At 49.2% G+C, this 461,373-nt stretch carries 398 protein-coding genes, 7 tRNA genes, 1 other RNA gene, 2 pseudogenes, 1 CRISPR repeat array and 1 riboswitch (1 of these 410 running past the window's edge); of the genes and pseudogenes, 247 read left to right on the top strand and 161 right to left on the bottom strand.

Going from position 1 to position 461,373, the window contains the following annotated elements; translation table 11 throughout:
* Nucleotides 1-447: the 3' end of a TonB-dependent receptor domain-containing protein gene (locus ACSYSY_RS08310; RefSeq protein ID WP_491707098.1), read on the top strand. 1,734 nt of this gene lie to the left of the window's left edge; only the last 447 of its 2,181 coding nucleotides appear in the window; its start codon lies off the left edge, out of view; it ends in the stop codon at nucleotides 445-447.
* On the opposite strand, the gene ACSYSY_RS08305 is transcribed toward ACSYSY_RS08310, so the two are convergent.
* From ACSYSY_RS08305 to ykgO, 3 genes are read right to left on the bottom strand one after another with little or no spacing between them, the layout of a single operon-like run.
* The gene (locus ACSYSY_RS08305; RefSeq protein WP_491707097.1) at nucleotides 435-1,100 is read right to left on the bottom strand and encodes an aspartate/glutamate racemase family protein; all 666 of its coding nucleotides are present in this window, start codon (nucleotides 1,098-1,100) and stop codon (nucleotides 435-437) included. The two genes, ACSYSY_RS08310 and ACSYSY_RS08305, sit on opposite strands and share 13 nt — an antisense overlap.
* 47 nt (nucleotides 1,101-1,147) lie before the next feature.
* Nucleotides 1,148-1,843, bottom strand: a complete 696-nt coding sequence (locus ACSYSY_RS08300) for a tetratricopeptide repeat protein (RefSeq protein WP_491707096.1) — start codon at nucleotides 1,841-1,843, stop codon at nucleotides 1,148-1,150.
* Between the two features lie 8 nt (nucleotides 1,844-1,851).
* On the bottom strand, nucleotides 1,852-1,977 hold the full coding sequence (gene ykgO / locus ACSYSY_RS08295; protein ID WP_489805518.1) for a type B 50S ribosomal protein L36: 126 nt from the start codon (nucleotides 1,975-1,977) through the stop codon (nucleotides 1,852-1,854).
* A gap of 185 nt (nucleotides 1,978-2,162) precedes the next feature.
* On the opposite strand from ykgO, the gene ACSYSY_RS08290 reads away from it, so the two are divergent.
* A complete protein-coding gene (locus ACSYSY_RS08290; RefSeq protein WP_491707095.1) occupies nucleotides 2,163-2,621 on the top strand; it encodes a hypothetical protein in 459 nt (152 codons plus the stop codon).
* Between the two features lie 31 nt (nucleotides 2,622-2,652).
* Here ACSYSY_RS08290 and ACSYSY_RS08285 read toward each other — a convergent pair whose 3' ends face one another.
* The 3 genes from ACSYSY_RS08285 to ACSYSY_RS08275 are packed head-to-tail and all read right to left on the bottom strand — an operon-like array spanning nucleotide 2,653 to nucleotide 6,950.
* Nucleotides 2,653-4,779, bottom strand: a complete 2,127-nt coding sequence (locus tag ACSYSY_RS08285) for a S9 family peptidase (protein ID WP_491707094.1) — start codon at nucleotides 4,777-4,779, stop codon at nucleotides 2,653-2,655.
* Nucleotides 4,780-4,820: 41 nt separating this feature from the next.
* Nucleotides 4,821-5,642, bottom strand: coding sequence for an aminotransferase class IV (locus ACSYSY_RS08280; RefSeq protein WP_491707093.1), 822 nt, complete (start codon nucleotides 5,640-5,642; stop codon nucleotides 4,821-4,823).
* Nucleotides 5,643-6,950, bottom strand: coding sequence for an anthranilate synthase component I family protein (locus tag ACSYSY_RS08275; RefSeq protein WP_491707092.1), 1,308 nt, complete (start codon nucleotides 6,948-6,950; stop codon nucleotides 5,643-5,645).
* 235 nt (nucleotides 6,951-7,185) lie between these two features.
* Here ACSYSY_RS08275 and gyrA point away from each other — a divergent pair, with 235 nt between their 5' ends.
* From gyrA to ACSYSY_RS08255, 4 genes are all read left to right on the top strand, one after another.
* A complete protein-coding gene (gyrA, locus tag ACSYSY_RS08270) occupies nucleotides 7,186-9,906 on the top strand; it encodes a DNA gyrase subunit A (RefSeq protein WP_491708258.1) in 2,721 nt (906 codons plus the stop codon).
* Nucleotides 9,899-10,405 carry a pantetheine-phosphate adenylyltransferase gene (gene coaD, locus ACSYSY_RS08265; RefSeq protein WP_491707091.1) on the top strand — a complete coding sequence of 169 codons (507 nt, stop codon included), beginning with the start codon at nucleotides 9,899-9,901 and terminating at the stop codon, nucleotides 10,403-10,405. Before gyrA ends, coaD begins: the two co-directional genes overlap by 8 nt.
* 43 nt (nucleotides 10,406-10,448) lie before the next feature.
* Nucleotides 10,449-10,934 carry a peptidylprolyl isomerase gene (locus ACSYSY_RS08260; RefSeq protein WP_491707090.1) on the top strand — a complete coding sequence of 162 codons (486 nt, stop codon included), beginning with the start codon at nucleotides 10,449-10,451 and terminating at the stop codon, nucleotides 10,932-10,934.
* A gap of 133 nt (nucleotides 10,935-11,067) precedes the next feature.
* A tRNA-Lys gene (locus ACSYSY_RS08255) sits at nucleotides 11,068-11,143 on the top strand.
* A 173-nt stretch (nucleotides 11,144-11,316) separates the two neighbouring features.
* On the opposite strand, the gene ACSYSY_RS08250 is transcribed toward ACSYSY_RS08255, so the two are convergent.
* The 4 genes from ACSYSY_RS08250 to ACSYSY_RS08235 form a co-directional block, all read right to left on the bottom strand.
* Nucleotides 11,317-11,967, bottom strand: coding sequence for a methionine ABC transporter permease (locus tag ACSYSY_RS08250; protein WP_491707089.1), 651 nt, complete (start codon nucleotides 11,965-11,967; stop codon nucleotides 11,317-11,319).
* Complete coding sequence (locus ACSYSY_RS08245; protein ID WP_491707088.1) at nucleotides 11,948-12,982, bottom strand: methionine ABC transporter ATP-binding protein; 1,035 nt, start codon at nucleotides 12,980-12,982, stop codon at nucleotides 11,948-11,950. Before ACSYSY_RS08245 ends, ACSYSY_RS08250 begins: the two co-directional genes overlap by 20 nt.
* Nucleotides 12,979-13,806: a MetQ/NlpA family ABC transporter substrate-binding protein gene (locus ACSYSY_RS08240; RefSeq protein WP_491707087.1), complete on the bottom strand. Its 828-nt coding sequence runs from the start codon at nucleotides 13,804-13,806 to the stop codon at nucleotides 12,979-12,981. The genes ACSYSY_RS08245 and ACSYSY_RS08240 overlap by 4 nt, the downstream gene beginning before the upstream one ends.
* Nucleotides 13,807-13,973: 167 nt before the next feature.
* A complete protein-coding gene (locus tag ACSYSY_RS08235; RefSeq protein ID WP_491707086.1) occupies nucleotides 13,974-14,270 on the bottom strand; it encodes a YciI family protein in 297 nt (98 codons plus the stop codon).
* A 113-nt stretch (nucleotides 14,271-14,383) separates the two neighbouring features.
* Here ACSYSY_RS08235 and ACSYSY_RS08230 point away from each other — a divergent pair, with 113 nt between their 5' ends.
* Complete coding sequence (locus ACSYSY_RS08230; protein ID WP_491708257.1) at nucleotides 14,384-14,563, top strand: YqaE/Pmp3 family membrane protein; 180 nt, start codon at nucleotides 14,384-14,386, stop codon at nucleotides 14,561-14,563.
* A gap of 57 nt (nucleotides 14,564-14,620) precedes the next feature.
* Here the strand turns inward: ACSYSY_RS08230 and ACSYSY_RS08225 are convergent, their stop codons facing one another.
* From ACSYSY_RS08225 to ACSYSY_RS08190, 8 genes are all read right to left on the bottom strand, one after another.
* The gene (locus tag ACSYSY_RS08225; RefSeq protein WP_491707085.1) at nucleotides 14,621-17,077 is read right to left on the bottom strand and encodes a mechanosensitive ion channel family protein; all 2,457 of its coding nucleotides are present in this window, start codon (nucleotides 17,075-17,077) and stop codon (nucleotides 14,621-14,623) included.
* Between the two features lie 141 nt (nucleotides 17,078-17,218).
* A complete protein-coding gene (locus ACSYSY_RS08220; RefSeq protein WP_491707084.1) occupies nucleotides 17,219-18,454 on the bottom strand; it encodes a hypothetical protein in 1,236 nt (411 codons plus the stop codon).
* Between the two features lie 2 nt (nucleotides 18,455-18,456).
* Nucleotides 18,457-18,897, bottom strand: a complete 441-nt coding sequence (locus ACSYSY_RS08215) for an ExbD/TolR family protein (RefSeq protein ID WP_491707083.1) — start codon at nucleotides 18,895-18,897, stop codon at nucleotides 18,457-18,459.
* 40 nt (nucleotides 18,898-18,937) lie between these two features.
* A complete protein-coding gene (locus tag ACSYSY_RS08210) occupies nucleotides 18,938-19,366 on the bottom strand; it encodes an ExbD/TolR family protein (protein ID WP_491707082.1) in 429 nt (142 codons plus the stop codon).
* A 2-nt stretch (nucleotides 19,367-19,368) separates the two neighbouring features.
* A complete protein-coding gene (locus tag ACSYSY_RS08205; protein ID WP_491707081.1) occupies nucleotides 19,369-20,397 on the bottom strand; it encodes a MotA/TolQ/ExbB proton channel family protein in 1,029 nt (342 codons plus the stop codon).
* Between the two features lie 103 nt (nucleotides 20,398-20,500).
* A complete protein-coding gene (locus ACSYSY_RS08200; protein WP_491707080.1) occupies nucleotides 20,501-21,247 on the bottom strand; it encodes an energy transducer TonB in 747 nt (248 codons plus the stop codon).
* A gap of 225 nt (nucleotides 21,248-21,472) precedes the next feature.
* Nucleotides 21,473-22,604, bottom strand: a protein-coding gene (prfB, locus tag ACSYSY_RS08195; RefSeq protein ID WP_491707079.1) for a peptide chain release factor 2 whose coding sequence is annotated in 2 segments (ribosomal slippage) — nucleotides 21,473-22,534 and nucleotides 22,536-22,604 — 1,131 coding nt in all. Because the reading frame shifts where the segments join, the coding sequence is not laid out codon by codon here.
* 55 nt (nucleotides 22,605-22,659) lie between these two features.
* Complete coding sequence (locus ACSYSY_RS08190) at nucleotides 22,660-25,185, bottom strand: penicillin-binding protein 1A (RefSeq protein WP_491707078.1); 2,526 nt, start codon at nucleotides 25,183-25,185, stop codon at nucleotides 22,660-22,662.
* A gap of 289 nt (nucleotides 25,186-25,474) precedes the next feature.
* Between ACSYSY_RS08190 and proB the strand changes: the two genes are divergently transcribed.
* Both proB and ACSYSY_RS08180 read left to right on the top strand, forming a co-directional pair.
* Entirely contained in the window at nucleotides 25,475-26,587 is a 1,113-nt protein-coding gene (proB, locus tag ACSYSY_RS08185) for a glutamate 5-kinase (RefSeq protein WP_491707077.1), read from the top strand.
* A 10-nt stretch (nucleotides 26,588-26,597) separates the two neighbouring features.
* The gene (locus tag ACSYSY_RS08180) at nucleotides 26,598-27,863 is read left to right on the top strand and encodes a glutamate-5-semialdehyde dehydrogenase (RefSeq protein WP_491707076.1); all 1,266 of its coding nucleotides are present in this window, start codon (nucleotides 26,598-26,600) and stop codon (nucleotides 27,861-27,863) included.
* Between the two features lie 6 nt (nucleotides 27,864-27,869).
* Here the strand turns inward: ACSYSY_RS08180 and ACSYSY_RS08175 are convergent, their stop codons facing one another.
* A complete protein-coding gene (locus ACSYSY_RS08175; RefSeq protein WP_491707075.1) occupies nucleotides 27,870-28,781 on the bottom strand; it encodes a transporter in 912 nt (303 codons plus the stop codon).
* Between the two features lie 265 nt (nucleotides 28,782-29,046).
* Here ACSYSY_RS08175 and rph point away from each other — a divergent pair, with 265 nt between their 5' ends.
* The 3 genes from rph to ACSYSY_RS08160 all read left to right on the top strand — a co-directional run bounded on the left by rph (nucleotide 29,047) and on the right by ACSYSY_RS08160 (nucleotide 32,122).
* The gene (gene rph, locus ACSYSY_RS08170; protein WP_491707074.1) at nucleotides 29,047-29,754 is read left to right on the top strand and encodes a ribonuclease PH; all 708 of its coding nucleotides are present in this window, start codon (nucleotides 29,047-29,049) and stop codon (nucleotides 29,752-29,754) included.
* 15 nt (nucleotides 29,755-29,769) lie between these two features.
* Complete coding sequence (rdgB, locus tag ACSYSY_RS08165) at nucleotides 29,770-30,408, top strand: RdgB/HAM1 family non-canonical purine NTP pyrophosphatase (protein WP_491707073.1); 639 nt, start codon at nucleotides 29,770-29,772, stop codon at nucleotides 30,406-30,408.
* Between the two features lie 82 nt (nucleotides 30,409-30,490).
* Nucleotides 30,491-32,122 (top strand): alginate export family protein, encoded by a 1,632-nt coding sequence (locus tag ACSYSY_RS08160; RefSeq protein ID WP_491707072.1) that lies wholly within the window; start codon nucleotides 30,491-30,493, stop codon nucleotides 32,120-32,122.
* Here the strand turns inward: ACSYSY_RS08160 and ACSYSY_RS08155 are convergent.
* From ACSYSY_RS08155 to accD, 3 genes are read right to left on the bottom strand one after another with little or no spacing between them, the layout of a single operon-like run.
* A complete protein-coding gene (locus ACSYSY_RS08155) occupies nucleotides 32,119-33,609 on the bottom strand; it encodes a replicative DNA helicase (RefSeq protein ID WP_491707071.1) in 1,491 nt (496 codons plus the stop codon). The two genes, ACSYSY_RS08160 and ACSYSY_RS08155, sit on opposite strands and share 4 nt — an antisense overlap.
* 36 nt (nucleotides 33,610-33,645) lie before the next feature.
* Nucleotides 33,646-34,971, bottom strand: coding sequence for a bifunctional folylpolyglutamate synthase/dihydrofolate synthase (locus ACSYSY_RS08150; protein WP_491707070.1), 1,326 nt, complete (start codon nucleotides 34,969-34,971; stop codon nucleotides 33,646-33,648).
* Between the two features lie 25 nt (nucleotides 34,972-34,996).
* Entirely contained in the window at nucleotides 34,997-35,899 is a 903-nt protein-coding gene (gene accD, locus ACSYSY_RS08145) for an acetyl-CoA carboxylase, carboxyltransferase subunit beta (RefSeq protein WP_491707069.1), read from the bottom strand.
* A gap of 190 nt (nucleotides 35,900-36,089) precedes the next feature.
* Between accD and ACSYSY_RS08140 the strand changes: the two genes are divergently transcribed.
* Complete coding sequence (locus tag ACSYSY_RS08140) at nucleotides 36,090-36,677, top strand: HdeD family acid-resistance protein (protein ID WP_491707068.1); 588 nt, start codon at nucleotides 36,090-36,092, stop codon at nucleotides 36,675-36,677.
* Nucleotides 36,678-36,728: 51 nt separating this feature from the next.
* Here ACSYSY_RS08140 and trpA read toward each other — a convergent pair whose 3' ends face one another.
* The 3 genes from trpA to ACSYSY_RS08125 are packed head-to-tail and all read right to left on the bottom strand — an operon-like array spanning nucleotide 36,729 to nucleotide 41,538.
* Nucleotides 36,729-37,541 (bottom strand): tryptophan synthase subunit alpha, encoded by an 813-nt coding sequence (gene trpA / locus ACSYSY_RS08135; protein ID WP_491707067.1) that lies wholly within the window; start codon nucleotides 37,539-37,541, stop codon nucleotides 36,729-36,731.
* Nucleotides 37,542-37,554: 13 nt separating this feature from the next.
* The gene (trpB, locus tag ACSYSY_RS08130; protein WP_491707066.1) at nucleotides 37,555-38,778 is read right to left on the bottom strand and encodes a tryptophan synthase subunit beta; all 1,224 of its coding nucleotides are present in this window, start codon (nucleotides 38,776-38,778) and stop codon (nucleotides 37,555-37,557) included.
* Nucleotides 38,779-38,829: 51 nt separating this feature from the next.
* Nucleotides 38,830-41,538: a 2-oxoglutarate dehydrogenase E1 component gene (locus ACSYSY_RS08125; protein ID WP_491707065.1), complete on the bottom strand. Its 2,709-nt coding sequence runs from the start codon at nucleotides 41,536-41,538 to the stop codon at nucleotides 38,830-38,832.
* 142 nt (nucleotides 41,539-41,680) lie between these two features.
* Here ACSYSY_RS08125 and ACSYSY_RS08120 point away from each other — a divergent pair, with 142 nt between their 5' ends.
* From ACSYSY_RS08120 to ACSYSY_RS08075, 10 genes are all read left to right on the top strand, one after another.
* The gene (locus ACSYSY_RS08120) at nucleotides 41,681-42,310 is read left to right on the top strand and encodes a 2OG-Fe(II) oxygenase (RefSeq protein ID WP_491707064.1); all 630 of its coding nucleotides are present in this window, start codon (nucleotides 41,681-41,683) and stop codon (nucleotides 42,308-42,310) included.
* A 155-nt stretch (nucleotides 42,311-42,465) separates the two neighbouring features.
* Nucleotides 42,466-43,506: an aspartate-semialdehyde dehydrogenase gene (locus ACSYSY_RS08115; RefSeq protein ID WP_491707063.1), complete on the top strand. Its 1,041-nt coding sequence runs from the start codon at nucleotides 42,466-42,468 to the stop codon at nucleotides 43,504-43,506.
* 60 nt (nucleotides 43,507-43,566) lie between these two features.
* The gene (gene hemH / locus ACSYSY_RS08110) at nucleotides 43,567-44,595 is read left to right on the top strand and encodes a ferrochelatase (protein WP_491708256.1); all 1,029 of its coding nucleotides are present in this window, start codon (nucleotides 43,567-43,569) and stop codon (nucleotides 44,593-44,595) included.
* Between the two features lie 307 nt (nucleotides 44,596-44,902).
* Complete coding sequence (locus ACSYSY_RS08105; RefSeq protein ID WP_491707062.1) at nucleotides 44,903-45,694, top strand: response regulator transcription factor; 792 nt, start codon at nucleotides 44,903-44,905, stop codon at nucleotides 45,692-45,694.
* A gap of 123 nt (nucleotides 45,695-45,817) precedes the next feature.
* Nucleotides 45,818-46,357, top strand: coding sequence for a flagellar basal body-associated FliL family protein (locus ACSYSY_RS08100; RefSeq protein ID WP_491707061.1), 540 nt, complete (start codon nucleotides 45,818-45,820; stop codon nucleotides 46,355-46,357).
* 16 nt (nucleotides 46,358-46,373) lie between these two features.
* Nucleotides 46,374-47,498 (top strand): flagellar motor switch protein FliM, encoded by a 1,125-nt coding sequence (fliM, locus tag ACSYSY_RS08095; protein WP_491707060.1) that lies wholly within the window; start codon nucleotides 46,374-46,376, stop codon nucleotides 47,496-47,498.
* Nucleotides 47,499-47,556: 58 nt separating this feature from the next.
* Nucleotides 47,557-48,228, top strand: coding sequence for a hypothetical protein (locus ACSYSY_RS08090; RefSeq protein ID WP_491707059.1), 672 nt, complete (start codon nucleotides 47,557-47,559; stop codon nucleotides 48,226-48,228).
* Nucleotides 48,229-48,382: 154 nt separating this feature from the next.
* Nucleotides 48,383-49,345 carry a flagellin N-terminal helical domain-containing protein gene (locus ACSYSY_RS08085; protein WP_491707058.1) on the top strand — a complete coding sequence of 321 codons (963 nt, stop codon included), beginning with the start codon at nucleotides 48,383-48,385 and terminating at the stop codon, nucleotides 49,343-49,345.
* A gap of 302 nt (nucleotides 49,346-49,647) precedes the next feature.
* Nucleotides 49,648-50,571, top strand: a complete 924-nt coding sequence (locus ACSYSY_RS08080) for a flagellin N-terminal helical domain-containing protein (RefSeq protein WP_491707057.1) — start codon at nucleotides 49,648-49,650, stop codon at nucleotides 50,569-50,571.
* Nucleotides 50,572-50,685: 114 nt separating this feature from the next.
* Complete coding sequence (locus tag ACSYSY_RS08075; RefSeq protein ID WP_491707056.1) at nucleotides 50,686-52,107, top strand: tetratricopeptide repeat protein; 1,422 nt, start codon at nucleotides 50,686-50,688, stop codon at nucleotides 52,105-52,107.
* A 35-nt stretch (nucleotides 52,108-52,142) separates the two neighbouring features.
* Here ACSYSY_RS08075 and ACSYSY_RS08070 read toward each other — a convergent pair whose 3' ends face one another.
* The 3 genes from ACSYSY_RS08070 to flgF all read right to left on the bottom strand — a co-directional run bounded on the left by ACSYSY_RS08070 (nucleotide 52,143) and on the right by flgF (nucleotide 55,924).
* The gene (locus ACSYSY_RS08070; protein ID WP_491707055.1) at nucleotides 52,143-53,240 is read right to left on the bottom strand and encodes a flagellin family protein; all 1,098 of its coding nucleotides are present in this window, start codon (nucleotides 53,238-53,240) and stop codon (nucleotides 52,143-52,145) included.
* A gap of 41 nt (nucleotides 53,241-53,281) precedes the next feature.
* The gene (locus tag ACSYSY_RS08065) at nucleotides 53,282-55,021 is read right to left on the bottom strand and encodes a flagellar hook-associated protein FlgK (protein WP_491707054.1); all 1,740 of its coding nucleotides are present in this window, start codon (nucleotides 55,019-55,021) and stop codon (nucleotides 53,282-53,284) included.
* 153 nt (nucleotides 55,022-55,174) lie between these two features.
* A complete protein-coding gene (flgF, locus tag ACSYSY_RS08060) occupies nucleotides 55,175-55,924 on the bottom strand; it encodes a flagellar basal-body rod protein FlgF (protein WP_491707053.1) in 750 nt (249 codons plus the stop codon).
* 297 nt (nucleotides 55,925-56,221) lie between these two features.
* Here flgF and flgG point away from each other — a divergent pair, with 297 nt between their 5' ends.
* The 12 genes from flgG (at nucleotide 56,222) to fliP (ending at nucleotide 65,679) form a co-directional block, all read left to right on the top strand.
* The gene (gene flgG / locus ACSYSY_RS08055) at nucleotides 56,222-57,010 is read left to right on the top strand and encodes a flagellar basal-body rod protein FlgG (RefSeq protein WP_491707052.1); all 789 of its coding nucleotides are present in this window, start codon (nucleotides 56,222-56,224) and stop codon (nucleotides 57,008-57,010) included.
* Nucleotides 57,011-57,024: 14 nt separating this feature from the next.
* On the top strand, nucleotides 57,025-58,044 hold the full coding sequence (flgA, locus tag ACSYSY_RS08050) for a flagellar basal body P-ring formation chaperone FlgA (RefSeq protein ID WP_491707051.1): 1,020 nt from the start codon (nucleotides 57,025-57,027) through the stop codon (nucleotides 58,042-58,044).
* A 36-nt stretch (nucleotides 58,045-58,080) separates the two neighbouring features.
* Nucleotides 58,081-58,788 carry a flagellar basal body L-ring protein FlgH gene (gene flgH, locus ACSYSY_RS08045; protein WP_491708255.1) on the top strand — a complete coding sequence of 236 codons (708 nt, stop codon included), beginning with the start codon at nucleotides 58,081-58,083 and terminating at the stop codon, nucleotides 58,786-58,788.
* A 63-nt stretch (nucleotides 58,789-58,851) separates the two neighbouring features.
* Nucleotides 58,852-59,334 (top strand): polymer-forming cytoskeletal protein, encoded by a 483-nt coding sequence (locus ACSYSY_RS08040; RefSeq protein WP_491707050.1) that lies wholly within the window; start codon nucleotides 58,852-58,854, stop codon nucleotides 59,332-59,334.
* A 44-nt stretch (nucleotides 59,335-59,378) separates the two neighbouring features.
* Entirely contained in the window at nucleotides 59,379-60,053 is a 675-nt protein-coding gene (locus ACSYSY_RS08035) for a MotE family protein (RefSeq protein ID WP_491707049.1), read from the top strand.
* Between the two features lie 26 nt (nucleotides 60,054-60,079).
* Entirely contained in the window at nucleotides 60,080-60,433 is a 354-nt protein-coding gene (locus tag ACSYSY_RS08030) for a hypothetical protein (RefSeq protein WP_491707048.1), read from the top strand.
* Between the two features lie 211 nt (nucleotides 60,434-60,644).
* Nucleotides 60,645-62,285: a flagellar basal-body MS-ring/collar protein FliF gene (fliF, locus tag ACSYSY_RS08025; RefSeq protein WP_491707047.1), complete on the top strand. Its 1,641-nt coding sequence runs from the start codon at nucleotides 60,645-60,647 to the stop codon at nucleotides 62,283-62,285.
* Between the two features lie 3 nt (nucleotides 62,286-62,288).
* Nucleotides 62,289-63,365 (top strand): flagellar motor switch protein FliG, encoded by a 1,077-nt coding sequence (locus ACSYSY_RS08020; protein ID WP_491707046.1) that lies wholly within the window; start codon nucleotides 62,289-62,291, stop codon nucleotides 63,363-63,365.
* 41 nt (nucleotides 63,366-63,406) lie between these two features.
* A complete protein-coding gene (locus ACSYSY_RS08015; RefSeq protein ID WP_491707045.1) occupies nucleotides 63,407-64,093 on the top strand; it encodes a FliH/SctL family protein in 687 nt (228 codons plus the stop codon).
* The gene (gene fliN / locus ACSYSY_RS08010; protein WP_491707044.1) at nucleotides 64,093-64,473 is read left to right on the top strand and encodes a flagellar motor switch protein FliN; all 381 of its coding nucleotides are present in this window, start codon (nucleotides 64,093-64,095) and stop codon (nucleotides 64,471-64,473) included. The genes ACSYSY_RS08015 and fliN overlap by 1 nt, the downstream gene beginning before the upstream one ends.
* Before the next feature lie 17 nt (nucleotides 64,474-64,490).
* Entirely contained in the window at nucleotides 64,491-64,898 is a 408-nt protein-coding gene (locus ACSYSY_RS08005) for a hypothetical protein (RefSeq protein ID WP_491707043.1), read from the top strand.
* On the top strand, nucleotides 64,891-65,679 hold the full coding sequence (fliP, locus tag ACSYSY_RS08000; RefSeq protein WP_491707042.1) for a flagellar type III secretion system pore protein FliP: 789 nt from the start codon (nucleotides 64,891-64,893) through the stop codon (nucleotides 65,677-65,679). The genes ACSYSY_RS08005 and fliP overlap by 8 nt, the downstream gene beginning before the upstream one ends.
* Before the next feature lie 11 nt (nucleotides 65,680-65,690).
* Here the strand turns inward: fliP and ACSYSY_RS07995 are convergent, their stop codons facing one another.
* The 3 genes from ACSYSY_RS07995 to ACSYSY_RS07985 all read right to left on the bottom strand — a co-directional run bounded on the left by ACSYSY_RS07995 (nucleotide 65,691) and on the right by ACSYSY_RS07985 (nucleotide 69,834).
* The gene (locus tag ACSYSY_RS07995) at nucleotides 65,691-66,542 is read right to left on the bottom strand and encodes a hypothetical protein (protein ID WP_491707041.1); all 852 of its coding nucleotides are present in this window, start codon (nucleotides 66,540-66,542) and stop codon (nucleotides 65,691-65,693) included.
* A gap of 56 nt (nucleotides 66,543-66,598) precedes the next feature.
* Nucleotides 66,599-68,692 (bottom strand): flagellar biosynthesis protein FlhA, encoded by a 2,094-nt coding sequence (gene flhA, locus ACSYSY_RS07990; RefSeq protein WP_491708254.1) that lies wholly within the window; start codon nucleotides 68,690-68,692, stop codon nucleotides 66,599-66,601.
* A gap of 299 nt (nucleotides 68,693-68,991) precedes the next feature.
* Entirely contained in the window at nucleotides 68,992-69,834 is an 843-nt protein-coding gene (locus ACSYSY_RS07985) for a lysozyme family protein (RefSeq protein WP_491707040.1), read from the bottom strand.
* 264 nt (nucleotides 69,835-70,098) lie between these two features.
* On the opposite strand from ACSYSY_RS07985, the gene ACSYSY_RS07980 reads away from it, so the two are divergent.
* The 3 genes from ACSYSY_RS07980 to ACSYSY_RS07970 are packed head-to-tail and all read left to right on the top strand — an operon-like array spanning nucleotide 70,099 to nucleotide 72,077.
* A complete protein-coding gene (locus ACSYSY_RS07980; protein ID WP_491708253.1) occupies nucleotides 70,099-71,175 on the top strand; it encodes a flagellar basal body P-ring protein FlgI in 1,077 nt (358 codons plus the stop codon).
* 59 nt (nucleotides 71,176-71,234) lie between these two features.
* Complete coding sequence (locus tag ACSYSY_RS07975) at nucleotides 71,235-71,570, top strand: rod-binding protein (RefSeq protein ID WP_491707039.1); 336 nt, start codon at nucleotides 71,235-71,237, stop codon at nucleotides 71,568-71,570.
* 9 nt (nucleotides 71,571-71,579) lie between these two features.
* Entirely contained in the window at nucleotides 71,580-72,077 is a 498-nt protein-coding gene (locus ACSYSY_RS07970) for a hypothetical protein (RefSeq protein WP_491707038.1), read from the top strand.
* Nucleotides 72,078-72,087: 10 nt separating this feature from the next.
* On the opposite strand, the gene ACSYSY_RS07965 is transcribed toward ACSYSY_RS07970, so the two are convergent.
* On the bottom strand, nucleotides 72,088-72,576 hold the full coding sequence (locus tag ACSYSY_RS07965; RefSeq protein ID WP_491707037.1) for a hypothetical protein: 489 nt from the start codon (nucleotides 72,574-72,576) through the stop codon (nucleotides 72,088-72,090).
* A gap of 154 nt (nucleotides 72,577-72,730) precedes the next feature.
* Between ACSYSY_RS07965 and ACSYSY_RS07960 the strand changes: the two genes are divergently transcribed.
* From ACSYSY_RS07960 to ACSYSY_RS07920, 9 genes are all read left to right on the top strand, one after another.
* A complete protein-coding gene (locus ACSYSY_RS07960; protein ID WP_491707036.1) occupies nucleotides 72,731-74,404 on the top strand; it encodes a DUF1217 domain-containing protein in 1,674 nt (557 codons plus the stop codon).
* A 131-nt stretch (nucleotides 74,405-74,535) separates the two neighbouring features.
* Nucleotides 74,536-75,906, top strand: a complete 1,371-nt coding sequence (locus ACSYSY_RS07955) for a FliI/YscN family ATPase (RefSeq protein ID WP_491708252.1) — start codon at nucleotides 74,536-74,538, stop codon at nucleotides 75,904-75,906.
* Between the two features lie 34 nt (nucleotides 75,907-75,940).
* Nucleotides 75,941-76,402 carry a flagellar export protein FliJ gene (locus ACSYSY_RS07950; protein WP_491707035.1) on the top strand — a complete coding sequence of 154 codons (462 nt, stop codon included), beginning with the start codon at nucleotides 75,941-75,943 and terminating at the stop codon, nucleotides 76,400-76,402.
* A 210-nt stretch (nucleotides 76,403-76,612) separates the two neighbouring features.
* The gene (locus tag ACSYSY_RS07945; protein WP_491707034.1) at nucleotides 76,613-77,320 is read left to right on the top strand and encodes a hypothetical protein; all 708 of its coding nucleotides are present in this window, start codon (nucleotides 76,613-76,615) and stop codon (nucleotides 77,318-77,320) included.
* A 69-nt stretch (nucleotides 77,321-77,389) separates the two neighbouring features.
* Nucleotides 77,390-78,484: a flagellar motor protein MotB gene (locus tag ACSYSY_RS07940; RefSeq protein WP_491707033.1), complete on the top strand. Its 1,095-nt coding sequence runs from the start codon at nucleotides 77,390-77,392 to the stop codon at nucleotides 78,482-78,484.
* Between the two features lie 20 nt (nucleotides 78,485-78,504).
* Complete coding sequence (gene motA, locus ACSYSY_RS07935; RefSeq protein ID WP_491707032.1) at nucleotides 78,505-79,368, top strand: flagellar motor stator protein MotA; 864 nt, start codon at nucleotides 78,505-78,507, stop codon at nucleotides 79,366-79,368.
* 51 nt (nucleotides 79,369-79,419) lie between these two features.
* On the top strand, nucleotides 79,420-81,084 hold the full coding sequence (locus ACSYSY_RS07930; RefSeq protein ID WP_491707031.1) for a hypothetical protein: 1,665 nt from the start codon (nucleotides 79,420-79,422) through the stop codon (nucleotides 81,082-81,084).
* A 13-nt stretch (nucleotides 81,085-81,097) separates the two neighbouring features.
* Nucleotides 81,098-81,874: a flagellar hook assembly protein FlgD gene (locus ACSYSY_RS07925; protein WP_491707030.1), complete on the top strand. Its 777-nt coding sequence runs from the start codon at nucleotides 81,098-81,100 to the stop codon at nucleotides 81,872-81,874.
* 47 nt (nucleotides 81,875-81,921) lie between these two features.
* Entirely contained in the window at nucleotides 81,922-82,290 is a 369-nt protein-coding gene (locus tag ACSYSY_RS07920; RefSeq protein ID WP_491707029.1) for a flagellar biosynthesis regulator FlaF, read from the top strand.
* An 82-nt stretch (nucleotides 82,291-82,372) separates the two neighbouring features.
* Here the strand turns inward: ACSYSY_RS07920 and ACSYSY_RS07915 are convergent, their stop codons facing one another.
* The gene (locus ACSYSY_RS07915; protein ID WP_491707028.1) at nucleotides 82,373-84,157 is read right to left on the bottom strand and encodes a carbohydrate porin; all 1,785 of its coding nucleotides are present in this window, start codon (nucleotides 84,155-84,157) and stop codon (nucleotides 82,373-82,375) included.
* A 565-nt stretch (nucleotides 84,158-84,722) separates the two neighbouring features.
* Here ACSYSY_RS07915 and ACSYSY_RS07910 point away from each other — a divergent pair.
* Together ACSYSY_RS07910 and ACSYSY_RS07905 are read left to right on the top strand one after the other, a co-directional pair.
* A complete protein-coding gene (locus ACSYSY_RS07910; RefSeq protein WP_491707027.1) occupies nucleotides 84,723-87,119 on the top strand; it encodes a membrane-bound PQQ-dependent dehydrogenase, glucose/quinate/shikimate family in 2,397 nt (798 codons plus the stop codon).
* Nucleotides 87,120-87,292: 173 nt separating this feature from the next.
* A complete protein-coding gene (locus ACSYSY_RS07905) occupies nucleotides 87,293-88,084 on the top strand; it encodes an SDR family NAD(P)-dependent oxidoreductase (RefSeq protein ID WP_491707026.1) in 792 nt (263 codons plus the stop codon).
* A 61-nt stretch (nucleotides 88,085-88,145) separates the two neighbouring features.
* Here ACSYSY_RS07905 and ACSYSY_RS07900 read toward each other — a convergent pair whose 3' ends face one another.
* Nucleotides 88,146-89,963 (bottom strand): AMP-binding protein, encoded by a 1,818-nt coding sequence (locus tag ACSYSY_RS07900; protein WP_491707025.1) that lies wholly within the window; start codon nucleotides 89,961-89,963, stop codon nucleotides 88,146-88,148.
* Between the two features lie 384 nt (nucleotides 89,964-90,347).
* Here ACSYSY_RS07900 and ACSYSY_RS07895 point away from each other — a divergent pair, with 384 nt between their 5' ends.
* Nucleotides 90,348-90,860 carry a DUF3465 domain-containing protein gene (locus tag ACSYSY_RS07895; protein WP_491707024.1) on the top strand — a complete coding sequence of 171 codons (513 nt, stop codon included), beginning with the start codon at nucleotides 90,348-90,350 and terminating at the stop codon, nucleotides 90,858-90,860.
* 14 nt (nucleotides 90,861-90,874) lie between these two features.
* On the opposite strand, the gene clpA is transcribed toward ACSYSY_RS07895, so the two are convergent.
* A complete protein-coding gene (gene clpA, locus ACSYSY_RS07890) occupies nucleotides 90,875-93,163 on the bottom strand; it encodes an ATP-dependent Clp protease ATP-binding subunit ClpA (RefSeq protein ID WP_491707023.1) in 2,289 nt (762 codons plus the stop codon).
* Between the two features lie 55 nt (nucleotides 93,164-93,218).
* On the bottom strand, nucleotides 93,219-93,539 hold the full coding sequence (gene clpS / locus ACSYSY_RS07885; RefSeq protein WP_491707022.1) for an ATP-dependent Clp protease adapter ClpS: 321 nt from the start codon (nucleotides 93,537-93,539) through the stop codon (nucleotides 93,219-93,221).
* A gap of 288 nt (nucleotides 93,540-93,827) precedes the next feature.
* Between clpS and ACSYSY_RS07880 the strand changes: the two genes are divergently transcribed.
* The 8 genes from ACSYSY_RS07880 (at nucleotide 93,828) to ACSYSY_RS07845 (ending at nucleotide 101,559) form a co-directional block, all read left to right on the top strand.
* Nucleotides 93,828-94,832 carry a D-alanyl-D-alanine carboxypeptidase family protein gene (locus ACSYSY_RS07880; protein WP_491707021.1) on the top strand — a complete coding sequence of 335 codons (1,005 nt, stop codon included), beginning with the start codon at nucleotides 93,828-93,830 and terminating at the stop codon, nucleotides 94,830-94,832.
* Nucleotides 94,833-94,961: 129 nt separating this feature from the next.
* The gene (gene map / locus ACSYSY_RS07875; RefSeq protein WP_491707020.1) at nucleotides 94,962-95,765 is read left to right on the top strand and encodes a type I methionyl aminopeptidase; all 804 of its coding nucleotides are present in this window, start codon (nucleotides 94,962-94,964) and stop codon (nucleotides 95,763-95,765) included.
* A gap of 34 nt (nucleotides 95,766-95,799) precedes the next feature.
* Nucleotides 95,800-97,629, top strand: a complete 1,830-nt coding sequence (ggt, locus tag ACSYSY_RS07870; protein WP_491707019.1) for a gamma-glutamyltransferase — start codon at nucleotides 95,800-95,802, stop codon at nucleotides 97,627-97,629.
* A 69-nt stretch (nucleotides 97,630-97,698) separates the two neighbouring features.
* Nucleotides 97,699-97,795, top strand: an RNA gene (ffs, locus tag ACSYSY_RS07865) — signal recognition particle sRNA small type.
* 67 nt (nucleotides 97,796-97,862) lie between these two features.
* Nucleotides 97,863-99,803 (top strand): DNA polymerase III subunit gamma/tau, encoded by a 1,941-nt coding sequence (locus ACSYSY_RS07860; protein ID WP_491707018.1) that lies wholly within the window; start codon nucleotides 97,863-97,865, stop codon nucleotides 99,801-99,803.
* 19 nt (nucleotides 99,804-99,822) lie between these two features.
* Nucleotides 99,823-100,146 carry a YbaB/EbfC family nucleoid-associated protein gene (locus ACSYSY_RS07855; RefSeq protein ID WP_491707017.1) on the top strand — a complete coding sequence of 108 codons (324 nt, stop codon included), beginning with the start codon at nucleotides 99,823-99,825 and terminating at the stop codon, nucleotides 100,144-100,146.
* A 32-nt stretch (nucleotides 100,147-100,178) separates the two neighbouring features.
* Nucleotides 100,179-100,778 carry a recombination mediator RecR gene (gene recR / locus ACSYSY_RS07850; protein WP_491707016.1) on the top strand — a complete coding sequence of 200 codons (600 nt, stop codon included), beginning with the start codon at nucleotides 100,179-100,181 and terminating at the stop codon, nucleotides 100,776-100,778.
* A 1-nt stretch (nucleotide 100,779) separates the two neighbouring features.
* Nucleotides 100,780-101,559 (top strand): SDR family oxidoreductase, encoded by a 780-nt coding sequence (locus tag ACSYSY_RS07845; RefSeq protein ID WP_491707015.1) that lies wholly within the window; start codon nucleotides 100,780-100,782, stop codon nucleotides 101,557-101,559.
* A gap of 5 nt (nucleotides 101,560-101,564) precedes the next feature.
* On the opposite strand, the gene ACSYSY_RS07840 is transcribed toward ACSYSY_RS07845, so the two are convergent.
* Nucleotides 101,565-102,053 carry a hypothetical protein gene (locus tag ACSYSY_RS07840; RefSeq protein ID WP_491707014.1) on the bottom strand — a complete coding sequence of 163 codons (489 nt, stop codon included), beginning with the start codon at nucleotides 102,051-102,053 and terminating at the stop codon, nucleotides 101,565-101,567.
* Between the two features lie 75 nt (nucleotides 102,054-102,128).
* A complete protein-coding gene (locus ACSYSY_RS07835) occupies nucleotides 102,129-102,452 on the bottom strand; it encodes a TIGR02300 family protein (RefSeq protein WP_491707013.1) in 324 nt (107 codons plus the stop codon).
* 168 nt (nucleotides 102,453-102,620) lie between these two features.
* Here ACSYSY_RS07835 and aroA point away from each other — a divergent pair, with 168 nt between their 5' ends.
* The 6 genes from aroA (at nucleotide 102,621) to ACSYSY_RS07805 (ending at nucleotide 114,275) form a co-directional block, all read left to right on the top strand.
* Nucleotides 102,621-103,943, top strand: a complete 1,323-nt coding sequence (gene aroA / locus ACSYSY_RS07830; protein ID WP_491707012.1) for a 3-phosphoshikimate 1-carboxyvinyltransferase — start codon at nucleotides 102,621-102,623, stop codon at nucleotides 103,941-103,943.
* A complete protein-coding gene (gene cmk, locus ACSYSY_RS07825) occupies nucleotides 103,943-104,599 on the top strand; it encodes a (d)CMP kinase (protein WP_491707011.1) in 657 nt (218 codons plus the stop codon). Before aroA ends, cmk begins: the two co-directional genes overlap by 1 nt.
* A gap of 310 nt (nucleotides 104,600-104,909) precedes the next feature.
* Complete coding sequence (gene rpsA / locus ACSYSY_RS07820; RefSeq protein WP_491707010.1) at nucleotides 104,910-106,616, top strand: 30S ribosomal protein S1; 1,707 nt, start codon at nucleotides 104,910-104,912, stop codon at nucleotides 106,614-106,616.
* 246 nt (nucleotides 106,617-106,862) lie between these two features.
* Nucleotides 106,863-110,204 carry a glycosyltransferase gene (locus tag ACSYSY_RS07815; RefSeq protein ID WP_491707009.1) on the top strand — a complete coding sequence of 1,114 codons (3,342 nt, stop codon included), beginning with the start codon at nucleotides 106,863-106,865 and terminating at the stop codon, nucleotides 110,202-110,204.
* Nucleotides 110,205-110,224: 20 nt separating this feature from the next.
* A complete protein-coding gene (locus ACSYSY_RS07810; RefSeq protein ID WP_491707008.1) occupies nucleotides 110,225-113,224 on the top strand; it encodes a glycosyltransferase in 3,000 nt (999 codons plus the stop codon).
* A 64-nt stretch (nucleotides 113,225-113,288) separates the two neighbouring features.
* Nucleotides 113,289-114,275 carry a CgeB family protein gene (locus tag ACSYSY_RS07805; protein ID WP_491707007.1) on the top strand — a complete coding sequence of 329 codons (987 nt, stop codon included), beginning with the start codon at nucleotides 113,289-113,291 and terminating at the stop codon, nucleotides 114,273-114,275.
* Between the two features lie 68 nt (nucleotides 114,276-114,343).
* On the opposite strand, the gene ACSYSY_RS07800 is transcribed toward ACSYSY_RS07805, so the two are convergent.
* Nucleotides 114,344-117,082, bottom strand: coding sequence for a M16 family metallopeptidase (locus tag ACSYSY_RS07800; RefSeq protein ID WP_491707006.1), 2,739 nt, complete (start codon nucleotides 117,080-117,082; stop codon nucleotides 114,344-114,346).
* Between the two features lie 97 nt (nucleotides 117,083-117,179).
* Here ACSYSY_RS07800 and ACSYSY_RS07795 point away from each other — a divergent pair, with 97 nt between their 5' ends.
* Genes ACSYSY_RS07795 through ACSYSY_RS07785 form a run of 3 tightly spaced genes read left to right on the top strand, consistent with a single transcriptional unit; the run spans nucleotide 117,180 to nucleotide 119,681 of the window.
* Complete coding sequence (locus tag ACSYSY_RS07795; protein WP_491707005.1) at nucleotides 117,180-117,701, top strand: hypothetical protein; 522 nt, start codon at nucleotides 117,180-117,182, stop codon at nucleotides 117,699-117,701.
* 49 nt (nucleotides 117,702-117,750) lie between these two features.
* A complete protein-coding gene (locus ACSYSY_RS07790; protein ID WP_491707004.1) occupies nucleotides 117,751-119,196 on the top strand; it encodes a glycosyltransferase family 2 protein in 1,446 nt (481 codons plus the stop codon).
* A gap of 8 nt (nucleotides 119,197-119,204) precedes the next feature.
* Entirely contained in the window at nucleotides 119,205-119,681 is a 477-nt protein-coding gene (locus ACSYSY_RS07785; RefSeq protein WP_491707003.1) for an MliC family protein, read from the top strand.
* Between the two features lie 59 nt (nucleotides 119,682-119,740).
* Here the strand turns inward: ACSYSY_RS07785 and ACSYSY_RS07780 are convergent, their stop codons facing one another.
* The 5 genes from ACSYSY_RS07780 to metE all read right to left on the bottom strand — a co-directional run bounded on the left by ACSYSY_RS07780 (nucleotide 119,741) and on the right by metE (nucleotide 129,213).
* Nucleotides 119,741-122,842 carry a type I restriction endonuclease subunit R gene (locus ACSYSY_RS07780; RefSeq protein WP_491707002.1) on the bottom strand — a complete coding sequence of 1,034 codons (3,102 nt, stop codon included), beginning with the start codon at nucleotides 122,840-122,842 and terminating at the stop codon, nucleotides 119,741-119,743.
* On the bottom strand, nucleotides 122,835-124,118 hold the full coding sequence (locus tag ACSYSY_RS07775) for a hypothetical protein (RefSeq protein WP_491707001.1): 1,284 nt from the start codon (nucleotides 124,116-124,118) through the stop codon (nucleotides 122,835-122,837). The genes ACSYSY_RS07780 and ACSYSY_RS07775 overlap by 8 nt, the downstream gene beginning before the upstream one ends.
* Nucleotides 124,054-125,196 carry a restriction endonuclease subunit S gene (locus tag ACSYSY_RS07770; RefSeq protein ID WP_491707000.1) on the bottom strand — a complete coding sequence of 381 codons (1,143 nt, stop codon included), beginning with the start codon at nucleotides 125,194-125,196 and terminating at the stop codon, nucleotides 124,054-124,056. The genes ACSYSY_RS07775 and ACSYSY_RS07770 overlap by 65 nt, the downstream gene beginning before the upstream one ends.
* On the bottom strand, nucleotides 125,193-126,734 hold the full coding sequence (locus ACSYSY_RS07765) for a type I restriction-modification system subunit M (RefSeq protein ID WP_491706999.1): 1,542 nt from the start codon (nucleotides 126,732-126,734) through the stop codon (nucleotides 125,193-125,195). The genes ACSYSY_RS07770 and ACSYSY_RS07765 overlap by 4 nt, the downstream gene beginning before the upstream one ends.
* 154 nt (nucleotides 126,735-126,888) lie before the next feature.
* A complete protein-coding gene (gene metE, locus ACSYSY_RS07760; RefSeq protein WP_491706998.1) occupies nucleotides 126,889-129,213 on the bottom strand; it encodes a 5-methyltetrahydropteroyltriglutamate--homocysteine S-methyltransferase in 2,325 nt (774 codons plus the stop codon).
* A gap of 239 nt (nucleotides 129,214-129,452) precedes the next feature.
* Here metE and ACSYSY_RS07755 point away from each other — a divergent pair, with 239 nt between their 5' ends.
* The 3 genes from ACSYSY_RS07755 to ACSYSY_RS07745 all read left to right on the top strand — a co-directional run bounded on the left by ACSYSY_RS07755 (nucleotide 129,453) and on the right by ACSYSY_RS07745 (nucleotide 132,355).
* Complete coding sequence (locus ACSYSY_RS07755; RefSeq protein ID WP_491706997.1) at nucleotides 129,453-130,418, top strand: ArsR/SmtB family transcription factor; 966 nt, start codon at nucleotides 129,453-129,455, stop codon at nucleotides 130,416-130,418.
* A 43-nt stretch (nucleotides 130,419-130,461) separates the two neighbouring features.
* Nucleotides 130,462-131,337, top strand: coding sequence for a methylenetetrahydrofolate reductase (locus ACSYSY_RS07750; RefSeq protein WP_491706996.1), 876 nt, complete (start codon nucleotides 130,462-130,464; stop codon nucleotides 131,335-131,337).
* A gap of 88 nt (nucleotides 131,338-131,425) precedes the next feature.
* Entirely contained in the window at nucleotides 131,426-132,355 is a 930-nt protein-coding gene (locus tag ACSYSY_RS07745) for an MBL fold metallo-hydrolase (RefSeq protein WP_491706995.1), read from the top strand.
* Nucleotides 132,356-132,517: 162 nt separating this feature from the next.
* Here ACSYSY_RS07745 and infC read toward each other — a convergent pair whose 3' ends face one another.
* The 4 genes from infC to ACSYSY_RS07725 all read right to left on the bottom strand — a co-directional run bounded on the left by infC (nucleotide 132,518) and on the right by ACSYSY_RS07725 (nucleotide 136,857).
* Nucleotides 132,518-133,060, bottom strand: a complete 543-nt coding sequence (gene infC / locus ACSYSY_RS07740; protein WP_491706994.1) for a translation initiation factor IF-3 — start codon at nucleotides 133,058-133,060, stop codon at nucleotides 132,518-132,520.
* A 127-nt stretch (nucleotides 133,061-133,187) separates the two neighbouring features.
* Entirely contained in the window at nucleotides 133,188-135,131 is a 1,944-nt protein-coding gene (thrS, locus tag ACSYSY_RS07735) for a threonine--tRNA ligase (protein WP_491706993.1), read from the bottom strand.
* A 56-nt stretch (nucleotides 135,132-135,187) separates the two neighbouring features.
* Nucleotides 135,188-136,090 (bottom strand): glycosyltransferase family 9 protein, encoded by a 903-nt coding sequence (locus ACSYSY_RS07730; protein WP_491706992.1) that lies wholly within the window; start codon nucleotides 136,088-136,090, stop codon nucleotides 135,188-135,190.
* A 152-nt stretch (nucleotides 136,091-136,242) separates the two neighbouring features.
* Nucleotides 136,243-136,857: a nucleotide exchange factor GrpE gene (locus tag ACSYSY_RS07725; RefSeq protein ID WP_491706991.1), complete on the bottom strand. Its 615-nt coding sequence runs from the start codon at nucleotides 136,855-136,857 to the stop codon at nucleotides 136,243-136,245.
* Between the two features lie 214 nt (nucleotides 136,858-137,071).
* Here ACSYSY_RS07725 and ACSYSY_RS07720 point away from each other — a divergent pair, with 214 nt between their 5' ends.
* From ACSYSY_RS07720 to ACSYSY_RS07705, 4 genes are all read left to right on the top strand, one after another.
* A complete protein-coding gene (locus ACSYSY_RS07720) occupies nucleotides 137,072-137,818 on the top strand; it encodes a response regulator transcription factor (RefSeq protein ID WP_491706990.1) in 747 nt (248 codons plus the stop codon).
* 21 nt (nucleotides 137,819-137,839) lie between these two features.
* The gene (locus ACSYSY_RS07715) at nucleotides 137,840-139,642 is read left to right on the top strand and encodes a sensor histidine kinase (RefSeq protein WP_491706989.1); all 1,803 of its coding nucleotides are present in this window, start codon (nucleotides 137,840-137,842) and stop codon (nucleotides 139,640-139,642) included.
* A 117-nt stretch (nucleotides 139,643-139,759) separates the two neighbouring features.
* Complete coding sequence (rapZ, locus tag ACSYSY_RS07710) at nucleotides 139,760-140,680, top strand: RNase adapter RapZ (RefSeq protein ID WP_491708251.1); 921 nt, start codon at nucleotides 139,760-139,762, stop codon at nucleotides 140,678-140,680.
* 262 nt (nucleotides 140,681-140,942) lie between these two features.
* Entirely contained in the window at nucleotides 140,943-142,406 is a 1,464-nt protein-coding gene (locus tag ACSYSY_RS07705) for a sugar porter family MFS transporter (protein ID WP_491706988.1), read from the top strand.
* A 16-nt stretch (nucleotides 142,407-142,422) separates the two neighbouring features.
* Here ACSYSY_RS07705 and ACSYSY_RS07700 read toward each other — a convergent pair whose 3' ends face one another.
* The 3 genes from ACSYSY_RS07700 to ACSYSY_RS07690 all read right to left on the bottom strand — a co-directional run bounded on the left by ACSYSY_RS07700 (nucleotide 142,423) and on the right by ACSYSY_RS07690 (nucleotide 147,510).
* The gene (locus ACSYSY_RS07700) at nucleotides 142,423-143,925 is read right to left on the bottom strand and encodes a glycosyltransferase family 2 protein (RefSeq protein ID WP_491706987.1); all 1,503 of its coding nucleotides are present in this window, start codon (nucleotides 143,923-143,925) and stop codon (nucleotides 142,423-142,425) included.
* Nucleotides 143,926-143,988: 63 nt separating this feature from the next.
* A complete protein-coding gene (locus tag ACSYSY_RS07695; RefSeq protein WP_491706986.1) occupies nucleotides 143,989-146,370 on the bottom strand; it encodes a mechanosensitive ion channel domain-containing protein in 2,382 nt (793 codons plus the stop codon).
* A 75-nt stretch (nucleotides 146,371-146,445) separates the two neighbouring features.
* The gene (locus tag ACSYSY_RS07690; protein WP_491706985.1) at nucleotides 146,446-147,510 is read right to left on the bottom strand and encodes a quinone-dependent dihydroorotate dehydrogenase; all 1,065 of its coding nucleotides are present in this window, start codon (nucleotides 147,508-147,510) and stop codon (nucleotides 146,446-146,448) included.
* A 118-nt stretch (nucleotides 147,511-147,628) separates the two neighbouring features.
* On the opposite strand from ACSYSY_RS07690, the gene ACSYSY_RS07685 reads away from it, so the two are divergent.
* Genes ACSYSY_RS07685 through hflX form a run of 7 tightly spaced genes read left to right on the top strand, consistent with a single transcriptional unit; the run spans nucleotide 147,629 to nucleotide 155,171 of the window.
* Complete coding sequence (locus tag ACSYSY_RS07685) at nucleotides 147,629-147,931, top strand: hypothetical protein (RefSeq protein ID WP_491706984.1); 303 nt, start codon at nucleotides 147,629-147,631, stop codon at nucleotides 147,929-147,931.
* Nucleotides 147,932-147,977: 46 nt separating this feature from the next.
* Nucleotides 147,978-149,024 (top strand): tRNA dihydrouridine synthase DusB, encoded by a 1,047-nt coding sequence (gene dusB / locus ACSYSY_RS07680; protein ID WP_491706983.1) that lies wholly within the window; start codon nucleotides 147,978-147,980, stop codon nucleotides 149,022-149,024.
* Nucleotides 149,025-149,034: 10 nt separating this feature from the next.
* Nucleotides 149,035-149,790, top strand: a complete 756-nt coding sequence (locus ACSYSY_RS07675) for a helix-turn-helix domain-containing protein (protein ID WP_491706982.1) — start codon at nucleotides 149,035-149,037, stop codon at nucleotides 149,788-149,790.
* Nucleotides 149,790-152,153: a sensor histidine kinase NtrY-like gene (locus tag ACSYSY_RS07670; RefSeq protein ID WP_491706981.1), complete on the top strand. Its 2,364-nt coding sequence runs from the start codon at nucleotides 149,790-149,792 to the stop codon at nucleotides 152,151-152,153. Before ACSYSY_RS07675 ends, ACSYSY_RS07670 begins: the two co-directional genes overlap by 1 nt.
* The gene (gene ntrX / locus ACSYSY_RS07665) at nucleotides 152,150-153,568 is read left to right on the top strand and encodes a nitrogen assimilation response regulator NtrX (RefSeq protein WP_491706980.1); all 1,419 of its coding nucleotides are present in this window, start codon (nucleotides 152,150-152,152) and stop codon (nucleotides 153,566-153,568) included. Before ACSYSY_RS07670 ends, ntrX begins: the two co-directional genes overlap by 4 nt.
* Nucleotides 153,569-153,603: 35 nt before the next feature.
* Nucleotides 153,604-153,864 (top strand): RNA chaperone Hfq, encoded by a 261-nt coding sequence (gene hfq, locus ACSYSY_RS07660; protein ID WP_491706979.1) that lies wholly within the window; start codon nucleotides 153,604-153,606, stop codon nucleotides 153,862-153,864.
* Nucleotides 153,861-155,171: a GTPase HflX gene (gene hflX, locus ACSYSY_RS07655; RefSeq protein ID WP_491706978.1), complete on the top strand. Its 1,311-nt coding sequence runs from the start codon at nucleotides 153,861-153,863 to the stop codon at nucleotides 155,169-155,171. Before hfq ends, hflX begins: the two co-directional genes overlap by 4 nt.
* Before the next feature lie 78 nt (nucleotides 155,172-155,249).
* Here hflX and ACSYSY_RS07650 read toward each other — a convergent pair whose 3' ends face one another.
* Nucleotides 155,250-156,704: a SulP family inorganic anion transporter gene (locus ACSYSY_RS07650; protein WP_491706977.1), complete on the bottom strand. Its 1,455-nt coding sequence runs from the start codon at nucleotides 156,702-156,704 to the stop codon at nucleotides 155,250-155,252.
* 215 nt (nucleotides 156,705-156,919) lie between these two features.
* Between ACSYSY_RS07650 and ACSYSY_RS07645 the strand changes: the two genes are divergently transcribed.
* Nucleotides 156,920-156,995, top strand: a tRNA-His gene (locus ACSYSY_RS07645).
* Between the two features lie 35 nt (nucleotides 156,996-157,030).
* Here the strand turns inward: ACSYSY_RS07645 and ACSYSY_RS07640 are convergent.
* The gene (locus tag ACSYSY_RS07640) at nucleotides 157,031-158,581 is read right to left on the bottom strand and encodes a hypothetical protein (RefSeq protein ID WP_491706976.1); all 1,551 of its coding nucleotides are present in this window, start codon (nucleotides 158,579-158,581) and stop codon (nucleotides 157,031-157,033) included.
* Nucleotides 158,582-158,953: 372 nt separating this feature from the next.
* Here ACSYSY_RS07640 and rplM point away from each other — a divergent pair, with 372 nt between their 5' ends.
* The 4 genes from rplM (at nucleotide 158,954) to ACSYSY_RS07620 (ending at nucleotide 161,740) form a co-directional block, all read left to right on the top strand.
* Nucleotides 158,954-159,427, top strand: a complete 474-nt coding sequence (gene rplM / locus ACSYSY_RS07635) for a 50S ribosomal protein L13 (RefSeq protein ID WP_491706975.1) — start codon at nucleotides 158,954-158,956, stop codon at nucleotides 159,425-159,427.
* A gap of 10 nt (nucleotides 159,428-159,437) precedes the next feature.
* Nucleotides 159,438-159,941: a 30S ribosomal protein S9 gene (rpsI, locus tag ACSYSY_RS07630; protein WP_491706974.1), complete on the top strand. Its 504-nt coding sequence runs from the start codon at nucleotides 159,438-159,440 to the stop codon at nucleotides 159,939-159,941.
* A 388-nt stretch (nucleotides 159,942-160,329) separates the two neighbouring features.
* A complete protein-coding gene (locus ACSYSY_RS07625) occupies nucleotides 160,330-161,412 on the top strand; it encodes a branched-chain amino acid aminotransferase (RefSeq protein ID WP_491706973.1) in 1,083 nt (360 codons plus the stop codon).
* 28 nt (nucleotides 161,413-161,440) lie between these two features.
* Nucleotides 161,441-161,740, top strand: a complete 300-nt coding sequence (locus ACSYSY_RS07620; RefSeq protein ID WP_491706972.1) for a hypothetical protein — start codon at nucleotides 161,441-161,443, stop codon at nucleotides 161,738-161,740.
* 12 nt (nucleotides 161,741-161,752) lie between these two features.
* Here ACSYSY_RS07620 and ACSYSY_RS07615 read toward each other — a convergent pair whose 3' ends face one another.
* The 5 genes from ACSYSY_RS07615 to ACSYSY_RS07595 all read right to left on the bottom strand — a co-directional run bounded on the left by ACSYSY_RS07615 (nucleotide 161,753) and on the right by ACSYSY_RS07595 (nucleotide 165,035).
* Complete coding sequence (locus ACSYSY_RS07615) at nucleotides 161,753-162,505, bottom strand: tetratricopeptide repeat protein (RefSeq protein ID WP_491706971.1); 753 nt, start codon at nucleotides 162,503-162,505, stop codon at nucleotides 161,753-161,755.
* A 164-nt stretch (nucleotides 162,506-162,669) separates the two neighbouring features.
* A tRNA-Leu gene (locus tag ACSYSY_RS07610) sits at nucleotides 162,670-162,755 on the bottom strand.
* 68 nt (nucleotides 162,756-162,823) lie between these two features.
* A complete protein-coding gene (locus ACSYSY_RS07605) occupies nucleotides 162,824-163,495 on the bottom strand; it encodes a M48 family metallopeptidase (RefSeq protein WP_491706970.1) in 672 nt (223 codons plus the stop codon).
* A gap of 30 nt (nucleotides 163,496-163,525) precedes the next feature.
* Nucleotides 163,526-163,990, bottom strand: coding sequence for a YcgN family cysteine cluster protein (locus tag ACSYSY_RS07600; protein ID WP_491706969.1), 465 nt, complete (start codon nucleotides 163,988-163,990; stop codon nucleotides 163,526-163,528).
* A 40-nt stretch (nucleotides 163,991-164,030) separates the two neighbouring features.
* Entirely contained in the window at nucleotides 164,031-165,035 is a 1,005-nt protein-coding gene (locus tag ACSYSY_RS07595) for an extracellular solute-binding protein (protein ID WP_491706968.1), read from the bottom strand.
* Between the two features lie 250 nt (nucleotides 165,036-165,285).
* Here ACSYSY_RS07595 and ACSYSY_RS07590 point away from each other — a divergent pair, with 250 nt between their 5' ends.
* The 5 genes from ACSYSY_RS07590 (at nucleotide 165,286) to ACSYSY_RS07570 (ending at nucleotide 169,058) form a co-directional block, all read left to right on the top strand.
* A complete protein-coding gene (locus tag ACSYSY_RS07590) occupies nucleotides 165,286-165,540 on the top strand; it encodes a hypothetical protein (RefSeq protein ID WP_491706967.1) in 255 nt (84 codons plus the stop codon).
* A gap of 109 nt (nucleotides 165,541-165,649) precedes the next feature.
* Entirely contained in the window at nucleotides 165,650-166,096 is a 447-nt protein-coding gene (locus ACSYSY_RS07585; protein ID WP_491706966.1) for a hypothetical protein, read from the top strand.
* 339 nt (nucleotides 166,097-166,435) lie between these two features.
* A complete protein-coding gene (locus tag ACSYSY_RS07580) occupies nucleotides 166,436-166,630 on the top strand; it encodes a DUF1656 domain-containing protein (RefSeq protein ID WP_491706965.1) in 195 nt (64 codons plus the stop codon).
* Nucleotides 166,631-166,642: 12 nt separating this feature from the next.
* Nucleotides 166,643-167,554, top strand: a complete 912-nt coding sequence (locus ACSYSY_RS07575; protein WP_491706964.1) for an HlyD family secretion protein — start codon at nucleotides 166,643-166,645, stop codon at nucleotides 167,552-167,554.
* Nucleotide 167,555: 1 nt separating this feature from the next.
* A complete protein-coding gene (locus ACSYSY_RS07570) occupies nucleotides 167,556-169,058 on the top strand; it encodes an efflux transporter outer membrane subunit (RefSeq protein WP_491706963.1) in 1,503 nt (500 codons plus the stop codon).
* Nucleotides 169,059-169,071: 13 nt separating this feature from the next.
* Here ACSYSY_RS07570 and ACSYSY_RS07565 read toward each other — a convergent pair whose 3' ends face one another.
* On the bottom strand, nucleotides 169,072-170,016 hold the full coding sequence (locus tag ACSYSY_RS07565) for a glycosyltransferase (RefSeq protein ID WP_491706962.1): 945 nt from the start codon (nucleotides 170,014-170,016) through the stop codon (nucleotides 169,072-169,074).
* A gap of 262 nt (nucleotides 170,017-170,278) precedes the next feature.
* On the opposite strand from ACSYSY_RS07565, the gene ACSYSY_RS07560 reads away from it, so the two are divergent.
* The 4 genes from ACSYSY_RS07560 to ACSYSY_RS07545 are packed head-to-tail and all read left to right on the top strand — an operon-like array spanning nucleotide 170,279 to nucleotide 173,055.
* The gene (locus ACSYSY_RS07560) at nucleotides 170,279-170,428 is read left to right on the top strand and encodes a hypothetical protein (protein ID WP_491706961.1); all 150 of its coding nucleotides are present in this window, start codon (nucleotides 170,279-170,281) and stop codon (nucleotides 170,426-170,428) included.
* A 2-nt stretch (nucleotides 170,429-170,430) separates the two neighbouring features.
* Nucleotides 170,431-171,336, top strand: a complete 906-nt coding sequence (locus ACSYSY_RS07555) for a DnaJ C-terminal domain-containing protein (protein WP_491706960.1) — start codon at nucleotides 170,431-170,433, stop codon at nucleotides 171,334-171,336.
* 17 nt (nucleotides 171,337-171,353) lie between these two features.
* Nucleotides 171,354-171,515, top strand: a complete 162-nt coding sequence (locus ACSYSY_RS07550; protein ID WP_491706959.1) for a hypothetical protein — start codon at nucleotides 171,354-171,356, stop codon at nucleotides 171,513-171,515.
* Nucleotides 171,516-171,555: 40 nt separating this feature from the next.
* A complete protein-coding gene (locus tag ACSYSY_RS07545; protein ID WP_491706958.1) occupies nucleotides 171,556-173,055 on the top strand; it encodes a peptide MFS transporter in 1,500 nt (499 codons plus the stop codon).
* A gap of 38 nt (nucleotides 173,056-173,093) precedes the next feature.
* Here the strand turns inward: ACSYSY_RS07545 and ACSYSY_RS07540 are convergent, their stop codons facing one another.
* The gene (locus ACSYSY_RS07540; RefSeq protein WP_491706957.1) at nucleotides 173,094-173,837 is read right to left on the bottom strand and encodes an SDR family oxidoreductase; all 744 of its coding nucleotides are present in this window, start codon (nucleotides 173,835-173,837) and stop codon (nucleotides 173,094-173,096) included.
* A 245-nt stretch (nucleotides 173,838-174,082) separates the two neighbouring features.
* Here ACSYSY_RS07540 and ACSYSY_RS07535 point away from each other — a divergent pair, with 245 nt between their 5' ends.
* A complete protein-coding gene (locus ACSYSY_RS07535; protein ID WP_491706956.1) occupies nucleotides 174,083-175,345 on the top strand; it encodes an outer membrane beta-barrel protein in 1,263 nt (420 codons plus the stop codon).
* A 6-nt stretch (nucleotides 175,346-175,351) separates the two neighbouring features.
* Here ACSYSY_RS07535 and queF read toward each other — a convergent pair whose 3' ends face one another.
* The gene (gene queF / locus ACSYSY_RS07530; RefSeq protein WP_491706955.1) at nucleotides 175,352-175,840 is read right to left on the bottom strand and encodes a preQ(1) synthase; all 489 of its coding nucleotides are present in this window, start codon (nucleotides 175,838-175,840) and stop codon (nucleotides 175,352-175,354) included.
* Nucleotides 175,841-175,959: 119 nt separating this feature from the next.
* Here queF and typA point away from each other — a divergent pair, with 119 nt between their 5' ends.
* The gene (typA, locus tag ACSYSY_RS07525) at nucleotides 175,960-177,780 is read left to right on the top strand and encodes a translational GTPase TypA (protein ID WP_491706954.1); all 1,821 of its coding nucleotides are present in this window, start codon (nucleotides 175,960-175,962) and stop codon (nucleotides 177,778-177,780) included.
* 76 nt (nucleotides 177,781-177,856) lie between these two features.
* On the opposite strand, the gene ACSYSY_RS07520 is transcribed toward typA, so the two are convergent.
* From ACSYSY_RS07520 to ACSYSY_RS07510, 3 genes are all read right to left on the bottom strand, one after another.
* Nucleotides 177,857-178,627 (bottom strand): MBL fold metallo-hydrolase, encoded by a 771-nt coding sequence (locus tag ACSYSY_RS07520; RefSeq protein ID WP_491706953.1) that lies wholly within the window; start codon nucleotides 178,625-178,627, stop codon nucleotides 177,857-177,859.
* 51 nt (nucleotides 178,628-178,678) lie between these two features.
* Entirely contained in the window at nucleotides 178,679-179,257 is a 579-nt protein-coding gene (locus ACSYSY_RS07515; RefSeq protein WP_491706952.1) for a TetR/AcrR family transcriptional regulator, read from the bottom strand.
* A gap of 75 nt (nucleotides 179,258-179,332) precedes the next feature.
* Nucleotides 179,333-180,097: an AraC family transcriptional regulator gene (locus ACSYSY_RS07510; RefSeq protein WP_491706951.1), complete on the bottom strand. Its 765-nt coding sequence runs from the start codon at nucleotides 180,095-180,097 to the stop codon at nucleotides 179,333-179,335.
* Nucleotides 180,098-180,243: 146 nt separating this feature from the next.
* Here ACSYSY_RS07510 and ACSYSY_RS07505 point away from each other — a divergent pair, with 146 nt between their 5' ends.
* Nucleotides 180,244-181,479, top strand: coding sequence for an MFS transporter (locus ACSYSY_RS07505; RefSeq protein ID WP_491706950.1), 1,236 nt, complete (start codon nucleotides 180,244-180,246; stop codon nucleotides 181,477-181,479).
* A 103-nt stretch (nucleotides 181,480-181,582) separates the two neighbouring features.
* Here the strand turns inward: ACSYSY_RS07505 and ACSYSY_RS07500 are convergent, their stop codons facing one another.
* Nucleotides 181,583-182,611 (bottom strand): NAD(P)/FAD-dependent oxidoreductase, encoded by a 1,029-nt coding sequence (locus tag ACSYSY_RS07500; protein WP_491706949.1) that lies wholly within the window; start codon nucleotides 182,609-182,611, stop codon nucleotides 181,583-181,585.
* 158 nt (nucleotides 182,612-182,769) lie between these two features.
* On the opposite strand from ACSYSY_RS07500, the gene ACSYSY_RS07495 reads away from it, so the two are divergent.
* From ACSYSY_RS07495 to ACSYSY_RS07460, 8 genes are all read left to right on the top strand, one after another.
* On the top strand, nucleotides 182,770-183,795 hold the full coding sequence (locus ACSYSY_RS07495) for an isocitrate/isopropylmalate dehydrogenase family protein (protein WP_491706948.1): 1,026 nt from the start codon (nucleotides 182,770-182,772) through the stop codon (nucleotides 183,793-183,795).
* Nucleotides 183,796-183,798: 3 nt separating this feature from the next.
* Nucleotides 183,799-186,450, top strand: a complete 2,652-nt coding sequence (gene acnA / locus ACSYSY_RS07490) for an aconitate hydratase AcnA (protein WP_491706947.1) — start codon at nucleotides 183,799-183,801, stop codon at nucleotides 186,448-186,450.
* Between the two features lie 114 nt (nucleotides 186,451-186,564).
* Nucleotides 186,565-187,026 carry a tRNA (adenosine(37)-N6)-threonylcarbamoyltransferase complex ATPase subunit type 1 TsaE gene (gene tsaE / locus ACSYSY_RS07485; protein WP_491706946.1) on the top strand — a complete coding sequence of 154 codons (462 nt, stop codon included), beginning with the start codon at nucleotides 186,565-186,567 and terminating at the stop codon, nucleotides 187,024-187,026.
* Nucleotides 187,023-190,070: a double-strand break repair protein AddB gene (gene addB / locus ACSYSY_RS07480; RefSeq protein WP_491706945.1), complete on the top strand. Its 3,048-nt coding sequence runs from the start codon at nucleotides 187,023-187,025 to the stop codon at nucleotides 190,068-190,070. The genes tsaE and addB overlap by 4 nt, the downstream gene beginning before the upstream one ends.
* A 6-nt stretch (nucleotides 190,071-190,076) precedes the next feature.
* On the top strand, nucleotides 190,077-193,670 hold the full coding sequence (gene addA / locus ACSYSY_RS07475) for a double-strand break repair helicase AddA (RefSeq protein ID WP_491706944.1): 3,594 nt from the start codon (nucleotides 190,077-190,079) through the stop codon (nucleotides 193,668-193,670).
* Between the two features lie 113 nt (nucleotides 193,671-193,783).
* On the top strand, nucleotides 193,784-194,110 hold the full coding sequence (trxA, locus tag ACSYSY_RS07470; RefSeq protein WP_491706943.1) for a thioredoxin TrxA: 327 nt from the start codon (nucleotides 193,784-193,786) through the stop codon (nucleotides 194,108-194,110).
* Nucleotides 194,111-194,172: 62 nt separating this feature from the next.
* Nucleotides 194,173-195,381, top strand: a complete 1,209-nt coding sequence (rnd, locus tag ACSYSY_RS07465) for a ribonuclease D (protein WP_491706942.1) — start codon at nucleotides 194,173-194,175, stop codon at nucleotides 195,379-195,381.
* 126 nt (nucleotides 195,382-195,507) lie between these two features.
* A complete protein-coding gene (locus ACSYSY_RS07460; protein ID WP_491706941.1) occupies nucleotides 195,508-196,197 on the top strand; it encodes a GcrA family cell cycle regulator in 690 nt (229 codons plus the stop codon).
* Between the two features lie 74 nt (nucleotides 196,198-196,271).
* Here ACSYSY_RS07460 and ACSYSY_RS07455 read toward each other — a convergent pair whose 3' ends face one another.
* Nucleotides 196,272-196,940 (bottom strand): bactofilin family protein, encoded by a 669-nt coding sequence (locus tag ACSYSY_RS07455; protein ID WP_491706940.1) that lies wholly within the window; start codon nucleotides 196,938-196,940, stop codon nucleotides 196,272-196,274.
* A gap of 288 nt (nucleotides 196,941-197,228) precedes the next feature.
* Here ACSYSY_RS07455 and ACSYSY_RS07450 point away from each other — a divergent pair, with 288 nt between their 5' ends.
* Complete coding sequence (locus tag ACSYSY_RS07450) at nucleotides 197,229-198,227, top strand: adenosine kinase (protein ID WP_491706939.1); 999 nt, start codon at nucleotides 197,229-197,231, stop codon at nucleotides 198,225-198,227.
* 5 nt (nucleotides 198,228-198,232) lie between these two features.
* Here ACSYSY_RS07450 and hpnK read toward each other — a convergent pair whose 3' ends face one another.
* From hpnK to ACSYSY_RS07430, 4 genes are all read right to left on the bottom strand, one after another.
* Nucleotides 198,233-199,066: a hopanoid biosynthesis-associated protein HpnK gene (gene hpnK / locus ACSYSY_RS07445; protein WP_491706938.1), complete on the bottom strand. Its 834-nt coding sequence runs from the start codon at nucleotides 199,064-199,066 to the stop codon at nucleotides 198,233-198,235.
* A 99-nt stretch (nucleotides 199,067-199,165) separates the two neighbouring features.
* A complete protein-coding gene (gene hpnJ, locus ACSYSY_RS07440) occupies nucleotides 199,166-200,590 on the bottom strand; it encodes a hopanoid biosynthesis associated radical SAM protein HpnJ (RefSeq protein WP_491706937.1) in 1,425 nt (474 codons plus the stop codon).
* Nucleotides 200,587-201,861: a bacteriohopanetetrol glucosamine biosynthesis glycosyltransferase HpnI gene (gene hpnI, locus ACSYSY_RS07435; protein ID WP_491706936.1), complete on the bottom strand. Its 1,275-nt coding sequence runs from the start codon at nucleotides 201,859-201,861 to the stop codon at nucleotides 200,587-200,589. Before hpnI ends, hpnJ begins: the two co-directional genes overlap by 4 nt.
* A gap of 84 nt (nucleotides 201,862-201,945) precedes the next feature.
* A complete protein-coding gene (locus ACSYSY_RS07430) occupies nucleotides 201,946-202,605 on the bottom strand; it encodes an ABC transporter substrate-binding protein (protein WP_491706935.1) in 660 nt (219 codons plus the stop codon).
* Between the two features lie 333 nt (nucleotides 202,606-202,938).
* On the opposite strand from ACSYSY_RS07430, the gene hpnH reads away from it, so the two are divergent.
* From hpnH to ACSYSY_RS07395, 7 genes are all read left to right on the top strand, one after another.
* Nucleotides 202,939-204,117, top strand: coding sequence for an adenosyl-hopene transferase HpnH (hpnH, locus tag ACSYSY_RS07425; RefSeq protein ID WP_491706934.1), 1,179 nt, complete (start codon nucleotides 202,939-202,941; stop codon nucleotides 204,115-204,117).
* An 80-nt stretch (nucleotides 204,118-204,197) separates the two neighbouring features.
* Nucleotides 204,198-205,490: a hemolysin family protein gene (locus ACSYSY_RS07420; protein ID WP_491706933.1), complete on the top strand. Its 1,293-nt coding sequence runs from the start codon at nucleotides 204,198-204,200 to the stop codon at nucleotides 205,488-205,490.
* Between the two features lie 226 nt (nucleotides 205,491-205,716).
* A complete protein-coding gene (dksA, locus tag ACSYSY_RS07415; RefSeq protein ID WP_491706932.1) occupies nucleotides 205,717-206,130 on the top strand; it encodes an RNA polymerase-binding protein DksA in 414 nt (137 codons plus the stop codon).
* A 52-nt stretch (nucleotides 206,131-206,182) separates the two neighbouring features.
* A tRNA-Thr gene (locus ACSYSY_RS07410) sits at nucleotides 206,183-206,257 on the top strand.
* 77 nt (nucleotides 206,258-206,334) lie between these two features.
* Entirely contained in the window at nucleotides 206,335-206,694 is a 360-nt protein-coding gene (locus ACSYSY_RS07405; protein WP_491706931.1) for an ArsC family reductase, read from the top strand.
* A gap of 128 nt (nucleotides 206,695-206,822) precedes the next feature.
* A complete protein-coding gene (locus ACSYSY_RS07400; protein ID WP_491706930.1) occupies nucleotides 206,823-208,151 on the top strand; it encodes an amino acid permease in 1,329 nt (442 codons plus the stop codon).
* 44 nt (nucleotides 208,152-208,195) lie between these two features.
* A complete protein-coding gene (locus tag ACSYSY_RS07395) occupies nucleotides 208,196-209,278 on the top strand; it encodes a hypothetical protein (protein WP_491706929.1) in 1,083 nt (360 codons plus the stop codon).
* Nucleotides 209,279-209,288: 10 nt separating this feature from the next.
* Here ACSYSY_RS07395 and ACSYSY_RS07390 read toward each other — a convergent pair whose 3' ends face one another.
* Complete coding sequence (locus ACSYSY_RS07390; protein WP_491706928.1) at nucleotides 209,289-210,767, bottom strand: glycosyltransferase family 2 protein; 1,479 nt, start codon at nucleotides 210,765-210,767, stop codon at nucleotides 209,289-209,291.
* Nucleotides 210,757-211,233, bottom strand: coding sequence for a hypothetical protein (locus ACSYSY_RS07385; protein WP_491706927.1), 477 nt, complete (start codon nucleotides 211,231-211,233; stop codon nucleotides 210,757-210,759). The genes ACSYSY_RS07390 and ACSYSY_RS07385 overlap by 11 nt, the downstream gene beginning before the upstream one ends.
* Before the next feature lie 158 nt (nucleotides 211,234-211,391).
* Here ACSYSY_RS07385 and gap point away from each other — a divergent pair, with 158 nt between their 5' ends.
* Both gap and ACSYSY_RS07375 read left to right on the top strand, forming a co-directional pair.
* Nucleotides 211,392-212,414 (top strand): type I glyceraldehyde-3-phosphate dehydrogenase, encoded by a 1,023-nt coding sequence (gene gap / locus ACSYSY_RS07380; RefSeq protein WP_491706926.1) that lies wholly within the window; start codon nucleotides 211,392-211,394, stop codon nucleotides 212,412-212,414.
* A 2-nt stretch (nucleotides 212,415-212,416) separates the two neighbouring features.
* Entirely contained in the window at nucleotides 212,417-213,631 is a 1,215-nt protein-coding gene (locus ACSYSY_RS07375) for a phosphoglycerate kinase (protein WP_491706925.1), read from the top strand.
* 86 nt (nucleotides 213,632-213,717) lie between these two features.
* On the opposite strand, the gene rpoH is transcribed toward ACSYSY_RS07375, so the two are convergent.
* Nucleotides 213,718-214,614 carry an RNA polymerase sigma factor RpoH gene (rpoH, locus tag ACSYSY_RS07370; RefSeq protein ID WP_491706924.1) on the bottom strand — a complete coding sequence of 299 codons (897 nt, stop codon included), beginning with the start codon at nucleotides 214,612-214,614 and terminating at the stop codon, nucleotides 213,718-213,720.
* A gap of 217 nt (nucleotides 214,615-214,831) precedes the next feature.
* Nucleotides 214,832-215,845, bottom strand: a complete 1,014-nt coding sequence (locus tag ACSYSY_RS07365; protein WP_491706923.1) for an RluA family pseudouridine synthase — start codon at nucleotides 215,843-215,845, stop codon at nucleotides 214,832-214,834.
* Between ACSYSY_RS07365 and ACSYSY_RS07360 the strand changes: the two genes are divergently transcribed.
* The gene (locus tag ACSYSY_RS07360; protein WP_491706922.1) at nucleotides 215,844-216,323 is read left to right on the top strand and encodes a hypothetical protein; all 480 of its coding nucleotides are present in this window, start codon (nucleotides 215,844-215,846) and stop codon (nucleotides 216,321-216,323) included. The genes ACSYSY_RS07365 and ACSYSY_RS07360 overlap by 2 nt on opposite strands.
* 19 nt (nucleotides 216,324-216,342) lie before the next feature.
* Here the strand turns inward: ACSYSY_RS07360 and ACSYSY_RS07355 are convergent, their stop codons facing one another.
* Complete coding sequence (locus ACSYSY_RS07355) at nucleotides 216,343-216,648, bottom strand: ArsR/SmtB family transcription factor (protein WP_491706921.1); 306 nt, start codon at nucleotides 216,646-216,648, stop codon at nucleotides 216,343-216,345.
* Nucleotides 216,649-216,797: 149 nt separating this feature from the next.
* Here ACSYSY_RS07355 and ACSYSY_RS07350 point away from each other — a divergent pair, with 149 nt between their 5' ends.
* The 4 genes from ACSYSY_RS07350 (at nucleotide 216,798) to ACSYSY_RS07335 (ending at nucleotide 220,938) form a co-directional block, all read left to right on the top strand.
* Nucleotides 216,798-217,904: an alkene reductase gene (locus tag ACSYSY_RS07350; RefSeq protein ID WP_491706920.1), complete on the top strand. Its 1,107-nt coding sequence runs from the start codon at nucleotides 216,798-216,800 to the stop codon at nucleotides 217,902-217,904.
* 115 nt (nucleotides 217,905-218,019) lie between these two features.
* A complete protein-coding gene (locus tag ACSYSY_RS07345) occupies nucleotides 218,020-219,126 on the top strand; it encodes an alkene reductase (RefSeq protein WP_491706919.1) in 1,107 nt (368 codons plus the stop codon).
* 76 nt (nucleotides 219,127-219,202) lie between these two features.
* Nucleotides 219,203-220,291 carry an alkene reductase gene (locus ACSYSY_RS07340; RefSeq protein WP_491706918.1) on the top strand — a complete coding sequence of 363 codons (1,089 nt, stop codon included), beginning with the start codon at nucleotides 219,203-219,205 and terminating at the stop codon, nucleotides 220,289-220,291.
* 317 nt (nucleotides 220,292-220,608) lie between these two features.
* The gene (locus tag ACSYSY_RS07335; protein ID WP_491706917.1) at nucleotides 220,609-220,938 is read left to right on the top strand and encodes a hypothetical protein; all 330 of its coding nucleotides are present in this window, start codon (nucleotides 220,609-220,611) and stop codon (nucleotides 220,936-220,938) included.
* A 67-nt stretch (nucleotides 220,939-221,005) separates the two neighbouring features.
* On the opposite strand, the gene rlmB is transcribed toward ACSYSY_RS07335, so the two are convergent.
* Nucleotides 221,006-221,815, bottom strand: a complete 810-nt coding sequence (gene rlmB, locus ACSYSY_RS07330; protein ID WP_491706916.1) for a 23S rRNA (guanosine(2251)-2'-O)-methyltransferase RlmB — start codon at nucleotides 221,813-221,815, stop codon at nucleotides 221,006-221,008.
* Nucleotides 221,816-221,887: 72 nt separating this feature from the next.
* Between rlmB and ACSYSY_RS07325 the strand changes: the two genes are divergently transcribed.
* A tRNA-Tyr gene (locus ACSYSY_RS07325) sits at nucleotides 221,888-221,973 on the top strand.
* Between the two features lie 156 nt (nucleotides 221,974-222,129).
* Here ACSYSY_RS07325 and ACSYSY_RS07320 read toward each other — a convergent pair.
* Genes ACSYSY_RS07320 through ACSYSY_RS07310 form a run of 3 tightly spaced genes read right to left on the bottom strand, consistent with a single transcriptional unit; the run spans nucleotide 222,130 to nucleotide 224,868 of the window.
* Nucleotides 222,130-223,134, bottom strand: a complete 1,005-nt coding sequence (locus ACSYSY_RS07320; protein WP_491706915.1) for a substrate-binding domain-containing protein — start codon at nucleotides 223,132-223,134, stop codon at nucleotides 222,130-222,132.
* Between the two features lie 30 nt (nucleotides 223,135-223,164).
* On the bottom strand, nucleotides 223,165-223,770 hold the full coding sequence (locus ACSYSY_RS07315) for a DsrE family protein (RefSeq protein WP_491706914.1): 606 nt from the start codon (nucleotides 223,768-223,770) through the stop codon (nucleotides 223,165-223,167).
* A gap of 33 nt (nucleotides 223,771-223,803) precedes the next feature.
* Complete coding sequence (locus tag ACSYSY_RS07310) at nucleotides 223,804-224,868, bottom strand: TQO small subunit DoxD (RefSeq protein ID WP_491706913.1); 1,065 nt, start codon at nucleotides 224,866-224,868, stop codon at nucleotides 223,804-223,806.
* Between the two features lie 156 nt (nucleotides 224,869-225,024).
* On the opposite strand from ACSYSY_RS07310, the gene ACSYSY_RS07305 reads away from it, so the two are divergent.
* The gene (locus ACSYSY_RS07305; RefSeq protein ID WP_491706912.1) at nucleotides 225,025-225,906 is read left to right on the top strand and encodes a LysR family transcriptional regulator; all 882 of its coding nucleotides are present in this window, start codon (nucleotides 225,025-225,027) and stop codon (nucleotides 225,904-225,906) included.
* A 38-nt stretch (nucleotides 225,907-225,944) separates the two neighbouring features.
* The gene (locus tag ACSYSY_RS07300; protein ID WP_491706911.1) at nucleotides 225,945-226,298 is read left to right on the top strand and encodes a tRNA-binding protein; all 354 of its coding nucleotides are present in this window, start codon (nucleotides 225,945-225,947) and stop codon (nucleotides 226,296-226,298) included.
* Between the two features lie 53 nt (nucleotides 226,299-226,351).
* On the opposite strand, the gene ACSYSY_RS07295 is transcribed toward ACSYSY_RS07300, so the two are convergent.
* Nucleotides 226,352-227,650: an O-acetylhomoserine aminocarboxypropyltransferase/cysteine synthase family protein gene (locus ACSYSY_RS07295; RefSeq protein ID WP_491706910.1), complete on the bottom strand. Its 1,299-nt coding sequence runs from the start codon at nucleotides 227,648-227,650 to the stop codon at nucleotides 226,352-226,354.
* A gap of 125 nt (nucleotides 227,651-227,775) precedes the next feature.
* Between ACSYSY_RS07295 and ACSYSY_RS07290 the strand changes: the two genes are divergently transcribed.
* Both ACSYSY_RS07290 and ACSYSY_RS07285 read left to right on the top strand, forming a co-directional pair.
* Nucleotides 227,776-229,197 (top strand): mannose-1-phosphate guanylyltransferase/mannose-6-phosphate isomerase, encoded by a 1,422-nt coding sequence (locus ACSYSY_RS07290; protein WP_491706909.1) that lies wholly within the window; start codon nucleotides 227,776-227,778, stop codon nucleotides 229,195-229,197.
* A gap of 196 nt (nucleotides 229,198-229,393) precedes the next feature.
* Nucleotides 229,394-230,293, top strand: a complete 900-nt coding sequence (locus tag ACSYSY_RS07285) for a DoxX family protein (RefSeq protein ID WP_491706908.1) — start codon at nucleotides 229,394-229,396, stop codon at nucleotides 230,291-230,293.
* 100 nt (nucleotides 230,294-230,393) lie between these two features.
* Here the strand turns inward: ACSYSY_RS07285 and ACSYSY_RS07280 are convergent, their stop codons facing one another.
* Nucleotides 230,394-232,298: a glycosyltransferase family 2 protein gene (locus tag ACSYSY_RS07280; RefSeq protein WP_491706907.1), complete on the bottom strand. Its 1,905-nt coding sequence runs from the start codon at nucleotides 232,296-232,298 to the stop codon at nucleotides 230,394-230,396.
* Between the two features lie 304 nt (nucleotides 232,299-232,602).
* Between ACSYSY_RS07280 and ACSYSY_RS07275 the strand changes: the two genes are divergently transcribed.
* Complete coding sequence (locus ACSYSY_RS07275) at nucleotides 232,603-233,436, top strand: aldo/keto reductase (protein WP_491706906.1); 834 nt, start codon at nucleotides 232,603-232,605, stop codon at nucleotides 233,434-233,436.
* A gap of 60 nt (nucleotides 233,437-233,496) precedes the next feature.
* On the opposite strand, the gene parE is transcribed toward ACSYSY_RS07275, so the two are convergent.
* Complete coding sequence (gene parE, locus ACSYSY_RS07270) at nucleotides 233,497-235,449, bottom strand: DNA topoisomerase IV subunit B (protein WP_491706905.1); 1,953 nt, start codon at nucleotides 235,447-235,449, stop codon at nucleotides 233,497-233,499.
* A 36-nt stretch (nucleotides 235,450-235,485) separates the two neighbouring features.
* Nucleotides 235,486-236,025: a hypothetical protein gene (locus tag ACSYSY_RS07265; protein ID WP_491706904.1), complete on the bottom strand. Its 540-nt coding sequence runs from the start codon at nucleotides 236,023-236,025 to the stop codon at nucleotides 235,486-235,488.
* A gap of 225 nt (nucleotides 236,026-236,250) precedes the next feature.
* Here ACSYSY_RS07265 and ACSYSY_RS07260 point away from each other — a divergent pair, with 225 nt between their 5' ends.
* Nucleotides 236,251-236,937: a hypothetical protein gene (locus ACSYSY_RS07260; RefSeq protein ID WP_491706903.1), complete on the top strand. Its 687-nt coding sequence runs from the start codon at nucleotides 236,251-236,253 to the stop codon at nucleotides 236,935-236,937.
* Nucleotides 236,938-237,000: 63 nt separating this feature from the next.
* Here the strand turns inward: ACSYSY_RS07260 and ACSYSY_RS07255 are convergent, their stop codons facing one another.
* From ACSYSY_RS07255 to gltX, 9 genes are all read right to left on the bottom strand, one after another.
* The gene (locus ACSYSY_RS07255; RefSeq protein ID WP_491706902.1) at nucleotides 237,001-238,140 is read right to left on the bottom strand and encodes an OmpA family protein; all 1,140 of its coding nucleotides are present in this window, start codon (nucleotides 238,138-238,140) and stop codon (nucleotides 237,001-237,003) included.
* A gap of 137 nt (nucleotides 238,141-238,277) precedes the next feature.
* The gene (locus tag ACSYSY_RS07250) at nucleotides 238,278-238,625 is read right to left on the bottom strand and encodes a DUF1491 family protein (RefSeq protein ID WP_491706901.1); all 348 of its coding nucleotides are present in this window, start codon (nucleotides 238,623-238,625) and stop codon (nucleotides 238,278-238,280) included.
* A gap of 16 nt (nucleotides 238,626-238,641) precedes the next feature.
* Nucleotides 238,642-240,393 carry a S41 family peptidase gene (locus ACSYSY_RS07245; protein ID WP_491706900.1) on the bottom strand — a complete coding sequence of 584 codons (1,752 nt, stop codon included), beginning with the start codon at nucleotides 240,391-240,393 and terminating at the stop codon, nucleotides 238,642-238,644.
* Between the two features lie 158 nt (nucleotides 240,394-240,551).
* Entirely contained in the window at nucleotides 240,552-243,188 is a 2,637-nt protein-coding gene (gene topA, locus ACSYSY_RS07240) for a type I DNA topoisomerase (RefSeq protein WP_491706899.1), read from the bottom strand.
* Nucleotides 243,189-243,218: 30 nt separating this feature from the next.
* On the bottom strand, nucleotides 243,219-244,505 hold the full coding sequence (dprA, locus tag ACSYSY_RS07235; RefSeq protein WP_491706898.1) for a DNA-processing protein DprA: 1,287 nt from the start codon (nucleotides 244,503-244,505) through the stop codon (nucleotides 243,219-243,221).
* Between the two features lie 26 nt (nucleotides 244,506-244,531).
* A complete protein-coding gene (plsY, locus tag ACSYSY_RS07230; RefSeq protein WP_491706897.1) occupies nucleotides 244,532-245,161 on the bottom strand; it encodes a glycerol-3-phosphate 1-O-acyltransferase PlsY in 630 nt (209 codons plus the stop codon).
* Nucleotides 245,162-245,163: 2 nt separating this feature from the next.
* Nucleotides 245,164-246,462 carry a dihydroorotase gene (locus ACSYSY_RS07225; RefSeq protein WP_491706896.1) on the bottom strand — a complete coding sequence of 433 codons (1,299 nt, stop codon included), beginning with the start codon at nucleotides 246,460-246,462 and terminating at the stop codon, nucleotides 245,164-245,166.
* Nucleotides 246,459-247,397: an aspartate carbamoyltransferase catalytic subunit gene (locus tag ACSYSY_RS07220; RefSeq protein WP_491706895.1), complete on the bottom strand. Its 939-nt coding sequence runs from the start codon at nucleotides 247,395-247,397 to the stop codon at nucleotides 246,459-246,461. Before ACSYSY_RS07220 ends, ACSYSY_RS07225 begins: the two co-directional genes overlap by 4 nt.
* Nucleotides 247,394-248,797, bottom strand: a complete 1,404-nt coding sequence (gene gltX, locus ACSYSY_RS07215) for a glutamate--tRNA ligase (protein ID WP_491706894.1) — start codon at nucleotides 248,795-248,797, stop codon at nucleotides 247,394-247,396. The genes ACSYSY_RS07220 and gltX overlap by 4 nt, the downstream gene beginning before the upstream one ends.
* Nucleotides 248,798-249,026: 229 nt before the next feature.
* Here gltX and ACSYSY_RS07210 point away from each other — a divergent pair, with 229 nt between their 5' ends.
* Nucleotides 249,027-251,186, top strand: coding sequence for a ComEC/Rec2 family competence protein (locus ACSYSY_RS07210; protein ID WP_491708250.1), 2,160 nt, complete (start codon nucleotides 249,027-249,029; stop codon nucleotides 251,184-251,186).
* Here ACSYSY_RS07210 and nth read toward each other — a convergent pair.
* Nucleotides 251,131-251,853, bottom strand: coding sequence for an endonuclease III (nth, locus tag ACSYSY_RS07205; protein WP_491708249.1), 723 nt, complete (start codon nucleotides 251,851-251,853; stop codon nucleotides 251,131-251,133). The genes ACSYSY_RS07210 and nth overlap by 56 nt on opposite strands.
* Nucleotides 251,854-251,992: 139 nt before the next feature.
* Here nth and ACSYSY_RS07200 point away from each other — a divergent pair, with 139 nt between their 5' ends.
* Both ACSYSY_RS07200 and ACSYSY_RS07195 read left to right on the top strand, forming a co-directional pair.
* A complete protein-coding gene (locus tag ACSYSY_RS07200) occupies nucleotides 251,993-253,804 on the top strand; it encodes an ABC transporter ATP-binding protein (protein ID WP_491706893.1) in 1,812 nt (603 codons plus the stop codon).
* 162 nt (nucleotides 253,805-253,966) lie between these two features.
* Nucleotides 253,967-254,719: an aspartyl/asparaginyl beta-hydroxylase domain-containing protein gene (locus ACSYSY_RS07195; protein WP_491706892.1), complete on the top strand. Its 753-nt coding sequence runs from the start codon at nucleotides 253,967-253,969 to the stop codon at nucleotides 254,717-254,719.
* A gap of 54 nt (nucleotides 254,720-254,773) precedes the next feature.
* Here the strand turns inward: ACSYSY_RS07195 and ACSYSY_RS07190 are convergent, their stop codons facing one another.
* Entirely contained in the window at nucleotides 254,774-255,913 is a 1,140-nt protein-coding gene (locus ACSYSY_RS07190; protein ID WP_491706891.1) for a type III PLP-dependent enzyme, read from the bottom strand.
* Nucleotides 255,914-256,257: 344 nt separating this feature from the next.
* Here ACSYSY_RS07190 and ACSYSY_RS07185 point away from each other — a divergent pair, with 344 nt between their 5' ends.
* Nucleotides 256,258-257,217, top strand: coding sequence for a YihY/virulence factor BrkB family protein (locus tag ACSYSY_RS07185; RefSeq protein WP_491706890.1), 960 nt, complete (start codon nucleotides 256,258-256,260; stop codon nucleotides 257,215-257,217).
* Nucleotides 257,218-257,244: 27 nt separating this feature from the next.
* Here ACSYSY_RS07185 and ACSYSY_RS07180 read toward each other — a convergent pair whose 3' ends face one another.
* Nucleotides 257,245-257,652, bottom strand: coding sequence for a septal ring lytic transglycosylase RlpA family protein (locus ACSYSY_RS07180; protein WP_491706889.1), 408 nt, complete (start codon nucleotides 257,650-257,652; stop codon nucleotides 257,245-257,247).
* A 172-nt stretch (nucleotides 257,653-257,824) separates the two neighbouring features.
* On the opposite strand from ACSYSY_RS07180, the gene aroQ reads away from it, so the two are divergent.
* From aroQ to accC, 3 genes are read left to right on the top strand one after another with little or no spacing between them, the layout of a single operon-like run.
* A complete protein-coding gene (gene aroQ, locus ACSYSY_RS07175) occupies nucleotides 257,825-258,274 on the top strand; it encodes a type II 3-dehydroquinate dehydratase (RefSeq protein ID WP_491708248.1) in 450 nt (149 codons plus the stop codon).
* The gene (locus tag ACSYSY_RS07170) at nucleotides 258,271-258,732 is read left to right on the top strand and encodes an acetyl-CoA carboxylase biotin carboxyl carrier protein (RefSeq protein ID WP_491706888.1); all 462 of its coding nucleotides are present in this window, start codon (nucleotides 258,271-258,273) and stop codon (nucleotides 258,730-258,732) included. The genes aroQ and ACSYSY_RS07170 overlap by 4 nt, the downstream gene beginning before the upstream one ends.
* A gap of 4 nt (nucleotides 258,733-258,736) precedes the next feature.
* Nucleotides 258,737-260,089 carry an acetyl-CoA carboxylase biotin carboxylase subunit gene (accC, locus tag ACSYSY_RS07165; protein WP_491706887.1) on the top strand — a complete coding sequence of 451 codons (1,353 nt, stop codon included), beginning with the start codon at nucleotides 258,737-258,739 and terminating at the stop codon, nucleotides 260,087-260,089.
* Nucleotides 260,090-260,167: 78 nt separating this feature from the next.
* Here accC and ccmB read toward each other — a convergent pair whose 3' ends face one another.
* Complete coding sequence (gene ccmB, locus ACSYSY_RS07160) at nucleotides 260,168-260,833, bottom strand: heme exporter protein CcmB (protein ID WP_491706886.1); 666 nt, start codon at nucleotides 260,831-260,833, stop codon at nucleotides 260,168-260,170.
* Nucleotides 260,830-261,435 carry a heme ABC exporter ATP-binding protein CcmA gene (gene ccmA, locus ACSYSY_RS07155; RefSeq protein ID WP_491706885.1) on the bottom strand — a complete coding sequence of 202 codons (606 nt, stop codon included), beginning with the start codon at nucleotides 261,433-261,435 and terminating at the stop codon, nucleotides 260,830-260,832. The genes ccmB and ccmA overlap by 4 nt, the downstream gene beginning before the upstream one ends.
* 198 nt (nucleotides 261,436-261,633) lie before the next feature.
* Between ccmA and ACSYSY_RS07150 the strand changes: the two genes are divergently transcribed.
* Both ACSYSY_RS07150 and ACSYSY_RS07145 read left to right on the top strand, forming a co-directional pair.
* Complete coding sequence (locus tag ACSYSY_RS07150) at nucleotides 261,634-262,380, top strand: amino acid ABC transporter ATP-binding protein (RefSeq protein ID WP_491706884.1); 747 nt, start codon at nucleotides 261,634-261,636, stop codon at nucleotides 262,378-262,380.
* Complete coding sequence (locus ACSYSY_RS07145) at nucleotides 262,377-263,927, top strand: ABC transporter substrate-binding protein/permease (protein WP_491706883.1); 1,551 nt, start codon at nucleotides 262,377-262,379, stop codon at nucleotides 263,925-263,927. The genes ACSYSY_RS07150 and ACSYSY_RS07145 overlap by 4 nt, the downstream gene beginning before the upstream one ends.
* Nucleotides 263,928-263,938: 11 nt before the next feature.
* Here the strand turns inward: ACSYSY_RS07145 and ACSYSY_RS07140 are convergent, their stop codons facing one another.
* Together ACSYSY_RS07140 and ACSYSY_RS07135 are read right to left on the bottom strand one after the other, a co-directional pair.
* Entirely contained in the window at nucleotides 263,939-264,841 is a 903-nt protein-coding gene (locus ACSYSY_RS07140) for a hypothetical protein (protein WP_491706882.1), read from the bottom strand.
* Nucleotides 264,842-264,845: 4 nt separating this feature from the next.
* Nucleotides 264,846-266,078, bottom strand: a complete 1,233-nt coding sequence (locus ACSYSY_RS07135) for an AAA family ATPase (RefSeq protein WP_491706881.1) — start codon at nucleotides 266,076-266,078, stop codon at nucleotides 264,846-264,848.
* 311 nt (nucleotides 266,079-266,389) lie between these two features.
* Between ACSYSY_RS07135 and rimP the strand changes: the two genes are divergently transcribed.
* From rimP to ACSYSY_RS07090, 9 genes are all read left to right on the top strand, one after another.
* Nucleotides 266,390-267,004 carry a ribosome maturation factor RimP gene (gene rimP, locus ACSYSY_RS07130; RefSeq protein WP_491706880.1) on the top strand — a complete coding sequence of 205 codons (615 nt, stop codon included), beginning with the start codon at nucleotides 266,390-266,392 and terminating at the stop codon, nucleotides 267,002-267,004.
* A gap of 31 nt (nucleotides 267,005-267,035) precedes the next feature.
* Complete coding sequence (gene nusA, locus ACSYSY_RS07125) at nucleotides 267,036-268,577, top strand: transcription termination factor NusA (RefSeq protein ID WP_491706879.1); 1,542 nt, start codon at nucleotides 267,036-267,038, stop codon at nucleotides 268,575-268,577.
* A gap of 49 nt (nucleotides 268,578-268,626) precedes the next feature.
* Complete coding sequence (locus ACSYSY_RS07120) at nucleotides 268,627-269,235, top strand: RNA-binding protein (RefSeq protein ID WP_491706878.1); 609 nt, start codon at nucleotides 268,627-268,629, stop codon at nucleotides 269,233-269,235.
* Nucleotides 269,236-269,250: 15 nt separating this feature from the next.
* A complete protein-coding gene (infB, locus tag ACSYSY_RS07115; RefSeq protein ID WP_491706877.1) occupies nucleotides 269,251-272,019 on the top strand; it encodes a translation initiation factor IF-2 in 2,769 nt (922 codons plus the stop codon).
* Complete coding sequence (gene rbfA, locus ACSYSY_RS07110) at nucleotides 272,016-272,459, top strand: 30S ribosome-binding factor RbfA (protein WP_491706876.1); 444 nt, start codon at nucleotides 272,016-272,018, stop codon at nucleotides 272,457-272,459. Before infB ends, rbfA begins: the two co-directional genes overlap by 4 nt.
* An 8-nt stretch (nucleotides 272,460-272,467) precedes the next feature.
* On the top strand, nucleotides 272,468-273,454 hold the full coding sequence (gene truB / locus ACSYSY_RS07105) for a tRNA pseudouridine(55) synthase TruB (RefSeq protein WP_491706875.1): 987 nt from the start codon (nucleotides 272,468-272,470) through the stop codon (nucleotides 273,452-273,454).
* Nucleotides 273,438-273,707: a 30S ribosomal protein S15 gene (gene rpsO / locus ACSYSY_RS07100; protein WP_489804151.1), complete on the top strand. Its 270-nt coding sequence runs from the start codon at nucleotides 273,438-273,440 to the stop codon at nucleotides 273,705-273,707. Before truB ends, rpsO begins: the two co-directional genes overlap by 17 nt.
* Before the next feature lie 206 nt (nucleotides 273,708-273,913).
* Nucleotides 273,914-276,061, top strand: coding sequence for a polyribonucleotide nucleotidyltransferase (gene pnp / locus ACSYSY_RS07095; RefSeq protein WP_491706874.1), 2,148 nt, complete (start codon nucleotides 273,914-273,916; stop codon nucleotides 276,059-276,061).
* Nucleotides 276,062-276,145: 84 nt separating this feature from the next.
* Nucleotides 276,146-277,573 carry an NAD(P)H-dependent flavin oxidoreductase gene (locus tag ACSYSY_RS07090; protein ID WP_491706873.1) on the top strand — a complete coding sequence of 476 codons (1,428 nt, stop codon included), beginning with the start codon at nucleotides 276,146-276,148 and terminating at the stop codon, nucleotides 277,571-277,573.
* 65 nt (nucleotides 277,574-277,638) lie between these two features.
* Here ACSYSY_RS07090 and ACSYSY_RS07085 read toward each other — a convergent pair whose 3' ends face one another.
* The 4 genes from ACSYSY_RS07085 to ACSYSY_RS07070 all read right to left on the bottom strand — a co-directional run bounded on the left by ACSYSY_RS07085 (nucleotide 277,639) and on the right by ACSYSY_RS07070 (nucleotide 282,058).
* Nucleotides 277,639-278,058, bottom strand: coding sequence for a DUF1489 family protein (locus tag ACSYSY_RS07085; protein ID WP_491706872.1), 420 nt, complete (start codon nucleotides 278,056-278,058; stop codon nucleotides 277,639-277,641).
* Between the two features lie 18 nt (nucleotides 278,059-278,076).
* Nucleotides 278,077-279,237: a radical SAM family heme chaperone HemW gene (hemW, locus tag ACSYSY_RS07080; RefSeq protein ID WP_491706871.1), complete on the bottom strand. Its 1,161-nt coding sequence runs from the start codon at nucleotides 279,235-279,237 to the stop codon at nucleotides 278,077-278,079.
* A gap of 6 nt (nucleotides 279,238-279,243) precedes the next feature.
* Complete coding sequence (locus ACSYSY_RS07075; RefSeq protein WP_491706870.1) at nucleotides 279,244-281,220, bottom strand: potassium transporter Kup; 1,977 nt, start codon at nucleotides 281,218-281,220, stop codon at nucleotides 279,244-279,246.
* Between the two features lie 163 nt (nucleotides 281,221-281,383).
* Nucleotides 281,384-282,058, bottom strand: a complete 675-nt coding sequence (locus ACSYSY_RS07070) for a YggS family pyridoxal phosphate-dependent enzyme (protein ID WP_491706869.1) — start codon at nucleotides 282,056-282,058, stop codon at nucleotides 281,384-281,386.
* 55 nt (nucleotides 282,059-282,113) lie between these two features.
* Here ACSYSY_RS07070 and ACSYSY_RS07065 point away from each other — a divergent pair, with 55 nt between their 5' ends.
* Nucleotides 282,114-283,436, top strand: coding sequence for an RsmB/NOP family class I SAM-dependent RNA methyltransferase (locus ACSYSY_RS07065; protein WP_491706868.1), 1,323 nt, complete (start codon nucleotides 282,114-282,116; stop codon nucleotides 283,434-283,436).
* Nucleotides 283,437-283,804: 368 nt separating this feature from the next.
* Entirely contained in the window at nucleotides 283,805-284,107 is a 303-nt protein-coding gene (locus ACSYSY_RS07060; RefSeq protein ID WP_491708247.1) for a TM2 domain-containing protein, read from the top strand.
* A 109-nt stretch (nucleotides 284,108-284,216) separates the two neighbouring features.
* Here the strand turns inward: ACSYSY_RS07060 and ACSYSY_RS07055 are convergent, their stop codons facing one another.
* A complete protein-coding gene (locus tag ACSYSY_RS07055; RefSeq protein ID WP_491708246.1) occupies nucleotides 284,217-285,194 on the bottom strand; it encodes a cysteine synthase A in 978 nt (325 codons plus the stop codon).
* A gap of 129 nt (nucleotides 285,195-285,323) precedes the next feature.
* Between ACSYSY_RS07055 and ACSYSY_RS07050 the strand changes: the two genes are divergently transcribed.
* Nucleotides 285,324-285,728 (top strand): rhodanese-like domain-containing protein, encoded by a 405-nt coding sequence (locus tag ACSYSY_RS07050; RefSeq protein ID WP_491706867.1) that lies wholly within the window; start codon nucleotides 285,324-285,326, stop codon nucleotides 285,726-285,728.
* 2 nt (nucleotides 285,729-285,730) lie between these two features.
* Here the strand turns inward: ACSYSY_RS07050 and ACSYSY_RS07045 are convergent, their stop codons facing one another.
* Nucleotides 285,731-286,648: a DUF2272 domain-containing protein gene (locus ACSYSY_RS07045; protein WP_491706866.1), complete on the bottom strand. Its 918-nt coding sequence runs from the start codon at nucleotides 286,646-286,648 to the stop codon at nucleotides 285,731-285,733.
* Nucleotides 286,649-286,949: 301 nt separating this feature from the next.
* On the opposite strand from ACSYSY_RS07045, the gene ACSYSY_RS07040 reads away from it, so the two are divergent.
* Both ACSYSY_RS07040 and ACSYSY_RS07035 read left to right on the top strand, forming a co-directional pair.
* Nucleotides 286,950-288,635, top strand: a complete 1,686-nt coding sequence (locus ACSYSY_RS07040; protein WP_491706865.1) for a DUF262 domain-containing protein — start codon at nucleotides 286,950-286,952, stop codon at nucleotides 288,633-288,635.
* A 33-nt stretch (nucleotides 288,636-288,668) separates the two neighbouring features.
* Nucleotides 288,669-289,283, top strand: a complete 615-nt coding sequence (locus tag ACSYSY_RS07035) for a glutathione S-transferase N-terminal domain-containing protein (RefSeq protein ID WP_491706864.1) — start codon at nucleotides 288,669-288,671, stop codon at nucleotides 289,281-289,283.
* Nucleotides 289,284-289,396: 113 nt separating this feature from the next.
* On the opposite strand, the gene ACSYSY_RS07030 is transcribed toward ACSYSY_RS07035, so the two are convergent.
* Nucleotides 289,397-290,383, bottom strand: coding sequence for an aldo/keto reductase (locus tag ACSYSY_RS07030; RefSeq protein WP_491706863.1), 987 nt, complete (start codon nucleotides 290,381-290,383; stop codon nucleotides 289,397-289,399).
* A 218-nt stretch (nucleotides 290,384-290,601) separates the two neighbouring features.
* Here ACSYSY_RS07030 and cas3 point away from each other — a divergent pair, with 218 nt between their 5' ends.
* From cas3 to ACSYSY_RS06980, 10 genes and pseudogenes are all read left to right on the top strand, one after another.
* Nucleotides 290,602-293,304 (top strand): CRISPR-associated helicase Cas3', encoded by a 2,703-nt coding sequence (gene cas3 / locus ACSYSY_RS07025; protein ID WP_491706862.1) that lies wholly within the window; start codon nucleotides 290,602-290,604, stop codon nucleotides 293,302-293,304.
* Nucleotides 293,305-293,418: 114 nt separating this feature from the next.
* Nucleotides 293,419-295,062, top strand: a complete 1,644-nt coding sequence (gene casA / locus ACSYSY_RS07020; RefSeq protein WP_491706861.1) for a type I-E CRISPR-associated protein Cse1/CasA — start codon at nucleotides 293,419-293,421, stop codon at nucleotides 295,060-295,062.
* 28 nt (nucleotides 295,063-295,090) lie between these two features.
* Nucleotides 295,091-295,642 carry a type I-E CRISPR-associated protein Cse2/CasB gene (casB, locus tag ACSYSY_RS07015; protein ID WP_491706860.1) on the top strand — a complete coding sequence of 184 codons (552 nt, stop codon included), beginning with the start codon at nucleotides 295,091-295,093 and terminating at the stop codon, nucleotides 295,640-295,642.
* Between the two features lie 71 nt (nucleotides 295,643-295,713).
* Nucleotides 295,714-296,769, top strand: coding sequence for a type I-E CRISPR-associated protein Cas7/Cse4/CasC (gene cas7e / locus ACSYSY_RS07010; protein ID WP_491706859.1), 1,056 nt, complete (start codon nucleotides 295,714-295,716; stop codon nucleotides 296,767-296,769).
* A gap of 11 nt (nucleotides 296,770-296,780) precedes the next feature.
* Nucleotides 296,781-297,644, top strand: coding sequence for a type I-E CRISPR-associated protein Cas5/CasD (cas5e, locus tag ACSYSY_RS07005; RefSeq protein WP_491706858.1), 864 nt, complete (start codon nucleotides 296,781-296,783; stop codon nucleotides 297,642-297,644).
* Nucleotides 297,641-298,378, top strand: a complete 738-nt coding sequence (cas6e, locus tag ACSYSY_RS07000; protein WP_491706857.1) for a type I-E CRISPR-associated protein Cas6/Cse3/CasE — start codon at nucleotides 297,641-297,643, stop codon at nucleotides 298,376-298,378. The genes cas5e and cas6e overlap by 4 nt, the downstream gene beginning before the upstream one ends.
* Nucleotides 298,379-298,381: 3 nt before the next feature.
* Nucleotides 298,382-299,341 (top strand): type I-E CRISPR-associated endonuclease Cas1e, encoded by a 960-nt coding sequence (gene cas1e / locus ACSYSY_RS06995; RefSeq protein WP_491706856.1) that lies wholly within the window; start codon nucleotides 298,382-298,384, stop codon nucleotides 299,339-299,341.
* Nucleotides 299,322-299,636 carry a type I-E CRISPR-associated endoribonuclease Cas2e gene (gene cas2e / locus ACSYSY_RS06990; protein ID WP_491706855.1) on the top strand — a complete coding sequence of 105 codons (315 nt, stop codon included), beginning with the start codon at nucleotides 299,322-299,324 and terminating at the stop codon, nucleotides 299,634-299,636. The genes cas1e and cas2e overlap by 20 nt, the downstream gene beginning before the upstream one ends.
* 121 nt (nucleotides 299,637-299,757) lie before the next feature.
* Nucleotides 299,758-301,921: direct repeats of the CRISPR family, unit length 29 nt; unit sequence GTGTTCCCCGCACACGCGGGGATGAACCG.
* A 59-nt stretch (nucleotides 301,922-301,980) separates the two neighbouring features.
* A pseudogene (locus tag ACSYSY_RS06985) lies at nucleotides 301,981-302,475 on the top strand (KilA-N domain-containing protein); the annotation flags it as partial.
* Complete coding sequence (locus ACSYSY_RS06980) at nucleotides 302,468-302,653, top strand: hypothetical protein (RefSeq protein ID WP_491706854.1); 186 nt, start codon at nucleotides 302,468-302,470, stop codon at nucleotides 302,651-302,653. The pseudogene ACSYSY_RS06985 and the gene ACSYSY_RS06980, both read left to right, overlap by 8 nt.
* A 79-nt stretch (nucleotides 302,654-302,732) precedes the next feature.
* Here ACSYSY_RS06980 and ACSYSY_RS06975 read toward each other — a convergent pair whose 3' ends face one another.
* From ACSYSY_RS06975 to ACSYSY_RS06965, 3 genes are all read right to left on the bottom strand, one after another.
* Nucleotides 302,733-303,164 carry a hypothetical protein gene (locus ACSYSY_RS06975; protein WP_491706853.1) on the bottom strand — a complete coding sequence of 144 codons (432 nt, stop codon included), beginning with the start codon at nucleotides 303,162-303,164 and terminating at the stop codon, nucleotides 302,733-302,735.
* A gap of 222 nt (nucleotides 303,165-303,386) precedes the next feature.
* Entirely contained in the window at nucleotides 303,387-303,809 is a 423-nt protein-coding gene (locus ACSYSY_RS06970; protein WP_491706852.1) for a gp16 family protein, read from the bottom strand.
* Entirely contained in the window at nucleotides 303,802-303,924 is a 123-nt protein-coding gene (locus ACSYSY_RS06965; RefSeq protein WP_491706851.1) for a hypothetical protein, read from the bottom strand. The genes ACSYSY_RS06970 and ACSYSY_RS06965 overlap by 8 nt, the downstream gene beginning before the upstream one ends.
* Nucleotides 303,925-304,158: 234 nt before the next feature.
* Between ACSYSY_RS06965 and ACSYSY_RS06960 the strand changes: the two genes are divergently transcribed.
* A complete protein-coding gene (locus tag ACSYSY_RS06960; RefSeq protein WP_491706850.1) occupies nucleotides 304,159-305,664 on the top strand; it encodes an FGGY family carbohydrate kinase in 1,506 nt (501 codons plus the stop codon).
* 33 nt (nucleotides 305,665-305,697) lie between these two features.
* Here the strand turns inward: ACSYSY_RS06960 and ACSYSY_RS06955 are convergent, their stop codons facing one another.
* Nucleotides 305,698-306,645 carry a sugar-binding transcriptional regulator gene (locus tag ACSYSY_RS06955; protein ID WP_491706849.1) on the bottom strand — a complete coding sequence of 316 codons (948 nt, stop codon included), beginning with the start codon at nucleotides 306,643-306,645 and terminating at the stop codon, nucleotides 305,698-305,700.
* A gap of 293 nt (nucleotides 306,646-306,938) precedes the next feature.
* Between ACSYSY_RS06955 and ACSYSY_RS06950 the strand changes: the two genes are divergently transcribed.
* The gene (locus ACSYSY_RS06950) at nucleotides 306,939-307,769 is read left to right on the top strand and encodes a transketolase (RefSeq protein ID WP_491706848.1); all 831 of its coding nucleotides are present in this window, start codon (nucleotides 306,939-306,941) and stop codon (nucleotides 307,767-307,769) included.
* The gene (locus tag ACSYSY_RS06945) at nucleotides 307,762-308,703 is read left to right on the top strand and encodes a transketolase family protein (RefSeq protein WP_491706847.1); all 942 of its coding nucleotides are present in this window, start codon (nucleotides 307,762-307,764) and stop codon (nucleotides 308,701-308,703) included. Before ACSYSY_RS06950 ends, ACSYSY_RS06945 begins: the two co-directional genes overlap by 8 nt.
* A gap of 68 nt (nucleotides 308,704-308,771) precedes the next feature.
* Here the strand turns inward: ACSYSY_RS06945 and ACSYSY_RS06940 are convergent, their stop codons facing one another.
* Entirely contained in the window at nucleotides 308,772-309,557 is a 786-nt protein-coding gene (locus tag ACSYSY_RS06940; RefSeq protein ID WP_491706846.1) for an SDR family oxidoreductase, read from the bottom strand.
* 186 nt (nucleotides 309,558-309,743) lie between these two features.
* Nucleotides 309,744-310,763 carry a zinc-binding alcohol dehydrogenase family protein gene (locus ACSYSY_RS06935; RefSeq protein WP_491706845.1) on the bottom strand — a complete coding sequence of 340 codons (1,020 nt, stop codon included), beginning with the start codon at nucleotides 310,761-310,763 and terminating at the stop codon, nucleotides 309,744-309,746.
* A gap of 99 nt (nucleotides 310,764-310,862) precedes the next feature.
* Between ACSYSY_RS06935 and ACSYSY_RS06930 the strand changes: the two genes are divergently transcribed.
* The 4 genes from ACSYSY_RS06930 (at nucleotide 310,863) to ACSYSY_RS06915 (ending at nucleotide 314,652) form a co-directional block, all read left to right on the top strand.
* Nucleotides 310,863-311,237 carry a winged helix-turn-helix transcriptional regulator gene (locus ACSYSY_RS06930; protein WP_491706844.1) on the top strand — a complete coding sequence of 125 codons (375 nt, stop codon included), beginning with the start codon at nucleotides 310,863-310,865 and terminating at the stop codon, nucleotides 311,235-311,237.
* Between the two features lie 127 nt (nucleotides 311,238-311,364).
* Nucleotides 311,365-312,357 carry a CobW family GTP-binding protein gene (locus ACSYSY_RS06925; RefSeq protein ID WP_491706843.1) on the top strand — a complete coding sequence of 331 codons (993 nt, stop codon included), beginning with the start codon at nucleotides 311,365-311,367 and terminating at the stop codon, nucleotides 312,355-312,357.
* Nucleotides 312,354-313,421 carry a WD40 repeat domain-containing protein gene (locus ACSYSY_RS06920; RefSeq protein ID WP_491706842.1) on the top strand — a complete coding sequence of 356 codons (1,068 nt, stop codon included), beginning with the start codon at nucleotides 312,354-312,356 and terminating at the stop codon, nucleotides 313,419-313,421. The genes ACSYSY_RS06925 and ACSYSY_RS06920 overlap by 4 nt, the downstream gene beginning before the upstream one ends.
* A gap of 331 nt (nucleotides 313,422-313,752) precedes the next feature.
* Entirely contained in the window at nucleotides 313,753-314,652 is a 900-nt protein-coding gene (locus ACSYSY_RS06915) for a LysR family transcriptional regulator (protein ID WP_491706841.1), read from the top strand.
* A 14-nt stretch (nucleotides 314,653-314,666) separates the two neighbouring features.
* On the opposite strand, the gene ACSYSY_RS06910 is transcribed toward ACSYSY_RS06915, so the two are convergent.
* From ACSYSY_RS06910 to ACSYSY_RS06885, 6 genes and pseudogenes are all read right to left on the bottom strand, one after another.
* Complete coding sequence (locus ACSYSY_RS06910; RefSeq protein ID WP_491706840.1) at nucleotides 314,667-315,428, bottom strand: glucose 1-dehydrogenase; 762 nt, start codon at nucleotides 315,426-315,428, stop codon at nucleotides 314,667-314,669.
* Between the two features lie 126 nt (nucleotides 315,429-315,554).
* A pseudogene (locus ACSYSY_RS06905) lies at nucleotides 315,555-316,303 on the bottom strand (alcohol dehydrogenase catalytic domain-containing protein).
* 18 nt (nucleotides 316,304-316,321) lie between these two features.
* Nucleotides 316,322-316,627 (bottom strand): hypothetical protein, encoded by a 306-nt coding sequence (locus tag ACSYSY_RS06900; protein ID WP_491706839.1) that lies wholly within the window; start codon nucleotides 316,625-316,627, stop codon nucleotides 316,322-316,324.
* A gap of 90 nt (nucleotides 316,628-316,717) precedes the next feature.
* Nucleotides 316,718-318,850 (bottom strand): TonB-dependent receptor, encoded by a 2,133-nt coding sequence (locus ACSYSY_RS06895; RefSeq protein WP_491706838.1) that lies wholly within the window; start codon nucleotides 318,848-318,850, stop codon nucleotides 316,718-316,720.
* 117 nt (nucleotides 318,851-318,967) lie between these two features.
* Nucleotides 318,968-319,885: a cation diffusion facilitator family transporter gene (locus ACSYSY_RS06890; protein WP_491706837.1), complete on the bottom strand. Its 918-nt coding sequence runs from the start codon at nucleotides 319,883-319,885 to the stop codon at nucleotides 318,968-318,970.
* Between the two features lie 15 nt (nucleotides 319,886-319,900).
* On the bottom strand, nucleotides 319,901-320,998 hold the full coding sequence (locus ACSYSY_RS06885) for a cation diffusion facilitator family transporter (RefSeq protein WP_491706836.1): 1,098 nt from the start codon (nucleotides 320,996-320,998) through the stop codon (nucleotides 319,901-319,903).
* Nucleotides 320,999-321,121: 123 nt separating this feature from the next.
* On the opposite strand from ACSYSY_RS06885, the gene ACSYSY_RS06880 reads away from it, so the two are divergent.
* Entirely contained in the window at nucleotides 321,122-322,738 is a 1,617-nt protein-coding gene (locus ACSYSY_RS06880) for an NAD(P)/FAD-dependent oxidoreductase (protein WP_491706835.1), read from the top strand.
* A gap of 14 nt (nucleotides 322,739-322,752) precedes the next feature.
* On the opposite strand, the gene ACSYSY_RS06875 is transcribed toward ACSYSY_RS06880, so the two are convergent.
* Nucleotides 322,753-323,664, bottom strand: a complete 912-nt coding sequence (locus ACSYSY_RS06875) for a LysR family transcriptional regulator (protein WP_491706834.1) — start codon at nucleotides 323,662-323,664, stop codon at nucleotides 322,753-322,755.
* A 178-nt stretch (nucleotides 323,665-323,842) separates the two neighbouring features.
* Between ACSYSY_RS06875 and ACSYSY_RS06870 the strand changes: the two genes are divergently transcribed.
* The 3 genes from ACSYSY_RS06870 to ACSYSY_RS06860 are packed head-to-tail and all read left to right on the top strand — an operon-like array spanning nucleotide 323,843 to nucleotide 325,390.
* The gene (locus ACSYSY_RS06870; protein ID WP_491706833.1) at nucleotides 323,843-323,974 is read left to right on the top strand and encodes a hypothetical protein; all 132 of its coding nucleotides are present in this window, start codon (nucleotides 323,843-323,845) and stop codon (nucleotides 323,972-323,974) included.
* 48 nt (nucleotides 323,975-324,022) lie between these two features.
* Nucleotides 324,023-324,355: a carboxymuconolactone decarboxylase family protein gene (locus tag ACSYSY_RS06865; protein ID WP_491706832.1), complete on the top strand. Its 333-nt coding sequence runs from the start codon at nucleotides 324,023-324,025 to the stop codon at nucleotides 324,353-324,355.
* Nucleotides 324,356-324,382: 27 nt separating this feature from the next.
* Nucleotides 324,383-325,390, top strand: a complete 1,008-nt coding sequence (locus ACSYSY_RS06860) for an aldo/keto reductase (RefSeq protein WP_491706831.1) — start codon at nucleotides 324,383-324,385, stop codon at nucleotides 325,388-325,390.
* Between the two features lie 78 nt (nucleotides 325,391-325,468).
* Here the strand turns inward: ACSYSY_RS06860 and ACSYSY_RS06855 are convergent, their stop codons facing one another.
* Complete coding sequence (locus tag ACSYSY_RS06855; protein ID WP_491706830.1) at nucleotides 325,469-326,698, bottom strand: MFS transporter; 1,230 nt, start codon at nucleotides 326,696-326,698, stop codon at nucleotides 325,469-325,471.
* A gap of 384 nt (nucleotides 326,699-327,082) precedes the next feature.
* Between ACSYSY_RS06855 and hemA the strand changes: the two genes are divergently transcribed.
* Complete coding sequence (gene hemA, locus ACSYSY_RS06850; protein WP_491706829.1) at nucleotides 327,083-328,300, top strand: 5-aminolevulinate synthase; 1,218 nt, start codon at nucleotides 327,083-327,085, stop codon at nucleotides 328,298-328,300.
* A gap of 43 nt (nucleotides 328,301-328,343) precedes the next feature.
* On the opposite strand, the gene ACSYSY_RS06845 is transcribed toward hemA, so the two are convergent.
* Nucleotides 328,344-330,026 carry a ShlB/FhaC/HecB family hemolysin secretion/activation protein gene (locus ACSYSY_RS06845; protein ID WP_491706828.1) on the bottom strand — a complete coding sequence of 561 codons (1,683 nt, stop codon included), beginning with the start codon at nucleotides 330,024-330,026 and terminating at the stop codon, nucleotides 328,344-328,346.
* The gene (locus tag ACSYSY_RS06840) at nucleotides 330,023-330,673 is read right to left on the bottom strand and encodes a hypothetical protein (protein ID WP_491706827.1); all 651 of its coding nucleotides are present in this window, start codon (nucleotides 330,671-330,673) and stop codon (nucleotides 330,023-330,025) included. The genes ACSYSY_RS06845 and ACSYSY_RS06840 overlap by 4 nt, the downstream gene beginning before the upstream one ends.
* Nucleotides 330,674-330,847: 174 nt before the next feature.
* On the opposite strand from ACSYSY_RS06840, the gene ACSYSY_RS06835 reads away from it, so the two are divergent.
* From ACSYSY_RS06835 to ACSYSY_RS06820, 4 genes are all read left to right on the top strand, one after another.
* The gene (locus ACSYSY_RS06835; RefSeq protein WP_491706826.1) at nucleotides 330,848-331,144 is read left to right on the top strand and encodes a hypothetical protein; all 297 of its coding nucleotides are present in this window, start codon (nucleotides 330,848-330,850) and stop codon (nucleotides 331,142-331,144) included.
* Between the two features lie 48 nt (nucleotides 331,145-331,192).
* A complete protein-coding gene (locus tag ACSYSY_RS06830) occupies nucleotides 331,193-331,948 on the top strand; it encodes a CvpA family protein (RefSeq protein ID WP_491706825.1) in 756 nt (251 codons plus the stop codon).
* 84 nt (nucleotides 331,949-332,032) lie between these two features.
* The gene (gene purF / locus ACSYSY_RS06825; RefSeq protein WP_491706824.1) at nucleotides 332,033-333,472 is read left to right on the top strand and encodes an amidophosphoribosyltransferase; all 1,440 of its coding nucleotides are present in this window, start codon (nucleotides 332,033-332,035) and stop codon (nucleotides 333,470-333,472) included.
* A gap of 482 nt (nucleotides 333,473-333,954) precedes the next feature.
* Nucleotides 333,955-335,409, top strand: a complete 1,455-nt coding sequence (locus ACSYSY_RS06820) for a sugar porter family MFS transporter (RefSeq protein WP_491706823.1) — start codon at nucleotides 333,955-333,957, stop codon at nucleotides 335,407-335,409.
* 53 nt (nucleotides 335,410-335,462) lie between these two features.
* On the opposite strand, the gene ACSYSY_RS06815 is transcribed toward ACSYSY_RS06820, so the two are convergent.
* From ACSYSY_RS06815 to ACSYSY_RS06775, 9 genes are all read right to left on the bottom strand, one after another.
* Nucleotides 335,463-336,857 (bottom strand): class II fumarate hydratase, encoded by a 1,395-nt coding sequence (locus ACSYSY_RS06815; protein WP_491706822.1) that lies wholly within the window; start codon nucleotides 336,855-336,857, stop codon nucleotides 335,463-335,465.
* A 20-nt stretch (nucleotides 336,858-336,877) separates the two neighbouring features.
* Nucleotides 336,878-338,533, bottom strand: a complete 1,656-nt coding sequence (locus tag ACSYSY_RS06810; protein WP_491706821.1) for an NAD-dependent malic enzyme — start codon at nucleotides 338,531-338,533, stop codon at nucleotides 336,878-336,880.
* Nucleotides 338,534-338,694: 161 nt separating this feature from the next.
* Entirely contained in the window at nucleotides 338,695-339,435 is a 741-nt protein-coding gene (gene ccmI, locus ACSYSY_RS06805) for a c-type cytochrome biogenesis protein CcmI (RefSeq protein WP_491706820.1), read from the bottom strand.
* Nucleotides 339,436-339,439: 4 nt separating this feature from the next.
* Nucleotides 339,440-339,892, bottom strand: a complete 453-nt coding sequence (locus ACSYSY_RS06800) for a cytochrome c-type biogenesis protein (protein WP_491706819.1) — start codon at nucleotides 339,890-339,892, stop codon at nucleotides 339,440-339,442.
* The gene (locus ACSYSY_RS06795; RefSeq protein ID WP_491706818.1) at nucleotides 339,889-340,455 is read right to left on the bottom strand and encodes a redoxin family protein; all 567 of its coding nucleotides are present in this window, start codon (nucleotides 340,453-340,455) and stop codon (nucleotides 339,889-339,891) included. The genes ACSYSY_RS06800 and ACSYSY_RS06795 overlap by 4 nt, the downstream gene beginning before the upstream one ends.
* An 8-nt stretch (nucleotides 340,456-340,463) precedes the next feature.
* Nucleotides 340,464-342,464 (bottom strand): heme lyase CcmF/NrfE family subunit, encoded by a 2,001-nt coding sequence (locus tag ACSYSY_RS06790; protein ID WP_491706817.1) that lies wholly within the window; start codon nucleotides 342,462-342,464, stop codon nucleotides 340,464-340,466.
* A complete protein-coding gene (gene ccmE, locus ACSYSY_RS06785) occupies nucleotides 342,464-343,009 on the bottom strand; it encodes a cytochrome c maturation protein CcmE (RefSeq protein WP_491706816.1) in 546 nt (181 codons plus the stop codon). Before ccmE ends, ACSYSY_RS06790 begins: the two co-directional genes overlap by 1 nt.
* On the bottom strand, nucleotides 343,009-343,218 hold the full coding sequence (locus tag ACSYSY_RS06780) for a hypothetical protein (RefSeq protein ID WP_491706815.1): 210 nt from the start codon (nucleotides 343,216-343,218) through the stop codon (nucleotides 343,009-343,011). The genes ccmE and ACSYSY_RS06780 overlap by 1 nt, the downstream gene beginning before the upstream one ends.
* Nucleotides 343,215-343,994, bottom strand: a complete 780-nt coding sequence (locus tag ACSYSY_RS06775) for a heme ABC transporter permease (RefSeq protein ID WP_491706814.1) — start codon at nucleotides 343,992-343,994, stop codon at nucleotides 343,215-343,217. The genes ACSYSY_RS06780 and ACSYSY_RS06775 overlap by 4 nt, the downstream gene beginning before the upstream one ends.
* An 89-nt stretch (nucleotides 343,995-344,083) precedes the next feature.
* On the opposite strand from ACSYSY_RS06775, the gene ACSYSY_RS06770 reads away from it, so the two are divergent.
* Nucleotides 344,084-344,506 carry an EVE domain-containing protein gene (locus tag ACSYSY_RS06770; protein ID WP_491706813.1) on the top strand — a complete coding sequence of 141 codons (423 nt, stop codon included), beginning with the start codon at nucleotides 344,084-344,086 and terminating at the stop codon, nucleotides 344,504-344,506.
* 72 nt (nucleotides 344,507-344,578) lie between these two features.
* Nucleotides 344,579-345,418, top strand: a complete 840-nt coding sequence (locus ACSYSY_RS06765) for an EcsC family protein (protein ID WP_491706812.1) — start codon at nucleotides 344,579-344,581, stop codon at nucleotides 345,416-345,418.
* Between the two features lie 6 nt (nucleotides 345,419-345,424).
* Here the strand turns inward: ACSYSY_RS06765 and ACSYSY_RS06760 are convergent, their stop codons facing one another.
* Nucleotides 345,425-345,616 carry a hypothetical protein gene (locus ACSYSY_RS06760; RefSeq protein WP_491706811.1) on the bottom strand — a complete coding sequence of 64 codons (192 nt, stop codon included), beginning with the start codon at nucleotides 345,614-345,616 and terminating at the stop codon, nucleotides 345,425-345,427.
* Nucleotides 345,617-345,751: 135 nt separating this feature from the next.
* Between ACSYSY_RS06760 and aat the strand changes: the two genes are divergently transcribed.
* Genes aat through ACSYSY_RS06715 form a run of 9 tightly spaced genes read left to right on the top strand, consistent with a single transcriptional unit; the run spans nucleotide 345,752 to nucleotide 357,368 of the window.
* The gene (aat, locus tag ACSYSY_RS06755; protein ID WP_491706810.1) at nucleotides 345,752-346,426 is read left to right on the top strand and encodes a leucyl/phenylalanyl-tRNA--protein transferase; all 675 of its coding nucleotides are present in this window, start codon (nucleotides 345,752-345,754) and stop codon (nucleotides 346,424-346,426) included.
* Entirely contained in the window at nucleotides 346,423-347,277 is an 855-nt protein-coding gene (locus ACSYSY_RS06750) for a hypothetical protein (RefSeq protein ID WP_491706809.1), read from the top strand. Before aat ends, ACSYSY_RS06750 begins: the two co-directional genes overlap by 4 nt.
* Nucleotides 347,277-347,774, top strand: a complete 498-nt coding sequence (bcp, locus tag ACSYSY_RS06745; RefSeq protein WP_491706808.1) for a thioredoxin-dependent thiol peroxidase — start codon at nucleotides 347,277-347,279, stop codon at nucleotides 347,772-347,774. Before ACSYSY_RS06750 ends, bcp begins: the two co-directional genes overlap by 1 nt.
* Nucleotides 347,775-347,780: 6 nt before the next feature.
* Nucleotides 347,781-351,059, top strand: a complete 3,279-nt coding sequence (locus ACSYSY_RS06740) for a hypothetical protein (RefSeq protein WP_491706807.1) — start codon at nucleotides 347,781-347,783, stop codon at nucleotides 351,057-351,059.
* A gap of 23 nt (nucleotides 351,060-351,082) precedes the next feature.
* Nucleotides 351,083-352,462: a replication-associated recombination protein A gene (locus tag ACSYSY_RS06735; protein ID WP_491706806.1), complete on the top strand. Its 1,380-nt coding sequence runs from the start codon at nucleotides 351,083-351,085 to the stop codon at nucleotides 352,460-352,462.
* The gene (locus ACSYSY_RS06730; RefSeq protein ID WP_491706805.1) at nucleotides 352,459-353,430 is read left to right on the top strand and encodes an RluA family pseudouridine synthase; all 972 of its coding nucleotides are present in this window, start codon (nucleotides 352,459-352,461) and stop codon (nucleotides 353,428-353,430) included. The genes ACSYSY_RS06735 and ACSYSY_RS06730 overlap by 4 nt, the downstream gene beginning before the upstream one ends.
* Before the next feature lie 22 nt (nucleotides 353,431-353,452).
* Nucleotides 353,453-355,960 (top strand): AsmA family protein, encoded by a 2,508-nt coding sequence (locus ACSYSY_RS06725; protein WP_491706804.1) that lies wholly within the window; start codon nucleotides 353,453-353,455, stop codon nucleotides 355,958-355,960.
* A complete protein-coding gene (locus ACSYSY_RS06720; protein ID WP_491706803.1) occupies nucleotides 355,960-356,667 on the top strand; it encodes an ATP12 family protein in 708 nt (235 codons plus the stop codon). The genes ACSYSY_RS06725 and ACSYSY_RS06720 overlap by 1 nt, the downstream gene beginning before the upstream one ends.
* A 47-nt stretch (nucleotides 356,668-356,714) precedes the next feature.
* On the top strand, nucleotides 356,715-357,368 hold the full coding sequence (locus tag ACSYSY_RS06715; RefSeq protein ID WP_491706802.1) for a GNAT family N-acetyltransferase: 654 nt from the start codon (nucleotides 356,715-356,717) through the stop codon (nucleotides 357,366-357,368).
* A 69-nt stretch (nucleotides 357,369-357,437) separates the two neighbouring features.
* On the opposite strand, the gene ispF is transcribed toward ACSYSY_RS06715, so the two are convergent.
* The 3 genes from ispF to ACSYSY_RS06700 form a co-directional block, all read right to left on the bottom strand.
* Nucleotides 357,438-358,637: a 2-C-methyl-D-erythritol 2,4-cyclodiphosphate synthase gene (gene ispF / locus ACSYSY_RS06710; protein WP_491706801.1), complete on the bottom strand. Its 1,200-nt coding sequence runs from the start codon at nucleotides 358,635-358,637 to the stop codon at nucleotides 357,438-357,440.
* 20 nt (nucleotides 358,638-358,657) lie between these two features.
* On the bottom strand, nucleotides 358,658-359,131 hold the full coding sequence (gene apaG, locus ACSYSY_RS06705; protein WP_491706800.1) for a Co2+/Mg2+ efflux protein ApaG: 474 nt from the start codon (nucleotides 359,129-359,131) through the stop codon (nucleotides 358,658-358,660).
* A 103-nt stretch (nucleotides 359,132-359,234) separates the two neighbouring features.
* Complete coding sequence (locus ACSYSY_RS06700; RefSeq protein ID WP_491706799.1) at nucleotides 359,235-360,449, bottom strand: aminotransferase class I/II-fold pyridoxal phosphate-dependent enzyme; 1,215 nt, start codon at nucleotides 360,447-360,449, stop codon at nucleotides 359,235-359,237.
* 74 nt (nucleotides 360,450-360,523) lie between these two features.
* Nucleotides 360,524-360,603, bottom strand: a riboswitch (SAM riboswitch).
* A gap of 112 nt (nucleotides 360,604-360,715) precedes the next feature.
* Between ACSYSY_RS06700 and ACSYSY_RS06695 the strand changes: the two genes are divergently transcribed.
* Nucleotides 360,716-360,789 (top strand) — tRNA-Gly (locus ACSYSY_RS06695).
* A gap of 27 nt (nucleotides 360,790-360,816) precedes the next feature.
* Here ACSYSY_RS06695 and ACSYSY_RS06690 read toward each other — a convergent pair.
* The 5 genes from ACSYSY_RS06690 to ACSYSY_RS06670 form a co-directional block, all read right to left on the bottom strand.
* On the bottom strand, nucleotides 360,817-361,314 hold the full coding sequence (locus tag ACSYSY_RS06690; RefSeq protein ID WP_491706798.1) for a hypothetical protein: 498 nt from the start codon (nucleotides 361,312-361,314) through the stop codon (nucleotides 360,817-360,819).
* Nucleotides 361,315-361,343: 29 nt separating this feature from the next.
* A complete protein-coding gene (locus tag ACSYSY_RS06685) occupies nucleotides 361,344-362,096 on the bottom strand; it encodes a 2OG-Fe dioxygenase family protein (protein ID WP_491706797.1) in 753 nt (250 codons plus the stop codon).
* Nucleotides 362,097-362,170: 74 nt separating this feature from the next.
* On the bottom strand, nucleotides 362,171-363,439 hold the full coding sequence (locus tag ACSYSY_RS06680) for an NAD(P)/FAD-dependent oxidoreductase (RefSeq protein ID WP_491706796.1): 1,269 nt from the start codon (nucleotides 363,437-363,439) through the stop codon (nucleotides 362,171-362,173).
* 265 nt (nucleotides 363,440-363,704) lie between these two features.
* The gene (gene argJ / locus ACSYSY_RS06675) at nucleotides 363,705-364,943 is read right to left on the bottom strand and encodes a bifunctional glutamate N-acetyltransferase/amino-acid acetyltransferase ArgJ (RefSeq protein WP_491706795.1); all 1,239 of its coding nucleotides are present in this window, start codon (nucleotides 364,941-364,943) and stop codon (nucleotides 363,705-363,707) included.
* A gap of 42 nt (nucleotides 364,944-364,985) precedes the next feature.
* Complete coding sequence (locus ACSYSY_RS06670; protein WP_491706794.1) at nucleotides 364,986-365,915, bottom strand: peptidylprolyl isomerase; 930 nt, start codon at nucleotides 365,913-365,915, stop codon at nucleotides 364,986-364,988.
* A gap of 428 nt (nucleotides 365,916-366,343) precedes the next feature.
* Between ACSYSY_RS06670 and secA the strand changes: the two genes are divergently transcribed.
* The 18 genes from secA (at nucleotide 366,344) to glmM (ending at nucleotide 385,608) form a co-directional block, all read left to right on the top strand.
* Nucleotides 366,344-369,007 (top strand): preprotein translocase subunit SecA, encoded by a 2,664-nt coding sequence (gene secA, locus ACSYSY_RS06665; RefSeq protein ID WP_491706793.1) that lies wholly within the window; start codon nucleotides 366,344-366,346, stop codon nucleotides 369,005-369,007.
* A gap of 40 nt (nucleotides 369,008-369,047) precedes the next feature.
* The gene (locus ACSYSY_RS06660) at nucleotides 369,048-369,797 is read left to right on the top strand and encodes a YebC/PmpR family DNA-binding transcriptional regulator (protein WP_491706792.1); all 750 of its coding nucleotides are present in this window, start codon (nucleotides 369,048-369,050) and stop codon (nucleotides 369,795-369,797) included.
* On the top strand, nucleotides 369,794-370,315 hold the full coding sequence (gene ruvC / locus ACSYSY_RS06655; RefSeq protein ID WP_491706791.1) for a crossover junction endodeoxyribonuclease RuvC: 522 nt from the start codon (nucleotides 369,794-369,796) through the stop codon (nucleotides 370,313-370,315). Before ACSYSY_RS06660 ends, ruvC begins: the two co-directional genes overlap by 4 nt.
* Nucleotides 370,312-370,923: a Holliday junction branch migration protein RuvA gene (gene ruvA, locus ACSYSY_RS06650; RefSeq protein WP_491706790.1), complete on the top strand. Its 612-nt coding sequence runs from the start codon at nucleotides 370,312-370,314 to the stop codon at nucleotides 370,921-370,923. The genes ruvC and ruvA overlap by 4 nt, the downstream gene beginning before the upstream one ends.
* A 14-nt stretch (nucleotides 370,924-370,937) precedes the next feature.
* Nucleotides 370,938-371,963: a Holliday junction branch migration DNA helicase RuvB gene (gene ruvB / locus ACSYSY_RS06645; protein WP_491708245.1), complete on the top strand. Its 1,026-nt coding sequence runs from the start codon at nucleotides 370,938-370,940 to the stop codon at nucleotides 371,961-371,963.
* Between the two features lie 28 nt (nucleotides 371,964-371,991).
* Complete coding sequence (locus tag ACSYSY_RS06640; protein ID WP_491706789.1) at nucleotides 371,992-372,429, top strand: YbgC/FadM family acyl-CoA thioesterase; 438 nt, start codon at nucleotides 371,992-371,994, stop codon at nucleotides 372,427-372,429.
* Between the two features lie 200 nt (nucleotides 372,430-372,629).
* Nucleotides 372,630-373,229: a hypothetical protein gene (locus ACSYSY_RS06635; protein WP_491706788.1), complete on the top strand. Its 600-nt coding sequence runs from the start codon at nucleotides 372,630-372,632 to the stop codon at nucleotides 373,227-373,229.
* Between the two features lie 269 nt (nucleotides 373,230-373,498).
* Complete coding sequence (locus ACSYSY_RS06630) at nucleotides 373,499-374,119, top strand: hypothetical protein (protein WP_491706787.1); 621 nt, start codon at nucleotides 373,499-373,501, stop codon at nucleotides 374,117-374,119.
* A 468-nt stretch (nucleotides 374,120-374,587) separates the two neighbouring features.
* Nucleotides 374,588-375,262: a hypothetical protein gene (locus ACSYSY_RS06625; RefSeq protein ID WP_491706786.1), complete on the top strand. Its 675-nt coding sequence runs from the start codon at nucleotides 374,588-374,590 to the stop codon at nucleotides 375,260-375,262.
* Between the two features lie 282 nt (nucleotides 375,263-375,544).
* A complete protein-coding gene (gene tolQ, locus ACSYSY_RS06620) occupies nucleotides 375,545-376,276 on the top strand; it encodes a protein TolQ (protein ID WP_491706785.1) in 732 nt (243 codons plus the stop codon).
* Between the two features lie 5 nt (nucleotides 376,277-376,281).
* Nucleotides 376,282-376,716, top strand: a complete 435-nt coding sequence (tolR, locus tag ACSYSY_RS06615; protein WP_491706784.1) for a protein TolR — start codon at nucleotides 376,282-376,284, stop codon at nucleotides 376,714-376,716.
* 129 nt (nucleotides 376,717-376,845) lie between these two features.
* Nucleotides 376,846-377,763: an energy transducer TonB gene (locus ACSYSY_RS06610; protein WP_491708244.1), complete on the top strand. Its 918-nt coding sequence runs from the start codon at nucleotides 376,846-376,848 to the stop codon at nucleotides 377,761-377,763.
* A 42-nt stretch (nucleotides 377,764-377,805) separates the two neighbouring features.
* Nucleotides 377,806-379,182, top strand: coding sequence for a Tol-Pal system beta propeller repeat protein TolB (tolB, locus tag ACSYSY_RS06605; RefSeq protein ID WP_491706783.1), 1,377 nt, complete (start codon nucleotides 377,806-377,808; stop codon nucleotides 379,180-379,182).
* A 146-nt stretch (nucleotides 379,183-379,328) separates the two neighbouring features.
* Nucleotides 379,329-379,802, top strand: a complete 474-nt coding sequence (gene pal / locus ACSYSY_RS06600) for a peptidoglycan-associated lipoprotein Pal (protein WP_491706782.1) — start codon at nucleotides 379,329-379,331, stop codon at nucleotides 379,800-379,802.
* Nucleotides 379,803-379,928: 126 nt separating this feature from the next.
* Nucleotides 379,929-380,882: a tetratricopeptide repeat protein gene (locus ACSYSY_RS06595; RefSeq protein WP_491706781.1), complete on the top strand. Its 954-nt coding sequence runs from the start codon at nucleotides 379,929-379,931 to the stop codon at nucleotides 380,880-380,882.
* On the top strand, nucleotides 380,860-382,113 hold the full coding sequence (gene tilS / locus ACSYSY_RS06590) for a tRNA lysidine(34) synthetase TilS (RefSeq protein WP_491706780.1): 1,254 nt from the start codon (nucleotides 380,860-380,862) through the stop codon (nucleotides 382,111-382,113). Before ACSYSY_RS06595 ends, tilS begins: the two co-directional genes overlap by 23 nt.
* 124 nt (nucleotides 382,114-382,237) lie before the next feature.
* Entirely contained in the window at nucleotides 382,238-384,112 is a 1,875-nt protein-coding gene (gene ftsH / locus ACSYSY_RS06585; RefSeq protein WP_491706779.1) for an ATP-dependent zinc metalloprotease FtsH, read from the top strand.
* Nucleotides 384,113-384,258: 146 nt separating this feature from the next.
* Complete coding sequence (gene glmM, locus ACSYSY_RS06580) at nucleotides 384,259-385,608, top strand: phosphoglucosamine mutase (RefSeq protein ID WP_491706778.1); 1,350 nt, start codon at nucleotides 384,259-384,261, stop codon at nucleotides 385,606-385,608.
* A gap of 119 nt (nucleotides 385,609-385,727) precedes the next feature.
* Here glmM and ACSYSY_RS06575 read toward each other — a convergent pair whose 3' ends face one another.
* Nucleotides 385,728-386,474, bottom strand: a complete 747-nt coding sequence (locus tag ACSYSY_RS06575; protein ID WP_491706777.1) for a response regulator transcription factor — start codon at nucleotides 386,472-386,474, stop codon at nucleotides 385,728-385,730.
* 345 nt (nucleotides 386,475-386,819) lie between these two features.
* On the opposite strand from ACSYSY_RS06575, the gene ACSYSY_RS06570 reads away from it, so the two are divergent.
* On the top strand, nucleotides 386,820-387,110 hold the full coding sequence (locus ACSYSY_RS06570; protein WP_491706776.1) for a hypothetical protein: 291 nt from the start codon (nucleotides 386,820-386,822) through the stop codon (nucleotides 387,108-387,110).
* A gap of 33 nt (nucleotides 387,111-387,143) precedes the next feature.
* Here ACSYSY_RS06570 and ACSYSY_RS06565 read toward each other — a convergent pair whose 3' ends face one another.
* The 4 genes from ACSYSY_RS06565 to ACSYSY_RS06550 all read right to left on the bottom strand — a co-directional run bounded on the left by ACSYSY_RS06565 (nucleotide 387,144) and on the right by ACSYSY_RS06550 (nucleotide 390,530).
* A complete protein-coding gene (locus ACSYSY_RS06565) occupies nucleotides 387,144-387,587 on the bottom strand; it encodes a hypothetical protein (RefSeq protein ID WP_491706775.1) in 444 nt (147 codons plus the stop codon).
* Nucleotides 387,578-388,816: an aminopeptidase gene (locus ACSYSY_RS06560; RefSeq protein WP_491706774.1), complete on the bottom strand. Its 1,239-nt coding sequence runs from the start codon at nucleotides 388,814-388,816 to the stop codon at nucleotides 387,578-387,580. The genes ACSYSY_RS06565 and ACSYSY_RS06560 overlap by 10 nt, the downstream gene beginning before the upstream one ends.
* Nucleotides 388,817-388,896: 80 nt before the next feature.
* A complete protein-coding gene (hisC, locus tag ACSYSY_RS06555) occupies nucleotides 388,897-389,976 on the bottom strand; it encodes a histidinol-phosphate transaminase (RefSeq protein ID WP_491706773.1) in 1,080 nt (359 codons plus the stop codon).
* 65 nt (nucleotides 389,977-390,041) lie between these two features.
* Nucleotides 390,042-390,530, bottom strand: a complete 489-nt coding sequence (locus ACSYSY_RS06550) for an ankyrin repeat domain-containing protein (RefSeq protein ID WP_491706772.1) — start codon at nucleotides 390,528-390,530, stop codon at nucleotides 390,042-390,044.
* 75 nt (nucleotides 390,531-390,605) lie between these two features.
* On the opposite strand from ACSYSY_RS06550, the gene ACSYSY_RS06545 reads away from it, so the two are divergent.
* From ACSYSY_RS06545 to ACSYSY_RS06510, 8 genes are all read left to right on the top strand, one after another.
* Nucleotides 390,606-390,737, top strand: coding sequence for a hypothetical protein (locus ACSYSY_RS06545; protein ID WP_491706771.1), 132 nt, complete (start codon nucleotides 390,606-390,608; stop codon nucleotides 390,735-390,737).
* A 148-nt stretch (nucleotides 390,738-390,885) separates the two neighbouring features.
* Complete coding sequence (gene tkt, locus ACSYSY_RS06540) at nucleotides 390,886-392,895, top strand: transketolase (RefSeq protein WP_491708243.1); 2,010 nt, start codon at nucleotides 390,886-390,888, stop codon at nucleotides 392,893-392,895.
* A 37-nt stretch (nucleotides 392,896-392,932) separates the two neighbouring features.
* Complete coding sequence (locus ACSYSY_RS06535) at nucleotides 392,933-395,785, top strand: bifunctional transaldolase/phosoglucose isomerase (protein ID WP_491706770.1); 2,853 nt, start codon at nucleotides 392,933-392,935, stop codon at nucleotides 395,783-395,785.
* Nucleotides 395,786-396,790 carry a phosphogluconate dehydrogenase (NAD(+)-dependent, decarboxylating) gene (gene gnd / locus ACSYSY_RS06530; RefSeq protein ID WP_491706769.1) on the top strand — a complete coding sequence of 335 codons (1,005 nt, stop codon included), beginning with the start codon at nucleotides 395,786-395,788 and terminating at the stop codon, nucleotides 396,788-396,790.
* Nucleotides 396,791-396,857: 67 nt separating this feature from the next.
* Nucleotides 396,858-397,679 (top strand): Cof-type HAD-IIB family hydrolase, encoded by an 822-nt coding sequence (locus ACSYSY_RS06525; protein ID WP_491706768.1) that lies wholly within the window; start codon nucleotides 396,858-396,860, stop codon nucleotides 397,677-397,679.
* Between the two features lie 41 nt (nucleotides 397,680-397,720).
* Nucleotides 397,721-398,452 carry a 6-phosphogluconolactonase gene (gene pgl / locus ACSYSY_RS06520; RefSeq protein ID WP_491706767.1) on the top strand — a complete coding sequence of 244 codons (732 nt, stop codon included), beginning with the start codon at nucleotides 397,721-397,723 and terminating at the stop codon, nucleotides 398,450-398,452.
* The gene (gene rpiA / locus ACSYSY_RS06515; RefSeq protein WP_491706766.1) at nucleotides 398,453-399,139 is read left to right on the top strand and encodes a ribose-5-phosphate isomerase RpiA; all 687 of its coding nucleotides are present in this window, start codon (nucleotides 398,453-398,455) and stop codon (nucleotides 399,137-399,139) included.
* Nucleotides 399,127-399,687 carry a gluconokinase gene (locus ACSYSY_RS06510; RefSeq protein WP_491706765.1) on the top strand — a complete coding sequence of 187 codons (561 nt, stop codon included), beginning with the start codon at nucleotides 399,127-399,129 and terminating at the stop codon, nucleotides 399,685-399,687. Before rpiA ends, ACSYSY_RS06510 begins: the two co-directional genes overlap by 13 nt.
* A 13-nt stretch (nucleotides 399,688-399,700) precedes the next feature.
* Here ACSYSY_RS06510 and ACSYSY_RS06505 read toward each other — a convergent pair whose 3' ends face one another.
* The 4 genes from ACSYSY_RS06505 to ACSYSY_RS06490 form a co-directional block, all read right to left on the bottom strand.
* Nucleotides 399,701-400,534 (bottom strand): pyruvate, water dikinase regulatory protein, encoded by an 834-nt coding sequence (locus tag ACSYSY_RS06505; protein WP_491706764.1) that lies wholly within the window; start codon nucleotides 400,532-400,534, stop codon nucleotides 399,701-399,703.
* Between the two features lie 90 nt (nucleotides 400,535-400,624).
* Nucleotides 400,625-403,288: a pyruvate, phosphate dikinase gene (ppdK, locus tag ACSYSY_RS06500; RefSeq protein ID WP_491708242.1), complete on the bottom strand. Its 2,664-nt coding sequence runs from the start codon at nucleotides 403,286-403,288 to the stop codon at nucleotides 400,625-400,627.
* A gap of 254 nt (nucleotides 403,289-403,542) precedes the next feature.
* On the bottom strand, nucleotides 403,543-405,018 hold the full coding sequence (locus ACSYSY_RS06495; protein ID WP_491706763.1) for a helicase HerA domain-containing protein: 1,476 nt from the start codon (nucleotides 405,016-405,018) through the stop codon (nucleotides 403,543-403,545).
* Nucleotides 405,019-405,022: 4 nt separating this feature from the next.
* Entirely contained in the window at nucleotides 405,023-406,258 is a 1,236-nt protein-coding gene (locus ACSYSY_RS06490; RefSeq protein ID WP_491706762.1) for an NAD(P)-dependent oxidoreductase, read from the bottom strand.
* 72 nt (nucleotides 406,259-406,330) lie between these two features.
* Between ACSYSY_RS06490 and panC the strand changes: the two genes are divergently transcribed.
* The 4 genes from panC to ACSYSY_RS06470 all read left to right on the top strand — a co-directional run bounded on the left by panC (nucleotide 406,331) and on the right by ACSYSY_RS06470 (nucleotide 410,122).
* Nucleotides 406,331-407,167, top strand: a complete 837-nt coding sequence (gene panC, locus ACSYSY_RS06485) for a pantoate--beta-alanine ligase (protein ID WP_491706761.1) — start codon at nucleotides 406,331-406,333, stop codon at nucleotides 407,165-407,167.
* 86 nt (nucleotides 407,168-407,253) lie between these two features.
* Nucleotides 407,254-408,183 carry a DMT family transporter gene (locus ACSYSY_RS06480; protein WP_491706760.1) on the top strand — a complete coding sequence of 310 codons (930 nt, stop codon included), beginning with the start codon at nucleotides 407,254-407,256 and terminating at the stop codon, nucleotides 408,181-408,183.
* Nucleotides 408,184-408,309: 126 nt separating this feature from the next.
* A complete protein-coding gene (locus ACSYSY_RS06475; protein ID WP_491706759.1) occupies nucleotides 408,310-409,419 on the top strand; it encodes a glycerol dehydrogenase in 1,110 nt (369 codons plus the stop codon).
* A 94-nt stretch (nucleotides 409,420-409,513) separates the two neighbouring features.
* Complete coding sequence (locus tag ACSYSY_RS06470) at nucleotides 409,514-410,122, top strand: HAD family hydrolase (RefSeq protein ID WP_491706758.1); 609 nt, start codon at nucleotides 409,514-409,516, stop codon at nucleotides 410,120-410,122.
* Between the two features lie 22 nt (nucleotides 410,123-410,144).
* Here the strand turns inward: ACSYSY_RS06470 and ACSYSY_RS06465 are convergent, their stop codons facing one another.
* Nucleotides 410,145-410,636: a 5-fold beta-flower protein gene (locus ACSYSY_RS06465; RefSeq protein ID WP_491706757.1), complete on the bottom strand. Its 492-nt coding sequence runs from the start codon at nucleotides 410,634-410,636 to the stop codon at nucleotides 410,145-410,147.
* A 195-nt stretch (nucleotides 410,637-410,831) separates the two neighbouring features.
* Between ACSYSY_RS06465 and nhaA the strand changes: the two genes are divergently transcribed.
* Nucleotides 410,832-412,016: a Na+/H+ antiporter NhaA gene (nhaA, locus tag ACSYSY_RS06460; RefSeq protein WP_491706756.1), complete on the top strand. Its 1,185-nt coding sequence runs from the start codon at nucleotides 410,832-410,834 to the stop codon at nucleotides 412,014-412,016.
* Nucleotides 412,017-412,023: 7 nt separating this feature from the next.
* On the opposite strand, the gene ACSYSY_RS06455 is transcribed toward nhaA, so the two are convergent.
* Together ACSYSY_RS06455 and ACSYSY_RS06450 are read right to left on the bottom strand one after the other, a co-directional pair.
* Nucleotides 412,024-412,641: a LysE family translocator gene (locus tag ACSYSY_RS06455; RefSeq protein WP_491706755.1), complete on the bottom strand. Its 618-nt coding sequence runs from the start codon at nucleotides 412,639-412,641 to the stop codon at nucleotides 412,024-412,026.
* A gap of 151 nt (nucleotides 412,642-412,792) precedes the next feature.
* Entirely contained in the window at nucleotides 412,793-413,695 is a 903-nt protein-coding gene (locus ACSYSY_RS06450; protein WP_491706754.1) for a diacylglycerol/lipid kinase family protein, read from the bottom strand.
* 140 nt (nucleotides 413,696-413,835) lie between these two features.
* On the opposite strand from ACSYSY_RS06450, the gene ACSYSY_RS06445 reads away from it, so the two are divergent.
* Genes ACSYSY_RS06445 through ureG form a run of 7 tightly spaced genes read left to right on the top strand, consistent with a single transcriptional unit; the run spans nucleotide 413,836 to nucleotide 418,867 of the window.
* Nucleotides 413,836-414,708, top strand: a complete 873-nt coding sequence (locus ACSYSY_RS06445; protein ID WP_491708241.1) for an urease accessory protein UreD — start codon at nucleotides 413,836-413,838, stop codon at nucleotides 414,706-414,708.
* Nucleotides 414,709-414,729: 21 nt separating this feature from the next.
* On the top strand, nucleotides 414,730-415,032 hold the full coding sequence (locus ACSYSY_RS06440) for an urease subunit gamma (protein ID WP_491706753.1): 303 nt from the start codon (nucleotides 414,730-414,732) through the stop codon (nucleotides 415,030-415,032).
* On the top strand, nucleotides 415,016-415,381 hold the full coding sequence (locus ACSYSY_RS06435; protein ID WP_491706752.1) for an urease subunit beta: 366 nt from the start codon (nucleotides 415,016-415,018) through the stop codon (nucleotides 415,379-415,381). Before ACSYSY_RS06440 ends, ACSYSY_RS06435 begins: the two co-directional genes overlap by 17 nt.
* Nucleotides 415,378-417,087 (top strand): urease subunit alpha, encoded by a 1,710-nt coding sequence (ureC, locus tag ACSYSY_RS06430; RefSeq protein ID WP_491706751.1) that lies wholly within the window; start codon nucleotides 415,378-415,380, stop codon nucleotides 417,085-417,087. The genes ACSYSY_RS06435 and ureC overlap by 4 nt, the downstream gene beginning before the upstream one ends.
* The gene (locus ACSYSY_RS06425) at nucleotides 417,087-417,581 is read left to right on the top strand and encodes an urease accessory protein UreE (RefSeq protein WP_491706750.1); all 495 of its coding nucleotides are present in this window, start codon (nucleotides 417,087-417,089) and stop codon (nucleotides 417,579-417,581) included. The genes ureC and ACSYSY_RS06425 overlap by 1 nt, the downstream gene beginning before the upstream one ends.
* A gap of 6 nt (nucleotides 417,582-417,587) precedes the next feature.
* Nucleotides 417,588-418,250, top strand: a complete 663-nt coding sequence (locus ACSYSY_RS06420) for an urease accessory protein UreF (protein ID WP_491706749.1) — start codon at nucleotides 417,588-417,590, stop codon at nucleotides 418,248-418,250.
* Nucleotides 418,247-418,867 carry an urease accessory protein UreG gene (gene ureG / locus ACSYSY_RS06415; protein WP_491706748.1) on the top strand — a complete coding sequence of 207 codons (621 nt, stop codon included), beginning with the start codon at nucleotides 418,247-418,249 and terminating at the stop codon, nucleotides 418,865-418,867. The genes ACSYSY_RS06420 and ureG overlap by 4 nt, the downstream gene beginning before the upstream one ends.
* On the opposite strand, the gene ACSYSY_RS06410 is transcribed toward ureG, so the two are convergent.
* Both ACSYSY_RS06410 and ACSYSY_RS06405 read right to left on the bottom strand, forming a co-directional pair.
* A complete protein-coding gene (locus ACSYSY_RS06410; RefSeq protein ID WP_491706747.1) occupies nucleotides 418,842-419,798 on the bottom strand; it encodes a HoxN/HupN/NixA family nickel/cobalt transporter in 957 nt (318 codons plus the stop codon). The two genes, ureG and ACSYSY_RS06410, sit on opposite strands and share 26 nt — an antisense overlap.
* A 7-nt stretch (nucleotides 419,799-419,805) precedes the next feature.
* The gene (locus ACSYSY_RS06405) at nucleotides 419,806-421,428 is read right to left on the bottom strand and encodes a purine-cytosine permease family protein (RefSeq protein WP_491706746.1); all 1,623 of its coding nucleotides are present in this window, start codon (nucleotides 421,426-421,428) and stop codon (nucleotides 419,806-419,808) included.
* A gap of 425 nt (nucleotides 421,429-421,853) precedes the next feature.
* Between ACSYSY_RS06405 and ACSYSY_RS06400 the strand changes: the two genes are divergently transcribed.
* The gene (locus ACSYSY_RS06400) at nucleotides 421,854-430,523 is read left to right on the top strand and encodes an autotransporter-associated beta strand repeat-containing protein (protein ID WP_491706745.1); all 8,670 of its coding nucleotides are present in this window, start codon (nucleotides 421,854-421,856) and stop codon (nucleotides 430,521-430,523) included.
* A 104-nt stretch (nucleotides 430,524-430,627) separates the two neighbouring features.
* On the opposite strand, the gene wrbA is transcribed toward ACSYSY_RS06400, so the two are convergent.
* From wrbA to ACSYSY_RS06385, 3 genes are all read right to left on the bottom strand, one after another.
* Entirely contained in the window at nucleotides 430,628-431,224 is a 597-nt protein-coding gene (gene wrbA / locus ACSYSY_RS06395) for an NAD(P)H:quinone oxidoreductase (RefSeq protein WP_491708240.1), read from the bottom strand.
* A 38-nt stretch (nucleotides 431,225-431,262) separates the two neighbouring features.
* Nucleotides 431,263-431,661: a DoxX family protein gene (locus ACSYSY_RS06390; RefSeq protein ID WP_491706744.1), complete on the bottom strand. Its 399-nt coding sequence runs from the start codon at nucleotides 431,659-431,661 to the stop codon at nucleotides 431,263-431,265.
* A 509-nt stretch (nucleotides 431,662-432,170) separates the two neighbouring features.
* Nucleotides 432,171-432,247: transfer RNA gene (locus ACSYSY_RS06385), tRNA-Arg, on the bottom strand.
* A gap of 197 nt (nucleotides 432,248-432,444) precedes the next feature.
* Between ACSYSY_RS06385 and ACSYSY_RS06380 the strand changes: the two genes are divergently transcribed.
* Nucleotides 432,445-434,070, top strand: a complete 1,626-nt coding sequence (locus ACSYSY_RS06380; RefSeq protein ID WP_491706743.1) for a dihydroxyacetone kinase subunit DhaK — start codon at nucleotides 432,445-432,447, stop codon at nucleotides 434,068-434,070.
* Between the two features lie 65 nt (nucleotides 434,071-434,135).
* Here ACSYSY_RS06380 and ACSYSY_RS06375 read toward each other — a convergent pair whose 3' ends face one another.
* Nucleotides 434,136-434,741: an isochorismatase family protein gene (locus ACSYSY_RS06375; RefSeq protein ID WP_491706742.1), complete on the bottom strand. Its 606-nt coding sequence runs from the start codon at nucleotides 434,739-434,741 to the stop codon at nucleotides 434,136-434,138.
* A gap of 163 nt (nucleotides 434,742-434,904) precedes the next feature.
* Nucleotides 434,905-435,897, bottom strand: a complete 993-nt coding sequence (locus ACSYSY_RS06370) for an alpha/beta hydrolase (protein ID WP_491706741.1) — start codon at nucleotides 435,895-435,897, stop codon at nucleotides 434,905-434,907.
* Between the two features lie 64 nt (nucleotides 435,898-435,961).
* Between ACSYSY_RS06370 and polA the strand changes: the two genes are divergently transcribed.
* The 6 genes from polA to ACSYSY_RS06340 all read left to right on the top strand — a co-directional run bounded on the left by polA (nucleotide 435,962) and on the right by ACSYSY_RS06340 (nucleotide 444,573).
* The gene (gene polA / locus ACSYSY_RS06365) at nucleotides 435,962-438,733 is read left to right on the top strand and encodes a DNA polymerase I (RefSeq protein WP_491708239.1); all 2,772 of its coding nucleotides are present in this window, start codon (nucleotides 435,962-435,964) and stop codon (nucleotides 438,731-438,733) included.
* An 18-nt stretch (nucleotides 438,734-438,751) separates the two neighbouring features.
* Nucleotides 438,752-439,378 carry an SCO family protein gene (locus ACSYSY_RS06360; RefSeq protein ID WP_491706740.1) on the top strand — a complete coding sequence of 209 codons (627 nt, stop codon included), beginning with the start codon at nucleotides 438,752-438,754 and terminating at the stop codon, nucleotides 439,376-439,378.
* Nucleotides 439,379-440,004: 626 nt separating this feature from the next.
* The gene (locus ACSYSY_RS06355; protein ID WP_491706739.1) at nucleotides 440,005-440,976 is read left to right on the top strand and encodes a hypothetical protein; all 972 of its coding nucleotides are present in this window, start codon (nucleotides 440,005-440,007) and stop codon (nucleotides 440,974-440,976) included.
* Between the two features lie 42 nt (nucleotides 440,977-441,018).
* Nucleotides 441,019-442,194: a polysaccharide biosynthesis/export family protein gene (locus ACSYSY_RS06350; RefSeq protein ID WP_491706738.1), complete on the top strand. Its 1,176-nt coding sequence runs from the start codon at nucleotides 441,019-441,021 to the stop codon at nucleotides 442,192-442,194.
* A gap of 56 nt (nucleotides 442,195-442,250) precedes the next feature.
* Nucleotides 442,251-442,493 (top strand): hypothetical protein, encoded by a 243-nt coding sequence (locus ACSYSY_RS06345; protein ID WP_491706737.1) that lies wholly within the window; start codon nucleotides 442,251-442,253, stop codon nucleotides 442,491-442,493.
* Nucleotides 442,480-444,573: a glycosyltransferase family 2 protein gene (locus ACSYSY_RS06340; protein ID WP_491706736.1), complete on the top strand. Its 2,094-nt coding sequence runs from the start codon at nucleotides 442,480-442,482 to the stop codon at nucleotides 444,571-444,573. Before ACSYSY_RS06345 ends, ACSYSY_RS06340 begins: the two co-directional genes overlap by 14 nt.
* 70 nt (nucleotides 444,574-444,643) lie before the next feature.
* Here the strand turns inward: ACSYSY_RS06340 and purD are convergent, their stop codons facing one another.
* Complete coding sequence (purD, locus tag ACSYSY_RS06335; protein WP_491706735.1) at nucleotides 444,644-445,876, bottom strand: phosphoribosylamine--glycine ligase; 1,233 nt, start codon at nucleotides 445,874-445,876, stop codon at nucleotides 444,644-444,646.
* A gap of 63 nt (nucleotides 445,877-445,939) precedes the next feature.
* Here purD and xseA point away from each other — a divergent pair, with 63 nt between their 5' ends.
* Together xseA and ACSYSY_RS06325 are read left to right on the top strand one after the other, a co-directional pair.
* Entirely contained in the window at nucleotides 445,940-447,463 is a 1,524-nt protein-coding gene (xseA, locus tag ACSYSY_RS06330; RefSeq protein WP_491706734.1) for an exodeoxyribonuclease VII large subunit, read from the top strand.
* Entirely contained in the window at nucleotides 447,460-447,834 is a 375-nt protein-coding gene (locus ACSYSY_RS06325; protein ID WP_491706733.1) for a hypothetical protein, read from the top strand. The genes xseA and ACSYSY_RS06325 overlap by 4 nt, the downstream gene beginning before the upstream one ends.
* Nucleotides 447,835-447,896: 62 nt before the next feature.
* Here ACSYSY_RS06325 and ACSYSY_RS06320 read toward each other — a convergent pair whose 3' ends face one another.
* Nucleotides 447,897-450,584, bottom strand: a complete 2,688-nt coding sequence (locus tag ACSYSY_RS06320; RefSeq protein WP_491706732.1) for an Rne/Rng family ribonuclease — start codon at nucleotides 450,582-450,584, stop codon at nucleotides 447,897-447,899.
* 624 nt (nucleotides 450,585-451,208) lie between these two features.
* Between ACSYSY_RS06320 and ACSYSY_RS06315 the strand changes: the two genes are divergently transcribed.
* The 9 genes from ACSYSY_RS06315 to ACSYSY_RS06275 all read left to right on the top strand — a co-directional run bounded on the left by ACSYSY_RS06315 (nucleotide 451,209) and on the right by ACSYSY_RS06275 (nucleotide 461,342).
* A complete protein-coding gene (locus ACSYSY_RS06315) occupies nucleotides 451,209-452,102 on the top strand; it encodes an N-acetylmuramoyl-L-alanine amidase family protein (RefSeq protein WP_491706731.1) in 894 nt (297 codons plus the stop codon).
* Nucleotides 452,103-452,319: 217 nt separating this feature from the next.
* The gene (locus ACSYSY_RS06310; RefSeq protein ID WP_491706730.1) at nucleotides 452,320-453,894 is read left to right on the top strand and encodes a 2-isopropylmalate synthase; all 1,575 of its coding nucleotides are present in this window, start codon (nucleotides 452,320-452,322) and stop codon (nucleotides 453,892-453,894) included.
* Nucleotides 453,895-453,951: 57 nt separating this feature from the next.
* Complete coding sequence (locus tag ACSYSY_RS06305) at nucleotides 453,952-454,719, top strand: sulfite exporter TauE/SafE family protein (protein WP_491708238.1); 768 nt, start codon at nucleotides 453,952-453,954, stop codon at nucleotides 454,717-454,719.
* Between the two features lie 185 nt (nucleotides 454,720-454,904).
* Nucleotides 454,905-455,948 (top strand): rod shape-determining protein, encoded by a 1,044-nt coding sequence (locus tag ACSYSY_RS06300; RefSeq protein WP_491706729.1) that lies wholly within the window; start codon nucleotides 454,905-454,907, stop codon nucleotides 455,946-455,948.
* 168 nt (nucleotides 455,949-456,116) lie between these two features.
* Nucleotides 456,117-456,914 carry a rod shape-determining protein MreC gene (locus ACSYSY_RS06295; RefSeq protein ID WP_491706728.1) on the top strand — a complete coding sequence of 266 codons (798 nt, stop codon included), beginning with the start codon at nucleotides 456,117-456,119 and terminating at the stop codon, nucleotides 456,912-456,914.
* Between the two features lie 33 nt (nucleotides 456,915-456,947).
* On the top strand, nucleotides 456,948-457,448 hold the full coding sequence (locus ACSYSY_RS06290) for a hypothetical protein (RefSeq protein ID WP_491706727.1): 501 nt from the start codon (nucleotides 456,948-456,950) through the stop codon (nucleotides 457,446-457,448).
* Between the two features lie 97 nt (nucleotides 457,449-457,545).
* Nucleotides 457,546-459,474 carry a penicillin-binding protein 2 gene (gene mrdA / locus ACSYSY_RS06285; RefSeq protein ID WP_491706726.1) on the top strand — a complete coding sequence of 643 codons (1,929 nt, stop codon included), beginning with the start codon at nucleotides 457,546-457,548 and terminating at the stop codon, nucleotides 459,472-459,474.
* 33 nt (nucleotides 459,475-459,507) lie between these two features.
* Nucleotides 459,508-460,677, top strand: coding sequence for a rod shape-determining protein RodA (rodA, locus tag ACSYSY_RS06280; protein WP_491706725.1), 1,170 nt, complete (start codon nucleotides 459,508-459,510; stop codon nucleotides 460,675-460,677).
* A gap of 14 nt (nucleotides 460,678-460,691) precedes the next feature.
* The gene (locus ACSYSY_RS06275) at nucleotides 460,692-461,342 is read left to right on the top strand and encodes a LysE family translocator (RefSeq protein ID WP_491706724.1); all 651 of its coding nucleotides are present in this window, start codon (nucleotides 460,692-460,694) and stop codon (nucleotides 461,340-461,342) included.
* Nucleotides 461,343-461,373: the final 31 nt, after the last annotated feature.

Genomic DNA, 461,373 nt, shown 5'->3' with positions numbered 1-461,373 from the left:
CCAGGCAACAGCTATACACGTGGGTTTGAAGGGCAGATACGCTATGATTCAAGCCTCTTCTTCGGTTCACTCTCTTATACGAATACGACAACAAAACTGGCTGAGCATGATTATACCGGATATGGACAAATCGTTACGACACCGCCACGAAATGTCATGGCTTCTACGATCGGGGTCCATTTATTGAAAAACCGTCTTGAATTAGGTGGCCGTATAAGAGCCGCTACAGGGACAACCGGTCAGCCAACAGGGCGTAATGGTGCGACTGAGCGTGGAGGTTACGTCGTATTTGACCTTTTCGGCTCGTATCAGATTACCAAAAGAGTGCAGATCTTTACGAGTGCGGATAATGTAACCAATAGGCGTTATTATAATAGTTCACTTTCCACCATTCCTAATCAGGGGTTAACCGTGATGAGTGGAATTAATCTGGCCTATTCAGAATAGGCCAGATTAAAAGCAGCCTGACAGTGAATCAGGGTTGTATCAAAGACAGGAACACTGACATTGGTGTCGTTTAGAAGCATTCCGACTTCAGTGCAGCCAAGAATGAGGCAATCAGCCCCTCTTTTGACAAGATGTTGTGCAATTTCTTCGAATTCTTTCCGGCTCTGCGGTTTTATAATGTCTTTGCAAAGTTCTTCATAAATGATCTGATGAATTCGGGCGCGTTCGTCAGGCTCTGGAAGAACAGGATTTAAGTCTGCTTCTTTGAGAAGGTCTGTGTAGAAATTCTGTTCCATTGTAAAAGCGGTTGCGATGAGTCCAGGCCTTTTAAGTCCTTTTTCGAGAATGGCGTCTGCGGTTGCGGTGGCAATATGAATAAAAGGAATGGAAACACCTTCCATCATGGCAGAGGCGAGCTTGTGCATTGTATTCGTTGCAAGGATGATAAAATCGGCCCCACCAGCTTCCAGCGCTCTTGCTTCCTGATTGAGAAGAATGCCGGCTTCTTTCCATTCTCCACGTGCCTGTAAAAATTCAATGGAGGCAAAATCAAGCGAGCGAATAAGAAGTTCAGGAGAGTGAAGGCCTCCCAGCTTTTTCTGGGTGATTGAACAAAGCTCGCGATAATAAGTTTGTGTAGAGGCCGCAGACATACCTCCCAGCACACCAATTATTTTCATCGTGATCTTTTCCTGTTTTGTCAGTCATCCTGACCGAAAGCGGATTGTTCAAAATGTTTGAGCAGTTTTTCTTTCTGAGGAAGAAAGGGAACCCGCTTCAGCACTTCACGAAATGCATGGAGGGCTTTGAGATCCTGGTGAAGATTTTTTTCGGCCTTTGCCAGAAGCAGCCAGCTTGCGGGGTCGTCGGGGTCACCCTGTAAGGAGACGGCAAGATCCTGCACGGCGCCGGTCGGGTCATTGCCCTTCAGGCGGGCAGAGGCCCGGAGCCGTCTTAAGAACGAGTTTTGTGGCTGAAGGCTGAGAGCTGTTGAAAACAGAGACTCCATAGCAGAGAAATCATCTGTTTCTTCTTTTTCCCCGGCCGCTTTGACTAATAAACGTGTTGCCCCATCTAATGTGGCATGGCGCAGTTTTTCGGCTTTTTCCCATAACTTCTCGGTTTCTTCTTCATTTTTAGCGGAAGCGAGTGCTTTTTCTGTCTCTTGAAGCGCTTTTTTCTGCATCGCTGCCCGGGATTCTTTTTTAGCGGTTGGGAGAGGAGCAGCGCAGAGGGGAGAAGTGGAAATTGCCGGGAGAAAAAGAGTGGATACAAAAAGAGCCCCAAACCATACGGCAAGAGGCTTCTTTCGTTGTTTCAGTACGACAACCGGAATAACGGCTTTATACGAAAAAAAAGCCAGTAATTTTTCCGGAAAAGTCGAGTCTGACCTCAATGAGAGTCTTAACCCTGACGGGCTTTCAGACGAGGATTCTTTTTATTGATGACGTAAACACGGCCACGACGACGAACGATGCGGCAGTTTTTGTCACGAATCTTAGCGGACTTAAGGCTATTACGGATTTTCATGATCCAGGCTCCCAACCAAAAAAGCAGGCTCATCTCTTTGTGATAGAGACAACCCACGCAAACATAGCAGGGCTGAATAGCCCGTATAAGTGCGGTCCCAATAGCGTGAGAGCGTGTATTGAGTCAAGAAAAAACCATAAAAAACGCCTTCCCTGCCTGAATGATTTTATTTTATGGTGACGATTATGCGTAAAATTTTGATAATTTCACTGATATCTTCTTTCGCGTTTCTGTTTTCGGGGGGAAAGACTCCTGCACTGGCGCAGAATAATCCTGAAACAGAGAATTTCTTCGGTCCGGAATTAAACGATTCTCTCGATAGTCAGCAGGAAATCTCTCAGGGGAATGCTGAAATTAACAAGATTCTCAAAGTATTACGGCAGAAGCCTGATGCTGCCAGCACAGCCTGCCTCCAGGCCCTTTCAGCCATGCGTGATGCCCAGAAGCGGCTCAAAAAGGAAGCTGATGAGGTCACTGATGAAAGCAGGTCAAATTTTGAGCTTGCGCAGGATGTGTTTGGCTCCAGCGTGATGGATGTCAGCACAATGTGTGGTGCTGACGCCCATACTCTGTGCCGTGAACACCAATATGATAATGCCGGATTGACCCAGTCCTGCCCCCTTCTTCAGGAGGAACCTGAATAGGGGACCAGGAACTCTCTAGAACCCTGGTGGGTTATACTTTATTATGAGCACACCAGAGTGCAAACGCCTGTACCAGGGCCGTCTCACGTAGCCGCTCAAAGCGGCCTGAAGAGCCTCCGTGTCCGGCTTCCATATTGATCCGGCAGAGAAAGGGCCCACCCTGAGCGGTGTCTCTCAGGCGTGCAATCCATTTGGCAGGTTCCCAATAGGTCACGCGTGGGTCTGAAAGGCCCCCCATGGCTAAAATAGCCGGGTAGGCAACCGCCCGGATATTGTCATAAGGGGAATAGCTGGCAATCACGTCATAAGCTGAAGGGTCCGTGAGGGGATTTCCCCATTCCGGCCATTCCGGTGGCGTGAGTGGAAGGGTCGTGTCTGACATGGTGTTGAGAACATCAACAAAAGGAACCTGGGCGGCAATCCCTGCGAAGAGCTCAGGGGCCATATTGGCAACAGCCCCCATTAAAAGCCCCCCTGCTGACCCGCCGTGAGCCACGATATGGCCAGCACTGCTATAGTTTCTTTCCACCAGGTGATGAGCACAGGCGATAAAATCTGTGAAACTATTGGTTTTTTTCTCTTTGCGCCCATCAAGAAACCAGTTCCATCCTTTTTCAGAACCGCCACGAATATGCGCAATCGCATAAATCCATTTACGGTTAACAAGGCTCAGGATACTGGTTGAAAAAGCAGCCTCCATGGATATCCCATAAGAGCCATATCCATAAAGCAGAAGGGGCGCTGAGCCATCTATAGGCGTGTCTTTATGCCGCAGGATCGTTACAGGCACCATCGCGCCATCCCGGGCTTGTGCAAAAAGGCGTTCCGTTACGTAAAGTGAAGGGTCATGACCGGAGGGGACTTCCCTGACCTTGCGCAAAGTCCGCTCACCCGTCTGCATATCAAGATCATACCAATGGGCGGGTGTCGTGGGGGATTGATAAACGTAGCGCAGCACAGGGCGCTCATATTCCAGAATCCCTAATAGACTCAACGTATAGGCTGGTTCTTCAAAGCTGACTTTCCGGGCCTGGTCACGTAGTGACGCGGTCAGGGGTGCACCGGGGGTGGGTGCCTGTTCTGTGGAAATAATGTAAAGATTTTCGTTACATTCGAACCGTTCAATCCAGGCAAGATGCTCTTTCCCGGCACAGACGCCAAGAAGGAAATGACCTTCCTGCCCGGGCAGAAATTCTGACCAGTTTTCACGTCCCGGAGCCTGATCTGGAGCTTGCATAAGCTTGAAATCAACAGCACCACCGCTATTGGTGAGAATAATGAAACGATCATTCCAGTGGGTAAAACTATAACGCTCACCTCGCACTAAAGGAGCGGCAACAGAAGGCTCAGCCTCAGGATTATGGGCAGGGATGAGGAGCGTTTCGTTTGTATCATGGTCGCCCCGCTCAATGATGATCCATTGTTTGGAGTTGCTTAATCCGATTGTAAGGAAAAAGCCCGGGTTAGTTTCTTCAAAGACAAGATGATCTTCCCCGCCCAATAAAGGCCGGCGATAAATCCGTGATGGGCGGCCGAAATCGTCTCGATAGATCCAGAAAATCCAGTTCCCATCGGGCGAAATGGTAAAAGAGCCTGTTGTGTTTTCTATCGGGTCAGCACACAGCGTTCCTGTTTGCAGGTCCTTGACCTGAATCTGATAGACTTCCGAGCCCTGTACGTCTTCGGCATAGATATAATAGCGATGATTTTCAGTATGAGCGGCACCGGCCAGGCTGTAATAAGCGTGCTGTTTTGCCAGTTTATCAACATCGAGAAGGATTTCCTCTTTCCCACCATCCCGTGGACGGCGGATATGAAGAGGGTGCTGCCCCCCTTCCTGATAACGGATCCCGTAAAGCCAGGGGCCGTGAGGAACCGGCACGGATTCCTCCAGAGGAGAAAGGCGCCCGCACATTTCCTGAAAAAGCGTTTCCTGCAACGCTTCCGTCTCTGCCAGGACCGCTTTGGTATAGGCGTTCTCTGCCTGAAGATGGGCCCGTATATCCTCTCTCAGAATGGTGGGGTCACGTAGGACCTTTTGCCAGTTTTCGTCTTTCATCCAGCTATAGGGGTCTGTCCTGACGCGGCCCAGTTGTTCAATCGTGACAGGCTCGCGTTTGGTGAAAGGCGGAGTGGGAAGTTTTTTCTGAGAGTTCATGAGGAGCAATGTGGTCCTTTTCCATAAAGTGTCAATAGACACTATTCATAAAGAAAGTGACGTAATGTCCTTGTGATGTCGTAAGAGACAGGAATCCTGATTGTGTCGATCTGACAAATAGGTGTGAGGTTCAGGGATGTCACGAGCCATGCCCCTTCAAGAGAGGATACATCTTCAGGTGTCAGTGAGGCTTCATGGCATAAGCCCTGCTCGATCAATCTTTGGCGACTGATCCCTGGAAGGGCGCCGTCTTTTATAAAGGGCGTCACGAGCCTACCGTTCAGAAGAGCGAGGAAATTGGAGGCCGTTGCCTCGGCAATCGTCCCTTTTTCATTTAAAAGAAGGGCATCTTCTGCCTGTTTTTCATGAGCTTCAAGACGCGCAAGAACGGAAGTGAGTGCGTTGGTGGATTTGATACGTGATAAGACCGATTGTGAATCGCGCCTGTAGGAGGAGAGAGACACTCTGACAGGGGGCAGTTCCTCTTCAGCGAGGGAATTAATGGTAAGCATGAGGGTCTGCTGTGGAGAGGGCGGGGGAACCAGTCCCCGTGGTCCCGGTCCTCTTGTGACCGTCAATCTGGCCGAGCCATGAGCAAGCTGATTGCTGGAGCTCAGCTGGGAAAGAGCCTGTTCGATCAGGGAAAAGGGAGGCGTTTCCAGGCGCAGGAGATCACAGCCATTGTTCAGTCTGGCCCAATGGCGTGCCAGATGGGGGGCCTTTCCATCATTGAAACGGAAAGTCTCAAAAAGACCGTCTCCCAATAAAAATCCGCGATCAGAGGGAGAAATCGCCGCCTCATTGACGGCTATTACCCGACCATTAAGCCAGAGAAACGGAATCTGGTTTGAAGAGCGCTTCATCTAGGTGCCCAGAACCTTTAATAATGGTGCCGCCTTTAGCAGCATTTCCTCATATTCTGCCTGGGCCTGTGATGGCCAGGTAATCCCCCCTCCGGCCCCTAATCTGAATTGTTTTGCCGTGGCACTGACGCTGCGGATAATGACGGAGCTATCCATAGCACCCTCCCAGCCTATGCGAAATAATGTGCCACAATAAGCACCGCGTGAAGAGCTTTCGAGCTCATCAATAATTTCCAGAGCACGGTGCTTTGGCGCGCCGGTTACAGAGCCGGGAGGGAGTGTTGCATGCAGCAGGTCAAAAACGTCATAGTCCGCTTTTAAGCGTCCTGTCACACTTGAGACGAGATGATGCACATGTGCAAATTCCTCCACTTTGCAAAGTTGGGGCACATGGACCGACGCCAGTTCACTGACGCGCCCCAGATCGTGGCGCATCAGGTCGGTAATCATCAGATTCTCAGCAAGCTCTTTTTCATTTTGGGCCAGCTCTGCCTTGATCGTCTGATTATGTTCAGGGTCTGCGGAAAGAGGCGCTGTGCCTTTGATCGGGCGCGTTTCTATCACTCCTTCAGCGGTGAGGGATAAAAAACGTTCAACAGAGCAGCTTAAAAGCCCGAAATCCGGTGTGTTGAGAAAAGCCCCAAAAGGGGCAGGGCAGGCACGGCGCAATTTTCTGTAAAGAGCAGATAACTCAGTCTTTTCCGGTCTCTCAGCCTGCCAGCGCATGGTCAGATTTGCCTGAAAAATATCGCCTTCTTCAATGAAATTTCTGACAGCGTCCACAGAGGCTTTCCAGTCGGCCTCAGGATCATCAGCGGTGAAATGCAGAATAGGGGGGCTGGAAAGGGTTTTATCAGGGAGAGCAGGCGGGAGATTGCCCTGAGCACTGGCCCACCAGAGACGTTGTTCCAATCGGTCAAAGATAAAGAGGTCATAACAGGCCATGACCAGAAAAGCCGGGGCGTCACTTTCATGACGGGAGGCAATCCCCTCACAGGCCAGCCCGGCCTCATAACTGGCAAACCCGATCAACCCGCCCGTAAAAGGGAGAGTGGTTTGCAATAAACGTGCCGGTTTATAGTTCGCCCAGAAATCTCTAAGGATGGACTGGAAATTTTTGGCGTCCTGCTGACTCAGCTCTTTAACAGCAACAGGATGTGGGCAGAGATAGCTCCATCTTTGGCGTTCCTGAGCAGGATCTCCTCCACTATCAAGAAAAGCGACCGCCTTGCCGGAGAGAAATGAAAGATAATGCTCCGGGTCATGCCATGGGAGTTCAGTCAATAATGGGAAAAAAGAAGAGGCCATGGCTGACTATATTAATAACATTTGGAAATTATGGAGACAGAATATGCTCTTTTAGAGGATTTATCGGAAAGGGAGAAGGGACGGGCAAGTCGTGCAGACTTTCCCTGTCTGGTGCTTCCAGTAGTGATGGTCTATAATAAAATCTTCTGCTGTTATAAAATTGGGTGGCCCTGTTTTGAGCGAACCGCACGATAGTCTTCCTTCCGATCGCTTGCCTGTGACAATTGAGGAGGAAATGCGTTCCTCCTATCTGGCTTATGCGATGTCAGTCATTGTTTCGCGTGCTTTGCCAGATGTTCGTGATGGGTTGAAGCCTGTTCACCGACGTATCCTTTATGCCATGCGGGAAAGTGGTTTTACCTCTGATAAACCCTACCGCAAGTCGGCCCGTGCAGTGGGTGACGTCATGGGTAAATATCACCCTCATGGTGATAGCTCGATTTATGACGCCATGGTGCGTATGGCGCAAAGCTGGTCAATGCGGGTCTGCCTGATTGATGGGCAGGGCAATTTCGGCTCAGTCGATGGTGATAGTCCGGCTGCCATGCGTTATACAGAGGCGCGTCTTGCCCGCTCGGCCTCCTTTCTGTTGGATGATATTGACCGCGATACCGTCCAGTTTCAGCCAAATTATGATGAAAGTGAGCAGGAGCCGCAGGTTCTTCCCGCTGCTTACCCGAATCTTCTCGTCAATGGGGCTGCGGGTATTGCTGTGGGAATGGCAACCAATATTCCCACCCATAACCCGCTTGAAGTCATTGATGCGACCCTGGCCATGGTGGCAAATCCCGCCATTACACTTGATGAGCTGATGCAGATCATCCCGGGCCCTGATTTCCCGACGGGGGGAATTATTATGGGGCGGCGTGGAATCAGGCAGGCTTTTGAAACAGGTCGTGGTTCCATACCCGTACGCGCACGCGCCGAAATTGAGGAAATTCGCAAGGATCGTTACGCGATCGTCGTTACCGAAATTCCTTACCAGGTGAATAAGGCGACCTTGCAGGAAAAGATCGCGGATCTTGTGCGTTCAAAAGAGATTGAAGGAATCTCTGATATACGCGACGAGAGCGATCGTTCCGGTATGCGTGTCGTGATTGAATTGAAACGCGATGCCACAGGCGAAGTTGTTCTCAATCAGCTTTATCGCTTCACGCAGCTTCAGACGTCTTTCAGTGTGAATATGCTGGCTCTTGATGAGGGTCGTCCCCGGACGATGGGCCTTATTGATGTTCTCAAGGCCTTCATCCGTTTCCGTGAAGATGTCATTTTACGTCGTGCCCGCTTTGACCTCAATAAAGCGCGTGATCGTGGCCATTTGCTGGTTGGTCTGGTCATTGCTGTCGCCAATATCGACGAAGTGATTACCCTGATTCGTTCAGCCCCGGATGGGGCGACAGCGCGTGAGCGCCTGATGGCGCGGGCGTGGCCGGCTGATGAAGTTGTGCCTCTGCTTGAGCTGATTCACGATGAAGGAAACGTTGTCATAGACGGCCATGTTCATCTGACAGAAGCGCAGGCTCGCGGTATTCTGGATCTGCGTCTGCAACGACTGACCGGTTTGGAACGTGAAAAGATTCAGGCTGAACTTGATGAAGTCAGCGTCAAAATTACAGAATTGCTCCATATTCTGGAAAGCCATATCCGCCGTATGGAGGTTATGCATGAGGAGCTTATGGCGGCTCGTGCAGCTCTGTCCTCTCCACGTTGTACAGAAATTTCCGACGCATTGGGCGATCAGTCAGATGAAAGCCTGATTGAGCCTGGCCAGATGGTTGTGACCATCACACGTGATGGCTTTATCAAACGCACACCGCTTGAGATATTCCGCTCCCAGAATCGTGGTGGCCGTGGGCGCACTGCGGCGGGGCGGCGTGGTGATGATGTGGTGATTCGCAGCTTTAATGCGCACACCCATCAATGGGTGCTGTTCTTCTCATCAGGCGGGAAAGTGTACCGCATGAAAGTCTGGCATCTGCCGGAAGCGGCACCTACTGCCAAAGGGCGTGCTCTGGTCAATCTTCTGCCGGAGCTGGGGGACGATATTATTACGACCGTTCTGCCCTTGCCGCAGGATGAAGAGACATGGGATGATCTGCACCTTGTCTTCGCAACAGCGAGTGGCAATGTCCGTCGTAACCGCCTGAGTGACTTCCGCAATATTCGCGCTTCCGGCCTGATTGCCATGAAGCTTGATGAAGGTGATTCGCTTATCGGGGTGGCCACCTGTCAGGAAGGGCAGGATGTTTTCCTTGCCACGCGTAATGCCCGTGCAATCCGCTTCCAGATTACTGATGAAACATTGCGCGTCTTTGCAGGTCGTGGCAGCACAGGGGTAAGAGGGATTCGCCTGGCGGAAGGTGATCAGGTCGTCTCACTCTGTATCCTCAATCATGTTGAGGCCAGTGTGGAGGAGCGTGCCGCCTATCTCCGCATGGCCAATGCACGCCGGCGTGCGGCTGCCAATGAGGGTGACATCGAGGAAGAAACCGTCGAAACACCGTCTGACGAGGAAGAGGAAAATGCCGCCGAGACCGCTCTGAGTGAAGAGCGTTTTGAAGAGCTGGCAGCGCAGGAAGAGCTTTTGCTGACTGTGACAGATACAGGCTTTGGTCGACGTTCTTCTGCCTATGATTACCGCGTTTCAGGGCGTGGTGGTCAGGGTCTGAATAATATGAACTTTACGACTGAGCGTCGCGGCCGTGAAATTGTGGGAACGCTTCCTACAATGGACGATATTGATATCATGATGGTTACAGATACCGGCCGTCTGATTCGCCTGCCTGTCTCCCAGATACGGGTCATGTCTCGTCAGGCTGGTGGGGTGACCTTGTTCCGCGTCGATGGTGAGGAACGCGTCATGAGCGTTTTCCCTGTGGAAGAAGATAGCAGCGAACAGCAGTCCGAAGAGACAGAAACATCTGACGTACAAGAGGGCCCGAAACAGGATGAGTAATCCGCGTATCGGTTTCTATCCTGGCACGTTTGACCCGGTTACATTCGGACATCTGGACGTTATTGACCGGGCCGCTGCGATCTTTGACCATCTGGTGGTTGGTGTTGCGGTTAATGAGGATAAAAAGCCATTTCTGACGCTGGAAGAACGGATTGTTCTGGTGAGGAAGGAAATTTCCAACCTGCCGCATGGGGACCGTATTTCAGTCATCGGGTTTGATAATTTGCTGGTTGATGCGGTTCATCAGGCCGGGGCAGGCACAGTAGTACGTGGTTTGCGCTCAGCTGGGGATTTTGATTTTGAAACGCAGCTTTCCGGAGCTTTGCGCCGTCTGGCACCTGAGATTGAGACCGTCTTTCTTCTGGCGTCTGAGCGTCACCGTACAACGGCAAGCCGTATTGTCAAAGAAATTGCCAGATTGGGAGGCGATATTTCTCCCTTTGTCAGTCTGGAAGTTGCGCAGGCGATCTTATCAAAACTGGGTCGCCTTCCTACATAAATATAAGCGTCATTGAATCATTGTTCTTTTGAGAGGAAAAAACATGTCTGAGACAGATACAAAAAATGGTGAAAAACTTGTTCTGGACATCCCGGAAGGGAAAGTTGTCATTGCCCTGCGCCCTGATCTGGCACCAAAGCATGTTGAGCGCCTGAAAACACTGGCAGAAGAGGGATTCTATAACGGTGTGAAATTCCACCGCGTCATTGATGGCTTTATGGCTCAGGGTGGCGACCCTACAGGAACAGGAAGCGGCGGAAGCTCATATCCTGATCTGCCAGCAGAATTCACAAAAGAAGCCCGTTTTGAACGCGGGACAGTCGGCATGGCCCGCACAATGAACCCGCATAGTGCCAACAGCCAGTTCTTCATCATGTTCGCTCCATGCCCGTCTCTCGATGGTCAATATACGATCGTAGGGCAGGTTATTGAGGGTATGGACGCGGTTGACAAGATTAAACGTGGTACAGGGGCCTCTGGTATGGTCAAGGACCCTGACGAAATTATCCGCGCTTACGTTGAGGCCTAAGGTTTCTTCCCTGGCTCTGGAGGCAAAAACAGTCTCCAGAGCTTTTTTTTAATTAATCTTTTTGTAAGAGACGTTTTTTTGTGGAAACGTCCTTGACGCCGGTCGCTTGATCCTGTAGCTAGTGCCTCAAGTTGAACCGGTAGCTCAGTCGGTAGAGCATTCGACTTTTAATCGAATGGTCGTGGGTTCGAATCCCACCCGGTTCACCATAATTCCCCTTATAAAATAATGTTGCTTTATTGATTTTTCGCTAAATCTTGCGATTTCTAAAGCGTAATGTCTTCAGAGAATTCTGGGATATTATAAGCTTTCTCTCAGAGCTCGATCTTGAAGTTCATCGAGCCCTGAAAAGATGTGTCTGGATTTCCGTCAGCGCTTTTTATTACCGCTTGATCCAGCGTATCAGACTATTACCGATCAGCTGAATCAGGCAGACCATGACGACGAGTACGGCGACGACCCAGAGCATGATCGTGGTATTAAAGCGTTGATAGCCATAACGGATGGCGAGGTCACCGAGACCGCCTGCCCCGATCGTCCCTGCCATGGCAGAAGCGCCCACGAGCGTAACGAGGGTCACTGTCAGGCTGCCAATAAGGCCGGGCATGGCTTCAGGGATCATAACAGAACGGATAATCGTGAAACGTGAGCCCCCCATGGCGCGGACGGCGTCAATCAGACCGGGGTCGATCTCTCTGAGGGCAACTTCGGCCAGACGGGCATAATAAGGGATGGCTGCAATGGCGAGAGGCACAATGGCGGCGTGTGTCCCTAAAGACGTCCCTGCAATGAAGCGAGTGACAGGAATGAGCAGAACCAGCAGAATGATGAAAGGAATCGCTCTTAAGGCGTCAACAATAATGCCTACGATCCGAGGGAGCAGCGGAAGCCGATAAAGCCCTTTTGGCCCTGTTGTGATCAGAAAGAGGGCCAAGGGTAGCCCGAAAATGACAGCAAGCGCCGTTGAAGCAAAAACCATCTCCAGAGTTTGCAGGGTTGCGTTGAGAATGAGTTTAAGAATAATCGGGGACATAACCCATCGCTTCCATATGCTGAACTTTAAGTGCGAGAAAAGCCCGGGCTTCTGAAACGCGCTCTCCTTTAAGCGCAATGATCATGTCGCCTGCCATTTTGTTTTCAAGCGATGTCACCCCGCCCTGCAACAAAATTGTCTCGACATGGAACTGTTCTGCAATCTGGGAGAATAGAGGTGTGCAGGTTGTTTTATGATCCAGGACCAGCCTTAGGACCGTTAAATAACCCGGTGCAGGCTGAGATTGGATGACGCCTGTAAATTCAGCAGGTAATTGGGGGCTGCATTCTGTGAGTAATGCCTGAAGAGGACCGCCATCCCTGTTTTTGCATAATAAGTCCAGAAACGTCCCGTTTTCGACCAGTCGCCCATGATCCATAACGAGCACATGCTGCGCAAAGCGTCGAATGACATCCATCTCATGCGTGATGAGAATAATGGTCAGGCCAAGCTTCTGATTGATATCGGCAAGCAGATTCAGAATTGATGCAGTCGATTCAGGGTCGAGGGCAGAGGTTGCCTCATCGCATAAAAGAAGGGACGGACTGGCGGCAAGAGCGCGTGCAATCCCGACTCTCTGCTTCTGTCCCCCTGAAAGTTGTGAGGGGTATTTCGGGCCAAAGCCGTCCAGTCCAACAAGCTGTAAAAGCTCGTTAACGCGTTCTTTCTGTTTTGCCCGGGGCCAGCCTGCAATCTGGAGAGGCAGAGCAATATTTCCGGCAACGGAACGAGACGTCAGAAGGTTAAAATGCTGAAAAACCAGCCCGATTTTGCGCCTGATCTGAATTAATTTCGATTCACTCTGTTTTGTCAGGTCGATCCCATCAAGAAAAATGGACCCTTCCTGAGGCCGTTCCAAGGCACATAAAGAGCGGAGAAGGGTGGATTTCCCTGCTCCGGAGCGACCGATAATCCCGATAATTTCACCTTTTCTGACCGAAAAGGAAATATTGTCCAGAACATTTTGACCAGAGAAACGATGACTGACCTGTTTAACGTCTAAAAGAATACTCATGGCCAGGCAGGGAGGACCGTTCCATGATAAGCTTTCGCAATAGCGTCGGCTACGTCAGGTTGCTGAAATGCCTGAACAAGGGCCTTCACCCAAGGAGCATCCTTATCTTCCGGGTTGATGACGATGATATTGACGTAAGGATTATTTTTCAGATTTTCTGAACCGATCCGTTCTTTCTTGAGGTCAACCCCGGCTTTGCGTGCCCAGTCCGTATTGATGACAGCACCATCAAGATCAGGCAGGGTACGGCCGACAATGCCGGCATCCAGCTCTTCAATCGAAAGATTACGTGGATTTTCTGTGAGATCCAGTGCAGTCGGAAACAGCCCTGCATCCGGCGAAACTTTAACTAACCCGAGAGCCTGCAGCATCAACAAGGCGCGGCCTTCATTGCTTGGGTCATTCGGTACGCCGATTTTGGCATTTTTGGGAATGTCAGCGATAGACGTCCATTTACGTGAATAAAAGCCGATCGGCTGAAACGTCGTATTTCCGGCAATGATCAGATGGTAGCCATGAGCCTTGTTCTGAGCGTCCAGATAAGGGCCATGTTGAAAGGCATTGGCATCCAGCTCATGTTCAACAAGGGCCTCATTAGGGGCATTGTAATCAGAGAATGTCGTTATCTTGAGGGTCAGGCCCGCTTTTACCGCATTCTGGGAGACAACTTGCCAGATATCTTCATCTTCACCGGCCATAATCCCAATCTTAAGCACTTTAGGTGCTTCTGCCTGAGCCTGTTTACTGAAATCAAGAATCAGAAGCCCGAAGCAGAGTATAAGAGAGAAAAGACAGAAACGGTTAAGGAGACGAAACGATCTCATGTGGAGTAATATCCAGTGACAAAAAGCAGACAGGGGAACAGACGCACTTATATATTTATCTGTTTTGTGTCATGATTTCCAGTAACAAGGCCCTCAGAAGGCTCCGGACAAAGCGTTCCCGGAGCCTGGATAGAGGAACAGGCTTTTAGGGACTTTCGTCCCTTTCGTCAAATATGGCCTTCGAGATAAGGCGCGTGTTTAACGGCGTTGAATTCACAGAATTCGTAACGACCGACACCTGATGTTACGAAAGGATCCTGGGAGAGAATCTGCCCCAGTTCTTCTTCTGAGATTGACCCGCGCACGATCAGAACGCCGCCTTTTCCCGATGTCATAGGACCTGACATCATTAAAAGTCCCTTCTCGAAAAGACCTGCAAGAAAAGCACGGTGAGCCGGGCGCTGAGCAGCAACGTCTTCAGCAGAGGTAAGATAGGTCACTGTGGCGATAATGATATTACTCATAAAAAAACTCCCCTTTAAAAGGCGCTGTTTACGCATATTTATACTTTATTACGGATTGTAAGTCAGTGCGTTGAACATAAGGTGAAATGTTTTTTCCGAAAGGGTACATGATGATTCGCGTTCTTATAGCCTTTTTTATCCCCTGGTTCACATTTTTTACAATTGGTCGCCCCGTTGCGGGTGTCATCTGCCTGATTTTGCAGATTACGATTTTAGGCTGGATCCCCGCTTCTATATGGGCGTTTCTGGCCCTTAGAAATTATGATCAATCCACGTCCTGCCCTGAAAAGTAGTCTTTCTCTCCAGGGCAGAGACGGAACATGCCTTTCTAAAAAATGAGGAGAGCCCCATTAAGAGGTCTTCTCCTGATCTTTTGCCGGATTCTCTTTTTCTGCCTTGGATGTGTTTTCTTTTTGGGTAAGAGAAACAGGCAGATCACTGACAAATTGTAAGGTGCGGGTCGGGAAGGGGATATCAATGCCCCGTTCCTCAAAAAGTTTTTTCATGCGGCGATAGAATTGCCGTTGTACAGGCCAGCGACCGGCGGTCGTGGTTGGAACAGCACCTTTAATGGACACTGACGAATCATTGAGTGAGTCGACCCCCCAAAGTTGGAAATCATCAATAATGAGGCTGCTGAATTCAGGGTCAGCTCTCATGCCCGCAGTGACATCGAACAGCGCTTTAACAGCCAGGTCAGTATCTGTGTCATAAGAGACGTCGGCCGTAATCAAGGCGCGCGCAAAGTCACGATTGAAATTGATGATCTGCCCAAGCGAACTGAAAGGGAAAATATTGATCGAGCCGTCCAGGGCCCTGATATGGACTGTGCGCAATGAAAGTTTTTCAACAATGCCATAGGTGCCGTTTAACGTAACGGCATCCCCGACCGTCAGAGCATTTTCCATCAGGAGGAATATGCCACTGATAAAATCCTGCACAAGTTTCTGGGAACCAAAACCCAGTGCGACACCAAAGATTGAGGCGCCTGCCAGGAGGGGGGCGATATTGATCCCGAGTTGAGAGAGGATCGTCAGACTGATCACAGCGGTCAGAATGACAAGCAATAAAATTCTCAACATGGGTTGGAGCGTACGGATCCGCGCCATACGCGCCTTGTAATTGCCTTCTGCCTCTTTTTCTATCTGGCGGATCTTGTGTTCTATCGTAACATTGGCAATCTCCCAGACGATGACGCCAATAAGCAGACTGACAACAATTGTTGCGAGAGAAGAGAGAAGACGTGCCCCGATCGTATGTCTGCCAATGACCTCATAAGCAGGGGTCCCCCAGGCAATCGTCAGGGCAAGAATTGTCAGTATAACGATAATAAAGCCGATTACGCGTTGTGCTGCGGGATAATAACGCAGGATCCTTGTTCTGGTTTCCTTGGTGATGGACCATTTATTGAGAGAGTTGAAAAACCGCTCCAGCCCGCCATAAGCAAAGATGCTGAGAATACGCATAATAATCAGGGCAGCGATCGTCCGTCCCGTAATGCGCAGGATCATTGTATAACCGCCCGGAATTTCAGCAGCCCAGACAAGCCAGAGTGCGAAAACGAAGAAAAGCGCAATGACCCACCAGCATTTGGCAACAAAATGCAGGATGGGAGCAAGACGCTTATTATGTTCAGCGGCGCGATTCAGAGCCCAGTCAACATTGGAACGGCTGCCCAGAATGAGAAGCGCGATCATGATATGGACGATCAGGGCCAGTATTTTTGCCAGAGAAAGCGCAATCGATTCCGGTAAAGTACAATCCTTGAGGATAATGAGCGCTGTGATCCCCCAGGAGACCACATGGCCGATATTGCGTAATCCCTTGAAAAGGAAAAGGGCCGTGCCATCACTTAATGTTGTGAGGCGCAGCCATGGTTTTTCGGGGGAGAAAAGGGCGCGTAACAAGGCAATCCAGACAGCCAGTCCGACAACGGCAAGCCAGGTGATACTCCAGACTGCCCGCATGGTCTGGGCATCGGGGTCGGGGTCAAAACTCTGAATCACAAGAGCGATCAGGGGGAACATGCAGACCCCGAGAAGGTCCATTATGAAACGGCCGAATGTATAGGGGAAACGCCGCAGCGTAACCATCAGGTAAGCCATCGCTCCCTGACGTTGCATACGTTTTTCAGTATCCTGTATCTGTGCCGTGTTTTTAGCGGTTTTGTCAGTTTTGGTTGGTTCCACCTCTTCTGATTGCTGGCTGGCTTCGTCTCTGGCTTCCTGCAGACCTTTCAGGTCATCTTGAATATTCTCCCGGTTAAAGCGCTGGGCCTTGAGCTCAAGCTTTTTGCGGGGTCCACGTAAGAGAAGGCGCATACCATAGGCCAGTGCGACGCCCCCAATGACCAGAATGGCCACACGGATGGAAATCCGCATGATCTCATGTTGGACACTCGGCGTTTTCATCACGTGGTTAATCCATGGAAACAGGTCACTGAAATTTGTGACTGTCTTGCTTAATGTCTTGAATTTTCCCAGCCCCTGGCGGCTGACATCAGTAATTTCATTCCAGCTTGTATCAAGCAGAGATGTATCTTTGGTGGTCGTTTTCTGCGCGGCGGTAAGATTTTGTAACGTTGTGATGAAATCCTGACGTTTTTTGGGATCTTTCAGGACGCTGAGAAGCTGGTCAGTTTGTTCCTGCGAAATATGGGGGGGCGTCGTTACCGCAGGTGTTGCCGCTCCCTCCGCAAAAGCCTTGATGGAAGAGATGCCTGATCCGGAAACAAGAAACAGCGCAAGAATAACAAGCCTGAAAAGGGAGAATAGTGATAAAGGAAAAGGGCGTTCTTTTTCGGACATGGGTCGAGCGTCTTCCAATTTATTGGCAGATATAGCACATGAGATAAGCAGGCATATTTTACCATGCCGGGCACTTATAGTTAAGTTACCCGGAAATTACATAATCCTCATAGGGCAAAACAGGAATGACCGGCCCTGTTTTTATTTCTGATTATTTTGGGACAAGGCCACGGCCCATAATTGAGCCAATGTGTCAGCTGCGTCTGTCCCTTTCAGCTGCTTCAAGGTTGCAAGGGCTTCCCCTGTTCTGCCGGCGTCATTCTGCGCAAGAGCATAAACAAGGAGAGCCTGTTCCTTTCCGGAAGACTGTTTATCCAGCCCCTCTTTCATCAGAGCCAATCCCTGATCAGGCTGTCCGGCAAGAATAAGATTATACCCTGCTTTCAAAGCAGGAGCTGACCCCGAGTCCGAGCGGGCTTTTTTAAGTGTGTCGGGAAGGTTCTGCTGCTCGGTCTGTGCCTGTCGGGTAATAAAGTCATGGAAATGAGCATACTCGGTTTCAGCGCTTCCCTGGCCGAGAAGATTTTGTTTATAGGCCTGCTCCAGAAGGGTGAGCGCCAATGTGGCATGACCCAGTTGGACAGCTCTTTCGACCATATCTTTCAGATCGGCGGGGTCTTTAAGATTATGGGTCTGGAACCGCAATCTCTGAAGAATGAAGGATAAGGTTGGCGATAAGGCATGATCTGTCATAAGGGAATGGATCAGAGCCTGCCAATATTCCGGTTTTGGAAAATTCCGGGCGAGAAGTGTGTAGGCCTGATTTATATGGGCCTGATCTTTCAGATGCGTTGCAGATACAGCCATTAACTGCAATTGGGTTTCAGACAGTTTCGCCCCGGATTTTTCAGCATATTCCACGCTCTTTTCCGCGGAGCGAAGAGCTTTGGGCCAGTTATGGCTGAGATAAAAAGCCTGAGTCAGCAGAAGGCTTGTTTGTTCGTTGGGCCCAATGTCACGCAGGTAACGCTCTGCAGCCTGAGCCGCGGCATCATAGTTTTTGGCTTTGTAAGCCAGGCTGATTTCTGCAGAGAGCAATTTTCCCTTCTCCTGGGGAGAGGTGAGGGGATCCCTGATCAGAGCGTCAAATGCCTTGAAAGCGTCTGTGACATTGCCGGTTTTTGCGGCAATAGCGGCTTTCATCTGGGCAATTATATAAGCTTCATAGGGTGTTTTATCGGCTATGATTTCAGCAGAATTCACGTCCGCACTTGCCTGATTGTAACGGCGGGCAGACAGGTCATTCTGGGCATGTTGCAACGCCTGGCCAATTTCCGGTCTCAGGACAGATTCCTCGGCCCAGACAGGCTGAAAGCCGGTCAGAAGGAAAGTACCGCTCAGGAATAGGGAAAAAACTGAGATGCGGAAATGTGTCACGATTATTGTCCCTCTGTAAATTGCTCCAGCCCGATAATGCCCAATTTTTTAATGCCGGATTTCTGGGCGTCAGACAGCACATGAGCGACTGTTTTATAGCTGGAAAGACGGTCTGGATGGACATGAATCTCAGGTCCGTCTTCCCCTCCCTGTTCCACGCTTTCCCGGAGATGGTTCTGCAGGTCCTCTTCCGAGGTCAGGGTTGTGCCGTTCCAGCTCAGGCTGTTGTCATAATTGATATCGAGCGTGATGGGCTGTTTATGATCGGCCTCTGCCTGGCTTTTATTTTGGGGAAGATCAATGGAAACAGAATGAGTCTGTAACGGGATCGTGACGATTAACATAATCAACAGGACGAGCATGACATCGATTAAAGGTGTCGTATTGATATCGACGATGCTGTCATCGTCCTGCGTGTCATTCGTGCCGAGATCGGGAGACATAAAAGGGGTTTCTCCAGGTAAGCGAAGCGATCAGGAAAGATTATCCATGCGGAGGAAGTGTAATAAAATCGACATGTGCGATCCCCGCTTCCTGACAAGCCTCAATAATGGGGCCGATAGCGGCATATCGGGCAGTGCCATCGCCACGGATCTGAATCTGCGGTTGTGGATTCTGTTTTGCAACAGCCTGCAATTTATCCATTAAGGCGCCCCGGTTGGGCATGAGATCCTGATTCCAGTATATGCGGCCATCAGCCAGTACAGCCAGAACGATATTGCCAATTTTGGTATGGGTAGGCTGATTGCGCTCTACGGGCAGGTCCACTTTTACAGTGTGTGTTGCCACAGGAATGGTGATCAGGAATATGATGAGGAGCACCAACATGACATCGACGAGAGGGGTGGTATTGATTTCCGATACCACCTCATCTTCGTCACGGTCATCTCCATTTGGAAAGGAGACACCCATTTTTATGCCTGACTGTCTGGTGTTGAGGGAGAGGATTGTGCGTCTTTGTTGAAAACAGCCTCATGACGATAGCCGCCAATCAGCACAGCATGCATGTCTGATGAGAAGTTTCTGACGCGTTCCATCGCAGCCTTGTTGCGGCGTACGAGCCAGTTATAAGCCAGAACAGCCGGGACAGCGGTTGCCAGACCGATGGCGGTCATAATCAGGGATTCACCGACGGGACCTGCGACTTTATCGATTGTGGCCTGTCCTGCAATACCGATTGCTGTCAGAGCGTGATAAATCCCCCAGACTGTTCCAAAAAGCCCGACAAATGGTGCGATTGAGCCCACAGTGCCAAGAAAGGCAAGCCCGCTCTGTAAGCGTGTGGCGATCATATCAACGGAACGACGCAGAGAAAGGGCAATCCAGGACTGGTGATCAATCTGCTGGGTGATCGGGCCTGTATAATGTTCTGTTGCCGCAAGGCCGGTTTCCGCAATATAGCGGAAAGGAGAATTTTCTTTCAAAGCGCTCATTCCTTCAGCAATGGAGCCCTTTTTCCAGAAGGTGCGTGAAGCCTCACGTGCTGCATTGAAAACACGGGCCTGTTCAAGCAGTTTGACGATCAGGACAATCCATGTCCCCGCTGACATGATCAGAAGGATCAAAAGAACGATTCTGGCAACACTGTCACCATTCTGCCAGAGGGCTTTGAGGCCATATGGGTTCGCGGTGGGGGCTGCGTCTGCCTTTTCGTTATTAACCAGAGCAACGGCGCTGGCCCCTTCCGGCTGAGCAGGAGTGGCGGCCTCTGTCTGGGACTGCGGAGCAGGAGATTCAGAGATTTGTGCTGACTGTGAGGCTGGGAAAGTCTCAGGGTGTGAAGGGTCAACCTGAATGCTGTAATTCGGCTCTGACTGCGCCTGAACAGCGGAAGGCAGGCAAAGTGCTGTTCCCATCCCCAAAATCAGGGCAAATGCATAATAGCGTCCTCGCCGTGCAGAAACGATATCAGAACGTGTTGAAGGGTGAGAAGGTTCGGTCATGACGCTTAATAATCCTCTTTAATCGTGTGATTATGGCGGGGGATAGAAACTTTAGCGGGAGACAGGCAGGAAAAGAATAAGACGTTATGTATCATAAAATCTCTCAATTCATGCCGTCGCTTAACGTGAAATCAATATGGAGTACATGGCCATGTTCAATAACGGGCCGACCATTCATGACAGCAGGCTGGTAGCGCACGCCTGATTGTGTCAGGAATTCCAGAGCGCTTTCAGCAAAATCATGACCACCGCGTACACTGGTTAATTTACAGTTCGATGGTCTGCCATTTTCCAGAATATCGCATACAGCCGTTACACTACCTTCCCGGCTTTGTTCCTGGGCCTCGGCTGGATATTCCGGCTGCACATTATTGATCGGCACGGCGCCTGCAGAGTGATCGCCCGGGCTGGGAGAGCCATTAGCGTTTCCTGTTGCTGCCTTGCCGGTTGTGCCTTGTGTCGCCTGTGACTGGCTTTCAGAAGGCTTCTGGCTTTTGGAGGGTTGCTGACTTTTGACAGGTTGCACAACTTTGGGCGCTTTAACGGGCTTTTTATGCGTTACGTGCTCAATAGGGTGCGCTTGCTGCTTTGCAATATTCAGCTTGGGAGGCGGGACATAAGGCTCAGAAGGTTCAACCAGTGCAGGTGGTGGTGGCGCAGCGGCAGCGTCCTGTGAGGGGGTCTGGGCGATAATCGTCGTCTGGAGGGGGGATAATGTTGCCGTTACTTTCTGCATCGCCACACGCTGATGATTAAGAGAAAATAAGGCAATTCCAGCAATGAGACACGTCACCCCGATCGCAATGGCATAGTCTACAGGCCTATGCTGTTGGGTGACATAATGTTTCATAATAAACCCTTCTTATCCTCTGTCCGTATCAGAATGCCGGATCATGAAGTTCCCGCTATATAAAGCGGTAACTATACACTAAATGCAAATCAGTATCATCCTCTTTTCCCAAAAAGGACGATGAGCCCTCTCCGGATGCAGAAGGGACAACCGGAGAGATATTATTCCACTGTTGAGGCCAATCCAAGGTGGATGGGCCTCAATTCAGTTGTGAAGTCAGATTAATTATTGTGCCTGAGCACTTGCTTCAGAGCGTGTCCCGCCGACTCTCTGGGCCAATGAGGCCGCCATAAAGTCGTCCAGATCACCATCGAGAACAGCGTCCGGATTTCCTTTTTCCACATTTGTGCGAAGGTCTTTGACCAGCTGGTAAGGAGCCAGAACGTAAGAACGGATCTGATGCCCCCAGCCGATATCGGTTTTGGCGGCTTCATTCTCAGCCGCGGCGGCTTCGCGTTTCTGGAGCTCAGCTTCATAGAGGCGGGCTCTCAGCATTTCCATAGCCGTTGCACGGTTGCGGTGCTGGGAGCGGTCTGTCTGACAGGCGACCACAATCCCTGTTGGAATATGGGTAATACGGATCGCTGAATCCGTTTTGTTAATATGCTGACCACCCGCGCCGGAAGCCCTGAAGGTATCCACCCGCAGATCAGAATCATTGACTTCAATCTCAATGGAGTCATCAACAACCGGATAAACCCAGACTGACGAAAAGGAAGTATGGCGGCGTGCTGCCGAATCAAAAGGTGAAATGCGGACCAGCCGGTGCACACCAGCTTCTGTCTTGAGCCACCCATAAGCATTGGGACCACTGACCAAAATCGTTGCCGATTTGATGCCAGCCTGCTCTCCGTCACTGGATTCAATCAGAGAGACTTTATAGCCATGTTGCTCTGCCCAGCGTGTATACATACGCAGGAGCATACTGGCCCAGTCCTGTGCCTCCGTGCCGCCAGCCCCTGCATTGACTTCCAGGTAACAATCATTGGCATCTGCCTCGCCGGAAAGCATACTTTCCGTTTCGCGCTGCTGAGCCTGTGTTGCCAGGTCGCGCAGGGCTTTTGTACTGTCCTCAATCAGGTCAGTATCATTTTCCATTTCGGCGAGTTCAACCAGTTCGAGCGCATCTTCCGTCTCTTTTTCCAGTTGTTGAACACCCTCGATCTGGTTGGCCAGCAAAGTGCGTTCCCGCATGATTTTCTGGGCGGCTTCAGCATCATTCCAGAGGTCAGGGTCTTCTACGCGCTGGTTGAGCTCAGCAAGACGGGTTGTCGCGACATCCCAGTCAAAGATGCCTCCTCAGCAGTTCCACTGACTGCTTGATTTGCTGGGAAAGGGCTTCTGTCTCAGCCGACATGAATTAGGGTCTCCATTAGAAATAGAAGAAACATTATAAGAGTTTAGAGAGCCTCTTAGTAGAGGCCCCCTACGCCAATGTCACTATGTGAGGATTGGGCTGGTGCATTTTTGTCGCTGGGTACAGGGGCGGAAAGGGGAGAAGGCGGTGCAAGTGCTGTTCCGCTTCCCAGGTTGCTGCTGGTAGGACCGTCCATATTTTCCTCAGAATCAGGAATCATGTCTGCCCCGTTATCACTGGCTGTAAGGGCCTGCGTCCCAGCGCCGAATCCATGAAGCGGCACAGAGGCACCTGGTGTCTGGTCATCCTTGAAGGCGTCAACAGCCATGATACGGCCTGTATTGTACCGTGCCAGAATAACGCCAGCCGGGGGTGAAAAATCCCGTTCAGGCAGTCTGGACAGGGCCGATTTCATAATTTCATTCCAGATTGGCGCTGAAACGCGCGATCCTGTTTCATTACGGCCCAAAGAGCGCGGCGTGTCAAAACCAGTCCAGACAACCGTAACAATATCGGGAGAGAATCCGGCAAACCAGGCGTCACGGTAATCCTGACTGGTGCCGGTTTTGCCGGCGATTGGTTGCTTGATCCCAATTCCTGCCCGTACACCCGTTCCCCTCGTAATGACATCCTTCATCATGATTGACATCTGATAAGCACTTTGAGGGCTCGCTAATACGGGGCGCTTATCCTCTATCTGGGGTAGTCCACTGGGGGGAGGGGTGACAAGAGCAAAGCCGTCACTCTTCCATAAAACAGTACCTTCTGGGTCCTGAATATAATCTATGAAGCTTGGTTTTACGGTCCGGCCACCATTGGCAATAGCTGCATAAGCGGCTGCTTCACGGAGGACGGTTGTTTCAACAGCACCAAGGGCTGCAGGGAGATAAGGGGGCATGGAATCAACCATGCCGGACCTGACCGCCATATCACTGACCGCAGCCATGCCTAGATGGGCGGCAACCCTGATTGTAACAAGGTTACGGCTTTCTCTCAGGGCATCATGGAGTGTTGTGGGGCCCCAATTATCATGTTCGTAATTTTGTGGGTGCCAGTCCCCAAAGGAAATAGGCGAATCATCAAATGTCTCAGAAGGGGATATGTCTCTTTCCATGGCGGCCAGATAGACCAGCGGCTTGAAAGAGGAACCGGGCTGACGCAGCGCCTGTGTGGCACGGTTGAACTGGCTCTGATTAAATGACCAGCCACCGACCATGGCCAGGACGCGCCCGGTATGAGCATCAAGTGTGACTGTTGCGCCTTCAACTTCAGGGATCTGTTTAAGCGCTGCACGTCCTTCAGACGTAGGCTCTATCATCACGACATCGCCCGTATGCAAGGGATGTGTGCGGTGGCTCCAGGCCACATCATTGGCCTTCAGGTTCGCTTTCCGGGCCTGGCCGTTTTCATTCCAGCCAACTGCGGCAATTGTTCCGGGCAGAACAACAGCCAGTCGCCATTCGGTCAGCATACCGGCCGGTGGCTTCAGTGCGGCAAGCTGGTGTGACCAGTCATCCGTCAGATAAAGACGGGAAACAGGGCCACGCCACCCACCATGTGTACGGTCATAGGCCATGAGTCCTTCTCTCAAGGCAAGTGTGCTGACCTTCTGCAGGTAAGGGTCAAGACTGGTATGGACCTCCAACCCCCCCTGAAGCGCCTGCGTCTCCCCATATTGCGTAATCAGCTGGCGGCGTACATCTTCAGAGAACCATTCTGTTGTCGGCAGGGGGCCAAAACGCCTTTTTTCCTGTGGGACAAGGGGTTCTTTCTGGGCGCTTTCAGCATCTTTTCTGGAAATGACACCTGTTTCCTGCATACGGTCCAGAACCCAGTTCCGGCGCCATAAGGCTGTATCAGGATGAAGGAACGGGTTGTATTTTGTCGGAGATTTCGGCAAAGCCCCCAGCATTGCCGCTTCGGCATTATCGAGCTGGTCCAGTGACTTGTTAAAGTAGGAGTGTGCCGCCGCTTCAACCCCATAAGACCCGCCACCCAGATAAATGCCATTAAGATAGATCTCCAGAATTCTTTCTTTGGAGAGTGTCTGCTCAATGCGGAGGGCCAGAAGGGCTTCACGAATTTTGCGGGTCAGGGAGAGATTGTTATTATTCAGCAGCATCACCTTGGCGACCTGCTGCGTAATGGTGGAAGCGCCGAGCGGTCTTTTGCCATGGCGGGCGAAAATATCGGTCAATCCCGCCCGGGCAATGGCGAGAAGGTCAATTCCGCCGTGGGAATAGAAATTCTGGTCCTCTGCGGAAATAAAAGCCTGTTTGACTTTTTCAGGGATGGCCGTGATCGGCACATAAATGCGTCTCTCACGGGCGAGTTCCGCCATAAGCTGGTCATCAGAGGTGTAAAGTCGGCTTACGACGGGTGGATGATAATGCTGGAGCGTTTCAACGCTTGGCAGGTCAGCACTTAAATGTGTGTAAAATCCCCATGCCACTACAATCGAGCCGACAACACCAAAAGTGCTTACCCCCAGAAGAATGGACAACAGGGTGCGGTAACGTCGGAAACCGGGTTTCTGAATCGAGGAAGAAGGCCGCTCAGGCCGAAGGGAAGGACGCGTCATGCTGTCTCTATAACATGGGCTGAAAAACAGGCGAAGAGACTATCTTCGGTCGAAGTAATACCATCTTCCAGAAGAGGTGTGAGATGGGACACCTTAATTTATATAAGAAAAATTTATTTCCAAGAGGGGCAATCACCATATCAGCAATAATAACGAGGTATTTCCTGGCAGGGCTTATCAGCTGCATAGGGGCGTTTATGCATAAAATAGTCTATTTTTCAGGTTGATCATTATTCATAATATTGCAATTTTGTAATGAATTATCCACCGACATATCAGGGTGAATTTTATGGTCCCTTCTTTGCTTAATGCCAGACGTCTTGTTGTAAAGATCGGGAGTGCCCTGGTAGTTGACCCCGAACAGGGACGACCGCGGCTGGAATGGATGCGAAGCGTCGCTTCAGATATCGCGCTCCTGCGTAAAGCGGGAGTCTTTGTCGTGATTGTCTCTTCCGGTGCCATTGCGCTGGCACGTCGTCAGTTGGGATTGCTGGAAGGAACGTTGACACTCGCAGAGAAACAGGCGGCTGCGTCAGTAGGGCAGATGATACTGGCTCAATCCTGGAGAGAGGTTCTGGCTTCAGAGGGGCTGACAGCCTCACAGGTTCTCTTTACGGCAGATGATACAGAAAATCGGCAGCGTTACCTCATGGCCTGTGACACGTTTGAAGCTCTTGAGCATTTGGGGTGTGTGCCTGTCATCAATGAAAATGATACGATTTCGACCTATGAAATCCGTTTTGGTGACAATGACCGTCTCGCGGCCCGTGTGGCACAGATGATCGGTGCTGATCAGCTTGTACTGCTTTCAGATATTGATGGGCTTTATACAGCAGACCCACGTCTTGATAAGACAGCTCAACACCTCCCGGTTATTGACCATTTAACACCGGAGATTGAGGCTATGGGTGGTGAGCCTCCCCCCGGTTATTCTTCAGGAGGGATGAAAACAAAACTTGTTGCCGCCTCTATCGCAACGCAATCAGGTTGTGCGATGGCCATTGCCAAAGGGACGGTTTTTCATCCCTTGAAAATGCTTCTGGAAGGAGGGCGTTGCAGCTGGTTTCTGCCAGAAATTCAGGAAAAGCAGGCCCGGAAAAAATGGATATTGGGTGCCTTGAAAAATCACAACCGATTAATGATTGATGAAGGTGCTGCCAAAGCGCTGACTCAGGGAGGGTCCTTATTGCCTGCCGGAATTCTGGCTGTTGAAGGGAATTTTTCCCGTGGAGAACTGGTCAGGATCGAGGGGGAAAGCGGTTCTGTTATAGCGCACGGTATATCGGCTTATAACGCACAGGAAATAAAGCAGTTATTGGGGTGCCATTCAGAGGAAATCATCAGTCGTCTGGGGCGGAAAGGGCCGGATGAGATCATCCACCGTAATGATCTTGTCTTATGAGGAAAATGTTATGAATATGACTCAAAACCATGAAGACAGGTCTATCCGCGCGCTGGCCGGGCGTGCCCGGAAAGCAGGATATCATCTGGCCCGTACATCTTCAGAACAACGGCGCCAGGCCCTTTATGCGATCGCTCATTTTTTGCGTGTCTCTCAGGATGCGATATTAGAGGCTAATAAACGCGATCTCGAGAAAGCTAACGCCAATAATAAAGCGTTTATAGACCGGTTGACCCTGACGCCTGACCGGCTGGAAGCCATGGCAAAAGGGGTGGAGGAGGTCGGAGATCTTCCTGATCCCATCGGGCGGGTTCTTGAAGAATGGGAACGGCCTAATGGTTTGAAGATCCGTAAAATCTCTGTCCCGATCGGGGTTATTGGCATGATTTATGAAAGCCGGCCCAATGTCGGGGCTGATGCCGCAGCGATTGGGATTAAGTCCGGCAATGCCATGATTTTGCGGGGAGGCTCAGAAAGTTTTGAAACGTCCCAGGCGGTTATGCTGGCCATTCATGCAGGATTGAAGTCAGTCTCTCTGCCGGAGGATGCTGTTTTAATGGTACCGGATTCTGACCGCCGTTATGTTGCAGATATGTTGGCTGCTTCAGGGTTCATTGACCTGATTATTCCCCGTGGGGGCCGCGCGCTGGTTGAGCGTGTGCAGCAGGAAGCGCGCGTGCCTGTGCTGGCTCATGCTCAGGGACTGTGTCACAGCTATATTCATGAAAAAGCTGACCCGGATATGGCCAGAAAAGTTCTTCTTAACGCAAAAATGCGCCGCACCGGGATTTGCAGCGCGACAGAAACGCTTTTGATTGATCAGACCATTGCCTCTGATCTTCTGCCCCTGGTGATCGCTGATCTTTCGGCAAAGGGGTGCCAGTTCAGAGCTGATGAGAAAGCGCGTGCTCTCCTGCCGGATTTGCCAGCCGCCAGTGATGAGGATTTCGCAACGGAATGGCTGGATGCCGTGCTGAATATCAAGGTGGTTGAGCATATGGAGGAGGCTCTTGCCCATATCGCCCGCTTCAGTTCCGGTCATACAGAAGCCATTTTAACGATGGACGAAAAATCAGCCCGTCATTTTATGAATCACGTCGATAGCGCCGTTGTGATGTGGAATAGTTCAACACAATTCTGCGATGGCGGTGAATTCGGATTCGGGGCGGAAATAGGCATTTCTACAGGGCGTATCCACGCCCGCGGCCCTGTCGGTCCGGCCCAGCTTGAAACATTCCGTTACGAAGTTCTGGGCTCAGGACAGGTCAGGCCCTAAATCCTTTTAGTGACCGAAGAGAACAGCCCCATCAAAGAGATAGACGAATTTCATATAATAGGCGTCTGTCTCAGGAACATTCCGCCCTTCAACAGAATGGGAGTAACGCACGGTCAGATTGACGCGGGGCGTAATGTTCCACATGACACCAAGCCCTAGAGCGACTTCGCGGGTATTGGTGTTTTTCATGTAACGGCGCATGGTATTGTCATACATTCCTGCACCGTTCTGCCAGTCGAGCGCCAGGAAAGGCTCCCATTCCTTGCTGGCTTTCCAGCTGAAACGGAGGTTGGAGTGAAAGACGGTGCCAGGGTGGTATGAATGTTCACCCTTGATATGTTTTGTCGAAGCGGAAACTGCACCAAGGTCGCCGTCGAAACCAAAATGGTCCCACTCATAATCGAACATAAAGCTGGTTAAGGCTGACCAGTAATTGGGAGCGAGATTCTGCCTTGTGCCAGTGGGTGTCTGCAAGAAGGTCTGGATACCGAATGTACTTCTTTTATTGGGTTTGAACCAGACAGCAGGCCCCGTAATTGTGCCGCCAAGGCCACCGTAATTTTTGCCGTTTGCCAGTGTGTAACTTTCATTTTGAATAATTTCATAGGCAAAACCGACATGAGGGATCGCATCAAACGTCCAGAAATGGACGTATTTGCTCATACCTGCCCATGTATGGGCGCCACCACCACCGTGACGATTTCCCTTGCTGTTATAATGCTGCCCCGCGGCATTTCCATCGCCATATTGAACGAAGACGTTAAAAGGGGTCTTGAAGTCAACTGGCAGGTCATATTCATGTGGGCCAATAACGGCGAAGGTAATGTCTGAAGCCTGAGCTGTCGTAATGCTGTGTCTGCATAAAGGCGCTAAAGCGACAATAGCAGCAGAAAGCCATAAGGCACGACAAGACAGCATGGTAGTTTGTCCTTGGAAAACGGTCTTAATAGGAATTCCTTATCATCATTGTTACCAAAATAATAAATCATTTTTTATTTACTAAAAAATACGTAAAACTCACGAATATTTTAATTCTCATTACAAAATATATGAGTATGTTTCTCCCCCATTTTTTTCGGAAGAGGCATGGCATGACGAAAGAGAGGGATTTCTTTATAGTAAATGCGTAATGTCAGAGCAGACGTGCCTCTGGCTGATTGATATAGTGATATAAGGATATTTTATGACGAACCGTCCTTCAGGACGCGCCTGTGATGAGGGCCGTCCCGTTTCTATTGAAACAGGTTTTGCCCATCATGCTGAAGGGTCAGCCCTCATACGTGTTGGAGGAACAGAGGTTCTCTGCGTAGCCTCTATTGAGCAACGTGTCCCTCCTTTTCTCAGAAACAAGGGACAAGGTTGGATTACCGCTGAATATGGGATGTTGCCGCGTGCAACGCATACGCGTGGCAACCGTGAAGCCGCAAAGGGTAAGCAGTCTGGTCGTACACAGGAAATCCAGCGCCTGATCGGGCGCTCTTTACGCGCCTGTGTTGATTTAAAGGCGTTGGGTGAATGTACAATTACACTGGATTGTGACGTGATCAATGCTGATGGGGGAACCCGTTGTGCCTCAATCACAGGGGCCTGGGTCGCCTTGGCCATCGCCTTGAAAAAGATTGGGAAATCATCCGCACTGACCGCTCAAATTGCTGCGGTTTCCTGTGGCTTGACGCAAGCAGGCGCTGTTCTGGACCTTGATTATATAGAAGATAGTTCTGCCCAGGCTGATACGAATTTTGTGATGACAAGCCAGGGCGGTATTGTTGAGATTCAGGGAACAGCAGAGGAAAAACCTTTTGCAAAGGAAGAGTTCTTTACTCTTTTTGAGCTAGCACAAAAGGGTATCAAGAGCCTGATTGCAGAGCAGAATAAGGCACTTCAACACTAAAAGGGGAGACCCGTCATGTCAGATCAGAAGAGACTTTTATCCGCAGGATCAGAGCTGGTATTGGCGACGCATAATAAAGGTAAGCTGCATGAATTCATACAGCTTTTAAAGCCCTATAATATCAAAGTGCGTTCCGTTGAGGAGTTTCACCTCGAAGAGCCTGAAGAGACAGAAGATAGTTTTGAAGGAAATGCCGCTCTGAAGGCCCTTGCGGCGGCAAAAGCAACTGGTTTACCCGCTTTGGCTGATGATTCCGGATTCTGCGTTGCTGCCATAGACGGGTTGCCTGGTATTTATTCTGCGCGCTGGGCCGGCCCTGAGCGCGATATGAAGCATGCCATGAAGCGCGTTCATGATGAGATGGTGGCCAGCAGGAATGAAGATCAGTCAGCTTATTTTGTCGCTGTGCTCTGCCTGGCCTGGCCTGATGGTGAAACACATCTCGTAAGGGGTGAGTGTCACGGAGAGGTCTGCTGGCCCCCGCGTGGGCTATATGGCCATGGCTATGACCCGATGTTCATCCCGGCTCAGGAGCGGAAGCAATATGACAAACCACTACGCACCTTCGCGGAAATGGGAGAAGATGAGAAGAATCGCTATAGCCACAGGGGAATAGCCTTTCAGAAATTTATAAAGGAGTGCGTTAGTCCTTAAAAAATATCAACCATATAATTTAGTTATATAAATTATAATCCTATTTCTGTAAGTGAATTAAGAGTGCTTGCAGGATGGGGCTATGCGTCAAAAGTTTCTTATCATCGGGAGTGGACTTTTGACGCTGGGTTTTGGCGTTGCTTCAGGGCGTGCTGAAACTCCCAAAAGAGTGCCCGGCGCACTGCCTGCAGTTGAAACGATTCCTCAGCCAGGTGTCGCCGGCCAGCCGCGGCGCGTATTGGATAAAAACATCACATTATCCAATGGGCACCAGGGACTATGGGGCCGCTTTAACTGGGGGGACGGGGAGTTTGCCGGTTTTGGCCCAGTCGGCGTGTATGGGGAGGCCCCCTGGGCAGAAGACTGGAGTCTTTTAAAGGATCCCCGCAACCGTCGTGATGCTTTTGATCCTCTGAAATTCATTGCCTTAAATGATTCTAAAACAGTCTGGCTCAGCCTTTCCGGGCTTTCGCGCGTCAGAAACTGGTTTGAATCCCGCCCACAACTTGGAACGGCGAATACCCGGCGTTCGGGGCGTTTTACGGTGATGAATTTACTGGGGGCAGATTTACATATTGGGCAGCATCTCCGCCTGTTTGGCCAGATTCTCAATGCAGACGCAGGGGGCTGGCGGCCTTATGGATATGATAATACGTGGCGCCGCAGGATCGGTCTGCAGCAGTTATTTATCGAAGTGAATGCCAAACTGGCCGGTGCCAGAACTGGCTTAATGGTAGGGCGGCAGCAATTTCTCGATGCACCGGCATGGCTTTTATATAACCGCGATACCCCCGATGTGCCTCTTTCCTGGAATGGTGTGCGTGCTTACGCCTTATGGGACAGTTTCAAGCTGGATCTTTTTAATTTTATTGGAACGTCCCTTCACAATACGCATAATTTCGGGGGCGGATTTGATGAGACGACTCGCCTTTATGGCGTGAATGGCGCGTATGCTCTTCCCTCCATGCATTGGGGCAAGGTGGAATTGCGTTCTTTTTTCAATCTGTTCTGGCTCGGGTTCCGGTTCGGAGGGAGGCAGGCCCGGGCAGAGCATCTTATCGGCGCAACAGAAGGCACCCAGACCAGGCAGAATATTGGCTTCCGGTGGTACGGAAATCTCCCGGGTTTTGAATATGACTGGGGGGCTGTCTATCAATTTGGTCGTTTCCACGGGGCAGGAGGACCAGACCGTACTGTCAGTGCCTATGCGCTGCATACGGTTCTGGGATGGCGTCATTCCCAGTCATCCTGGCATCCTTTTATCGGGATTCAGGCGGAACTTTATTCAGGGGGAAAACTGAGCCGTAATCATGGGGCCTTGAATGGGTTTGTGGCGCCTTTTTCTCCGCAGGCGGGTAGTTTTGATGCCACAAGGACCTTTGGGCGCTCCAATGTTATGTCCATCAGTCCCGTTGTGAGCGTGGCACCGGTTTGTGGCTTTACAGTCAGGCTGAAAGCGCCCTTTTTATGGAGAGAGCGCCGGTCTGATGCTGTTTATGGCATTTCGGGGCGCTATAAGCTTTTTTCGGGACCAGCGCTCAGGTCGGCGGGGCAACGCATCGGGATTGTGCCGCAGGGGCGCCTTTTATGGCAGATTGATCAGCATATAAGCTGGGAACTTAACGGAGGGTACGTTTTCCTCAGCCATAAAATGAAGCGTGTGGGCGCCCGGGATGAAAGTTTCGCGCTTTCAACATTCCAGTTTCGTTTTTAGTCGCGGTGCGTATCAAGATCAGAAAAGCGCGTATATTGGCCATCGAAATAAAGCTGGATTGTGCCTGTTGGGCCATGACGCTGTTTTTCCAGGATCAGTTCGGCCTTATTATGCACAGCAGCCATTTTGCGTTGCCAGTCATCAAGCGCAGCCTGATATTTCTCAGAGCCTTCAAAGGCGGTTTCTTTTGGCTGGCGCTGTTGCAGGTAATATTCATCGCGGTAGACGAACATAACCAGATCGGCATCCTGCTCAATAGAGCCTGATTCACGCAAGTCGGAAAGCATGGGGCGCTTATCGTCACGCGATTCAACCTGGCGGGAAAGCTGGGACAAGGCAATGACCGGCACTGAAAGTTCTTTGGCGATGGCTTTGAGGCCCTGCGTAATCATGGAAATTTCCAGCACGCGACTTTCAGGACGAGTGCCGATGGCAGGGCGCATCAATTGTAGATAATCCACCACGACGAGGCTCAAACCCTTGGTGCGGGCGAGGCGCCGGCAGCGTGTTCTCATCGCTGAAAGGGAGAGGGCAGGCGTGTCATCAATATGAAGGGGAAGCCTTTGCAGCTCACGTGAGACACGGACAAAGCGGTCATATTCTTTCTGCCCGATATCGCCTCGGCGAATGCGCTCACCTGATACTTCTGATTGTTCAGATAAAATACGGGTGGCGAGCTGCTCAGCGGACATTTCGAGTGAGAAAATGGCAACGCTGCCTTTAAGGGGGCGGTTCTGGTCTTCTGCATCGCGCATCAGGGCCTGTGCTGCGGAAAAGGCAATCTTGGTTGCCAGAGCCGTTTTACCCATGGCAGGACGACCAGCGAGAATCAGCAAATCAGAAGGATGAAGGCCACCGGTTCTTTTATCAAAATCAGTCAGGCCGGATGTCAGGCCGACAACATCGCCGGTGCGTTGGAAAGCCTGCTCTGCTGTGACAAGAGCATCCGTCAGAGCCTGTTCAAAGGAAACGAATCCGCCATCCTGTCCTTTATCGGTCGCAAGCTTGAAAAGCTCCTCTTCCGAGGCGGCAATCTGGTCTGTTCCGTCGAGGTCGGGGCGTGCACCATATGCATTATTGACGACATTTTCACCGATCTCGATGAGCTGGCGCCTGATCCAGCAATCATGGATAACACGGCCATAATCGCCTGCATTGACGATTCCCACCATGGCATTCATTAATTGTGCCAGGTAGGAGGGGCCACCAGCATCCTTTAAAATACCGCTATGTTCAAATTCAGCCCGCATTGTGACCGGGTCTGCAAGCTGGCCACGTTCAATCCGGCGGGAAATGGCATCATAGATTCGGCCATTCAGCGCGTTTGAAAAATGGGTGGCATACAGGAAATCTGAAACATGCTCATAGGCTCTGTTATTGGTCAGGATAGCCCCGAGCAAAGCCTGCTCTGCTGCCAGATTGGCGGGCAAAGCGCGTTCCAGAAGGGCGGAAATCCCCTCTGGTGATGTGTCAGATAATGAGGTCACGAAATCATTCATAAAAATGTAATGAGGGCCTTATGTTCAAAGTAAAGTTGCGCCGTCCTGCTCCAAGGCGCAGCCGGCAAGGTAGAGACTACCACAAATCAGCACATGAGCTCTTTTTTCATGTCCATAATGATCATGCAGATAGCTCAGAGCATCCTTGATGGTCGGGCCTGGTCGGGCTTCCCCCCCGGCTTTTCGGGCGGATTGCTGAATGGTCTCAATGCTCATAGCCAGGTGCTGCTCAGGTTCTGCCACAGCTGTAATGGTCTCGGCATAGGCGATAAGGGGGCGCAGAAAGCCACTCGCATCCTTACTGTCTTTCAGGCCGACAATAAGGTGAATCGGTTTTTCCCAATTTTTCAGAACGGCTGCAAGTGCCTCTCCAGCACCGGGATTATGCCCTCCATCAAGCGTGAGTGACCAGCCTTGTGGCAGAAGTCCGGCAAGCGTCCCTGTCAAAGGTTGCAGGCGTGCCGGCCAGCGTGCCTGTGCGATGCCTTTATAGGCGGTGTCTGGCACTCTCAGACCTGAAACACGCAAAGCCGCAATAGCCAGGGCTGCATTTTCTGCCTGATGCGGGCCTTCGAGAGCCGGGAGAGGGAGAGAAAGTGCACCCAGTTTATCGCGAAATTCCAGCGCGCTACCAGTCTTCTGAATCGTAATGTCCTCATTGAGGACAAGGCACGGAGCGTTATGGTCGCGTGCTATTGCGCGGATGAGGCCGGTAACCTCTTTTTCCTGAGGAGCAACGATAACCGGAACGTTCTCTTTGATAATCCCTGCTTTTTCTGCCGCAATGGTAAGAATGTCCTGCCCCAGAAAGGCCTGATGATCCAGACTGATTGAGGTTATAGCGCATGCCCTGGGAGCCGGGATTACATTGGTCGCATCAAAGCGCCCCCCCAGCCCGACCTCAATAATGGCAAGATCGGCAGGGACACGGGAAAACAGCATAAATCCCGCAGCTGTCAAAACCTCAAAGACTGTGATGGGAGCCTGCTCATTGACGCGCTCAATCTCTTCGAGTGTAGCGATCAATGTGTCTTCTGAAACAAGCGTGCCTGCGAGACGGAACCTTTCCGTAACGCTTAAAAGATGGGGGCTTGTCATGACATGGACACGCAAGCCTGCGGCCTCGGCAATGGCCCTTAAATTGGCGCATGTGCTGCCTTTCCCGTTCGTTCCGGCAACGTGGATCACGGGAGGCAGCTTCTTTTCAGGATGGCCGAGCTTTGCCAGAAGAGTTTCAAGACGGCCCAGTGACAGATCAATCAGCTTGGGATGCAATTCCTGCAATCGGGCCAGAATAGAGCCTGCCTTGCCACGATATTCGCCAAGCGGCGGCAAAGTCTGCTGAGACATGATCGTTCCCCTGCGATTGAGGCAGTTAAGCTGAAGTTTTTGTTTTTTCTTCCTTTTTTGGGGCCTGTTCTGATGATTCAGAGGTTACAGGACCCAGAAAGGAAACCAGTCGCTGCAATAAGGCAGGCAGTTCGGAACGTTTGGCAACGATATCCACCATGCCATGCTCACAGAGATATTCTGAGCGCTGGAACCCTTCGGGAAGTTCTTCACGCACGGTATCCTTGATCACACGGGGGCCAGCAAAGGCGATCAGGGCATTTGGCTCAGCAATCTGAATATCACCCAGCATAGCAAAAGAGGCTGAAACACCCCCGGTGGTCGGGTTGGTAAAGACCACGATATAGGGAAGGTGCGCTTCACGCAGCATCTGCACGCCAATGGTGGTGCGGGGCATCTGCATCAGGCTGATAATGCCTTCCTGCATACGGGCGCCCCCTGAGGCAGTATAAATAATCAGAGGCGCTTTTTGCAGAATAGCCAGGTGGCAGGCTGCCAGGAAGGCTTCACCCAGGGCAGCGCCCATGGTGCCGGCAAGAAATTCAAACGCCATGACGGCGACGACAGCCGGTTTGCCACCGATGGTTCCGTGCGCAACGAGTAAGGCTTCATCCAGCCCGGTTTTGGTGCGGGCTGTTTTGAGACGATCCGTATATTTCTTGGAATCGCGGAAGTTGAGAGGGTCAACAGGCATCTGCGGGAGTTCGATCGTGGTATAGTTCCCGCCATCAAAAGTCCATTTCAGACGCTCATGGGCTGAAGCCCGCATGTGATGGCCGCAATGGGGACAGACCTTCATATTGCGTTCCAGATCACGAATTAAGAGCATCTGTGAGCAGGACTCGCAATTCGTCCAGAGATTATCTGGAATGTCCTTTTGAAGCAGGCTTCTCAGTTTGGGGCGCACATATTCGGTCAGCCAGCTCATGGTTTTCTGTTTACTCTCCGCGGATTGGACCCTTGTTTTGTTCATCGTTAATGATCAAGTGACAAGGGGTGTGGCATACTCTTTCTACTGATTACCCCAAGAGCCCCATATAAGGCTAGCCTTGATGATGGGATAGTCGGGGAAAGGCCGGAAGAAGAAAGCTTACCATCGAATAAATGGGGAGGAAAATATGATTGAACCGAATCGTTTTGAAAATATGCCGGGCGGTCAAAGCCGTGTCGGGTTGAGACCGGGCTGGTTTATCGGTGTCGGCATCGTCCTCATTATTCTGGGAATTATAGCGTGTGTGGACGCTCTCAGTGTGACACTGGCCAGTACTGTCGTGCTGGGTATTTTGCTGATGGCGGGGGGTATTATTCAGCTCTTCCAGGGCATTATGCATTTCAAAACGAATGTGCGAGGGCGCTGGGTGAATCTCCTTATGGGGATTTTTGTTCTCCTTGCCGGTCTCATTCTCTGTGCCGAGCCTGTAGCCGGGTCCCAGCTTTTGACAGCCATTCTGGCGGGTTTTCTTGTTCTGGGTGGTTTCAGCCGTATTTTCTGGGCTGTTGGTGTACGCCAGCAATCTCCCGATTGGTGGGTGGCTGCTCTGAGTGGCGGTGTGACACTGGTTGTCGGCTGCCTGCTTTATTGGTACCTGCCATGGTCAGGGCTCTTTTTCCTGGGAACCTTGATCGCTGTCGAATTGTTCATGGCAGGACTTTCGTCCCTGATGTTCGGATTGGGGTTGAGACGTTTCCAGAAGGAAAGTCTGTAAAGTTTGAGAAAGCCACGTTCGGAAGTGTAAGGAACGTGGCTTTTCTGTCTCTCAGGACCGGACGGCTTGCGCCAGTTTTTTCAGAGAGCGGATAAAGGTTGGAATGGTTTCCTCAGTGGCCTGGCCTTCACATAGGGTCGTAGCCATTTCCTTGATGAGGGCAGAGGCGACAACAGCACCGTCGCTGATGCGTGAGGCCGTCTTTGCCTGTTCGGGCGTGCTGATGCCAAATCCTGTAACAATAGGGAGGTCCGTTGCAAGGCGGAGTCGGTGGATCTCTTTTTTAAGCTGCTCTTCACTGGCACTGCGCGTGCCTGTGATCCCGGTGATACTGACGAAATAAACGAAACCGGTTGCCTCTTTTAAAATCATTTCCAGACGCGCCTGAGGTGTATTGGGCGCTGTGAGGGAAATGAGATCCAGTCCTTTAGCCCTGGCGGAAGCACGGATTTCTTTTGCTTCTTCATAAGGAAGATCGACAATAATCAGGCCATCCACACCTGACTTGGCCGCTTCCTGTAAAAAACGCTCCGTCCCGAATTGCTCAATAGGATTGAGATACCCCATCAGGATAATCGGTGTTTTATCGTTGCTCTTGCGGAAATGAGCGACCATTTCCAGAATTCGGGGCAGATTGGCCCCGGCTTTCAAGGCACGTCGTGCTGCGAGCTGGATGGTCGGTCCATCAGCCGCAGGGTCGGAAAAAGGAACGCCAATTTCAATCAGGTCAGCCCCTTCTGCGGCGACGGAAGCAAGAAGTTTCTGAGAGGTTTCATAATCAGGGTCAAAGGCTTCAATATAAGGAATGAGAGCGCCACGCCCTTCTGCTTTAAGGGCGGCAAAACAATCTGAAATACGGCTCATGATGGGCGATCCTTTACAGTGTAACACCAAGATGTGCCGCAACTGTGGGGACGTCCTTGTCTCCGCGGCCAGAAATATTGACGATCAGGATCTTGTCCTTGCCCATAGTGGGGGCGATTTTCCGGGCATAGGCCACAGCGTGGGCGCTCTCCAGGGCCGGGATGATCCCTTCTTTGAGGGTCAGAAGCTGGAAGGCTTCCAGTGCCTCATGATCTGTAATGCCAACATAGGAAACACGGCCAATATCATTGAGCCAGGAATGTTCCGGCCCGATGCCGGGATAATCCAGGCCCGCACTGATGGAATGTGCTTCTTCAATCTGCCCGTACTGGTCCTGTAGCAGATAGGTGCGGTTGCCGTGCAGAACACCGGGTTTCCCGCGTGAGATGGAAGCCGCTGTTTTGCCGCTATCAAGGCCCAGACCAGCCGCTTCCACGCCATAAAGAGCCACAGATTGATCATCAAGGAAGGGGTGGAATATCCCCATCGCATTGGAGCCGCCACCAATCGCAGCAACGATTCCATCCGGCAGGCGCCCTGTCTGTTGCTGGATCTGCTCTCTGGCTTCAATACCGATGACAGATTGAAAATCCCTTACCATAGTGGGGTAGGGGTGAGGGCCTGCAACAGTGCCAACGAGGAAATAGGTGTCCTCAACATGAGCAACCCAGTCACGCATGGCTTCGTTCATGGCGTCCTTGAGTGTGCCGGCTCCCGCTGTCACAGCTTTTACCTCTGCTCCGAGCAGATGCATACGAAAGACGTTTGGTTTCTGGCGTTCCACATCAGTGGCGCCCATATAAATCACGCATTTAAGGCCAAACAGGGCACAGACGGTCGCTGTGGCGACACCATGCTGTCCAGCACCTGTTTCGGCCACAATACGGGTTTTTCCCATACGGCGGGCGAGTAGAATCTGCCCCATGACGTTATTGAGTTTGTGAGACCCTGTGTGATTGAGGTCTTCCCGCTTGAGGTAAAGCTGGGCCCCTCCAATTGTTTCACTGAGATGTTGTGCATGCCATAAAGGGCTGGGACGGCCGACATAATCCCGGAGATAATGTTTCAGCTCGGCATGAAACTGCGGGTCTTTTTTTGCGAGGTTATAGGCTTTTTCAAGTTCCAGAATAAGCGGCATGAGCGTTTCAGCAACAAACCGCCCGCCAAAGGGACCAAAGTGGCCCGCTTGGTCAGGTCCGGAACGTAATGAATTTTGTTTAAGATGCGTGTCCGTCATAAAAGAGCTTTCAATAGTGAGCCTGAGAATGAGGAAAAAGCAGATATAAAATCAGGCATCAGGGCCTTTTGCGTTGGGAGAGGATAAAGCTTTCTCCAATAAGCTCTTCTGTTCGGCCTGATGCGTGCTGGCCAGTCCCGTAGCAGGAGATGCAGCAGCCTTGCGGCCTATGTAGCGTGCCTGTTTGACAGGATGAGCGGCATCCCGCAGAGCGCGTTCCAGCCGCCGGTCAAGAAAGAACCAGGCACCGGCATTCTGTGGCTCTTCCTGACACCAGATCACGTCCCGGGCCTCAGGGTGTTTCCGCAGGGCTTCCACGACGGCGTGGTGCGGGAAGGGATAAAGCTGCTCCAGCCGGATAAGGGCTGTATCTCGTCTCTCACCGCGCGCCTGGAACAGGTCGTAATAAACCTTGCCACTGCATAGAATAACGCGGCTGGCATTTTCGGGCACTTCCGGGTCAGAAAGAACAGGCTGGAAGCGTGTCTGGGGACCCATTTCCTGAAGTGCGGAAATTGTCAGGGGGTTACGCAGGAGCGATTTGGGGCTGAAAATGACCAGAGGCTTCCGGCACCGGCGTACGATCTGGCGCCGTAAGGCATGAAAGTAATTGGCAGGGGTGGAGGGCCAGCAGATGCGGAAGTTATTTTCAGCACAAAGTTGCAGAAACCGCTCAGGGCGCGCGGAAGAATGTTCAGGCCCTGCCCCCTCATGACCATGAGGCAGAAGGAGCGTCAGGCCAGAGCTATAGAGCCATTTTGTCTCCCCGGAGGCCAGGAACTGGTCGATGATGATCTGGGCCCCGTTGGAGAAGTCTCCAAACTGGGCTTCCCATAGAGTCAGGGCTTCAGGGTTGCCAATGCTATAGCCATATTCGTAACCCAGCACCCCATATTCAGAGAGAGGAGAGTTCCAGACTTCCAAGGAGCCCTGACGGTGGTTCAGATGGGCGAGGGGCGTGAAATTCTGCCCTGTTTCCTGGTCGGTCAGAACAGCATGGCGCTGCGTAAAGGTGCCGCGCCCGCAATCCTGCCCGGAGAGGCGCACTCTATGACCGTCCAGTGCCAAAGTGCCAAAAGCCAGAGCCTCGGCGGTTGCCCAGTCGATCGGTCCACCTTTTGCGACAGAAAGTGTGCGGTGTTCCAGCTGTTTTTTCAGGCGTGGATGGATGGAAAAATCCGCAGGTACATGACTTAAGGCCGCTCCCACTTCTTCAAGGCGTTTGAAGGGAACGCCTGTCATGGGTTGCAGTCGCTCCGGTTCGTCCAGAAGACGTGTCGGGTCCAGTGGACCATCGCCAAACCAGTGGGTGGAATCAAACTGGTAATGTGCAGAACGCTCAAAAGCACCCTGAAGCGCTGTCTGGTATTCCTGTTTCGCGTCTGTAACCGTACCCGGATCTATGAGGCCTCTTTGCAGAAGAAATTTTTCATATAGCTGCTCAACCGATGGGTGGGCCTGAATGGCTTCAACCATAAGAGGTTGGGTAAAAGCCGCTTCATCTGTTTCATTATGGCCATTACGGCGGTAACAATGAATATCAAGAACAATGTCGCGCTTGAACTGCCTCTGCCACTCATAGGCCAGGGCCACGCAGCGCAAGACGGCTTCTATGTCATCGCCATTGACATGGAGGATCGGGGCCTGAACGGTTTTGGCACCATCTGTATTCCAATAGCCGGAATGAGCATTGTCAGAAGAGGTTGTGAAGCCGATCTGATTATTGACGACGATATGAATTGTCCCACCGGTCTGGTAGCCTTGCAGCTGTGAAAGCTGAAGGATTTCATAGATCATCCCCTGACCTGCAAAAGCCGCATCTCCGTGAATCAGGACGCCCAGGTGACGGTTGCGCTCACGGTCTTTATGGCTGTCCTGCAAGGCACGAACGCGCCCCAGCACAACAGGATCAATCGCTTCAAGGTGAGACGGGTTGGGAAGAAGGGTGAGTTTCATCGTCTGCCCATGAAGGCTGACCTGCGTGGAGGTGCCAAGATGGTATTTGACGTCCCCTGAGACTGTAATTTTCTCAGGCTGGAAATAACGTCCTGCAAACTCACTGAAAATAGCTTCAAGCGGTTTGTTGAGGATATTGGTCATGACATTGAGGCGCCCACGATGGGGCATCCCGAATGTAATGGTCTCGACTTTCTTTTCGGCTGCCTGGCTGATGAGGGCTTTGAGCGCCACAATCAGACTTTCACCACCCTCCAGGCCAAAGCGTCGCATACCGGGGTAACGTTGTTGGCAATAAGCCTCAAAAGCCTCTGCCCTGATAAGCGTTTTCAGAATGTCTGCCCGGGAGAGAGCCGGAAGGGGAAGGGTGTCGGTTTCAAGTCTTTCAATCCACCATTGTCTCTCCTGCGTGGAGAGAAGATGCATGAATTCGGCACCGATTGTCTGGCAGTAATAACGTTTATAGCGGGTCGCTATGGCCGGGTTATGAGATGCAAAGGCAGGGTCGTCACATCCTCTCGCTTTGCGCAGATCAAGTGGGTCCAGTCGTGCCTGGAGATGGCCCAATGTGCGATAGGCATTTTTAAGTGATTCGCCAGCATCTTCGGCAGGATGGGGCAGCTGCGAGTCTGAGGGGAAAGAGAGAGGACCCTCTCCCAGCATCTCAAAAAGCTCAGCGTAGCTTCTATCGACTGTTTCAGGGTTTTTCTGCCAGCGTACATGAAGTTCGTTCAGATAGGCGATGTTCTCGCTATTGACGGCATCACGGTCATCCAGAAGACTGGTTGGCGGGCTTATATTCATTGCTTGGACCTATATTTTCCCCTGATAAAACAGCTTTACCTTATTTTGAGGGAGAATAAAAACCATTGAAAGAATTTTCTAAAGTCCGGCAGGGAAAGTCCCCTTGCCAAGGGTGAGAGAAGGGCGTTAGCATCATTACATTATGGTTGAGTTCCTGCATTATGAAGCGGTCGAACAGGCCCCTCTTCAAACCTTGCCCTGCCCTCATCTGGTGGTCCCTGATTTTTTACGTGGCGATGCGCTCAGCCAGCTGGTTGCGCTTTTCCCTTCTATCGGGGCGGGGGGATCTTTTTCACCTCACTCTCTGTCTCTCAAGTCTGAGTTTTCCAGTTTTCTGGAAGAGTTTCAGGGGGAAAAGCTGAAATCGCTGATTGGAAAAAGATTTGGGATCGACCTCCAAAAGGCGCCGACCATGCTCACACTGCGTGGGCAGACCCGTGAAAAAGATGGTCGTATTCATTTAGACAGCGATTCAAAACGGGTCACGATCCTGCTTTATATGAATGATCCTGCACGTGACTGGAGTTCTCATGAGGGGTGTCTGCGTTTTACGCGCGGTCCCGATCATATTGATGATTACGTGGTGGAAATTCCACCCATAGGGGGCACTCTGGTTGTCTTTCCCAATCATCCGGCCAGTTGGCACGGGCATTTACCTTATTGCGGGCCACGCAATACAATCCAGCTCAATTATATGGCGACAGGTTGGCGGACTTCGATAGAACAGAAGCGCCACAAGATTTCTGCCTTATGGAAAAAGCTGAGCGCATGAATAAAGAGGGCGTGCGTAAGTAAAGAATTAACATTATTGGTTTTTATCGGCAGCTTCCCCTTGCACGGATGATCGGGGAGTGGTTTTCTCTTATCCAACTTGTTTGTATCGTGCAAAGTCAGGCATATCCGGACCTGCGCCAGGGAGAATAATAAATGGGTTATAAAGTGGCCGTTGCCGGTGCAACGGGGGCAGTAGGGCGTGAATTACTGCGTATTCTGGCAGAACGTAATTTCCCGGTCGATGAGATCGTTGCTCTTGCTTCCCCGCGGTCTGTTGGGAAAGAAGTTTCTTTTGGGGATAAAAAAGTCCTGAAAGTCCAGAATCTCGAGACTTTTGATTTTAAAGGCTGGGATCTGGGGCTTTTCTCTCCCGGGGGTGCTGTATCAGCGATTTATGCCCCGAAAGCAGCAGCGGCGCATTGTCTTGTGGTTGATAATACGTCCCATTTCCGGATGGAGCCGGGTGTCCCGCTTGTTGTGCCGGAAGTCAATGCTGCGGCCTGCAAAAAAGCGAAAAAAGGGATTATTGCCAATCCAAATTGTTCCACAGCGCAAATGGTTGTGGCCTTAAAGCCGCTCCATGACCTCTTTAAAATTCGCCGGGTGGTTGTTTCAACCTATCAGGCGGTCTCAGGGGCTGGCAAAACAGGGATGGATGAGCTGTTTACACAGACACGCGGCAGTTTTGTAAATGACGCTCCTGACATAAAACAATTTACCAAACAGATCGCCTTTAACGTGATTCCCCATATTGATCGGTTCCTGGATGACGGCTCAACGAAAGAAGAATGGAAAATGGCGGTCGAGACACGCAAGATCCTCGATCCCGATATCAAGGTGCTGGCAACATGTGTGCGTGTGCCGGTCTTTATCGGTCATTCCGAGGCAATTTCCATTGAATGTGAGAAACCGGTTGATTTGCGTAAGGCACAGGATGCGTTGCGGAATGCGCCGGGCGTTATCTTGCGTGACGAGCGTGAAGATGGCGGTTACGTCACTCCTATTGAATGTGTCGGGGAAGATGACACCTACGTTTCACGTTTGCGCATAGATCCAACTGTTGAGAATGGTCTGGCATTCTGGTGCGTGTCTGACAATCTTCGCAAGGGAGCCGCTTTGAACGCTGTCCAGATTGCAGAATGTCTGGTTGAACAGAAATTACTGGGCAAGGACTCTCCGCTCTGGAAAGCGTAAGTTTCTCTTAAGTCTCTTTTTCTTTTCTTTCATGGGAGGGAGGTTCATAGTTGATTGATTATGAATGATTTTATCACCCCTCCTCCCTCTCTTTCCTCCCAGCCAGAAGGTCGGGTTGGTATTCTTCTCATCAATCTCGGCACACCTGAAAATACAGGTTATTTTGCAGTCCGCCGTTATTTGAAGGAATTTCTTTCAGATAAACGTGTTGTTGAGATGCCGTCATGGCTTTGGCAACCTGTTTTGCAGGTTCTTGTCCTGACACGTCGGCCTTTTAAAAGTGGCCGTAATTATGAGCGGATCTGGAATAAAGAGGAAAATGCCTCTCCGTTGCGGGTCTATACAGAGCGTCAGGCTGAAAAACTGGCAACTCGCTTTGCTGAAGACGGGATTCCCGTCGCGTGGGGGATGCGTTATGGGCACCCCTCGATTGAACAGGGCGTGACGGAATTAATGAAGCAGGGGTGCGACCATATTGTGAGCGTGCCGCTTTATCCGCAATATTCTGCGTCTACAACCGCGACTGCGCAGGATCAGCTTTTCCGTGTTCTGATGCGTCAGCGTCGTCAGCCTTATCTTGTTACAACCCCTTCTTTCCCCGATCATCCGGTTTTTATTGAGGCTCTGGCAGAGTCTTTTACAGAAGAGGTGAAGAAACTGGATTTCAGGCCTCAGCGTCTTATTCTGTCTTTCCACGGGGTGCCGGAGTTTTTTGTCAGGAAAGGCGATCCTTACCGTGATGAGTGCTTCCGCACAGCGATTGCTCTAAGGAAAAGTCTTGGCATGACAGAAGAGGAAGCCCCTGTGACATTTCAGTCGCGTTTCGGACCGACTGAATGGATCAAGCCTTATACATCGTCTTATGTGAAAGAGCTGGCGCAGGAAGGGGTGAAAAATATTGCCGTTCTGACACCTGGTTTTATGACCGACTGTATTGAAACGCTGGACGAAATTGGCCGTGAATTAAAACATGAATTCCTGGAAGCCGGGGGAGAAAAATTCGCCTTTATTCCTTGTTTAAATGATTCTGAAGGGGCGATCAGAACGCTGGAGGCGGTTTCACGTCAGGCCTTAAAAGCGTTTCTTTAAGCATGCTGAAACTGGATCCTGAAATAAGTAAACTCGGGTGAAAGAAGGTTTTTCCTGTAATAAGGGCTCCTAATTAAGAAAAGTTATTAAACCATTCTCAAAAAACAGTTTTTCTTATTAGAGAAAACGTGAAACTTTATAAAGAATAAGAAATATGTCAAAAAAGGGTTTAATATAGAATTAATTGAGTTCCTGGCTCTTTTTAATGAGGGCCATGATGTTTTTTCGCAGTTTTTCAGTCTTTATATTATTTCATAAGATAAAGGTGGATTTTTCCAGTTTTGGATTGCTTCAATAGGGAAATATCATGCGTTTGATTTGTATTGGAGATACACTTAAAAATATGGATGGTCGCCCCTGCGCTACACTTTCTTCCGCAATTTTGAAGGGAAAGATTGTGTTGCGTATGTCCGGACGTGAGGGTGTCCTGAATATTTTACGTGAATTTCCTTCGGATGTGGCTGTTATCCAGCAAACTCAGCCAGAATGTTCTCTTATTAAAACGATCAGAAATAATCATTTTAATATACCTATTCTTATTATAGCCCGTTTTCTTACAGCAGAGACAACAGCAAGTGCCTTATCGGCCGGTGCTGATGACTGTGTTCCCATCACGGTTGATCCTGTTGAGCTTCTGGCACGTTTGAAAACGATTGTGCGTCGCCATGAAGGAGAGAGGGTCAGCAGTCAGATATTGTCGATCGGGCGTCTGGAAGTCAGAGAAGAGACGAGTGAAGTTCTTCTTGATGATGAGCCTGTTATGCTGACTCACGCAGAGTACGAAATCGTTGCTCTCATGGTGAAGCGGCGAGGAAGTCTGCTCAATAAGACTGTCATCCTGAATGCACTCTATACAGATGAAAATATGCCAGCCAGCAAGACAATTGATGTGATGATTTGCCGTATCCGGCAGAAATTCAGAAAAAGGGGTATTTCTGAGCCTTTCAGGACAAGTTGGGGACTGGGATACCGTCTTAATGACGAGGCTTTTCTTCCCTTGGGGGCGAGAGCTGTGGATGAGCCTGAAAATGTTCGTCACGTTTCAAAAGAATCCAGCCTTCCTCTTACAAGCGGGCTCGATATTGTATCAGGACGTTAGGGAACCTGAATAATTTGTAGGCAAAAATGTTTATGAATTATTCATTTATTGAGAAGTTTGTTTCTAATGAGTAAAAGTAAGACTATGAATTTATGGTTTTTCTGATCAGGAGCCTGTGTATAGATGACTGAAAGCCCTTCCGTTCCCGAAAAGAAAGAAAAAGAAGATGGACAATCTGCGGTTAATCAGGCGTCTCTTAAGCTGAAAACCAGTAAAAAGCGCCTCATAATGATTGGTGGGGTTTGTCTTGTCTTAGTGGCAGGGGGGCTTTTTTTCTCATGGGAAAAGGGCTCTTTACCTTTTTCCGGGAAAACGGATCGCGTGATGGCAGAGCAGCAGAGAATAAAGAATCTGCTCAGTTCAAATTCTCTTCTGGGTATTCCAGCTGTTACGGCCAATCTCGATAGCCAGGATGGCTCTGTTGTCTATGTTAAAATGGCCGCGAATGTTGAAATTCAGGGGCAGCAGGATTCAGCAACCCTTCAGAGGGTCGTTCCCCGGATTCAGGATATTTTCCAGACATATCTTCATGAAACCAGACCGGAAGAGTTGCATGGAAGCGGGTTCTACCGGCTGAAGGAATCTCTTCTGAGACGGTTGAGAATAGAGCTGGCACCTCTAAATGTGACGAATATCTATATCACGCAATTACTGACCCAATGAGAGATTGACTGATAGAATGCTGGACGGAGAAGACCCAACTGATATTGCTCTGGATGCCGGGGATATCAAGCTTGATACAGGCGAGGAGCATCTGGTTAACGAGTCTCTGACACCGGCTTCAAACAGCGAGAGAGGCTCAAAAAAGAGTTTTTCAGAGCGTGAAACTGACTTTTCCCTGCTGGAGAAAAAGGAAAAAGGCGGTCTTGAGCGGATTATCGAAACGGGATTTGTTGCGTATGAGCGTATGCCCATGCTTGAGAATATCCTGGACCGGTTTATCCGTTTCTGGACGTCGACATTGCGTGGTTTCACAAACGAGTCTGTTGAAATCTCTCTGGAAAATATGAATTCCATGCGCTTCGGCGATTATATGGAATCGACACCGAAGAGATCTGTTTTTGCGATTTTCAAGGCTGAAGAGTGGAAAAATCTCGGCTTGATCGTCATTGATGCGGATCTGGCCTATGCCATCGTGGATGTGCTGATAGGCGGGCAAAGCGGGCTCGAAGGCAGTGTTGCTGAAGACAGGCAACCAACGGCGTTGGAGCGCACCCTGCTTGATAAGCTGGTGACTCTTATTCTTGGGGACTTGCAGGAAGCCTTTACTCCGGTCGGGGATATAAGGCTGGCTTTTGAACGGATTGAACTCAGCCCTCATTTTGCAACGATCACCCGCCCCCTCAATGCTGTGATTGCAGCCCAGTTCTGTAATGAAATCAATGGGCGTCGCGGGAATATTACGGTCATCCTGCCCTATGCGACGCTGGAGCCGGTCAGGACGAAATTAACCCAGCAATTTATGGGTGAGGATTTTGGGAGTGACACTGTCTGGGAAGATCATTTGATCAAGCAGATTCTTGATACAAATGTGACGCTTTCAGCTGTTTTTGAAGAGACCATGATCCCTCTTTCAAAAATCCTTTCCTTACGCAAAGGCGCTATTATGAGGTTGCCTCATAAAAGGGAAGAGCCCTATCGTGTGAGACTGGAATGTGACCGTAAACCCATGTTTTATGCAACATTGGGCAAATTAAAGGACATGCAGGCGGTCCGTATTGATCACCGTTTGATTCCCCCTGCTGATGAAATCAAAACAGTGGCGGATTTCGGAGCTCTGGGTAAACAATTTACGCCCCGATAAGATGTGATGAGGGACGTAATTATGGAGCTACCCTTTTTGAAAAACAGGCAGAAACATTATGCTTTTTGATAATTTGAAGATCATTGTCGAAGTTATACTGATTCTGGTTATTATCATCGGGATTGTCAGCTCCAGATCCATCGCCAGACGCCTTTCAGCAATCAGGGAAATTCATAAGTCACTGGAGCAGATGGTCGCGAATCTCGATAGCTCGACTGAACATGCCGGGCGTCTTTTTGAAGCGATGCAACAGGAATCCGCCAGAGGGGGCAAAAAACTCAGCGCTTTGGTGGAGTATGCCCGTAATGCCACGGAGGACCTGCAGGACCTCCAGAAAATGGCCACAGAGATCAATACTGACCTGGACCATGACATTAAAAAGGCGGATGAGAAAAAGGCAGCGCTCTTTGCAGCGATTGAGCAGGCGCAGGCGACTCTGAAAAATCTGGATTCGTCTTTGGAGGAAAGCAGACAGCAGGGGCCAGAAAGGCTGGATATTTTTCCAGAAACACGTGATTCCGGTCTTGAAGAACCGAACAGAGGGGCCGGTTCTTCTGCCTCTCAGGTAAGGTCGGTAAAAACCAGATTATTCTCTTCAGCAGAAAAAGTTATGGATTTGCCGCCGGAAGAAGAAGTTTCCAGCGCAACATTCTCGGATAAATTGGAGGGAATCGTCCCATCCTCTATCCGGAAGCCACGCCCTTACATGACGGGACTCGATAAGAAATAAGGTATTTTTAAGTCTATAAACTGTCTTTTTAAAGATTGTGTCAAAAAAGGGGCGTAGTTGTTAATATTTTTGTAGCCTTTTGACTGTTTATTAACTCTTACAGAAACGAAAAGCCGAATTTCCGGCTCTCCGTAGAGAAAAACAGAGGTTCAAAATGAGCTTATCAATTAACAATAATGCCTCCGCCCTTGTGGCACTTGAGACCTTGAATCAGACGCAGGAGAGTCTGAGCGCAGCCCAGAACGCTGTGGCAACAGGTAAAAAAGTTTCATCAGCGGCTGATAACCCGGCTACTTATGGCATTTCTTCCCAGATCAATAACGATATTTCCGGCCAGAATGCTGTGAATGATGGTCTGAGCTATGCTTCAGAAGTTGTTGGCACGACCCTCAATGCGGCTGATTCAATCGTCAGCGTCTTAAATGACGTCCGTTCTTCCGTCACAGATTATCTTAACCATTCTGGTGATGATAATTCCAAGAATTCGGTTCAAGCCAAGCTGTCAGGTCTGGCAGAAACGATTAACACCATTGCCCGTAATGCGACCGTTAAAGGGGTAAATCTCCTGACTATGGGAACAAACGATGATAGCGGGATCAGCACGAACAAGCTGACATTCCTGACTGGAAATCAAGGCGACGTGAAGACCGTCAAAGGGGCAGCAGATCTATTTGCAGCCCCGGCAGCTCCTGCAAGTCAGGGGGCGTCAACAACTATTGCACCTTTGACAGATGCTTTGGGTCTTACGAACGGGGACGCGAATGGTGGAAATGGCACAGTTTCAAGTGATGCAGGTGGTCTTTTAGAGGTCTCTGGTACGGATGGCGTGACGACCGCTACAGCGACGAAAATGCTGAAGAAAGTTGAAGATGCTCTTGTGAAAATGACGACACTGACGTCTTCACTCGGGTCAGACAAGATCACAATCTCTTCAATGACGTCTTATGGCAAGAATCTTTCAGACTCCCTGACAGACGCTTCCAGCTCTCTGGTGGATGCTGACATGTCTGCTGAAAGTGCAAAATTAACCGCTCTTCAGACCAAACAGTCTCTGGGTGTCAAGGCACTGACCATTGCAAACGGCCAGTCCCAGAGCATTCTTTCCCTTTTCCAGTAAGAGCTTGATATCCAGCCTTTCTGTAAGGTGAATTTTGCGAGAACGCTGCTACAGTTTGTGGCAGCGTTTTTTCTTTTCAGACGAAAAATATTTTTCCTTAATGTCGATGCGAGTCGCATTATTACGTAAGAGACAATTCAAAAAATAAGGTATTTTTAAGCCTATAAACTGTCTTTTTTGAGATTGTGTCGAAAAAGAGGCGTTGTTGTTAATATTTTTGTAGCCTTTTGACTGTTTATTAACTCTTACAGAAACGAAAAGCCGACTTTCCGGCTCTCCGTAGAGAAAAACAGAGGTTCAAAATGAGCTTATCAATTAACAATAATGCCTCCGCCCTCGTGGCACTTGAGACCCTGAATCAGACGCAGGAGAGTCTGAGCGCAGCCCAGAACGCTGTGGCGACAGGTAAAAAAGTTTCATCAGCGGCTGACAATCCGGCTACTTATGGCATTTCTTCTCAGATCAATAACGATATTTCCGGCCAGAATGCTGTGAATGATGGTCTGAGCTACGCTTCAGAAGTTGTCGGCACGACCCTCAATGCGGCTGATTCAATCGTCAGCGTCTTAAATGACGTCCGTTCTTCCGTCACAGATTATCTTAACCATTCCGGTGATCAAAACTCCCAGGATTCTCTTAATGCCAAACTGAAAGGATTGGCTGAAACGATTAACACCATTGCTGATAATGCTACAGTAAAAGGCGTTAATCTTTTCTCCATCAGCGGTAAAAGCGATAATGGGATCAGCACAAACAAGCTGACATTCCTGACCGGTAATCAGGGTGATGTGAAGGTCATTACGGGGGGAGCTGACTTACTGAAGTTGACAGATAGTGATACGGCAGCAGACAGCCCGACCAATCTGACAGATGCTTTAGGGATCACTAATGCTGGAGCCATTGGTACAGCTGATGGTGATTTGCTGGATGTCGGTACGGATGATGCGAATGCGGCTACTGTCATGAAGACCGTTGAAACAGCTCTGACAAGAATGACGAATCTGACATCCAATCTTGGGTCAGATAAAATCACCATTTCCTCAATGACGTCTTATGGCAAGAATCTTTCAGACTCTCTGACAGATGCTTCCAGCTCTCTGGTGGATGCTGACATGTCTGCTGAAAGTGCAAAATTAACCGCTCTTCAGACCAAACAGTCTCTGGGTGTCAAGGCACTGACCATTGCAAACGGCCAGTCCCAGAGCATTCTTTCCCTCTTCCAGTAAGAGTGGTAAATCCGGCTTTTTTCCTAAGACGGATTTCAGTCAAGACGCTGCTACATTATGTGGCAGCGTTTTTTCTTTTTTCAGGAACCTGATCTATCAGGAAGCAGGAATTTTATGTCTGACCAGGGTAAAGCGCTCTATCTCCCTTTGATTGAAAAAGCCATATCACTTCAAAAAGAAGGCCATATTCAGCAGGCTCTCCCACTTTATGAAGAAGTGCTCAGGGCTTACCCGAATGATGCCGTTCTGCTGAGTAATTACGGGGCAGCTCTTTTAAAGGAATATCATTTCGACCGCGCCTTCCAGGCTTTGACGCGTGCTCTGGAGCATAACCCGGCTTTAGCGGACGGCTGGTCCAATCTGGGCAATCTTTATCAGCTGGCTCAGGATTATGCGAATGCCATCAAGGCGTATCAGAAATGTCTTGAACTCCAGAGTAACCACCCCGAAGCGTTAAGCAATCTGGCCATGTGTCTTTCAACTCTGGGGCATTATGATGTGGCGCAGGAGCTCTACCGCCTTTCCATAGAGCTGGAGCCTGACAACCGGCAGACGCGCCTGAATTATGCAATTTCCCTTCTGGCGTCGGGCAATTATAAAGAGGGCTTTCGTGAGAATGAATGGCGCTGGACCAGAGAGGAACGAAAACAGCTTTTTCCACCCCGGGCCTGGGCGGGCGAACCGTTGGAAGGCAAAACCCTTTTAATTCTGGGAGAGGCTGGCTTTGGGGATATGCTTCAATTCAGCCGCTTCTTCCTGCAAATGAAGACATTCGGTGCCAGACTTGTTGTGGTCGTGCCGCCGGAACTTCTGGAACTGTTTTCGTACTCTTTTCCTGATATCTCGTTCAGTTCCAGAAAAGAGCCGCTTCTTGACTATGATTATTACGTTCTGATGATGAGTCTGCCTTATGTACTGGGCATAGATCTGGAGACCATTCCCTTCCCAGAAGGATATCTGAAGGCAGATCCGCAAAAAATTGCTTTCTGGCAGAATCGGATTGAGGAAGATCAAAAACATTTTCCCCGGCAAAATAGCCTAAAGATCGGCCTTGTCTGGTCCGGCTCTTCCCATCCTGAAGAGAAGGTGGCCTCTTTTGCCAATCGCCGTCGGTCAATGGATTTATCGGTTCTGGCACCATTGGCAGAAGCCGTGCCGGGGGCGTTGTTCTATAGTTTGCAGATTGGCGATAAGGCAGAGCAGGCTTTAACGCCGCCAAAGGCGATGCATCTGATTGATCATACAAAAGAGCTGCATGATTTTTCCGATACAGCGGCCTTGATTATGGTGTTGGATGTTGTGGTGGCCGTGGACACGTCGACGGCTCATCTGGCTGCTGCCTTAGGCAAGCCTGTTTTGCTGCTATCCCGCTTTGATCAATGCTGGCGGTGGCTTCATGGGCGGGAAGACACGCCCTGGTACAAAACCCTGACACTTTATCAGCAGGAAAAAGCGTTTGACTGGTCTGTGCCGGTTGAGAAAATCTGCCAGGACCTGCAGGCCAGAGTCATCAGAAAAGAAGATGAGAGCGTGTAAAAACGCTCTCTCACGTTCCTTTAAATCCTTCGAAACTAGATATAGTTTGCCAGAGAAAGGTCCTTTAACTTGCTGATCAATGTAAAAGAGACCTGAAGCTGCGCGCGTAAATTATCATATTTGAGGGCAAGAGCTGACGGATCAGCACTGATATTGGTCCCCATATAATCTGCCAGAGCAATTCCGACACTTTTCAATGTGCCTTGCTGGCTTTTCAGAGCGTTCTGGTCTGAGCCGGTGGCAGATTCTGTATCACTTAAAGTGTCGGAGGTTGTTTTTGTGGAAGATTGCACCTGCTTTACAAGGTCAAAAACGCCGTTATCGGACATGGTGTGAGTGCCCAGAGCGGAAATCAGCATCATATTCCGCATGAGGTCTCTGACAGGTGAGCCTGTGCTGGTGTCTGTGGGGGCTGAATCCCCTTCTGTGGCGACGAACCCTGCCGACCACGTCTGGTCATGGTCCCCGATCACAATATTCTTGCGCTCTTTATGGGCATCCGGCCCGGAGACGGAGAGAGTGGGGTCGAAAACAGACAGGTCGGGTGAATTATCGGCTGCTGCCTCTGTTGCCTGTTTAAAAACGTCAGAAGCAGATATTTTGCCATCGAGCATGTCTGAAACAAGACCATTGATCTTGTGCGCCAGGGGGCTATCACTGAGGTCATCCTTGCTCGGAATAGGTCTCTGGCGGCCATCGCCGCTTGCAAACACATAGCCCCCGGCATTATCGGGGGTATTAAGCGCCTGTTTCAAGGTCGCGAGGTCAGCCTTGGCAGCGGCAGCATTGCCCCCTGCCGAGGATGATCCCTGATCTTCTACGGCCAACATCTCAGTGGTCGTCTGATACATATCCTGAGAAAGCTGCGTGATCTGTTTCAGCCCTTTGGAGCTGATATCCAGCCGGCTGAGCATGGAGCTGATATTGTCGAGATAGGCATTATTTTCATCCATTTCAGGGCCGAGCTGCAGGGCGATATATCTGTTATCTCCCAGCCCTTCTATGGTTGAGGACGTCGTACCGCTGCCAATCTGCCATGAGATGGAAGCCTGGCTCTGTTCGTTGTTTTTAATGCTCTGCGACAGAATGAAATTGACGCTGTTCGCCCCATATTGACCGATGGACATTGACATAATGAACCCTCTCTTTCTTGTTCCGCTCGTCTTATGAAGGCTTAAACAGCGTTGATAAGAGCGTTGAACATGGTCTGTACCGCGGAGACGACTTTGGCATTGGCCGAATAGGAATTTTGTAATGTGACAATCATGGCCATCTGATTATTGACATTAACCCCGGAGACGGAATTGACCTGAGTGGTCAGATTTGTCTGGATGGAGGTCTCTGAAGAAAGCCCGGTTTTAGAGGCATTCACTACCTGTGCCTGTGTGGATGTCAGGTCGGTTGCCAGTTGGTCAAGACTTTCTGTCCCGGGATATCCTGTCGTAAAGGAACCGTCAGGCCCGAGAGAATCCGTAGGGGCGGCCAGATTTTCCGAAACGTCATCAATATTGTTGCTGAAGGTTTTATCCAGGACATGATTGACTGTTGTAATATCTCCCGTCTGGCCGCTGGCATTTGTCGTGACAAGGGCCGGGTTGGCAGCATAATCAGGATTGACCTCAAGTTTCGAGGCGAGATCAATCATGTCCAGAGTGGCACCGGTAACAGTTCCCGATGAATCAATGGAAACGCCCCCCTTTCCGCTACTGGCCGGGTCAGTCGCTTTCGCAACGGTGACAAATTTTGTTCCGCTGGCGTCATTGGGATCAGCCTTGAGGTAATAGCCGCCATTGACGGTTAAGGCTTTTCCATCGGTTCCCAGAACAGTGTCATTGGCATCAAGCTGAACGCTATGGCTGTCACTATGGATGGCCGCTTTGCCCAGGGGGGTGAAAAGGGGCATTCCCGCAGCGTCAAAACGATTGATCAAGGTAGAGGCATAAGCATCGAGCTGAGCCTGCATTTTGGGATAGGTCTGGTCTCTCAGCGTGATATTGGCGCCCAGAGTGCCATTTGTGAGATGAGAGGTGATGTCCTTCCCATTCAGCATAATGCCGGGAATGCCGCCATTTTCCTTGATCTCACTATGATACATGCCGGGCGCAATGGCGGTTTTTTTGGTTGAAAGAGGCCAGTCGGATGTTGGGATGGTTTGCGTATCATCCGCAAGGCCAATCTGGTCAGGGCGTGTGGGTAGCTGGGCGCCGTCTTCTGTCGTGACGATCATGTCACCATTGGCTTTTTCCGTAAAAGAGACACCCAGCCGGTTTGACAGATCACCCATCAGGCCAAGACGCTGGTTTTCCAGGTCGGAAGTATCGTCTCCTGCGGCCGTCATGACCATAATCTTTTTTGAAAGAGAGCCGATCGTTGTCAGGTCAGTATTGATACCGGGGATCGCCCCGACAATCGCATCCTGGGCATTCTGACGTTGTGTCTGATAGGTCGCTGCCATCGTATGGATGTTGCTGACCAATGTCGTTGCATTGGAGATCACATCATATTGGGTGCTGCCATTGGTCGGGGCGTTCGTGACACTGATGAGGCTGGTTTTCAGCTTGCCCAGATAACTGGACAGAGTACCCATTGTGTCCGAGTTGCCATCACTATCAGCCCCGGTTGTCCCTTGCAGCATGGCGACATTACTCAGTGAGTCATATGTGGCCGATAGATTACTGACCTTGCTGTTTTGTGTGTAAAGGGCCGCCATAAGGGCAGGGGAATAGGAAAGGGTGTTATGACCAACCTTGACGCCGCTATTCTGGTTGCCGACAACAACAGATACAATCGTGGCGTTTTCTGAAACGTAATTGTCGGTAGAGGCATTGGATACATTTTTGGAGACTGTCCCAAGCAGGCCTTCCACCCCCTGGAGGCCACTCGTGGCAATATTAAGCGAGGCACCGAGACCCATCAGAATTCTCCCAAAAATATAGTCGTTTCAAAAATAACCGCCCGAAACATGACGTGAACATATTGCCTTAAAAATGCCTTAATTCATCATGTAAGTAAGAGGTAATTATTACAAAAAAATTAAAACAAGATCTTTTTATAAAAGCGTCACAGGTCAGGCTGATGTCTCAGAGGTAATTTTATCAATCGCATTCAGGCGCCGTGTGAAGTCTTTTTGCAGAAGCTGGAAATTAAGGTCATATTCGCGCTGAATTCTGACAAGATCCGTCGTCTCCTTGACAGGATTGACGTTGCTTTCTTCCAGCATCCCCTGACGTATTTCCTTGCGCTCCATATTATGGGTGGGGGTCGTTGGACGTAGGAGGTGGTTTCCTTCATTTTTCAGGCTGTTATCATCATCAACCCTGACAAGATTAACCACGCCGACGAGCCCTCTATCAGTCGAGATTGTCCCATCGGAAGCGATGGAAAGCGGCAGTGGAATATCCTGTGGGCTGAGGACGATCGGTCTTTTCTGGTCATCAAGCAAAGGATTGCCTGCTGAATCAACAATTGTTCCATCATCCATTTGTTGGAACTTGCCATCGCGCGTCAGCCGGATACCTTGAGGGGTTTTAACCGTAAAATAACCCTGGCCGTTAATGGCAAGGTCCAGAGGGTTTCCCGTGCTTTTGAACTCACCTTGCAGGGTATTGAGATAGGTTGCCTTATCTTCGCTATAATGCAGTTTTTTATCCGCTCCGGCTCCAATGGTTCCGTGCTGGCTCGAGATATAGTCTGAAAACAGGATATTGGAGGCCTTGAAACCGTCAGTGCTTGCATTGGCAAGGTTATTGGCCGTGACATCAAGTGCGCGTGTCAGGGTATCAATATGAGAAAGTGCCAGGTAACTGGTCGTATCCACAATAAGCCTCCAGCCAGAGAGCTGTTTTTCCCTTGTTACAAGGACAGAATCTATGTTCGCAAAAAGAAGATCTTCAAACTTATCATAATTTTGCCTTAATATCTTTATATAATATTAATTTATTTTTGAATTATATAAAAACGTCTTGCATATAGAATGCTTAATTCGTAACCTAAAGGTAAACATGGCCTATTAGGATGACAGGTTTTCGAAATAACTGATTCCTTGTCCACATTCATTGTGAGTCTTCTGAAATAGTCGTGCTTTTTGGCAATGAGCTTTTGAGGGAAACTAATTATGCTTCGGTCTCTTGAAATTGCTGCTACAGGCATGCAAGCCCAGACGACGAATGTCGATACGATCTCGCATAATATGGCGAATATGACGACAACGGGGTACAAGAGGCGCCGTGCGGAATTTCAGGATCTGATCTATCAGGATTTGCGCCGGGTGGGGACCATGAGCTCTGATACAGGCTACCGTGTGCCGGCCGGTGCACAGGTTGGTCTCGGTGTCAGGACGGCCGCCATTTACCGTATTAATGAACAGGGCCCCTTGATTCAGACTAATAACACGCTTGATCTTGCCATTGAGGGGCGGGGTTATTTCCGTGTTCTCCTGCCTTCAGGTGAATATGCCTATACGCGTGATGGAACATTCTCCATGTCTGAGGACGGCAATATTGTGACCGCTGACGGTTACCCTCTGGTGCCAAATATCGCGATCCCCAATAATGCTGAGAATATCACGATTGATCAGTCAGGGCAGGTTCAATACACCATTCAGGGACAGCCTGATGCCCAGGTGGCGGGGCAGATGCAGCTGACCACGTTCCAGAACGAAAACGGTCTTGCCGCTATGGGGCAGAACCTTTTTACCCAGACGACCTCTTCAGGTGACCCGATTAACGGCAATCCCCAGAGTGTGGGTTTTGGCGCTATTCGTCAGGGTTATACCGAAGAATCTGCTGTAAATGCCGTAACTGAAATTACAGATCTCATCACAGCACAACGTGCCTATGAGATGAACAGTAAAACAATTACCGCTACCGATGAAATGTTACAGACATTAACGAATTTACGTTAATTGTAAGGAATTCAATGCGTGCTGTCAGGCCTGGCGCCAAAGTAGCATGGTTTTTCTTCGCTATGATGGTGCTCTCTGTTTCCTCTTCTTCTCCTATCGTTGCGGCAACGTTACGTTCCACGGGAGAAATATCGAGCGATCAGGTGTCTCTTTCTGATCTTTTTGACGGGCTGGAGCCTGGGCAGGACCGGATTATCGGTCCGGCACCGGCTCCAGGAAAATCCATACAGATTGGGGGATATCAGCTGATTGCAATAGCTGATCAATATGGTGTGGAATGGGAGGATCAATCTTCCACAGCGTCTCTGGTCCTGAAACGTGCCGGTCATGTTCTGGGACGGGAATATTTTGCAGATCTGGTCAAAAAGAATATCTCTCTGGGAGAGGGGCAAAACGGGTTTGTTGTCGATATAGAAAGCTTCAAACCCCTCACAGTTGATGTAAAAGAGCCGAATCCGGTCAGTCTTTCTGATATTAACTGGGACAAGAAAACGGGAAAATTCTCAGCAACGGCTTATCTGGCAAACCCGACAGGAGATAAGTCGGTTGATTCCTTTACAATAAGAGGGTCAATCAAGCTGCGTCAGCCTGTCATCGTCTATAATACGTCTCATCCTGCAGGTTATGTGATCCAGAATGGAGACATGCACGTAGAGACCGATTATTCAGGGAAAATCCCGCTTTCTTCCCAGGCACTTCCTGACCCCGATAATATTGTCGGGATGTCACTCTCTCATGCGGTTTCTGCAGGAGAGCCGATATTGGCGACGGATTTGCGCCGTATAACACTTGTTCATCAGGGAGACCCGGTTCTGATTACGTTTAACAGTCCTGGAATCAGGCTGACCGCGACCGGTCGGGCTCTGGAAGACGGGGGGAGCGGCCAATTTGTTCATGCCCTGAATCTGGGGAGCAAAATGATTGTTCAGGGAAAGGTCATGGCTTCGGGTGAAATTCGTGTAGACGCTTCTTCAACAGCGATTCCTGCCAATTCAAAAGAAGGAAAGCGTTTCCGTACGCCTTTCCTGCAATAATAAAGAGGAATGGCGAGCGATATGGGCGATTATCATATGACCTACCGAAAATGGTTCATCTTTCCTTTCTTTGCCCTTTCAGCGTGTTCGGGCAATTTAAGTGAGATGGGTCATCCGCCTCGTATGACGACGACTTCAGACCCGACACTTGCTCCGGATTACCGCCCTGTGACGATGCCCATGCCGCCTCTTCAGGCCCCCCCCAGTGAGGCAGGCAGTTTATGGCGGCCGGGAAGCAGGGCTTTTTTCAAAGATCAGAGAGCCTCGCAGGCGGGTGATCTTTTAACCATTAAGGTCGAAGTCGCTGATACCGCTAATATGACCGATAATACCGGGACGTCCGGGAGTGGGGGCGAGAATTTCGGTGTCCCGGCTTTCTTTGGTCTCAAAAGTCCTGTGATTGGCAATAATCTCTTACAGACATCGAGTTCCAGCAATGCGTCAGGGACGGGAAGTATTCGTCGTAACGAAACCGTAACGTTGACATTGGCGGGGGTGATTACGCAGGTTCTGCCTAACGGAAATTTTGTGGTTGTGGCCCGTCAGGAAGTCAGAGTGAATGGGGAGTTAAGACAGATCACAGTCAGTGGCGTGGTCAGACCTCAGGATATTTCAGAAGATAACGTCGTTACACATGATCGTATTGCGGAAGCACGGATTTCTTATGGAGGGCGTGGGCAGCTGTCACGTTATCAGGATGCACGATATGGGCAGAAGGCTCTCGATGAAGTCCTGCCTTTCTAGAAAAACAAGACTCTTTCGAGAATTATTTAGTGTGACGCCTGTGTCCTGGGAAAATATGCAAAATTGGAATTTATTTTAATGGATGAGCATAAACCGTTAGAGGGTTTCATTCCAGAAGGGTTGGTTATCAGTAATCTCCAGGGAGAGGCAGGAGGAATCCTGACAATTTCGGGAGTGGTTGAGCACTCTGATATCAAGCTGAAACAGCTGGTGATCTCACCTTTAGGAAAAGTGAGAAATGGCTCTGTTGAGGCAGAAACCGTTATCATAAAGGGATGCGCTTCAGGGGTGCTGTTGCGTGTAAATCGTCTGCAAATTCTCGAAACCGCTCATATTTCTGATTGCATTATTGAGATCAGGGAGGCGACTGGTTTTTCCATGCATGAGAAAGCCTGTTTTGAAGGCGATATTAAGCTGACCACCCGGCAGCAGGATCATATTTCGGTTATGCAACAAGAAGATCGCCCGGGCAGATTTCCTGCTCCGGTCATGGCGGTTCCTATTGAGCATGCCGATATTGAAGCTGATATCCCTTTAGGGGACTGAGGGTCCCTCCTTTTAGTGTTTATTTCAGGACGTGGGTTGTTTTTATGAGAAATGGAAAGAAGAATAGTGGATCCATTTCGACTTCCTTGAGAAGCGCTGCTGCTTTTATGGTGCTTCTGACTCTGGTGATCGGGGCTGTTACTGTTATTTCAAAGTCCAGAGCTGAAGCAGTTTCCTCATCGGAGAGAGAGGCACCTACGGCAGGAGGGCCTCAGCAGGGAAGAGATTTTATATCTCCGCAATCTGTGGAAGATATTCAGGAACAGAAACGTATCCTTGCCTCTGCCCGGCAGGCTCTGGAACTGAAGCTTAAAAATTTAAGAGATGCATCGGGAGAACGGGAAGATGACCCGATGGATGATCAGAAAATCGATCATGTTGCCGTAACACGACTTATCAGCATTTATGAAAATATGAGCCCACGTGAGGCGGCCGCTGTATTCAATGTAATGGACCCACATGTTCTGGTCGCCATTTCGGCCAGAATGAATACGCGAAAGCTTTCAGCGATCATGGCTCAGATGTCTCGCGAGCGTGTCAATATGGTCTCGCAATATCTGGTTGGCGTCCGGAAGTTTCATAAGAATTTCTCCCTGAGCCTGTCAGATTTTGATGAAGGTTCAGAGAACGAAACCTTCTCCCGGGAAAATAACGCCAGGTACGGTTTATCGGGGCGGTCGAAGTCCAATACAGAGTCTCTATTGCCATCGCGCCAATAGAAAGGTGACATTATGGGAGGGTTGTTTTGATTAAATTTCATATCATCAAGGGACTTATTCTCTCTTTATTTCTGATAGAAATTCTTTCAGGCTGCACGGCTGATTATGTGGCCAGAAAGGTGACAGGTCGGGAATGTAGCGCAGGTTACGTCGCCGCGGGAGAGGATTGGTGCCAGCCTGTAACGCGCAAGCCACCTCCACAGCCCTATTGTACACAAAGCTGGAATGGAACTGATTGTTGGGCGCGCCCGGATCTGATGCCTAATGTTGCTCATGAGGTTTATGAAGGGCCACGTGACCTGACACAGGACCAGAATGCCAGAAGGCTGAATATGCCGGTTGAAAAAATACCACCTACGAGTCAATTCCTGCCCCCATAGGGTTATAAAGAATAATTCCTTGTTTAGGTGGTGTGATTGAGCCTCTTTACGTTTCAGAAGCGTGAACTTTTTAACCAGAAGGTTAAAAGAATTTTTGCTATTTTGTCAAAATAGAGGCAAAATGACGACTATATAGAGGCAGGGTCTTTTCCGGGTAATGTTTATTGGAACGTGCCGGAAGTTTTGTTAATAGTGAGTAGATATCCGCTTTATGCAGAAGATATTAGCGGGCCTTAAAGGCCTTGGGCGTACAAAACTTGTCGCACTGGGTGTGGTTGCCGCGCTTCTTCTGTCGGCATTGGGTGGATTGGCCTTTTATAGTGGGTCAGAAGGGATGAGCCTCCTTTATGGAGGTGTGGACCTTAATGAAGCTGCTGAAATGGTTGATGACCTGGCGAAGAGCCATATCAAGGCTAAAACGAGCCCGGATGGTCATACAATCTATGTCCCTCATAATAAGGTGGCCGAAGCCAGGTTATCTCTGGCGAAATCAGGTTTGCCAAGCGGCGGGGCCGTCGGGTACGAACTTTTCGATAAAAATGGAACACTGACAAGCACGCAGTTTGAACAGGGTGTTAATGAGACCCGCGCCATGGAAGGGGAGCTGGAACGCTCAATCAGGCTTGTCCATGGCGTGAGAAATGTGCGTGTTCATCTTGTGCTGCCCCATCGTGATCTCTTCTCGACACAGACCAATCCAGCACAGGCGAGTGTTATTTTAGATGTGGGGCGGATTGGCGCTGTTTCGCCAGGAGCCATTGCTGCGATACAGAATCTTGTAGCGGCAGCGGTTCCCGGCCTTCAGGCTCATGGCATTTCCATTGTGGATACGAGAGGGGAACTTCTCGCAAAACCCGGTGACCCTGACAGTCTTGCTGAGCAGGAATCCACTCTTGAAAAACAGCGTCATTCTGAAGAGCAACGCCTCTCTCAGGCCGTGGAAGATATTCTGACCCCGACTTTGGGGATGGGGCATGTCAGAGCGCGGGCCGCTGTCACCATGAATACGGACATAATCCGTGAAACTGAAGAAAGTTATGATCCTGATCAGCAGGTTTTAAGATCCCAGACCACCAGCACAGATAAAAGTGTGAACACAGAGGCGAGTCAGGATGCCTCTGTGAATAATAATCTGCCAAATGCCAATGCAGGGCAGGATAATCGCAGTGGTTCGACGGATGACCGGGTTGAAGAGACCAATAATTACGAAATCGGCAAAAGAGTTCGTGTCATTGATCAGAAGCGGCCGCGTATTTCTCGTATCAGTCTGGCTGTTATGGTGGATGGCACTTTCGTGCCCGGTAAAAAAGGGAAAGCTGTCTGGCAGCCACTGGATGATAAAGAGGTTCAGAGAATTACCACTCTGGTCCAGACCGTCATTGGTTATGACAAAGAGCGTGGGGACCAGGTTAACGTCGTCTCCATGCCCTTTAAGATGGAAAGCACAGACAGAGTCCCCGAAGTTCCACCTTATCTGAAGAAAGATCTCGTTATTAATTTTGTGGAATGGACGTTGCCAATCCTGCTTCTGGCTCTGGCATCGCTTTTCTTTGTCAAACCTCTGGGGCGGCGCCTGAAACATGTCATCGACCGTATTAAACGAAATGAGCATGGCGGAGCTGATGGCCTGAGTGGTGATGAGGATAAAGGCAAGCTGGCTGCAGCACTTGCAGATAGTATTGCCGGCGCTGATAATGCCGTTGCAGGAGTGCAGAGCAAGCTGCCTCCAACCCTTCTGGAAACGGTCTTTGACAAGATAGAGAATGATCCTGATGAGGCTGTTTATATCATAAGAAGCTGGCTGCTTCAGCCGAATGCCAGTCAGAATAATGGGGCTGGCAGGAAAGGGTAGGTGATGATCGAGCGGGGAAGTAATAATATCGGCAGGGCAAGCGTGCTTAATAAACCCGACACGCAGGCAAACGCTGTCACTCTGACGGGGCAGCAGAAAGCAGCTGTTCTGCTGCTATCAATCGGGCGGGAACGTTCAGCGCAGATTTTAAGATCGTTAAAGGAAGATGAGCTGCGCGAGCTCTCAATGGCAATGTCGTCTCTCGGGCCGGTCAGTGTTGAAGCTGCTGAGTCTGTTTGTGCTGATTTTGCACATGGAATGGGTATTTCAGCCGGTCTTGTCGGGTCTTATAAAACGACAGAAGAATATCTGAAGAGGGCTCTTCCTGCCAATCTTGTTGCAAAAATTCTTGATGAGATCCGTGGTCCGGCCGGTCAGAGCGTCTGGACAAAAATGACGAACATGCCTGAGACGGCTCTGGCCAATTATCTGCGTAATGAGCAGCCTCAGACTGTGGCAGTCATATTGAGTTATATTTCTCCAGCGCATGTGGCACGTGTTTTAAGCCTGTTTCCAGAGGATTTCACGATCGATGTGATTATGCGTATGCTTCATACAACGCCAGTCAGTCGTGACGTGCTGGCCAGTCTGGAAGATACGCTTCAGCGTGAGCTGATTACGGCGTTCGGGCGTTCCTCCAAGCGGAACAGCTATGCTTTTGTTGCTGAGGTTTATAATAATTTTGACAAGAGAACCGAAACAACCCTGACAGATCTTCTGGGTGAAAGAAGCCTGGAAGATATGGAGAAGGTCAATAAGCTGAAATTTACCTTCGACGATGTCAAACGCCTCTCTTCAGACGATATGATGCGGGTTATGGCCGCTATCAACAAAAATGGTGAGTTGCGCGCCAGACTGCCAATGGCGCTCAAAGGAGCCAATCCGAATACGCGCAAACTGTTTCTGGCCTGTATGTCGCGGCGTGCCGGTGCCATCCTGCTTGATGAAGTCACCAATCTGGGGGCTGTACGTATGAAAGATGCCGAAGCAGCACAGACGGAAATTATCGCCCTTATCAAGGAGATGTCCAATAACGGAGATATTGACCTTGCCCCTGTCTCTGATGAGCTGATTGAGTGACGAGGCGTCTTCATTGAGTTTTTTTTGCAGGGTCAGATAAGATGGTCTCCTTTATAGAACAACTGGAAGATTTTGGTCTCCCGCCTACAAGAGAAGAGGAAATACCGGCGGTCATTTCCGAGGCGCTTCCCGAAGTGAGTACGGAAAAGGAGCCGGAAATTGTTGATACGTCGCTTCGTCTGCAACCAGAAGAACTGGAGGCTCTGAAAAAACAGGCTTTTGAGGAAGGGTATCAGCAGGGGCGTGAAGAAACGCATGCGGCTCTTCTTCCACAAATGATAGAGAGCGTGGATGAATGTTTCTCTTTTCTGGAAAAAGAGGAAGAGCAACGCCGTGAGATGCTGGAGCTTTTTTCCCGGAAAGTTTTCGTAACACTTTGCGATCTTATGGGGGAACAGATTTCCGGGACAGATTTTGTTCAACGCAAATTCAGCCAGGATATTCTGTCATTTGTGCAGGAGAGCCTGAAGGAATGTGCAGGGGAAATCATTGTTTCCTGTAACGAGAGTGAAGAAGAGGCCCTGAAGAAGGTTCTTGGGCACTATTCTGACGTTACCATAAAAAGTGACCCGTCTTGTGAGGTGGGGTGTGTGAGGATTCTATCATCACGTAATGAATTGAAGCTGGACCGTACAGAGTGGCAACGCAAAGTGCGAGACCAGATCAAATCGGCAATGGATCATATCAAGGGCTCTAGCGGCCATCAGAACAGACAGGAAGAAAAATAATGGCAGAGACAGACAATAAACAGGGAAATATGTCCCCGACTTCAGAACAACCGGCACAGACTGCCTCTGAAAGCCAGAAAGTCTCTGCACCGCCTTCCTCTTTCACAGAAGCGGTCTTTACTCAGGAAGATGAGAGAGAGGCGATTTTTGATGTGCCCGTCAAAATCACAGCTGTGGTGGGTGATGTCAAAATGCCTGTCCGTGACCTTGTCCGCCTCGGGCGTGGAGCGGTGGTCTCCTTAAACAAGAAGCTGGGATCAGCGATCGATATTTATGCGAATGGGCGCCTGATTGCCCGAGGCGAGATTACCATTATCGAAGATGATAATATTGCCGTGACGATGACAGATATCATCTCCGCCCCAATCGAAGACGTCTAGGAAGAGAAGCAGGGCCTATGTTGGGGAAAGCGACGGACGTTTCCAATCACGTATCGGATGGCCTGACAGGGTTTCATATGAACGCCCTGTTTGCGTTGATTCTGGTCCTGGCTTTGATGCTTGGCATTCTGTTTCTGGTTGATCGCCTGAAAAAATTTATGCCGCGTCTGCTTCATCAAAAAACATCGCCTTCCAAAGGAACTTTCTCCGTCCGTGACGTCGTCCCGCTTGATTCCAAACGAAAACTGGTTTCCGTTTCTATTGAAAGCTCTGGTGGAAAGAAGGCTCTCGCGGTCCTCCTGATCGGTGGGGGAAGCGATCTTTGTGTGGGTTGGCTCGATGAAACGCCTTCTCACATGTCCTGTCCTGATCCATCAGGAGATGGTGCCGGTGATAAAGCTCAGAAGAATTCCTCCCATGTCTGACAGGATTTCCTTAAAACGTTTTTGCCTTTTTTCTTTCCTTGCCCTTCTGGCAGGGGGTGTGGGAGTCCTCTGTCTCTGGGCCCATCCGGTGCTGGCGCAGTCTGTCACTTTTGATATGGGCAAAGGGGGTGGCATAGGTGAGGCCGGAACGACGAGCCGTCTTGTCCAACTGACGGCCCTGATTACAGTTCTGGCTCTGGCTCCGAGCCTTCTGGTCATGGTAACGGCTTTTACCCGGATTATTGTATCGCTTTCACTCATGCGCAGTGCTTTGGGCGCACAGGGAACGCCGCCTAACACGGTTCTGATTGCTCTGGCGCTGATCCTGTCCCTGTTTGTTATGCAGCCGACTTTGGAGCAATCCTGGTCACAGGGGATTGAGCCGTTAATGAACGGACAGGTCGAGGAAATGGAAGGGCTGAAAGCAGCAGCAGAGCCTTTCCGTGCGTTTATGGTGAAAAATGCCCGCCCCAAGGATGTCGAGGTTTTTTATCATCTGGCCAATTTAAAGCCGGTTTCTGCGGCTGAGAAAACGCCCTGGCGTGTGATTATTCCCGCTTTTATGGTGGGGGAACTCAGTAGAGGCTTTGAGATCGGCTTTCTGATTTATCTGCCATTTCTGATCATCGATCTCGTCACCTCAAGTGTTTTGATGAGTCTGGGGATGATGATGTTACCCCCTGCGACGATCTCCCTGCCTTTTAAGCTGATCTTTTTCGTGTTGGTCGATGGTTTTCAGATGGTGTCTGGTGGCCTGGTTCGTAGTTTCGGAGGGGGGTGACGTTACTCCCTTTATTGCCCGGGCAGGATTAAAAGCCGCCTGGCCAGAATCTGGGGGGTCAAAGGTGCAAATCCTGCCCCGATATGGGATGAATAGCTCCCATAAGTCAGGCGCAGGCCACAGGCCGCTGCGGAGATGACCCCTCCTATACGCCCCGATTGTTCAAGGCGGCTGGCCATCATTGATTGAGCGTTATTCTCTCTGAAAGCAGCGGCTATATCAGACGATTCTTCCGGGTCCATTCCGGCAGGAATGACCAGAGACAGATCAGCCTGGGTTCTTTCCACAATTTCCAGCATTTCTGACATACCGGTTTTGGAATAGATGCAGACCCCTGGGAGATCAACGAGGAGGATGCGCCTTTCCTGATCTTCAATTTCCGGCATTAGGCCCTGATAGGCCTGTATCAGTTCAACATCATAGCCTTGCAGAATGGAGGCGAGCTTTACGTAGCTGCCCGGATTTTTATCACAGGCCAGGATAACAGGTTTTTTGATCCGTCCTTCTGACTGTTGGGCCTGTAGCGCATAGCGGGCAGCCAGTTTGGCAAGAGTTAAGGTCTTGCCGGACCCTGATGCCCCTCCCAGAGCCATAGGTTTGCCAAAGGCGAGGGGAAGGCGGCCAAACGTAATCATGCGGCTAAGGCCTTCAGCAATTGTCCCGCCGGACATGGCTTTAACCAGCGGGCGCGGAATCGAGTGCCAGAGCAGCACATCTGTAACGCTGAAGCTGGGTAATGGAAGGGAGGCCTCTTTCTGAGACGTTGTTATAGCAGCGGGTTTTGACCGGCGGCGCCGGTTGGTGGAGTTTCTGCCTGTCTGGTTTGATGAACGTGATCGCCCGGTCTTTGCTTGTTCTGTCATGGCCGTGTTCTTCCTGTCCATTAGGCTTTTTCAATACCAGGCGTCATTTTAGCAATTTATGTGATTGTCGCTACAGTTCTGATGCGTGTGCGCGGATAAATTTCTGCCTGGGACATGACGGCGATAGAGGGTCTGACCCGGTCAACGATCATTCTGACACAATCCCTTGTCGAAGATGTGGTAACAATCACCGGAAGTTCTCCAAGGGTGGCCGTTTTTTCAAAAGATTGTCGCATGGCCGTGACAAACTGATCGAGCATATTGGGTGGCATGGCAACCGTTTTTTCATCCCCCTGACCGACCGTATTATTTAAAAGCCTGCTTTCCCATTCAGGTGAAAGCGTGATCATGGAAATACAGCCCGAGGGGCCGACATAGCTGTTGCTGATCTGGCGGGAGAGCCTGACCCTGACGTGAGCGGTCAATGCCTTGATCCCTTTGGGGACCAGGGCACTCCCTTCCTGAATACTTTCAAGAATCGTCGGAAGATCCCGGATGGAAATCCTTTCCTGAAGCAGGGTCTGCAGGACGCGCTGAATGGTGCTGAGGCTGACCTGGGAAGGAATCAGGTCATTGACAAGTTTCTGTTGCTCAGGAGGGAGATCGTCCAGAAGCTCCTGTGTCGCAGCATAGGTCAGCAGGTCACCGAGATTTTGACTGATTGTTTCGGTCAGATGCGTAATGATAACCGTGACCGGATCAACAACCGTATAACCTGATTGAGATGCCTTCGTTTTCAGGTCCGGTGCAATCCAGATTGCAGGAAGATTGAAAGAGGGCTCTGTTGTTAATTCACCAGGTAAAGCATCTGCCTTGTTAAATCCGTCCGGGCAGATGGCGAGAAGCATGTTGGGTTTAACCTCACCGGAGGCAACCTCGATTTCTTTCAGTTTGATAACGTACTGATTTACACCAAGGCTGATATTGTCCTGTATCCTGACGGAAGGGGTAATAAAGCCCATATCAGCGGCCATTTTCCGGCGTAGTGCCCTGATCTGCCCTGTAATATGCGCATCATCTTCACTGGCAAGAGATAATAGACCAAATCCGATTTCCAGTCTGAGAAGATCAACCCGGAGCAATTCTGATATAGGCTGTGTCGTGGGTTGAGCTGTTGCCTGCGAGATTTCATCTCCATCATGATCAACGACAAGCGGTGTTTTATGGCGCCACCAGGCTCCTGCGGCAGCACAGGCTGAAATCAGTAGAAAGGGAGCAGCCGGCAATCCAGGCAGGCAAGCAAATATCGCTGCCAGAGAGGCTGCAATGGCAAGGGGCTTGGGATGGCCGCCCAATTGTCTGAATAAGGCGACATCAGCCGTTCCCTCAGTCCCACCTTTTGTGACGACGATACCCGCAGCCAGAGAGACAAGGAGAGCAGGGATTTGTGATACAAGGCCATCACCAATTGTCAGGGTCGTGAACGTTTGTACCGCATCACCGACGGGCATATGGTGCCGCATGACGCCAATTGTCAGCCCCCCGACGATATTGATGGCGGTGATGATAATCCCGGCAATAGCGTCGTTACGGACAAATTTTGCAGCGCCGTCCATTGCCCCGTAAAATGAGCTTTCATCTTCCAGCTCTTTACGTTTCTGGCGGGCGGCCCGTTCATTGATGGCACCGGAAGCGAGATCAGCATCAATAGCCATCTGTTTACCGGGCATGGAATCAAGGAAAAACCGCGCTGAAACTTCGGCAATACGCCCGGAACCTTTGGTAATGACCATAAAATTGACGACGAGGAGAATGCAGAACACAATCCCCCCGATCACAACGTCATTTCCCATAAGGAAGCCCCCAAAGGAGGCAATGACGTGCCCTGCCGCATAAGCTCCCTGGTTCCCATGGCTTAAAATCAAACGCGTCGTGGCGACTTCAAGCGACAATCTGAACATCGTCGTCAGAAGCAGGAGCGTCGGGAAGGATGTGAAATCGAGGGGCTTTTCCAGAAACAGTGCCACCATAAGGATGAGGACTGAAGATGTAATGGAAAGCGACAGACCGATATCAAGGATAAAAGTCGGTAGGGGAACAATCAGAATGGCAATCAGCAGAATGACGCCAATGGCCAGTAAAAGGTCGGTCCCCGGGAGGCTGGTTTTGAGGTCGTTTCCTCCTGCTCCGTTATTATTAAGGAGGGTCATGACCTGTTTTAACGTATGCAGGCCAGAGGAAATCTTTGCTTTGAGATCAGATGAAGAGGAATTTGGAGCAGTAGGTTTGGTGGGAGTCACCAGGATAAATCCCCCGGAATCATGACCTGACAAATGTGGCAAAATTTTAGCGTATACGAATAAGAAAGTATATGTTTCATTTATTATTTTCTATAATTTCAGGATATAATAACCATCTGAACCATGATAAATTATGGTCTGGTCATTCATAAAATTTTAAAAAATATTATAAGAAAAACCCATAATTGTTCATGCTTAAGTAATATTTCTTAATAAGCAGCGGGGTGAGGCATGGACGTGGCTATTCTGACAGGGGAGGCCCTGTAGGAGGATAGCGTTCTTCCCGTTGGGCCATTATTGGCAAAGCGCGCAGGGGCCGACGAAGGGGAAAAATCCGAAAATTTCTGATAGCCGCCCTTAAATGGCCTGAAATGTTTCAGGGGCTGGGGAGAAGGTGAGGACGTATTTGCAGAGGCACTTATGTGAGCCGAAGAAGCAAAAAGAGGCGCATGTTTTATGAGAGGCGATCTGCTTTTTTGCCGCCCATCCTGAGGAACGGACCATTCTTCAATAACGCGCCATAGATAGGGCTCGCCAATACCGGGAGTCTGGGAATGATAGGCCGCGGCGGCCCGGGGCCAGCTCCCTTTCTGATCGTACATCTGCTTCAGGAATTGCCCGGCAAAGAGGGCATTACTGTAGGGGTCAAAGGCCATTTCCAGAGAAGGAAAAGCGTCTGGATGGTGCATGATATTGACCTGAAGACACCCGACATCAATTGATTTGATTCCCTGACTTTGAAAATTTTTGACAGCCTCTACAGCGGCCTGAAGAGACTCGTAATGATAACCGGTTCCTCCGGCATTAATCGTCCATGGCCATGCTGATAAAGTCCCATCTTCGTTAGGGCGCCCCGTCTCGACACGGCTCATGGCCGCCAGAAAGCCATCAGGAAGATGAAGTGACCTTTCCACCTGTGCGGTTGCCGTAATGCAGCGTAGACTTTCGGACGACTCAGCCCAACTTCTTGAAAAACCTGATAATAACAGCAGAAAAGGGATAATACCCATCGTTCTGAGTAAAAAGGAGTCTGGAGAAGGAAAACGGCGCATAAGCGTATTATATCGTCTTCCAGTATTTTTTGGATAGTACTATCTGTTTTTTATTTTAATATAGGAATATGGTTTTTTTTAGAAAAAAGATCGTTTAGATAATCTTTCAGGATTTTTTAGTGTTCTTTCCTCCTCAGAGAGAGACGGTATTTCATGAATGCCTTTTATCGTCAGGGAAAGAGTTTGAGATCTTTTAGTTCGAGTGCAGGCGGGAAGACCATGCTTTTACCAGGTCGAAAACTTCAGAGTTTCATGCTGGTGCTGATGGGGCTGTTCATCACAGCTTCAGTCAGCTGGGCTGGCAATGTCCGTATCAAGGATATTGTTGATTATGAAGGCGTCCGGGACAATCAGCTTGTAGGATATGGTCTTGTTGTAGGGTTGAATGGCACGGGCGACCGGTTGACCAATACCCTATTCACACGTGAAACGCTTATCGGGATGTTGAACAGGTTGGGCGTCAATATCCGTGATAAGGCGATTCAGCTGCAAACTCATGATACTGCTGCGGTCATGGTTACTGCAACCCTTCCTCCTTTTTCTCATGGAGGGAGCCGGATTGATGTTGCTGTCTCTGCTGTGGGAGATGCCCAGAGCCTGACAGGTGGAAATCTGATTGTAACGCCGCTTCAGGCCGCAGATGGAGACGTCTATGCCGTTGCGCAGGGGGCTTTGGTCACAAATGCCTTTACGGCTCAGGGTGCGGGGGGACAGGCCACCCAGAATGTGCCAACGAGTGGTCATATTTCCAATGGTGCGGTGGTCGAGCGTGAGGTCCCGGTGCAGCTTGGCAAAGGTGGTATGATCCATCTGGCCTTGAAAAACCCAAACTTTACGACGGCGAACCGTATCGCAGACGTGATTAACCGCCATATTGGCCGTGGAATAGCCCGTGTTGAGGACCCTCGCACAGTCGCGGTTAAATTGCAGGGACGGGACGTTTCTGAAACACTTTATAAAATCGGTGATCTGACCATAACGCCTGATACAATGGCGAAAGTGATTGTGGATGAGGCGGATGGGACGATTGTCATGGGGGATAATGTCCGCATTACCACAGTGGCTATTGCCCAGGGGAATTTAACCATTCAGGTCAATAATAACCCGCAGGTTGTCCAGCCAAATGCATTTGGGGGTGGTCAAACGGCCATCGTTCCCCAGACAGATATCAACGTTAATACCGATAGCGATAAAAGAATGGCCATCGTCCAGGGAGGTCCCTCACTGGCCAGTCTTGTCACAGGGATGAATGCTCTGGGGGTGGGGCCTCGTGACATGATTGGCATCCTGCAGGCCATCAAAGCTGACGGTGCCTTGCAGGCAGATCTGGAAGTAAGGTGAGTGCCTGGGATGAAAATGATGGTCACTATGAAAGACATTGAAAAGATGGGAGACATTTTGTGACAGCCTCTTCCCTTCCGCCTCTTACGTCTCCTCTGCTTCATCAGACGCCGATAAAACAGCCGGCCGTAAAAGCTGGGCAGACAGAAGCCTCTCTTAGAAAAACGGCTCAGGATTTCGAGGCTCTGGCATTGGGAGAGATGTTGCAGCCCATGTTTGAAACAGTCGATACCTCCAAAGGCTTATTTGGTGGGGGGGAGGCTGAAGAGCAGTTTCGTTCCTTGCAGGTTCTCGAACTGGGCAAGCAGATCGCTCATAGCGGCGGGATTGGCATTGCTCAGCAGATTTATAAAGCGATGCAGAGAATGCAGGATCAAGGTTCTTCTGAGAGCTGACAGGGTATCATGAAAAAATTTTCGGATTTCAGGCAATTCGTTCGTGACAAGGCTCATCAATGGGGGGGCGGAAACAGGCAGGAGCTCCCTCCACAGGGAGGAAATGAGTTTCCGGAAGAAGAGCTTTTATCGGCCTTTGAGCAGGTCTGCCGCATCATAGAGCAGGAAAATATTTTACTGCAGAATGATGCTCCCGGTAAGGCTGTAGAACTACTGCCCCAAAAGACAGAGGCCATTGAAAATTTACACACATTACTGGAATCGGTCCGGACTCTGGAACATAAACCGGAAACTCTTCCAAATACCTTGCTGGACGCTCAAAAACGTTTTGAAGACGTTATTAATCGTAACGGTGAACTTCTGGAAAAATCCCTGCATACGCAGGCTGTTGTTATGAAAATTCTGGCCGATGCTGCAACGAAAGATGCTCAGCAAAGTTATAATCAGGCCGGCCTTATGGTGACAGATAAGTCCCGGGCGCTAGGGTCTTTTAATAACAAGATCTGATTAGCTTTCATTACCAGCTATCTCCAATCATGTGTTTGGGCTGATTGCCGCCCGGATCGGCAGAAGGGCTCCATGCGCTCCAGTCCCAGTTTTCTGTATTTTGTCTTGTCTCAATGGTCATGGAGTCCAGAGCGACCCCATAATGTTTATATTTTGAGCCACGTTTCTGGGCGTTTACGAAGGCTGTCAGTGTCTGGTAAGCGCGTTCATCGCCCATATAAACGCAGCTGCAGGCGATAGGGTCAGCATAAAGATAAATGCGTTGACGGTCCGGTCCTAGGCGGTAGGTGAGTTTACCGGGTGGGAGATAATTCATCATGGTATAACGGGCTGTTGTATCGGCATTATGTGAGATAAAGCCGGCCTGGGCCAGGACAAAACCTTTATTGAGGTAAGCTTGCGCAGGTGAGCAGGCGTTGACTAGGAGCAGGGCGCCTATAAAACCAGTTCTGGAAGATAAAATCTTTCTGAATGTCATTTTGAGCGTTCTTGAATTCATGATCTTCCTACATTCGTACAATGAGCTGATCTTCCTGCTAAAGAAAAACTTAATATCAAATAAGGCGAAAAAGTGTTAATGAAATATTTGTTTTTAGATATATGAACTGATATCCTTATTTATAAATAGGTGATTATTTCAGGAGGACGTCAAGATGGCTTTAGGTGGTGTATCTCCCGTTGTCCAATATACAATGGCTATCAAAGACGAGCAGAAGGCGGCAGATACGTACGTCAAGACAGATCCTTTGACGAAGCGTTATGCTGATAATTTCCGCCAGAGTGCTTCTTCCCTCACATCCACCGCCGCTTTGATGAAAAATTATTCGGCCAATCAGGTTGTTCTGGGCGCGTATAATTTGCAGTCTGTCGCAACGCAGCCCGCTCTTGAGTCGAAGTTGCTTAATGAAAATCCATATTATTCCGGCTCAACATCAGGCAAAGCACATAATGCCACCTGGTCCAAATTTGCTGATGCTTTCTATAAAATGAGCACAACGGACCTCACAATGGGGGAGTTGCCTGATCTCGACACGACGACGCCTGTCCTGAGTGATAAATTCAAAATGTCATCTGGTTTAATTGACCAGCTGGTGCAGAATTATAAATATAATCTTTATGAAAATCAGGCTGTGAATAAAGGAGGGGTGGGAGATGCCCTTTATTTCACGCGCCAGATGAAAAGTGGAAATGTCAAAAGCATTGACGATATTCTCAAAGATCCGAAACTGCTCAAGGTAGCGGAAGAAAATTTCTCCATTGATCCAGACCGTTTCAGCACGCTCAGTTTTTCATCGCAAAGGCAGACTCTCTCGGAAAAGCTGGATATTACTAAATTCAACGGGACAGATGGCAAAATCGATGACGGTAAAATTGCTGATTTTGTCGAAATCTATATTCAGAAAACCGCTTCTGCAGAGGGAGCGACGACCGATAAGGTGGAAGATTATATCGCCCAGTATCAGGACCTTCTGAAAACAGAAAAAGACAAAGCGGATGGTTTTGTCATGGGTAATGATGCTGCGTCCAAAGCGATTTCAGACTTTACGGAGAATGGGACGTCTTTGCAGAGTGTGGATGATTTATTGGCTGATTCCTCAGCTAATCAGGTTGTTCTGGGAGCGTTTAACCTCGAGGCTCTGGCAGGTGACCCGGAACGGGAAAAGACATTATTGCTTGAAAATCCCTATCAGGCGGACTCCACAGTGGCCAAAGCGTCTGAGAGCAATAACAGTGCAAATGAGCGGGCGCTGGCGGACAGTTTTTATAATATCAAATTGACGACCGGCACACGCGATATGCAATCTGATATCGACAGCACGTCGCATAAATTAAGTGGGGGTTTGCTGATTTCCCAGGATTTTGTCGATGAGACGGTTAATTCGTACGAAATACGGCAATATGAAACCAGTAAGGATATGACGAAATCCGGTGTCGGGAATGCCTTATATTTCACAAGAACGATGCAGGATGGGAAAATCAAGGACGTAAACACGCTTATGTCCGATGCAAATCTTCTGAAAGTTGTTGAAGTTGTGAATGGGTTGAACCCTGATGATATCGGGTCTCTTGACTTCAAACAGCAGCAGAATCTGGTGAAACGCCTTTTCAATGTGAATGATTTTACGAAGCCTAATCCTGATGCCAAAGCAGAAGATGGCTCTGATGCGCGTATTCCTGATGAGAAGAAAATTCAGAAATATGCAGAGCGTTACCTGGCTATGTTGCAGATTCATCCCGAGTTTAATTCGGTAGATGAGCCTGCCAATATTCTCGACCTCTTTGGTGGCAGCAGCGATGATGATGGCATTGTGGCTCTGTTTGCCTGAATGTCTGTCTGAGAGAGGTACTTTTGCAGGGTTTATCTGAGTATTTTCTATCCCGGAAAGAGGATGTCTTTCATAAGCTGCAACATTTAAATGGCAGCGTTTCAGACTCTCTTGAAAATGCCGGCAGGCAGCTGACCTCTTTTTTCCCTTTTGTTGAAGCTGCCAGGGCGAGCACGCCATTGGGAGCGCTGAGAGGGAAGGTTCTTAATATTTCAGGTCTCTCAGCCTCTGTCAGTGGAATGGAGGGGTTTACAGGGATTGGTGACAAGCTTGGCATAACGTCGCTGGATGGCAGGACAGTCATGGCGGAAATCGTTGCCTTTCAGGAAGGAAAAGCCATTGTAATGGCTTATGACTCTCTGGATGGCATTGGGGCTGGGTGTCCGGTTTCTTTCCCTCTTTATGGGAAGGAAGAGCGCTCTTTTCTTTCGGGGGGAGCGTTACAGGTCAATGAGTCCTGGTTGGGGCGTGTTCTTGACCCCACGGGGCGGCCTCTGGACGGGAAAGACGGGATCATGCCCGGGGGGCACCCCCAGAAACTTCATGCCTCGCCACCTATAGCGGCAAAACGTGCCAGACTCGGCCCAAGGATTGATCTGGGCGTGAAGGCCATGAATTTGTTTACAACATGCAGGCAGGGGCAGAGGCTCGGGCTTTTTGCCGGTTCCGGTGTGGGAAAATCGACGCTTCTGGGAATGCTGGCTCGTAATACAGCCTGCGACATTGCTGTTATCTCTCTGGTGGGAGAGCGCGGGCGCGAAGTCAGGGAATTTATTGAAGATGATCTGGGCGAAGAAGGGTTGGCAAAATCAGTTGTGATTGTTGCAACCTCTGATAGCTCTGCCTTGATGCGGCGTGAAGCGGCTTATGCGGCGATCACAGTTGCTGAATATTTTCGGGATCAGGGAAAATCTGTCCTGTTTCTGATGGATAGTGTGACCCGTTTCTGTCAAGCTTTGAGAGAGATCGGACTTTCTTCCGGTGAGCCTCCAGCGACGCGCGGTTATCCACCAAGTGTCTTTGCAACATTGCCACGCCTTCTTGAAAGGGCGGGACCAGGCCCCATGAAACAGGATGGTACAGCAGGGCAGATTACAGCTCTGTTTTCCGTTCTGGTTGAAGGGGATGACCAGAATGAGCCCGTGACCGATGCTGTCAGAGGAATTCTGGATGGTCATATTGTCATGGAACGTGATATTGCCGATTCCGGCCGGTATCCCGCTATAAATGTGCTGAAATCTCTCTCGCGTTCGGTTCCGGGATGTAATAGCGAGAAAGAAAATGCTCTCATAAGGGAAGCACGCGCCCTTCTGGCCTCATGGGCTGATCTCAAGGATCTTGTAAGGCTGGGTGCTTATAAGGCGGGTGCTGATTTGCAGGCAGATCGGGCCGTCCAGCTGGGGCCAGCCATTGAGAAGCTGCTCACTCAGGGGAAATATGAAGCGGTCAGTCTTCCAGAAGCCTTCAAAGAGCTGGAAGCGATTTTATATCCCGTAGCGTAGGGAGATATAGTCTCGTGATTATGGGGTTTTATATATGAGCCAGTCGCGTTTGAAAGCCCTGCAAACTTTGAGAAAATTGCGTGTTGCGGAGCGTGATCAGGCACGCGACGCGTTTGCAAAAGCCCTCCTGTCCGAACAGGAGATCGAGTCTACCATCAAGGATATAGAAACTGATATTGCCCGAAATGAAGACCATCTCCGCCAGAAGCAATCGGAACATGGTGATCAGCTCATTATGGAGATGTCCTATTATCACTGGCTGGGAGCAATGCGGGCTTTCATTGAACAGAAAAAAAATGAATTAAAAGAGGCAAAAGAATTTACCGAACAGGCGCGCCGGCAAATGATTGAAGCAAATACAGCGCTGGAAGCCACAGATAAAATGATAGAGCGTATAAAAAAGGCGCTCTCTTATCAGGAAGAGTGCAAGGCCCAGACTGAAATAGATGATATGGCCAGAGTATGTTTTATGCGCCAGAACCATAGAACAGTCTGATAAATTAGAAAAAACCATCTTTTACTTTTAATAAATTTTTTCTCATATCTATCCCACCCTATAAAATAAGGCTATAATGTGAATAAATTGTGAACAATTTGTGGTAGTTGTCCAACTTTAAATAAATCCTTTAGGGAAATGGTCATGATAGAAAATATTTCTTCCGTTCCAGGGAAAATACTTCTTGCGACTCCATGTTATGGGGGTGTTGTGACAACAGAGTATATGCTGTCTGTGATAGGCTATGCCGCAGCCGGGCAGAATATACCCATGACTATTATGCATATTTCTGATGATGCCTTGATTACACGTGCCAGAAATACGCTGCTTTCATCATTTTTATTCAAATCTGATTGTACGCACCTTCTTTTCGTGGATGCGGATATCGGTTTCCCAGCAAATGCGCCAACGCAGCTTTTTAATGCGGGGAAAGATGTGGTGGGGGGGCTGTACCCTCTGCGTGATCGCTTCTGGGATGCCCAGACGAAAAACAATATTCTTCATGGAGAAAAGCAGCAAACAGCGTCTTTGCGTTACGTTGGTGAAACAGAGTCTCTTTATAATGAACCATCACAGACCTCTCTGTCTCAAGTGCCTTATGTTGGCACCGGCTTTATGATGATCAGTCGCAAAGCGGTTGAAATGATGATCAAGGCTTATCCTGAAACGGAATATAAACGTATTGATGCACCGGACGACCGCAGCGATATCAGGAATTTTGCCCTTTTTGAGGGCAGTATCGACCGGGAAACGGGGACTTACCTGAGCGAGGATTATACGTTCTGTAAGCGTTGGCGCGATATCGGCGGAGAAATCTGGGCCGATACTTCACTGGAGTTAAGTCATACAGGACGTGCCTCTTTTACAGGGAATCCAGCTGCAAGAGTTGGTATTGCGCATCAGAGATCCCGTGCCTGAGGAGAGGGGAAAGCCCTCATAAGATCTCTTTATAACGTGGGATAAGATGAGGGGCGTCTGTTATAAGTAATGGCTAATAAAGAAAAGACTCAAACGATCGTCATTAAACGGGAAGGCGATCAGGAAATCAGCGCTCATGGGGGCGCATGGAAAATTGCCTATGCCGATTTCATGACGGCTATGATGACGTTTTTCCTTCTGATGTGGCTTTTGAGTATTACGACAGAAGAACAGCGCCATGGTATTGCGAAATTCTTTAATCCGATGGCTGATCAGGTTGGGGCACCTTCGGCCTTTCTTCAGGCGTCTCCCAAAGCCTCACCGGTCCCTTCCCTAAAATCAGCGCCAATTAAGCCAAAGCCTGTCAATGATCCAATAAATCCGCCCCCATCTCCAGCAATTGATTCACTTATCATTCCGCCAACGATTTTACCTGAGGACGCAAATGACGTGTCCATTGGTGTTAAGAATCATGTTCCCCCCCGGGTTCCTGCCATTATTCCTTTGGGAGGACCCAGAACAGGGGGTGCACAGAATGTAGGGCGGATTGGCCAGAGCCGTGCTGATTCTGACGGGGCAGCTCCTGTTTCCATGGATGAGCAGACGAAACTTGAAGAGAAAATGACAGCGCTTAAGGATGATGTAAAAACGTCCTCTGCTCTGGCGCCTTTACAGGATAATCTGTCTTTTCAGGTTGGTTCTGATGAAATCCGCATTGAAATGCGCGATACAAACAATAAATCCATGTTTGATACAGGGTCGCCCAGATTAAATAAGGATGGCGTTACCCTTTTGAAAGCCATTGCCAAATGGCTTGTGTCTCTGCCGGAAGATATTTCAATTATCGGGGAGACCGATGCCCAGCCTTATCATGTTCCTAAACGGAAAAGGGGCATTCTCTCCAACTGGACTCTCTCTGAAATGAGAGCTGACCAGGCGAGGGAAGTCCTGGTAAAAGCCGGCTACCCGGATCGCAAAATTGTAAGCGTCGTTGGTAAGGCTGACAGGGACCTTGCTGTCCCAGATAAACCTGGAGACCCGGCGAACAGGCGGATTGTTCTGGTGATTCACAGGCGCGCCCCTTTGCCAAAATCCTTTCTTTCGACAACGTCCACCCCCCAGACTCCGGCTCCCACTGCCCCTTCGTCTGATCAACCGCATTAACAGCTGGAGATAATATTGAGATGCTTTATATAGGCGGTATCTGCTTTGCGTTTATAGCTATTTTCGGCTCTTTTGTTCTCTCTGGCGGTGCTCTGGGGCCGCTTCTGGCATCGATGCCTTTTGAGGGGCTGACAATTATCGGGGCCTCTATTGGTATTTTTGTCATGACCAATAGCTTCAATACGTTAAAGAGCTTTCCCCATTATCTTTTGCTGGTCATAAAGGGGCCAACCTATAACAAGCAAAGTTATATGGATCTGCTTGCCCTGCTTTATCGCCTTCTGAGGCAGGCAAATATGAAGGGTTTCACATCTCTTGAAGATCATTATGAAAACCCGATGGCAAGCACTATATTCGAACTGTCACCGCATATCAGAAAAGATAATCGTGCAAGAAACATGATTTGCGATTATTTGCGCCTGATCAGCATGAATATGGATGAAGCCTATCAACTTGATGAAATCATGAGTGGGGAGCTGAAAAAGAACCTTGCTGAAGATTTGCAGATGTCCGAATGTCTTCAGAATATTGCAGATGCCTTGCCCGCACTCGGGATTGTGGCTGCGGTGCTGGGTGTTATCAATACAATGGCCGCGATCAGCAAACCACCTGCCATTCTCGGTGAAATGATTGCCGGTGCCTTGGTCGGGACGTTTCTGGGCGTGCTGTGCGCCTATACCGTTGTCGGGCCGCTTACAGTGCGGATGAGAACAGTGGTTCGTCTGGATAATCATTTCTATAACGTTATAAAAACAATCCTTGTTTCATTTGTTCAGGGACAGTCTCCGCAGGTTTGTGTTGAAATTGGCCGTAAAGATATTCCCCAGGAATTTATGCCCGATTTTGCTTCAGTTGATTCCATGGTTTCTGATCTAACCCGTTAAAATATTCAGGTCTCTTCTCTGATGATTTCAGAGGAGAGGGAGGAATGAAAAATGGCAGTTTCGCTTATAACAATCAGTGAACAGAGAGAGCCCGGCCTAAAAACCAGAGCTCCTGCTATAGGCAAAAAGGCGTCTCCATCTCATAATTTTGCGAAATTATTAAAGAGCAATGGCCCTTCAGAGGGTGAGGTAGAGACAGATCATTCTGCTGCCGTAAGTAAAGATACAAAAGACACTATATCGGGGAAACATAAAAAACTTTCTGATCATCATGAGCATAAGGCTGACCAAAAAGAGACACAATCATCCAAAGATGATGGCAATAATCACGTTATCAGTCATAATGGTAATTCCACTATAAATGTAAATCATGAATCAGACGACGATCATGAAAATATATCGACACTTCCTGAAACACGATCTTCCACTATAAGTTCTGTCTCTGCGTCTGATGACCCTTCCGCCTTGAAGAATATGTCAGTTGATGACTCGTCTTCTGATCCAAAGATGAATTCGAGTGATTATAAGGGGCTTGTTGAAGCAGAAGGTCTAAATCAGACAGAAGACTTACAACCCATCATTTCGTCAGATGATAAAAAAACATCGAACACACGGGGTGGTCTTGATAAGGTTAAGAAAGACATAGTGGATCACCATATGTCTGTTTCTGATATTTCGTTAAATAATAATGACGAAATTAACCCGTCTTCTTCGCAGAAAATTTCTCTTATTGGATTACAGGAACAGGACCCATCCCAGCAGGCGCAGCCCGTCTCCATGAACGCGGTAGACGCGCAATCTGTTTCAATAGAAGGACAAGAAAGTCACTTTTTTAATTTTGATTCCGGAAATGATCTGAAAAAAGCAGATAATCAGCGGGCAGGTCGGAAAGCAAAATCACCAAAAGCCTTTTCGGTTCAGGGCAATCTGCTCTCTGATGATAAGGATGAAACAGCGACGAGACCCTCAGATGAGGCGTTGCTTTTCAGGGAAAGTAAACACATTACTGAAAATAGCTTCTTATCAGAGGACCGGTCTTCGCAGAAAATCTCTTCTCCGGAAAATAAGCAGGATACAGACTCTCTTTTTTCAGATACGTTGCAAGGCCCTAACCCTCTATCTGATGGGACTTTGAAATCAGAACACAAAGAGGCTGTCGGCTCACCAGATATGTTTCATAAAGAAAGTGATCTGGATCATTTCGAAACAGGAAATAATCTTCTTCCCAAAACGGCTCATATTCCTTCAACGCTTAATATGACAGTTACGACCGATAGCAAAACATCGGTACATGTACAGCTCACACGTCTGGAGGATAATCTGGCCACGCTCTCGTTGCAGGGGTCAGATGAAGCGACGACGGAAGTCCTGAAAAAAACACGTCACGACCTTATCAGCCATCTTGATGCGGCGGGGGTTCAACCGGCTGGTATCAAAATAGCGGTCCTTCCGACGGATACCAGTACGATGACGGGAGAGAAGGGGCATGGATCATTTGATCAGGGAAGCGCCGCTTTCTCAGGGTCTTCAGAGCAAGGGCAGAATCAGCAGAATCACGCTCGTCAGGAAGAACATTCCGGCGCTGTTCATTCTGTTGAAACATTTGAGTCCCCAGAGCAGAATGAAAAGTCATCCCTTCCGGTTGGAGAGGTCATTTCGTCTGCGCAACGCTTACCGTCAGATTTAAGACGTCGCGGCATTAATATTTCAGTATAGAGGATATAAGTTCATGACTATTTCAGCAGCCTCTGGCGTTAATAACCTTGTGCAGACGACCAATATCGCGGCATCGGGGAATGCGAATACAATCTCAGTCAGTGCCAATAATGGAACGGGCAGCAGTAATGCCGGGGGGGCTTTTCAGTCCCTGGCACAAAATGAAAATCAGTTTTTGACGCTTCTGACAACACAGCTGCAGCACCAGGATCCTACGAGCCCTATGGATAATCAGGCGCTGGCTTCGGAACTGGCGCAATTTTCAGCCGTTGAGCAACAGGTTCAGACCAATAAAAATCTGGAGAGTCTGATTTCGCTTAATGAAACGTCCCAGCTTTCCCAAAGTAATCAACTGGTTGGGAAAGACGCTTCAGTTCAGTCAAATACATTGCCATTACAGTCCGGAAAAGCCTCTCTTTCCTTTATTGAACCGCGTGGCCAGACAGTTGCGGTTTCTGTCGCAGATGGAAATGGCAGAATTGTCAAAACTGAGGTTATTTCAGCAACAGGCCACCAGCAGAAATGGGAGTGGGACGGTAAGAATAACGACGGTGTTCAGCTTGCTGACGGGGCCTATAGTGTTGCTGTCAAAACGACGGATCCTGCCGGGAATATTTCTGACGTTCCTTTCCAGAGTCAGGGCACGATTACAGCCGTTATTAAAGGTAGTGACGGTCTTTACGTGCAGATGGGAGACGCTGTTATTCCCATGTCTTCAGTCACGTCAGAACAGGACCGGCTTTCACCATCAAAGGGTTCTGAAAGCGATACAGACATGTCTGGTGTCTGATACTCCAGAATGCTGTTCTTCTTAATCCTCAGTTATTGAGAAAAAATATGTACCAGAACCGTGCCAGAAATGCCTATCAGAGTTCAGTAACGGCTGCCTTGTCAGACAGGGATGCGGATGCTCAATGTTTCAGGAAGCTTATTTCTGAGTTAACCGCTATTGAACATTCGGTGAATTTTGCAGAACGGAGAGGCGCTCTTTCCAAAAATCAGCGTCTTTGGTCTTTGATCCAGAAAGCCAACTCGCTGGATAACGGGCTGGTTCCCAATGAAGACAGGCTGCTCTTTCTTCGTCTGGCAGACCAGGCTCAGAAATATGGAATCAGGGCTATTTTAGACGCTGATCTGCCTGTCACGCCTTTAATTGAAATGGCAGAAAGTGTGTTGGAAGGGCTTACGGGGAATGTCGCTCCTTAAAGAAACGGATATGTAATTAAAATAAGGCCATGCGAAAAAAATCGCATGGCCTTTTTGTTATCTAAAACTCTGTGGACAGCAATTACAGGTTTGCCATGACTTTCAAACCAACAAGTGCTGCATCAGGAATGACGTGAGCGGCGCTTGGATGAATCATATATTCAAATTCAGGCTGTACCGTGATGCCAACCCCTGTATCAATTGAGTAATAAGCCTCGATAACGTGGGCCGTTCTCTGAGGGGCAAATATATCTTCACCTAATGTCCCTCCCGCAGCTATGACAGCTTCCTGGCCTTTACGGTTGCGGTTACTGAAATGATACCACGTGTATAAAACACCAAGACGGTCAAGAAGACGTCCCGGAATCAGGCCATTAAATGACAAACCACCATAAGCTTCATCGTCGATCAGCATGGCATGGGGGGTGTTATGCATATAGCCGAACATGAGGTAGCCACCGGCCATTTCGTTACGACCGCCTTTACGGTAGACCATTTGGTCACCTTCAAACCAGAATGTATCCACCGGTGCCGAGCGGAAACGATTGTGATCGACGTATTTTTGACCGGATTTCAGGAGATCCTGGTAGTGTGAGGTATCATGGTCATAACCAAGTACATAATGCCCAACCAGACGGTTGCGGGTGAGATAAGGCTTCCACGTAAACTGGATGGGAATGGACATACCTGTTGAATCTTCACTTCCCCAGGACCATCCGCTTGGGTTATCGTTATTCGAAGAGACTTGATAGGCCCCTATCATAACGGAAGTATCACGTGTCGGACGGAAGCGGAAACGTGCCCCCCAAGTGGCTTTAGGATACACGGCCAGGCCGGGATCCTGTTTTAAGGCGACGGGTGCTGAGCAAACCATCATAAAAGTACAAAGTAAGGGCGATGTCGCATAAACGTGGGAAAGCGACATACGTCCGAACATGACGTCCATTCTGTTGTTCATGAAGTTTTTCTGGGCGTAAAAATCCACAAGGTGGGCCACGACGTGACCAGAAAGACTATAGGCTTCCATCAGCAGGATTTTATGTTCGCCCACCCTGTCATAACTGACCTGACGACCAGCACGGTTCATCAAGAGGGTATGAAATGACCATCCTTTCCAGCCTAGCAACTTCTCCAGATCAAAATTCATTTGCAATGTCAGCTCGTGAACATAATCCATACCAAGGCGTTTACCACCATGGATGTTGGCCATGGATTCACCTTTATAGCTGAGAGAGAACACGAACCCTTTTTTCTGCAGATTTTCCCGGAAAGGCATCAGTTGCGGGATCAGATGACCGGCACCAGCGCTTGGTACGTAATAAGGGTCATCAAGGTCTCCGTCACGCTGGGCATCCCAGCTGCGTGGTAGCAGGGCAGAAGGTCCTTCCAGATCTGACAGGGCATCAAGCTCTATTTTATGCTTTGAGTTCCCTCCATAGGCATTGACGCTGGGAATAACAGACGTTGCAAGACCCGGCCACGGGGCAACAGGCACACCCGTCAAAGGCAGAGCAGAGTTCCTGGGGCGGATAAGAACCTGTGGATCAGGTTCCCCAAGCCCTGGCGCTGTTCTGGTTTCAGTCGCATTGACAGGACCTATATTCGGGATAGTTCCAGAAGAGCCTGTGGTTAATGCTGCTGGATGAAGCGTCGGATACGCCATATTAAGCAAAGGCTGCTGTTTCTCTACAGACCCGGAGGAAACGGTAAGAGGTGCCTGTACCTGATTTGAGGAGGCAGGCACAGTTTTGTCAGCAGCATGGGAGGTGCCGGCAAAGGCTCCCCATAGGAGGCTTGCTCCTAGAAGGAGGTTCCATTTCAGAAGCGATTTTGTTCTGAGAGAAAATAGGGCAGGATTTCTAGACATTATACGCCATCAAGTCGGTTAACCTGTCAGTGCCACATGGGCGGAAATGGGAAGGGGGTAGATTCAAGATATGATCTATTCTTGACATATACCATAAATATGGTTATATTACGTTTGTCAAATATTAGGAGTCCTTAATTTAACTTATTGAAAAGAATTGAAGTTATCTGACCGATACGAATCGGTTTTGTTAATTTATTTTATAGATATGGTTTTTAGCAAAGCACGAAAATGTTACGGCGTGTTTATAGGACCCCTTTTGGCCGTTTTTTACTGAGTTTCAGCCAAAAAAAGCAATAAGAATTTGTTAAGACTCAGTTCCCGTTAAATAGATCACAGAAAGTAATTACTGGAAAAAGGATTCCCTCGGGGCTTATAAGGTGCCTGTCGAGGCGGCTCTATTTACTGAGTATGCCTGGCAAGGTGTCCTGAACACTAGAAATAGCCTGTAAGGGACCCATGATATAACGGGATTTTTACTGCTTTTTCATCAAGGCGGCTAAAGCCCAAGAAACACTGGAGTAGTAATATGGGTGAGGATCAGTCTCGGGATCATCACTTTTCTGTGGCAAAAGCGTATAGAGGTCTTTTCTGCCTTATAAGTCTGCTCGTAGGGGCAGGTTTGATTTATGGTGGTGTCAAGCTCGCTGGTTTGGGAGGAAGTCTTTATTACCTTCTTGCCGGTCTTGCTTATATTGTCCTGGCAGTTCTGACTTTTCTACAAAGTCGTCTGACACTTCCATTTAATATTATTGTTTTTCTGGCAACCATTATCTGGTCATTTAGTGATACACCAGTAGTTGGTTTCTGGGCTCTTCTTCCACGTCTATGGGTCCCTGCTATTGTTTTCGGAATGGGACAATGGGGCATTGCAACGTTCTCAGCTTCATCACGTTTTGCAAAACGTGTGAATTTTGGCTCAGGCGTGGTCATGATCGGGTGTCTCCTGGTAACTCTGGTAGAGTCCTTTATTCCCCATGCGGAAATCATGGATGCTGAGGCGATTAACGCCAAAAAGCAGGAAGTTCCCAATGCCGTTACCGATAAGTCTGAAGATTGGGAGTTCTTTGGGCGTAACGCCAATGGTACACGCTTTGCCCCTTATAAGCAGATTACGCCTGAAAACGTAAAACAGCTTAAAGTGGCGTGGGTTTATCATACCGGCAGAAGACTTAAAGGTCCTGCGATTGGTGTGGATGAAGATACACCCGAGCAGATCGGTAATGTTCTTTATTCCTGCACACCTGAAAGCCTGATTACGGCTCTGGATGCCGATACAGGGAAAATGCTCTGGAAATATGATGCCAAAGCGCATGCTCCTGAGCATGTTTCCTGCCGTGGTGTCGGTTATTACGATTTCGATAAAGATACGACCCTGAGCGCTGAGGAAAAAACAGCCAATACGTCTCAGATCTGTCGTCAGCGTATTCTGGGATCAACTGTTGATGGGCGCCTGTTTGCGCTGGATGCCCATACAGGTGCTCTCTGCCCTGACTTTGGGGATAATGGAACGGTTGACGTCAAAAAACAGATCGGCCCAGCTGAAAATGGTAAACGCTACCATCCTTCTGCGATGCCGGTTGTTTTAGGTCATATCGTTATTCTGGGAAGCTGGGTGCGTGATATTGTTCATGGCGAGCCATCTGGTGTTGTCCGTGCTTATGATACACGTAACGGATCTCTGGTCTGGGCCTGGGATGTTGGCAATCCTGATAATAATGGTGCGCCACCGGAAGGTCAGACCTATACGCTTGAGACACCTAATGTCTGGGCTGTTCCAAGCTTTGATAAAGATCTGAATCTTGTTTACCTACCAACAGGCAATGGCCCTCCTGATTACTGGGGTGGTGACCGTCCCGAATTTAAAGAAAAATTCGGTGCAGCGATCGTCGCTGTTGATGCAACAACAGGCAAAACGAAATGGGTCTTCCAGACAGTCCATCATGACATCTGGGACTATGACCTGCCTTCACAGCCTGTCTTGTACAACTTTACCAATGCTCAGGGTGAAAAAGTTCCTGCTCTGATTCAGACGACAAAATGGGGTAACATTTTCGTTCTGGACCGCCGCACAGGTAAGCCAATCACAGAAGTCAAGGAACTTCCCGTTCCAACCAATGGCGCTGAAGGGGAGCATGTTTCTCCAACGCAGCCATTCTCAGTTGGGATGCCGGTCATCGGTGCAGCACCCTTGTCAGAAAAAGCCATGTGGGGTGTCAGTACATTCGATCAGCTTTATTGCCGTATTCTTTATAAAAATTCGGTCTATGAAGGGAACTTCACGCCTCCAAGCGAGAAAGATTACATCGAATGGCCGAGCGTTTTCGGTGGCCTGAACTGGGGCGGTGTTTCTATTGATGAGAGCCGTGACATCATGTTCGTTAATGACATGAGCATGCCTCTTCGTATGAAACTGGTGAAAAAGGAAGAAGCTGCGAAGTACAAAATCTCCACTGACGAGATTCCCGGCTTCACAGGGACTGTGCGTCCACAGCTGGCAGGTCCTTATGCCGGAGTACGTATCGACGTTATGCAGTCTCCGCTTCAGGTCCCCTGTAACACGCCTCCTTTCGGAACGATGACCGCTGTTGATCTGAAGACGAAAAAGATCATGTGGCGCGTTCCTATGGGAACAGCTGAACAGCTTGGTCCTTATGGCGTAAAAAGTCATATGCCTATGCCGATCGGTATGCCGACACTTGGTGGCCCAACATCGACAGCTTCTGGCCTTGTCTTCTTTGCCGGGACGCAGGACTATTACGTACGTGCTCTGGATGGACTGACAGGGAAAGAAGTATGGCGCCAGCCTCTGCCTGTGGCAGCGGTCTCCGCACCATTGGTCTATCGTTCTCCCAAAACGGGTAAAGAATATGTCGTCGTGTCAGCTGGTGGTGCAAGCCACTCCCCTGACCTCGGTGATTATATCATTGCCTATAGTTTGCCAGATCGTTCTGGAAAGTAAGCGTTCCAAAGACCTGGTAACAGGAAATCCCCACTTTGGTGGGGATTTTTTTTAGCTGGAATTCAGGGAGGCCTGAAGTAGCCAGGCACGTTTTTGTGAAAAGCGGTTATCACAACTTATGATAGAATCCCCTCCGAAATATTCCAGAAAAGAGCCAGAAAGGGGTATGTATCGTGCTGATTGATTTATCAGGGAAAACAGCCATTGTTTCAGCGTCTACAGCGGGAATTGGTTTTGCCATTGCCAAAGGTCTGGCTGAAAGTGGCGCGACGGTCGTTGTAAATGGGCGGTCTGGAGAACGTGTTGATAAAGCCTGCGCCGCTATCAAAACAGTCCTTCCAGGGGTCAGCCTCATTAAAGTGGTGGCTGATCTTGCGACTGAGGAAGGAGCTTCTGAATTACAGCGTCTTGTTCCGGAATGTGATATTCTTGTTAATAATCTCAGCATTTATAAAATGCAGGATTTTTTTGATCTTGATGATGATGAATGGCGGCGTTTTTTTGAAATCAACGTCCTTTCAGGTGTCAGATTATCACGGATTTATCTTCCCGGAATGAAGGAAAGAGGCTGGGGGCGGGTCGTTTTTATTTCCTCGGAATCAGCCTTTAATATCCCTGCAGATATGATTCATTACGGATTTACAAAAACAGCGATGGTTTCCATTGCCCGTGGCCTTGCCAAACGGATGAAGGGCACTGGTGTGACAGTTAATTCAGTGTTGCCAGGGCCAACCTTGTCAGAAGGGATGGAGGCCATGTTTAAAGATGAAGCGGAACGCACAGGCCGCCCTGTTGAGGAATTGGCGCGTGATTTTGTGCGCAGCCATCGACCTTCCTCTATTATAGACCGGGCAGCAACAGTGGAAGAAGTCGCTAATATGGTGGTCTATGCCTGCTCAGTTCAGGCTTCAGCAACAAGTGGCGCCGCCCTTCGTGTTGATGGTGGTGTCATCGACAGTTTGTAATGGTGAGGAACAGAGCGAAAGGAAGAGGCACTGTCATCACCATATAGATGGGGTCAGGGTCTTACGCCTTTTCTTCCTGAGAAATGAGCTGCTTTTTCAGAACAGACCGGGCGATCTTTCCAGAAGAGGTTTTAGGCAGGGAATGACGGAATTCTATAAAGTCTGGCCGCGCATAACTGCCAATTCCCTTCACAATGCAGGAAATGACGTTTTCTTTGGCTAATGAGGTTTTGTGTTCAGGGACGATGAATAGGGCGATACATTGCCCTTTCAGTCCGTGCGGAATGCCGATGGCGGCACATTCTCTGACAGTGCCGCTAGCAAGCAGACATTCTTCAATTTCAGCCGAACTGACTCTGTGCCCTGAGATATTCACAACATCATCAATACGGCCCAGGATACGGTAATAGCCACTACTCGTCCTCTCAGCCTCATCTCCAGTGAGGTAATAACCCGGATATGGTGTAAAATAGAGGCTCTGGAAAAGATCCATATGTTTCCAGATACCGATTGCCTGACCTGGCCATGAGGCTTTGAGGCAAAGAGCCCCGACCCCGGTACTGTTCACTTCTGAACCATTTTCTTCCAGAAGGGCAATTTCCAGATTGTCCTGGGCTTTCAGCCCCATATGAGGGTCATTCTTTTCTTTGTTTTCAGGAGGCGGGGACAGCATAATGCCGCCTGTTTCGGTCTGCCACCACGTATCCAGAAGAGGGCAGTCGGAATGACCAACGTAACGCTGAAGCCACTCCCATGATGTACTGTCCAGAGGTTCTCCTACAGAGCCAAGAAGCCGGATTGACTTAGTCTCATCCTGGCTGGGGCATCCTTTTTGTTGGCGGCTGAGCAGGCGGATCGCTGTAGGGGAGGTATAGAAGATGGTGATACCCAATCTCTGGATTATATGCCACCACCGACCTGCTGTCGGATAGGTCGGTGTCCCTTCAAACAGGACTGTTGTAATGCCATGAAGCAGGGGGGCATAAATTGTATAACTATGTCCTGTAATCCATCCGATATCAGCTGTAGACCAGAAGATATCATCGGGTGCCGGGATAAATGTGCGGGCAAAAGTGTCATGAATCCAGCTGGCATATCCCCCCGTGGAGTGGATAATCCCTTTGGGTGTTCCTGTTGTTCCGGACGTATAAAGGATAAAAAGAGGATGGGTTGCCTCTACGGGGACGTAAGGACATTCCGTGGCAACTGAGGAACGTATTTTTCCGTAAACAGCATAATGGTCCGGGATAGTGGTTTCCTTTCCGATCTCTGAATCGGCGAGGAGAACCTTGACGGAATGGTTTTCCCCCAGATGGGTTAGCGCCTTTTGCGCGGCCTGCAGAAAGTCCAGTTCCTTGAGGCCGCGACGGGATTTTGTCATTGTGATGAGCAAGGAAGGATCGGCATCCTGTAATCTCTGTCCCAGCGCGTGGGAAGAAAGACCGCCGAAAAGAACGACATGGATCGCACCAATTCTGGCGCAGGCAAGCATAAAAATTGCCGCTTCCGGTATGGTCGGGAGGAAGAGCGCAACCCTGTCTCCTTTGCCGATACCCATCATTTTCAGGACATTAGCAGCAATTTTGACTTCAGACAGAAGCTCTTTATAGCTGAATTGCCTGATATTCCCTTCTTCATTTCCTATGCCAATGAGGGCAATTTTATCTCCGTAAGTAGCGGCATGCCGGTCCAGACAATTCGCAGCCATGTTCAGGATACCGTCCTCATACCAGGAAATAATAGCCTCTTTCCCAAAGTGAGATTGATCGGCTTTTTGTGGAAAATGCGACCAGTCCAGGGCGTGGGCAAGTGTCATCCAATGAGCGTTTCGGCTCTCTTTTATGGACGTGACATGGTGACCTGGCTCTTGAATATCCACAGATTTTCTCCCTGGGAGGCTTAAGGAGGGTAAGTTTCAGAACAGATTATGAAAACGAGACATATACTGTTCATATATGAATGTATATATAATTTATCTGTGTGTAAAGCAGGAGGGAATTTCTGGTTTCAGGGAGGATAATAATGTCTCCTGATGATTTATAATATTTGTGTAATTTTAATAAAAAATACTTAAAAATCAGATAATTACGTGTAAATAAAATTCAAATAGAGACCTATATATCGTCTGTTGGATCGCCCCTCTTGGAGGAGTTTCTTATATTTCTGGAACAATCAGGAGTCTTTTTAAATAGTTCATCATTCTGTTTCATCGGCTATATGAAATTTTATGAAAACTATTTGAGCGTGAAAAATGAGGATGAATATGAAATTTCTCACAATGAGAAGAAGGTCACACTGGATAGCCGGCTTGCTGATAGGGCTGATGGCCGCTCCGGTTGCACTGGCCCATAGAGAGAGCAATAGTGCACATGAAATGCCGATATCCTGTGACAATAGCCAGTTCCAGCAGGATCAGACTGTTCTTATGGAACAGTATAATCATCGGAATGTTTCCTATGGCCGTCATCTTGAGTTTCCGGAACATGTGTGCGGCACGGTGGTGAAAGTTTATCGTTCCAGAAAAACACGTAGTGGCTGGCATGGTTACTTTCTTATGAAAGTGGGCGCAAACCAGAAATTACGGATCGTCTCAAATCTCGATACGATGGAAGCACCTGAATGGCCATGGGTGAAGGAGGGAGACATGATTGACGTAAGAGGACGCTATTATTTTGACGGTCCCCATCGTCAGGGCCTGGATTGGACGCATCGTGGCACAAGTCGGAAGTGGCCATGGGGCGGTTACGTGATTGTAAATGGCAAGCGCTATGAATAAGGACTGAAAGAGTTTTATCCTTCAGGAAGGGGAGATGAAGACTTCGTGTGCTTTTCCTCAATGGTGAATGTAAGCTGGTCTTTGTGAACCCCGATTGTAACATGGCCGCCTTTTGTCAGCTTGCCGAATAAAAGTTCTTCGGCAAGCGGTTTCTTGATTTTTTCTTCAATCAATCTGGCCAGAGGCCTGGCTCCATAAAGCCGTTCATATCCTTTTTCCGCCAGCCAATCATAAACTTTGGGCGTTAAATGGAGCTGCACATGTTTATGAGCCAATAATGTCTGAAGCTGGGTCACAAACTTTCTGACAATATGCTTCATTGTCTCTGGTGAAAGAGGCGAGAAGGGAATAATGGCATCCAGGCGGTTGCGGAATTCCGGTGTGAAAAGCCGTTTAATCGCCTCTTCATCATCTCCTGAACGTGTATCCCGGGCAAAACCGACCGTCTCTTTCGAGAGTTCAGCAGCACCGGCGTTAGACGTCATAATAAGGATAACATTCTGAAAATCGACCAATTTGCCATTATGGTCTGTTAGTTTCCCGTGATCCATGACCTGCAGGAGCAGGTTATAGATATCAGGATGAGCTTTCTCAATTTCATCGAGAAGAAGGACACAATGAGGGGTCTGATCAACAGCATCTGTCAGCAGGCCACCTTGTTCAAAGCCGACATAACCAGGGGGTGTGCCGATCAGGCGGGAAACAGAGTGGGCCTCCATATATTCAGACATATCGAAACGAATAAGGGGGATGCCCAATGTGAGGGAGAGCTGGCGAGCGGCTTCTGTTTTCCCTACCCCTGTAGGGCCGGAGAAGAGATAGCTGCCAACAGGTTTCCCTTCGTCACGTAACCCGGAGCGCGAAAGGATGATTGCGGAACTGAGCTTTTCCAGGGCCTGATCCTGCCCGAAAACAGCCTTTCTCAAATCCTGGGGAAGCGCGCGAAGAGCCTGACGGTCGTCCTTATTGATTGAATGGGGAGGGATATGGACGATTTTTGCAATGACATTTTCTATATCACGTACCCTGACGATATGGCGTTTTTTCCCGGTCTGCAGCTGGAAGGAGGCGCCTGCCTCATCAATCAGGTCAATCGCCTTGTCTGGTAGTTTCCGCTCGTGAAGGTACCGTGTGGATAAATCAACAGCCGCCTTGAGGGCCGCATCCGTATAATGCAGGTTATGATGCTGTTCATAACGGGATTTCAATCCCTTCAGGATCTGGAACGTTTCCTGCTCAGAGGGTTCGGTGACGTCGATTTTCTGAAAGCGCCGTGTCATGGCGTGATCTTTTTCAAAAAATTGTCGATATTCCTTATAGGTCGTAGCGCCGATACATCTCAGTTTCCCAGCCGCCAGAGCAGGTTTGAGCAGGTTTGAGGCGTCCATGGCCCCCCCTGTTGTTGCACCGGCCCCTATGAGAGTATGAATTTCATCAATAAATAAAATAGAGCCAGGCTGGTTTTGCAGCTCCGTCATAATAATTTTGAGGCGTTCTTCAAAATCTCCCCGATAACGCGTCCCGGCCAAAAGGCTGCCAAGATCAAGGCTGTAAACCGTGGAGGATTGTAAAACAGGGGGTACTTTCCTCTCTATAATGCGGTAGGCAAGACCCTCGGCAATGGCCGTTTTCCCCACTCCGGGATCGCCAACGAGGAGGGGATTATTTTTCGTTCTCCGGCACAGGATCTGGACAACGCGGTTAACTTCCTTGTCCCGTCCGATCAGAGGATCAATCTGTTTTTTCTGCACCGAGGCATTCAGATTGGTGCAGTACGTATTCAAGGCCTGGGTTTCATTGCCTGCTGGCGAGATAAAATGTCCGTCTTCATTAAAGGAGGTTGCCTGAGCAGATTTCCTTTGTTCAATATGATCAATGGAGCCGTGAGAGAGGGCGTGAATGGCATCAAGTCGCGTCATACCCAGCCGTTTAAGGAAATAGACGGCATGGCTTTCCCGTTCAGGATAAAAAGCCACCAGAACATTGGCTCCGGTCACAGTGTTTTTTCCGGCACTTTCAACATAAATCGCGGCCCGTTTCAGGACGCGTTGATAGGCGGCGGTCGGGAAAGGCGTAAGCTTGGGATCGGCTGTTACAATTGCTCCCAGCTGATCGGCAACAAAATCATATAGGTCTGTTTTCAGCTGTTCAATATCAATACGGCAGATCGTCATAATGGAACGCGCGTCAGAATCTTCACATAGCGCCAGGAGCAGATGCTCAAGAGTGACCAGTTCGTGCTTATATTTTCCCGCCAGGGCTTCAGCTCGCTCAAGCGTTTGCTCAAGAACGGAAGAGAACATGGGTAACTCCTATGAGAAGAGAAGATCACGCGTCGTATGAAAGGATAATAAAGCCTCAGGCTTCCTCAAGAATGCATAGTAAAGGATGCTGATTTTCGCTGGCATAGCCATTGACCTGGGCAACCTTGGTTTCAGCGACTTCATAGGTATAGATGCCGCATAGACCACTGCCATTATGGTGTATGTCCCAGGCTGTCTGTTCAGCCTCCTTGGTCGTTTTATTGAAAAAACGTTGCAGGACATGAATGACGAAGTCAACAGGTGTGAAATCGTCATTCAACATAACAACCTTGAACATGGATGGATAAGCCAGACGCGTTTTTAATTGTGTCAGGGTCTCTCCTTGTGGTGCACTATTGGGACCTGATTTTGCCATAACTCCCTCTTATAAATCACTTCATCTCTAATATGGGCAGGTTCAGGGGAACGCTTGCCCTTATCTTATATGGTGTAGTCTTAAGGATTTGAGAAGAAGCAATCACAAAGGTAAAAATATACTGAATTTCTGAAAATAGAGTGATAAAAATTTCGAAATGAGGTAGATTCTGTGTCGGAAATAGCTGATAATCTCTCGTTCTTTATTAAAGTCAACAGAGTCTGATACAGACTTTGCCAGTCTGTCTGCAGTCTGCCTGAATGAATTTTAGGGGTTGAGTTTTTGAAAATGCGTGTTTTCTCCCGTTCCCTTTTTGTTACGTTTCTAGCCGCCACTCTGGGGATGGGCGGGAGCGCAAAAGCGCAATATGCCGGGCATATTTCAAGCCTCGTGATGGACGCCAGAACCGGAAAAGTCCTGTCTTCCACCGATGCGGATCTCCAGCGTTATCCTGCCTCCCTGACGAAAATGATGACTCTCTATATTACGTTCAGGACTTTGTCAGAGGGGAGAATGGGGCTGGAAGACAGAATGCCGGTTTCCATTCACTGTTCCACGCAGGAGCCTTCGAAGCTGGGCATGAGGCCCGGCAGTATGCTGAAGGTCGAAAGTGCGATTCTGGGGCTGGTGACCAAATCCGCAAATGACGCTGCCTGCACATTAGGCGAATATATGGGTGGGGGGAATGAAAGCACTTTTGCTGCTGAAATGACTCGCACGGCCCATAAGCTGGGTATGTCCAGCACGTCTTTCAGAAATGCATCCGGTCTGCCTGACCCTGAGCAGGTAACCACAGCACGTGATATGGCCACCTTGGCACGTCATATCATGCATGACTTCCCTCAGGATTATCATTATTTCAATGTGCGGAGCTTTTATTTCAATCGTCGGGCGATTCCGAATCATGACCCGCTATTGGGCATTTACGCCGGCGCTGATGGTTTGAAAACAGGTTACACCTCTTTAGCGGGTCATAACCTTGTCAGTTCAGCATGGCAGAATAACACGCGCCTGATTGGTGTGGTGCTTGGGGCAAAGAGCAATAATATCCGTAACAGGGAAATGATTGCCTTGCTGGATAGAGGGTTTGTTGCAGAAGGCCATGCCCCCTTACCTCTTATGAAGCCCCTGGGAGCACCGACAAGAGTCATGTTGGCAAAACGGACCGGGGCAGGTCCAAAGGTCAGGCATTTACGTAATAATGTGAGGCTGGTGTCTTATCGTCCTCATAGAAAGGTTACGCGCCTTGTGCATAAAACACGCGTATCCAGCCGCGGGCATCATCGTTCCTGAAAGGGCTGAATCTATCTCAGTCGGCTTTTGAGAAAGCTGATGATGTAAGAGAACCCCCATTTTGCTCTTGCGCTTCACGTCAGAGGGTCTCATTTTAAAGACTTTCTGAAGTGGATAGGATAAGGGGTTATGGGGTCTCATCAAAAAAACGGTATTACACTTTATACAGAAGATGATTTCAGGCAGTTGCGTCAGGTGGGTCAGCTCGCAGCAGAAACGCTGGATATGATTACTGAGCATGTGCAGCCTGGAATCACGACTGAAGAGATCAACCGTCTTGTTCATGAGTTCACAATAGAGCGTGGTGCGATCCCGGCTCCCCTTAATTACAGAGGGTTTCCCAAATCCTGCTGCACCTCAGTCAATCATGTTGTCTGTCACGGAATCCCGGGTGATAAAAAGCTTGAGGAAGGTGACATCGTCAATATTGATGTGACGTCTATTCTGGATGGGTGGTACGGCGATACATCGAGGATGTATATTGTTGGCAAAGCGGCCCGCAAAGCTGAAAAACTCATTGATGTGACCTATGAATGCCTTATGCGCGGTATTGAAGTCGTAAAACCGGGCGCGACACTCGGTGATATTGGTCACGCCATTCAGACCTACGCTGAAAAGAACCGTTTTTCCATCGTTAAGGACTTTTGTGGGCACGGAATTGGGCGCACCTTTCATGAAGCGCCCAATGTCCTGCATTATGGCCAGCCAGGTAAGGGAACCATTCTGAAAGCCGGGATGGTGTTTACGATTGAGCCCATGCTTAATATCGGCAAACCGGACGTCAAAATTCTGGCCGATGGTTGGACGGCTGTGACAAGGGATCGCACACTCTCTGCTCAATTTGAGCATATGCTGGGTGTGACAGAAGATGGTTATGAGATTTTTACACTCTCTCCCAAAGGATACACAAAGCCACCTTATAAGCTTTCCTGATTTTTAGGATATCTTTGTGAGAGAAAGAACCCTTATGCGTTCCCTATCCCTTTTTTGTCTTGTCGCGACTTTTATCTCCAGCACAGCACTGGCCGATAATGTTGCTCCGGGGAAAGATCCTCTTGCCTTCGGGCCTGAAAACACACAGGCCGGAAGTATGGTCTCAGCCCCTCATGGGATGGTCGTATCAGCCCAGCATCTGGCATCTCAGGTGGGGGCTGATATCCTGAAGAAGGGAGGAAATGCCGTTGATGCGGCCGTGGCGGTCGGTTACGCGCTCGCTGTTGTCTACCCGGCTGCCGGTAATCTAGGCGGGGGAGGGTTTATGACCCTCTATCTCGGTCACGGAAATAATAATCCCGGGCCGGGAGAGCTGCGGCACCATCATACCCTCTTTGTTGATTTCCGTGAACGGGCACCAGGTCAGGCAAGAGCGGACATGTTCGTAAAGCCGGACGGCCAGGTGGATGGACGTGCCTCTGTTACAGGATGGAAAGCGGTTGCGGTTCCCGGGACCGTCGCGGGACTGGAAGGGGTGCGTTCCCGTTGGGGAAGGCTGAGTCGTGCAGAGGATATGGCGCCCGCAATTAAATTAGCGCGTGAAGGATTTGTCCTTGAGGAAGGGGATATCGAGCTCCTTCGCACCGGACGCGACTATTTCCATAAAGACCCGTTTGCCGGGAAAATTTTCCTGCGCCCTGATGGAACTGACCTGCAACTGGGGGATCGCCTTATCCAGAAGGATCTAGCCAGTACATTGGCCATGATTGCCCGTTATGGGCAGGATGCCTTTTATAATGGCCTCATTGCTGGTGAAATCCTTCAGGTAAGTCACGATCAGGGGGGGATTCTAAATGGGACGGATTTTTCTTCCTATCAAATGAAACTTCTCCCGACACTTGATTGTTCGTATCGGGGCTATGTGATTCATACAGCTCCCCCGCCCAGTGGGGGTGGTGTTGCTCTGTGTGAAATGCTGGATATTCTCGAAGGGTATGATCTTTCCAGCTCGGGATTAGGGACTGTTCCTTCCGTTCAACATGAGCTTGAAGCGATGCGTCATGCCTATTCTGATCGTCGTGATCTGGGGGATCCCGCTTTTGTTTCCAATCCTGTGAAGCATTTGATGGATAAGGATTATGCCGGAGACGTGCGCCGTTACATAAAGGCAAACAGAGCAACTGATTCATCCTATCTAAAAGCAGGGCAGGCGGCGCTGTCGGACAAAGCTTCGACTGAGCTGCCTGCCAGTGCTGAGAAACGGGAAACGACTCATTTCTCTGTTCTCGATAAAAATGGCATGGCTGTCTCTGTTACCTTTACCCTGAATGGCTGGTTCGGGGCTGGTGTTATGGCCGGGCATACGGGGATCTGGATGAATGATGAAATGGATGATTTCTCCATAAAACCAGGTGTGCCGAATATGTTTGGTATTGTCGGCTCCCAGGCCAATGCAATCGCTCCAGGCAAAGCCCCTCTTTCTTCCATGAGCCCTACTGTCATAACCAAGGACGGGCGTGTCGTCGCTGTAGTGGGGAGCCCCGGGGGATCGCGGATTCCCACAATTGTTTTGCACACAGTTTTAGGGTTGATCGATTACCATCTTGATTTGCGTCAGGCAGTCTTCAGACCGCGTTTTCATGAACAATGGATGCCTTCAGTTGTTGAGATGGAACAAAATGCCTTGTCACTTCCGGTCCAACAGGCACTTGAGCAGGAAGGCTATCAGTTCGTCCGCCGTGCCCCCTGGGGCATGATGGAAGCGATTATTACAGGAGCACCTGATCTGTATTCCCAAAAGACGGGGCTGATATATGGTGTGGCTGATCCCCGTCATCCGGGAGGGGCCGCCATAGGGGAATAAGGCGATATCGGGGAAAAGGGATGAAAGGGCTTGCGTTGTCCCCCCCACATTGTGCTAGAAGCGGCTTTGGAAGGTCGGCGCTGGACGGTTGGCTCGCGAACCCGGTCAGGTCCGGAAGGAAGCAGCCGTAGTGATTTCCAGCTGGGTCGGATGTCCGGCCTTCCACCCTTTAAAAGGATTAGGTTGTGCAGGGTTCCTGAAGGAATCTGAAAAAAGGGGAAGGATCTTCACATATGGATGATGATACTTTGCCCTTGCCCGAAGAAGAGGGAAACGGCCTGTTTCCCGAAGTTTCTTCTGACGAAGGAGCTCAGTCTCCGGCTGAAAAACCCCAGCATTATAAAGTTCTTGCCCGGAAATACCGACCGCGTACGTTCGATGATCTGATCGGGCAGGATACATTGGTCCGGATTTTACGCCGCGCTTTTGAGGTTGGCCGTGTCGCACACGCTTTCATGCTGACAGGGGTGCGCGGAGTCGGGAAAACAACAACAGCCCGTATTATTGCCCGGGCGCTTAATTGCACCGGGGTGGATGGAAAAGGGGGACCAACGGCTGATCCCTGTGGTGTCTGCCCTGATTGTGTGGCGATACTCGAAGACCGTCATCCTGACGTTCTGGAAATGGATGCAGCCTCCCGAACCGGGGTCGATGACGTCCGGGAAATTATAGAATTCTCCCGTTTCCGGCCCATGCAAGGGCGCATGAAAGTCTTCATTATTGATGAAGTCCACATGCTTTCGCGCAATGCCTTTAACGCCCTTCTGAAAACGCTGGAAGAACCACCTGATCAAGTCACCTTTATCTTTGCGACAACGGAATTGCGCAAAGTTCCCGTGACGGTTCTGTCTCGTTGTCAGAGGTTTGATCTCTGCCGCGTGCCCCAAGCGCAGCTTTCAGAGCATTTCAGTAAAATCGCTGAAAAGGAAAAAGCTCACTTCACGCCTGAAGCGATTGCTTTAATTGCCAGAGCGGCTGATGGTTCTGTGAGGGACGGTCTTTCCCTGCTGGATCAGGCGATTGCCCAAGGGGCAGATGATGCGGCTTCAGTCGCCGTGATGCTGGGGCAGGCAGATCGTGGCCTTGTTTTCGATATGCTTGAAGCTGTGATGGCAGGGCAGGCTGAGCCGGCACTTGCGCTTGTTGAAAAGGCTTATTCCCAAGGGGCAGACCTCCGCACCGTTTTGACGGATTTAATGGAAGGGGTGCACCTTCTTTCACGCTTTAAGATTGATCCCTCATTGCGTGAAAATAATGACCTTCCTGAAATGGAGCGGGTCAGAGGTGGCACGCTTTGTGACCGTCTTTCCATGAGCGTTTTAAGCCGTGCATGGCAGATGCTGCTCAAAGGAATTTCAGAGGTTGATCAGGCTCCTGACCGCCGTCAGGCTGTTGAAATGGTGCTGATCAGGCTTTGCTATAGCAGTGTGCTGCCAACCCCTGATGAGCTCATTCGTCAGTTAAAGGGTAAGACATCGTCACTCCCTCCGGCGGGTTCTTCATCGGCACCGGTCGCGTCATTTACAGCGCACACGTCTCCAGCCTCATTTCAGAGTGCAGTCCCCCAGAATGTTACCGGTAACGGCTCCGGCCCCACAGCGCGTACGTCATTGAAGCTTGTCGCAAATGGCGGTGTGATCATTGAGCAGGAAACGCCGGATCCCTCTATTGAGGAAGAAGCGGAAACCAGACCGGCAATGCCGAAAAGCTGGCGTGAAATGGTGGCCCTTGTCGGGCAGGAAAAGGAAGCCTGGCTTCATGGGATATTGCGCCATGAAGCGCATTTGGTCCGTTTTGCACCTCCTGAGCTTGTTTTGCGGTTAAGTGACGTGGAAGTGCGCAAACGTGTTCAGCGTCTCTTGCCTGCATTGCTGGAGCGTCTTTACCCCGGCCAATGGCATTGTACGTTTTCCGAGGAAAAAGGTGAGCTGAGCCTGGATGAGCAGGGCGCACAAATTGTGTCTCTGAATCTGCAGCAGGCTGAGCAGCATCCGTTGGTTATGGCTGTTCTGAAGCGCTTTCCCGGGGCCAGAATTGCGTCTATCCATGACCACACACTTGATGGTTATGGATTGCCACCTGAGGAGATTATGCCTTTGGGTGAGGATTATATACCTGAGCTGGAATTTGCTCCCTATGATGCAGATTCCATTGATGAAACTGATTTGGATTGAATGAAAAGGATATTATTTTATGAAAAATCTTGCAGGCATGATGAAACAGGCGAGCCAGATGCAGGCTCGTATGAAAGAGGCACAGGAAAACCTCAAAAAACTGGTCGTCGAGGGAGAAGCGGGTGCCGGTCTGGTCAAGCTGAGTCTGACCGGAAAGGGTGAGATGAAAGCCATTACAATCGACCCTAAAGTGGCGTCCCCTGACGATGTTGAAATGTTGCAGGACCTCATCTTAGCAGCGTTTGCTGATGCGAAGAAAAAAGCTGAAGCTGCGAGTGCAGAGGAAATGAAAAAAGTGACCGGTGGGATTTCCCTTCCTCCCGGTCTCGATCTGCCTTTCTAATTGGTCGGAAACCGTTCTGGAAAGGCGCGTTTGTGCGTAACAGCCCCGAAATCGAAGCTTTAATGACTCGCCTGTCCCGCCTACCGGGATTGGGACCGCGTTCCGCGCGACGGGCGACTTTGGCTTTATTGCAACAACCTGTTACGCGCCTGCAACCTCTGATAGAGGCCCTCCAGAACGCGGCTCGCTCTGTCAGGATCTGCGAAAGCTGCGGGAATCTTGACAGTCAGAGCCCTTGTTCAATCTGCTGCGATCAGGAGCGGGATCACAGTGTGATTTGCGTTGTTGAGCAAGTTGGCGACCTTTGGGCGCTGGAACGTGCAGGGGTGTATAAAGGGCTCTATCACGTTCTTGGTGGGACGCTTTCTGCCCTCAATGGCGTTGGTCCGAATGATCTGAATGTGGCGTCTCTGTTGCAGCGCGTTCAGGATGGGGCCGTTAAAGAGATTATCCTTGCTCTGGGGGCGACAGTTGAGGGAGCGACAACCGCTCACTGGCTTCATGAGCAATTGACCGAATATGGCATAAAAATCAGCCGTCCGGGCCATGGGATGCCTATTGGCGGGGCACTGGAAGGGCTGGATGATGGTACATTAGCTGCCGCTCTTTCTGGTAGAAAGGAACTTTTTTAAGATGATAACACTTCCTTCTGCCATGCCGCGGACCGCCCTTGTAACAGGGGGGGCCTTAAGGTTGGGCCGGGCCATTGTGCAGGCTCTGGCTTCCCAGGGGTTTTCTGTTGCCATCCATTGTAACCGTCATCATGAAGAGGCTCAGGAACTACTGGCTTCCATAGGGGGGCGTGGGTGTGTGGTCCGGGCTGATCTTTCAAAAGAGGAGGCCTTGGTCCCTCTGATGCAGGAAGTGCGCGATACGCTTGGCCCTGTGGGGCTACTAGTGAATAACGCCTCTGTTTTTGAACGTGACGAGTTTGATAATGCCACGCGTGATAGTTGGGACCGTCACCTCCAGCCCAATTTACGGGCTCCCTTTGTGCTTTCACAGGAAATGGTCAAGGGTCTTCCTGATAAAGCAGAAGGGTTTATCCTTCATATGCTGGATCAGCGCGTGTGGAATCTGACGCCTCATTTTGTAAGCTACACGATTTCCCGCTCAGCACTCTGGAGTCTGACAAGAACAATGGCCATGGCCTTTGCTCCGCGGGTCAGAGTCAATGCCATAGGGCCTGGGCCGGTTCTGCCCGCAGAAGGGCAATCAAGGGACCATTTTGATAAAATGTGTCGTGAAACGCCATTACAGCATGGTTCCTCACCAGAGGAAATCGGGCGGGCTGTTCTGGCGCTTTTATCGTTGCCTTCCGTAACAGGGCAAATGCTTGCGCTTGATGGGGGGCAGCATCTCAATTGGGGGCCGACAAACGTCATGCAGGATTACGTGCTGGAAGGCTTTTAAGCTCATTAAGGGTGTAAAAGCTCTATAGCCTGCGCGGTATAATGCTCATAAACCAGAGCCAGAATTTCCTGGTCTGAGCGGCGGCGTAAAAGGGCCTCATGAGCAAGCATATAGGGTTTTACCGGTGAAGGCTGACAGGATTTCAGTGCCTCTCTGGTAAAGGCATTTTCCCCTAACAAAGCCCCAAAAGGAACCGTACTGCTGGCAAGCTTTTCCTGTAACGCAGGCGCTAGCAGAGAGGGGTTAAAGCAGTTCCATGCTTCCAGTAATAAGAGCTCGTCAGCATAAAGGCGGACGTGACGGAAAGAAAGCTGGCTCTGTTTGTCAAAGGGCAGATCTAATAAAGCTATCTTATCAGTAAGCGGGAAGGAAGAGCATGGCAGTTGTACGACTCGTAAGGGAGACGGACAAAAGTCCTGCAAAAAGGCCGTAGCACTCCGGCCGGACGCTAGAAGCTTTTCAAGATTTTTTATGTTGTCTTGAAAAGAATTCATTATAGCGGATGCGAAGCCGGGAAAATTCCGCAGGAGAAGGAGGAAATTTTCCAGCTTCTCCAGGCAGCATTTTTCTTAATTATCGTCGCGTTCGTCGTTGTCGGTGGTGACTTCAATGTCATTGCTGATGTCGTCATCAAGATCATCATCGGCCATGACATCATCATCGGCATCGGCGTCATTGTCCAGATCGACATCAAGATCATTCTCATGCTCGTTCTGAGCGAGTTTATTTTCTTTGTCGTCTTCAAGCTCGTCTTCACGATTTTTGAGACGTGAGCTGTTTGCGGGCTGCACGGTACCACATTTAGGGCATACCGGCGGTACGCGGTTAAGGTCGTAAAAGCGTGAATTACATTCAACGCATGTCCGTTTCAGACCGAGTTCAGCTTTTGCCATAGTGTGGGGCCTACCAATACCGTTTACAGGAGGGAGTGAAGGGGCCATGCCATGTTCACGCCTGCTCTGTCAAATTTTTCTGCTTCAGAATATAAAATTTTTCCAATAAATTTAATTCACGCAAGATAACTGTCAATCTGTTTCTGTTTTTTTAATGTAAGAGAGATCATGACTGATTCACGTCCTTTAACCGTTTCTGCTCCCTCTCAGTGCCTTTCAGGACGGATCACTGTCCCTGGAGATAAATCGATCAGCCATCGGGCTCTCATGTTGGCAGCTCTGGCAGAAGGCCAGACCAGAATCTATGGATTACTGGAGGGAGAGGACGTGATCTGCACTGCCAGAGCCGTTGAAGCACTAGGGGCAAAAGTTGAACGGAATCAGGATTTCTGGTGTGTGGACGGGATCGGAATCGGGCAGTTGAAAGAGCCGGATAATGTGCTTGATATGGGTAATTCCGGCACAGCAGCACGCCTTCTCGCCGGTGTTCTGGCAACGCATCCTATCAATAGCATTATGACGGGGGATGCGTCCTTGCGCTCACGCCCTATGGGACGTGTCAGTGACCCTCTTTCTGAAACAGGGGCTCGGTTTGTCACGCGTAGCGGCAAGCGCCTTCCTATGGCGATTATAGGCACAGGAGAGGGTGTTGCGCCGCATTACACACTGCCTGTCGCTTCAGCCCAGGTTAAATCAGCGCTCTTATTGGCAGGGTTGAACTGCGTTGGTGAGACCTGCGTGATAGAGCCAGTACCCACGCGTGATCATACAGAAAATATGCTGCGTCATTTCGGGCTGGATGTTGATGTGAGTTCTTCGGAAAATGGCGGCCGTGTGATCCGTCTTCAGGGGCCTGCCCATCTGAAAGCACGCGATATTATTGTGCCGGGAGACCCCTCTTCAGCGGCATTTCCTGTGATAGCGGCTTTGTTGGTACCGGGTTCAGAAATCATCATTGAAACAGTGGGGTTGAACCTCCTGCGCACAGGGCTCTTTACCACATTGAAGGAAATGGGGGCTTCGCTTGAAATCCGTAATGAAACGATTGAGGGGGGCGAGAAAGTGGGGGATCTCTACGTCAAAGCAGGTCCATTACGGGGTGTGAGCGTTCCTGCTGAACGGGCTCCTTCCATGATTGATGAATATCCTGTCCTTTCTGTTGCCTGTGCTCTGGCTGAAGGGACGTCCCGCCTGAAAGGGCTTTCCGAATTACGGGTGAAAGAGAGTGACCGCCTCGCTTCAACTGTGGCACTGTTAAAGGAAAACGGGGCGGATGTGCAGGTTGAGGGAGATGATATGATCATTCAGGGTCAGTCCTCATTGGCAGGGGGCGGATTTGTGAAAACACATATGGATCATCGCCTGGCCATGAGTGGCATTGTTCTGGGACTGGCCGCCCGGAACCCGGTAAAAATTGATGATACAGCCTTTATCGAAACAAGCTTTCCGGGATTTGTTGAGCTTATGAATCGCCTGGGAGCAGGACTTTAATGATGAAACCTGTCAGAAAACTGATTATTGCCGTGGACGGTCCTGCCGCTGCAGGTAAAGGCACACTGGCCCAATCTCTTGCCCGGAATTTGGGGCTCCCTTATCTGGATACAGGGTTGCTTTACCGTGCCGTTGCCCGGAGCGTTCTGGATCATGGGGCAAATCCGCGGGATGATGCGACCTCTTTTGCTGAAAAACTGAGACCGGAAGATATGGAGCGGTCTGACCTGAGAGAACCGGAAGTCGATCAGGCTGCGTCTCTGGTTGCGCGTCAGCCGGGGGTCAGAGCGGCTTTGCTGGAGCGTCAACGTTATTTCGGGCACCTTAATGGGGGTGTGATTGATGGGCGCGATATTGGCACAGTGGTTTTCCCTGATGCTGACGCAAAGTTTTTTATCACTGCCTCTCCCAAAATCCGGGCAGAAAGGCGCTATAAGCAACGTTATGGACATGACTGCCTTGAACAAGGGGCCCTGCAAAAGGAAATAGCGGCTCTGACAGAGCGTGACAGGCAGGACGCGTCCCGTGAGGTGGCTCCGTTGAAACCGGCGGAAGATGCTGTGGAAATTCTGACCGATGAGCTTGATGCAGGGGACGTTTTACAGAAAGTGCTTTCCTGTCTGAAAGAACGGAATCTGATTTCGGTAAAAGCGTAACAACGTCTCCGGAAAATGGAGATTACAGGAAAGAAAAGGGGCTTTTTTACCACATAGCGTAAAAAAGCCTTCAAATAAGGTTGACATCATTGCTTTGCGCGTTATTGGTGCAAAGGGCAGGGATTAATGCAGTCATCATCCCTTCCGGAGCCGGATTCAAAGGAAAACGGCCCTTAATTTTAATTCACTGACCCTCCTGGTGACTGGGAAAGAGGGGAGTCGTCGTTTTCGATTTTTATGCAAAGCGGCGCAAAACGTGGACCGTAAACACTCATCACCCGATGAGAAGGTCCTGGAATGCTGGAATTACATGGCTTCTGCCACTCAGACATCACAACACGAAACTGAAAATTTTGCTGCTCTCCTTGACGAAACGCTAGGCACTGATGCCGCTTTCGAAGGATCAGTCGTCACAGGGCGTATTCTGCGTCTGACAAACGATTATGCAATCGTTGACGTAGGGCTGAAGAGCGAAGGGCGCGTTGCCCTGCGCGAATTCGGACCTCCAGGTGTTGCACCTGACGTTAAGCCAGGTGACGTTCTGGAACTTTACGTTGAGCGTTATGAAGACCGCGATGGCTCCATCGTCCTGTCACGCGAGAAAGCTCGCCGTGAAGAGGCATGGACAGCTCTTGAGCGTGCTTTTGCAAATAATCAGCGCGTGAATGGTACAATTTACGGGCGCGTCAAAGGCGGCTTTACGGTTGATCTCGGCGGGGCAATGGCCTTCCTGCCAGGCAGCCAGGTTGATATCCGTCCAGTTCGTGATGTTGGCCCACTTATGGGACAGCCACAGCCTTTCCAGATCCTGAAAATGGATCGCGCACGTGGCAATATCGTTGTTTCACGTCGTGCTGTGCTCGAAGAAACACGTGCTGAGCAGCGTTCAGAGCTGATTCAGGGCCTGACAGAAGGCATGATCCTTGACGGTGTTGTCAAAAACATCACAGATTACGGTGCATTCGTTGATCTGGGTGGTGTTGACGGGCTTCTGCATGTTACAGACATTGCCTGGAAGCGCATCAATCATCCTTCAGAAGCTCTTCAGATCGGTCAGCCTGTCCGCGTGCAGGTGATTCGCTTCAATTCTGACACGCAGCGCATTTCTCTGGGCATGAAGCAGCTTGAAGCTGATCCATGGGAGAATGTTGCGGTTAAATACCCTGTCGGAGCCCGCTTCACAGGTCGCGTCACCAACATCACCGATTACGGTGCTTTTGTTGAGCTTGAACCAGGCGTTGAAGGCCTCGTGCACGTTTCTGAAATGTCATGGACGAAGAAGAACGTCCATCCGGGTAAAATCGTGGCTACTTCTCAGGAAGTCGAAGTCATGGTTCTGGATGTCGATAGCAGCAAGCGTCGTATCTCTCTGGGTCTCAAACAGGTTCAGCGTAACCCTTGGGAACAGTTTGCAGAAGAGCATAAAGTCGGTTCTGTTATTGAAGGCGAAATCCGCAATATCACAGAATTCGGACTCTTTATCGGTCTGTCTGCTGATATTGATGGCATGGTCCATATGTCTGACCTTTCATGGGATGAGCCAGGTGAAGCTGTCATGTCCCGTTATGAAAAAGGTCAGGTTGTTCAGGCTAAGGTTCTGGATGTTGATGCTGAGAAAGAGCGTATTTCTCTGGGTATCAAACAGCTTCAGGAAGACCCAGCTGCTGACACACTGGCCCGCATCAATAAAGGTGACGTTGTGACCTGCATTGTCACAGCGGTTCAGACAAACGGCATCGAAGTGAAGGTTGATGACGTTCTGTCCGGCTTCATCCGTCGCAGCGAACTGGCTCGTGACAAAGCTGAGCAGCGTCCTGAGCGTTTTGCTGTCGGTGAGAAAGTTGATGCCAAGATCATCGCTGTCGACCGTGCTTCCCGCAAGCTTGCTCTGACAATCCGTGGCCGTGAGGTTGAGGAAGACAAACAGGCAATCAGTGAGTACGGCTCTTCCGATTCCGGTGCGTCTCTGGGCGATATTCTGGGTGCAGCGATCCGTCGCCGTAATACAGAAAACTAAGTTCGGATCATAATATCCGCCTGGTTGTATTTGTGGTTATTATCAATACAACGGCTTATTAAAGGGTGCCTCTCTTCGGGAGAGGCACCCTTTTTTGCATCATCGTCAGGACTTGTTCAAATGTGGGTGAATCTGATAAAACCGCAAACGATTCATTTATAGCGTCTTGACCAGGATTATTGTTGTCGCTGGTGCATTTATCAGGAAGCAATATACAGGGTGTGGGATTGAAGTTCAGGGAAAAGCATGGCTGTTATCTACAACTCAAATTACACACATAACTCCAATGCCTATCTTACCCTTGCTATAAAGGAAGCTGCAGAGCGTCTCTTCGGGAAAGATAATATTATCGTTGCTGATAATATGACTTTGGCCGGAATCGCCGCCTCAGGTGAGCATGACACGCTTCTCTGTCTTGATGGGCAACGTCTGAATGTCGCGTTAATGCGGCGCATTCGTCCTGCTTTTAAAACAATGGTTTTATGGACGTTTGAAGACCCTTTCATGCAGGAGTTCAATGTTGAGAATTCCCTGCTTTTTGATCATATTTTCACCAATGATCCTACCAGCGTCAGTGCCTATTTTGGCAAAGGGCACTATTTGCCTCTTGCCGCCAGCCAATGGCTCCATGAGCGGCCTGTCCGTTCAAGCAATGACTGTGATTACGATATTTTCTTTGCTGGCACGATGTGGCCTAATCGGGTCCAGGTTCTCAGGCGCGTTATTGCCGCTTTTCCTGAGGCACGCCTTAAGCTTGTCTGCCCGACCAATGAATATCTTCCGCCCCTGCCGGCGGATATTGCGGCTTTGTCCCTCCAGCGGCCTATCAGTCATGAATCGTTTATAGATTTTGCGAATGTCAGTGCTGTGACTCTGACAATGTTCCGTAACTATGCAAGTCATGGCACGGTCAGTCAGGCAACGGCACCGGGGCCTCGTTTATTTGAGCTGGCGTTGGCAGGTACCGCACAGGTTGTCGAAATTGCCGATGGTATGGCCAATGAATATTGCGACGTGGTGGATGGTGTTTCCCTCACACGTGGAAGCGATGAAATCATAGAAGCCATTGCCCGTTTGCTCGGTAATAAGACAGCTCGTAAAAAAGCGGCTCTTGCGGCTCAGAAATCAGTCATGCAGATGCATCTTTACCAGCACCGGCTGGAGCATATTCATGACATTACGAAGGCGAATTTCAAAAAACGCGCTCTGGCAGAAATTGAGAAGGTCGAACGCCGTCGCCGCCTGCGCGTTTTATTCTGCACACACTCAACGCTGAATGAACAGGAATGGGGTGGTGTTGAAGTTTATCAGCAGGTGCTCTGTTCATTATTGGGGCGCGATGTTGAGTTTTTCTTTTGGCTGCGTCGGGGAGGGTTCTGCCGATTGGTGAATGCTGCCGGGCAGGAGCTTGAATGTTATGATCTCGCCGCGAAAGAATGGCATGACATATTGTGCGATGCTGCGGAAGAAACGGCGTTTTCAGGCGCTGTCAGCCAGTATAATATAGACGTTGTCCACTTCCAGCATCTGGGGCACCATGCGAGTTCCTTGCCCTTTATAGCCAAGGCCTGCGGGGCGGGTGTGCTGTTTTCAGCGCATGATTTCTGGCTCGTTTCGACACGTTATAATCTGCTTAATCGTGATATGCAGTATCGTGAGGACGAATTTGCCTCCATTCTTGCCATGGACGTTAATTTCAAAATCGCTGAAAATATCGCTTATGGGGGCGAGCAGACTAGGCGCGCCTTTATGGACCGTATGCTTCATCATATCGATGGAATCATGTTCGGGACCAAACATTCACGGGATTTTCTGCATCGTATTTTCCCCGTTCTTGATAGCAAGATCAGTGTGGTTAACGGGATACCAAGCCCGGATTCCACAGTTCCCGTTGTCCCCAAAAACTATGCGCCGCTCAATGAGCGCCCGCTACATGTCGCCATTATTGGCAATTTTTTGAGGACCAAGGGTGCGGATGCGGTTTTAGCGCTCATTGATCTGGCTCATTCAGGGCATTTTCATTTCCATATTATGGGATATGTCCAGCCGGATTATCAGAATGTTCTTGATAATATGCCCCATTCCAATGTGACTGTTCACGGGCGGTATCAAATGGGGAATACGGAGCTTCTGCAACAGGCTGATGTTGCTTTGATCCTTTCAATCTGGCCTGAAACCTATTGTATTTCCCTTTCAGAAGTGTGGCAGAATGGCCTGATTCCGATTGTTACTGACGTCGGAGCTCTGCATGACCGGGTTAGCGATGGGGTCAATGGCTTCAAAGTGCCGGTTAACCGCCCGGATAAAGTTCTTGAAAAGATGGAGATTCTGCGCTCATCAGAGGCTTTGCGCCAGCGTATGATGGAAGCCATTACTCCCGATTTATGGACTCACGAGGGTGAATATGGTCAGCAGCTTCTCGAACTTTATCAGAGAATTGCGCCCAGTCAGGAAATGGGTGTTTCCGAGCTTCAGTTTGATATGGGGCAGATCCATTATCTCCCCCATGATTCATGGCGTCATCAGGCGCCCCCACGCCATATTTTCGATCCGCCTGTGCAGCGTGATCTCTCCATTTGCCTTCCTTCTGATATCATAGACTGGTTCGCCATTCAGGGGGCGGAATGTTACGTCGATGATCTCTGCCACTATACGCCCAGTGATGAGAATGAAAATTCTTTCAAACCGGCTGATGAGTTTCATATTGGTGGCTGGATGTTCCTGCCGGACGTCAATACAGCGGGACAGATGTATGTGGTATTGGTCGGTGAGCACGAGCAAAGCCCTCTTATTTACATAGAATGTGAGCGTGAAATTCGGGTTGATATTTCACAGCTTTTTGGCAGTGTTCCGCGTCGTTCCGGTTTCCAGGCCAAGGCTGCGCTCCGGGGGAAATGGTGCGAAGGCCGCTACCGGATCGGTTTGATCAATGTCATTAATCACCGAGGTGCTTTCCAGCTTCTTTCCAGTGGGGTGGAAGTCAAGGAGGGTAAAATTGCCAATATCTTTACGGCAAAACCCTCCAATGCGGAGATTTTGTCAGCCTTCCGTCGGGTTCTGTTAAGCGATGGTTTGCTGAGAGGGATCAATCTGGACAGAATCTCAGAGAAGAAACTATTTCTAAATCAGGAAAAAATTCTTCCTTACTTCCTTGATTCTTTCAAAATCGTTTCGGTGGAAGAAAGCCAGACGAAAGAGGAAGGGGCGATTTTTGTCAGAGGATGGGGTTTCCTTGAGGGAATGACCCGTTCGGGACAGTTCTATGTTGCCTTTATCAATACTGTAAAGGATGAAATCGCCTATTTCGGGGCAGAACGTTTTGCCCGTGATGACGTGCGTGTTGTCCACCGTGAGGCGCCTTTATGCTCCGGCTTTAAAGGCATTTTCTACCCATGGAAAGGGCAGGTTGAACGTTTGCAGGGCCAGTATCATGTCGCCCTGGTCAATATCGTTGATGAGACTTACGGTTATGCTGTGACGGAACGACTTGTGTCTTTCACTGACGGGCGTGCAGAGAAAGTTGAAAGCAAGGATCTGACAGGCAAACAGGCTGAACGTCTTGGAGCGTTATTGCAGAAAAGATTGTAATGAAGCCGGGATAAGGACGGATGATGACAGGGCAGTCCTATCGTTTTACCGATCGACAATTGGCACATGAGCCACGTTGGATGGCGTTTGAGGCGGAACTTTACGTTCAACGCTACCCAGATGTTCAGGCTGCCATGGCAGAAAAGGATTATGACGATCCTTATCTCTATTATTGTGAAATCGGGCGTTATCAGAGACATTCGCCCAATCGTTATTTTGATGAGGCCTGGTATTGTCAGCATCATCAGGATGTAAAGCGAGAGCTTGAGAAGGGTTTATGGCAGTCAGGGTTTGAGCATTATTGCGAGGTCGGGTTTCTTACCCATGCACCACATTGGCTGTTTGATGAAGAAACGTACAGGCGGCGGAACCCGTGGTTGACGATAACGCAATTTCGTCAGCTGGGTTTCTGGAATGGTTATGATCATTTTCTGGCCGTGGGCGATAAAGCTGGTCTGCGTCCCGGGCCTTTTTATGACGCAGCACTGGCCCGGGATATAAAGTCTCATTATCCGGAATGGTTTAATGAAGAGGGGCTGTTTGCCTCATGGCTGGTGCTCCCTTCATTTATTGCTGATAGTCGTCCTCTTTCCTATAATTTTGACCCGCAATGGTACAGCCAGACTTACCCTGCTGTCAGCAAGGCGATTGAGCAAGGGCGTTATCTGAACTGCCTGCATCATTATCTGACGAATAAAACGCCGTCCCGCTATAATCCTTCGCCTTATTTCTCTGAAGATTATTACCTTATTAATTCGCCTGATATTCTTCCGCCTCTTCAGGCAGGTGGTTTCCGTAATGGTTATGATCATTTTGTGAAATTCGGGGCTTTTGAAGGCCGTACGCCTTCAGAAAATGTTGATCTTAAAACCTATAGCCAGAATTTTCTGGTTCAGGCGCAATGTGAAAGTGGCCTTTATGAAAGCCCCTTTACGCGTTTTGTTGCAGAAAAACTGGGAAAAGCCAGTGCTTCCGGGGCTTTATCAGCAACTCTTTCAGAAGATCAGAGCCGAAGCCTCTTCGTGCAGGAATCGGAGCTTTATTTATCGTTACTCGCTCGGGAACCTCTTGATTTCACAGTAAAAGGGATTCCTGAAATCAGTGTGATTATGGTTGTTTATAATCAGATCACCCTGACATTACAGACTCTGGCCTCTTTGAGGCGTAATTACGCGGGTTCTGTTGAACTGATCCTGGTGGATTCAGGCTCACGAGATGAAACAAGCTCTATTTCTTCTCTTGTCAAAGGGGCCGTTATCTGCCGCGATCGCACGAATATCGGCTATCTGGAAGGGTGTAACCGCGCGTTAGACCATGTGCATGCGCCTGTCATATTATATCTGAATAATGATGTGCGTTTGTTCCCCGGGGCCATTTCTCATGGATTGACGCGTTTATATTCCGAGTCCTCAATCGGGGCAGTGACGGCAAAGCTGGTACGCACCAATATGAAATTGCAGGAGGCGGGATCAATTATCTGGCGGGACGGAGCCACCTATGGTTACAGGCGGGAAGATGATCCCACGATCCCGGAGGCTAATTTCATCCGCGATGTGGATTATGGCTCTGCTGCTTTCCTGATGGTTCATACCGGGTTGGTGAAGCGTTTGCATGGTTATGACCCGCGATATAAACCGGCCTATTTTGAAGATACCGATTTTTGCGTTCGTCTGGCTGAGATAAAGGCGCGTATTGTGTACGAGCCATTGGCCGTCGTGGAACATCTGGAATTCGGAACGTCCGGTCACGTCGGTTCTCATGCTCTGATACAAAAACATCTGAAACTTTTCAGCCACGCTCATCAGGATTTTCTGCGTCATCAGCAACCGCCTCATATCAGAAACGCTCTGTTAGGCCGTGAGAGCCGTCAGAAAAGCAGGAAGCGTGTCCTGTTTATCGAAGATTGTATGCCTGTCCGCTCTTTGGGGTCAGGGTATGTTCGTTCCAATGACATTATCTGTGCTCTTGTAAAACTGGGATATCACGTCACTGTTTATCCTATGCAGACTGTGTCGGAACGTGCATGTTTTCTCTATGCTCATTTCCCGGAAGAGGTTGAGCTGGCTCTGGATCAGAGTAAATTTACGCTGGCCTCTTTCCTGGAAGAACGGGTTGGTTATTACGACGCGATCTGGGTAGGGCGCACCCATAATCTTGACCAGCTCCAGCCTGTTTTAAGTGAGGCCAGCCGCTTTTTGATCGGGTGTCCCATGATTCTTGATACAGAAGTTGTGGCAGCCCCCCGTACAGTCCTTCAGGAACATTATTGCAAGCTGGCAGAAAAGCATTCTCTGGATGATCTGTTGAAAAAAGAACTTGAGAAAGTGGATTATTGCCAGCAGGTTGTAGCCGTTACGGAGCATGATGCCGGTCTGATCCGCAAGGCAGGTCATCAGCATGTTTCCGTGTTGGGGCATAGTCTTGCCGCCCATCCCACGCAAAAAACGTTTACGGAACGGCAGGATATCCTTTTCCTCGGTGCTTTCCATGACGATCAATCCCCCAATATGGATAGTATGGTCTGGTTTGTAGAAGAGGTTCTGCCCTTCCTGCTGGAGAAAACCGAAACCGCCGACTGGAAAATCAGGATTGCCGGTTACGTGGCGCCTTCTGTCAATCTCTCGAGACTGGCAACCAGCCCGAATATAGAGATTATCGGCCCGGTTGAAGACCTGACCCCTCTTTTTAACGATCATCGCGTTTTTATTGCGCCGACACGTTTTGCCGGTGGCCTTCCTTACAAGCTTCATGAAGCCGCATCCTATGGTCTGCCCATTGTCGCAACACCTTTGCTGAAAGATCAGGTTGGGTGGAAGGACGAGGAAGAGCTGTTATGTGCCGCACCAGAGGAGCCGCGTGTTTTTGCGGCAGCCATAGAAAGACTTTATAATGACGAAGAGTTATGGATGAAATTACGCCGGAATGCGCTGGAGGCGGTCAGGAGAGATACAGATCCTGTTCACTTCCAGCAGCGGCTTGGTGAGATTATGTCTTTTGTGGAAGAAAAGAGTGTTAAGTAACGGCCTTACTCAGGTCGAACATGCGTGTTGATTTCTATTAAGTGATGGAAAGTGAGCAGAAGAGATGGAGAAGGGCGAAGCGTTAAAAGGGCATGTGCTGTTATGTGGTGGCGGCCGTTATGAAAGCCAGGCAAACTCACAAGTCCGCCAGACGATTATGGATGGTCTGGTAAGCGTTTTCGGTGAGGGAAATGTAACATCTGTCGATATCGCTGCGGCGGCTGAGACTGTACGCTTTCTAAAACCGGCTTTTGTTTTCGTAACAGGGTCTTACCTGCCGGAAAGCACCTATTTTGGGGAAGTCTCGCGTGAGGCTCGTAAAATTGGAGCAACGACGGCTTTCTGGGCAACGGAAGACCCTTATGAGCAGGATGCCCATTATCAGATTGATAATGATTTTGACGCTATTTTCTCATGTGATCACTGGGGGCACTTATTCTATCAGCGTGAAAGAGTGTTCCACCTGCCTTTAGCGGCTTCTCCCGCTTTGCATTATAAACCGATTGATGAAAATGCGGAGAAACCCATTGATGTGCTTTTCTGCGGGGTGGCCTTCAGCTCCCGTAAGGAAGTTGCCCGCATGTTGATGCCTGTTCTCGAAAAACTGAATATCCGTTTTATCGGCCCTGGATGGGGGGAGTTGGGGATTGGTTTTTCGGATGCACGGATCGAAAAATCCCAGCTTATTGACCTGTATAGTCGCTCCAAGATTGTGCTGAATCTGGGGCGTTCGCTACATTTTGAAAATAAGCGTTTTATGATCGTACCTTCAACGCCAGGTCCGCGTACATTTGAGGCAGCTCTTTCAGGATCTTTTCAGCTCTTTCATGAAGATACGTACGAATTACGCCGTTACTATAGTGCCGATGAGATTCCGGTTTTCACAAACCTGAAGGATTTCGAAAGAAATATTGATCTCTATCTGCATAATGACAAGCTCCGCCTGGCAATGGCGCGGAAGGCTCAGGAGCGCACAGTTTCGGAACATCTTTACAAACATCGTATTCAGAAAGCTGTAGATATTATGCGCTCAGAAGGACTGTTAAAATAAAATAGTCTGTTTACGAAAAAAGGCCGGATGAAAATCCGGCCTTTTTTGTCTGCTTTTTTTATTGAGCCTTATTTGGGGGCAGGGCCGAGTACGATACGGGCCATATCCTCAGGGCGGATCCAACGGGCAAATGCTTTCTGAACCTGCTCAGGAGTCATGTCATAAATAGCTTTGGCTGACTCATCAGGTGTGCTGAGGGGAAGATCGAGCTCTGTCAATGTCAGCCATATGGACGCCAGGTCGCCAAAGCTGGAGCGGCTCATAATCTGGCTGCGTAGTAACGTGGCCTTGGCCAGGTCAAGTGTGTCCTGCGCAACTGGTTTATCTCTCAATGACTGGAGGTCTTTGACGGCCAGTTTCTGAGCCGCTTTGACTTTGGCAGGATCTGCTCCAAAGGAGATTGAGAAACTTGAGCGTGTGCGGGAATAATGGATGTCACTTCCAACGCTATAGACATATCCGGTGCCAACGCGGAGGTCGCGCATAAGCAGAGACGAGAAACCATCTCCCAGAATTTCGTTCCCGACCGCAAGGGCGTGACGGTCAGGGTTTTTGACATTCAGTTCCAATGTCTCAACCAGTTTGACCTCGTCCTGCGAACGACCCGGATCAGCTATAACCGCAGCAGAGCTTTTGCTTGGCGGGACTTCAGGGAGGTCAAGATGAGGTTTTTCACCTTTTGCCTTCCATGAAGAGAAAGCGGCTTCTATGTCCTTGCGTGCCTCTTCAGGCTCGATGTCACCAATGACAATGATCGTCGTCAGATCAGGCCGGAATGTGGTGTTGTAGTAATCTTTGACATCCTGAAGGGTTATTTTGCGGACATTTTCAGGAAGTGCCTCTCTCAAAGAGGGGTCACGTGGAGGGAGAAGCGCTTTTTTAACGGCGCGTCCATAGCGGTAGGATGGCGATTGCAGAGTGCCATGCAAGGCCTGTGCTGTCTGTTCGCGTGAGACCAGGAATGCTTTTTCAGGGAAAGCGGGCTGAAGCTCATTTTCTGCCAGTAAGGCAAGCCCTGCCTTAAAGTCCTTTGTCAAGGTATTGAGGCTGAAACTGCTGCCTGCGCTTTCATCAGCCGTAATGTCATCGAGAGCACGCGAAAGGGCAAGCCTGTCATGCTTCTCAGTTCCGTAAATAAACAGGGAGTTTACGAGGCCAGAGAGTCCTTCCTTGCCAGCAGGTTCCTGGAGGGACGATGTGTGCCGGATCGTACCGTAAAGCTCCACAGTATGGCTGACATGCTCAGGTTTTACGTAGAGTTTGATCCCGTTGGAAAGCACAAAGCTTGCCGGTTGAGGGGCGGCTGGGGGGAGCACAAGCTTGGCAAGGGATTGTTGTGCCCAGTCTGGCAATGCGACCTTCCCTTTAGGAGGTGTCATCAGGTTTTCAGCGCCACCAAATCCTTTATCGGCAATGGCTTTTCCCGTATCACGCGGGGTCAGGATTGCTGAGATTGCCTGTTTTGGGTCAAGCCATTTTTTTGCCAGACGGTCTATCTGTTCTTTTGTGACAGAACGGAAAGCCTTGATCATATCCTGCGGGCTGTCCAGATGCTGGATTGCCACAGCCTGTGACCAGCTGTTTGCGAGGCCTGAAATGCTGTTTGCATTAAATTCCAGTGAGGCAATTTCCCGCTGGCGTGCGGCTTCAATCAGATCGGAAGGGATTCCCTTTTGGCGATAATTTTCCAGAATGGAGGCAACAGCTCTTTTAAGGGCAGATGGATTGGCATTTTTCGGAAATCCCGCATAGGCAACACCAATTCCCCCGAGTGCATCAGGCTGATAGACAAAATCTGTCTCCAGTGCTTTCCCGTCCGGCACCAGCCCAAACAGATCGGCCCGGTCACTGCTCAGGGCATCAATCAGCAAGGTCATGGCTGCGTAATCAGGGTCTCGTTGCCCGGGCAGACGCCAGGCCATGGTGACAAGTCCGATAGGCAGATCAGTCGGCAGGAAAAGCATTTGTGCTTTGGCAGGCGATGGCTTGACGGAAGGGGCTTCAGGCAGCTTACGGGCAGGCAGTGATTCAAATGTTTTTTTGACCAGATCCAGTGCTTTCGGACCGTCCACATCGCCCGTTATGACCAGAATGGCATTATTGGGGGCGTACCAGTTTTTATAAAAATCTCTCAGCTGCGAAATCGTCGTTTCGTCAAAGGAGGGACGGGTGCCCAGGGCGTCATATTCATAAGGGGTGTCCTTATAAAATTTAGCCCTGACTTCGCTTATGTAACGATAAAGAGGGTTGGAAAGATCACGTGAGACTTCCTGCTCAATGGCACCTTTTTCATGTGCCCAGTCTTTTTCATCAAGTGTCAGACCAGTCATACGGTCTGCTTCAATCTTGAGCAGGAGTTCGAGATCAGAGGCGGGGGCGGTGAAATAATATTGTGTTACGTCAGAGGTCGTATCAGCATTGTTATTATTGCCAAGCTGGGCACTTAATGTTGAAAGCTGGTCGCGACTCAGGCCATGAGAGCCATTGAACATCATATGTTCAAGAGCATGGGCCGTCCCGGGATATTTGGCCTGAGCGTTGGCAGAACCGACTTCATAATTGACCATGGTCTGTACAACAGGCGCCAGACGGTCTTCGATGATGACGACCTTAAGCCCGTTTGCAAGTGTGGCCCGGGTAACAGTTGTTTCCTGCTTTGCCGGGGTAGCAGAAGATGTTTGCGGCGGGGAGGCAGAGGATTGCTGTGCCAGAACAGGAGATATGAAAGCCGATGATGTCATAAATGACGCAGCAAGTAGCGTCAGACGTGAAAAACGGAATAGAGACACAAAACCTCCTCGGAACATCTTTTCTGGAGAAATCTGTTAAAATCAAATCATAAAAGCATTAAATTATCCAGTCCTGTGAACTATACACATTTATGGACCATAAGGGAGTATAGGTGTGACCATTGCAGAAATAATTCAGCGGATTGATGATCTGATTCTTGAAAGATTATTTCAGCCATTGGCAAATCGTTTGCCTGGTGATGGCTCCCCAATGGGTCTGGGGCTCAGTTTCGAGCTCGGCTCTGTTATCTTGCAGGCGGCCTGTGTCGTCGCACCATCTTTGCTTTTCGGCCTGCCTCTGGGTTTTATTCCTTCTGCCATTTTCGGCTTTCTGGTCAGTCTGGTCTTTTTTCTCGTCTGCCAGAAATTATCGACGCTGGTCAGACCGGGTTATCTCAATCCTTTGCGTGTGCAATTACGTGCCTTGCGTCTGATTGGCATTGCCTTCCTCATTTACGATCTCTGCCGTTCTCATACAGGAGGGCAGGGGTATAATTTATGGTGGCGTCTGGACGAATTATCACAGCTTACATTTATTATTGGTCTTTATTTTATGGCCTGTGAGGTGCCTCCACCTAAATCACGCCGTAAGACACAGTCAGACTTTTTTAGTAAAACAGATCGCGTTTTTGAATAAGTCGTTACTATTTCAGTCGTAATGATCCGTAGAGTCTATGGGGGTATATGTGGCTATAAAGTTAGGTATCGGGGTTATCACTTATAATCGGAAAGATATTTTACGGCAGTCTGTCGAAAATATCATACGTTTTACGCGTCATCCCTTCGAGTTTGTCGTGGCGGATGATGGATCGAGTGATGGGACCCAGGCGTGGCTTCAAGAGGCACATATTCCTTATATAACGGGTGAGAATAGAGGCATTGCCTGGAACCGTAACCGCGCTCTCTGGTGGCTGAAAGAAGAGAAACAGTGCGACGTCATTCTTATTTTCGAAGATGACTGTCACCCTTCCGTCTTCGGATGGGAAGATGAGTGGATCAAGGCTGTGGAAGCCTATGGCCATATGAACCATATGCCTGAAATTACCCTTGAAATTGATAATGACGTTTCATCGGGTGCCGGAACGGCCGAGAGCCCCTTCATTGCCCCCATGCATCAGGCCTTTTGCGTGGGCTATCATGCAAGGGCACTGGATTATGTGGGTTATCTCGATGTCCGGTTCTATAAATATGGGGAAGAACATGTCGAGCACACACATCGTTTCCTGCGTGCAGGTTATGGAGGCCTCCCCCAATATTTAACGCCGGAACGGGGGCAGGTTTACTTTCTGCGGGGCGGATTGACGACTCTGCCCTCAGAAACGACCGGCACGCCGGATTTTGTGCTGAGAAATATCAGACTCCATAGAGACATCCAGCATGAGCCTCTCTACCGGGCTCCCTGGCGCACAGATGCGCAGATGTTCCTGTTCAGAGATGAAATGGAAACCGCAAGAGCCAGGCCACCATTACGGTCGGTCCCGGAAGAGCGGGGGTTTGACACTATTATCTCCCTTGGTGGAAGCGAAGAGACAAGTTTCTTTATCAAGGAAACATTCGGGCACGCAGGGCCAGGTTTCTTTGATGGCTTCTTAACCCCTTTCCATACATTGATCGCGCTGTTTGAAACAGATTTCCGGGATCTTTTCTCAACAGTCTGCCTCTATGGCTATCATGAAGCCTTAAGGTGCCGAGAAACATTGCTCATTTATCATAACTGCCTGGAACTGGCGGAAGGTGAGCCAGCCTCTGTTGAAGCCTTTCTGGCCCAGAAAGAGCGTTTGGTGGCAGAATATAAAGATCTTCTGGGGAAAATAGACGCGCTATGTAAAGGGGATCGGAAAGTTCTGTTCGTAAGGGACTGGCGCGACAGCCTGCATTATGAAGGCACGCATCGTCCAATCCATAGCCTTGTGCCTGATTTCAGGCGTTTGGCGGATGCGATCGCAAAACGGTACCCCGCTCTTGATTTCAAAATCCTTTTCACCAATTACGGCGATGCCACAATTGATGATCCGAGATTGATTTTTGCCAATCTGGGGAGCCCTGATGTTAGCGATTCCTTTGGTCGGCTGGAAAGCTGGAAGGAGATGGCTGCGAAATTGGGGCTTCACCTCCGTAATGAGGAAAAATAGGAGGGGTAATGACGTTTCGGCCTGTTTCCCGGCTACTGAGATATGGGGTTTTATGGACTCTGACTGCCAGTTTGGCAGTCTATGGTGTCTCTTTCGGGCAGGCCGTAATAGAGAAAGGGGACTCTGCCCATCGTAACCGGTTTGTGCTTGATTTCGCTTCAGATGAAGTTGTTACGCAGCAATCTGAAACCTATTCATGCTCTGCCAAAACGAAAAAACCGACCGATGTGCAAAAGGCCCTGCTCAGAACCCTGCCTGCCGATCACACGTTGAAGGTGACGTACGTCAGTGCTGACATAACCTCTCTTGCGATCCTGCCGATTGATGGAAAGATCCTTGTTTTCAGTAACGTCATGGCAGCAGATGGCTCCAAATATGTCGCAGACCGCTACGTCTGGTGGAGCAAAGGAGACAAGGCAAGTTACGGCCAAGCGGATGATGAGAAAGACACTCCTCTTGAGTGTGTTCTTATAAAAGCACCTTGAAGGAGAGGGAGGAACAGACGACGCATTCTGTTCCTTATTTTCCGGGATGTCTGATGTCCTTAATCTGAGTCTTCCAGCGCCCTTATCCCTTGGAATCTTTCCACAAATTTTGAGATTTTATCAAAAACTTCCTGTTTTTTGGTCAGATATCGCGGGTTCAGAGGACTCATTTTTGGCAACATCTCATTCAGTTCTGTGCCGTTTTCGGTGGCGAATCGTCTTTTGAGGGAGGCTGCAATATAACGACGGGCGACCTGCTCATTCAGATTTTCGCTACTGATAAGATCATGAACCTCTTTTTCCTGCTCACTTTGGGCAAATTTATAGAATGCCTCAAGAAGGTCGGGTCTCGTCAAAATTTCGTCCAGATTCGTTTGTTGGATGAAATTAATAATCAGACTTTCCTTACCACGGTTATCAAGACTTGCCCGGATGATCTTTTGAATCTCTTCAATAAGATCGTTCTTATTGCTGTGTTTCTTGTGATAATCGTAAAGGAGGCCAAGAATGTAATCGAGGTTGATTTCCTGAGATTTCAACAAATCCACTTCGAAGACAACATCATCCCAATCAACAGAAGATTTTTCCTGTTCTTCCGAAGTTTTCTTTTCGCGTAACCAGTCCCGGATATCATTATAGGTTGAGCGATAATCCTGATTTTTACGCTCAGAGGGGAGGTGTATTTTTTCAAGTTCAGCCAGTTTGGCATCATCAAGATTATATTTTTCCTTAAAACTTTCCAGAGCTGTTTCATTATGGGCGTCAAGAGTCTGAAATTCTTTAAGGGCTGTGAACTCATCATAATTCTGCAAAATATTTTCAGCGCGCAGATACTCGCCAAATAATTTTACGAACGCCTTTTTATCGCTTTCAAGGATAATCTCTTCAGGGTTGGGGAAGCGGGTTTCCAGTTCTGCGGTAATAGCGATGAAGCCGCGCCCATTTGGATCGTCACCGAAACCTTCCATATATTCGGTGTAACTTCTTTCCAGAATGATATTTCTGGTATTGCTGTTACCAAATAACCTCAGCGCATCAATCGTTGCCTGCTCAAGGTCACGGAATGTGACAATATTGCCGAAGCTTTTAGTCGCATTGAAAATGCGGTTTGTGCGGGAATAGGCTTGTATCAGGCCATGATAACGGAGGTTCTTGTCCACAAATAAGGTATTGAGCCCAGGGGCATCAAAACCAGTCAGGAACATGCCGACGATTATGAGAAGATCAACCTCTCCAGCTTTGACGCGTTTGGAAAGGTCGCGATAATAGTTCTGAAACTCCCGGTCATCGACTGAAAAGTTGGTTTTGAAAATCTGATTATAATCATTGATGGCACTTCCCAGAAACTCCTTGGCTGTTGGCTCCATGGTTGAGACAGTAAAGCCCTCATCAGCGATGTCACCGAGTGCATCCTGCTCCTCATTGGCGGAAAATGAGAAGATCGTGGCGATTTTGAGAGGATGGGACGTGTCTTTTTGTAAGTTATTAAACTCTTTATAATAAAGTTTCGCAGCCTCGACACTACTGACGGCAAACATGGCATTAAAGCCTTTGGCGCCTGCCTGTGCACGGTGGGTTTTCTGATTAAAATTATCCAGAATATAACGCGCTATCCCTTTAATACGGTCAGGGTGCAAGAGTGCTTTTCTGTTCTCTGCTGAACTGAGCTTTGTTTCATCCTGCTCTGTTTCAACAGTTTTGAATTGAGGTCGCACGTCATTATAATCGACCTTGAATTTCAGAACCTTTTCATCACGTATAGCATCGGTGATGATGTAGGAATGAAGCTCCACGCCGAAAACACTTGCTGTTGTTTTATCATTCAAGGAATTTTCAGGGAAAATAGGCGTGCCTGTAAAACCAAACTGATAATATTTTTTAAATTTCTGCGTGATGGCCTTTTGTGCTTCACCAAACTGACTGCGGTGACATTCATCAAAAATAAAAACAACCTGCTTGTCATAGATTGAAAGGTCGTCAGCACTCTTAAGCAGATTATTAAGCTTCTGAATCGTTGTGACGATGATCTTGTTATCATCCTTGTCCAGATTGCGCTTAAGCGCGGCCGTGCTCTCAGACCCATTAACACTGTCAGGAGAAAAACGCTGATATTCCTTGATGGTCTGGTAGTCGAGGTCTTTACGGTCAACAACAAAAAAGACTTTATCAATGAACTCAAGTCCCGTTGCCAGACGAGCCGCTTTAAAACTGGTCAGGGTTTTGCCGGAACCCGTCGTATGCCAGATAAAACCACCACTTCCCGTATTGCTCCAGTTTTTCGCCTCATGGGAACTTATAATCTTCCATAAAATGCGTTCAGTTGCGGCGATCTGGTAAGGGCGCATAATCAATAACGTATCGCTTGAATCAAACACGCTATAGAGAATTAACACCTTGAGGAGCGTCTCTTTCTGAAGAAAGGTGGCTGTAAAATCCTCAAGATCCTTAATGGGAATATTCTTTGAATCAGCCCAATTCATGGTGAAATCAAAGCTGTTTTTATTGCGCTTTGTGGTATTGGCGAAATATCGTGTGTCTGTCCCGTTGGAAATGACAAAGAGCTGCACATATTTATAAAGGGAATTATCGCTGTTAAAGCTCTCTTTACTGTAACGGTGGATCTGGTTAAAGGCTTCACGAATAGCCACACCCCGTTTTTTTAATTCAATATGAATTAAAGGCAGCCCATTGACTAAAATCGTGACATCATACCGGTTGGAGTGGGTGCCCGTCTGTTCAAATTGCTTGATAAGCTGGACTTTATTGAGTGAAGGCGTTTTTTTATCCAGCAGCTTGATATTTTCAAGATGGCCGTCATCAAAAATAAAGTCATGAACATAATTATCATGAAGCTTGCGGGCTTTATCAGTGATGGTGTCGTTGGGAGAGTCGAGATAGGTCTCAACAAATCTTTTCCATTCATCATCGGTAAAGCGCGTATGATTCAACGTCTCCAGCTGCGCACGCACATTGCTGAGCATGGCTTCGGGGCTGTTAATATCGGTGCGGAGCTCGTAACCCTGTGCTGTTAAATCGTTAAGAAGTTGCCGCTCCAGATCAGCTTCACTCTGATAGCTGTTAGGGCTGCCCTCTTTTTTGATATATTTGTCGAGAACGATATAATGGTTTGTTTCTGCAATTGGTTTTGTGAGTTCAACCATTTTTCTCTCTCTTTGGGGCGAAGTGATACGTATCGTCCAGCTTTTTTAGCAAATAGCTGATCATTTTTTTATGTTGTGGTGTCAGCTCGGCAACTTCTTCATAAGATAATTTATTGTGAGAAAAGAAATTCACAATATGTCTGATATAGGATTTTCTGATTTCTTCATCCTGGATTTCAGGCTGGTTTTCCGTACTATCAGGCACGATATCAGACCATTTTTCGTAGCCTAGAAAACTGGCTGTTTTTTCGTAAAGATTACGAAGAAGCATGAAATGATAACGCTGCACCTGTCCCTTATCGATGGCTTCCTGAAGGAGGTTTTTTATATAAAGATGATAGGAAAAGGCGGTATTTGCCTCGCCCTCTTTTCCTTCCAGAGAAAACCCTCCATCTTCTTGGGAGCGTAATATATACCCTTTTTTGATTTTCTTGTTCGTGATCGTGCTATAGAGGACATTATAAAATAAAGGATTATGAGTGGTTATAATAAATTTCAGCTCAGAGTTATTTGATAGAATGAGTTCACCCAGATCAATGGCTAATTGAATGAGATGATTTTCATCAAGAGAGCTAACCGGATCATCAATAAATATATATTTCAACCGGTTGAATCTATCATTATCCCTTTCGTCTGGATCTGCAATATTAAGCGTATTTATGACTTCCTCAAACAGGCTGAAAAAAACACTCCATATAAAATTGCTTTCCTCTCCCCTGGAGATTTTTATGGGGCTGGAGGTGTTTTCATCGCCTCGTTCATATGAAAAACGGACTTCAGAGAAATCTTCATTAAAATGAGGGGTTAGGGCTTTATTGGTATAACGTTGGAAATTACTGATGATATTCTGATCCCGTCCCTGATCTTTTAAAATCCACTCTGTAAACCAGTTGGGGTGGATTTTAAGCCTTGGCCCGTCTTCCTGAAACGAAGAATTATCCCAGGAAAAGAGGTCTTCCGTAAAAGCGTTATAATATAGGATGACAGGATGAGGAGAGCCGGACGTAGTTTCTTCGACGTTTCCGGGAAGGATGAGCTCTCTGAAAGCACGTGAGAGGCGTGTTTTCCCTGTACCATTAAAAGCATAAATTAATTGAACTTTATCGTCCTGATTAACCTTCTTTTTCTCTTCCTTCCCCTTCTTTTTCTTTTCAACTTTCTTCTTCGGGTTAAGTAACTCCTGCGCAATTTCAGTCAGACCCCGGCTCATTTCAGGCACCTTTAACGTTATCTTCAGGCTTGGGGAAGGTAAGGAGCCTGTCACGATAATATTCATATTGCTTCTGCCGCAACTCAATCTCCCGCGGTAACCCTTCCGTAATAGAATGCGTCAACGCATCAAATTTATCAAGAATCGCAACAATGCGCGCTTGTTCGGCGAGGGGAGGGAGTGGGATTGGAAATTTATCTGTATCAGGTGTAGAAATTTGCGGCATTTGCATTTTATTTCCAATATTTCGGAAATATATTTCATTCATTTTTAAAAAATAATAAACAAATTTTATATTAATTTCATGGTTATTTGAATGGTATGACCACATCTCATTTTTGTGGGAAAACGGCTTATCGTAATATTCGAATTCAATAATGCCACGTGATTTAACAATAATTGATGGTTGTAAATTTATGTCTTTGTCCGGAATATCACCATAGTTTACTGATGCTACTGTTTTGCCTCCAGCAAAAATTTTTACTGGGGATCCTTCTTTATTCAGTAATTTCATTTGATTGGCAGTGATTTTTGTACCTTTCGTACGTACTAATATCTCCCCCAAAGGTTTCCATTCGACATCGCGGCCTTCGAAGTTTAGGAGTTGGTCACGATAATAGTTGTATTGTTTCTTACGGGCGGTAAGCTCTGTTGTAAGCTCTGTTGTAAGCTCTGTTGTCAAAGCCGTAAATTTATCCAGAATACGAACAATCTCCTCCTGCACCCGCAGCGGCGGGATGGGAATGGCTATTTGTTTTAAAATTGCTTGCGTTAGACTTGGTCTCCCAGATCCGCAGTCAAGTGCTGACAAGTTTATGGTTCTAATAAAATAATAAAGAAATTTTGGAGTTATTATACATTCATTGATTTTAGTGTAATAAATTGTATCTACGTTCCACAAGGGTTTTTCTGTGTAAAAAATATTACTGATAGAACCTTTTCGCGGAATAAGAACGGTTGGTCTGTTATAAGAAAATGTATCAACGTATCCCATAATACCTCCAGAACCATATACTGGGATATTACCTGGCTTTAGTTTTTTCCAATCTTTTCCATGAACTATTTCAGACACCTCCTCCAAACGCTTCCACTCCACCTCAGCCCCTTGAAGCAGTTTTTCCATGAAATCTGAAACCTGTTTCACGCTTCGATCTCCGCGATGATGGCGTCGATATCGGTTCTGAGTTGGTCGATTTTGGCGACGGTGGTTTTTAATTCGGCATTCAGTTGGGTGATGTCCACAACCTCGCGTGTGTCTTTGGCTTCGACATAGCTGCTGACGGAGAGGTTGTAATCATTGGCCTTGATCTCATCAAAATGCACAGATCGTGCCAGATGCTCATGGTCCTCCTTGGTTTCAAAGAGGCTGAGGATTTTGTCTCTATGTTCGTCAGTCAGGACGTTATTATTTGTCTCTTTTTTAAATAGGCCGCTGGCGTCAATAAATTGCGTGGTGCAGTCCGTTTTATGTTTTGAAAGCACGAGGATATTCACGGCAATAGAGGTGCCGAAAAACAGATTGGGTGCGAGGGCAATCACGGTTTCGACGTAATTTTTCTCGACCAGATATTGCCGGATTTTTTTCTCAGCGCCCCCACGGTAAAAAATGCCCGGGAAGCATACAATGGCGGCCCGCCCTTTTGGTGAAAGATAGTTAAGGGCATGGAGCACAAAAGCGAAATCCGCCTTTGATTTAGGGGCCAGAATCCCCGCTGGTGCAAAGCGGTCATCATTAATAAGGGTTGGGTCATCTGAGCCGACCCATTTTAAGGAATAAGGCGGGTTGGAGACGATGGCATCAAAAGGTTTCTCATCCCCAAATTGAGGGTTGAGGAGGGTATCGCCAAGCGCGATCTTGAATTTATCGTAATTGATATTATGCAAAAACATGTTCATACGCGCCAGGTTATAGGTCGTATGATTCACTTCCTGGCCGAAGAATCCCTCTTCAATGATGTGTTGGTCAAACTGTCTTTTAACCTGAATCATCAGAGAGCCTGAGCCGCAGGCGGGGTCGTAGATTTTATTGACTTTTTTCAGGCCGTGAATGGCCAGCTGGGCAATCAGCTTTGATACCTTTTGCGGGGTAAAGAACTCCCCGCCCGATTTGCCGGCATTTGCGGCATAATTACCGATGAGAAATTCATAGGCATCGCCGAAAAGGTCAATTTCATGCTTTTTAAAATCGCTGAAATTGAGTTCAGAAATTCTTTTAAGGACTTTAGTCAGTCGGGCATTTTTGTCTTCAACGGTGTGGCCCAGTCTTGTGCTTGTTGTATCAAAATCAGCAAACAGGCCCTTAACGTTTTTTTCAGAGTCATAACCATGGGCAGAGGCTTCAATGGCTTTGAATATGTCATTTAACGTTACGTTAAGCTCTTTATTTTTCTCAGCATTTTTGACGACATTGACAAAAAGCTCTTCAGGATAGATGAAATAGCCTTTTTCTTTTGTAACGGTGTCTTTCAGAGCCGGCGAAATTTCTTCTTTGGCCATTGATGCATAATTAACTGTGTCATCTCCTCCTTGCATAAATTCAGTGAAATTTTCGCTGATAAAGCGGTAAAAGAGGGCACCCAGGACATATTGTTTAAAGTCCCACCCATCCACAGCACCTCGCACGTCATTGGCAATCTGCCAGATATCTTTATGTAATCTGTCGCGCTGTTCAGTGGCGTTCATTGTGGATACTCCGGGCTTTTTCTGAAACTTTAGTTAGCTATCGGTTGCCCTTCAAGATAGCAAGGCGTCCGGAAGCAAAATCTAGCATGAAACAAAAAGGCGGCAGAGAAAATATCCCTGCCGCCTTTCTTTTAAAGCATGACGGTTTCAGGTTTTAGCCGCGCATCTGGCGGGCTGCTTCGACCATGTTGGTGATCGCTGGTTTGACTTCTTCCCAACGGCGTGTTTTCAGGCCGCAATCGGGGTTCACCCAAAGCAGGCGACGGTCCACTTTCTTCTCTGCGGCTTTAAGCAGATCCACCATTTCTTCAACGCTTGGGATACGGGGTGAATGGATGTCATACACGCCTGGCCCAATCTCTGAAGGGTAACGGTGGTGGCTGAAGGCCCCCAGCAGTTCCATTTTGGAACGAGCCGTCTCAATGGAGATCACGTCTGTATCCATCGCAATGATGGCACCGATGATGTCATTGAACTCAGAATAGCACATATGTGTGTGAATCTGGGTTTTGTCTTCAACACCACTGGCAGTGACGCGGAAGCTCTCAACAGCCCAGTCCAGATAATGCTGCCAGTCAGCACGACGCAGAGGCAGGCCTTCACGCAGAGCGGCTTCGTCAATCTGGATAGCCTGGCAGCCAGCTTTCTCGAGGTCCTGCACTTCGTCACGGATAGCGAAAGCAATCTGGCGGCAAGTGACAGAACGAGGCTGGTCATCACGCACGAAGGACCAGTTCAGGATGGTGACAGGACCTGTCAGCATGCCTTTCATGGGTTTCTTTGTGCAGGATTGTGAGAAACGCCACCAGTCGAGTGTCATCGGGGCAGGGCGTGTCACATCACCATAAATGATGGGCGGACGGACGTAGCGTGAGCCATAAGACTGCACCCAGGCATTTTTGGTAAAGACGAAGCCTGAAAGCTGCTCACCAAAATATTGCACCATGTCGTTACGCTCGAACTCACCATGCACGAGCATGTCGAGGCCGACTTCTTCCTGCCAGATAATGGCGGATTTTGTCTCTTTCTCAAGGAACGCTTTATAGTCCGCAGCGCTCAGCTCGCCTTTGGCGTTCTGGGCACGGGCTTTGCGGATTTCAGCAGTCTGCGGGAAAGAGCCAATCGTTGTTGTGGGGAAGAGAGGCAGCTTCAGAGTGGCTTCCTGAGCTTTCTGACGGACTGGGAAAGGTGATTTCCGTTTGGTCAGGCTCGGGTCGTTCTGGGCAATACGTTCTTTAACCGCAGGGTTATGAATTTTGCTTGATGTTTTGCGGCTTTCAATCGCAGCACCATTGGCTTCCAGCTCTGATTTGACAGAGGCAGCCCCGTTATTGAGGGCTTTGGAAAGTGTGGAAAGTTCAGCAATTTTCTGAACCGCAAAAGCCAGCCATGATTTAACGTCCGCATCCAGCTTTGTTTCACGTTCCAGATCAATCGGGGTGTGAAGCAGAGAGCAGGAAGGAGCAAGAATGAGGTCACGCTTGGCAGCGATCGGCTCAATGACTTTCAGCAGTTTGTTCAGGTCCGCTTTCCAGACGTTGCGGCCATCAATGATCCCAAGTGAAAGCAGCAGGTCAGGGCGAGCTTTTGCAAGAACGTCCTTCAGCTGTTCGGGAGCGCGGACGAGGTCCACATGCAGCCCCTGAACAGGGAGAGCCAGTGTTGTCTCAAGATTGTCACCCAGCGCACCGAAATAGGTTGTGAGCATCAGCTTGAGAGCGGGCACGCTGCTTGTGAGGGTCTGATAAGCCTGTTTGAAAGCAGCGCGAGCGTTATTATCAAGATCAAGAACCAATGTTGGTTCATCAATCTGGACCCACTCAGCGCCTTCTTTCTGAAGCTGGCTCAGAACGTCCACATAAACAGGCAGAAGCTTGTTTAAGAGGTCAAGGCGGTTGAAGGACTCGTCATGAGTCTTGCCGAGGAGCAGGAAGCTGACAGGGCCAAGAATGACAGGGCGTGTTTCAAAGCCCTGAGCGCGTGCTTCGCGATATTCATCAATGATCTTGGTTGAGGTCAGTTTAAAGGCCTGATCTTTGGTGAATTCCGGCACAAGGAAGTGATAGTTCGTGTCAAACCATTTGGTCATTTCAGCAGCGGGGACGTCAACGCCCTTGCCATGACCACACCCACATCCTTCTTCAGTGGTTTTCTGTGCACCAGTAGTTTGGCGGCCACGAGCCATGGCGAAATAGGTGGTCAGGTCCATTTTATCACTGACCTGGCCATAAATGGCTGGGATCGCTCCAACCATCGCACTGGTGTCGAGCACATGGTCATAAAAAGAGAAGTCGTTGGAAGGGATGATGTCAGCCCCTTCCTTTTTCTGCCGGGCCCAATGGGCGGCCCGAAGCTCAGCGGCTGTTTTCTGAAGGTCAGATTCAGAGCTGTTGCCAGCCCAGTAACTTTCCAGTGCTTTTTTGAGTTCGCGGTGGCTCCCGATACGTGGGAAGCCTAAAGTAGCGACGCGTACAGTCATTCTTTGCCCCATAATATAGCGGTAGAGCAGTCGGGAGAGACAGAAACGCTCTCAGCGGGACTCCACCAGAAATTATCGTCTCTAAATAGTCAGAAAGGGCATGAAGTCCCTTCTCTTACAGAGTCTTTACATAAAAAGAATATGCGCAAACGCTGCGTCTGGTCATCATAAGTGGCAAATCTTGCAGATTGTGTCAACAGTTCTTGCACATATAAAGAAGTCGTTATATATGCTCTTTCATGGACCAGGCTATTAGTATTTTTCAGGCTCTTTCTGAGCCAACACGATTACGGATTCTCCAGCTTTTGCGGGAGATGGAACTTTCAGTTGGGGAACTCGCGCAGGTTTTAGGCCAAAGCCAGCCGCGCGTTTCCCGTCACGTGCGCATTTTGGTTGAGGCGGATCTGGTCTGCCGCCGTAAAGAGGGGAGCTGGGTGTTTCTGACACTTGGGCCAGAAGAGATTCTGGCCCCTGTTTTTGCGGCTCTGGATCAATGGTCCCGCTCATCAAACGGGACTATGGCCGGCGTACAGGCAGACCGGCACCGCTTGCAGGCGATCCGCACTTTAAGGGTGGATACGGCCCAGGGGTGGTTTGAGGATCATGCGACGGAATGGGATGAGATCCGCTCTCTCTACGTTTCAGAACAGGACGTGGAAGCGGCACTTCTCAAACTGGTCGGGTCAGATCCCATAGGGCGTCTGGTCGATATCGGCACAGGTACAGGCCGTATGCTGGAGCTTCTGGCACCGCAGGCAGAGACTGCTCTGGGGTTTGACCGAAGTCCCGCCATGTTGCGTCTGGCGAGGGCTAAACTGGCTTCTGTAAAAACGCGGCATGGAGGCCGTGTTGAACTTTGGCAGGGTGATTTTTATGCCCTGCCGCTGGGTGATGACATGGCAGATCTGGCAATCATGCACCAGGTCCTGCGTTACGCCCAATATCCTGCCGCTGTTCTGGCAGAGGCCGCCCGCCTTCTGGCACCAGGAGGGCGGTTGCTTGTTGTCGATTTTGCGGCTCACGATCGTGAAGATTTGCGCACGCGTGATGCGCATGCCTCGCTTGGCTTTGGGGACCAGAATATGACTGAATGGTTCCGGCAGGCGGGATTAACGCCCATGGCTCCTTTAGCGCTTGAAGGGGAATTGACTGTCAAGCTCTGGCTTGGACAGCGCCCAATGGGGAAGAGTTTGGAAAAAGAATAAACGGATTTTCATATATAGATCACATATAAGGACGATTTTTAACATGTCTGCACACGCTGTTTCTGGGGCTTTGCCCAATATTTCATTTGAGTTTTTCCCTGCTAAAACTGATGAGGGCCATAACGCCCTGATGGAAACAGCGCGTGCGCTGGTCGCTCTGAAACCGGAATTTATGTCTGTGACGTACGGTGCAGGGGGCACAACACAGGAACGCACCTTGGGAACATTGAAAGCCATGGTGCAGGAATTTGACGTGCCCATGGTGGGGCACCTGACCTGTGTTGGTGCATCCAGAGATGAAGTGAATGAAGTGGCCCAATCGTACTGGGATGCGGGCGTAAAACAGATTCTTGCTCTCAGGGGAGATCCACCGCCTGTGGATGGAAAGCCGACTCCCTTTAAAGCTCATCCGCAAGGGTACGGATCAGCAATCGAGCTGATTGAAGGTCTTAAAAAACTGGCCCCTTTTAAAATCAAGGTGGCCGCCTATCCTGAAACGCACCCTCAGGCTCAAAGCCCTGAAGTGGATCTGGACGTTCTTAAACGTAAATTCGACGCCGGAGCGGATCAGGCGATTACCCAGTTCTTCTTTGAGGCAGAAACGTTCCTGCGTTTCCGGGATAAATTGGCGAAATTTGGAATTGAGAAAAAGGTCATTCCCGGAATTCTGCCCATTGGCAATGCTGCACAAGCCTGGAAATTTGCCGGTATGTGCGGTGCACGGGTTCCCGCCACCTTAAGGGACGTGTTTGAGGGAACAGATAATTATCCTGACGTAAGAGGTCGGATCGCAGCCGTTATGGCAGATCGGCTTTGCCAGACACTGCATTCAGAAGGGGTGGAGCATTTCCATATTTATACGCTGAATCATAGCGTTGCTCCCACCAGCCTGTCTCTTTTATTGGGGCATCATTTTTAAACTTAATTGTCGTTTAAGATCTCTTTTCTTTTCCCGAGAAAGTCCTATATAAAATAGTGATATAGAGCAGACCTCGGGAGGGGAAGAGATGAGCGAAGATTTAGCACTTCAGAAAGCTGCACTACAGATTGAACGGGTTACAAAAGGGCAATCGCCAGCCCCGGTAATCCGTACTTTTTTTGACGAAGCCACGTGCACAGCAAGTCACGTCGTTTCATGCCCGATCACGCATAAGGCGGCTGTCATTGATAGTGTGCTGGATTATGATCCGGCCGCAGGGCGCACCTCTTTTGCCTCAGCGGAGCAGATTGTCTCTTACGTTCATGAAGCAGGTCTGACGGTGGAATGGCAGCTTGAGACCCACGTTCATGCGGATCATCTTTCTGCGGCTCCCTGGTTGCAGGAAAAATTGGGCGGAAAGCTCGGGATCGGAGAAGAGATCCTGCGGGTGCAGGACGTCTTTGGCAAGCTTTTCAATGCCGGGACCGACTTTGCCCGTGATGGTTCACAATTTGATCATCTCTTTAAAGATGGAGAGCAGTTCAAAATTGGTGAGCTGGATGTAACGGTGCTGCATGTGCCAGGTCATACCCCTGCTGATATGGCTTATATTATCGGTGATGCCGCGTTTGTTGGGGATACGATCTTCATGCCTGACTTTGGCACAGCACGCGCGGATTTCCCCGGTGGAGATGCACGAAAACTCTATCATTCAATCAAGAGATTGCTTTCACTTCCTCCCCAGACGCGCTTGTTCCTCTGTCATGATTATTTATCAGCCGGGCGGGATCATTATCTCTGGATGACGACCGTTGAAGCAGAAAAAGAAAATAATATTCACGTCAGCCATGGGGTGACGGAAGAAGCCTTTGTCAAAATGCGCAATGACCGTGACCGAACCCTCGCCATGCCAACTTTAATCATGCCCTCTGTGCAGGTGAATATGAGGGCAGGGCATCTTCCTGAACCAGATGATAATGGCGTGAGTTATATCCGTATTCCAGTCAATAAAATCTGAAAGGAAAAAGACAGGATCAGTGTCAGTTTCTTAAAAAACTGATCCTGTTTCAGGACAGAAAAAGTGGCGCCTGGCAGTTCCTGCTGTGTGTCATGTCGTAAAAAAAGCCTATTCCCTCTATAAAGAAGGAATAGGCGTAACGTTTTTCCAGCAGAAACCCTATTATTTGGGCGCTAGAATCATCACCATCTGACGGTTTTCAAGACGTGGCATCTGCTCAGCCTTGGCCATATCTTCCACATCGAGACGGAGGCGTTCCATGATTTTGACGCCCAGCTCCTGGTGAGCCATTTCACGTCCTTTGAAACGTAGGGAAATTTTGACCTTATCGCCCCCTTCAAGGAAGGATAAAACCGCCTTGCGTTTTGTCTGATAGTCATGTTCTCCCGTACCAGGGCGAATCTTGACTTCCTTGATTTCAATAACCTTCTGTTTTTTCCGAGCTTCGTTACGCTTTTTTTGCTGCTCGTACTTAAACTTGCCGTAATCAAGGATTTTAGCAACAGGCGGCTCCGCCGTCGGGCTGATCTCCAATAGGTCTAATCCTGCAGCGAAAGCACGTGCCAGTGCATCACGCGTCTGCATTACCCCAACCATACCGCCATCAGCATCAATAACACGAACTTGCGGTACACGGATCTCATCATTAACACGCGGCCCTTCCCGACCTGGGGCGGCGTTAAACGGCGGTTTAGATATGGTCAACTCCTGTCTCTGTTTACAAGAACTGCCCTTACGTCAGAGCAGTCTTTCTATTGACATTAAATTCATAGCCTCGCCAGAAGAGTGACGCAAGGGAAAGCTTTTCGGGCGAGGGTCATTTTCTGTTAATTCAGGCGATTTCAGTTTTTTCTCTCAGAAGATCAGGGGGTGTTGCTTCTTCAGAGAGGGCTTTTACCGCTTCAGCAAAGCCGAGAATCTCCTGATCCTTACCTCCAAGACGTCTCATCGCAACTGTTTTCTCTTCAGCTTCACGTCGCCCGACGACTAATATGACAGGAACGCGTGCAAGGCTGTGCTCGCGAATTTTGGCGTTGATTTTCTCATTACGCGTATCTGTCTCAACAGAAAGACCAGCTTTGCGTAAAGCGCTTGCCACTTCATGGGCATAATCAGCGGCATCTGTCACGATAGAGGCAACAACAACCTGAACAGGGGCCAGCCAGAGAGGGAACTTGCCGGCAAATTGCTCAATGAGAATACCGACAAAACGCTCAAAACTTCCCAGAATGGCGCGGTGCAACATGACAGGGCGATGGCGGGCGCTATCTTCACCGATATAAGAGGCATCAAGGCGCTCTGGTAAAACATAATCGACCTGCAAGGTGCCACACTGCCAGTCACGGCCGATGGCATCTGTCAGGACAAATTCAAGTTTCGGGCCATAAAAAGCGCCTTCACCGGGGTTGAGCTCATAATCAACGCCGACCATTTCGCAGGCTTTTTTCAGAGAGCCTTCAGCTTTGTCCCAGACGTCATCTGAGCCTGCGCGTGTCTCAGGGCGGTCAGAGAATTTTACGCGGAAGGATTCAAAGCCGAGGTCTTTATAGACTTCCGCCAGCATGGAGACGAAACGGGCTGTTTCATCGGCAATCTGGTCATCCGTACAGAAAATATGGGCGTCATCCTGCGTAAAGCCCCTGACGCGCATAATCCCGTGGAGGGAACCAGAGGGTTCGTAACGATGACACGCACCAAATTCAGCCATTCGTAAGGGAAGCTCACGGTAGGAACGTAAACCGTTACGGAAAATCTGTACGTGGCAAGGGCAGTTCATGGGCTTGAGGGCGAGGGTTGTGTTCTCATCTTCAATACTGGCGACGAACATGTTTTCACGATATTTGTCCCAGTGGCCGGAAGCTTCCCATAAGGTACGGTCAACCAGTTGAGGTGTTTTTACTTCCTGATAGCCGTTACGCTCCTGCGCACGCCGCATATAATTCTGAAGGGTGTTATAAAGGCGCCAACCTTTTGGATGCCAGAAAATCTGACCAACGGCTTCTTCCTGAATATGGAAGAGGTCCATTTCCTTGCCGATGCGGCGATGATCGCGCTTTTCAGCTTCTTCCAGACGATGCAGATGGGCTTCGAGTTCTTTTTTATCGCGCCAGGCTGTGCCGTAAATGCGGGTCAGCATCGGGTTGTGATGGTCACCGCGCCAATAGGCCCCTGCAACGCGCATGAGCTTGAAAGCCGTTCCGACATCAGCCGTTGTGGGCAGGTGGGGGCCGCGGCAAAGATCAAGCCAGTCACCCTGGCGGTAAATGGAAATTTCTTCTGATTCCGGCAGGTCGCGAATCAGCTCGGCTTTGAATTTTTCGCCATGATTCTCGAAATATGTGATCGCTTCATTGCGGTTCCATACTTCACGCGTGAAGGGCGTGCCTCTTTTAATGATTTCGAGCATTTTCTGCTCAATGGCCGCAAAGTCTTCAGGTGTAAAAGGCTTGTCACGGGCGAAATCGTAATAAAATCCGTCTTTAATGCTTGGGCCGATGGTCACCTGAGTACCCGGCCAGAGTTCCTGCACGGCTTCAGCAAGCACATGGGCTGTGTCATGGCGGATCAGGTCAAGGGCTTCCTCGTCCTTGCGGGTGATGAAGCGAATAGCTGCGTCATGATTTATGGTTGCAGAAAGGTCGGAGAGTTTGCCGTCAACTTCCATTGCCAGAGCGGAGCGGGCCAGTCCGGGCCCGATATCCTGGGCAATAGCGGTACCCGTCACTGCCCCATCGAAGGTGCGAAGACTTCCATCGGGTAGGGTTATGACGGGCATAAGGGACGCTCCTTGGAATATAAAATAAGCAACAATGGTCAAAATGGCCCCGGAGATCAGTCTCCGCAAGTGTCTTTTGAATGCGAAAATGTAATGGTCTGACTTTTAGCGTCAATTAAGTCTGAAAGCCAGTGATCAAGGTAATTCGTTACTCTTTTAACGCTGAGATCGGACAGGCTCTCACTTGAGAGAATTCTGTTAAATCCTGGGGTTAATCCCAAAGGAGAACAGCGCCGTGGATCACTTTCATTCGAAAAAAGGGTCAGGGTCGGACGATCCATCGTTGCGGCAATATGGAGCGGGCCTGTGTCATTTCCTATGACAAGAGAGGCACGACCTAGCAGATGGACCAGTCCAAAAAGAGATGTTTTCCCAATAAAATCAAAGAGTTTCTTGTGCTCTTCTTTGAGAATCTTTCCTGAATATTTCTGGGAGTCTCCTCCAACGAGGACGCAGCGATATCCCTGTTTTTGCAGGTGAGAAATCAGGTCTGAGAAATGGCTTAAGGGCCATATTTTACGGGGCCGGTGCATGGCAGCGCCGGGGACGATGACAATATAAGGCGAAGGTGGATAAGGATACGACTCCTCTGGGGGCGGAATCCAGTCCGGGATCGTTCTTGAGACAGGTTTTATATGAAGCGCTTTGAGAAAATTATCCTGCCGGATCAGCGTATGCATGTCTCTGGCATGAAACAGGGTCTTGAAAGGGGCTTCGATGCCCAGATTCATATGGTCAGACCATAGGGGCTTCTTATGTGGCCGGAGTGATAAAAGGCGCTTATATAAGCGTGTCCTGCCTGAATTCTGTAAATCAATGACATGGTCAAAATTCTGAAAGAGCGACCATAAATATCTGGCTGAACGTCCGTCCGTCACAGGCTTTCGGTCGTCAATAAATACGTCGTCAAACCAGGGGGAGCTGCGCAAAAGCGCTTCATAGGGCGAAGATGTCAGCACGGCCAGACGAGCCGCAGGGTAAGCTCGTCTGATCGCTGCAAATGCACTGAATGCCTGAAATATATCGCCTAAAGCACCATGTTTAATGACGAGAATATGACCGGCAGGATCATGGTTATTTATAATAGGCGCCTCGGCGTTCTTATCGGCGTTCAGCTTCCCTGTGAGGGTTTTTGTTCTGAACCGTCCTGCTGGGCCTGCCCGGTTGAAGACGGGCTGGCAACAATAACCATGGCCGGTTTAAGGAGCCTGTCTTTCAGTGTCCATGCCGGTGTCCAGGCCTGAATGACCTGCCCTGGGGCGTGGCTGTCGGAATGTTGTTCCTGCATGGCCTGATGAAGGTTTGCATCGAAGCTCTGACCAGTGGGGTCCTGCCGGCGGATTCCATGACGTTCCAGAATGGAAAGGAAGGAACGCTCGGTGGTTTCCAGTCCTTCACGCATTTTTTTGATAAGACCGTCTTCATGTTCCTGAGGCGGAGGCAGAGCCGAAAGGGCACGCTGCAAATTCTCAGCGCCTTCAACAACATCGCGGGCAAATTTCTGCACAGCATATTGCCGGGCGTCCTCTACATCGCGTTTTGTGCGCGCACGGAGGTTCTGCAGCTCTGCTTCAGCGCGCATCCAGCGGTCTTTCATTTCCGCTGCTTCGGCTTTGGCAGATTCAATGGTCTCCTCAGGAGCGGAAGAGGCTTCCTGGCCCTGTTCCTGGGTCATATCTGTTTCGCCAGCTTGGTCGCTTTCGGGAGAGTGTGTATGCTGTTCCATAATATGCTCTGCTTTCTGGTCTGATTATTCGGGCCTGTTTATCACGATCCTGCCTTTCTGGACCAGATAGTGATGATTGGTTTTAAAGCAAGAGGGTATGGGATAATTGTCGTTGTTATATTTGTAAATATAACAGTATCGTAATATAGACTATAAATGTTCTATGGCGTGCCAGCGAATTTTCTGTGTGGAATGGACTGTTTAGGAAAGCTATATGGATATTAAAGCTGAATTTGGTATGCAATCAGAGGCTGAGCCTGTTATTGCCCTTGTTGACGATGATAGAAACATCCTGACGTCTGTCCAATTGACTTTGGAGGAAGAGGGGTTTGTCGTTGTCAGCTATGCGGATGGGAAAAGTGCCTTGCAGGCTCTTTTGTCACGCCCTGTCTCTCTCGTTGTGCTGGATGTCCATATGCCCCAGATGGATGGCATGGAGCTTCTGCGCCGATTGCGTACGCGTTCCAACATTCCGGTTATTTTTCTTACCTCCAAGGATGACGAAGTCGATCAGCTGATGGGCTTGCGTCTTGGCGCGGATGACTACATCACAAAACCTTTCTCCCTGCGTCTGCTCGTAGAGCGGATTCGTGCCTTGTTGCGGCGTCATGAGCTCAGTCAGGCTGGTGACGGAGGGGAGCCGGCTCTGGCAGGTCAGGCTGTATTGATCCGTGGAGCGCTGACTCTGGATGATGCCCGTCACCAATGTATGTGGAATGGTCAGGAAGTCTCTCTGACGGTAACGGAGTTTTTGCTCGTCAGAACGCTGGCTGTAAGACCGGGCCTGGTTAAAACCCGTGATCAGCTGATTGATGCGGCTTATGGGGGGGATATCTACGTCGATGACCGCACAGTGGACAGTCATATTAAACGTGTCAGGAAAAAATTTCGTACAGTAGACGATGATTTTAACCAGATTGAGACGTTATATGGAATTGGATATAAATATAAAGATGTATAATATTTCATATATCAGATATTTATGTTTTATCTAAAAAAAGCCTTAAAATCCAAGAATTTTGCGTATATATCGCTTCTTATTAGAAGAAATATACGCAAAATCAAGGAAAAGGATTTTTTTCGATATTGCACGTCTCCATTTTTGGGGAGATTGTTACTTATTAATATTCTGCCTCTTTTATTTCTGGCAGGATTATTGCTTTACTTAAAACAATATCAGCACGGCTTGCTCCATACAGATGTGATGGCACTGCGGGAAGAAGCTCATATTTATGCCCGTATTCTGGAAATCAACGCCGAGAAAACGACCCCGCAGGGGCAGACCGTTCTTGACAAGAACCGTGCGAAAGACCTTCTTGACAAGCTGATGCAGACCAGCCTGGACGGTCATATCAGGCTTTTTGATTCCAATGGTGAATTACTGGCAGACAGCCGCCGGCACCATACGGTTATTGATACGCCTCTCCCTCTGGATGATGACGAATTTACACATTCAGAGGAAGGTGTCTGGCATCCTCCCAGACGGAATATCATTGATATATTCTATAACTGGGTTCTGGTTGATTCTCTGGCCTCTGCTCATAAAGGATTGATTCCATTCAAGGTCGATCCGACTGAAAGTAATGAGGATGACGCATCTCTTAATATCAAGCCGTTTCAGGCTGAATTGCCTCCTTATATCCGGCGTAATGCAACAAATGCCCTGCTGATTACCATTATCGAGCCTGTCAGAAGCAATGGTGAGGCCATAGCGGAGCTACAGCTGACCAGAAGAGCGCCGGAAATTGACCGTATTTTGTTTGCTGTAAGGTCCTCTATTCTAACCCTGATGTTATTGGCCATTTGGGTGACGGTCATGCTGTCATGGTATTTTTCCTACACGATTGCACGGCCTATTCTTCAGCTCGTCGGTGTGACAAAGAAATTACATCTGGAAGGGGGCAGGCACCCCGAAGCGGTTCCATTGTTTTTGTTAAGCCGGAAAGATGAAATTGGCTCATTGGCACGTTCCACGCGTAGTAGTGCGATTGCGCTCTGGGCCCGCATTGATGGTACGGAACGTTTCGCTGCTGAAGTTGCCCATGAGGTTAAAAATCCTCTTGCCTCTCTTAGTTCAGCACTGGAAATCCTTCCACGGATTGAAAAGCCGGATGTGCGCACTCATCTGATCGAGGTTTTGCAGGAAGATGTAAAACGTCTGGAACGTCTGGTCAGGGATATATCGGATGCCAGCCGGGTTGAAGGGGATTTGTCGCGCGGTTTAAGAGAACCGGTTGCGATTGAACCGCTTCTGGATTTCCTCGTTGAAATGCACCAGACAACACGCAAGGAAAATGACCCGATTATGGTGCTGGATGTGCCAAAAGATACTTTCTGGGTTCATGCCATAGAAGATCGACTGGTTCAGGTTTTCAGAAATCTTATCGGGAATGCCCTTTCTTTTTCACCACCTAACGGAATCGTGACGATTCGGGCACGTAGGGCGGGTCCTTCCCGCAAGATTCACAAAAATCACAAGATCCATCATCGTGATTATGTTGATATCATGATTGAGGATGAGGGGCCTGGAATCCCGGAAGACAAGCTGGATATGATTTTTGACCGTTTTTACTCGGATCGTCCTGTAAACGAAAAATTTGGACAGCATTCAGGGCTCGGTCTGGCGATCAGCAAACAGATTGTGGTTGCCCTAAATGGAGCAATTTATGCTGAAAATCGGCTCGGAGTCAGCGAGAGAACGGGTGAAGAAGGGATTATTGGAGCGAGATTTATTATCTGCCTGCCTTCCTATGAGGCTGATGAAGCGAAAAATTCTGACGATTGAAAACGTCAAAAATGCTATAATTTCCGCGTTGTGAGTAGGAGGATGACAGAAGAAATGGATAAATCCAGCGCTTTTTCAGAAAATGAACTTCCTTCTTACCCACATCGAGGTGAAGGGATGACCCAAAGCCGCCATATCCTTCTGGTAACCGGTCTTTCAGGGGCGGGGAAAGCCTCTATCCTGCGCGTGTTGGAAGATCTGGGTTATGACGTTGTGGATAACCCACCACTCGATCTTTTTGAAGCCTTAACATCCCGTTCCGGAAAATGGCAGGCTATCGGACTTGATGTGCGGAGCAGGGGGTTCAAGGCTGATCTTGCGTTAAAATATCTTGCGGAATTGCGTGCTCTGCCTGATTGCACGGTGCAGTTACTTTATGCGACGGCGGAGGATGACATCCTGTTGCGCCGCTTTACCGCAACAAGGCGCCGCCATCCGCTTGTATCGTCTGGTGAAGTGCTGACAGGCATAGAGCAGGAGAAAGAACTTCTGGCACCTCTGAAAGCTGAAGCGGATCTGGTGCTTGATACGTCAGATCTTCCTCTGCCGGAACTCAGGCGGTTGATTGAAGCCCGTTTTGACGGAACGACCCGTCAGGGACTTTCCGTCGTGTTAATGTCATTTGCCTATCCGGCCGGATTGCCGCGTGAAGCGGATATGGTGTTTGACGTAAGATTTCTGCGGAACCCTCATTATGATGAAACGCTCCGTCCTCATACAGGGCTGGAAGAGGATGTCGCTTCCTACGTGAAGGCAGACCCTTATTATCAAAGATTTTATGATCATCTTTCAGCTCTGGTAAAGCTGACCTTGCCGCGCTTTGTCGAGGAGGGGAAGAAATATGTTACAATCGCTGTCGGGTGTAGTGGGGGGCGCCATCGCTCTGTAACGGTTGTTGAAGCGTTGGCCAGGGATCTGGCAGGTGACATGCAGCAAAAAGAGTCTGCCAAGTTGCCCATTATGATTGTGCACAGGGAACTGGCGCGCCAGGGTCTGGCGTCCTGGCGTTGGGCCGTCCCGCCTTCTGTCTCGGAATAACGGCTCAGAGACCTCCATAGATTATAGTCAGTACAGGCTTATAGCGCTTTGTCACGGACGAATGGTGTCTGCGATGTTTTATACCCGCAAGGTTTGGTGCTTTTAACGTTTTATCGATAGCTTTTGCTTTATCCTGAGCGGGTAGATGAGACGGCTTTCCCGAAAAAATTACCAGACAAAATAAAAGCTCGATTTCAGAGAGCTGCCAGTGGAGCCGGTTGGAACACTTCATAATTAGAATAAAATCGGGGTTCATAATTTTATGTCTTCAGAAAATCTGACAAAATCTGGCGGTATTTCTTCACACTCTCAGGATAATGAGATTGAAGACAAAAATGATGGTGCTTTGTTGGATCCTGCACAGCTTAAAATCATAGCCATCGGAATTGTTGCAGCTCTGGCAGGTTTGATGTCCGGTCTTGATATTGGTGTGGTATCCGGGGCTCTCGGATTTTTCGGGAAAAAATATAACGCTACGACGTTCCAGCTTGAATGGGTTGTCAGTGCCATGATGGCTGGTGCCGCTGTGGGGGCCCTCTGTGGAGGCTGGATGGCTCGTTCCTGGGGAAGAAAATGGTCTCTCTGTATAGGAGCGGCTATTTTTGTTCTTGGTACATTAGGGTGCGCCTTGAGCTGGTCAGTCAGCTCCATGATTGCTTTTCGGGCCATTATGGGGTTGGCTGTCGGGCTTTCAGCCTTTACGGCCCCTCTTTATCTGTCTGAAATTGCCAGTCCAGGTTCCAGGGGAGCTATGGTTTCGACCTATCAGCTTATGGTAACGGTCGGAATATTCCTGGCGTTCCTTTCTGATACATTTTTTACCTATACCGGCAATTGGCGTGCGATGTTTGGTGTCGCCGCTGTTCCGGCTGTTCTATTTCTCATCGGTATCTTTTTTCTTCCTTACAGTCCCCGTTGGCTGATAACGCAGGGGCGTCATAAGGAGGCCCGTAAAATTCTTCTGGATTTGCGGGAAGACCCTCTGGAAGCCGCTAAAGAAATCAAAGCCATCAAAAAACAGCTCGAGACGAAGCAGGAAGGGTGGCATCTTTTTAAACATAATCCCAATTTCAGGCGCTCTGTTGCATTGGGGATTTTACTGCAAGCGATGCAGCAGCTCGCAGGGATTAATATCGTGATGTATTATGCGCCGAAGATTCTGGAAACGGCTCATTTTGATACAGAGTCTCAAATGTGGTGTACAGCCATGATCGGTATGGTCAATATGCTGTCTACCTTTGTGGCGGTCGGGCTGGTGGACCGTTGGGGGCGCAGGCCAATCCTCTTTACCGGTTTTGCTGTTATGGCTGTTGGGATGACGTCTTTGGCATTCTTACTGCATATGGGATTACATTCAGAGGCTGCACAGCTGTCAGCGGTCTTCCTGCTTATGACCTTTTGTGCTGGATTTGCGATGTCTGCCGGTCCGTTAATGTGGGTGTTATGTGCTGAGATTCAACCATTGGCTGGCCGCAATTTTGGTATTGCTCTTTCCACTTTGACAAACTGGCTGACCAATTTGCTCGTTGGGGTCAGTTTCCTGACCCTGATGAAAGCCCTTGGAGCAGATGGCACGTTCTGGCTTTTTGCCGCTTTAAACGCTCTTTTTATTCCACTGACATATTTTTTTGTGCCAGAGACAAAAGGAGTCTCACTCGAAGAAATCGAGAAGAACCTTATGAATGGCGTGCGCTTGCGGGATATAGGGCAGTCCCTGGAGAGGTAATGCCCTGCTTTTTCTTCTAGAAAAGATAAGGCTGCACGGAACAAAGCTGCGCCTGCATAATCCTTTTTTCCTCAGGTGATAGATATTCCATAAGAAATGGGAGTAATCTGGCCGTGAGGGAATGATCCTGGCGTTTTAAGGCAAGAATGGCGTTGATAGTGCGAGGGCCTGTTAAAAAAGTCATGACAAGGCGGAAAAAAGCGAGGTCTAACCATTTCTGGCCATTCGGAGCCTTCTGATAGAGCTCGGTTTCAAATATTTCCCACTCATCTGCAATAAGGCGGTCGGCAATTAGGGGCTCACGTGGGACAGCGGATAAAAATGCGTGGCTTTGACTGAGTCCCCCCTGCTTTTTCAGACTGATCTGCCCGGATTTGGAATAAGGGAGACAGTGATAAGGCAGGAACCCTCCAAGGCGGCTGTCAGAACGGATCAGGAAATCGAGAGGTTTATTCTGGAGGTCCAGAGCGAAGATCATAGCAGGCCCAGGAAGGTGATTCTGATCAAAGAACAGAAAAATGTTTGACTGACCTTGTGAGCGCTCACGGGTATAGGCAAACGCTGACTGCACCTCGATCCTCTCTTTGTTCCACGGAACAAGGCGCGCGATTTTAAAGTCTGTTTTTTGTTCCTGCTCTTTGGCCGTGTCAGGCGCTCCCTGTAAGTCAGGAGGAAAAAGCGCTTCCAGTTTCTCTAATGCTAAAATAGTGCTTTCTATAATGAGAGGACGGATCGCCTGGAGGAGAGAGACTGTTCTTCCTTGCGGACGGCTATCCTGAAAAGTTGTCAGCTCTTTGGAGAAAAGTTCTTTAAGCGGAAGAAGAGGGCCATGCCCTCTTAAAGCGGAGGCGACAATTTCTTCCAGGCTGCCGCCTGGGTAATAAAGAATATTGGCTGTTTCCCATTGGGCAGGGCCGCGCGTCTGTCCAGGCTGTTCCCAGTCGATATCATTTTTTTCGACCGTAACATACCGCCCTTCAGAAAGAGGGAAATAATGATCATTTTCCCACATATTACTGAAATATTCAGGACGTATAAAAGATTTAACCCATCTATTCTGCGGGTGCTCAGGGCCACCGTGCCGCGTGAAAGCATGAAAATCAGGATAGTCAGAATGGAGAATTTCCTGACCGGCCCCATAGGTGCAACGATGAAACGCTATGGCATTGATAGGTTCTTCATATGAAGCCAGAAAAGCGTGAATCGTGTCATGCTTATAGAGATTTAAATACTCGTTTGAATCAAGGAATCCGACCCAGTCAAAAGAGTTTTTCAATCCACTGATAGCGTCCAGATAAATAATGCGTTTACGATCCTGAAAAGGAGCGACCACATTTTCTATACGGAATAATCTGATATCCAGACGATGGGATGCTGTTTTTAAAAGAAGCTCCGTGCCATCATCGGACTGGTCATCAAATAGGATAAAGCTATCGATCCCCAGCTTTGCATGCCAGGCCAGCCAGGGAAGTATGTCTTTTCGATTATTACGTATAATGCTGACGAGAGCGACCTTCATAAAGTATCGTTTTCCCTGAAATAAGATAGGATCCGAAATCAGGTCGCAATCTTATAGTAAAGATCAGCTCATGGTAAGGACAATCCGCGCTGATTGAAAGAGTTCAAAAATATCGTTGATAAGACGGTTTTTGACATTACTCATTTTCCCCGGGCTGGCAACATAAACCGCCAGTGAGAGGCTCAGCGTCAGGTCATTGAGGGCAGAGAGTGTAATGCCCGGGGCCGGGTAGGCGAGAATATCATTTTTCTGCTGGTCCACAGCTTTGAGAATAAGAGTGCGTACCTGCTGTATGTCGCAATTGACCGGGAGTGTGAAAGAGAGAGTCACTTTCGCCGGGATATTGCCGAAACTCGCATTCTTGACGTTCGAGGTAATGAATTGTGAATTCGGAACGATCAATGTACTGCCATCCCCCAATCTGATGTCAGTGGTCCGTACGTTTACGCGTTTGACTTCCCCTCTATTTCCGCCGACCTCAATGACATCTCCCGCTTCAATCGGTCGTTCAGCGAGCAGAATTAAGCCTGAGATAAAATCTTTCACAATAGATTGCAGCCCAAATCCCACACCGACTGAAAGAGCACTGACGACCCATGTCAGATTCTGGACAGACAGTCCGACCATGGATAACAGGATGATCCCGACGATAATCCAGCCACAATAGGTAAAAATACTGAGAATGGAGGTTCTCAATCCCATCGTAAGGGTTGTGGTGGGGAAGAATTTTTTTGTGAGCCAGAACTTGATCCCCTTGATGAGGTAATAAGCCCCAATAACCAGAATTGCCGCTCCCAGAAGGGTTTCCGGGGAAATTGCCACGCCATGAAATGTACTGCCTGAAAATACGTGATGCAGGCGATTTATGATCCCGGCAGGGGTGAAATCGCCCTCATTGGTAAGCAGAGCGATAAAGAGCATCAGGAAGATCAGGGACCCCATGGCAGAAATCAGGACATTGAAAAATTCCAGTCTCCGATGCGTAATCCCGATTCTGAGAAGATGCCTTCCCGGCAGAGCAAGGGGAGAGAAGATCAAGGCGACAAAAGCCTGCCACGCCCCAACAAAACACCCTGTGACACTGGTTGCATAAATGAGGCTGATAAGCGTGATATTTGCGGTAAATGCCAGGGCACTATAACCCGTTAGGATCCACCCGGTGTTCAGAAGGGTATAAATCAGAATAACAATCCACAGGAAGCGACTGGCACTTTCCAGAAATGATGAGGGTGATGTGTCACTTTTCGTGTTTATCTGCGGGGCTTCCTCAGTTTTGCCCTCTTCTGTTTGAGGCTTGAAGGTGGCCGGGTGAGGGACGATCGCGAAGCAGCATGCAAGAGTAATGAGCGATAAGACCGTTTCCAGAAAGGCAACACTGGTAGGAACAGAAATCCCCTGCAGTTTGAATGACCTAATCAGGGTGTCACAGAGGATTGCCAGAGTCAGTAATATGGAAGCTTTATAGTTGCTTTTGCCATCAATCATGAACCGTAAAGGCAAACCCGCTCCCATGATAAAAGCACAGACGGGAAGTGTCTGCCCTATAGCGCGCTCAGTTGCGTTGATATCTGCCCCGAAAATGGTTGACCAGCCGATCCAGAGTAAAAAAGCCAGCCCCCCGAGCAAAGCACCGCAAAGGCAATGAATCAAACGGTGGGCAACCTTGTTATTGAGAAGTTCGTGGTTAAGCCACTTGATCATTATCCTGATAAGGCGGCCCCGGATGAATATCCCGCCTGAAATGGCAATAAAGAGAATGAGGAGCGTGCTTGTAAGAAGTAAGGCGCTTTGTTTTAAAGTGCGGTTCTGAAACAGGGACAAAGGATGAAGAGGCAGCTCTCCCAGCAGATTGTGCCAATAAGTCAGGCTAAGAGGAGAGGCGCTTCGATGAGAAAGAGTGTCATGCTGGAGTTTATGACGCACGCCATCAAGTTCTGTGAGCAGGCTGGTCGCCTGTAGCTCATAGAAACGTGCTTTCACATTCAGGGTTTTTATAGTGTTGGAGGCCTTCTTGGCCTCCAGTCTCTGGCGCGATATGGAAGGGTCTTCCTCAGTGGTTTCGCTTTTAGGGCCCAGAATCTCCAGAGCGGATTTGACCGTACTGTCATATGTCTGGAGTTGTTCCACAATCCCGGACGTATCGGTCTTGATGGTTTTGACCTCTGTTATCAGGGTCTGCATCGTGTTCAGTGAGAAGGGATCCTGAGAGGATTTAATGCGCTTGATGACGTTTTGAAGGGTCTTGTTATCTGCCTTGAGTTTGTCATCCATGCCCTGGGTGACATCATCCCAGTCAAGATTAGGCATGACGTCAGTGGCGACTTTGCTTTGAGCGGCTTTATTGCTTTGAACAGCTGTGGCAGCCCGGGAGGGTACTGCGGTCCCTCCTTCAGCGAGAAAGAGGAACGTCATGAAAATGAAGACGTAACGCAAAACAGCAAACATAAGAGGCCCTTCTGAATTTTATGGAGTTAGAGGGAGAAGGCCGGAAACTCTATTATGGAATTGAGGAAGTTTTTTTCAGGATAAGTGGGGCAGATCCCGGAGAGAGTGGATATTTTCCTCCTGCATGACTTTAAGCAATTCTGACTTGATACGGGTTAAAAAATGGTTTCCCTGGTAAATAAAGGCACTATAAACCTGCACCAGATGGGCACCGAGCATAAGACGTTCAAAAACGTCCCTTCCACTTTCAATGCCTCCTGATGAAATGAGAATGAGGCGCCCTTTATTCAGCTCTGAAACGAGTTTCAGCACAGTGCGGGCACGGCCTGAAAGAGGCCGGCCGGAGAGTCCGCCCGTTTCAACAGATCGCGCACTTCTCAGGAAATCGGGGCGAGCCAGCGTTGTGTTGGTCAGGATGAGACCACTCGCTCCATGATCCAGGCAGGCCTTTACAATCGGTTCGTAAGAATCATCGGCCAGGTCAGGCGCCAGCTTGACCAGAAGGGGGGGATGGCCGGGAACGGCCTTGTGAATGGCGTCAAGAAGTCTGCTGACAGTTTCAGGGCCCTGAAGGTCTCTTAACCCCGGTGTATTGGGAGAAGAAAGATTGATGGTGATATAATCAGCATAATGCTGCACACGTTCTACAAGATATGGATAGTCAACCAGTGGTATGGCCTCTGTTTTATTAATACCGATGTTTATGCCCAGAGGTTTATGAAACTTTTTGCTGTGTCCGGAACGGTCCGGGCGGCACTGGCTGGCCAGATTTCTGCAGAATTGATCAATACCGCAATTATTAAACCCCATCCGGTTGATAATGGCGCGGTCCTCTTCAAGCCGGAAGAGACGCGGTTTAGGGTTGCCAGGTTGAGGTCTTGGGGTCACAGTGCCTGCTTCCAGAAAGCCAAAACCGAGCTTTCCCAGACCTTTTAAGGCGCGTGCATTTTTATCAAACCCGGCAGCCAGTCCGATCGGGTTGGAGAAAGTGCGGCCCCATAACGTTGTAGCCAGACGTGCGTCGTCCGGGGCGGCTGAAGGGGTAAGCCCTAATGAAAGCGCACGAATAGCGACTTCATGTGCCTGTTCCGGGTCGAGTCTTTTTAAGGCCCAAATGGCAGCTGCTTCAAACTTCGACATGGAATTTCCCTTTTTGACCTTTAATATGCTCTATAAAACGATGTATTTTAAGATATATTACCGCTTTGAGAGGCTTTCTTCCAAGGTTCTTTTACAAGAGGAGGCCAGAGTCTGAATTATGCACGATTCACCTTATCTTGAGACATGTTGCCGGTCAGCACTGCACAGGCTTTTTCTAAGCGGTCATGATGGAAGACCCGCGGAATCAGTCGAGCCCGGCCAATTTCCTGATTTCAGGGCCCCTCTGAAAGATCGTCCCTGTCTTGAACGTCTGGCAGGGATGGGCCTTGCGAGAAAGGGTAGTGACGGAAGGTTCTATATAACATCTGCCGGGAAAGAGCGTCATAGTCACGAAATGCGTCCGAGCAGAAAGGCTCATAACAAGATCAGTTTGCGCTCTGAGAAGCGACACAGTAGATAAACTACCTGCATCGTTACTTAATTCTCAGTTGGATCAGTCTATTCCCGTGGTTGCTCAATTCTCTCTTCCTCCTATTGATCTGGGGCAGAATGTTGTTCTGCATGATCCGGTTATTCTGGCACCGATGTCAGGTGTAACGGACCTCCCTTTTCGCCGTCTTGCTCGTGAATTAGGAGCAGAGCTCGTCATTTCTGAAATGATTGCGTCATGGGCCATGGTCCGGGAAAATGCCAATACGATGCGTATGGCAGAGACCGCTGGGGCAGGCGGGATCAATGCGACCCAACTGACGGGCTGTGACCCTGATGCCATGGCTGAAGCCGCCAGAATCGCTGTTGATGGGGGGGCTGACCTGATCGACATCAATTTTGGATGTCCGGCGCGTAAGGTTGCAATCGGGCAGATGGCTGGTTCTTTTCTGATGCGTGACGAATTATTGGCGGCGCGTATTCTCGAAGCAACGGTCAAGGCTGCGTCTGTGCCTGTAACGTTGAAGATGCGTATGGGCTGGGACCATAACAGCCTGAATGCACCACGTCTGGCACAGATTGCCGAAGACGTTGGTATCAGAATGGTGACCGTGCATGGGCGCACGCGCCAGATGTTCTATAATGGCCATGCGGACTGGCATTTTGTCCGTACAGTTAAGGAGGCTGTGACATTACCTGTCCTGGTGAATGGCGATATCGTCTCTATTGCCAAAGCGCGTGAAGCGTTGGAGATTTCCGGGGCAGATGGTGTTATGGTCGGACGTGGCTGTTATGGCAGGCCCTGGTTTCCTGCCCAGCTTGTGGCGTCTCTCAGAACGGGAGAAAACGTGCCTGACCCGACGATTGAGGCAGAAAAAGAGATTCTTCTTCGTCATTACGGCATGATGCTCGACTATTTCGGGGAACGTGCAGGCTTACGTCTGGCCCGCAAACATGTATCATGGTACTCCGTCGGTCTGCCGGGGTCAGCTTCTTTCAGGGCGGAAATCAACCGATTGGATGATGCGCAAAAAGTGATTGAGTGTGTAGAGCGTTTTTACGATATACATATAGCTGCCGAGCTGCACCGGGATCGGGAATCTGCCCATAATAAAGAGGGCTGAAGTCACAAAAATGAATAATAACGAGACTCAGATCACATCGTTCCAGACGGAACTTTCGGGACATTCGCCTTATTTCCTCTGTGGAATCGGGTGCGAAGAGCGTTTTGCTTTTGCGCATCTGTTACATGAGTATGATAAAAATGCCACGGGCGCTTTTATCATTGCCCAATTGGCAAATATTCCACGTTTCCAGCAGGAAGAAGCCTTTTTCGGTAACCAGAAAGACTCCTGGCTTAATCAGGCAAAAGGCGGCACGCTCGTTATCAGCGAGATTGATAATCTTGTGCCGGCAGTCCAGCAGAAATTCGCTTCCATAATGCGCAATGACGTTTCAGATGTCCGCCTTGTGATGACCAGTGCTTATGACAAAGGGCTTCTGGTGGAAAATCATGCGCTCGAAACAGCGCTTCACGACTGGCTTGTGAGTCTGGAAGACCGTTATTGCGTGGGAGCCGACCGGATAAAGGCTGCTCAATGCCTGTCGCTGGGAAGTCTTTCAGGATTTTCCGCCTTGATTGAGCCTTTATTGCGAGATCATGCCAGGGAGTGGTTGAGCGCAGAGATTAACGGACTACACGGTCATATCATTGCCGAAATAGAACGGCCCCTGATTATGATGACCTTGAACTATACAAAAGGAAATCAGATCAAGGCAGCCTCTTTGCTGGGGCTAAATCGTAATACCTTACGTAAAAAAATCAGGGAATTGCAGATTACGATCAGCCGGAGTGATAAAAAATCTGCCAAAAAGGAAGAGAGACAGTGATGTCCCTTTTCCGAAAAGGATGGGGACTTCTAGTACGCCTGACCAGTATGCGCGGTATTGTGTGGTTGACGATAATCGCCCTTCTTCTGGCTTTCATGACGTTTGTCGTGCTCGCCGGAGGGGTCCAGGTCACACACCTGCCGCAATTACAGGCAATTTTATTTCTTTTTGACTTTATAGCGCTTCTGCTTATCGGGGCAGCGGCCATCAGGCAGCTTGGTCATATGTTGGCCGAGCGCCGAATGGGCATCGCCGGGGCCCGCCTCCATACGCGCTTAGTGACATTATTTGGCGTCGTGGCGGTAGCACCGACTTTGATGCTGGGCGCGCTGGCGACCTTATTCTTTCATTTCGGGGTGGAAATCTGGTTTTCCAATCGTGTCAACACGGCCTTGACGGAAGCTCAATCAGTCGCAGCCGGATATTTGCGTGAGCATAATGATAATACGAGGACAGAAGCCTTCGCGCTCGCCAATACACTTCTGACCGTCCAGAATGACGAGTTTCTGGCGCAGGGGTCGGATATTTTTCATGATCCATCGCGCTTGCAGTCTTTGCTTGAAGATGAAGTTACGGAACGTGGTCTGACAGATGCTGTTATCTTTGATTCCCTGACGCGTAAGATTATTGCGACAGGTGGATTGCTTGTTCAGAAAGACAAACATTCTTTTATTACGACGCTACCTCCGAAATCCATGATTGAAATGGCACGGGCAGGGGATGTGGCCGTGCTGGATGAGCCTGATTCACGCGTGATCCGGGCTGTGATTTCCCTGGGAAATAATAACGGATTGATGCTGGTCCTGACAAAGCAGGTTGATCCTGAAATTCTGCGTCACGTCAGGAAAACGACGACTTTGGTGCATGACTATCAGCGCATGATCCAGAACAGGGGAAAAACCCAGGTCGCCTTTGTCGGAATTTTTGCCCTTATGGGGCTTCTGGTGCTGGCTGTCGGTATGCTGACAGGTCTTTCTCTGGCGAACCGCATAGCCCGTCCCCTTAGCCTGCTTATTCTGGCAGCAAGGCGTGTTTCCCAGGGGGACCTGGCCGTGCGCGTTCCTGTTAGAAACAAGCCGGATGACCGGGATGATGAGGTCGGAGCTCTTTCTCGTGCCTTTAACAGCATGACTGACCAATTGGAGAGTCAGCGCGGGGAGCTGTTATCGGCCTATGATCAGATTAATGAAAGACGGCGTTTTACTGAAACGGTTCTGGGCGGGGTGTCGGCAGGGGTGATCGGGCTTGATAAGCGCCAGGTTATTGAATTGCCGAACAGAATGGCCTCAACAATTCTGCAATGTAATCTCCAGGCAAGAGTGGGTACATTTCTGGTAAAAGCGGTGCCGGAATTTTCCTCTCTTCTTGAGGCGGCCAGTAAAATGCCTGGCCATGAGCATGTGGAGGAAATACAGATTGATGTGACGAATGCGCCCGCCCCCGGTGGCCCTGGTCACGGAGGAGGGGTCGCGGCAGGGCGCACACTTCTGGTGAAAATCGTGGCAGAGTGGCGCGGAGAGGAGGTGGAAGGGTACGTTGTCACATTTGATGACATAACCCAGTTGCAGATTGCCCAACGTAAAGGTGCCTGGGCTGATGTGGCACGTCGTGTTGCTCACGAAATAAAAAATCCTTTAACGCCGATACAGCTTGCAGCAGAAAGATTGAAAAAACGGTTCCAGAAAGAGATTACCAGCGCGCCTGAGACGTATAATCAATTGATTGAAACAATTATCAGACAGGTTGGCGATATTGGCCGCATGGTTGATGAATTTTCTGCTTTTGCGCGTATGCCTGAACCCGTTATGGAACCTTATGATCTGGCAAGGCTTTGCCGGGAAGCTCTTATTTTGCAACGCAATGCCCATCCCGAGATTATTTATGAGACGTCGGGTCTGGATCAGGGGCCTGTTATGGCATTGTGTGATCGGCGGTTATTAGGTCAGGCATTGACCAATCTCCTGCAAAATGCAGCTGATGCCCTTGCCATGACCAGGCATGAGGTCCAAAATAAAGAGGTAATTGGTCATATTACCGTGAAACTGGTAGTAAATTCCTATGAAGCTGTTATTTCTGTCGAGGATGACGGTATTGGCTTACCTGAACGGGAGCGCCATCGCCTGGTTGAACCCTACGTAACATATAAACCTAAAGGAACGGGGCTTGGGCTGGCGATTGTGAAAAAAATTATGGATGCTCACGGAGGCAGATTGACCCTTGAAGACAGAGTATCCCACAATAAGGGCGCAGAACGGGATCGAGCAGGCAAAGAAATAAAAGGAACATGCGTTTCTCTTTCTGTGTTATTGCCAGAGACGGGACAGACGGGTGCAGGCTTGTCAGATTATGAAGGTAAGGCATGAATTACGAGATTCTGATTGTTGATGACGAACCCGATATTCGCTTCCTTCTTGAAGGGATCCTGACTGATGATGGATACCAGACGCGCAGTGCCGGCGATGCTGATAAGGCGCTCGAAGCTTTCAGGGAAGATAGACCCTCTCTGGTCATTCTGGACATCTGGCTGCAGAACTCCCGATTAGACGGGATGGACCTTCTGAAACTCTTCAAAGAAGAGGATCCCAATGTTCCCATCGTAATGATTTCAGGTCACGGGACGATTGAAACCGCTGTATCAAGTCTGCAGCATGGCGCCTATGATTTCATCGAAAAGCCATTCCAGTCTGACAGATTGCTTGCTGTCGTCAAACGGGCTCTGGAAGCAGCCCGCCTGAAACGTGAAAATGCAGAATTACGGATGCTGGCCGGTTCTGATATGAACCTGATGGGGCAGAGTCCGCTGATGGCGTCTGTCAGAAATCAGATATCCAAAGTGGCGCCGACCAATTCACGTGTTTTGATCACTGGGCCGGCAGGCGCGGGGAAAGAAGTGGCAGCGCGCATGTTGCACGCCTATTCCAAGCGCGCTGATGGGCCATTTGTGGTTCTTAATTGTGCAGCCTTGGCCCCTGCACGGTTTGAAGAAGAACTTTTCGGGATAGAGAAAGACGGTGACCGTCCGGTCAGGCAGGGCCTGCTGGAACGCGCTCATCGCGGCACGTTATTGCTTGATGAAGTGGCTGATATGCCTCTTGAAACACAGAGCAAAATTGTCCGGGCGCTTCAGTTGCGCAATTTTGAACGTGTCGGCGGGTCTGTCAGCGTTAAGGTGGATGTCAGGGTGATTGCCACGACCAATCGCAATCTGCAGGAAGAGATTCAGGAAAGACGGTTCCGTGAGGATCTTTTCTATCGTCTGGCCGTTGTCCCGCTTCATATTCCGGCACTGAAAGAGCGGCCGGAAGATATCCCGGCGCTCGCCTGCCATTTTATTGAAAAAATGTCCGAATCAGCTGGCCTGGCAAAGCGTGATCTGGCAGTGGATGCCCTGGCCAGCCTCCAGGCTTATGAATGGCCGGGTAATGTGAGAGAGCTCCGTAACTTGATGGAGCGTATGTTGATCATGGCTCCGGGTAATTCTGCCAATATCCATGAAGCCATTCGGGCGGAGATGCTTCCTGATATAATCAGCAAGGGCGCGCCTTCCATGACGCGCCTTAATGCAGAGGCGGATGTTATGAGTTTACCTCTGCGTGAAGCACGGGATCAGTTTGAGACGCAATATCTTCAGGTGCAATTAATGCGTTTTGGGGGCAATATAAGCCGGACGGCTAATTTTGTTGGTATGGAACGCAGTGCCTTGCACAGGAAATTAAAACAATTGGGTGTCACACAGGAAGATCGTGGTGCCACCCAACCGGATAACGTTGAAGTCTGAAACAGAACTTCAAATAAACGAGTAGGATCAAAGCCATGTCGTTATCATCAGGGTCAGTGCAGGAATCTTTTTTGCGCTATCTCATTGAGCATGAAGAGGCGGTGACGGTTTTTCTGGTCAATGGTGTTAAATTACAGGGAATCGTCATGCTGTTTGATGAGCATACGATTTTGCTCAGACGTGAGGGCCATGTGCAGCTTGTTTATAAAACAGCTGTCAGCACGATCATGCCCATTGCGGCCCTGGCAAATTATATTGTCTCTATCGAAGATGAGACGAATGAGGTTACTGTTTGAGACAATCTGAAGAGACAGCGCGCCCGGCAACCCGGGCTGCTGTGATTTTGCCTTGGGAGAAAAACAAGGCATCTGAAGCATCCCGTGCCGCTGAATCCAGGTTGGAAGAGGCTGTGGGGCTGACGGCTTCAATCGGTCTTGAAATTATCTTTCAGACCATTTATCCGCTCCGTTCAGTTCGCCCGGCAACGTTACTGGGGGCAGGGCAGATTGAACAATTGGCGGATATTGTTCATGAACAGAAGATTGACGTTGTTGTGGTGGATGGGAAACTCTCCCCCGGGCAACAGCGCAATCTTGAAAAAGCGCTGAACTGCAAGGTTGTCGACCGGACCGGCCTGATCCTTGATATTTTCGGAGCGCGTGCCGCGACGCGTGAAGGGGTCTTGCAGGTAGAGCTTGCCCATCTTGAATATCAACGTTCAAGACTGGTGCGTCTCTGGACCCACCTTGAACGCCAGCGCGGAGGCTTTGGCTTCCTTGGTGGTCCTGGCGAAACCCAGATTGAGGCTGACCGGCGTATGATTGGGGAACGGATCGTCAAGCTTCGCAAAGAGCTCGACCAGGTCCGCCGTACGCGTGGGTTGCACAGGCAGGCCCGCAAGCGTGTTCCGTTCCCTATTGTGGCGTTGGTTGGCTATACAAATGCGGGGAAATCAACGCTTTTCAACAGGCTCACCGGTGCTGACGTGCATGCACAGGACCAGCTTTTTGCCACGCTTGACCCGACGATGAGAGCTTTGAAGCTTCCTTCAGGGCGGCAGGTTATTCTGTCTGATACAGTAGGGTTTATCAGTGAATTGCCGACTGAGCTGGTGGCAGCTTTCCGGGCCACGCTCGAAGAGGTGGCTGAGGCTGACATTATCCTTCATGTGCGTGATGGCGCTCACCCGGACAGTCAGGCGCAACGTGAAGATGTCATGGCGGTTCTGGGAGATATGGCTAAAGACGGGATGATTGATGATGCCTGGCCGGAGCGGACCATTGAAGTCATAAACAAGGCTGATTTATGGGCATCGTCGCCCCATCATAACAGGCCTTTATCCAAAAGCTCTGTAGCACTCTCAGCTCTGACAGGCGAAGGCCTGCCTGATTTACTTGAGGCTCTTGACCAGACCATTTCACAATCCATGATTGGATTTGATGTTGAGCTTCCCGTTGAAGAAGGGGCGGCCCTGGCATGGCTTTATCAGCATGGTGAAGTGGTGGAACGCTCTGATGAGGAAGATGTGGTGAAGCTGCATGTCCGTTTATCTCCGGTTCATCAGGAGCGTTTTAATAGGCAGTTTCCAGAGTTTCGTCTTTAAAGAGATTTCCTTTTCGGAAAGTAATCTGTGAAAAAGGCTCCTTTTATGGAGCCTTTTTTTATGGGCAAACACGTTCCTTCAGTTTTTTAGAACAGCGTGGTCCGATTGATCTGTAATGATGCTGTGCCGGGCCTCATTCAGGCCGATGACGGTAACATCCTTGCCGTGCTTGTGTAATTTCTCAATGATTTTTTCCAGTTCCTCAACGGAGGTAATATCCCAGAAATGAGCATGGGTCAGGTCAATATTGACGGTTTTTGCCGGAAGGCCGAAGTCAATGGCATCACTGAGAAGACTGGCTGAGGCAAAAAAGACCTGCCCTGTTACATGATAGGTGACCGTAGAGTCCCTTTCTTCGCGCGTTATATGAATAAGGCGCGATGTATGCCAGGCAAAAAATACGCCAGACAGTAGAACACCGACCACAACACCGGCGGCAAGATCATGGGTCAGAACCACGATAATGACCGTTACAATCATAATCAGGCTGGAAAGTTTCGGGTGACGGGTGAGGTCTTTCAAACTGCCCCATGAAAATGTGCTGATGGACACCATGACCATAATGGCAACAAGAGCTGCCATGGGGACCTGCGCAACCCATTTATGGAGGGCAACCATCAGGAGTAGCAGAAAAGCACCGGCTGTGAAGGTGGAAAGACGCCCCCGGCCACCATAACGGAGATTACCGACAGTCTGACCAATCATACCACACCCGGCAATGCCTCCAAAAAGGCCAACCAGAATATTGGAAATTCCCAATCCCGTACATTCACGCTGTTTGGAACTGTGCGTGTCGGTCAGATCATCAACGACTGTGGCCGTCATCAGAGATTCGAGCAGCCCGACCGCAGCCATGGCGAGCGCATAGGGAAAAACGATTTCCAGCGTCTCAAGGGTCAGAGGAAGATGGGGCAGAACAAAATGTGGCAGGCCAGTCGGGAGCTCACCAAGGTCAGCCACTGTACGCACAGGCATGGGATGGAACATCGTAATGGCTGTGAGAACAATAATACAAACGAGGGGGGAGGGGATGATGTCTGTAATTTTGGGCAGCAGATAGATAATAGCCAGCCCAAGAAGGATTAACAGGTGCGTGTGCCAGCTTACGCCCAGCATCTGCGGTACCTGGGCAGAGAAAATCATGATCGCCAGGGAATTGACAAATCCGGTCCTGACTTCACTTGAAACAAAGCGCATGACGGCCTGAAGGCGGCATAACCCGAAGATTACCTGTAGAGCTCCGGCGAGAAGCGTTGCAAGGAGCATGTATTCGATTCCGTGCTGATGCACGAGCGGTGCGACAACCAGGGCGACAGACCCGGCTGCTCCCGAGATCATACCCGGCCTGCCTCCGAAGAGTGAGATTGAAACCGAGATCACAAAAGAGGCGAAAAGAGAAACCGCAGGCGAGACGCCAGCAATGTAGGAAAAAGCGATGACTTCGGGAATCAGGGCAAAAGTTCCCACCATTCCTGCCAGGATTTCACGGACCGGGCGCTGTGTCCATTGCTGGAGATATGCAGAAGCAGTCATAAAATTTTCGACCTCTCTTTTTTATTCTCTGGTAAAATTGCGCCATATTGCTGGCCCGGAGCGGCAATAATCCGGTGTTTTATAAGCGTTCCGATAGTGTGTGAAAACCCGATCGTCTCTTCATATCAGGAAGAAAAAAGGAAGATATTAAAAAATACTGCAAAAGGGGGCTGGACGGAACGATCAGGATTTTATAAATCTTCTTTCGCTGTGTGGCGGATGTAGCTCAGTTGGTAGAGCGCCGGTTTGTGGTACCGGTGGTCGCGGGTTCGAGCCCCGTCATTCGCCCCAGCAGATTTTCCCCTTTTAAAAATTTTAATATCGCTTCAGCGTGTGCTGATTGATGTGACGTGTAACGCGTCCAGAATAGCTTCCAGAGAGCCATTAAGGGGCAGGCGGCTCAACAGATCAGAGGACAGACTTCCGAGGCTGATATTGAGTGTCCGGTCATGTGGGTTCGTGACATAGTCAGCAAGAGGGGCAACCATCGGGCGTTTCTCGCTTAGCTTTGTAAGGTCACCAATGGTGATCTGGCGGAGATTCTCCTGCGGTAGAGTTGGTGACACCACTCTGGCCAATGCCAACCCGAAATCAACAAAATGGTCACCATGAATGGCGAGGCTTACGTTGCTGAACTCAAGGTTTTTGGCAAAATCATGCAAAATTTCTGAAGATTGATAAAAAGGATTTTCGTAAGGGAAACTATAATGGCTGGTGAGTGTGACCTCACCGATTTTCTCTAAGGAAAGATGTGCTGTGGCATCACTTTGCCAGAGTTGATCCTCGTGATGATTGATTAAAGTCGAGCGCAGGGTCCCTTCAGAACCATTTATAGGGAAGGGAAGCGTGATCTTGCGGGAGGGGCGGATGTGAAATCCTTTTAAAAAGATTTCCGTACGCTGGGCCGTATTTTCGTTCCGGCGTGCAAGATAAAGATAATCAAGAGCGGCGCTGTTTTTGTCTGACTGTTTATTAAATGCCAGTTTCATGCCGTTAATCGTGATTGTGCCGGTACTGCTCCAGGGAAGCTCAAGAGGCTTTTGCCAGAAATCACGTGTGATATTTGAATCGCCCTTAAAGGGGTGCTGTAATAAGCGGGTGACGCCTTCCTTGCCCTCTATGGAGGCAAAGCTGAGTGTCGCAGGAAGAGGCGCTGCATTTTTGGCATCTTCCGGGGCTAAAATGACACTGGCTAATGTTGTGCCAAATGAGCTGAGATTATCCTTGCTGATATTAATGCCAAGAGAAAGATTTCTCAGTGCTCCGTAAATTTTCTTACCCTGCCCATATCCTTCCAGAATCATGGAATCTGTCTGGGCGCCACGGATGGTCAGATGCTTGTAAGGTGTTTCAATCGGGGCCTGGAATTCAAGTTTGAGACCTTTGACATATGTCAGGGCAAAACGAAGGGACGTAAGATTTTCAGGGTTGAATGCCAGAAGGGTTGCCAGAGATTTCATACTGCCGGCAGTCACGTCTTCCTCAAGCTGGCCCGGAGCTGCGGGGATGATCAGATGTTTGAAAGTGGTTTTGCGAATATCGAGTCGTAATTTTGAAGTCGTGTAACCGAGATCTTTGAGGGTTAGACTTGAAAGTGTTAATTGCCCCCCTTGCAGAAAACGGGGATGACCCAAACGGATAAGACCTGCATGAAAGGTTTTGTGGCCATTTTTAAAAGTAACGTCTCTCATTGTGACCCCGTCCACCAGAAATGAAGGGGAGGCAGATCGGTACGTAAAAATGGTATGGGCGGGGAGAGCTGCCTGTAATTGTTCTACAGTACGTTGGAGCTTCAAGGTTGCATTGCGATAAATGCCAAGGCCTGCAATGACAATTACCAACACAACAAGACTGAAAGCAAACCAGAGTCTTTTCACAGTATGGACATCCCCGGGTGTTCATCCACTTACCGGCCCCGAGACAGGGAAGTGGGAAATGAAAAGTGACAGACCGCCTGACATTACCGAATTCCCCGTGTCATGAGCAAGCTTTTCCCCAGTTATATTATCGGAGGAAGAAAAAGCCCCAGCATGTGAGGTAATATAATACCATACACGTATATTTCCTTCTATACCGCCAAAAATAACGTGCCTTCTTTATAAAAAAGCTTGACCTTCCGGCGAGTTATCGCGATAAGACACACACTTGATTGTTCCTGTATGAAGACACTCAGCCACTGAGTTTTGTGCAGGGAAAGTTTTTCCTGGTGCGGCGATGAGCGCGGCACTGCTAGACCGGAAATGTCACGAATGAAAACCACACTTTCGCTGAAACCTGCGGAGGTTACAAGGAACTGGATTCTGATCGACGCCGAAGGGCTCGTTCTTGGTCGCCTTGCTACGATTATTGCCAATCGTCTCCGTGGTAAACACAAACCTCAGTACACACCACATGTCGATTGCGGTGATGCTGTTGTCGTTATCAATGCTGATAAAATTGCCCTGACGGGAAATAAAGTCGGCCAGAAGCTTTTCCATTATCACACAGGTTATCCTGGCGGGATCAAGGAACGCACAATCACACAGCGTCTGGAAGGGAAAAATCCCGGACAGGTTGTTGAGAAGGCAGTTGAGCGTATGATTACGCGTGGCCCTCTTCAGCGTGCCCAGATGAAGCACCTCTATGTCTATGCAGGCGCAAACCATCCTCATGATGGCCAGAATCCTGTCAAACTGGACGTGGCTTCCCTGAACCGCAAGAATACCCTGAACCGTAAGTCGTAAGGCCTGGATCATGTCAGAAACTCAAGAGCGTCCCGTCGCTGAACGTACCGGCACGTTGCAGGATCTTGCCAGCGTCGCCCCTGTTGTTACCAATGCTGCCCCTGTTTATGAAGCAAAGCGCGATGCCCAAGGGCGTTCCTATGCAACAGGTCGCCGTAAAGACGCCGTAGCTCGCGTATGGCTTAAACCTGGTAAGGGCGAGATTATCGTCAATGGGCGTGAAGTCACGACCTATTTCGCACGTCCTGTCCTGCGCATGCTGCTCGCACAGCCCTTCCTGGTAGCTGACCGCTATAACCAGTTCGATGTCTATTGCACTGTAAAAGGTGGTGGGCTTTCCGGTCAGGCTGGTGCCGTTCGTCATGGTATTTCACGTGCCCTGACTCATTATGAGCCAGAGCTGCGTACTATCCTGAAAGCTGCCGGCTTCCTGACACGTGACAGCCGTGTTGTTGAACGTAAGAAATACGGTAAAGCCAAAGCTCGCCGTTCCTTCCAGTTCTCCAAACGTTAAGCTTTTTCGTTTTTTACGAAATGCTGTTCAAGCCCTGTGGATTTATCTGCAGGGCTTTTACTTTGCAAAATAAAAGTAATAGTTATCTATAATATAAAGTAATTTTTGTAATATATTCCTGTTTTATAAATTAACAGATAAGTTTAAAAATAATTTATTTCATTAAACTCTATGAGTTTCATATAATGTAATTTTATTACATATATTTCTTTGTAATCGTATTATAATTACCATAAATCACCCTATAGCATTTTGTTTTTTATAAAAAAGCTGAAATTCTGGCTTTTTACGGTTGCCAAATCTCAAGAGAAGGTTTTTCATAACCGGGAAATAACGTCCTTGAATGGGCCGGGATTATTCAGATAGCGTGAAAGAATGGGCTGATCTTATGAAGAACTTTGTATTCGAGAAAACGTCTCACCCTACTCCTGCTGATCAACGCGAGTTATTGCTCCAGGATCCAAAATTCGGGCGTGTCTTCTCAGATCATATGGCCCTAATTCGCTATAGCGAGGATAAAGGGTGGTATGATCCCAAAATTATAGCGCGTCAGCCTCTTCCGCTTGATCCAGCCGCGACGGTTTTTCATTATGGGCAGGAAATATTTGAGGGGATGAAAGCCTATCGTGGGCGCGACGGGAACCCACTGCTCTTTCGCCCTCGGGCAAACGCTGCCCGTTTTGCAGCCTCGGCACGGCGCCTTGCCATGGCAGAGCTGCCGGAAGATCTGCTGATCGAATCAATAGAAGCTTTATTGAAGCTCGATCAGGAATGGATTCCGACAGGCGAGGGGCAAAGCCTCTATCTCCGCCCTTTCATGATATCGAATGAGGTTTTCCTTGGCGTAAAACCGTCCCATGAATATCTCTATGTCTTATTGGCTTCTCCGGCCGGGGCCTATTTTGGCAAGGGGTGTGTCAATGTATGGGTGACAGATCGTTATACGCGTGCAGCTCCCGGCGGCACGGGAGAAGCCAAATGCGGCGGTAATTATGCTTCCAGCCTTGTAGCGCAGGAAGAAGCCAGTGCGCAGCATTGTGACCAGGTCCTTTTCCTTGATGCGGTTGAAAAACGCTATGTTGAGGAAATGGGAGGCATGAACATCATGTTTGTCCGCCGTGACGGAAGCGTTGTGACACCCCCACTCAATGGCTCGATCCTCAGAGGTGTAACGCGCGATAGCCTGCTTACACTGGGGCGTCATATGGGAATCAACATGGTGGAAGAAGTTCTTGCCATTGATGATGTGTTCGATGCTATTGTAAAAGGTGAAATTACAGAGGCTTTTGCATGCGGGACGGCCGCCGTGGTTTCACCGATCGGTTCTTTGAAGAGAGCGTCAGGCGACGTGAAACTTGGTGATGGCAGCACACCAGGGACGGTGACCATGTCGTTGAAAAAGGCTCTGACAGCCATTCAACGCGATGAAGCAGAAGATCCTTTTGGGTGGCGTTACCGGGTGGCATTATAGGTGATGTGCCCCATCAGAAAGGGAGGTTATGGCGCAAGCTGTCCTAATTCGTAATAAAGTATCCGGCATAATGCGTGAGGGTTATGTCGGTTTCAGCTGGACATTCTTTTTCTTCGGTCCACTGGTCCCTCTCTTCAGAGGGGAAATTGATATGGCTGTTCTTCATGCGATATTGTCATTTCTGACATGTGGAATCTGGCAGTTTTTTTATGCCTTTTTTTATAATCGTCACTATATGACGCGTATGCTCTCACGAGAGGGTTATGAGCTGGCAGACACGCCGGAACGCAATCAATATGCGGCATGGAAATTAAATATCGTACCCTGAGAGAAGGGAGCGTCAGTCTGACGGGGGTGGAAGAGCGATGTCCAATCGTTCTTTCAGCCGGAGAAGAAGGGCCTTATCGCGGGGAATGGATGGGTTTGCGAGTTCGCGTTTCATGGCGAGCAGGATGTCTGTTGTTGCCGTTTCGACCGCCTTGCGCCACCATGAAAGGGCTTCCTCATATTTCCCCTGGGCAATGAGCGCCGTTGCGTAATTATGTTGCCCGCGATAATCGCCTCCCTCGGCAGAGCGCCGGTACCATTCAAGAGCTGATAAAGGGTCGCGGGGTGTTTCCCATCCTTCTTCCATAAACCGGGCCATGAGATTCATGGATTTGGCGTGCCCTCTTAAGGCCGCTTTCCGGAACAGGGTATAAGCCTGGGCGCGGTCCGGCTTAATTCCCAACCCTCGTAAGGTCATAATCGCCAGATTATAGCATCCCCATAAATCCCCTGCTTCAGAGGCTTTTTCGTAATAATGTACGGCATCCGTCAGGTTGAGGGGACATCCCCAGCCAAAATGAGAACAACGTCCCAGCATATTATAGGCAGGACCGTAATGTGATTGTGAGGCAATCAAAAACCACTCACGCGCCTGAACGGGATCCGGGGTGAGATAAATACTGTTCAGGAGGGCTTTTCCCCAGAGGACTTGTTCCAGAACATGGCCATTGGCTGCTTTATCATAAATTTCAGTCAATTCGGGTGGGAGAGTCCGGGAGGGAACGGTTTTCCTGATCTGAAATTTCTGTAAAAAAGTGGGGACCATTGCCTTTTGATTTTCCAGGGAGGTGCGCCGGTTCGGGAAGGAGACATCGCTTTTATGGCTCACGCTCAAAATAATCAGTAATATAGCGAAGCCAGATCAGGAGAAGACGAAAAAAGCAGCCTTCGACCGAGATCCTGTTTTTATGGTTTTAAAAAGAAATTACGTGGTGCGCACTGCGGGACTTGAACCCGCACGCTCTTACGAACCCGAGATTTTAAGTCTCGTGCGTCTACCATTCCGCCAAGCGCGCGACCATGCGCGCCTTATAGCCTATTTGTGTATGACAGGGAAGACAGGAAAGGCGTTTTTCATTCTTTCCTAAATAATGCTGAGTAAAGAACTGCCATTTGTTTTTAACCAGTGTTCAGCATCAATGCGACCTTGGTGATGACGTGGACAATAGGAGTCCACCAATTTCCAGAAATTTATTCCATGATGAAAATGGCGCAGATGAGCCAGTTCGTGAACGATAACGTAATCACGAATGGCAGGAGGAGTGAATAATAACCGCCAATTAAGCATCAGGCGCCCTTTTTGTGTGCAGCTTCCCCAACGGCTTTTTGTGTCACGAAAGGCTAATTGAGTGGGGAAGAGAGCCATTCTGTGGCTGTAATCTGTCACAACCGGCGTTATTGTTCTGAGAGCATAGTGTCTCAAAAAGTCTTTCAAACGCCGTTCAAGGTGTTCTTCCTTCCCGCTTATGTGAATGCCCTGCTGATCAAGCCAGACACCACGTTTGGCATCAGCTTCACGCAGCAGGGCAGTCGGTCGCCCTTCCAGAGGGATAGACCCTGTTTCAATGGCTCTTGCCGGCAAGGCAGAAAGGGCTTTGCTGACCCATAGGGTTTGACTGTGGAAAAAAGACAATCCCTCTTTTTGAGTCATTCCCGGGGGCAGTGTGATGATAACGGCGCGTTGTCTGGGATCAATCCGTAAGGATAAACGTCTGGCACGTGGATTGTGCTTCCAGATCAGAGGTGGCAATAACATGAAAATTCAGGCTTCATGGGGACTTGTTTTTTATGATTGCCAGGGTTCTGGCCATTCTCCGGGCCACTCGGCAAAATAGTCTTCAAGAACCGCCACAGATCGTTCATTTACAAAGCGATGTCGGACGGAAGCACCAGAAAGATGCACGGTTTCTGTCGTGCCGGAGACAAGGGGATGCCAGTCAGGAAGGTCATGGCCATCGCGTAATAAACGATAGGCACAGCTTGGGGGTAACCAGTCAAGTTGTGCCAGAAGAGCAGGCGTTAATGTGACACAATCCCGGACACGACGGTGGCGGTTTTCATAATCCTTGCAACGACATGTCTCAGAATCGAGCAGGCGACACCCTACATTCGTCCACAGGATTTCGTCCGTTTCATCTTCACGAAATTTGTGCAGGCAGCATCGTCCGCACCCATCGCACAAGGATTCCCATTGCGCTTTTGTCATGTCTTTAAGGGCAGTAATTTTCCAAAAAGGAGGTTTTTCAGTCATATATGCCCGTTATCAATCGTAAAATTATAGGCTTCTAATGCTAATTGGCCTTGAGATCCACCTTACCAGTTTCGAGCCATTTATTGAAAGCCGGTTCAAGAACAGGGGCGTGAGCCGTCCAGAAGTCATCATCAATGACCAGACTTGCGTCAGTGATATCAGGGGTTTCGTAGGAAAGATGAGGGGCTGCTTCATCGAGTATTTTTGTAACATGGTCGTGTTGGGTGGCCGGAAGGGAAGCTGGAATACCCCAGAAGCGTTTTGAATATATGGAATAGGAAAAATTCGGGGTAAAAGCGGGGTCAACTTCTATGGAAGGTGAAGACGTCAGCGCACTTAAAGGAGCAATTCCGATAATGACGCTTTTAGTGCGCATAAGTTCCTGGAACTCAGCGGGTGTATGATACCAGGAAATAAAAGGGCGAATTCTGTTAAGCAGCTTGAAAGCAAGTCTCTGCCCATCTGGTGTTGAGAGAGTGCTATAAACTTCCGATGGAGGGACCTGATTGGCCAATAAGGCAAATTCAAGAGTGCCTCGCGCCCGTTGTGGGAGCCCCCTCTTTCCTGGGTGGCGGACAACATCCCACATGGAAGCCCAGTCCGGTGGCGATGAAAAACGTTTCTTATGCCAGATCAAGGCGCTGTGAAGGTAGCCTGCCGGTTTGCCACAATGCTTATTATAAAAAGCGCTAAGCCATCCCTGTGTACAACCGAGCTCGGTTTCTTCCTCACTTAACATTATGGCGTCCCATTGGGGAGGACGGCGTTGGCTGCCTTCGGAAGCGGTCCCGGAACATCCGTCCCAGATAACGAGTTGTTCGGTAAAATTTCCGGGAACAACGAGCCAATTGTCATTTAATAACGTTTCAGCAACGGCAAAGCGCAAAAAAGGGGCCGAAGAATCCGTTTGTGAGGCTGTTGAAGCGCGCGTTTTGGCAGCAGCATCATCAAAAGAGCATAAAGCCCCAATCAGACAGGAAAGGGGAAGAAGGAAATTCCTGAGCAAAAGGTGCGTAATGTAAAAAGACGGAAATAGAGGGCACATGATTGGCTGTTCTCTGGTTGGATATACATAAAATCCGAGAAAATACGCATAGTTAGTATATCTTTCCTTAATATTAACATAATTTTAGAGAACGTAAAATTTTTCTTTTCATCCATATAAATGGATATGAGTCTATTCGTTATTATGTATGTCATCATAAGGATTAGTATTTTTTTAAATATAGTCTGCCAGACTTGCATTATCGCCTGATGAACAGGCGAGAGACCTTCCTTGGAAAGGAGAGAGTGACATGGCGGAACAATTAAAGGAACAATTAGGAAAAGCCTCGGACAAAGCGCGGGATTTTCTGAAAAATCAGGATGGCATTTCAGCTGATCAGGTCAGGAAAGGCTTTGATGAGTCTCTGAAAAAAACAGAAGGTAAGCTTGAGGAAGTCATGCCTGACCAGATAACCGGCTTAAAAAAACACGTCCGGGCACAACCTCTGGGGGCGGTTTTATTCTCACTTGTGATTGGGTTTGTCCTGGGGCGTATTTCCAAATAGAACGCAAAGAGGAGGGCACAGCAGGACAGGGCTTTAACCTTTGCGCTTATGATATTTTGCGGCTATAGACGTTGGGATAAAGCGTTCTCGAAAGAAGAGGTCAAGGACTATGAGCAGCCCTATTGATTTAGGCCAGGAAATTCTGTCCGCTCAGGGACGGATTCTGACTCATTCCGTCAAACGTCATGGTCTGAGGGCATTATTTGCCATTATGGCTTTGGTGTTCCTGTTTTTTACAGCAATTTCCTTTCATGGTGTTTTGTGGGTGCTTTTCGCAAAACTCTGTCATATGGGGCTTTTTTATGGAGCGCTTTGCGTTACAGCTGTTGATGTCCTGCTGACGCTTTTCTTTGTAATGCTTGCGATGCGTAGCCGTTACCCCTCTCATGCCGAAGAACGGGAAAAAATGGAGCGCGATCGTAAACTTCAGGAGCTTAAGCGGGCTGTTGAGGTAACCGCTTTGGCCAAGGTGGCACTTGGTCCAATTGGTCGTTTTGCGGGTGGGCATTTATGGCGTGTTGCCACTTCCCCCTTCCGGCGCAAGAAAAAGAAGTAACGTTCCCGGTTTATCGTTTTTACCTCTTTCCATTGTGGAGGGAGGTTTTTTTATGTCAGGGATTCTTCACCGGACGGAAGAACGATGGTCTCCAGGTTCCTGAGGGAAAAAGATGTGCTTTTTAGGTCAGTTGATTGCAAAAATTTATTAAATTTTCTTCTTCTGGCCCTTCATGGGTGTTCGAATTAAGAATTATTCTATAACACAGAGGCGATATATTTGATTTACGTTCGCAGAGCGTAATTGATAGCTGTCAAGGCGTCATGGGAGAGGACATCGTGGTCAATCGTGCGCGGAAGCAGGGGTTAACCTTGGTTTGCGGGGTAGAATGAACGTAGGATGTTGGCGGAAGTAAATCTTTTCGGTGTCTATGTAGCGCCTATTGCCGTTTACGCTGTCGCAGCGACGGTAGTGACACTTATATTTCGTTTTATTTTATGGCGTGTTGGAGCGCTTGGTTGGTTTTGGCATGCAGCGCTTTTTGAAATTGCCTTCTTTGTCTGCGTTTTGTGTCTTATGGTCATTTATGTCTAACAGGTATAACGCATGATCTGGGTTCGTCGCCTTGTTCGCCCTCTTCTGACATTATTAGTCGTCGCTCTTGCGGCGGGATTGGGCTACGTCGTTTGGGATCTCTACGTGCTGGACCCATGGACTCGTGATGGCAGGGTCAGGGTGTATGTGGTTGCCACTGCGCCTGAAGTTTCAGGCACGGTTGTTTCAGTTCCTGTAAAAGATAACCAGCTGGTTCATAAAGGTGACCCTCTTTTCAGGATTGATCCGCTACGTTTCCAGATCAAGATCGATGAGGCACGCGCGCGTCTGTCCGGTGCGGAAGAGGATTACCGCCTGAGTCTCTCCAATGCCCGCCGCCGTCATGGGTTGAGCGGCGTTGTGTCGCGTGAAGAGCAGGATGACTTCAACTCCGATGTGACGAGCAAAAGGGCCCTGCTTGATGAGGCCAAAGCCGCATTGGATACAGCACTTCTGAATCTTCAGCGTTCGACATTATATGCCTCTGTGGATGGCTATGTGACGAACCTTAATTTGCGAGTTGGCGATTACGTGAAAGCCGGTCAGCCATATCTTGCGGTTATTGATGCCAATAGTTACTGGCTGTACGGCTATTTTGAAGAGACCAAGATGCATGGTGTGCATGTTGGAGAGGAAGCGCGCATTAAATTGATGGGGTACCGCAAGATTTTGAAAGGTCATGTGGTCAGCATCGGGCGTGGTATTAATGACCAGAACGGGAGCTGGGATAAGCTGGGGCTGCCCACTGTTAATCCAATCTTTACCTGGGTGCGTCTTGCTCAGCGTATCCCGGTGCGAATTGCCTTTGATGATATCCCGCCAAATGTGATTTTATCAGCAGGAATGACCGCAACAGTCGCTGTTGGTAAACAGAAAAATGGCGCCAAGGGCCTCCTGACAACATGGTTGCAGAATCATCTGTAAAATGAAGAAATTTGCCCTCCCTTCTTTTCTGGGTCTTTGTTTTTTGTCAGGCTGTGCCGTCGGACCTGACTACAAGCCGGATCATTTTCCGTTGCCCAAAAATTTTGCAGGCCAGCCACATCCCACCACAAAAGAGGAAGAAGCCCAGACAGAGCGTCTTCTGAAAGACTGGTGGGGACGTTTTAACGACCCTGTCCTGAATGATTTGGTAGAGAGAGCCATTAAAGGCAATTATGATCTTCAGGTATCGTCACAGCATATCCTTGCCGAACAGGCTTTAAGGCGCCAGGCTGAATCTGACTGGTATCCACAGCTTGATGCCAATGCAGGGGGCGGAGATAACCGCTACTCCATTAATATTGATAACTGGATCACACGTCCGGGGAGCCACTTGAATCATCCCCATGCTTCTGTTCTGACCTATGGGGCTAGGGCAAATTGGGAACTGGACGTTTTTGGTCGAATTTCACGCACGGTAGAAGCCCGAAAGCGTATCGTTGATGAAACAATAGAAGAACGGAAAGGCGTTCTTGTTTCGTTGTTAAGTCAGCTGGTGAGCGATTATATCACGCTTAGAACCGTGCAGGAGCGGCTGACTGTTACCGAGAATGCCATCAAGGTTGCTCATGATGGGACAATTTTGGTGCAACGGCTCTATGATAATGGGGTTGGAAATACGCTGACGATTGCCCAGTCAAAGTCAGAGGAACATACCGAGCGTGCCCGTCTTCCAGATCTTCTGGCTCAGCAGCAGCGTCTTATTCATGCGATTGCGGTGTTGATGGGAGAAATGCCTGGCACTTTGGAACCTCAATTACAGAAGCGCCAGAAACTTCCTGTAATGCCGGTGTTCCCCAAGGCTATCCCTTCCATGGTTGTGGCAAATCGCCCCGATATTCGTGAGGCAGAGCGTCATTATGCTGAAAATACGGCCCGTATAGGGATTGCGGTTGCCCAGCTTTATCCTAATTTTAATATTCCATTGGACTTTAATCCGAATTCCTCAGCGCTCTCTCATGCTTTCCAGGTAAATGCGATGAGCTGGAGCATTCTGATGATGGCCTCTGTTCCTGTACTTCATGGCGGTAAATATAGCGCCCAGATTATGCAGGCTCGAGCAGAAGCAGAAGGCAGCCGTCTGCAATATCGTCAGACAGTGCTTAATGGTTTGCGTGAGGTAGAGGATGCCATTGTTAACTGGCAGCAGGATAATCAGCTTGTAAAAGAGCGGAAGGAAGCCGCTGAACAGGCAAATCTGGCACGTGACCGGGCCAGGCAGCTTTTTACTGCTGGGCTGACAGGCTATATCAATGTTCTGAACTCGCAGCAGACAGCTCTTAAAGCGCAGGATGATGCCGTTCTGGCCCATGGTAAGCGTCTTGATGATGCCGTTACGCTGTACGTTTCCATGGGGGCAGGGTGGCAAGGCCAGGAGCTGACCGATACACGCCTGCCTGTTGAGAAAAAAGATCAGAGCATTCTTTTACGGGCGTTCTCCCGTTAAGATCTGCAAGCCTCTATGATTCAGGATAGAGGCTGGAGAAACGGAGACTCATGGCGCGTTTTTCACCATTCTCATCAAGAACACTGGTTGTGACTGCCGGGTCAAGGCGCATGTCATCATAGCCGGCAAGGTGAATAATGCCTGCCGGCGCATGGGGATAAACATGCTCACAGATTTTTCCGGTTTTACTGTTGAAATACCAGGGCCCCATATAATTGCAGCCTGGTGGCAGAAATTCGACAGGAAGTGAATCAATATGCCCGCAGAGAGAAAGAGATAACTGATCTGAACAGAAAATCTTGCCGTGTTTTAAAACGATTTTCTGCCAGTCCCTGAGTCTCTGCCAATGCGGGGCTGTGCGGGAGAGGGCAAAAATGCCGCCATTCAAGGTTGGGCGTACGCCAATCTTGTGGCGGATGGAACGGGGCAGGCGGGCAATTGTTGAATTTTTATAGAGAATAGAGCGGATTTGGGCGAGATCAAAAGGCAGCCATCTGAGCCGGAAAGGTTTATGGAGAAAAAGTTCAGGAATGGTTGCCAGTGAGGGGGTTTTTGTCTCGGCGGCTCCAAATAAAAGCTCCAGCGCAGAGGATTCCTGCACCCACGTATCCGCATCCAGCCAGAGAATGGTCTCATAATCAGGAAAAAATGTATCGAGCCAGAGTTTTGAAAGACCTATCGTCAGACTTGGTCTTTTTTTGAGATGTCTGGCTGGTAAATCAGAAGGGATATAAGGAGATTGTACCGGAATGGCTGATTGCGTCAGTTTCTGAATCTGTTCTTGGGTTAATCCACCATCAATGCAGGCAATATCGAGTTTTTCAGTTTCGGGGAATCGCCGGATAGAAGCAATGAGCTCTTCAAGTAAAGGGAAATAACGACTGTCACATCCAGTGACAATGAGACGTTTTTTGCCAGAAGAAGGGTTAAAAGGAGGGTAAGGTGAGGCAGACATCATAACATTAACCCTTAAGTACGGCTTATATTAATATACTATAGTTGAAAAGATCAGGTAGAATAGAAGACGGTTCAGTGAGACTGGTTGTGTAGAATAAAAGGGCCAGAGCGTCAAAAAAGGTGTTTTTTCAAGTTTTTCAGGGAAATATATGCTCTGAGGAAAATGCGGTGGTAAAGTCGGATATTCACCCGGGTTCTGGTTCATCACAGGCCTCTTGAACTTCATTTTAGTGATGTACATTTCATGAAGAAAGGGAAAAAATATGAGCGAGAAACTTCCCATAGCCGATTTTTTGAGACCCAGATTAAAAAACCTTATTCATGAAGGGGTACAATCCGGTTTTACCTATGGACAGATTATTGCCGTTCTGATTGACCTCCTGGATGATACTGATTTGAAGGAATCTGATTAATAATGACTGACCCATATGCCACGTTAGGGGTAGCCAAAACAGCGGACGATAAGGAAATTCGCAGCGCTTATCGTCGTTTGGCCAAGCAATATCATCCTGACCATAACCCCGATAATGCCAAGGCCGAAGAGAAATTCAAGGCGATCAGTAAAGCTTATGAAATATTGGGAGATAAAGAAAAGAGAGCCCGTTTCGACAGAGGGGAGATCGATGCTGACGGTCAGGAGCGTGGTCCATTCGGCGGTTACGGCGGAAATGGTTACGGCGCCGGTGCCGGGGGTTTTGGTGGGCAGCATGGCTTTCAGAATAATGAGGATCTGGGAGACTTTTTCTCCAATATGTTCGGCGGGGGCGGGTTCCGTGCCTCTCAGAGAAGCCGGCGCGGAGAGGATCTTCATGGCGATCTGACGGTCTCTTTTGAGCAGGCGGCTATTGGTGACAAGCGGGAAATTGATTTAGGGACAGGGCAGCAGATTGCCGTGACCATTCCGCCTGGCGTTGAAGATGGCGTGACATTGCGTGTGAAGGGGAAAGGGATGCCCGGGCAGGCCGGCCCTTCAGGGCAGGTAGGCCCCGCAGGGGATGTTCTGCTCAAGATTCACGTCACCCCTGACTCTTATTATACGCGTGAGGGGCGGAATCTCCGCGTCACGCAGGATGTGGACCTGAAAACGGTTCTCCTGGGTGGGAAAATTCGCGTTCGCACGCCCAAGGGCACCGTAGCCGTGTCAGTCGCACCTCATTCTGATACCGGGACAGTCCTGAGATTAAAAGGGCGTGGGATTGCGGCTCATGGGCGTTCTGCCGAAGGGGATCTGCTTGTCACATTGCGTGTCAAACTTGGCAAACTTGACCCGGACCTCGAAAAGCTTATTGAGGATTATTACCGGAAAAAAGACGCTAGCTGACGCAGGATAATGCAATAATGATGATCAAGTTTCTAATGCCGATTACCACCTTGCGTGACTGGTTTCACAGAAGGGAGATTATTGGCCTCATTATTGCCATCGCCCTTGTTGCGGTGCTTATTGGTCTGGGCTTTTTGGGAGTCAGCCGCGTTCACGGCTTCCATCTTGCCGGGGGCTAGAGCTAAAAAGAAGACTGTTTTTTTCCGATAAAGGTTCTTTATGTCTTCTGCTTTGCCTTCACTATCCAGACCTTCTTCGCAGAGAAACAAGGCGTTTCTGGTCGTTCTGGCCATAGAAATCTGGGAACGCTTTGGATATTACGGCATGCAGGCCGTCCTCACTGTGTTTATGGTGCAGGCGCTGCATATGCAGGATGCGGATGTTAATCTGCTGCTCGGAGCCTTTGCTGTTCTGGCCTATAGCCTGCCGATTATTGGCGGTTTTGTAGGCGACCAATATCTTGGTACGCGCCCGACACTGATTATGGGAGCCGTTGGCTTAACGGTTGGCTATGGGCTTCTGGCTGTATCACTGCAACAAAAAAGCCTGTTTCTCCCGGCGCTGGCTTTGATTGCCTTGTCCAATGGGCTGTTTAAGCCAAATGCCGGGGCACTTGTCCGCTGTATCTATGCAGAAGATGAAACAGCGCTGGATGCCGCATTCACCCTTTATTACATGTCGATCAATGTCGGGTCGGTGATCTCCATGCTTCTATTGCCCTGGGTGCAGATGAAGTGGGGGCCCTCCATGGCCTTTAGCGGGTGCGTGCTGGGGTTGTTATTGGGGCTGTGTGTTTATGCCTGGCGTTCTTCATGGTTAGCGCCTTTTGCTCCGCTGCCTGATTTCAAACGAAATAAGAACCTGTTTTTCTGGCTTGTTTTCGTTGTGCTTATGCTCATTTTGTGGGGTGCTTCAATAGAGATGCTTTCCAAACCGGCGATCGCCCGCTCCGGCGTGATCGGAGCAGGGGTCATTCTGGCAGGGGTCTGGGGGCTTTTATGGGTCAAAGCCATGCCACAAGAGAGGCCGGGTCTGTTTCTGACCTGTCTTTTGGGCCTGCAGACTGTGGCCTATCAGATCTTTTTCCAGCAGATGCAGACATCTCTGACACTTTTTGCCCTTCGGGCCGTGTCGGGGCAATTTATGATCGGACCTGTTAAACTCTTTACGCTGACAGCCGGGCAGTTTTACGCTCTTAATCCTTTCTGGATCATGGTTTTTGGGCCTCTTCTGGCAGCCCTTTATCGTCATTGGGCTAAAAATGGTCGGGATGTTGCGCTTTTTTATAAGATTCTTGTCGGGTATGGCTTTGTCGGGCTCGGTTTTCTGGCATGGTGGCTTTCTGCCAGAATGGCGACAGGGCTCGTCTCTCCCTGGGTCATGGTTTTAGGCTACGGCCTTGTTTCGTTTGGTGAGATTCTGACCGTTGGGTTAGGGCTTTCAATTATCGCGAAATATGCCCCTGCACGGATGAATGCGGTGTTGATGGGGGCTCTTTATATGTTGTGGGGGATCGGCATGTATGTCGGCAGTCTTGTAGCTAATGGTGCGGCCATACCCACCACAGTAAGACAGCCAATCATGGCACCTCTATACGCACCCCTTTTTGAACATCTCTTTTGGGGAGCCATGATTTTATGCGTTATTCTGGCTTTATTGCTCCCATTAGTGAAAAGACTGGATGCGTTGCATCATAAAAACCTTCAGATGAAGCACTAATTCTCAAAAAGAGCCGTGCTTCATCTGAGCTTCTTTCCCTACCAGGCCTGATTCGTCGGGCCGACGGTGAATTCGCTGATATTTGTATCGGCAGGTGCGTCCACGGCCAGTGCGACGACCTGGGCGACACTTTCAGGTGAAATGGCATGCTGGTCATAGAGTTTCTGCATGGATTCAGCTGACCTGGCATCTGTAATGCTATGAAGTAATTCCGTTTTAATTGCCGCGGGATAAATCGTTGCGGTACGGATATTGGTTCCTTCCATTGCGGATTCCATACGTAGAATTTCCATGAAATCGCGCACAAACCACTTCGTGCCACCATAGATCGCACACCCCGGATAGGGTTTGAGACCCGCGACAGATGATGTGGCAATAACCTGCCCGGATTTCTGCTTGACAAAGAGGGGCATAACGGCAGCAACGCCATTCACGAACCCCTTGATATTGACATCAATCGTCTGGTGCCATTCCTCTGTTTTTAACGCAGAGACGGGAGAGGTTGGCATGATTCCGGCATTGAGGAAAATGGCGTCCAGCCGTCCGAACGTATCAAGCGCAAGTTTGACGATGGCCTCATTATCCTCGGGCTTTGTAACATCCAGCACTGAATAGAGTGCCGTGCCGCCATTGACGTTGATGTCATAGACAATCTGTTTCAGTCGGTTTTCACGGCGGGCACCGAGAATGACTTTGGCCCCCTGTTGTGCCAGAAGGCGGGCTGTCGCTTCACCAATTCCTGATGAGGCCCCTGTGATGATAATGACTTTTCCCTCGATCATAGCGATGATCCCTTATGAAGATGTTTCAGTTCCTCTGAAAATATCCCTGGGAACTGTGAGGAATAACACGATAAAACAGGAATTATCGTAAGACCAGTGTGGATAAAGTGCATACAACCCTGAAATAAATTCAAGATTGTTTCAGGGTTGTATTTTAAAAATAGTTATTTCGATATCGAATCATATTGCGCAAACAACGCTATCAGGTACATATTGTTTCATTATCGAAATGAGTAAGGTGCGCTATGAAGAATATCCGGTGCCGCAATTTCCTTCTTATCCTGGCAATAAGCGCTGTAACGCTCACTCTTTCTCATAAAAGAGCGGAAGCGGACGTTCATTCCGAACGGATACAGGGCGAAACCAACGTGAAAAACTGGTTTTCGGACATTGAGCTCGGCTTACAGATTGAAGGGGGAATCATGGCCAATACGGGCCATCCCCGGAATGGTATGAATTTCGGACAGTTGCTCACGTCCCATAGTGATGAACCACTGCTCAACCAGATCCTTCTTAATATAACAAAACCGGTTGACCCTATTGGGGGAGGATATGGGTTTGGGTTTAATTTTCAGCTTCTTTATGGGTCTGACGCCCAGGTTTACGGGATTTCCGGTATCTCGGATAAATGGATCGACAAGCGTTATCAGCTGACACCGACAGCAGCCAATATCGCCCTGCATATGCCCTGGGTGACGAAAGGGGGGCTTGATGGGCAGATTGGTATTTTACCGTCCCCTATGGGGGTGGAAGTGCTCGATGCTGCCGCACGTTCTTTCTATACGCTGGCCTATACATCGGAATATGCGGTGCCCTTTGAACTTCTAGGAGGGTATTTCCAATGGCATGTTGCAGACCATTATAACGTGCTGTTTGGCCTTGATGCGGGCAATCAGATGTCTTTTGGGAAAGGGAATAATAATGGCCGTCCCTCAGGTTATGTGGGATTTAATGGTCACGATCTTGGTGGGGGAACGGTCAGTTTTACCGATATTTTTCGAATCGGTCCCGAAAATGCGGTTGCCTCCCTTGGGAAGCAGGCCCGTTCGGCGCAGCGTTTCTGGAATGATCTGAATCTTTCCTGGCAGATCACTCCCAAATGGAATGTGACCGCTGAAGCGACCTTTCTGCATGACGAAGCTCTGGGAGAGAGCTGGAGTGGTGTTCTCTGGGGGCAGTATAAGCTGACAGAGACATTGAGCTTCAATGCCCGTATGGAGCTTTACCGTGATAATTCAGGGCAGTTTGTCATGCAGTTTCCCGGTAATCGGGATTATGCACGCGCTCTTCTGGGCCATCAGAACAGCAGTTATGGAGCATCGCCGACAACTTATGGCGATCTGACGTTCAATGCGGTCTGGAGTCCGCATCTGGGGCACGGAATCAAGACATTCCAAATCCGCCCTGAAATTCGTTTTGACCGTGCTTTAAATGGGACAAAAGTTTTTGATGATTTCCATCATCAGTCACGTATCCTCATAGGAGGAGACGCGACGATAGGATTTTAGAGGTGTTTAACCGCGGCCACGATAACCGGGAACGTCCTGCGAGGGAATCCAGACATCCTGCGGGGCGGGACCAGTCTGCCAGAAAACATCAATGGGGATGCCGCCGCGTGGGTACCAATAAGCGCCGATGCGCAGCCATTCCGGGTCAAGAAGTTCGACCAGTCTGGTGGCTATGGTGACTGAACAATCCTCATGAAAAGCACCATGATTGCGGAAGCTTCCGAGAAAAAGCTTGAGAGACTTACTTTCGACAATCCAGTCCCGCGGGATGTAATCAATAACGATATGGGCAAAGTCCGGTTGTGCGGTCACCGGGCAAAGAGACGTAAATTCAGGTGCGGTGAACCGTACCATGTAGCGTTTCCCCTTATGAGGGGCGGGGACGCGCTCAAGAACAGCCTCTTCGGGGGAAGCTGGCAAAGCAGACTGGCGCCCCAGAAGATGGAGGTTCTCTGGCTGGGAGTGAGGAGAATCAGAGGAGGAAGCAGAAGACATGGGGTGAAATCCGACCTTAATTTCAGTTTAAAATGCGGGTATTATTTGCAAAATAATCGAAATCAGTGCAGAACACACCTAACTTCTGTCTTTAATCTGTCGTTTTCTGGAAGATCGCCTTGGATATTCGTAACATCGCCATTATTGCCCATGTCGATCATGGGAAGACCACTCTTGTTGACCAGCTCCTGCAGCAGTCAGGCTCTTTCCATGAGCATCAGCACGTTGCTGAACGCGCTATGGATAATAACGACCTTGAGCGTGAGCGTGGGATCACCATTCTGGCCAAATGTACCTCAGTGGTCTGGAAAAACACGCGCATCAATATCGTTGATACCCCGGGCCACGCCGATTTCGGCGGTGAGGTTGAGCGTATCCTGAGCATGGTGGATGGTGCCGTCATTCTGGTTGATGCCGCTGAAGGGGCTCTGCCACAGACAAAATTTGTGCTTGGCAAAGCTCTGGCACGTGGGCTGCGCCCGATCGTGGTGGTTAACAAGGTTGACCGTGGCGATGCCCGTCCTGATGAAGTGCATGACGAGGTCTTTGACCTCTTTGCCGCTCTGGACGCCAATGATGAGCAGCTTGATTTCCCCATGCTTTATGCGTCTGGCCGTCAGGGCTGGGCTGATACAGAACTGGAAGGTGCCCGCAAGGATCTCTCTCCTCTGTTTGACCTGATCCTGAAGCATGTCCCTGGTCCAGGGCTGGATAAAGACAAGCCATTTGCGATGGTTTCCACCATCCTTGAGAGCGATAACTTCCTTGGCCGTATTCTGACAGGCCGTATTGAGCAGGGCCGCGCGAAGGTCAATATGCCGATTCGCGTCTTCACGCCGAATGGAGACGTTGTCGAGACAGGCCGTGCGACCAAGTTGCTGGCATTCCGCGGTCTTGACCGCGTGCCCGTCGATGAGGCTGAAGCAGGCGATATCATCGCGATTGCTGGTCTTTCTGAAGCGACGATTCCTGATACATTGGCTGACCCGGCTCTCGAAGGGCCTTTGCCTTCAACACCGGTTGACCCACCAACCCTCTCCATGACCTTCCGTATCAATGACGGACCATTGGGTGGACGTGAGGGTAAGAAGGTCACATCCCGCCAGATACGTGACCGTCTGTTCAAGGAAACAGAGGGCAACGTCGCCATTAAAGTGACTGACAGCCCTGAAAGCGAAGCTTTCGAAGTGGCCGGTCGCGGTGAGCTTCAGCTCGGCGTTCTTATTGAGACGATGCGCCGTGAAGGGTTTGAGCTGACAATCGGGCGTCCAAGAGTGCTGTTCCGTGAAAATCCTGAAACAGGTGAGCGTGAAGAGCCTTATGAAGAAGTTCTCATCGATGTGGATGAGGAATTCTCAGGCGCCGTTGTTGAGAAAATGTCCCTGCGTAAGGGCGTGATGCAGGATATGCGTCCTTCCGGCGGTGACAAGCAGCGCCTGACCTTCCTGATTCCGTCACGTGGTCTGATCGGCTATCATAATGAGTTCCTGACCGACACACGCGGCACGGGCATCATGAACCGTCTCTTCCATGCCTATATGCCTTATGCCGGGCCGATTGAAGGGCGCCGTAATGGCTCTCTGATCTCTGCTGAAGATGGTGTCACCACACAATATGCCCTGTTCTCATTGCAGGATCGTGGTACATTGTTCGTCGGTGCGGGTGAGAAGATTTATACGGGCATGATCCTGGGTGAGCATTCCCGCGAGAATGACCTCGAAGTGAACGCTGTGCGTGAAAAGAAACTCACCAATATGCGTGCTGCCGGTAAGGACGAGGCCCTTCTTCTGACACCTCCCCGTAAGATGAGCCTTGAGCAGGCAATTGCTTATATTGAGGAAGATGAGCTGGTTGAGGTCACTCCTTCAGCGATCCGGATCAGAAAGCGTTATCTGGACCCGCATGAACGCAAACGCGCTTCACGTAGCAAAGAAGTATAAGCGTTATTTTATAGGACGAAGAAAAAGGCCGGTTTATTCCGGCCTTTTTTGTTTTAGGTTCTTGTGAAAACAGACCCTAGAAAGAATAGCTTTCATTGTCCTCAGGGATTAAGAGCTGTTTGTCTATATGGTTCTGCTCAGCAAACGCTTTTAATTGCCCGCGTGTGAGGACAGCATGATTAACGGCTTCCATATGGCTCGCAATGACAACAGCATCAGGCGCTGCGTCACATACTGATTTCACATCAGGGGCATTCATGATGATGGGCTCTTTTGTGATAAGCTCTGCATCACCGGCATTGAGGACGATAATGTCGGGACGGTACTGTTTCAGGGCGTGTGCGACCTGCCCATTCCAGACCGTATCGCCGGCAATATAGAGCGTTTTTTCATCAGGATGTTGGAAAACGACACCCGAGACATCTCCAAGAATATCGTGAAACCGGGCAATGACATTCTGGCTGCCATGTGTGCCGGCTGTTTTATGCAGGGTAATCCCTTCAAAGCGTGAGTTTTCAGAAAGGATCCGAACATCTTTGAAGCCCTGTGAGCGAATGAGGGCAGCATCTTTTTCATGTTGCGCAAAAAGGGGAATGTCTTTTGATATGAGGGCGATCGCAGCGTCGTCCCAATGGTCAGGATGGGTATGGGTGACGATAACAGCATCTATATCGAGAATGTCACTCATAGGTGTTTTCAGTGAAACACGGGGATTGGAAAGCTCAGCATTCAGGGTCCCGGGGAAGCCGGGATATGTCTCCTTGTCTGCAAGATAAGGATCAATCAGAAAGCGCTTTCCTCCATAGTCCAGACGTAAGGTGGCATTGCGTATTTGCGTGATTTTCATATGATGTCTCCTTATTAGGGACCGAATGGTCCAAAATGAGTTAAAAAAATATCAGTCAAGTAAAGACAGAAAACTGGAAAGCTTTTGCTTCATCTTCTCGGGATCAGCGAGAAGGGTGGTGAAAATCTGGAGCCCCGGAAAGCCGAGAACAAGCAGAGTGGCGAGGGATCGGGCATCACGTTTATGGGTGATCGTGCCCTCTTTCTGGCCACGTTCAATAGTCAGGGTGAGGGCGAGTTCCAGACGGTTAAAATCCTCCTCAATCCGCATTTTTATGGCGTTGTCATGAGGGGCCAGCTCAATGGCCTGGTTAATGCCCATACAGCCACTCCCTTTTTCCGGGTTTCTGGCATCTGTAACAATCATACGAAAAAAACGCTCAATGGCTGCTCTTGCATGGTCGTCAGAGAGAATTTTGATCATATCCTGATAACGATCCTCTCGGTACCGATCAAACGCTTCCAGAAAGAGCCCGTATTTATTGCCAAAGCTGTTATAGAGACTGCTTTTGCTCAGCCCTGTTGCCTTCAAAATATCAGTCAAAGACGTCGCTTTATATCCATGCTGCCAGAAAAGCTTCATGGATTTTTGCAGAACAATCTCTCTGTTGAATTCCTGAGGACGGGCCATGTTTCATACTCGACTGATTTTGAAAGAGCGTACTTGTTTTGAACTGATAAGTCCATAATTAATGTGAGATGACTATTAACGGTCTGTTTGATCGTTATAGCGGCTTGGCGGTGCTCCTACGATACGTTTGAACATGGCCGTAAAATTGCCCGCTCCTTCATAGCCCATATCCAGGGCAATGGAGGTGACTGACTCGCCTGCAGCGAGGCGTGGAAGAGCGATTGAAACACAGGCCTGTTGTTTCCATTCAACAAAGCTCATACCCGTTTCACGGCGAAACAGACGTGTAAATGTCCGCCTGTTCATGCCGAGATGATCAGCCCATTCGTCTGTTGTTATGGTGGCGTCAGGATTATGAAGAAAATCCTGACATAATTTTTCCAGACAGGCATGTGCTGGAAATGGGACAGATAAGGGAAGCGTAGGTGCACGGCAGATTTCTGTCAGAAGGAGAGACATAACCAGGCCATCGCGTCCTGTCGTATCATATTCAGCAGATATTTCGGAGGATGCAATCAATAATTGCTGGAGTAGCGGGGATACGCTTATGATCTGGCAGCCTGTTCCCTTATTTAAGCTATAATCTGGTTCAATCAATACACTGCGTGTCTGGACGGCCCCGATCATGCGCACTGAATGGGGTGTATTTCCTGGGATCCATACGGCTCGTTGGGGCGGGGAGACCCACGTTCCCTGTGGGGTTCTAACGGCCATCACCCCGCTTGCTGCATAAAGAAACTGGCTGCGTCGATGATGGTGTTCTTTCAGTTCATAATCCGGGGGATAGTGATTGCCGAGTGCCAGAACAGGCCGTGAGACACTTTCATCAATTTCACACATTCTGTCCTATTATCATAAATAAATGTCTGATTCAACGAAGCAGGACGGATGATAAAGCTGTATGACGTTCGCAAGCGCCGGCAGGTTCACTTCAGTCGGGAAGGGACCCTCTGGCCGTGAAACTGAAAGTTGCGAGCTAAATATACATGAACGAGCGTAGTACTGCTTTTGCAGGTCCGTCCTCTGGTCTTTCTTCAGGTAATCCTGAAAATCCACAGAAATTTATTGTTCAGATTGTGGGGGCGGTTGCCTTTGCGCACTTGCTTAATGACCTTATTCAGGCGGTATTACCGGCAGTTTTCCCCATGTTAAAGGCTAATTATAAACTCAGTTTTACTGAAATTGGCTGGATTATATTGGTGTATCAGCTAACGGCCTCTCTTTTACAGCCATGGGTGGGACTTTATACAGACAAACGTCCCATGCCGTATCTTTTGCCTGTCGGTATGGTGGCCACATTCATTGGTATCGGGCTTCTGGCGTTTGCACCAACTTATATAATGATTCTGGTATCAGCCTGTATTATTGGCATCGGTTCTGCGACGTTTCACCCTGAGGCGGCCCGCATTGCGCGTATGGCCTCTGGCGGTCGGTTCGGTACAGCGCAATCAGCCTTCCAGGTAGGGGGGAATGTGGGTTCTGCGATGGGGCCCCTTATGGCATCATCATTGATTCTTCCCTTTGGCCAGAAAGCCATAGCCTGGCTTGACGTGGGAACCATTGCGGCAATCTGGGTGCTTTTCGGTATTACGAAATGGCGGATCGGTATAGGGCCTGTCTCAAGCGACAGGACCGGGGCAAAAACGTCTCCCTCTCCCTATAGCCGGGCAACGATGATACGCGCCATGACGGTAATCGGGGTGCTTATGTTTGCCAAATTTATTTATATAGGGTCGTTTCAGAATTACTTTACGTTTTATCTGATCAAAAGATTTGGTCTTACCGCATCACAGTCCCAGTTTTATCTTTTTGCCTATCTGGCAGCTGTTGCGATTGGGACTTTTGCAGGTGGCCCGGTTGGGGATCGCCTTGGACGCAAGGTCGTTATCTGGATTTCATTTCTTGGTGTTGTGCCTTTTGCTCTGATCCTGCCTCATGCCAATCTGTTCTGGACCGCTATTTTAGCGATTACAATCGGGCTGATTATTGCTTCCGCATTTTCTGCCCTTGTTGTTTACGCACAGGAGCTGATGCCTGGCCGCGTCGGTATGGTCTCAGGCATTATGTTCGGTCTTATGTTCGGCATTGGTGGAATAGGGGCTGCCGGTCTCGGCCACCTGGCGGACCTTTATGGCATCATCTGGGTGTATAAATTTACGGCCTTTTTGCCATTGCTCGGGCTGGTTACAGCTTTTCTGCCTAAGCTGAAAACGCACTCATAAAACAAAATTTCAACGTGGTTCTCAATGGGAAGAGAGCGCGAAAGTGGAATGTCTCGCCTCTCTCTTTGTGACCGTCTTCAAAAAGTTCGTGCTGCCATCCTGATCAGGCAGGGCTGCCAGGTTGGCCGCGGCTTGTGGAATGTTCAAAGCGCAAGGCTGTTTCAGGCCGGGCGATGTTATAGGCGGCATGGATGGCCATCGCACCCTCTGAGAAACCCTGCAAGATCAGTTTCAGTTTGCCGGGATAGGCGGCAATATCGCCAATGGCAAAGATGCCTGGTGCACTTGTTTCCAGCGTTGCCGGATTGACCGGGATGGTATTGCGGTGCGTCTGCACGTTCCACATGGCAATCGGTCCCAGATCAGTCGACAGGCCATAGAAAGCAAGCAGGTGATCCACGTCCAGTCTTCTTACTGTGCCATCAAGTGAAATGACGTCTACGCCGTCAAGCACGCCATTTTCCCCATTAAGAGCGTGAAGCTGATAAGGGACGACTTTTTCAATCCTGCCTTCTTTGACCTTTTCCTCAATCCGGGCAAGCGTTTCCGGCGCCCCCCTGAATTGTTCACGGCGGTGAAGAAGGTAAATATGGCTGGCACTATCGGAAAGTAACAACGCCCAGTCCAGAGCTGAATCACCGCCACCGGCAATGAGAAGACGCTTCCCGGCAAACTCATCTTTCCGGCGGATGAAATAATGAACGCTTCCCCCCTGTTCATAAGCGTCCAGCCCCTCAAGGGGAGGGCGATTCGGACCGAAGGCACCGGCACCGGCGGCAATAATAACGGCTTTTGCTTTTACGCGGTCCCCGCGCTCATTGGTCAGGGTGAAGTCCCCTCGCGTCCCTTCCAGAGACGTGACCCGGCTCCCCAGGATACGGGGAATATCAAAAGGTGCGATCTGCGCTTCCAGAGCCTCAATCAGTCCGCTCCCTGTAATGGAAGGGTGGGCCGGGATGTCATAAATCGGCTTTTCGGGATAGAGCGTTGCGCACTGTCCCCCCACATAGTCCAGAACGTCCATAAGCACGCATTCAAGGCGTAGCATACGGCATTCAAAGGCAGCGAAAAGAGCGGCAGGGCCCGCACCAATAATAGCAATGTCAGTTTCAAAAGAAGAGATCTGGGTCATGATACTGTTACATAAGGCCAATCACTCTATTAGACCAGTCCTGACGAAAAATACGTCCTCATTAAATAATATTCTTTACCCGAAATGAATTGACTTCTTCTTTTCCTTTCCCGCACACTCATTTCCGAAAAGTTACGATATGGCTCGGGAGACCTTTTATGTTTGACCGTCGAACCGTTACGCTGATCCCCGGTGATGGAATTGGACCTGAAATTACAGACGCAACAATTTCCGTTCTGGAGGCTCTTGAAGCCCCGTTTGTGTGGGATATTCAAAAAGCAGGCATGACAGCGCTGGAAGAGTGTGGAGATCTTCTGCCAAGCGCCACGCTGGAAAGCCTTTCCCGCACAAAGCTTGCTTTAAAGGGACCCTTAACGACTCCGGTCGGGAAGGGGTTTCGTTCCATTAACGTGACCCTGCGCCAGCGTTTTGACCTTTATGCCAATGTCAGACCCGCCAGAACACTCCTGCCAGGAGGCCGGTTTGAAGATGTTGATCTTGTCGTTGTCAGGGAAAATATCGAAGGTCTTTACGCTGCTATGGAGCATTATCTCCCTGTAGGGGGGGATCCTGAAGCTGTTGCGTACGGAGCGGGGTATAATTCCCGGCAGGAATGTGCCCGTATCGTTGAATTCGCTTTTGCCTATGCCCTCAAACATGGGCGTAAAAAGGTTACGCTGGTTCATAAGGCCAATATTCTCAAGGCGTTAAGCGGAATTTTCCTGCATGAAGGCCGCCGAATTGCCGAGCATTATAAGGGGCGAATCGCTTTTGAAGAGCGCATTGTTGATGCCTGCGCTATGGAGCTCGTCATCAAGCCTGAAACCTATGATGTCATTGTTACGACGAATCTGTTTGGTGATATTCTGTCCGATCTCGCAGCCGGATTGGTGGGCGGCCTCGGGACAGCGCCGGGAGCAAATATCGGCCCAGAAATGGCCATTTTTGAAGCTGTTCACGGCTCAGCCCCTGATATTGCGGGCCAGGACAAGGCGAATCCTCTGGCGCTCTTACGGGCAGCCATCCTGATGCTCCGTCATTGTGATTATGAGGAAAAAGCAAAAACGCTGGAAACAGCTATCGAGCAGCTCGTCGTAAAGGAAGGCATCAGGACCCCTGATCTCGGCGGAACTATCGGCACCAGAGCGTTTGCAGACTTACTGATTCAGAGACTGAGGAGCTAGTTTATGACCCGGAACGCGGATTTATGGGAAACACTGGACGTCACAGGCGCATCCTATCGCTATTTCAGTCTCAATAAACTGGCTCAGAAAATAGGGACTATGGAGCGGCTTCCCTATTCCCTGAAGATCTTGCTGGAAAATGTTGCCCGTCAGGGAGACGAAAAAAGCGCTCAGGCTTTCGGGGAGTGGTTGAAAACAAGACACTCAGATCAGGAAGTTCCTTTCAGACCGGCGCGCGTCCTGATGCAGGATTTTACGGGCGTGCCGGCGATTGTCGATCTGGCTGCCATGCGGGAAGGGGTTAAAAAGCTCGGGGGGAGTCCTGAGGCCGTTAATCCGCAGATACAGGTTGATCTGGTCATTGACCACTCTGTGCAGGTGGATGAATCCGGTCGCCCGGAGGCACTTGCTGATAATATGGCGCTTGAATTTGAGCGTAATCGTGAGCGTTATCAGTTTTTGCGGTGGGGGCAGAAAGCCTTCAGGAAGTTCCGTGTTGTGCCGCCGGGGGCAGGGATCTGCCATCAGGTCAATATTGAATATCTGGCTCCTGTTGTCTGTCAGGAAGATACCGATGAAGGAACGATCCTGTTCCCCGATAGTGTGTATGGCACTGATTCCCATACGACCATGGTGAACGCACTGGGTGTTCTTGGTTGGGGTGTCGGTGGGATCGAGGCTGAGGCCGCTATGTTGGGGCAGGCAAGCTCTTTGCTGATCCCCGATGTCATCGGGGTAAAGCTTGTCGGTAATCTGGCCGAAGGTGTAACGGCGACGGATCTTGTTCTCACAATTACCCGGGTCTTACGCGCTAAAGGTGTTGTCGGGAAATTTGTTGAGTTTTATGGCCCGGCTCTTGACCAGCTCCCGCTGGCAGACAGGGCCAGTATTGCCAATATGGCGCCTGAATATGGGGCGACAATCGGCTTTTTCCCCATAGATCAACAGACGCTTGATTATCTGCGCCAGACCGGACGTTCTGAAGACCAGATTAAGCTGGTCGAAAGCTATTGCAAAGCGCAGGGGCTTTTCAGGGATGCGTCAAGCGTTGATCCCTGTTTTACAGAGACTTTGGAGCTGGATCTGGCAACAGTGGAACCCTCTCTTGCAGGTCCGAAACGCCCTCAGGACCGTCTGTCTCTTAAAGATGTTCCCGTCTCTTTTAAAGAACTTCTGGACGGATCGGTTAAAGAGGAAGAGCGCCAGAAAGAATTTTTGTCCTCTGATGGTGCTTTCAAACTTTCACATGGGGCGGTTGTAATCGCGGCCATTACGTCCTGCACAAGCACGTCCAATCCTGAGCTTCTGATCATGGCGGGATTGGTTGCCAAAAAAGCGTGCGAATTAGGGTTGAAGTCCCAACCATGGGTCAAAACGTCTCTGGCGCCTGGTTCCCGGGTTGTGACGGATTATCTTACCAAGGCGGGTCTGCAATCCTCATTGGATGCTCTGGGATTCCAGACCGTGGGATATGGCTGTACGACCTGTATTGGAAATTCCGGCCCTCTCTCGCCGGACGTCACAACATTGATTGAGAAAAATCATCTGTTAGTGGGGGCGGTCCTTTCAGGAAACCGCAATTTTGAAGGACGAATTTCTCCTCACGTGCGTGCCAATTATCTGGCCTCTCCGCCTCTGGTGGTGGCTTATGCGCTTCTGGGGCGGATTGATGAAGATATTTCAACGGCTATCCTGGGTTATGGACAGGATGGCAGTCCCATAAAACTTTCTGACCTCTGGCCGACAAGGCATGAAGTCTCTGAAATTATGGGAAGCGCTTTAAGCCCCGATGAGTTCAGGGATTGTTACAGCAAGGTGACCGAAGGCTCCTCGGAATGGCAGGCTCTCGGAGCTGGGGGGCATTCAGCTCTTTATCAGTGGGATGAAGCGTCGAGCTATATCCAGAAACCACCTTATTTTGATGATCTTTCTCCAGAAATCCCTCCCGTAATGCCCATTGAAAAGGCCCGTATTCTGGCGTTGCTGGGTGATAATGTCACGACGGATCATATTTCCCCTGCTGGGGCCATCGCAGTGAATTCACCAGCTGGTCTGTATCTGAAAACCCAGGGGATTGAGCCTCATGATTTCAATTCCTATGGCTCACGCCGTGGGAATGACCGTGTGATGGTGAGAGGAACATTTGCCAATATCAGGCTGCGTAATGAGATGGTTCCGGGTAAGGAAGGCGGCTATACGCGTCTGTTCCCAACAGGAACGGTAACGACTATTTTTGAAGCGGCAGAAGCTTACCAAAAACAGAATACACCTCTGGTTGTTATAGGGGGGAAGGAATATGGCATGGGCTCTTCGCGCGATTGGGCTGCCAAGGGCACGAAACTTCTTGGCGTAAAAGCTGTTATTGCCGAGAGTTTTGAGCGCATCCATCGTTCCAATCTGGTAGGAATGGGGGTTCTTCCTCTCACTTTCCCGCAAGGCGTGAACAGGAAAACGCTGGGCCTGACAGGAGAGGAAATGATCTCCCTTGAAGGGATGGAAGCTCTCTCTCCACGTTCTGAGGTCATAGCGGTTATTACGGCTGCTGATGGAGGCGTGGTAAGAGTTCCGCTTTTATGCCGGATCGATACATCTGATGAGCTTCTGGCTTATCGCCATGGGGGTATTCTGCCTCTGGTTGCCCGCGACCTGGCCTGACAGAAAGGCGGGACAAAACCCTCAGAAAGACTGTGCAGGGTCATTTCTGAGGGCGCGCGTAATATAGCGCGTACTTATAGGGACTTTTTCTGCAAAGAACGGTAGGATGGGGTCATGAGATTGACCCTTTCCTCCCCCGAGCAGACCCTCTTTTTTGCTGAAACTCTGGCTGAATGCGTGAAACAGAGGGATTGCCTTGCTCTGACAGGCCCTCTCGGAGCCGGCAAAAGCACTTTTGCACGGGCTTTTTTACGCGCATTGGCTCAGGATCCGGCTCTTGAGGTGCCCAGCCCCAGTTTTTCACTCGTGCAGGCTTATGAGACGCCTCGTGGGGTAGCTTTCCATTACGATCTCTGGCGCCTTTCCGGCCCTGATGAGCTTTATGAGCTGGATTGGGACGAAGCCTGTGAATCGATCATGATCGTGGAGTGGCCTGATCGTGCTGAAACACTCCTGCCTCCTGAGGCGCTTCACCTCGAATTCAGTTATGGAAGTGGGGAAGAAGAGCGCTTCGTCACACTGAAAGGCTGGCCGGAAGAGCGGTTGAATCTCCTCAAAACGCGGTTTGATTTATGACAGTCGCCACAATTCCGGCCTCATGTTCGTTCCTCGATCAAGTCGCGCGTTTCTGGCTCGAAAAGCGGGGACTCGGCTCTGAAGGGGATGGCTCGGAACTGACGGAACGTGGCGTTATTCTCGTCCCGGGTCGCCGTGCTGCCAGAGGGTTGATGGAGGCGTTTTTACGCGTTCTGGATGGCAGAGCTGCGCTTCTGCCGGATATTATCGCCATTGGTGACGTAGGGGAGACGGATCTTTTTCCCCTGGCATTGGAAGTAGACACGCCGCCTGCGGTCGAGACCAATCGCCGTCTGGCTGTTCTGGCACAGCTGATTCTGCACGCGCCTCTTTTCCGGTCATCGCGGGAGAAAATCAGTCTTGAACGTGTCTGGCCTCTGGCTCAGGCTCTGGCAGAGTTGATGGATGAGGCTGAGCGGTGCGGGGTTGATTTAAAGGAAGCCCTTCCCAAAGCGGTCGAAGAGGAATTCGCCCATCATTGGGAACAGACTCTTCTGTTCCTTAAAATTGTGACGGATTTCTGGCCACAATGGTTGAAAGAACAGGGGCTGAGCAATCCTGTCGCCCAGCATAGATCCTTGCTGGCAGCTCATGGCCAGCTTTGGCAGGAAATACCCCCTCCAATGGTCATATGGGCCGTCGGTTTTTCAGATGGAATGGCAGGGATTGCCGAATTTCTGAAAATTGTCGCCTCCCTGCCCTTGGGAACAGTCATTTTTCAGGCCGTTGATCTGGGGCTGGATCAGGATTTATGGGAGGGCTTGCCGGAATCTCACCCCCAATATCCGTTTTCCGACCTTTTGAAACAGATGGGCATTCAGCGTTGTGACGTGGAATTATGGGGGGAAAGCCAATATTCCGGGCGTGAAGAACTCCTGCGCGATGTCATGCTGCCTGAAAAAGGATTGTCGCGCTGGACTGAGCTGCGGGAGTGCTCGGGCCTTGAGGACCTTTCTCTTATTGCTGCCTCAGATTTGCAGCAGGAAGCCGGTGCGATTGCTCTGATCTTGCGTGATGTTGCGTCTCAGCCCGGGCGGTCAGGGGCGCTGGTGACGCCGGATCGGGATCTGGCGCGCCGTGTCAGATCAGCGCTTCTGCGTTATGGCATTCATGCGGATGATAGTGCGGGCACTCGGCTGGATCAGACGCCTATTGCCGTTTTCCTGCGTCTTATTGCCGGTGCGGCCGCCAATGAATATGCGCCTGTTTCCTTATTGGCGGTGCTTAAACACCCCTTTGCCCTGTTGGGGTTGAAACCCGGGGCATGTCGCTCCTTTGCACGTTTGCTGGAACGCCACGTCCTGCGTGGTCCCGCTCCCGGTGCGGGCTTTCCCGGTCTTTATGCAGCCCTTGAAGAACGTGTTTCTGCTGAAACTGGGGGCGGGGATGCGCGGGAACTTTCTCTTAAAGAGGAACTGAAACAGTTTCTTAAGAAGCTGGAGGACGCTTTTGCCCCTTTACTGGCTCTGACAGGTTTCCAGACAATGCCTGTCTGGCTGGAAGCTCTTATCCGTTGTGCGGAATTACTGGCCTCACCAGAGGAGAAAGAGCCCGAAACCAGTCTCGCCTTATGGCAGGGTGATGATGGGGCCATGCTCTCACACCACCTGGCTGAGCTTATGACCTGGGGAGGAGATTTGCCGCCGGAAGGGATTGAGGGGATAGAAGGTTTCCTGACGGTTTCCATGGCAGGGCTTGCCTTGCAGGGGCTGAAGGGACATCAGGGGGGTGTTGAATTGGCGCATCCCCGCATCTCTATCCTTGGTGTGCTTGAGGCGCGATTGCTGTCATTTGATACTGTGGTAATGGGGGGGCTTTCAGAAGGGAACTGGCCGCCTTCTGTTGACCCCGGTCCCTGGCTCAGCCGCCCGATGAGACGTAAAATTGGCCTTTTCTCGCCTGAAAAGACGATAGGACAGAGCGCGCATGATTTTGCGACGTCTGTGCTGGCGTCAGGGAAGGCCGTTTTTGCCTATGCCCGGAGAGAAGGCGGCAAACCGACGGTTATTTCACGGTGGCTTGCCCGTTTTGAAGCGTTTCTTGCCGGGCAGACGATTCTTTCAGGAGAACAAAAAAAGCTTTATTCGCACCCTGCTCTTAAGTGGCAACATGCTCTTGATCTTCCTTGCGGAGATGCACGACCCGTTCAGCCACCAGAGCCGCGTCCTGCTGTAGCGTTAAGGCCAAAGCGTTTTTCTATTACCGATATTGATACCCTTGTGAGGGATCCTTACGGGCTTTATGCCAAACGCATCCTGCATCTGAAAGCTCTGGACCCTCTGGAGCAGGAGGCAGAACAGATCATATTCGGCAATATCGTGCATAAAGCCATGGAGGAAATGGTCAGGTCCTACCCTTCCGAATGGCCTTATAATGCGAAGGAAATATTAGAACATTATTTCGAAAAAGCGCTCGGGGAGATTTCGGTCAAGGCTTCCCTGAAAGTCTGGTGGCTGCCCCGGTTGAAAAATATTGCCGCCTGGGTGTGTGATCAGGAGCTGCCTACAAGAAGAGGGGCTGTTGCTTTCCGCTCATATGCAGAGGTGGAGGCGGATTGGCAGGGTAAACTCTCTTCTGGCCAAAAATTCCGGCTTATAGGCAAGGCTGACAGAATTGATCTGGTCACTTCTGATGATGAAGATGGGTTAACGGCCCGGATATTTGACTATAAGACCGGCTCCCTCCCGACAAAAAAAGACGTCCTGCAGGAATGGAGTGCCCAGCTTGTTCTCGAGGCGGCATTGCTGGCAGCCGGAGCGTTTAAGGGGCTTCCGGCGACCGTTGCTCAGGCATTGATTTACTGGAAACTTGGCGGTGGCGTGAAATCAGGAGACATTCTCACATTTTCTTCCCTGGGGAAAAAAGCTGATGATCTTGATTTTATAGAGACTGTTTTATCTCAGTTTACAAACCTGCTTGAGGAATATGAACGGCCGGAGCAACCTTATTTTTCACGACCAAGGCTTCATCACGTGCCGCGTTACTCGGATTATGAGCAGCTCGCTCGGGTCGATGAGTGGTTTTATAATAGCAGGGAGGGATAAATCCTTATGATGGAAACCTCTTTTCTTAAGAATGATGCTATTGCGCAGGCAGACAAGGCCCAGCTTCAGGCTTCTGACCCGCGGGCCTCTGTTTTCGTTTCCGCCTCGGCCGGCTCTGGCAAGACAAAATTGCTGATCGATCGTCTGCTGAGATTAATGTTGCCAATGACTCAGCAGCATGAGGGCAAAACGCATATTATCGAAGGCGCTCATCCCGGCAGAATTCTCTGCCTGACCTATACCAAGGCCGCCGCAGCGGAAATGGCAGGGCGTTTGCAGGCCCGGCTGGGGGAATGGGTCTCCTTACCTGATGACGCGCTGGGGCAGCAGCTGGAGCGCCTTGACGTCCCCAATACAGAGGAGACACGGCAGCAGGCGCGTGGGCTTTTCATCAAGGTTCTGGACCTTCCCGGCGGGTTGAGAATTGAGACGATTCACGCTTTTTGTCAGTCTCTTTTGCGCCGTTTCCCTCTGGAAGCGGCACTGGATCCCCATTTCTCCCTGGTTGAGGAAACAGACGGTAAGGTCATGTTAAGACAGGCCCTTGAGGGGGAAATAGCCGCTTACCCTCAAAGTGTTGCCTCTCTTGCCGGGGAGGTTTCGCTGGATGAAATGGCCAGGACACTCGGGAGTGTGCTTGAAAAACGCGAAATCTGGGCAGGTCTGGTTAAAGAATGGGCTTTAAGACCTGCTTTGCGGAGGGAGATTTATCAGACGCTTTTTGACGTGTGCGGGAAAAGCCGAAAAAGGCTGGAGGAAGAAGACCGCTCGTCACCTTTTGAAGCTGAATTTATAGAAGGATTTAAACGTGCCGGTCCCGTCATGACAGATACTGGGCAAAAATGGAGTCAGCCTCTTATAGAGTGGTTACAACAAAATCCGCAGAATCGCGCTCTTTTTTGTCTGGAATCGGTTTTTCTGACAGCCAAGCAGACCGTTCGGCAGATGGACCGTGCTATAGGGAAAGCGGCTCGAGAACGCGCACCTGATCTTGCAGCACTTCTGGAAAAAGAGGGAGAGAGGCGTCTTGAACTCTATCAGATAAGAAAATCACTGGAACTGATAGAAATCAATCAGGAGTTACTCAATCTTGCTGTTCCTGTGTTGGAGCGGTTCCAGCAGGCAAAAAATCAGCGTGGCAGCGTGGATTATAGCGACCTGATTACCTATACGCGCGCTCTTTTGAGAGATCCTGGAGCAGCCTGGGTGTTGTACAAACTTGATGGCGGGATTGACCATTTATTGCTTGATGAAGTGCAGGATACGTCCGGCCTGCAATGGGAAATCGCCGGTGCGTTAACGGAGGATTTCTTTACAGGGGATGCCGCTCAGAGTGACAATGGCCGTCCCCGCACGGTTTTTGCCGTTGGGGATTTCAAGCAGTCAATTTACAGTTTTCAGGGGGCCGAACCAGAGCAGTTTCATCTCTGGCGGCAGGAATTTGCCCGGCGCGTAAAACAGGCGCATCTGCCCTGGTGTGACCCCGAATTAAATGTGTCTTTCCGCTCTGTGCCTCCGGTTCTTTCCTTTGTGGATCATGTTTTCATGAGTAAAGAGGCAGCAGAAGGATTGGGGGAAGGAGAAAATCAGGGACCAAGGCCTCATATTTCAGCAAGACCGGGGCAGGGAGGCCGGGTTGAGCTATGGCCTCTCGTTCCCCTGCTGGAAGAACCTGATAGCGAAGACTCTCCCTGGCAGGCTCCTCATTATAATCAAAGACAGCAAAGTGCCATGCAGCGCCTGGCAGAAACATTGGCGCAATGGATCAAGGAGCAGATTGGTCGCCCCCCGCAGGAGGGGCAGGCACCGCTTAAAGCAGCCGATATTCTGGTTCTGGTTTCAAAGCGTTCAAGTTTTATCCCGGTTCTGATTAGAGCCTTAAAAACGCGTTCCGTCCCTGTGGCGAGTTTTTTACGGACTAAAGTCACAGAGCAACTTGCTGTCAAAGACCTGCTGACACTTTGTGCCACGTTGCTTCTTCCACAGGATGATTTAAGTCTGGCCTGTGTGCTGACGTCGCCTTTTGGAGGTATCAGCGATCGGTCTTTAATGGCCCTCATTACCGAAAATGGGAACCATTCTCTTTCAGGACAGAAAAAAACCGCCTTGTGGGATGTATTGCGTGAACGTCACCAGGAAAAGGAAGACTGGGATATAGCCTGGCGTCGTTTAAGCGCTCTGTACCGCCGGGTTGATTTTGAATCCCCCTATGAATTGCTCATGCAGGCTTTGGGCCCATTGGGAGGGCGGACGCGTATTCTGGCGCGTTTGGGGGCGGAAGCGTCCGATGCTGTTGATGAATTACTCACAATGGCGCTGGATTACGAAAAAGAGCATGTGCCGTCTTTACAGGGGTTCCTCAAATGGGTGGAGGAAAGTGCCCTTGATACACGTCGTGAGGCGGAAACGGCCTCTGACGAAGTCAGAATCATGACGGTACATGGGGCCAAGGGATTGCAGGCACGCCTTGTGATTCTCCCTGATACAACAGCACCCCCGGGGCGGGGGGACACCCTCTTATGGGCAGAAGAAAGAGGTGAGCACTGTCCGCTCTGGGTGCCGCGTGCTGAATATGTCACGGATTTTGTCAAAACGTTAAAAGAGAAAGAACACCTGCGGGCATTGGCGGAGAATAACCGTCTTCTTTACGTTGCTTTGACCCGTGCCAGTGACTGGCTTGTTATTTGCGGGTGGGAAAGAAAGAAAACGTCCCAGGAGTCTCCAAACTGGCATACGCTCTGTATGCAGGCTTTTGAACGGCTGGATCATAAAGAGCTTGAAGAATGCACTCTGGGGTGGGAGGGACAAACATATATTTTGCAGGAACGTCCTGAAACCAGCGAAACGAAACGGGAAACGCTTCAAAAGTCCGAGCCTGTCACATTGCCTGCATGGATGGGCACAGCGCCACAATGGCAGGCTATTGCCGCCCCTCAGGAAAGTGCCCTTGCCCGGCCATTAACCCCCAGCAAGCCTGAAGGAATTGAGTTTGGTCCTGCGCCGGCAGCACGTTCACCCCTGGATATATTACAGAAAAAAGATACGATAATTTCGCAGAAAAACGGACGGGAAAAGGCCCTTCAGCGTGGACAGATCATTCATCGTTTATTGCAGCGCCTCCCCGAAGTTCCCCCTGATGAACGGCCGGAACTGGCGCGTTCGTGGCTCGCACGACCTGCCTGGCAGCTTGATAAGGCGGAAATTGATCATTTACTGAGATCTATTTTTACAGTGCTGAATAATCCCGCTTTTGCTCCTTTATTTGGTGTTCACAGCCGGGCGGAACAATCTGTTTCAGGCACCTTATCGGCCCCTCCCGATGGGACTATGGTAACAGAAGGGCGGGTTGTCCTTGGGAAGATAGATCGTTTTTGCCTTGAGCAGGACACATTATGGTTATGTGATTACAAGACGGGTCGCTTTCCACCCCGCAGAGTCGAGGAGACTCCCTTGCCCTATTTGCGGCAGATGGCAGCTTACCGAGCTGTTATGGCGCAGATTTATCCCCACCATCATATCAAATGTTTTTTACTCTGGACCGAAGGGCCACAGGTCACAGAGCTACCGGGATCATTGTTAGAGGAACATCTTTGGAGTTAAATAGGGGCCTAAAAACCATGGTTGGGACGAGAGGTCGCTCTTGTGCTTTCCAGATGAATGACAATATCACAATGAAAGCCGTATGAACGCGGCACAAAAGAAAGGGTTTCCTTATGGCTGGAACAATTGCAGTCACAGATCAGAGTTTTGATTCAGAGGTTTTAAAAGCTGCCGGTCCCGTATTGGTGGATTTCTGGGCTGAATGGTGCGGCCCTTGCAAAATGATTGGCCCGGCTCTTGAAGATATCGCCAATGAATATCAGGATCGCCTGAAAGTGGCGAAAGTCGATATTGATTCAAACCCTGAAATCCCCACCACATATGGGATCAGAAGCATTCCGACTCTGATGGTATTCAAAGGGGGCAAACTTATTGCTCAACAGACAGGGGCTCTGCCAAAAAGTCAGTTGAAGGCATGGATTGACCAGCATCTCGGCTGATTGAAATTTTCAGCCTGACGAGAGCTGTAGCGGGTTCAGGAAGGATTGTGTAGAAGAATACCATGTCTATGAAATCTGTTTTTCCTGAACCTGTTCTCCTTACCTCCTCTGAAGATGTCGCGCGTTTTTGCGATTCTGTCAGTCAGGAAAGCTTCGTTACGATTGATACGGAGTTTGTGAGGGAAAAGACGTATTGGCCGCATCTCTGTCTTGTCCAGATTGCCGGGGCAGATAAGGTTGGCCTGATTGATGCCTGTATGGCGAATATTGATCTGTCACCTTTGAAATCTCTGTTGGCGAAGCCGGATTGCCTCAAGGTGTTTCACGCAGCACGGCAGGATCTGGAGATTTTCCTTCATATTTTTGGTGAGCTTCCTGTAGCGCTTTTTGATACGCAGATTGCGGCAATGGTGGCCGGGTTTGGCGAACAGGTCGGCTACGATACGCTTGTCGGGGCTCTGACAGGCGCACAGATTGACAAGAGTCACCGTTTTACTGACTGGGCGAGGCGTCCCTTAAGCAAGGCGCAGATTGCTTATGCGGCGGCGGACGTAACGCACCTGCGCGTTGTTTATCAGCTTTTGAAAGACAAGCTGGAAGAGCAGGGGCGCTCAGGGTGGGTTACGGCGGAATTGGGGACGCTGATGGCGGAGGAAACCTACCGCCCGGATCCTTACCAGCTATGGCGTAAATTGAAGCCCAGAACAAATAACCGGCGTATATTGGGAATTCTGCAGGAATGTGTGGCCTGGCGTGAACAGGAGGCACAGCGGGTCAATCTTCCCCGCCAACATGTGATCCGTAATGAAAGCCTTCTGGAAATCGCCACAGTCCGCCCAAAAACGGCTCAGGAACTCAGCCATATTCGTGGCGTCTCAGAGGGGTTCGCTACAGGGGCATTGGGACGTGGCTTATTAAAGGCCATTGCGCTTGGAGAGACGAAAGAGGCAGAGAGCCTTCCCATTCTCCATACCAAGAAAAAAGCCGAAATAAAGAAAGTGTCACCTCACGTCGTTGGCCTGTTAAAAGTCCTGCTGGCTATGACAAGTGAGGCTCATTCTGTCGCGCCAAAATTGGTAGCATCTGGTGAGGATCTGGAAAAAATGGTTGGAGGGGAGACTGATCTTCCTGTTTTTAAAGGATGGCGCTACGAGGTTTTTGGCAAGGAAGCTCAGGCTCTTTTGAGTGGAAAAACGGCCTTGCTCGTTAGAGATGAGGACGTGCACATCAAAGATTTATGTGTGGAACATCAATCTTTGGAAAGTTCATGATCCTGATAGGAAAAGCTTTGGTTTATCTGAAGGTCTTTGCTATCACAGATGATAAAGACTGATGCCTTTTATGGGCAGAAATTGTGGCAAGAATAACGAATTTGGCAAGAGAAGGAAGCGGAGTGTATGGACTGGACGGATGATCTCATCGCCAGATTGAGGGATTTATGGAGCCAGGGGCTCTCTACAGCTGAAATCGGTCGTCAGCTCTCCATTACCAAAAATGCAGTGGTCGGAAAGGCTCACCGTCTGGGGCTGCCACCTCGTCCTTCTCCAATCCGTAACAAGAATGCTGAAGGAGGTGACGCAGCTCCTCCGCAACGCAAGCCTGTGCCATCCCGCAAGAAGAAGCCAAAAGAAGAGACTTCTGAGAAAAAGAGCGAGGATGTCTCTGATAGTGCAGAAAAACCTAAAAAGACAAAATCAGTTAGCAAAAAGGCAGAGACAGCAGGAAGTGACCAGCCTGATCTTCTTCAGGAGCCAAAAGTTGCGGCCCCTAAAAAGAGTCCTGCTGATAAACTGAAAATTGAAAAAGAGAAAAAAGCACCTGAGAAAAAGGCAGCCGTTCCAAAGGAGAAGGTGAAAAAGACGAAATCAGAGCCCGCGCCTGAGATCAAGCCGATTGTCCGCCCTAAAAGAGTGCGCGATATTATGGAAAATCCGTTGAAACGTGGGCCGTCATGTCAGTGGCCTTTCGGGGATCCGGGAACACCTGAATTTCATTTTTGCGGAGCCAAACCCCTGCCCGGGAAACCTTATTGTGCAGAGCATGCCGCTATTGCCTATGTGAGAATTCGTGACCGGCGTGAAGGTTAGGTATTTTCTACGAGTCATTACGCGATTAAAAAAAGCCGCCTTTTGAGTAAGGCGGCTTTTTTTAATAAAAAGACTTAGATATCAATATCTGCTTTAAAGCTGTTCTCGGGTTTCGCGAGGAAACTGTCTTCAGGTTTGGAAAGCAGGGAGGGAGAAGAAACTCCGACCTTGGGTTGAGGCGTTTTGGTAATCATTTCGAGCTGACCTGTGACCTGACCACCATCTTCAACCTGGAGGCGATGACAGGAAGCTTTGCCGATAAGACGGCCCGTCGATAACAGATTCAGGCTGTCAAGAACCGTGATGTCCCCGTCCATCGTTCCGGCAATCTCAGCTTTATCGACTTCAAGCGTTCCCCTGAAAACACCGCCTTGAGCGACGACGAATTCTTTCGCGCGAATCAGATTGGCTTCAATGGTACCTTCAATGACAAGGCGCTCAACGTCCTGGACTGTTCCCTGTACGCTGATACCATGCCCGATCACCAGCGTTCTTAATTCGCTATGTTGCGGGGTTGCTGAAGTACGCTGAGAAACAGCCCCTGAAGAAGGGAATCCTGTGCCCCCTGTCCGTGGACGTGGCGTAAGAGTGGCTCCCATAGGAGGGGGGCTGGGAGGCGTTGGCTGCAAATTGCCCGGAGGAGGAGTAGGGCCATTGGCAGGGGGAGCAGGGAAAACAGGCTTGGGAGCTGTATTTTCTGGCGTTTCGGGCTTTGTGTCGTCCTGACGGTGTTTTCTGAACAAGATGTGCCTCATCGTATCTGAATTATGATGATCGCAAAGATGCTGATTCGTAAAACTGTATAAGTTCAAAAAACGATACAGCTCTAATGATAACATCCAAGTCGTTTTGGAATTATACGTAACTGGGCATGAACAACAAGCGCAACACGAAGAAATTGCTGTCTTTTAATCTTTTAAATATTTTTTGAAAGCGAAAATTAAATGATGATCACAAGAATATTGATTCACTTTCGGGAGGGACTATGGTGAAAAGGAACTGAAAACTTTCTGTAGTAGGACCTTTTTTAGATGAACCAGGCTTCAAATTCTTCCTTATATGATCTGCTTTGTATCGGTAATGCCATTGTTGACATGACTGCTTCTGTAACACCGGAAGTTTTGCAGGAGTTTGATGTTGTTCCTGGCAGTATGGTCCTCATTGATGCAGAAACAGTGCAGCGCCTGACACAACATGTGCCGATTGCACAGGTCTGCGGGGGAGGATCTGCAGCAAACAGCGCCGTTGTTGCCGCAAAAATGGGCATCGATACCGCCTTTTTAGGCAAAGTTGCCTCTGATGAAGCAGGCGAAGATTTTGCCGAGGATATGAAGGAACAGAGAATTCATTTTCCTTCCATGCCATTGGGAAGTGCCGAAGGGGATCCTGAAATTCCCACTGCCTGTTGCATTGTGCTCGTAACGCCTGACGGACAGAGGACAATGTTTACCTATCTTGGGGCATGCGTGGAATTCACTCCTGAAGATATTCTGGAAGATGTTGTTTCCGGCTCATCTGTCACCTACCTTGAGGGATATCTGTTTGACCGCGCCAAAGCGCAGAGTGCTTTTTATGAAGCCGCACGAATTGCGCATGAAGCGGGCCGGAAAATTGCCCTTTCCTTATCTGATTCATTCTGTGTAGATCGTCACAGGGCTGATTTCAGGAAGTTTGTTGAGGAATCAGTTGATATCCTTTTTGCCAATGAGGAAGAATTTCTCTCACTTTATGAGACAGACGATTTCGACAAAGCGCTTGAACTGGCGGCCGGCACAACAGGGATCGTTTCTGTAACCCGTGGCGCAAGGGGCGCGGTCATCATGGCTGACCAGCGTTATGATGTTCCGACAGAGGCCGTGGATGTTGTCGATACAACAGGGGCAGGGGACGCCTTTGCTGCCGGTTTCCTGGCAGGATATACGCGTGGCTATGGTTATGAGGAATGTGCGCGTCTGGGGAATCAGGCAGCTGGTATCATTATCACACGTCTTGGTGCCCGTCCGACTGAGGATTTCCCTCTGAAAGTTTAAGACTATTAAAGATCACGCCAGCCGATGGAAGCAATCTCTTCCTGCTCCAGAAGCTGGCGTATCTGAGGGGAAAGGAGTGTTTCAAGCTCTTTTTCCTGCTCATAGCCTGCCATTAAACAGGCCATCTGTTCATTTTGCCTGCGGGCAGGGTGGAAGTAAATTTCGCTGACGCCTTGTGGCAGATTTGGAATCAGCCTGGCAATCCGTCCCGGTACCATATGACCAGACCAGCGTAACCCAAAACAGTAATCATTGGTTTTCATGCCCGCCTGTCTGATCTGGTATCTCAAAAGCTTCGTCCATTGTTCCAGGGCGGTATCTCCTAATGAGGGTTTTGCCATGAGAGGGGCGGCAGGTTCTGAGGGTGTTCTGACGGCTTTAAGGTTGTAATCACGTCCTGTTCTGATCAGAAAAGCCCCCACGGTGGGATGAAGATGCATATGTTTATGAGCATTTGCATGGTCGAGGGTAAACCCTGTTCTGGCAAAAGCACGGAACTGGGCTTCGATTTCCTTTTTCAAGGCGCGTCGTTTGGAAGGGTTGAAAAAATAAGAGAGGCCTAATTGAAGTTGGTCACGCCCGAACCAGCCTCTGCTATCGGTTATCAGAGGGTCCTTTAAAATTGAATCGCCTTCAATAACAACCAGATGCAGGCCTAGACGTAAATCAGGAAGCCTTTGAATTCGTTTCAGAGCATCTTCAACGGCCGGTCCGGCCACCATCAGGCTGGCTGTTGTCAGAATTCCTTCCCGGTGAGCCTGTTCAATGGCCTCATTGACCTCCTGGCTCATACCAAAATCATCAGCAGAGATTATGAGACGACGGTGAGGATGAGCCATAAAGAATCCAGGGAATAGAGTGTGAGTTACAAAAAAGGGTATGGTCCTGACGATAACAGAACCATACCCTTTCCTGATATTTTCTGAAAACCGAAAGGTTCAGGAAACGTGACGTTGACGAAGGAACTGGAAGAACTCAACGCCTTCACGCAGGCGTCGTTTCATCATTTCCGGATCACGAATCATCTCATTAAGGATGGAGAGGATCTTGGAAGGACGGAAATAAAATTCCTTATAGAACGTCTCAACACTTTTGAAGATTTCTTCGTGTGAAAGATGGGGGTAATGCAATGGTGCAATCTGCACACCATTTTCATCAATCAACTCGGCTTCGTTTTCATTCAGCCAGCCATTTTCTGTTGCCTGTTTATGCAGGAATGTTCCTGGATAGGGCGCGGCAAGAGAAACCTGAAGTGTATGAGGGTTGATCTCTTTTGCAAAATTGATCGTCTCACGGATTGTCTGTTTGGTTTCTCCTGGCAGACCAAGGATAAAGGTCCCGTGAATCTTGATGCCAAGATCATGACAGTTCTTGGTAAATTCACGGGCAACTTCAATGCGCATACCCTTCTTGATGTTATGAAGGATCTGCTGGTTGCCACTTTCATAACCGACGAGGAGAAGACGAAGACCGTTTTCTTTCAGCACCTTGAGCGTTTTATAAGGGACATTCGCCTTGGCATTGCAAGACCAGGTGATACCCATTTTACCAAGCTCACGGGCGATTGCCTCGGCTCTGGGCAGATCATCGGTGAAGGTATCATCATCAAAGAAGAATTCTTTAACCTGCGGGAAATACTGCTTGGCCAGACGGATCTCGGCCGCAACATTTTCAGGGCTGCGTGTGCGGTAATGATGCCCCCCGACGGTCTGGGGCCATAGGCAGAAAGTGCAGCGTGATTTGCACCCGCGGCCTGTATAGATGGAAAGGTAGGGGTGCTTCAGATAGCCAATAAAGTAATCTTCAATATGCAGATCACGTTTATAGACTTCTGTCACGAATGGCAGGCTGTCCATATCCTCGATCATGGCGCGGTCTTTATTGGTGATAATCTCACCTTTTTCGTTGCGCCATGTAATGCCATCCACCTCAGCTAAAGGCTTGCCTTCAGCGACTTCCTTGATGGTATAGTCAAATTCGTTGCGGGCCACAAAGTCAATGGGAGCCCCTTTTTCAAGGCTTTCATTGGGCTGAACCGCCACTTTGGCACCAACCATACCGATCAGAAGTTTGGGGTTAACCTCTTTAAGCATTTTGGCGACTCTGACGTCGGATCCAAAAGAGGGTGTGGAGGTGTGAATAATAACGAGGTCACGGTTTTTGACGTCCTCCAAAATGGGACCCATGCCCATTTTGGCAGGAGGTGCATCAATCAGTCGCGAACCAGGAACAAGAGCGGCGGGCTGTGCCAGCCACGTCGGATACCAGAATGAACGGATTTCGCGTTTAGCCTGATAGCGGGAGCCGGCACCGCCGTCAAAACCATCGAATGATGGTGGTTGCAGAAAAAGGGTTCTCATCATGAGCGGGCACTCCGGTTAATAGGTGGGCTGTCTATAGGCGGACATTGAGCAGATAAAGACTTCGTCGCGCCCGCAATGGAAACGCTTTCAGCCTTGTCTGACTGTAATTTAGCAGAAGTGATAAGCACAGTTTGCCCCCGCCATGCAACGCGTGATCCGGTGGCACTTGCAATCATGACAACTGCCGAGAACCAGTCACGTATAATAAGGAAAGGGAACATGCCTTTATTGGGGCATTTCGTCAAACGGGAAATTTTTGTGACGACTAATCCTTTTAAAATCCATCCCAGCCCCAATCCGAGCCAGGGGAAGAGGGATGTGGGACAGAAAAGCACACTGAGGCTTGCCCAGAAAAGGGGAAGCTGAACAGAGGAAAGACTATAGCCAAGAGGTTCGACAGAACGCACAGTGCGCCCCCAGCGAAGCTCATGTGAAAAAAGTTCCCGGAAGTTTTCTTCAGTCACAGTTGTGCGGCATATTGTTGGCGCAATGGCAACTTTTTCCCCGAGGTTGCGGATAAGCTGCCCTAGAATCGCGTCATCAGCAATGTGATTGACGAGCGCTTTGAAACCACCGATCGTAGCCAGTTTATGGCGTGTGAGCACCATTGTGGCACCCAGGCAGTCTTCTCGTCCCAAATGGCGTGAAAGCACAACACCGGGGAGAAAGTTTGAATTAATAGCGCTGGCACCCATCCGGCGTACGAGGCGGGAATCAGCTGCCAGGCCTGCATAAAGGGTCGTTACAAGGCTGACCTCTGGCTGCTGAAGGGTCAGGACAATCTGTTTGAGATAATCGGGCTCAGCGTGAATGTCCGAATCAGAAATAACGAATATGTCGTGACGGCATTTTTTTTCAATATTGATAAGATTGCCAACTTTCCGATTGGGCCCATGCTCTGAAGTGTCAATAACGATTGAAACAGCTTGTTCCGGGTAGCGTGAGCATAAACGCTCTACAATAACCAGAGCGGGGTCAGTCGGACTATGAAGGCCAAAGACTAATTCATAAACTGGATAATCCAGACGGAAGAAGCTCTCCAGAGCCTCCTCAAGTAAAGGTTCTGTTCCACTTAACGGTTTCAGAATGCTGACAGCAGGCCAGTCCTTTTCTGAATGACTGTCATCCTGCCTTATAGTGGCAGAAGGCAAGGTCATTTCAGCGCGTTGTATAAAACGCCCCAATAGGGCAGAGCCAAGTAAGCTTTGCACATGCCCGGCGAGAGATAACGCACCTGTCAGACCCGATAAAAGCGGCAAGATACTGATCACGTGCGTTTTATACCCTCAGATAAAAATTCACTTTCATCCCCCAGTGCGCTGGAGAATGAAAGTGTCATAAAAAACCAGTTTTGCTTATTCATGCAAAAAATCGTCAGCTTTCTGATCAAACATGCGTGCCAGACCTGCAGCGCCACCCTGCGCAAAAACAGACCTGAAATCCGAACGTTGTGCCGCAACCTGGCTGATATGTCCATCCAGAAGAACATCTATGATACGCCAGCCATTAGGAGTCTGGCTCATGACGTAGTCGATGGGGGTAGGATTGGCCGGATCATCTTTGCCACCGATTGTGGAATGAATAATCGTCCGGCCTGTGCTGTCTGTTTTAGGGGTCGGAACGACAGCAAACAGAACGTCTGAGCCAGGTTTAAAGGTGGATACGTAACGGGCAACCGTAAATTTGCGGAAGGATTTTAAAAGTGTGCTCCGTTCATCAGGCGTCAGGCTATTATAATGCAGCCCGATGGAACGATGAAGGATTTCTTCCAGATTATAGGCATTATCCACTGCAGGGGTAAGCAGTTTCTGGCGCTGTCCGATATCTCCAGATGCCTTCGTTGCTTTTGCAAGAGCGTCATAAAGCCCCTGAATGGGAGCAGCCGCACTGGCCTGAGGAGCGGTGGATTCTGCATGAGCGGCCGAGACAGGCGCGAAAGATACACCCATAGCTGTCATGCTTGAGGCAGCCATAAGCGCAGGAAGCGTAATTCTAGCGATACGAATTAAGGACATACTCTTTCTCCTTGGTTGAATAAGAGCGTGGTACATAGATATTATCATCCTTCTGCCCTCTTTTATACCATGAAGACGTTGAAGGCTGTGTTAGATATGTTACAGTCAAAATGATAATGTAAGGTTTAACTGTTGAATTATCATTTGCTTACAGGATATAGGCAAGCTGGAATGATATCAATTTAACCCGCGTGAATTACGTAAATTGTTAAACAAGGTTTGTTTGCTTTTTTCAGAGGACGGGTCTGACCTGTTTATTTCTGAAGTCGCGTCGGGGAAATATATAGTCGGCAGAGCACGATCAGGCTCTCGATAAATGACCAGAGGATTGTAATGGCTGTACCATTAATGCAGGCCGTTCGGGTTGGACGGTACGTTGTGAAACAACATCTGAAGGGGCGTAAAAGATACCCGCTGGTTCTGATGCTTGAGCCATTATTTAGGTGCAATCTCGCCTGCGCGGGATGTGGCAAGATTGATTATCCCGCCCAGATTCTCAACCAGCGTCTGAGTTTGCAGGAATGTCTTGACGCCGACACGGAAGCGGGCGCTCCCGTTATCGCTATTGCGGGTGGGGAGCCTTTGCTGCACAAGGAAATGCCGCAGATTGTTGAGTCTTTGATAGCACGAAAAAAATACGTCTATCTCTGCACAAATGGCCTCCTCCTGGAAAAGAAGATTGATGATTATAAGCCATCTCCCTTCTTTTCATGGGATATCCATCTTGATGGTGACAAAGAGATGCATGATGCCTCTGTCTGTCAGGAAGGGGTTTATGAACGTGCTGTGGCAGCTATCAAGCTTGCCAAGGCCAAAGGGTTCCGCGTTTCCATAAACTGCACGCTGTTTGATGGTGCCAAGCCTGAACGTGTTGCTGCCTTTTTTGACAAAGTGATGGCAATGGGCGTGGACGGGGTCATGACCGCTCCCGGTTATGCCTATGAACGTGCGCCAGATCAGGAGCATTTTCTTAACAGGCAGAAAACCAAAAATCTTTTCCGTGATATTTTCCGTCTCGGAAAAGGTAAGAAATGGCGTTTTACCCAATCTCCGCTCTTTCTCAATTTTCTTGCCGGTAACGAATCCTATCATTGCACCCCGTGGGGCAAGCCTCTGCGTACCGTTTTCGGCTGGCAACGTCCTTGCTACCTGTTAGGTGAGGGTTATGCCAAAAGCTATAAAGAGCTGATGGAAGATACTGCCTGGGACCAGTATGGTACAGGTGCTTATGAGAAATGTGCCGACTGTATGGTTCATTCCGGTTATGAGGCAACGGCTGTGATGGATGCTGTAAAGCGTCCGTGGCATATTGCCAAAGTGGCTTTCACAGGTCCTGAAACTGAAAAGCCGATGGTGCCTGAAGTCTCCCTGGCCCATCAGCGTCCTGCCGAATATGATTATGATGAACTCGTCTCAGAGCAGATGGCGCATCTGGCAGCCAGCGCCAAGCCCAGCCGTGGACCGCGCGTAAGGGTTAACGGCCAGGCCGTTCCGGCGCCTGCGGCTGAATAGGAAAAGGAAAAACAAGTCTGTCATGTAGCGGGGAGGCCTATTTTTCAGGGCTTTCCCGCGATATTGCTCAGGCTGGTATCATGATTATTTCTCTAATCGTCATTATTCTGCTGATTTTCCTTAACGGCCTATTTGCAACGGGTGAGTTGGCCCTGATCTCGGCGAAAAAGACTCGTCTTGCGACCTTGGCCAAACAGAATGTCGCAGGGGCTCAAAGAGCCCTGAAACTCGCTGAAACGCCGCAGAATTTTTTGCCAACAGTTCAGATTGGCATGACACTTGTCTCTATTATTGAGGGTGCTTTTGGTGGCTCTCAATTAGAGGCGGGGGTGCAGAAATGGATCCTGCATTGGAAAGTGCTGGCTCCTTTTGCCAGTGAATTATCCATTGCCATTGTTGTTATTATTATTTCCTTTGCGATGCTGGTTTTTGGCGAATTAGTGCCCAAACAGATCGCTCTGCAACGCCCTGAGTTCATTGCTGTAAAGCTTTCTCTTTTTCTTGATGGTTTGGCTTTCATAACACGGCCATTGGTCTGGCTGTTGGGGGCAACTTCTTCTTTTGTCATGAAACTGATTGGCCTTGGTGCCCTGCCCAGAGCGGCTGTGACGGAAGAAGAGCTGAAAGCGGTTCTGGTTGAAGGAACACAGGCTGGGATCCTGGATACAGAAGAACGTGTCATGATTGAGCGTCTGCTCAGGCTGGCTGACAGGCCTGTGCGCGCTATTATGACACCTCGTAATGAGCTTTTCTGGGTAGATCGCCAGGCTGATCATGAAACATTGGTCAGCAAATTAAGACAAAGTTCTTATGCAAGAATCATTGTTTGTGATGGTGATGTCGATCATCCCGTCGGGGTGATTCTGGCCAAGGATATTATGGACCGGCTTCTTTTGGGGCTGACGATTTCCATTGATGCCGTTTTACGCAAACCTCCAGTGATTCCCGATAGTCTGACGGCTCAGGCCATGATTGAGCGCTTGCGGGGTATTACGCTTGGTGTGGTTTTTGTCCTCGACGAATATGGCTCTTTCGAAGGGATTGTGACTGCCTCTGACGTTTTTGATGCCATTATCGGAGAGGAAAGCACAGATCCAAAACTGCCTCATATCGTGACGGAACAAGGGGCAGATGATTATATTTTCGATGGATTTATTCCTGCTGATGAGGTTTCCTCGATCCTCGAAATACCACAATTTCCTGAATCAGGCAGTTACCATACGTTGGGTGGCGCCATGATGGCCCTCCTTAAACGCGTTCCAGCAAAAGGCGACAAGGTTGTTTATGCCGGATGGTTGTTTGAAATAATGGAGATGGAAAAACGTCGCGTCCTTAAAGTCAGGGCTGACCGTCTGTCTATTGCCAGAAATTAGGTAAAGATTAATTCTCTTTGCCGGAATAGCGTGCGAATTCACGTTTTTGTTAAATTATAATTCCTTTACGTTATCGTTAATATTTAAAGGAAACGACCCTTAAATCATTTAGGGACTTGGCGACTTACAAAAGGCAGGATATACAGCGCACGCAAAGGCCCTTTTTTATTGTACTTTTTAAAATAGTGCAATAAGAGCGGGGCAGCCCGTCGAATAGGATTTGTGTATGAATACGATCTCGCCGGACTATCGTCCCTCAGATAATGAACCGTTTATGAATGAACGGCAGCTTGAGTATTTCCAGAAAAAACTTTTGCATTGGCGTGCAGAGCTTCTGAGAGAGTCAGGCGATACATTAGCCAGTCTTTCTGAAGGGGGTATTCTTGAGCCAGATATTGCAGATCGTGCGACTGTCGAAACAGACCGTGCCTTCGAGCTGCGGACCCGTGACCGTGCCAGAAAACTGATCAATAAAATTGATATGGCTCTGGGGCGCATCAAAGATGGCACTTATGGTTATTGCGAAGAGACAGGGGAGCCGATTTCCCTTCTGCGCCTTGAGGCCAGGCCGATTGCGACATTGTCTATAGAGGCCCAGGAGCGTCATGAGCGCCATGAAAAAGTTTATAGAGACGATTAAAGGGGTTGCATCAAAGGCATGAACAGGCTACGAAGCCGCCATGTCTTTGCAAGCTGCTGTAGCTCAGTGGTAGAGCACTCCCTTGGTAAGGGAGAGGTCGCGAGTTCAATCCTCGCCAGCAGCACCATTTCCCCGCATTATTGACGCTTGCGGATTCTGTCTTCATGATGGACCGCATCATTAAAATAAAAAACAGGCGTCTCAATGGTGGAAAAGACACTCCAGCTTTACGGTATTAAAAACTGCTCAACCGTTAAAAAAGCTGTTTCATGGCTTGATGATCATGAAATCCCCTATCACTTTCATGATTTTAAAAAAGAGGGTCTCACCTCAGAGAAACTCGCCTTCTGGGTTCAAAAAACAGGATGGGAAAGCCTGCTGAATAAACGAGGGACAAGTTTCAGAAATTTGCCTGATGAAGAAAAAGCAGAGCTGACAGAGCAAAAAGCCTGCCGCCTTATGGTGTCGCTTCCAACTCTTATTAAAAGACCAGTTCTCGAAAAAGGTGATGAAATCCTGATTGGATTTGACGAAACTCTTTATAAAAACCTGTTAACGCCCTGAAATGGGTTAAAAAGCAGGAAGAGAGCTAATTTTTTATAAAAATACAAAAATGTTACTTCCTCGGTCTTGCATGATTTGTGTGCATGTCTGCTATACTAAAATGTAATACATGAATGGAGGAAGACGTGATGCCCCACCCAGATCAGCTAGCCCGTACGCTTCGCACACGTCATATTGTCATGATTGCTCTGGGCGGTGTTGTTGGAGCAGGTTTTTTTGTCGGTTGTTCTTCGGCAATTCTGAAAGCCGGACCGATTGTTTTCATTTCCTATATAATCTGCGGTTTATTGATCTATCTGATTAATATTTCCATGCGCGATCTGGCGCTGAAAGGGCCTGGAAAAGGCTCTTTTATGATGCAGATTCGTGAGACTCTGGGGCCGAAAGTAGGATTTGTTGCAGGTTGGGCCTATTGGCTGACATGGGTTATTGTTCTGGCCGCTGAAGTTATTGCCGGAGCAGCCATGCTCGGGCCTGTGATCCCCTGGGTGCCTCCGCTTGCTATTGAGATCTGTCTCCTCCTTCTTATGACAGGGGTCAATCTCCTCTCTGTCAGAGGATATGGCGAGTTCGAATATTGGTTTTCGGTTATCAAGCTGGTTGCCATTGCCGTTTTTGTCTTAATTGCCGTCTGGACGTTGATGAAAGGGGTCATGGGATGGGGGCCGGTAGTCCCGGTTCATCATAATCTGTTTGATTATGGTGGCCTCGTCCCCAAAGGGTGGGCAGCCATTCTGGCCGTGATTCCAACAATTCTTTTTTCAATGACAGGTAGTGAGATCGTCACGGTTGCGGCTCTGGAGTCAGATGACCCTGATGGCAATATTGTGCGCATCACCCGCACGATTGCCTGGCGTATTCTGGGGTTTTATCTGACCTCCATCGCCCTGATCCTATGTTTTGTGCCGTGGTCCAGCCTTATCCCGACAAAGTCGCCTTTTCTTGTCGTTCTGAATCAGATTGGCGTCCCGTTCTCTGAGGCTTTTGTCTGGATTGTAATTTTTTCAGCCGTGTTATCGACCCTTAATTCTGCGGTTTATGTGACCTCAAGAATTCTTTATGAGCTGGCAGAAAATGATGATGCACCAGCGTTATTTTTAAAAGTTGATGAAAAAAAGCAATTACCCAAAAGGGCCGTGATTGCAGGAACGGTTGTTGCTGTCGGGATTCTGCTCAGTGATATGGTATCGCGGGATCAGCTTTTTGCGCTGCTTTTAAGTATGGTTGGCACATTGATGCTGTTTAATAACCTTCTGATTGTTCTTGCCCGTACGAAGATTGATGAGGGATTTCACTGGGGGCCGAAAATCGCCTGTTTTCTGCTGGCCTGTACTTTTGGTGCCATGTTATGGGTGCCAGAGACACGCAGTCAGGGATTATTTGGATTTATAGCCATTTTTGTCATTTCCGGGATCTCATGGTGGCGTTATCGTGACAGTTACGCAACAGGGGACTGAAGCTCTTCTGGCAACCTCTGTAAAAAGGGAAAAGGGCCGATCATATGGAGGTTTTTTCAAGACGTTCACGCTCGTCACAGCCATTAACCTCTGATTCTTCCAAGGGAATCGCTGTTGTAACGCCGGAAAGACTGCATTCTTTTTTTGCCAGTCGCTTAAATGAAGTATGTGCCCGTTTCGAAGAATGGTCCCTTCCTTTTACGGTTGTGGGGCAATTGGGAATTGTACCTCCTGATAGTTGGAGGCGGTATGAGCCGCTTCCCTTGATTGATATGACCACCCAGGCTGAAATTGGTCTGGAAGTCGGTCTTTCTCTTCTTGAGAAGGCGGGTCTTAAAGGAGGGGATTGCGTAGAAGCGACAGGGTTTCTGAGGGCGCGTCTGGTAAAAGGGCAGGTGGTTCTTCGTTTTGAAGTGATGGATCTTCGTTCTTATGAAGAAAAATCAGAAACAACGTTTCAAAGTGAAGCGGGTATTCTCGATTTGTTAAGGGAACTTCCGGCCAGGAAACATTCTTTTCCGCAAAGTGAGGGGATGTATCTGTTTCTCGTAAATCTGGGGGCTTCAGAACGAGCAGGCGAAACTCTTAAACAGTCTCTCGGGGCTTTATGGCAGGAGCATTCTGTCCGGGCTGTAACCTTGACTGCTGCGGACCGGCAGAAGTTTTTGCAGTCTTTATTAACGATGACTGAGGATATTATCGTGATCCTCGGCGGGAAAGAGGGGCTTGGCCTTCTGGAAGATGCCTACGTCCTGAAAGCTCTTTCTGCTTGTAAGGCCTACCGGGTTCTTGTGTTGGAAAATGACACAGTGATCAACCAGGAAACAGGGGAGAAATTTCCTCCCCTCAGGTCAGTGGCAAGTCATCTGGTTGATAATTTTTTTGTCTCATCGGTCGAAGCGGGGCGTTTTATTCGCAAACAAAGCAGCCAGGCGTGGCAGCTTAAAGAAGAGGAACATGCTCGCCAGGAAGAAATGGACGCCTTGAGAGACAGCCTTGCTCATTTTGCCGACCTCCCGGATGTGTCCCGTAATTTCGGTCTATGGCGGGGGATCCTGATTGGCTCGTTAATCGGCGCCTCTTTTGTGGTGTTCTGTCTGATCGTGATCCATTTCCTGAAATTATAGCACGGTTATCTCACTTCATTGCAGAAAGTCTGATCTTTAAAAAAGGCTGTAATGGAGGAATTTGCTGCCCTAATGTCCGGGCTGCCTTTTCTGTCAGAAGAAAAAGCCCCCGCCTTATATCAAGGGGTTGAGCCTCTGGATGAGTGGAAAGCCATTCCAGGAAACCGTACAGGCTTAATCCCTCGGGCTCGTCATAAGGCGGAAGAGGGAGAACTGCGGGGGGCTGCGGCTCCATAAAGGAAATCATATTGAAATAAAGGGCTTCCCGGCCACTTTCAATCGGAAGTGTTATTAGATTGGCGCGTGTCGTAGGGCGGATGCAGGTAATCGCATAATGATCAAATGAAATGACATCATGGAGCGTGAAATCCTTACGATCCTTGCAAAAGAATGTAGCCAGCTCAGGGTAACGGTCCTGTACAAGGCATAAAACAATCCTGGGAGAGTCCTTTTCTCCGTCGGCTTCAAGAAAAGCGCCACTCGGCGTCCGCAATAGAAAGACACGTGCCATATCGTCAGAGGGATAGGCCTGGGGCGAAATGAGACGCGTTTCTTCCGGACTCATCCGGATACGTCTATAGGAAAAACCAAACCGTTTTGCTTTATCGGGGAGGGCTAAATCCCTCTCTTTAAGTGGTTCAGGAATCCATTGGCGGTCCTTAATCATCTTCTTCAGAAGTACGATACCAGCGGCAAAGAGCCTTTGATAAAGGTGGTTCTGTACAAGCCGTGTCGCGCCTAGATGGTCAAAACCTGTAATATCTCTGATATGGCGACTATTGTAATAACGCTTCATTAATGAGGATAAGGCAGAATCCTCTGATTTATGATCATCCATACAGATGTAATGAAGTATGCGTCCCCCGTTCCATAACGTCTCTGCCGGGTCAGCATCGCTCCATGCTTTCCCTGCTGCCGTGATCCATGATGAGGATGGGATGTCCAATGTAATGGGATCTTTGATATGGGCAGGCTGTCTGATTTCTGAGAGACGTGCCATGATTCTTACAAATCTATGATCTGGCAGAGTGACATCTGCTCGCCAGCCATGAGCGGCGACAAGGTGGCCTTTTGCTTTTCCGGGATGATGTTTCTCTCCAAAAAGGCACCAGCGTATCGCCATGGCACCCGTTTTCTGAGCATTTTTCAGGAACGTGGGTAAGGAGCTACCGGGGCAGAGATATTCATCAACATCTAGAAAAAGCACCCAGTCATTTTTGTCGGAAAAAAGCTCCAGTGCTTTTTGAGTGAGAAGCAGGCGCCGTTCTTCCGGTGGCATGTCAGGCCTTGAAGTCGTGGCAAGCAGCTTGACGGGTTCCTTGACTTCTAAGGCCTGGACAAGCGTTTTCGTGCCGTCTGTTGAGCCGGCATCAACAACAAGGATACCGGAAACACCGAGCGCTAAATGCCAGGACAACCAGTCTATGATGGTCTCTTCGGCATTCCTGACAAGAAGAATGATATAAAGGCGTGGGGTTTTAACGGACATTGATACGTACAACACCTTGCTTGACGGATTGATCTGTCCCTACACGGATATCAAGCTGAATGGGTAAGGCACCTGCCTGCATGATCTGTTGCGCAACAGGTGTGACCAGTTCCTTAAGAAGCGTTTTCTGACTGTTTAACTGCTCTTCAGGTGTTTTTTGAGGAGGGACGAGTCCGTCAATTGTGAAAAGAATATTGCGTTTATGGGCAAGAGCCGCTTTCACCGATTGCTGGAGCGGCGTTTTATAAACGTCGGGCGCAGTGCCTTGTATGATTTCAATAAAAGGCTTTGCAGAACTCTTCTCCTGTTTGACCTGAACAACAGGAGGACGATTGGCATTTGGATCAAAAGTCCGCTGGTCAATAGGATTACATCCCTGCATGACCATGATTACGGGTGCGAGAAGTAAAAGCCGGACGTGCATTTTATCAGGATGAAATAGACCAGAAGAAAAAGATGCAAACATAATGTCTCAATTCATTGCAGGGAAGGAATGGAAAGGCAAGAGATGATGGGAAACCGTCCGGAAAATAAAAAGCTTTTTACCCCTGTTGGAATTTGTAAAGCATGGTATCTAAAGAGTAGTCACTTTAAAGTTTTTTTGTAAGTGGAGGAATAGAGTCAATGGCTGTTAAAATTGCTATTAATGGGTTTGGTCGTATTGGTCGCCTCGTTCTGCGGGGTATTATTGAAACCGGGCGTACAGACGTTGTTCCTGTCGTCATTAATGATCTGGGCTCCGTTGAAGCCAATGCTCACCTCCTGAAATATGATAGTGTTCATGGGCGTCTTCCCGCTGATGTCGAGATTGTCGATGGCAATCTCCTGATCAAGACACATAATGGCCGCACCATTGGCCCCATCAAAGTGACAGCGCACCGCAATCCTGGAGATGTGCCTCTTCAGGGTGTCGATGTCGTTATGGAATGTACCGGTCTTTTTACAACGCGTGAGAAAGTTGAGCCTCTGTTGCAGGCGGGTGCCAAACATGTGCTGATCTCTGCGCCATCTGCTGATGCTGAAGCAACCATTGTTTACGGCGTTAATAATGACGCGCTGAAACCAGGAATGAAAGTGGTTTCAAACGCATCATGCACAACAAACTGCCTGGCTCCGATTGCTGCTGTTCTGGATGAAAAATTCGGTATTGAACGCGGCTATATGGTTACAATCCATTCTTACACAGGCGATCAGCGCACAGTTGATACCCTCCATAAAGACCCACATCGTGCCCGCGCTGCAGCGCTGAATATTATCCCGACCTCCACAGGGGCTGCCCGGGCTGTCGGTCTGGTGCTTCCACAATTGAAAGGCAAGCTGGACGGCACAGCCATTCGTGTGCCGACACCTGACGTGTCTCTGGTGTCTCTCGATTTTGTGCCGAAGACCATCCCATCTTCAGTAGAAGAGGTAAATGAAGCCCTTCTGAAAGCCTCTCAGGGAGCGCTTAAAGGGATACTGGATTATAATAATGAGCCGCTTGTCAGCTCTGATTTCATTCATATTCCAGCATCTTCAACCTTTGATGCGACACAGACAGCCCTTGTTGATGGTGGCAAACTGGTCCGCGTTGTTGCCTGGTATGATAATGAGTGGGGTTTCTCCAACCGAATGTCTGACACGGCGGCTTTGCTGGGAAAAATCTGATCATGGCGTACCGTACGCTTGATGGTGTGGAAGTACGCGGTAAACGCGTGCTTCTTCGCGCTGACCTCAATGTGCCAATGCATAATGGGGTCATTACCGATACAACACGCATTGAGCGTGTGATTCCGACCATTCGTGAGCTCGCTGATAAAGGGGCCAAGGTCATTCTTCTGAGCCACTTTGCCCGCCCTAAAGGGAAAGTGGTGCCGGATATGTCATTGGAGCCAGTCGGGCAAGCTGTCTCAAAAATATTGGGGCGTCCTGTCGGGTTCGTGCATGACTGTATTGGTCCGGATGTTAAAAAGGCGGTCGATACGATGAAGGATGGCGACGTCCTTCTGCTGGAAAATACACGCTTTCATCCTGGTGAAGAAACGAACGATCCTGACTTCTCCAAAGCACTTGCTGCAAATGGGGATCTCTATGTTGATGATGCCTTTTCAGCAGCGCACCGCGCTCATGCTTCGACAGAAGGCATTGCCAGAATTCTTCCTTCCTTCGCAGGGAGGTTGATGCAGGCTGAGCTGGGGGCTCTGACTGCCGCGCTCGAATGTCCTGAACGCCCGGTCGGAGCCATTATTGGCGGCTCAAAGATTTCGACCAAGCTTGATCTGCTTGGGAATATGATTGAGAAAGTCGATGTCCTGTTTATTGGCGGGGCTATGGCGAACACATTTCTCTCTGCTGAAGGCTATAATCTCGGCAAGTCCCTTCAGGAAGCCGACATGCACGCAACGGCGCTTGATATTGTCAAAAAGGCTAAAGAGAAGGGATGCTCCATCGTTCTGCCAGTCGATGCAGTGGTAGCGCGTGAGTTTAAAGAAAACGCTGAGACGGAAATTTGTCCGATAGACCAGATCCCAGCTGATGCGATGATGCTGGATATAGGTCCCAAGACAATTGAGCTTATGACAAGCCGTCTCTCTGAGCTTAAAACCCTTGTCTGGAACGGCCCTCTCGGAGCGTTCGAGATTGCGCCTTTCGACCGTGGAACAAATGCTGTTGCCAAGGTTGTGGGTAAATTGACGAAAGAAGGGAAGCTTCGCTCAGTTGCAGGAGGCGGTGACACAGTCTCTGCTCTGAAACATGCAGGTGTGCTTCATGAGCTCAGCTACGTTTCCACAGCGGGGGGAGCGTTTCTGGAATGGCTTGAAGGAAAATTGCTTCCAGGAATTATCGTCCTTACCAATGTCGGCCAGGATCTTGGTCTGGAATAAGCTATAGTTCCCGGTAAAAGAAAAGGCGGTCACATAATTTATATGTGGCCGCCTTTATTTTTGTCCAATTTACAGGACAGATTACTTTAATCTTCCAACCCTTGGTCTTTACGGCGGCGCTGCACTGCTTCTGCCATGGCTTTTTGCAGTTTTTCCATAGCACGTGCTTCAATTTGTCGAATACGCTCCCGGGAGACATTATAGTGCCGTGAGAGGTCTTCCAGCGTAGAGGTATCTTCCTTAAGCCGACGTTCGGTAATGATATAGCGCTCACGCGGATTAAGCGTCTGCATGGCTTCAGTGAGCAATGCCTTGCGGCTGTCCAGCTCTTCTGACTCAGCAAGGACGTCTTCCTGACTTTCATGCTCATCGACGAGCCAATCCTGCCATTCGCCTTCACCATCAATGCGTAGAGGTGCATTCAGGCTGTGATCGCCTGAAGAAAGACGCTGATTCATGGAAACAACATCCTGCTCAGGCACATCAAGTGTCTCAGCAATTTTAGTGACCTGTTCCGGCTGGAGGTCACCTTCATCAAAGGCCTGCATCTGCCCTTTCAGGCGACGAAGGTTGAAGAAGAGCTTTTTCTGGGCGGCTGTTGTCCCCATTTTGACGAGGGACCAGCTATGGAGGATATATTCCTGCATGGCTGCCCGTATCCACCACATGGCATATGTGGCAAGCCGAAACCCGCGCTCAGGATCAAAGCGCTTTACCGCTTGCATCATGCCAATATTGCCTTCGCTGATCAGCTCGCTAAGCGGCAGGCCATAGCCACGGTAACTCATGGCGATTTTAGCGACCAATCTCAAGTGAGATGTCACCAGCCGATGCGCCGCCTGCGTGTCGTCATGCTCTTTCAGACGACGTGAGAGCGTAAGCTCTTCATCCGCTGTAAGCATGGGGAAACGACGTATTTCTTGCAGGTAACGAGTTAGATTACTCTCAGGTCCGACGGTAGGGATTGCTGCAGGAGAACTCATAATTTTGACTCCTTAAACCTGAATGACGGTCCATCAGAAAGGACAGGCCTTCAGATTAAGACGCTGAAGAAAGGACCCTCTGTCGGATTTCCAGATCTCATCTTTTAAAGATTTCTTTGGAAGGAAGGGCCGCATTCAACGATGCGTCAGATGAATCCCTTTTAATAGGTTTTTCTAAAGAAGTCAAATTTTAATTAAAGTTATACCGATTATAAACTCATTTTTCCGATAAAGCGTTCAATAGCTCTGAAAAGTCAGGAGGGAGAGGGGATGTAAATTCCATTTCCGCCCCTGAACGTGGATGCAAAAATCCAAGACTGGCGGCATGTAACGCCTGGCGTGGGAAATCAAGACATTCTGCCCGGAGCGTTTTATCCAGCGAGCGTGCTGCAGAAGGGATGCGCCGTAAGTAAACAGGGTCTCCCAATAAAGGATGCCCGTTATGGGAAAGATGGACCCGGATCTGGTGTGTTCTGCCTGTTGCAAGCCGGCATTCAATCAGGCTGATACAGCCTTGTAACACAGAAAGGGTTTTAAAATGGGTAAGAGCGTGTTTGCCACCACTCTGAACGACAGCCATTCTTTTACGGTCTTTTTTATCTCGCCCGATAGCTCCTTCAAATTGTCCTTCAGGGGGCATAAGCCCCCAGACAAGGGCGCGATAAGAGCGATTAATGGTCCGGTTGGCAAAGGCATCTGAAAGGAATTGATGGGCCAGAGGTGTTTTGGCAACGACCATGACTCCAGAGGTGTCTTTATCAAGACGATGGACGATACCGGGGCGTTTCTCGCCCCCAATTCCTTCAAATTCTGGTCCGCAATGGCCGAGCAGGGCATTGACCAATGTGCCGGTTTCATTTCCAGGGGCAGGGTGGACGACAAGACCTGCGGGTTTATCAAGGACAATCAGGTCCCTGTCTTCGAACAGGATTGCAAGTTCGATCGCTTCAGCCTGAGGACGGGCTGGCTCAGGAGGAGGGATATCCAGCGTAAGGGTCATGCCCTCTCGAGCGGTCAGGGAAGGATCTTTTTTAACGGTGCCGTTACAGAGCAGGTGCCCTTCTTCAATCAGGGCTTTGATCCGCGAGCGGGAAAGATTATGATTCTGCTCAGATAAAAGACGGTCTATACGGTCTCCAGCCTGTTCAGCGGTGACTTTTATAGAAAATGAATCGTCAGAAGAGGACGATTGTGTAGTGGAGGGAGATTCGAAATTGGAAAACTCAGACATGCCAGAGACAGTAGCGGAAAGCCAGTTTCCAGGCGAGGCCCCACAATCATATTATCCTCCCCCACCGCCACCAGCTCCAAAGTGGCTTCTGGGCGCTGTGATCGTCATGGGGATCATGATTATCATCGGTGTGGCGGTTCTGCTTTGGGTCATCGTGCAGAGAACCCAGCACCATAAAGCGCTTCAGGGTAACAATGTTCCGCCAGCGGTTACGCAAATTGTTCCGGAAAAAGTGGTTGTTCCACCTCCACCTCCGCCAGAGCCTGTTCATAATGTTATGACCGCTCCTGCCACTTTAAATCTGATTTTGCGTAAAGGTGAACATCTTCAATCCCTGACACCGCGTTCTGATGGTAGCATCGCTATTGACCTGAGAGCGGGTAAAGATGGCGAGCGGGTCATTATATGGCTTCCTGATCAGGCACGTATCGGTGCCGAGCTTGAGCTGAAGCCCGATTCAACACAATCTCTGAAATAGGAAATCTATGGAGCTGGTGTTACGCCAATTCTTTCAGAACGGCATCGATAAAGCCGGGAAAGCGTGCATCAAGCTCTTCTTTTCTGAGTGAATTGATATAATTTACGCCGCGTCTGTGGGTGTAGATGATACCGCTTGCCCGTAACACACGGAAATGATGGGACATGCTGGATTTAGGCCTGTTTCCAAGCAATGTCGTGCAATTGGCTGCCCCCATTTCGTGAATTTGTTTTACCAGATCCAGCCGCACGGGGTCAGCCAGAGCACGCAGGACTGAAAGAAGCGTAACCGTGTCAATGTCAGGATGCGTGTAAGAAGAAGTCATAACGTGTCTGGAAATTACCTTGACGTTGAAAATCAGGATGCTTATTGTTCGAAATATGCCGAACAATTAGTGAGGCAATCTTATCATTTCTCATCAGAAAATCCCATCTTTCTTATCAGATCCGGGTAAAAGAGTGAGAAGGAGCGACTATGCCGACTTTATTTGATCCTCTGAAAATTGGTGCCATTACAACGTCAAATCGCGTTTTTATGGCGCCTATGACACGTGGGCGTGCTGGGCGTGATTGCGTGCCGACACCGATCATGGTGGAATATTACGGCCAGCGTGCAACGGCTGGGCTGATTATCTCTGAAGGAACAGGGATTTCCCGGCAGGGATTGGGCTGGATCAATGCGCCTGGTATCTGGAATGAGGCACAGATTGAAGGATGGAAGCCTGTCACAAAGGCCGTTCATGAGAAAGGTGGCAAAATTGTTTGTCAGCTCTGGCATATGGGGAGACTGGTCCATTCCTCCACGACGGGAGAGCAGCCTGTTGCGCCGTCTGTTTCCACAGGGCCGGGATTAATCCATACTTACGACGGCAAAAAGCCTTATGAAGAAGCCCGTGCTCTCAGGCTTGATGAAATCCCCGGTATTGTAGCAGATTATGCCAGGGCGGCTGAAAATGCAATTAAGGCTGGATTTGACGGCGTTCAGATACATTCTGCTAACGGGTATCTGATTGATGAATTTCTTCGTGATGCCTGCAATCACAGAACAGATCAATATGGTGGCACGCCTGAAAATCGTATGAGATTGCTGCGCGAGGTGACGCAGGCCATTATTGAGGCGATCGGGGCTGAACGCGTAGGCGTTAGATTGTCACCAAATGGCCGTGTTATGGGTAATGTGGATAGTCATCCTGAAAAGGTCTTTGTCCCGGCAGCGAAGATGTTGCAGGATCTGGGCATTGCCTGGCTGGAGCTGCGTGAATCAAGCAATCACAGTACTTTTGCAGGTGATGAGTCGACTGACCAGCCGAAATTATCACCTGAAATCCGCAAGGTATTTACAAATCCGCTTGTCCTGAATCAGGATTATACCGAGGAAAGTGCAAAAGAAGCGGTTGCGTCCGGACGTGCCGATGCGATCAGCTTCGGGCGCTGGTTTATTTCAAATCCAGACCTTGTTCACAGACTGAAAGATAATCTTCCTATCTGGAAAGAGGACGTTCAGAGAGATCCTGTCAAACTCTGGTATGGCGTAGAACATGGCGGAAAAGGATACACAGATTATCCTTTTGCCGATCAATAAGTTCCTGAAATCGCTATCAAACCCCGGTCATTTGCTGTAGCCGGGGTTTTTTTTCGTCTGTTCCACTCCCACCTGAAACTATGATGTTACGGCAAAATATTTAGGGAGCAGGCCCATGCCAACGTTATTTGATCCTATTCATTATGGTACAATTCGGGCGGATAATCGCATCGTTATGGCGCCTCTCACCAGAGCCAAGGCGACAAGAGAGGGCGTCCCGACGGCGATCATGGCCGAATATTATGCCCAGCGCGCAACGGCTGGACTGATTATTTCCGAGGCAACGGGTATCTCCCGTCAAGGGTTGGGCTGGGCAAATGCGCCTGGTATCTGGAATGATGAGCAGGTTGAGTGTTGGAAACCAATTGTCAATGCTGTCCATGATAAGGGCGGCAAGATCGTCTGCCAGCTCTGGCATATGGGGCGAATGGCTCATTCCATCAATAGTGGTGAGCAGCCTGTGGCGCCATCCCCTTCAACTGCGCCGGGTTACGTCCATACCTACGAAGGCAAAAAGTCTTACGAAGAAGCGCGTGCTCTCAGGCTGGACGAAATTCCCGGCCTTATTGAAGATTACGCCAGAGCGGCCAGAAATGCCGTTAAAGCCGGTTTTGATGGCGTGGAAATTCACGCCGCTAACGGCTATTTGCTTCATGAATTTCTGAGCGACGGCACCAATCACCGCACAGATTCCTATGGTGGCTCTCCTGAAAATCGTATTCGCCTGCTTCGTGAAGTCTGTGGGGCGATATGTCAGGAAATTGGTGCAGGCAATGTAGGGGTTCGTCTGTCTCCTAATGGTGTCATACAGGGGACAGGAGATAGCCATCCTGCTTCCGTCTATCTTCCGGTCGTGCAGATGTTACAGGATTTTGGGATTGCCTGGCTTGAAGTGCGGGAACTGACACCGACAAGTGTGCCTGCTACGGATCAACCGCGCCTTTCACCAGAAATTCGGAAAATCTTTGGGAATCCGCTTATTCTCAATCAAGATTATGGCGATGAGAATGCAGAGAAGGCCATTGAATCGGGGCGGGCTGATGCGATCAGTTTCGGGCGCCCCTTTATCAGTAACCCCGATCTGGTTCATCGGTTGAAAGACCACCTGCCTTTCCATCCCATTGATTATGAAACTCTTTATAGCGGGGCACAGAATATCAAGGGATATCTTGATTATCCTGTTCTCGATCAGTGGGGAAGGGAAAGAGCGGCTGAGGGGTAGATTGACATTTAAAGGAAGAAAGGTATTTTGTTCGAAAAATGTAGAACAATATCTGTAATTATCAGGGAGAGTATTTATGCCAACGTTATTTGACCCGATCCAATTAGGGTCCATTCAAGCCGCTAATCGCGTCTTTATGGCGCCTTTAACACGGGCTAAAGCAACGAAAGCCTGTGTTCCGACGCCAATTATGATCGAATATTACACACAGCGTGCGACTGCCGGGCTGATTATTTCCGAGGCAACTGGCATTTCCCGTCAAGGTCTGGGTTGGATTAATGCGCCGGGTATCTGGAATGATGAGCAGGTTGAAGCCTGGAAACCGATCGTCAAGGCAGTGCATGATAAGGGCGGTAAAATCGTCTGTCAGCTCTGGCATATGGGCCGCATGGTTCATTCCTCTGTCACTGGTGAACAACCTGTTGCACCGTCCCCTTCAACAGCGCCACGTTATATTCATACTTATGAAGGTAAAAAGCCGTATGAAGAGGCGCGGGCTCTCAGCTTGGATGAAATTCCCGGTATCGTTGAAGATTATGCAAAAGCGGCAAAAAATGCGATTAAAGCCGGTTTTGATGGTGTGCAGATTCATGCAGCCAATGGCTATCTGATTCATGAATTCCTGAGTGACGGCACCAATCACCGCACAGATTCCTATGGTGGCTCTCCCCAGAACCGTATCCGCCTGCTGCGTGAAGTGACTGAGGCTGTTATCAAGGCGGTTGGCGCTGAAAAGGTTGGGGTTCGCCTGTCACCAAATGGAGAAGTCCAGGGGACAAAGGACAGCAATCCTGAAGCTGTCTATATCCCGGCAGTAAAAATGTTGCAGGATCTTGGTATTGCGTGGCTGGAGCTGCGTGAATCACGCCCTGTAAGTGATTTCACCTTTGCTGAAACAACCAATCAGCCGAAACTCTCTCCAGAAATTCGCAAAATTTTCAAAAATCCCCTGGTTCTGAATCAGGATTACACAAGGGAAGAGGCTGAAGAAGCCGTTGAGACAGGCCGTGCTGATGCCATCAGTTTCGGACGTGACTATATCGCAAATCCAGACCTGCTACGTCGCCTGAAAGAGAAACTCCCTCTCCAGAAAGACGTCATGGAAACCTGGTACGGTGCTGAATTAGGGCCCAAAGGCTATATAGATTACCCCTTTGCTCCCTGATTATTCCTGATAAGGAAAGAATTGTTACGAAAAGCCTCATCCACTGGAAAGGATGAGGCTTTTATATTTTCAGAGTAACTCAGCAGAGTTAGACATTATCAGTGATAGACGTATCTATTCATAGTTACGCAGCGCGGCGTGAAGATATCGTATTTCGTTCTCATTATTAAAGAACAATTTTTAGTATTATATCTATATAAACATAATATTATTTAATTATCTAAAAGATCTATTAACATAAAAAAGACATATTTTTAATACGTTAATTTTTATCTTCAGGACGAAAGTTTATTAATTTTTCAATGTAGGGAAGAAAAATGAGGTTAACATTCAAAAAATTCGGGATTCTTCTTGCCGCTGTTTTTGCGACCTCTTTGCCCGGTTTGGCACAGGCCAAACATAGTGCTGCGCCTAAAGAGGCAGAGCAGACGGAGGACCTGACGCAGAAGGTTACGACTTATGAGCTCGTAAAAGAATCTGTTTCCGATTTACTTAATAACGGGGCGACATTGGTCTTCGTTAATAGCACGTTAGGGAGGCCATCAGTCGTTCTGCGGAAAGATAAAACTATTATTCTGTGTGGTCTTCATACGGGCGACCCACAAGAGGGAGAGAAAAGCACTTCAGAATGTTACCGTCTGAATTAAAAGTGTCTCTCAGTAAATAAATCGATGTAAAAAGTCAGATCCCCGCCATTCAAGGCGGGGATTATTGTTATAGAGGCCGTGTCAGCTCATAAAGCGCTACGGCAGAGGCATTGGAGACGTTCAGGCTTTCCATCGTGCCAGGCATGTGGATGGACGCAATTTCATCGCACGTTTCACGGGTGAGGCGTCTCAGCCCTGTACCCTCTGCTCCCAGAACGAGTGCCACTCGGCGATCTCCCAATGCCTCGCGACGTAATGGTGTTCCGCCTGCGTCAAGGCCGATGACCCATAGCCCGGCATTTTGTAAGTGAGCCAGGGCGCGTGAAAGATTCGTTTCTCTTAAAAGAGGGACAATATCCAGACCACCTGACGCGGCTTTAGCCATGGTGCCTGTTTCAGGTGGGGTGTTGCGGTCCTGAACCAGGACGCCTGCTGCACCGAAGGCCGCTGCTGAACGCAGGATAGCCCCAATATTGCGAGGGTCTGTGACCTGGTCAAGGACGAGAATCGGCCCATCACGTTCAAGTGCTTCTTCAATCGTCAGAGGGTCAAGCGGAGAGACATGCAGGCAGATCCCCTGATGGACAGAATCGCGTCCACAAAGTGTATCAAGCTGCTCTCGCGTTACGATACGCGGTTGCAAAGGGCTCGCCTCAGATAGGTGAAGTGCGGCCTCACGGGTGGCCAGAAGCTCATGAGCCTTCCGGTGTGGATTTTCGAGCGCTGCAATGACAGCATGCAGTCCATAAATCCAGTAATCACCTTTAGCCATAGAGGTGGAACGCTGACGCGTCTGGGAGTGTTTTTCACCTCGGCGTGAGAGATCAGGCACGGAGGAAAGGGAGCGGGGGGGACGGGATGAAATTTTTCTAGCCATAAACCCCTCTATAATAGGCTTATCTTTATTGACATAGAGTGAAATGAGATTTATTAAACGCCCATCCTTCGTGGAGGGGTGCCCGAGTGGCTAAAGGGGGCGGACTGTAAATCCGCTGGCGTACGCCTACGTTGGTTCGAATCCAACCCCCTCCACCATTTTTCCGTAAAATATAAAGAGTTAGACGCTGAGAGTATAGGAAGAGTGTTTCTATAGATCTGTCTTCTGCCATGGCGCTTTTCTGAATCCCATAAAAAAAACGCCTCCTTAGGGTCGTGCTAAGGAGGCGCAACTATTTTGCTTGTCAGTGATTTTTATTTTTTCTGATAGGGTTTGAAGCCATACTCCTCGAAAATAGCCAGTCCTTCAGGCGAACGGATGAAATCTAGCCAGCGCTGGGCGGCTTCAGGATGAGGCGCATCTTTTACGAGAGCACCTGCATAAATAGCCGTGGCATTCTGGTTCTCAGGAATTGCGATGGACGTGATGGGATGCCCCGCCTTTTCCTGGAACATGGCTTCAGACTGCCAGGTAACCCCTGCCTGCACCTTGCCCTGCATGAGCCATAAAGGCGTCTGGCGATGGTGGATCCGGGTCAGGGTCGTTGTACCTTGGGCCACTTTTGTGTCGTAAACTGCATTGGCAAGTTTTTTGCCACCAGCATGGGTCAGAGCGGCCTTGATCTGCCTTGCAATCCCTTCATAAGCGGGATCAGGCATGGCAAGCAGGACATCAGGGCGGCCAAGATCTGTCAGCCCTTTGATCTGGGCCGGATTATCGGCAGGGACCATAATCGTCAGATTATTGGTGGCATAAGGGACTGCCGGGGCAACAAGAAGCCCGGCTTTAATCTGTTTTTTAACAGCTTTCAAACCTGCGAGATAAAGGTCAGGTTTAACCGTCCATGTCATGTTGCCGACTGTAACAGTGCCACCGGCCTTGATCTGCTCAATCAGGCGACCGGGGGGAATGGTCTCCCAATAAATCTGGCCTTTATATTCCGGGTAGCGTTTTTCAAAAGCTGCAACCAGAGGAGCCATGGCGAAATAATAGTTCCCACCGACGAAAAGCGTGAGAGCGGGTTTGGCGGGGTTACCATGGAAATCAGCCAGATTATCGGCATCTGAAACTGTAAAATTCAGCCCGCGATCCACAACGTCATTATTAGCCCCATTCTGCCATGGAGGATAAAAATCATTCTGGCTGGTTTTGGTATTTGCCGTTGGGGCAGGAGCAGCCGTTTCAGCATGGGCGGAAAGACCGCCCAGTGAGGTAGAGAGCAGAACAAGTGCTGCCAGAACCGGTTTAAAATAATTCATTCCATAAATTCCTTATTTTAGCATCTGCTCTTAGAACGGCATGAAGCCGTAGCCCTGCTGTTCCAGAGTGGTGACCGTCAGAAGTGATGAATATGACAGGGTCACACCTTTGCTGATCTGGCTGTAATCAAAATGATTTTCAGGCATGGCCTGCCCGCAGACGGTCACGTCCACACCCGCCTTGCGCAACTCGGCAATCAAAGGGAGGTTCGGGTTATCGACCTTGTTGATGGCGCGGTAGGCCTCATTATTCAACACGAGGGAAGTCGCCTTGGCTGAAATAACAGCAACCATTTTCAAATGGCTCAGTGGTACGCCTGCCGATGTATAAAGATTGACCGTGCGGGCAACATGGTCGAGGCCATTATTGACCTTGCTGGGATCTTTTTCCCCATGTGTGAGCATGAAAATGATCTTGTAGGTCTTGCTTGGATCCGGCTTGTAGGCTGCCTGGTCGAGCATGTGGATCTTGCCGTAATTATGAATTGTCGGCGTTGTCCAGAAACCGGGTTTCTCATCGGCTGAAACCGTTTTCTGGGAAGACGTGTCGGCAGCCCGGGCTGTGTTGACGGAAGCTTGAGAGATAAGCCCCGTAGCGGCAAGAAGCATGGCTGAAAAAATGGTTAAACGTTTCATTGATTGTCTCCAGGGGAGGAAAGAGATTGAAATTTATTTCCCGATCTGTGCTGTGAAGGATTTTCCATCGACATCAGTCAGGCTTATGAAGGCACCCTTTGAGCAGTCCTGACCATTCGGGCAGGGAAGCGTAATGGTGGCTTTTGCGCCCATAGGAGCCTTAAAGCCGAAAGGACCAGGGCCGAACTTGTTATAGGCATAGTCATTGGCAAAAGCTGATTTGGGCAGAGCTGAGAGGCTTTGTTCATCCCATTGTGAAACGGGGTTTTTCTGGCTGTCCAGCAGGCGGGCACGAACGACATGAACAGGCGCCTCAGGCGTTCCGGCATCAAGATAGACATGGAACCGGACATTCCCATGCTCATCAATCACAGCGTGATCCAGACTGAGATGGTGTGTTTTGGGATTGACAGGGCCACTATGGAAAGGCGTGATGACCGAACCACGATAATGGCTATAGGTGCTGATATCGAACACGGCGACAAAGGCAAAAATCCAGAGACCAATTGATTTCAAAGTCTTTGGAGAGAACATGTCGAGTGGGAGAGCTCCGCTGGCAAGCCGGAACCATGATTTCTGTGCCAGAGCCGGATGACGGGTTAAAAGCAGATTATCGACTGAATAGGCCTTGCCACCAGCCAGCAATATGGTTGCACCCATTGCCAGATTACAGGCAGCCATGGTCCATTCATCAATACAGGTTGCCCCCTGCCAGCCGAAAAGCAGCATCAGAAAGACGGCGAATCCCATGGAAATAAGCGCAGACAATCTGGTCAGGAAGCCGACCATCAAGGCCAGACCGACAAATAATTCAGCAGCACTGAATATGATTGTGGATGTATAGAGAAGCCAGAAATGTTGCAGGAGGTAGCTGACAAAATGTTCCGTCCCCAAAAGGGCGCCGGGCATAGCCGTCTGGAACTTGTTAGCCATCCAGGGATGGTGATTGGGGTCAAGTTTATAAGGGGCATAAATAAAGCGACGTGAGCCACCGCCCCAATAAATAAACCCTTGAATGAAACGGACAGAAAGGAGACCTAAGCCACAATACAGCCATGAGTTCTTTTCGTCTGTTTTGGTAGTCTCGTTGGTATTCATTGTGTTTTCTTTTAAAGTCACACTTATTCTCCGGTAACTATGCCCTCTTTTTCTCTGATGAAAAAGAGGGTTTTGTTTCGGTGAGAATTATTGATTTCAAATAATAAATCCAATATATTATTTTCATACTTTCAATAAAAGAAATTAATCAGCAGAATGACTTTAGAGCAATTACGTGTTTTCGTTGCAGTGGCTAAAACTCTTAATATGCGTGAGGCTGCTGAGACCTTATATTTGACGCAACCTGCTGTCAGTGCCGCGATTGCTGCGTTGGAAAACAGATATGATACAAAATTATTTGATCGTATCGGTCGCCGACTGGAACTCAATGCGGCTGGACGAGCCTTTTTACCAGAGGCGCAGGCGGTTTTAACCAAAGCCAGGGAAGCCGGACATGTTTTTGATGAGCTTTCCGGTCTGATACGCGGCTCATTATGTATTGCGGCCAGTCAGACCGTCTCGACCTGTTATCTCCCGCGTTATATGGCTCGTTTTTCCACCTGTTATCCGCGCCTGGCCCTTAAATTGATGGCCGGAAATACGGCACAGGCCATTGAGCGTGTCCTGTCCGGTGAAGCGGATATGGGCATTATAGAAGGTGAGGTGAAAGAAGATTTACTCGATGTTCAGGTCATAAAGGGTGATAGCTTTGGTTTTTATGTTGCGCCAAAGCATTTTTTATCCGGGCGCGTTCCGAATCGTGACGATCTTCTCAAGGCGAAATGGGTCCTGAGAGAGGAGGGGTCAGGCACACGGAATTTTGTAGCCAGAACTCTTAGGGAGCAGTTCGGTCTTGAGTTATCTGATTTGACGATCAGGCTGGGGCTGCCCACAAATGATTCTGTTCTGGAAGCCGTTGCTGAAGGGGAGCTTATGACGGCAGAAACTGACCTTTCCGCCATATTCCGCCTTAAAGCCGGCGTGATTCATCGTCTTGATTATGAGCTGGGAAACCGGAATTATTATATCATCCGCCACAAGGAACGCCGTATCAGTCACGCTGTCGGCACGTTCTATGAATTGCTTCAGGGACGCTGAACTGTTTGTTGTTTAAAAGAGGGGCGAAGGAGATATTTATGACCGAAAGCGCAGCACCTGATTACAGTGAATGGGCTGAATTTGAAAAACTCCGCCTGAAAGTCGGCGTCATCAGGGAGGTTGCCCCTAATCCGAAAGCGCGGAAACCGGCTTATATTATTAAAGTGGATTTGGGACCTCTTGGTATTAAAACCTCCAGTGCACAGCTGACGGACCATTACACGATTGAGTCATTGATCGGGAAACGGGTTTTATGTGTTTGCAATTTTGAGCCGAAGCGTATTGCAGGAATCAAGTCTGAAATATTGATTACGGGTGCCTATGATGAAGAAGGGAAAGTGGTTCTGGCCAGTTTTGACCTTCCTGTCCCAGCAGGCGCGGATTTGATGTAAAAAGCGTTTTAGAGGCCCCGCAAGTCAGGGCCTCGTTTTTGGATATTAAAAATTCAGGCTTTCTGGGCGCGTTCAAGGGCCTGCTCAAGATCGGCGATAAGGTCGTCCGGATGTTCCAATCCGATAGAGAGGCGCACATAGCCTGGAGATACGCCACTGGCCAGCTGTTCTTCGGGTGTTAATTGTGAATGAGTGGTCGAGGCCGGATGAATGGCCAGACTGCGTGCATCACCAATATTGGCAACGTGATAGAAGAGCTCAAGCGAATCAATAAAACGCTTGCCCCCTGCCAGGCCGTTTTTCAGTTCAAAACCGACGAGACCGCCATAACCTTCGGGAAGATAATGTTGTGCCCGTTTAAAGGCCTCTCCTTTTTGCATGGCAGGATAAATAACTTTTGAAACGGCAGGGTGCTTTTCAAGATAACGCGCAACGGTCACAGCATTTTCGCAATGGCGCGGCATTCTTAAAGGCAGGGTTTCAATCCCCTGAAGAAGCTGAAATGCGTTGAAAGGGGAGAGAGCAGCACCCATATCACGCAGCAATACAGCGCGGACACGCAGGGCATAAGCGATTGGACCAAAGGATTTGGCTGCTTCAGTCCAGATCGTCCCATGATAGCTGGGGTCCGGAGTGTTAAGGAGAGGGTGGCGTTCAGGTCTGGCAGTCCAGTCGAAATTGCCGCCATCAATAATAATGCCGCCAATGGAGGTGCCATGGCCGCCAATATATTTTGTGGCAGAGTAAATGACGATGGCCGCTCCGTGTTCCAGAGGATGGGCCAGCATGGGGGCTGCGGTATTGTCAACAATCAGGGGAATGGACTCTTTACGCCCCAATGCAGCAATTTCAGCCAGAGGGGGAACGACGAGTTTGGGGTTGGGAAGCATTTCCAGGTACCAGGCGCGCGTGCGTTCATCGCTGGCTTTTAAGAAAGCTTCCGGATCGGCAGGGTCAACAAAACGGACATCTATCCCCATATTGCGCAGTGTATGGGCGTAAAGATTCCAGGTTCCCCCATAAATATCTGTGCCGCAAACAATATTATCACCCGCTGAGGCAATGGTCTGCACAGAATAGGCGGAGGCGGCCTGACCGGACGCGACGGCCACAGCCGCGGCTCCCCCTTCAAGGGCTGCGAGACGTTGTTCCAGAATATCAGTCGTCGGGTTGCCAAGGCGTGTATAGATGGGTCCCGGTTCCTGAAGGGCAAAGCGCCTGGCTGCCTGGTTGCTGTCTGCAAACTGGTAGGATGTTGTCTGGTGGATAGGAGGAGCCACAGATCCCGTCACGGGGTCTGCGCGCCAACCTGCGTGGAGGGCCAATGTTTCAGGGTGATAATTACGCTTCATTTTGTAGTCTCCAGGCGATATTGTTTCTAAAAACAGGCGCTTTACTCTTTCATTATATCCGAAGAACAGGCGAGGTGACAGATTGAAGCCGGACAGAGCAGATTTAGGGTGAAAGCGCAGTCATTATGATTCCTGTTATTCTTTCCGGTGGGGTTGGTACAAGATTATGGCCCGTCTCACGCAGGAGCTATCCCAAACAATTTTGCGCATTACTGGGAGAGAATACGCCTTTTCAGGAAACATTATTGCGGGTGCGCGCTCTAGGACTTGAATCGCCCCCTGTCATTATAGGGAACCGGGAGCACAGATTCATTATGGCCGAACAGGCCCGGCAGCTTGGTGAAGAAAACGCGACCATTATTCTTGAACCGGAAGGACGCAATTCTGCAGCTGCCATGGCTGCAGCGGCTTTCTGGCAAATTGAAACTGACCCTGAGGCGGTTTTATGGTTCATGCCTGCTGATGCTCATATTAAGGGTCTTGATGATCTTTCCCAGGCTCTCAGCCAGGCAGAGAAAGCGGCTGAACTCGGTTATATTGTGACATTCGGCATGAAGCCTGAGAGAGCTGAAACAGGATATGGTTATATCGAGCAGGGTTCTGCCCTGCCAGAAATAGAGAATGTTTTTCATATTAACCGGTTTCTGGAAAAACCGGATGCAGAGGAAGCCCAAAGGCTTGTCAGTGATGGGCGCTATCTCTGGAATTCCGGCATGTTTCTAGCTAAGGCCACTATTTTTCTCGAAGAGTTGGAAAAATATGCGCCAGATATTTATGAAGCTGTAAAAAAAGCCGTAGCACTGCGTCATTCCGATCTGGGGTTTGAGTGCCTTGACCATGACAGCTTTAAACAGGCACCTTCTATTTCGATTGACTATGCGGTGGCTGAAAAAACAACACGCGCTGCCGTTGTACCAGCACATTTTGCCTGGATGGATGTGGGCAGCTGGGATGCTGTGTGGGACCTGACACCGAAAGATCAGCAGGGCAATGCCGTCAGAGGGGATGTTTTTTTAGATAAAGTTACGAATTCCTATGTGTATTCCGATAGCGTTGTAACGGCTGTAACAGGTGTTAAGGACCTGATTATCGTGGTGACGAAAGATGCCGTCATGGTGTCACACCGTGATTGCGCCCAGGATATCAGGCATATAGTGACCAACCTGCAAAAGGCCGGGCGGTCTGAAGCAGAGGGGCATCAATGCACCTATCGCCCATGGGGATTTTATGAAACCCTGTTGCGGGGTGAGCGCTATCAGGTCAAGCAAATTCACGTCAGCCCCGGTGAAAAGCTTTCGTTACAGAAACATTTTCATCGTGCTGAACATTGGGTGGTCGTTAAAGGGACGGCTCTTGTCATCCGCGATGATGAGGAAATGATTATAAGAGAAAATGAAAGTGTCTATCTTCCTGTCGGGTGTATTCACCGCCTGGAAAATCCAGGACGTATTCCCCTGATATTAATTGAGGTCCAATCAGGTCCTTATCTGGGAGAAGATGATATTATTCGTTTTCATGATATTTACCAAAGATCCTCTAATAAATAGGGCATCGGTAATGTGTATTTTTGTATGATCAATTTCTGATACATATTATAAAAATATTTTTACCTTTCAGTTCACGCTGAATTTAGTGTGTATTTAATATTCGAGGGTTGGAAAAATTTTCTGGCGCAGCTATTTCTGCTTTTGAGAAATTATATTTTTATTCTGACCATAGGATTTATATAAGGTGGCAACAGGTTTGAAACAGAAAAAATTCACTCTTTCTGCCTTTACGTCCAAATTCAGCCCTCATCAGCCAATGATGGTTTCGCCGGTCGTCACGTCCATAATGCTCCTTATCTGTATGGGGGTTGTTTTATGGAGTTGTGCGCAGGGCCTCTTTCCTGACTGGTCCCGGTGGACGGCAAGTGCTCTGATGCTGGCGGCTCTTTTATTTAATATATTTCTTATGAGGGTGGCGATCCGGGCAGGTTATCTTACCTCCATGCTTTGTTTTCTGACCAGCTGGCGCGTTGCGGCGATGAATAATGTCTGGCCCGTTGAAGTCATCTGTTTTGTGACGTTTCTTGTGATGCTCGTCCAATTTGCTGGTATGGTGATCCGGAACTGGAAGACACATGGGATCACAGGTTTTACAGAAGCTCTTATGTGGCAGCTTGCCGTCGCCCGCATGTATTTCGGCATGAATGAAATCGGCCATTCAGTGGAAAAGATATTTGCCGGACAGGCCTCTCATGAAAATCTTGTTCGCACTTTTACGACCCTGGGTACCCCGGTGCCGGATCAGTTTGTAATTCTGGCCGGGCTGATTGAATTCTCTCTTGCCTTTGGTGTCGGGTGTGGATTTCTTACGCGCCTGGCGGCGGCTGGGGGTATTCTTTATTTCCTGATCGCCACGATTCCTTTTGGGGGAGAGTGGACCCACGGTTATGCCTGGGGCGATAGAGGGTGGGAATATATTGCCTTATTGATCGTATTCTATGGCTCTCTGCTTTTTTCCGGAGCTGGCAGATTTTCACTTGATGCCTGGCTGATAGAGCGTGGCCTGATGCCTAAATGCCTCTACCCCCTTTGTGGCCCGAAGTCAGGGATCGAAGTGTACCGAAATACCGTCCCCTTTAATCATGAGACACTCTGAAAACAGAGTCAGTCGCAAGGGCGGTCTTTATACCCCTTCTGTGATTGAAATAGGTGGGGTGTGATTGTCAGGGCATCATGCCCTGACGAAGCTTTTGTGATTATCTGTCTGACAGAATATGACCCTTTATCTCAAGATCAAGATCCTGAAGGATAAAGTGCCACTCATGATTGATTTTCCGTTTCAGGGCATCTTTATCCAGGCGAGCGCTGAGGTCATAGAGGTAATTTTCGACAGATTTGCGGATTTCCGTCTCAGCTTCTGAGATGTCAGGCATATTACGCAATCTGGTGAGGGCCGTTCTGGTAACGTCCGCGCGTTTTAAAATCCACTCATTTCTATCGGATTGAGGATCTTTCATCTGAAGGCCGAATGCGTTTGCCCATTGGTTGTTATAGCGGCTTGAATCCATTTTCTTTGTCGGGTCTGCACCGCTGTTACGAGCATGCTTCCATGTCCATTCAGTCATGGATTTGAAATAGAAATGTGAAATATAAATTTCATTAAAATACCCCTTATCTGCAAAAGCAGGATCACGCGGAAAGCCCGGTGGTGGGTTGATATATTCATGCTCTTCGCCGTTTGTCAGGCGGAAATTATAAGAAGCAGACCGGTACCAGAGGGGGTGATGAGCGCGTGAATGCAAGGTCATATGTGGCCGGCATGCCGATTTAACCAGTCGCCAACCTTCTCCTATGGCACCATTGCCTACAATATTAACATTACGCTCAGTAAGGGGCACGGTGAGGTCAGAAAGGCCATTTACGTTCAATGTAGAGCCGATGAAACGCCAATTGATAGCGATGGCATCGGTCTCTTTGCGTTCAACTTCATTGAGGTAATCTGTAATTTGAGGGAAGCGTTCGGGATTGAGGGTAATAAACTCATCACCGTCCACAACAAAACACCATTTAAAGTCAAGGATATCCGGCAGGGCATTGAAAGCATGGCCATATGCCTTGAATTGAGGGCTGGTTTTGGCATCAACTTCGTTTGATATCCAGGTAATAATGCCTTTTTGGGAAAGAGATTCCAGAAGAAGGTCGGATTTATCTTCATTATTATTACTATAGATAAAGAAATGCTCTATCCCCAGCATCTGGTGATAGGCAATCCATTCAAGAAGGTAGATCCCCTCATTACGTTGGGTTGAAACCATGCAGGCACTTCGTGTCGGTTTTAATGAACGCCTGATGATATGCGTAACAGCATGGAAAAAACCGCCAAAGGAGCCATGATTATGGTTCCAGGCCAATAAAGTTTCATCAAGGGAAGACGTCAGCTTCTGTACTGGTGCCAGAGGAGCCTTAGGAGAAGCTGACCGTTTTTCTTCCCAGTCGAAAAGGCCCGGTATAATTTTATCAAGCCATAAAGTGGGTGCAGATTTTTCCTGAAGGGTTTGAAATAATGTCCTGTCTGCAAGAACAGATCTGCCGAATGTCTTAAGTTGGTCCCAATGTAGAAAAGGAAGGATCGCATCTAACACAGGTTGAATATTTGTGCCGTCATAGTCCCTGATAAAGGCGATAATATCCTGCGCCGTCACATCATAGCTGAAGAGCCGTGCCACATATCCTGCTTCTTTTGCGAGTGCTGGAGAAGGGACAGCAGGTTCAAGAGAAAACTGTTCCCATGCCATGACATGGTGGCAATCTCCGACAATATTATTGACGTCTATGCCTTCAGGGAGAGGGTGCGTTGTAAAGAATTTCCCTAATGTATGAGGGTCTTCCAAAGAGCAGAAGGCGTTTTCGTCTCCACAATATTGTAAATTGGCCGTCACGATGGTGCCGCGTGGGGCATTATAATGATCAATCCAGATAAGGGGTTTATCGGGGTGATCCGTCGTCAGGAATAATTGCCGGGGAAAGGCGCTTAATTTGAAAGCGATAACAGGGGTAAAGCCTTTTTCATCAGGGTGGAGATGCTGTTTAAGCTGCCCATCTTCCAGACACACACTCAAAATGGCCTTGTGCCATGTTCTGATTTGAAAAAAGCTGATCATGGAGTTTCCCTCAGAATAATTATATGAGTGTGTGTGTTGTTAAATAAATACGTCATTTTGCCACAAGCTTCACAATGATTAACCTCTTTTCGGAGGTACATCTCTCTTGTGCGTAGCGTAATAACCTCTGAAATGTCTTTTAAGCGTTTGCTGGCAGAATTATTAAACGCTTAAGAGTATTTTGTTAAGACCGTCATATGGTTTAATATTTTTGCCGTTATCAATAAGATTTTTGTGATTTTGTAGGCTGCCGTCATAGCACGTAGCATAATGTTGATCAGTCAATACAAGGAGATATTCTGTTATGGTTAAAGGACCCGTAAATGCCTCATCCTGTGTGAGGTTGCGTGATGGTCATAATATGCCCTGGATTGGCCTCGGCGTCTGGAAAACACCTGAGGCCGATGCAGAATCTGTTGTAGAGACAGCCGTTAAACTTGGCTATAAAGCGGTCGATACGGCAAAGCTTTATAAAAATGAGGCAGGGGTAGGGGCTGCGTTATCGCGTTATCCCGATATTTTTGTCACGACGAAACTCTGGAATGATGACCAGGGCTTTGACAAAACGTTGAGAGCTTTTGATGAAAGTGCCAGATTATTGCAGCGCGATGTCGTTGACCTTTATCTGATTCACTGGCCGATGCCGGATATGGGCCTGTATCTTGAAAGCTGGAAGGCTCTTATCCGTCTGCGTGATGAAGGGCGCATCAAATCAATCGGTGTTTCCAACTTCATGGAGGAGCAGCTCCAGCATCTGATTGATGAAACTGGAGAGGTTCCCGTGATTAACCAGATTGAGTTACATCCCTATTTCCAACAGAAGAAATTGCGCGATTTTCATAAACGCCACCAGATTCAGACAGAAGCATGGAGGCCTTTGGGGCAGGGCGCGCTTCTGTCAGATCCCATAATTGGTGAAATTGCCAGAAAATATGGCAAAACACCGGCGCAAGTCATTTTACGCTGGCACCTTCAGAATGGAATTATGGTCATTCCCAAATCGGTTCATGCAGACCGTATGAAAGAGAATATCACGCTGTTCGATTTTGAACTGCATAGTGAGGATCTGAAAAAAATTGATGCACTGGATAAGCCAGATGGCCGCATGGGGGCTGATCCGGCAAATCCGCAATTCTAAAGTGTATTCTGACTGGTCTCTGGTTCTGTCAATAACCAGAGACCAATGGGTGTATAGGGTTTAAATATCCAGGACTTCCACGTGCCTGGCGTGATCCTGAATAAAACGAAAACGCAATTCAGGCTTGCGCCCCATGAGGCTTTCGACCCTGTCTTTCGTCAATAACCGGTCTTCAGCCGGAATTGTCACACGCAGAAGCGTACGACGTTTGGGGTCCATGGTTGTTTCTTTTAAGTCAGAAACAGGCATTTCCCCCAATCCCTTAAACCGGGATATGTCAATTTTGGCCCCGGTTTTAAAATCCCGTTTAATGCGTCGGTCCTTATCGGTGTCATCCATGGCATAAACGGTTTTACTGCCGTGCGTCAGCCTGTAGAGAGGGGGCTGAGCCAGAAAAAGGTGCCCCTGTCTGATAAGTTCAGGCATTTCACGATAGAAAAATGTCATCAGCAATGAGGCAATATGAGCTCCATCGACGTCAGCATCTGTCATAATGATGATACGGCCGTAACGAAGATTGGCGTGGTTGAAGTCCTTACCCGTCCCACATCCCAGGGCTTCTGTTAAATCACGTAATTCCTGATTCGCCAGAAGCTTGTCCCTCGTTGCTGAGGCAACATTGAGGATCTTACCCCGTAAAGGGAGCACGGCCTGTGTCTCGCGGGCGCGTGCCTGACGTGCTGACCCGCCCGCTGATTCCCCTTCTACAAGAAATAATTCGGTTTTGTCCGTATCGGTGCTGGCGCAATCGGTTAACTTGCCCGGGAGGCGCAACCTTCTGGTCGCGGTTTTTCTCGTGGTTTCGCGTTTTTCACGGCGCCGCAGGCGTTCTTCTGCGCGTTCCGCCAGAAATCCGACAAGACCATCGGCCTGTTGCGGGTTCCCCCCGAGCCAATGGTCGATACGGTCACGCAGGGCACCTTCAACGAGGCGATTCGCTTCCTGTGTTGTCAGGCGGTCTTTCGTCTGTCCCTGAAATTGCGGATCACGGATAAAGACGGAAAGTTTGGCATTGATACAGCTGAATACATCTTCAGCCGTAATGGCGGCAGCCCGGCGTATCTTGCGTGTCTCCCCCCATTGGCGGAAGCCTTTTACAAGGGCCGCTCTCAATCCTGCTTCATGGGTCCCACCCTGTGGCGTGGGAATTGTATTGCAATAGGAAATGAGCGTTCCCGGCCCTTCTTCCAGAAAGGCGATGGCCCACTCAACACGGCCACCTGATTCACCATTGGCGGTGAGAGGCAAATCTGCCAGACCGCACCATAAAGGCGTAAGCAGAAGTGCCTTCTCGCCCAGTTCCGCCTGAAGGGCATCTTCCAACCCGTTGGGGAACTGTATGGTTTGTTTGACAGGGACTTCAGCGTCCTTGTCCTTGAGTAAGAGCGGTGAACAGGACCATTTGATCGTCACCCCCCTGAACAGGGCGGCTTTGCTGCGGCAGAGCTGGTAAAGACGAAGAGGGGAGAAATGCTCTCGCCCGAAAATTTCCGAGTCAGGTGAAAAACGTACGAGTGTGCCTGATTTCGTCGAGTCGGTTTCTCTTTCCTCCAATGCAGTCTGCGCAATCCCCTTGGAAAAGACCTGACGGTACAGATGGCGGTTGCGCGTAACTTCAACTTCCAGCTTTTCAGACAGTGCATTGACGACAGAACTGCCTACACCATGTAATCCACCAGATGTGGCATAGGATTTCCCTGAGAATTTTCCGCCGGCATGAAGTGTTGTAAAAATCACTTCCAACGCTGATTTGCCGGGGAAGCGCGGGTGGGGATCTGTGGGAATTCCTCGGCCGTTATCGCGTACCATCAGGGTGTGGGCGTCTTCCAGGCAGACATCAATTGTCGTGGCGTGTCCTGCTACGGCCTCGTCCATCGCATTATCGATAATCTCAGCGGCCAGATGGTGATAGGCGGCATTATCAGTGCCGCCAATATACATGCCAGGCCTTTTGCGGACAGGCTCCAGCCCTTCCAGGACTTCAATATCTCTCGCGTTATATGAATCAGTCACAACGTGCCTTTAAAGAGGAATGTCCCGGACCGGTATTTACGCTTTACGATGACGTGCAGCGCGTCTTCTGTTTGCGCGGCTCTTGGGGGCAGTGCAGCTTTCATAAGAAGCAGGTTGGAGAATATCCTTGGCCTCTGCATAATGAGCAAGATCATTGGCATTATCGAGAGCGGCAATCTCTTCAAACATGGGAGTGCGCTGGTCGCAGAAGATCGTGCCGGATTTTAATCCACCCAGAGATTGTACATCTGCCAGTTGGGTAATATAGGCATCATGCTGTTGGCGTGACCGACGGCCATATGTTGCCTGGAAATAGCGCTCAAGGCGTTTTTCTGCCACGTTCAGCTCTGATTTGAAATGGGCAACAAAAGCATTATAGCGGTCCTGCGCCTGGCAGGAGAGTGCTGTAACCATAAGCTCTGACTTAAGCCCCACCACATTAAAGGCCGCATGAACGTCCTGGGGAGGGTGGCAGCTCGCACTCGCTGTTGCTGCCTGAGCAGGTGAGAAAGCCGTGAATGCAACCGATAGGGCGATCAGGCCGATTGATGTATTTCTGTAGAAAAATGATAACATCTGCAAACTCCTATGGGTTACGGGATCACCCACGAAACGGAGCTATAACACGGTATGGGTCTCTAAAACACCAAGAATAAGAGAAAAAACGTTTTTCATCATTCTCAATTTATGAGATAGGGCCTATTCTAGGACTTATAGAGGGTCGTCTCTGTTGAGACGTAACTCTGGAAAAAGCCGGATTAGTTGAAAAAATTCCTTTGTGAGCAGGAGTGACTCGTGCCCTTGTCTGGATATGCTTTACGTTTTGGGGGAGGATGTGCCGCCCTGTTACTGTTATCAGGCTGCGTGGGGCATAAAAAGGCCCCAGCGCCTGTAGTTCTGCCAGATCCCTTTGGTTATGAAAAAGTTTCTGCCCTTTGTAAGCTGAGTCCGTTAACGACTGATGCTTTAGGCAAAATGAATGTTGAAATGACCGTTGGCAGTGATGAGGGGAAATGCGCCCTTTCCGTCAGTAAAAGCGGTGGTGGGAGCTATGTCTCATTTGGTGTTGATCAGGCACCGGAACATGGCAAGGCGTTTCTTTATAACTATAATGGCCGCACATATATCAATTATCAGCCTGTGACAGCGTATAATGGCGAGGATAGCTTTGGCGTCGATCTGATACCGGCTCACGCCCAGCCAAGAAGCCATATAACAGTCAAGGTCAAAATCGAGCTTGTCGGAGGGAATCCCGCCGTACCACCACAGGTTGCCAAACCGGCAGAGAAGACGCCTGAAAAAGCGAAAAATGGCAAAGTGAAATCCACGCGCCATACGCATAAGGCATCACGAGGCAAAAATGTCTCCAAAAAGACCGTAACAGCAAAACCCGCTGATGCTGTCAAAGAACCCGCAAAGAAAGAGCCGATAAAGAAAGAACCTGTAAAAAGCTCTGAAAAACCCAAAAACGCTGTAAAAAGTAAATAAGATAAAAAACCCGGGGAAATTTCCCCGGGTTTTTTTATGAAAGAATTATAAGCAATAATCTTCTTACTTGAAGATGATTTCAACGCGCCTGTTTTGTGGTTCTTTTACGCCAAGAGCCGTTTGCACTAACGGGCTGCTGGCACCAAGGCCGCGCACTGAAATCAAACCGGCAGCCACACCGTCACGAACCAGTTCGGATTTTATAACCTGGGCACGACGAAGCGAGAGAGTCTGGTTATGGGTTTTCCCTCTGGCTGTCTGCTCGCCGGAACTGTCTGTATAACCATTAACGATAATATGGGTCAGCTGGGCGGATGTGGAATTGCGTGCAGCCACAGCAACAATCGAACGGGCACGATCGCTCAGATCTGCCGAATCCCAGTCGAAGAAAACCAGATAACTTCTGGCCGGAGCAGGGGCAGGCGCGGCAGTCGGCGCTTCTGTAACGGCAGGGGGTGGAGGTGCCGGGTCAAATTCATAACGCAGCCCGAGCATCAGAGAATGATTGAAATCCGTGCGCGTATTCCGCCTTCCATAATAGCCACCATCACCGCCGGAATTATCCGCAACGCTATAAGCGTGGTGATTATGAGGCGCCAGAATCGTGTAGAAACGATATTCCATCGTTGTGGAAAGACCAACAACCCAGGGAACAGGCAAAGAGGCACCAATCATCCCCTGATAGGCAAAATTGCCGGACGCATCGTTAATGCGTTGCGTAAGGGCCTTTCCTGCTGACGAGTAATGCAGTCTGGTATTCATGTCCTGGCGGCCATAACCGATACCGGCACCAAAATAGGGATAGATCCAGTTCTGCCCAATATCCATATCGAAGAGGGCATTGGCCATAAAGCCATAACGCTGCTGGTGACCGCTGGTTCGTGATGAAATACCGGGGCTATGGAATCCGGAATAGCGATTCCGGCGATAATTTCCTTCGAGTTCAACACGGAAGCCGTTATCAAGTCCCCACCCGATGCTCCCTAAACCGGTAACGCCAGGGCTGAACTGATCCCGCCCTTTGGGGAACACCTTCGTGCTGGGATTTGTCGTTTGTGTCTGATTGAAGCTGGCACCGCCTGCGCCTGACATATAAAGACCGCGCACTGGCTGAGCCTGCGCGAAAGTCAATGTCATCACCGACACGCCTGAGGCCATACATATCCGGGCCATAAGGGCCGTGACAGTGGGGCGCTGTACCATGTGATTTCTCTCCAACCAAAATGCCACAATGACTGACAATAGTCTTTTCGCTGAAAGCGGTAAGAAAGGCAATCTATTTACCTGTTTCGAAGCATTAAACAAGGGACTAAAACATGTTGCAGGCAATAACCTGTTTCTCAGTCAGAAATTTTTCTCGTTTCTAGCAGAGTTTCGAGGGGGTATGCTACATCTTTAACGGTTATTTCAATAATCCATATATCCGGGTCGAAACGGGTTTGTTTGTCAAAAAAGTCATTAACGGCCATTGTCGTTTCATGTGCTGATTCCGCTTTTATTTCATGGCGTCTCCATGAGGCACCATGTTCCTGTAAAATGGCGGACTGGCCATTGACATCCGTGAGAAGCAGGAAAATTGCCCCGGCATCCTCATCGCCCTTTTTCATAATCAGGGCAGGCTGCCCCTCCTGATTGAAACGTCGAATCACGGCCCTGACCCACAGCCCGGCCTTTAACCCATAAAACATGCTGAAATCGTCTTTCTTACGGCACTGTATCAGTCAGAACAGGCACTGAGTTAAGAGCCGCCTGATAGAGTTCGGGCGAGATCAATACGCGTAGGGCGGTCTTTAAAGTTTCAGGCTTGTTCTGGGCAGGGGGGCAGAGTGAGCGTATTTTTTCAAGGTCGTCAGGCGCTGTATTATCGCGTGCCGTCCGTGATTGTAACAGCAGGGCAGCCTGCAGGGATTGCCCTATCGTTAACGCCTGGATCTGTTCATTAACGCTTGGATGTTTTGTGGATGTACAGATCTGGGGAATAACGCCAAGGAGCTGTATGGGCTCTCCGAGGGGGGCTGTATTGCGACCCCAGGTTACAAAAATTTCTCCCCCATTCGGCATTTGACCAATATCCTGAACGAGTCCCTTTCCGTAAGTGGCACTTCCGATAATGACAGCTCTGTGATGATCGGCCAGTGCGGCGGCAAGTACTTCTGCTGCACTGGCTGTATAGCGATCGACCAGGACAATAAGAGGAGCATTATTTGTGATATCCCCCCCCTGAACGGCCCATATGTGGTTAGCGGACGGGTAACGACCTGTTGTCGTCGCTATAATACCATGATCGAGGAAAAGAGCGGCGGTCATGACAGCCTGTTGTAGAACGCCGCCCTTATTCCCTCTCAAATCGAGAACAATCCCTTTCAGGGGAAGCGAATCTGAAAGAAGCTGGCTGACTTCATCGGCTGTCTGGGTTGAGAAATCAGTGAGCTGTAAAACCAGATAGTGGCCTGTATAATGTATCGCTGAGACTGTCTGAGGAGCGAGGCGTTCAAGTTGCAGTTTCTCAGATTTCGACTTGCGTTGTGAACCGCCATATTGAACGGTCAGAGTGTCAGGCTCGTCTCTTACAATCCAGGAATTAATCATCTCCAAAGGAAATCTGGCGGTATTACGACCATCGATTTTATAGATTTTCTGCCCCTCGTCAGCGCCATTTGCCCAGATGAGACTATTGGCGTTGATTTTATCTATAACTGGATAACGGCGGCCCGGTTGTTTCGCCAGAGTCAGGCCGAGAGAATATTTTGTTCCCTGACGACTCTCTCTTTCTTTTTGAGCGTTTTCAGGAGGGAGGTAGCGGGAATAGGGATCAAGATGATGAAATATTTCAGCAAAGAATAAAGAAAGCAGATTATCTTTGCCCAATGACTGAAGTGCGGGATTATTGTCCCATTCTTTTTGAATCAATGAGACGGAGAGAGCGGCCCATCCTTGATAATCACTCTCTAAAGGGAAATCTGCCTCTATAATTAAATGGTTCCCTCTGAGCGCAACAAGCTTGTGGATAGCATTTTTGCTAAGAGGAATATTTGCCTTTTTCCCATTGGTAAAAGGGGCCGACGTAATCTCTGTAATGGATAGCTCAGGGTCACGCGCTATGAAGGCATTAAGCCCCCATAAAGTGAGTTCTGAAGGATTATGAGGCTGCATCAGGCGCGGCGTTATAAACGTCAGGGCAGACTGAATAACCTGGCGCATCATATTCAGATCAGTTTCTGAAAGAGATGATCGTTCGTTTGTAATATTATGACTGATTTGCGGAATAGTCGTTACGTGGTTCTGACTGAAAATTCCATCAGGCAGAGGGTCCGCATGGACAGTAACGGTCACAACATACAGGCAGATAGCCCCTTTTGTGAAAGAGGATATGATGGCCCTTAAAAAGAAAATGAAACAGGAACAGGGTTTCGATATCAGGCAATAAAAGGAAGGCAGCAAGGCAGGGTGCACCATGATGCCTTCGGGGAAGCATATCTTTTTTTGTGAAGGATGTTTCAAATAAAGATACATTTTCAGTCCGTAATTGATACGCTTCTCACATCAGTGAGACCGAAGGCAATCCTCACCACCACGCTTAAATGGCGGTAACATTTGTGTGGTCTTGAAGGGATTTATTCCTCTGTGTTCTTTTTCCTGCGTAATGATGGCTTTTCTGTAGATGATGTCTTTTTTGCGGCTGTTTTTTTTGCCGTCGTCGTTTTTTTCGGTTTTGCAGCGGTTTTCTTTGAGGCTGTCTTACGGGCCGTCTTTTTTGTTGATTTACCCTTTTCCTTCAGAAGCACAATGGCTTCATCAAGTGTTATATCATCAAGCGAACGGTCTTTTGGCAAGGGAGCCATAGTGGAACCATGCTGTACATATGGCCCAAAACGCCCTTTCCGCACCATGACTGTCTCGCCATCCTTGGGGTGAGGGCCAAGTGTTTTCATTGAAGCGAGCTTGCGTGCCAGAGCATCAATAGCGCGGTTGAGCCCAATATGCAGTACGTCATCATCTTTATCAAGCGTGCCGTAGATTGCGCCCATTTTAACGAAGGGCCCGAAACGTCCCAGTCCCGCCTGGATGATTTCTCCTGTTTCAGGGTGCGTTCCCAGAGTGCGGGGCAGGGATAACAGCCCTAAAGCCTGCTCCAGGGTAATGGTCTCACCATCCAGATTTTTGGGGATGGCCGCCCGTTTAGGCTTAACCTTCTTGTCCTCAGGGTCAGCTTCGCCTCTTTGAATATACAGACCATAAGGCCCACGGCGGACAGTCACTTCCTCAGTCGTCTGCGGGTCCTGGCCCAGACTGCGAATGCCGTCTTTCAGCGTTGTCTGACCGTCATCTTCCAGGCTTAACGGACGGGTAAATTTACATTCCGGGTAGTTCGAGCACCCAAGAAAGGCGCCATGACGCCCGAGTTTGAGGCCAATGCGCCCAGTACCACAGGCGGTGCAAAGACGCGGGTCAGTCCCATCTGCATGAGGTGGGAAGAAATGCGGGGCAAGATCCTGATCAAGCGCATTGATGACATCGGTGATCTTAAGGTCTTTTGTCTGGTCAATACTGGCAGAAAAATCACGCCAGAAAGCTGACATGACGTCATGCCAGTCAGCACGTCCCCCTGAAATATCATCAAGCTGTTCTTCAAGAGAGGCCGTAAAACCTGTGTCAACATAACGTTCGAAAAAGGAGGTCAGGAAGGCGGTTACGAGCCTTCCCCGGTCTTCAGGAACAAATCGTTTCTGCTCAAGACGAACATAGTTGCGGTCTCTCAGGACCGTGAGAATGGAAGCATAGGTTGAGGGACGACCGATGCCGATTTCTTCCATTTTCTTGACGAGAGAAGCTTCGGAATAACGTGGTGGCGGCTGGGTAAAATGCTGGTCAGCCTTGATCTCTTTAGCGTCTATCCGGTCTCCTTCTTTCATGATGGGAAGAAGGCGGCTCTGATCATCATCCGCTTTGGGGTCGTCGTGGCTTTCTCGGTAAAGATGTAAAAAACCATCAAAGGCAATCACAGAGCCAGTCGCACGCAATAATGTCTGTTGCGCAGGATCAGACAGGGTCACGGCTGTCTGATCAATCTCTGCCGATTGCATCTGGGAGGCAACGGCTCGCTTCCAGATCAGTTCATAAAGACGTTTCTGGTCATTATTGAGAAAAGCCGCAACCTTGTCAGGTGAACGCGTCACATCTGTTGGACGGATCGCTTCATGCGCTTCCTGTGCATTTTTGGCTTTTGTTGTATAGGCACGAGGTTTTTCAGGGCAGTAAGTTTTCCCGAATGTGCCACTGATATGGCTGCGTATGGCGTCAATAGCTTCTGCAGCCATAACAACACCATCCGTTCTCATATACGTAATCAGGCCAAGAGTCTCCCCGCCGAGATCGACCCCTTCATAAAGCTGCTGAGCTGTCCGCATGGTTGTCTGGGCACTCATTCCCAGTTTGCGGGAGGCTTCCTGCTGAAGAGTGGAGGTGGTGAAAGGCGGGGCTGGGTGACGCTTTGTTCTTTTGCGCTCTATGCTGCGGACGCTCAGCTCACTTTTCTGAACGATGTCTCGTGCTGCAAAAGCCTGTTCCTGTGTAGCCAGATCAAACTGGCCAAGTTTTCTGCCATCAAGATGCGTCAGATGCGCTTCAAAACTGTCTTTACCGGGGGTTTGGAATGTGCCCGTGACGTCCCAATATTCGCGTGGTTTGAAAACTTCAATTTCAGCTTCACGTTCACAGATCAGACGGAGAGCGACCGACTGAACGCGCCCCGCGCTCCGGCTGCCAGGCAGTTTACGCCATAATACGGGAGAGAGCGTAAAGCCGACCAGATAATCCAGTGCGCGCCGTGCCAGATAGGCATCAATGAGAGGCTGGTCCAGTGCACGCGGAGCAGCCATGGCGGCCTTAATGGCGTTTTTTGTAATTTCGTTGAATGTAACGCGCTGGACTTCGATATTTTTGAGAAGATTTTTTTCTTCCAGAGCTGTCCTGACATGCCATGAAATCGCTTCCCCTTCACGGTCCGGGTCAGTGGCGAGGATAAGTTTCTGCGCGCCTTTGACAGCTTTGGCAATGGTGGCAATCTGTTTTGCCCCACGTTCATCAGTCTGCCATTTCATGGCAAAATTTTCATCAGGCAAGACACTGCCATCTTTGGGGGGCAGGTCACGTACATGGCCGAATGAGGCAATTACAGTGTAGTCACTACCCAGATACCGATTGATTGTTTTTGCTTTTGCCGGGCTTTCGACCACTACGATGCTCGTCATTGCTCTCATCCATTTATCGAGTCTAGGTTATTATTCTACAGCGTCTGGTATCAGAACGACCTGCCCACCAGGGAGACTTTCTATCACACCATCCACTTCCAGTTCACTGAGCGTCGTCATGACGTCTGATACGGAGAACTGACAGCGTGAGATCAGATCGTCAACTCTTATAGGCGTTAATGAAAGACATAAGAGCAGTTTTTCTCGAATAGTCTCGTCAGTATTTTCGAAAAAATCCTCAGATTCTTCCTCAGTTTCATCAGAATCACTGTCATTTTCAGTCAGAAAAGAGAGATCCCCTTTTTCTGAAAAACTGTCCATAACGTTATGAGCCTGGTTGAGGGTGGGATAGAGGGTCTGTTCAAAACCGCGTGGATCCGGGGCGCCAAAGAGTTTTTTATCTTCACCTTCACGACTCCATGGAGCCGGCCGTCGCATGGGCATTTCTTCGGGCAGGTTGGTGAGAATATCCTGCAGGTTCTCAACTAAAACAGCGCCCTGACGCAGGAGATCATTGCCTCCGCGGGACCGTGGATCAAGAGGTGAGCCCGGAACAGCCATAATGGTTTTATTATAGGCCGTGGCATGTCGGGCCGTAATAAGTGTGCCGGAACGCTCTGCCGCTTCTATTACGAGACAGGCCTGGCTGATTCCGGCAATCAGGCGATTACGGCGGGGAAAATGTCTGGCGAGTGTCTCGGTCCCCGGTGGGGCTTCTGTAATCAGGCAGCCTTTTTCAGCAATGGCTTCATGAAGGCGTGCATTTTCTGGTGGGTAAATAACATCGAGTGCCCCGGCAATCACAGCGACCGTCAGACCGGAATGAAGGGCTCCTTTATGGGCAGCAGTATCAATTCCGCGGGCCAGACCGGAAACAACACATATGCCCGCTGAGGCCAGTTCAGCAGACAGGCTTTCTGCAATGCGAATGCCGGCAAGGGACGCATTACGCCCTCCCACAATGGCGATACTGGTCATTGAAGCCCGATCAAGCTGGCCACGGCAGAACAGTAAAGGCGGCGCGTCAGGTGTGTAAGTCATCATAAGGGGGTAATCGGCGTCTGAGCGCAGAACGTGCCGGCTACCTGTTTTTCCCAGAAACGCGATCTCGTCTTCAATCTGCATCAGAGTTGGGGGCACAAGCTTCCGGGATTGGCTTGTCCGCGGCATTTTTGTAACAGCATCAAGCGCGCGGCTGGCTGTCCCATAAATGGCCAGAAGACGGTAAAATTTCACCGGACCGATGTGAGGAGTCCGTGCCAGCCGGATCATGGCAATGCGTTCCGCCTGCGTTTGCGCGCTCATATCATGATTCATGATAAAAGACCTCCGGGTCGGATTGATCAGCCTTCTTCCTTGAAGCGGTGTTCTTTACCTTGGACAAGGCGTACCAGATTACCGTAATGGCGGACCCAAACCAGAATGGCAATCATATCTGTTGCAACAGGGATAGGCGAGGAAACCGGATGTGTCGTCAAAGCGGGGATCAGGCAGGGGGCGATCATAAACGCAACCAGTGCCCCTGCTGAAGAGATGCGGCTCAATTTGACGGTAAAAGCCCAGACAAAGCTGCATATCAGACCGGCAGGCCAGCAAAAGGCCCATAAAATACCAATGCCCGTTGCAACACCTTTCCCGCCACGGAATTTCAGCCAGATGGGAAAGCAATGCCCGGTAATGGCTCCGAATCCTGCCAGAGCCATGCTCAGATCAGTCTTTACAGGGCAGAGTGCCTGAAAAAGAAGGACAGCAAGGAACCCCTTCAGGGCATCCATGAGCATGGTTGCAACAGCAAGGCTTTTCCTCCCGGTTCTCAGGACGTTAGTGGCTCCGATGTTTCCGGAGCCAATACGCCTGATATCACCTAATCCTGCCAGGGTTGTCAGCACAAAACCGAAAGGGATGCTCCCGATCAGGTAAGAGATGATAAAAACCAGCAATGGCCCTGGTGGATTAAGCGAAAAGAGAGCCATCGTTACAAAATCTCCCCATAGTGTTTATCCCTATAGACCTCGTGGCCTGCATGAAATGTGCGCAGGACTTTTCCTTTAATGGTGACACCATCAAAGGGTGTATTCTGTGCCCGCCCCGGTACAGTTCCGGCTTTGATGGTCCATTGAGATTCGGGATCGAAAAGGCAGAGATCCGCCTGTGAACCAACCGCCAGTGTACCGGCGTCAATACCGAGCAATCTGGCTGGAGCCGATGTGACAAGACGGAGTGCATCAAGGAGAGGAAGACCTGCTTTGAGAGTCATTCCCAGTAAGGTCACCAATCCTGTTCCACCGGCACGAGCTTGAGCGAAAGGCAGGCGTTTATCATCTGCGTCAGCAGGCGCATGGTCAGAAGCGACTGCGTCAATTGTGCCATCAGCCAGAGCCGCCTGCACAGCAGCCCGGTCTTTTTCCTGCCTCAGGGGCGGGGAGAGCTTTGCATAAGTGCGGAAATCACCAATAGCGTCTTCAGTCATGGTGAAATAAGGAGGGGCCGTATCACAGGTGACAGACAGCCCTTTCCCCTTGGCGCTGCGAATAAGATCGAGTGCCGCCTCTGTGGAGATATGAGCGAAATGGACGTGTGCTCCAGTCATTTCAGCCAGACAGAGATCACGCGCAACCATCATGGCTTCAGCCTGGGCTGGAATTTGTGGCAAGCCAAGTTTAACTGCCAGAGGCCCCGCTGTTGCACAGCCACCGCGTGCCAGAGACGGTTCTTCAGGATGAAGGACGATCATGGCGCCCAGAAAGCGGGAATATGCCAGCAGATTACGCATCTGTTTGGCATCACCCAAAGAGCGTGCCCCATCTGTAAAGGCTATGGCACCAGCCTGTTTCAGCAGGCCCATTTCAGCCATTTCCTGACCAGCACATTTCCGTGTCAGAGCGCCATAGGGATAAAGCGTTACCAGACCGGTTTCCTGTCCACGCTGCTTGATAAGCGATACGAGGGAGGGGGTATCAATTGCAGGCTCTGTATCAGGCAGGACAGCCATACTGGTGATACCACCAGCAACAGCAGCCTGTGCCCCTGATTCGATCGTCTCGCGATATTCTGCCCCCGGTTCTCCCAAAGAGACGCGCATATCGACCAGGCCAGGGCAGAGCACGGCCCCTTTGCCATCAATAACCGTTGCATCAGAAGGCGCTTCTTCTGCTTTATAGCCTGTTATTTTTCCGTTCTGGACGACCAGCTCGCTTTTTTCATCCCTGCCGGAAGCCGGGTCAATCAGGCGAATATTTTTGAAAATAAGAGTGGCGGAAGTTGGGGCCTTCATGCAGCGCTCCTCATACGCAAGAGGCGATCAAGCACAGCCATGCGAACAGCAACGCCCATTTCAACCTGTTCTGAAATAACACTTTGTGGGGAGTCAGCAACATTGGACGCGACTTCAACCCCCCGGTTCATTGGTCCCGGGTGCATGACCAGAGCGCCGGGTTTTGCACGTGAAAGGCGGCGTTGATCCAGACCGAAAAGAGCGAAATATTCCCGCTCGCTGGGCACTAGTCCCGCCCCCATACGCTCACGCTGGATACGCAGACACATGACGACATCTGCATCTTTCAGGCCCTCTTCCATTGAGTGGTAAAGTGTCACATTCTCCATGCTGGCAAAAGAGGCTGGCAGTAAGGTCGGTGGGCCGATCAGGCGCACACGGCTCCCCATGGCCAGTAACAGATGCAGATTTGAGCGTGCAACGCGGCTGTGAGCGATATCGCCACAAATGGCAATTTCGAGATTATCAAGTCTGCCAAGATGGCGCCGGATGGTCAGGGCGTCCAACAATGCCTGAGTGGGGTGTTCGTGCATGCCGTCTCCGGCATTGACCACGCAGGCTTCCACTTTTTGTGAGAGCAGCGCCGGGGCACCGGATTGTGCATGACGGACGACCAGCAGGTCGCACCGCATGGCATTCAGGGTTGACGCAGTATCGAGTAATGTCTCGCCTTTATTGACCGAACTTGTGGCAACCGTCATGTTCACAACATCAGCGCCCAGACGTTTACCGGCAATTTCAAAGCTGGTCCGGGTGCGTGTGCTGTCTTCGAAGAAAAGATTGATCAGCGTACGTCCCCGCAGGACATCTCGGGGCGCCTGACGGGAACGGCTGAGCAAGGCATAACTTTCAGCCAGATCAAGAAAAGGGACTATATCCTGCGGGCCCATTCCCTCAATGCCGAGCAGGTGAGTGCTGTGACGCCGAGGTGTCATTGACCTGTTACACTCCTTATGCGTGCAAGTACTTCATCCTTACCCAGAGCAGAGAGTGTGAGGTCAATGCCAGGTGATGTTGTTGTGCCTGTCAGAGCTGCGCGTAAGGGCTGGGCAACAGAGCCGAGTTTGAGTTCTTTCTCTTCAGCAAAGGCACGGAGGGTCTGATCAATATCTTCCGGTGTGAAAGAAGGGAGTGTTTCCAGTTTCTCACTCACGCCACGGAGAATTTCTTTTCCTTCAGCTGTAAGGAGTTTTTCTGCCTTCGGGGTGAAGGTAAGTGGAAGCTTAAATCCTGCAAAAGCCGCGTTATCAGCGAGCTCAACCATATTTTTCGCGCGTTCTTTCAGACCGGGCATCAGGGCCAGAATACGCTGGATGACGGCATCGTTGATCTCAACATCATCACGGTTGCTGAGGCGGTCAATAACGTCTCTGGTCAGGCGTTCATCGTCAGCACGGCGAAGCCAGACACCATTTATGTGAGCAAGTTTGACATAATCCATGCGGGAAGGAGACTGCCCGACACCATCAAGGTCAAAAAGTTTGATCTGTTCTTCACGGGAGAGAATTTCCGCATCACCATGCCCCCAGCCCAGACGCAGGAGATAGTTGCAGAGTGCTTCCGGCAGGATTCCCTCATCGCGGAATTCAACAACTGATTGTGCACCGTGACGTTTGGAAAGCTTTGCCCCATCGGGACCATGAATGAGCGGGAGATGTGCAAATTGTGGCAGGTCCCAGCCCATGGCTCTGTAAATCATTGCCTGACGGAACGTATTGGTCAGGTGGTCGTCCCCGCGGATAACATGCGTGATCGCCATATCATGGTCATCAACCACGACGGCCAGAAGATAAGTCGGTGTGCCGTCGGAACGCAGAAGAATCAGATCATCCATCTCCGCATTGGCGACTTTGACGTCTCCCTGCACCAGATCATGGATTATAGTCTCACCCGTCAGAGGGGCTTTCAGGCGAATGGTATAGGGAGCGCCTTTTGGTGCCTCAGCAGGGTCACGGTCGCGCCATGTGCCGTCATAGCGGGGAGGGCGTTTTTCAGCGCGCGCTTTTTCACGCATCTCCGCGAGTTCTTCAGCCGTGCAATAGCAGCGGTAAGCCTGACCTTTTTCCAGAAGTTCCTGAACAACTTCTGTATGGCGGTCCTGACGCGTTGATTGAAATACGGGTTCTTCGTCCCAATCAAGCCCCATCCATTTCAGCCCGTCAAAAATAACGTCAACGGCTTTCTGGGTGGAGCGCTCACGGTCTGTGTCCTCAATACGTAAGAGGAATTCACCGCCGTGATGACGGGCAAAGAGGTAGTTAAACAGGGCGGCTCTAGCATTGCCAATATGGAGCAGACCTGTCGGCGAGGGCGCAAAGCGGGTACGAATTTTCATAAAGAGAAATTATATCAGGTTCCACTAAACTGGTCTATCCGGTGCGTGTCAGACTGTAAGCTCTTATAAATGACAGCGAGGTCTTTGAACGGGTTTTCCAGCATAAAAACTTTTGATGAAATCCCAGCTTGGTCTGTGGCTATCACGGGTAGGAGGGGTTAAGTTTAAATTAACATATTACGTCATCCCAAGTCAGGCTGGTTTGTTGATTTAGAGTTATCAATCATTGATGGTTCATGCATTGTTTTCAGGTCCTAAAATAGAAGAGACTCTGGCAAAACAGGGGCGGAAGCTATTCTGCTGGGTCCCAGTTTTTCTCGGTATTGGAAGTGCTCTTTATTTCACCTTGTCTGCTGAGCCGGGTTTTTACAGTCTGTTCTGTGCAACTCTTGTGCTGATCACTGGGCCTGCTTTGTGGTTGATTGCTCGACCGGAGCTCTCTTTTCCCTTGATTTTAAGAATTGTGGGAGGGGGGATGACGTCTCTGTCAGTGGGGTTTTTACTGGCTTATGGGGAGGCGCATCTGCAACCGCCTTTTCCTGCGCTGCCCTATCAGGCTGCCTGGATCAGAGGTGTCATCACACAGTCAGAATTTGTGCCAACATATAGGAATGCGGGTCAGTGGCGTATCACTCTGAAAAATGTTGTTTTTGAATCGCCCTTGAATGAAAGAGCCGCCCCGCTCAGGCGCACAGTACGTATCACACTCAAGCCGGGAAGCTCATTCACCGCGAAAGTGGGAGACGCCGTAAAATTAAAGGCACTTTTGAAAAAAACGCCTCCTCCGCTTTATCCCGGTGGGACTGATTTCCAGAGAGAAAGCTGGTTTTCCGGCAGGGCAGGAGGGGGGCGTGCTCTATCAGCATTGAGGCCAGCAGAAAAAACTGTGTCTGTACAGAATGGATCAGCCCTACGCTGGACGGCTCTGAGAGAGCATATTGCTGAGCGGATTGGGGAGGTTCTTTCCGGCCAGAATTCTGCCTTTGTCATGACTGTTCTATGTGGGGAGACCTCTTCACTTTCTTTGCAGACACGGCAGGATTTTGCAGCGTCCGGTCTAGCGCATTTACTGGCCGTTGCCGGGCTCCATCTGGGGCTGGTGATGGCGTTTTGTGCTTTTACAGTGCGGGCTTTGCTGGTGCGGTCCCAATATATGGCACTTTACTGGCCTTGTCGGACCATTGCTTATGTGACGGCTTTGGTGATCGGTGCTGTTTATGTCGCTCTGACAGGGTTTCATGTGCCGGGTTTGCGGGCGTTAGGGATGGCCTCTCTTGTGATTCTGGCCATGTTGGCAGGGCGTCAGGCCTTGTCATTGCGGTCTCTGGCTCTGGTGGCCATTGGGCTTGAAATAACGCGTCCTTCAAGGATTTTCGATATTTCCTTTCAGATGTCGTTAATGGCGGTTATGGCCCTGATTGTCGGTTACGAAATTTTGAGAGAACCTCTATCTGACCTCAGGCAACGTTCATGGATATGGGGGAAGATAGGGCTTCCGCTTATTTTTCTGGCGCTTACCTCTTTACTTGCCGGTTCAGCGGTCCTGCCTGTCAGTATGGCCCATTTTGGAGCGGTTCAGCCCTGGTTTGTAATCGCCAATATGATAGCCGTCCCCTTAATGGGATTCTGGATCATGCCATTAGGGCTTGTTTCATTGGCGGTCATGCCACTGGGCTGGGAGAAAATACCGCTTGCGATGATGGGATGGGGCGTTGAGTTTGTGCGCCATATTGCCTCATTTATGGCTCATGTTCCTTTGGCCAGTCTGGCGGTGCCGCATTTACCGCGCTGGGGTCTGGTCGTGATTTTGCTGGGGCTCTGTCTTTTGTGCCTATGGCAGGGGAAAGCCCGATTTATCGGGATCGTTCTGCTGTTTGCAGGGATGCTCTCTCCGTGGATTGAGCAAAAACCTGTTCTCATTATCTCATCGGATGGAAAAGAAATTCTCTTCCATAATCACAAAAATCTTTACGTAAAATCTTACAGAAAGAACGATTTCAGAGTCACCACCTGGCAAAAAGCCTTTGCCTTACCGGTTGAATCACTGCCTGAATCATGCCGGAGAGGGGTGTGCTTTCTTTCCTATGAACATCAGACACTCCAGCTGTTATGGCCGGATTATAAAGACTCAACTTTGACCACAGAAGATAGTTCTTCCTGTGCATCGATCAGTCTTGTCGTGAATCTCTCCAAAGCGCGTAATCCGTGCCCCGGACGTCCGAGTGTGGATCGTAATGCCATCTGGCATGAAGGGAGCTGGGCGGTTTATAGCGCTTCTGGCGGTAGATGGAAGCTTCTATCGGACCGGCAGGTACGGGGAGACAGATTATGGGTTATGGAGCCGGATCAGGAGGGAGATCCGGGTTTGCCTCTGGCGCAGTCTGAATAAGTTTTGCTTTTCCCTTTGGTGTTTTTGTGGGTGGAAAGAGATTTTTTTCTTTATAGAGGCACAATTCTTTTGCCCGGCAACGCCAGCATTCCGGCGTGCGGGCTTTGCAGAGATAGCGCCCATGCAGGATCAGGCAATGATGAGCGTTTGGCAGAAGATCTTTCGGGATACGGGTCAGTAACGCGTCTTCCACAGCGCGGACCGTTTTCCCCGGTGCCAGGCCGGTGCGATTGCCGATACGGAAAATATGCGTATCCACAGCCATTGTCGGCTCTCCAAAGGCAACATTCAGCACGACATTTGCCGTTTTGCGCCCAACCCCTGCCAGAGCTTCCAGTGCCTCGCGGTCATGGGGAACCTCCCCTCCGTGACGTTCAATTAATTGCTGACTGAGAAGGGCAACATTATGGGCTTTGGCGCGCCATAAGCCGATTGTGCGGATATGTCGGGCAATTCCTTCCTCACCCAGAGCGGCCATAAGCTGGGGGGTAGGGGCTTCAGCAAAAAGGGAGATAGTCGCCTTATTGACAGATTTATCTGTGGCCTGAGCTGAAAGGACAACACTGACGAGGAGCTCAAAAGGGTTATGGAACACAAGTTCCGTCCGGGCATCAGGATGATCCTGCTCAAGGATTTCCATAAAAGCACGGACAGATTTCAGGCTCATTTTGGGTGTTTTTTTCGGTGTCGTACAGGCCATTTTGATCATTTACTTCCCTTGATCTGTCATAAATCTGTCGTGACATTATCTTTATAGCCTATAAGGCATCAGATCGGGTGCGACTTTTAAGGACATAATTCTCTTCATGGCTGCAAGCAAAGCTGAAAAAGACAAATCTTTTGTTTCTTTTGTCGATATAGTGCGTTTTGTCGTCAGGCGCTGGGGGCAACACCCCCTGTACTTGGCCTGGACTCTGGGTGGTGTGGCATTGGCAACATTTGCTGATATCTGCACCCCTTTATTTGCAGGGCGCCTTGTGGGAGACATTTCCCATCCGGCGCATGAAGGGCCGCTGGCTCATACAGAATTCCTACATGACGCTTTCTGGATGGTGCTGGGACTCTTTGCTCTTGGCCTGGTCAGTGTTCTTGGGCGTCGTTCCTCCTATATCGGGATCAGCCATATGACGCTGGCCATGATGCGGCGTATTCTGGGAGAGGCGTTTGCGCGTGTGCAGCGTTTTTCTTCGGAGTGGCATAGTAACAGCTTTGCCGGCTCAACAGTGCGCCGCCTGACCCGTGGAATCTGGGCACTTGATACGTTTGATGACACGATTTTGTTGCTGATTGTCCCTGAGGTTTTGATATTAATCGGAACTACAATAGTACTAATTATAAAATCACCTCTGATGGGCGCTGTACTCGGGCTTTCTGTCCTGATCTTCGCGGTCGTTTCCATTCGGTTGACGCTTTATTATGTAGCGCCGACGGCTCGGCTTTCCAATCAATGGGATACCCGGCTTGGAGCCACACTGGCTGATTCCATTACCTGTAATGCTGTGGTGAAGGCCTTTGGGGCGGAAAAGCGAGAGGAACGCCACCTCGCAAAAATTATGCGTATCTGGAGTGGGCGCACGTTGCGTGGCTGGGTTCGTGGAACAAATAGCGCCAATACACAGGCAATTTTGTCACTGATCATGCGGATGATGCTGATTGGCATGGTGGTGTGGTTCTGGTGGCGGGGAAAGGCTGGGCCAGGTGACGTCGCTTATGTGCTGACGATGATGTTTCTGGTTCAGGGATATTTACGTGATCTAGGCCAGCAGGTCAGTCAGGTGCAGCGTTCTGTCAATGAGATGGAAGAGCTGGTGGCTCTCTTTAACCTCAAACCCGATATTGAGGATAAAAAGGGGGCGCCCGCTCTGAAATTATCTCACGGGAAGATCAGCTTTGACCATGTGACGTTTCGCTATCCATCGCAGAAAAAGGCACTTTATGAGAATTTATCCCTGACGATTGAGCCCGGCACCCACGTTGCTCTTGTAGGGCCCAGTGGATCTGGCAAAACGACTCTCACACGCCTCTTGCAACGTCTTTATGATGTTCAGGAAGGACGTATCACAATTGACGGGCAGGATATTGCGTCTGTTACGCAGGAAAGTCTGCGGCGCCATATTGCCCTTGTGCCGCAGGAGCCTGTGCTTTTCCATCGTTCGCTTGCTGAAAACATCGCCTACGGACGTCCCGGAGCCTCTCATGCTGAGATTATGGAGGCTGCACGTATGGCGAATGCGCTGCCCTTTATTGAAGCTCTGCCAGAAGGGTTGGAGACTTTGGTTGGCGAACGAGGCGTCAAACTTTCAGGTGGAGAGCGCCAGCGTATTGCCATTGCACGGGCGTTTCTGGCAGATGCCCCGATTGTGTTGTTTGATGAAGCGACTGCGAGTCTTGATTCAGAATCAGAAAAACTGGTTCAGCAAGCAATGGACCGCCTGATGGAAGGGAGAACAGTCTTTATTGTGGCCCACCGTCTGGCGACAGTGCGCGATGCTGACCGGATTCTGGTTTTTAAGGGTGGCAGGATTGTCGAAGATGGGACTCATGACTCCCTGATGACCGATAAGAACGGTATGTACAGACATCTGGTTGAGTTACAGGATCTGAATACTGATCTGTAAAAGCCTGTATTATGCTTTATTTGCAATTATGTTGCCTATATGTCACGTATCTTGAAAGAAGAAAAAGAAGAATGTGTAAACTTTGCAAAGTTTATTGTGAAAATCAGGCGCACACTTAAACTTGGTGAGCGTTAAAGAGTTTTCCTGGAAGGATGTCTTTCTGTGGCGAGTGGTAAAGCTGTTCCCAAACGTCCATTTCTGGTCAGGTTGGGTAAAAAACTGCGCCCGATATGCAACAGGCTTATTGCGCGCGACTCTCTGGTCTCTAATGCTCCGTTCCTTGATTCGGAAAATTTTTTCTGGCTCAAGGCACTTGAGGAGGCTTCAGAGCATATCATCAAAGAATGTCAGCAGATTCTCTCTGAGCGCCAATCTCTTCCCTCTCTGAGAGATTTATCTCCCGACCACAGGCGTATTGCTCCTGATGAACGGTGGAAGTCTTTTTTCCTTTATGGTTACGGAATCAGGGTCCCCGAAAATTGTGCTCGGGCACCTGTAACGGCTCAGCTGGTCTCAGGGATACCGGGACTTTGTAATGCCCTTTTCTCGGTTCTGGACCCCCGTGGTGTGATTCACCCTCATTATGGGGTCACAAAAGGCATGTTAAACTGCCATCTTGGCCTGGTTGTGCCGAAGGATGGCAGCAAATGCTGGATCATGATCAACGGCCGTAAAATCAACTGGCATGAAGGCAAGGCTTTTGTCTTTGATGACACCTATCAGCATAGTGTCGAAAATGACACAGATGAGCTGCGTGCCATTCTGTTTATCCAGTTTGAGCGCCCTACCAGAGGGTTGGGGCGTCTCGTTCAGAAACTGTTTCTCAGTGGTGTGCGCCATTCAGCTTTTGTAAAAGACGTCAAAGTGAATATTGAGCGCTGGAATCAGATTCAGGCAGAAATGGAAAAAGTCTGATTTTGTTATAACGTAAGGGAAAATAAGGGGAAAATTTCCCCTTATTTTTAAATATTACAGGTAATATTCAGCCAGAGGCTCAAAACCGTTAAACCCTGTTGAGCAATAGCTTGCGACATAGGCACCTGTTGAAAGAATGGTGATTTTGTCACCACTTTTCAGTTCCTGAGGGAGCATGACAGGTGTTTTTTCATACATGACGTCAGCACTGTCACATGTTGGACCCGCCAATATATGGGGGGTAAGACCTGCCGTTGCATTGTCATAGGGCGTCTCAAAGCGGTAGCGGATCGCTTCCCCTTCCGTTTCAGCCAGGCCGCCAAAACGGCCGATATCGAGATAAACCCAGCGTGGCTCCAGCCCCTGTTCATCGCGTTGGCTGGCCAGCACAACTTCAGAATAAACAATGCCTGCATTGCCGACCATGGCACGACCTGGTTCCATGAGGAGGCGAGGTGCGTTCTCATGAAAAAGTTCGTTGATCGTTTCTGTGATCGTAGTGCCGAAACTCTCAGGAGAGGGAACCTCGTCAATGTAATGAGTCGGGAAACCACCACCGAGGTTAAGAAATGAGAGTGTGATTCCCTCAGCTTCAAGTGTCTGAAAAATCTGGGCTGCCTGGCGGATTGCCATCTGATAGGCCGCAACAGATTTCTGCTGGCTGCCAACATGGAAAGAAACGCCCACAGGCTTCAAGCCTTCCTGTGCAGCTCTGCCAAGCAACTTGATGGCCTGGCTGGCATCTGTGCCAAATTTGCGTGAGAGGGGCCAGTCAGCACCGTCATTGACGACACGAATACGGCAATAGACCTCAGCCCCTGGAGCGTATTGGGCCAGTTTTTCGAGCTCTTCAGCACTGTCAAAGGCGAAAAGTTTTACCCCCAGACGGCTGGCTTCCTGCACAGCGGCAATGGATTTTACCGTATTGCCGTATGAAAGACGGTCAACAGGAATCCCGTTTTTCAGGCAGCTTCTGATTTCTCCCAAAGAGGCGACATCAAAAAAACTGCCCAGAGCATGGAGGCGTTTGAGAATCTCGGGAGCAGGATTTGCCTTCATGGCATAATAAATTTCCGCCTGAGGCAAGGCTGCCTGCAGGGCGTGATAATTTTGCTCAACCTTGTCCAGATCGACGACGAGGCAAGGTGTTGCCGGGTTTTGCCCTGCAAGAAAGTGGTTGATTTTAGGAGTCATGAACTTCACGTCCCAAATAAAGAATTCCGTCCGATTAAAAATCGGGGCAGAATGTTGCGAAACGGTCTAACGGACCGGCGAAGTGCCTTCCTTGAAGGCCGAAGCCTGTAGAGAAGGAGCCAGAACGCTTGACGTCGTTGCGTAACCTCGAAAAAGGGCCAGTGGCACGTGCGTTGCTGCGTGGTGCGGAAAAAGCGTATTTTTATAATTTATTCAAGTAAATTCGTTTATAATTCCCTTTTTTTGTTTCAGAGGGTGTTTCCTCCATTTTGTCTAAAGGTTTATTGATGAAGTTTCTGGCCGAAAATGAAGTTCATCAAATTCGCAAGGAATAAGGAAGAAGCGTGTCAGAATCGGACCAATTGCCTAAAACTCAGCCGGGATCGGTTAAAAAGAAAAAAAAGAGCAAAAGAACGCCTCTTGGTGTCCTGCGTGAAATTATAGAGGTCAGCGGCGACGGGCGAACCTCCCTTTCAGCAGCTGGATGTGCTTTTTTTGCGACTCTGTCTCTCTTTCCAGCCTTGACGGCCTCTATTTCCATTTATGGATTGGTGTTTGATCTCCAGACAGTCGAACCACAGCTTCACGTGCTGAAAAATCTGCTTCCTGCGGCTGCTTATACACTGATTTTTGAGCGTATTCATGTCCTGGTGATGCAGCCTCATTCCTCTCTGACACTGGGTCTGTGTTTCTCCCTTGCTGTTGCTTTATGGACGGCCTCTGCGGGGAGCAAGGCCATTATATCAGCGCTTAACATGGCTTATCATGCAAAAGAGACGCGGAGTTTTTTCAGGTTCCAGTTTTTGGCATTCGGGACAACTTTTCTGACTGTGGTGGGGGCGTGTCTGACCTTATCACTCATGGTAGCGGCTCCCGCGCTGATTGATTACCTCCCGCGTTGTCTTGGCTATCTGGGACTTGATCCCCGTCATTTACCAGAGTTTATGCGGTTTCTGCTCAATCAGAGCACGCCGGTGATTGTGCGGTGGCTCGCTCCTGGCATTATGCTCTTTTTCGTTTTTATCGCTGTTTGTCTGTTTTACCGTTTTGCACCCTGCCGGGAATGGACACATTGGGGACGCATTGTCCCAGGTGCGATTATAGCGACCATTTTATGGGTTATAACCTCGATTGGTTTTTCCTGGTACGTGTCTCATTTTGCCAGTTATGGCACGACATATGGCCCTCTCGGAGCCGTGGCAGCCGTCATGATGTGGTTTTTTGTCAGCGCTTATGTCGTCATTTTCGGCGCTGTCTTTAATGCCTGCCTGGAGGAATATGACATGGGAAAAGCCACTTCATAAAAGTGTTTTCCCTGAGAGACTTGAAGATTAAGTCTCGTGATTGGGAAGGTATTTCGTGATAACGACTCTCGTTACGCCACTATGTAACATGCCCAGCCTGGCAGCAGCAGCTCTCGAGAGGTCGATGACCCGCTTCCGTGTATAGGGCCCCCGATCATTGACCACGACCACAACAGACCGGCCTGTCTGAGGAGAATGAACTAGTAATTTTGTGCCAAAAGGCAGAGAAGGGTGAGCTGCCGTAAAAGCAGGGTCTTCGATCTTACTTCGCCTGTTTATGGCCGTATCAGAGAGATTTTTATTGGTCCCTCTTCCTTCATACCAGCTTGCAAGTCCTTTTTGTGAAAATGAACGATGTGCCGATTTACGTGTATGAACAATCTTTGAAGCGGCAAAGGCCTTGTTATACTCGGGGAACGCGAAAAGAACACTCATTCCTATGCTGTAGCGTAACAGGCATGAGCAGAGAATTCTCTTTCTGAGACTTCTCCCGGAGCGGTATTTTTTTTGATATAAATCAACCATAGAACCATCTATAGCACATAATTACTGAAGAGATTATATATCGTCTTCCCTGACAGACAAGAAGATGTTATCAGCCGATCTGATGAAACGGCCTTTAATAGCAGTCCTGAACGGACCTAATCTTAATATGCTTGGTTTGCGTCAGCCGGATGTTTATGGTCAGGCGACGCTTGATGATGTCGAGCAGATATGCATTCAGGCAGCAGAACGGCTTGATGTTGCGATTGATTTCCGTCAGACAAATGGCGAGGGTGAGCTCGTTTCATGGGTGCAGGAATGTCATGGCCGGGCTAACGGTATTGTGATCAATCCCGCTGCTTACAGCCACACGTCAATTGCATTGCTTGATGCGCTTTATGCAGTGGACCTTCCTGTGATAGAGGTTCATATTTCGAATATCCATCGTCGTGAGGCGTTTCGTCAGCACAGTTACGTGTCACAAGTTGCCCGTGGTGTGATTTGTGGTCTTGGCGTGCGGGGCTATGCCCATGCACTACAAGCGATGGCAGATATAATAGAGGATGAAGGATGAGCCATATGCTCGTGGATAAAGAGGCTATTCGGGCGTTGGCCGATATTCTGACGGAAACAGGCCTGACCGAGATTGAAGTTGTGGAGGCAGATAGCCGCATCCGTGTGGCGCGTAGCGTTACAGTGCAGGCAGCGGCTCCAATTGCAGCGCCTGTTATGGCGGAGCCCGCTCCAGCAGGGGCCCCTGCGAATATCCCGGCCAAAGACAGCAACCCGGCATCTCATCCAGGTGCAGTGCCGAGCCCCATGGTCGGGGTTGCCTATCTGACGCCGGATCCATCTTCGCCACCATTTGTGACTGAAGGCTCACAGGTGACAGCGGGGCAGACCATTATGCTGATTGAAGCGATGAAGACATTCAATCAGATAAAGGCGCCACGTGCCGGCACTTTGACGAAGTTCTGTGTGACATCAGGCGAGCCGGTAGAATTTGGGGCTCCTCTGGCAATTATTGAGTAATCTTATGTTTTCCAAGATTCTGATTGCGAATCGTGGCGAAATTGCTCTGAGAGTCCTCAGGGCATGTCGTGAGATGGGGATCAAGACTGTGGCCGTGCATTCCACAGCAGATGCGGATGCCATGCATGTCCGCCTTGCTGATGAAGCCGTTTGCATTGGTCCCCCCAATTCCCGCGAATCCTATCTGAATGTGCCGGCAATTTTGTCAGCAGCCATCATTACAGGAGCTGAAGCCATTCATCCGGGCTATGGCTTCTTGTCAGAAAATGCTGATTTTGCCGAGACTGTCGTCGAGCATGGTCTGGCCTTTATCGGCCCGACTGCTGAGCATATTCGTATGATGGGTGATAAAATCACCGCCAAAACAACGATGGAAGCTCTCGGCGTTCCGCTCGTTCCCGGCTCTGATGGAGCCGTTGAGGATATTGAGACAGCGCGCCTTGTAGCAGAAAAAGTTGGCTATCCGGTTATCATCAAGGCGACAGCCGGCGGTGGTGGACGCGGTATGAAAGTGGCTCATGACGAAAGTGAGCTGGCCGAGGCATGGCGTGTTGCCAGGACTGAAGCCCAGGCCGCTTTTGGTAATGGGGATGTTTATATCGAGAAATATCTCGATCGCCCCCGTCATATTGAGCTGCAGATTATTGGTGACCATTTCGGCAATGTCATTCATCTTGGCGAACGCGATTGCTCCTTGCAGCGCCGTCACCAGAAACTGCTTGAAGAAGCTGGCTCTCCAGCGATTACGGCAGAACAGCGTGATGAAATTGGGGCGACTGTTACGACAGCTCTTTCCAAAATGGGTTATCGTAACGCCGGGACACTGGAATTTCTGTACCAGGACGGGCATTTCTGTTTTATCGAAATGAATACGCGTCTGCAGGTTGAACATCCTGTAACAGAAATGATCTCTGGTGTTGATCTGGTTCGTGAGCAGATACGCGTTGCTGCGGGTGAAAAACTTTCCTATCGGCAGGAAGATATTCATCTGAGCGGTCATTCAATAGAGTGCCGTATTACAGCTGAAGATCCTGCGACATTCGTGCCTAATCCCGGGACAGTGAATGTGTTTCATGCGCCTGGTGGATTAGGGGTAAGAATGGATAGTGCTCTTTATGCGGGCTATAAAATCCCCCCATATTACGACAGCATGATCGCCAAACTCATTGTCCATGCACCAACAAGGCAGGAAGCCATTGCCCGTATGCAAAGGGCTTTGGAGGAATGTGTTGTCGATGGTGTTAAAACAGTGATTCCACTCCATCAGAAAATCCTGGCAGACCCGGAATTCCAGAAAGGTGACTACACCATTCACTGGCTGGAAAATTTCGTTGCCAGACAGAATGAAGCTTCCTGAAGAGTGATCTTTGAAGTTTTAATTTCCGGTAGTCCCCGCTTTTGGCGGGGATTGCTGTTTATAGGGCCCAACTATGATTTAGCGGCAGGCTTCCTTAAGGCCCATTCCAGCTGCGAGAGGGCATAGAGGCAGACAGGCACAAAAAAACGCTCCCAGAAGATACAGGTTGGAAGCTGGAGAGACACCTAGCTGGCTTGCATAGGACGCAGCAGCTCCAAAAATAAGCACAGGCACACTCAGCGGGAGCCCTAAAAGAGGGAGCAGGATATTACCTCGTCGTGCGCCTAGACTGATAGAGGCAATCATTCCCCCAATCAGGGAAAGGCATGCGCTTCCTAAAGCAAGACTGCCTATCAAAACGGGAAATTCTTTCCCTTCCAATCCGAACATGAGCCCTAAAGGAAAAGCCGCAATCAGCAGAGGGACGGCAGTTGTCAGCCAGTGTGTTATGATTTTGCACAAGGCAATGCCTGAAGGTGGGACATGACACACCATGAGCTGATCGAGAGAACCATCTTCAAAATCCTGATTGAAGAGCCGGTCCAGCGCTGGAAAGCTGGCCAGAAAGAGACAGACCCAGAGAAGACCCGGCCCCATTTGATGGAGGAGCGAGGGAGAGGGACCAAGAGCCAGGGGGAAGAGGGCCGCACAGAGAATAAAGAAAAGGAGGCTTGCCAGCGTATCAGAGGCAAAGAAAAAAGCGAGCCGGATTTCACGTTCCAACAGAGCTATGAACGGAGTCATAAGATATTTTCAGCGCCTCGCAGATGGGAAGTTTCGAGAGAAAGGCTGCGGTGATGTGCCAGCGGGAGGGGGACGTGAGACGTCGCGATAATGCCGCCACCGTGAGCAAGGTGACGGCGCATAATAGTGCCTAATTGCTCAAGACTGTTTTGATCCAGCCCTACTGAAGGCTCATCGAGAAGCCATAATGGTGCTTTGCTCAGAGTGATGCGTGCCAGCGCGACACGTCTTTTCTGGCCGGCAGAGAGAAGTCGGACGGGACGGTCTGCTAAAGAAGTGAGTGAGAGGCCCGCAAGACAGTCCTGTAAGCTTCCATGCCCCAGTTTCAGGTTGAATTGAAGGTTCTCCCGCACGGTCAGAGCCGGTTTGAGAGCATCAAGATGTCCCAGCCATGCCACATCAACAGAGCGGTTGAGTTTCCCTCCAGAGAGGGGACACAGGCCTGCAATAACGCGGAGGAGTGTCGATTTCCCGGCACCATTCGGCCCTGTAAGGAGGAGAGCTTCACCGCTCTCAAGGCGCGTGGAAACGTTTCTTAAAACGAGTCTTTCCCCACGAAAAACAGAGATTGATGAAAGCTCCACTAAAGAGGATGATGCCATGGAGAAAACCCGCTTAAACGAAAATCAGTCATAAAATAGAGAAACACGCCCCCTGTGAGAAGACCCGGGGCAGGGCAGGATGGTGTAAAATTGTTTTAAAAAGGAAAAGTTTTCGTTATGAGCAAAAGTGCGTGATAGCCTGTGAATCGGGCTCTCTCCCCTGTTTGATAAAAAGGAATTCCTGAACTGACTGATCTGGTGTTACAGGCAAAAAAACTTGCCAAGTCTTTTGGTGGTCAGGAGGTACTGAAAGGTATCTCTCTCGATGTTGAACGTGGTGATCTTATTTCGATTATAGGTCCATCGGGATGTGGAAAATCAACATTTCTGCGATGTCTGAATTTTCTGGAACACCCGGATTCCGGTGAAGTGCGGATTGAAAATGTCAGTCTTGAATGTTCCGGCCGATGGAGCCGGCAGGATGAAATGCAGGCCCACAGATTGCGTGCTCACGTAGGAATGGTTTTTCAGTCCTTTAACCTTTTTCCACATTGTACAGTGTTGGAAAATATTATAATGGCCCCTGTGCACGTCAAAAAAATGCCTTCAGAGCAGGCTCAGGCCATTGCTATGGAACTGTTGGAAAAAGTCGGTCTTAAAGACGTCGCAAATCGTTATCCCGACCGTCTTTCCGGCGGTCAGAAACAACGTGCTGCGATTGCACGTGCCCTGGCAATGCGCCCTTCTGTCATGCTGTATGATGAACCGACATCTGCTCTGGATCCTGAGCTTTCTGAAGAGGTTCTGTCCGTCATGCGTGCGCTGGATGAAGAAGGGATGACCCAGCTGGTTGTGACCCATGATATGCGTTTTGCCCGCGCTGCTTCAGACAGGGTTCTCTATCTCGAGGGAGGCGAAATTGTTGAAAGTGGTCCGCCCGATCAGATTTTTGTCCATCCACAGGAAGTGCGTACACGTCGTTTCTTAAGGACTCTCCTGTCATGAAAAAATGGAGATCATTTTTTTCGGTCTGTCTGCTCCTGATCGTCTCGTCTCTGCCTGTTCTCTCGAAGGCGGAAAGCGTGGCTTATTCTGTGCCTGGAGCGCAGAATGGGACCGATCTGCCCTGGTCATCAGATGGAGAGGCAAATGTTCCTTACGTCTTTCACGACCCGGCAGATGACCGTCACATCACCGGGTTTGAATATGACCTGATGAATGAAATCGCTCCCCTGCTGCACCGTAATTCACGCTTTGTGCAAAATGGCTGGGAAGGTCTCATTCCGGGATTGTCGCGTGATCTCTATGCAATGGTCATTGACGGGATCGAGATGACTCCCGAACATAAGGCAGCTGTGCTTTTCAGCCGCCCTTATTATGTCTCGACCGATCGTATTGTTGTGCGAAAAGGCACAAAAGGGCTTGATACACTCGAATCCCTGAAGGGCCATGTTGTTGGTACGATCAAAAGTACAGCGGCGGAACGTCTCTTACTCCAGCAGGATCCGAGAAATTTTCGTTCTTATGATGAAGAAACCAACCTGTTTACCGATCTTCGAACAGGCAGGCTTGATGCGATCCTGATTGATGAGCCGATTGCTCTCTATTACTGCTCTGCCGATATGGAAATTGTCGGCAATCCCATAGGAAAAATCGCCTATGGGATTGCTTTTTCCAAAGCCAATCCTGCCTTGCGTGATGCGGTTGATCAGGCTCTGATGATTCTGATCCGCAATGGAAAGCTGCATGACATTCTGGCGAAATGGAATCTCTGGACGCCGCAAATGGCTCATTATACGGGAGATAATTCAGTGTCCCCCGTTCAGCCTGTTGCGTGGGAGCGTTATCGGACCGTGATGGCCGGGATCTCAGAGAGTGGCACAATGGCTCTGGTTCACCGTTATATAAGTTTTCTTCCCTTGATCGGGGAAGGAATGCTGATGACGCTGGCCGTTTCGGCTCTGGCAATGGTCATAGCCGTAATTCTGGGTGTGGGGCTGGCTTTATTGCGGCATTATGGTGTGTCTTCGCTGCGTTTTATCGCGGGTCTTTATATTGAGATTGTTCGTGGGACGCCGCTTCTGATCCAGATTCTCTTTATTTTCTATGGTCTGCCCACTTTGGGGATAAGATTGTCGCCATTTTTCGCAGGTGTCGTGGCTCTGGGATTGAATTACGCGGCTTATGAAGCTGAAAATTACCGGGCCGGTCTTCTTTCTGTTCCGCGGGGGCAAATGGAAGCAGCGATTGCCCTGAATATGACCCATTTTCAGGCATTGCGTCTGGTCATTGTGCCTCAGGCTTTCCGTACGGTTGTGCCGGTTATGACCAATGATTTTATTTCATTGCTGAAAGATAGCTCTCTGGTCTCAGTGATTACACTGACGGAGTTGAGCCAGACCTATATCCGTCTTTCCTCTACCTATTATGATTATATCGGTACAGGCTTGATGGTAGGAGCTGCCTACCTGCTGCTTGGTCTGCCTTTTGTCCGTCTGGCCCACATGGCTGAAAGGCGTATGGGCAAAGCCATCAGTCAGGGTCATCATTAACCGGAAGAGGTTTAATGGTTGGAGGCCGGATCATATTTCCCCCCACGGCTGCTGCTGGGGGGAAGGGTGTTATTATAGCCTTCGGTGAGAAGAGTGGCCCAGAGTGGCAGCCACTCTTTCGTTTTATTGATAAACCGTAGAGCCTGCGCATCTTTTGAAAGCACATCCTTATCCCAATGATCCGGTGGGGCCAGCAGGCGTGTGGCTCCTTTTTCCACGGGTGCCAGCAGAATATCAACAGTCGCGCCTGCGACAGCGCCGCCGGGAAGAGGGGCAAGATGTCTCCATCCGACCGTGATCATAAGAGGCGGCAGCAAAAATCCAGCCTCCCGGATGCGGGTTACAGCGGCATGAATAAAAGGGTTAAGGCTGACAACATCATCGGCCATCAAGGCATTGGCAAGAAACGTGCAATTCATCTGCCCGGGCGCGTTCCGGATGGAGGAAAGATAGTTTCGGTCGTCATGACAGGGTGTCATAAGGTTGTCAGCCAGAATTGGCGGGAGAGCCTGCTGTGAAAATTGCGCTGTAATCAACCCTGTTAGAACACTATGATCGAATCGGGCCAGCGCTATGAAGCTGACATCATCGGGGGCTTTGCCTCCTGTTTGCACAACAGGGTGCCATTCGCCACTCGGTAAAGGCAGGAGATGGCCCGAAATGGCAATATGGTCGGTAAAAGCCGCGTGCATGTCCGGGAATATAATGTCCCCCTGGCCATTCTGGTTTTCATGGTCCTTTTGCTCATTAGAGGCGATTTTATGATCAAAATGATCCTGCCCCGGTAGCCACGGAAAATGATGTTTTAACCATAATGTCGGGTAAAAAACGGACAGCCCCAGACACAGAAACGCGAGAACCAGGCACATACGCCATAGGGGAGCACGCTTCCAGAGGGAATGAAAACTGCTCATTGGTTCATCCTTTTGTCATGACAGGCGTCAGGCGTTCCTGAGCGGAGGATATTTTTCGGGCAATAAGGACATATCGTCCATCCCGATTTTCCAGAACCAGTTGAATCGGAGCAGGGTTCTTCTGGCTCAAGGCAATAAGGGTTTCGCCGATTTGATCTTCAACCAGACGGATAATTTCATGAGCTGTCAGAGCATGATCCTGCTGTTGTCTGATCAAGGGAAGAAGGAGATTTGGGTCAAGACCGCCGGCCTCAACGCTCAGCCCATAATCCTTGATCATATTTTCGAGAAGAATCGCTGAAACATGGGCCAGGTTTTCTGTCTGAAGAGGATGGAAAAGAAAAATCCGGTCACATTGATTCATAAGGGCCGTTTGTATCTTGGCATTCTGGGCTGCTTTATTTCCTGTCATTCTGCGGTTTTCAGATGTTTTATTCTCTTCAGGTGAGAGAGGGTCTGCCGTTACGTCTATCGTTTCCGTAAAGATGATGATTGCGCCCTGGAAAGGGGAGGGAGCTCCTCCCTGATTCAGCCATTTCCCCGAAAGAAGAGACCATTCCTGGGGGGTGAGGGATCGGCAATGTGTAATAACAAGAACGGCCTGAGGATTTTTCCTGATAAGTTCGGCGATCTGTTCCGTAAAAGAGGGGCCCGCCCCTGAGTGTTCTCCTGCTTTCAGAATAAAACAGGGACGCTTTAATTGTCGTGCGATCTGCTGGGCCAGGAATTTTTTCCCGGTTCCAGCTGGGCCCAGAAACAGGAAAATGCCCACAGGTCTGTGAGATTTCTGCGTCATGAGCCGCAATTTTATTTGTTGGGCAACATCTTCACAGATGAGGTCCTGCCCGATCACACGCGCTCTTAGGGAAGCAGCCAGCTCTCCGGCATCAAGTTTATGGTCCTGATAAGAGCGTGCCAGAATTTCATTGAGTTTTTGCCGGCTGGTCAAACGGTCAAGCAGCCGGAGCAGAATGCCTTGTCTCCGTCTTAACCCCAGTCGCGCCAGCCTATTGGAGGAAAGCTCATATCCATATCCAATCAGAACAGGAAAAAGGAATAAAAACGCAAGAGGGAGAAAAAAAGCTCTGCTGTGATCGATAAATTTTTCGTAAAGAGAGAGGAAACTCTGCCCTGTAACCGGTAAGAGGAAAAAAAGCTGACAGGCCGCAAGAATAATGAATAAAAGCAGCAGTACCGGCATGGATTTTGTAAGAAAATTCATCAGGGAACGTAGCATGGAAAGTGATGATCCTGGTTGGGCAATAAAATTTTCTGTAGGCTTTTGATAGGACTCTTGTTGGTTTGATGGGCAGGATAATTCTTGCTTGAAGTGAACAGATCAGGCAAGGGTTTCCTCTCTATTATGAGCTGAATCGCAATATTTCATATAGGGGAATAATGCCGTAAAGGAGAAAGCCTCTCTTATAAAAGAGAGCTTGCATCCTGGGGGCAGGAGGATTATTGTCTATGGAAGTTTAATTCATCTTCCGGTTTTTTGGGGAGGTGGTCCTATCGGGCCGCCTTTTTTGTTGGGATCAATATTTTTTCATGACTGCGTCTTCTGAATCCGTCCATGGCATTCTCCGTCTCAGCGGGCTTGAGGCACAGATTGCTGATCGCATTGCGCCGACCTTGTCCGATCTGGGATATGAGCTCGTGCGCCTGTCTGTTATGGGGCATGAGACGCCGACAGTTCAGGTGATGGCAGATAAGGCTGATGGTTCTCTGATCTCAGTGGATGATTGCGAGCAGATCAGTCACGCAGTCGGGGCGATCCTGGATGTGGATGATCCTATCCCCGGCGCCTGGACGCTGGAAGTTTCCTCTTCGGGGATTGATCGTCCCCTGACACGCCTGAAAGACTGGGAACGTTTTGCAGGGCACCTTGCTCGCGTCGAGCTGGACGTTGCTCTGGAAGGTAGAAAGAGATTTGTGGGGATCGTCATGGGTGCCAGAGAAGGCGCTGCGATTCTCAGGCTGGATGATGGAACAGAGGTTGCCTTGCCGCTCTCAGCGGTGAGAAAAGCACGTCTTGTTCTGACTGATGAGCTTATCGAAGCGAGTGCTGTTTTGGCAGGTCTGGATGAGTCTCCCGAAGAGGGAGGCCGGAAGCGCCGTGTGCCGAAATTGAATCCGAAAAAGCCGGGAAGGAAATATTCATGACCCGTCTGATGTTGGTAGGAGGTCCGATTTAATGGACACATCTGTTACACGTCCCGAATTGCTGCTGGTTGCAGAGGCTGTTTCGCGCGAGAAGAATATCGACCGCGAACAGGTGCTGGAGGCTATGGAGCAGGCCATTCAAAAGGCTGGTCGCGCTAAATATGGCCATGAAAAAGACATTCGTGCCACGATTGACCGTAAAACAGGCGAAGTGCGCCTGAGCCGCTGGACTGAAGCGGTTGAAACGGTAGAAAATGAGCACACTCAGATTCCCCTTTATATCGCGCGGAAATTTCAGCCTAATATCAAAGCTGGCGAGCATCTGATTGACCCTCTGCCACCGATTGATTTCGGGCGCATCTCAGCTCAGATGGCCAAGCAGGTCATTGTGCAGCGTGTGCGTGAGTGCGAGCGTAAACGTCAGTATAATGAGTTTAAAGACCGTATTGGTGAAGTCGTTAACGGCACCGTCAAACAGACGGAATATGGCAACCTGATGGTTGAGATCGGCAATGCGGAAGCGTTGCTGCGCCGTGACGAATTGATCCCCCGTGAATCGTTCCGGAATTCTGACCGTATCCGGGCCTATATTTACGACGTGCGTGATGAACCACGCGGGCCGCAAATTTTCCTGTCGCGCACCCATCCTGGCTTTCTGGCAAAACTTTTTGCCCAGGAAGTGCCAGAGATTTATGACGGCATTATTGAGATCAAGGCTGTCTCCCGTGACCCGGGCTCAAGGGCGAAAATGGCCGTTATGTCTCATGATGCGGCCATTGACCCTGTGGGTGCCTGCGTTGGTATGCGCGGGTCACGCGTTCAGGCTGTTGTGGCTGAATTGCAGGGTGAGAAAATTGATATCATCCCCTGGAGTGCACAGGCTGCAACCTTTGTTGTGAATGCTCTTGCTCCGGCTGAAGTCTCCAAAGTGGTGATGGATGAAGAAGCAGGCCGTGTTGAAGTCGTCGTGCCTGACGAGCAGCTTTCTCTGGCGATTGGTCGCCGTGGGCAGAATGTCCGTTTGGCAAGTCAGCTGACACGTTGGGATATTGATATCCTGACCGAGGCAGAAGAATCTGAACGCCGTCAGGAAGAGTTCCGCAAGCGTACTCAGCTCTTTGTTGAGGCCCTGGACGTTGATGATGTCATTGCCGGCCTGCTGGTAACGGAAGGCTATCACACGATCGAGGATCTGGCTTACGCCGAGGTCTCTGATCTTTATGATATTGATGGATTCGATGAGACTGTTGCTGAAGAGCTGATGACTCGCGCCAATGATTATCTGATCGGACGTGAGCAGGAGCTTGATGCACGCAGGAAAGAACTTGGCGTATCAGATGATCTGGTTGCGCTGGAATCCTTCCCGCTGAAAGTTCTTGTCGAGCTCGGTGAAAAAGGGATCAAAACCCTTGATGACCTTGCTGACCTGTCCGGTGATGAGCTTGTCGAGCTTCTGGGAAGCGATGCGGTGAGCGAAGAGGATGCCAATGAGATTATCATGGCGGCCCGTGCTCACTGGTTTGAGGGGGATTCTGCACCTAAGGCCACAGCGGAAGGTGATGACGCTGAATAATACGGATAACCTTTGCGATCTTGATGATGGTCCTGTAAGAGGAAAAGGAATGAAGACGCGTCGTCTGGCGCGTTCTTCCCAGAGGCGCTGTGTCATAACGCGCGAGCATGGAATATCAGATTTTATGCTCCGTTTTGTCATGGGGCCGGATGGGCAGATGGTGCCCGACTTTTCTGAACGCTTGCCAGGAAGGGGAATCTGGGTCAAAGCGGACCGTGACGTCCTGGATTCGCCTCGGCTGAAGCAGGTCTTTTCAAAAGCGGTCCGAAAAGAGGTGCAAATTCCTCAGGGAATGGTTAACTTTATAAGAAAGGGGCTGGCAAATCGTCTTCAGGATGGTATCAGTCTCGCACGACGAGCTGGTGAAGCCGTGTGTGGGTTTCAGAAATGTCGTGAAAGACTCGTCTCTGGCAAAGTGGGGATTCTTCTCTGTTCGTCAGATGCCAGTCGGGATGAGCTTGACAGGTTGAGGTCAGGGTGCCGGTCAGTGCCGGTTGGTCAGGTGCCGGGGCATGTGCTTGCTTCAGCATTTGGACGTGACCAGGCTATATACGCTGTGATAGGACAAGGGGCATTGGCACAGCGTCTTGTGGCGGATTGTAAGAGATTTTCGGGAGTGGCTGAAACTTCGCTCCCAGATACTGATATGGGTCAGTAAGGAACAGGCGGAACTATGAGCGACGGCAACGAGCGCAACCAGGACGGAAAGCAAACAGAAGTCTCCAACTCTGGAGACTCTAAGGAAACAAAAGGCAGAAGCGGGCGTTTGTCCCTTCGTCCCGCGGGTAGAAAGGAAGTAGGCCGTACGGTTGATGCTGGCTCAGTGCGCCAGAGTTTCAGTCACGGTCGTTCCAAGGAAGTGCGCGTTGAGGTGAGAAAGCCCAAACGCAAAACTCCGGCTGCAGGTAGCAGTGGTGTCGGTCGTGCTCGTGGAGCAGTCGGTGCACGTGGTTTGACCGCCTCAGAGCAGGAAAAGCGTCAACGCGTTCTCGAACAGCAGCAGCAACGTCAGGCAGAAGAGGAAGCCGCCCAGAAAGAGGCGGAAAAGATTCGCATTCGTTCTGCCGCGGAAGAGGAAGCTCGCCGGCAGGAAGAAGAAGCTGCTCGTCAGCGTGAGGAGCAGGAAGCCGCTCGCAAGGCAGAAGCTGAAGCAAAAGCGGAAGAGGAAGCACGCAAGGCTGCCAGAAAGAAAGCCGAGCAGGAGCCTCCACCACCGCTTGATTATAATGCCGCTTCAGGCGGTGTGCAGCTCGCAGCGCCTACGAAGCGTCTGCGTCCTCTGGCAGAGCGGGCGATTATGCCTGAACGCACAGTTCCGGCTCGTTCTGCTACACGTGACGAAGAGTCTGCTCGTCCGGCTAAGTCCGGCACGAAAAGTGCGTCCAAAAATAATGAAACGCTGCATTTGCGCAGCAACCGTGCAGCCCTTGAAGCGTCTATGGCGGAAGAAGAGAACCGCCGTGGGGGTGGTGCCCGCCGGTCGACCTCTTCAGCATCAAAGCGTGCACCTTCACGCAAAGGCGGTAGCGGTGGCGGACAGGATCGCCGTTCCGGTCGTATCGATATTCAGGCCGCTATTGAAGGTGATGATGGCAAAACGCGTTCATTGGCTTCAGTGCGCCGCCAGCGTGATCGTGAACGCCGTCAGGCAGAGTTGGAGCGTCTGCGTTCCGATCAGGTTCGCGTTGTCCGTGACGTAACAATTCCAGAGACGATTTCAGTCGCCGAATTGGCAAACCGTATGGCAGCCAGGCAGGGTGAAGTCATTAAAGCCCTTATGAAAATGGGCGTTATGGCGACAGCCACGCAGAATATCGACGCTGATACAGCTGAGCTTCTGGTGACGGAATTTGGTCACCGCGTAAAACGTGTGGCTGAAAGTGATGTTGAAATCGGTATTGAAGGGATTCAGGATCGTGAAGAGGATCTGAAACCCCGCCCACCTGTGGTGACAGTGATGGGGCATGTCGATCATGGTAAAACGTCATTGCTTGACGCCTTGCGCTCTGCCGATGTGGCAGAAGGCGAAGCTGGTGGCATTACGCAGCATATCGGCGCTTATCAGGTGACGTTGCCTGCGGGGCAGAAGATCACGTTCATTGACACTCCCGGCCATGAAGCCTTTACGGCAATGCGTGCCCGTGGTGCGTCTGTGACCGATATCGTTATTCTGGTTGTTGCAGCAGATGACGGTGTTATGCCTCAGACCGTTGAGGCGATCAAACATGCCAAGGCTGCCAATGTGCCCATTATTGTTGCGATCAACAAAATGGATAAGCCGGGAGCTGACCCTAATCGTGTCCGTAGCGAATTGCTCAATTACGAGATCGTCGTTGAAAGCATGAGTGGTGACACGCAGGATGTCGAAATATCTGCTCAGAAGAAAACCGGTCTCGACAAACTTCTTGAAGCAATCCTGCTGCAGGCTGAAATTCTTGACCTGAAGGCCAATCCTGACCGGGTGGCTGAAGGGGCCATTATTGAAAGCCGTCTGGATCGTGGTCGTGGCGCCGTTGCGACCGTTCTGGTTCAGAAAGGGACCCTGCATGGTGGTGACATTGTTGTCGCCGGAGCAGAATGGGGCCGCGTAAGAGCATTGCTGGATGATCGTGGTCGTCAGATTAAAGACGCCGGTCCGTCAATGCCGGTGGAAATTCTGGGTATGTCTGGTGTGCCTGATGCAGGCGCCCCCTTCGTGGTGGTGGAAAGCGAATCCCGTGCACGTGAGATCAGTGAATTCCGCCAGCGTGTGATCCGTGAAAAGGTCAATGCCCGTCAGGTGGCTGCACGCGGTACGCTTGATCAGATGCTTGCCCGTATTCAGGCTGGTGAGCAGAAAGAGGTTGCTCTTCTGATCAAGGCTGACGTTCAGGGCTCTGCTGAAGCTGTGGCGGCGACTGTTGAAAAACTTTCTCACGAGGAAGTCGTTGTGCGCGTGCTTAATGCGTCAGTCGGACAGATCACAGAAAGTGACGTTCAGCTCGCTAAAGCTTCCAATGCGGTCATTGTGGCCTTTAATGTCCGTGCCACGACCCAGGCCCGGGAGCTGGCACGTCGTGAAGGAGTGGATATTCGTTATTATTCGATTATCTACCAGGTGGCCGATGATGTTGAGCAGCTTGTCAAAGGCAAGATCGCACCGAAACATCGCGAGAAGTTCCTGGGTTATGCAGAAGTCCGTCAGGTCTTCTCCATTTCCCGCGTTGGCAAAGTGGCTGGCTGTTATGTCACGGAAGGTCACGTCAAGCGTGGCTGTGGCGTCCGCCTGTTGCGTGAAAATGTCGTTATTCACCAGGGTGAGCTCAGTCAGCTCAAGCGCTTTAAGGACGATGTCAAGGAAGTGGCACGTGGTTATGAGTGCGGCCTGTCTTTCGCCGGTTATAATGACCTGCGTGAGGGCGACGTGGTTGAATGTTATGAGATGGAAGTGATTCCAGTTTGAAAAAACGTTTGAAGTTCGAGTTTGGCGGGCCTGCAGGACATGATCCTTCAGGTCCCTCTATGCGGCAGAAGCGTGTAAATGAGGAAGTTCGGCGCGTTCTTGCGGGTGTCTTTGCGCGCACTGAATTTCGTGATCCGGATCTGCATGATGTGCAGATTACGGTCACTGAAGTGAGAACGTCCCCCGATTTCCGTCATGCCACGGTTTTTGTGACACGATTGGGGCGCAGTGATGTCGCGGAATCACTCCCTGCTTTAAAACGGGTTGCGCCTTTTTTGAGAACTTCTCTTTCCAAGGCGTTGAGATTGCGTATTGTGCCTGAACTTCATTTTCAGCCCGATACGTCGCTTGATTATGCCATGGAAATTGAGACATTGATCCGCTCGCCTGATGTTCAACGCGACCTTCAGGATGATGCTGCGCCAGAGAGGAAGGTTTAGCTTTTTCTATGGCACGCAAGCGGGGACGCGATATTGATGGCTGGCTGATTCTCGACAAACCTCTGGGGCCGACTTCCACTAATATGGTCAATAAGTTGCTGCATTTATTTGATGCACGTAAAGCCGGGCATGGGGGGACGCTGGACCCGCTTGCCTCAGGCGTGTTGCCGATTGCCTTCGGGCGGGCGACTGCGACGATTCCCTATATTATGGATGCGACGAAACGCTATCGTTTTACACTGAAATTCGGGGAAAGCCGCACAACGGATGATGGAGAGGGAGAGCCCCTCGCATTTTCGGATCATCGTCCTTCCGATGAGGACATTCGGTCAGTTCTGCCAGGATTTTGCGGGGAGGTTATGCAGGTCCCTCCAGTTTATTCAGCACTGAGAGTTGGCGGTAAACGCGCTTATGATCTTGCCCGAGCCGGCAAGCCTCCGGAACTGCCTCCGAGAAAAGTGCGAATCGATTCCGTTGAGTTGATAGAACGGCCAGACAGGGATTGCGCTGTATTTGAAGTACAGTCCGGGAAGGGGGTCTATATGCGCTCTCTTGCCCGCGATATTGCGCTGGCTTGTGGGACTGTGGGCCATATTACGGTCCTGCGCAGGCTTCAATGTGGACCTTTTAATCTCACTCATGCCCTCACTCTTGATGAGATATTACTAGACAAATGCTCTGAAACTAGAGACAAGTCAGGAATTCTTCCGGTCTCTTTGCTGGAAGTGGCAACCGCGCTGGCCGACATCCCGGCGCTGGCTGTGACCAAAGCTGAAGGGAAAGCGCTGGTTTGTGGGAAAACAATAGAAATTTCCTCATGGAGTGGCGTTTCATTACATAAGCCCGAGGTTTTTGCAGATGCAGATTCATTGTGGCGGGTAGTGCTTGAAGGGCACGTTATCGGTCTTTGCCGTTTTGATGAAGGACGGTTGAGGGCGGTGCGTATGTTGGAAAACCATTTATTTTTTGGAGAAAATGATGTCGATCACTCCTGAACGCCGTACCGCGTTGATCGCTGAATATCGTCTGACAGATGATGATACTGGTTCGCCTGAAGTGCAGGTCGCCCTGTTGACAGAGCGAATTGTCAATCTGACTGAACATCTCAAGACACACGCCAAGGACTTCCACTCCCGTCGTGGTCTTCTGATGCTGGTCGGTCGCCGTCGTGGTCTGTTGGACTATCTGAAGCGTAAGAGCCAGACACGTTACCAGACTCTGGTTGAACGCCTCGGCCTGCGCCGTTAGGATTTTATGACCGGGGGACCCTGTGGGTCTTCCGGTTACCTCTCAAGGCTATGAGAAGGTGGGAATGTGATAATTGGCGTTTCAGGCCACATGGTGTCGTTACGGAGTATGTGATCCGTTTTCCCCGCCATGCCGTCCGAAATGCTACTCATTTTCCTGCAATGATCTTCTGATAGTCGGACATTTAATGCTCGGAAGGAAAGAGTATGTTTGATTATTTTCGTAAAGAAATTGAGTGGGCTGGTCGCCCCCTGATTCTGGAGACTGGCAAAATTGCCCGTCAGGCTGATGGCGCTGTTATGGTCACCTATGGTGGCACAGTCGTTCTGTGTACAGCCGTCGGCGCCAAGACCGTTAAAGCAGGGCAGGACTTTTTCCCGCTGACAGTGACTTATCAGGAAAAAGCCTACGCAGCAGGCAAAATTCCAGGGGGCTTCTTCAAAAGAGAAGGTCGTCCTTCAGAAGGGGAAATTCTGAACTCCCGTCTGATCGACCGTCCTATTCGCCCTCTCTTCCCTGAGAACTTCCTCAATGAAGTGCAGGTTGTTGCGACGGTTCTCAGCCATGATATGGAAAACGACCCTGCAGTTCCGGCTATGATCGGTTGTTCGGCCGCATTGACGCTGTCCGGGATTCCTTTCTTCGGTCCGATTGCCGGGGCACGAATTGGCCAGATCAATGGTGAGTTCGTACTGAACCCGACGATTTCGGAAGTAAAAAACAGCGCTCTTGATCTCGTGGTTGCCGGGACTTCCGAAGGTGTTCTGATGGTTGAATCAGAAGCACAGGAACTCTCAGAAGAGCGTATGCTTGAAGCGGTGATTTTTGGTCACACAGCTTTCCAGCCGGTCATTGACGCCATTATCTCTCTTGCTGAAGTGGCAGCTCGTGCGCCATGGGCTCTCCCTGAGACGACGAAGGAAGAAGCCAACCTGCGCAAGCGTGTCGAGAAAGTCGGCAACAAGATCATGGTTGAGGCGTATAAAGAGCGCCAGAAGCAGGCCCGTGTTGAAAAGCTGAATGAGGCCAGAGAGCGTATTGCCCAGATTCTGACGGATGAAGGTCTGGATGCGGAACGCGCCAAGCCGATGATCAAGGAGCTTGAGGCTCAGGTTGTTCGTGGTTCCATCCTTAAAACCGGGATTCGTATTGATGGGCGGAATCTAACGACGGTCCGTCCGATCGTTGCAGAAGTTGGACTATTGCCTCGTGCTCATGGCTCAGCGCTCTTCACACGTGGTGAGACACAGGCTCTTGTCGTAGCGACATTAGGTACAGCACAGGATGAGCAGGTTATTGATGCGCTTGAAGGTGAATATCGTTCACGCTTCATGCTGCATTATAATTTCCCTCCTTATTCCGTTGGGGAATGTGGTCGTATGGGCTCTCCTGGCCGTCGTGAGATCGGGCATGGTAAACTGGCCTGGCGTGCGATCGACCCGCTTCTGCCTTCCAAAGAGGCTTTCCCATATAGTATCCGTGTTGTTTCTGAAATTACGGAAAGCAATGGTTCATCTTCCATGGCAACGGTCTGTGGTACATCTCTGGCACTGATGGATGCAGGTGTTCCAATGCCGCGCCCGGTAGCAGGGATTGCCATGGGCCTTATCAAAGAAGAACGTGGCTACGCTGTTCTGACAGATATCCTGGGGGATGAAGATCACCTCGGGGATATGGATTTCAAGGTGGCCGGTACAGAATCCGGTGTAACAGCGCTCCAGATGGATATTAAAATTACGTCCATCACTCCCGAGATCATGAAAACGGCTTTAGAGCAGGCACGGGAAGGGCGGTTACATATTCTTGGCGAAATGGCCAAGGCTCTGCCGGAAGGTCGCGTAGGTGTTTCTGATAACGCCCCTAAAATTGTGACGATGCAGATTGCCCAGGACAAGATTCGTGATGTTATCGGGTCTGGTGGTAAAGTCATCCGTGAGATTGTTGAATATTCCGGTGCCAAGATTGATATCGGGGAAGATGGAACAATCACGATTGCTGCAAGCAATGACGAGCAGTCACAAAAAGCGATCAGCCGTATTGAAGGGATTGTTGCTGAACCTGAAATTGGCCGTATTTATAACGGTAAAGTCGTCAAGACGGCAGATTTCGGTGCTTTCGTGAATTTCCTTGGTCCTCGTGATGGCCTGGTTCATATTTCAGAATTGGCCCAGGGACGTGTTGCGAAAACCACGGACGTTGTCAAACAGGGTGATGAAGTAAAAGTAAAAGTCATCGGCTTTGACGATCGTGGAAAAGTAAAATTATCCATGAGAGTGGTTGATCAGGAGAGCGGTGCAGATATAACAGAGTCAGTTGGTGAAAAAGCTGGCCGTCCGCGTCGCGAGTCAGAGTAATTTTAAGCCTTATTGAAGTGGGGCAAGGATCTTTCTTTGCCCCTGCAGGATCATGAGACTGAGTAACGGAAAGATCAGACCTCTATGAAGTCGATTAACACCATCCGTTTTTCTGGCCAGGAGGTGTTACCTCTGATTGAAGGGGGCAAGGGTGTCTCCGTTTCGACGGGTGTATCAGCTGGGTATTGGGCAGCAGCAGGCGGTATTGGCACCTTGTCTGCTGTCAATGCGGATAGTTATGATGAACAAGGCCATGTTATACCGCAGATTTATCATGGTCGCACACGCCGTGAACGGCAGGAAGAACTTATTAAATACGCTATTGCCGGTGGGATAGCGCAGGCGAGGATCGCCCGTGATATCTCTGGTGGCAAAGGGCGGATCCATGCCAATTTCCTGTGGGAAATGGGTGCGGCTGAAGAAATTATTTCCGGTATTCTTGAAGGGGCTCCGGGGCTGATCCATGGTCTGACGTGTGGGGCAGGAATGCCTTATCGTCTGAGCGAGATTGCAGCCCGTTACGGCGTTCATTATTACCCGATTGTTTCATCGGGGCGTGCTTTTAACGCGTTATGGAAACGTTCTTTCTCACGTGTGCCTGACCTGATGGGAGGCGTCGTTTACGAGGACCCCTGGCGGGCAGGTGGGCATAATGGCCTTTCCAATGCGGAAGATCCGTTAAAGCCGGAAGATCCGCTGCCTCGTGTGAAAGCACTGCGCCGTGTTATGCGCAGCTTCGGGCTGGATGAAACGCCAATCATTATGGCAGGTGGCGTCTGGTGGCTGAGCGAATGGGAAGATTGGATTGATAATCCTGAATTGGGGCCTATTGCTTTCCAGTTTGGAACGCGTCCCCTTCTGACGCAGGAAAGCCCCATTCCTGATGCCTGGAAACGACGCCTCATGACTTTGAAAAAAGGCGACGTTTATCTCAATCGTTTTTCTCCGACGGGATTTTATTCTTCAGCGGTGAATAATGGCTTCCTGCAGGAATTGAGAGGTCGCTCCGAACGCCAGGTTCCTTATAGGTCACACTCTGTTGCCCCTTATGATCAGCCTCTGGCATTAGGCGCGAGAGGGCGTGAAGTCTTTCTGACGGCCGAAGATCACGTGCGTGCCCGGCAGTGGTGTGAGGCTGGGTTTAGTGAAGCCCTTCGTACACCTGATGAAACGCTGATTTTTGTCGAGCCGGAAAAAGCACGCATGATCGTGACAGATCAGGCAAATTGCATGGGATGTCTCTCTCAATGCAATTTCTCGAACTGGTGTCAGAGAGGGCCTAAATTCACGACTGGCCAGAGAGCTGATCCACGTTCATTCTGTATCCAGAAGACCTTACAGACCGTGTCGCATTTTGATGAGTTTTCGCCACAGAAAGCTGACGAAATGATGGATCATAACCTTATGTTTGGTGGAACAAATGCCTGGCGTTTTGCGCAGGACCCATTTTACGCAAATGGTTATATCCCTACAGTGCAGGGACTGGTTGATCGGATTGTTTCCGGTTACTGAAATCAGATTGTAAAAAACCGGAAGGGGACTGAATGTCACCTTCCGGTTTCTGATTTATAAATTTCCTAGAGCAATCCCAGATCCGTCAGACGTTTTTTCAAATTGGCAGGAAGCAGATTGACACCGTTCTCTGCCTCATTCTGACCGAGATCAGAGGGAGCGTCCTCCTGCTTGAAATAGCGCCATCCCTGAAAGGGTCTCATAGGGCGTGGCTGCACGGGAATCACCTCATGAGAGACCAATATCAAAGTGCCTGTGTTTCCATCATCTCTCGTATAGGGTTCAAAGCCTTTAATCGGCTGCCGACAGAGGATCAGTCCATCCATAACGCGGTAGAGTGACCCTCCCTCAAGGATTTCCTCTGCGCGTTTAGGCATTGTTCTTGTGCGAACAAATCCATACTCCTTATAATGTTGTTGCCTGACCCAGTTCTGCAGTTCTTCAACGGTTGAACATCCAACTGCGAGTTTGATCATATGGAGCATGCGGCGGATTTTCCTTCGTCAGAGTAAAAGCCGGTTCAAAATAAGTTCGAGTCGTAAGCGCCCTTCAGGCGTTGTTCGGAGATTATCTTCAGTCAGTATTAAATAATCTTCTTCAAGACAGGCATTAAGAATTGTCTGATCAAGATGATCCAGAAGAGGTGTGCCGATTTTCTGTCTAAAATCAGAGAGAGAGATACCCTCTTTTAACCGAAGCCCCATAAGCAGCATTTCTCTTGCCTGATCCTGACGTGACAGAAGAGTCTCTTCTTTTGTTCCAACTCCCTTTGTTTCAACAAGCTTCGCCCAGGGCTCAGGGGCGCGATGGCGCCTAATGGCATAATGTTGGTTGTGTAAAGTCAGGCGGCTATGGGCACCTGGCCCGATACCGAGATAATTTTCATAACGCCAATAAGCGAGGTTATGACGGCTTTCACCCCCGGGTTTCGCATAATTTGAGACTTCGTAGGAAGAAAGGCCAAATGAAGCGGCTTGCGTTTCTGTAAGCTGATAAAGCTCAGAGGCGAGCTCATCAGAGGGAAGGGTAATTTTCCCCTGCCTGTAAAGCGCTTCAAATGTTGTGCCCTGTTCTATGGTCAATTGATAGAGAGAAAGATGATCAGCCGCCAGGGAGAGAGCTTCCCCCAGTTCCTTCTCCCAGTCCATGAGTGTCTGGTCCGGGCGGGCATAAATGAGATCAAAGGAGAGGCGCGGGAACAGGTCACGGGCAAGTTCCAGAGCCTGACGGGCCTGCGTGACAGAATGTTGGCGCCCCAGAGCTTTAAGAGCCTCTTCCCTTAAGCTTTGTATTCCCAATGAGACCCGGTTAATGCCTGCCTGACGAAAAGCCTTGAACTTGTCACGTTCAACACTGGTGGGGTTAGCCTCCAGCGTGATTTCAAGTGAATCTTCTGGTGTAAAAAGCTGCTTTGCCTCTTCAATCAGGGTAGCAACGGTCTCAGGGGCCATAAGGGAGGGAGTTCCCCCTCCAAAAAAAATAGAGCTGAGCGCGCGTTTACCATCCTGATTCAATCGCTCAGCTTCATGACGTAATTCCTGTCGTAAAGCGCGGGCAAATCGTTCCTGATCAATTTTTTCCCGGACGTGGGAATTAAAGTCGCAATAAGGGCATTTTGCCAGGCAGAATGGCCAGTGAATATAAAGTGCAAGTGACTGTGACACGTTGTCCTAGATGGCTATGCGCACCCCGAATTCCATGACGCGTTCAGGCGGAATGCGGAAGAACTCGGTCGCAGGTGTGGCGTTGTTGAGGAGATAGAGGAATATCCACATCCGCCATAGAGACATTTTCGGCACTTGTGAACGGAAAACAAGGTCATGCGTAGCGAAATACGAAGCCTGAATAGGATCAAAATCCAGCCCATGTTCTGCCGAAAGCTGCGAAAGAGCCACAGGGATATTCGGCATTTCCATAAAGCCGTAATAGATGACCACTTCATAAATATTTGTAGCCAGTTCCTTCACCGTCAGTCTTTGAGCGTCGCTGACTTCTGGCTGGTCAAGGGTGCGGACGGTCACGAAAATAATATGCTCATGAAGCATGCGGTTCAGGCGTAGATTATGAAGCAGGGAATTGGGAACTGTATCAGGGTCAGCCGTCAGAAAAACGGCCCAACCGGGGACACGGATCGTTTTCGACTGGCTTAACCGTGCCATGAAAGACCCCATGGGAACGGCATCTTTCTGGTAGCGCGCTTTGAGAAGTGAGCGCCCCCGTTTCCAGGTCGTCATAATCAGTGTGCAGATAAAGGCAATCGTAAGAGGGACCCATCCTCCTTCAGGAATTTTCAGCACGTTGGCAGAGAAAAAGGTGCCATCCATTAAGAAGAAGAAGCCAAACACACATGTAACGAGCCATGGGGCCCAATTGAAAATGCGCCGGAACACGACCATGGAAAGCACACTGGTGCATAGGAAAGTCCCCGTCACAGCAATACCATAGGCAGCGGCCAGTGCGGCGGAAGAACGGAAGGCAATTGTCAGAAGGAGCGCCCCGAAAGCCAGGATCCAGTTCAGAGAGGGGATATAAATCTGTGCTTCTTCATAAGGATTAGTATGAACAATACGCGACCGTGGAAAATATCCCAATTGAATAAGCTGACGGAAAAGCGAGAAACTGCCTGAAATACCTGCCTGGCTCGCGATAACTGTGGCCATGGTGGCGAGGATCAGAAGCGGAATCTGGAGCCAATGGGGGCCAAGGTGATAAAAGGGATTGGCTAATGTGCGGGGGTCATGGATCAGCAGGGCGGCCTGACCGAAATAGTTCAGGGAGAGAGAAGGGAGCACAAAAAACAGCCACGCATAACGAATAGGCGACCGACCGAAATGCCCCATATCAGCGTAAAGAGCCTCAGCACCCGTCACAGACAGAACAACTGAGCCCAGTGATAAAAACGAAATGGCCCCATGGGTGAAAATAAATTGCAGCGCCAGGGTTGGCGAAAGAGCCAGAAGAATCTTGGGATAATAGATAATCCCCTTGATGCCCAGAATGGCCAGAATACAGAACCAGACCAGCATAATCGGCCCGAATGCCCGTCCGATGCGGCCAGTCCCTAAAGCCTGTGCTGCAAAAAGAGCAATTAGCACCACGATGGCAACCGGGATTACAAAATCTTCAGCCCCGGGCATGGCAACACCAATCCCTTCTACGGCAGAGAGAACGGAAATGGCAGGCGTAATGATACTGTCACCAAAGAACAGACACGTCCCTGCAATGCCGATAAGCCCGATAATCCACCGCATACGATGAGATTTGCAGACACGTTGTGCCAGAGACATCAGCGCGATGATGCCACCCTCACCATTATGGTCAGCTCTCATGACCAGAAGGACATATTTAATGGTCACAACCAGCATCAGAGCCCAGAAAGTAAGGCTTGTGAGGCCCATGATCTCCCAGCTTTGAGGAGGGTGTGCGACTGAACCGACATTCTTGACAGAGGTTTGCAGAGCATAAAGAGGGCTGGTTCCGATATCGCCATAAACAACACCCAGAACAGCTAGTAAGGCACCTACCCCTTTGGGCTTTTCTGCGTGATGTGAAGGGCTTTGCACCGGATGAGTGGTCGGGCGTCCAATGGAACTCGGGTAACTTGTTTCAGCCGAAACGGGTGCAAAGTTGTCTTCTTGTTCAGTCATAAAGGAAAATCCTGGAGCCCCTGGAAAAGCGTAAAGCTGCCTTCAGAAGTAAGCCCTCTTCACTCAGGTAAGAGGACATCTGACAAAATTGTTCCTATGACATGGCAGAAGAGGGGCTCAAAAAGCAACCCCCTTCTTGCTATTAACAAATTCTATAAAGAATTCAGGCGTCTCTTTTCCCAAAAATGGCACTGCCGACACGGACGATTGTTGCCCCTTCCGCAATGGCCTCTTCAAAGTCGGCAGACATGCCCATGGAAAGAGTTTCAAGACCATGGCGCCCTGCTAATTCCGCTAAAAAACGAAAATGAGGACGGGCAGGTTCATGGGCTGGCGGAATAGCCATAAGCCCTTTGATGGATGATCCAAACCTTCTGAGGCTTTCCTCAATAAAATCGTCCGCATCCTCCCGCGAAACACCGGATTTCTGTTGTTCATCTCCTGTATTGACCTGGATCAGCAGATCAGGAAGGCGCCCCAGTTTCTGGGAAGCTTTTTCCAGAGCATCCGCAAGGGCAGGGCGGTCCAATGTCTCGATCACGTCTGCAATGCGGCAGGCTTCCAGTGCTTTATTTGTCTGGAGCCCCCCGATAATATGGAGGCGCAGATCAGGCCAGCTTTCTCTCAGAAGCGGAAATTTTGTTGCCGCTTCCTGCACTCTGTTTTCACCGAAGAGACGCTGGCCCGCTTCCAGGGCCTCTCTGACGGAGTCCAGAGGATGAAATTTACTGACAGCAACAAGGGAAACATCCTTTTCAGCACGGTGGGCCTGATGGCAGGCATGCTGAATACGGTCGTGAATCTGCTTTAAATGATCAGAAATTGCATTTTTAGTCATAATGATGAGCATGAACTCATTGCACTTCAGACCACAAGATGCAATTTCGTCATTTATGAAAGAAAATGCTCAGTCCCCTTCATCCTCTCCCAAGCGCTCCTCTTCCCGGAAGAGGCGTAACACGCCGCAGACCAAGGCAGACCCGGTAAGGGATATGGCCCTGGAAATTGTCAGGGGTGTTATGGAGCATCGTCGTATGCTTGAAACGACTCTGGACCGTAATATTATCGCCGATGGGCGTGACCGCGCTGCAGCTCATCGTCTGGCTGCAACGACGTTGCGTCGTTGGGGCAGTATGAACGAGATGATTAGCCCGCTTTTACGCAAGGAACCACCAATGGTTGTGCGTTGCGCCCTGCTTTTGGGTGTTGCACAGCTTATTCACCTTGAAACACCGCCTCATGCGGCCGTCGGTACGATTGTTGATTTGCTTCATCGTTGTAAATTATCGCCTTTTTCAGGGCTGGCGAACGCTGTATTGCGGCGTATTGCGCGTGAAGGTGCGGTGATGCTGGAAGGGCTGGACCAGGAAAGGCTTGACGTTCCTGCGTGGTTATGGAGCGCCTGGGGGCGCCGGGCCAGAGCAATTACCAGAGGATTTTATCAGGAAGCTCCACTGGACCTGACCATTCGCCCAGAAGGCGTCGTGCCTGAGGGAGGCGTGCTTTTACCGGGAGGGACAGTACGCTTCCCCGTTGGTACAAAAATGACGACGTTACCCGGTTTTGAAACCGGGGATTTCTGGGCCCAGGATGTTGCTGCCTCATTCCCGGTAAAGTTAATGGGGCCTCTTAAAGGGTTGAAGATCGCTGATCTTTGCGCGGCTCCCGGCGGAAAGACGGCCCAGCTTGTATGTGCAGGCGCTGAAGTTACCGCTTTGGAGCGAGAGGAACCCCGTGCCAGAAGATTGCAGGAAAATCTAAAGCGCCTGAAGCTGGATGCAAAAATTGTTGTTCAGGATGCCCTGACGTGGCGGCCCAAAGAGCTTCTGGATGCGGTGCTGCTGGACGCTCCTTGTTCTGCCACAGGGACGTTGCGGCGTCATCCTGACGTTTTGTGGGTGAAACGCCCTCGCGATGTCAAAGCGCTGTCTGAAGGGCAGGATCAGTTTATCGAAGCGGCTTATGAAATGCTGAAAGAAGGGGGCATGTTGCTTTATGCTGTCTGCTCTCTTCAGGATGAGGAAGGTCCTCAGCGTATTGAGGCAGCCGTGAAATCAGGCAAATGGAAATTATTGCCTTTTAGTGAAGAAGAGCTTGCAGATATTCCTGAAGCGCGCACTAAAGAAGGGTACTACCGCACACATCCGGGCATGTGGGCTGAAAAAGGCGGAATGGACGGATTTTTTGCCGCACGTCTGATAAAGCCTGGTCACTGAAGATCGGGCACGAAACTATAATTAATGGTTTATGAGAATCAAACAGGCGTTAAAAAACGATTTGTTAAGCGGCGCCTGTTTGAGATAGTAAAATCAGGATAAATTCAATTCTGAATGTTTTATATTCTTACCAGTTACGTAAGGCTGGGAATATTGAAAATTAACCAGAACCGTTAATCGTTGCGGTATTACGTATTCATCCAAAAAAAATGGCATTAAAGAGATTATTCCTCCCGTTACGTAAGGTAACATATTGATTTATCTTGATTAAAATAGAATTAACGTCATTTATTTTAAAGTATAGATAAAGATTATAAAACTATATATAAGTCGTTAAGAAAATAAAATTGGAGGATGTCGTGAGTTCAATGGTTTTTTGTCGAGGTTGTGGAAAGCAAATACATGAATCTGCAGAATCATGTCCTTTCTGCGGAGCTGTTCAACATGAAAAGGAGACTAGTAATTCGTCAGGAAATAAAAGACTGACGGCTGCAATTCTGGCTTTGTTCCTTGGTGGTTTGGGCGTTCATAAATTTTATCTTGGAAGAACAGGCCTTGGGATATTATATCTGCTGTTCTGTTGGACCCTCATTCCTTCTATCATAGCGTTCATAGAAGGTATTGTATATCTATGCCAGTCTGATGAAGATTTCGAACGTAGAAACGGATAAGTATCAGATTACTGGCATATATTTATAGATTCCAGTAATGATAGGGACGTTTTTAATTAAAGAGCCATGTCATTATACATGGCTCTTTACGTTTTAAGCCTAGATTGTCTTACATCCAGGGCGGCGTTGGGAGGTTTTTCTCTTTCAGAAACGCTGGATTAAAGAGTTTGGACTGATAGCGCGCACCGCCATCACTTAAAATCGTTACAATCCTGTGTCCCGGTCCCAGGCGTCTGGCAGTGCGGATGGCTGAGGCAATGTTAATGCCTGACGATCCTCCAACCGATAATCCCTCTTTCATGGTAAGAGCGAAAATCTGCTCAAGGGCTTCCGGGTCACTGATGCGTTCAGCACGGTCCGGGGCACTCCCTTCGAGATTGGCTGTAATGCGGGACTGGCCGATCCCTTCAGTAATAGAGGACCCCTCAATACTGAGATCATTTTTTGTAACCCATCCATAAAGGCCCGAACCTTCGGGATCAGCCAGAACGATTTCAGGTGCCTTGACATTGTCCCTTTTGGCAAGATCGCGCAATCCAAGCGCAATCCCTGCCAAGGTCCCACCTGTGCCACAGGAGCAGGTGAAAGCATCAATTTTGCCATCCATTTGCGCCCAGATTTCAGGTGCCGTGCTATGGCGGTGGCCTTCGCGGTTGGCTGTATTATCGAACTGATTAGCCCAGAAAGCGCCTGTTTCTTCTGCCAGACGGCGGGAAACATGCACGTAATTTCCGGGATCTTTATAAGGTTTTGCCGGTACCAGCCGGAGGTCAGCGCCGATCATGCGGAGGAAATCCAGCTTTTCACGGCTTTGCGTCTCGGGTACGACGATCGTTGCATTGCACCCCATGGCATGGGCAACCAATGTAAGGCCAATGCCGGTATTTCCAGCCGTTCCTTCAACAACGGTGCCTCCTTTTTTGAGAGCTCCACGGGCGAAGGCATCCTGCAATATGGCGAGGGCGGCACGATCTTTCACTGACCCGCCGGGATTCATGAACTCTGCTTTGGCGTAAATTTCGCACCCTGTTTGCTCTGATGCTTCACGTAGCAGGATCAAGGGTGTATTACCAATAGCCTGAAGCATGGAAGCCGCAGGGGTTGCGTGACTGACCTTGGTGACAGACGGAGTCTGTAAAGAATTTTTCATAGCGAGATATACCCCTGATAGAAAAGCGTAGTACTCTTATAGATATTGTAACGCATGAGGACAAAGATGAAAAATTTATCAGCCAAAGAAGCCTGGGAATTTCTGGCTAAGCATAAAGACGCCACTCTGATAGATGTCCGTACCCCTTCAGAATGGGCCTCTGTCGGGTTTCCCGATATTTCATCATTGGGGCGTGAAGCTCTGCGGCTGACATGGGTCCCCGATCAGGAAGATGCCTTTGGGAAAGCACTTCTAAATGCGCTTCCACAAAAAGAGTTCCCGGTCATGTTTATCTGCCGCTCAGGTCAGCGTTCTTCTTTTGCGGCTGATGTGGCCCGTTTGCTGGGCTATGAAAATATTCTCAATGTTGCCGATGGTTTTGAAGACAGACACGGTCCCGGCACAGGCTGGCGTGCAAGCGGCTTGCCTTTTATCCTTATCCCATTGCCTGAAAAGGCGAAGTCGGAATAGTTTCACATTCCGCTATCAGGTTCCTGCTCCGCATCATAATTGACGGCCAGAACGACAAGCCATGGGTAACGAGTGTCGTAACTGGTGCCGTCGCTTGTGGTGAGGCGGCCCTGGGCATCGGTCGGAACGTGGGTTAGTGAAACACTGTCATCCACGTTTCCTCCAACGATGCTGATTTCATGACCAAAAGGTTCAGCATTCTGATTGGTCGAAACAACGATTCCACAATGAGCTGGGAAGCCATAGGAAGTTGGTAGCATGGCAAAAGTGATCGTGCTGCTTCGTCCTCTTCCAACGCAGATCAGGTCCCCAAGTTGAGGGGCATAATCTGCGGGATTACGGGCCGTTAAACCGGGGTTCTGTCCACTGGCTGCAATATTGATGTAAGTGGCATGATTCGGGGAATAAGGGAAACGCTCATTCGCCCCGGCTACCCGCATGACATATGAAATAAAGGCGGCAGACCATGCGTAATTGCCGTCGACGGTCATGGAGAAGGACCGTCCGTCGCCGTCAGTTTTACCTGTCCAGCGTGATTCTTTTTCATAAGGGTCCTGGCCGATCCACCAATACTCGCCAATGCGTTGCCACAGTCCGGGAAGACGCTCAGGTTTCATTGCCGGGCTGGTGGGGTCAGGGCGGTCATGGGGGTCTTCATCAGCGACAGGAGAACCAAAAAGGCGCCATTCCCTCAAAGCAATGGCTGCCACATCCTGCCGGTTAAAAGGTGTGAAATTGCGCGTGGCGAAATCTGGAACATGTGTATCATAGCCCCACCCAGTCGTGCTGCCATTGGCATATTGCCCCATAGGGCCTGCAGCAGGAGGCTGGCGGGAAGAAGGAGAGGTGCATCCGGCAAGAAGCAGCATCAAACCGGCACAAGTGAGGATTTCAGGTTTGATGGCACAGATTGAAACCATGATCCATACTCCAGAAAAACGATAAAAACCTTGAATTGTCAGATGAAGGGGCAAGCATCTCTCACTCCAAGGGCGATTATAACACGGAATAAAAAGGCTGTAATCCCTATTGGTTGTAAAACAACATAGGAAAATATTAAGAAGTAATTTTCTAAATTTGTAGATATTATTAATTAAGAAAATTTTTAACATTATATAAAAATATCATTAATTAATAATATCATATATTTCTTTGTAGACATAATTTATTTAATATGCAATGTTTACCAAAACAAACAGATATTATTCAGGTAATATAAAAATGGTTTTAGAGCGTATTAGTTCGGAATTGATGGGTATTGGTTTGTTGTTGAAGCAGCGGAGACTATCCGTTCCATCATATCAGAGGCCATATACGTGGGAAGAGCCACATGTTAAACAATTGTTCGAGGACCTTATCAGAGCAAAAGGAGAAGGCAGTCAACAATATTTTGTTGGGACTGTGGTTTTAACAAAAAAAGATAAAGACAGTGAAACTAAAAATATCATAGATGGGCAACAAAGAATAGTAACATTTACTATATTAATTTCTGCGATAAGAAATTTTTTTTATGAGAAAGATGATCGAGAGAGAGCAGAAATTATTACGAAGGAATATTTAACAAAGCCTGATCTTCGCTCTAAAGAGATTTTTCCCAGTATTTTATTATCACCTGATGATGGTTTTTTTTATAAAGAATATGTGATTGATTATCACAAGCCTCGTCATAGAGCTCCAAATAATATATCGCAAACTCAAAAGCGCCTCTATGCTGCGATTAAAGAGGCCGCAAAAACAGTATCTGGAATAGTAAAAAGGTCTAAAGATCCAGAAGGTGAGCTATTTGATTTGTTAGATTTTATAAAAAATAAATCTGTTATTGTTTGCCTGGATGTTGGGAATGAATCTAATGCATTTATCATATTTGAAGTTCTCAATGATAGAGGACTAGATTTGACGGTTGTTGATTTATTGAAAAATTATATATTTAGTTTAGCCAAACAAGAAGAGAATTTGGATCAGTGTAAAACTAAGTGGAATCAAATGATTACACTTATATCGGCAGCTTTTGAACAAAATGATATTAAGAATTTTGTAAGACATGCTTGGATTGCTAAGCATGGTTTGACACGTGAAAAGGATTTGTATGAATGTATAAAAAAAGAGATAAATACATCTGAGAAATCAGTAAAATTTACAAATGATTTATATATGACCTCAAAAATATATTCTGCGTTGATTAATCCACATCATGAAATATGGGCTAAGTATTCTGAGCCCGTTCGGGATGCTTTATATTTATTCGATATTGCTAATATTAAGCAGGTTAGGCCTTTATTGATGTCGATATTTGAAAATTTTTCTGTATCCGATGTTAATAAAACAATTCCTATGCTTGTCTCGTGGAGTGTTCGATTCTTGATATGTGGGGCAGGTGGAAGCGGCGTATTAGAGGATAATTATTCGGCACGAGCAAAAGAAATTTCAGATAAGAAAATAAATAACGTTTCTCAATTATATAAGGCCTTTAAAGGTATTCCAACAGATGATGAATTCGGAAAAGCTTTTTCAATAGCTAACATATCTAAACCGTCTTTAGCTAGATGGTATTTAACGAAGTTAGAATCTATAAAGTCTGGGACTAATTTAAAACCTGTTACTAAGGATACTAACGAGGTGAATCTTGAACACATATTCCCTCAAAGTCCTGATTCTTCATGGGGTAATACTGATGAGAATATGAAAAAGTACGTTAATAGGATCGGTAATCAGACATTATTGGAAACGAAAATAAATACTGAGATTGGAAATGTAAATTTTTCAGAGAAAAAGAAGTATTTTGAAAGGTCAAGAATAGAAATAACCCGAGATATTTGTACATATAGTAAGTGGGGATTAAAAGAAATTGATCAAAGACAGAAAGAATTATCAAACTTGGCAATAAGTATATGGAAGTTATGTCCATAGGTGTCTTTTAATAATTAATAAAGGGGAATTAGGATGAAATTATATACAATACCAGGCGCCTGTTCTACGGCATGTCATATCGTTTTATGCTGGAGTGGTGGTAAATTCGATTTTGAAATTGTTGATCATACAGCTCTGAAGAAACCGGAATTTCTTAAATTAAATCCCATGGGGCAGGTACCTGTTCTTGTGGATGGAAACTTTGTTCTGACTGAAAATGTTGCCATCATGCATTATATTTCAGATCTGGTTCCAGAAGCCAGGTTATTGGGTGACGGCAGCAAGCAGCATAGAGCAATGGCCTTGCGGTGGCTGGCCTTCGTTAATTCAGACATCCATCCGTCTTTTGCCATGATTTTTGGAGGGGCTCGTATCAGCTCTGATCAGAAAGTCATTGAGGCTCTGGATCAGGCGGCACGTAAACGCTTATTGGCGCTTTATGAAATCATTGAGCGGCAGCTGGGAGGTCAGGAGTGGCTGGCTGGTTTTCGTAGTGCGGCAGATGCCTATTTGTTTATGACATTAAACTGGGCGAAAGGCGTGAATCTGGACCTTGGTGGTTATAAGAACATAACCCAATTTTTTGAGAGAATGCAGAAAAATGAGGGGGTGATCGCTGCCTGTAAGGCGGAAGGGTTGATCGCCTGATTCAATCGGTTGGCTTTATCCAACCTGTTCGATGAGAGCCATAAATATTTACGGTCTGTTCCGCCTCAATTAAAAGGTAAAACAGACCGTAAACGACTTCGTCTTTTGTAAGATTAATGTGATCGTGCTGGAGGGGCCATAAAGCTGGGATCTATCGGGGTAGGGGTATGGCGTTTTAAAATAGCCTGGACTTCTTTTTTGTCTTCTTCAGTAAGGTGCCAGTCAAAAACGTCCCTTATACCGGAAATCTGCTCCGGCTTGCGAGCGCCCCATAGAGCGATGGTCGGTCCCTGATCCAATACCCAGCGTATGGCAAAGACCATGGGGGATTTTCCGTGTTTTTCAGCCAGTTTCTTAAGTTCCTCGACTGCAGCCAGGTAATGAGGGAAATGCACTTTCTGAAATTTAGGATCGCTGGATCTTAAATCAGATTCCGGAAAGGTCTGGCCGATTTTCATTTTCCCTGTAAGTAAGCCACGGCAAAGAGGGCCGTATGCCAGCATGATCATTTTATGTGTTTCGGCATAAGGAAGAATGTCTTTACCGGCATCCTGCTCAAAAATATTGTAAGGAGACTGTATGGTGGCAAGCGGGGCAACCTGGCGGAAGATGTCCATTTGTTCCGGTGAATAGTTACTGACACCTAAGGCAGCGATTTTCCCTTCCTTATGGAGTTTTTCAAGCTCACGAGCAGAATCCTCAATCGGTGTTTTGGGATCCGGCCAATGGATTTGCTCAAGGTCAATCCGTTCAACTTTCAGACGACGAAGAGAGTCTTCAACTTCCTGCCGGATACGGGCAGGGCGTGAATCACGAAAGACTTTCCCCTCTTTCCAGTTCAGTCCAAGTTTCGTGGCAATATAGGCTTTATGAGGTTTTTCTGCCAAAGCACGCCCGACGATTTCTTCTGAATGGCCAAACCCGTAAACAGGGGCCGTATCAATCAGCGTGACGCCTTCATCAAGGGCTTTGTGAATTGTGCGAACAGCATTATCATCGTCCGGTCCACCCCACATCCAGCCTCCGATGGCCCATGTGCCGAGCGCAACACGGCTGACGGGGTCCTCAAGTCCGGGAATATGGATGTCATTCTGGCTCATGTGTTTCTACCTTTCGTCAGGTTGTTGAAGAAACTATTCTGCATAGGATGATTTTTGGAGAAATCAGGTAATAATCCTTCACTTTAGAAAAGAATGTTTTTATGAGATGATCTGTTAAAGTGAATTTTTTTATATTGATAACACAAAATCTAAAATATTATGTTTATAATTTATTGTATTATTCTTAATTTGATTAAAATTATAATATAGGGGGCAATATGGCAGAATTTTCTATTAAGGAATTGTCTCAATTCTGGGGGAAAGCTCGTCCTAACGTGGCTTCAGACTCTGCCATGCATCCCCTTATAGCCCATATGTTGGACGTGGCAGCAGTGGCGATGGCTTTGCCATTAGCGAAGAGTTGCGGACTTGATATTCGTTTGGTTGGCTTCCTGGTTGCTTTGCATGACATAGGCAAATTATCACCACCTTTTCAAAAAAAAGTTCCCGAATATAGTCCCTCGTTCTTGCCACCTAAATCAACAGTTTCTGAAGATCATACAGTTGTTACGTTACAGATACTGAGCGAGTGGTTTGAAAACGGCGAAGGCATCCTGAAACCGCTTTTTCAAAATATTATTCAGGGAAAAGGCCTCAAAAAATATAAATATCTTAAGGCGTTACAAGATATTTTGAGGGGTGTAGCCGGTCACCATGGCAAGCCGATAGAAGCACGATATTCAGGTAGCCTTGACATAGAGACGATGCAACGTGCTGAAAAAATAGCCGCTTTATTACTGGATGTTTTTCAACCGCCGCCTTTCCCAATATCTATTTTGGAGTCTATTACGGAGGTGGAATGGAAGCTCACGGCTTTGACCATTCAGGCCGATTGGGTGGGCTCTCGTCAGGAATGGTTTCCTTATGTGGCAGTAGGGACGGTTTATAACCCCAGGGAGTATTTTGAAAATATTGCTGTTCCGCAAGCAAAAAAAGCTGTGAAGGAAGCAGGCTTAGCAGCGATTCCTGTTGCTGAGTTCAGAGGTATAAAAAATCTTTTTCCAGTTATTGAGAAACCTTCTCCTCTTCAGAGCTTAATGGAAAATGCACCGTTTCCAGATAGTCCAGCTCTGATCATTATTGAAGATATGACAGGGAGTGGCAAAACAGAGGCCGCTTTGACGGCCGCTCATCGCCTGATGAGAAAAACATCTGATAATCATGGGACGGCAGGGTTATTTGTTGGTCTTCCTACAATGGCAACGGCTAATGCGATGTATGAGCGCCTTGCTGAAGCTTATCAAAGGCTTTTTGTCCGAGCGGAAATATCGCCTTCTTTAGCGCTGGCTCATGGCCGGGCAGATTTATATGAGAATTTTTGTGCGGCGATTATGCCTGAAGAAGCCAATAAGAGTTTTAATCCTGATTCAGCGGAGTTTTATTGCACAGCCTGGTTGGGTAATGAGTCCCGTCGAGCTCTTATGGCCCAAGTTGGCGTTGGAACAATTGATCAGGCTTTGTTGTCTGTACTACCCGTCCGTCATACGGCTATTCGGCAGGCGGGTCTTGCTCATAAGGTCATCTTAATTGATGAATGTCACGCCTTTGATTCTTATATGAATGAGGAAATTTACGCACTTTTGAGGTTTCATGCGGCGTTAGGTGGTTCGGCAATCCTGCTTTCTGCGACCTTGACCAGAGCGATGAGAGAAAAACTGGTTGAAGCTTTCCAGGAAGGATTGGGAGAAACTCAATCTTGTTATCTGGAAAATATGTCCTATCCTCTGGTTACAATTGCAGGTTTGTCTTTCAGAAGAGAGCTTCCTTGTGATTTGCGTGAAGGTCTTGCCAGAACAATCAAGGTGACACGTTTAAATAGCCCCGAAGAAGTAGAATCTGTTCTACTGGATGGCTTTCATAAAGGGGCTGCCTGTTGTTGGATACGCAATACGGTTGATGATGTCATAACAACAGCGCGTGCTCTTTCTGCTCAAGGAGTGGATGTAACGGTTTTCCATGCACGTTTTGCAATGATTGATCGATTAGAGATCGAAAAGAAAGTCATTGCTTGTTTTGGTAAAAAAAGCAAAGATTCTGAGCGTGCGGGCCTATTAATTGCGTCCCAGGTCATTGAACAAAGCCTCGATTTGGATTTCGATGTCTTATGCACAGACCTTGCTCCCATGGATCTGATTTTGCAGCGTGCGGGACGTTTGCGTCGCCATAAGCGTGAAAGGCGTCCGGTTGATAAGGCGGAATTATGTGTCCTATCGCCTGAGCCTGTTGAAAAACCGGACCGCCTGTGGATCAGGTCATTTCTACCCGGAACGGCAGCTATATACGGGGATCCCACTTTATTATGGTGTACGGCAAAGGGATTGTTCAGGCGGGGAACGATTTCTTTACCTGAAGATATGCGCGATTTGATCGAAGAGGTCGATCACAGGCAAGATTTTGGAGCTGATCTTTCTGCTTTGGAGAATGAAGCTAATAATAAAGAGGGAGATAATAAGGCGGCCGCCCGTCAGGGGCGCCATAATGTACTGCGCTTTAACGCGGGATATGATCTTGATAAAGCGTTATGGGGGCCAGAGGAGAAAACACCAACACGTTTGGAAACAAGCCGTTACGTAACGGTTCGATTGGCTTATGAAAAAGAGGGGCTTGTTTTACCCTGGGCTGCAAGAAAAGATAAAACATTAGCGTCTTTCAGCAATAGACGGAAAGCATGGTCCTTGTCTGAAATATCTGTTAGGCGCAATCGCCTGGCCAATGTTGTAACGCCGCTTCATTTAGTTGAGGCTGTTCAAAAAGCGCGCTCAGAATGGTCGAAATGGGAACGCGATGACACTGAAAATTATTTACTGCTCGTTATAAGACCGTGTGAGAATGGCTGGGAGGCTGAAGGTATTGATGGGAAAGAATGTAAAATAACTATTTATTATAGTGGTAAATATGGGTTGGATATTAATAAACAATAAAAGTTTATTAACTAAAAGTGAATCTTTAAACGTAAAAAAATCTATAATAAACAGTATGTTTTCAGAGTTTTTTATGTTTTAATAATTTCAATATTTGTTTTGTGAGTTCGTGATATGGCCAGTGGCGTTTACTTTAATCTCATCCATGATGCCTGGATCCCTGTCCGTCGTCTATCAGGAGCGTGTCAGAGAATTAGGCCAGCTCAGATTCTTGACCAACTTAAGTCTGATCCTGTGATTTCTTTTGAGTGGGCGCGTCCTGATTTTCAGATCGCATGTCATGAATTTATGATTGGATTGCTGGCTACAGCTTTTCCTCCTGCTACAACTAATGAGTGGGAAGAACTTTGGGATCATCCTCCCAGTGTTAAAGAGTTGGATGAGGCTTTCGGAAAACTGGACGAGGCTTTTTATCTTAATCGTCCGGAAAAATGTTTTTTACAGGATTTTTCAGAGCTTGAATCCTCAATAGAGCTAGTTGAGCGATTACTGATTGAATCTCCTGGTGACAATACTGTCAAAAAGAATAAAGATCTTTTTGTTCATAGAGGGCGTATGTCAGTTCTGTCTTTGCCAGACGCTGCTATGGCACTTTATACGCTTCAATCATGGGCTCCTGCTGGTGGTTCGGGCCATAGAACGGGTGTTCGAGGCGGAGGGCCAATGGTGGTTCTAGTGCTCCCATGCCGTATAGATCCTGACTGTCCAGATAAAACACTTCCTGAAACATTATGGGATAGACTTTGGGCTAATACACCTTGTGGCCGCGTGGTTGAAGAACAGGACATGCCCAAGGTGTTTCCGTGGTTAGCTCCCACAATTACGTCCGATGAACAGGGGCGAGAGGTTGGTCCGGAAGATGCAGCGGTCGATAAAAGGCAGTGTTGGTGGGGTATGCCAAGGCGCATCAGGTTCTGTTTTGGCAAAGGTGAAGAGGGTGATTTCGTAACAGGCTGGAAGCAGCGCCCTAAGGGAATGGACTATACAGGATGGATAGGGGAGCCACTTTATGATGAGAAAGGGGGAGCAGGGAATGTTATTCACCCTTTGACGCCTCGTTATCGCGTAAAACCGGATTCAGAATGGCTTAGTCTTCACCCGAAACCAGGCGGTGTTCATTATAAACATTGGGTAGGGTTGGTGACTGTTGGCGGAAATGAAAATCGCCTCCCGGCAGATAATGTGATTGCATGGCGTAGTGAGCGCGCAGTCTGCACAGGCTTATCTCCCAAGCAAAGTAAGAATGTGCGTCTCCTTGCAGCTGGCTATGATATGGACAAAGCGAAGGTGCGTAATTTTCTGGAAAGTGAAATGCCGTTGCCTGGAATGGGTGATCTGGCGCTTCTGGAACAATATGATAACTGGGCAGAGAGAGCTGTTAATGCATCCATAATGGTTCTGAAACTTTTAAAGAAGACGATTACGGATGCCACTCCGAATAAAAGGGATGCTGCCAATGATGCGACATTTTATGAGACGATTGAGCAGCAATTTACCGAACTGACCGAAAATGATTTCTTCAATTTATTGATGTCAGACAAGGACAATCAGGAACGGTCTGAGTTTTGGAGAAATTCTATGCAAAAATCAGCGCTTAAAATTTTTGATTCTGTCGTCCCTTTAATGCCGGAGACCCCTTTGGAGAGAGCGGCTAAAATTGTTTTGGCCAAAAGACGTCTGGCAGCCATGGTGAGTGGCAAAGGGAAAAAAGAAGGCAGGAAATTAGTCGAATGTCTTGATCTTCCAGTTAATAATTAATCATAATTGATTACGGAACAGAAATAATATGTCTGATAAGCCTGATAATAACTGGCGTGCTGAAGTCATCAAGGAGTGGTGGCAGAAAATGCAGCCAGAGAGTTCTTCTCATAAACAAAAGCCATTGGATCGTGCATCCCTGGCGCGTTTACGGCGCTGTAACACTATTGCAGATTCTTTGAATGAAGTAGCAACCATAGGGTTGGCTCGGCGTTGTAAGGTCGAAAGCGACTATGATCTGATGCGTGTCGGGTTGATAGCGTCTGTTCTTTCTCACGTGAGGGCAGATGACGAAAAGTCCTCTAATGCGCGTATCATTGGCCCTAACAAGCAGGATGATGATTCAACGGCTCTTTGCAAAGCTGCCCGTTTCCGACGTTTGTTGGCGACAGAAGATGTAGAAGGTTGTCAAAAAGCCTTTCGCCGTTTGGTTGCCTTAATGGGGGGCAAGGCAAATGTGTTTGATCTTGCGTCTTCCTTATGGGAGTGGCCCTTTTTCCCGATGCAGGAAGAACGATCAAAATGGCGTCGTGTTCGTTGGGTGAGTGATTATTGGGATGTCGGAATGTCAGAAAAATAGACATTCCAGTTTTTAATCATAACGCCGCTTTCATTTAATGAAGACATAAATTTTTCATAAGGATTTTTTTCATGAGCCGTTTTCTTCAGTTACATTTTCTAACTTTTTATCCTCCTTCAAACGTAAATCGGGATGATACAGGGGCCCCAAAGACGGCCACTGTAGGAGGAGCGCCTCGTTTGCGTATTTCGTCTCAGGCTCTCAAAAGAGCATGGAGAACGTCACCACAGTTCAAAAAAGCACTTGAAGGTCATATGGGCCAGAGAACTCAGCGTCTGGCTGAAGAGATTTTTAAATATCTGCGCAGTAAGGATATAAATGAGAAAACGGCAACGGATATTTCTCGTCAGATAGCCGGTGTTTTTGGCAAGATTAAAAAAGAAGAAGGCGTCCTTCTTACGGAGCAGTTGGCTTTTATTTCACCTGATGAACGAGAAGCCGCTTTTTCTATGGCTGAGCGGATTGCCAATGGAGAAAAGATCGATCCTTCAAAAGAAAAAGACTCCCTTCTTTTTAAGGCTGATACAGCCGTTGATATTGCTTTATTTGGCCGTATGTTAGCCGATACGCCCGAGAGAAACCGTGAGGCTGCGGCTCAGGTCGCGCATGCTATTACAACACATCGCGTGATTGTCGAGGATGATTATTACACTGCGATTGATGACCTGAAAACAGCAGAGACTGATAGTGGTGCCGGGTTTATTGGCGAAGCCGGTTTTGGATCAGGCGTGTTCTACCTCTATCTCTGTATTAATCTCGATCTGTTTAAGAAAAATCTCGGTCCGAAAGCTGATGAACGCCTTATAAATATCGCGTTGAAAGCTTTAATTGAAGCGGCGACAAAAGTTACACCATCCGGGAAGCAAAACAGTTTTGCTGCTTTTGCGAGAGCTGGCTATATTTTAGCTGAGAAGGGCGATGAGCAACCCCGTACGCTTGCAGGTGCTTTTTCCAGACCTGTTGTGGGTGAGGATTTGATGCAAAGCTCAATCAAAGCACTCACAACTTTCAGAGATGATTTAGAAGCTGTTTATGGCACTTCTGCAGATCAGAAAAGTTATGAAGTCTCAGTCGGGAAGTCTGATGGGCATAATCTGGAGAAACTTGTAGAATTCTGTCAGATATAAAGGCACATTTTATGGGACAATTCCTGACATTTGCCCTTATAGCGCCTATGGCCTCTTTTGGAGATATTGCTGTTGGCGGTCTTCGTGATGGTTATACCAGGCCTGCACGTTCAGCTATTTTGGGTCTTATTGCTGGTTGCCTTGGTTTGACACGTGAGGAAGAAGAAAAACATCACGCACTTTCAGATCATTATGCTGTGGCTCTTCTCTGCGAAGCCGCTGGAGAGTTGTTGATTGATTACCAGACTGCGCAAATGCCACCGGGCACGAGGAAAAGGACCTACGCAACACGAGCGGAAGAGCTTTCTGTTGATCCGCAAGATATTGCGACGGTTCTGTCCCGCCGTGAGTATCGGACAGGGAGCTGGCACCTTGGAGCTTTATGGTTACGTGATGATCAAGGACCATGGTCATTAGCCGATATTCAAAATGCTATGAAGAGGCCCGTTTTTGCGCCTTATCTGGGACGTAAATCCTGTCCTCTTGGCTTATCTTTTGCTCCACAAATCGTGGAAGATGCTTCTGCTACAGAGGCTTTATGGGAGCGGCGTAATAGCGGGAAAGAGATGGAACTCTCTTTTGGTTATGCACGACGAGAAAGAGAGAAAGCGACCGATCAGAAGGAAGAAAGTATTTCTGAAAAATCGGTTACTTTATATCACGACCGGCATATTCGTGAGGCAGTTTCACAGTCCAGAGAACAAAGACAGATTGTTATTGTCATGGACGTAGCGGATGTCAAAACATATGGTGGGGATTGGGTTATGAGACACCGTATTACACGTCGTGACCAACCTTTATCACGAAAAGATTGGCAGTTTGGTCTGCGGGAAGAAGCTGTTTTAACCATGTCCGGGCAAGGAGAGCAGCTATGAGTGGTCTGTTCCTTTCTCGTGTTTCGATCAGTCATCAGCCGTCAGTTCAAACAATTACAAAACTTTTGCAGCAGATGAGGCGCGTTCCTGAGCAGCGAAAAGAAAGGGGCGATAAGAACGCACAAAATGTTGTCATGTCCCATTCCCTGATCTGGTCTTTATTCGGTGATGAACCTGATCGCAGACGTGATTTTCTGTGGCGGGAGACTGGAGATGGATCATATATTACGTTATCAGAACGATTACCTGATAATAAACACGCTCTTTTCGACGTCGAAAGTAAATCTTTTGATCCACAGTTAAAGGAAGGTGATAAGCTGCGCTTTCAGCTTTATGTTAACGCAACAATCTCCAGAAAAGAGGCATCTTCTTCACATAATACTCGGATAAGAGGGAAAAGAGAAGATGTTGTCATGGATGCTTTATATAAACTTACTAAAGCAGAACGTGCTGAAAAAAGAGTTGAATTAACAAAAGAAGCAGCAATGACGTGGCTTTCAAAGCAAGGAGAAAAAGCCGGTTTCAGCTTGACCGAAGATTTCACGGTGACGTCTTGCGGTGTTTTACGCCTTCCAAGGCAAGGAAAATCTGCCCCGGCTACTTTCGGCGTTATGGACCTGACGGGTATTTTACATGTGACTGAACCGGAAGTTTTTATAAAGAAAATAAAAGAAGGTTTTGGCAGAGCGAAAGCCTTTGGTTGTGGCCTTATGCTCATACGTCGTGCCTCATAACATATGTCGGATAAGCTTACAGGCCTTCCACCGCCACGTCCCATTCCCTTGAAAGAACGTTCTTCTATTCTGTTCGTGGAAAAAGGGCAGTTGGATGTGCTGGATGGAGCGTTTGTCCTCGTTGATAAAAATGGGACGCGAATGCACATTCCTATTGGTGGCCTGGCGTGTCTGATGCTGGAGCCAGGTACAAGAGTGAGTCATAAAGCTGTATGGCTTGCGGCGAGGGCCGGGACATTGCTGATCTGGGTTGGTGAAGCAGGGGTAAGGCTTTATGCAGCCGGTCAGCCAGGGGGAGCTCGTGCTGATCGACTTCTTTTTCAGGCAAAACTGGCTTTAGATGATACAGCCCGGTTAAAAGTGGTTCGCAAAATGTATGCCTTGCGCTTTGAGGAAGATGCTCCTGACAAACGTTCTGTAGACCAGTTAAGAGGAATTGAGGGTAGTAGAGTCAGGAAGACCTATATCCACTTGGCACATCAGTATGGTGTCGAGTGGGATGGAAGGAATTATAATCCCCGTGATTGGGATACGGCCAATGTTGTAAATCGTTGCCTTTCGGCAGCGACGTCATCGCTTTACGGAATTACGGAAGCGGCTATTCTGGCGGCCGGTTATGCACCTGCTATTGGGTTTCTTCATACAGGGAAACCTCAAAGCTTCGTGTATGATATTGCTGACATCGTTAAGTTTGAAACAGTTGTACCTGAGGCTTTTCGCGTAGCTGCAGCAGTGCAAAAAAATAAACCACTCGATGGCAGGGTTATTTCCGACCCTGTGAGCACAACCAGAAGACGTTGCCGGGATGCTTTCCGGCGTAAATCTATCCTGAATAGACTCATCCCCCTTATTGCTGAGGTGTTGGCAGCAGGTGAGCTAACCATGCCGGAAGCAAATGAGGAAGCAATGCCCGTTGCTTTTAAAGATCCGGAAGGATTGGGTGATGCTGGTCATCGTGGTTGAAAATGCTCCTCCGCGTTTGAGAGGGCGTCTTGCTGTATGGTTGTTGGAGATCAGAGCGGGAGTTTATGTCGGTTCATATGGCCGGAAAGTCAGAGAAATGATCTGGCAGCAAGTTTGTTCAGCCATAGAGGAAGGAAATGCTGTCATTGTCTGGTCTGCTCCAAATGATGCAGGTTTTGAATTTGATACATGTGGCGCCAATCGTCGTGTTCCCGTTGATTTTGATGATTTGAAATTGGTTGCATTCGGCCCGGAAGCCGCTTTACCTGCCACGATCATCTTCCCGACACGCTGACCTTTTTACATATCCTCGCATAAGAATTTAAATAAGCTTTTAATGCCTATTATTTAGGCAATAATTTGGTAAATTTCTTGACAGTATTTTTCTCCTATAATAACAATAGCTTCCAACAAGAGTGTTCCCCGCACACGCGGGGATGAACCGTGTAGCCGCGACAGCCAATGGACCCCGGATATGTGTTCCCCGCACACGCGGGGATGAACCGGCGTTTTATCCTGGTTGATATTGAGTCTGATGGTGTTCCCCGCACACGCGGGGATGAACCGCATTGAAGAAGTCGTTAGATGATGGTCAGGAAGTGTTCCCCGCACACGCGGGGATGAACCGGGAAGGGATGAGGTCAATCCCTTCACTTATGCGTGTTCCCCGCACACGCGGGGATGAACCGCCGCTTCTCTGCCTCGGTTAGAGGGTAAACTAGTGTTCCCCGCACACGCGGGGATGAACCGATAAGCGGGCTGCCCGCGTACCTCTCCAAACCGTGTTCCCCGCACACGCGGGGATGAACCGCGCCTTTACTTCAAAATAGTCATACCCGTTAAGTGTTCCCCGCACACGCGGGGATGAACCGCTGTTTCCTGTGGCTCATTTTGTTTTTCCTTCGTGTTCCCCGCACACGCGGGGATGAACCGAAACCGACAGGCTTTCGATTGATCTATGATATGTGTTCCCCGCACACGCGGGGATGAACCGTCCACTGTGCGCCTTCCGTAGGCTGGCCGATAGTGTTCCCCGCACACGCGGGGATGAACCGGCACAAAACATGATAAGCGCCTTTACTTCAAAGTGTTCCCCGCACACGCGGGGATGAACCGTTTGTGGCGGCTGTATTTGATAAACCGACTCAGTGTTCCCCGCACACGCGGGGATGAACCGGGGCTTGAGCCGCAGACGCTTGAGTTCACTCAGTGTTCCCCGCACACGCGGGGATGAACCGATGGGACGCCTGTGAGTGCTACGACTCCGGCTGTGTTCCCCGCACACGCGGGGATGAACCGGGTTGCTTGAGCACCGACTGGACAGACGGCGGGTGTTCCCCGCACACGCGGGGATGAACCGTATCTGTGATACTTCTTCCGCGGTCTTACCTTGTGTTCCCCGCACACGCGGGGATGAACCGCCAGAAAAATCATCTTGAGCAGATTCGCCTTGGTGTTCCCCGCACACGCGGGGATGAACCGCAGATAAGAAAGTTCTGAACTATCTTAAATACGTGTTCCCCGCACACGCGGGGATGAACCGCGTGACAGGCTACAGATATGGGCTGAGGCTGTGTGTTCCCCGCACACGCGGGGATGAACCGCTGCCTGAGACGATACAGCGCGGAAACACCGAGTGTTCCCCGCACACGCGGGGATGAACCGGTTAGAGTTATAGAGGTAGGCACAATGAACACGTGTTCCCCGCACACGCGGGGATGAACCGCCGGCCCCGGTTGTGGAGCCAGTGATAAAAGAGTGTTCCCCGCACACGCGGGGATGAACCGGGATCAATTCCTGTATTTCGTATAATCGTATTGTGTTCCCCGCACACGCGGGGATGAACCGCTCAATTCCGGCGGTCTCGATATTTACTCCGTGTGTTCCCCGCACACGCGGGGATGAACCGGCTTCCCGGGTTTCATTTGAGGGTTATAGGTCGTGTTCCCCGCACACGCGGGGATGAACCGATTGCCCAGGAAATTTTTGAAGGGAAGCGTGAGTGTTCCCCGCACACGCGGGGATGAACCGTTCTGAGGAGAGATCAATTTCATCTAATATTGGTGTTCCCCGCACACGCGGGGATGAACCGGCCCGCCGGTGTTTTGTCGGTTGGGGATACCCGTGTTCCCCGCACACGCGGGGATGAACCGAAATCCTGTCTTATTTTAGCGTGCCACACGTCGTGTTCCCCGCACACGCGGGGATGAACCGCGTGATGTAGCCTCGTTTCGTATCACGAACGAGTGTTCCCCGCACACGCGGGGATGAACCGGGAACAGGAACGGCGCATTAAGGCCCTCGCACGTGTTCCCCGCACACGCGGGGATGAACCGAAGCTAACGCGCAAATAGTCAATATGCAGCATGTGTTCCCCGCACACGCGGGGATGAACCGGTAAAAGAGTTTTCATAAGAGGTGAGTTAAAAGTGTTCCCCGCACACGCGGGGATGAACCGCTAAATTAATAGGACGCGTTCCAAGGAAAACGGTGTTCCCCGCACACGCGGGGATGAACCGTGCGCAATAAGAAAGCAGATAAGAAGGTCCTGGTGTTCCCCGCACACGCGGGGATGAACCGTTAAACAGGATGCTGAAGGGCGTTTTTGTTTAAATGATTGCCATAAGGCAAGCGGTGGCGAAAATAGTAAACATCCGGGCTTATGGCTTGCTAACAAACAAGCGCGAAAACTTGCACAAGAAATGGCGGAAAACTCTCAAAGCAGGAATTCCTGCTTTGACGGGAAACAGCCAATTTCCACAATTATAGGGGGTAATAAGGCGGGCACATATGTCTGCAAAGAACTGTTCTATGCTTATGCCATGTGGATTAGCCCTAAATTCCATCTAACGGTCATCCGTGCCTTTGATGCCATGATGCAGAATAAGGGCGACATTCCGGTTCCTGTCACATCCACCACATCAGAGCCCCCACGCTTTCGCAATATGAGCAATGCCTTCCGGCAGATGATGCAGGTGGCTCTTATTTGTGGCTGCACACCAAGGCAGGCCGCTGAGCGTGCCGGGCTGGGAGTTGAAAAACATTGGGTCATCAACCCGCTTAAAGAAATGAACCTTCTTTCAGAAAACAGAAGCCTCTTTGACCTGACTGAGAAAGGGTCACACAATGCTTGATCTTTCCCTCATCGATGCTTCTGCCGTTATCACCCTGTTACTGGATGGTGTCGTTGCCCGTAATGACCTGGAATTAGGGAATGAAGCCGTTTACGGCCTCAATATTGTCCTTAGTGCGATTAAAACCACAATGGATAAAACCATCTCTGAAATGGAAACAGAGCAGAAGAACGCTTAATAATAAAAAAGCTACCTTATGACACTCATAGGGTAGCTTGAAATAGATATGTCTTATCTATCTTGTTATTTTTGTTTTCCTATATGCCAATTATTTCATTTATTCCTTTATCAGTGATCTTAAAACAATGTTTCATTTCTCCATTAATGGGGAGTTCTTTATGACAAATTAGTCCGTCATCAATACATAATTGCATAACATCCTCCCACCATGAATAAGGAACAGGACCTTTGACAAAGTCCATATATTCAGGCGGAATTTGAGACAACATTTTGGAATTTGCACCACCAAGGTATATAGTTACAGATTCCTTACATATCTTCTCAGAAAACGGTAATCTAAGAACAATATCCGGCCATGTAAGATATCTATAATGCCCTTCCTTTTTATCTGGATAGAGAGGAAATCGTGCCGTTGCCTCGTATTTTAAAATAATCATTATTCTAATACCAGAAGCACACATTTTTTTCTCAATTTCTCTCATAATTATTCCGTTTTTAAAAAAACTCATATTATTCTCCTGAAATATTACATTCATAATTTAATGAAGAATCACCACAAAACAATTTAAGTGGTCGTGTATTTTCACGTACTTTTTATATATGTGCAAGAAGAAAAGGAATATTGTAAAATATTAAAGATCAACTCGATTTATAATAGCACATGTTTTCTGTTCTTTTATGGTTTATATGATCCTTAATTACCTAATTGAGGATCATATAAAGATCATCAGTCAGCCCACTCGATGGAACCCCATCCCATAACGGTTCTGCATAGCCTTCAGCGCTTCAATGACCTTTTGTGCTTGCGGTTCTGTCAGGAAATTTGGGTCTGAAACGCCGCTCATACGCTCGACAAACGCCCGCAAACCGCTTCTTGATCCTTTGCACTCAAGGTGAGCCGACAGGCTTTTCCAGAGGGCGAAAACTTTCCGCACGTCCGGGTGAATGGAAAGAGCACCTTTGAAGTGTTTTTCCGGCTTCCATCCCAACCGTTTAAACTCTGCCAGAACGTTCCGCATCTGGCTTTCTGTCATGTTTTTGGCGGACTTTTTGCCTGTTACCCGGTGGGGAAGAGCGTGGTAGATCTCCTTCTCCAATGCCAGGGCTTTGCGGGCTATGTGAATGGAAGCCAGCAATTTGCGGCGATCAGGCATGATCGTCTCCTTTCAGGATCTGCCTGACTTCATCAAGAGCATTACAGGCTTCTGTGAGGTGCCTGAAAATCCATTTTTTAGCGTCTTCTTCCAGATAAGGATTATCCAGCTGCATCTAAAAAAAGAGCGTGGCCTGTATTGTGTTCCCCGCATACGCGAGAATGGTCTCTGACTTTTCTTTTGCATTTGTATGATAAGAATGAAACTTTCTCACTTTTAGGTGAAACCGGCTCGCTGGGCGTGTCACATTCAGGGAGCTCTGTTATGCTCGCTCTGTTTTACGATGAAAGACTATAGGCCTGCATAGCTCTGTTTGAAGAGCGCAATGAGTTTTCTTTGGGGTTCTGGGATGGAACATTTAAAGGATATCATCATTGCTCTTGATGAGGGGACAACAAACGCCAAGGCGATTGCTGTTGGGCGTGATGGTGGGATATTGGCTAAAGCTTCCCGCCCTCTGACGATCATGACCCCGCAGGATGGGTGGGTTGAGCAATCAGGCGAAGCCCTTATTGAAGCTTCGTTGGGTGTCTTGGGGGACGTCATTAAAGAGCTTGATCCTCAACGTATTGCGGGGATCGCAATCAGTAATCAACGTGAAACGGTGGTTGGATGGCATCGTGATACTGGCCGATCAATCGGCCCTGCCTTGACATGGCAATGTTCCAGAACGGCTGAATTTTGCGAACAACTTCGTCAGAACGCTTATCAGGAAAAGGTCCGCTCTATTACCGGTTTGCCGATTGCGCCGCTATTTTCTGCGTCCAAAATGCGCTGGCTGCTTGAATCATGGCCTGAAGGTTTTGAACTGGCTGAAGCGGGAAAGATTTGTCTTGGCACGATTGATAGCTGGCTTTTATGGAATTTAACGGGAGGGAAAAGTTTCAAATGTGACGTTTCAAACGCCTCCCGTACTCAGCTTTATAATATTGTTGAAGGTGATTGGGATAAAGAGATGCTTTCTTTATTCCAGATTCCGCAGCATGCCCTCCCGGAGGTTTGTCCGTCCAGCTCATATTTTGGTTATACACAAGGTTTAGCGTCACTTCCTGACGGTTTGCCGATCCTCTCCATGATCGGGGATTCACATGCAGCTCTTTACGGCCATGCCATGGGTAAGGCGGGATGCGTCAAGGCAACCTATGGAACCGGCTCTTCCGTAATGGCTCCCGTAAAGGAGGCCTGCTCGTCGATCAAAATGCTGGCAACAACGATCGCATGGGATGATGGTGAGAGCGTGACCTATGGTCTGGAAGGAAATATCGCCCATACGGGTGATGCCGTCGCCTGGATGTGTGAGGTAACGGGCATGGCTACGACCGACCATGTGACGATCTCAGAAGAGATGTCACGCATCCCTGCTTCTGTTGACTCTACAGTAGGGGTTTATTTTGTTCCTGCTTTGACAGGGCTGGGGGCCCCATGGTGGGACGATCAGGCACGCGGCATAATTTGCGGTCTTTCACGGGGGACGACACGTGCTCATCTTGTCAGGGCCGCTCTGGAGAGCATTACCTATCAGATCGCTGATGTTATCGCAGCGATGAAGCACCATCCCGATTTTGCCTTAAAAGCCCTGATGGTAGATGGGGGGCCAACGCGTAATGACTGGCTCATGCAGTATCAGGCCGATTTACTGGGCTGCTCGGTGATGCGGAGCGATGTTGTCGAACTTTCAGCATTGGGGGCAGCGCTTCTGGCACGCAAAACTTATGAAAAGCTCAGTGCCTGTGAGATGGCGCAATTTGCCGGACATCATACAGAGTTCAAGCCTGATCCTTCACGACATGAGCGTTTGCAGAAAAGATGGAACGAATGGCAGCTCGCTGTGAAAAGGGCTCGCTGGCAGCCGTAATCTGGTGCCGCATAGGGAAGTTTTCAGTTGGGGCTATTTCATGATTTCTGAAGCTGTGAGGGAATCTGTAATGAGAACGTCAATATAACCGCCCTTCAAGGCCCCACATATGGCTTTGATTTTATCTTTTCCCGCGGCAAGAGCGATCTTATGCGTGCATTTTTTTAATTTATCGAGGGAAATGCCAATAACAGGGTCCTCATCTTCATTGAGGACCGCTTCACCCTGTTGGTCGAAATAACGCAGACATAAATCTCCGACCGCTCCACGTTCGGCTAATCGTTCAAGCATGGCTTCATCATAATAATTGCCGGAATTTTTCAGTAATTGTGAAGGTTCAAGCTTCCCAATCCCGACAATGGCAATGCTGACTTCGTCAAAGCGATCAAGCACATGGGAGACATCAGGGGTTGCCATAAGTGTTTTCTGGGCACTGACGGATTGTTCGATTGATTGAGAGGGAAGGAGCCATGCGTCGCAATGAAGCTGTTGGGCCAATGCCTGGGTCAGAAGTGTTGCCTGCACATTTCCATTCGCGCCAACACCTCCTAGAAGCTGGATGACACCTTGTGCTTTTAGTGTGTTTGAATGGAGTTCATCAACCATTGCGCGAATGGTTGAGCTCCAGGAAGAAATCCCAACCAGATCAGTGGGTTTAAGCCGCGTTTCAAGATAATGGGCAGCGGCCGAACCGATGGCTCTTTTAACCATCTGTTCCGGTTCATCAGCTTGTACATCAACGCATATAACCTGTCTGATCTTAAAACGTTCCTGAATGCTCTTTTCCAGATCAATATGCATGGCTGAGGGAGGGATGACGCTGACTTTGACAATTCCTTCCTGCTGGCAGCGTGTCAGAGCACGGGAAATAAAGGATTGGGAAAGAGAGAGCTTTTGCGAAATCTCGGTTTGTTTCAGTCCTTCAAGGTAATAAAGGCTGGCTATTTTAACGAGAAGTCTCTGTTCATCCTGACGTGACATGGGCTGACCTTTTTGAATGTCCTATGAGTGATGCGTCTGACAATAAGTAAAAAAGATGTGAAACAGCCTGATTATGGAAATGTTCAGCATTAAACAGGCTGGACAAGTTTTTATAGAAAACCTAGCATGAAAATATAAAACCATTATTGAATATTTATTCAAAGAATATGCAGGACTCTTTCTCGTAAAACAAGCCTGATGTTTCGCATTTTCTCTGATCATTCATAGCGCTCTTATGTGAATATATATTCAATAGTAAATTATTTTGCAGATAAAGAGTTCCAGGAGGTATCATGAATCCCTTCAAATTATCAGTTCCTGAGCTTGAAACAAAAGCCCGCCAGGTCAGGCGTGATATTATCAGACTGAATGCCTATAGTCCTGCGGGGGGGCATACGGGGGCTGATCTGTCGCAGGCTGACCTTCTGACGGCTCTTTATTTCCGTATTCTCAATTGCTCACCAGACCGGCTGAATGATCCTTTGCGTGATATTTATATTCAGTCCAAAGGCCATGCAGTCGGGTCCTATTATTGCGTATTGGCAGAGGCTGGCTATTTCCCCAAAGAGTGGCTTTCAACTTATCAGCATGCGGATTCACATTTGCCAGGTCATCCTGTCAGGCAGAAAACGCCGGGGATTGAGCTCAATACAGGGGCTTTGGGTCACGGATTTCCTGTCGCGGTCGGGATGGCGATTGCGGCGAAAAAAGACCGTAATCCACGCCGTATTTTCCTGATTACAGGCGATGGAGAACTCGATGAGGGCAGTAACTGGGAGGCTGCTCTGGTCGCGGTGAAATATGGGCTGGATAATCTTGTCATTATTAATGACAAAAACGGTTTGCAGCTTGCGGGGAAAACGCAGGATATTCTGCCGACGGATCCTTTGGATAAAAAGTGGCAGGCTTTTGGTCTGGAAGTTTCCGAATGTCAGGGAAATGATATGGCTTCCATTGTGGAGACTCTTGAACATCTGCCCCGCACAGGAAAACCCAACATCGTTATTGCCCATACAACAAAAGGAGCTGGCATCTCTTTTATTGCCGGTAAGGCCGAGTGGCATCATCGCGTCCCTAAAGGTGCTGAAATTGAACAGGCATTGGAGGAGCTGAAAGATGAGTGAAGCAAAACATTTCGCCAATGTAATGGTAGAGGCCTTTATTGAGGCTGTTGAGAGAGGTGTTGATCTGATTCCTGTGGTGGCCGATTCAACATCAACGGCTAAAATTGCATCCTTCATGGAGAAATTTCCTGACAGGCTGGTCAATGTCGGGATCGCCGAACAGGCGATGGTCAGTACAGCCGCCGGGCTCGCTCTGGCAGGGAAAATTGCCGTCACGTGTAATGCCGCACCCTTTCTTGTTTCACGGGCAAATGAGCAGGTAAAAGTCGATATCTGTTATAATAAGACTAACGTTAAATTATTCGGCCTGAACGCCGGAGCCAGCTATGGCCCGCTTGCCAGTACTCATCATGCTGTTGATGATGTTTCAATCATGCGCGGTTTTGGAAATATCCAGATCTTCGCCCCCTCATCACCGTGTCAATGCAGGCAGATTATTGATTATGCCCTTGCTTATGACGGGCCAATCTATATCCGTATGGATGGGAAGGCTTTGCCTGAAATTCACGATCCATCCTACCAGTTTTCCCCAGGGGCTCCCGTTCTTTTATCTGAAGGGGATGATATTGCTCTGGTTGCCATGGGCTCTGTTGTCCATGAAGCTGTAGATGCTGTTATTTTGCTGAAAAATATGGGAATTTCTGCCAGATTAATTGATCTCCCCTCAATCCGTCCCTGCCATAGTGAAGAGCTGGTCGCCTCTCTTGCGGATATGACGCATATTATTACGGTAGAGGAACATAATATCAATGGCGGCTTAGGGAGTCTGATTGCGGAAGTCATGGCAGAGCATGGGCTCAATGGCCGTCTGAAGCGCCTTGGTATCCGTGATGGGGGCTATGCTTTGGCAGCGGACCGTAAAGCGATGCGGGCTTATCACAAGATTGATGCCAAAGGCATTACTGAAACAGCTCTGACAATGTTGGAGAAATGAGAAGCTTGGTTATGGAATTTCCGTGGCATCAGGAGATGATCCTGACGCCACGGAAGTTTTCAGCTCCGTTACCAACAGCAAAATCCACCATCAACAAGCAGATTAATGCCTGTGCAGTAAGAGGATGCTTTACTGGCAAGGAAAATTGCCGGTCCGACCATTTCCTGCACGGAGGCCATACGGTGCATGGGGGTCTGGTCTTCAAACTCTTTGGTTTGATGAACCATCTCCGGGCGGGTGTTCATAGGGGTGGCCGTATAGCCGGGGCTGATGGAATTGACCCTGATATTCTGGCCGACCATTTCCATGGCAAGGCTCTTGCTAAGGTGAATCACACCGGCTTTGGACGCGTTATAATGCGCCTGATTGAGGCCACGATTGATGATGACGCCGGACATGGAACCGATATTGATGATCGAACCACCGCCGCTTTTAATCATGGCTTCGGCTTCTGCCTTGCAGGAGTTCCAGACTCCGGTGAGGTTGATATCAATCACGCGCTGCCACTGGTCTTCCTCCATTTCCAGAGCAAGATTGGCATTGGCAATTCCGGCAGCATTGACCGCAATATCAAGCTTGCCATAAAGCGACACAGCCTTTGCAACTGCCTGGCGCATATCGTCAATCCTGCGCACGTCTCCCGTTGCCGGAAAGGCTTTTCCGCCGATGGATTCAATATTTTTAACCGTTTCGGTAAGGCCGCCTTCTTCAACCAGGTCAAAACATCCGACACTGGCACCGGCACTTGCCAGGCCATAGGCAACCATCTGGCCAATACCGCTGGCGGCACCTGTAACAAATGCAACCTTATCTTTCAGGGAGAATAAATTTTGAGAGAAATTTTTATCAATCACAACAAAACTCCTTTTGTTATGACATAATAATACATCCTATATATTAATTATAAATACACATATACGTGTATAATAATGGATTATTGATACTATATATTTTAATATAGTAAATACTTTTATTTATATGTTATTGTGTCCATTATTTATAAATTAATAATGGACACTCTTGGTTTTATTTTGTCGATTTTAGGGTGAAAATCCTTCAAGAACGATTTTCCCTTTTGTTTTGCCGCTTTCAATGACGCTATGGGCACGTTTCAGATTTTCTGCGTTAATGGTTCCAAAATGTGCTCCAATTGTGGTGCGTATGTCTCCGCACTCAATAAGGTTTGAAATTTTATCGAGTATTTTCCCTTGTTCAGCCATGTCGCCTGTATTGAATAGAGACCGCGTGAACATCAGCTCCCAGTGAAGAGACAGGCTTTTCTTTTTTAATGGGACAGCATCAAGAAACTCCGGGTCATCAATCAATCCAAGATGGCCTTGTGGTGCGATTAATGACGTAATATCAGCGATGTGTTGAAGCGTTTCATTTGTTGAAAAGACGTAGTGTGGCGCCTTAACCGGCAGCCTGTCCATTTGTGCGGCGAGAGGCTGGTTATGGTCAATCACATAATGCGCACCAAGGTCCCGAACCCAGTTTTGCGTTTCCGGTCGTGAGGCTGTTGCAATAACATCCAGAGGGGTTAATGCGCGTGCCAGTTGTATCGCCATAGAGCTGACCCCTCCGCCCCCGCCGATAATAAGGAGGGTCTCTTTTTGGGTGGTGTCGTTATGAGTGATTTTAAAACGATCAAAAAGCATTTCCCAAGCGGTGAGAGAGGTCAGGGGGAGGGCGGCTGCCTCTGCCCAGTTTAATGTTTGCGGCTTGTGGCCAACAAGCCTTTCATCAACGAGATGAAATTCAGCATTTGTGCCTGGCCGCGTTAAAGCACCTGCATAGAAAACATGGTCTCCAACTGAAAAATTTTCGACATCCTCTCCTCGTGCCACGACAATTCCGGCAGCATCCCATCCAAGAACGCGCCCTTGATCGGTCTGGGGAGAGGCATTTTGGCGGATTTTAACATCAACCGGATTAACCGATACCGCCTTGATCTCTACCAGAAGGTCACGTCCTGTCGCCACCGGCTGTGGCAATGTAACGTCACGTAGGGATTCAGGGGCGTCAATAGGAAGAGATTTTTTGAAGATAACAGCACGCATAGTCTAGCTCCTTTATTGAATAAAGGAACAGTAAGGTGCTACGTCTCTTAAAGACAAGAACGCACATAAATCGCTCATAGTATCGGAAATGATACCATTATGCCCCGTATTCGTCATAAAACCCTGGAATGTAGCCCTGGTTGTGCTGTCGAAGCGACATTGCAACTGATTGATGGAAAATGGAAAGGCGTCATCCTTTACCACCTCTTTCAGGGGACATTACGCTTTAATGAGATTCGCAAACGTTTGCCCATGATTACCCAACGTATGCTGACGACTCAGCTCCGTGATCTGGAACTCCATGGTTTTATAGCGCGTAAAGTGTATGCCCAGGTTCCCCCGAAGGTAGAATATAGTCTTACGAATCACGGGCGTACTCTGGAGCCGGTTATAATGGCGCTCAAGGAGTGGGGTGATCGTTATGGAGGGTTTGGGAAGAAGGAGGAATGTTCCGAAAAGAAAAGTGAGACATGATATCTGGAATCTCTTTTCTGGTCGGTTCTTCAGTATTTTCGGGTAAAAATAAAGCTCCCATTATGTGTCAAAAAGCGTATTCTGAACGTCTTGATATGTTGAAATTTTATAATAAAGGAACAGATTCATGACGGTTTCAGAACAGCAGAATGAAACGCAGGACACCGTTCCTGTTACTGTTTTGACGGGGTTTCTGGGGGCCGGAAAAACGACCCTGCTCAACCATATCCTTACGACCGATCACGGGCGTAAATATGCCGTTGTTGTCAATGAGTTCGGCGAACTTGGTATTGATAACGACCTCGTTGTTGATGCGGATGAAGAAGTTTTCGAGATGAATAATGGGTGCATTTGCTGCACCGTTCGGGGTGACCTCATCCGTATTCTTACGAAATTACTCCGCAAACGTGGTCGTTTTGATGGCATTATTGTCGAAACGACTGGTTTGGCTGATCCTGCCCCCGTTGCACAAACGTTCTTTGTTGATGAGCATGTCCGCAACAAGGCACGGCTTGATGCGGTCGTCACTGTGATTGACGCATATAATATTCTCCCGACATTGGAAGAAAGCCCTGAAGCGGTTCATCAGATTGCTTTTGCTGATGTGATCATTCTTAATAAATGTGATCTTGTTGATGCGGCGAAGCAGGAAGAGATTATCAAAAAGATCCGTTCCATCAATGCAGTTGCGCAGATTCATAAAGTAGAGCGTGGTCAGGCAGATCTGGCTGATATTCTCGATAAAGGCGGTTTTGATCTCAATCGTGCTCTGACGACCATGCCGGACTTTCTGGAAAGCGACCATCATCATCATGAAGAGGGTGTCTATAGCGTCTCTTTCAGCCTCAAAGGCGAAATTGATGAGCAGCGCTTTCATGAATGGATCGGGAAAATTCTTCAGGAGCAGGGACCCGATATCCTTCGGGCCAAAGGCATCCTGCATTTTAAAGGGGAAAAGCGCCGTTTTGCTTTCCAGGCTGTGCATATGATGGCTGATGGTGATTTCATTGGTGAGGCAAAAGATCCCTCCACTGATGAGGAATCCCGCCTCGTCTTTATCGGCCGTAATCTCAATAGGCCGGCACTGCGTCGCGGCTTTGAAAGCTGCCTTGCTTCATGAGTAGCGAACATCCTTTAAGCCACGAAGTGCTCGCAACCCGCGGTGCGGAGAGGCAGTTTGAAAGCCCTGTAATCGGCGTAAAAGTTTCCCGCGATAACAAAATGATTGCGGCACTGACGTCAGATGGTGAAGTTGTTCTGATGAACCGTCTGATGATGCGCGATCCCGAAACATGGCAGACACTGACGCTGCATGATGGTGGTCTTTCCATTGCTCAAGGATGTGAGGGGAACAGCTTCCTGACAGGAGGAGAGGATGGCCGTGTGCTCAAAATCCTTCCTGATGGAAGCCATGAAGAACTCTATACGGGCAAAGGCTGGATTGAGACGCTTGCAAGCACGCCATCTCACTATGCTTTTTCAGTCAAAAAAGAGGTCAAACTGCGTGACGCGGCAGGGAAGGAAGAGCTGAAAAGCCTGGAACATCCCTCAACTGTGACGGGGATTGCCTTTGATAAAAAGGGGCTGAAAATTGCAGCCTCTCATTATAATGGCGTGTCCTTATGGTTCGTCAAGGCAAAGGAAAGCTCGCCACGTTCCTATGAATGGAAGGGCAGTCATATCGGGGTTGTGATCCATCCTGAGAATGAAGCGATTGTGACCTCCATGCAGGAAAATGAGCTTCATGGCTGGCGGTTATCCGATGGGCATAATATGCGCATGAGCGGTTATCCCCGACAGGTGCGTTCCATGGAGTTTACACGCAAAGGACGCTGGCTGGCCACAGCCGGGGCCGATGCTGCCGTTCTCTGGCCTTTCTTTGGTGGCGGCCCCATGGGCAAACCACCACTCGAACTGGCCCGTCTTCCGGGTCTCTTCAGCACGGTTGTCGCAACACATCCCACGCAGGATATTGTTGCGATCGGTTACGAAGATGGCGCGATCATCATTGCTGAAATTGGTGGTGAAGAGCAAAGAGCCATCCCCGTCTGTCGCGGTGCTAAAAGCAAAGGCATCGCTCGTGGTGCGATCACATCCCTCAGCTTCTCCCCCGATGGCGGCATGATGGCTTTTGGGACAGAAGAAGGCTATTGCGGCGTCGTGGATCTCTCTGCGGAGGGGTAAAAGATACTGTTAGTGTAATTAAAAATGACGATGGGGCAATCTTATCGTCATTTTCTATAAATATCATTTTTAATGACTACGAGAACCTAATTATTAGGCAAAATAATTTGTGGATTTCTTGACAGTATTTTTGTTAGGAATAACAATAACTTCCGAGAAGAGTGTTCCCCGCACATGTGGAGATGATTCGGTGAATATTATACGTTCAGCAGGATAAACGGCGTCTTCCCGGTTTGTGCACAGATGACTCGCTGACGTTGTTCTTGATTTTTCCCTTATAGTGAACGTTCATTATTTTTTGCAATGAAAAGAACGTATCAAGGAACGTACTATGCGCCGTGAGGATCTGGTTGATCTTAATGCTTTTATGAGGGTTGCTGAGGAGCAGAGTTTTACACGGGCTGCAGCAAAATTGGGCACCTCGCAATCGACCTTAAGCCATAGGATCAGACGATTGGAAACGCGGTTGAACGTGCGGCTTTTGGCGCGCACAACCCGTTCTGTTGCTTTGACAAAAGCTGGGGAAAGGCTGCTACAAAAGCTGGTTCCCGCTCTCGGAATGATCGCTGATGAGATGGCTTCTCTTAGTGAGCTTTCGGACAAACCGGCGGGCACCGTCAGGATCACAACGTCAGAACATGCGGCAACGACTGTCATTTGGCCCGTTCTTCGGAAAATTTTGCCAGACTATCCTGACTTACATGTTGAATTGGAAATTGAGTCCGGATTAACCGATATTGTTTCTGAACATTTTGATGCTGGTGTCAGACTGGAGGAAACCATCGCTCGTGATATGATCGCGATTCCTATCGGTCCACCACTTCGTATGGCAGTCATAGGGGCCCCATCCTATTTTGAACATCATCCGGCTCCCTTAACGCCGAAAGATTTATCTCAGCATAAATGTATTAATTTGCGCTTATCGAGCGCTGGTGGTGTCTATGCGTGGGAATTGGAAAAAGGGAAACGTGCACTTCACGTTCGCGTAGAGGGATCTCTTATATTTAATACGGTGCCCATGGTTCTTCAGGCGGCGCTGGATGGATTTGGTCTGGCCTGCGTTATGGAGGACCAGGCTCAGCCTTATGTAAATGATAAAAGATTAATCCGGGTTTTAGAGAATTGGTGCCCCTCTTTCCCAGGTTATCATTTATATTATCCCAGCCGAAGACACTCTTCTGCGGCGTTCCGGCTGGTTGTTGACGCTTTACGTTATAGGGGGTCTTCCTAATCCAGGTGGTTTACTTATTGTGCGGAATAACCACCATCAACTGAGAGCGCATGTCCCAGCACGAAACTGGCTTGGGGACTGCATAGCCAAAGGACGGCATGAGCCACTTCTTCCGGCTTTCCCAAACGGCCGATGGGCTGGGGTTTGACCAGCTCTGCTTTTGCGGCTTCATCACCATGCGTCAGCCCGTTTAGCATAGGTGTATCAATCACTCCCGGACATACCGCATTAACCCGAATGTTTTTGGTGGCACATTCAAGCGCGACTGATTTTGTGAGACCTATAACCCCATGCTTTGATGCAATATAAGCTGGCAGACCAGCTACCCCGTTTAATCCCCCAATCGAAGATGAATTGACAATAGCCCCATGACCTTGTTTTAACATCTGGCGAAGTTCATGCTTAAGGCAATAATATGTGCCCTTTAAGTTAACAGACATGATGCGGTCCCATTCGCTTTCGGGAAGATCAACAGTACTGTGATGCTGGCTAATGACGCCCGCATTATTAAAGGCGCAATCAAGCTTTCCAAAATGACGTAAGGTCTCTTCTATAGCAGATTGGACGTCGTCTTCATGGGCAACATTACATTTTAGGGGGAGAGCTTCTTTCCCTTCCTGCATTAATTTTTCTGCGGCTCTAGCCGCGGCTTCAAAATTTACATCGGCCAGAACGACAGAGGCTCCAGCCTGAGCAAATGCTCTGGCCGTTGCTAGTCCCATCCCGGCGCCGGCTCCTGTGACAAACGCGATTTTTCCTGAAAATGACTGCGGCATGGTCTTATTCCCCTCGTTTTTATTGAAGGGAATAAGAATGAAGCGGTCTATCCTTTATGATTAGATGCTATAATACGCATGACGTTATCGTTTTAATCCATAAATGATAATGTGCAGGTTGGTTTTTTATTCTTCCTTAGAACCAACCCCTTCAAGCACGATTTTCCCTTTGGCTTTGTCGCTTTCAATCAAAGCATGCGCGCGTTTTAAATTTGTGGCGTTAATGGAGCCGAAGCTGGTCGCGAGTGTGGTGCGCAGGGTGACTTTGTCAACCAGTTTTGAAACCTGCTTTAAAATCTTACCTTGTTCCGCCTGATCGGGGGTCTCGAAGAGAGAGCGTGTGAACATTAATTCCCAATAGAGGGACAAGCTTTTCTTTTTCATGGGAGCAACATCGAGGACGTCAGGGGCGTCAATTAAGCCAAAATGACCCTGGGGCGCTATGAGTGTGATGATGTCATTGATGTGCTGGAGCGTCTCATTTGTCGAAAAAACATATTTTGGGTCTTTGACGGGCAGGTCAGACACTTGCTGAGTCAGGGCACGACTATGATCAATCACGTAATGAGTGCCGAAGTCTTTAACCCAGCTTATGGTTTCCGGCCGACAAGCCTTTCATCAACCAGATGAAACTCAGCATTTGTGCCAGCTCTATTGAGGACGTCAGCATAATAAACGTGATCACCAATCGAAAAATTTTCGACCTCTTCACCTACAGCAACGACGATTCCAGCGGCATCCCAGCCCAGAATACGGCCTTGATCGTTTTGGAAACTTTGGCGGATTTTGACATCAACCGGGTTAACAGAAACCGCTTTGATCTCAACCAGAAGGTCGCGTCCTGCTGCCACAGGCTGTGGCAATCTCATCGTCATTTTCTATAAATATCATTTTTAATTACTACGCGATACACGAGCGCCTTTGGCGATGGCGTCTTTTTCGCAAAGCTCTTCGCCTTGTTTGGTGTTGTTATACCAGGGGCTGCCTTGATAGTGGTAAATCATGCTGCGTGTATTCAGCCAGACTTTTCGCCCGCAGGCAGAATTATTCTGTTGTGTCTGGTTATGTGAATGAGCGTGTTTTTTAGTGTGAGTCTGGGCCTTTTGTATAGGCGGGTTATTTTGTGAATCATCAGCCATCACAGGCGATAGGAAAGATATAAATAACGCACTTAAAATGACTATTCTCAGTAATTTCATTGATAACGACCTTATCTTTTCAGATATGTCGTTATTTTACGAACCAGATTTTAACAAAAGGTTTAAAAAGAGTGCGTTATTGCCAGAGCGTTATAGCTCCCCGATCAGACTGAAATAGGCACTGCGTCTCTGGCCGTATTGGGGCTGGAAAATGCCGATCCCGCTGCCATCATGGAGTGTGTAATGTTTATCAAAGAGGTTCATAACATCCACACGTGCTTTGATTTTATGGCCGGGGATAAGGTGGAGAAAGCTATATTGGTAGCTTAGATTGAACACGTCATAGGGGGCCTGTTTTCCCATATTGGCAAAGCCTTTCCTCAGGCCGTTTCCATAAAGAAAGTCCAGTGACACAAGCTGACGTTTCGTGTGCCATGAGATACCGGCGCTGGCCGTATATTTCCCTTGGTGATCGAGGGGAATACGGTGGTTCCTGATGTGATCGAGCTCATCGTGATCAAAATGATATTGCCCTGAGCTGATCCCTTGCCCATAGGTCTGGACGTAAGAGAAATTGCCGAAAATCTGCCAGGGGCCTGAATGGTAGGAAAGCCCTGTCTCAGCCCCATAAATCTGGCCGCGCCGGTAATTAAAGGGCGTTGTGATAATGGCCTGACCAAATTGCCCTGTATCAAGCAAATTATGAGCCCATTTGCTGAATCCATCGAGACTGAAGTCAAGATGTGGGGTCAGGGCAGCTGTCAGTCCGGCATCAATATAATGAGACGTTTCAACCTTGGGGGCTCCATTCTGACTTGTTTCAGGCGCATTTGTTGTGTTTTCGAAATATTTTAGGGATTTCGAGGAGAGATATTGTGGTGAAGGCGGCGTGAAATAACGTGCGTAGCCCAAATGGAGGGTGATTTTCCGGGTGGGTTTCCAGATAAAGGAAGCCCGCGGGCTGAGTTGGTTGCCGTGGGTAAAGGACGATGAAAAATTATCGTATCGCACACCGTAATTAAAAGTAAGGTAACGGCTGATATGGAATTCATCCTGAATATAAGCGCTGGATTCAATGGCCCAGTTTCCGGAATGATCAATCAGGCGCCGTGGGATTGAAGAGGTTGCATTGCCTTCATGATCTGCTGGAAAGGCAAGGGTGTTCGTATCGAGTTTTTCGTCCGTATAATGTCCCAGCAGGCCGGCGCGTAGAATATGGCCGGGGGCGATGTCCCAATGCAGATCAACCTGCATTCCGCCTGTCGTAAAATCATTGATCTGTTTCTGGGCAACACCCTGATAAATGAGGTCCTTTTGCTCATCAGGGAAATAAGCCAGCCTGCCATAACGGAAATAGGGGGAAACCTGAAGCCCGAAGTCATTCTGCTTATAATTATAAGAGAGAATGGCGTAATGATTCTGCTCATTCTGCTGGTCTTTAATAAAGCGCGAATTGAGATGATGGGGCTGTTCGTCTCCCATCCCTTCAGGAGGATAAAGAGGTTCCAGGTTTGGGGTGGAAGGGAGATGAAAATCCCCATAGGCAGTACTGGTTATGAGGGTCAGGCTGTTATGAGCATCAAAATTCCAGGAAAGATAGGAAAACCCTTTTGCCTGTTGCGTCAGATCGTGAATAGGTCGAAACGAATTTGTCGGGTTTTCAATGCCGAGCGTATTATGATTATAAGAAAGGCTGATAAAATAATCGAGTTTGCCGTGATTGCCTCCCAGCTGAAGGGAGGGATTGATCGTATTATAGCTTCCGCCATAAAGAGAGAGCTCATTATGATTGAGACCCGCTCCCTTCTTGGTCGTAATATCCACAATTCCGGCAGTGTGAAGCCCATATTGGGCAGGTAAAATACCAGTCAGAAGGTTAAAGGATTGCACAATGCGTGTATCAACAACCTGTCCGAACCCTTGCAGACTTTCCGGCAGTAAGACACCATTGATACGGTAAGTCAGGTTTCCATGCTCGCCACGTACATGTACTTCACCATAGCTGTCCCCGACGACGCCGGGCATATGCAGCATAACCTGATTGAAAGAGGCGTTTTCTCCCTGTGGCAGGGTTTCAATATTTTGTGACGAAAGATGATAAGACGTCGCCCCTGAAGAGGTGACCTGTGAACGGCCGGGATTGGAAGCGCGGACGGTAATATGATCTTCAGTGCGTTTATGAGGCTCAGATGTGACGTCTTCTGCCAATAAAGGCGTTACAGCAGAGAGCCATCCAATGGCTGTTATTGACCAGAAAAAGCCGGAACGTAAAAGAATGGCCAAGAAAAACGCTCACAAAAAAAACCATAAAACCGGAAATATTGAATTTCATGTGAGCGAAAAGTCAATAAAATTTCTTGTAATGTGCTGGCTGCTGATCTCGGCAACACGTGTCCTGATTTATGACAATGTCAGAACGTGACGATGCTTCTGGCCTGAGCGCTTTTCCTCTTCAGCAACCGTTTCAGGTTCGACATGAATATTAATGGAGGCGTCTCCCAGATAATCGCGGATAGCGGCTTCAATTTTATCGCAGATATCGTGCGCTTTAGTAATGGACATGTCATCGATGACGACAAGATGGAAATCGACAAAATAGAGAGCTCCAACCCGGCGCATCCGTAAATCATGGGCTTCGAGTGCCTCTTTACCGCTTTGGGCGATGACGTTCTGAACACCTTTTACCAGTTCCGGATCAGGGGATTCATCCATTAGCCCTTTGGTCGATTGCTTCATCATGCCAAAACCGGTCCGCAATACGTTCAGTGCAACCAGCATGGAAAGAACCGGGTCGAGCCATAGCCAATGCAGAAGCGGGATGAGAGACACACCAATGACCAGAGCCAGACTGGCCCAGACATCAGACAGAACATGCTCTCCCGCTGAGGCCAGAGCCTGTGAATGACGCTTCCGCCCTATGGAAATCATGATGAGCGCCCAGATGAGGTTTATAATCCCGGCAAGGGCGTTGAGCAGAACCCCGAAAAAGGGCTCTTTCAAGGGGGCAGGGTGCAGAAGATCATAACAGGCGATCAGGAAAATGCCGATGGCTGTCAGAACGACCAGTGTCCCCTCAATAACGGCCCAGAGATATTCCGCCTTGCCATGACCGTAAGGGTGCTTGGTGTCAGCGGGGTGAGACGCAATGGTGACAGCCCCTAAAGTCCCGATTGCGGCAATGACGTTAAGAATTGTTTCAATCGTGTCGGAGAGGAGGGCACTGGAATGAGAAACCGCATAGGCCCCATATTTAATGGCCAGAACAATGATACTGACAGCAATGGAAAAGCGGGCAATTTTAAGTTGTAGAGACGTCATGATTCAGAAAAGGGATTAGTGATGGTGGTGCGCATGGTCATGACAGGACGGAGCATGTGTAGCCTCGCCATGTTCGGCAGGCGGAAGGGATTCTGAACAGGACTGACCGGGGCATTGCTCATCAGGGCAGACATTATCCTGCTCAGTGGAGATGCGGTCTTCAATCTGAAAGGTCGGATGATGAATGGAGAAGCGCTGCCTCAGCATTTCATGCCCTTCTGCAATAATCTGCCGCGCCTGGGTAATAAGCTGGGAAGCGGTTGGAGAGGGCGTCAGAGCCCGGGGCACGATGTGAACAGTCAGAGCCGTTTCCGTTGTGCTCATGGCCCATATATGGAGATGATGAAGATCGGCGACTTCCGGCAGGGTCCGCAGGGCCTGTTCAACTTCGCTTGTGTTAATTGATGTCGGCACGCCGTCCAGAGCCAGATTAAGAGATTGTATCAGTAAAGACCACGTGGCCCAGATGATGGTGAATGAGACAATCAGACTGACAATGGGGTCAATAATATTCCAGCCCGTTCCTGCAATAAGCACACCCGCAATGACGACAGCCAGAGCCATCACCGCATCAGACGCCATATGGAGGAAGGCACCGCGCATATTGAGGTCATGGGTCGAGCCTTTCATAAACAGCAATGCTGTTCCGCCATTTACGAGGATCCCGATAAAAGCCACGATGCTTACGGCTGCGCCCTGGACTGTTTCAGGGTGGATGAGATGAAGGATAGCTTCCCAGATAATCCCCCCTGTGACCAGCAGCAAGATAACGGCATTGGTCAGAGCGGTCAGGATCGTGGCGCGTTTCAGACCATATGTGAATCGCCCGGAAGGGGCTCTTTTCGCCAGGGACTGGGCAAACCAGGCAGCCGCCAGACCCAGCACGTCCGAGAGATTATGCCCTGCATCGGCCAGCAATGAGAGAGAGTGAGCCAGAACGCCCCAGAGAGCCTCACCCAGCACATAGACCATATTGAGCGTAATGCCGATGGCAAAAGCCGCTCCGAAAGAGGCCGGTGCGTGATGATGATGGTGACCAAATCCTCCCTCGTGAGAATGGGAGTGGTCATGATGATCATCATGGCTATGGGAGTGATGCGAAATGTGGCTCATAGGGAGGTGATAGCCCATGCAGAGGCAGCAAGGTAAGAAAAAACTATTTCTACAACTGAATTTACTTTAGAAAAAGGGGTTTATCGCCTTGGTATAAGCCACACAAAATTAAAGAGTTCATCAGTGCTTCGTATTACAGACCTTCGCCTGCCGCTTACGCATATAACAGAGGACCTGAAACAGGCTGTTCTGGAACGGTTGGGCATTGAAGAACAGGCATTGCTGAGCTTCCATGTGTTTCGTCGTGGCTATGATGCCCGCAAGCGCCATAATATTCATTTTATTTATACGATTGATTGTGAGCTTGCTTCTGAAGCCACAGTGCTTGAACGATTTCAGAACGATCCCCATATCCGCCTGACACCTGATATGAGCTGGTCACAGCCTCTTGCCAACCTGGCGTCTGAAGCAGACAGGCCGGTTGTGATCGGGGCTGGACCTTGCGGGCTTCTCGCTGGTCTGATTCTGGCCCGCGCAGGATTGAAGCCAATTATCTGCGAGCGCGGCCGTGACGTTCGCACCCGCACCGTTGATACATTTGCTCTCTGGCGGAAATCTGTTTTCACAGCGGAAAGCAATGTGCAGTTCGGGGAAGGGGGAGCCGGGACTTTTTCTGACGGCAAACTCTATTCCGGCGTTTCGGACCCGCGGCATTTAGGCCGCAAGGTGCTCGAAGAGTTTGTAAAAGCGGGAGCTCCTGAGGAAATTCTGTATCTCTCGAAACCGCATATCGGCACATTCCGTCTGGTCAGTCTGGTGCAATCCTTCCGGGAACAGATTGAGGCTTTGGGCGGTGAGTATCGCTTTAATACGCGTGTTGATGGTTTTGAGACAGAGGGTGAAAGTGGTGAGCGCCGCCTGAAGGCGCTTTCTCTCTCCAATGGAGAAACGCTTCCAGCCCGTCATGTAATCCTGGCCGTGGGACATTCTGCGAGAGATACATTCCGAATCCTTCATGAGCTTGGCATTGCCATGAAAGCCAAGCCTTTTTCTATTGGTGTGCGTATAGAACACCCGCAATCACTGATTGACTGCGAGCGTTTTGGCCAGGAGGCTGGCAATAAATTATTGGGTGCTGCCGATTATAAACTCGTCCATCATGGCTCTAATGGCCGGGGTGTTTATTCTTTCTGCATGTGTCCGGGCGGCCAGGTTGTGGCCGCAACGTCTGAAGAGGGGCAGGTTGTTACAAACGGCATGAGCCAATATTCACGTGCGGAACGCAATGCCAATAGTGGCATTGTTGTCGAGGTAAAACCGGGCATTGATTATGCGGCAGATGATGTGATGGCGGGAATTGAGTTCCAGCGTCATTGGGAGAAAGCAGCCTTTAAAGCCGGTGGGGGCGATTATAAAGCCCCTGCGCAAAAAGTCGGGGATTTTCTGGCAGGACGTGCTTCTGTGACGTTGGGTGAGGTTGAGCCTTCCTATAAACCGGGTGTGACACCCGCGGATCTGCGGGACTGCCTTCCTGATTTCGTCACTGAAAGTCTCAAAGAGGCGCTTCCCCAATTTGACCGCAAACTCAAGGGTTTTACGATGGAAGACGCTGTGATGACCGGCGTTGAAACCCGCACGTCATCGCCCTTGCGGATTGAGCGCGATGAGACCGGACAAAGCCCGACCATCAAGGGACTTTTCCCCGCCGGAGAAGGAGCCGGTTATGCGGGGGGAATTCTGTCTGCCGGAATTGACGGGATTAGAGCGGCTGAATGGTTGATTGAAAGTTTAAGACCTTAAAAGGATGTGACCCTCTAAAAACCGAGAGGGCGTATTTCCCGGATAAGTTCTATAAGCAGTTTCAGCCCTAGTGGCACTTGCTGGCGGCTGGAATAGTAAATGTAATATCCGGGCCCCGTTACAGACCAGTCCTCCAGAACAATTCTGGTCTGTCCCGTGGCCAGTAAGGCTGCCTGAACGGGTTCTGCGGCAAAAAACAGGCCCGCACCATTCTGTACTAAGGCGAGGCCTGTCTGGCTCTCATTAATTGTGATCGTGCCGGGAACGGAAAGAGAAAATTCTTTGCCTTCTTTTTGAAATTCCCATTGATAAATATCTTCATTGCCTAATCTGATCCGCAGGCATTGATGGTGCTTCAGATCATAGGGCGTCTGAGGCACACCATAACGCTCCAGGTAAGCAGGGGAACCTGTTACAATCCAGCGAATGTCGCCCGACAGGCGCTGGATAATCATATCCTGGGGGACCGTACCCCCATAACGAATTCCAGCGTCATAACCTTCCTTGATGATATCCACCATACGGTTTGTTGAGGTTATTTCAATTTTAATATGCGGATAACGTTCCATAAAGATCGGAAGTACTGGGCCGAGTAAAAGGGGCCCCGCATCTGTAACGATATTGAGGCGCAGACATCCCGCTGGTTCATTTCGGAACCGGTTCAAATCCTCGAAGGTTTTTTCAATTGTTTTAAAAGGGGCGCTGATCGAATCCTGTAAGGCGCTTCCGGCTGCGGTGAGCGTGACGCTTCGGTTGGTCCGGTTGATAAGACGAACGCCTAATCGTGTTTCGAGGGATTTAAGAGAGTGACTTAAAGCAGAGGCACTGACGCCCATTTCCAGCCCTGCTTTTCTGAAATTTCCATGCCGTGCAATGGCAAGAAAATAAACACAGTCAGCAAGGTCAGAGCGCTCAAGTTTTATCAAGGCAGGAATACTCTCTTTTACGGTTTATTCTGTTTTATGATCCGGGCTGTTACAATGAGTAACATAGCAGGATTTTGATAAAAGATGGTTTTTCAATAGTGAGAATATCTCATTATTATAATGAATAAAGTTCATCACAAATCAAGAAAAATGGCGGTTTTCTCTCAAATTATGGGTTATGAGACACTCTTTCAGAAGAGTGGTCAATGAAGTCTGTCAGGTTCTTCTGGTTGATGAAGAGAGAGCTGAGGCGCATCCTGTAACAGGCATTGAGGGAGGATCGCATAAAAAAACCTTTCCAGAAAAATAACTGCCAGAAAAACAACTGAATGTTTCTCTCAAACGGGGAGTTTGGATCATGACTGAAAAACCTGTAGCGGCTCGTAAAAGTTTTGGTGATATTGCGCCTGAACTTGCAGAAATTTCTGATGACATATTATTTGGTCGCGTGTGGGCCAATACAACTTTATCGCAACGTGAACGCAGTATTGTCACGATTTCCAGCCTGATTTCTCTTTACCGGGACAATGAGCTTCCGTTTCATTTACGCAAAGCACTGGAAAATGGTGTCACAAAAGAGGAGATCATTGGAATTATCACCCATCTGGCTTTTTATTCAGGATGGCCAACAGCGATGACCGCCCTACAGGTGGCACGGCAGGTATTTGCTGAGACAGAAACACCCACATAACTGAATAGATTTATATAAGAGGTTCTGATGAAATATCGTTATCTTGGTAAAAGTGCTCTGAAAGTCTCGCCTTTATGCCTCGGGACCATGATGTTTGGCGGGGAAACAGGAGAGCAGGCGGCAGGGAGAATTATTGGGAGCGCCTATGATCAGGGGATCAATTTCCTCGATACGGCAGATGTCTATCAAGGCGGCAATTCAGAAACCGTTATCGGGAAAGCGCTGGCAGCGCGGCGTGATGACTGGGTTATTGCTTCCAAGTTCGGCTATGGGCGTGCAGATTCCGGGCCCAATCAGCAAGGCCAGTCCAGAAAATGGATCATACAGACTGTTGAGGCAAGCCTGAAGCGTTTGCAGACGGATTATATTGATATTCTCTATTTCCACCGTGCCCTCGTTGAGGCGCCTCTTGAAGAAGGGCTGCGGGCGGTCAGTGACCTGATCCGTCAGGGGAAAGTGCGCTATTATGGCGTCTCGAATTTCAGAGGATGGCGGATTGCCGAGCTTGTCCGCCTTGCCGATAAATTGGGGATGGAGCGCCCTGTTGTCAGCCAGCCCCTCTATAATATCGTTGATCGCACCTGTGAGGTGGAGCAGCTTCCCGCGGCTGAGGCTTACGGCCTCGGAGTTGTGCCATACAGCCCGCTTGCGCGTGGTGTGCTGACAGGCAAATACGCACCCGGCGCCCCTCCAGCAGCCGATACACGGGCCGGGCGTGGGGATATGCGCATTATGCAGACAGAATGGCGCCCGGAATCACTGAGAATAGCCCGTGAAATTGCTGATTATTGCAAAAGCCGGAATGTGAGCTCTGTGGCGTTTGCCCTGGCATGGATCTTGAACAACCAGCTGGTCAGTTCCGTTATTGCCGGTCCAAGAACCTACGAACAATGGGAAAGCTATGGCGCTGCTCTCGATGTGACTATTACAGCAGAGGACGAAGCCTTTATCAATAATCTGGTAAAGCCCGGCCATTGTTCCACACCCGGATATACTGACCCGGGATATCCGGTGGAAGGACGCAAGGTTCTTTAATTAAGGACGAGTATAAAGACAGTATTGTCCGGTTTTAGTGAGGACATACTGTCTTTATGGTTGCATGGTGGGACAAACTCAGAATTTTGGCATGTCTTTGGGTTTATAAAGAGCGCTGAGTGCTGTCAGAACGCTGGAGCCTAATACAAAAGCTACGGCTGAAAGAGGAAGTGTGGCCGCTGTTGCTCCAAAGAATGGAACAATTTTCCCGGCCAGTCCTTGCCCCAGTGAACCGAGGGCATAACTTACCCCCATACCAAAGCTGCGTTGGTCGGAAGGAAAGCGTTGGGCCAGGTAGTGGGGTATCAGGGCAAAAATGCCAGAGGCCGCTCCACCGGTAATAAAGGCTGACACTAAAAGTAAAGTCTGGTTTTCAATGCAGAGAAAAGGCCAGATCATGACCATAACGGTGAGAATTGCGCCGATCATGACTTTGGTATTACCAAAATGATCGGCCAGTTTCCCACATAAAATTTTACCGCTGAAAGACCCTAGGCAATAAAGGGTAATAGGCCAGAAAACGGCCTGCGGAGACAAGTGATGATAGCTGCGTAAAATGGTTGGATAAAATGTGTAAAGAGCTGCTTTTTGAAAAGCGAGAATGCTCATCAGACTGATTGCCTGGATGGCAGCATGGCTCCATGTAAAGTGGAAAGGCGGTCCCTGCTTTACGTCTCTTTCTTTCTGGCGGTTTAGGCGTTGAGCCAGCCAAATGGGGCTTTCTTTCACTCCAAAGCGAATAAAAAGTGACAGTAAAGCGGGAATAATACCGATGAAAAAGAGCACTCTCCAGCCAAAGTGAGGCAGAATCAGGGCTTGTGCCCCTGCGGCAGCAAAATAACCAAGTTCATAACCCGACATCATAATGGCTGAGGCAAGAGAACGTAGGGACCCCGGCACTGTTTCCATCAATAATGTCGCAGAGGCCGTCCATTCCCCTCCAAACCCGATCCCGAACAGGAATTGAACGATCATGAGGGTGAGTAAAGAGTGAGAAAAACCTGTAAGGGCAGAAAAGACGGCGAACCAGAGGACGCCGATCATAAAAGCAGGCTTGCGGCCATAATGGTCTGCCAGCCATCCCCAGAGTGTATTGCCTATAAATCTGCCAATAGATTGTCCCAGTAATACACCACCCAGCATCGAAATGGTACATCCCAGATCTTTGGCAATGTCAGGGATTGTGAACATGAAAGTGGTCAGGTCAAACCCGTCAAGAAACCAGCCCATAAAGGCTGCAAAAGTGACCTGCCAATAGGGAAAAAGAGCTTTAAAACCAGATTGTGAGGAAGGAATTTCTGTAGTCATGAAGAAGGAAAAGGAACCAGACAAGGAATTGGGAAAAAGTCTGAGGGGATTAACATTATTTTCCAGAAAGGAGCAAAATTTTATCTGTCCGCTTTCCCATCACTTATTGGAGCGCGTTTCTCAGTCAGAGAAACGTGAATGAACGACGCCTTTAATGAGATAGACAACGAGTGAGGCAGTGAGCTGTTTGTAACTGTTGGATATGTCTGGTTTTTTCGAGACGGTCTTTATCTCGTAAATAAGCAGAGTTTACTTGAAAAAAAGATAATGGGCGAATAGGGTCAGCGCGATCATTATCTTTAAAAAGCCGTAGCGCGGTTTCTGTTTTCAGTAATCCCGTCTGGGGAAGGAAGAGATCGTTCTGCGAGGAAAGAGTATTATTTCATGGATTATGACAGTCTGTTTCAGAAAGCCCTTAATGGTTTACATGCTGACGGGAGTTATCGTTATTTTGCAGAGCTGGAGCGGAAAGCCGGGGATTTTCCCAGAGCCTTTCACCACGGCATAGGGCGGGACGTAACGGTCTGGTGCTCCAATGATTATCTTGGCATGGGGCAACATCCCGAGGTTTTGAAGGCGATGCATAAAGCGCTGGATGAAACAGGCGCAGGGGCTGGCGGGACGCGCAATATTTCCGGGACCAATCATTATCATGTGGCTCTTGAAGCAGAACTGGCAGCCCTTCATGGCAAGGAAAGTGCGCTCCTGTTTAATTCAGGCTATCTTTCAAACTGGGTCACTCTCGGGACGATTGCTGCACGCCTGAAAGATTGTGTCGTGCTCTCTGATGCGCTTAATCATGCGTCCATGATTGAAGGGATTCGTCATTCACGGGCAGAGAAAAGAATTTTCCGCCATAATGACCTTGAGGATCTTGAGCGTCACCTCAAGGAAATCCCTCTTGAAACGCCCAAGATTATTGCCTTTGAATCCGTCTATTCCATGGAAGGGGACGTCTCCCCGATCGAGGCGATCTGCGATCTGGCAGACCGTTACAATGCCATGACCTATCTCGATGAAGTTCATGCAGTCGGTATGTATGGCGCTCAGGGAGGGGGGCTTGCCCAGGAGCTGGGGCTTGAGCACCGCCTGACAATTATTGAAGGGACTTTGGGAAAATCCTTCGGCGTGGTTGGCGGCTATATTGCCGGTTCAGCGGCTTTATGCGACTTTGTGCGTTCATTTGGCTCAGGCTTTATCTTCTCAACTTCCTTGCCACCTGTTATTGCAGCAGGTGTGCTTGCCAGTGTGAAGCATCTCAGAGCCAGCAATGTTGAACGTAATGGCCAGAAGCATGCAGTTGCCTATCTGCGCAAAAAGCTGGATCAGGCACGTATTCCCTATTTGATGAACCCGACTCATATCGTCCCGGTTATGGTGAGGGATGCCAAACTCTGTCGCCAGATCTGTGATGATCTGCTCAACCGGTTTGATCATTACGTCCAGCCGATCAATTATCCGACTGTCCCACGCGGGACAGAGCGTATGCGCTTAACGCCGGGGCCCCTGCATAAAGATGCTGATATTGATTCACTGGTCGCCGCTCTGGCGACGTTATGGGATGAATATCACCTCGAATATGCCAGGGTGAAAGCCGCCTGATTTTGCTACGTAAAAGCGCCGGATGAAAAATCGGCGTTTTTTTCTAGAAGCCGGCAACGAGCTGAAAATCACAGAAAGCCCCTTTGGGTTCTGCAAAGGCCGTCATGGGAACATGTCTTAATCGCCACCCCACATCAAAGGTGATGTTAAGGTGGCGGTTGACTGTGCTGTTCACATCAATCCCGACGCTGGAAAGGGTTGCGGAGCGCGACGTATCAGAGGTCCTCTTAACCTGCCTTGTATCGACCCAATCCCAGAAAAAACCGAGTTTCTGGGTATCTTCAAGCAGAGGTAGGTGCAGCAGTTTTGCAAGAGAGAAAGAGGGCAGAAACAGCTCTTCACTAAAGCTGTTGGCGTTGCTGCCGAACGAACTATTTACAAAATAACCTCGCCCGTTACTCAGCCCCCCTGCTGAAAGTTGTTCACTATAAAGCAGGTTTTTTGAAGCGCGTTGAAACGTGACTTTGGTGGTAGTGGAAAATTTCCAGGGGAGGGAAAAAGAGCGCGTCAGTGAAAGACGGTCATAAACATAACGGGGCCCACTTCCTTCAGCGATGGAGTTATAGGCTTTTTTTGTGTCATGATGGGTCAGACCGCCCGGACCGTAATAAAACTGGTTATTCAGTTTGGTCTGCCCCCAGGGGTCCTGAACAGAGCCATCATAACCAATGACAAACTGGTTTGTATCAGCGTTCGAAATATAGGCATGGCGTTTTATCACCGGCATGTAGGGTTTATATGTGTCTGAATTGGTCGTTTTCCAGTCAAAACCAATTTGCAGAATGCCGTCCAGTCCAAAATTTTTTCCCAGGGTTATATGGTCAATCATGTGGAGCCAGCGAATGGAGACCTGGCCGCTTTTACCGGTATCTTTTTCGTTCTCATCGTCAGAGAAGGGGTGTGTCTGGGAATAACTGCCATAGATCTGGATCGCGGTGCGACGGGGCAACGGGATTGTCCAGCTGGCAGCGTGATTATTGGAACGTCCTGTATCAGAACGGTTGAATTGATAGGTCAGGATCTGCCCAAGATTAAAAGCATTTCCCCATGAGGTCCCTACGTACCAGTTCAGGCGCCCTGTGGTCGGGTCTCCCTGATTGGAAAAAGCCGCATAACCATAAACGGGAAAGCGGTCAGCGACACTGAGCTCCACGTCGGTATGGCCATTTTCCTTCCCTGGATAAAAAATCATATCAACTGTGTGAAAAGGGTTTCGGTTGATCCAGTTCAGATCAGTCTGGAGCGTGACCAGACTGAGGGGCTTTTCCGGCAGAAGGGCGCTATCACGGCGAATGGTCCAGTCAGGGCTCCAATGGTTATGCTGAACGGTAATTCTTCCCAGGCGATATTCCAGCAGAGCTACGTGCAATAGGCCTTTCTTTACGACCTGTGGGGGGACACTCACAGAGAGAAACGCCTTGTCATGAAGGCGAAAAAAGATGCTGAGCTTGCCTTTCAGAATATCAATTTGTGCAAAGGATAAAGGATGACCTATATAGGCTGCGATTATCTTTCCTATGGCTTTGGAATGGGTGAGTTTTAAAAGAGACGGCGAGAGAGGAGGCGTTTTATGATTTCCCTCCCTTGCAGGCTGCTGCTCAAAAATAATGCCCCGCAGGAGGGGAAGCGCTGTTTTACCTTCCTCCTTTCTGGTTTCGGCCATCGCTATGTCATGAGAGAGAAGAAGGCCCAGTAATATGGTTCTGCAAAAACAGAAAGATTTCATGGACCTATCCGCACATCGCTGGGCCCATAAGGGGACGTGCTGATAAGTTTTACGTCTCCATCAGGTAAAGTCGTTGCTTTATTGGCATCGCTGACATCATTACGATTGCCGGCAAGGGTGAAAATATTGCCACTGACAGAGGCCAGAGAGGCAGCGGCCCCCATTGTCAGGCTATGATCATTTTTTTCATCCCCAATGCAGGGTGACGGTACCACGTAAACACCAGAAGGAGCAAAAGAGGCATTAAGTGTTGCCCTGCGACTATGGTTGGGCTGAGTGCTGACACCGATCAGAACCGTTTCAAATTTTTTCTCCAGTGGGGCAAATGTGAAACGGTAGCGACTATTCTGTGGTGCCTGACGATTGCCGCGCGAGGTGCAGCCCTTATTAACAATGAGCCCATTGGGGGCAATGATCGTCCCATCCGCTGTAACTTTATATTGTGCACCTGTCGCGCTGGTCTGTGATTTAACCGGTGAATTGCGATTTCCGACCACATTATCCAGCATGGTGTTGCTGGTTGTTGAACTCCGTGCCCCTGCCGCAAAACCAGCTGCGCGCTGGGCGTCAGCTCTTGATAGAGACGCTATGGATAGCACGCTTAGTATCAAGGGGAGGGGGCGCGACAAAAAGGGGGAAGGAGACATAAACTGATGCTCAGAATCATGAAAAGGCAATTGATCCGAAGAATGAGGATGATCCTTACGGAAACATGACCATGGCATGAAGTGGTTGATAAACTCTTACCTCAAGACCATTTATAATCAGGCTTCGTTGCCTATTTTCTTGCTCATTCTCTCAAGACATTGCATCATCATTTTATGACTGGCTCAGTATCTGAAAAAAAAGCATCCTGTCAGAAACAGGAAAGTGTCGATCGTGTGGCTGATCTTGCAGGTGCCTGTATTCTGGCTTACCTGCGGAGAGAAAAACCACATCTTGCTCAGACAAGTGCCGCTTTTCTACGTAATCTTGAAATGTTATGGAAACAGCAAAATATTGATTTCCGGGAAGTCTGGGCCGAACTGGATGAACGTATTGCCTTGTCTGAAGATCTGCTTCGTCGGGGAATAAGGGCTCGAAAGGGCGGTCCCTACCGCACGACGAAGCTGCCGTAATATCCTTTTGGTTCAGGCTGTACTATATAATTAACAGAGATATGTTTTATGGACGAAGAGCCCCCTCCACCAAACGATCCCGGAACACCGGAGCAGGCCATCCCGGCACCTGGTGATCCATCATCAGCCCCCCCTTCCGATACCGCAACAGCCGGGCAGGATGCGGTTGTAAATCCTGGAGCAGCAGGTCCCACCCCGGATGCCGCTGCTTCGGGGCATGTAAATGGTGTCGATAGCAGCCATTTGATTGATCAGCTGCATAAGTTGAGCTCATTTGATACAGCTTGTCTGATATTTTTTGGTCTTTCAGTGTTACTGGGCCTGATAAGAGGGGGCTCACGCGAGCTTTCCGGCATTCTGGTCTGGATTGGTGCCTTGTGGCTGGCACTCAGGTCGAGCAATGCCGTCATGGCGTGGGCTAATCCCTCCTTGCCGCAGGCTCTTCAGAATTCCAATATTGCTCTCTGGGTGACAAGGATTGCTGTTTTTATAATCGGTGTGCTCGTTTTCAGTACACTGGTGGACCGGGTTTCCTATATCGCCAAAAGTAATTTATCGAGAAGTCTGGATGGTCTGCTTGGTCTGGCTTTTGGTGGAATTCGCGGATATGCCTTGATTGTTGTGTTCTGCCTGGTGGCCGGTTGGGCATCAGGAAACTGGCTTTCATCTGTGACACAGGGCAGCGTTTTTATGCCTGCTATTACAAAGGGGATACAAATTTTGCAGGGATATGTGCCCCCTTCCTTGCAATCGTACCTTGCCTTACCAGATACAAATACATTACAGGAAACGAACAGTCAGTGAAGGGGTGTTGCAGGCTGAGCGTGTCTTTGTATCCCTGGTGTTTATTTGCTTTAAGGCGGGGATTCCCCCATAGGTTGGGCCTTTATGTCACTTGTTGAAATTTCAAACCGTCCTCATGAAGAATGTGGCGTCTTTGGTGTATGGGGGATGCCGGATGCGGCGGCTCTCGTTGCATTGGGACTTCACGCTTTGCAACATAGAGGGCAGGAATCTGCGGGGATCGTCAGTTTTGATGGTAAGATTTTCCATCAGCACAGAGGCCTCGGGCTTGTGGGAGAAGTCTTTGCCGATAGCGGAGTGATTGCGTCCCTGCCAGGGGCTGCGGCAATCGGGCATAATCGTTATGCCACGACGGGTGGTACGCATTTACGCAATGTACAGCCTTTTTACGCTGATTACGCGTTTGGTGGATTGGCCGTTGCCCATAATGGCAATTTAACCAATGCGGCCACCTTGCGCAAAGTTCTGGTTAATCGCGGCTGTATTTTCCAGTCCAGCACGGATACAGAAGTTTTTGTTCATCTGATTGCGATCTCTCTTTATAGCACGGTTGTTGAGCGGTTGATCGACGCTGCCAAGCAGGTCAAGGGTGCTTATTCACTGATCGCTCTGACACCTGATAATGGTTTGATCGGGATGCGTGACCCGCTGGGAGTGAGACCTCTCGTTTTAGGACGTGTTCCCGGCTATGAAGAAGAAAATGGCGGTTGGGTTCTGGCCAGTGAGACCTGTGCGCTTGATATTATCGGTGCTGACTTTGTGCGCGATATTGAGCCCGGTGAAATGGTCGTTATCAACCATAAAGGTGTTGAGTCGATCCGGCCATTCGGCAAAACAGGCCATCGCTTCTGCGTCTTTGAATATATTTATTTCGCTCGCCCTGATTCCGTTCTGGAAGATCGCTCAGTTTATAATAGCCGCACGCGTATCGGGGCTGAACTTGCGCGTGAAGCTGCTATAGAGGCCGACGTTATTGTGCCTGTCCCGGATTCAGGTGTTCCTTCTGCAATTGGCTATGCTGAAGAAAGCGGTATCCCTTTCGAATTGGGAATTATCCGCAATCATTATGTGGGGCGCACCTTCATTGAGCCGACAGATCAGATTCGCCATCTGGGGGTGAAAATGAAGCACTCAGCCAATCGGGCAGTTCTGAAAGGGAAACGGGTTGTTCTGGTTGATGACTCTATTGTGAGAGGCACAACATCCCGCAAAATTGTTGATATGGTAAGGGCTGCCGGAGCGACGGAAGTGCATATGCGCATTACCTCTCCCCCGACAAAGCACCCCTGCTTCTATGGGATTGATACGCCAGATGAAAGCAAACTTCTGGCGGCAACGCATACACTTGAGGAAATGCGGGAAGCGATCGGGGTTGATAGTCTTGCTTTCATCAGTTTTGATGGGCTTTACCGTGCCTTGAATTATCCCGGACGGGAAGAAGCGCGTCATCGTTATTGTGACGCCTGTTTCAGCGGTGATTACCCTATTTCACTTGTTGATAAAGAGGGTAACCTTCTCAAATAAAGAATCTTGTTTTCTATTCTATGTAATACCCGTTTCTATATCTATAGAAACGGGTATTCTTTTATTTAAAGAACATTAATATAGTTTACTTTTTATTAAGCATAAAAAGTAAAATCCGTAACTATAACACAGAAATTTTATTACAAAAAAACATAGAATTTTTTGTGTTGAAAATTAATCATTATTAATGTATAAAATCGATATTAATTCTGTCGAATTACAATTCATTCTTGAAGAATGATGTGAAAATCACTTTTTAAATATTAAGTGATCATTCAAAATTTTTCATCTTTATTGGAAGTATATTCTTATAAGGTGAAATAATTAAGTTATATAAAAGGGGACATAATGTCAAAATTTAATAATTGTTTGATGAGTATTTTTGAATCTCTATGCTGGTTACGCGTTCTGTAAATATATCCTTAAATATGTGTGTGGAGATATTTTAGATATGTAAGCGACTTGCGATAAGGAGGTAGGGCATGAAAGATACAGATGTAGGGATTACCCCTTCTGACGATCAGGGGCTGTCTCTTAACGCAAAATGGACTTTGGTGACAGCGGCTTTGATTTCAGGGAGCTGTGGTGGACTTTATGGGTATGATACCGGCATTATTTCTGGTGCGCTCTTACTGATTACGCGCGAATTTCATCTTAACGCGTTTTTACAGGAAATTGTTACAGCGGCTATCCTGTTAGGGGCTGTTATCGGGGCTTTAGGTGCAGGTTATTTTTCTGAAAGATATGGGCGCAGGGCAACGATTATTCTGGTTTCAGGGATTTTTGTTGTAGGCGCAACATGGTGTACGGTCTCCCCTGATATCGCAAGTCTGATCGCTGCCAGAGTCTTTTTGGGGTGTGCTGTTGGTGGGTCCTCTCAGGTTGTGCCCATGTATATATCAGAGCTGGCGCCGGCGGCCAGTCGTGGCACATTGGCGCTTTTCTTTAACGTTTCCATCGGGGTAGGGATCCTGCTGGCCAATATTATTGGCCTGACCGCCCAGCAGAGTCTGGGGTGGCGGGGAATGATCTTTCTTGGTGTGTTGCCAGCTGCTTTTGTATTTATCGTAATGTTTTTTATGCCTAAAAGTTTTCGTTGGGTTGCGGAAAATATCAGTGTTAAAGCAGCGGTTCCTATTCTTGAGACACTGCGCGATGACCGACAGGAAATTAAAGAGGAAATTGCCCAGATTAAGGAAAATATTGCCTCTTCTGAAGAAGAAAATCAGGGGTGGCGGGGTTTGTGCCAGCCCTGGGTGAGACCCGCTCTGGTGGCCGCATTGGGCGTCGCTTTCTTCACACAGGCTGGCGGCCTGGAAATGATGATCTATTATGCTCCGACCTTTCTGGAGGATGCAGGGTTTGGTGATTCATCGGCCTTATTGGCCAGTCTCGGGATCGGGATTATTTATCTGACCATGACCTTTCTGGGGTGTCTGTTTGTAGACAGGATTGGCCGCCGCCGTCTGGTCCTGATTATGGCGCCTGGGTCTGTTCTGTCTCTTATAGGGCTTGGAATCATGTTTCTGCTTCATCCCGCTCAAGGGAGTGTTGGGTCCTATCTTGTCATTGCCTTTATGCTGCTTTTCATGATGTTCAATTCTGGCAGTATTCAGGTCATAGGATGGCTTTTGGGCGCTGAAATGTTCCCTCTTTCCATGCGCGGTCAGGCGACGTCACTTCATGCTGCTGTGCTGTGGGGGAGTGACCTGCTGGTAACAGTGACGGCCCTCTCTCTGGTAAAGCTTATTTCATTAGGAGGGACGATGTGGTTTTATGCAGGGATTAATCTGCTTTCTCTGATCTTTGTTTATTTCTTGGTGCCGGAAACAGCAGGAGCAACCCTCGAAGATATTGAGACCGCTTTAAAAAACGGCACATTCCGCCCGCGGAAAGGCCATACCAGTATCGCTCATGAAGCGGAAACATCCTCGTAGCGGAGGAGAGGCATAGAGGGCTTCATGCGTGCCCTCTATGACGTGGTTTTTCTTCAGCTAATATTGGGTTTCAGCATTGATTTTGGATCAGCGACACGGTCATAATCCTCGGCACTGATAAAGCCCAGCTTCAAGGCGGCGTCTTTTGGGCTTAAATCGTGTTCCATAGCGTAATGGGCGACTTGTGAGGCTTTATCATAGCCGATAACGGGAGATAACGCTGTGACGAGAACGAGGGAATGATCCAGGGCTTTCTGTATCTGCGCCCTGTTAGGCTGAATTCCCTCAAGACAGAATTTCCGGAAATTTTCCATACCGTCATGAAGCAGGGTCAGGCTTTGCATGATATTATGAATCATGAGCGGCTTATAGGCATTCATATCCAGCATACCATTTGCCCCGCCGAGAGCTGTTGCCAGGTCATTGCCCATAACCTGGATGCAAAGCATTGTCAGGGCTTCTGCCTGGGTCGGGTTGATTTTTCCCGGCATGATAGAGGAGCCTGGCTCATTGGCAGGAAGGGTCAGCTCACCGAAACCTGCACGTGGCCCACAGGCCAGCAGGCGTATATCATTGGCGATTTTGAAAAGACTGCCAGCCAGTGTGCGCAGGCAGCTAGAAAGATGCACCAGCGCGTCATGAGCCCCCTGCAAGGCGAACTTATTCCTGCCACTATGGAAATCAAGCCCTGTAAGCTGTGCAATTTCGTAACAGGCTTTTTCCGCAAAGTCAGCTTCAGTGTTGACGCCTGTGCCAAGGGCGGTTCCACCAAGAGCGAGGGAGAGCAAGCCTTTCAGAGCGTCTTCAAGGCGTGTTCTGTTATCCTGGATCATGCCTGTATAACCCAGCCATTCCTGGCCAAGTGTAATGGGCACGGCATCCTGTAGATGCGTGCGCCCTACCTTGACGATATCAGCCCACTCTTTTGCCTTGCAGGCAAGGGCGTCTTCAAAACGTGTCAGTGCTGGAAGGAGCGTGTTCTGTAGAGCAAGCGCGCTGGCGATATACATCGCGGTGGGGAAGTTATCATTGGTTGACTGTGCCATATTGACATCGTCATTAGGATGTAGGGGTTTTTTACTTCCCAGGGCCTGTCCGGTCATCTGACTGGCCCGGTTGGCGATGACCTCATTCACGTTCATATTGAATTGTGTCCCGGACCCTGTCATCCAGACATGGAGGGGGAACATTCTGTTATGCTTGCCTTCTCTGATTTCGTCACAAATTGTAACGATGAGGGCAGATTTTTCCTGAGATAACCGTCCGCTTGAAGCATTTGCCAGAGCGCAGGAGCGCTTCATGATGGCATAAGCTTCAATCATTTCATAAGGGATAAAGTCATGGCCTATGCTGAAATAATGGAGAGAACGCTGGGTCTGCGCGCCCCATAATACATCTTCAGGGACCTGAATTTCCCCCATGCCATCAGTTTCTGTACGGTATTTCATGAGTGTGTCTTTCTAATAAATCAGGAGGCGAGGCTATAGGGACGGTAAACAGGTTGCCAGCTTAAAGCAGCGATATTCTGCTCAAGGGTGGCATCGTCAAAATCCGGGCAAAGTTTGTCTTCACGCGCCTGAAGTGCCACAGCACGGGCCACTTTCAGGGCAACAGTCTTGATCTTTGAAAGAGGCGGCAGAAGGGTTTCGCTGTGCATGGCGTGCACGGTTTCAGCTACAGCCTGTGCTGCAGCCATTAACATTCTGTCATTGATTTCGGTTGCCTGACAGGCCAGGGCCCCGAGCCCAAGACCGGGAAAGACATAAGCATTATTGGTCTGATCAATGATGATGGAACGATCACCAAACGAGACAGGAGGGAAGGGACTTCCTGTGCTGACAATGGCTTTGCCGTCCGTCCAACGTAAAATATCTTCAGGTGTTGCTTCAACGTGACTGGTTGGGTTTGAAAGAGGGAAGATCAGAGGAGCAGGGCAATGTTGTGCCAGTTTGACGATCATATCTTTTGTGAAAAGACCTGCCTGCCCTGAAACGCCTATGAGAATGGTCGGGCGAATTTCATCAACAATCTGAGCCAGTTCAGCATGTGTGCCACAGGATAGAGCGTCTGCACGGGCGAAGAATTTCTGGCCTTCTGTTAAATCATTCATGGATTTGAGAAGCAGACCAGGACGGTCGAACAGATAGAAACGCTCCAATGCATCTTTCTCACTCTGCCCTTCAGCCAGGCAGGCCTGATAAAGCTGCGTTGCAATACCGCATCCGGCAGAACCACCACCGACGATCATGACCCGTTGCTGGGAAAGTGTTTCGTCTTTTTTCTTCAGACCAGACAGGATCGCGGCTGTTGCGATCGCCGCGGTTCCCTGAATATCATCATTAAAGCTTAAAATTTCGTGACGGTACCGTTGAAGAAGAGGGGCGGCATTCCGCCCGGCAAAATCTTCCCAATGAAGCAGGATATTCGGCCAGCGTGCCTTGATCGTTGTCACAAATTCTTCAATGAAATCGTCATATTCCTGCCCACGGAGGCGAGGTTGCTTCAGCCCGATATAGGCAGGGTCATTGAGAAGTGTTTCATTTTCGGTCCCTACGTCCAGAGTCACCGGCAACATGCAGGACGGGTTGATACCAGCGCAGGCGGTATAGAGAGACAGCTTGCCAATGGGAATGCCCATCCCATTGGCGCCGAGGTCTCCCAATCCCAGAATACGTTCCCCATCCGTAACAATAATCATGCGGATCGCATCATAATCAGAAGAGGCGAAGATATCGGCCATCCGGCCAGTGTCACGGGCTGTGATATAAAGCCCTCTTGGACGGTGCCAGATTTTGGAAAAATTCAGACAGGCTTCTCCCACGCCGGGGGTGTAGACCAGAGGCATCATCTCAAGGAGATGTTTTTCCATCAGGGCATAAAAGACGGTTTCATTTTCATCCTGCAAGGCCCGTAGTGCAACATGCTGGCTTAATGTGTCCTTCAGATTTGTAACAGATTCATAGGCAGCTATTACCTGTTGCTCCAATGTCAGTTCACCAGCAGGGAGCAATCCTTCAAGAGCAAAGGTTTTTCTCTCAGAATCCGGGAAAGCCAGCCCTTTATTGAGGAAAGGGTCATTGAGCAGATCAGAACCTGTCAGTGAGATCGGAAGGGGTGTCGGCATTATTAAAATCTTTCAAAGCCAGAAAGGATGCAGAAAAAATGTTCTGGCGCAGTGCTCTGCATTTTCAGAAGGAAAATGACGCGTAAAATAAAAGGCTGTTTTTCACGGAGCGGGAACGCGGAGTGAAGGGAGAAATACTCTCCCTTCTATAACAGAGTCGTTCATTGTTTGTGGTCTTTATCATGCTCCCCAGTGGCAATTCTGGTTTCCACCGCCAGGCGCCAGGGGGCATCCGGTGGGGCTGCATCAAGGGCTTTATGGTAAAGTTCCAGAGCTTCTGGAGACACATGCCCTGTTTGTTCGGTTTCAGATTCGGCAACCTTGAGTGCCAGTTCCGGGGTGAAATGCCCTTTCAGGGCAAGTTTCCATTCTTCAAGAGCAGGCTGTGGCAGTCCAATCTGGGCTTTCAGATCGCCTAACTGCTCATGCACAAGGCTATAGCGTTTATCCATTGGAGAAAGGCTTGCGGCCTGTTTGCCAAGCTGGTTTATCTGAGCCAGTTGGGGGTTGAAGTTTTTGGGAGACCATTGATGGGCGGGTTTTTCAGAGAGGAAAGAGGGGACGCCATTTTCCGCATAAATCCAGATAGCCATCAGGGGTATGAGCACCATGGAACTGATCAGAATCAGTTTCTGGGAACCACCTTCCTTTTCTCTTACAGGGGGAGGCGGGACCGGGCTGTTGAGTAAACGGCGCTCTATTTCTGTCCGGGCATTATCATAGGATTGCTGGTCAATCAGATTGGCTTTCAGCTCTTTCTGTAAATGGTCAAGCTGTGTTGTATAAAGATCAACAGTGCTATCCGTTGTCTCCCTCGTGGCAACAGAGCGCTGCCATAAACTCATCCCAAGAGGAATGAGGACAATAATCGTAATGAGAAACGCACCCAGAAGGAAGGACATAGGCTCACTCTTTATGTAACAGGGTCTTAAGGCGTTCTTTTTCTTCGTCACTTAATGCCTGAATGTCTGTTTCAGGCCGTCTCCAGAGACGCCAGGCTGCGAACGAGCCTATTATAAAAGCTAAGGCTGGCATAAACCAGAGTAATGCTGTTTGTAGGTTGAAAACAGGCCGCAGACGGATGAAATCACCGTAACGTTGTGTCATCCATTCCATAATCTGCTGATCGGATTGCCCTTTTTTGACCTGCTCACGTACGATGCGACGTAAATCCCGTGCAAGGTCGGCACTGCTATCCTCGATACTTTCATTCTGGCAGACAAGACACCGTAATTGGGAGCCCAGATGTTCGGCTCTCTGCTCCAGAGCGGGATCACTCAGTTTTTCCTGCGGACTGTCCAGCGCTATCGCTCTTAAAGGGAGAGTGAAAAGGAGGAGGATCAAGAGAAGGCGTTTCATCCTTTAGCCGCTTGCGCTAGAAGTGGGCGGACTTCCCGCTGGAAAGTTTCCTTATTCAGGGCGGCACTGGCGTGCCAGACGATTTTCCCTCCCGGGAAGATCAGAAAGCTTTCCGGCACGCCTGTAACGCCCCATTCAATGCCAGCAGTTCCTTGTGGATCCTGTCCAATGCGTTGATAGGGGGCGCCATTGCGCTGAATAAAGGCCCCAGCGCGCTCTGCCTTATCTTTATAAACAATACCCCATATCGCAACTTCTGACGCAACAGTCTTCAGAAAGGGCATTTCCAGAACGCAGGGGACGCACCAGGAAGCCATAAAATTAATAAGAACAGGCGAAGTCTGAGCGCGAAGATCTGCTGATGAAAATCCCTCTCTGAGCCCGTTCAGTCCTTCAAGGGAAGGGAAATCTGGTAGTTTCCGGTCAAGGATAGGGGTATCGATCGCGTGGGGATCAAACTGCCCGGTTTTCATATTTTTCAGCATTTCTCCAAAGCCAATCCCGATGGCGGCAGTGCCCAGTACCGGTAAAGCTGTAAGGAGGTGACGGCGTGTCAAAGCCATAAATAATTTTATCCTGCTGGTTCGGTTGTGACCTGAAGATGTTTTTGACGTTCTTTTAAACGATGCTTGGCGCCTTTATGGAAACGTCTATGTGTTAGGGTGATAAACCCACCCAGCGCCATGAATAACCCGCCCAACCATATCCATGGAGCAAGGGGGTTGTTATGCAGGCGGAGAATATAGCTTGTTTGGGGCCCGTCTTCGTGAATATCGCCCAATACGGCGTAAAGGTCTCTCATGAGATTTGTATGAATGGAGACGTACATCGTGCTTTGGTTCTGCTGGGCAAAATAGCGTTTTTCAGGATGCATGACCGCTACGATATGGTCCTTCCGGCGTACAATGATGTCAGCCCTTTTAGCGGTATAATTTCGTGCAAACACGTCATGCACGTCCTGGAGCTGCCAGTCATAGCCAGCGAGAGAAAAATGCTCCCCTTTATGCGCTTCCACAACAGTCTGTTGGGCAGCGGACATACCGCATAATCCCAGAATGGTAATAGCAACGCCACAATGAGACAGCACACTCCCGATGAGAAAGCGCGGAACATGCCATAAGGATGTCAGAGCTTTGCGACGGTACCAGAAATCACCAAGGCTGGCAGCAATCACCCAGAAGGCCAATCCAGCACAGAGAGAGGCCAGAAGGCTATGAAGCTGGAAGAGAGAAAGAACAAATCCGGCAACACCAATGATAAACGGCAGTCTGAGGCGTTTGAGCAGAGGGAGCAGCTTGGCATGTTTCCAGGAAAGACCAAGGCCAAATCCCATTACGATGAGGAGCGGAATGGTCAGAGGAATGGTTGTGGCATCAAAAAAGGGTTTCCCGACGGAGAGGGTTTGCCCGAAGAGAAGCTGCATGAAGGGCGGATACATTGTACCGGTCAGTACGACCGCACAAAGTGAACAAAGCAGGATATTATTAACGACCAGAGCGCTCTCCCGGGAGATGGGGGCAAAAAAACCGCTCCCTGCCGAGAGAGAAGGAGCTCGCCAGGCAAAAAGAATCAGGCTGCCACCAGTGATAATTCCCAGAAGAGAGAGGATGAAAATCCCTCGGGCGGGGTCGTTGGCAAAAGCATGTACAGAGTTCAGAATTCCCGAGCGGACCAGAAATGTCCCGGAAAGTGAAAAGGAGAAACAGCAAAGAGCCAGGAAAACCGTCCATATCTTGAGCGATTCACGTTTCTCCACCACCAGGGCAGAATGAAGCAGGGCTGTACTGCTGAGCCAGGGGATGAGAGAGGCATTTTCCACCGGGTCCCAGAACCAGTATCCTCCCCATCCCAGGACGTAATAGGACCACCATGACCCCATGGTGATTCCACAGGTGAGGAAAGCCCATGCTGCGACCGTCCAGTTACGAACCCACCAGCCCCATAGGGCATTGACGTGCCCCTCCCATAAAGCAGCAACGCCGAAAGCAAAAGGTACTGCAAACCCCACGTAGCCTGTATAGAGAATGGGAGGGTGAAAAGCCAAGCCGGGGTCCTGCAAAAGAGGGTTCATCCCCGCTCCATCAATTGGAGGAGGAAAAAGGCGGCTGAAAGGGTTTGACGTCAAAATACAGAAAAGTCCAAACCCGGTGGAAATAGCGCCTAATATGGATAAGACACGTGCCCGAAGTGTGGCAGGAAGTTTGACCTTGCCGCGGCGGCCGGTAAAGGCAACAGCCATGCCGCACAGTCCCAAAATCAGCAACCAGAGAAGGATGGAGCCTTCATGATTACCCCATACGCCGGTGATTTTATAGAGAAGCGGCTTGCTGATGGCGGAGTTTTCAGCAATGTTCCGGACGGAAAAATCATCGCGCAGCGCAGCGGATATGAGGCAGATAAAACTATAGAGCAGCGCCAATGCCTGGCTGACGGCAAAGGCTGAAGCCATGTTGATCAGACGAAGACGGTGAGAATGCAGCCCCCATGCGGGGATAAGACACTGCCAGAAAGCAATGACGATGCTGAGAGCCAGTGCAAATAAACCATTTTCCGGACCAAATAGCTCAAGCATTATAACTTACCCGTTGTTGAAGGATGAGGTTTGGTGGCAGGTTCCGTCATTTTGTCCCAACTTGCTGCGTCAGGGGGAGGGCCGAACCTTGGGTCCCATTTCCCGCTTTTTTTCAAAGCAGCAGCGACCTCTTTAGGCATGTATGTTTCATCATGCTTGGCGAGGACGGTCTCTGCATTGAAGGAACCATCCTGATCCATATGTCCCAGGGTAACCACACTTTGTCCTTCACGGAAAAGATCAGGCAAAATCCCACTATAATGGACTGTGACAGCTGCCTGTCCATCGGTTACATCAAACAGGGTAAGGGGGTGCTGGCCAATGGTTGTTTTATGGACACTCCCTGCAACAACCATTCCCCCCAGGCGAAATTGCCTCGAAACCGCAGGAGGGTGGTTCTTTACCTGTGAAGGGGCCATGAAAAACATGATCGAGCTGGAAAAGGCTCTCAACATTAAAAAAGAGGCAGCAGAAAGACATAATGCGCAGGCAATGACGATCCAGAGCCTTCTGGTCTTGCGTGAGGTGGAGGAGAGGGCCGCCATTATGAAACCTCCCCGCGCGTAATGAGAGAGAACTCCGCCTCATCATCAGATTGTGCCCCGAGGGACTGCTCTATGGAACGCAGGCGGTTTTGGGAACGTCTGAAGCGTATAAAGGCTGTCACGGCCAGGATGGTACAGCACAGACAGACCAGCATATAACTGACAATGACGTAGCTCCAGCTATGAAGCAGACTATGCAGATCGTTCATATAGTGGCTTCCCTGGCCAGTAATCTCTGAAAACGCCGTTCATTGATCCGCGCGCACATACGCGCAAAAATCAAGGCGAGCGTGCAGAGTGTAAAGCCTAATGTGCAGAGGAGCAAAGGAAGAAGGATACTTAATGAAATCGTCGGAGCATTACTGAGGGTCAGGCTGGCAGGCTGGTGGAGGGTGTTCCACCATTTGACGCTGAATTTAATAATGGGCAGGTCAACAGCACCGATCAAGGCCAGTATTGCAGCGGCCTTCTGCCCTCTATTGGGATCATCAAAGGCACGCATAAGGGTGATATGACCAAGATAAAGAAAGAAAAGGATCAGCATTGAAGTCAGGCGGGCGTCCCAGACCCACCAGGTCCCCCAGGTAGGTTTGCCCCATAAAGAGCCCGTTATCAGGCAGAGTGCTGTTGCGCAGGCTCCCACCGGGCCAATTTCCAGCGCAGCAATGTCAGCAATGGGATGGCGCCAGACCAGCGATATGACACCGCAGACGGCCAGAGAGGCATAACAGGCGGTGCCGAGCCACGCCATGGGAACATGGAGATACATGATCCGTACGGTCTCTCCCTGTTGCCAGTCGGCAGGAGAGAAAAACAGGCCGTCACAAAGTCCTGTAAGGAGAATAACCAGCCCTAATCCCGCAAAATAGGCGATACAGGGGCGTGCAACGCGGTAAAAAGCACCAGGATTGGCAAAACGATGGAAAAAAGAAGGTTGTTTCTTCACAGGGTCTCGGGATCTGTTTTCTGAAATGTTTTTACACATTTAGGCGAACTTCTCTAAACTGCAAAGAAACTTTAGGCGTTACAAAACCATTAGTAGTACAAAAAATGGTTATCAGGGAAAACATTGCAATGAGACATTACTGGTTGATCAAGTCTGAGCCTTCTTCCTTCTCCTGGGATGAGCAGGTTAAAAATGACGTGGAACCGTGGACAGGGGTGCGTAATTATCAGGCACGCAATAATCTGGCCGCTATGAAAAAAGGAGATCTGGCCCTTTTTTACCATTCTGTGACGCAAAAAGCTATTGTTGGCGTTGTGGAGATCGTCCGTGAAGCCTACCAGGATCCGACTTCCGAAGATGAGCGCTGGGTCTGCGTGGACGTCCGGGCAAAAGGAGGCTTTGCCAGAAATGTTACTCTCGCTGAAATTAAGGCCGATCCCGAGCTTTCTGAAATGGCTCTGTTAAAACAGTCCCGTCTTTCAGTCGCTCCGGTAACGGAAAAAGAGTTTGTTCATCTGACACGATCAGGAGCGTGGAAAGAGCGGGCGTAATAGCCTCTATTTTTTCGTGATCTTTGCCTTGAAGTCCGGTAAACTGGCTGCGCTGTAAAGGAGATTTATTTCATGGCGCCCCAAAGCACTTCCGGTCACAATGAGCAACTTCCCAGCACGACGCTTAATTTCAAGCCAATGGATGCGGAGACGCTTGAGCAGCTTCGCCAGGTCCTTTCTGAAGTGGAAGCGGGAAAAGGAGTCCTGATAAGGCTGGCTGATCTTATGGGGGGCGCCGTCGGGCAAGCCGCAAAAATGGGGATGCAGGGGCTTTCCCTCGTTCCGGGATTGCAGGAAAAAATACAGAAAATCTCCGAGTTTTCGCTTAATCAGGCTTTTAATATTGCCGTTCTGGGCATGAAGAAAAAAGAAAATCGCCCGCGTTCCCCTGTAAAGGAGAATCTGGCTCAGGCTGTCGTGGCTGTGTCAGGGGCAATGGGGGGCTTTGGTGGTGTGCTCAGTATGGGCCCTGATATTGGCCTGACGACTCTTGCCATTATGCGTGAAATTGCCTCCATTGCCGTGGAAAATGGTGAAGATCTTTCTGATGAAGATACCAGAAGGGCCTGTCTGGAAGTGTTTGCGCTTTCGTCCATCGTGACTGGCAATAAAGAGAAAAACGAAAAAGAACTGGGTTTCTTTGCAGCGCGTGCCCTTATGAGAGGGCAGCCTCTGGTGCTGCTTATGGCAGAAGTTGCCGGACATTATGGAATAGGGCTGTCACGCCAGTTTGCTGCGAAGATGGTGCCTGTGGCCGGTGCTCTTTGCGGGGCGTCTCTTAATACGGCGTTCCTGGCCCATTATCGTGCGGTTGCGCGGGCTCATTTCACCATTCGCAGGCTGGAGCGCACTTATGGTTCTTCCGTTCAGGAAGCGGCAGAACATTATCACGGGGAAGGGGACGTGGCCTGAAAAGGGCTATAAATCCCCGATATTTTTGCCGTATTTGCGGTCAAGATAATATTCGAACAAGCCTGACAGAACGATAAAAACGATCCAGATCACTTCCAGAATTTTCATCAAAGGGGAAAGCTGGGGGAAAAAGTAATGTACAGCGGCCGTAATCAAAAGCACGATGACATAGACATAGGTCTGAGGTACGTGGAACATGCCTGTGATCTTTCGGCAAGGAAGTGAGTTTTCTAATTATAACGTATTTGTCGGAAACTGCCAGAATGGTGTGCACCAGTTCGGTTTTTCGTAAAGATTTGCAGCATAAAGCCGGAGTTATTATGATAGCTTCTGATGGATATTACACCTGAAATTTTATTATCAGCTTATGCTCAGGGCCTTTTTCCAATGGCCCCGGACAGAGACAGTGAAGAGCTGGATTGGTACAAGCCGGAAAAGAGGGGGATTATCCCTCTTCATGATCCTTATATCCCCCGGCGCTTACTCAGGACTGTTCTTTCTGGTCGGTATAATGTCTGCACAGATAATAATTTTGATGAAATGATTGAAGCCTGTTCCCGCCCGCTTCCCGGGCGAGAGGAAACATGGATTAGCCCCAAAATCAGGGAATTGTACGGACAGTTACATAAAATGGGCTTTGCGCATTCTGTTGAGGTGCGTGACCAGAAGGGAAATCTTGCCGGGGGGCTCTATGGCGTGGCCCTTGGTGGTGCTTTTTTCGGGGAAAGCATGGTATCGTTTGAACGCGATACATCAAAGATTGCACTGGTTCATCTCATTGCAGCGTTGCGCAAGGGAGGGTATCATCTCCTTGATACACAATTCATAACACCTCATTTGGCAAAGTTGGGTGGGATTGAAATTGATTCAGTTCATTACCAGACCCTGTTAACACAGGCATTGAAGAAAGAAGCATTCTGGCCCGATGATATCAGTCTGACGGGTCTAGGAACATTCATCGGGGATTTACGTCACCTGACCATTAGGAAGCAGAAAGAATTACTATGAATTTTTATAAGACTGTTTTGCAGGGTGGCGTGGGAGTGGCCTTCTCCCTGATGTTCCTGAATCCTGTCATGGCGGACTCTTCTGCCCCTCAGGAAGCTCTTCCCTCTCTGGACCATCCCAGGCTTTCTCCTGAACGTGACGTGGTTGTGACGTATCGTTTCCAGACAAATGAGCGTCCCGCAACGGCCAATGATGTTAATGAGGTGAGTGTTTCTTTTGCGTCTTCAGGGGACCGGTTACGGATTGATCCGGCCAATCACAAGACCGCTACCATTCTGGACCGTCCTGCCCAGAAAGTAACACTGATCAATATGGAAACGAAAACCTACGCCCAGCTGATGCCCATGCATGGATTGCGCAATCCATTTCTGCTGGATTTGAGTATGACCTATAAAGCAGCCGACCATAAGACAATTGCAGGTCATTCATGCCAGAACTGGCTGATCAGCAGTGCTGAAGGAAAAGCGCAGGCATGCGTTACTGATGACGGCATTATCCTCTCGGAAGAAGGGGTGGATGCAGATGGAATTAGCGGCCATCTTGAAGCAATTGCTGTTGATTATCATGATCTTCCTGCCACAGAATTTAACCCTCCCGCTGATTTTAAAAAGCTGATGCCACGGTTCAGGAACCAGAAAGGGGCAGAAAATCCGGTTCCCGGAACCGTCATTCCGGAAGCGAATGCACCGGCAGAGGCACCCCCGTCCGCTCCTCCTTCGGGTGATATGCAGCCGCCACCAGCTGACGTACCGTCAGAACAGGATGAGCAGGATAAAACGCAGCCAAGTCTTCCTAATGATTCCGCTACGGATGGAAGTGTGACCCATGCTGATCAGCCGGGAGCTCAATAATGACAAAGCTTTCTTTACAGAAGGGGGACCAGGCCCCAACATTTGAGCTGCCGTCTTTCGGCCCGCAGGGTGAAAAGACGTGTAACAGCCTTTCCCTGAAGGGACAGGTTTATCTGATTTATTTTTATCCTAAAGCCATGACGCCAGGCTGCACGACACAGGCCTGTGCCCTGCGTGATGCTTTGCCCGAACTTCATGGCCTGAATGGGCTTTCATTGCCTGTGTTCGGCGTCAGCCCGGACCCTGTCAAAAGACTGGCGCGTTTTTACGAAAAAGAGGGACTGAATTTTACACTCCTATCGGATGAAGATCATACCCTGTCAGAGGCCTATGGCGTGTGGGTGTCGAAATCCATGTATGGGCGCACTTATATGGGGATCGAAAGAAGCGCCTTTTTGATTGATGGGGATGGAAAGGTCATAGAGGCCAAATATAAAATTCGCCCTGCAGAACAGGTTGAGTGGGTGCAGGCGGCCCTGGCAGGGCTGAAGGGGTAATTGGCTTTGAGCGGGGTGGACCATGATTCTTCCACTTCGGTCACCCTGAAACAGGGGCGCTTCCGGCGTTTTGCGAAATCTGTTCTAAAAGTCCTTTTGGCAAGTGTGGGTGGGATGCTGATCCTGCTCATGGTCGCTGCAAGTGTGTTCTTATGGCGCCTTTCACGGGGGCCCCTTGATGTTACGGCTCTGTCTCATTACCTGGGGCCTGTTACAATTTATAAAAATCCCCAGAATAGTCAGAAAAATATTGCGCTCACATGGGCGGGCCTTTCTGTACAGTGGCTTCCAGGAAAACACACTGAGCCTTCGGCTCTGGATATTGACGCGCGGGATCTAAAAACTGTCTCAGGAAGCGGGCAGGTTTTCGATCATGTGTCTGACGTGCATTTTGCACTTGATCTCTCGTCTCTCTGGCATGGTTCTATCAAAGTTTTACGAGCCCACGCAGAAGATGGCGCCATCGGTCTGGTTCAGAGGGGAAAGGCCTATTGGGCGGTCGGGGGAACTCTTCCACTGGGGCAGAAAGAGCCTCCTTCTTCAGGAGTGCTATCGTTTGATTTTTCCGCTTTTCCCAGGCTTGATATAAACCATATAAAGGTCGTGCTTGCTAAAGAAGTCCCGGAATATGCAGAACTGGTTTTGACTCTTTCAAAACTGTCCGTTCTCTATCGCAGGGATAGTGGTTGGGAAGGGCAGTCAGCGTTCTCTCTGGACCAAAATCTGAAAGCGGCCCCTCTTGCCGATAAGCACGTTGATTTTACACTTTCTGTTCACCCCGATGGGGCGGGTAAGACAAAATGGTCAGCACATTCGTCATTTTTGAAGCCCGGCGATTATAAAAACTGGATTCCAGGCGCCGCTCAGACCCTTTCCACCTTTGACTTTCCGGTTTCGCTGGAAGGATCTGGCCTTGTTCTGCGCCGGAAGATGGCTGGTGAATGGCAGGATTTTACGCTTCATCTTCTGACAGGAGAAGGGCTCTACCGGCAGAGTAGGGCAGCCCCCTTAAATGTTAAACAGGCAGATTTCACGTTTTATGGGCAGAAGCAGGAAAAAGGCGGAATTGCTGTAAAGGTGAAGAAGGGGGCCTTGCTTTTGTATGATGATGCCAGGCAGGAAGCCCGTTTTTCCTTCACAGGACATATGGAAGCCGATGATCTTTTATCGCCCCGGACGATAAAGATCATTTTTGCCTTTAAGGTGCCGAAACTTGATTTTGCACATCTTCCATCCGTCTGGCCAATAGATGTGGCAAAAGGTGGTCGCCGCTGGATGGGGGCCAATATGACGTCTGGCACAGCTGAGAATTTTACACTTAAAGTAACCTTAGAGAGCAAAACGGGTTGGGATGACCTCAATGATACCAATCTTGAGGGTGACGTCTGGGGTCATGACCTGACCGTCTATTGGCTGAAGCCATTGCCACCGGTCAAACATGTTGAAGCTTACGGGCATTTCCTTTCTGCGGATGCTATGAAGATTGATCTGAAGAAAGGGTTTATGGAGGTTGAAGGCAAGAGGGGAATTGCCGTTCCTGAAGGGACTGTTTTACTGACCGGGTTAGCCAAGCCGGACCAGATGGGCGATATAAGGCTTGATCTGAAAGGTGATGTGAAGGATTTCCTGACCGTTCTGGTTCACCCTCGTCTGCATCTTCTTTCGCGCTACCCCATATCACTAACGCACGTAAAGGGCATAATGGAGGGGAAGCTTGGGGTCGTTCTGCCGCTTGATGCCAATGTGTTGATGTCAGAAATAGGATTTGACAGTCAGGCTCATTTCAGAAATGTCGGATTTTATCATAAAATGACAGGCCCTGTCAGTGAAGGACAAGGCGCCTTTCATGTCACGAGCGATGAAATTTCTACGGACGTAAAGGCAAAAATCCGGCAGATTCCTCTGAGCTTTTCCTTTTGGGATTCCTTTAGGAAAAAGCCCCTTGGCGAGGTGAATCGTTCCGTTAAGGCGAAAGCCAGTATTGACCGGGCAGGTTTGAAATCATTCGGTATCACGATTCCTTCCGGAATGATGAACGGCACCATCATTGCCAAAGCAGGATATGACCAGAAAGAAATTGCTGAAAAGAAACAACAGGCAGATCTTAATCTTTCCCTGAATTTGACGCCGGCTGCCTTTAACGCGACAGTCTGGAAAAAGCCGAAAGAGGCACCAGCTTATATTCTGGCGCACGCCCAGTGGCTTAATGGCAGGCTCCATGCTCTTGATTCGCTGAAAGGGGAAGGCCCGGAGCTGGCGATTAAAGGGACGGGACTGGTTACAAATGGTGAGGTTACAGGCTTGAGGGTCAACCCGCTTTATATCGGGCGTAATAAGGGAAATCTGACGGTTAACTGGCCTGGCTCTCATAGTGTCAGACCGGATTATAAAGTTTTTTTTGAGGGAGATTCTCTTGATGTTTCGCCTCTCTTGAAGCTGGACGAGCCTCATAAAAAAGATACCAGAAAAAAAAGGAAAACAGGCCCGTTATTGACGCCGATTACGCTTCCCCAAGGGAATTGGGCTGTCGCTCTGAAAACCCATAAACTCTATTACAGGGATCAGAGAGCCTTTACGTCCGTTCTGGCTGGTGCACACTGGTCCCGAAAATCTCTCCAGGAGGCGCATATAACCCTGGTGCGCCCATATAGATTTAATCTGGCTATGGGACATAAACCTCTTGGCCCGGGGGAGAAATCCTTTTCTCTCTATGCTCAGAATCTGGGAGCGATTTTGGCTGACTTTAATGTCGTGAAAAGGCTTGAAGGGGGCCATTTTTCCATAAAGGGATATTTTGCCCCAAAAGGGAAAAAGGACAGTAAGGAAACGGCTCTGGGGCTTGGATTGGGGACCTTTTATGGCCGAGCTGAATTAGATGATATCGCTTTGATTCATCCGCCTGTATTTTTAAAACTGGCGACCCTGTTGACGCCTTCAGAGTGGCGGCAGGTAGGGACGGACCGTTTGGGGCATATCAAGGCATCGGTTGACTTCAAGATGGATGACAGACATTTTGAGTTCCAGAAGGGCCAGTTAGGAAACGCCGTATTGGGTGGACGTTTCAGAGGCACGATCACTATGCTCGATCGTCATTTTGACATGTTGGGAACGGTATCGCCTTTTTTCTCCTATAAAAATCCTTCTCAACACCCTCTGGTAACGAGGCAATCGGAAGACCTTAAAAAATCATTTAGCCTTATAAGCCTGACTTATAAAATTGACGGCACAATAGATGATCCCCATCTTAAGGTTTGTCCGTTTTCCAGTTTTTCACCCGCCCCCTGAATTTTTTATTTGAAAGTTTTTGCATGTCCCAAGCGGAGAACGATCTTTTCGGCCTCTCGGATGTTTCCGCCTCTTCGCCTGAAACCTCTGGACGTATGGCCAATAAGCGCTCAGTGATGCCGAGACACCAGCCCCTGGCAGACAGGATACGCCCACAAACCCTTGAGGAAGTCAGCGGGCAGGGTCATTTACTGGGGCAGGATGGAACATTAAGCCGCATGTTTGAAAGCGGCTCTCTGCCCAGCCTTATTCTATGGGGTGGCCCGGGCTGTGGAAAAACGACGATTGCCCGTTTGCTGGCCGAGCGCGCAAATCTCTATTTCGCACAGATCTCTGCTGTATTTTCCAATGTTTCTGAGCTGAGAAAAGCCTTTGATGAGGCTGATCGCAGGCAGGAGGCAACAGGGAAAGGCACTCTGCTTTTTGTTGATGAGATCCATCGTTTCAACCGCGCCCAGCAGGATAGTTTCCTCCCCTTTGTAGAGAGGGGAACAGTGGTTCTTGTGGGCGCTACGACTGAAAATCCGTCCTTCTCGCTGAATGCGGCTTTATTATCGCGCTGTCAGGTTCTGGTTCTGAACCGCCTTGATGCGCAGGCCCTTGAAGAGCTTCTGAAAAGGGCAGAAGGCAACATCGGACGTTCTTTGCCCTTAACGCCGGAAGCGCGGCAGTCTCTTTGTGCCATGGCCGATGGGGACGGGCGTTATCTTCTTAACATGGCTGAACAGATTTTTGCCCAGACGGCCAAAAGAGCAGAAGAGCCGCCCTTGGGCACCTCGGAACTGGCACGTATGTTAACTCGTCGGCCGGTTTTATATGACCGTGATCGTGATGAGCATTATAACCTGATTTCCGCTTTGCATAAGTCATTACGGGGTAGTGACCCCGATGCGGCTCTTTACTGGTTTGCGCGTATGCTGGAAGGGGGGGAGGACCCTCGCTACATTGCGCGCCGTCTGGTTCGTTTCGCCAGTGAGGATGTTGGCGAGGCCGATCCAACATCCCTCCCGCTCGCACAGGCCGCCGCAACAGCTTATGAAAGGCTTGGTTCGCCAGAGGGAGAACTGGCTCTGGCACAGCTTGTGGTGCATCTTGCCGTCGCATCGAAATCTAATGCGGTTTACGTGGCCTATAATGAGGCACGTCGTCTGGCAAAGAAAACCGGAAGCCTCATTCCGCCCGCTCATATTCGCAATGCGCCAACAAAATTGATGAAAGAGCTTGGTTATGGGAAGGATTACGCCTATGACCATAATGAAGAAGACGCATTTTCAGGGCAGAATTACTTCCCTGACGGAATGGAGCGAGTCACGCTATACCGTCCGACCAATCGTGGCTTTGAAGAAAGAATACAAAAACGCCTGGATTTCCTGGCTCAGAAACGAGCATCCCGTTCCTCATGACTGTTCAAAATCTTATTGTTACTGAAGATGAATCCGACCTGCGGCTTGATCGCTGGTTCCGTCGCCATTACCCCAATCTGACGCAAGGTGCTGTGCAGAAACTCTGCCGTAAAGGGCAGATCCGTGTGGATGGTGGCCGCGTCCAGGCGAATCAGCGCCTTTATCCCGGGCAGAAGATCCGTGTCCCTCCTTTGCCTGATGTGAGCCAGCCAGCACCCCCTCCACCATTGGACCCGATGGTGCTGAAACGTCTTGAATCCATGGTTCTTTATCAGGACGATCAGTTGATCGTGCTCAATAAACCTTCAGGTCTGGCAACGCAGGGTGGTCCCGGTATTACGGAACATGTGGACCAGATGATTGAGGCGTTTCGTCCGCCAGGCGGGGACCGTCCCAGACTGGTGCACAGGCTGGACCGTGATACGTCGGGTGTGTTGCTGCTGGCACGTACGCCAGGGGTGGCTGCAAAGCTGGCGGCCTCTTTCCGTACAAGAGAGGTGGAAAAGACCTATTGGGCTGTTGTTGTCGGACGGCCGAGCCCGACTGAAGGTATTATTGACCAGCCATTGGCCAAGGTGGGTGCTGGCGGTGCCGCCTTGATTGTCCCTGCCCAGCGAGGCGATGAAGATGCGGTCTCTGCCAAAAGCTCTTACGAACTGATCGATTGTGCAGGCCGGAAATTCAGCTGGCTCAAGCTTTCTCCTCTGACGGGGCGAACGCACCAGCTTCGTGTCCATTGTGAGAGTTTGAAAACACCGATTGTCGGCGATCCTCGCTATGGTGGGAAAGCGGCCCATCCGGAAGGATTTCCTGATCGGCTTCATCTGCATGCAAGGCAATTGGAGTTCCCCCATCCAAAGGGTGGGACCTTGCGGGTGACGGCGCCATTACCGCCGCATATGGTGGAAAGTTTCAAGTCATTGGGTTTCGAAGCGGGTAGAACAGAGGCTCCTAAAAGGACGCGCTAGGAAAGAAAGAGAGTAAGGCTGGATGAAAAAGATTCTCGCAGGTTTTGTTGCCGTAATACTCCTCTTTGTTGCGGTGACGGTTGGCTCTTATTTTCTGCTTGACCAGAAGGTGATCCGGCAACAGGTCGTGCAGGCGGTCAAACAGCAAAGCAATCTTGACCTGAAAATGTCTCGAGCGTCCTTTCAGCTCCTGCCATGGCCCTCATTTCATGCTGAAGAGTTAACTCTTGCGCGCCCGGATTGTAAGCCTTTTATAACCGCCCATTCAGCGCATGCAGATATTGCGTTCCTGCCATTATTCCACCGTGAAATCGCTTTGCAGGATTTTACAGTGGAAAACGGAAAAGCCTCTTTTCAAGAAGGTGACGATCAAAGCTGCATGGCGTGGGGAACGGATTTGTTCTCCAAAAAACAGGACAAGCCCGTTTCTGGCCAAAAGAGCGATCCTTCATCTTCAGCGCATTCTCCCTGGAGCGTCAGTTTTAAAAATTTCAGGATTAAAGACACGATTCTTGAATGGAGTGGAAAAGAAGGAGCTCTGTCTTCCACGCAGAACAGACTTTCTATAGAGCATTTCGTTCTGAGTGATTTGAAAACAAATAATCCGAAACTGGATTTTAAAGGGGCATGGGGGAGCGATCATCTATCCCTTCAAGGTCGCCTGGGCCCCATCCATGAGCTTCTGGTGCCAACATCTCGCCCATGGGTGTTCAGCCTTGGTGTGACGCTCGGTGAAAAAAGCGGAAATGACCAGCTTACCGCCGATGGCGTCATTAAGGATATTGGAGATGGTGGTAAGGCAACCATAACCCTTCAGGGTCATAGTGATACGCTTCAGGATTGGAAAAATCTCTTCCCCCAGGCTGCTTTGCCTGACGCCCGTAATCTGGAAGGGAAAGTCACGCTTGAGATCGGTGATGATATTTCAGCGCCGCTTTTCTTACTATGGGGGCATAAAGTCCTGCCTACGGCCGTTACCCTTCATATAGGGGAGGTGAGGAATGTTTTTTCCTCACAAAGTCAGCCTGCCAGCATGAAGGATGTGGCATTAACAGCAACAGGGTCCACAGCTCCTATGAAAATAGAAGGTTTGTTGGAGGCTGGATCGCAACCATGGCATTTTATGGGGGATTCCGGGACGTTAAGCCAGCTGGCAGCTCTCCGAGGCGGAGAGGAAGGCGCTTCCTTACCGCTTGACGTAAAGATCAGGCAGAGCAAAGCGGGTCAGGTTGCTGATCAGGACAATCAGACACAATTTCAGATACAGGGACAGCTTGGTCAGCAATCCAGCCATGTGACCGTGACAGGAAGTGGTGGGCAGTTCCAGATTCCTGGCAAAAATTTCCTGCCAGCCTTCTGGAATGGCTTGTTATCAGAGAGTTCATTGCGTGATTTTACATTTCAGACCGATGTAACGTCCGGTCCTCTTTCAGAAGAGGGAAAGCTTGAGACTCTCTCTTTTGATAAGACGCAGATTAAAAGCAGTTCTTTAAATGGCGAGGGGACGCTCGCTCTTTCCCGTCTGACTCAGTCAATTCCGCGCTTTGTGGCGCATTTTCACTTTGATCGTTTGGATGGAAACCAGTTTTTATCTTCCTCAGATGAGAAAAAGACGCGCGCGAAAGAAAGTGGAACAACTGACAATACAGCCTTTCCAGATAATCTGATTGCTTTATCGAAAAAGTGGGATGGTCTGGTTGATTTGAAGCTGGATCACTTCATGTTAGGAGATCTGACCTATCGTGATCTGTCTTTTTACGGGCTGATGGGAGATGGGAAACTTACAATTGATCCCCTTTCAGCCCAGCTTGATGATATTCCGCTCAAAGCCTCTTTCTCTCTGGGGCAAAGTGATGGGAAATCCTACCTTCAGTTAGACGCCCAATCATTACAATTACCGGCGCCTCTTTTGTTAAAGCTGGCTCATCAGAAGGAATTTCTGGAAGGGAACATTCAGTTTGACGGGCAGCTTTCAGCAGAGGGACGCAACCGGACTGAACTTGTGAATTCCCTTAAAGGATCTCTGGGCATTTCCATGACAAAGGGACGGATTCAAAAATCAGTCTTAATGCCATTGGTCGGGCCTGCAGCCGGTTTGCTGAAACTGGGCAAATCGAGTCTGAAATTGCGGTGCCTTGCCGGGAAGTTTGATTTTCATTCTGCCCAGGCAGAGATTGTAACACTGGCCATGGAAGCAAAACATTATGCCTTGGCAGGAAAAGGTCAGATCAATCTGCCCGATCAGACTCTTGATATGCTTCTTTTCCCTCATATTGAGCTGGCAGATAATGAAGTTTCGACCCCTCTTCAGGTTACAGGCTCATTAAATGATCCACGGCTTGTTCCAGCGCGCAATGAGCAGGGTTATTACCAGATGAATATCGGAGGTTCTTCCGACCGAGATTCCTGTGCAGAAGCCGTTCAGGCGGCCCGTGGAGGGCATAATGGGCCCGTTCTGGAGAAAAAGGAAAAGCATGAAAGTAAAGTCGGGGGCATTTTGAAGTCTCTGGGGATTGGAGGGAAGTTCTGATGGCTGCATTACCAAAATGTTTCTGGAAAAAGGTCACGCTTGAGCAAGGGGGAGAGGGGCTTTATGGCCCTGTTCTGGATGGCAGAGCTGTACGGTTGACGGGGGGAGAGAAACTTCTGGTTCGCTCGCTTCCTTTGGCAGAGGCTCTGGTGGAAGAGTGGGCTGCTTTCAGTCCCGGGCAGGAAATCAGCCCGGATAAAATTCCTCTGACACGAATTGTCGGAAGCCAGATTGAGCAGATCGCCCCTTACCTGGCTGAAACGCAGGAGGCTCTGTTTGTTTTTGGTCTGGATGAAGCATTGTGTTACCCAAGCCCGGCCCAGGACCCGGAGATTGCTGAGCGTATCAAGGACTGGATGCTCGAGCAGGGAGAAGCGTTTATTCTGCCACAAGCAACTGATTTAACGCCTATTGAGCATAAGGAACGTTACAAACAGGCTTTAAAGCATCTTATACAAAAGCAATCTGTCGAGCGTCTGACGGCCTTGCGCATCATGGCTCCCCTGCTTAGCAGCTTCTGGCTTCCCTTTGCCCTGACATCAGGTGTCATGACACCGGAAGAAGGGTTCGCCTTCAGCTATGCCGATGAATATAACCAGCTTGAGGAATGGGGCGATGATGCAGAATTTTCAACCTCACTGGAACGCAAACAGCAGGAACTTCTGGACGTTATGCGCTACTGGAATCTGGTACAGTCTGTGGTGTGAGGATGATGAATAGACACCGTGTCTCTATCATTTCAGGATGAAACGATATGTTCCCTTTTCCTGAAAAAGGCGTTCTGGATGGCCTTTACGTTCGATTGGAGCCCCTGGATGCCGTAAAGCATAGTCAGACGTTATTTGAGATGTCGGTCGCGCCAGGGAAAGAGGAACGCTTTCGATATTTGTTTGATGAGCCCCCTCAAAATCTCGAAGAGCAGCGTTTATGGACCCGGAATGCTTCAACCCATTCTGATCCTTTATTTTTTGCTGTGATTGATAAAAAGACGAGACGAGCAGAGGGGAGGCAGGCCTTGATGCGGATTGACCCTTCTAATGGTGTTATGGAAATCGGAAATATTTTATGGGGCCCCGCGATCGCGCGCACAAATGTCGCAACGGAAGCCTTTTTCCTGATGGCCGATTACGTGTTTAAGCTGGGCTATCGTCGGCTTGAATGGAAGTGCGACAGCCTCAATCACCCTTCCAGAAAAGCGGCAGAGCGTTTTGGTTTTACGTTTGAAGGACTGTTTCGCCAGCACATGATTGTGAAAGGTCGAAACAGGGATACGACGTGGTTTTCGATTATTGATAGTGAATGGCCAAGGCTGAGGCAAGGTTATCAGCAATGGCTGAGCCCGGCTAATTTTGATGAAACCGGAACTCAGATTCATCAACTGAAATTTTTTCAAATGAGTGATTTATAATTGAAATTAAAATCCCGGTCTCAGGAGAGAGACCGGGATCAATAAAAATGACTTTTCCTGTAGGAGACGCTATTCAGCGTCATCCGGGACCATAATGCTGACGGCAGCTGTTGCCGCAATGCCTTCTTCCCGCCCTGTAAAGCCGAGTTTTTCAGTTGTGGTGGCTTTGACAGAAATACGTGATAGGGGTACTTTCAGTAAATCAGCCAGGCGCTCCCTCATAGCTTGAGCGTGAGGGCCGATTTTGGGGCGTTCACAAATAAGCGTAATGTCGGCATTGACCAGAAAGCCCCCTTTCTGACGGATAAGATCGCCCGCATGGATTAAAAAACGTGCTGAATCCATATCGCGCCATTGATTGTCACTGGGTGGGAAATGACGGCCGATATCACCTTCAGCCAAAGCCCCATAAATTGCGTCGCAGAGCGTATGAATGCCTACGTCTGCGTCTGAATGACCGGCCAGTCCTTTCTCATAGGGAACGTCTATTCCGCAGAGAATGAGTTTGCGCCCTTCGGCAAAAGCGTGAACGTCATAGCCTAGCCCTACTCGTGGCACTAACGTCTGAGAAGTGTGTGTCATAATACGTTCCAGTCTGATAAGGTCTTCAGCGACAGTCAGTTTAATATTGTCTTCTGATCCTTGTACTATGGCTACGTGATGGCCTTCAAGTTCAAGCAATGCCGCATCATCTGTTCTGGCATCGCGATGCCTCTGATGGAGATCGAGCAGGAGCGGGAAGGAAAAACCCTGAGGAGTCTGGGCGCGCCAGAGATTTTCGCGCGAGACAGTATCAATGATGATCCCATCTGAAACTTTTTTGAGCGTATCACTGACTGGAACCGCCGGAATAACGCCTTCATGAGTCTCAAGGGCTTTCAAGGTGGCAAGGATTACAGCCTCTGGAACGAAAGGCCTTGCTCCGTCATGAACCAATACAAGATCAGGCGGTTCGGGCAGGCTGGCAAGGGCCTCAAGCCCGTTACGCACACTGTCATGCCGCTCATCACCACCGTCAATGGCAGGCAGAAGATCAAGCCCTTCTAAAGCCTTATTGAGTAAGGGATCTCCTCCGACGGGTTGGATCACGTCCACATAGGGCAAAAGTGCCAATGCCGCATGGCGAATAACGGGGAGACCCCTTAAAAGCTGAAATTGCTTGCTGATAGCGGTGTCATTGGATGAACCAGCTGCAAAGCGCCGGCCTTTCCCTGCAGCCAGAAGCAAGGCAGCAACACGTTTTTTGCGGGAGGGGGAAGAGGGTGCCAAGCCTGGCTCTCCTTGAGTTGTTAGTGCACCAGTCTGTTCTGATAGGGGCTATCAAGACTGAACATGGGAATCGTCACTTCAAAAAAATGATCTTCATCAACGAGGCGGGCATGATAAATGCCGGACATAAAACCCGACGATGTTTTAAGCTCTGTGCCGGAGGTATATTCGAAATGCTCATGGGGGGCGATCACAGGAAGCTGGCCGCCAATGCCCTCATTATAAGTGCGGATTTCGTTACCGGAACTGTCAAAAATGCTCCAGGTACGCCCCGTAAGCTGAAGGGCCGTTTCACCACCATTTTCGATAACGACGTGATACACCCACGTAAAAACGTGATCTTTCACTTCTGACAGTTCTTCGATCCAGATAGGGCGTACTGTTACCGTAATCTCACCCGTTTGAGCTGTATAGCTGTGCGGAGCGATCACGGACGTAGCGTCAGTCGTATCAAATTCACCTGGGTCGGTAAATTCCACAGTCCGGTCAAACATAATCTTCCCTCACGTGGATGTCAGACGGGCCTTTCCCTTGTCGGAAAAGGCCTTTCATAGAGGCTGGCCCCTTTTTTATTGAGGGGAAAACCCTTCTGAAAAATTAAAGAGCCAGTGCTGCGTCTGTAGCCTGTTTTAGCTCTTCGATCAAATCAAGAGGATCTTCAAGGCCGACTGAAAGACGTATGACGCCGTCATGGATCCCGAGTTGAGCGCGTTCTTCTGCTGTTATTTTTTTATGTGTCGTCGTTGCGGGATGTGTGGCCAGGCTGCGCGCATCTCCCAGATTATTGGAAATGGCAATGATCGAAAAAGCGTTCATGCAGGCAAAAGCACCTTCTTTGCCATTAACGACTTCAAAGGCGATCATTGATCCGCCATCGCGCATCTGTTTTTTAACGAGTGCTGCCTGAGGGTGGTCGGTAAATCCTGTATAGCGCACATTTTTCACGCCCTTCATCTCTCTGAGAGCGTGAGCAACCTGGGAGGCATTCTGTGCCATGGTTCTGGCGCGCAGATCCAGCGTTTCAAGCCCTTTAAGCATGACCCAGGCATTGAAAGGGGAGAGGCTATTGCCAGTATTGCGAACAAAAGGCTGCAGGACGTCGGTAACCCAGCTTTTGCTACCCAGAACGGCGCCCCCCAATGTGCGGCCCTGGCCATCTAGATGCTTGGTACAGGAATAAATGACAACGTCCGCTCCCAGTGCAAGGGGGCGTTGCCCGACAGGGGTGGCAAAAACATTATCAACCATCAAGATAGCGCCGGCGTTATGGGCGTACCGGGCAATCAGCTCAATATCAAGAACATCAAGCATCGGGTTGGATGGCGTTTCAATCAGAACAGCCTTTGTCGGGACGGAGAGAGCCTCTTTCCAGGCATTTTCATCAAGTCCATCAACCAGGACTGTTTCGACTCCATAGCTGGGAAGTAGATTGGTCATCAGCCAATGTGTTGATCCAAACAAGGCATTGGAGGCAACAACACGGTCACCTGCTTTGACCTGGCTTAACAATGCGCAGGAAATAGCCCCCATCCCTGAGGACATGGTCAGGCAGGCTTCAGCGCCTTCCAGAAGAGCCAGTCGTTCCTGAAGGGTGTCGACAGTCGGGCTGCCATAACGGGAATATTGATAATGCTCGACCGTTCCTTCAAAAGTAGCAGCTGCCTGTTCAGCACTGTCATAGACAAAACCTGATGTCAGGAAAATGGCTTCCGATGTCTCCCCATGGGGCGTTCTGTTCGGTGCATTATGCAAAAGCTGCGTCGCAATACGCCAGCCGGGTTGGGATGCAGATTGTCTGGATGATGATGACATAAAACCCTCCACGTGTTCGTGCCCTTTGAGAAAGCAGGCACAATAATCGATGGCGGGCCGTGGAAGTCCTGTTCATATCTGGAAACAGGGCCTCTTTAGCGCAGTTTTTTAACCTCGCCGCAAGCCGGCCGCTCAAATCACGAGGATCATTTTATAAATGACCTGGCGATAATGCAGCCTGACCATTCCGGCGTCAAGAGAGGCTGTTTTGAAAAGAGGGGATTGCAGATCAGAGCTGAAATAGGATATAGAACGACGAACGCAAGGCGGATGTAGTTCAATGGTAGAACGGCAGCTTCCCAAGCTGCATACGGGGGTTCGATTCCCCTCATCCGCTCCATAACGCTCCCATTTAAAGTGTTATCTCTTATTCAGGCATCGTGTCCTGATACGTCTCTCCGTTCCATATCCATTTATCATTATTGTCAATAAGCAGATCGTACATGCCTTTATGGCGGGTATGGAGCACAGTAATATCGCCATTTACGGCATCAATAACCGTGATCCACTCAGTGCCTTTATGAAGGTAAACCGACGTTGTGCATCCGGAAGAGCCGCACAGGCGGGGGGATTGAATCTGAACAAACAGACCTTCGTCTTTTCTGTCAGGTGACAAAGCGGCTGAGCCAATCAAAAACAAGGGTGTGTCGTGATGCCGGGCAGAATCATCAATAATGTCCTGGTTTAAAGAACGAGCGACCTTGTCATAAGGAGAGTCCGGCATGGCTTTGAGCGTGACGTATCCCTTTTGCCCGTGATTATGACCAGGAAGCGCTTTGGCCGAAAAAGAAAGGGCAAGCGTGCTTGTAAGAAGCGCGGTCGCAGCAAGAATTCTATATACGGTCCGGTAAGAGGGATATGTCATAAAATCACCTGTTTTGTAAAAGGTCGGTTTTATTCATGTCTTAAGGTTACGACCAGAACATCACGGTAAGCAGGTTTCAGGGGGTCTTCCGGCTCAACATTTGTGACGCCATGATAGACTTTATGGTCATTGACAATCGCAGTATCAAGAGGCTCTGACAAGGTAAAACTTCCCAGAAGTGTCTCTTTGTTCAAGGCGTGAATGGTTGTGACGCCTTCCTTGATATTTTCACGGTGGATCATGACGACCAATACGAGATCAACACCATCGCGGTGCATACCTTCGGGTGTGGGTTTGCCAATCGCCCCGGTAGCGGCTTCAATCCGGAACTGGTGGACCTCAACATGCCACGAGGCAGGTGGTTTATGACCGTCAGGAACAAGCTGATCAGCCAGAAAAGCACCATCACGGATGATGGAGAGGAGAGCAGGATGCTCGCCAATAGAGTCCTTAAGAGGGCTGAACCAGCGTTCAATCCCGCCATTTAAAAGATTATAGTCACGACTCTGATAATGAGGCTGATGGGCTTTGCGGACGATGTCATTTTTTGTAACGGAATAGGTGCCGTAACGCCTCCGGCGGTACCGACCGCCATCGGCCATATAGCGGTCCAGTCCCAGATCATTCCAGCTACTGGCAAAACTCTCCCAGTTTTTCAGGCCAGCGAGCTTGTAAAAAGCCCTGGCTTCAGGAGCTGGAAGAAAGGAGAAATCCCGTTCTTTCAACTCCTTGATGACTGAGGCTGCCTCAGGACTTTGAGAGAGAAGAGATGTAAGACTCATGACCATAAAACCTCTGTTCAGGGGTATTCATGTGCCAGAGTTACAAACTCTTCCATCCCAGTAAAGGACTTCTTTCAGGAAAGAGGCTTTGAAGCATCTTTCTCGGAAGTTTCAGCCTCCATCTCTGGATGATGGTGAGAAAAATGCTCATGAAGCGTTGCACTGGCTGTGTGCATCAATCCCGTCAGGTCAAACTGGTGCTGGCGATAGAGTCCTTCATGGATGAAATGGGCAAAACTTGCGCCCATTCCGCCACCGCCAAAGGCCTTTTTCGAAGGCCACATGCCCCAGGCGTTATAATTGCCCAGGACAACAACGGCACCACGATCAACATATTTGAACGGTTGAGGGGCTTTTCCGTTAATCAGTGCCGGCAGGGCAACCTGGCCAACGTAACGGCCTTCCTGGCGGGCGACCTGTGCGGTGGGAGGGATAGGGGCTGACTCGATGCGGGAGCAGTCACCAATCGCAAAGACAGAAGGATCTTTCGTGCTTTGCAGGGTTGGTGTCACCAGAATTTGTCCTGCACGGCTTATTTCAAGACCTGAGAAGAGTTCTGTCGCTTTGGAAGCCTGAACGCCAGCAGCCCAGATGCGCAGTTTTGCATCAATATGGCGGCCATCCTTCAGCTCAATGCCCGTGGGGTCAATCGCACTGACCATAGCGCCGGTCATGACTTCAAACCCGATATCGGTAAATTGTTTCTTGGCTTCTTCAGAGACGGATTCAGGGAAGGCAGGGAGGATACGCGCTGCTGCTTCCAGCAACATAGGTTTAAGATACTTCTTACGGCCTTCTTTGCCCATACCGGGAACAGAATCCAGGGCTTTGCAGAATTCAGCTGCCAGTTGAACGCCTGTAGCTCCGCCACCGATAATTGCCAGAGTTAAAGGTTGTTCAGTCGCTTTTGCTTCCTTGATGGCCTCAAAGAAAACCTTGTTGAGGTGATGAGCATCATTGATATTGTCCAGAAACAGACAATTTTCCTGAACGCCAGGTGTTCCAAAATCGTTGATATGCCCGCCAATTGACACAACGAGATAATCATAATCGAGAACAGCGCCGTTCTTGAGGGTCACTTTTTTACCAGCACTATCGATTTGTGTTGGTGAACTCTGGATAAATTTGAACCCGAACTTGCTGGCAAGTTTCTCAAAAGGGAATTCATTTGCAGCGGCTTCGAGGGTTCCTGCTGCGAATTCATGCAAGACTGGTTTCCAGACATGCACAGCATTTGCATCGATCAATGTTACAGTAGTATTTTTTTGTGAACGTAAGGCCGTGGCGACCTCAAGGCCACCAATCCCGCCTCCTAAAATAACGACGCGTTTTTCAGCAGACATAAAACTAACCTTCATTTGCAGAGCACGACGTCACACAAAGAGCATGCTCGGTATTGACTGAAAATATACAGGGACGATTTAATACTCTGGCAAGAGAACTATACAATCCATGGTTCGGTAATATAATCGTTATGATAGTATCAGAACGATATAAATCCATACGCGGTAGCAATAATAAAAAATTATTTAAGAAGCCAGAGTATTTATGTAAATGAAGCCATAGTTTTTTTTATTAATCTATAGCAAAAATTTATAGTGTAAAGTTCTAACTTCGGTAAGACCCATTTATGTCAATGTAACCATGCGTCAGATCACAGGTCCAGAGGTGGGCGCTACCATTGCCCAGGGCGAGGTCAACAGTGATGGTAATTTCCTGCCCCTTCATATAGCGGGTCACCAGCTCATCATTGAAATCTGGTGAAACAGTCCCGTTGCGGGCCACCCAGCTGTCACCAATGGCAATGGAGAGGCGGTCACGGTCTGCCGGTTCGCCACTTTTCCCTACCGCCATGACAATCCGCCCCCAATTGGCATCTTCCCCGGCAATCGCGGTTTTGACGAGCGGAGAATCTCCAATAGACCGTGCAATGCGTTGTGCTGAAAGATCATCATGGGCATTTTGTACAACGATTTTGACAAGCTTGGTTGCGCCTTCACCATCGCGGATCACTTTCAAGGCCAATTCAAGCATCAGGTCGTCGAGGGCCTGTTTGAACTCTGTTAATTTGGGATCATAGGCGTCTGAGATATCGGGGTTGTCAGCCTGACAGGTTGCAAAAGCCATCACCATGTCAGACGTGGATGTATCGGAATCAACGCTGATGGCATTGAAGCTGTTAACAACGCCCTTACTCAGCAAAGCCTGTAACACAGATTGAGACAGTGAAGCATCCGTCACGATATAGCTGAGCATCGTTGCCATATCGGGGGCAATCATGCCCGAGCCTTTTGCGATACCCTGAATTGTAACAGTTGTTTCCCCTATTCTGGCAGTACGACAGGCTGCTTTTGGAAACGTGTCCGTCGTCATAATTGCCTGGGCGGCCTCTTTCCACCCATCAGAATTGAGCGAGGCTGTGAGGTCGGGTAGAGCCTCCACGATTTTCTGATAAGGTAGAATCTCGCCGATCACGCCGGTGGAAGCGACAAATATGTCTTCTTTATCGCAGCCTAACTTCTCAGAGAGGGCGTCGACACAGTGAATGACGGCGTCATCACCAGCCTTGCCGGTAAATACGTTGGCGTTCCCGGAATTCACCAGTAAGGCCCGTGCTGTAGGGGAGTAGGAAAGGGCCTTTTGACACCATGGAATCGGGGCCCCTGGGCAGCGGTTACGCGTAAATACGCCTGCCGCTACCGTGGAAGGTGCAAAGACCATCAGCATGAGGTCTGTGCGCCCTTTATAGCGGATACCCGCGGCCACACTCCCAAGTTCCACTCCCTTGATTGTGCCAAGCTCGGGAAGAGGCAGAGCGAGGGGAGAGACTGAGTGCGGCGCGGCCATGATCGGGTATCCTGTCTGTATTAAAGTAAGTTAAATGATCGTTTAGTGTTTTACTGGAGCAGCTGTTTCGGGGAGCGGCTTGCCATGCTCGTCATAACGAACAATTTTTACGTGCTTTTCAGCTGCGTCCACAACTTTGGTAATCTCGTCTTTCAGCATTTCCTGACGGATCGCGCCCTGAACTTCCTCATATTTGGGGATAGGTGCTGTGCGTGTGCCAAGGACCTGAATAATATGCCAGCCATAAACAGTTTTCACGGGCTGTTTTGTATAGGTGTTTGGCTTCATGGCAAAAGCTGCTTTCGAGAAGTCAGGGATCATATCGCCGCTTTTGAACCATCCGAGATCACCGCCATTATTTTTGGCTGTTGCGGTGTCTGAAGAGTTTTCAGTCGCTAATTTTGCGAAGTCTGCCCCTTTATCAAGCTGGCTGATCAGATCTTTTGCTTTTGCTTCTGAATCAACCAGAATATGGCGGGCATGCACTTCCTCTTCCGGTTTTTTGTTGGCGTAATGAGCGTCGTAATACGCTTTCATGGAGCTATCGGTGATTTTGGGAGCGACCTGATCTTTGATATAAGCGTTCATGAGAGCGGCTTCTGAGGCCTGCTTCATGGCTGCTTTGACGTCAGCTTTGTTTTCGAGGCGGGATTTCTTTGCAGCAAGCTCGATGGCTTTCTGGCTGATTAACTGATTTAGAACCAGCGGTACGATTTTCTCACGAGGAACACTCATAACGGCAGGAGGAAGCTGCTCGAGAGCACCTTGCATATCACCGACAGTGATTTTCTGTCCGTCTACAGTTGCAACAACGGTCTCAGGAGAGGCAGGCTTGGAAGCGTCCTGTGTTGTGGTGGTTTTTTTCGCAGGTGCCGGGGCAGGCGCTGCGAGAGCAGGAAGTGAGCCAGCGGTTGTCAGAGAAAGACCGCCGATAAGAGTCGTACACGCTAGAAGAAAGCGATTAATCTGCATGATAAACCTCAATAATCATTATGATTAAAAAAACCTGCCCGACCATGACAAAGGCTGAGCTTTACTGCAAGGGGGCAGGCGGGCAAATTCTGGAGAGGGTCTCTGGGGAATAGAGTAAGCGAGCAAAGAGAGTAGAGCAGATAAAGGGTGAAAAACTGCATTATCTCAACTGTTTTTTGAATATCTAACAGACAAATGAAATGGATATCGGGCAAAATTTAAGCTTTTGTAATATTCGTCATAAATAAGGCTTTCGCCTGATTACGTCCCTGTTTTTCTGATAGGTCTGATGTGGTGAATGTTCCATGGCGTGACAAACTGCGTCAATATGCCTAGTTAAGGGGAGATTGATGAGGGGGCTTCGTTTTTTACTCATCATGGATTACACTGACACATCTTTCTGAGCGAAGTTATTTTCAGGGTTTTATATGATTGCACGTCTTGCCCGCGCCATTTTTGGTTCCGCTAATGATCGTTATCTGAAACGTTATCAGAAACGTGTACCGGAGATTAATGCGCTCGAGCCTGCAATACAGCCTTTGAGTGATGAGGCGTTACGTCAGAAGACAGATGAGTTTCGTGAACGCCTCGCCAAGGGTGAAACGCTGGATGATATTCTTGTGGAAGCCTTTGCGGTGTGCCGTGAGGCGTCAAAGCGTGTTCTCGGAATGCGGCATTTTGATGTGCAGCTGATCGGTGGCATGGTTCTGCATGATGGGCGCATTGCAGAAATGCGCACTGGTGAGGGTAAGACACTGGTTGCGACTCTGCCCGTTTATCTTAATGCGCTGACAGGTAAGGGCGTTCACGTTGTCACCGTGAATGACTATCTTGCCAAACGTGATGCAGAGGAAATGGCGCAGCTTTACAGGTTCCTCGGTCTGAGTACAGGGGTTATCATCCCTGATATGACCGATGAGGCTCGGCGCGAGGCTTATTATTGCGATATTACGTACGGAACGAATAATGAATTCGGCTTCGACTATCTGCGCGATAATATGAAATATTCGCTCGATGAGATGGTTCAGCGTTCTTTCAATTACGCAATCGTTGATGAAGTTGACAGTATTCTGATTGATGAAGCCCGGACGCCCCTGATTATTTCAGGACCTGCAGAAGACAGCTCTGACCTTTATCGCCAGGTTGATGCTGTTATTCTGAAACTGGTCGAAGATCCTGCGACCTATGATAAGGACGAAAAACTCCGTACGGTTACATTGACGGAATTCGGGTCTGATAAAGTTGAGGAGCTCCTCCGTGAGGCAGGGATCCTGACTGATGGCAATCTTTATGACGCACAGAATGTCGCGATTGTTCACCATGTTCAGCAATCATTACGGGCTCATACGCTCTTTGCCAGAGATGTCGATTATATCGTCAGAGACGACAAACTTATCCTGATTGATGAATTTACCGGCCGCATGATGGATGGACGGCGTTATTCAGATGGCCTGCATCAGGCGTTGGAGGCCAAGGAACACGTTGAAATCCAGCAGGAAAACCAGACTCTGGCCTCAATTACGTTCCAGAATTATTTCAGACTTTATCCCAAGCTTTCCGGTATGACCGGTACAGCCATGACTGAGGCTGACGAATTTGCCGAGATTTATAAGCTGGACGTTGTGGAAATCCCGACCAATCTTCCTGTTAGGCGTAAGGACGGGGATGATGAAGTCTATTTGACGGCCAGAGAAAAATATAAGGCCGTCGCTGAATTGATCAAGCAGGTTCACGTTTCCGGGCAACCTATCCTGGTCGGGACGACATCGATCGAAAAAAGCGAATATCTCTCAGAAATTCTGAAGGATATGAAGATCCCCCATAACGTCCTCAATGCCCGGCATCATGAAAAGGAAGCCGTTATTGTTGCGCAGGCGGGTGCTCCCGGTGCCATTACGATTGCAACGAATATGGCAGGGCGCGGCACGGATATCAAACTGGGCGGCAATGTCGAGATGCTGATAAAACAGAAAACCTCTGCAGAGGAGGATGAGGATCAGCATGAGCGAATTGCTCATGAAATTCGTGAAGAAGTGGCTAAAAACCGTAAAATCGTCGAACAGGCAGGCGGTTTGTTTGTTATTGGTACTGAACGTCATGAAAGTCGCCGCGTTGATAACCAGTTGCGGGGTCGTTCCGGGCGGCAGGGTGATCCGGGGAACTCACGTTTCTTCCTGTCATTGGAAGATGATCTGATCCGTATTTTCGGGACTCATCGTATGGGCGGTATGATGCAGAAAATGGGGCTGAAAGAGGGGGAAGCGATCATTCACCCCTGGCTCAATCGTGCCCTTGAAAAAGCCCAGAAAAAAGTCGAGGCCCGCAATTTTGATATGCGGAAGAACACTCTGAAATATGATGACGTCATGAATGATCAGCGGCGTGAGGTCTATAATCAGCGCCGTGAATATATGTCATCAGAGGATGTGTCTCCTGTCATCAAGGAGTTGAGACAGCAGGTTATTGAGGAACTCGTTGAATCTCATATTCCTGAAAAGTCTTTCCCTGAGGCCTGGGATATGGCCGGGCTCCATAAAGAGCTGGTGGATACACTGGCGCTTGATTTGCCTGTTGAAGAATGGGCAAAAGAAGACGGTATTGACGAAGAACATGTCATGGACCGCATCGAGGAGGAAGCCGTTAAGGCACATGCCTTACGGGCAACAGCCATGGGGCCTGATATGATGCGTCTGGTGGAAAAACATATTCTGCTGACGTCCTTTGACAGTGCCTGGAAAGAACATCTGCATGCTCTTGATCAGCTCCGTCAGGGGATTGGTCTGCGTGCATACGGTCAAAGAGATCCGCTGAACGAGTACAAGCATGAAGCGTTCCAGATGTTTACGCATATGCTTTCTGAAATGAGGCAGAGAACAATACAGACATTGTCACATATTCAGACAGTGACTGAAGCTCCTGAGCCGCCTCCGATGCCTTCTGATATGCATTATGAAGCGGCGCCGGAAAGTGAGGATGATGTTATTGATGCTGAGACGCTAGCACTCTGGAATAGCAGAACGCCCCGCAATGCTCCCTGTCCCTGTGGCTCAGGCATGAAATTCAAGCATTGCCATGGCAGAATTATTCAGTAATCAAGCACGTTTGAAATAGAAAAGATAAAAAGAGGGTCTGATGGCAGGTCATTCACAATTTAAAAACATTATGCACCGTAAGGGCGCGCAGGATGCCCGGCGTGCCAAACAGTTCGGAAAAGTCATTCGCGAGATCACTGTCGCAACACGTTCCGGCCTTCCTGATCCTGCTATGAACCCACGTCTGCGTGCAGCCATTATCGCAGCACGTGAAGTGAATATGCCGAAAGATACAGTCGAACGTGCCATCCGTAAGGCCTCAGGTGCCGGCGGTGGGGACGATTATGAAGAAGTCCGTTATGAAGGCTACGGTCCCGCCGGTGTTGCCATTATTGTTGAGGGGTTGACGGATAACCGTAACCGTACGGCCTCTGAAGTCCGGGCAGCATTTTCCAAACATGGGGGTTCATTGGGAGAAACCAATTCAGTTTCTTTCATGTTCCAGCATATTGGTGTTGTAACCTACCCGCTGGAAGCAGCCTCGGAAGAGGAAATGCTGGAAGCTGCAATTGAAGCCGGGGCCGATAATGTTGAGGTAGTCGACGGGCTGCACGAAATTACCAGCTCAATGGAAGCGCATATTAAAGTGCGTGATGAGCTTGAGAAACGTTTTGGGGAAGCCCGTTCAGCCAAATTGGACTGGCGTCCGGAAACGTCTGTTCCCCTGGATGAGGATAAAGCCCGTTCTGTGTTGAAGCTGATTGATGTTCTCGATGAGAATGATGACGTTCAGGCAGTTTATGCGAATTTTGACCTGCCTGATGATGTCGCTGAGGCATTGAGCGCTTGACGCGTCTGATTGGTCTTGACCCCGGCCTGCGTTTTATGGGCTGGGGGGTGATTGAAGCTGAAGGGAACAGATTGCGCCATATCGCCGATGGCGTATTGGCGACTGATAGCGCTGATTCTGTACCGCAACGTCTCTGCACACTTTATGACGGCCTGAGAAAGCTGATTGAGCATTTTGAGCCGACTGAAGCAGCTGTCGAAGAAACGTATGTTAATCGTAATGGCGCTTCGACTTTGAAGCTCGGATATGCACGCAGTGTGGCGCTTCTGGTGCCGGCGCTTTCCAATATTACGGTCAGTGAATATGGGGCCAAATCTGTCAAACGCTCTCTTGTCGGAACGGGGGCGGCAACCAAGGAGCAGGTTACGATGATGGTAAAGCGTCTCCTGCCAGGTGCTGTCATCAAACGCGCAGATGCTTCTGATGCACTGGCCGTCGCTATCTGTCATGCACATTTCAGGGCAACGGCCCAGCATGTGAGGCAGGGGGTTACGATGGCAGGAGCGTATGGCCGATGATTGGTCAGTTGACAGGTTTTGTCAGACAGATTGAAGCAGATCGCTGTCTGGTTGACGTTAACGGGGTTGGGTATGTTGTATCTGCTTCGACCCAGACCTTGGGGAGCCTTCCCAAACCGCCAGAGATTGCCTGTGTGCTGATTGAAACGGTTGTGCGGGAAGACGCTATCCAGCTTTTTGGTTTTGCTGATGCTGAAGAACGTGAGTGGTTCCGGTTATTGACAACAGTGCAGGGCGTTGGCTCACGCGTCGCACTTGCTATTTTGTCAGTTAGTCAACCCGCACTGTTGCTCCAGGCCATTAATGCGGGAGACAAAGCGGTTTTTACGCAGGCTTCAGGTGTAGGGCCCCGTCTTGCGACACGGCTTTTAACAGAATTAAAACCAAAAGTTGCGAAGATGCCTGGCCTGTCTCAGGTCGCCCAGATCTCTGAGGTAGAAATGGCGCCAGGGGCAAGCTTGGAAGCGGATGCGCTGATGGCTCTGGAAGGACTTGGTTTCAGGCGTGTTGAAATCTGGCCTGTTGTCAGTCGTCTAATGCAGGAAGATGGATCATTGCAGCTTGACCAGATTATTCGCCTTGCCCTGAAGGAGCTTGCCCGTTCGTGAAAGAACCATGGGACATACCGGCCGAGCGCTCTCCTGAGACGGATGCCTCAAAACACCCTGATGATGTCGCAGAAACCACTCTACGTCCTCAGACTCTGGCAGATTTTACAGGCCAGAAAGCCAGCCGGGAAAATCTCGCGATTTTTATTAAAGCCGCCAAAGCCCGTGGAGAGGCGTTGGATCATGTTCTGCTTCATGGTCCCCCGGGCCTGGGGAAAACGACTTTGGCGCAGATTGTGGCTCATGAACTCGGGGTTGGATTTCGGGCGACATCCGGTCCTGTGATACAGAGAGCCGGCGATCTAGCGGCGATCCTGACAAATCTTCAGCCACGGGATGTTCTGTTTATTGACGAGATTCATCGTCTTCAACCTGCGATTGAAGAAATCCTTTATCCTGCGATGGAGGATTTTCAGCTTGATTTGGTGATTGGTGAGGGACCGGCAGCGCGGTCCGTCAGGATTGATCTCGCTCCTTTTACGCTAGTTGCGGCAACAACGCGGGCAGGGCTTCTGGCAACTCCCTTACGGGATCGTTTTGGAATTCCCTTAAGGCTGGTGTTTTATACACCTGAAGAGTTGCAGCAAATTGTCTCCCGGGGGGCTGGCAAACTTGGAATGAATTTGACGGTCGAAGGGGCTGCTGAAATCGCTCGTCGCTCACGGGGAACACCGCGCATTGCAGGAAGATTGTTGCGCAGGGTGCGTGATTTTGCCCTTGTATCGAAAAAAGAGACAATAGACCGTGAAACGGCTGATCTCGCTCTGTCACGGCTGGAAGTGGACAGCCATGGTCTCGACGCGATGGACCGTCGTTACTTGCGTCGTATTGCCGAGCATCATCACGGTGGCCCGGTTGGGGTGGAAACTCTGGCAGCAGCTTTGGCTGAAGCGCGTGACACGTTGGAAGATGTCATTGAACCTTACCTGATTCAGGAAGGTCTTATTCTGCGCACATCTCGCGGGCGAATGCTGGGGGAACCTGGCTGGCGTTACCTGGGGCTGAAGCCGCCAACTGATTCAGCCCCGACATTATTTTAGGACATATCTCTTTTTTCGAAGGGTAATCATGACTCATTGCATTACGTTCCGTGTTTATTACGAAGATACAGATGCAGGGGGGATTGTTTATCACGCCCGTTATCTCGGTTTTGCTGAGCGTGCCCGGACAGAAGCCTTGAGAGGGCTGGGTATGCCCATAGGGTATCTGGCCGAAAAAGAGAATTTGGGATTTGTTGTCGCAAATCTTTCAGCCAGCTACAAAAGCCCCGCCCGTCTGGATGATGTGCTGGAAGTTGAAACGCAAATGCTCAAATTGGGCTCTGTCAGGCTTGTGTTGCAACAAACTATCTCGACGCTTGAAGAGATAATGCCAGGTCAGATAAAAAAACGCGTTAATGCCGTTTTGAAGGTGGAGCTGGCCACAATGAACCTAATTCCCCTAAAGATGAGGCAATTACCCGTTCATTATAAAGAAAAATTATCCTCTCTTATGTCAGAAAAATAAGATGTTTTCATATATTTTATAATGACTTGATTAATGTCCCATAAAAGATAAGAATAATTTTTGTGGTATTTATATTTTAGAAATTATTAAAAAATTTGATTTTATATAATGATCTCGATATTTATGCGCGAAAGTTTTCCAAATAGCTTTTATGGGCCGTTCGGAAATAGGTTTGAACATGATTTGTGTGTGATAATCATATGAAAAAACTATCAGATTTTAATAAACTAATTATCTTTTCTTTCGCCTTATTACTAAGTGCCTGTGCCGGTTTTGATGAAAAATTTGACCCGGAGCAGGTAAAATGGTCTCAGGAAGTCGGAGATAAAACCGTCATAGTTCGCGGTTACTATATCACTGCTGATGATAAAAGTGAGTCACGATGTAGTAGTATTTCTGACAAGGCGACGTTAATGCCAGATACACCTTATTTTCGTGAATGGCTACAGATTCTAGCGACACCTTACGCTTTCCATTCTTCTCCATCAAACAAAGCACTTGAGTTTGTTCGCCATACTCCATGGCAAGAGGATTGTATCTATAAGTTCAATAATGTTCCTGCCGGTAACTGGCTCCTTATGATTAATATCAGGCCTAGATGGGAAAGAACGTGCAGTAAATATGGTTGCAGTGGCGCATATCTCGTTCCATATTATTTATATGTACCTCTTGTTGTTAAGCCAGAGGATACAATCGTTAAAAAGAATGCCGTCATAGATTATAGTAATGTTGGTTGGTTTACGTGGCGCCGGCAGTTGAGACCGGGTGCGTTATATGATTGGACCGATCCTGTTAAATAAAGCATAGCCATAGATAATCGATTTGAGGGCTTTGAGAGAATGAGAGTAAATCTCTATCTCAAAGCCCCTGATATAATGGCTGTATTCAAGAACTTATTTTGAGCTCAAGACGTATTTATAAATAATCTCCATCTACTCAGGCTTGGAACTATGTCCGTGTTGCTTGATGGCGCCCTAACTATATCAATATTTATGCACGGAATTTTTCCAAATGGTTTTTACGGGTCGTCTGGGGATAGGCTTAAATATAATTTATTGCGTGCTTTTATATGAAAAAACGATCAAATTTTAATAAACTGCTTATTTGTTCTTTGGTTTTGTTACTAAGTGGCTGTGCCAGTTTTGATGAAAAATTTGACCCGGAGCAGGCAAAATGGTCTCAGAAAGTCGGAGATAAAACCGTTACAGTAAGAGGTTATTATATAACGGCTCATGACAAGAGCGAAACACGTTGTGATGCCGATGCAGGTGAGGCAGTGTTAATGCCAGATACGCCTTATTTTCGTGATCTGCTTCGCATTTTAGGGATGACACTAGCATTTAAATCATCTCCATCACATAAAGCACAACAATTTATTCGTTGGAGTTCGTGGCATGAGAACTGTATCTATAATTTTACAAAGGTTCCTCCCGGGAATTGGCTCATTATAATTAATATCGATCCACGAAGGGAGCATGGGTGTACTGTATCATCTGGTTGCGGGATCAATGTAATTCCTTATTATCTATATGTGCCTCTTGTGGTTAAACCAGAGGATACAATTGTTAAAAAGAATGCTGTCCTTGATTACAGTAATATCGGATTTTTTTCTCTAGCCCGCCAGATGCAGGCAGGTGAGTTGCATGACTGGACTGAGCCAATGGCTCAAATAAAGCATCGTTATAGATAATCGATTTGGGGGCTTTGAGAGAATTACAAGAAATTTCTATCTCAAAGTCTCTGATATAATTACGGCATTAAAGAACTCATTTTTATATAAAGTGTTCATGATTTATTTCATATAAATGCAATATTATTCTGTTTTTGTTTTCTTATATGGAGAATATATATTCGATTTTAAAGAGAAGTTTCAGTCAGAGCAGGCATTATGGTCTCAGTCGAAAGGGGATGAAACATTCATCCTGAGAGGATATTACAGATAGGAATAAAATAAAAAGAGATTCTTACGTGTAATTATATGGACAAGCAGAAAATAGTGTTCTTACGTATGGTTCTATTTTTTAATCTTAATTATAATAACTGTTTGAATTTATAGATAAATTTCATAATGGATTATTGTTTCTTGAAGTTAAACTCAGATATGATAGATACGTCTTAAAAATTCAGTTTATTACTCATTGTATTTTTGAGATGGAATATGAATAAACTATCCCTTCTTGATAAAATATTTATTTGTTTTTTCTCTCTAATACTCAGTGGTTGCGCTTCTTTCAAGCAGCCATTCAATCCGCAGGAAGCGGCATGGTCCTCTGTAAAAGGGGATAAAAACGTCCTTCTTCGAGGATATTATACGACTCCCGAGGATAGTAACGAACATAGATGCACCGGCATCTCAGGGGACGCATATTTAATGCCGGACACGCCCTATTTTCGTGACTGGATGCGTATTTTGAGCTCGAGAAGTCCTTTTAAAGAATCTCCGTCTGCTCAGGCCTGGAACTATATCCGGGTTGCTCGGTGGTACCCCAACTGTATCTATTTATTTATGCACGTTCCTCCGGGAAACTGGTTGTTTCTGATGCATATGAATAAATATACCTATTATGAGACTGTTAAAAATGACGATCAGGATGTGTACGACAAACATGGTCATTTATTATACACAATAACAGATACTGGCACTCATTTGGAATCTCATGAAGTTGACGATAAAGTATATGTGCCTGTTGTTGTTAATCCAGAAGATCGCATTGTTGGGCGTAATGTTGTTTTGGATTATAACAAGTGGACTGATCGCGGTTTCAGGATATTTCTACCCTCACGAGATACAGTGCCAGCGGATTTATATAAATGGACCAATCCTTACAAATAAATAGACTTCAGGCGTATTAAGTCGGTGGCCCTTCTATGTTGCGCAGTTTCGTCCTGAGGTAACGTAATGAACGCTCAGGGCAATATTGCAGAGTTGCAGGATTGCCGTTCGTCTCTTCACGCTTTTTATGGATGGAGGAGGATCTTTTCTGAACGAACGGTAATAAAAAAACCACTTTTCTGTTACATGAAATACTGTCATGTATGAGAGACAGAATGAAGCAGACGAGTTGACCTGTTAGAGTCTGTGGCTTGAAAGAGCAAAAAGTCGGGAGAACGTGGAGTGGACCAAACGGTGAGTTCAGCAGCCCTCGGTGCTGTAAGTGCAGCAGGGTTGTCGCCGGTGCAATTATTCCTGCATGCGTCTATTGTCGTCAAACTGGTGATGATCGGTCTGGCAGCGTGCAGTATTTTCGTCTGGGCAGTCATTATTGAAAAGATCCTCCTGATCCGCCGTGTCAATCGGGAAGCATCAGCTTTTGAAGATCATTTCTGGGCGGGTGGATCGCTTGATGATCTTTATGAAAGTGACGGGGCCCGTCCTGTCCATCCTATGGCGGCGGTTTTTGGCGCTGCTATGGGAGAGTGGCGTCGTTCATCACGTATTGAAAATGTTGATATGGTCAGGGGTGGGACACAAACCCGCATTGACCGGGCTATCAATATCACCATTGCACGTGAAAATGACCGTCTCTCACGTTATGTGACAACGCTTGCTACCATTGGTCCTGTCGCTCCCTTTGTCGGATTGTTCGGAACCGTCTGGGGTATTATGCACGCTTTTGGTTCCATTGCTGCCATGCATAATACGAACCTCTCTGTCGTGGCTCCGGGTATTTCGGAAGCCCTTTTTGCGACAGCCATTGGTCTGTTAACGGCTATTCCCGCTTATGTGGCTTATAATATGATCAGCCGTGCCCTTGATAATTTTTCAGAACGGATGGAAGGATTTGGTATAGAATTTGCCGCGATCCTGTCTCGCCAGTCTGAAGAACGCAAAGCAGGAAGAGGCTAGGCATTATGGCACTGTCAGGAGGGGGGCCTGTTTCAGGGCGCCGTCGTCACAGACCAGCTGCAGAGATCAACGTTACGCCTTTAGTGGACGTAATGCTTGTGCTGCTTATTATTTTTATGGTGACGGCTCCCATGATGACAAGTGGCGTGAATGTCGATTTGCCAAAAACGAGTGCTAGCCCGATCAATACAGACAGTAAGCCCATTACGGTGTCTCTGCGAAGTGACGGGAGTCTCTATCTGGGTGATGAGCATGTCAGCGCAGAAGAGTTGGTAACGCGTTTGAAGCAGGCTGCTGACAATGATGCGTCCCGCCGTATTTTCGTGAAAGCTGATGCCAAAATCGATTATGGTCAGGTTATGCGCGTTATGGGGCAGATTACAACGGGCGGTTTCAGCCATGTTGCGCTTCTGGCCCAGCAACCTCAGACAGGCCCCTGAGGAAGGGGGAGCTTGCCAGTGCAGTCTGGATTACCGTTTGAAAATAAGGATGCAGATCCCCGTTCCTTTGGGAACGGGGAGATCATTCCTGAAAAGCGCCTGAGTCTGGTAGGGGCGGTCCTGTCTATTATGGGCCATGCGGGAATTGTGGGGGCTTTATTGTGGCATCATGTTGCGCCATTGCCAGAGCCCCCGCCACCCCAACCGGTTGAAATGGTGTTTGATACTGAGGGGATGAATGCGCCTCCTCATAAATCGTCACATAAAGCGGAAATTCCGAAGCCTCATGCTGAAAAAGACAGCGATGAAGAGCCGTCTCCCGAACAGCCCAAAGAGGCGCCGCATGAGCCTCCTCCACCTACCGCGCCACCGCCTCCCCCAGCAACTGCTGCGCCTGATCCTTCCAGGACTGAAGCAAAAACGGAATTGCAGCAGAAAACAGAATTGCATGAAAAGGGGGAAGTAAGTGCCGAGGCGAAAAAGAAACCTCAGCCAGCGAAAAAACCGGCTGACCTGAAAGCACCTCCGGTGCCTGAACGGAAGGCTGTCAAGAATCCTCAGGATTCCAAAACGCATCAGCCGAATGAGGCCAAAAAGACGCAGTCTGATAGTCATTCTCTGCTGGCGACATTGGATAGTTTCCGCACGGAGCAGAAACAGACTCACCCGCCTAAAGCGCACGCCAACCCATCTCGTGGGGGATCCACGCGCGGTGGTGGTGATCCTGATGGAGATACCAAATCGCTGAATATGGGAGAGCAGAAAGCAATCGGCGCTTCAGTCAGGCGATGCTATCAGGAGGATACGGCGGCAAAGAATTATGCAAGCTTTGTCGCTCATATGATTGTAACAGTTGATGCAACAGGTGAGGCCAGAATTGCCGAATTTGCGCCTGATACTGCTGCCCGTATGGCGTCAGATCCTTCTTACCGTGTGCTGGCTGAGCGTGCCCGGGATGCAGTGTTAAGTCCGACTTGTGCGCACTTGCCTGTTCCAGGGCGTTTACTGGGGAAGACCAGACAGTTTCGTTTTGTTTTCAGACCATAATTCTGTAAAATAATCCAACCCTTAAAGTTGAGGTAACCTGTTATGTCATTTTTTACCGACACCGAGGCTGAAAGCCTGAAACAGCATTTCACTCGTCGTTCCGTTATAACGGGAGCAGGGCAGGGCGCTCTGGCTTTAGGGGGAATTATGGCCTTTCCCTTGTCAGGCCATGCCGCTGCGTCTTCTGGCGCGGCTGGTGAAGCAGAAATTACCGTCGATCAGGCCCATCAGGCGCCTATTCCTATTATCATACCGGATTTCGGGGCAGGAATGGGAACACGCATTTCGGAAGTTATTTCGGCTGATCTGGGCAATACAGGGTTGTTTCAGGTTATGTCAGGTGACGTGCCGGCAGGGGCACAGCCTGATTTCAGTGCGCTGAAGGCTAGAGGAGCCAGGGCAGCTGTCGCTGGTTCCACCACCGGAACCGGCAATGTTCGTGTTGAAATGAGGCTATGGGACGTCCTGGCTGGTCAGCAACTTCAGGGGACAGCCTATACGGCCTCTGAGGCGAATTGGCGGCGGGTTGCTCATATTATTGCTGACGTAATTTATCAGCGTCTTCTGGGGGAGAGAGGTTATTTTGATACCAGAATTGCCTATGTTGCCCGTACAGGACCACGCCGGAAGCAGGAAACACGCCTGGCTATTATGGATCAGGATGGCGCGAATTCTCATATTCTGACCAGTGGCCAATGGCTGACATTGGAGCCGCGTTTTAGTCCTGTCAGTCAGCAAATCGCGTTCCTTTCCTATTATCAGAACCGTCCACGCGTCTATATTTATGACCTTAACTCCGGTCAGCAGAGCATTCTGGGAACCTTCAACGGAATTTCCTTCGCCCCTCGTTTTTCTCCCGATGGGTCAAGTGTCATCATGTCTGTGACGACCCAGAACGGAGGGTCAGATATCTACCGCGTTGATATGGGAAGTCATTCACGTGCCCGCCTGACAAATAGCGGAGGGGTCATTGATACGAGTCCCTGTTTCAGCCCGGATGGTCAGCAGATCGTCTTCAACTCTGATCGTGCCGGTAGCCCGCAGCTTTATATCATGAATGCATCTGGTGGGAATGTCAGGCGTATTTCTTATGGCAAAGGGCATTATGGATCGCCCGTCTGGTCTCCAAGAGGTGATATTATTGCCTTTACAAGGCTCAATAGTGGGGGCTTCTCTCTGGGGGTTATGAATCCGGACGGAACGGGTGAGCGTATTCTGACGCAGGGCTTTACGGTAGAAAGCCCGAGTTTTGCCCCCAATGGACGAGCCATAACATTCTGTCGTCAGTCAGCAGCTGGCAGGGGTGGTGTCGGGTTCAGTTCGACAATCAGTGTGATTGACGTCGCTGGATTTAATGAACATGTGATCCCGACTGCAACCGGGGCTTCTGATCCCGCATGGTCGTCTTTCCGCCACTAAAAGCAGTTTCTTTTTATGTAAAAGCATAGAATACTTGACAGATTTTGAAATAAGAGAGAAGCTTTCTGACAAAGGGCGCGTTTCTTTTTAAATCAAGAGGGCCTTTTCCATTTGACTCCCTTTAGAGTCTTCCTGAGGTTAAGAACATGAAATTCAAGGCATTTGGTATATTAGGTTTAACACTTGCTCTGGCAGCTTGCGGTGGTTCGCACGAGAAGCAGGCCAGCGTAGGGGATGGTGTGTCTCAGCAGAGCGGTCCTGTTCCAGGCAGCGAGGCTGACCTCGTAGCGAGTGCTGGCGATCGCATCTTTTTCGCTCTGGCACAGAACAAGCTGACGCCGGAAGCTCGTGCAACTCTGGACAAACAGATTGCATGGCTGCAGCGTTACCCTCAGGTTAATATCCTGATCGCTGGTAACTGCGACGATCGTGGCACAGAGGAATATAACATTGCTCTTGGCGAACGTCGTGCTAATGCTGCACGCGATTATCTGCTGGCTCACGGTGTTAGCGCCAATCGTATTAATACCATTTCCTATGGTAAAGATCGTCCTACGGTTGATGGCGATAACGAGGAAGCCTGGGCACAGAATCGTAACGCGATTACATCTGTTCAGTAAAAAAGGCTATCAGCTGTCGTGGGCGCCAAGCCCGCTGTGATCCTTTTGGGAAAGGCCAGGCAGAGGAGTTCTCTCTTCTGAATGGCCTTTTGCATGATAATAATGGGAAGGAAAAGAGGTTTTAACATGGCGCGTTTCATACTGTTAGGGGGACTGCGGAAGTCTCTTCCTTTGAGGTTTGTTGCATTGTCGTGTGTGGTCTCATCTTTTTCGGTCATGGCGGCTTATGGCGCTGATGGTTTATCCCGGGAGGATATTTTAAGGCAGCACCAGCAGCTGGAACGGCAACATGACGACCCTGCGTCTGTTGATGATAGCCAGGGAACGGGAATGGCACCGCCGCTTGCTCCTTCTTCTTCCGGTCTGGATGCTCCAGCTCCGCAAGATGCCCCTTATGAAAGTCCTGCATCCGCAAGACGGGGGAAAGGTGATGCTGAAAGTGCTGATAATTCCTCCGAAAGTCTGACGGCACGCCTTCTGCAACGTGTGAATAATCTTGAATCACAGATGCGGGATATGAGAGGCGAGCTGGACCAATTGACGAACCAGGTGCAACAAGGCCAGGCGGATATGGATAAAAAGCTTGGAGATATGCAGTTTGCCCAGCAAAATAGAGGCACGACACGCAGTAATAGTGATGTTACGTCTCGCGCTTCGTCTTCTGTTGCGGCAGCGGGAGGGGATGAAAGTCCCAAACCGTCTCTGACGCCGGTTAAATCCGGCCAGGAAGCAATCAGGGCTCGGCATTATGAAGATGCAGAATATTATGCACGAGCAGCGCTGAAATCCGCTAAAAGCAAGTCTGTCAAAGCGGAGGCGAATTTTCTCCTTGCGCAATCCATGGCTGGACAGAAGGATTATCGCCAGTCAGCAGTCTCCTATTTTGACGCTTACCATGCGGACCCATCATCGGCTCGGGCACCGGAAGCTCTTTTGGGGGTCGCAGCTTCTATGCTTTCCCTGCAAAATAAATCAGCAGCGTGTGAAGCTTTAAATAAATTAAATGATGAATTTCCTGACGCAAGTGCGCGTGTGAAATCCAGTGCCAAGGTTTTTCGTGCCCGCGCATCCTGTCACTAATGCCGAATTTGCCTCATTAATAAGCGCTCTTGGGCCTTTCGGGCCTGATGAGGCGGCATCGCCGGTGGCACTTGCTGTATCAGGGGGAGGGGATTCCATGGCTTTGGCTTATTTGGCCAGAGCATGGAGGTTTCATATTATTGCCTTTATTGTCGATCATGCTCTCCGCCCGGAATCACGGGAAGAAGCAGAGCTGACGGGGCAGAGGCTGACACAGATGGGCATTCCTTTTCGTATTTTAACGCTTGATAAGCTGAAGCCAGGCGGCTTGCAGGAACGGGCACGGGATGCACGTTATGTGGTTCTTGAACAGGCCTGTCATGACGTAGGGGCGTCTATTCTGATGTTGGCTCATCACCAGGCTGATCAGGAAGAAACGCTTTGGATGAGGATGGAGAAAAAAACCGGTCTTGAGGGAATGACGGGAATGGCACCGCGTACAAATCGCGGGCAGATAACGCTTATCCGTCCTTTCCTTTCGTTGCGGCCTGAGCGTTTAAAAGAGACTCTTCGCCAAAAGGGGCTAGAATGGTGTGAGGATCCTTCCAACGAGAACAGGCGGTTTAAGCGTGTTCAGATCAGGCAGGATTTAACAGAGGATGACCGGTTTTTTGTGCGTGCCAGACTGGCAGATTCAGTGCAGCATTTTCAGAGACTGGAAGAGCGTGTTGCCGCCTTATTACCGGAAAGGGTAAGGGAGCAGGCAGAGGGCTGGATGGTTTTATCACCGGAACTCTTCAAAGATCTCGATTCCGAACTGTCTCTTTTTCTGTTGGGGCGTTTGATAAGATATATCGGGGGAAGGGCCTATCTTCCCTCTGACGACTCCCTGCGCATTCTTCTTACAAAAAAAGAGGGGAGTTTGGGCGGTGCAGTCCTTAAAAAGCGTTTTGTTCAGGGGCAGCTGAAAGATTTTATTCTATATCGTGAATTCCGGGACATAACCCCGCTTGAATGTGCAAAAAAAAGATCATTATGGGACCGTCGCTGGCTTTATCTGGGGCCAGATAAAAAAGAGTGCAGGATTGACGCTCTGGGTGAGCAGGCCAGTGTCGTAAGGGCGGAAAGAGAGGTTCCTGTTGCGGTGCTTAAAACAATGCCCGCTTTATGGCAGAACGATAAACTGGTCGCTGTGGCTGATTGCGCCAGAGGGATCTCTGAAAATGTACCTCGGGCTTCTTTTTTGTGGCAAGGTGGTATGAAAATTGTGGGTGCTAAACTATTTTACTAAAAATTTAGGATATCGTGTGCTGTTTTTCCCCTTGCGGGGACTAGGAAAGCCTTTTTAATGTCTTATCTTTAGAAGATAATTTTTTGCCATACAGTCTCATCCTGAGTGAGGATATAGAATTAAGATGAATAATATAGGTCGCAATGTTGTAATCTGGGTCATCGTCATTATGGCGGCCATCGTCATGCTGACGGCTTTCCAGCCCGGGTCAAGCCGTCAGGCTGTACAGCAACTGGCTTATTCTGACTTTATTCATGGTGTTGAACAACATCAGGTCCGCTCAGTGGTCATACAGGATCAGAATATTACAGGTAAGCTGAGTAATGGTACTTCGTTTAAAACCTATGCACCGTTTGATCCTGCAATGGTGCCGGTTTTGACGAAAGCCGGGGTTGAAGTGACAGCACGGCCTCTGCAAAGTGCTGAGAGTCCGATCTTACGTTATATTGCAGCTTATCTGCCTATCGTCCTGATGCTGGGGCTGGGCTTTATGATTTTCCGTCAGATGCAGGCGGGTGCGGGTGGCCGTGGCGCCATGGGATTTGGCAAGTCCAAGGCAAAACTTCTGAACGAAAAGCAGGGTCGTGTTACTTTTGCTGATGTTGCCGGGATTGATGAAGCGAAAGCCGAACTTGAAGAGATCGTAGATTTTCTGAAAGATCCACATAAATTTACGCGTCTTGGCGGAAAAATTCCCAAAGGTGTCCTGCTGGTTGGACCTCCGGGAACCGGTAAAACGCTCCTTGCCCGTTCCGTTGCTGGTGAAGCGAACGTACCGTTCTTCAGTATCTCTGGTTCTGATTTTGTGGAGATGTTTGTCGGCGTTGGGGCATCGCGTGTTCGTGATATGTTCGAGCAGGGGAAAAAGTCAGCGCCGTGCATTATTTTTATTGATGAGATTGACGCTGTGGGTCGCCATCGTGGCATTGGTCTGGGAGGCGGCAACGATGAACGTGAGCAGACCCTCAACCAGATGCTGGTCGAAATGGACGGCTTTGAAAGTAATGAGGGTGTGATTATTATTGCAGCGACCAACCGACCGGATGTGTTGGATCCTGCGCTATTGCGTCCTGGCCGCTTCGATCGTCAGGTTGTGGTTTCCAATCCTGACGTCAGCGGGCGCGAGAAAATCCTGCGCGTTCATATGAAGAAGTTGCCTCTGTTCGCTGATGTGGATGCCCGTATTATTGCCCGCGGCACTCCTGGCTTCTCCGGTGCGGACTTGGCTAATCTGGTTAACGAGGCCGCATTGTTTGCCGCACGGCAGGGAAGTCGCTCGGTTTCGATGGCACAGTTTGAGCAGGCCAAGGACAAAGTCATGATGGGCGCCGAAAGACGCTCAATGGTCATGACTGAAGAAGAGAAGAGAACCACAGCCTATCATGAAGGGGCGCATGCTCTCTGTGCCTATCTCACCCCCGGAAGTGATGCGATCCATAAAGCGACCATCATCCCACGTGGTCAGGCTTTGGGTATGGTCATGACCCTGCCTGAGAAAGATAATATTTCTTACAGCCGTAAATGGTGTCTGGCTCGTCTGGTGATCGCCATGGGTGGACGCGTCGGCGAAGAGGTTATTTTCGGTCATGAAAATGTAAGCGCTGGTGCCTCGGGAGATATCAAGGGAGCGACTGATATTGCTCGCCGTATGGTCAAACAATGGGGTATGAGCGACAAGCTTGGTATGGTCGCTTATGATAATCCTGACGAAGTTTCAACCGAAATGGCTGATGAAATTGATCAGGAAGTCAGAGCCCTGATTGATACAGCCTATGCCCAGGCCAAACAGCTCGTTCTGGATCATATTGATGACCTCCATCGTCTGGCCGAAGCGTTGCTTGAATATGAAACGCTGACGGGCGATGAAGTGGGGAAGGTGATCCGTGGGGAGCCCCTTGATCGCTCCGAGGATGGCGATAATCGTTCTCTTGGAGGAGAAAAAGGCTCCGTACCGTCCTTCCGCCCTCCCCAGATCGGGCTCAATACTCAGACAGTCTGAGATTTTCTGGATATGTTCTTTTAGGGCAGGCACCTGGTGATAAATCAGGTGCCTGTTTCTATTGGGGTTTTGGAAAAATTCCGGTATGAAGCTCTTCAGGTTACTTTGCGACTTGTAATATATGGATCGGGAAGGAGCATTGGCTCATGGCTGGCACGAGAGTTTTTTTTGGTACAGATGGAATTCGTGGTCGTGCCAATCTCGCTCCCATGACGGTAGAAATTGCCCAGAAGCTGGGGCAGGCGGCCGGTCTATATTTCAAGAGACGTCAGAATCGTCATACAGTCCTTCTGGGCAAGGATACGCGCCTGTCAGGGTACATGATTGAGTGTGCTCTTGTTTCAGGCTTTTTGTCAGCAGGTATGGATGTGACGTTGGTTGGGCCGCTTCCAACCCCGGCAATCGCCTTTTTAACGCGTTCTCTGCGGGCGGATCTGGGGGTTATGATTTCAGCCTCGCATAACCCTTTTACCGATAATGGCATAAAATTATTCGGGCCTGATGGTTTTAAACTTTCGGATCAGGCAGAAAGTGAGATCGAAGCTCTGATGGAGAAAGATCTCTCCGGGTTACTTGCCTCCCCGGAAGAAATTGGTCGTGCTTCACGCCTTAATGATGCGGCTGGGCGTTATATTGAATGCGTCAAATCGTCATTCCCACGGGGCTACCGTCTTGATGGGCTGAAAATTGTCCTCGATTGTGCAAATGGTTCTGCTTATCGTGTGGCGCCTACAGCCTTATGGGAATTAGGGGCTGAGGTGATCCGTATCGGGTGTGAGCCAAATGGGACCAATATTAATGAACATGTTGGTTCAACATGCCCACAAACCTTATGTGAGGCGGTTAAAACACATAAAGCTGATTTCGGGATCGCTCTTGATGGGGATGCGGACCGCGTCCTGATTTCTGACGAACAGGGTCAGCTTGTGGATGGAGACCAGATCCTGGCCTTGATCGCCACCTCCTGGAAAAAACAGGGGAAATTGCGCGGTAGCGAAATTGTGGCAACCGTCATGTCTAATTTAGGCTTGGAACACTATCTGAAGTCTCAAGAGCTGACACTCTATAGAACGGCTGTGGGGGACCGTTACGTTGTGGAAAGAATGCGCAAAAGTGGTGCCAATCTGGGAGGAGAGCAATCAGGTCACATGGTCCTCACAGATTATGCAACCACGGGAGACGGCCTCCTGGCGGCTTTGCAAATTCTGGCCGTCATGGTTGAAGCACAAAAACCTGCAAGCGAAGTTTGCCGGCTCTTCTCGCCTTATCCTCAGATTTTAAAAAATCTACGCTATACAGGGACAAATCCCATTAATCGGCCCGAAATGAAAGAAATCTGCCAATGGGCCGAAGAAAAGCTCAAAAGACGCGGCAGACTGGTCCTGCGGGCGAGTGGAACAGAGCCCTTGATAAGGGTCATGGTGGAAGCAGAAGATGAAGCAATGGTTCAGAATATGGTCGGGGAAATCTGCGATAAAATAAAGAAGCTGGTCTGAAGCCTCTGCTTCAACATTATGGAAGCCGTTTATGGTGTGAAACAGGCTCCATCCTGCCGTCGTGACTTAATTTTCCCCTTTTCTCCGGATGTAACATAAACCGGTGAGATGTGATTTTATCACACCCTGTCTGCTGTTAATTCGGGGATAAGGGAATGAACCTGATTTTGGCTTGGGGGCTTGATGTCAGAGTCATTGGTATCACGCATGATATAACCTCTTCCCCATACGGTTGTAATGAGATTGCCCAAGCCGTAATTTTGTAATTTTCGCCTTAATTTACAAATAAAGACGTCAATAATTTTCATTTCCGGTTCGTCAATGCCGCCATAGAGGTGGTTTAAGAACGTGTCTTTGGCAAGGACTGTATTTTTCCGCACAACTAACAGTTCAAGAATAGAATATTCTTTACCTGTAAGATGTAATGGACGGCCGGATACACTGACGATTCTACTTTCGAGATTCAACTCCAGGTCACCGACTTTCAATAATGAGTCGGCATAACCACGTGAGCGTCGTATCAAAGCTCTGCAGCGTGCAATTAATTCCTCTGTGTCAAAAGGCCTGACAAGGTAATCGTCCGCTCCCATGGAGAAGGCTTTTACTTTAACCTGCGATTGGCTGACAGAAGAGAGAACCATAACAGGTAATTTTAATTGCGAACGTCGCGTCTGGCGAATAAGTTCCGGTGCGTCCATATCTACGAGATTAAGATCGGTAATCAACAGGTCAAAATCATAATGACGCATCATATCCAAAGCGTCTTCTCCTGTTTTGACATGGTCTACCGCATAAGCTGCTCCCTGAAGGATTTGCACCAGGGGGTTGGCACTGGAAAGGTCACTCTCGGCAATTAAAATGCGCATTTTTTTATCCTATTAACTAGGCTGTCATGAGAATTATTACCTATCGAACGAATACAACCTCTGATTGTTTCTAAGCTAAAACACTTCTTTATTCAATCATTTTTTATGGTGTGTTTGCGCGTATCACAAATAAGAGACAGCTTATTTTTATTAATTGAGTTTTAATAATCCGTAAAAATTTCACAGAATTTAGGATAAAATTTCTTTTGGGATATTAATGCAACAATTTATACTATATGGTTTAGTCCTATTTATATGTAAAAGATTATTTAACTACAAAAAGTTAATCTCTGTTCTCATGGGAATGATTGAAAGCTTCAGAGAAGGTTAAGAAAGTTCTGTGCTATGGAAAAAGAGAAAGATCGTTTAGCTGAAACGCTTTTTTATGACTTGCTACAGCTTGAGAATAAGGCGCTTGGAGAGCTTCAGTCCGCTGAAGAGACACTCATGATGCGTTATAACGCTGCAAGCGATCCGGAAACTGACGATGTCACAGTCGAAGAGTTCAGCAAGTGGCTTCATGAAGGGCGTCAGGAGATAGAGCAGGCCCGTGCCAGGCTGGCAGCTGTTACTTTGGAGCGGGGATTAGTCCGTGACGCGCTTATCACCAGTCAGGCTCCTGTAAAGAGCGCCTGACCGGGCTGGATGGGCTTCGGATGGGAGCCCCCCTTAATGGTGCGACCGTAGCGAGTTCAGAAGAGCTGAAGAGGTTCCAATCACAGCGCAGGCGACTGGGTGCTCGCTATCTCTTACCAGAAGTAGAAATATCTTTTTCTGATCGGGAAAAAGGTCGCATTCAATTTCAAAGATGCTCGGTAAAACCGACTTTGGGGTTTCCTGTTCCAGGAGCCGGTAGGTTTTAGCCGCTTCCTGCAGGAAACGAGCGGAGACTTTTTCCAGGGCGATGAGAAGAGCTTCATCACTCAGGGGAACAGACTTACTGTGGAGTGTTTTTAACCGTGCCCAGTCTTCTTGCAGAATGAAGCATGGAATTCCGCCGTCTTCTGTCTGGCGTTCAGACCGGACGATTTGCCCGGACTGAGCCAGTTTTACGATATCAAGAGCGGGAAGTTTGGTAGGGTCAAGGGTAATGGACATAAAAACTAGACCCATTCCCCCTGTCGCATCAGAGGCTGGCTGACGCCATCTTTAACACCGTCTACATCAATATGTTCTGAGCCGATCATCCAGTCTATATGAATGATGGACTGATTGGCGCCCCGGGCAAGGAGCTGTTCTTCAGTGTGTCCTTCTGCGTCCATCATGCATTTTGTATAAGATTGCCCCAGGGCAATGTGGCTTGAGGCGTTTTCATCAAAAAGCGTATTACGGTATAAAATGCCGCTTTGCGAGAGGGGGGAGGAGTGAGGGACAAGAGCCACTTCTCCGATACGGCGTGCTCCTTCATCGCTTTCAAGAAGGCGTTCCAGAACGTCCTGCCCGATAGCAGCATTGGCTTCGACAATTTTCCCATCCTGAAATCGTACGCGGATCATATCAATCAGCGAACCCTGATGAAAAAGGGGCTTTGTGCTTGAGATCGTGCCATTCACGCGGGCGCAATGGGGAGTCGTAAACACTTCTTCGGTCGGGATATTGGGATTGCAGATAATATTGTTGGTCGTTGTTTCAGCCCCGCCGGCCCAGAAATGCCCTTCTGCGAGTCCGATTGTGATGTCTGTGCCTGGCCCCTTGAAGGAAAGGGCATCAAAACGCAGGTCATTAAGTTGTCTGGAGCGTTCATGAAGGAGTCGATTATGTTCCTTCCAGGCACTTATGGGGTCATCATTATCGACGCGTGAGGCCTTGAAAATTCCTTCCCAGAGGGCAGCGAGCGCATCTTTTTCCGGTAAATTGGGGAAGACCTGCCTTGCCCAGGCCGGGTTGGCAGCGGCGACAATTGTCCAGTTTGTGGCAAATTGCGTAATGGCTTCCATCGCGGGACGATTAACCCTGGAGCTGGCTTTGCTGGCTCGGGAAATATAATCAGGATTCTGCCCTTTAAGGAGAGTCGGGTTACCACCTGTAATGGCAAGGCGGGCAGCGCCTTCCTGATAGGCCTGTGCCATAGCATTCGCGAGCCATCCATTAGCTACGTCAAAGCTTTCAGGGGAGGCATAAAGGTAGCGCGCCAGAGTGCTTTCATCATCATTGAAGAATGTCGTAACGAGAGAAGCTCCTGCCTTATAGGCATGCTCTGTGATACGGCGCACTAAAGGCGCTGCATCAAGGGGAGCTGTCACAAAAACCTGTTGTTGGGGAACCAGGTTAAGCCCGACGCGCACAGCAACTTCGCCTAAGCGATCAAGTAATTGCTCATGGGTATATTCTGTAGAAGACATGATCTGAACTCTTCTGGAGTGATATGGATGAGGAAAGAGGGGTCAAGGTTCCAGCCTTGAAGAGAATGTCATTTCCCTCTTCAGAGAGGCCCGTTTTTAGGGCGTATAATCTGGTCAAGAACGTTAACCAGCTGTTCACATTGCTCTTTAGATCCGATTGTTATACGCAGCCATTGCCTGATGCGTTCGATAGAAGAGAGATGCCGCACCAGAATACCGTGCTCTCTCAATAAGCCTGTGAGGCTGAAAGCATCATAATCGGGGTGTTGAACCAGGATAAAATTGGCTTTGGACGGTACAACCTGAAAGCCCCGTGCCCTTAGTTCCGGGATGAGCGCATCACGCGTGGCCATAACTCTGGTTGTGTTTTTTAAAAACCAGTCCTGATCCAGTAATGAGGCCGTGGCTCCTGCCTGGGAAAGACGGGAAAGAGGATAGGAGTTAAAGCTGTCTTTGACGCGTATCATTCCTTCGATCAAGGCAGGATCCCCCAGCGCATAGCCGACACGTAATCCGGCAAGAGACGAGGACTTGGAGAATGTCCGCACAATAAGCAGATTGTCATAATGTCTGATGAGTGGAACGGCTGTTTCCGCTCCAAAATCGACATAGGCTTCATCGATGATGACGACACGATCAGGCTGTGCCTTCAGCAGTTTTTCGATATCGCTGACAGAAATAGCACGCCCTGTCTGGGCATTGGGGTTGGCTATGGCAATTCCCCCACAAGGGCCGGTATAATCCTCTACATTGAGAGAGAAATCCTGCTGCAATGGGACAGAGCGGTAGGAAAAACCAAAAAGCGTGCAATAGACGGGATAAAATCCGTAAGTAACGTCAGCAAAAAGGACGTCTTCATCCTCTCTGAAGAGAGCCCGAAAGGCATGAGCCAGGACTTCGTCTGACCCATTTCCTACAAAAACATTCTCGGGCTTCAGGTCAAATTGCCGGGCAATGGTCTGGCAGAGAGTCGAAGACGTGGGATCAGGATAAAGACGAAGGTTGTCATTTACCGCGTCTTCCATGGCTTTTAAGGCTCTGGGGCTGGGGCCGTATGGGGATTCGTTGGTATTAAGCTTGATCAACCCCGGGGTCTGTGGCTGTTCGCCAGGTACGTAAGGGTGAAGCAGGTGAACTGAAGAATTCCAGAAACGGCTCATAATGTTACCCCGGTTTAGTGGCTATGATGTAAAATCATTCTATCGTGAGCATGCACGAAAAGAAATCAGCTGAAAAGATGACCAATCCCCTGGTTCTGGGCCAGCATACGGGCTGAAACGCCTTCTATGTCCTTATGGTCCGGGTTGGCGCCAGCAGTAAGAAGCTTTTTGGCCATGCTTTCCCGCCCGAACATGATGGCAAACATCAAAGGCGTTCTTCCGGCATGGTTGGGTTTGTCAATGGAAGCGCCTTTTTCGATTAGAAGATCAGCTATAGCGTCATAGCCCTTGAAGGCGACCCCTGAGAGGGCCGTTGCCCCTTTGAGGTCCGTCGCATCAGGATCGGCACCATGGTCTAATAAAAAACGGGCCGCTTCCAAGTGGTTATTGTAGGTGGTTACAATAAGAGGCGTGTATCCACGGCTGTCTGTACAATCAATTGGCATGCCTGCATCAAGAAATTGTGATAATAGATCAATATCGCTGCTTCGTGCGGCTTCAATAAATAGGGCGGTTATCTGCTCTGGTGTAAAATTTATTTTATGCTGTGTCATAAACACCTCTGTTTTATACAGGAAATGCCAAATCAATGTCTAACAGAAAGGGTTTTCTTTCTTAAGGGCTCCATTATGACGAAAAGCTTTATCAAACGCCAAAATGTTTATCATTTGCGCTTTCATAATAAAGAGCAGCAGCGTCTTGTGCCAGATTTTTTTGCTTTTTTGTCAGTGGGTTCGGATAAGGTTTTGACTATTTTGTGAGTATGTAAATGCTCAGAAGAGCTGGACAGGGTCTCTTGCAGAAGTGCACACTGTCGGGGAAACATATTATAGATCTTATGAATTGGGGATTTTCAACGTGACTGAAGCACTATCGAAACTTAGCATTGATACCATTCGCACTCTTTCGATGGATGGGGTGCAGCGTGCCAATTCCGGTCACCCTGGTACAGCCATGGCGCTGGCACCAGCGATGTATGCGTTATGGCAGCATGATATGAATTATGACCCAGCCAATCCGCTCTGGCCGGCACGAGACCGTTTTGTGCTCTCTGGCGGTCATGCGTCAATGCTGCTTTATTCCCTGATTCATCTTGCCGGTATCCATAAGGTTAAAGATGGCACTGTTCTTGAAACGCCCTCTCTGACACTTAAGGATCTGGAATCCTTTCGTCAGTTGGGCTCCCTCACACCGGGGCACCCTGAATATCATCATACAACAGGCGTCGAAACAACGACGGGCCCCTTAGGGCAGGGCTGTGGAATGTCCGTCGGGATGGCGATGGCAGAGCGTTGGCTTGCAGCACGTTATAACCGCCCTGGGTTTAACCTATTCGACTATCATGTCACGACATTCTGTGGTGATGGTGATATGATGGAAGGTGTTGTTTCCGAGGCGGCATCTCTGGCCGGACATCTGGCCTTAAGTAATATTACCTGGGTTTATGATCGTAACCACATCTCCATTGAAGGTTCAACCGAGCTGACCTTTACCGAAGATGTTGGAAAGCGTTTTGAAGCTTATGGCTGGCATGTCGTTCATGTTGATGATGGCAATGATCTGAAGGCTATTCTGGCAGCCCTGAAAGAATGTAGACAGGTTAAGGACAAGCCGAGCCTGATCGTTCTGACAACGGTTATTGGCTATGGCGCCCCGCATAAGGCTGGAACAGCCTCAGCGCATGGGGAACCCCTTGGTGACGAGGAAATTGCCGGTGCGAAGGCTGCCTATGGTTGGCCGAAAGATGCGCCGCCCTTCTTTGTGCCTGAAGGCGTGAAAGAGCATTTCGCAGAAGGACTTGGTCAACGTGGGGCCAAAGCCAGCGCGAAATGGTATGAGCTTTTTGCAGAATATGAGAAAAAATATCCTGAACTCGCAGCTGAATTGAAAGCGATTTTCGCAGGTGACCTTCCTGCTGGCTGGGATAAAGATCTGCCGGTCTATCCTGCCAATGAAAAAGGAATTGCTTCTCGTGCAAGCTCTGGTGACGTCCTTAACGATGTTGCAAGAAATCTCCCATGGATGATTGGTGGCTCAGCAGATCTTTCACCGTCAACCAAAACGACCATTAAAGATGGTGGTTCTTTCCAGCCTGCCAAATGGAACGGCTCTTATAGCGGGCGTAATATCCACTTCGGGGTGCGTGAGCACGCCATGGGAGCGATCTGTAACGGTCTGGCTCTGGCAGGATTGCGCAGTTTCTGTTCAGGGTTCCTGATCTTCTCTGATTACATGAAGAACCCCATCAGACTTTCAGCATTGATGAACCTGCCTGTAACCTACGTGTTTACCCATGATTCAATTGGCGTGGGTGAAGATGGACCAACGCATCAGCCAATCGAGCAGCTGGTTCAGCTGAGGGCAACGCCGAATGTGGTTGTGATGCGTCCTGCTGACGCCAATGAGGTTTCAGAAGCATGGCGTTATACAACGCAGCATAAAACCGGCCCTGTCGCTTTTGCTCTGAGCCGCCAGACTCTGCCAACGATTGACCGCACAAGATATGCTTCCGCTTCCGGTCTGGCAAAAGGGGCTTACGTTCTCGGCTGTTGTGGGCAGACGCCCGATATCATTCTTATGGCGACGGGCTCTGAAGTGGATCTGGTTGTTAAAGTCTATGAACGCCTGATTGAAGAAGGCGTGAAAGCCCGCGTCGTTTCCATGCCCAGCCTTGATATTTTTGAAGAGCAGGACCTGGCTTATCGTGAGTCAGTGTTGCCTCCATCAGTAAAGGCGCGTGTGGGTGTTGAAATGGCATCTCCCATTGGATGGGACCGTTACGTCGGTCCGACAGGAACCATGATTGCCATGCGTGGTTATGGAGCGTCAGCTCCGGCAGGAGAGCTGATGAAGAAATTCGGCTTTACAGTTGAGGAAGTATATAAAGCAGCAAAAGCCCAGCTGGCTGCTCATAAGTAATATAGTAGAACGCGTAATAATACATAAAGGAAGAGAAATGACCCAGAATAAAGAGGGAAATTCCTTGCAGGGACTGGCCGAATATGGCCAGTCACCCTGGTTTGATTTCATCCGTCGTGATTTTACTGCCAACGGATCTCTGAAAAAGATGGTCTTGGAGGATGGATTAAAAGGGGTAACTTCCAACCCTGCGATTTTCGAAAAAGCAATCGGCCATGGGGCTGAATATGAAGAGGAAGTGCGTTCTCTCCTCTCAAAAGAAAATCTTTCAGCTGGTGAGCTTTATGAGCGCATCGCCATTGAAGATATTCGTGATGCCTGTGCTGTTCTGAAACCGGTTTTTGATGAAACCCGGAAGCGTGATGGCTATGTAAGCCTCGAGGTATCGCCTTATATTGCGTACGATCAGAAAGCGACCATCGCGGATGCGCGTCGCCTCTGGAAAGAGGTTCATCGTGAGAACCTCATGATCAAGATCCCTGCAACGAAAGAAGGGACGGCGGCTGTAAAAGAAGCGATTGCTGACGGTATTAATGTCAATGTAACGCTTCTTTTCTCACTGGATGCCTATAAGGCTGTTCTTGAAGCCTATATTCAGGGCCTTGAAGAACGGGTTCAGAAAGGTCAGGCGATTGATCACCTGGCAAGTGTGGCTTCTTTCTTTGTCAGCCGGATCGATAGTAAAATTGACGCCGAGATTGACCGCCGTGTCGCCGCTCATGACCCGGAATCCGCTGCATTGAAAGCATTGCGTGGCAAGGTTGCGATTGCCAATGCGAAACTTGCCTATCAGCACTATCTTGACGTGATCAGGAGCCCACGCTGGAAAGCTCTTGAAGCCAAAGGAGCACAGTCGCAACGTCTTCTGTGGGCCAGTACCGGCACCAAGGACAAAGCCTATAGCGATGTGCTGTATGTTGAGGAACTGATTGGTGGTGATACGGTTAACACCATCCCACCTGCCACGTTTGATGCTTTCCGTGACCATGGAAAATTAAGAGCCAGCCTGGTTGAAAATGTCGAAGAAGCGCGCAAGGTGCTTTCTGAGACAGAGAGGCTGGGCCTTGATCTGCAGAAAGTCACTGACATTCTGGTAACAGAAGGTTGTGCCTCTTTCTGTGTTGCCTTTGACGCCCTGCTTGGTGCTGTGGAAGCGCGCCGTGAGGCTGTTCTGGGTGACCGGCTTGCCTCTGTAGGGATCACTCTGTCAGACGATATTTCAAATGCTGTTGTAGCGGCTGAGAAGAAATGGGCGCAGGATGGTGATATTCGCCGTATCTGGGCTCGTGACCCTGCTGTCTGGACAAATGGACCGGAAAGCAAGTGGTTAGGCTGGCTTAATGGCCCAGCTGACAGTCTGGAGCGCTGTGACGTTTATGAAAAATTTGCTCAGGAAGTAAAGGCGCGTCATTATAGCGACATTCTTCTTCTGGGAATGGGCGGGTCCAGCCTTGGGCCGGAAGTGCTGGAAAAAACCTTCGGTCACGTTGCGGGTTTCCCGCGTCTGCATGTCCTTGACAGCACTGACCCTCAGCAGATTGCGAGTTTTGAAAAGAAAATTGATCTTAAAAAGACGCTTTTCATTGTTTCCAGTAAATCAGGCAGCACATTGGAGCCCAATATCCTCTTTGCCTATTTCTGGGAGCAGGCCAAGAACGCTCTGGGTCAGGAACCGGGAGCAAACTTTGTTGCGGTAACAGATCCGGGCTCAGCGTTTGAGAAGAAAGCGAAAGACCATAAATTCGGACATATTTTCTATGGCAATCCGGAAATTGGTGGGCGCTATTCAGTGATTTCGGCTTTCGGCCTCGTTCCTGCGGCCGCTGCTGGGTATAATGTGCGCGCTATTTTGGAGAGCGCCATGCTGATGGTTGGCTCCTGTGATGGCAGCGTGCCTCCCTTTATGAACCCCGGAGCCCGCATCGGGCTGACATGGGGTGTGGCGGCCAGAACCTTCGGGCGTGATAAAATCACGATTGTTGCCTCTGAAAGTTTTGCCTCTCTCGGTGCCTGGCTGGAGCAGCTCGTTGCTGAAAGTACAGGCAAAAAAGGTACAGGTCTGATTCCTATTGATGGGGAAACGCTGGCCGATCCTGCTGTCTATGGCAAAGATCGTGTCTTTGTGGAGCTTCGCCTGGTGAATGAAGCCCCTGATCCGCGTCTGAAAGCCTTACGTGAGGCGGGACATCCTGTCGTGGCAATCCATCTTTGTAATAAAGAGCAATTGGCACAGGCATTCTTTGTCCTTGAATTTGCGACCGCCGTTGCCGGTGCGGTTCTGGGAATTGATCCTTTTGACCAGCCGGATGTTGAATTCAGCAAAGTCGAAACACGTAAACTGACTTCTGCTTATGAAGAAACAGGTCGTCTCCCGGCGGAAGCGCCTTTCGTGACAGATGGCTCTCTTGAGTTCTACGCGGATGACAAAAATGCCAAGGTTCTTGGGAATGGTGACGGAGTTTCTGTCCTGAAAGCTCATTTTGCGCGTGTCAAGAAGAGCGATTACGTTGGCCTGCTTGCTTATATTGAGCAAAATCAGCCTCACAGTGCCTGGGAGCAGCATTTGCGCCTGACGCTGAGAGACCTTCTTCATGTGGCTGTCGCGGCTGAGTTCGGGCCACGGTTCCTCCATTCAACCGGGCAGGCTTATAAAGGGGGGCCTGATAGTGGCGTCTTCCTCCAGATTACGGCAGATGATGTTGCTGATTTAAAGGTTCCTGGATCCAGCTACACATTTGGTGTTGTGAAAGCTGCGCAGGCGCGGGGAGATTTTGACGTTCTTGCCTCTCGGGGTCGTCGTGCTCTTCGGGTACATGTAAAAGGCTCGCTTGAGGACGGCCTGAAACGCCTGACCAGCCTTGTTACAGAAGCTCTTAAAGGAACAAAATAAATGCATATCGGAATTATTGGTCTTGGTCGAATGGGCGGTAATATCGCGGCACGCCTGACCCGCCATGGCCATGATGTTGTTTTGCTTGATCGCACTCCACAGACCTATATTGATACGGTCGCCAAATGCGCCGAGGGTAAAGCCCATGGGGTTCATAGCCTTGAAGAAATGGTTGAGGCTCTCGGTAAATCAGGTGAAGCGCGTCGCGTAATCTGGATTATGTTGCCTGCGGGAGACATTACTGAGGAGATGGTCTCCAAAGCGGGTGATCTGCTTGGCAAAGGTGACATCGTTATTGATGGTGGCAACACTTATTATAAAGATGATATCCGCCGCGCCAGAACACTGGCTGAGAAGGGCATTTCCTATATCGATGTCGGTACTTCAGGCGGTGTCTGGGGTCTGGAACGCGGTTATTGCCTTATGTATGGAGGGGCGAAGGAAGCAGCCGATTATGTTGATCCTTTCCTGAAAGCTCTGGCACCGGGCGTTGGCGATGTTGTGCCTTCTCCCAACCGCACGTCAGGTAAACACGACTCTCGTGCTGAGCAGGGTTATCTTTATTGCGGCCCTGCTGGTTCCGGTCATTTTGTAAAAATGGTTCATAACGGGATCGAATATGGCATGATGCAGGCATTTGCAGAGGGGTTTGACGTGCTCAAATCCAAAAACTCTGAAAAACTGCCTGAAGAGGAACGTTTTGACCTCAATGTCGCAGATATTGCAGAAGTCTGGCGTCGCGGAAGTGTGGTCTCCTCATGGCTGCTGGATTTGACAGCATCGGCTCTCGCCAATAACGGCGAACTCAGTGAGTTCAGTGGTGAAGTCCAGGATTCAGGAGAAGGCCGCTGGACCATTGAAGCGGCTATTGAGGAAGATGTTCCGGCACCTGTTATGACGGCGGCATTATTTACACGCTTCAGATCTCGTTCTGGCAATAACTTTGCTGAGAAAATGCTTTCAGCAATGCGCTTTGGCTTTGGTGGTCACGTAGAGCCAAAATAAACTATGACCAATAAAGGGCATCAGGTTTTATGCCTGGTGCCCTTATCAGAAAAAGGATTTTCGTTTTATGGGTGAAGAGCGTCTCCCAATCAAACTTGTCGTTTCGGATATGGACGGCACTCTCCTCCCGAAAAACAAAATCCTGACGGCAAGAACACTTGAAGCGATCAGGCAGCTTGAAAAAGCGGGGATCACTTTATGTCTTGCCAGCGCGCGCCCTCCCGGCGGAATGATGCGTTATATAAATCAGCTTCATTTAACGTCACTCTGTGCCGGTTTTAATGGCAGTGTTATTTTTACGCCTCATAAACAGGTTCATCAGGATATTACATTACCTCTGGCTCTGGTGCGTGAGCTTATAGATCTCCTGGCTTCCTACCCTGTGGAAGTGTGGTTGCAGGATTATAAATTATGGCTCGTAGAGGATAAAATGACGCCTCTTGTCCAGCATGAACATGATGTAACGGATGTGAAACCCGTTCAGGTTCCCAGCCTGCGTGAGAACGCTGTGCCGGTTAATCGTGTGGTTGTCATGGGGCAGGACGCTGAAGCCCTGATTGAGCTGGAACAGATGTTAAATGCCCGTTATCAGGGGCGTATTGCAGCGCTGCGGTCCAATCCGCACATGCTTGATATTACGGCACCTTTAGCAACAAAAGGGAACGCCGTCAGAAAAATTGCTGAGCTTTATGGCGTTAAACCTGAGCAGGTTGCGGGTTTAGGGGATGCCGATAATGATATTTCGCTCCTGCAGGCGGCAGGTGTCAGTATTGCCATGGGACAGGCTTCGCAGATTGTAAAAGATGCGGCCTCTTTTGTCACAGCCAGCAATGAGGAAGAGGGATGGGCTAGGGCGATTGAAGAGTTTGTATTGCCTGCCGCTTCCTGACAGGCGGAATAGGCAGATCGTGAGAGTAAAATGATATGATAATGACTATGAAAACCGCGTCGACCGAAGTTCTGGCTGATACTGATGCCGTGGCGCAGCGTATGGCGGCTTTACTGATTCACGCAATCAGTGTTTCCAAAGAGCCAAAAGTCCGGATTGCTCTTTCTGGGGGTTCGACCCCGAAACGTCTTTTTGAATATCTTGCCCAGCCAGAAATGGCCCGGAAAATTGACTGGTCACGCCTTGAGATTTTTTATGGTGATGACCGCCATATTCCTTATGATCATGAAGATAGTAACCATAAAATGGCAATGGAAACATTTCTTTCCAAAGTGCCTTTGGACCCCTCACAGATTTACCCAATTCCTGTCTCCGGGACAGCCGAAGAGGATGCAGCGTCCTATCAGCGAACCCTCCAGAAGACATATGGTAGTGACAGGTTACAGTCTGGTAAACCCCTATTTGAGGTTGTCATGTTAGGGCTTGGACCTGATGGCCATACAGCGTCTCTTTTCCCTGAACAGAAAGTGTTAAATGAGCGTAATGACTGGGTGGGTGTTGCCAGACCGACTCATGTGCCTTATGAGCGCGTAACATTGACTTATCCTGCGATTGCCTCAAGTCGTCTCGTGGTGTTTCTGGTGACAGGTGCCAGCAAAACAGCGATGCTTGAGAGGCTGAAAGCAGGTGACGAAACGATTCCTGCCGGACGTATTTCATCTGAAGGCAGGATTGTTATTTTGGCTGATAGGGCCGCCGCTGGAGCTGGTTAGATGAATATGGATGCATGCAAGGAGGCAGCAGCGCAAAAGGCTGTCTCTTTTGTTGAGCCCGGTATGATTGTGGGACTTGGGACCGGGACGACAGCCGCTTTCATGGTGAAGTGCCTCGGTCAACGTGTTGCCAATGGGCTGGAGATTACAGGGATTCCCACGTCAGAGGCGACGGCGGCTCTGGCTCGCAGCTTGGGGATTAAACTGGGCACACTTGATGAGTATCCCGAGCTTGATATTGCCATAGACGGAGCTGATGAAGTTGAGAAAGGGACGCTTCATCTTATAAAAGGTCTTGGTGGCGCCTTGTTCCGGGAGAAAATGATCGCCCAGGCGACAAAGCGTTTTATTGTTATTGTGGATGAAACCAAGCCTGTTGAGACATTGGGGGAGCGTGTTCCTGTTCCGGTGGAAGTTGTGCCTTTTGGTGCCAGAAGCACTGTGACCCGTCTATTAAAAGTGGGTGCCCAGAATGTCGTGGAACGTAGGACAGGACAGGGGGAGCGCTTTATTACCGATAACGGTAATTATATCTTTGATTGTCATTTCGGCCCCATCGAAAACCCTGTCCTTCTGGAGCAGACTCTGGATTCAATTGTTGGTGTTGTAGAGCATGGCCTGTTTGTGAATATGACGCAGGATGTCATCATCGCCAAAAAGGAAGAAATTGTGCAATGGTCTCTTTAAAAGGAGACGTTACGATTAAAGAACAACCGGTTATGACACCGCGTTATCTGGTGGTGATGGGTGTTTCCGGTACAGGGAAAACAACATTGGCCGAAGGGCTGGCAAAAAGACTGTGCTGGCCTTTTCAGGAAGGGGACGCCCTTCATCCAGCCTGCAATGTGGCTAAAATGGCTGCCGGTCATCCTTTAAATGATGAAGATCGGGCACCATGGCTCAAACTATGCCATGAATGGCTTGAGAAGCAGGTCAGGAGAGGGCAGGGTGCCATATTAACCTGTTCCGCTTTGAAACGGAGTTACAGGGAGATCTTGTCCCGGGGATTACCCGTGCAGTTTATTTATCTGTGCCCTGCGCCGGAAGTCGTAAAAGAGCGCCTCCAACATCGATCAGGGCATTATATGCCGCCTTCTTTGCTCCCCAGCCAGTATGCAACGCTGGAAGAGCCAGGGGAAGACGAACCAGTCTTACGTTTTTCCAGCCTGGATGAGCCTGGATCCTTGCTGAGTAGCGTTCTTGAACGTCTTTTCAGCCCCCGAAAGATACTCTGAAAGACGGGCGAAATTACAAATCCTGCGAGCGGGACAGAATTTCCATAATTGACGCAGATGTCTCTTCAATGGAGCGCCTTGTTACGTCAATAACAGGCCATTTATGGGTCCGGCAGAGACGTTTGGCCCAGTTGAGTTCTTCTTCCACTTTTTCGTAATTGATATAATCAGTCTGTTGTGCGTGAGCGCTCTGTCCCTTTTCAGGGATAATCTGTGAAAGTCGTGTTTTGCGGATATCAATGAGCGTCTGTGTGGAGATGGTCAGACCGATAATGGGACAGGAGGCTTCAAACAGGGTGGAAGGGGGCTCAATTCCCATGACAAGGGGAATATTGGCCGCCAGGATGCCACGATTGGCGAGATAAAAACAGGTTGGTGTTTTTGAAACGCGTGAGACACCGACCAGAATGACATCGGCTCCTTTGAGGTCCTGCACCTGCTGACCATCATCATGGGCCAGAACATAGTGCATGGCCGTAATACGGCGATTATAGCTTTCATCCATAATATATTGGCCACCGGGGCGGCCGTTAGGGGTCTCTCCCGTTTCTTCTGCCAGAAAGCTTATGGCGCTGTTCAGGACGTCAAGAAGACGGACATGAAGCGCATCACATCCCGCTTTCAGTTCGGCCTGAAGTTTGGGGTCTGTGAAAGAGGACATAACAAGTCCTGGTTTTGCTTCAATCTGCTCAAGAACGTGGCGTAATTGCAAAGGCGACCGGATCAGATTCCAATGGCGCAGACGAATTTTCAGCATGGGGAACTGAGCTGTGCAGGCACGGGCGACAGCATCAAGTGTCTGCCCTGTTGCGTCTGAGATCAGGTGTAATGTGAGTGTTTTTGCCATAAATCCTCCTTTTATAAAATCAGTGATAAAAAAGACCGCTTTTATAAAAAGCGGCCTTTTAAAACTGTTATAAAAGCTTTGGTCTCAGCCTTATTTTTTAGCGTTGGTGCTCAAAGCAGCCTGTGCCGCAGCCAGGCGGGCAACAGGAACGCGGAAAGGCGAGCATGAAACATAATCCAGCCCGACCTCTTCAAAGAAGCTGATAGAGCGTGGATCGCCGCCATGTTCACCGCAAATCCCGAGTTTGAGCCCTGGTTTGGTTGAACGGCCTTTCTCAACGCCCATACGAACCAGAGCGCCGACACCTTCCTGGTCAATGGAAATGAAAGGATCCTGTGGCAGAAGCCCTATCTCTACATAGGAGGGGAGGAAGGAGCTCGCATCATCACGCGAAAGCCCTAGGGTCGTCTGGGTCAGATCATTTGTCCCGAAGGAGAAGAAATCTGCACTTTCTGCAATCTTGTCTGCCATAAGGGCTGCTCTTGGCAGCTCAATCATGGTGCCGATCTGGTAAGGGAGTTCGGCCTTCTGCTCTTCCAGCACATCAGAGACAACTTTTTCACAGATTTTGCGGAGCAGATCGAGTTCAGCCTTTGTGCCAACAAGCGGGATCATGATTTCAGGGGTGACGGAACGTCCTGTTTCCTTACCGACAATCAGAGCCGCTTCAATCAGGGCACGAACCTGCATTTCGTAAATTTCAGGGTAGCTGATGCCTAGGCGGCAACCGCGATGGCCCAGCATCGGGTTGGCTTCTGAAAGGGCGGTTCTGCGGTCACGTAATGATTCCACATCCTGCCCGAGAGCCCGAGCCACTTCAGCAAGTTCATGCTCTCCATGGGGAAGGAACTCATGAAGTGGCGGGTCAAGCAGACGCACTGTTACTGGCAGTCCTGCCATCGTGCGGAAAAGAGACGTAAAATCGTCACGCTGGAAGGGCAGCAGGGCATTAATGGCACGAGCTCGGGCATCCTGTTCTTGTGCCATAATCATCTGACGTACATGACCGATGCGTTCCGGGCCAAAGAACATATGCTCTGTACGGCAGAGGCCGATCCCTTCAGCACCAAAGCGCAGGGCCGTTTCGGCATCATCCAGTGTTTCAGCATTCGCACGGACGCCAAGGCGGCGGACTGAATCAGCCCATTGCATAAGCGTTGTAAAATCCCCGGAGAGAGACGGGGGAACGGTCGGAACGCGACCGAGGAAAACCTCGCCTGTGCTGCCATCCAGGGTAATCCAGTCACCTGCTTTGAGGGTATGGCCATTCACGCTTAATGTCTGGGCATTGTAATTGACGGCAATCGTTCCAGCACCGGCAACGCAGACGCGCCCCATGCCGCGAGCAACAACAGCGGCATGAGAGGTCATGCCCCCACGTGTCGTCAGAACGCCGCGTGCAGCATGCATCCCGTGAACATCTTCAGGAGACGTTTCGATACGGACAAGAATCACGTCCTCACCGCGGGCGGCACGGTCTTCCACATCTTCGGCACTAAAGGCAATGACACCCGTGGCCGCTCCGGGAGAAGCCGGGAGGCCTTTTGTCATAACGATACGTTCGGCTTTTGGGTCAAGAACAGGATGCAGGAGCTGATCAAGCGATGAAGGAGCAACCTGTTTGATGGCTTCTTCTTTCGTGATCAGGCCCTCTTTCGCCATATCAATGGCAATACGTAAGGAAGCAGCCGCTGTGCGTTTACCATTACGTGTCTGAAGCAGATAGAGTTTGTTGCTCTGGACCGTAAACTCAATATCCTGCATGTCATGATAATGACGTTCCAGCAGTTCACGGACTTTCAGGAGCTCTTTATAGGCATTGGGAAGAGCTTTCTCCATGGAGATCTGGCCGGAAGAGGCTTTTGCTTCGGCCATAGGCTGAGGCGTGCGGATACCGGCAACAACGTCTTCACCCTGGGCATTGATAAGATATTCCCCGTAGAAAATATTCTCACCTGTGGAAGGGTCACGGGTAAAGCAGACACCTGTTGCGCAATCATCGCCCATATTGCCGAAAACCATCGACTGGACATTGACCGCCGTGCCCCAGCTAGCGGGAATGTCATGCAGACGGCGATAGGTGTTGGCGCGGGGATTCATCCAGGAATTAAAGACGGCACTGATGGCGCCCCATAATTGTTCCTTGGGGTCTGATGGGAAAGGAGTTCCTGCTTCATTGAGAACCAGGGCTTTGTAATCCTCAATCAGCAGTTTCCAGTCTTCAGCGGTCAGTTCCGTGTCGTCTGTTTTATGGAGGGTATGTTTTGCCCGTTCCAGGATTTCTTCAAAATGATGATGCGGGACTCCCATAACAACAGAGCCATACATCTGGATAAAGCGGCGGTAACTATCCCATGCGAAACGATCATCACCTGATGATCTGGCAAGGCCTTCAACGGTCTGGTCATTCAGCCCAAGGTTGAGGACGGTGTCCATCATACCCGGCATGGAAACGCGTGCGCCGGAGCGGACGGAAACAAGCAGGGGAGCCTGAGCATCCCCAAAGCGCAATCCCATCGCTTTTTCGATGCCTGCCATAGCCTCTTCAAGCTGCTTTTGCAGATCTGAAGGGTAAGAACGCCCATTCTCATAGAAAGCGGAACAGACTTCTGTCGTGATAGTAAAACCTGGAGGGACGGGAAGCCCTATTCTCGCCATTTCTGCGAGATTGGCACCTTTACCACCCAGAAGGTTACGCATATCAGCGCTTCCTTCATTCAGTCCGGGTCCGAAACTATAAATCCACTTGCTCATCGCTTGCCCACTCATTTTGTCCTGTCCTGATCGTTGGAGATAAGGGCAGGAATTATCCCTTCTGTAAGGCAGAGGATGCCCGTAAGCCCCTCTGATTCTTCAGAATTTGAATCATGACTTTTTCTGTTGAAAGCTGCAATGGATTTTTAAAATTTTTTTTAAATAAAAGATGAAAATTATGTAAGTCTATGCGCTTTTATCGTTTGAGAGGGGGAAGAATGTCTCATAACTTCTTGTAAGTAAAGGATATGATGTCAATCAAGAGAGGTCTGCCAGGCAGGACCGATGATCGCAACAGCACGCTTTCCTGCTTCTTCACGCAAAATAATCATCTCACATTCCTCTAGGTAATGAAGTTGACGGCGTGCACGGCTGAGAGAGTGTGTGCCATAGATTCTGGCAAGCATTTCATCGGTCGGGCAGGAGGATTGAGCTCGTGCAGACTGGGCCAGAAGAAGATAAAGGCTCTGAAGGTCTTCAGGCAGTGTTTCGGAGCGTCTGAGAATATCCTGCCACTCTTCAGAAAGAGAGTCTTCATAGGAAATTCCTGAGCGTACAGAGCCAAGAAGGCGCCTGAAACCGTTCATATCGAGAACGGAACGTGGCAGCCCATGAAGGCGCGCTCTCATCTGAAAGTCCTGATAAAGAGTGGCTAAAGCGTGATAATAGCTTTTCTCATCGCTGGTTGTCTCACTGACCAACCTCCATAACTCAGTGGGATCACTCTCCTGAGGTTGAAGCGACGTCGTTTCTTCCTGAGCGGTTTCATGAGCGCGCCTGTCAGCATAGGCATCAAGCTGGGCCAGAAGGTCAGGTGCGGGCGGAGGGGGTTCCCGTCTTGCGCGCGGCGTAAGTTCAGGCTCATCCTGTAAAATGAGGTCTCGCAATTCCTCAACCGGGACAGAGGGTTTCTCCAATGGCATGAGCATGGGGCCAGATCCGCGGCTCATTGTGGCTACAGGGCCTATGGTGATGCGTTTTGGGCGGCGGGACAAGGCGGGACCCAGCGCCATGAACTGGCCCCGTTCGAGATCCCGGAAAGCCTCAGCCGCTCTTCGTTCCATTCCCAGAAGGTCTGCTGCGCGTGCCATATCAATATCGAGGAACGTTCTCCCCATCAGGAAGTTTGATGCTTCAGCAGCGACGTTTTTGGCCAGTTTGGCCAAACGTTGTGTGGCGATGATCCCTGCAAGCCCTCTTTTGCGGCCACGGCACATCAAATTGGTCATGGCTCCCAGAGAAAGCCGGCGTGCTTCGTCAGAGGTATCGCCGCCTACAGCAGGGGCAAAAAGCTGGGCTTCATCGACGATGACGAGAACAGGATACCAATAAGCGCGTGGTGCCTCAAAAAGACCGTTCAGAAAAGCGCCTACGGCCCGTAACTGTCTTTCCGCTTCTAATGATTCGAGATTGAGGACCACAGAAACACGGTGAATACGGGCCCGTTCTCCAGCGGCCTGCAGCGCAGCCTCACTCTGGGCTTCCACGTTAATGACAAGGTGATCATAAGGCTCAGCCAGAGTGACAAAATCTCCCTCGGGATCAATGATAATCTGCTGCACAAGGGTGGCTGTCTGTTCCAGCAGGCGTCTGAGAAGGTGTGACTTCCCGGAGCCTGAATTGCCTTGCACAAGCAGGCGTGTCGCGAGAAGTTCCGGCAGGTCCAGAACAGCATTGGCCCCGGTCCTGTCATGGCCGAGAGAAATGGAAGCAGAAGAAGCAGTTGTCATAGAATTATAGTTTAGCGGGCAATGAAGAAGAGAGCCAGTGCTCAACACCCTGACTGACAGTATAGGCCGTGGAAAAACAGGCCTGGAGGAGATATCCGCCTGTTGGAGCTTCCCAATCCAGCATCTCCCCACAGGCAAAAACGCCTGGGTGATTTTTCAGCATGAAATTTTCATCCAGAGCCGAAAAACGCAGACCCCCCGCCGTTGAAATAGCACGGTCGAGCGTGTCTGTGGCTGTCAGAGTAAGAGGAAATTGTTTCACTGATTGAGCCAGAGAGGCAGGGTCTGAGCCTTTGGTAGTTTGATGAGCGATCAGAGAGGCTGAAAATTTATCGAATTTCAGAGCTTTGCGAAGGCGGTTTGTGAGCGTTTCCCGTGGGCGCTGATGGGCCAGCCGTTCCTCGATCATATCACGTGTCAGAGACGGCCTGAAATCAAGAAGAAGCGTTGCAGAACCTTGCTCTTTCAGCTGTTCGCGCAAAAGTGGTGACAGAGCGTAAAGAGGGGCCCCCTCAAGCCCTCTTTGTGTCACTGTCAGATCGCCTCGTGCTTTTTGCCCTGCAAAGCTGAGGGAAACCGATTTCAGGTGTGATCCCTCATATTTCTGGCAAAATTCGGGAGACCAGTCGGGAAGAAAGCCGCAATTTGAAGGTTCGAAGGGAGCGCAAAGCTCAGTAAAAAGATGGGACCATTTGCCATTGCTCCCCAGACGGGGCCAGCTTGCGCCGCCCATGGCAAGGATGCAGCTCCCAAAGGACAAAGTGACACTTCCCTGATTGTTCTTAAAAGTGGCGGTTTGTCCTTCGAGCCCGATCAGCTCATGGCGAGGATGGAAAACAACGTTCAGCTCTTCCAGTCTCCGAAGCCATGCCCGGAGCAGAGGGGAAGCCCTGAATGATGAAAGAAAAATTCTTCCCGAACTGCCTTTAAAGCAGGATTGACCGAGCCCTTCAGCCCATTCAATCAGAGCTTCCGGAGGGAAAGTCCGTATGGATTTTTCAAGTTCTGGTTGTGCTGTGCCGTAACGGGAAAGGAAACGTTCCAGCGGTTCACTATGCGTAAGATTGAGCCCGCTCCTACCTGCCATGAGAAATTTCCTGCCAGGCCGGCTCATATGATCAAAAAGATGGACAGAATAGCCTTTTTGCGCCAGACATTCCGCAGAAAACAGGCCAGATGGCCCTGCTCCGATAATGATGACCGTATTATTGACAGAGGAAGAGACAGGGATATGGGTCATCAGCGAAAATAGTTCTTTCAGAGTGGTTTGTTTCTCTATAAAGGGCTGGAACGTTATTGAGAAGGATTTGACATGAAACGTTGCACGACGATCAACGGTCTCCGTCAGGCACGTGCTGACTATAAGCAGGTTGGGTTTGTACCGACAATGGGGTTCCTCCATGAAGGGCACCTCTCACTTGTCAGACAGGCCAAAGCAGAGAATGAAGCTGTTATTGTCAGTATTTTTGTCAATCCAACCCAGTTTGGCCCGCAGGAAGATTTTGCCAGCTATCCACGCGATATGGAGCGTGATCTTGCTCTTTTGGCAAAAGAGGGTGTCGATGTGGTTTTTACGCCTGAAGCATCAGAATTTTATCCCTCTGATTTTGCCACCACAATAGAGGTCGGCGGTGTTGCGGAGCAATTGGAAGGGGCTTCCAGACCAGGACATTTTTCAGGGGTGGCGACGGTTGTCACCAAACTCTTTAATATCGTGCAGCCTGATAAAGCCTATTTTGGTCAGAAAGATGCGCAACAATGTGCCGTTATCAAACGTCTGGTCACTGATTTGAATATGCCGGTTGCGCTCAGAATTGTGCCAACAGGACGCGAAGAAGATGGGCTTGCCTGCTCCAGCCGTAATGTCAGGCTGAGTGAGGAAGAGCGAGCTCTGGCACCTGGGTTATATAAAGCGCTTCAAGGTGTTCAGGCACTTTTTCAGTCAGGAGAGCGCGACCGTTCTATTCTTGAGACACGTCTGAAAGAACTGTTAGGTCAGAATAATATTCCGCAACCGGATTATGCTGTCATTGTCGATCCTCAGAGCTTTGAGGCTGTCTCTCCTGTCACTGAGGATGCTCTGGCGCTTCTGGCCGTTCCTTTCAAAACCGTCAGACTTATTGATAATCTGCCATTAGGAATGAAGTAAGACCTCCGCTTTATAATAGGAGACCAGGGCGCTCCTTAAAATTAAGGGGGCTTCTTTTTTCTTCTTTGGCAGGCGGATGAAAAGCCATGAGACTTAATCAGGCGACTCTTGGTCTTCTTCTGGCTCTGGCCGGATTTGCGTCTCTTTCCATAAGTGACATGTTTTCCAAATTGCTGGCAGGGCAGCTTAATCCGTTTGAAGTGGCTTTCTCAGGAGGCGTCTTCGGAATTCTTTTGCTGCCGGTTGTGAAAAAGAAGCATGAAAGTTTTGCCGAGATCATTCCTTATAAGCGTGAGATCCCGCTTTGGATTTTGCGGGCATTGGCAATCTTTACGGCGACAGCGGTCAGTGTTGAGGCTTTCATGCTGCTTTCCATGCCGGAAGCTTTGTCGCTGATGTTTTTAATGCCGTTTATGGCAAATATACTTTCGGCCCTATTTTTGAAAGAACGAATTTCCGCGGCCTCATGGTGTTCCGTTTTTATCGGTTTTATCGGCGTTCTGATTGTTTTAAGGCCAGGTGTCAGACCTTTTAACCTAGGCTATGCCTGTGCCCTGATTTCTGCTTTTGCCAATGCCATCAGTGTTATCGCCTATAAAGTTTCAGCAGGTAAAACCAGTCGGCTGGATTTGCTGGGTTCCACCCTTGCAGGCCCTCTTATTGGTAACGGTTTGTTAATGATGGGCCATTTTTCCTGGCCTCGGGACATAAGTGCCTGGGTCTATTTGTTTGGTTATGGGTTCCTTGCGGCTTTAGGTCAGCTTTTTCTGATGACGGCAGCGCAGAAAACTCCCGCAAGCAGAGTTTCCATTTCCCAATATAGCCAGATGATCTGGGCGGTTCTTTTCAGTCAGATTATTTTTCATGATCATATGGACCGCTGGACGGTGCTGGGCGTTGTGATCGTTACCTTTTCCGGCACAGTCAACTGGCTTGCCCGGTATCTTGTGCTCGTTATGTCAGGGAAATTTTCTTTGTCAAACGAGCTGAAAAAGCACCGGAACTCCGTCTCATAATAAATTTACAAGACCATTATAAGTATAATTTTATAAGGGTTGCGGCGAATATGCTGGAAGAGAGGTAGGTGAGAGGTATAGGCTGGAAGCGTAGCGAAAAAACAGTAACGTCAGGGAGTATGAAAGATGCCTCATGAAATTCCTCGTTCGGTCACATCGCCCAAGAAATTCATTATCGGCAATGGGTTGCTTGCCCAATTACCTGATTTTGTAAAGGATTTTGGCGATAATGCACTGATTATCAGTGACGTTTTTATTGTTGAACGCGTCAAAAAGGAAAGCGTCACAGCTTTGGAGCAAGCCGGGCTGAAAGGCTATGCCGAGCAATTTGCCTATGAATGTACTGATGGCGAAATAAAGCGTCTTGGCGAGCTGGCGATGGCCAAAGGAGCCAACGTAATTGTCGGTGTCGGTGGTGGGAAAACCCTTGATACGGCAAAAGCGGTTGCTCATTATTATAAATTGCCCGTCATTCTCTACCCGACAATCGCCTCGACGGATGCTCCGTGCACGGCACTGGCCGTTATTTATACAAAAGAGGGTCAGTTCGATCGCTATCTTTACCTGCCGCAAAATCCTGATGCGATTATAGCGGATATGGATATTGTAGCAGCTGCTCCTGCGCGCTTCTTCGCTGCCGGGGTAGGGGACGCATTGGCGACCTATTTTGAGGCACGGGCCTGTTACAGGGCAAATGGCCTTAATCTTGTCTTGAAAAAGCCGTCTCATACAGGGCTTGGCCTTGCCAGAATGTGTTATGAGTTTTTGTGTGAGAATGTTGAGAAAGCCATGTATGGGATACGCAACAGCCTTTCCATCCCGGCGGTTGAACAGACGGTGGAAGCGACGATTTATCTCAGTGGAATTGGCGCTGAATCCGGTGGGCTTGCAGCGGCCCATGCCATTAATAATGGTATGAGTGCTGTGCCTGACCTCCATAAGGCCCAGCATGGAGAAAAAGTGGTGTTCGGGCTCCTGACGCAGCTTGTTCTCGAAAATGCCCCGACAGCAGAAATCGAATCGGTTATCAGAGTGATCAAGGCAGCGGGATTGCCTATGACGTTGGCTGAGCTGGGGGTGAAGACGTTCAAGGAAGAGGAATGGCGGAACGTTGCCCATTTGGCCTGTGATAAAAATGATACGATGGGCAATATGCCGTTCGAAGTGACGGAAGACGTTGTTTATCGTGCCATGGTCGCGGCTAATACAATGGCGGAATTTTATCGTAAGAACTAGAATTTCATAAAACCTCTTCCTTCAAGGACTCCAGAGGGTTTTTGAGGGGAGAGGGGTTTGTTCTTACTAAAGTTCCTAAGGGGAGTTTTGTTGCGTGACCGATATAATAGATGTGTCAGGTTATAAATTTAAGGCGTTAATATTTGATTGTGATAATACAATCGCCAAAACGGCTCCCCTTCATTATGCATCCTTCGGGGCCGCGTTGAAAAATGCCGGGTATGAACTTCCACGCGACTGGTATTTTGAGCGGGTGGGCGTTTCCGGTCCTGATATGCTCAGGGAATTTAAGGAAACTTTCGGCGCCAGCTTTGATGTTGATCAGGTCAATGACGAAAGTTCCGCCTTATTTCAGAAAAATATTGAACATGTTTCAGAAGTTGGGCCCGTGGCACAGCTTGCCCGTGATTATTATCGTCACGTCCCTATGGCCGTGGCTTCAGGAGGGCAGCGCTCTGTTGTGGAAGCGACATTACAGGCCATTGGGGTCAGAGATCTCTTTGAGATTATTGTGACGGTTAATGACGTAAGAAAAGGCAAACCTTCACCGGACCTGTTTTTGCTGGCAGCGGAAAAGATGGGGATTGCTCCGGAGCAATGCCTTGTTTTTGAAGATAGTGATGAAGGTATCGCGGCAGCGCATACTGCAAATATGAAGGTGATTGACGTTCGTCAGGCTCTGGGTCCTTCATATTTGCAGTAAAAAGAGCTTGGAGAGCAGGTTTCTAGCGGGGTTTGGGCTGCGCAGTTCTGGCCTTGTCTTTTATAGACAGGATCACAGCACCCAGAGCCTCGTCTCCCTGCGGGACGCTCCCGCTGAAGTGGCCCTTATTATCTTCCAGCATCCCATAATGAGTAATACGGCCGAGATATTTGCCTTTCTGATCTTCGACCTTTCCATCTTTTTTCAGGCGTCCATTATAGACCCCGTTACTATCCTCAAAATGGCCATTTTCATCGACACGCCCGGCATAGCGGCCTTCGGGATTTTCGATCGTGCCGTCGTTTTTTATACTTCCTGCGAAATGACCGTTGCGGTCCTTAATCGTCCCCTCATCATCAATATGGCCAACATACTGGCCCGCAGCATTGGTGATGGCGCCTTCATGGCCAACGCCTTTTATCTCATCTGCATAAGAAGCTTGAATCAGAGTAAAGCCTCCGATGAAGAGTGCTCCCGAGAAAGATGGGAGAAACCATTCTGATTTTCTTTTCATAATGTTACCTCCGCCATGAAAAGACGAAAATTTTAGTGAGATTATCGCTTTGTTTAATAAGACTTTTTATCGTTAACTATAGAAATTTCAAGATGTTATTCCACGAGAGATCACGCCCTTTCCTTTTGAAAAAGATTGATATCGGGACAGGTTTTTGAGAGGTTGGGGTCTCATTTCTTTCGGGTTCCTGTGGATATGAAAAGAGATAATAATTCCCTTCTACAAGTTCCAGTCTGGCAATCACTTTTTTTAAGTCCCGTCTGGAGTGGTGCTTTTCTGTTCCTGGCCTCTCTGGCGGGATTTATTTGTGCAAATTCGCCTCTTTCTTTTCTGTATCATCAGGCGCTGCAGAAAGAGATCATGTTCCCAGGCGTCGAGATTCATGAAACATGTGAAGAGCTGATCTCTATCGGTCCGATGTCTCTTTTCTTTATGCTTGTGACGATCGAAATCAAAAAGGAATTCCTATCAGGGCATTTATCATCACGGCGCGTTGCATTCCTGCCTGTTATTTCAGCTTTAGGGGGTGTGATTTTACCGGCTTTACTTTATGTCGCGGTAAGCCATAGTGATCCTCAGGCTCTGAAGGGGTGGGCTATCCCTGTTGCGACAGATGCTGCGTTCACGCTTCCCCTGACACTTGCTCTGGCCAGATATGTTTCGGATGGTGCCCGTATCTGGCTGATGGCTTTGGCTGTTTTTGATGATATTATTGGTATCGTTATTATTGCCTTATGTTATAGCGGGCCAATCAATAATGTGGCTCTTGGTGTGGCCTTTTTCACCACTTTTTGTGCCATAGGTCTGAACCGGGCCTGTATTCAGTCATTATGGGCTTATATGGGGGCAGGCTGTGTGTTGTGGGGAAGCTTGTTTGTCTCGGGCATCCATCCAACGATTTCAGGTGTCATAACAGCTTTATGCCTTCCTGGTTATAGCCGGTTAGGAGAAGAGGCTCCTTTACAAAAAATGGAAAGAAAACTCTATCCATGGGTTACGTGGCTGATTATGCCTCTTTTCGGGTTTGTCAGTGTTGGCATTCCATTGGATGTCATGAACGTTCATATGATTTTTGCGCCGGTGACATTAGCGGTTCTAGCCGGTTTGCTGCTCGGGAAGCCACTGGGAGTTTTCGGAGCGACATGGCTGGCTGTTAAATTGAAAATTGCGGATCTGCCGACTGACAGCTCTCTGACTATGGTTTTTGGTCTTTCTATTTTATGCGGCATTGGCTTCACAATCAGTCTGTTTATAGCCAATCTCGCTTTCTATAGTCCTGAACTGATCATGCAGGCCCGTTTTGCTATTCTGTCCGGTTCCATCCTGGCGGCCATTATAGGCTGTTTCTGGCTGAAAGTTGCACATTCCTCCACCTATTAAGTGCGTATTAAGACCAGAGCGAGCTCATTCTTGTCATGATCGTAAACAGGGAAATAGCTGTAAAAAGCAAAGGCGGAACGTAATCAAACCAGCGGAGGTTTTTCAGGAGGTGGGAAACTGAATTGGCGAAAAAAGCAACAGACAGATTTACAGCCAGACCGCCAGCATTAAAGATCAGACCGTAAAGGAGAAAGCGTTCTGCCCCACTATTTGCCGGAACGAATTGTGGAATGAGGCTGATGAAAAACAGGACGATTTTGGGATTGGTGAGATTAATGAGCAATCCTTTGAGAAATGTTTTGTGTCCCTGTATCCCGGCAATGTTTTTGGGTGATTTTGGGCTGTTACGTGGCCAGCTTTTATAGGCCAGATAAAGCAGATAAACCGCTCCGATAAGCTGAAACAAAACATAAAGGGTCGGATATTCTTTAAAGAAAGCGGCAATCCCCAGGGCTGTGAGGATTACATAAATAAAAACGCCTGTTTCGACCCCCAGAGCAGCCAATAGTCCATTTCTCAGCCCATATGCCTGGGACTGTTGAAGGGTGAACATCATGGCAGGTCCGGGAGAAATATTGATAATAAAAACAGTGCCCAGAAATGCCAGAAACAAACTATTTATCATGAGCCATTTCCATAAAAGGAGAATGAACGGAATTTTACTATAATAGTGCAGTGCAAAAAGAAAAGAATATAACAATAAAATTTATATTAAAGAGAAATTTACCTTCAGTTACCTCATGTAAATCCTGTCACTCTGGCGTTTTTAAATGATTTTATGGAGTCATGATTCTCAAAGGACGGTCAGAAATGGAGATATCAGCTTCCGATGCCTCGTAACCGTCACCATCAATCTGCATGTCTATGGTGTGATGGGGCAGAATCTTTACATTCCGGGCTGTTATGATTGAAATATATTTGTTCTCTTTCCGAAATAAAATAAGAAAGAGGACGGCTTTTAAGAATGAGCCTAACGTCTTGCAGCGAAACAGGATCACTTCAAAACTCTGGCTTTCCTGTGGGGAAGAAGGAATGATCTGGAATTTCCCCCCATAATAGCGCCCTTTTGTAAGAATGGCGGCTGTGGCAGTTTTCGCAATGCCATCCAGAGTGAGCGAGAAGGGGGTAAATTTGTAGCATAGGGCGCATTGCAGGGCTGAAATGACATAAGCCGTGCGGCCGATATATTTTTTGAGATGAGTGGAGACGTGGTGCACGATCCATCCATCTGGCCCCATACCTAACATCTGTATGAAAATCGTTTGTCCTTCAGGGGCTTTTACGATACCAGGCCAGATGGTTTTTATCGCTGATTGACTGAAAACACGATCAATCATCAGAGCATTGTCTTTGTCATTAAAAGGAATGGATAATTCCCGTGCCAGCACATTGGCTGAGCCAATGGGGAAAATCGCCATGGGGACAGAAGATCCAAGAAGTGCCTGCGCTACTTCAGAAAGTGTGCCATCACCTCCTCCAACAATGATCAGATCAACTTTCCCACGTTTCAACGCTTCCTGCGCGATCAGCCGTCCATTTCCGCGATAAGAGGTAGGTGCAATCTCAACCTCCCAGCCACAACCGCGCAAGGTGCTGACAAACAACCTCAATCTCTGCGGTTTATAATGCCCTGCCACCGGGTTGAAAATCAGAAGGGCATGGTTGGGGGAAGGTGACATAATCAGTGATATTATCTCCATGATTTATGAGATAAAGCAGGGGAAACACTGCTTTTTTGTTAAAATACCATACCCTTTTATAGTGTCATATAAGAATGGATAAGTTTTATAAAATGGCTATATACCAAACGTGCTGACCTATCATTGGCCTGGGGAGACAAACAATCAGCGCACCAAAATCGTCATCGTTACAAAGAGCGTTTGGGCATTTTGCTCTTGATGTAAAACATGAAAAAAGAAGTACTGCTCTGGCGCATCTGGAGCAGGGTGGCTGCAGCCGTCTGCTGTTTCCCCGTCTTTATCAGGGTAAGGGAACGTCTCAGCTTGAAGCCGTAACGGTCAATATTTCCGGGGGAATGGCAGGGGGAGACGTTCTTCAGGGACGGATAAAGGTCGGTGAGGGTGCCGAGCTTTTACTGACCAGTCAGGCTCATGAGCGTATTTACAGAGCCAGAATGGAGGATGAAGCGGCTTGTATGACGTTTCAGTGCAGTCTGGAACGTCATGCTCTTTTTGAATGGTTGCCGCATGGCACTATTTTCTTTGATGGAGCCCGTCTTCAGCGCACCATGGATGTGGATATGGCTGAAGATGCGTGCTTTCTTTATTATGAGAGCCGTATTTTCGGGCGTTATGGATCTGATGAAATCCTCAAAAAGCTCGAGCTGAAGGACCATTTGCAAATCAAGCGTGGTGGTGAGCTGATCTTGCGGGATTCCGTTCTTCTTGATGAGCAGAGCTGTGAATCGTTCTTTAAACGTTCGGTGATCATGGGTGGCAGAATTGTGACCGCCACACTTATTCTTGTTGCGCCTTGCGCAGAAAAATTATTGCCGGAAATAAGAAATGTGGAAAGCGAAGAGACCAACTGCTTATTGGCCTCTTCAGCGTGGAATGGTATGCTCGTTCTGCGTATTCTGGCGGAAAGAAGCTGGGACCTGGAGCAGCTTATGAGAAGGCTTCTGCCTCTTGTAAGACAGAGCCGGCCAATGCCTTCTTCCTGGCGTCATTAAGGAAGAACAGGGTTTTACATTATGAAGCTGACCCCACGGGAAAAAGATAAATTGCTGGTTGCCATGGCAGCCATTATTGCCCGCAAAAGGTTGGAGCGTGGGGTCTTGCTGAACTACCCTGAAGCTGTCGCCCTGATTACTGAACATGTGATTGAAGGGGCACGGGATGGCAGAAGCGTCTCTGAACTCATGAGTAGTGGTGGGCAGGTCTTAACGCGTGCGCAGGTCATGCCGGGCGTTGCAGAAATGATTCATGATGTGCAGGTTGAAGCAACGTTCCCCGATGGGACCAAATTGGTGACAGTCCATGCCCCGATCCGCTGATATCCTGCCCGAAGGGGCGATCCCCGGTGAAATTCTGCCCTGTGAGGGTGAGATTGAACTGAATAAAAACCAGCCTGTGATCCGGTTGATGGTGGTCAATAAAGGAGACCGCCCCATACAAATCGGGAGTCACTATCATTTTGCTGAAGTGAATAAAGCGCTGATTTTTGACCGCCGGAAAGCGATGGGTTACCGCCTTGATATTCCATCAGGAGGAGCGGTTCGCTTTGAACCCGGGCAGGAATGGGAAGTGAAGCTGATACCTTTCGGGGGAGAACGACGCATCATCGGGTTTCGCGGTGAGGTGATGGGACCGGTTGTAGGGGATGCAGGAGAGACGAATTTATGAGCCGCCTGTCTCGTCATGATTATGCGCATTTATATGGCCCGACCGTTGGAGATCGGGTCAGGTTGGCAGATACAGCCTTATTGGTGGAAGTCGAAAAGGACTTTACCCGCTATGGGGAGGAAGTCTGTTTCGGCGGCGGCAAGACGATCCGCGATGGTATGGGGCAATCACCCTATAGCCGGGCGGAAGGTGCCGTCGATACTGTCATAACGAATGCCCTGATTATTGATCATTGGGGCATTGTGAAAGCGGATATCGGCTTGAAAGCTGGACGTATCATCGCGATCGGCAAAGCAGGAAATCCCGATATTCAGGACGGTGTGACAATCATTATCGGCCCCGGAACAGAAGTGATCGCTGCGGAAGGGAAGATCATTACAGCGGGGGGAATTGATAGCCATATTCATTTCATCTGCCCACAACAGGTGGAAGAAGCTTTATCATCCGGGATTACAACGCTTCTCGGTGGAGGCACAGGTCCAGCGACCGGTACGGCCGCGACGACCTGCACACCGGGACCCTGGCATATGGCCCGTATGTTGCAGGCGGCTGAAGGGTTGCCCGTCAATCTTGCCTTTGCCGGAAAGGGCAATGCGTCCCGCCCGCAGGCTCTTGAGGAAATGGTGCGGGCAGGGGCAACCTGTCTCAAACTTCATGAAGACTGGGGGAGCACGCCTGCGGCCATTGATTGCTGCTTGAGCGTGGCTGATGAGATGGATGTGCAGGTCATGATCCATACAGATACGCTTAATGAAAGTGGCTTTGTTGAAGATACAATCGCCGCTTTTAAAGGCCGGACCATTCACGCCTTCCATACAGAAGGGGCCGGGGGAGGTCATGCACCTGATATTATCAAGGTTGCCGGTTTGCCTCATGTTCTTCCTTCCTCAACCAATCCCACCCGCCCTTTTACGGTCAATACGCTGGATGAACATCTGGATATGTTGATGGTGTGTCATCATCTTAACCCACATGTGCCGGAAGATATTGCGTTTGCTGAGAGCCGCATCCGCAGGGAAACCATCGCTGCGGAAGATATTTTTCACGATATGGGTGTGCTTTCCATGATGTCTTCAGACAGTCAGGCCATGGGGCGTGTGGGAGAAGTGCCGCTTCGCACATGGCAGACCGCACATAAAATGAAAGTGCAGAGAGGCCCGCTTTCAGGCGATCATGACAGGGCAGATAATAACCGGGTGAAACGTTATATTGCCAAATATACCATTAACCCGGCGATTGCCCATGGTCTCTCACATGAAATAGGCTCTGTCGAGGTAGGGAAACTGGCTGATCTTGTGTTGTGGGATCCGATGTTTTTTGGTGTCAAGCCAGAGCTGGTTATCAAAGGCGGGGCCATTTCCTATGCCATGATGGGTGACCCCAACGGCTCTATTCCCACCCCTCAACCGGTCCATGGTCGTATGATGTTCGGAGCCTATGGCGGGGCATTGGCTGAAACATGCCTGACATTTGTCTCTCAGGCGGCTCTGGAGGATGATATCGGGCGGAAATTGGGCTTGAAACGGCGTCTGTCAGCGGTCAGAAATACGCGTGGTGGCATTGGTAAAAAAGATATGATTCATAATAACGCCATGCCTCAGATCGAAGTGGATCCTGAGACCTATGAGGTCCGGGCAGATGGGGTCCTATTGAGTTGCGAGCCGGCAGAAATTCTTCCCATGGCACAAAGGTATTTTCTTTTCTGATGAAACAGATTGTCCGGATTCTGCCCGCAGGGCAGTATGAAAATGATAAAGTCAGTGATGTGTTTCTGGCAGATTATGAGGGGCGTCATCGTCGCCGTATGGTGCTGACACTCCAGAGTGGTGAACAGATCCTGTTAAATCTGAAACAGGCCCGTCTTTTACAGGGAGGCGAGGCTCTGGAGCTTGATGATGGCCGTCTGGTCCGCGTTGAGGCCAAGCCGGAAGCTTTAATCAAAGTGACGGCGCATAATCCCCATCATCTTCTGAAACTGGCATGGCATTTGGGCAACCGGCATTTACCCGCCATGATTGAGCAGGATTATATTCTGATCCGGCAGGACCGGGTGATTGAAGACATGGTGAAGGGGCGGGGGGGACATATTCAGGAGCTGGAAGCGCCTTTTGACCCTGAAAATGGCGCTTATGGCGGCCGTTCGGAAGAGGCTGGGCATCATGGGCATCACCATCATCACGGGCATGAAGAACACGATTAAGACGTCATGATGGAAAGTGCTTTTTTATCACTCCTGTCATGGGTTTCTCCAGCCTTTCCAACAGGGAGTTATGCCTATAGTCACGGGCTTGAATGGGCTGTTGAGAAAGGGGACGTGCATAATGTCTCCTCCCTATGTGACTGGCTTGAGGGCCTTTTGCTTTCTGGCTCTCTGGGGAATGATCTCATTTTTCTGCATTATGGCTGGAAGCAGGCAGGTGATGAGTATGCCTTGAGAGAGCTTGCCTCTCTGGGAAAGGTCTGTGCCTCTTCGCAGGAGCGATATCAGGAAACGATCTGGCAGGGAGATGCCTTCATGCGGGCAGCCTGTGTCTGGCAGCCAGAGCTTGAGAGGTTGAGATCCATAACGTCATGGCCCCTCCCAATTGCGCAGGGTGTGGTTTTTCAGCGTGGTGGCGTGACGTGCCGCAAGGCGATGCTGGCAGGGGCCTATAGTGCGGTGGCTGCCCTTGTTTCGGCAACCGTCAGATTGGTGCCCCTCGGGCAGACCGATGGGCTGAGGGCTCTGAAATTATTGGACTCTGTCCTGGAGCAAGCCGTTCTTCAGGCGGAACAAAGAACCATTGATGATCTTGGTGGCGCGTGTTTTTACGCTGATATAGCTGCCATGAAACATGAAACCCAGAGAACAAGGCTTTTCAGAACATGACAAAAACAGCATCCCTTAATGGCCCTCTGCGCGTTGGTATTGGTGGGCCTGTCGGGACGGGAAAAACCGCTCTGATGGACGCCCTTTGCCGCTATTTCCGAGATATATGCAGCTTAGCCGCTATTACAAATGATATTTATACAAAGGAAGATGCGGAATTCCTGACTCGGGCAGGCTCTTTGCCGCCTGAGCGTATTCTGGGGATCGAAACCGGGGGATGCCCTCACACCGCTATTCGCGAGGATGCCAGCATTAATCTGGCAGGGGTCGAAACCTTGATCAAGCGTTTTGATAATCTTGATCTTATTTTGATTGAGAGTGGGGGCGATAATCTTTCAGCAACGTTCAGCCCTGAACTGGCTGACCTCACAATTTATGTCATAGATGTTTCCGCGGGAGATAAAATTCCCCGCAAAGGGGGCCCCGGTATTACGCGGAGTGATCTGCTCGTTATCAATAAAACAGATCTGGCTCCTTATGTTGGAGCTGACCTGGGCGTGATGGAGCGTGACAGCCGTAAGATGAGGGGAGACAAGCCTTTTGTTTTCACCAATATCCGTGCGGGAGACAGGGTGGAAGAGGTGGCCCGTTTTATCCGCGCGCAGGGCGGTCTTTGATAGAGTGACTTCTGGTATAGACGCTGTATCCTGCCCATAGGAGCAAAAACAGGGTCACAATAACAACACCCAGTTCCTCAGCATGGTCTTCACACCAGTGCAAGAGAGGTGTGAAGGGCGTGCTTTCCAGATTGAAGAGAGATACCAGCTCCATACCTCCAATAAAGAGGGCAACCAGGCTTGAGAGAATGGTAATGCTCAGCCGGTAGCTGGCCCGCCCCCGTGAAGGAGTGCTGCTTTTTTCGGTCCAGGCACGGACCATGACCAGATTATCCAGGCTGTCAATCAAGGCCATAGCCCCGGTAAAAAGCAAGGGTAAAATCAGGCAGGGAAGAAACGTCTTTTCCATCGTCTGCTGGGCAGAGGTCAGGCTAAGGAGACTGATCTCGCTGGCCGTATCAAATCCCAGTCCGAATAGCATACCCAGTAACAGCACCTGCCAGCCTTTCCAGCGATGTGCGTTTTTAAACCATAATGGAGTGGTTTTTGTAAAAACACTCTGTCTTTTAAGAGCACGCCCCTGTTGCCATGCGGAATAGGCCGTTAAAACGCCCATAATGATAAGAAAACTCCCGGAAACTGTCCCGCCAATGACCCCTCCCCTTAAATGAAGCCATTGAAACAACCATGAGGCAGGGAGTGCCACAAGCAAAGATGTCGCCAGAATCACAATAGTTGAGTGACCAAGTGAGAAGAAAAGACCAATCAGATAAGGCTTTTTACCCTCTTCCATTAATTGGCGGGTAATGGTGTCGATAGCGGCAATATGATCGGCATCCAGGGCATGGCGTGCACCAAAAATCCATGCAAGCAGGGCTGTGCTGAGCATGAGGAGATGATGAGCTGAAAGAAGTGCGGCAAGCCCCCAGAGGCAGAGATTACCCCCCAGTAGGCTCAGGAGAAGAAAAAAAGGTGTTATCGCACGAGGCATGCTGTGGTTATTCGGTTGTTTCATGTTTGAGGCAGACGCAAAGAGAACAGACAGTTTTCTCAAGTCGGAGTGAATAAAGCATGTCAGGGCGCTCAAAACCAGCCCCGCAACTTTCACATTCATAGACGGACGTACTGGCAAGCCCGGAAGGGAGAAAGCGTGGTTCATCAATCCCGTCATGCTGGCGCCGAAGATAGGTACGTCCCTTTGTGAGCCAGGCCAGAAGAGGGGTCGTGATAAAGGCGATTATAACCGCCACCATGGCAGAATATGGCTGGAGGGCAGGACCGAAAAGATTCTTATAGGTCATGATAGAGAGCGTTGTGGCCAGGAGAAAAGCGATTACCCCGACCGGATTGATGGCAGGGAGCATTTCCCGCCGGTATTCAGGCTCTTTGGGAGAAAGGCCAAAGAGGTATTTATTGAGTGTGATGTCTGCACAGACGGTCATGATCCATGCAAGGGCACAATCTGCATAGAGGCTTAGAATGGACTGAAGAAAGGAAAACATATTCCCTTCCATTAGGGCCAGAGCAATGAGCAGATTAATGACAAGAAACACCAGTCTTCCGGGGAAGTGCCCTGTCAGGCGCGTATAGGCGCTTGTCCATGCCAGAGAGCCGGAATAAGCGTTGGTGACGTTAATCTTGATCTGACTGATAACGACCAGAACAACAGCCAGAAACATGGCAAGTTGCGGTGAACAGAAGGTGCCCAAAGTGGCCAGAAATTGCTCTACAGGTTCCTGTGCCAGAGCGGGGCCGACACTATGGAGGATGAAAAGGCACAAAAAGGCGCCAATAATCTGTTTAAGAGCCCCTAATATGACCCAACCTGGACCGGCGGCGATCATGCTGCACCACCAGGAAAGACGGTTTTGCGCTGTTTTATTAGGCATGAAGCGGAGATAGTCGATCTGTTCTCCAATCTGGGCCATCATGGCCAGAGCGACACCTGCTGAAAGGGTAATGGCGGGGAAGGAAAGAGTTTGCTGGCCGGAAAGTCCTTTAAAGGAAAGAAATTGCGGGACCAGTGAGGGTTGTGAGGTCACCAGATAGAGAACAGGCCCTAACATGAGCAGCAGCCAGATCGGGGTTGTCCAGACCTGCATTTTGGTGAGGGCTTTCATGCCATAAAGGACGAATGGAAAGACAATCAGGGTTGAGACAAGATACCCTGCCCATAGGGGCAATCCGGTGCCCAGTTGCAGGCCCTGTGCCATGATGGAGCCTTCAAGGGCGAAGAGAATACAGGTGAAACTCGCAAAAACAAGAGACGTCAGAATAGAGCCGGCATAGCCAAAACCCGCACCGCGAGAGATGAGATCGAGATCAATATTATAACGTGAGGCATACCAGGCGAGGGGGAAACTGCCAGCAAAGATAAGAATAGCGGCCAGTAGAATCCCTAAAATAGCGTTTAGAGCGCCATAGGAAAGGGCAATGGAGGCGCCGATTGAAAAATCAGCCAGATAGGCAATCCCACCCAGCGCTGTGATGGCAATGACTGCCGGTGACCACTGGCGGTAATGTGCGGGTGCATAGCGCAGGGGATAGTCATCTTCTGAACGATTTTTCCTGTTGGATGGGCGTTCTGACGGTGGATTATGAAAAATGTGCTCTGTCATCATATCCCTTTCACATTCCTGAAAGCTGTGAACAGGACTATATAACGATATCGAAATAATTACCTATTAATTTATTCTGATATGAGAATATTTTTTGGAAAACTCAGAAGAAATGTCATGACTTTACCCTGCCGGAAATGGAGAAAAACATCCCTGTTGCGCAAAAGACACATGATGCAAAAACTTGTCAAAATTTTGACAACAAAACGGCAAAAAAATAGTACCAATCTGTATAGTTAATGAATAAAAATTTATATATTTCATATGCTTAGATATTTTAAGAAAAATCCTGAGTTTTAAAAAGTAAAAATTGAAGGAATCATTAATCTATAAATCGGTTGTAATTAATATTTAATTCACCAATTATGAAAATAATGCCTGTTAGGTGATTAGAGATATTTTTCTTCAATTGATTCGTGAGGCATGTGATGTCCATCTTTAACTCCAATAATGATATCAAAACGGTGCCCTCAGCTGTTGCCGCTTTAGGTTCTGTCCTGCAGAAACGGGGGAGTTTAAAACTCTCACTTCTGTCTGCCTCGTGCCTGCTTTTAGCTATGCCTTATCATCAGGCCATGGCGGATTGTACGACAGGGGCGTCAGTTGTCTGTACGGGCAATACAGGCACAACAAGTGGTACTGGCACGAATGATGCATTAATTGGAAAAGGGCCGAATGAGACGACCATTACGAGCGTCACAGTTGAAGAAGGTGCAACGGTTGCTGACCCGGCCGTCGTTATCAGCACGGGATCCGGTTCAGATAGTACGGCTGTTGGGGTAGATGACCCTGTCGGGACCAATTCGGGGCGTAATCTTATCACGATTAATGGTGCAGCCCATGGCGGCGGCCAGGAGGTTAATGGTCCTTACGGCGCTAGTGGAAATGTCGTTGAGTTTGGCAATAACACAGATCTTGTCGTAGGGCAGAATGGCGAAATTATTTCTGAGGATAATGGTGGTTCCCCCAATAATGTGGAGGCCGTAAACCCGACAGGTGATAACAACCGTCTTATCAATCATGGTGTGATTGCAACCGATAATAAATCGACCGCAATCTGGTTTGAGGGGACACACGGCCAGGGCGTTAATATCATTGATAATTATGGTGAAATCAGGTCTGGTACAAATGGGGATCAGAACGTTATCGGGAGTTCTGTCGGGAGCATCGATCTCATAAACCGGGAGGGCGGACAGATACTCGGTAATGTGGAACTGGTTGATGGGAAACAGAATAATATCACCTTATATAATGGGTCATATCTTGATGGTGATCTTTATGGAGGCGGCCAGAAAGCAGTCTTGAACCTGACAGGTGACCAGGGAAAAGACGTCCTGCCGGATGGCTCAAACAGTGCTGTGACAGGTGATGTTTACGGATTTGGCACTGTTAATAAGACCGGTGCAGGCACTTGGGTCATGGGCTCCGCTGAAACCGATATGGCCGATTTCAATTATGATCCTCATACCAAGACCAAAGCAGATTTCCAGATAAATGTGGATGATGGCACGCTGGTTATTGCCGGTAATGCCGGGTTTAAAAATGAAACCAACAAGGCTGTAGCGGTTATCAACCAGGGGGGAACCTTACAGCTGGGAAATGGGGCTGCAGAAGGCTGGATCAATGAGATCCAGCAAAATGATGGCACATTAGCCCTGGACTGGTCGCAGGACAGAACGTTCGATAAAGTTGTTACCGGGTCTGGTGGCCTCCATAAAATGGGTGATAATACCGTTACCCTTACCGGAGATCAGGGTTATACCGGCGTCACTGAAATTGATGCAGGCGGTACGTTACAGCTGGGTGACGGCACGACGGATGGGACGATTAATAATGGATCCGGCATTACCGATAACGGGACGCTGGCCGTAAATAATAATAACGAGACGACCATCCATCAGGTTATATCGGGGACAGGGGGCTTAACGCAGCAGGGCGCTGGAAAGACGATCCTCACGAATGTAGAGACGTATACAGGCCAGACCACGATTTCGGGTGGGGGACTGCAATTAGGTGATGGTGTCTCTTCCAATAATAATGGTCGATTGAATGGCAGTTCGGGCATTGTGCTCGATCATGCTGATTTCACGATTAACGATACCAGCCAGGTACAAATTGCCCAACAGATCACTGGGGAAGGCAATCTTAATGTCATCGGAAAGGGTGGCGCGCGGCTGATCGCCCATAATAATTTCACAGGTGATACCAATATTGACCACAGTTTCCTTTATTTAGGGGACGGGCAGAATGCTTCCAATGATGGCTCTCTGACCTCAGATATTGCCATTAATGGTGGGGAAAATGCTCTTTTAGCGGTTAATAATGTCAATGACACAACCTTTCAGCAAAATATCTCAGGTGATGGATATCTGACGACAAATGGTCCTGGCAAAACGATTATTGCGCATGACAATAGTGGGTATACCGGAAATGTTATTATCGTCGGCAATTCATCAATGCAGCTTGGTGATGGGGCTGGTCATGATGGTTTCCTTAATAATGCCAATAGCTTTGGCATTGGTGGAACCGGCTTAACGGTCAATAATAGCGGAGATACGACCCTCCATGGAATCTGGGGGAGCAGCGACCTCGTTCAGGCAGGTTCCGGCACGACCTCTATTACAGGGGATGGTTTTACAGATGCCGGTGGAAGTGCCACCTATAGTGGCGCGATTACGATTGATAAGGGAACCCTGCAATTAGGCGATGGCACGACCGATGGAACCTTGAGAGCAGATAGTAATACTGGCCAGCAAAGCACGATTACAGTCGCGGAAGGTGCTAATTTTGCTGTTAATAACACCGGTGACACAACGGTCAGTCAATCCATCTCAGGGGCGGGTAATTTTGTCCAAAAAGGGTCAGGTACGACTGTTCTGTTGGGCGATAAGGATTATACAGGCACAACGACCATCAGCGATGGTGTGTTACAGCTTGGTGATGGCACAACAAATGGGACGCTTTCAGCGACATCCGGGATCGTTGATAATGCAAAACTCGTTGTCGATAATCACCCCGGGTCATTTCATAACCAGGCCGAAACAATTTTACATGATATTACAGGGACTGGCAGTTTTGAAACCCAGTCCCAGACGTTGCTGACAGGAAATAATAATACCTATTCCGGGGAAACAATTATTGCAGAAGGCGGTGAGCTTGATCTGGGTAATGTTACCTATAGAGCCGGGGGAGCCAACGGATTTATTACCGGGACGTCCAATATCGTTAATAATGGCAAATTACGCGTTGATAATAACGCAAAAAATGAAACGGTCCTGCATGATATTTCAGGAACCGGTGAGCTGCAATTAATTGGCGGCAGCCACGCAACGCTCCGGGGGGAAAATAGCTATAGCGGCGAGACGTCCATCGCGCGTGGAACAAGATTGCAATTAGGTGACGAGACGGCAGATGGGACCCTCTCACAGGATTCCAAGATTGTAAATGACGGAATGCTGACGGTTAAAAATCAGGGAGATACGGCGCTTCATGATATTACAGATGACAAAGGCGGGGTTGGTACCTTTGAGCAGGCTGGCAGCGGTAAAACTGTCTTAACAGGTGATAATACGTATCATGGTGAGACGATTATCAGTAACGGCACGTTGCAAATCGGTGATGGTACAACAGACGGCCTCCTGTCAAATACGTCAGATATTCTCGATAACAGCCACTTTATCGTTAATAATCAAGGCGATACAGCCTTACATGACATTAATGGGACAGGCACTTTTGAACAGGCTGGGACTGGCACAACCACACTGACCGGTGACAATGGCTATCAAGGCACGACGACCATCAGCGATGGTGTTTTACAGCTAGGTGATGGGACAACAGACGGCACAATCAGCAATAGTTCCGCTATTATTGATAATGCAAAACTGGTTGTGAATAACCAGAACGACACAACATTACACGGTATCAGTGGTAGCGGGGCTTTTGAGCAGGCAGGAACAGGCACAACGACCCTGACTGGAGAGAATAGTTACACTGGTACGACGAGCATTGATAAGGACCGTACACTTCAATTAGGTGATGGTAAGACAGATGGGACGATCAATAACAGTTCCGATGTTGTTGATAATGGCACATTAGCCGTTCATAACCAGAACGAGACAAAACTACAGAATATCAGTGGTACAGGTAGTCTCGAACAGGATGGAACTGGTAAGACTATCCTGACAGGTGAAAACACCTATGCCGGTACAACGACGATCAATCAGGGCACGTTACAGCTTGGTGATGGGACAACAGATGGAACATTGTCGGGTGTCGGGTCCGGCGTGGCGGGGTCTGCTGGTGCTGGTATTCTCAATAACGGGACTTTAGCCGTCGATAATAATGGTGAAACGGCCCTGAATAATATTCATGGTAATGGAGCCTTTGAACAGGATGGCAAGGGAACAACAATCCTGTATGGGGATAATAGCTATTCCGGCACGACCACGATTAAAGATGGCGTTCTGCAAATAGGTGACGGGACAAACGGGGGCCATATTACTGGCACGTCTTCCATTTTGAATGATGGGAAACTGGTTTTCGACAGCAAGGATGGTAATACGGTTCATGATCTCACAGGGACAGGTGCTCTTGAGGTTGCGACAGGTTCGGTAACGATGCAGGGCGATAACGCCTATACAGGTGAGACCGTTATCGACCAGGGGGCAACCCTTGATTTAGGGGGATCTGCTGAGGCTGTTGGAGATGGATTTATTTCCGGCACGTCGAATATCGTCAATAATGGATCCATTAGCGTCTATAATACAGCAGATACAAAGCTGCATGATATTTCAGGAACGGGTAGTCTGGAAACACAAGGGGATGCAAAGGTTATTCTTACTGGCGATAACTCTTATAGTGGTTCTACAGATATTAATTATGGAGGGACGATCCAGTTAGGTGATGGCACCACTGACGGGACCCTTGATCAGACCTCGCAGATCAAGGATTACGGCACATTGGTGGTTGCTAACAAGGGAGCAACGACCCTTCACAATGTTACGAATGGCCCCAGCCCTTATGCGATGCCTGGGAGCCTGCAACAGATTGGTAGTGGTACGACCACACTTATAGGCGATAATGACTATAAAGGTGAGACCATCATCAGCGATGGCACTTTGCAGCTGGGCGACGGTACTACGGATGGTACAATCAGCAAAACATCGGCGATTACGGATGATAGTCATCTGGTTGTTAATAATCAGGGCGATACAGCCTTACATGACATTAATGGTAAAGGCACATTTGAACAGGCTGGGACTGGTACAACAACCCTGACCGGTGATAATGGCTATAAAGGTACGACGACCATCAGCCAGGGTGTTTTACAGCTGGGTGATGGGACAACAAACGGCACAATCAGCAATAGTTCCGCTATTATTGATAACGCGAAACTGGTTGTGAATAACCAAAATGACACATCATTACACGATATCAGTGGTACAGGCGCCTTTGAGCAGGCAGGCACAGGCACAACGACCCTGACTGGAGATAACAGTTACACTGGAACGACAAGTATTGATGAGAACAGTACGCTCCAATTAGGTGATGGTAAGACTGATGGAACAATCAATAGCAGTTCCAGCATCACGGATAATGGCACTTTAACGGTTAATAATCAGGGTGCGACGACTTTACATGAAGTCTCAGGCACAGGTGTGCTGGATCAGAATGGAAGTGGCACAACCACACTGGTAGGCAATAATAGCTATACGGGTGGAACGAACATCAATAATGGTACCTTGCAATTAGGTGATGGTACGACCGATGGGACGATCGCCAGCGGATCCCAGCTTGTTGATAACAGCAAAATGGTCGTCAATAATAATGCCGATACGACCCTGGATTTCAGACATGGCTTTATTAATGGTGCTGGCGATTTTGAGCAGAAAGGCCCTGGTAAAACAACTTTAATCGGGACGATTGGTTACGCGGGAACAACAACGATTGATGAAGGTAGAGTTCTTCAGTTCGGTAATGGAAGCACAACGGATATTACCTGGCTGGGAAGTACATCTAAAATCGTTGATAATGGCACATTAATTGTCAACACCAATAATGCTGCCATTGTAAAGCCAGCAGCTCCTGTCTTTCACGATATTGAAGGGACAGGTGGTTTAACGCTTGATGGTGGAGACACGGTATCCTTAAAAGGGGATAATAGTTACACAGGTGTCACGCAGATCAATCACGGCACGTTGCTGCTGGGCCTGAATGATAATGATAATGATGGCTTTATCAGCGGCACGTCAGCGATCAATATTGGCAGTGATGGGGCTCTGGCCGTAGCCAACCATGGCGATACGACATTGCAGCATATCAGTGGTGCTGGCGCTCTTAATCAAAAAGGCACTGGTACAACGACACTGCTCGGAGAGAATGCTGATTATCAGGGCACTGTAACGATCGATCAGGGCGTTTTACAGCTGGGTGACGATACAACAGATGGGACGATTAATAACAGTGCCGCCATTATTGATAACAGCCATTTAACGGTTAATAATCAGGGCGAGACAGCCTTGAAGAACATTAGTGGCTCGGGTGATTTTGAGCAGAAAGGGGCTGGCACAACCACACTGACAGGTGACAATAGCTATCAAGGTGTGACGACGATCAGTGATGGTGCGTTACAACTTGGTGACGGAACGACTGATGGTACATTGTCAGGGACGTCCGGTATTGTTGATAACAGCCACTTAACGGTTAATAATCAGGGTGATACAGCGTTAAAGAACATTAGTGGCTCAGGTGATTTTGAGCAGAAAGGGACCGGCACAACCACACTAACAGGCGATAATAGCTATCAAGGTGTGACGACGATCAGTCATGGTGCGTTACAACTTGGTGATGGAACGACTGATGGTACATTGTCAGGGACGTCCGGTATTGTTGATAACAGCCATTTAGCGGTTAATAATCAGGGTGATACAGCGTTAAAGACCATTAGTGGCTCGGGTGATTTTGAACAGAAAGGGACTGGCACCACCACACTAACAGGCGATAATAGCTATCAAGGTGTGACGACGATCAGTCATGGTGCGTTACAGCTTGGTGACGGAACGACTGATGGAACATTGTCGGGGACGTCCGGTATTGTTGATAACAGCCATTTAACGGTTAATAATCAGGGTGATACGGCCTTGAAGAACATCAGTGGCTCGGGTGATTTTGAGCAGAAAGGGACCGGCACCACCACACTGACAGGCGATAATAGCTATCAAGGTGTGACGACGATCAGTCATGGTGCGTTACAACTTGGTGACGGAACGACTGATGGTACATTATCGGGGACGTCCGGTATTGTTGATAACAGCCATTTAGCGGTCAATAATCAGGGCGAGACAGCCTTGAATGGCATCAGTGGCTCGGGTGATTTTGAGCAGAAAGGGACCGGCATAACGACGCTCACAGGTGAGAATAGTCTTTCAGGGGCCACAACTGTTAGCCGAGGAACGCTGGATGTAGAGGGTTCATTAGAACAGTCAAACGTAACAGCGAAATCTGGTGCGATCCTGGCAGGGGCGGGATCTGTTGGTGATCTGACTGCTGAGGCTGGCGCCACAGTGAAACCTGGTTCTCAAGCAGGAACGCAAATCGGGAACATGACGGTCAAAGGCGATTATCATCAGGAATCTGGTTCGACTTATGTGGTGAAAGTTGTTCCTAATGATGCTGATGGGAGTTCTCTGACAAAAGCTGAACAAAATCAGTCTGATCATGTTGATGTCTATGGGACAGCAACGCTTGATTCCGGCTCGATCCTGCATGTGCAGAAAGCTGGTCCTGGTATTTACTCTATTGGGACAAAATATAACGTCCTGACGGCAACAGGCGGTGTCAATGGGACCTATCAGCCAGCAGGTCAGCTGACAGCTTTCTATACATTGCAGGCGACCTATGATCCGAACAATGTCTATCTTGAAATTATTCAGGATAGAGATTTTTATACCGCGGCAAAAACCCGGAACCAGATAGCAGCCTCCTCAGCATTACAATCTCTCGCTGCAGATAATCCTGTTAGGAATGCGGTCGGCTCTCTTGATAATGATTCCGAGGCGCGTCAGGCATTTGATGCTCTGTCCGGTGAAATTCATGCCTCGGTTCGTACAGCCCTGATTGAAGAGAGCTACTATACGAGGGATGCTGCCATTGACCGGTTGCGGGCAATTGATTGTGGACCAGCTGCCGGGACGACCATGAAAGTTCACCATATCGGTGAGAAGAACAATAAAAAAGATAATGGCGACGAAGCCTGTGAGGGTTCAGGTCCGGCAGCGTGGATGCAGGCCTATGGATCATGGGGCAGCAATAGTGGTAACGGCAATGCCTCCCGGCTGCATCATTCATCAGGTGGCTTCATCATGGGTGTTGATACACCAATTGGTGAGTCAAACTGGCATGCTGGTGCCATGATCGGGTATGGTTTTACCGGCTTTGACGTGTCAGGCCGTAGATCAAACGGTCATAGTAACAATGTGACAATTGGTGCTTATGGCGGAACCCATTGGGGGCATTTAGGCTTGCGTCTGGGCGCTTCCTATACGTGGAATATCATGCATATGGGCCGCACAGCCGATTTTGCTAATTATTCCCATCGTCTGAACAGTGATTATAATGGTGGCACAGCCCAGGCCTTTGCGGATATTGGCTACCGGATTGACCTGTTTAAAAGGACCACTCTGGAGCCATTCGCCAATGTGGCCTACGTGAATCAGGAGACGGACAGCTTTACAGAACACGGAGACTATAACGCAGCCTTGCATGGCAGGAACCAGGACACAGGTGTGACCTATTCAACCTTTGGGGTGCGTATGGCTTCACAGTTTAATATCAATAAAGCGATCCTGATCCCGAACCTGACCATTGGCTACAGACATGCGTTTGGTGAATTAACGCCCACGGCCAAACAGCGTTTCCTTTCCGGGGGGGATGCCTTTACAATCGCCGGCGTGCCTCTGGCAAAAGATACCGCTCTGGTTGATGTTGGATTGAAAGCCAAAATCACACCCAATATGACGGCTGGTGTTTCCTATGTCGGTCAATATGGCAGCAGTTATAAAGATAGCGGGCTGCGTGGGGACTTCTCCTGGAAGTTCTAAGCTCGGACGTAGCTAACGTAAAACACCCCGGAAAGGTCTCCCTCTCCGGGGTGTTTTACGTTTAACCCTTTTCTGACTATGTCAGATATGAAGAATGAAAATGGTCAGGCCAGCTTCTTTGTAATGTTGGCGACGTGTTCTCCCAGGAATCGGGCACCAGCCAGTTCATTTTCTGAAGGCTGACGTGATCCATCCCCAGCGGCAATCGTTGTTGCGCCATAAGGGGCTCCCCCACTGACTTCATCAAGTGCCAATTGCCCCTGGAAGCTATAAGGCAGACCGCTGATAATCATGCCATGATGAATCAAATTGGACATAAGGGAGTAGAGGGTGGTTTCCTGGCCGCCATGCTGGCTTGCCGTAGACGTGAAGACCGCACCGACCTTGCCAATCAGGGCACCTTTTGCCCATAGACCGCCTGTCTGGTCCCAGAAATTCGCCATTTGTGCCGGGAGGCGGCCAAAACGTGTCGGGGCTCCCAGAATAATCGCATCATAATGCGGGAGATCATCAGGTGTGGCGATTGGTGCAGACTGGTCCGTTTTGAAATGATGTGCTTTTGCGGCTTCTTCAGGCACTAGCTCGGGGACGCGTTTGACATCAACATCAAGCCCGGCTGCTTTGACGCCTTCTGCGATGGAATAAGCCATTTTTTCTACGTGACCGTAAGAAGAATAATAAAGAACAAGAACTTTAGACAAAGCCATTCCTTCCTTTAACAGAGATTACAAAATGTTTCTTACAGGAGAGGGACTTCTTTTTTTCGGTCCATGAGGGCATCGAATGAAAAGGCCCCGGGTCCTGTAATAACCAGGGTAAGAAACCCACATCCCATGATAAGGCTTTCATAAAAGAAAACACACATTTCATGCTGCTCTATGGCGGAATCTCCCCAGTAATGATAACCGAGCAACGCCGTGGCCACACTATAAAGTGCCAACAGGAAAGGAAGTGACGAGCTGAACGCTCCTGCCATAACAAATATTCCACTTCCCAGCTCGATCATAAAGGCAATGATTGTATGAGACGTACTTAAATGCGCATTACTAAGCTTCTCCCAGCCTATCATCATAAAAGCTGCAGCAAGCGTAATGCGAAATAGAAGCAGAATAACGTTATTAATACCGGAGCGTGGCATTTTCTTCATTCTTTCAAACAATAAAGCTTGATGGAATATTAGGTGTACATTTTATGAATGTATATATGATTCTTGATAGCAAAATTGTAACAGCATGTTTCATTTTTGAACTGTTAAGACTGTAAAGGAAAAGGATGAATTTATTAGATATATAAGTATAATTTATAGTTTAACGTAAGGTTGAAGAATGGACTTGATAAGTATTAAGTGAGGTAACTTGTAAAAAGAGACAGGTCGTAACAGATAAATTTGAGAAAGAATCGCCCATTATTATAGTAGAAATATTTTGCTCTTAAGACGGTGGGGAGATAGGAGGAGGGGAAAAGATAGTTTTTAAAAACTGCCCCAAAACCCCTTGATGAGTGGGCTGATGGACTTACGTCACTTCAAAGTGAAATCTTTAATATGTTTTGAAATTCATGAGCAGAAGAGAGCGCTCAATCTGGCAGCTTTTCCCGGAAATTTATCGGCTTAGTGTGCCGAAGAATAAATTGTGACGTAAGGTGAACTGGTGGACCCGGCGCGATTCGAACGCGCGGCCTTTGCCTTCGGAGGGCAACGCTCTATCCAGCTGAGCTACGGGTCCAGCGAGCAGAACAACCTTTTAGAAGTTCACAGGGGGTTTGCCTAGTCCCTAAATGTGGCAAAAATTGCTTTTGCGGAGATAAGGCTGTTGCAAATATGATCTTATAAAGCTCGCATTATCGTGATAAGCCAAGAAATGACAAAAGGCTTATCGTTCGCCGAAGTTTAAAACAATCTATGGGTTGTAAGAGGTTTATAATGAAGCGTTTCTGCAATCATCGTAATCTTATTGTTAATGAGGCTGTTAACGGCCTGATTCGTTCATCTTATGGCGCATATTTGCAGAAATTGGGTGGTGACGACGGTGTGAATGTCGTCCTGCGTAAGGACTGGGACAAAAGTCAGGTGGCTGTTGTCTCGGGTGGCGGGTCAGGTCACGAGCCGGCTCATGCAGGATTTGTCGGTGAAGGGATGCTGACCGCTGCTGTCTGTGGTGCTTTATTTGCCTCGCCCAGTGTTGATGCCATTCTGGCAGCTATTCTGGCAGTGACAGGTGAGGCAGGTTGTCTTCTTCTGGTTAAGAATTACACAGGGGACCGGCTGAATTTCGGCATAGCTGCCGAGCAGGCCCGTGCCATGGGTTATAAGGTCGAAGTCGTCATGATTCATGATGATATTGCTCTCGGGCAGACCAAAAAAGCCCGTGCCATTGCCGGAACGGTTCTGGTTCAGAAGATTGCCGGTTATAAAGCGGCGCAGGGCGCTTCTCTTGACGAGGTGGCTCAATTCGCCCGTGACGCAGTGGATGCTGTTAAATCTCTTGGTCTTGCTCTGACAGATTGTGACGTTTTTGAACCGGATCATTGCAGCCGCCTCTCGCAACACGAAATTGAATTGGGTCTGGGAATTCATGGAGAGCCTGGGGCAAAACGCCTCCCAATGGCGTCTCTTGATGAATTGACCAATCATGTGATTGAGGCTCTGGCCCCTGCCTTGCCAGAGCAAGAGCTGGTTCTGATGGTGAATATGCTGGGTGCTGTTCCGGTTATTGAAGCCCAGGCCATTATGGATTCAATCGCACGGCATGAATTTTCTTCACGTATCAAATGGGTGATCGGGCCTGCCCCGCTTATGACCGCACTTGATATGGTTGGTTTCTCACTGACGATTATGCCGGCAAATCCGCAATTTGTAGAGGCGCTTTCTGCCAAAGTGGGCGTTCCCGTCTGGCCGGGAATGGTACCGTTTCAAGCGCAGGTTCCCACTGTCGCCATGCCGGAACTGCCTGAAACCTTTAAATATCGAGCATCATCAAATGCTGTGATGGAAAAAGCGATTCAGGAAGGCGCCCGCATCCTTGAAGAAAATGAGCAATCTCTCAATGCTCTGGATGAGAAAATTGGCGATGGTGACGCCGGGTCTACATTTGCAGAATCAGGACGCCAGATTCTCAAGGCACTTTCGCGCTTGCCGCTTAATTCTCCCAAAGAGCTCTGTGAGACATTAAGCAACCTTCTGGCACGCTATTCCGGTGGGTCCAGTGGGGTGCTTCTTTCTATTCTGTTCTCGGCAGCAGGTCGTCATGAAAACTGGAAAGAGGGTCTTCTGGCCGGGGTGAAACTTATGCAGCATTATGGTGGCGCCTCTTTAGGCGATCGCACCATGATTGATGCGCTTCTCCCCGCGTTTGAAGCCCTGAAAGAAACAGGGAACTTATCAGACGCAGCACAGGCTGCGCGAGCCGGGGCAGAAAAAACGAAGTCCATGAAAGCAAGAGCGGGGCGAGCTTCCTATGTGCCGGAAGATCAGCTTGCTTCTATTCCAGACCCGGGGGCTGAAGCAATTGCGCGACTCTTTGAGGGACTGAATAAGGCGTTTTCCTGAAAAAGAAATGTGCCTCTCCTCTGGCAGATGTTATCAAACTGCCAGAGGAGAAAGCTTATGCCTTCTCAGTCTTTCCAGGCGGTGCTGTCTTTTACAATAATCGCGAACATATCGGCCAGCTCCGTCAGGGCAACGCGGCGAATGGTTTCTGCTGGAATGGTTTCCCCGGTGAGTGGGTCAGTAGCGTCACGGGCTGCAATAGCATCCGCTACGAGCGTGACACGCAGCCCATATTCTTCTGCTGCGGCACGTGTGGTTGTGGAAATACAGACACCTGCCGTATCGCCTACAATGATGACTTCGTTTCGGCCTGTTTTCTTAATATGCTCGGCCAGCCCGGTCCCCTGAAAGGCATTTGAGAACGTTTTATAAAGCACAACTTCACCGTCTCGAGGGGTGACTTGTGGGAGGAACCCGCAATAAGCGCCATCACTGGCGAACGCTCCCGCGCCAGGCGGGGCTTTTTGTGCGATATGAAAGACAGGGACGCCCTTGCGCCGTGCAAGTTCGAGAACGCGGCCAGCTTCATCAGCGGCTTCATCAACATTGGCAAGAGGCACGCGGCCATCTCGATATTCCCGTTGAATATCGATCAGGATCAGGACCGAACGATCCAGGGGAGAAAGCGTATTATCAAGACCGTAAATATCACGAAAAGTCTCAAGGGCCATCGGTACGTTCCTTTTACTGACAAACCTCCCTGGCGCAGCGAGGCTTATATTGCGTGAAGCCGCTAAGTCCGGGAGTTCCTATATATTGTGACGGTGGCTATGAGCGTCGCATGGTCTGAGCTTTTCTGTCAAACGGGTCCTTTATTTTATAATCGTTACAAAATTAAGGATTATGGGGCATATTTTCCCATGTGGCGGCGGCAATATCGCCTCCCGAGGGCAGGAATTTATCGGGCGTTAGAAGCCATGAAGCGATATCAGCGCTCACTCTTTCGCGGTTTCTGCTTAGAAGATGATAACCATTATCCAGCAGGTCAAAGCGTGTAGAAGGAGGGAGGTTCTTACGCATGATTGTATAGGCGTTAGGAAATATGAATTGATCGTGAGCGCCCCAGATAACAAGAAGAGGCATAGAGGCGGTCGTTAATGTTCCACACGCCTCTTTCATGAGATTTGTCAGGCCATAAAGGGCATGGACAGTGGTATCATGGCGTGTCAGAGGGTCAAAATAGAGGCGTCTCAAAGCGCGATAATTATCGGAAGCAATATGATGGCCCGGTACGTTGGATTCAGTAAGGAGCATGTCAGGTGTCAGCCCGTTCCAGAGGGTCAGAAGCGCGTTCAGGGGGAAGGGTAGTGTCATGATAGCTGGAGACAGAAGAATTGTTCCTGACACATAAGGTGTTGTTCTGGCACTGAGTAACGCCAGAGCGCCCCCCATGCTCTCTCCCATAAGATAAAGAGGTGTATGAGGATAATTTTGGTGAATCCAGAGAGCTTCCTCCTGGACATCCCCGATTAATCTTCTGGCAGAGGACCAGCGTAAAGAGGGTGTTACACCGCCGAACCCCCGGATATCAGGAGCTATGATCGTAAAACCCTGACGATTTAAGGCAGGTGCCATAATTTCCCAGGCATCCCGGCTGTCATTAAAGCCATGCAACGCCAGAATAATGCCCCGTAAGGGTGGGGCTGTTTTATAAAAACGGAGAGGAACAAGGGCGCCATCACTCATTTTCAGAGTTGTATCTGGAGCAAGAAAGGCACTTTCCTGCGTGGTATGAGGCAGACTCTGGGGCTGAGGGGGCGTGGCGCATCCTGCAATCAAAAGGAAAAAGAGCAGTCTTGCTTTCAAGGAACGTTTCAAAAAACACATGAATCTAGCTATCATAGGCACACATAAGTAAAAGTCATAAAGACGACGAGGTAGGAGAGTGAATGTGACGTCAGCAAAAAGACAGATCGTGCTGGTGGATGGGTCTGGATTTATTTTTCGGGCTTTTCACGCCTTACCCCCTATGAGTAGCCCTGACGGCACGCCTGTCAATGCAGTCTATGGCTTTACCAATATGTTATCGCGGCTGCTCAAGGACTATGAAGGGCAGTCAGTGGCTGTGATTTTTGATGCAGCCCGTGAGACGTTCCGTAATGAAATCTACCCGGATTATAAAGCGCACCGTCCCCCGGCGCCTGAAGATCTGGTTCCCCAGTTTGCCCTTATCCGTGAGGCAACAGAGGCTTTTAACCTTCTGGCAATCGAGCTCCCGGGCTGGGAGGCGGATGACCTTCTGGCAACTTACGCCCGTCAGGCTGTTGAGCGGGGCGAAGAATGTACTATTATCTCCTCAGACAAGGATTTGATGCAGCTTGTAAGGCCCGGGGTACGCCTGATGGACCCGATGAAGCAGAAGCCTATTGGTGAAGCAGAAGTTGAGGCCAAATTTGGTGTCCATCCCTCACAGGTTGTGGATGTGCAGGCTCTGATGGGGGATTCGACTGACAATGTGCCGGGTGTTCCCGGGATTGGCCCTAAAGGAGCGGCTCAGCTGATTGGAGAATATGGCACGCTTGAAGCTGTCCTCGAGGCCGCTCCGACTATGAAACCCTCCAAAAGACGGCAAAATCTGATCGATTATGCTGAATCCGCCCGTATTTCTCTCAAGCTCGTGCAGCTGGCTGATGATGTGCCTGTCCCTTATAGCCTCGATGAAATGCAGGTGCAGAAGCCAGATGAAACTCTGTTGCGTTCATGGCTGGAGAAAATGGGGTTTGGTTCCATTCTCCAGCGTCTTGGCTTGAAGAACGGCAAACCAGCAAGTGCCTTGTCTCATCACACTTCGCCAAAAACCGCTGAGAGCGCGACGTCTCTGCACGCTTCAGTAAAAGAACTTCCTTTCGGTCCTTATGAGAGTGTTACGTCGCTGGAGCGCCTGCAGGAGTGGGTTAAGCAGGCGCAGAAAAATGGCGTTGTTGCCGTGGATACAGAAACAGACAGCCTCAATGCCCGCAAAGCGCAACTGGTGGGGATTTCCCTCGCAACAGAAGCCGGAAAGGCTTGTTACATTCCCCTCCGTCATGAGGGGACGCTTGAAGCGCCCGTTCCGGCACAGCTTGGGGTTGAAGAGGTTATTGAGTGCCTTAAACCGCTTATGGCTGATGAGAGTGTTCTGAAAATCTTTCAGAATGCAAAATATGACCTGACTGTTTTTGAAACAGTTGGCCTTGATCATATTGCGCCAATTGATGACACGATGCTGCTTTCCTACGCACAGTCAGCTGGTGAGCATGGTCAGGGAATGGATGAGCTCTCTCATCTGCATCTCGGGCATGATCCCATTACCTATGATGCCGTAACAGGCACAGGACGGCAGCGCATCTCTTTTGCTCAGGTGCCTTTGGAAAAAGCGACAGAATATGCTGCTGAGGATGCTGACGTCACATTGAGGTTATGGTCTGTCCTGCGTCCCTCTCTGCGGGTGAATAAGGCCGTTGCCTTATATGAGACGATGGAACGCCCTTTAATTAAAGTGCTGCTGGGTATGGAAAGAGCCGGTGTCCGCGTGGATGCGGCAGAGCTGCGTCATCTTTCAGAAGATTTCAACAAGCGTATGGTCTCTATTGAAGGAGAGCTTCATGAACTTGTCGGGCGTTCCTTCAATCTTGGATCACCCAAGCAGTTAGGTGAAATTCTCTTTGATGAAATGCAGCTTCCTGGCGGGAAGAAGACCAAAAGCGGGTCATGGGGAACCGATTCCAGTGTGTTGGAAGAGCTGGCAGGGCAGGGATATGAATTGCCAGCTAAAATCCTGTCCTGGCGCCAGATGGCGAAATTGAAATCCACTTATGCAGATGCGCTGGTTAAATTAATGGATCCGCAAACGCAGCGTGTCCATACCACATTTCATATGGCCGGGACGTCCACAGGGCGTCTGTCATCCAATGAGCCGAACCTGCAGAATATTCCGATTCGTACAGAGGAAGGGCGGCGCATAAGACAGACTTTTGTAGCATCTCCCGGCCACCTATTGGTCTCAGCAGATTATAGCCAGATAGAACTGCGCCTATTGGCTGATGTTGCCAATATTGAACCTCTGATTGAGGCCTTCCAGCTTGGTCAGGATATTCATGCGCGTACAGCGTCTGAAGTGTTTGGTGTTCCGCTCGAAGAGATGGACAGTGTAACGCGGCGCCGGGCCAAGGCGATTAATTTCGGCATTATTTATGGAATTTCCGCTTTCGGTCTGGCACGTCAGCTGCAAATTTCGCCTGCTGAGGCCAAGAGCTATATAGACACTTATTTCCAGCGTTATCCCGGTATTCGTAATTATATGGAAAATGCAAAGGAAGAGGCACGCACTTATGGCTATGTTACGACACCTTTCGGGCGCCGTTGTTACGTGCCGGGGATCAGGGATCGTAACGGTGCAAAGAAAGGCTATGCTGAACGACAGGCGATTAACGCCCCCTTACAGGGTGGAGCTGCTGATATCATCAAGCGAGCCATGATCAGCGTTGACCGGGTCCTCCAGGAAGAGGCTCTCCCGGGACGTATGGTTCTACAGGTGCATGACGAACTTCTTTTTGAGGTGCAGGAAGAGAAAGCGCAGTATTTCGCTGAGCGTGTCAAAAAACAGATGGAAAATGTTGCCCATCTGAAAGTTGCCCTTGCTGTTGAGACAGGAATAGGGCGCAATTGGGCTGATGCACATTAAAGGTAAAGAAAGAATAGAATGATGACAAATGCCAGTGATACCTTAAAACGCGGGTCCTTACTGTTTGGCCTGCTTGTTATAGTGGCGGCTCTCATTGGCTTTGCTGCCTTTGAAGTCAGCTCCACACTCGGCCAGAAACATCTTGTCCAGTCGAATGGAAACCCCGTTGGCGGCAGTTTCAAGGTCGTGACGTTAACGGGAGGGACCGCGACGAACAGTGATTATCTTGGCCGCTGGCTTCTGGTATGGTTTGTTGATCCCCGCTGTCCCAAGGCAGTTTGCTTCCCTCAATTAAAACATCTTGATCAGGCTCTGGCTCGGTTGAAGGATGAGCGTCACCCGATTGTGCCAGTTGTTGTCTCACTCGATTATTCAGCACCTGATACAGATGATCTGGAGGATTATTTCAAAGAGGCTTCTCCCGGCATTATGCCTTTTTACGCATCAGAAAACATGATTCGCGCCATGACGAAGCTCTATCATGCTCCTTTAGTGAAAGAAGAGGGCGGATATTATGCTCCGGCATCCGATTTTGTTCTGATGAATCCAAAGGGCCGATATGCAGGCTCTATTTCGGCCAGTTTATCCGTTGATGAACTGCACGGATCTTTGCTGAAACTGATGGACGCTTCTGCAAAGAATTGATACCCCTCCTTTTGTCCGCTGGTTACGGGTGAGTATGACGGTAGCCAGCGGATATTCTTTTCCTATTTAACTTTAACGCCTCTCAGGGAAACTGCATAATGGCTTTCCTGAGGGGAGCCTGTACTGTGAGAAGAAGGAGATGGTTGTGATTTTATACAAAAATAATATTGTTTTATTGTGAGTGTTGTTTCGTTAACGTATTATAAAATAGAATATAATTATTAATATAAATAATTAAGATTTAGTTAATAATACAAATTTTAATATATAAAAATACATTAAAAGACTATTTATAATATTTCCAATGTAAATATAAATTAAATTTATTCATAAAAATAATGATATATTTTATTCGTAAAATTTTATATTATTATAATTAATTATGTTGCAAAATATAATATTAATGTAATTGTAAAATAATATATTTGGTAATAAATTAACTAATTGTTTACAAAATTGTGGCCATCTTTTGTTATTGACATTAATAGGTGCGCTCTGCATTAACGATGGTGGCTGTATTAACTGTCTTGGATAACAAGGGTGATATGGAAACTTCGGTAATATTTTATAAGAAAAGACTTTTTTGGTGGGTTTGTGGAATTCCCTCGCTCCTGTCATGCTTTTACTTGTTTATCTGGGCGACCCCTCGTTACGAAAGCACAGCCATAGTCCGTGTTTATGAAGCGGGCCAAGGTGCTCAGCAAGGTGGTGAAAGTGCCATGGAGGGGATGAGTGGCGCCAGTCTGAGTCCCGGGTCGCATGTTCTCGTTAAATATATCGCCAGTTGGGATGCCTTTCAGGCGTTGGATCCCAAAAGGCTGAAGAAACACTGGTCAAGTGGAGACCTGATCTCGCGTTTCGGGGGGCCTTTATCGCTTTTTTCATCCAACCAGATGTGGTTATGGAATTATTATAAGTGGCATGTGACAGCCCATCTTGATGAAGAGTCAGGGTTGATCATCTTGAACGTGGATAGCTATTCACCTGACTTTTCCTGGGAATTGAACAGGGAAGTTTTAAAGCTCGGTCAGAAAGAGCTGGTAGAAAGTGGGATCAAGGCTGATCAGGCCGAACGGGTTATGCTGATCAGTAAATTAAGACAGGACAAAATCAATTTAAGTGATGATCTCGATAAAATATCCGAATTACAGCATCAAGCCGGTATTTCTGACCTGAGGAGTGACTATCAGGCAGTCCTCAGTGAGCTCTCTGTGGCTGAAAAAGAACGGATTTCCATCGATACACGTGCTGCGGCGACCGCCTATCTTGCCAATAGAGGGCAACAGATGGAGACGTTGAAAGTACAGCTGGCGGCTTTGGACAAAGAGATTGAGAAGCAGCGCAAGGATATCGCCAGAAAATCACAGCTTTACAAGAAATATGGAGAAGCTGAGGATCAGGTAAAGCGTGATTCACAGGTGATTATGCTTGATGATCAGAGTCTTCTTGAAAATGAACAGAACTCTGTAAGACATGCCTATTACATGGATTATATTGAAAATCCAATCCATCCAACAGATGCGACGCGTCCAATGGCACTGAAATGGACACTCATTATTCTGGTTGTGTCATTTATTATTTATCTAATTGTCAAATGAGGTCTCCTGATGCTGTGTCGCAAATATTTTAAGGTTGATCCAATGTCTGTCGAAGCTTTTGCCGGGAAAAAGAGCCGTTTAAAAATTATAATTGGCTGTTTTTTATTAAGCACGACTGCCGGATGTGCCTTTATGCCCTCGGTCGGTCCTCATGCTGATTATATTAAGGATCAGGTAAAAGAACATAAAGCCCCGCCTCTGATTAATGTTGATACAAATATTGCGAAGGATCTCTCTGTAAAATCAAAATTAAAAAGTGAAGAGCAGGAAAGAAATCTTCTTTCGGATCTCAATAGCAGTTTCCATGGTGGAGAAGTCAGCAGGGTTTATCCTGGTGACAGGGTTCGTATTGTTATCTGGACACAGGGAGGCGGTCAGGCAGCAGCTTCGGCAGGGGCGTCGGACGGAGGGAGTAATGCGACGGCTCCTGGCACGATGTCCCCGGTTCAATCAAGGTTGGGTGCTTATCCCGTAGATGCCATGGGGCGGATTGATATCCCTTATGCCGGTCTGGTCACCATAAAAGGAATGACCCTTCATGAGGCACAAAAAGTCATTCAGGCACAGCTTGCTGCAACGCATGACTTTGAAACTGTTGAAGTCTCTGTGCAGTTTGAGATGAGTCATGGGCAGAATATTATTGTCATGGGCTCGGTCAATAAACCTTCCATTATTAACTGGAATGAAGGTGGCGTGAATCTGGATGAAGCCATTGCAGAGGCCGGCGGTTACGTGAATGGAGAGCCTCTGCATGGGAGCGATCTCGGGATGAATGTCATGCTGGTGCGCCAGGCGCGGAGTTACGATATTCCTTTAAGAACGGCTCTGATGCATGAAATCGCGTTGGAACCAGGCGATAAAGTTGCGCTGCAGCATAAACCCACTGTGCGGGTTCTTTGTCTGGGGGCTGGATGGACGTCAGCCAGAATGGCGCCTTTCACCGAAACGCCAACTTTGTCGCAGGTTATGGCCGCAGTTGACGGTCTCAATCCCCAGACAGCACAGGGCAGGGCGATCTTCATTCTCAAGAAGGATCAGTCTGTCATGTACAAAATCAATTTTGACCGAGTGGAAGGCATGGAAGCGTCCCAGATTATGCCGATTGAGGATGGGGACATGGTCTACTCGCCTGTGGCGCGTTCTGTGACCATGCAGCAGGTTCTGGGCATGTTTATGTTTATGGCAGGGCAAGGCATGTCGGCAGCCGCAGTGAAGTAATCGTCCTGCCTAGAGTTTCAGATGATTTTGTGAATCAAATGTAAGGATCAGGTCAGATGAGTGCATTAAGAGATTTTTCAGCCACGTACAGGGGCGATCAGGATTTAACTGAAACGCTTTCTGATTATTCGAAAAGCAACTCTCCCAAAAAGGGAACGATCATTGAAGATCTGGCTGAAGAATTAGCCTCTCCTGTTAATCGCCATTGGCAGCCTCCTGTGAAAAAACCGCAGTCTTTAAAGGTTATAAAGGAAAATGAAAGGGTTAAAGAGGCTCTATTGAATTATGTCTTATACTAACAGATTGTCAGATAAGGCTTATGATTCTCTTTTAAAGAATTTACGTAAACAGCGTGGCCTTGTCCTCTTCATGTTTGCGGTGATCCAGTTCTGCCTTTTAATGATCTTTGGTTTATTCCAGATGTCTGTGAACGGGGTCAGTTATTATATCGCTCTTCCCATCTGTCTTTGTGCCTCACTTTTGACCTCTCTGGGCGGGTCAATGTTTCTTCTTTTTATTTTCGGAGCCTATACGGCTCTCAAACCTTTAAAGAAGGACGTTTTAAATCCGATAAATCGGGCTCTGCCTTTAAAAGAAGATACGCGTATCGCTATTTTAATGCCCATCTATCATGAGGACCCTGCCCGTGTCGGGGGAGGGCTTATGGCAATGATGGAAGAGCTGGCCCAGCATGAAGAAGCTGTGCATTTTGACTGGTTTATCCTTTCTGATAGCCGCAAAGAGGATATTGTGGTTCAGGAGGAATTTCTGGTCTTTTTACTTCGTGAGAAGTTTCCTCAATTCCATATCGCATATAGACACAGAATCAGTAATACGTTTTCCAAGGTTGGCAATATATCTGATTTCTACAGAAGATGGGGCAGTCACTATAAATATGTTGTTATGCTTGACGCAGACAGCATTTTACCGGGAAATTCCTGTGTAACATTAGCGCGCTCAATGGAGGGGAATAATAATACAGCGCTTATACAGTCACGCTTTATGGAAATAAATTCCTCTACGTTATTTGGTATGGTCAGTAATTTCCGGTTCATGTTCGATAATTACCTCTATACATATTATTATAATTATTTTAACCCCGGCAGGGGGTTCTATATGGGGCATAACGCCATCATAAGAGTGAAAGCTTTTATGGAGTGCTGTAATCTGCCCGTTGCTGAGAAAACGCGTTTTTTCCCTGAAGGAAAAATGATCTCTCATGATTATTATGAAGGGTCGCTCCTGCTTGGTGGGGGGTATGATACATGGATTTTGCCGCAAATTATTTCGTTTGACGAACAACTTCATAATATCATCAATTTTTATGCGCGCGAGAGACGGTGGCTCGTAGGGGCCCAGACCTGGTTTCGCTTCTTTATGTCAAAAAGTCTGTCCAATTTTGGAAAGATCAATATGTTTCAAAGAGCGATATTTTATTATGCAGCAACAATAGGTATTTTTTCTTTTATATTATCTTTTTATGGTCTCCATTATACGTTTTCCCATCCTCTGAAAACGCATATGGCGCTGCTTTATATGAAGCAGCATGCCCATATGGGATATATGAAATATGCCGTTTTATTAGGCCTCGTCCTATTAGTTCCATCAACGACACAAATAACAGTGTACTATTTGACCTTTTGTAAAAAAGGGGAGCTCAGGAAAATGGGAGGGCATGTAAAATATATCATATCCTATTTCATATTTTCCTTTCTTCAGGGCAATATCATGCTGATTGCCATGTGCCTTATTAACAAATTCCTGTTTGACTGGTTTCGAAGAAAAGAGCTCGTCTGGGGCTCGCAGGACAGAGACGGCACACTTTTATCCTGGAGAGTCTGTATTCAGACTCTCTATCCCCTGTCTATTCTGGGATTTTTTCTGATTGCCTATACGCTGATCGACATATTTCCTTATATGACAGAGCGAACAATGCGTCTCATGCATTTGCCGATACATGGGTTTTATCTGTTTCTTTTGCAGGTGGGGATTATCTTTTCACCAATCGTTTTGCTCTGTGCACCTGTTTTTGCTCATCTTACCAGTAAAAAATACCCCTGGTTCAAGAAGATGAGGTGGTTGCAGACACCTTATGATGAGGCAAACCGTTATCCTGTTGTGAATAATACCTATAAATATACAGCAGAATTAAGAAAGATTATTCCTGCTGATCTTACGTTTGAAGAGGCTCTTCATAATCGCTGGTTTGTCAAAAACCACTTATACAGCCTGCAACCCCGCCCCCGAAAATATCAATTCTGGGAGAGTAAGTTAAAGGAAAAAACAATCGCTGAATGTTCCCGGTTGGAGAAGTTCGTTATTTTCAGATGTCCCGAGCTTTGGAAAGAATTTTATTTAAAGGAAAGTCAGGGCAAATAGGCACGATGATCGTCACGCTTTGAAACAGCAAGAGAAAGAGGAGGCATAAAACCTCCTCTTTTATTGACGATTAAGCGCCAATATCGCTGCGTAACATTTTATCGCTCCATTGGATTGCGGCTGCTGCTTCATAGGCGCGGCTGCGTGCTTTTTCTGCTGTTTTGGCTCTGGCACAAATTGTCAGAACGCGTCCCCCAGCGGCTACCAGGTTTCCATCCTGCATTCTGGTTCCGGCATGAAAGACGGAAACACCTGGTTGTGCTTCGGCTGTTTCAAGACCCGTGATAATGCCACCGGTCACCGGGCTTTCAGGGTAGCCCCGGGCCGCCAATACCAGAGAGAGGGAAGGCTGATCCGAGAAAGTGACACTATCGTGGGAAAGACGATTATGTGCGAGCGCATCGAGAGCAGGCAACAGGTCACTTTCCAGTCTTATAAGAAGGGCCTGGGCTTCAGGATCACCAAAACGGACATTATATTCGATCAGTTTCGGACCCTCGTCAGTGAGCATCAGTCCGGCAAAAATAACGCCTTTAAAAGGTGTGCCGCGTTTCGCCATTTCTGCCAACATTGGCCGGACCGTAAGATCCAGGGCTTTTTCCTGAGCTTCATGATCAAAATCAGGAGGAGGGCAGACAGCGCCCATACCGCCTGTATTGGGCCCTTTATTGCCATCATAGGCCCGTTTATGATCGCGAGCAGCCCCTATTAAAACAGCTTCAGTGCCAGAGCAGAATGCGAATAGGGAGACTTCCTTGCCGTAGAGACATTCTTCAACCACCAGGGGGAGGTCCAGTTTCTCAAGGGCTTCTTCAGCTTCCTGCAGGGTCTGGGCAACGATAACCCCTTTCCCCGCAGCAAGCCCGTCAGTTTTGAGGACAATAGGGGCTCCCTGCTGGCGGATATAGGCAAGAGCCTCTTCCTTACTGGTCTCAAAACGTTGCCATTTTGCTGTGGGAATAGAGGCAGCATCGGCAATTTCTTTGGTGAAGCTTTTGCTGCCTTCAAGCTGGGCCGCAGCCATGGAAGGCCCCGCACAGGCAATGCCGGCTTTCTCGCATTGATCGGCAATTCCGGCTACCAGAGAGACTTCAGGTCCGGGAACCACCAGATCAATTTTCTCTTTCTTTGCAAAATCAACAAGCCCCTCAATATCATCTGCTTTTATAGTCACGCAGTGGGCAATTTTACTGATTCCAGGATTGCCTGGGGCAACGTAAAGAGCAGTCAGGAGGGGAGAGCGTGCAATTGCCTGTGCCAAAGCATGTTCCCTGCCGCCAGATCCAATAAGAAGAACACGCATGAGGCTATCCTTTATCATAAATTCGGGCTTCGTTTCTGCGTTTCTTTAGCATAAAATGACGTCATGATGGAGAGCTCAATTTTTGATCAGGCAGAAGACTCTGCGCCACTGCGTTCAAATATCACCGAATATTCTGTTTCAGATATTTCCGGTGCCATCAAGCGCACTCTTGAAAGCACGTTCGGTCGGGTGCGCGTCCGGGGAGAAATTACGGAACTCAAGCGCTACCCGTCTGGCCATATTTATCTTTCCCTGAAGGATGAAAATGCCAAGATATCAGGGGTGATCTGGCGGGGCAGTGTCGCCCGTTTGGGACTCGCGCCGGAAAATGGGACTGAAGTTATCGCAACAGGGCGTATTTCCTCTTATGGAGAACGGTCGAATTATCAGCTTATTATTGACCGTATGGAGTTCGCCGGGGAAGGGGCTCTTCTTGCGCGTATTGAGCATTTAAGACGTAAATTCCAGCAGGAAGGGCTCTTTGAGCAGGATCGTAAAAAGCCCTTGCCGTTTCTGCCTCGCCGGATTGGTGTGATTACGTCTCGTGCCGGGGCTGTGTTGCATGATATATGCACAACATTGGCGCGGCGTTTCCCCAGTGAAGTGGTCCTCTGGCCAGTTGTCGTGCAGGGCGAAGGAGCTGCAGCACAGATTAAAGCGGCCCTTGAAGGCATAGTGAAGGAGGCCGTTCCGCCTGACGTGATTATTGTTGCCCGTGGGGGCGGCTCGCTTGAAGATCTGATGGCGTTTAACGATGAACAGGTCATCCGCGCCGTTGCATCCTGTCCCATTCCGGTTATCTCAGCTGTGGGGCATGAAACCGATACGACCCTGATTGATTTTGTTTCAGACCGGCGGGCCCCGACGCCTACAGCCGCTGCTGAAATGGCCATGCCGTTACGCTCAGAGTTGGTTGCAGATCTGGCGCATCGCACTGCGCGCCTGACCAATAGTTTTGTGGCGATTAAACAAAGATTGCAGATGAGACTGGAACGTCTCGTTGCCGCCTTGCCGGACCTGCCCTCATTGCTTGATGTCGCCAGAATGCGCCTGGATGATAGAAGCCAGCGTTTGTTTCTTGCGCTTCCGGCCCAGCTGGTAAAGGCGCGGGCAGCCCTGAATCATAAATCATCCACATTGCCTTCTCTGGACTATCTTCTTGAAAGAAAGAAAGCAGCGCTTTCGATCGTCCAGGAAGCGCTTCAGTCAGCCTGCCAGCGCTTTATGCAGAAAGAGCATATGAGATTGCTGCGTGTGACCCTCAGGCCGGAAATTTTAAGGGACCGTCTACACCTTGAAGAAACACGCCTGAAAGGAATAGGGAGACATCTTGCAGCCGTTTCTCCGCGTGCTATTCTGGAACGTGGTTATGTTCTGGTGCAGGATGAAGAGGGCAGAACAGTGACCTCTTCTGCCTCATTGGAAAAACAGGCCTTTGTGAATTTACATTTCGCTGATGGTGAACGGAGCGCTCAGCTTGATCCGTCTTTACCGGAAGCAGGGTGTCAGAGGAAAAAGAGTTCCAGGATAAAAGCTCCGCAAAAAGCAGGGCTGAAACAATTGAAACAGGGCGAGCTTGGATTATGAAATTCTCATTTCAGAAAATAGCAACATTGTCTTACTTATGCCTTCTGGCCTCCTGTGCTCATGCACCTTCCGGCTCACAACAGACCGCCCAGTCCGCTGCGCCCGCGGTGCAGCCGCAAAGTTTCGCGCCAGAGACGGTTTCCAGCGGTCCTGTTACGTCCAGTGCTGATCACCGGGTAAAATATAATGTGCCTTCTGCTCCTTTAACGACGCCGCTATGTGGAACGGCTATGCAGGAACAGGCACAAACAGGGCAGAAAATTTACACGCAGAGTGTCATAAGCGGAAATAGCTGTGTGCAAAATGCCTGTTTTCAGCCTTTGACAGGGGTTTATATTTCGCAGACGGGCAATCCGGTCGTTTGTCGCTGAAAATTTCAGTGCCATAAAAAATGGCCGGAACAAGGTCCGGCCATTTCAGAAGACATTTCAGATTAGCGTTTCCACCAACCAACACGTCTTTTAGCGGGGCGCGCTTCATCAACATTAATAGGTTGAGGTGCAGCGCTATTTTCCTCCAACGCAGATTTGTTCTCCTTTTTAGGATTATCTGCGGAAGTTGGTTCAGCCTGTTCGGTTTTCTTGCGCTGAGCCGGTGTCCGACGTCGACGGGCAGGGGCTTTTGCCTTTTCTTCCACCGGAGCTTCAGAAGAAGGCGCGTCCATGCTTTCCGGCTGTGTTTGAGGTTCCTCAACAGCTTTGGTGGAACGCCGCCGGCGGGTTGGCCTGGCAGGTTTGGTTTCTGCTGCGACTGGCGCTGCTTCTTCTGGAGATGAAGTGATCGTTTCGTCAGAAGGAGCCGTCGTCACCTCGTCAGTCTTACGAGACCGTGCTGGGCGTCTTCCTGAACGGCGAGCAGGTTTTTTCTCATCCGCTACTGCCTGAGATTGTTCCACTTCCGCCTTGTGAGAGGGAGCTGCGGCAGGGACGTCCTGCTCATCATGCTGCTCGATCGCTTCAAAGATATCAAATCCTCCAAACGGATCGGCTGGCGTAGGGCCCTGATAGGCTGAACGAGGCGATTGCTGATTGTCAGCCAGAGACTCTTCGGCTCCTTCATGTCTCCGCTCTCTGCGCGGGTTGTTCAGGCGGCGCGTGCGTGTGCGGCGGCGCCCGGGAGCCAATTCCCTATCGTTATTACTTTCAGAAATGGCAGATGGGATTTCAGCGCTCTCCGGCTCAATCGCAGCCACGTCCTCTGGAGCACCCTCAGGTAAAGCAGAAAACTCTCTTTCCTGAGAATCACGATTCTGATTATGACGGCGCCCATTTCTGCGGCGGCGACGGCGGCCATTTGGTTCCTGATCCTGTTCAGGGGACGCTTCGGCCTGGTCTGAAACAGGAGTATGAGAGGGGAGTTCACCTTCTGTGATCTCAATGGTTCTGACTTTCTCAGGAGCAGGAGAACGGGTATTTCCTCTGCCTTCCTGCGCAGGTCTTTCACGGCGTTGTGCGTCCACCCACTCGATTTTCACCTTATTGCCCACAGGGTTTTCGCCCAGTGTCTCATCAGTCCTGAAGGTGATCGCGACGTGATGCTGTGCCTCAATTGTGTTCAACCAGTCACGTTTGGCATTGAGCATATAGAGCACAATGTCAGACAATGTTGAGACATAAAGGGTTGTATTGGGGTGTCTGGCGGCTTCTTCCTCAATGGAGCGCAAAACATGCAATGCGTTGCTCTCTGTTCCACGGACCGTTCCTGTTCCATGGCAATGAGGGCATGGCGTCAGCATGGTCTCGGCAAGGGAGGGGTGAAGGCGCTGGCGGGACATTTCCAAAAGACCGAAATGAGAGATACGGCCAATCTGGATCCGTGCACGGTCCTGCTTCAGGGCTTCTTTTAACCGGCGTTCGACCTGCATGTTATGGCGCCGATTTTCCATATCAATGAAATCGATCACGATAAGGCCGGCAAGGTCACGCAGTCTCAGCTGGCGAGCGATCTCATCAGCCGCTTCAAGATTCGTGCGGACAGCTGTCTCTTCAATATTGCGCTGGGAAGTGGACTTGCCTGAATTGACGTCAATGGAGACAAGGGCTTCCGTCTGGTTGATGACCAGATACCCACCTGATTCAAGCTGAGCGATGGGGGAATACATCGCATCCAGAGCGGCTTCGACATTATAGTGGGAGAATAATGTCTGGCCTCTGTTCTGCCAGAGTTTTATCTTGCGGGCATTATGCGGGATCAGGAGGCGGGCAAAATCACGCGCACTTTTCCAAGCTTTTTCACCATCGATATAAATATCTTCAATATCGCGTGAAAACAGATCGCGGATGGCCCGTTTAATCAGTGTCGCTTCTTCATAAACCAGAACCGGGGCAATGGAAGAAAGGGCGTGTGCACGGATATCGTCCCAGAGCTGGAGCAGATAATCACAATCCTTGATGATTTCCTGCTCAGGGCGCCCTGCACCGGCTGTGCGGATAATCATGGCCATGGAACGGGGAAGTTCCAGCTGGCTGATGATGTCCTTTAAGCGCCGGCGATCAGTGTCAGAAGTGATTTTGCGGGAAACGCCACCGCCACGCAGTGCATTCGGCATGAGCACACAATAGCGCCCGGCCAGTGAAATATAAGTCGTCAGAGCAGCGCCTTTATTGCCACGCTCTTCTTTGACAACCTGCACCAGGATGATCTGCCGGCGACGGATGACTTCCTGAATCCGGTAATTGCGCAAAAAGCGGGATGTCCGGCGTGTGGCGGTTTCCTCATCGCCTGTGTCATGTTCGCCACTGACCATTTCAGGTGAGTCGTCATCTTCATCAATGAATGACTCATCAGCCTCGGTTCCCTCTTCCGAGAACGTCTCAGATTGTTCCTGGAGGGTTTCCTCTTCCTGCAACGCAAGGAGCTTTTCACGGTCTGCGACAGGGATCTGGAAATAATCGGGATGAATTTCACTGAAGGCTAAAAATCCATGACGATTACCACCATAATCAACAAACGCAGCCTGAAGGCTAGGTTCGACACGGATCACCTTGGCGAGATAGATATTTCCTTTTAATTGGCGGCGAGAGGATGATTCAACGTCATAATCATCAATGCGTCTGCCATCCATAACCACAACGCGTGTTTCTTCAGCGTGTGTGGCGTCTATGAGCATATGTTTTGTCATAAAAGACTAAACTCCGAGGTGCGCTGCCTTAGGGTGGCAGTCTTGAAATAGCACCGAAAATTGTGACGGAGACAGAGGTGGCGGAGGGGCGTGACATCAGGGTGAATGAAGAGCTGTCTCTCATTTTCAGAATCACTGTGACACGCTTTGAACAATACCGGCCTCTGCAATGTACGGTCCGGCTTTTATGAAGAGCCGGAATTAACAAAACTCCCGGGTTTATCCCTTATATTTCTGGGGATTAAGCCGGTCTTCAAATTCCTCTATGAACATCCTGCAGCCAGGGTGAGAGATGATTTGCTTCTTAAAAGCCATCGTCAACACCAAACAGTTGTAGAATGTCACAGTGTCAGGCTTGCGGGAGCAGGGTCTCAGTCCTGTTTGAGAGCATTCACACGCAGCTTTCTTGTTGCGTGTGGTCGGACGGGAGTGTCATCTGCATCGACAGCCTTTACATAAAGGAAAATGGCCTAAAAAAGCCTCAAAGGCAAGCGTGTTCAAACAAAACGATCATATATTGTGGATTGTTTGTTCATGAGAAGGAAGAATTAGCCTATGATAACGTGGTTATAACGCCAGAACGTAAGAGAGAGATGTGTTAATAACGATCGTAAGTAGTGATATATGCTGACCAGACGCAGGATCATCGGATGGCTTGCCGTTGCTGCCTGTCTGCCGGAGAAGGTTTGGGCCAGTGTCCGAAAATCTTCCCGCTCTCACATGACTTCCAGAAAGGTCGTTCATGGAGCGACGCACCATTCTGTTAAACATACTGATGGCGGCAGGAGCCTCCACGCTCCGGCGATCAGTCGCAAGGCGGCTCCTCCCAAACCGGTCATCATGCTGGATCCCGGCCACGGGGGGAAAGACCCCGGTGCCATTGGCGTTTCCGGAACGTATGAAAAACATATCGCACAGGCAACAGCTCATGAATTGCAGAGGATATTGCGGAGTTCGGGCCATTATGATGTTGTTCTGACGCGTTCTGAAGATAAGTTTATTCCCCTTCAGGGGCGGGTGGAGCTGGCGCATAAGCATAAGGCCCAGCTTTTTATTTCCATGCATGCAGATGCCTTGCTGGATCATAATGTCAGAGGTGCAAGTGTCTATACGCTTTCAAGTGGCGCCTCGGATCGCCAGACGGCATTCCTTGCGAAGAGGGAAAATAGTGCTGACCGCTTCGCTTCAGCATCATTTCATGGATTATCGCCTGAAGTTCAGCAAATTCTGGCCAGTCTTGTTACTGAAGAGACCCGGGCGGGCTCAGCTCATATGGCCAATAGTGTTGTCCGTTCATTCCGTAGCCGTATCAAGCTGCTTACGCATCCATCTCGACATGCAGGGTTTATGGTTCTGAAATCAGCAGATATCCCCTCAGTTCTGGTGGAGATGGGTTTTATGTCCAACCGGTTGGATGAACAGGCTTTGCGGCAGGAAGTACATCGTCAGCAGGTTGCTCTGGCAATGAAGCAGGCAATTGATGTTTATTTTTCGTCACAGAAAAACAGATTTGGATAATAATGATACGTAAAGTTGATTTTCAAAATTAAATAACCTGCTTGCGTTACGTTGAATGATTGTTTAATCATCATCAGTGATATGAAATTCTGTTCTTGCCTCCTTCTTCGACTTATTAGCCCCTGAGCGCTTGGCCACGCAGGTTTGTAGGGCTGTGTTCAGGGGATACGGGATTATAAACTTCTTTTAAAAGTCAGTTCAGACGAGGCAATTTTTCATGACATTCCAGCATCCTTCTTTTGGTAAAATAACAGACGACCGTGTCATTATTTTTGACACCACGTTACGCGATGGTGAGCAATCGCCCGGTTTTTCCATGAACCTGGGAGAAAAATTACGGATTGCTCAGGCTCTTTCAGAATTGGGTGTTGATGTTATTGAAGCAGGCTTTCCTGTGGCGTCCAGCGGCGATTTTGAAAGCGTTCAGTCCATTGCTGAACAGATCCAGGGCCCTGTCATCTGCGCTTTGGCTCGCAGCGGAGGGCCACGCGATATCGAGGCTGCGGGGGAGGCTCTGAAAAAAGCCGAACGACGCCGTATCCATAATTTCATCTCAACATCACCGCTGCATATGAAATATAAATTGCGGATGGAACCTGAGACCGTTCTGGAAATTATTGCCACTGGTAATAAGCAGGCCCGTCAGTTTACAGATGATGTCGAATGGTCTGCCGAGGATGGTTGCCGTACGGAGCCGGATTTTCTATGCCGTGCGGTTGAAGCTGCGATCAAAAACGGCGCTACAACGATCAATATCCCTGATACCGTCGGGTTCTCTCTTCCTGAAGAAATCCAGGCAATTTTTACGATGCTGCGTGAGCGTGTTCCAGGCGCTGATCAGGTGATTTTTTCTTCCCACAACCATAACGACCTGGGGCTGGGTGTTGCCAATACATTGGCAGCGCTGGAAGGAGGAGCGCGTCAGGTCGAGTGTACAATCAATGGGATTGGTGAACGGGCTGGGAATGCTGCGCTGGAAGAAATTGTGATGGCCTTGCGTACGAGGAAAGATCATTTCGGTCTGAGCACGGGTATTACAACAGAACGTCTGCTGGGTCTATCTCGCTTATTGGCGGGAATTACGGGTTTTGATGTGCAGCCTAACAAGGCGATCGTCGGGCGTAATGCCTTTGCGCATGAAAGTGGCATTCATCAGGACGGCGTTTTGAAACATGCCGCAACTTATGAGATCATGACTCCTGAAAGTGTCGGATGGACGAGTTCTTCCATGGTGATGGGGAAACATTCCGGCCGTGCTGCCTTCCGTGATAAGCTGAAGGCTATGGGCTATGCTGATCTGCCTGAAGATGCCTTTATGGATGCGTTTAAGCGCTTCAAGGATCTGGCCGATCAGAAAAAAGTTGTTTTCGAGGATGATATTCGTGCTCTCATTGACGAGAGTGGTAGAAGCAATGAGCATATCAAGCTTGTCGATCTGCACGTCCAGGCAGGGACGGTTCATCCTGCGAAAATTAAACTGACTCTTTTGATTGATGGTGCTGAGAAAACGGTCGAGACAAGTGGCAATGGCCCTGTTGATGCTGTCTTTAAGGCCATTAATGAAGCCTTTCCACATCAGGCCACTTTAGGACTTTTCTCGGTTGCCAATGTAACCCAGGGAACAGATGCTCAGGCCCTTACCACAGTCCGTCTGGAAGAAAATGGTCGTCTTGTGGATGGGCAGGGGGCCGATGTGGATACGGTTGTTTCAGCGGCCAGAGCGTATCTTCATGCCTTGAATAAGCTCCTTGTAAAGCGCAAGCGTACAGCGCCTGAGGATATTACGTCGTAAAGCATCGTCATGACTGCCTCCTTCGGGAGGCATTTTGCAAGCTACCGGAGCATGGGCATGGCACATGGGTGGGTTTTTACAGCGCTGGGGCTGGTTGTTGGCTTTCTGGTAGGTATGACAGGCGTTGGTGGTGGCTCACTCATGACGCCTCTGCTGATCTTTCTCTGTGGCTTTAAACCGCAATTAGCTGTCGGGACTGACCTTTTTTACGCAGCGTTAACAAAGCTTGCGGGGACGATGCTGAACCGCCATCTGGGAACGATCAGCTGGAATATTGTAGGCCTTCTGTTAACAGGCAGTATTCCGGGTTCTCTGCTTTGTCTGGTTTTTCTTCATTATTTTTCCACTGAACCTCTTTCGTCCCATCTCACACATATTGTTCTCGGCCTTGCGTTATTGATTACGGCTCCTGCTGTTATTTTCAGGCCCCAGCTGCATCAATGGGCTCATCGCCACACGGTTGAGGGAAGTCACAAAGTATTGATCTTTACCTGGCTGCTTGGGTTTGTTCTTGGCGCTATGGTGACACTTTCTTCGGTCGGTGCGGGGGCGATTGGCATGGCAGCCCTGCTGATCCTTTACCCGGCCCTGCCGATACGGACGCTGGTTGCAACCGATATCGCTCATGCTGTGCCTCTGACCTTGATTGCCGGCGGAGGGCATTGGTTTGAAGGGGGGGTAGATGTTGGAGTCCTGCTGCGCCTGCTGGCGGGTTCCATTCCCGGTATCATGGTGGGGACGTTATGTGCAGGGCGCCTGAATGAACGGTTCCAGCGTTGGTTTATGGGAATTTTATTGCTGATTATCGGCTTGCGGATGTTTTGAAAATTATTTTTACATTTTATGCTCATCAAAGGGTTGATTCATAAGGGGGCGTTAGGGCTAATAAGGGGCGCGACTGACTCGCCTGGTCTGGGGAAATAAAGCTATTGTTTCTTGTGCTGTCGGCTGGTGGTCTCTGATTAATTGTTCTGACTTCTCTGTGGGAGAGGTTTTGTCAGGAGTTTCGGATGTTTTCTCGTCTGCTGGGTCTCATGTCGGCTGACATGGCCATTGACCTAGGCACAGCCAATACACTTGTTTACGTTAAAGGTAGGGGTATTGTTCTTAATGAGCCTTCGGTAGTTGCTGTCTCTGATGTTCGTGGCCGCCGTCAGGTTCTGGCGGTTGGCGATGAAGCGAAACAGATGGTTGGCCGTACTCCCGGTAATATTACGGTCATTCGTCCGCTGCGTGATGGTGTTATCGCCGATTTTGAGAGTGCGGAGGAAATGATCAAATATTTCATCCGTAAAGTTCATAATCGGAGCGCTTTTTTCAGCCCACAGATTGTTATTTGTGTTCCCTCCGGCTCAACACCTGTCGAACGTCGCGCTATTCAGGAAAGTGCCGAGAGCGCAGGAGCGCGGAAGGTTTATCTTATCGAAGAACCTATGGCGGCAGCGATTGGAGCCGGCCTGTCTGTTACAGAACCTTCAGGCAGCATGATTGTTGATATCGGTGGCGGAACGACTGAAGTTGCGGTCATTTCTCTGGGCGGTATTGTCTATGCACGCTCTGCCCGTGTGGGGGGAGACCAGATGGATGAAGCGATTATCGCTTATATCCGCCGTAACTATAATCTTCTGATTGGTGAAAGCTCAGCCGAGCGTATTAAAATCGAGCTCGGAGCGGCAACGGTTCCAGCCGAAGGAAGTGATGGCCCTCTTCAGACGCTTAAAGGGCGCGACCTAGTCAATGGTGTGCCGCGTGAAGTGACGGTTGGACAGGCCCAGATTGCTGAAGCCCTCCAGGAGCCTGTTGCTGATATTGTTGAGGCCGTGGTAACGGTTCTTGAGAACACACCTCCCGAGCTGGCTGCTGATATTGTTGAAAAAGGCATTGTGCTTTCTGGCGGCGGGTCGCTTCTTTATCGCCTTGATGAAGTTCTGCGTGATGCAACGGGCCTCCCTGTTTTTGTGGCTGAAAACACCCTTTCCTGCGTGGCTCTCGGGACAGGACGGGCATTGGAGGAAATGCCCCGTCTCAAAACCGTTTTAAGCAGCATGTACTGAGGTTAAAAGGAGGGCTGTTAGCCTTTAAGAATGTTATCCATTCAGGCAAGACAAATACTGGCGGGTTTTATACTGCCCATTTTAATGGTAATCTCAATAGGGATTATATTTATCGGGCATGTATGGCCGTCTGCTGTTTCTTTTGTGCGCCTGAGTGTCATGGAGAAAATGACACCTGTTTATGCGGTGATGGTCTATCCGCAAAAGCAGGTGCAAAGCTGGATTTCTGATTTCAAGGGTGTCACAAACCTGACAGCGGAAAACAGGCGCTTAAGGCAGGAAAATCACGATCTGCAGGTGCAGATTGAATTGGCAAAGAAAATTGAAACAGAAAATGCCCGTTTAAAATCCCTGCTTCATTGGGGCACTGATCTCAAGATCAATTATGTCGCCGGCCAGGTTATACGTGATGAGACAGGGCCGTATTTACGAGCTGTTCTGCTTGATACAGGCGAAGGACATAATATTCGCACAGGAAGTGTTGCCGTTGATTCCCTTGGGCTCGTCGGTCGTGTCAGTGAAGTAGGGCCACATATTGTAAGGGTTCTCCTTATTACAGATTCTGCGAGCAGGATCCCTGTGACGATGGTTTCTTCACAGAGCGATGCCATCATGACGGGTGATAATTCCAGCCTGCCACGGTTGCTTTATTATTCACCAGATCACCGGCCTCTTGAGGGTGAGCAGGTTGAGACACATTCCCAACAGGGTCTGCCAGGTGGTGTGGTGGTTGGTCACGTGCATTATAACCAGCAGGGGCGGCCCGTCGTTGTGCCTGTTGCAGATATTTCCCACTTCTCTATTATCAGGGTCTTTGATGGGGGAGAGCCCTCAGACGCGCCTCCTGCAGAGGGGAGGGTCCGTGAACGCGTTCCCATAGAACCACTGACTCCCCAGACAACAAAACCATCAGGGTGGCAGGACCTGCAGAAATTCTGGCCGTTTTCGCATATAGGGAATGGCTGAAATACGCGCCGGAAGGGAAAAGAGGGAAAAGAGATGATAAGGCGTTTCTGGCGGCAGCTTGTCCCGTCTCTCATTATTATTGTCACAGCTGTTGTTCTTTCCGCTCCGTTTGCGTTTCCCGGGCAAAGTGAACTTCAGGCTGCCCTCATCCTTGGAGAAGTCTGGTTCTGGACACTTTATAAACCGGCGGCACTTCCCCTTCTTTCAGTATTCGTCTGTGGCCTGATTGCAGAAATTTTTCGCACGTCTCCTTTCGGTGTTCTGCTTTTATGGATGTTGGTCACGGCAGGGATAGCGGATAGTGCGCGTCTTCAGCTGTCACGTGGTGGTTTTTTGCGCTCATGGAGCCTCTTTTCCATAACAATGATTGGCGGTGTGATGGTTGAGTGGGGCTTTATGTGCTTCAGGGCAGGTACTCTTCTTTCCCCGATATTGGCATTCTTTCAATTGGCACTGACGGTTGGGCTTTATCCCTGTGTCCATGTTTTTTTTCTGGGCATGTTAAAACTACCAGGACGTAATAAAATCGGATAAGTTATTTACAGAGTAACAGCTAATTCGCTAGATTGACGACCACTGAAGACCTTTAGTGGCTAAGTGTCTGATTTAAATGTTTTTTAAACGTCCCAGAATGCGTTCCAGAGCCTCTAAGGAGGGCGGGGGACGCCATCCCTCGAGTCGTGGAGGCGAGGCTTCACGTGCAGGGAGAAGTGTGTTCACACGCAGAGCTCTTTTGCTCATGGGGGCGCAATTCAGTGTCGTCGGAATCCTTGGTGAGCGTCTGTACTCTTTGCAGGTCCTTAAAGGTGGTGAGCTGAAAGAGCGGGCCAAGCGCAACCGGATCAGCAAGCGCCTGCTTGCACCACCACGCGGGACAATCTACGACCGTTCAGGAACTCTGGTTGCGGGAAACCGCCTGAATTGGCGTGCCCTGCTGATGCCGGAGGAAACGACCGACCTTCAAGGGGTCATAGACCATTTTGCAACGATTGTTCCCCTTGATGATCATGACCGGGCCCGTATAGAACATGACCGGAAACATCTGAAACGCTATGTCCCGCTGATGTTGAAGGAGTTCCTCAGTTGGGACGATATGGCTCGTATCGGCCTGAGTGCCCCGCGGCTGCCCGGTGTTCTGATTGATGTGGGGACGACGCGGGAATACCCCCATAAAGAGCTTATGGCCCATATTATCGGCTACGTGGCTCCTCCTAATGAAAAGGATGTAGAGCAGGACGCCGCTCTGGCCCTTCCGGGTATGCGGGTTGGGCGCGCAGGTCTTGAGCAAACGCAGGAAACGTCCCTCAAGGGGGAGCCTGGATCTGTTGAAATGGAAGTCAATGCGCCTGGGCGTGTTATCGGGGAAATTGAGCGTGTTGAAGGTGTCCCTGGCCACAAACTTGGCCTGACGATTGATACTGTCCTGCAATCGCAGGTTCTTTCCCGTCTGGGGGACAGGATTGCAAGTTCTGTCGTTATGGATTGTCAGAATGGGGAGGTCATGGCTTTAGTCAGCACGCCTTCCTTTGATCCGACATTATTTGATAGTGGTGTCAGTCATAAACAGTGGAAGGAGTGGATGGATGACCCCCATACCCCACTGGTTGATAAGGCAGTGGCAGGGGTTTATCCACCTGGCTCAACATTTAAGCCGGCAGTTGCCTTGGCCGCGCTCTCGTCAGGTAAGGTTTCCCCGACGGAACGTATTCAATGTCCTGGCTATCTGGATATGGGGGGTGTGCGTTTCCATTGCTGGAACCGCTATGGTCATGGCTCCCTGAACATGCATGAAGGGCTCAAATATTCCTGCGACGTATACTTCTATCAGGTTGCTCGCCGCTGCGGGATGGAAGAGATCAAAAAAGCATCAGAAAGCCTGGGTCTTGGCGTAAAGCCCGGGATTGAACTGCCTCATGTTCGTTCAGGCATGATTCCGACCCCGCAATGGCGCCGCAAACATGGATTTCACTGGAATGGTGGCGATACGGTAAATGCGGGGATCGGTCAGGGTTTTGTGCAGGTGACTCCCCTTGCATTGGCCACCTATGTTTCCAGTCTGGCAGTAGGAAAGCGGGTTTATCCGCATCTTCTCAAAACAATTGATGACCATGGACGTATGGATGTGGAGCACATTACGCCGACGTCACTCCCTTTCAAAAAAGAGCATCTTGATATCGTAAGGGGTGGGATGTTTGCTGTGGTCAATGAGCCACATGGGACGGCACCGGCCGCCCGTCTGGAGCTTCCCGGTGTTCTGATGGCAGGGAAGACGGGTTCAGCACAGGTCAGGCGCGTGTCTCGTGCCATGCGCGAAAGCGGTCATTTCAATTCCATGAATTTGCCATGGGAATATCGGCCTCATGCTTTATTTATCTGTTTTGCGCCATATGATAATCCGCGTTACGCTGTTTCGGTCGTTGTGGAGCATGGGAATGCCGGTGCCTCAGAGGCAGCGCCTCTTGCAAAACAGATTATGACAGATACCCTGTTAAGAGATCCTGCCAGCCGTTCCAATATGACGAAAGGCGTTGTGGCAAGTGCAGATTCTTTTCATGACTGAGGATTATTACGGCGTCCTTTCGGGAGCGGTCTTATGATTAACGCAACCATCCCCAGAACGATGCGCCGTCTCTTGCGCACAGAGCCTAATCTTCATATTTTTTCACGTTTTTTACGGATTAACTGGTTTTTTGTCCTGCTTATCTGCCTGCTTGCTGCAGTCGGGTACGTCGCCCTTTATTCTGCGGGTGGAGGAAACGCCAAGCTGTATGCCGAGCCACAGGCTATAAGATTTGGCTTTGGATTGATCATGATGATCTGTCTAGCCTTTTTCTCACCGCGTATGCTGCGTTTCATGTCTGTTCCGCTTTATGCGGTTTCAATTATCCTGTTAACACTCGTTCTGAAAATCGGACATGTCGGCAAGGGGGCGGAGCGCTGGATTAATCTGGGAGGATTCCAGTTTCAGCCTTCCGAGTTTGCTAAAATTGCTCTGGTATTAATGCTGGCAACGTGGTTCCAGCGCGTAACAAGGCAGGAAATGGGAAATCCGCTAAGGTTGATTATTCCGGCTTTATTGACGTTGCTGCCTGTTATTCTGGTCCTGAAAGAACCTAATCTCGGCACAGCGACCATTATAGGCCTGCTCGGCGCGTCTTTGTTCTTTGCGGCGGGGATGCGGTGGTGGCTGATTGCTCTTATCGTAGCGCCTCTGCCTTTTTTGGGAAAATTTGTTTATGCGCATCTCCATGATTATCAGAAGGCCCGCATTCAGACATTTTTAAATCCTGAGCAGGATCCACTTGGGGCAGGCTATAATATCATCCAGTCAAAAATTGCCCTGGGTTCAGGAGGGATGTGGGGCGAAGGCTACCTTCACGGAAGTCAGGGGCAGCTTAACTTCCTTCCTGAAAAACAGACCGATTTCATTTTCACCATGATTGGTGAGGAATGGGGTTATATCGGTGGTATTGTTGTCATCGGCCTTTTAATGCTGATTGTTGTAAGTGGCATGCTGATGGCGTTGCGGTGTCGTAACCGTTTTGGGAAGTTGCTGGCGCTCGGCATTACGATGGATTTCTTTTTTTATTGTGCCGTCAATCTTTCAATGGTGATGGGCGCCATTCCTGTGGGTGGGGTGCCTTTACCGCTGATTTCCTATGGTGGGTCTGCCATGTTGACTATGATGTTCGGTTTTGGTCTTCTGCTGTCCACCTGGGTCCATCGTGACGATCCAGATCCGGAAACAAAACGCTTTTTCTGATTGAATTTATCATTATGCTTCATCAATACGTGCTGCCCCTGCTGGTCTTTGGCGCGGCTTCGATTATTTTTGCCATGATTCCCGGTCTTGATACCGTCATGGTGCTGCGGACTTCCACGAAAGAGGGCCATATAGCCGGCATGGGGGCCGTGATTGGTGTGGGAATGGGGTTACTTGTCTGGGGAGGGGCTGCAGCTTTTGGGCTCTCAGCTTTGATCGCGGCGTCTCAAACAGCTTTCATGGTTTTGAAATATCTGGGCGCTGCCTATCTGACGTGGCTGGGGATTCAATCACTTTTCCGGCCCAGAAAGATGTTGGGAATGGGGACTGAGGAGGGAGAAGAGGCGAGCCGAAATCTGTTTTACAGAGGGCTGCGCAGAGGGATTTTGTCAAATCTGCTCAATCCCAAGATTGGCATTATCATCCTGACTCTTTATCCACAATTTATTCCTCATCAGGCTAATGTGGCCCTTTTTACAATCCTGATGACCGTGATTCAGATTATTGCGGCGTCTCTTTGGTTAAGCCTGCTTGTCTTTTTAACAATTCCGTTAGGCAGGTTCCTTAAAAGACCCAGAGTGGTTCAATGGCTGGACCGTATTGCCGGCGTGATTTTTATCGGTTTTGGCATAAAGCTGATAACGGCCCATAATTCCGCCACGTAGAAATTTCCCCCTGAAAAATCTGTCTTTTCAG

The sequence above is a fragment of the Aristophania sp. ESL1100 genome, from assembly GCF_058511235.1.
This window is presented reverse-complemented; position numbering and strand designations above follow the sequence as displayed.

Bases quoted from the DNA above. Each gene is read 5' to 3' on its own strand.
- ACSYSY_RS07305 (WP_491706912.1), top strand. From the start codon at position 225,025: ATGACTTTAGAGCAATTACGTGTTTTCGTTGCAGTGGCTAAAACTCTT.
- ACSYSY_RS08250 (WP_491707089.1), bottom strand. From the start codon at position 11,967: ATGTCCCCGATTATTCTTAAACTCATTCTCAACGCAACCCTGCAAACT.
- casB (WP_491706860.1), top strand. From the start codon at position 295,091: ATGTCTGATAAGCCTGATAATAACTGGCGTGCTGAAGTCATCAAGGAG.
- ACSYSY_RS06380 (WP_491706743.1), top strand. From the start codon at position 432,445: ATGAAGCGTTTCTGCAATCATCGTAATCTTATTGTTAATGAGGCTGTT.
- ACSYSY_RS07670 (WP_491706981.1), top strand. From the start codon at position 149,790: ATGTCCCTTTTCCGAAAAGGATGGGGACTTCTAGTACGCCTGACCAGT.
- ACSYSY_RS07690 (WP_491706985.1), bottom strand. From the start codon at position 147,510: ATGTCGAAGTTTGAAGCAGCTGCCATTTGGGCCTTAAAAAGACTCGAC.
- ACSYSY_RS06440 (WP_491706753.1), top strand. From the start codon at position 414,730: ATGAAGCTGACCCCACGGGAAAAAGATAAATTGCTGGTTGCCATGGCA.
- tsaE (WP_491706946.1), top strand. From the start codon at position 186,565: ATGAGATTGACCCTTTCCTCCCCCGAGCAGACCCTCTTTTTTGCTGAA.
- ACSYSY_RS08020 (WP_491707046.1), top strand. From the start codon at position 62,289: ATGATCGAGCGGGGAAGTAATAATATCGGCAGGGCAAGCGTGCTTAAT.
- ACSYSY_RS07840 (WP_491707014.1), bottom strand. From the start codon at position 102,053: ATGAATTCTTTTCAAGACAACATAAAAAATCTTGAAAAGCTTCTAGCG.
- nth (WP_491708249.1), bottom strand. From the start codon at position 251,853: ATGAGCCTGAAATCTGTCCGTGCTTTTATGGAAATCCTTGAGCAGGAT.
- ACSYSY_RS07460 (WP_491706941.1), top strand. From the start codon at position 195,508: ATGGACTGGACGGATGATCTCATCGCCAGATTGAGGGATTTATGGAGC.
- ACSYSY_RS08075 (WP_491707056.1), top strand. From the start codon at position 50,686: ATGTCTGACCAGGGTAAAGCGCTCTATCTCCCTTTGATTGAAAAAGCC.
- ACSYSY_RS07225 (WP_491706896.1), bottom strand. From the start codon at position 246,462: ATGAAGGCCCCAACTTCCGCCACTCTTATTTTCAAAAATATTCGCCTG.
- accD (WP_491707069.1), bottom strand. From the start codon at position 35,899: ATGAGCTGGCTGACCGAATATGTGCGCCCCAAACTGAGAAGCCTGCTT.
- ACSYSY_RS08120 (WP_491707064.1), top strand. From the start codon at position 41,681: ATGGTTGAGTTCCTGCATTATGAAGCGGTCGAACAGGCCCCTCTTCAA.
- ACSYSY_RS07775 (WP_491707001.1), bottom strand. From the start codon at position 124,118: ATGAATATTATCGTGACAGGCTCCTTACCTTCCCCAAGCCTGAAGATA.
- ACSYSY_RS06290 (WP_491706727.1), top strand. From the start codon at position 456,948: ATGATAAGGCGTTTCTGGCGGCAGCTTGTCCCGTCTCTCATTATTATT.
- ACSYSY_RS07715 (WP_491706989.1), top strand. From the start codon at position 137,840: ATGTTTTATCTAAAAAAAGCCTTAAAATCCAAGAATTTTGCGTATATA.
- flhA (WP_491708254.1), bottom strand. From the start codon at position 68,692: ATGACCCTCCTTAATAATAACGGAGCAGGAGGAAACGACCTCAAAACC.
- rpoH (WP_491706924.1), bottom strand. From the start codon at position 214,614: ATGAGTTCTCCTGCAGCAATCCCTACCGTCGGACCTGAGAGTAATCTA.
- pal (WP_491706782.1), top strand. From the start codon at position 379,329: ATGAAATTCAAGGCATTTGGTATATTAGGTTTAACACTTGCTCTGGCA.
- clpA (WP_491707023.1), bottom strand. From the start codon at position 93,163: ATGTTCTCTTCCGTTCTTGAGCAAACGCTTGAGCGAGCTGAAGCCCTG.
- ACSYSY_RS07595 (WP_491706968.1), bottom strand. From the start codon at position 165,035: ATGTGCCCTCTATTTCCGTCTTTTTACATTACGCACCTTTTGCTCAGG.
- nusA (WP_491706879.1), top strand. From the start codon at position 267,036: ATGGACACATCTGTTACACGTCCCGAATTGCTGCTGGTTGCAGAGGCT.
- hisC (WP_491706773.1), bottom strand. From the start codon at position 389,976: ATGAGCCGTTTCTGGAATTCTTCAGTTCACCTGCTTCACCCTTACGTA.
- ACSYSY_RS06310 (WP_491706730.1), top strand. From the start codon at position 452,320: ATGACATTCCAGCATCCTTCTTTTGGTAAAATAACAGACGACCGTGTC.
- ACSYSY_RS08215 (WP_491707083.1), bottom strand. From the start codon at position 18,897: ATGTCTCCCGATCTCGGCACGAATGACACGCAGGACGATGACAGCATC.
- ACSYSY_RS07290 (WP_491706909.1), top strand. From the start codon at position 227,776: ATGATTCCTGTTATTCTTTCCGGTGGGGTTGGTACAAGATTATGGCCC.
- ACSYSY_RS06960 (WP_491706850.1), top strand. From the start codon at position 304,159: ATGGAACATTTAAAGGATATCATCATTGCTCTTGATGAGGGGACAACA.
- ACSYSY_RS07300 (WP_491706911.1), top strand. From the start codon at position 225,945: ATGACCGAAAGCGCAGCACCTGATTACAGTGAATGGGCTGAATTTGAA.
- ACSYSY_RS07920 (WP_491707029.1), top strand. From the start codon at position 81,922: ATGTACCAGAACCGTGCCAGAAATGCCTATCAGAGTTCAGTAACGGCT.
- flgA (WP_491707051.1), top strand. From the start codon at position 57,025: ATGCGTGCTGTCAGGCCTGGCGCCAAAGTAGCATGGTTTTTCTTCGCT.
- ACSYSY_RS08280 (WP_491707093.1), bottom strand. From the start codon at position 5,642: ATGAAGCGCTCTTCAAACCAGATTCCGTTTCTCTGGCTTAATGGTCGG.
- ACSYSY_RS06815 (WP_491706822.1), bottom strand. From the start codon at position 336,857: ATGAAATACCGTACAGAAACTGATGGCATGGGGGAAATTCAGGTCCCT.
- ACSYSY_RS06930 (WP_491706844.1), top strand. From the start codon at position 310,863: ATGCCCCGTATTCGTCATAAAACCCTGGAATGTAGCCCTGGTTGTGCT.
- ACSYSY_RS07980 (WP_491708253.1), top strand. From the start codon at position 70,099: ATGGGGCTGTTCATCACAGCTTCAGTCAGCTGGGCTGGCAATGTCCGT.
- ACSYSY_RS07520 (WP_491706953.1), bottom strand. From the start codon at position 178,627: ATGAAAATCACGCAAATACGCAATGCCACCTTACGTCTGGACTATGGA.
- ACSYSY_RS06475 (WP_491706759.1), top strand. From the start codon at position 408,310: ATGCCTCATGAAATTCCTCGTTCGGTCACATCGCCCAAGAAATTCATT.
- aat (WP_491706810.1), top strand. From the start codon at position 345,752: ATGGATATTACACCTGAAATTTTATTATCAGCTTATGCTCAGGGCCTT.
- ACSYSY_RS08260 (WP_491707090.1), top strand. From the start codon at position 10,449: ATGTCTGAGACAGATACAAAAAATGGTGAAAAACTTGTTCTGGACATC.
- hpnH (WP_491706934.1), top strand. From the start codon at position 202,939: ATGGCTGTACCATTAATGCAGGCCGTTCGGGTTGGACGGTACGTTGTG.
- ACSYSY_RS07810 (WP_491707008.1), top strand. From the start codon at position 110,225: ATGATGACAGGGCAGTCCTATCGTTTTACCGATCGACAATTGGCACAT.
- ACSYSY_RS06420 (WP_491706749.1), top strand. From the start codon at position 417,588: ATGATGGAAAGTGCTTTTTTATCACTCCTGTCATGGGTTTCTCCAGCC.
- ACSYSY_RS08245 (WP_491707088.1), bottom strand. From the start codon at position 12,982: ATGAGTATTCTTTTAGACGTTAAACAGGTCAGTCATCGTTTCTCTGGT.
- ACSYSY_RS06855 (WP_491706830.1), bottom strand. From the start codon at position 326,698: ATGACTACAGAAATTCCTTCCTCACAATCTGGTTTTAAAGCTCTTTTT.
- map (WP_491707020.1), top strand. From the start codon at position 94,962: ATGGGGTCTCATCAAAAAAACGGTATTACACTTTATACAGAAGATGAT.
- ACSYSY_RS06835 (WP_491706826.1), top strand. From the start codon at position 330,848: ATGACTGGCTCAGTATCTGAAAAAAAAGCATCCTGTCAGAAACAGGAA.
- hemH (WP_491708256.1), top strand. From the start codon at position 43,567: ATGAATGATTTTATCACCCCTCCTCCCTCTCTTTCCTCCCAGCCAGAA.
- ACSYSY_RS06970 (WP_491706852.1), bottom strand. From the start codon at position 303,809: ATGCCTGATCGCCGCAAATTGCTGGCTTCCATTCACATAGCCCGCAAA.
- cas3 (WP_491706862.1), top strand. From the start codon at position 290,602: ATGGCAGAATTTTCTATTAAGGAATTGTCTCAATTCTGGGGGAAAGCT.
- ACSYSY_RS06625 (WP_491706786.1), top strand. From the start codon at position 374,588: ATGAATAAACTATCCCTTCTTGATAAAATATTTATTTGTTTTTTCTCT.
- fliF (WP_491707047.1), top strand. From the start codon at position 60,645: ATGCAGAAGATATTAGCGGGCCTTAAAGGCCTTGGGCGTACAAAACTT.
- ACSYSY_RS06570 (WP_491706776.1), top strand. From the start codon at position 386,820: ATGGAAAAAGAGAAAGATCGTTTAGCTGAAACGCTTTTTTATGACTTG.
- tolR (WP_491706784.1), top strand. From the start codon at position 376,282: ATGGCACTGTCAGGAGGGGGGCCTGTTTCAGGGCGCCGTCGTCACAGA.
- ACSYSY_RS06945 (WP_491706847.1), top strand. From the start codon at position 307,762: ATGAGTGAAGCAAAACATTTCGCCAATGTAATGGTAGAGGCCTTTATT.
- ACSYSY_RS07145 (WP_491706883.1), top strand. From the start codon at position 262,377: ATGAAAAAATGGAGATCATTTTTTTCGGTCTGTCTGCTCCTGATCGTC.
- ACSYSY_RS06400 (WP_491706745.1), top strand. From the start codon at position 421,854: ATGTCCATCTTTAACTCCAATAATGATATCAAAACGGTGCCCTCAGCT.
- ACSYSY_RS07700 (WP_491706987.1), bottom strand. From the start codon at position 143,925: ATGAAGGTCGCTCTCGTCAGCATTATACGTAATAATCGAAAAGACATA.
- ACSYSY_RS08190 (WP_491707078.1), bottom strand. From the start codon at position 25,185: ATGACGCGTCCTTCCCTTCGGCCTGAGCGGCCTTCTTCCTCGATTCAG.
- ACSYSY_RS07510 (WP_491706951.1), bottom strand. From the start codon at position 180,097: ATGTGTGAAATTGATGAAAGTGTCTCACGGCCTGTTCTGGCACTCGGC.
- ACSYSY_RS07135 (WP_491706881.1), bottom strand. From the start codon at position 266,078: ATGCTACGTTCCCTGATGAATTTTCTTACAAAATCCATGCCGGTACTG.
- ACSYSY_RS08065 (WP_491707054.1), bottom strand. From the start codon at position 55,021: ATGGGTCTCGGTGCCTCGCTTAATATTGCCACGAGTGGCCTCCAGGGG.
- cas6e (WP_491706857.1), top strand. From the start codon at position 297,641: ATGAGTGGTCTGTTCCTTTCTCGTGTTTCGATCAGTCATCAGCCGTCA.
- ACSYSY_RS07255 (WP_491706902.1), bottom strand. From the start codon at position 238,140: ATGGTACAGCGCCCCACTGTCACGGCCCTTATGGCCCGGATATGTATG.
- hfq (WP_491706979.1), top strand. From the start codon at position 153,604: ATGTCGTTATCATCAGGGTCAGTGCAGGAATCTTTTTTGCGCTATCTC.
- hpnJ (WP_491706937.1), bottom strand. From the start codon at position 200,590: ATGATGAGAACCCTTTTTCTGCAACCACCATCATTCGATGGTTTTGAC.
- fliN (WP_491707044.1), top strand. From the start codon at position 64,093: ATGGCAGAGACAGACAATAAACAGGGAAATATGTCCCCGACTTCAGAA.
- ACSYSY_RS06295 (WP_491706728.1), top strand. From the start codon at position 456,117: ATGACACCTGTTTATGCGGTGATGGTCTATCCGCAAAAGCAGGTGCAA.
- ftsH (WP_491706779.1), top strand. From the start codon at position 382,238: ATGAATAATATAGGTCGCAATGTTGTAATCTGGGTCATCGTCATTATG.
- ACSYSY_RS07965 (WP_491707037.1), bottom strand. From the start codon at position 72,576: ATGAATTCAAGAACGCTCAAAATGACATTCAGAAAGATTTTATCTTCC.
- ACSYSY_RS06730 (WP_491706805.1), top strand. From the start codon at position 352,459: ATGACTGTTCAAAATCTTATTGTTACTGAAGATGAATCCGACCTGCGG.
- ACSYSY_RS07500 (WP_491706949.1), bottom strand. From the start codon at position 182,611: ATGACCCAGATCTCTTCTTTTGAAACTGACATTGCTATTATTGGTGCG.
- ACSYSY_RS06700 (WP_491706799.1), bottom strand. From the start codon at position 360,449: ATGTCATCATCATCCAGACAATCTGCATCCCAACCCGGCTGGCGTATT.
- ACSYSY_RS07555 (WP_491706960.1), top strand. From the start codon at position 170,431: ATGACTGACCCATATGCCACGTTAGGGGTAGCCAAAACAGCGGACGAT.
- gyrA (WP_491708258.1), top strand. From the start codon at position 7,186: ATGCGTTCCTCCTATCTGGCTTATGCGATGTCAGTCATTGTTTCGCGT.
- rimP (WP_491706880.1), top strand. From the start codon at position 266,390: ATGACTGCGTCTTCTGAATCCGTCCATGGCATTCTCCGTCTCAGCGGG.
- ACSYSY_RS08080 (WP_491707057.1), top strand. From the start codon at position 49,648: ATGAGCTTATCAATTAACAATAATGCCTCCGCCCTCGTGGCACTTGAG.
- ACSYSY_RS06660 (WP_491706792.1), top strand. From the start codon at position 369,048: ATGGCAGGTCATTCACAATTTAAAAACATTATGCACCGTAAGGGCGCG.
- ACSYSY_RS06305 (WP_491708238.1), top strand. From the start codon at position 453,952: ATGGCACATGGGTGGGTTTTTACAGCGCTGGGGCTGGTTGTTGGCTTT.
- cas2e (WP_491706855.1), top strand. From the start codon at position 299,322: ATGCTGGTCATCGTGGTTGAAAATGCTCCTCCGCGTTTGAGAGGGCGT.
- ACSYSY_RS06455 (WP_491706755.1), bottom strand. From the start codon at position 412,641: ATGATAAATAGTTTGTTTCTGGCATTTCTGGGCACTGTTTTTATTATC.
- ACSYSY_RS06480 (WP_491706760.1), top strand. From the start codon at position 407,254: ATGAGACTTAATCAGGCGACTCTTGGTCTTCTTCTGGCTCTGGCCGGA.
- ACSYSY_RS07430 (WP_491706935.1), bottom strand. From the start codon at position 202,605: ATGTCCTTAATTCGTATCGCTAGAATTACGCTTCCTGCGCTTATGGCT.
- flgG (WP_491707052.1), top strand. From the start codon at position 56,222: ATGCTTCGGTCTCTTGAAATTGCTGCTACAGGCATGCAAGCCCAGACG.
- ACSYSY_RS08180 (WP_491707076.1), top strand. From the start codon at position 26,598: ATGAATATGACTCAAAACCATGAAGACAGGTCTATCCGCGCGCTGGCC.
- rpiA (WP_491706766.1), top strand. From the start codon at position 398,453: ATGAATATGGATGCATGCAAGGAGGCAGCAGCGCAAAAGGCTGTCTCT.
- ACSYSY_RS06575 (WP_491706777.1), bottom strand. From the start codon at position 386,474: ATGCGCATTTTAATTGCCGAGAGTGACCTTTCCAGTGCCAACCCCCTG.
- ACSYSY_RS07505 (WP_491706950.1), top strand. From the start codon at position 180,244: ATGAACGAGCGTAGTACTGCTTTTGCAGGTCCGTCCTCTGGTCTTTCT.
- hpnK (WP_491706938.1), bottom strand. From the start codon at position 199,066: ATGGCTCATCCTCACCGTCGTCTCATAATCTCTGCTGATGATTTTGGT.
- purD (WP_491706735.1), bottom strand. From the start codon at position 445,876: ATGCGTGTTCTTCTTATTGGATCTGGCGGCAGGGAACATGCTTTGGCA.
- ACSYSY_RS06275 (WP_491706724.1), top strand. From the start codon at position 460,692: ATGCTTCATCAATACGTGCTGCCCCTGCTGGTCTTTGGCGCGGCTTCG.
- ACSYSY_RS06635 (WP_491706788.1), top strand. From the start codon at position 372,630: ATGAAAAAACTATCAGATTTTAATAAACTAATTATCTTTTCTTTCGCC.
- ACSYSY_RS06720 (WP_491706803.1), top strand. From the start codon at position 355,960: ATGGCTGCATTACCAAAATGTTTCTGGAAAAAGGTCACGCTTGAGCAA.
- ACSYSY_RS06980 (WP_491706854.1), top strand. From the start codon at position 302,468: ATGCTTGATCTTTCCCTCATCGATGCTTCTGCCGTTATCACCCTGTTA.
- ACSYSY_RS07375 (WP_491706925.1), top strand. From the start codon at position 212,417: ATGGCGTACCGTACGCTTGATGGTGTGGAAGTACGCGGTAAACGCGTG.
- gap (WP_491706926.1), top strand. From the start codon at position 211,392: ATGGCTGTTAAAATTGCTATTAATGGGTTTGGTCGTATTGGTCGCCTC.
- ACSYSY_RS06810 (WP_491706821.1), bottom strand. From the start codon at position 338,533: ATGCCGACACCCCTTCCGATCTCACTGACAGGTTCTGATCTGCTCAAT.
- ACSYSY_RS08175 (WP_491707075.1), bottom strand. From the start codon at position 28,781: ATGCTGTCTTGTCGTGCCTTATGGCTTTCTGCTGCTATTGTCGCTTTA.
- trpB (WP_491707066.1), bottom strand. From the start codon at position 38,778: ATGACGGACACGCATCTTAAACAAAATTCATTACGTTCCGGACCTGAC.
- ACSYSY_RS07120 (WP_491706878.1), top strand. From the start codon at position 268,627: ATGAAGACGCGTCGTCTGGCGCGTTCTTCCCAGAGGCGCTGTGTCATA.
- purF (WP_491706824.1), top strand. From the start codon at position 332,033: ATGTCACTTGTTGAAATTTCAAACCGTCCTCATGAAGAATGTGGCGTC.
- ACSYSY_RS07720 (WP_491706990.1), top strand. From the start codon at position 137,072: ATGGATATTAAAGCTGAATTTGGTATGCAATCAGAGGCTGAGCCTGTT.
- ACSYSY_RS06780 (WP_491706815.1), bottom strand. From the start codon at position 343,218: ATGAACGATCTGCATAGTCTGCTTCATAGCTGGAGCTACGTCATTGTC.
- ACSYSY_RS07575 (WP_491706964.1), top strand. From the start codon at position 166,643: ATGATCTGGGTTCGTCGCCTTGTTCGCCCTCTTCTGACATTATTAGTC.
- ACSYSY_RS07140 (WP_491706882.1), bottom strand. From the start codon at position 264,841: ATGAGCAGTTTTCATTCCCTCTGGAAGCGTGCTCCCCTATGGCGTATG.
- ggt (WP_491707019.1), top strand. From the start codon at position 95,800: ATGCGTTCCCTATCCCTTTTTTGTCTTGTCGCGACTTTTATCTCCAGC.
- ACSYSY_RS06795 (WP_491706818.1), bottom strand. From the start codon at position 340,455: ATGGCTTTGACACGCCGTCACCTCCTTACAGCTTTACCGGTACTGGGC.
- ACSYSY_RS08005 (WP_491707043.1), top strand. From the start codon at position 64,491: ATGTTGGGGAAAGCGACGGACGTTTCCAATCACGTATCGGATGGCCTG.
- ACSYSY_RS06920 (WP_491706842.1), top strand. From the start codon at position 312,354: ATGAGTAGCGAACATCCTTTAAGCCACGAAGTGCTCGCAACCCGCGGT.
- ACSYSY_RS07650 (WP_491706977.1), bottom strand. From the start codon at position 156,704: ATGACTGCTTCTGCATATCTCCAGCAATGGACACAGCGCCCGGTCCGT.
- trpA (WP_491707067.1), bottom strand. From the start codon at position 37,541: ATGAGCCGTATTTCAGATTGTTTTGCCGCCCTTAAAGCAGAAGGGCGT.
- ACSYSY_RS07995 (WP_491707041.1), bottom strand. From the start codon at position 66,542: ATGACAGAACAAGCAAAGACCGGGCGATCACGTTCATCAAACCAGACA.
- ACSYSY_RS06425 (WP_491706750.1), top strand. From the start codon at position 417,087: ATGAAACAGATTGTCCGGATTCTGCCCGCAGGGCAGTATGAAAATGAT.
- ACSYSY_RS06735 (WP_491706806.1), top strand. From the start codon at position 351,083: ATGTCCCAAGCGGAGAACGATCTTTTCGGCCTCTCGGATGTTTCCGCC.
- ACSYSY_RS07925 (WP_491707030.1), top strand. From the start codon at position 81,098: ATGACTATTTCAGCAGCCTCTGGCGTTAATAACCTTGTGCAGACGACC.
- ACSYSY_RS07625 (WP_491706973.1), top strand. From the start codon at position 160,330: ATGAAGAACTTTGTATTCGAGAAAACGTCTCACCCTACTCCTGCTGAT.
- ccmI (WP_491706820.1), bottom strand. From the start codon at position 339,435: ATGTCCTTCCTTCTGGGTGCGTTTCTCATTACGATTATTGTCCTCATT.
- ccmE (WP_491706816.1), bottom strand. From the start codon at position 343,009: ATGGCGGCCCTCTCCTCCACCTCACGCAAGACCAGAAGGCTCTGGATC.
- cas7e (WP_491706859.1), top strand. From the start codon at position 295,714: ATGAGCCGTTTTCTTCAGTTACATTTTCTAACTTTTTATCCTCCTTCA.
- ppdK (WP_491708242.1), bottom strand. From the start codon at position 403,288: ATGAGCAAGTGGATTTATAGTTTCGGACCCGGACTGAATGAAGGAAGC.
- ACSYSY_RS06450 (WP_491706754.1), bottom strand. From the start codon at position 413,695: ATGTCACCTTCCCCCAACCATGCCCTTCTGATTTTCAACCCGGTGGCA.
- ACSYSY_RS08210 (WP_491707082.1), bottom strand. From the start codon at position 19,366: ATGGGTGTCTCCTTTCCAAATGGAGATGACCGTGACGAAGATGAGGTG.
- ACSYSY_RS07985 (WP_491707040.1), bottom strand. From the start codon at position 69,834: ATGCGCCGTTTTCCTTCTCCAGACTCCTTTTTACTCAGAACGATGGGT.
- ACSYSY_RS07585 (WP_491706966.1), top strand. From the start codon at position 165,650: ATGAGCAGCCCTATTGATTTAGGCCAGGAAATTCTGTCCGCTCAGGGA.
- coaD (WP_491707091.1), top strand. From the start codon at position 9,899: ATGAGTAATCCGCGTATCGGTTTCTATCCTGGCACGTTTGACCCGGTT.
- secA (WP_491706793.1), top strand. From the start codon at position 366,344: ATGATTGCACGTCTTGCCCGCGCCATTTTTGGTTCCGCTAATGATCGT.
- cas5e (WP_491706858.1), top strand. From the start codon at position 296,781: ATGGGACAATTCCTGACATTTGCCCTTATAGCGCCTATGGCCTCTTTT.
- ACSYSY_RS08015 (WP_491707045.1), top strand. From the start codon at position 63,407: ATGGTCTCCTTTATAGAACAACTGGAAGATTTTGGTCTCCCGCCTACA.
- ACSYSY_RS07705 (WP_491706988.1), top strand. From the start codon at position 140,943: ATGTCTTCAGAAAATCTGACAAAATCTGGCGGTATTTCTTCACACTCT.
- ACSYSY_RS07855 (WP_491707017.1), top strand. From the start codon at position 99,823: ATGAAAAATCTTGCAGGCATGATGAAACAGGCGAGCCAGATGCAGGCT.
- ACSYSY_RS07515 (WP_491706952.1), bottom strand. From the start codon at position 179,257: ATGGCCCGTCCTCAGGAATTCAACAGAGAGATTGTTCTGCAAAAATCC.
- ACSYSY_RS07075 (WP_491706870.1), bottom strand. From the start codon at position 281,220: ATGACTGAACAAGAAGACAACTTTGCACCCGTTTCGGCTGAAACAAGT.
- ACSYSY_RS06410 (WP_491706747.1), bottom strand. From the start codon at position 419,798: ATGCCTCGTGCGATAACACCTTTTTTTCTTCTCCTGAGCCTACTGGGG.
- ACSYSY_RS07040 (WP_491706865.1), top strand. From the start codon at position 286,950: ATGGTTTTAGAGCGTATTAGTTCGGAATTGATGGGTATTGGTTTGTTG.
- addB (WP_491706945.1), top strand. From the start codon at position 187,023: ATGACAGTCGCCACAATTCCGGCCTCATGTTCGTTCCTCGATCAAGTC.
- ACSYSY_RS06505 (WP_491706764.1), bottom strand. From the start codon at position 400,534: ATGGCAAAAACACTCACATTACACCTGATCTCAGACGCAACAGGGCAG.
- casA (WP_491706861.1), top strand. From the start codon at position 293,419: ATGGCCAGTGGCGTTTACTTTAATCTCATCCATGATGCCTGGATCCCT.
- ACSYSY_RS07340 (WP_491706918.1), top strand. From the start codon at position 219,203: ATGCCAACGTTATTTGACCCGATCCAATTAGGGTCCATTCAAGCCGCT.
- ACSYSY_RS07295 (WP_491706910.1), bottom strand. From the start codon at position 227,650: ATGAAGCGTAATTATCACCCTGAAACATTGGCCCTCCACGCAGGTTGG.
- ACSYSY_RS06830 (WP_491706825.1), top strand. From the start codon at position 331,193: ATGGACGAAGAGCCCCCTCCACCAAACGATCCCGGAACACCGGAGCAG.
- ACSYSY_RS08290 (WP_491707095.1), top strand. From the start codon at position 2,163: ATGCGTAAAATTTTGATAATTTCACTGATATCTTCTTTCGCGTTTCTG.
- ACSYSY_RS07320 (WP_491706915.1), bottom strand. From the start codon at position 223,134: ATGAATTATTTTAAACCGGTTCTGGCAGCACTTGTTCTGCTCTCTACC.
- ACSYSY_RS07535 (WP_491706956.1), top strand. From the start codon at position 174,083: ATGAAGAATATCCGGTGCCGCAATTTCCTTCTTATCCTGGCAATAAGC.
- cas1e (WP_491706856.1), top strand. From the start codon at position 298,382: ATGTCGGATAAGCTTACAGGCCTTCCACCGCCACGTCCCATTCCCTTG.
- ACSYSY_RS06925 (WP_491706843.1), top strand. From the start codon at position 311,365: ATGACGGTTTCAGAACAGCAGAATGAAACGCAGGACACCGTTCCTGTT.
- dksA (WP_491706932.1), top strand. From the start codon at position 205,717: ATGAATACGATCTCGCCGGACTATCGTCCCTCAGATAATGAACCGTTT.
- ACSYSY_RS07060 (WP_491708247.1), top strand. From the start codon at position 283,805: ATGGTTTTTTGTCGAGGTTGTGGAAAGCAAATACATGAATCTGCAGAA.
- ACSYSY_RS07030 (WP_491706863.1), bottom strand. From the start codon at position 290,383: ATGAGCCAGAATGACATCCATATTCCCGGACTTGAGGACCCCGTCAGC.
- ACSYSY_RS06860 (WP_491706831.1), top strand. From the start codon at position 324,383: ATGAAATATCGTTATCTTGGTAAAAGTGCTCTGAAAGTCTCGCCTTTA.
- ACSYSY_RS06975 (WP_491706853.1), bottom strand. From the start codon at position 303,164: ATGAGTTTTTTTAAAAACGGAATAATTATGAGAGAAATTGAGAAAAAA.
- ACSYSY_RS07200 (WP_491706893.1), top strand. From the start codon at position 251,993: ATGGCTGCAAGCAAAGCTGAAAAAGACAAATCTTTTGTTTCTTTTGTC.
- ACSYSY_RS06375 (WP_491706742.1), bottom strand. From the start codon at position 434,741: ATGGCCCTTGAGACTTTTCGTGATATTTACGGTCTTGATAATACGCTT.
- plsY (WP_491706897.1), bottom strand. From the start codon at position 245,161: ATGGCTCTCTTTTCGCTTAATCCACCAGGGCCATTGCTGGTTTTTATC.
- ACSYSY_RS07065 (WP_491706868.1), top strand. From the start codon at position 282,114: ATGAAAGAAAATGCTCAGTCCCCTTCATCCTCTCCCAAGCGCTCCTCT.
- ACSYSY_RS07220 (WP_491706895.1), bottom strand. From the start codon at position 247,397: ATGACACCTCGGCGTCACAGCACTCACCTGCTCGGCATTGAGGGAATG.
- ACSYSY_RS07785 (WP_491707003.1), top strand. From the start codon at position 119,205: ATGACGTTTCGGCCTGTTTCCCGGCTACTGAGATATGGGGTTTTATGG.
- hemA (WP_491706829.1), top strand. From the start codon at position 327,083: ATGGATTATGACAGTCTGTTTCAGAAAGCCCTTAATGGTTTACATGCT.
- ACSYSY_RS07385 (WP_491706927.1), bottom strand. From the start codon at position 211,233: ATGTTTGCATCTTTTTCTTCTGGTCTATTTCATCCTGATAAAATGCAC.
- ACSYSY_RS06640 (WP_491706789.1), top strand. From the start codon at position 371,992: ATGACTCATTGCATTACGTTCCGTGTTTATTACGAAGATACAGATGCA.
- truB (WP_491706875.1), top strand. From the start codon at position 272,468: ATGGCACGCAAGCGGGGACGCGATATTGATGGCTGGCTGATTCTCGAC.
- ACSYSY_RS08140 (WP_491707068.1), top strand. From the start codon at position 36,090: ATGATTGAACCGAATCGTTTTGAAAATATGCCGGGCGGTCAAAGCCGT.
- ACSYSY_RS06350 (WP_491706738.1), top strand. From the start codon at position 441,019: ATGTCTGTCGAAGCTTTTGCCGGGAAAAAGAGCCGTTTAAAAATTATA.
- panC (WP_491706761.1), top strand. From the start codon at position 406,331: ATGAAACGTTGCACGACGATCAACGGTCTCCGTCAGGCACGTGCTGAC.
- ACSYSY_RS08070 (WP_491707055.1), bottom strand. From the start codon at position 53,240: ATGTCAATGTCCATCGGTCAATATGGGGCGAACAGCGTCAATTTCATT.
- ccmB (WP_491706886.1), bottom strand. From the start codon at position 260,833: ATGACTCCGTTCATAGCTCTGTTGGAACGTGAAATCCGGCTCGCTTTT.
- ACSYSY_RS07310 (WP_491706913.1), bottom strand. From the start codon at position 224,868: ATGAATACCAACGAGACTACCAAAACAGACGAAAAGAACTCATGGCTG.
- ACSYSY_RS07695 (WP_491706986.1), bottom strand. From the start codon at position 146,370: ATGTTTGCTGTTTTGCGTTACGTCTTCATTTTCATGACGTTCCTCTTT.
- ACSYSY_RS07085 (WP_491706872.1), bottom strand. From the start codon at position 278,058: ATGCTCCATATGATCAAACTCGCAGTTGGATGTTCAACCGTTGAAGAA.
- dprA (WP_491706898.1), bottom strand. From the start codon at position 244,505: ATGAATCATGATATGAGCGCGCAAACGCAGGCGGAACGCATTGCCATG.
- ACSYSY_RS07045 (WP_491706866.1), bottom strand. From the start codon at position 286,648: ATGGTTTCAATCTGTGCCATCAAACCTGAAATCCTCACTTGTGCCGGT.
- ACSYSY_RS06360 (WP_491706740.1), top strand. From the start codon at position 438,752: ATGATGACAAATGCCAGTGATACCTTAAAACGCGGGTCCTTACTGTTT.
- ACSYSY_RS07805 (WP_491707007.1), top strand. From the start codon at position 113,289: ATGGAGAAGGGCGAAGCGTTAAAAGGGCATGTGCTGTTATGTGGTGGC.
- ACSYSY_RS06405 (WP_491706746.1), bottom strand. From the start codon at position 421,428: ATGATGACAGAGCACATTTTTCATAATCCACCGTCAGAACGCCCATCC.
- ACSYSY_RS08225 (WP_491707085.1), bottom strand. From the start codon at position 17,077: ATGTCCGAAAAAGAACGCCCTTTTCCTTTATCACTATTCTCCCTTTTC.
- ACSYSY_RS07070 (WP_491706869.1), bottom strand. From the start codon at position 282,058: ATGACTAAAAATGCAATTTCTGATCATTTAAAGCAGATTCACGACCGT.
- ACSYSY_RS07450 (WP_491706939.1), top strand. From the start codon at position 197,229: ATGAACCAGGCTTCAAATTCTTCCTTATATGATCTGCTTTGTATCGGT.
- flgH (WP_491708255.1), top strand. From the start codon at position 58,081: ATGACCTACCGAAAATGGTTCATCTTTCCTTTCTTTGCCCTTTCAGCG.
- ACSYSY_RS07280 (WP_491706907.1), bottom strand. From the start codon at position 232,298: ATGATCAGCTTTTTTCAAATCAGAACATGGCACAAGGCCATTTTGAGT.
- ACSYSY_RS06565 (WP_491706775.1), bottom strand. From the start codon at position 387,587: ATGGGTCTAGTTTTTATGTCCATTACCCTTGACCCTACCAAACTTCCC.
- ACSYSY_RS06800 (WP_491706819.1), bottom strand. From the start codon at position 339,892: ATGAAACGCCTTCTCTTGATCCTCCTCCTTTTCACTCTCCCTTTAAGA.
- ACSYSY_RS08160 (WP_491707072.1), top strand. From the start codon at position 30,491: ATGCGTCAAAAGTTTCTTATCATCGGGAGTGGACTTTTGACGCTGGGT.
- ACSYSY_RS06725 (WP_491706804.1), top strand. From the start codon at position 353,453: ATGAAAAAGATTCTCGCAGGTTTTGTTGCCGTAATACTCCTCTTTGTT.
- apaG (WP_491706800.1), bottom strand. From the start codon at position 359,131: ATGTTTGACCGGACTGTGGAATTTACCGACCCAGGTGAATTTGATACG.
- glmM (WP_491706778.1), top strand. From the start codon at position 384,259: ATGGCTGGCACGAGAGTTTTTTTTGGTACAGATGGAATTCGTGGTCGT.
- ACSYSY_RS06840 (WP_491706827.1), bottom strand. From the start codon at position 330,673: ATGTCTCCTTCCCCCTTTTTGTCGCGCCCCCTCCCCTTGATACTAAGC.
- ACSYSY_RS07180 (WP_491706889.1), bottom strand. From the start codon at position 257,652: ATGAGTGTTCTTTTCGCGTTCCCCGAGTATAACAAGGCCTTTGCCGCT.
- queF (WP_491706955.1), bottom strand. From the start codon at position 175,840: ATGTCTTCTGCTTCCTCCTCTGATTCTCCTCACTCCCAGCCAGAGAAC.
- ACSYSY_RS06790 (WP_491706817.1), bottom strand. From the start codon at position 342,464: ATGCTTGAGCTATTTGGTCCGGAAAATGGTTTATTTGCACTGGCTCTC.
- bcp (WP_491706808.1), top strand. From the start codon at position 347,277: ATGACAAAGCTTTCTTTACAGAAGGGGGACCAGGCCCCAACATTTGAG.
- xseA (WP_491706734.1), top strand. From the start codon at position 445,940: ATGATGGAGAGCTCAATTTTTGATCAGGCAGAAGACTCTGCGCCACTG.
- ykgO (WP_489805518.1), bottom strand. From the start codon at position 1,977: ATGAAAATCCGTAATAGCCTTAAGTCCGCTAAGATTCGTGACAAAAAC.
- ACSYSY_RS06550 (WP_491706772.1), bottom strand. From the start codon at position 390,530: ATGACACAGCATAAAATAAATTTTACACCAGAGCAGATAACCGCCCTA.
- clpS (WP_491707022.1), bottom strand. From the start codon at position 93,539: ATGGCAAAATCAGGTCCCAATAGTGCACCACAAGGAGAGACCCTGACA.
- ACSYSY_RS07780 (WP_491707002.1), bottom strand. From the start codon at position 122,842: ATGGTTGAACTCACAAAACCAATTGCAGAAACAAACCATTATATCGTT.
- gnd (WP_491706769.1), top strand. From the start codon at position 395,786: ATGCATATCGGAATTATTGGTCTTGGTCGAATGGGCGGTAATATCGCG.
- ACSYSY_RS07835 (WP_491707013.1), bottom strand. From the start codon at position 102,452: ATGGCAAAAGCTGAACTCGGTCTGAAACGGACATGCGTTGAATGTAAT.
- ACSYSY_RS07050 (WP_491706867.1), top strand. From the start codon at position 285,324: ATGAAAAATTTATCAGCCAAAGAAGCCTGGGAATTTCTGGCTAAGCAT.
- ACSYSY_RS07335 (WP_491706917.1), top strand. From the start codon at position 220,609: ATGAGGTTAACATTCAAAAAATTCGGGATTCTTCTTGCCGCTGTTTTT.
- ACSYSY_RS07765 (WP_491706999.1), bottom strand. From the start codon at position 126,734: ATGAACGCCACTGAACAGCGCGACAGATTACATAAAGATATCTGGCAG.
- tolB (WP_491706783.1), top strand. From the start codon at position 377,806: ATGTCATTTTTTACCGACACCGAGGCTGAAAGCCTGAAACAGCATTTC.
- cmk (WP_491707011.1), top strand. From the start codon at position 103,943: ATGATGAAACCTGTCAGAAAACTGATTATTGCCGTGGACGGTCCTGCC.
- ACSYSY_RS06775 (WP_491706814.1), bottom strand. From the start codon at position 343,994: ATGTGTAAAAACATTTCAGAAAACAGATCCCGAGACCCTGTGAAGAAA.
- ACSYSY_RS07565 (WP_491706962.1), bottom strand. From the start codon at position 170,016: ATGATGTCTGCCTCACCTTACCCTCCTTTTAACCCTTCTTCTGGCAAA.
- metE (WP_491706998.1), bottom strand. From the start codon at position 129,213: ATGACTGTACGCGTCGCTACTTTAGGCTTCCCACGTATCGGGAGCCAC.
- ACSYSY_RS07970 (WP_491707038.1), top strand. From the start codon at position 71,580: ATGAAAAAATTTTCGGATTTCAGGCAATTCGTTCGTGACAAGGCTCAT.
- ACSYSY_RS07405 (WP_491706931.1), top strand. From the start codon at position 206,335: ATGGTGGAAAAGACACTCCAGCTTTACGGTATTAAAAACTGCTCAACC.
- rapZ (WP_491708251.1), top strand. From the start codon at position 139,760: ATGACCCAAAGCCGCCATATCCTTCTGGTAACCGGTCTTTCAGGGGCG.
- ACSYSY_RS07930 (WP_491707031.1), top strand. From the start codon at position 79,420: ATGGCAGTTTCGCTTATAACAATCAGTGAACAGAGAGAGCCCGGCCTA.
- ureG (WP_491706748.1), top strand. From the start codon at position 418,247: ATGACAAAAACAGCATCCCTTAATGGCCCTCTGCGCGTTGGTATTGGT.
- acnA (WP_491706947.1), top strand. From the start codon at position 183,799: ATGACCCGGAACGCGGATTTATGGGAAACACTGGACGTCACAGGCGCA.
- ACSYSY_RS07960 (WP_491707036.1), top strand. From the start codon at position 72,731: ATGGCTTTAGGTGGTGTATCTCCCGTTGTCCAATATACAATGGCTATC.
- ACSYSY_RS07170 (WP_491706888.1), top strand. From the start codon at position 258,271: ATGAGCCATATGCTCGTGGATAAAGAGGCTATTCGGGCGTTGGCCGAT.
- ACSYSY_RS07685 (WP_491706984.1), top strand. From the start codon at position 147,629: ATGCACGATTCACCTTATCTTGAGACATGTTGCCGGTCAGCACTGCAC.
- ACSYSY_RS07860 (WP_491707018.1), top strand. From the start codon at position 97,863: ATGGATGATGATACTTTGCCCTTGCCCGAAGAAGAGGGAAACGGCCTG.
- pnp (WP_491706874.1), top strand. From the start codon at position 273,914: ATGTTTGATTATTTTCGTAAAGAAATTGAGTGGGCTGGTCGCCCCCTG.
- ACSYSY_RS08100 (WP_491707061.1), top strand. From the start codon at position 45,818: ATGACTGAAAGCCCTTCCGTTCCCGAAAAGAAAGAAAAAGAAGATGGA.
- ruvA (WP_491706790.1), top strand. From the start codon at position 370,312: ATGATTGGTCAGTTGACAGGTTTTGTCAGACAGATTGAAGCAGATCGC.
- ACSYSY_RS08085 (WP_491707058.1), top strand. From the start codon at position 48,383: ATGAGCTTATCAATTAACAATAATGCCTCCGCCCTTGTGGCACTTGAG.
- ACSYSY_RS08305 (WP_491707097.1), bottom strand. From the start codon at position 1,100: ATGTCTGCGGCCTCTACACAAACTTATTATCGCGAGCTTTGTTCAATC.
- addA (WP_491706944.1), top strand. From the start codon at position 190,077: ATGATGGAAACCTCTTTTCTTAAGAATGATGCTATTGCGCAGGCAGAC.
- ACSYSY_RS06595 (WP_491706781.1), top strand. From the start codon at position 379,929: ATGGCGCGTTTCATACTGTTAGGGGGACTGCGGAAGTCTCTTCCTTTG.
- ACSYSY_RS07355 (WP_491706921.1), bottom strand. From the start codon at position 216,648: ATGACTTCTTCTTACACGCATCCTGACATTGACACGGTTACGCTTCTT.
- aroA (WP_491707012.1), top strand. From the start codon at position 102,621: ATGACTGATTCACGTCCTTTAACCGTTTCTGCTCCCTCTCAGTGCCTT.
- ACSYSY_RS08240 (WP_491707087.1), bottom strand. From the start codon at position 13,806: ATGAGATCGTTTCGTCTCCTTAACCGTTTCTGTCTTTTCTCTCTTATA.
- ACSYSY_RS06845 (WP_491706828.1), bottom strand. From the start codon at position 330,026: ATGAAATCTTTCTGTTTTTGCAGAACCATATTACTGGGCCTTCTTCTC.
- ACSYSY_RS06765 (WP_491706812.1), top strand. From the start codon at position 344,579: ATGGCGCCCCAAAGCACTTCCGGTCACAATGAGCAACTTCCCAGCACG.
- ACSYSY_RS07845 (WP_491707015.1), top strand. From the start codon at position 100,780: ATGATAACACTTCCTTCTGCCATGCCGCGGACCGCCCTTGTAACAGGG.
- gltX (WP_491706894.1), bottom strand. From the start codon at position 248,797: ATGAAAATTCGTACCCGCTTTGCGCCCTCGCCGACAGGTCTGCTCCAT.
- ACSYSY_RS08200 (WP_491707080.1), bottom strand. From the start codon at position 21,247: ATGAAACATTATGTCACCCAACAGCATAGGCCTGTAGACTATGCCATT.
- ACSYSY_RS08275 (WP_491707092.1), bottom strand. From the start codon at position 6,950: ATGGCCTCTTCTTTTTTCCCATTATTGACTGAACTCCCATGGCATGAC.
- trxA (WP_491706943.1), top strand. From the start codon at position 193,784: ATGGCTGGAACAATTGCAGTCACAGATCAGAGTTTTGATTCAGAGGTT.
- ACSYSY_RS06340 (WP_491706736.1), top strand. From the start codon at position 442,480: ATGTCTTATACTAACAGATTGTCAGATAAGGCTTATGATTCTCTTTTA.
- ACSYSY_RS06490 (WP_491706762.1), bottom strand. From the start codon at position 406,258: ATGACCCATATCCCTGTCTCTTCCTCTGTCAATAATACGGTCATCATT.
- ACSYSY_RS07315 (WP_491706914.1), bottom strand. From the start codon at position 223,770: ATGAAACGTTTAACCATTTTTTCAGCCATGCTTCTTGCCGCTACGGGG.
- ACSYSY_RS07675 (WP_491706982.1), top strand. From the start codon at position 149,035: ATGAATAATAACGAGACTCAGATCACATCGTTCCAGACGGAACTTTCG.
- ACSYSY_RS07035 (WP_491706864.1), top strand. From the start codon at position 288,669: ATGAAATTATATACAATACCAGGCGCCTGTTCTACGGCATGTCATATC.
- ccmA (WP_491706885.1), bottom strand. From the start codon at position 261,435: ATGGCATCATCCTCTTTAGTGGAGCTTTCATCAATCTCTGTTTTTCGT.
- ntrX (WP_491706980.1), top strand. From the start codon at position 152,150: ATGAATTACGAGATTCTGATTGTTGATGACGAACCCGATATTCGCTTC.
- ACSYSY_RS06690 (WP_491706798.1), bottom strand. From the start codon at position 361,314: ATGACATATCCCTCTTACCGGACCGTATATAGAATTCTTGCTGCGACC.
- ACSYSY_RS07950 (WP_491707035.1), top strand. From the start codon at position 75,941: ATGAGCCAGTCGCGTTTGAAAGCCCTGCAAACTTTGAGAAAATTGCGT.
- ACSYSY_RS07350 (WP_491706920.1), top strand. From the start codon at position 216,798: ATGCCGACTTTATTTGATCCTCTGAAAATTGGTGCCATTACAACGTCA.
- ACSYSY_RS06900 (WP_491706839.1), bottom strand. From the start codon at position 316,627: ATGAAATTACTGAGAATAGTCATTTTAAGTGCGTTATTTATATCTTTC.
- ACSYSY_RS08150 (WP_491707070.1), bottom strand. From the start codon at position 34,971: ATGTCTCAGCAGACTTTGCCGCCGCTTGGCGAATATCGTGGCAAGGCA.
- ACSYSY_RS06545 (WP_491706771.1), top strand. From the start codon at position 390,606: ATGACGAAAAGCTTTATCAAACGCCAAAATGTTTATCATTTGCGCTTT.
- ACSYSY_RS06965 (WP_491706851.1), bottom strand. From the start codon at position 303,924: ATGCAGCTGGATAATCCTTATCTGGAAGAAGACGCTAAAAAATGGATT.
- fliP (WP_491707042.1), top strand. From the start codon at position 64,891: ATGTCTGACAGGATTTCCTTAAAACGTTTTTGCCTTTTTTCTTTCCTT.
- infB (WP_491706877.1), top strand. From the start codon at position 269,251: ATGAGCGACGGCAACGAGCGCAACCAGGACGGAAAGCAAACAGAAGTC.
- ACSYSY_RS08105 (WP_491707062.1), top strand. From the start codon at position 44,903: ATGCGTTTGATTTGTATTGGAGATACACTTAAAAATATGGATGGTCGC.
- rpsI (WP_491706974.1), top strand. From the start codon at position 159,438: ATGTCAGAAACTCAAGAGCGTCCCGTCGCTGAACGTACCGGCACGTTG.
- ACSYSY_RS07540 (WP_491706957.1), bottom strand. From the start codon at position 173,837: ATGATCGAGGGAAAAGTCATTATCATCACAGGGGCCTCATCAGGAATT.
- rph (WP_491707074.1), top strand. From the start codon at position 29,047: ATGACGAACCGTCCTTCAGGACGCGCCTGTGATGAGGGCCGTCCCGTT.
- ACSYSY_RS06315 (WP_491706731.1), top strand. From the start codon at position 451,209: ATGCTGACCAGACGCAGGATCATCGGATGGCTTGCCGTTGCTGCCTGT.
- ACSYSY_RS07615 (WP_491706971.1), bottom strand. From the start codon at position 162,505: ATGGTCCCCACTTTTTTACAGAAATTTCAGATCAGGAAAACCGTTCCC.
- ACSYSY_RS07365 (WP_491706923.1), bottom strand. From the start codon at position 215,845: ATGTCTGAGTTTTCCAATTTCGAATCTCCCTCCACTACACAATCGTCC.
- ACSYSY_RS06535 (WP_491706770.1), top strand. From the start codon at position 392,933: ATGACCCAGAATAAAGAGGGAAATTCCTTGCAGGGACTGGCCGAATAT.
- ACSYSY_RS06370 (WP_491706741.1), bottom strand. From the start codon at position 435,897: ATGTGTTTTTTGAAACGTTCCTTGAAAGCAAGACTGCTCTTTTTCCTT.
- ACSYSY_RS08090 (WP_491707059.1), top strand. From the start codon at position 47,557: ATGCTTTTTGATAATTTGAAGATCATTGTCGAAGTTATACTGATTCTG.
- ACSYSY_RS06510 (WP_491706765.1), top strand. From the start codon at position 399,127: ATGGTCTCTTTAAAAGGAGACGTTACGATTAAAGAACAACCGGTTATG.
- ACSYSY_RS07755 (WP_491706997.1), top strand. From the start codon at position 129,453: ATGGACCAGGCTATTAGTATTTTTCAGGCTCTTTCTGAGCCAACACGA.
- ACSYSY_RS07815 (WP_491707009.1), top strand. From the start codon at position 106,863: ATGGCTGTTATCTACAACTCAAATTACACACATAACTCCAATGCCTAT.
- ACSYSY_RS07400 (WP_491706930.1), top strand. From the start codon at position 206,823: ATGCCCCACCCAGATCAGCTAGCCCGTACGCTTCGCACACGTCATATT.
- ACSYSY_RS06870 (WP_491706833.1), top strand. From the start codon at position 323,843: ATGAGACACTCTTTCAGAAGAGTGGTCAATGAAGTCTGTCAGGTTCTT.
- mrdA (WP_491706726.1), top strand. From the start codon at position 457,546: ATGCGTTCCAGAGCCTCTAAGGAGGGCGGGGGACGCCATCCCTCGAGT.
- proB (WP_491707077.1), top strand. From the start codon at position 25,475: ATGGTCCCTTCTTTGCTTAATGCCAGACGTCTTGTTGTAAAGATCGGG.
- ACSYSY_RS06630 (WP_491706787.1), top strand. From the start codon at position 373,499: ATGAAAAAACGATCAAATTTTAATAAACTGCTTATTTGTTCTTTGGTT.
- ACSYSY_RS07245 (WP_491706900.1), bottom strand. From the start codon at position 240,393: ATGGTGCACCCTGCCTTGCTGCCTTCCTTTTATTGCCTGATATCGAAA.
- ACSYSY_RS07570 (WP_491706963.1), top strand. From the start codon at position 167,556: ATGAAGAAATTTGCCCTCCCTTCTTTTCTGGGTCTTTGTTTTTTGTCA.
- ACSYSY_RS07420 (WP_491706933.1), top strand. From the start codon at position 204,198: ATGATTATTTCTCTAATCGTCATTATTCTGCTGATTTTCCTTAACGGC.
- fliM (WP_491707060.1), top strand. From the start codon at position 46,374: ATGCTGGACGGAGAAGACCCAACTGATATTGCTCTGGATGCCGGGGAT.
- ACSYSY_RS06680 (WP_491706796.1), bottom strand. From the start codon at position 363,439: ATGTCTGCTGAAAAACGCGTCGTTATTTTAGGAGGCGGGATTGGTGGC.
- ACSYSY_RS06715 (WP_491706802.1), top strand. From the start codon at position 356,715: ATGTTCCCTTTTCCTGAAAAAGGCGTTCTGGATGGCCTTTACGTTCGA.
- ACSYSY_RS07250 (WP_491706901.1), bottom strand. From the start codon at position 238,625: ATGTTTTATGGGTTAAAGGCCGGGCTGTGGGTCAGGGCCGTGATTCGA.
- accC (WP_491706887.1), top strand. From the start codon at position 258,737: ATGTTTTCCAAGATTCTGATTGCGAATCGTGGCGAAATTGCTCTGAGA.
- ACSYSY_RS07560 (WP_491706961.1), top strand. From the start codon at position 170,279: ATGAGCGAGAAACTTCCCATAGCCGATTTTTTGAGACCCAGATTAAAA.
- ACSYSY_RS07880 (WP_491707021.1), top strand. From the start codon at position 93,828: ATGCGTGTTTTCTCCCGTTCCCTTTTTGTTACGTTTCTAGCCGCCACT.
- ACSYSY_RS07580 (WP_491706965.1), top strand. From the start codon at position 166,436: ATGTTGGCGGAAGTAAATCTTTTCGGTGTCTATGTAGCGCCTATTGCC.
- rodA (WP_491706725.1), top strand. From the start codon at position 459,508: ATGATTAACGCAACCATCCCCAGAACGATGCGCCGTCTCTTGCGCACA.
- ureC (WP_491706751.1), top strand. From the start codon at position 415,378: ATGAGCCGCCTGTCTCGTCATGATTATGCGCATTTATATGGCCCGACC.
- ACSYSY_RS06465 (WP_491706757.1), bottom strand. From the start codon at position 410,636: ATGAAAAGAAAATCAGAATGGTTTCTCCCATCTTTCTCGGGAGCACTC.
- ACSYSY_RS07590 (WP_491706967.1), top strand. From the start codon at position 165,286: ATGGCGGAACAATTAAAGGAACAATTAGGAAAAGCCTCGGACAAAGCG.
- ACSYSY_RS06890 (WP_491706837.1), bottom strand. From the start codon at position 319,885: ATGACGTCTCTACAACTTAAAATTGCCCGCTTTTCCATTGCTGTCAGT.
- ACSYSY_RS08205 (WP_491707081.1), bottom strand. From the start codon at position 20,397: ATGACCGAACCTTCTCACCCTTCAACACGTTCTGATATCGTTTCTGCA.
- ACSYSY_RS07090 (WP_491706873.1), top strand. From the start codon at position 276,146: ATGAAGTCGATTAACACCATCCGTTTTTCTGGCCAGGAGGTGTTACCT.
- ACSYSY_RS07360 (WP_491706922.1), top strand. From the start codon at position 215,844: ATGCCAGAGACAGTAGCGGAAAGCCAGTTTCCAGGCGAGGCCCCACAA.
- ACSYSY_RS07800 (WP_491707006.1), bottom strand. From the start codon at position 117,082: ATGTTCCGAGGAGGTTTTGTGTCTCTATTCCGTTTTTCACGTCTGACG.
- ACSYSY_RS07545 (WP_491706958.1), top strand. From the start codon at position 171,556: ATGTCTTCTGCTTTGCCTTCACTATCCAGACCTTCTTCGCAGAGAAAC.
- ACSYSY_RS06865 (WP_491706832.1), top strand. From the start codon at position 324,023: ATGACTGAAAAACCTGTAGCGGCTCGTAAAAGTTTTGGTGATATTGCG.
- nhaA (WP_491706756.1), top strand. From the start codon at position 410,832: ATGAAAAGAGATAATAATTCCCTTCTACAAGTTCCAGTCTGGCAATCA.
- ACSYSY_RS08235 (WP_491707086.1), bottom strand. From the start codon at position 14,270: ATGAGTAATATCATTATCGCCACAGTGACCTATCTTACCTCTGCTGAA.
- rpsO (WP_489804151.1), top strand. From the start codon at position 273,438: ATGTCGATCACTCCTGAACGCCGTACCGCGTTGATCGCTGAATATCGT.
- ACSYSY_RS06345 (WP_491706737.1), top strand. From the start codon at position 442,251: ATGAGTGCATTAAGAGATTTTTCAGCCACGTACAGGGGCGATCAGGAT.
- ACSYSY_RS07265 (WP_491706904.1), bottom strand. From the start codon at position 236,025: ATGTTATCATTTTTCTACAGAAATACATCAATCGGCCTGATCGCCCTA.
- ACSYSY_RS06750 (WP_491706809.1), top strand. From the start codon at position 346,423: ATGAATTTTTATAAGACTGTTTTGCAGGGTGGCGTGGGAGTGGCCTTC.
- ACSYSY_RS06435 (WP_491706752.1), top strand. From the start codon at position 415,016: ATGCCCCGATCCGCTGATATCCTGCCCGAAGGGGCGATCCCCGGTGAA.
- ACSYSY_RS06300 (WP_491706729.1), top strand. From the start codon at position 454,905: ATGTTTTCTCGTCTGCTGGGTCTCATGTCGGCTGACATGGCCATTGAC.
- ACSYSY_RS07745 (WP_491706995.1), top strand. From the start codon at position 131,426: ATGAGCGAAGATTTAGCACTTCAGAAAGCTGCACTACAGATTGAACGG.
- thrS (WP_491706993.1), bottom strand. From the start codon at position 135,131: ATGCCCGTCATAACCCTACCCGATGGAAGTCTTCGCACCTTCGATGGG.
- ACSYSY_RS06910 (WP_491706840.1), bottom strand. From the start codon at position 315,428: ATGCCGCAGTCATTTTCAGGAAAAATCGCGTTTGTCACAGGAGCCGGC.
- ACSYSY_RS08035 (WP_491707049.1), top strand. From the start codon at position 59,379: ATGAGAAATGGAAAGAAGAATAGTGGATCCATTTCGACTTCCTTGAGA.
- rpsA (WP_491707010.1), top strand. From the start codon at position 104,910: ATGGCTTCTGCCACTCAGACATCACAACACGAAACTGAAAATTTTGCT.
- ACSYSY_RS07620 (WP_491706972.1), top strand. From the start codon at position 161,441: ATGGCGCAAGCTGTCCTAATTCGTAATAAAGTATCCGGCATAATGCGT.
- ACSYSY_RS06955 (WP_491706849.1), bottom strand. From the start codon at position 306,645: ATGTCACGTCAGGATGAACAGAGACTTCTCGTTAAAATAGCCAGCCTT.
- ACSYSY_RS06935 (WP_491706845.1), bottom strand. From the start codon at position 310,763: ATGCGTGCTGTTATCTTCAAAAAATCTCTTCCTATTGACGCCCCTGAA.
- rlmB (WP_491706916.1), bottom strand. From the start codon at position 221,815: ATGGCTAGAAAAATTTCATCCCGTCCCCCCCGCTCCCTTTCCTCCGTG.
- ACSYSY_RS06670 (WP_491706794.1), bottom strand. From the start codon at position 365,915: ATGCAGATTAATCGCTTTCTTCTAGCGTGTACGACTCTTATCGGCGGT.
- ACSYSY_RS07725 (WP_491706991.1), bottom strand. From the start codon at position 136,857: ATGGAACAGCATACACACTCTCCCGAAAGCGACCAAGCTGGCGAAACA.
- rplM (WP_491706975.1), top strand. From the start codon at position 158,954: ATGAAAACCACACTTTCGCTGAAACCTGCGGAGGTTACAAGGAACTGG.
- ACSYSY_RS06525 (WP_491706768.1), top strand. From the start codon at position 396,858: ATGGGTGAAGAGCGTCTCCCAATCAAACTTGTCGTTTCGGATATGGAC.
- ACSYSY_RS06770 (WP_491706813.1), top strand. From the start codon at position 344,084: ATGAGACATTACTGGTTGATCAAGTCTGAGCCTTCTTCCTTCTCCTGG.
- ACSYSY_RS06610 (WP_491708244.1), top strand. From the start codon at position 376,846: ATGGGCCATGCGGGAATTGTGGGGGCTTTATTGTGGCATCATGTTGCG.
- ACSYSY_RS07750 (WP_491706996.1), top strand. From the start codon at position 130,462: ATGTCTGCACACGCTGTTTCTGGGGCTTTGCCCAATATTTCATTTGAG.
- ACSYSY_RS06915 (WP_491706841.1), top strand. From the start codon at position 313,753: ATGCGCCGTGAGGATCTGGTTGATCTTAATGCTTTTATGAGGGTTGCT.
- ACSYSY_RS07210 (WP_491708250.1), top strand. From the start codon at position 249,027: ATGGTTCATGCATTGTTTTCAGGTCCTAAAATAGAAGAGACTCTGGCA.
- ACSYSY_RS07390 (WP_491706928.1), bottom strand. From the start codon at position 210,767: ATGTCCGTTAAAACCCCACGCCTTTATATCATTCTTCTTGTCAGGAAT.
- ACSYSY_RS07895 (WP_491707024.1), top strand. From the start codon at position 90,348: ATGAAATTTCTCACAATGAGAAGAAGGTCACACTGGATAGCCGGCTTG.
- tkt (WP_491708243.1), top strand. From the start codon at position 390,886: ATGGATGGGGTGCAGCGTGCCAATTCCGGTCACCCTGGTACAGCCATG.
- ACSYSY_RS07190 (WP_491706891.1), bottom strand. From the start codon at position 255,913: ATGACTCCTAAAATCAACCACTTTCTTGCAGGGCAAAACCCGGCAACA.
- ACSYSY_RS06685 (WP_491706797.1), bottom strand. From the start codon at position 362,096: ATGAGTCTTACATCTCTTCTCTCTCAAAGTCCTGAGGCAGCCTCAGTC.
- ACSYSY_RS06495 (WP_491706763.1), bottom strand. From the start codon at position 405,018: ATGACAACTGCTTCTTCTGCTTCCATTTCTCTCGGCCATGACAGGACC.
- ACSYSY_RS06760 (WP_491706811.1), bottom strand. From the start codon at position 345,616: ATGTTCCACGTACCTCAGACCTATGTCTATGTCATCGTGCTTTTGATT.
- ACSYSY_RS06325 (WP_491706733.1), top strand. From the start codon at position 447,460: ATGAAATTCTCATTTCAGAAAATAGCAACATTGTCTTACTTATGCCTT.
- ACSYSY_RS06390 (WP_491706744.1), bottom strand. From the start codon at position 431,661: ATGCCACGCTCCGGTATTAATAACGTTATTCTGCTTCTATTTCGCATT.
- ACSYSY_RS06320 (WP_491706732.1), bottom strand. From the start codon at position 450,584: ATGACAAAACATATGCTCATAGACGCCACACACGCTGAAGAAACACGC.
- rdgB (WP_491707073.1), top strand. From the start codon at position 29,770: ATGTCAGATCAGAAGAGACTTTTATCCGCAGGATCAGAGCTGGTATTG.
- ACSYSY_RS06560 (WP_491706774.1), bottom strand. From the start codon at position 388,816: ATGTCTTCTACAGAATATACCCATGAGCAATTACTTGATCGCTTAGGC.
- pgl (WP_491706767.1), top strand. From the start codon at position 397,721: ATGACTATGAAAACCGCGTCGACCGAAGTTCTGGCTGATACTGATGCC.
- ACSYSY_RS07275 (WP_491706906.1), top strand. From the start codon at position 232,603: ATGGTTAAAGGACCCGTAAATGCCTCATCCTGTGTGAGGTTGCGTGAT.
- ACSYSY_RS07345 (WP_491706919.1), top strand. From the start codon at position 218,020: ATGCCAACGTTATTTGATCCTATTCATTATGGTACAATTCGGGCGGAT.
- ACSYSY_RS07605 (WP_491706970.1), bottom strand. From the start codon at position 163,495: ATGTTATTGCCACCTCTGATCTGGAAGCACAATCCACGTGCCAGACGT.
- ACSYSY_RS07495 (WP_491706948.1), top strand. From the start codon at position 182,770: ATGTTTGACCGTCGAACCGTTACGCTGATCCCCGGTGATGGAATTGGA.
- ACSYSY_RS06820 (WP_491706823.1), top strand. From the start codon at position 333,955: ATGAAAGATACAGATGTAGGGATTACCCCTTCTGACGATCAGGGGCTG.
- ACSYSY_RS07940 (WP_491707033.1), top strand. From the start codon at position 77,390: ATGGCTAATAAAGAAAAGACTCAAACGATCGTCATTAAACGGGAAGGC.
- ACSYSY_RS07915 (WP_491707028.1), bottom strand. From the start codon at position 84,157: ATGTCTAGAAATCCTGCCCTATTTTCTCTCAGAACAAAATCGCTTCTG.
- ACSYSY_RS07600 (WP_491706969.1), bottom strand. From the start codon at position 163,990: ATGACTGAAAAACCTCCTTTTTGGAAAATTACTGCCCTTAAAGACATG.
- aroQ (WP_491708248.1), top strand. From the start codon at position 257,825: ATGAAACGGCCTTTAATAGCAGTCCTGAACGGACCTAATCTTAATATG.
- topA (WP_491706899.1), bottom strand. From the start codon at position 243,188: ATGACGAGCATCGTAGTGGTCGAAAGCCCGGCAAAAGCAAAAACAATC.
- ACSYSY_RS07055 (WP_491708246.1), bottom strand. From the start codon at position 285,194: ATGCTTCAGGCTATTGGTAATACACCCTTGATCCTGCTACGTGAAGCA.
- ACSYSY_RS06885 (WP_491706836.1), bottom strand. From the start codon at position 320,998: ATGAGCCACATTTCGCATCACTCCCATAGCCATGATGATCATCATGAC.
- ACSYSY_RS08125 (WP_491707065.1), bottom strand. From the start codon at position 41,538: ATGAATATAAGCCCGCCAACCAGTCTTCTGGATGACCGTGATGCCGTC.
- rnd (WP_491706942.1), top strand. From the start codon at position 194,173: ATGTCTATGAAATCTGTTTTTCCTGAACCTGTTCTCCTTACCTCCTCT.
- argJ (WP_491706795.1), bottom strand. From the start codon at position 364,943: ATGGCCGCGCCGCACTCAGTCTCTCCCCTCGCTCTGCCTCTTCCCGAG.
- ACSYSY_RS08115 (WP_491707063.1), top strand. From the start codon at position 42,466: ATGGGTTATAAAGTGGCCGTTGCCGGTGCAACGGGGGCAGTAGGGCGT.
- ACSYSY_RS08285 (WP_491707094.1), bottom strand. From the start codon at position 4,779: ATGAACTCTCAGAAAAAACTTCCCACTCCGCCTTTCACCAAACGCGAG.
- motA (WP_491707032.1), top strand. From the start codon at position 78,505: ATGCTTTATATAGGCGGTATCTGCTTTGCGTTTATAGCTATTTTCGGC.
- ACSYSY_RS07395 (WP_491706929.1), top strand. From the start codon at position 208,196: ATGGAGGTTTTTTCAAGACGTTCACGCTCGTCACAGCCATTAACCTCT.
- ACSYSY_RS06950 (WP_491706848.1), top strand. From the start codon at position 306,939: ATGAATCCCTTCAAATTATCAGTTCCTGAGCTTGAAACAAAAGCCCGC.
- ACSYSY_RS07550 (WP_491706959.1), top strand. From the start codon at position 171,354: ATGATGATCAAGTTTCTAATGCCGATTACCACCTTGCGTGACTGGTTT.